Raw genomic sequence first — 461,373 nt, forward strand, 5'->3', positions numbered from 1 at the left:
CTCGTCGCCATTACGCTTCAGGCGAGCCTGGTCGTTTTTAAGCTGTTGAAGCATTGAACTTTCAGTGTCGAACTCAGATGCGATAGCATCAATTTCGCTCTGTTTTGTACTGATTTTTTCATCGATGGCGGTCACAGGATCGACCTGTGTAACTTCATCCGCGTACACCGATGCTGATACCCAAACTGGGCTTAGCGCAAGCAGTAGCGCTGGGAGGCGATGTTTGATCATAGGTCCCTGCAACATTTATATGAATCCACTGCAAGCAGTGGGAAAGACAAACTTTTGACAGCGGTATTAAATGGCTTAATACCCTGGCTCTGGCCATGCAAATTGCCAGCTCTCTGGCGGAAAAGTCACATTCATCTGACACTAGGTCGCTGATTTTGTGAATCTTATAACTCTGCAAACTCCATTTTGAGCAGATTATCGAAATATGCAAGCACCGATTTCCGATCTGGTTTACCGTTTTCCTGATTGAACACACATTGACCGTAATTTATGTGCACTTGATCATTGTTCCGGTTGTGCGACAAAACCCACGCCGGCTTTACGGCAAAATTTAAATGTGCGCCAGATTGCTTATAAGTGTGCTGACGCAGCACAGATTGTCGCTTATGATAAAATTGTAATAAAATGCATGTCTGTTTCGTCGGGTAGAATGATCATGAGTACGTTATCTTCAGCCAATTCGCTCATCAGCGAGCAAAGAGCCAAACTTTTGTCGCCGCGTCCGGCGCAATTGATCACTTTGCCTTCTTACATGCACTGTCATGATCACAGCTACACCCAGATAGTTATCGGCCTTAAAGGCCAGGCCGAATTCGAAGTCGGCGGAATGGGGAATATTGTTAATCCTGGTCAGGGCTGCGTGGTGACTTCTGGCACCGGCCATGCGTTTGGTGGCATAGTCGGGCAATCCGACATTCTGGTGCTCAATATGCCTCAGCCGTGCGACGATGATCCGCTCACATTGCACAAGCTCAATGAGCTGACAGGTCAGGATACCTATTTTAAGCTCGATAACCAGATTCAGAAACTGGTTCAGATGCTGGTGCAGGAAATGCAAAGCAGTCCGGATGATATGCTGCTCAGCCGGGCATGCAGTGATACGGTGCTGGCACTTCTGCAGCGCCATATTTCGGCATTTGATGCCCAGCGGAAAGAGTCGCGCTTTGATCTTGATGCCATCGATCGCTACATCGAACAGCATATCAGCCGACGCATTTCGGTGGCGCAACTGGCTGGCAGCGTGTTTCTCGGCGAAAGTCAGTTTCATATGCTGTTTAAAGAACAGATGGGCATCACGCCGCATCAGTATGTGCTCGGAAAACGCGTGGATATGGCCAAGTCATTGATGGAAAATGGAAATTTAACACTTGGTCAGGTTGCTGAGTTAAGCGGTTTTTCCAACCAGAGCACCTTTACCCATACTTTTTCCCGTCTGCAGGGCATTTCTCCGTCGCGCTACAAAAAGACGTGCCGCAACTAATCACTACAAAACTCCAGTTTTAATGAGAATTATTCTATAACCCGGCGTGAATCCATCAACGCCGGGTTATTTATTTGCGTAATAAGCTAAATGAACAGCATTTTATTTTATAAATAATGCTGTGATTCTGTTTTTGTTTTGTTAAAAAGCCAAGTTTTTGGCAAAAAGCTCGGAGTTTTTGACAAGTATTCTCGACGCGCTCAAAATACACTGCGAGCCATTGTAGGAAAACCCGACTCAACGGATATCGGGTATGAGATTGAGGAAAACGCATGTTTACTGCAACTGATGTGTTGAACGCTGAGTTTGTTGAGCAGCCGCTTAACCAACTTTGGTCACAGATCTCGCCACTTTACATGGTGGACGAAACCCAATGGCTCAAACAGCTTCTGCCTTTGGCGACGCCAAGTGAGGACGAAAAAACCTCGATGGCGGTCAAAACGACGCAATTGATCGAAGCGATTCGTAAAGACAAAAAAGCGATTCAGATGATTGATGCGTTGCTGCTGGAATATAGCCTGGATACCCAGGAAGGTATTCTGCTGATGTGTCTGGCGGAAGCGCTGATGCGCATTCCGGATACTGAGACCGCGGACGCGTTCATCAAAGATCGTCTGGGTGTGGCGGACTGGAAATCTCATTTGAAGAATTCTGATTCTGTGTTTGTCAACGCATCAACCTGGGGTCTGATGCTGACCGGGAAAGTGGTCGGCCTGTCTGATAGCCAGAGCACCAGCCCGGTTCAGGCAGTGAATCGCCTGGTCAATAAACTCAGTGAGCCGGTGATCCGCAAAGCGATGCATCAGGCGATGAAGGTGATGGGCCATCAGTTTGTTCTGGGGCGTAACATCAAAGAAGCGCAGAAAAACGGCCGCGTGATGCGTGATAAAGGTTTCACCTACTCATTTGATATGCTGGGTGAAGCGGCGCTGACGACGGCGGATGCGGATAAATATTTTCAGGATTACCTGATGGCGATTGAAGCGGTGGGCCGCGACAAGTACGGACTGGAGACCAGCCCGGCGCCATCGGTATCGATCAAACTTTCTGCTCTGCACCCGCGTTATGAAGTGGCAAACCACAGCCGGGTGATGAGTGAGTTGTATAACACCTTGATCCAGCTGCTGGACAAAGCGATCGAACTGGATGTGGCGATCACCATTGATGCCGAAGAAGCAGATCGTCTTGAGTTGTCACTGGAACTGTTTGAGAAAGTGTATCGCAGCGACAAAGTTAAGGGTTGGGGTAAGTTTGGCCTGGTGGTACAAGCGTATTCCAAACGTGCGTTGCCTGTACTGGTGTGGCTGACTGCACTGGCAAAAGAGCAGGGCGATCTTATCCCGGTGCGTCTGGTGAAAGGAGCATACTGGGACAGCGAGATCAAATGGTCACAGCAGAGCGGCTATACCGGTTATCCGGTTTATACCCGTAAAGAAGCGACCGATGTCTCTTATCTGGCTTGTGCACGTTTTTTGCTCAGCGAGCAGGTGCGCGGTAATCTGTTTCCGCAGTTTGCCAGTCATAACGCGCAGACCGTTACCGCGATTGCAGTGATGGCTCAGCATAAAGATTTTGAGTTCCAGCGTCTGCACGGCATGGGTGATGCTTTGTACAACCATGTCATGGCGACCTACAAGCAATCGGTCCGTATCTATGCGCCGGTGGGCAGTCACAAAGATCTGCTGCCGTATCTGGTGCGCCGTCTGTTGGAAAACGGTGCCAACAGCTCATTCGTTCATCGTCTGGTTGATGCTCGTTGCCCGATCAACACCTTGACTCAGCACCCGGTTGATATGTTGCTTGAGTATGAGTCATTGGATAACCGCCAGATCCCGTTACCGCCGCAAATCTTTAACCAGCGAGCGAACTCTTACGGCGTCAATATTGATATTGAAAGTGAAGCTAAGCCGTTCGAAGATCAGGTCAATGCGTTTTTGAGCAAGCAGTGGCAGGCGGCGCCGATCATTAATGGTCAGTCTCAGTTCGAAAGCATGATCAAGGCTGAAGAGCAGCCCGAGATCGTGACGGCACCGTATGATCGCCGGATCGAAGTGGGCCAGGTAATGCATGCCAACCTTGATCATGTTTCCGAAGCGATCGAGATTGCTCAGGCAGCGTTTGCGCAATGGAGTCAAGCTCCGGCTAGTCAGCGCGCCGAGAAACTGGACAAACTGGCGGATCTGCTGGAAGCCAATCTGGCCGAGCTGGTGGCACTGTGTCATCAGGAAGCCGGTAAAACCGTTCATGACGGGATTGATGAAGTGCGTGAAGCGGTGGATTTCTGCCGTTACTATGCCCAACGAATTGATGATCTGGCGGCGTTTACGCTGCAAGGATTCGACGGCCAGAGCCGCCAGGTGACCCGTACAGGGCGCGGCGTGTTTGTCTGTATCAGTCCGTGGAACTTCCCGCTGGCCATTTTCCTTGGCCAGATCACTGCCGCTTTGGTCGCGGGTAATACGGTGGTGGCGAAACCTGCCGAGCAAACCAGTCTGATTGCGGCTCGCGCGGTTGAACTGATGCTGGAAGCCGGTTTCCCGGGCGGGGTGATTCAACTGCTGACGGGACGTGGCGCTGCTATCGGTGGTGCGCTGACCTCGCACAGCGCGATCGCTGGCGTGGCCTTTACCGGCTCAACTGCGACAGCGCAGCGGATCAACCAGACTCTGGCGGAACGTGATGCGGATCCGGTGCCGTTTATCGCCGAAACCGGTGGCCAGAACGCGATGATTGTCGACAGTACCGCCTTGCCGGAGCAAGTGGTGCGTGATGTGCTGCGCTCTGCCTTTGCCTCTGCCGGTCAGCGCTGTTCGGCGCTGCGTGTGCTGTTTGTTCAGCAGGACGTGGCTGACCGTATCATCGGTCTGATTAAAGGAGCGATGCAGGAGCTGTCTGTGGGCACACCTTACCTGCACAGCACGGATGTGGGCCCTGTGATTGACGGCAAAGCGAAACAAGGGTTGCTGGCACATATTGAACGTATGAGTCAGAGTCAGAAAAAAGTGGCTCAGCTTGAGCTGGGTGAGGCTTGCGCCCATGGTGATTTTGTTGCGCCAAGCGCGTTTGAAATCTCAGGGATTGATTGTCTGACTGAAGAGCAGTTTGGCCCTGTCCTGCACATTGTTCGCTTTAAAGCGAGTGAGCTGACGCAGGTGGTACAACAAATCAACGATACCGGTTTTGGTTTGACTATGGGTATCCATAGCCGTAATGAAACCACCTATCGCTGGATTGAAAAACATGCTCGCGTGGGTAACTGCTACATCAACCGCGACCAGGTGGGGGCTGTGGTTGGCGTACAGCCGTTTGGTGGCCAGGGTTTGTCCGGCACCGGACCAAAAGCAGGTGGCCCGCACTACCTGTACCGTTTTACTCAAGTTCAGTACAGCTAATCGAATCAGCGAAGGAGATAGACCATGGTGCATCAAGTAACTCGTTTTTCTGACGCTTTTTCGGCTTGGGAAAACTGGAATCTGACCGGTTTTGACTCAAAAAATGAGTCATTGCAGTCATTGAAAAATAATTTGCAACGCACGATGCCGGCAGTGGCGGGTGTGTTTGCTTTTCATCTTCGTCAGGCGGCCACTATGCTGGCGCAACCGCATCTGCTTAATGGCCCGACCGGAGAAACCAACGAACTTTATACTGCAGGGCGCGGTGTTGCCCTGGTCGTTCACGACGACAGCAGTAATGAAGCAAGACTGGCTGTCGCTGCTCAGTTATGTGCTGCGTTAATCGCAGGCAACAGCGTCGTGCTTTGCAGTGACGACACTGAGCTGACAGCCGCATTGAAGGCTGCTTACCAGCAGTCAACAATTCCGGCCAACCTGCTGCAATTTGCTACTCTGGATGCTTATCAGCAATTGATGGATTCAGATATCCGTTGCATGGGCTATGTCGGAACAACGTCGGTTGAGCGTAACCTCAACCGTCAGTTAGCCAAACGCCAGGGGGCGATTGTCAGCCTGGTGTCTGAAACGGATTTGGCCCACCTGCCGGTGGCGAACGATCCACATTTAGTGCTGCGTTTTATTACCGAACGCACGCGCACAATAAATATAACAGCAGTGGGTGGTAACGCGACCTTGCTCGAGCTTGGAAACGAGGCCCACTAAACCTTTCTGAAGTACTCCCCCACTCTTGGTGGGGGACATGGAAGGCGATCTTATACAAGAGGACATATCAATGGAAAATGGTTTTGCCATTACGAGCACCTTTATCGTCTACCTCATTTTGATGTTGGCGATTGGGGTATATGCGTATCAGCGAACGAAAAACTCGTCTGATTACTTTTTGGGTGGCCGCTCTTTAGGTCCGTGGCCTGCTGCACTTTCAGCGGGTGCATCTGATATGAGTGGCTGGTTGCTGCTGGGTCTGCCGGGTTATGCTTACGCGGCGGGTATTGAAGCCTTCTGGCTAGCGGGTGGTCTGCTGGCCGGTACCTGGTTGAACTGGCTGGTGACGGCGAAGCGTCTGCGTACTTACAGTATCACCACCGATGCCCTTACTTTGCCAGAGTTTCTGTCACGTCGTTTTAATGACAAATCGAAACTGATTCAAACTATTTCAGCGTTTTTCATCCTTTTGTTTTTCCTTTTCTACACCAGTTCAGGCCTGGTTGCAGGCGGCAAACTGTTTGAAACGGTATTCGGTCTGGATTACACCACAGCGGTCATCATTGGTACCATCTGTGTGGTGTCTTATACGCTGTTCGGTGGTTTCCTGGCGGTATCCTGGACTGACCTGGTACAAGGTCTGCTGATGTCTGCCGCACTGCTGATCGTGCCGATTGCGGCGATGGATGGCGGTCTGATGAAACTTGACCACGATCTTGTGGCAATCAACCCGCAACTGCTGACCATGTGGAACGACGTAAAAGGCGAACCACTGAGCGGTATCGCCATTATTTCTCTGGTTGCCTGGGGTCTTGGCTATTTCGGTCAGCCACACATTCTGGCACGTTTTAAAGCCACCCGTTCCAACAAAGATCTGACCACAGCGCGCCGTATTGCGGTTCTGTGGACGGGCCTGTCAATGGTTGGCGCTATGCTGGTGGGTCTGGTTGGTCTGATTTACGTCACTAATACTGGTGGTCTGCAACTGGATGACGGCGAAAAAATCTTCATGCTGCTGGTGAACGCGATATTCCATCCGGTTGTTGCGGGTATCCTGCTGGCGGCGATTCTGGCGGCAATCATGAGTACAGCGGACTCACAACTGCTGGTTTCATCATCAGCACTGGCAGAAGACTTCTACAAGCAAGTATTCAAAACAGATGCGACATCAGAAGAGATTGTTCGTGTTGGTCGCCTGGCAGTTATCCTGATTTCTGTGATTGCTCTGGTCCTGGCGATGACGCCTGACAGTTCGGTACTGGGTCTGGTTTCTTACGCCTGGGCAGGTTTCGGTGCCGCGTTTGGCCCGGCACTGGTACTGAGCCTTTACTGGTCTCGTATGAACCGTAACGGTGCATTGGCCGGTATTCTGGTGGGTGGTATCACTATCGTGGTTTGGAAGCAGCTTTCGGGCGGTTGGTTTGATGTGTACGAAATCGTTCCGGGAATCATCTTCTCTGTGCTTGCCATTGTGGTTGTCAGCCTGACAACTGGTGAGCCGGAAGTCACGGTTCAAGAGCAGCACAAGACATTCAAAAAGCACTTGATTGAGCTCGACTAAGCAGCCTTAAGTTGACATGACTGAACAAAGCCTCACCGATGTGAGGCTTTTTTGTACCTGTGTCAGCGAGCGGTCATAGCAGAAACAGTTCGTACTTGGGGTGTTAATTTTTGTACTTGGCTCACAATTTAAAAAGGAAAGTTTGGGACAATGGAACCAATCGATTCAAACTGCGTCAATTGTAATTAATTGAGTAACTTAACAGGAGGAATTCCCATGCCAGAAGCGTATTGCAGCTGTTGTCGAAAAACCACACCGCACAAAGTTGTAATGAGGCGTTGTCAGACGGAAGTGTCGTCAGGATGGCAGGGGTTCCAGCAATTCATGTCTGCGCTCGTTAATGGTGAGCATTATTACAAGATGGAGAAACGCGGTTTCTGCCGAGTGTGTAATCAACCGTCTGAGCTGTCCGAAGCGGATTTTTCCCGCGCACGGGTTATTTGACAATGTGAAAAATTGACGGCTATTGCGGTCAATTAACTGCGTTCTGTTAATTTATCTGTTGATACTTCGAGCAGGATCACCTTATTGAATACCCGTGCGTGTCCTGCCTGCTCTGGCCGCATGTTTCGCTACGTAAACCCGGGCCTTTCCGCTAATCTGTATGTTATTCACGCAGTGAAATAACAAATAGAGGTAGAGCAATGCGGTTAAGTTTGAAGAGAAAAATGGTTTTCTCTGTGGTGGTTGCGATTGGCTTGACGGCAATCGCTCTGGTGATCGCCAGTTATCATATGTTTCAGCAGGACAGTTGGCGTGCGATTGAAAGTGAAAGTCGCAACACCCTGCGTGCCCACGCTAAAGGTATCGGCGATTGGTTTGCTGATAAGCAACACGCACTGCAAGGCTTGCGTGAGGAAATTGAAGCTAATCCGCAACTCGATCTGGTTCCGCATTTACGCCAGACTTTGCAGTCCGGTTCATTTGGCCTGAGCTATTACGGCAATGAACAGGGCGAAATGTATCGCCAGGACCCGTCACTCAACAAAGCCGGTTACGATCCCCGTGAGCGCGGCTGGTACCAACAAGCCAAACAAGCCGGCCAGCCTATTACTACCGATCCTTATGTCAGTGTCACTATGCAGACCCTGGTTGTGACTCTGGCTGATCCTGTACGCATTAATGGTCAGTTCGCCGGTGTTGCGGCATCCAACCTCGCCTTGAACAAACTGATTGAGGACGTGTTGGCCATTCCGGTTCCGGGTAAAGGTTATGCCATTCTGGTCAATCAGAAAGGTAATATCGTCGCGCACCCGAATAAAGAGCTGATCCTTAAACCCACTCAGGATATGGCGACGGGATTTAGTGCGTCGGCATTGAACGAGGCCGCTAAGCAAAACACTCCCCTCGATCTGACCATTGATGGCCGTGAGAAGCTGCTGATGGCCCAGAGTATTGATAATACCGACTGGACCCTGGTCATGGTGATGGATAAAGCTGTGTTGGCGCAGCCGCTGAATAGCTTGCTGACGACTCAGTTGCTGATTGGTCTGGGCATTTTGCTGGTGATGGCGCTGATTACTTCCTGGTTTGTAGCGCGCCAGCTGAATGAACTCGGTAATATTACGGCGGCATTGAGCGATATTGCCGAGGGCGACGGTGATCTGACTCGTCGCCTCGACGTTAAAAGCGAAGACGAAGTGGGTATTCTGGCTGACAAGTTCAACAAGTTTGTTGACCGTCTGCACGTGATGGTGAAAAACGTTCACTCTGTTTCCGTGGCTCTGAATGAGGGCGCCAATCATGCAGCGCGTTCGGCAGGGCAGCGCGGAGAGCGCATCCGCACCCAGCAGGATGAAATTACCATGGTGGCGACCGCGGTGACTGAGATGGCCTCTGCCACAGCAGAAATTGCCGGTAATGCTGACAATACCGCTAAGCAGGCCAATGAATCGGTCGATCTTGGTGCGCGTGGTTACCAACAGATGCAGCAAAGCAAACAGTCTATCGATCAGCTAGCGCAAGAGCTTAATGGTGCGGTCAATATTATCGGCGACCTGGAAGCGCAGGCGAATGAGATCTCCACCATCTTGTCGACGATTCGTTCTATTGCTGAGCAGACCAACCTGCTGGCGCTGAACGCGGCAATCGAAGCGGCCCGGGCCGGCGATCAGGGCCGTGGTTTCGCTGTGGTTGCCGACGAAGTACGGGTGTTATCACAGCGCACCCACTCGTCGACGGAAGAAATTCAGACCAAGATTGAAGGGCTGCAAAAAGCGACCGCCAAGGCCGTAAGTGTGATGACGGACAGTCATCGTCTGGTCGAAACCAGTGTGGAGGACGTCAATCTGACGGGCGACAGCCTGCAGGCGATCAGTGAAGCGATTCAACTGATCAGCGATATGGCCACGCAGATAGCTTCAGCTGCAGAAGAGCAATCTCTGGTTACCGCAGATATCAACGGCAATACCGAATCTGTTCGTGAAGTGAGTGACCAACTGGCCAGTGAAGCAACCGATGCGGTGCAGCAGGCCAAATCGCTGCACAATTTGGCTCAGGAGCTGGATCAGGAGATTTCCCGTTTCCGACTTTAACGCGAAGTCTTCACCACCATGGACGAATCAGGGCACTATCGGTGCCCTTTTTTCGTCGTGAGTAATCGTTCACAGTGGTGTGATTAAAAGCAAAGGTCGCGAAAATATCAAAATAAGTCGCACTGATTAACTTGGCCAATATCAAGTTGTGGCAATAATGGTAGCCAGTAATAGCTTCTATTACTTTTTGCTAAATTTCACTGTTGCACTACTTTTCAATCGGCTATGAAAGCACTACCATAGCCGTCAGCTTCAGGTTGAAATACTCGGCTGAAGTTGTATACAGTTTAATTTGAATATTATTCTCAGGGCGGGGCGAAATTCCCCACCGGTGGTATACCCTAAGGGTGAGCCCACGAGCGCTCGAGCAATCGAGGTCAGCAGATCTGGTGAGACGCCAGAGCCGACGGTCATAGTCCGGATGAGAGAGAATGACAAATACACCAGCCATCCTGCGTCGGGATTCCTGCGCCTTGGATTTGGTGACTTAGTTTTTGCCTTTTGATCCCTCATAAACAGCCCTGATTCTGGTCATTATTTAGGAGTAACCATGAATCAGCTATCTCTACTTGCCGAATTCGGCGACCCAATTACCCGTGTTGAAAATGCGCTGCAAGCTTTACGTGAAGGGCGCGGTGTCCTGTTGCTTGATGATGAAGATCGCGAGAACGAAGGTGACATCATCTGCGCAGCAGAAACTCTGACGACAGAACAAATGGCGCTGATGATTCGCGAAGGCAGCGGTATTGTGTGTTTGTGTCTGACTGATGAGCAAGCGGATAAACTCCAGCTGCCACCTATGGTCAGTGTCAACGATAGCAAAAACCAGACCGCGTTTACCGTTTCGATTGAAGCACGTCACGGCGTGACAACAGGTGTGTCTGCCAAAGACCGCGTGACCACAGTCAAAACGGCGGCCAACCCGACTGCCCAGCCGGAAGATTTGGCCCGTCCTGGTCACGTGTTCCCGCTGCGCGCACGTAAAGGCGGTGTTCTGGCTCGTCGTGGTCATACCGAAGGCACGGTGGATCTAATGCAAATGGCTGGTTTGCTGCCATCAGGTGTGCTGTGTGAAGTGACTAACCCGGACGGCACTATGGCTAAAACGCCGGAGATCGTTGCATTTGGTAAACTGCACAACATGCCGGTGCTGACCATCGAAGACATGGTCACGTACCGCATGCAATACGACCTTAAGCTGGCTTAAGTCGTTTTACACTGTAAAGAGCGCGCATCGACGCGCTCTTTTTGATCCCGCTGTTTCGGGGACACACAGGATTATAATCAGGACAGTCCTGTCAATCAGTCCCCCGTTTACGGGACTCCCCCAGCAGATCTGAGGAATTAGTGAGGGCATACACTCTGAACTGAAAAATGCTCAGCAACCCGGGACAGAAGTAAAAACGGTACCTAAAGCACCGTTTTATCTAAGTTACGCAAATCGCGTTTCCAGGTAGCGTATGATTTCAGAAGACTCGTACATCCATTCCACTTTGCCATCTTGTTCAATGCGCAGGCAAGGCACTTTGACTTTGCCACCACCTTCGAGCAGTTCCTGACGGTGCTTCGAACCCTGAGACGCATTACGTTTCTCAATCGGTAAATTTAATTTATACATAGCTCTGCGAGTCTTGGTGCAAAAAGGACATGCCGTAAATTGGTATAAACTGAGGTTCTGTGTTTGCTGATTTACTTCTTGCTGCTGCTGGGCAGGACGTTTTTTCTTACTGCCACGAGTCAGCAAGTCACCAGCGATGATGATGCCACCGAGTAGGTTGCGGATTAAACTAACTAAAATTTTCATTGAGGGGTACTCTCGTGCTTGAATGCGTGGATAAACTCGGCGTTATTCTATCGGCAAAACTGCTGAGTTATAAGAGGCACGACGTTATCAGATATGAATAATCCGCAAGCCCATCATTGCTACCGAGGTTTGAGTGCTCACTGCGCGGATGAGATGAAACGATTGGGTGATCTAATCAAGTTAATGATTTAAAGGACACACCAAATGGTTAGAACAGATCCATCAATAGGTTCTAAGTGACAGCACACGTCACCTTGATTGACAAAACCCACGCCTTGATGTGAGCATTAAATTCTCTAAATTATTATCACTCGATGCAAATTGCAGTGAATGGAGTTTATTCATGGTGCTGCTTATTACGCTTACAGGAGTTGAGTTTATGGGACTGAGTTAGGCAAATGTTACGAAATCGAAATACCGACCAATCGTTTACGGTTGAGTGTTAATTTTGCGTTCTGCAATTTTTGTTTGCTGCCAATCCAGAGCCGAAACTTCCTTTCCAGCTCAGCGCTCAATTACCTCAATGTTACTCAGCGACGCCGCAGTGTCTTGGTCAATATAAGCGACCAAATGGTAATGATTACTCATCACGGCGTAAGCACAGATACGAATACAATATATTTGCGCCAGGGACAGAATACGCTGTTCTACCCAGTCGCGGCGCTGTTCGTAACATTGCCCGGAAAGTGGGTCATAGCCGCACAGGTAAGAGCGTCTTACGCAACGCGATACGCAGTGGTAGTAGAGAGTAATCTCCGGGCGAATTAGTTGGCTGCGGGCGGTAGTCATACATGCTCCAGATGCAACAAGTTCATTGAAGGATGAAGTATGTTGTCTCCAAGCGCCGCAGGTGATGAGGCCGTTTTCGAGTGACTTCACAACATCTCGGCTAATTGGTGTCGAACGCGTTTGACTGAGCGCGAAGCTCACAAAGGTGTGTGTCCTTCTCACATTCTGCTCCTCCAGCAACGACAAGATCGTTTGCATTTATAAGATTCACTTAGTTTATTAATAAATACCTGACGGCTTGCTTTACCTTATAAATTCATCATGTACAATGCGAATGATAATGGTTATTATTTGTGTTTAAAGCAAGGTGTCTGTCTTGAACTCACTTCTCCTCTCTGTGTTGGTTACCTCCTCTCTTACAACGACGCCGGTGAACCGGCAATTTGAGGTATCGGAACCAGTATCGATTAATATTGAAACCAATCAACTTAACTATTTTCGAGGCATTCTGAGTAGTGATAAACCCCTCAAATCCGCTGTGATTCGCAATCCTGGTGGCCAGATCATCAAGTCACTGTTGGCCGAGGGAGAACAGGAAAGTGAGATTTATTGGCTGGCTCCAGGACCAAACGACTATCTGTTGGAAATTCATCCATTTGAACAACAAGCGGCGCAAATCTCGCTCGAGTTGACCACACTCAAACTGAAAGATGATCAGACGGTTTCTCCGCCTCAAGAGTTGATCAGCCCGTTGTTGCGCTCTACACGTAGTGATATCGCCACTGATAAGGCCGGAGCACTGACGAAGTTTTGGCAGCATATTGAACGCTCGGGTACACCTTTGGTTGAGCCTGCAAACGACGGACAGCGACTGGTTACATTTTTGTGGCGCGGAGAGGCTGCCAACGTTCGCGTGCTAGGCAGTCCCTACGACGGACACACCCATCTGAGCCGTCTGCCGGACAGTGATATCTGGTACAAAAGTTATACGGTACCGGATGATGCCCGCTTCTCCTATCGTATTGCTCCTGATGTGCCGCAACTCGACCCATCACAACTGGCACCAAACAGTTATGAACAACGCAGGGCGGTGCTGGCGACCAGCCAGGCCGATCCGCTTAATCACCAGCCTCAGTTTGCCAACGAGGACACACGCTTTGGCACCGCATCGACTCTAACTTTACCCAAGGCGCCCGACGATGAAATGACTCTTGAGCAGGGCAACCCGCCGGGCAGCGTAACTCACTACCGCTATCACAGCGCCGTCTTAAACAATGATCGTTCTATCAGCATTTATACCCCTAATGCGAAATATGCGCTGACGCCGCAATCACCACTGCTGATTTTGTTCGATGGGGAGACTTATCTGGGCCGGGTGCCGACCCCCACGATTCTCGACAACCTGATTGCGCAGCAAAAAATTCCGGTTATGCGAGCGGTGTTTATCAACAACCCGCTTCCCAGCCTGCGTGGCAAGGAACTGACACCAAATACCGAGTTTGCGGACTTTATGGCGCGCGAGTTCAAACCTTACTTATGTCATGTTCATCAAATCTGTCCGGCGGCCAAAGACACCATTCTTTCTGGTTCCAGTTTTGGCGGCCTAGCCTCATTGGCGATAGCACTCCAGCACCCGGAATCGTTTGGCAAAGTATTGAGTCAGTCTGGTTCGTTCTGGTGGCGTCAGGAAGGGGAGGATGAGTTATGGATAACGCAGCAATTGATGGATAAGACCACAAAGGATATTGAGATTTACCTTAACGCCGGTGTGTTTGAGCAAGGCGCAAGCGACAGCGGAATTTTGCAGACCAACCGGCTTGCGTATGCCGGGCTCAAAGACAAAGGCTACCCCGTGACCTTTGAAGAATTCTCCGGAGGACACGATTACTTCTCGTGGCGGGTCATGTTGTCCCACGGATTAATTCAGCTCTTTAAATACTAACTATAAGGACGTCAGACACAATGAAATTATCACTATTAAGCTGCGCAGTGGTTGCCGCTTGTTTTTCTGCTGCGGCAGCAGCCGAGAGTGTCCAGAATGACAATACCGAAGTGATGGTGGTCACGGCCACCAAAAACCAGACTTCTCTGCGTGATGCCCCAGCGTCAGTCAGTGTCATCGATAATGAGGAAATCAATCGCCTCCCGGTCAACGATGTGGCGAGTGTATTGGAACGTGTTCCCGGAGTACAAGTGGCCCGGACATCGGGTAGTGAACCTTTTATTACTATTCGTGGCCTGAAAAATAATAATTCTGCTCGTGATAATTATACTTTATTGCTGATCAACGGCCGGCGCATCACCTCAGCAGAAACTATGGTTCGTGGTGCGACTTTTGATTTTTCCAGTATTCCCATGAGTGCCATCGAGCAGATAGAAGTGATTCGCGGACCAATGTCGTCGCTATACGGGAGTGATGCCATTGGCGGTGTGGTCAATGTGATTCTGAAGCAGCTAACCGAGGACACACGGGTTAATGCCAGTCTGACTTACTCTGAACCGGAGGATGGTGGCGGTACTATGAAAAAGGGCAATGTATTTGTCAGTGGCAGCGCCATACCGGACAAATTGCTCTATACCGTCACGGCGGAAGTGAGTAAGCAGGATGAGTGGTTTCCGGATGATGTCGCCAGCAGCAATGATTTTACCGGGAATACCGATGAAGAAAGAAGCGGACTGCACTCTTCTTTAAGCTGGTTGGTGAACGATAACAATACCCTTCTGCTTGATCTTGGCTATATGAAAAACGATCGTATTTTCCCTCAATCGGATAAAGATGACAGCAGTGACGATATCACTACCGACAGTAAAAAATACACTGTGGGGCTGGGTCATCAGGGAGAATGGGGCTGGGGCAGCAGCGATGTCTACTACTTGTATGAACGTTCAAAAATTTACGATGACAACCCGCATCCGTTGCTGGGTGTGACCAATGCGAAACAGCAAAATCATTCACTTGACGCCCGAGTGACATTCGATAACTTTGACCGCCAGGTGATCACTACCGGTTTCGATGCCAGTCATACAGCGATTGATATCGATAAGAACTACGACGGAACGCAGACAGCGAACCAGCAGGCCGTTTTTCTGCAAGACCAGATCAGCTTGAGTGATTCCCTGTCCGCGACACTGAGTGGTCGTCTGACTCATCATAACGATTTTGGCAGTGAATTTACGCCCAGGGCTTATCTGGTGTACAGCGCAACCGACCGCTTGACGTTTAAAGGCGGCTACGCTGAAGGGTTTAAAACGCCGACTATTTATCAGTCATCACCTGAGTTTGCATTAGTCAGTTGTGGCGGTTCCTGTTTTCTGACCGGAAATCCGGCTCTGAACCCGGAGACCTCTAAGAGCTATGAGTTGGCCGCGAGCTACAGTGGCGACAGCTGGTTCGTTCAGGCAACCACTTTCTTTAATGAAGTAACGGATATGATTGACCGGGATACTTCTACCCGTTCAAGCGGCTGGATTACTTATCAGAATATTGATAAAGCGGAAACCAAAGGCGTTGAACTGGAAGGCGAATTTGACCTCAGTCAGGACTGGGCTGTCACTGCGAACGCGACCTACACCAACGCAAAAGACAAAAGTGATGATACCAGTCTGGAAAACGTGCCGCGTTGGATGTCGAACCTGACCCTTAACTGGTATGCCAGCGAGCGTATTGCTCTTTATACTTCTGCCAATTATACCGGTAAGCAGTGGGATGGCGATGAGTGGCTGGATCCGTATGTAGTAACGAACTTTGGTGGTAGTTACCATATCAATGAGCAGTGGACAGTTAAGGCAGGCATTACCAATCTGCTTGATGAGAACCTGGAGTCAGATGATCAGGATTATTCTGAAAATGTCGTCGGCCGTACCTACTTCGTCACTCTGGATATGGCATTGTAACTCTTAGTTTTTTGTTTATGCGGAGATACAAAGAAAAAGGCGTGGCAGATTTATCTGTGGCGCCTTTTTTTATTCGTATTACGCGGAAGTGGATAGGACTATGCCAAACGTTATCAAGCCAAACCCGCAGGCCTGATTAATCCGGTGGCCAAAGTGTTGCAGCCAGACAAGAATACGGGCAGAGGTGATGAGGTAAGTCATTAAACCGAACCAAATTATATGCAGCAGAGCCAGGTATGCGCCGTAAACCACCGCCATGGACGGGGTGTCTGGAGCGGTAGAAATGAGCTGGCTAAATACACTAAGGAAGAACAGCATGGTTTTGGGATTCAGAGTATTACACAGCAAGCCTTGTAACAAACAGCCGCCAGTTCGACTTTGCGAGCCCGGTTCTTGCCCGCCAGGTAGGCTGAATTTTGCACTGAGCAAACTACTGACACCAAGGTAAATCAGGTAGGCTGCGCCTGTGTATCTTACTATGTTGAGCAGCCACTCATTCTGTGAGACCAAGTGACTGATACCTATCACCGAATAGGTGACATGAATACATACCCCTAATCCGATGCCCAATGCGGTGAGTAGGCCTGCTTTCCTGCCATAGCGGCTACTGTTCTTAAACACCAAAATAAAGTCAGCACCAGGGCTGATAACGATTAATAGCCCGAAAATGGCAAGACTGAACCATTCCATGTTTTCTCCTTAACGATTAAATCAGACGGATGAATTGTATCGGTTTGGCGTCAGGTTATAATCGAATTAAACGCTGCTAATATGTGAGGAAAATTCACACATGAGACATCTGAAAGCTTTCTATGTTTTTCATGTTGCTGCGGAGTCAGCGAATCACAGCCAGGCCTCGGAAAAACTGCACATTACCCACGGTGCGGTGAGCAAGCAGATTAAGCTGTTGGAAAACCACTTAGGTCACATGCTGTTCTATAAGCAGGGGCGCGGCATGCGCCTTAGTACGGAAGGCAAACTACTTAAGCAGTATACAGATACTGCCTTTAGTGCACTGGATACCGGAGTGAAAAAACTGGCTCGCGCGAGTCATCGTTCACTGGAAGTTTCCTGTGAGCCGACTCTGACCATGCGTTGGTTGATGCCCAGACTGGCGGACTTTTATCAGCATTCTGGCATTGATGTGCGGCTGTCTACTGCCGGCGGGCCGGTGAATCTTGAACAGTCCGGCCTTGATCTGGCGATTCGGCGTGATGATTTTGCCATCGATGGTGATTATGGCATTCATGATTTAGTACCCGAGTGGGTTGGGCCGGTTTTTTCACCTCAATACTGGAATCGAGTGCGACATAATCTGGACGATATGGTGTTGTTGCATAGTGAAACCCGGCCTGCAGCCTGGGAAGAATGGCTGAAGGGATGTGCGCAGGCGATTTCACTGCGCAATGCTAAATCCTTCGGTCACTTTTATTTCTGCTTACAAGCTGCCGCTGATGGATTAGGTGCGGCGATAGGATCATACCCGCTGGTGGCTGATGATTTACACAGTGGCCGTTTGGTGGCGCCTTGGGGATTTAGCCCTTCAGGACATCGCTATATCCTGCTCAGCAGTTCCATGCTGCTCACTCAGAGCCAGCAGCAATTTTTGCAGTGGCTGCAAAAGAAAATGGTGATGTGTCAGCCAGACAGCGCTGGCTAGGGACGCTGAGCAGATAGTACGCCCGACTGCGCGCACTATCTGGAATTAAGCTAACTGTCTGAGGTTAGTTTGTGGTGGTTGGCGCCGGATTCAATGACTGTGGCTCAATGCTGCCGGTCGTTGGCGAAACGGCCTCACGGAGCGTGGCGGGTGCGGTATTACCGGCCTCACCAGTCGCTGTTGGCTTTGGTGGCGCAGAGTTTGCGGTAATCACGGTTTGTACCGTTTTGCTGTATGACTCCAGCAGTTTCGACAAGCGCTCGCTCAGTTCTTTTTCATGCTGCAATGCGGTTTGGCTGGCCGCCAGTTCGGCTTGCGTTGCTTGCAGTTTCGCTTGGACCACATTGAGCTCTTGCGTACGACTGCTCAGTTGCTGTGCCAATTCATCGTTTTGGCCGGAAACCTCACTGTTATTTGCCTGCAGTGAAGCGAGGATCGCTTTTGCTTGCTTGCCGAATGACTGGTCGCGGTAGTCTGCTCCGTCGATTTGCTGGGAAATCTCTAGTAAAGACTTCTCATAGTTCAGCACGACCGGTTCAAAATTACGGTTTTTTACCAGAGAAAGTTTAGTGACTTCGTTCGCCACGTTCACCGTATGATTCAATTCGAATTCTGCTGTTTTCACTGCTTGTTCGATGGCTTTGAAATCACGCGAATCGGTTTTAATGGCCAATTCAACTTTGGCGACTTCCGCTTCTGCCTGTTGATAGGTCAGCGGCGCCTGGAAATTCAGCTTAGTGGTGCGAAACTCCAGCAGCTTTGCTTTTAACGGGGTGACGTATTTTTTCAGGACGACTTTGATTTCCAGCTGCTTGGCCTTATCCAGAAATTTCACCTGAGCAAACTGAGCGTCGTTGAGCTCATTTTCGTCGATATATCTGAATAGTTTCAGGTAGCTGGCGTGGATTTGGCTGTAATCTGAGGCGTACGCTGTTTTGGTATCCAACTGGTCGAGATAATCCATTTGCGAGATGGAATCGGCAAGTAACTCATCGGCTTGTGCTTTCAGCTGAGTTAATTGTTGGTACAGAGCTTTCGTTTCCCCTAACAGCTCCATGTACTTTTCAGCATAAGTCGCAGAGCTGAAGATGGAATAGTCTTCGGTGGTTTCACTCGGATCCTCAACAATATCGTTGTAAACCTCAGTGGTCTCTTCCCAGGCATCCTGCAGATCACGAACTTTTCCTGGTGAGTAAAGCTTAAATGACTCTAGGTCGGCCAGAGTCTCGTGCCACTGACTTTGTTCGGCTTTGATTTGCTCGAACAGCGTGAACGCATCGGTTTGAGTGGCAACTTGCTGAGGGTTCGTCGTATCCGGCGCCGAACTCTGCGTATTACCGGTGCTTTGACAGCCTGTCAGCGCTGAAACAATCACGCCAGCCACTGCTGCTGTTTTGAATAACTTCATATGAATAGCTCTATTATTGTTAAGTTTATCGGGATAGTCATTATTATTTGATTCATTTCTGAGTCTGCGAGTCTCTCATTTTTGAGATGATTGATCATCCATTTATCATATTTTTGATGTATCGATGGGATTTTCGCCGCTTGTCTGTGTTTCAGCGTAATGGCTGAGCGGGACACACGTTTATGTCACTCACATTTTTAGGCGTGTGTCGCAAATAAATTCGGCTAACCGTTAACGGTTATGCGCGCTTAACTCTCGGATATTCTTATTAACGTGACAGCTCAATAATTGACAATTATTCACCAGGTAAATAATATCGCTGCCTATTTATTAATAGTTATGTCATTTATCTGGGTATGGTGCGCGGTTTGAAAAGCATTCGCTTTGGTTTGTTGTCTTTATTGCTGGCGTTACATGCTGTGGGGTATGCCGATGAGTCAAGCAAGCAGGAGCGCAGTTTCCGGGCTACAGGCGAATGGCACAAAGACATTTTGTACAGCGACGCAGATTCAAGCCGTATCTGGCTGCAGTATGCTTATAAAGCCTGGTCATTGATGGGGGAGCCGGTCGAGCATTGCATTGTGAAATGGTCTCTGAGCGAGTCTGCACGTTTCAACTTGTATAATCCGTATACGAAGCAGATTGAAACCGTTGCCCCGCCACGCGATGTGCTGATGAAAGCTCGCCTGCATTTTCGTGATATTGAGGTCAGTATCGATAGCGTTAATAAGGTTCGTTGTGATGGCGGAGCAGTAGGCAAACCTGGCCTACGCGGTCTGTTAGGTACAGAAATAATCCCGGCTCCAGCGAGCTTTAATAGCCCGGGTTCACCGAATTGGAACCAGTTTTTTCTTTCCTCTGCACTGATTGGCACCGAGCAGCGTGATGGTCGCAGCTATCTGGACGAATCGCAGGCCAAACCGTTATTTAAGCGCCTGATGGGGCAGAGCAGAAACCTGACGTTTTGGGACGTTAAGCTGGTCGATGCACAGCTGGATATCAGCGGAATCAAACGCTGGTTTCTGGCCGGGGCTAAACAGCGGGCTGAGAAAAACCAATCCAAATCGCCAAGCACGCCATCATTGCAAGCGGCCGTGCCAGGCAGCGAGAAGAGGCAAAGTCAGTCTGCATCCGGCTCTGATAAAGTGAGCACTTACTCTTCTAGTGCAGGCAATAATGCATCGCAATCTTCTGCTTTCAACCCGTTCTCTTCTGCTTCACCCGGGCGTGTAACCCATCAGGCCACTATCAGTGGTGCGTCTGTTCCGTCAGAGCCAAGCAGCGCGCAAGCGGCTGCAAGCATGTTACTGCTGATAGATACTTCTGGCAGCATGGGTGGTACGAGACTGAAAGAGGCTAAACACGCCGCCATCGAATTAATTAAAAAGTCAGTGCGCAGTAATACCGAAGTCTCTGTTCTGGCATTCAGCGGCACCTGTGACGCACCAATAACCAACCATCACCCGTTTAGTGTGGACAGCGCGTCACTCAGCACTTTTGTCGCCAGTCTGCAGGCGGACGGGGGCACACCGATGAGCGCTGCGGTGGAATATGCCAATGTTTATCTGGCCAATAACCGTAGCCGGCAATCGGGCAGCGAAATGATTCTGTTGCTCGCCGATGGTGATGATGGCTGCAAGATCTTGTCTCCTGTGGTGGATGAGCTGAAAAGCCGCGGCATTTTGTTTCGTCATCAGACGGTTGGGTTGGAGCTGAACAGTGGCTCCGGCGCGGCGCGTGACCTCAAACAGTTGGCAGAGCAAAGTGGCGGTGATTACGCAGCGGCAGCGAAGGCCAGCCAACTGTCACAGACTTTTGAAAACGCGGCGATCGCGATGGGCATTCTGTCGTTAATCGGTTCGTATGATGCAACGCCGTCCGCTCCGTCGGCGAGCTCGAATTTGCAACACACAATATGGGATGGATTTGGTGAATAAAATCAGAACTTGGCTGCTGGTGGCAATGCTTTGCTCCGGCAGTAGTGCATGGGCATTAACCAAAGAGCAGCAGGTTGATCAGTCTTTACTGGCGGCTCAGACCTTTTATAAAGACGGGCGTTATGGTAAAGCCTTTGAGGAATTTGCCACAGTTGAACAGGTCGGTTTGGCTCTGGACGACAGTTTTCACTTCTTTTATGCCATGTCGGGTTATCACAGCAATCAGTACAGCAAGGCCTGGAGCGAGATAAACCGTTACCTCGCATTGACCGGGCGCAGCGGTACTTACTATCAAAAAGCCCTCGAATTGCATCAGAAGTTAGAGCCTCAGGTCTCGAAAGCTGCCAAAGCCGCGCTGGAAAAATTTGAATCCAGTCGCAGTGACTGGCTTAAACAGGAGAAAAAGCAACGCCTGACTAACCAAGAGGTGTCGGCATGGGCGGCGCAGCAAAGTACGGTCATGCAGCAGATGATCAAAAGCCAGCAGTTTGATGCCGCGCAGACTAGGGCACAAGAGGGTAAAGCCCGGCTGGAACGTTATTCCGGCGCTCTGCTCTCGCGTTCAGAGAACTTGTACCGGTTGGAGCATGATCTGGCCAGCGTGACCCAGTTATTGCGCTTTAATCTGATTGAGCAAACCACTATTGATGCTCATCGCGCGCAGTTGGATAAATTGCAGCGCTGGTTCCGCGCGCTGGATTTTGAGCGTTTTGACGCTATTTATTCTGTGGAAAAACAGCAGCTCGGTGCTGAAACCAAACGTGCTTTCACTCAAAAGGCCGATATTGATCAAGCGGCTCAGCAGGAGGCTCGCAGCCTGCGGAGCAAAATGGCGTGCTTTAGCGCCAACTCCCAATTGAAGGCATTTGAGCAATATGGCATTGACGATGAGAACGGGACGACTCGTTTACGTACCACCATCCGTGATAACTGTAACCAGGGCTAAGCAGTATGAAAACATCCGTTATTAAAACGTCAGTGATCAGTCTGACACTGGCCAGCGTTGTTGGTTGTAGTAGTCAGTATCGCAGGGTAGAGGAACCGGTTGAAGGGAAGTTCCAGCAGTCACTGGATCAGTATCAGGTCAATAAGCAGGGATGGGAAATCGTATTTCGTCAGCAGGGCCGGCACTACTCTCATCTGGGGATCGCCGAGAGTGTCTCTGCCAAAGTCATGGAACAACAAGGTGTGATGAATTATAGCTACAGTGGCAGTAATCCGGACGACTGTATCCTGTTTACGGTCAGCACGTTTGGCTTACTGTGGGCCATTGACACATTAATGTGGGCCGCACAGTTCGGGACGTCGAATACTTCCTGCTGGTCTCAGGTGATAGATACTGATCCGTATCCATCATGGAGCCGCAGTTACGCGACCGGTCAGTACGCACATTATTATCGTTTGCAGCAATCTGTTGGCCCGACAGTGACTTACAAAAATAAACCGTTAAGTGGTCGCTTTGTTGAACCTGGCGTCTGGCGCTTTGAGAATAACCAGTTACCGGCTGATTTCGATATCGCTGACGTCAAACTTCCTTAGCCGAAGTCTCAGGCGGGAGAGAAAGGAGGTCTACATGCCTTCGTGTAGCTACCTAGGTAACGGCCAGCTTTTGCTGGCCGCTTTGTTATATCTGTTTCTAATACAGTTTGGCTATCCAGAAGGAATTCAGGCCATTTTTTGCCTGAGAGCAGACAAAAAATGGCCTGGCCCGGGCAGGTTTTGGCCCCTGATTTTATTGAGGTATTCTCCTGTTCATTATTAATCAAACGGAACAATTGAATGCTTTATGACGTATTTGATGAGAGCAAGCCTCATCGATGCCCATTCTCTAATCCGAACCCTGAAACATGCAGGTGTTCCAGCTGTCATATGGCCCGAGACTGGGCAAAATCGAGAGCGGCACTTAATACTGCAAAAGCACACAACATGGGAAATAGAGGCACCTCTGTTCCCGTGGCCCGGCAAATAGATATTCCTGAAGCGCCCAAATGTACGCACAAGCTGCCCTGGATACTCTCGGGCCTGATGCGAAGATGAATGTTGCATTGGAGCGTTGCCCGTTAAACGGAAAGAAATAAACGATGATTGATGAATATTTTGAAATGTTTTTGGATGAGTTTGGTCAACCTACTGAATACATCGAAGCGACAGAGGAACAAGTGAAACCCTACCGTGGTATTCTGCCTGATAGGTTACTTGAATACTGGCAGAATACAGGGTTTTCTGGTTTTCAGAACGGGCTTTTCTGGATCACTAATCCAGCCGAATTCGAAGAGATAGTTGACGCGTTTCTTGAAGGGACCGATTTCTCTGAGTTTGATAATTATCACGTTATCGCGCGTAACGCGTATGGAGTGCTTTATCTGTGGGGAGAACGTACAGGTCACTCATTGACTATTATGCCGCATTTAAACTGGATAAAGACTAGTGTTGGTGATGAGCAAGAGATTGCGAGTCTCCAGGCAGACAGTGCAATAGAAAGTTTTTTTGGAGTTAAAGAACCAAGAAATGTGGATATCAAAGTAAACTCCAAGCCGTTATTTCCGTCCGTTGTAAAAAAACATGGGCCAGTTAACCAAGATGAAGTCATGGTGTTTACGCCGTACCTGTTTATGGGGGGCGAAAAATCTGCTGATAAGATGAGCAAAGAAAACCTGCATTCTTTCCTGCAGATCATCGCGGACCTGGGCGGGGCTGAAGTCATCGATATGGCATCAATGGTCAGTAATACGGTCAAGCATTTCGGAGAGTAATACAGTGACTGACGGTGACGGGTACCTGGAAAAATAGGCATAAAAACCTTGTCACCGATTTCGGCTGATTTCGCCCAAATAGATGAAAATTTCCTTTTGCCATAAAACGCCTGAAGCCTTATATATAAAGGGTTTCAGGCGTTTTTGTGTTTAAATTCTCATTCCTTGATTCAGTTGGAAAGTTGTCAATGCTCAGGCTGAGCACTGGCAATACCCGCTCCGGTATTCAAGCTCATTTCAACGTTTTAACCGCCTCTTTTTTGCAGGCGGAGAAGTGACAGGAAAGATCGCTGCGGATACGATCTGAGGCATAATACATGGTGTAATGATACTCTGGCCGGAGTTGCATTAAGATGAGTGATCTTACATCTCGTTATTTATGTTTACACCGTTTATCTGATAATTCACTATGTGTTTAATTGAGTAACCCTGTGAGACTGTACTTTATGATTTTGGGTCTATCTGTGCTTTCAGAACCTGACAAGTATTAACATATGAATTTGTTCTCTAGGTTGTATAAATATCAAGCCTCGGATTCACGCAGTCAGCTCGAAAACTTTTGTACTGAAGGGCTGTGTGACATTTTGAACCGAATGACGATGACACAGCAAAAAGATTTACTGGAAAAGCTAAAAATCAAATGCGATCTTGATAAAGAAGTTATCTGGCAAACCCAATATTCCATCATTACTGATACCGGAACTATCCGCTATCCTGATTTGGTGGGATTGGTCGATAACGCAGTTGTTTATGTGATTGAAGTGAAGATTGATGCCCGATTTACTACGGGAACTGACTTGGTTGGAGATAGTATTTCTCAGTTGGAAATTTATGATAGTTGGCTGTTTAAGCATGCCTCAGCAAGCCATAGCCCAGCGTTAGTTCTTCTCACCAATAAAACATTACCAGAGAGCCAATTTTTAGGGTTCATCGCGGATTAGCGGGAACTTAAAACAAAAACGGTAGTAAGTGATAAGGTTACATCGCCAAACACAACCTTACACAAACTACCGTTTTCATGCCGAATCATACTTTCCTATCATCGTTCTGGGAAGGCTTTCATGTCGTAAAGTCTGTACAAACGTCTTCTCTCATCACGATTACTCTCCAACCCAGCACAACTGCTCGATGTTCATGTGGGCAACATGTTCAAGCCATACATGATTATCAGTGGCGCACGATTAAGGAAGCGATGATTCTCGGCGTACCCGTCGAGCTATCCCTACAAACAAGGCGTATCAAGTGCCCTGACTGCGGTATCAAAACCGAATCTATTTCTTGGCTTGAACCTTTTGCTCGCCTGACTAACCGCTTAAGAAGTTACATTGAGCAGTTGTTGCCTCTTCTTCCTATCAAACATATTGCCCAGATGACGGGGGTTCATTGGCATACGATTAAGGCGATAGATAAGCGTCGGCTGCAACATGTGGTGCCAGAGGTTAACTGGGCAGAGCTGAGACAACTGGTCATGGATGAGTTTGCTCTCTTCAAGGGACATCGTTATGCCACTGTTATCGCGGATGCTAAGACGCATCAAGTGCTTTGGATAGGCGTCGGACGCAGCCGAAAAGATATCCGTCCCTTCTTTGAATTACTCGGTGAGCATAGCCAGAACATAGAAGCGGTTGCAATGGATATGAATACGGCTTTCGACTTTGAAGTGCAGCAACATTGTCCTAACGCCCGCATTGTGTACGACTTATTCCACGTGGTCGCCAAATTTGGCCGGGAAGTGATGGATAGAGTCAGAGTTGACCAAGCTAATCAACTCAAACAGGACAAGAAAACGCGCCAATGGGTGAAACGTTCACGCTGGGTTCTCCTCAAAAACAGAGCTAATTTAGACGGTAAGCAGGAGAGCTATCTGAGTGAGATACTGAGCATGAACAAGGACTTAATGGTGACGTATTTACTTGGCTCTCAGCTTAAAGAGTTATGGAGGTGCCAGTCGGAAAGAGAAGCGGAAGACTTATGGGACGTATGGTGGGAGCAAGTTCAAGAAAGCGGGATCAAGCCGCTTATGGACTTCGCGAGAAAGCTCAAACCGTATCTTCATGGCATCGTTGCTTCTGCAAGCTACCCACTCAATACCTGTACGCTCGAAGGGATAAACAACAAAATAAAGTTAATCAAACGAATGGGCTACGGTTACCGAGATATCGATTACTTTTTTTTAAAGATAAAAGCGGCTTTCCCCGGAAAGCCGCGATGAACCATTTTTAGACCTGAAATCGAAAAATTATTCAGTCAAAGATCGCAGGGTTGTTTATTGGCAGGAGGTATACGATTACCTGCATCTATTACCTGATATTCATCACATTGAAGACTACAAACAATTTTTAAAACAACAAGGATTAGCAATGGACCTACCAACCAGGCAAGACTTTGCTGTAATGGAGCTATTATACAGTGGCGCAGGACGACGGTTAGATGGGTTAATGGAATCGGTTTTTCAGAGGGTTAAGGACAAATACTCTGACCATTCTCTACTTAACTGGAACAAAGAAAACAAAGGACGTGATCGCAGAAGCTGTGCATATTGGGGGGCGGCAATATGCTGGAGTTGGGTCATCATCAATCAAAATCCTTATCAGTATTTTTTTTGGGGCATTCAATTTCCAGAATACGATAGTGAGTGGGGTACAACAGAGATATTTCCTAAAAACGGGTCTTATCCTCAGTTAGTGTTTGGGTACAGTACAACCGAAGAAAAATATACCAAGCAAGCTTTAGACGCATTTTTAACAAAAGGCTACACAGTCGGAGAACGTACTGATGTAGAGTCGACAATATTTCTCCAATCGTTACCGATTAGTCAGCTGCTAGAGTCAAATTACAATATCGATACGATCACAGACTGGCTCTCTGAAGAGCTAGACAAGGCATTAACTGTTATCACTGATATGAGGTAATAGCGTTTATCGCTGCGCCATACTTTGTCAATATTGAACTGGACATGCCAAATTTTAAGCAATCAGATTTCTGATCTGTACGGTGAATTTTAGCTATTGAGCCTATGTTCAAAAATTATCCTCTATCGATGAGCGAATATGCTGGCAACCTATAGGTAGGAGAAACTATGGCTGGACCTATATCTTTTGACTGGTCATCAAGCACTGTAGTGACCGTTCAGTGGCTAAAGTACATCTATATCAAAGAGCAGTTTAATACGATTTCTGCTCAAGGTTATCGGAATCTTGTCGACTTAGTATCTGCATTGGATTGGCTTGAGGTAGTCGAAGAATAATTGTGCCCACAAGTATTGATACACTCCGCCTGGGCTGAATATATTTTGGCTTTCGGCCGCGATTCCATTACCCTAACTCCTTGGTTGATAGGTTGTTTGCAGCTAGAAGAGTGCGATGGGCATTAACGTTTCCAAATCAAAACTGGTGTCACTAACCGATGCCCATGAACGGCTGGTTGTCACCCATCCGGATAAAAATCCGGTGGAGTATGACATCGGTTTAGAGAAATACCTGACGGCGGTGTTTCAGCGTAAGAAAGCCCGGAACAGATCCGGAGACGGAAACCCGCTGATTTATGCACTGAAGGAGATGCACAGATTCAGCATTTCGGATGCAGACAGAGCGCATCTGTCTGGATTGATGAAAACTATTATTGCACGCCATTATCAGGGAGAAGTGTTTGATCGTATTCTGCCTTTGCCCTCTTCAAAACCTGTGGTTTTCTGGGTGGCTCAGGCTTGTCATGAGGCCCTGGGCGTACCGGTTGAGCGTAATGCGTTTGTCAAAGCGACCAATGCCAATGTGCTGACCCAACTGCAGCAGGTGGAGAGTCACAAAGAGATCATTGAACTGAGGAAGTCACTGGAAGCGGGTAAACCGAATGCGGTTTTCACCATGAAAGATTTATCGCAGTTTCAGCGCCAGTTTGTTGAGCCTGTCCGGCTGAACCCGTTTTTTACGCCCGCAGGCCGGGTCCTTTTAGTGGATGATTTGGTTTCCTCCGGCACAACGTTTAAATCAGGCTATCGGGCGCTGAAAAACAAACACCCGGAAGTGGATATTGAATGCCTGTCGTTGCTGGGCCCGGTGACTTGACTCGGTAACAAAGGGACGTATAATTAGATACACAGACCGTACATGTGCTCTATGGTCTTTAAAGAAGATATGAGCGAAAGCTCATGAGCCCGAGCTTGCACCGTGAAACGAGGTCAGACCATAAGGGTTAAGTATCGTTTAGTTAGGCATCGGCTGACACCATTAATTTATTAATGACAACAACGCCCGGTTTATCCGGGCGTTGTTGTATCTGCAGTTTACCATTCGTTTGTCTCTCTGTCTTTTTTGTCAATGTTCAGCCTGAACACTGACAAAATATGCTCCGGTATTCATCTACATTTCAACGTTTTAACCGTCTCTTTTGCGCAGGCGGAGAAATGACGGGAAAGATCGCTGCGGATACTGTCTGAGGCGTTACTGCCCCTGTAGTACTATTCAAGCTAAAAAGGTTTATCTAGGCAATCCTTGCAACCGATCGAATAGGTCAGCAGCATAAGTAATGGTTTCGGGCGGTAAGGCTGCTTAGCCTTACCCCTGCTAAGTGTTTGATTGTGTGGCTGACAGTAATTGATCTAGGGTCTGCTGCTGATAGGACCGCTAATTAGTGGTGAATAATTTGGATTTTATAGTATAACTTCTGTTTATTTGTTCAAAATTCATGAACAATCCAATCAAATCTATCCTATCGAACAAAATGTGATCTAGTCGTAATATTTATCTCAAGCGCTAAGGCGCATCGATAAACAAAACTAAGAGGAAAATAGCATGACTAAGTTCGTTTCTGCACTGATTGCCACAACCCTTTCTACTACTCTCGCCGCTGGTGCTATGGCTGCTGATCTGGATATGAATATCTTCACTCTGGACAACGAAGCCACAGTCACATTGACTTCGAACGGCCAGGGTGTGGCAAATTATCCGGTTGTTATTCAAGGTCAGCAGTACCTCACTTCTGAGAATGGTACCGTGAGTATTGTTAACCATGATAGCGTGCCACACGTGTATAAATTCGTCGCCAAAGACTCACAAGGTAATCTGATTGAGCATCGTCGTTATCTGACTACTGATAACTAATCTGCGTGCTTTATCAGGATGATATTCAATGAAATTGAACAAGATGGAAGTGTTTGGGTAGCCGCCCGGGATGTATCGCGGCTACCTTATTCTGTCGCATGGTAATAACGGACCCTTCTTCTGAAGCGTCCGTTTTTTGTATCTGCTAACTAATTCGCGCAGTGCAGTGTTTTAATATATTCGCGCGGCGTTAAACCAAATTTGGCTTTAAAGCGCTGACTGAAGCGTCCCTCCGATTGATAACCGCATAACTGCGCCAGCAGGGCCACGTTGTGATCCCCTTTCTGCATTAACCCCAGCGCATGATTAAGGCGCACTTCAGCCAGAATTTCCCGATATTGGGTACCTTCCTGCTTTAGTTTGCGTATCAGGGTCGCCCGGCTGACAGCAAACCGCTCGGCCACGTTTTCCAGTGGATGATCCTGACTTGGCGTCAGAGCCAGATATCGACTTAACTTCTGGCTGAATGACAACTCAGAATCTGGGAACAGACGATGTAGCGCTCCTCTTTCCGCCAGTTGCTGATAGAGCCCCATCAACCAATAGGTCTGGGTTGCGAGGCTCATCTCGTCCAGATTAAACCCGGCCAGAGCGTGCAAGGTCTCCCGTAGTGCGCTATCTAACCCGACAACCTCTGAACGCCCGGTGTCAGCTCGCTGCCTGCTCAGTTCCAGCATACTGCGCTCAGGCAGACAGTGAAAACTGAACATGCGTGATGAAAACGCGCCTTTGTGCGGCAGGTTTTCAAAACTCAGCGATGCTCCCGGCTCACAAATCAATAACTGCGCCGCTGACAACTCAACCGCCGTTTCACGCCAGTAAAGCCGCTTGCTGCCGGTCAGGATCTGCACCAGGCAGGGAGAGTGAATACGCACATTACGCAGTTTTTGTGATTGCCGGGCGCTAAACGGCGTCACTTGATAATGATGATTCATCGATCCCCCTGCAAGGAATGTTGCCTGCCGTAAACGTCTTGTGTTGGGACTGGCAGCTATTTAGTGTACGTCGCGGTGAGTGTTGCCTTGTCCAGCGCGATTTTATTGAGCGTGAAACCAATCGCTGCTGGCGGCGTGGTGGTGGTCACGTCCAGTTTATCTGTTGGCAGGGCCCAGACGGTGAATTGGTAACGGTGCATGCCATCACCGGCTGGTGGGCATGCGCCGCCAAAGCCTGCTTTCCCATAATCAACTCGGGCTTCCTGACCACCTAATTTGGCAATATCGACGCCGCGTGGCAGCGAGGTGACAGAGGCGTTCAGGTCATAAGCTATCCAGTGCCAGAAACCGCTGCCGGTAGGCGCATCGGGGTCATAAGCCGTGATAGCAAAACTTTTAGTGCCGGCAGGAACGTTTGTCCAGCTTAATTGCGGTGACAGATTATCACCGTCGCAGCCCCAGCCTGAGAATTCAAATGTTTTGGCCATCGGATGACCTTCTTTAATATCCTGACTGGTGATTTGCAACGCCTGAGCGGAAGCGGTTGCCATCAGGCCTGCAACGAAAATGGATGTAGCGAATGAATTCATGATAATGCTCCTTTTGATTTGGGATCAGTTTAGGGGCTAAGTGAATGCTCTTCATCTCTTAAAGTATCATATTTAATGTATTTCAGATTCAGTTTGATACTTACTGGATTTAGAGTAACGAAAGAAAATGGATGACGCGCAACGTTGAGCTGCTGACTCTGATGTGTGTCCCGTTTTAATGCACCAGCCAGATGAAAGCGTGTCCTCTTTAGGCTCTAATGCTGATTCTGTTTTGGTAAATCATTCAGGAAATCGCCGCCTTCATGTTAGAATCGCACGCTAAGGTAGAGCTTGGCTCTACAATTTCGGTTACTAATTCAGAGTTCGTCCATGTCATTTTCCAAACTGGGGTTAAGTGATGCCCTGACACAAGCTGTGGCAGCACTTGGTTATCAAAAACCTACTACCATTCAAACCAAAGCCATTCCGGTCATTCTGCAAGGTCAGGATCTGATCGCGGCGGCGCAGACCGGTACTGGTAAAACCGCCAGCTTTGTTTTGCCGATCCTGCATAAATTGCAGGGCCGTCAGACCGAGCGCAAGAAACGCGTACGCGCTTTAATTCTGGTTCCGACTCGGGAACTGGCGATTCAGGTGGCGGAAAAAGTAGCCCAATACGGCCAACACACCGGTTTAACGTCGATGGCGATGTTTGGTGGCGTGGATGAAAAAGCGCAAAAACAACGCCTGATTGAAGGAGTGGATGTGCTGGTGGCGACGCCGGGTCGTCTGCTGGATATGTATGGTCAGCGTGCGGTCTATTTTGAAGAGATCGAAATGGTGGTGCTGGATGAAGCCGACCGCATGCTGGACATGGGGTTTATTGAGCCGATCAATAAAATCATCGATCGTCTGCCAACTGAGGTACAGTTCCTGCTATTTTCGGCCACTTTGTCGCACAAAGTGCGTGATCTGGCTAAGACGGCTGTGAATGATCCGTATGAGATTAGTATTGCTGCTAATCAGGCGTCTAAAGCGAATATTGAACAGTGGCTGGTCACGGTGGATAAAGACAAGAAATCCGCTCTGCTGAGCCATCTGATTCAGGAAAACGACTGGGATCAGGCGCTGATCTTTATTGAAACCAAGCATGGTGCAGCCAAGCTGGCATCGCAGCTGGAAAAACGTGGTATTCATGCTGAAGCGTTTCACAGCGGCCGCAGCCAGGCGGTGCGTGTTCAGTTACTGGAAGATTTTAAAGCCGGCAAGATTAAATATATGATCGCAACCGGCGTTGGTGCGCGCGGTATCGACATCCACGAATTGTCGCGGGTGGTGAACTACGATTTGCCATTCCCGGCCGATGAATACGTGCACCGTATTGGTCGTACCGGACGGGCGAATGCCAGTGGTGAAGCGATTTCGTTTGTCTCCAAAGACAATTTTAAAAATCTGTGCATGATTGAAAGCCGTCTTGGTCATTTGATCGAGCGCAGAGTCGTGGAAGGCTTTGAACCGAAAAAGCCGGTGCCGATTTCCATTCTCAATTATGTTCCAAAAAGTAAACGAGAGCCGAAGGCATAAGCGGCTTTCGCTGCTGACCAGCTAGTAACGGTTTACATCGGGCCGCGCAGGCAAAACTTGCGCGGCCCTTTTTGTTTCAATATTTTATCAGGATCTGCTTAATCATCTGTTCAGGGAGCTGGCGATAGGATCCAGTATGACCGAGTACTCAAACCAGTCCGTTGGCAAGATAATAATCGGCGAATGGATTGAATTAACCGGTTTGATTCTCTGCTGTTCATGTTCAATACTTGCAGGAATTTCGCCGTAAAAAATTGGTAACTTTACTCTAAAAGAGGCGAAATAGTCGTAAGTCGTGATTAAACGTTGACTGTACCCGTTTATACACATGCCCGAGGTTGATACGCTGCGCCGGCAGCAGGATTAAGACAATAAACTGCGAGGACTCATCGCATGGACTGGCAACAACGCATTTTTGAGTACCTGTTTACAAAGCATGTGAAACCATCACAGAATGTTTTGCACTCCTCACGCTCGTCGCGTGAAGTATTGATCAGGCGGTTACGCGCTCAGATCTCGGCGGGTTACATCGAAAAAGATCTGCTGCAGAAAGTCTTGCCTGATTATCATTGTGAGGTGGGGCAGGATGTGAATGTGAGAAAAATCCTGCTCGCATTGGAAGCGCAAGAAGGCGAGCCGTGAGGTGGTGGAGAAACAAAAAAGCCAGCGTTCAGGGCTGGCTTCTGAATCAGTTTTGTGCTGCTTTGACGCGAATGGTGCTCTTGGCAACACTGGTCATATTCAGTGCGGCGATTGCTGCTTTGGCTTCTGCCAGTTCAGGCATTTCAACGAACGCAAAGCCCTTCGACTGACCCGTTTCCTGATCAAGCACCAGAGTGCATTCTTTTACAGTACCGTGAACAGAGAAAAGCTGACGAATTTCGTGCTCGGTTGTGGTGCGAGCCAGGTTGCGGACTAGAAGTTTCATGTTGAACCATTAATTGGGTAAAAACGGCCTCCATTGTCGCAGTAATCGCCCGACGGACCAAGTGAATGTTGTCATTTCAGTGAAAATAATCATGCGTAATAACCGGCGGCTACGCAGAGCAAGGAACCATAAGCTGACCTTGCTCTGCAGTGCTGATTACGCTGGTAACAGACGCGCTAATGTCGCGATCAGGCGCTCGACTTCGGCTGGCGAACTGTTGTGAACCATAGAAAAGCGTACGACACCGACTGCCGGATTGATATCCATCGCCTCGAGCAGGCGGCAGGAGTAAAAGTGGCCGGCACCGCACAAGAGGCCTTCTTCACCCAACTGTTTAGCCAGGTCAGCCGGCAGTACGCCATTAACCGTGATGGATACTGTTGGGGCACGCTGCGCTGCAGAGGCCGGGCCGATAATACGGATCGCCGGATGCTGATTGAGAAACTCAAGCAGCGGCTGCAGAGTGGTCAGTTCGGCCTGATGCAGCAGATCGCGTACCGCCTCAGCTTTTTGCGTGGCACTGGCCTCTGGCTGGTCGGGAAAGTGATGTTGGTAAATAGCGGCAAAATAATCGGCGACCCCTTTGGCGGCTGCCACTTGCGCGTGATCTGGTCCGGCCGGATAAAGACGTTTTTCACGAAATTCACCATTGAAATAGTGGCCCTGATTAGCCAGCTTGGACGCCATGTCTGACTGAATGACCATCACGCCCAGATGGGGGCCGAATACCTTGTAAAGGGAAAACAGATAGATGTCGCAGCCCAGTGCTTTGACATCCGGCAGACCATGTCCTGCAAAAGAGACGCCATCCACTATCGTGCGCACATCATGTCGACGGGCCAGCGCGCAGATATCCGCGACCGGATTGATATGACCCAGGATATTGGAGCAGTGCGGAAATGTGAGTAACTTAGTTGCTTTAGTCAACAAGGGCTGCAAGGTGTCTAGCTCAAGCATGCCATTCACAGGATTGACGCTCCACTCTTTGACCACAATACCGCGCTCTGCCAGTCGGCGCCAAACGCCGCTGTTGGCCTCGTGATCCTGGTTAGTGACTACGATTTCATCGCCGGGTTGCAGCCATCCCATGACCGCATTGGCCAGTACATACGTGTTTTGCGAGGTTGACGGGCCAAAATAGATCTCGTCTGGCGCTGAGTTTAACCACGGTGCAAGCGCCTGGTAGCTGGCATCCATCCATTCACCTGCCTTAGCCGAAACCGGGTTGGGGTAATAAGGCTGCACTTTGAGCTGGTGGAAGTATTGGTCAAATTTCTCCAGTACCTGACGGCATAAATAAGAGCCGCCGGCGTTTTCAAAGAAGGCTTTATCGTGCAGAGAAGGTTCGGCAAACGCCGGAAATTGCTGGCGTACAAAATCCATATCGAGTGTAGTCATGGTTTCTATCCTTGGAGCTGAAAGGGTGAAAGGCTTGCTGGTGGTCATGAGAGCAAGCGGTAACTTAGCTTTCAGTATACGCTTTGATATATGCCGCTTTCTTGGCAACCTGAACTTGAAATACAAGGCTGAATGCGATAAATCAGTCATAAAATGGATTTATAAGGTATACATCGTGCAATCTATTGCGTTAGACCGCCAGGATGTTCGCATTCTGGAATTGTTGTTGCAGGACAGCCGTATTGCGCGGCTTGAACTGGCGGAAGCGGTTAACCTTTCGGCATCGCAGTGCTTTCGCCGTCTGAAACGGCTGGAAGAATCGGGGATTATTGAACGCTATTCCGTGGTGTTGAACAGTGCGAAAGCGGGCTTTGATATCAACGCACTGGTGATGGTGCAGTATCGTAAATCTGAACCGGATGCGCGCCGGCAGTTACTCGATTTAATCGCGCAGACGCCGATCATTCATGAGTGCTATTCCATCACCGGCGACAACGATTTTGCCCTCAAGGTCAGTTGCACTACCATGAGCGAATTTAACCGCCTGATTAATGAAACTCTGCAAACCCGTTTTATTTCCGGCATGCACTCTTACATGCTACTGGAGTGCTTTAAGCATCAGGTGGCGTTGCCGCAAACAGTGACAAAATAAAAGCCCCTTACGGGGCTTCAGCGTGTTGATTAACGAGCTTCTTTTAGTATTTTTTTCGGCTCTTTGCTTTTCATCCACAACATCAGAGCAGCGAGTACCACAAATGGCACGACAGGATCGAGCAGTGTGCCCTGTTTACCGAAGATCAGGTTCAGGAGCATCACGATGCTGGCACCAATTGCCCAGGCAATGGTTGAGGATACCGACCAGATTTTCAGTTGATCCGACAGCTCGGTAATCCCCAGAGTACGGCTGATAATGTGGAAGTAGGAGTCATTAAGGTGAGAAAAACCTACCGGACCTACCGCACATGCCAGAGCGACAAAGACCGGATCCAGACCTAATGTTTCCACCAGTGGCAGCGTCATAGTGGCGGCGACCATCATAGAGGCGGTTGCAGACCCCTGGATAAGGCGCAGCATGGATGCAATCGCCAGCGGTACTAACAGGGGCGGAATACCACTGCTGGCAATCGCCTCTGCAACCTGAGGGCCGGCACCAGACGCTTTCAGTACCGCGCCCATAGCGCCGCCACAGCCGGTCACGACCAGAATCAGGCCAGTGGTCGACAAAGCATCGTCCATCGAACCGACCATATCTTTGCGATCGATATTGCGGGTGAGGCCATACAGAGCAAGCAGTACACCAATACCGACCGCAACGACCGGGTTACCCAGCAAAGAGATTATGGCATAGAACAGTGAATCATCTTTAGTTACCAGTGTATTTACCAAAATCAGAACGATAGGCAGCAGAATCGGGCCAAATGACAGGAAATTACCTGGCAGATGACGGTCGTCGGTTTCCTGAACTTTTTCCAGGTTCGCCCAGTCGGCCTGGCTGGTAATCCAGTTTTCACCATTCGGGACACGGTAGTATTCTTTGCCTACTTTACGGATGTAGATTAGGGACAACAGCATCATAGGTACTGACACAATCAGGCCCCACAGCATGTACACACCCAGATCCACATTAAGGATACCCGCAACAGCGACCGGGCCCGGAGTTGGCGGGACCATAGCATGGGTGATCAGCAGGCCCAGAGCCAGTGTTACACCAAGGCCAACGGCAGACTTGCCTGTATTGCGCGAAATAGCGCGAACAAGGGAATGAAGAATGATGTAGGCAGAGTCACAGAAAACCGGTATAGCAACCAGCACGCCGGTAAACCCGAGAGCAACGTCCTCACGTCCTTTACCGCACAGTTTCACAAAGGTTTTGGCCATGCGTACCGCCGCGCCGGAGCGTTCAAAACAGGCGCCCATGATCACCCCAAAGGCAATGATCAGACCAATACCACCGAGCACTCCTCCGAAGCCGGATTTGATCGCATTCACCAAATCAGTCGGCGCCATGCCAGCAAATAAGCCCATGATAATACTGGCGATGATCATTGCCAGTGCTACCGGGATACGAGTCTTGATGATCATAACCATCATGGCCAGGATCCCAAGGATAATACCAATTAAAGCAGCGTCCATCTTTCTGTCCTTTTTATAATTTGTCCGTCTTACGGTTGCATATGGCCCTGCCTTTGCCGCCAGGGCAGGCATTCGCAGGGGAGTTGCTCATGAGTTACAGGTAAGGTTTAACCCAATCCAAACCTTGCTCTGTGGTGGTTTTCGGTTTGTACTCACAACCGATCCAGCCGTCGTAGCCGGAGTCGTCGAGCACACCGAACAGGTATGGGTAATTGGTTTCGCCATCACACGGTTCATTGCGGTGTGGCACGGAAGCAATCTGGATATGACCGGTAAACGGTGCCAAATCGCGGATCAAGATGTCTAAGTCCCCGTCCATGATCTGGGCATGGTAGAGATCCAGTTGCAGTTTGACGTTTGCGCGGTCAACCTGCTTGATGAGTTCCACCGCCTCGCGCTGATGGGCAACGAAATAGTTCGGCACATCACGGCTGTTGAGTGGTTCTATCATCAGTTCAATACCATGTTCGGCTAAGATGTCAGCGGCATAGCGGATGTTGGCGATAAAGGTCTCGACATGCTGCTGCCGGCTGTAGGCCGGATCAATGATGCCGGACATGGCATGCACTTTCTTACACCGCAGCGCTTTGGCGTACATAACCGCCGTGGCTACGCTTTGCTTAAATTCCTCTTCGCGGCCAGGCAGGGCAGCCAGACCTTTCTCGCCGTTATCCCAGTCACCCGGGGGCATGTTAAACAGCGCTTGTTCGAAGCCATATTTAGCCAGTTCATCGGCCAGCACTTGTGGCTCAAACGCATACGGAAACAGAAATTCAACCGCTTTGAAGCCAGCCTGATGCGCTTTGGCAAAACGCTCCAGGAACGGAACTTCGGTAAATAGCATGGTGAGGTTTGCTGCAAATTTAGCCATTATTTGCCTCTCCCTTTCAGGTCTTCCACTTCTGCGTCAGTCAGGTAGCGGATCGGATGTTTATCAAGCAGGAACATCAGACGTGCGGTCTCTTCCAGTTCTTCGGCGTTATCGACCGCATCTTCCAGGTCGGAGCCAGTCACCACCGGTCCGTGGTTGGCGAGCAGAAACGCACGGTAATCGGCGGCGCGTTTAGCCAGTTCCTCGGCGATGCGTGGTTCGCCGGGACGCAGATAAGGGATCACCGGCAGCTGACCGATGCGCATCACGTAGTACGGCGTGAACGGACGAATAGCATTATCTGAATCCAGGTTATCGAGGCACGACAGTGCGGTCAGATAAGTAGAATGCAGGTGCACAATCGCATTGCAGTTCGGATTATTGCGGTAAATTGCCAGGTGAAACGCGACCTCTTTCGATGCGCGTCTGCCGGATATCAGATTGCCTTCAATATCGACCACCGACAGCTCTTCAGCCACCAGGCGGCCAAACGATGAGCCGGTTGGTGTCGCAAGAAAATTGCCATCCGGTAGTTTCAGAGACAGGTTTCCCGCCCCGCCGGTTGCGTAGCCGCGTTCAAACATAGAACGCGCAAGACGCACCATTTGTTCTCTCAGTTGTTGTTCGGTCATGAATAAAAATCCTGCGCAGTGGTAAAGAACGGCTCATCGCCAAAATTGCCTGACTTCAGTGCCAGAGACAGTGAGCCATCGATAGATTTCACCCAAGGCACGCCCGGGGCGATTTGCGGCCCGATATGGAAACCTTTGACACCCAGGCTTTGGGTGACGGTGCCGGAGGTTTCTCCGCCCGCGACAATAAAATTGCGTACGCCGAATTCCTGCAGCTGATGAGCCAGACGGCTGAAGAACAGCTCAACCGCTTGGCTGGATACGGCTGAACCATAACGAGACTGAATTTGTTGCAGTTTGTCTGCGTCTGCAGTGGCGTACACCATAGGAGCGCGAGCGTTGTTCAGGTTGGCGGTAACCCACTCAAACACCTGCTGAACGTAATTGTCATCGTTCAGACAAGCCTCGACGTCAACCGCGAGTGATGGGGCTAATGCTTGGTAATGCTTGACCTGCTTGTTGGTCATCAGTGAGCAGGAGCCGGACAGCACGACACTGGAGGCGGCCTGTGGCAGGCCTGCCGCTTTGGCATCGCTCTGATCGGCCAGATGCTGCGCCCAGTTGTGAGCAATGCCTGCCGCGAGGCCAGAGCCTCCGGTAATCAGTTTGAGTGATTTGGCTGCCTGACCCAGAGTGGTCAGGTGTGCACTGTTGAAAGCATCCACCACCGCGTAGCGCTTACCGCTTTGCTGCAGCGTTGCGAACTGTTCGACTACCGCCTGCGCGCCTTGCTCGATCACTTGATAGTTGACCAGACCGGTTTCACCTTTGGACTGGCGATTCATCAGGCGAATCACACTGGAATCAGTCATTGGGGTCACCGGATGATGACGCATGCCGGATTCATTGAGTGGTTCGCCCAAGACAAACAGATGACCATTAAATACCGTGCGGCCGTTGACCGGCAGAGCAGGGCACACAATGGTGAAAGATTCATTGAGGGCGTCGAGCAGGGCATCGGTCACAGGACCAATGTTGCCTTGCTCGGTGCTGTCGAACGTCGAACAATACTTGAAATAGAACTGCTGGCAGCCCTGATCTTTGAGCCAGTGCAATGCCGCCAGTGACTGGCTGACCGCCTGTTCGGCCGGGCATGAGCGTGATTTAAGGCTGATCACGACTGCGTCAGCATCCACCTGAGTTTGTGCGTCCGGTACGCCATTCAGCTGTACGGTGCGCATACCGTTTTCAACCAGAAAGCCTGCGATATCAGTAGCGCCGGTAAAATCGTCTGCGATGACTCCGAGTAACATCATTATTTCTCCGTGCCAGGTAGGTTGATACCATCAAAGATTTTGATCACGGCACTGTCATCTTGCTGGCCGTAACCTGAGTTGCTGGCCGAAGTAAACATGTTGAGTGCGGTACTGGCCAGCGGTAGAGGAAAGCGCAGATCTTGCGCCGTGTCGGCAACCAGATTGAGATCTTTGACGAAAATATCGACCATGGATTTTGGTGAGTAGTCGCCGTCGACGACGTGTTTCATGCGGTTCTCAAACATCCAGGAGTTACCGGCGGCATTGGTTACCACGTCGTACATCAGATCGAGTGGAATATTGGCACGTGCGGCCAGTGCCATCGCTTCAGCACCGGCGGCAATGTGCACGCCCGCCAGCAGTTGATGAATGATCTTCACGGTGGCACCCAGGCCTATTTCAGTGCCGATGTTGTAAACTTTGCCCGCGGTGGCTTCCAGTACCGGTGCCAGTTTGGCAAACGCCTGCTCTGAGCCTGACGCCATGATGGTCATGTCACCGGCTTCGGCCTTGACCGCACCGCCGGATACCGGCGCATCCAGCATCAACAGATCATAGGCATTCAGGCCGGCTTCAATCTCTTTTGCATCCTGGGCTGAGATGGTCGCTGATACCATCACCGCGGTTTTCGGTTTCAGGCTGGCAGCCAGGCCAGAATCAAACAGTACGGCTTTAACTTGTTTGGCGTTGATCACCAGCAGCAGTACCGCATCTAAGTCTTGAGCGAACTGCTTGGCATCATTGGCGACGGCTTTGGCACCGTAGCTACCTAACGTTTCCAGTGCCGTCGGGTTGAGGTCGACACCGTATACATCCAGTCCGGCGCGCACACAGGATTTCGCTGCACCCATTCCCATCGAGCCTAAGCCGATAACAGCAACTGATTTAACTGTTTGATTATCCATGTGAATATCTCGCTCTAATCGTGTTAAAAATGTTAATTTGTGTTCTTTGGTGTGATTATATGTGAATTTGTGCGCATTTTCCTGTGGTGTTACTCACAAAAATTACCATCCAGTAACAGTAATGTGAAAAATAGCCCCTGAATCACAGTGATATGAGCAGAGTAGAGCATGTTTCGAGGGACTGTTTCACAATAGTTAACACAACTTCACAGATGTCAGCTTGGTTGATAAGATGGGGTTATCATTACTTGTCACGTAAGCCACTATGATTCCAGCAGAACGCCACAAAACCATTTTGTCCCTCCTTTCACAGCAAGAAGTCATCAGCATCAATGAGCTGGTTGAGCAGTTGGCTGTATCACACATGACGATTCGGCGTGATATCGCCAAGCTGGAAAAGCAGGGCAAGGTGCTGTCTGTGTCGGGAGGAGTGCAACTGAGTAGTGTGTTACATCATGAACCTTCCCATGATGCTAAGGCGACCCAGCACGCCGATGAAAAAGCCCAGATTGGCCAGATAGCCAGTCGGCTGGTGCCTCGCAATGCGACCGTCTATTTAGATGCCGGTACCACGACGCTGGAGATCGCACATCATTTAGCGGCGCGGGATGATCTGCTGTTCATCACCAACGATTTTGTGATTGCAGCTTATTTAATGCATAACAGCGACAGCGATCTGTATCACACTGGCGGACGAATCGACCGCGAGAACCAATCCTGTGTGGGAAGCAAAGTGGCGGATTTTCTGGCCGGTATGAATGTGGATGTGTCGTTTGTCTCGACTTCTTCCTGGAACCTGCGCGGTATTTCCACTCCGAGTGAGCCGAAAGTGATTGTGAAAAAATCCGTGGCGGCTGCGGGGCAAAAAGTGATTCTGGTGTCTGACTCTTCTAAATATGGCAAAGTGGCCGCGTTCCATGCACTCGATATTCAAACTTTCGATGCCATTATTACCGATAGCGCATTCCCGGACAGTGTTCGTCAAGATCTCGAAGAGAAAGGCATTCAGGTTCTGATGACTCCGGGGGACGACGTGCCTCAGATCCGTTCTGCGTGAGAAGCAACCGATGACAAGCCACGTGAGGCCAGTGAGCGGATAAACAGTGTTGCGGTAAATCGTTTAAGTTATGCACAACTTGCAGTTTTTCGCTGATATATAACGCATGCAGTATAATTTTCATTATTCATCTTCCTCTCTGCACGATAAAGTATAAGGACTGGCGGCATACTGGTTGTCGCTTTATTGTCACAGCGTCAAAGGAGAGGGATTTGAAATACGATGTCGTGGTAGTCGGGGCCGGTTCGATGGGAATGGCAGCAGGTTATTTCCTGGCCAGACAAGGTAAAAAAGTACTGCTGATGGATGCGTTTGATCCGCCTCACCATCATGCCAGTCACCATGGTGAAACCCGCATCATTCGTTACGCTTACGGCGAAGGCAAAGAATATGTTCCGCTGGCATTGCGGGCAAAGGCGTTATGGGAAGAACTGGAACTGCACAGTGGCCAATCGCTGTTCCTGCAGACCGGTGTGCTCAATATGGGCGAAGAGAGCTCGCGCTTCATTCAGACTCTGATTGCCAGCGCTGAAAAATACCAACTGCCGCTGGAAATTCTCAATGCCGAACAAGTGCACGCGCGTTTTCCGGGCATTACGTTACCAGAAAACTACATCGGCTGTTTTGAATCGACATCGGGTGTGTTGCGCTGCGAAGATTGCATCGCCGCCTATCGCGATCTCGCTCTGGCGCACGGTGCAGAGCTGCTGGCTTATCATCCGCTGCAGGATATTAAAGCCGATGACCAAGGCGTAACCTTATACAGCGAAGATAAAATCATTCGCGCCGATAAAGTGATTATTTCAGCCGGGGCCTGGGCGACCAAACTGATGTCCAAGCTTGATTTTGCCCTGCCGATGCAACCCAACCGCAAAACGTTTGCCTGGTTTGAAGCCGATGAAGAGATTTACGGACAAACTGTATTTCCTGCTTTCTCGTTCGATTCCCCACAAGGGATCTACTACGGCTTTCCGAGCATTGACGGCGCGGGGCTGAAGATGGGGCGTCATGACGGTGGTGAACGTCAGGATCCGGATCAGGAGATTGCCGAGTATGATACGTTGACTGACAGTGTGGATCTGGAACGATTTTTAGCGACTGTAATGCCGCAAACGCAGGGTCTGATGTATGGCAAAACTTGTATGTACAGCATGACGGCCGATGAACACTTCATTATTGATACCCACCCGCAACATGACAATGTGATTATTGCGGCTGGTTTCTCTGGTCACGGTTTCAAGTTTGCCAGCGTGATTGGTGAGATTTTGAGTGACTTGGCTGCCAAAGGGGCAACCGAGCACGATCTCTCGCTGTTTTCACTGCAGCGTTTTCGCTGAGGCTGAATGACATACGACAGCGCAGGAATTGTGTAGAAAGGAAGCGAGCGCTTCCTTTTTTCATCTCTGACTGTGTGTTATCCGGCGACTTTTATATCGTGTTGCCAGCTCTGGGCAAGAAAATCGATAAACTGGCGCACAAGTGGCGTCTGGTAGCTGCGCGATAAATAGACCGCCCATAAGCCACTGCTCGGGGAATGAAACTCAGGCAGCACCCGCATCAGTTCGCCGCTTTCCAGATAGGGGTTAGCCAAATCACAGGGTAACCAGACAATGCCGTTGTGGCTGAGTGCGGCGCGGCGCAAAATCGCCATATCGTTGGCACTGATCGTTCCGCTCACTTTGACGGAAAAATGTTGGTTATCCCTGACAAAATCCCATTCATGCCCGGTGAGATGGACGAAGCAGTTATGCCGCGCCAGATCGCTCGGCTCAACAATTGGATTATGGCTTGCGAGATATTGCGGACTGGCACAGACCACGGTATCAACGATGATTAAGCGGCGGGCGATCAGGCTGGCATCCGGTTGCTGGGTAAAGCGCAGCGCAACATCGATCCGGTCATCGACCAGTTGTGACAGGCGATCTGAGGCCAGAATATCAATCCTTACCTGAGGGTGCAGTTCGGTAAATGCTTGCACGGTATCGAGCAGCAGGTGCTGGGCGAGACCTATCGGCGCTGAGATGCGGATGCTGCCGTTCAGTGACTGCGCCTGTTCCAGCGCGCGAATCTCCAGTTCTGCTGTCTGGTCGAGGATCTGTTCACAATGTCTCAACGCTTCTTCACCAGCAGCGGTCAGGCTGACCTTACGTGTGGTGCGATGTAAAAGGCGTTGTTGCAGCCAGTCTTCCACTTCCTGTACATGGCGTGAGACCTGTAAACGGCTCAGATTCAGATTATCGGCGGCTTTGGTGAAACTGTTGGTATTGGCCACTTCAACAAAGCTGCGCATCGCGGTCAGTCGATCCATAGTGATGCCTGATTAGTAACTTAGATAGATACAATCTACATCATTTATGCGCATTTATCACCAGATCTCGAGCGACTATACTGGTTTGCGTTGATTAAATCTAATTCGATTCCATTGAGGAGTATCAAGATGAAAGTAGCAGTATTCGGTGCAACAGGTTGGATTGGCAGCCACATCGTTGAAGAAGTGAAAGCACATGGTCATGACGTGGTTGCCATTGCCCGTGACCCGTCTAAAGTGACCGCAGAAGGTGTCGAAGTGCGCCAATTTGATTTGAGCGGTGATGCGAAGCTGGCTTCGGTACTGGAAGGCGTGGATGCGGTGATTGCTTCTATCGGCGGCCGTGCGGCGGGTAACCACGAAATCGTTGCCAATACAGCGAAAAACATGCTTGAGCAACTGCCTGCAGCCGGTATTGAGCGTCTGCTTTGGGTTGGCGGCGCCGGTTCACTGGAAGTGGCTCCGGGTATTCAGCTGTTCACCGTACCTGACTTCCCGGCTGAGTATAAGTCTGAATCTCTGGCTCAGGGTGACGCTTTGCAAGTATTCAAAAACAGCGACAGTGCCGTGCAATGGACGTTCATCTGTCCGGCTGCAGAGATCTTCCCTGGCGATAAACAAGGCGCTTACCGCGTGACTGTCGACCAGTTTATGACTGACGCAGAAGGCAACAGCCGCATCTCTGTTGCTGATTACGCGGCGGCGCTGGTCGATGAGCTCGACAGTGGCAACCATCTACGTCAGCGGATTGGTTTTGCTTACTAGGATTGGTGTTGCTTAATAATTGGTTAGCAAGTCACGTCGATCGTAAGCTACGTCGAACGCAAAGAGTTCGTCACCACAGATTCGTCCGCCTGTTTGGTAACCCGATTTGCCAATTGAGTGAGACGCAGCCAGCCGCAAGGCTGGCTTTTTCGTATCTGCTCAACTTGAGTTGCAATCAAAGCAGTAAGTGCTTACTTTTTGTCCGCGCCTTAAAATCTGGCGTCGTGTGTCAGATAGGGCTGCCATCACGTTTGCCATAAACGGAGGATAGAGCAGGGGGCGATAATTCCACTGGTGGTGTGAGAGAGTAATAAAGTCTCATACTAAAATGGCAGCGTTCTCAGTCGATACGCTACCATTCCTAAATCGAAAATGCCCCAAAATTTGTTAGCAACGACGATTCGTTCAGTCTCGTTATGAAAGTTTGACATAGATTTTATCATCCATGCGGTGCCTCAAAGGTATAGGCTTTGTCAGATTGACTAATGAGTTAGCATGAGATAAGTTATTGACTTGAGGCTAGATGGAAGCCTGCTCACTCCAATAAGGCAAACTCTTTCGAGAACCATAATCCTAAATTGTATATTTTGTTCTTATTTGTTTCGGCGGGAAGATGAAAATTAGGAGTGGATTTACTTGGCTTTTCGTCTAGGGATCTAAGAACATGAATATTACTCAATCTTTCATTTCAAATATCAAAAAACGAGCTAAAAAAATTCAAGTTGATTCAGATATTAAGCATACCCAAGCACTTGAATTAGCGGCAAAAGAAGCTGGTTTTCCCAATTACTATGCACTATTACAGCATTCTAAAAAAGCTAACAACCACAAAGCTAACATAGTTAATGCAAATAAAGGTATGGATGGTGTTAATAAAGAATTCGCGATGGCTCAAGGCAATAGAGGTAAGCAGCTTAATCCAAATCAGTACAGCTCTCTATTGGTGACCTTTGATGATGATCTAATGGTCAATGAGTTAGAGTATGAAGGCACGACTCCCAAACTTATTAGACGTAACTTTAAGACCGAGTATCTCGATAAAGGTTTTGCAACTGATATAGGTGCAAGGATACTAAGTTTCGCTGAAGTTAAGCACCGTGACTTGGATATAGGTTACGGTTCAAGATTACACGAGTGGGGATACATCTGTGTTGAGTTCTTGCGAAACAAAAACAACCCTTGGACTATTGAAGACGCTAATAAAATTGCAAAAGAACGTATAGGATCTAAATTTGGCTCTTGCTACCGTGAATTCTTTTTCATCGATGGAAAATATGTAAATAACCACATCGATGATGAAAGAACTTTAGCGTTAGACCTCGGAGATGATATACAGTATTGCCCAGCAATTGATGGTTATCATGACAACTATAGCTAAATACTAACTAACTTAATTAGTCCAGTTTAGAGTCAGCTGCTTCCTAGCTGGCTCACCTTTGCCCCATTTCGTGCTGGAGAAGGTAAATGCGCCCCGTCTAACTTCAATAGTTTTTCATAGATTTTCTAATACCAAAGAACTTTTCCGAGACAATCAGTTAAGAGTGCAACTCAAACTAACTTCGCGCGTTGATTTTGTCTTGTAACATTTCGATAGCAAGCTTTAAGTTTTCTTGTCTCTGATCATCAGCAGCCAAACGCAATACAGCTTGGATGATTGGGTCAACCTGTGTTCGGCCTCCCTCTTCGTGGTAGCGCAACAACCCACACACTTCGATGGTTTTCCATCCTTTACCATGCTTGTCCCCCTTATGCCTATAGGTTATCCCAGGCACCAGTGCGGTGATGTGGTCTTCGTACCTATCGTAGTGTGCATGGACGATAGTGTAACTCGATGACCGAGCGGGGAATTTGCTATAAGTAGGGGATTTGGTAATTAACGATGTACCTTTGTATCCATTACATTCTTTACAGGAGACACAGAGGTTCTCTGGGTGAAACATCCACTTATCAAAATTGTTTTTGTGCATGATATGTTCTAAATCCCAATCCCCACCATGCAAGGAAGGTTTGTGAACCTTACAATAAGCACAGCAATATTCTTGCTGTTCGATGTAATGTCGTTTCATTCTAGCTTTGAGTTCTGTCACCGCCGGATCCGCCCATTTTTCATCAGGGGATACGTTTTTTTCCAACACGCTTGTGATGATCGCTTCGTCATCTTCGTTCAGAGCAAAAGGGGTCATAGATACCCTCCTGCCAACAAAGTCGAGCGCATAATTCCCAGTAAGACTCTGACTTTATCGTGTTCTTCCAATTGAGATTCAAAGCTCAATAGCCAATTCGCAGTTATTAACGTTTCTTCGGGAGGGTTTTCTCTCTTACAGACAGAATCCAAGACCTCAATAATTTGAGTAATCAAATATTCATTGTTATTGCCTGGATTATGGAACAACGTGGCCAACTGATAATCTGCGGAGCGCTCTTTATGAGGGCGAGCATCAATTAACTTGCGATTAACCATATCGTACACGCAACTATTTGAAGCGGAGATGTCTGATACAATTAAGGGAGAGTGCGTTGCGATAAGAAAATGGCACCCTTGATAGCCTGAAAATGAGTCCTTAAGAATGTCTACAAACTTCTCTTGCCATTGCGGATGAAGGCTGATTTCAGGTTCATCGATGCAGATCAGTGCATCATCTTCTATAGAAGAAATAATACCCAAAAAGAGCAAGAATAAGCATTGTTCGCCAGAACTACGCTTAGCTAAGCCCGTCAGAGGTACATCTGATATATCAAGATCGTCTACATAATTTGAGGGACTTTTTGTGTGACGAACTGTCTCAAGATTTTCTAGCTCGATAAGTCCAGCCCTAAGCAGAGTGGAAACGACGTGACGATCAATGTCAACGTCAGAAAAGGTCTCTTCGTGTTTTCTTAAGTGTTTTAATGTAAAAGCATTGCGATCTAAAGAAAGAAGGAATTCTGGTTGTTTGTAGATTTCTTCACAATATTGGATTAGTCGAGGGCGTTCAGAATTCTGTGTCAGCTAATTTTGGCTAAATATCTAAGACGTCATCCAAGCGACCTTCAAAATGAATCGCCAGTTGAGACAATGTCATATTCCAATTCTGTATTGGCATTGTCCATTTGTTAGAAGCATTCAATATCCCAGCATACAGTAGCTTGAGCAAGCTATTTTCATTTGGGAACCCTCCCTTAGTTTTGGTCAGTTTGCGGAATTGGCGATGTACGGCTTCAATAGCATTTGTCGTGTAAATAGCCTTTCGGACGTATTCTGGATATTTGAAGTAAACCGATAAATTTGCCCATTTGTTCCGCCAGGAACGAATCACTATTGGGTATTGCTGTCCCCATTTGGCTTCCAAACGATCCAACTCCATCTCGGCCGCTTCTTTACTCACAGCCCGATAGACTGGCTTCAAGTCGGCCATAAACGCCTTCTGATGCTTAGAGGCAACATATTTCATAGAGTTACGGATTTGGTGAATGATGCATTGCTGAACTTCTGTATCAGGATAGATGGTTGCTATCGCTTCTGGGAAGCCTGTTAGCCCATCTACGCAGGCGATCAAGATATCTTCAACGCCACGGTTATACAAATCTGTCAGCACTGATAGCCAATAGTTTGCCCCTTCTGACTCTGATAGGTACAGCCCAAGAAGTTCCTTTTTACCTTCAATGTTTAACCCTAGGATTGTGTATATCGCTTTACTGACATAGCGTCCGTCTTCTTTAATTTTGTAGTGGATTGCATCGAGCCAGACAAACGGATAGAGCGCATCGAGCGGACGTTGCTGCCACTCCTTCAGTTCAGGTATCAAACGGTCGGTAACACCTGTGATGGTGGCCTCAGAGACATCAATGCCATACATATCTTCGACGTGACCACGGATATCACGGTAGCTCATACCGAGCGAGAACATGGATAGGATCTTACGGTCGATCTCATCGGTCAATTTAGTCTGGTTCTTCTTAACTAACTGGGGTTCAAATGTTCCAGAGCGGTCGCGTGGGGTATCCAGTTCAAACGTGCCGACAGAAGACTTAATCGTTTTCTTGCTTGAGCCGTTCTTACGGTTAGGTTGCTCATCACCTTCAAGGTGCTGTTCGAGTTCTGCTTTCAAAGCAGCTTCTGTGATTTGTTTAATGAGCGGAGTTAAGAAGCCATCTTTACCTGTCAGGTCTTGGCCTGACTGAAGGGCTTTAATAGCTTGTTCTAGATCGAAGTCTTTGTTCATGTGTCATTCCTGTTTTGTATATCATACTGAAATGACACAGATTTCTAAACACTACCGATTAGTCCAAGGATTTCTTCTTGTTCATATTCTTCTAGGGCTTCCTTCAGTATCAGAGCTGTTTTTGGCTGTAATTGTTGGCCATTTTGCAAATTTGTAAAGTCATCGCTAGAAATAGCCACATTAAAACGCAAACGCAATAAACCACCAAAATCGAACTTATGCAGGAAATTTGTTAACGCAGCAAGTTTTCTCGTTTCAAATTTTTCGTTGCCCAATAATTGTTGAATTGCTTTCGATGCGATACGTGTTGAAGGTGCTTGAAATGGTGAATAAGGTTTAGAACCTACGTAGGCATAAAACCCGTTTTGTCGAATGTCCTTCTTGTTCTTCCATCTTTGTTGGAACTTTTCAAACTGACTCGTTGACGCTGCAATCAACTTTCTTGGTAAAGGAAGGCCGAACCTTTCCCCTAATAGACTCCACTGAGCAGAATATTCCTTTACATCACGGACTGCTGTAGCTACGTTAGGTTTGTCGCTATTGAGCAACTGAGAGTACATTTCTTGATAATAAGCACAAGTATCAACTAACAGTTGCGTTTTTCCACACCCGTTATTTCCTATTATTACAGTAAAAGCGTTCTCTTCAGTTGGCCCCAAATGCCAAAGCTCATGATTTGCTATAGTATTAACTCTGAATCCCATGTGATTATCCACACTATCCGATTGCATTAATATGGAATTTCTCACATATAAGTTAGTAAGTATAGTAGTTGCGGCCTGTTGGCAGTTAATTGTACGTTTGCCATACTTCTAGTTATTCGTCATGAGCTAAATTAGTAAAGTTGCTAGCACGCTTTTGTCCAGAAACGTTTTTCAACGGATGATGAAGACAACCAGTATGATGCTTTAATATTCAGCGGTAGCCCGATTCAGACTTGGTTGTAGAAATTAGTATGAATCCTTTTTTTGGGGTTACGTGTCATTTAGAACGGTACGAACAGGGTTACTTGGCTGTTTAGTATGAAGCTTTACTCCTCTCCCACAGGTGGGCGCTTTAACAGGCAAACGGGTGTCTCAGGCTATGAACGGCACTGAATAAATCTCAATGCGACACGTTTTTATTGCGAAAATCCATTAACCTGTTAACGTTCAAAAGTCATGCAACAGCATGACTTTTTTCATTTCTTTCTAGCGTTCGCGGCTTAACAGCAGTTTATTCTGATTATAAAAAGGCATCATCATGGACTATTTCAGCAGTACGGTACTTCTTGCTATGTTTCTTATCTTTGTCGGTTCGTTTGTGCAAACGGCGATTGGATTTGGCCTGGCGATTGTTGCTGCACCGCTGCTGATCATGGTATCGCCTGACTATGTACCAGCGCCGATTTGTCTGGTGGCACTGTTTATTTCGCTGTTGAGTGCATTCAAACATCGCAGCAATATTTCCATCGGCGGCCTGAAAATGGCGCTGATCGGTCGTATTCCGGGCTCGATTGCCGGCGGAATGCTGCTGGTGTGGGTCTCCACAGAAGTACTGACTTTATGGCTTGGACTGCTGGTACTGTTTGCGGTAGCGGTCAGCCTGCTACCGTTTCGAATTGAGCCGACCCCGGCCAGGATGGGCGTTGCCGGTTTCTTCTCCGGCTTTTTTGGTACCAGCAGCGCGATTGGTGGTCCGCCGATGGCTTTGCTGTTGCAGCATCAGGAAGCCAATCAGTTGCGCGGCAACTTATCGGCCTTTTTTGTTTTCAGTTCCATCATCTCACTGTTGGTTCAGATCCCGACCGGCTTTCTGACCGTGCACCACTTACTGATCACGATTCCGCTTATCCCGTCAGCGTGGCTCGGTTACGTATTGGCGCGCAAAACGACTCAGACGCTGCCGAAAGAAAAAATCCGATCCGGCGCGCTGGTATTGTGTTTACTGAGTGGCTTGACCGCGCTGATGAAAGGCCTGATGTAAGTGTTTACTCTACTTGTACCTTCTGGCGTTCATCGTGTGTTAATCATACTCCCGGATAATCGATGACTCGCCTACAATGAAAAGACGAACAACAATCTTGATGACAGAGAGGTAAACAGTCAGTGCTGAGAGCAATTGGTAACATTATCTGGTTTTTATGCGGCGGCGTGGTGATGGGCCTGGCGTGGTGGTTTTTCGGCTTGCTGGCGTTTATCAGCATTATCGGAATCCCTTGGGGACGTGCCTGTTTTGTGATCGGGACCTTTTCCTTCTTCCCGTTCGGTCAGGAGGCGATTTCACGGCGGGAACTGAGCGGTGAATACGATATCGGTACCAGCGAATTTGGTGTGATTGGTAATGTGATTTGGTTTCTGCTGGCGGGGATCTGGCTGGCGCTGGGCCACCTGGCTTCAGCCGTGGCGTGTTTCATTACCATCATCGGTATTCCGTTTGCGCTGCAGCATCTCAAACTGGCGGTGATTTCCCTGGCGCCGATTGGTCAGACGGTGGTGCCGAAAGAGGTCGCAATGCGCGCCAGATATGGTCAGCGCCGTTAACTCTCAGTGAGTGGATCGCTCAATAAGCGTGAATACCAAAAGTACGCAGCCGTGCAGGCAGAATATCGTCTAACTGCTGCACTTCATCTGGATCAATTTCAATCAGGTTGAATTGATGTTCAGTATATAAAGCGCGGGTTTGCTGACGGTCTGTCTCCTCAATAGGAGCGCCGTCTGTTCCCCAGTACTGGATGTACACCTTCCCGGCCGGCAGATAAAAGTCACTCATCACATTTTGTTCAATCGGCAACGGGCGCTGATAGGCGTGCACTAAACCAGCCAGATAGAGCCAGTTGTCGATCAACAGCTCTCCGACCGAACGCACGTAATGGCCGTCCAGTGTGCGGTGTTTGGCTGCAAACTTGTGGCGAAAACTGGCGTACGATTGATCCGTTGCATGTTCATCGGCGTCCTGACCGAGAAATTCAATCACCGACTGGCGTAAATGCGGGTTGTGGCGGATGGAGTCGTGCCAGACGACAAACTTTTGCTCAGAACCTTTATCCTCTCTCTGCTGCGCGCCGACTCGTAAACCGGATGGTGTGGCAATCCAGCCGGCATCGTTTTTTGTCATCCAGCCCAGCTCACTGAACAGCTGATTGATTTTCTTCGGATTGAGTTTGAAATAGTCACCCACCTGCGTCGCGCTCATGGTTTGTCCGCTGGTGGCGCTCAGATCGATGAGCAAATTGTTCGGCCAGACGATAAAAGGTCCGAATTTAGGGTGCCGGGCGTACTCGCCACCGAATTTGGCGCCGAGGTCGGTTAAGATCCACTGATCTTCACAACGGTTGATGTAGCCGGCTTTTTTCAAATCGGCGAACAACTGCTTGGTATCGAGATTTCTCTGTTTCGCCAGCGCTGAAGTGGAGAGTTTGTCTGCCATAGAATCCGCCTTGCCTGATGTGTTGTTGTAAGTGTAACCCGCGTTGATTGCGCTCTCAGATTAGTGTAGGAAAATTGTGAGCAGGTTGAATGATTTACATTGTAAACCAGCCTGTGCTGGCGCGAGGTGATTGTCGTTTGGCCCGGTTGATTGGTAGCATGGCGTTAGTGTGGTGAGAGGCAAGCGGATGATCAAACGAGCAGGAAAAGTGATGTTACTGTTGTTGGCACTGGTGTCGGCCGCCGTCATGTGGCAGCAGGCGCAGCTTGCTGTGCTCGCCATGGCACGCATTGACCCTCTGCCATACACTCGTCAACTGGTAGCCGCACAGCATTATGCAGAGGCTGCTGAGTATCTCGGCTTCTTTATGCAGTATGATTATGTCAGCTCCGATCCCCAAGCCCAGTCTCTGGCGGCCAGTATTGCAGATACCCGCAGTGAATGGCGCTATCAACTGGCGAAATTGCAGCAGGGATTAGTGGACGGAACCAGTGATGAAACCATTGGTCTGACCGCGGCGGTAGTGACGGATTTTCTTGTGATTGGTGATGTACGTGATTTGACCCGGCAGGGATTGAATCTTGTTCGGGGCGAAGAAGTGGATGACACTCTGGTTGCACTGGCGTCGCTCGGACTGCTCGCCAGTGCCGCTCAAATCATGAGTGGTGTTGGTACGTTAGAAACCGCCGGCGCTGCGACTCCGGTGTTGCTGGCCAGCAGCGCCAGTAAAAGTGCGCTGGTCACACTCAAAGCGGCCAGAAAAGTAGGCAAATTACCGCCTTGGCTGGCTAAAACCCTGACCAGTGAAGCTAAACTGGCCCGGCAGTCAAAAAGCCTGGCTGGTGTTTCTGAGTTGTTGGGGGATGTCAGCGTGCTGGCCAATACACGTGGTGGGCTGCGGCTGCTGAGTCGTACCGGTAATCAGGCCGAATTGAGCCGAATGGCTCGATTTGTGCAGACCTTCGGCGAGCACAGCGCCATGCTGTATCGCCTTGGTGGCGATGTGGCGCTGCAGATGGCCCATCGGGCGCCGCAACTGGGTAAAAGCACGATAATGCTGGCGGCGACATTCGGCCAGCGCGGGTTGAGAGTGCTGGATAATCTCGGTGCGGTCAGATTTACCAAGTATGTCAGCCGGTCAGCAAAACTCGCCTATAAAGGTGATTTGTTGCGGCTACTGGCCAAATGGTTGCTGCAGTTACCACACTGGTTGCTCATGCTGTTTATCGTCCTGGCGGCTCTGATCTGGTTACCCTGGCACTGGTTTAAACGTCTTTGGGGGCGCAAAACGTTGTCTTGCTGAGTTTTTCATTCTAGAACGGCGGGATGTAATGAACATCCCGTGTTCCGTCTTATCATTCCTGTTTAACCCCATAAAATGTCAGTCAGGCATCGCAGTGCATGTCGCTGCGATGACCGCTCTGCACGCTCTGACTGCCAATCAATCGGTGGCTGATAAGCCTGCGCTGCGTCTAAGCAGGGCAGGTATTGACGGTTTGCTGGTGGTAGCAATAGTTTGCATCAGAGCAAAGCTGGGATTATGCACGCCGGCTACATTCAGTTCGTCCAGCATCAGCAGCCACAAACGCGCTGTCATTTGCGCATCCGCCAACGCACGGTGAAAGGTACCGTCATTTTCAATCTGCTTAAAGCGGACTAAATCGCCCAGTTTGTGGGTAGGTGCGTCTTGAATCAGGCGCCTGGCTATCAGCATTGAACAGGCAAATTGACCGCCATAGCGGGTATCAATCCGTTCCAGCTCTGCATCCAGAAAACGCTTATCAAAACTGGCGTTATGGGCTACCAGCGCACTGTCACCGATAAAGTCGGTGAATTCCGCCATCACTTCTGCTGCACTCTCTGCCTGGCTCAGCATGGCGTTACTGATACCGGTATAGCTTTCAATAAAGCCGCTGATCCGAACACCGGGGTTCATCAGGCGCTGGAATGTTGCGCTGATTTCACCATCCACCAGTTTCACTGCCCCAACTTCAATGGCGCGATCACCCATATTCGGTGAGAGGCCGGTGGTTTCAAAATCGAGCACGATAACGGAATGAGCAGGGTGAGACATGGTAAATATCCGGTCAGGAGAAAACCGCAAATTATACTGAATCACACGCTGGTTGGCATTAGGTATTGCCGGCGGCCAAATCCGATTTAACCATGTGTTGTACGCTATCTATATATTTGATAAGTCGCATATGTCTAACTACACTCAATTCGAAAATAACGACGAGTTTTTATACTAATTTTATTTCCTTGAAGGGGTTGGCATGCGAGTTCACTCAATTCGGTTGAAGATGATGATACCCATCTTAATTTTGGCGGTGTTGGTGTTGGCGGCGGTCGGCTTTATGCAGATCATCACTAAAATAGAAGAACGCGCGATGGATAAGCAGGCTAAGTCTTATTTTGAAGCGATCGCCACCGTGTTGAATGCTGACCGGGATATCTATCAGGCGCGGCTGGCCCAGGCGGAAATGTTATCCAATTATGGTAATCGTGCCGAGCAGCAAAAAGTGTTTGACGAGAATGCTCAGCAAGTTTTTGACCGCTTTCAGCGTTTTCGTCATTTACTCAAAGATGAACCGCAACTGATTGCGCCTTTTAGCAATTTTGAAGGCTTATATCAGACCTGGATCTCAAGCAGCCATAGCCTCAACCAGATGTTTACCGCCAATCAGACTTTGATTGCTCAAATGGAGTCCATCGATCAAGACTTTTACTCGTTACGCCATTTACTCGATGTGGCTGAAAAAGAGCTTAGGGCTCACGCAGTCGCAACGGATGGTGCTGTCGTTGACCATGATCTGATGAAGCGCTATCTGGAGGCCGTTGCCGAAGTGCTCAATGCTGACCGCGATCTTTATCAGGCGAGACTGGCTCAGCAGAAAGCGCTGACCCATATCGGAGATCAGGCTCAAAACCGTGAAGAATTTGAGCAGAATGCGTTAGAAGCAATGGGGCGGGTACAATCTTACATGACATTGATGTCCAATGAGCCCGATTATGTCAGGCCGTATGCCCGGTTTAACGAGATTTTTTCTACCTGGTTTAAGCGCAGTGAAGCCTTGCTTGATTCGAAAGTTTTGGCGTTATCGCCGGAGCATCAGGATATCCTGAGTCAGAGTGAGGAGAGTTTTGCTGCCATTCGTGATTTGCTGGACAAGGGCGGAGAAGCGGTTCGCCAGCACGCCCGTTTGATGGAACAGGAAACCGCGCAGGAAGTGGCGAGTTACCAGCGTCTGGCGCTCATCATTGTTGCCGTTGGTTTTGTGATTGCGTTCGGGATTGGTTATTACATGCCCAAACGCATCACCGAAAACGTCAACAGCGTATCACGGCGGATCAAAGAGATCTCAGAGGGAGACGGCGATCTGACTGCGCGGATCAATTCGCAATCCAAAGACGAACTGGGCGATCTGTCACGGGAATTCGATCAGTTTGTTATTAATCTGCAAGGGATCATGCGCATTATTCAGGAAAAAAGCGCGGCGGTGGGGGACTCGACCCATGAGCTGGAACAAGTCGCTGATACCGTGAATCAGATTACCCCGGTGTTGGTTGACTCCAGTGATTCGATTGTCAGTGCGGCGAGCGAGATGTCGGCGTCCAATGAGCAGATGGCGAATGTGGCGTCTGAGACTTCCAATGAATCGAGCCATGCTGCCGAGCATATTCAGCAGGGGCGGGGCGTGATCAGTTCATCGCACAAAAGTATTGACGAGCTGGTACGTAATATCGAAGTGACCATGAATAAAGCCCAGGATCTGGAGAACAATTCAGTGTCTATTTCATCGGTACTGGAGGTTATTCGTGGTATTGCTGAGCAAACCAATCTGCTCGCTCTGAATGCTGCGATTGAAGCGGCGCGTGCCGGTGAATACGGGCGGGGCTTTGCGGTGGTGGCGGATGAAGTTCGCGCCCTGGCCACGCAAACCGGTGAGAGCACCAACAAGATTGAAGAGATGATCAGCCACCTGACACACAGCGTCAATGAGGCTTTTACCAGCATTAAAATGAGTAAGGAAAATGCCAGCCAGACCGTCGATAGCTTCAACCAGGTTGTTGAGGTGTTTGATGCACTGAGCCGGTCGATGAACAATGTACGTGAATTGTCGGAACAGACTGCGTTGGCGACTCAGGAGCAGGCGACGGTATCGAATGACATCAACAAGAACATGATCGCCATGAAAGACCAGACCGATGGGGTTGACCAGGCGTCCAAACAGATTCATCGCCAGTTTAGCGCATTATCGAATTTGTACCGTGAACTGGATGAACAAGTGTCGAAATTCAGAGTGTAAACAGGATGAAGAGCGGATAGTGATGCGAAGCAGAACATGGCAGCAGCTAGCAAGGTAAGGCAGAATTCACGCTATACGAAAAACTAGACAGGAATGAAATAACGAACCTTGTAAACACGCCCGGACGCACAGCATAAGTCCGGGCGCTTTTGTATCTTATTCCGGATAACAGGATATCAGGATGAGCGTTTGTCCGGATTAGGCGGTGTGACTTCGCTGTCCGGTTTATCAAAGTAGGCGGCGAAACCACTGCGGGTCGGTTTATACGGCCAGTAATGATGACCCACTCGGATCACCAGGGTTGCCAGCGCCAGAATCAACGCGGCCAGAGACAGCCAGACAATAAATACCCCATCAATCTCTTTCATCCCCAGAGTGATGTAACGGGCGATAGCCATGATCGCGATATAGATAGGGTAGCGAACCGGTATTTTACCGTGCGAGACAAACTGGTGCACCATGGTCAGCACTTCCAGATAGATAAACATCAGCAGAATATCGGTTAACAATACCGCCTGGGCAGTAAAGATATGCTTAAATTCATTGGCGATGGCGAATAACGTCGCCAGTGTTATCGCGACCAGTAAGACGGCCTCGATAATATGGTAAACCTTTAGAAACAGCTGGGTGAATTTTTTCGATAGTGACGATTCCATTGCTTTACATCCATATCATTAACATTAATGCCATAGTAAGAGGTCTGGGTTGGATTGGCGAGATTTATTGATAATTCAGCCGATTGATTAGGTTTTGGCCTGAGCAGGCTAGCGTACGGATATTGCAGCGAAGTGATCATACCGGTTGTGACTTCTTAGTGGATGGAATATTTTCTCCGCGGATGAAATTGCAGCAGTTAGTCAATCTAATTTTGCATGGCTTCAAATATAAATATTATTTTAAATCAAAAAATAGCCGCTGGAACAGGAGTAGGTTGGATGGGATTGGTTTATTTGAGGGAGTAAAGATGACCACATTCAAAGTATTTCTCAGAGATCTGCTGGGGTTAGTTTTGATTCTTTCTACGGTGCTGGCATTGTTTAGTCTGTTGTTAGATCTGACTGCGTTGTTTGCCTATCTTCATCATGATTCAGGCCATGCCTCATTACTATTGCATGAATCTTTCTATCTGTTGGTGTTTTTTATTCCGCCCTATTTCATTGGGAAATACATCAACCGGGCCGAAGTGGTGCAAGCGGTGGAAGATTTTCTGCTGATGAAAAGTAAGCAGTCATAATACCTTTCCTGCCGCGGACAATATGACCTTTGCTGTCGGGATCAAAGGTCATATTCAGAGGGCTTTACAGCCCCGGCAGATCTAACCTCAAGTACTGGTACTGACCGGATTCAAGGTAGGCCAGTTCTTCCTGATAGCCAGAACTAAGCAGGGGAAAACGCTTGTAGGTCTTCGGATCCAGGCTGTTGACTTCAATATGAAATCCCGGTGCCTGTCGGTCGCGTTTCCACTGATTGCGAAACAGCAATTTGAAAAACTTCACGGTGTAATCAGCCATCAGCGATTTGTCTATCGCGGTAAATTCTTCGGTCATTGTTTCAAAAGTATCACGGGGTGGCATCCCGGCTTCGAGGGTGAGAAATACCATGCGATCCAAGACATCAAACGGCATTAAGTCGTCCTCATCGCGCTGCTCTCCCGGGCGAAGCTCAGCGGTCGGACGCTGATTATTAATGTAGGACAAGGCACTGAGCTTCATGGTTTGACCATCCTGATAGCAGAAGCCGTGGCGCTCAAGCCACAACAGTAACTTGAGAATACGCGTCTTGGTGACGCCGCAGATGGGCGCCAGCACGCCTGATGAATCGCCATCCATGGTGCAGTAACCGACCGCGCCTTCAGACATATTGCTGGTGGTCAGCAGCAGCTTGTTTTCGAGGTTGGCGATAAACCAGATGCTCGGAGAACGCACCCGTGCCTGAATATTTTGCAGGGCGATATCATGCTCCTCCCAGTTGAGATCCAGCGCAGTGGCTTTGGCTACCATCGCTTGGTAGTTATCAACTGCTGCACTGATATCCAGGCTGAGAAACTTTGCGCCAAAAGATTGTGCGACTTTCTGCGCCGCTTCCCGGGTAACCGGCCCGCTGTTGGCGCTGGCCTGATAAGCGGTGGTGAGCATATTGGCCATGATGGCGCGCGCGGTTTTCAGTACGACTTGCTGGCAATCTGCGCCCGTTGAGTGCTTGTCAAATTCGCTGATGCGCTGGCTGGTGAGAAATTTACTCAGATGTGCTGGTAACCGACATTGGCTGCCTGCTGCGGTTTTCGCGATGCGTTCTCTTAATTCAAACACCACGGAGCAGTACACACTACTGGCGACCAGGGCGGAATCGGCGCCGCCGCTGAGCGACAAGGCGTAACCGTCAGTGCCGGTTTTTTTCAGCCAGTCACGCAGGCCAAGGGCGATGGCTCGCAACGCTTCTTCATGTTCTTCGTGTTCGCTCTCCTCCCAGGGTTGGTTCAAGGGTGTCGGTGTCAGTTTGTGCATCAATTCGCTGTCGCTTAATCCAACCTCAATGGTCTGCTCGGAATCAAAATCATGCACCTCAAAGTAGCGCTGACTGTTACTGAGCTGGCCAATACGGCTGCGTGACAAATCGACATCGGCACAGATGACTTCCACATCACTCATGTGCAGACGCTCTCCTTTGGCAACCAGCATTCCGTCGACCGCAATCATAGCCCCGCCATCGTAGATAGCTCGGCCTGATTCACAGCCGGACAGATTCGACAGCACGTAGCAAGCGGAGTAGACGCGGCTGGACTCTTCAACCAGGCGTTTACGGGTTCGAAACTTACCGATCGCGAAGTGACTGGCGCTAGGATTGGCGATGACATCGACACCCTGGTTAAAAAAGCGCTCTGAAGTGCGGTTGGCAACCCAGGCATCTTCACAGATTTCAAACCCGATTTTTACCCCGTTGATTTGGTAAACCGGGTTGCCAATCGGTGTTGCTGTTTGCATCCCGTCGAGTTGCACTGCGCTGTTTTTGCTGCCGGTCCAGGGCGTGAACCAGCGCTGCTCATAGTGCAGGCCATTGGCTGCCAGATTGCGTTTTAACGACATGCCGTGAACGCCTTTGCGGGTCACCAGGGCGACCGCGTTATAAATGCGGTTGTTGATCATCACCGGCAGGCCGACGGAGACCGCCATACTGCGCGGAATGAAACGGGCCAGAGCGCCGACACTTTTAAGGGCGCGCCGGGCGACATGCGGGCTGTGGAAGAAATCCTCACAGCCGTAACCGGATATCGACAGTTCAGGCGTGATCAGCAGCGTCGCACCGCTCTGATGGGCAAGTTCAATGGCTCGTTTTATGTTGGCCAGATTACCACTCCAGTCCATTGGAGTCTGGTTGAGAGAACAGGAACTGATGCGCAGTGTGGTCATAGTGAATCCTTTCTTGTTTCGCAATAAGGGCTTAGCGATAGCCTCTGCAAAGTGTATATGATGCAGACCGACGTTGCGCAGGCACTGATGTTATTTTGTGTCTTGCGCCAGCAACGGGCGCAGGAAGCTGCGTTCATAACTCAGTACGCAATCTGTCTGCTCGGCATACTCAAAAGCGGCCTGGCAGTCAGTATCGGCGACGGAGTCGTGACGATATTGTTCATAGGCGGCTAAGGACGGAAATGAGAACAGGGCCAGAGCAATATTGTTGGCGCCCTCGGCCGGTAGAAAGTAGCCATGGTGTGTGCCACCAAACTTCTCCACCAGCGGAATCCACATCCGCGCATAACGTTCAAATTGAGCGATTTTTTTCGGGTCGATAACGTATCTGACGTGACAGGTGATCACTGTGCCTCCTTGGTAAGTGCTTATTTGATAAGTAATGAAGTGCTTATCGGTTTACGTTTGGGCAATGGGGCGGAAATTCAAGCAATGCAGGGTGACAGCTAAGCGAGAGTCGCGCATAGGCCTGCCGGTTGCACCGGAGCTAACGGATCAACCCTTGTTCAAGTAATTCAGGGAAGACGTAAGATTTGAAAATGGTCGAGATAGGGGTCTGAGCGACATTGGTGCTGTTAACCCACTTTATTTCGGCGATTTCTGCACTGGCTTTTATTTCGCCCTGATAATGATGAACCGTAAACACGCTCATCTCCAGTTCTACCTGATCATGGCCGGCCGCGTTGGCGGTGTAGACGTTATAAAACGAAATATCGGCCTCAGTCAGGGTAATGCCAATTTCTTCATTCAGTTCGCGGACAAGGGTCTGCTGAGTCGATTCTCCGGCTTCAGGTTTGCCTCCGGGAGCAAAAAAGACGTCTTTGCCTTGGGAGCGAACGACCAGCAGAGAATCGTTCTGAATGATGATGCCAGCTGATTTTTTCATGTGTCCTCTAGGTTCAAAATGTGTGGATGACGATTACCGCCCATCTGAAAGGGATAAAAAAACACCGCTTCAGTGAAGCGGTGTTTGATAAGGTTACTTCGCTTTACGACGTCTGCGCAGCCACAGCAGTGCCAACACGACCACTGCAGCGCCAACGCCCATACCCACTCGGGACAGCATCAGCAGTGGTGATGTCTCGCCACCGGCGCGCAGGGTTTTGACCCGCTCAGTGCTGATGGTGACATCACTCTGGCCAATCTTTGACATCAGATAATTGGTCACGGCAGCGACTTGTGCGTCAGTCATTTCGGACTCAAACCCCAGCATGCCCTGATCTTTCTCAGGCCACACCCCTTCCAGAATCACCATCGCCACGTTATCGGCGGTTGGTTTGTTCAGGATTGGATGATCTTGCAAAGGAGGCAAGCCGTTCAGGCCACGGCCTGACAAGTTATGGCACGACGCACAGTTGTTGACGTACAGGGTTTCACCTTCGCTCATGTTGGCCAGTGCCTGCGGTGTATCGTCACCTTCGACCTTGGTCAGAGTGTTAGGTGTACCCGCCACCGCCGCATGATACTCGCCGCCTTCCGGCAGCAGGTAGGTTGCAATGGCTGACAGATCTTGTGACGTCATGCGCGAAAAGCTTTTATCAATCGCTTCCAGCATCGGACCTGCGGCGGTCGCCCCATTACCGGCATGGCCGGTGGCCAGATACTGGGTCAGCATCTGACGGGTCCAGTACGGCTTGCCTTGCAGCGCTTCAGCGCTGATGTCCGGTGCATACCAGGTGCCCAGTGATGCGCCCTGCAGGTACTTATCCTGTTGTTCTGCCATCAGGAAGTTACGCGGAGTGTGACAGGTACTACAGTGGGTCAGTCCCTGTACCAGATACGCGCCGCGGTTCCACTCGTCAGATTGAGTACTGTCCGGCTGGTATACCTCGTCGTCCAGAAATAGCAGGTTCCACGCCGCCATGCTGAAACGCAGGTTGAACGGGAACGGCAGTTGGGTCTCTTCCGGTTTCACATCCACTGGCTCTACGCCGTGCATAAAGTACGCGTACAGAGCAGAGACATCTTCGTCGGTCAGCTTGGCATACGCTGTGTAAGGCATTGCCGGGTAAAGCTGGCTGCCATCGCCGCGCACGCCTTCACGTAGTGCCGCGGCAAATTGCTCTTCGCTGTAGTTACCGATACCGGCCGTTTTAGACGGGGTAATGTTGGTACTGTAAATGGTGCCCAGCGGGCTGCCGATCGCGTGGCCGCCGCTGAATTCAGCCTGACCTTCTTCGGTGTGGCAGGCGCCACAGTCACCGGCGATGGCCAGGTATTCACCACGTTTAATCAGATCATCCTGATCGGCCGCCTGAGCATGACCCAGTGCCAGAGTCAGTGCGCCTGCAGTAAACAAACTTCGCCAGTATTTAGCCATGTTGAGTCTCCTGAAGAATTTTGTCTGCGGTGCGCAGTGCCAGCGCCATTGCGGTCAGCGTTACGTTACAGGTTCCGACAGTTGGCATCACACCAGTACCAACCATAAACAGGTTTTCGTGGTCATGTGAGCGGCCCCACTGGTCGGTGACGCTGGTGGCCGGATCGAGACCCATAGAAAGGGTACCAGTGATGTGCTGACGGTTTTTGAACTTGCCTTCTTTACTGTGTTTGATGTTGGTGGCACCCAGTTTGGTGGCGATTTCATCATAGTATTGGTAGGTTTTCTCTGTACCGCGTTGTACGTAGCCATCGGCGTCTTTCACGTTCCAGAACATGGACGGTGTCGGCAGACCAAGCGCATCTTTGTTACTGCTCAGTGTCACGCGGTTGTTTGGATCCGGCAGTTGTTCCAGACAGTTTTTCAGGCTCATACGACGTGCTGCGCGGAAGCGGATTTCTTCCTGCAGTTTCTTACCGAAGTAGCCTTCAGCCAATACTTCTTTGGTGACTGATGCCAGTTTGGACGAGTTAGAAATATCGATGCGGAACGGTGCATGTTCACTGCGGAACTCGCCGTCACGAAACTGGCCGATAGAGCAAGGGCTGACCGGACCGCGGCCAGGCCATACTTCTTCATCCACGTCGAAAGTGATACCAATTGCCGGGTGATCACACAGGTGACGACCCACGTTGTCGTGTGAGTTGGCGATACCCTGCGGGAACTTGTCACTGACCGACATCAGCAGCAGTTTTGGTGTCTCAATCGCGTTGGCCGCCAGGACGAAAGTTTTACCAGTGACGCGGTGGCTGACTTTGTTCCAGTCATAGTAGTTCACTGCGACAATGTTGCCTTTCTCGTCGTGTTCCAACTGATACACCACCGCTTCGGTAATCACTTCAACACCGCTGTTGACCGCTTCTTGCGCGGCCAGACCACCGTGATATTGTGCATCGATAGGACAAATCGGCATACAGTTATTGTTTCCACAACAAGCCGGACGGCCATCATAACTGCGGCTGTTACGGCCGGTGCTGTCATCAATAACCTCAAACTCAGGCGCCAGACGCTCGGTGACGCGGCGTTGCAGGTAAGAGGCTGGAACGGCTTCCATCGGGAATGGTTTACTGCGCGGCGAACCGTTGTTCGGTGAGCCACCGACACCGGCGATCACTTCCGCTTGGTAGTAATAATCTTCCAGGTCTTCATAGCCGATCGGCCAGTCCTTACCGACACCATATTGGCTACGCTGGCGGAAATCGTTGGGCAGAAAGCGCCACAGCTGAGCAGCCCAGTGCCAGCTGGTACCACCAAACATGCGGATATACTGTGCAGAGAAAGGATTTGGGCCCGCCTGGTGCAAATAATCGTTTGGTTCTGGCGTGTAACGAGGGTGCGGTGCTTTCTCGGAATAAGGATAAGGCGACATGAAGTCCGATTTGAAGGCGGAAGTGCGGTAGCGCTCAACCAGCTCATCGCGGTCCAGTTTTGGCCCTGACTCCAGCACCAGGACAGATTTGCCTGCTTTGGCAAGACGGGTGGCAAGTAACGAGCCATTAATGCCCGCGCCGATAACCACAACGTCAGCAGAATTTTTATTGTTCATAACGACATAACTCTTGTAATGGATTTAAGGCTGTTGTGCCCAACTGCCAATCGGACCGTACGAGAAGCTCGGTGGTACGACTTTGTCACTTACCAACTGGTTGGCCAGATTGTTGATGTAGGTGACATACAGGGCATCAAAGCCGGTGCCGACAACGCCGTTGTACCAACCGCTGAGAATTTCTTTCGCTAACTGTTCGCTGTTGGCGTGGATGTCACCGAAAGCCAGTTGCTCTTGCTCCAGCAGCTCTGGTTGGCTTTGGAATAGAGTTTTGAGTTGGATCAGGCTGGCCGCGAAATCTTTCTGGGTCTTATCCAGGGCGATAACCAGTGCGTGTGCGACAGTTTCGTTAAGTGTGTCGATACCGGTCAGTAAACGTGACACCTGGAGAAAACCGTCCAGTTGAGGCAGCTTGGCTGGCGGTTGTGCTGCATGCAGGGAAGACAAAGGCAGCAGCTGTCCAGCCGCTCCGGCAATTGTCACTACCCCGACCATTTTCAGCACACGACGGCGTGAATAGTTTGTCATAATAGTTTCCAGTGAAGGTGTGCCACCTACAGAAATGCGGGTGACTCATTGAGCGTCATCTTATTATCGCTGTATTTGATTCTTTGGCGTTTTGATAGTTTAAACATGACTTGCTTCCGGCCATTCTGATGTCATCCTTTGCATTTGAGTTCGGATTATTATTCTGAACCGCTTATTATTAATTCAGTTTTAACTTGTCGGTACAGATTGGTCACCGATATGCACTGCTATGCAATGGTGGACGTTGATGAACTTAACCCTATGGATGACCTTAACCCTATGAATGTGTCACTGTGGCAAAAACGTTTGCCTGCTTACTATCAAATCGGTAGCGATACTAGTAAACAGCCCTAAAAAATACAATACAAAATAAACAGAATAAGAACATTTGATCCCTATGTGTTTTGGTTTATTAACATTAGTAACTTAATTTTATTGATGTATTATTTTGTTGAATGGGTTGGGGTTTTCTTACCTGATAAAATAGGGGATGAGAATATTTAAAGTCGACGAAAAAGCATGCTTTATTTTAATTTAATTTTTATGCTTGATAGGTGGGGTGAATATAAAATTGTCTCAACTTGTCTGGTTTTATACCTTGTGTTACCTATATATTAGGTTCCACTGTTAATTCCAGAAAAATGCCACAACCAAGACTCGAATTTTCTTTCCGTATTGAAATCCAGGTATCTAAACCTATTGTCGTTAGCAACGATAAAGAATTGGGCAAACGCCAACTGATCCCGATTGAATCCGGAGTGGTCAGCGGTGCGCTGAGCGGCAAAGTGCTGCCTGGTGGTATCGACAGCCAGATCATTGATAAAGACGGCTTGTGTCGCTTATCGGCCCGTTATGCGATTGAAACCGATCAAGGGCAGACATTTTATATTGAAAACAACGGCATTCGCCGTATTCCTCAAGAGTGGCGCGAGCAACTGTTTTCGGATGATATGAGTTTCTTCAATCAACTCGCGCCGGAAGAGATCTATTTTAAAACCACCCCAAACTTTGAAGTCTATAGCTCAGAGCTGAAGTGGTTGACGGAAAGTGTGTTCATCTGCAGCGCTCAGCGCAGTGCCACGGGTGTCTTGCTGGATATGTACCAGGTTCAGTAATCTGGTCATTCTCAACAGCAGTCTGCTGATATAAAGGAAGATGGCTTTGCTTGTGCGCTCAGACCATGTTCACCGCGCTGTTCGATGTCGCGTACGGAGTGATGGTTTCGCGGCCGAGCTCTGTCTGCATCAGTCAGCACAAGTCCGGCCACATTTTGCTGCAGATACTGGCGGACCAGAGCTAACGACAGGACTCTTTTACTCTTAGAGATCGACGCTGTTGGCCTCAGGAGAGAACTCGGTTTGCCTGAGCAGGGGAAAATCCTTGTGCTGGTTCAAGCGTCACTGGAGTTCGTCCTGCGCATGCGGTAGTATCGCCGGCCTTTTTGGTACAAGAGTAGGAGTTAGCAGATGTTCATAGGGTTTGACTACGGTACGGCCAACTGTTCGGTCGCCAGAATGCAGGGGACAGAGCCGGAACTGATTGCTGTGGAAGGAGACAGTCTCTATATCCCCTCAACCCTGGCGGCACCGACCCGGGATAGTGTCTCGGAACATCTGTTTCGCCATCGCCAGATTAAACCGCTGGATACGCTGGGTGAGCAGTTGCTGCGTCGTTCGGTAGCGGCTAACCGCGATGAAGATATCGACCTGCAGCCGGATGACCTGGTATTTGGTCAGGCTGCGTTGGATCTTTATCTGTCTGATCCGCATGAGGTTTACTACGTTAAATCGCCGAAATCTTTTCTGGGTGCGATGGGCCTGCATGATATCCAGCTGCGCTTTTTCGAAGATCTAGTCTGCGCCATGATGGACAACATCAAGCGCCAGGCTGAAATGCGCAGTGAGGCAGAAATCCGTGATGCTGTGATTGGCCGCCCGGTTAACTTCCATGGCCGCGGGGGGCAAGATTCTAACCGTCAGGCGGAAGAGATCCTGCGCCGAGCTGCTAAACGGGCAGGTTTCGGCAGTGTTGAATTCCAGTTTGAACCGGTGGCGGCAGGGCTGGAATATGAAGCGACTCTCAATGAAGACAAGACGGTACTGGTAGTCGATATTGGCGGTGGTACGACCGATTGCTCATTGATTCAGATGGGACCAACCTGGCGTGGTAAAGCAGATCGCACTGAGAGCCTGATTGCCCACAGCGGGCAGCGGGTTGGCGGGAACGATCTGGATATCCATCTGACCTTCAAGCAATTGATGGCGCCGTTTGGCTATGGCAGCCAGACACAATCCGGACTGGAAATGCCGATTACTCAGTTCTGGAATCCGATTGCGATTAATGATGTCAGCGCGCAGAGCAAATTCTTCGCCCGTGAAAATCTGGCTGATCTGAAACGTCTGCACAAAGAAGCGCGTGAGCCGGAGAAACTGGCCCGCCTGCTCGCGGTGTATCATGACACTCTGGGTTACAGCCTGGTGAAAAAAGGCGAAGAGGTCAAAATTGCTTTGTCAGAGCAGGCGAGTGTAACGGCACAGCTCAAGGTTCTTGCTGAGCAACTCGAGATAGAGGTGCAGCGCGATGCGATGATCGAAGCGATTGAAGCGCCGAAAAGTAAGATGATTGAATTGGTTAGCGAGGCGGTACAACAAGGCGGTGTCACGCCGGATGCCATCTTTATGACCGGTGGTTCTGCGCGGTCACCGATTCTGCGTGCCGGGGTTGAGCAAGTATTACCGACTGTGCCTGTGGTAAGTGGTAACTACTTTGGTTCGGTCACCGCAGGTTTAGCGCGCTGGGCGCAGGTATGTTTTGCCTGACTGTTACGATACCGTGTCTATATTAAGCCTTCTTCGGAAGGCTTTTTTGTATGCGGTGACATTCATATCTTATTGATATGCAGTCAGTTGATCTGATTGGACGCGCTATTTTTTACCCTGCTAAATACAGGGTCTTTTTCTATACTCAATACGGGGACAGGACATGCGGAGGTGAGTATGACTGTACATACCCGAATGGACCATTATTTAAAAGATCACCACATTCCGTATCGCAGGATTGTGCATCGCCATAGCAACAGTTCTCTGCACAGTGCTCATGCTGCTGCTGTTCAACCGATGCATCTGGCTAAAGGCGTGGTACTGGAAGATCATGATGGCAAACACTTAATGGCCATATTACCGGCGAATGCTAAAGTCAGTTTGTCGGTGCTGAACGACGAGTTCCAAGCCAAGTACCATTTGGTGAAGGAACGCGATATCTATCAGATGTTTGACGACTGCGATCGCGGCGCAGTGCCACCGCTGGGGAGTGCATACCACATGAATATGGTGTGTGATTCCTCGCTGATGGAACTGGATCATGTGTATCTTGAGTCCGGAGACCATGAGACCTTGATTCGCCTCGACAAAGACGCTTTCAACCAACTGATGGAGTTCAGCCACAGCCGAAAACTGCGTTTTGGTACCGAGCTTTTCCACTAACGGCTAGTCAAAATCAAACCGGGTCCTGGACCCGGTTTTTCTTTATCGCTCAGTCTGAGCCGCTGTAGCTGCACGCAGTGAACGGTGCGTGTCCTTATTAGGTTCGCAACGGAGGTGTAGGATAGGAATAAAGTTTCATACTAATTGCTACTACTACGCCCGAATCGAGCTACAGCCGAGTAGTAAAGTATCATACTCGTTGTAGCTCACTTCTGGACAGAAGCGTTTTAGTGATTTTCCTAAATTAGTAAAGTACGGATAACTTTTCGTATTGAAAAGTGACGCCGCGTTGCGAATCCGTCTTTAACGCTTGTATGTGCCTGACACCACGATCTACTTAACATCTATTGCTATGCCAGTGGAAGTTACCAAGCACCTTTTAACCAAATCAACTCGGGCTGATTTCGCATAAAAACTGCCATCTGAGTTCGAATACTTACCCCATAGCTGATAGCTTCGAGCCTGTCCTCTAAGTATGTTAATCGTAATGTAATGAACATTATGCGTGCCACTAACCTTTACGTAGAACTTTTGGTCAATTCCATGTGGCAGCATTCCTTCCTCCTTAAATGAAGACAAACACTCTAGTCCCTGCCAACCTAACTTGCCTTTATAGTAAAGTTTATTATCACCATAAGTAACCTCGATAGAGGATGATGGGGTTATATCTCTAATAAAGTCGCCGTAATAGTCAGGGATATACGGTTGATAAATTATTTTCAGAAGCAACCAACAACAAAAGATAATTGCTATTAACTTTAAGAATTTTATTTTCTCTTTCACAACGAGACGCCAGCCTAAAAATTAAAAGATATCTACTTTCCATAATACATACATTGATGTAGTTTAAGCTTCATAGCTTTCTATACGGCTTTTAGCCGCTTTTCATACTCCTATCATGTAGCCTTTCCAATCACAGTTCAATTAACAATCAATAGTTTAATGAGATGTTATGGGTATTAGATTGCAAGATGACGCATAATTTTTAAAAAGCTTACTTCGACACTTCCTCGAATAACTACAGGTAAGGCAAACGTACAATCACAGATTGTGAGTAGACTTTCGCGCTGAGAAGGAATGGGGCATTTTCGATTTAGGAATGGTAGCAGTATCGACTGTGATCGCTGCCATATTAGTATGATACTTTAATACTCAGTATGAATCTTTGATACTTGGTATGAGACTTTATTCCTCTCTCACAGGAGGTGCGGTTGAAGTGCTCGAATGATCTGCTGCTGTTCTCAATTATGGTGCCCGTGTGTATGGTAAAATCGAGTATAATAGCGGGCTTGCACAGAGGAAGGGACAGCGACCGAATATGGACATCAGTTATCGTCAGCTCAAAGCGTTTATTGCGCTGGCTGAAGAGCAGAATTTTACCTATGCCGCTGAAAAGGTGCACATTACCCAATCGGCATTGAGCCAGATGATGAAGAAGCTGAGCCAGCAGCTGGCGAGCGAACTTTATCAGCGTAAGGGGCGTAAAATCGAGCTGACGGAAGCGGGTAACCACCTCTATCAGGAGGCGCGTTTTATTGTGAACCGTCTCGATAAACTGGTGCAGGAGAATCACGACCGTCAGCATGGCTACAACAAGTCTCTGGTGGTGTCATCACTCTATACTTTGTGTGCCTCACTGGCGCCGAAAACACTCAATGATCTTAAGCGTCGTTATCCGGACTTTACTTTTCGTCTGATCGAAGAGCGGGTCGACGATATCACGCACTCGGTACTGGAAGGACGGGCCGATATCGGCATTAACACCAATCCCAATCACCCCGATCTCAATTTTGATCTCCTGTTTCGTGACTATCTGTGCCTGGTGTGTCGTCAGGACCATCCGCTGGCTGAGCTCGATGCCATCAGCTGGGAGCAGGCGCATCAGTTTGCCTCGATTGGCGTCAGTCCGGGCAACAGCCTGCGTACCCTGGCGGACGAAGCGTTTTCACGCATTGGTCTGACTTACGATCCGGAATTCAGTGCGTCGCATACGTCAACGCTGCTGGGCATGATCGCCAGCGGTCTGGGGTGTGCGATTTTGTCATCGACCATCGGCGGATTAAATCACAGTGCGGATATTCGCTTTATTCCGATTGTTAAACCGGTTCAGTATCGTTTGGTGGGGCTGATTACGCGCAAAGAGATGCAACGCGCTCTGGTGGATGAATTTACCCTGATCCTCAAACAGCATGTCGGCGATTCCAATTTACTGGCTGCGGATCCGCAAATGGGTACATCCGAAGATGCACCCATTTTATGCTAGTGACCTGAACTTGCGTCGCCGGTCGTTTACATCGGACCGACCGGCAGACCGGAAACCATGTAGAGCAGGAAACAGGCGCCCCAGACGGAGAACAGGACCAGAGCATACGGCACCATCATGGCCAGGAAGGTGCCAAACTTCACCTCGGGGTTGTATTTGGCGATTAACGCCAGCACCATCGGAATATACGGATTAGTCGGTGAGATAATATTGGTGGTGGAGTCGGCAATCCGGTAGCCCATCTGCGTTACTTGTGGCTCAACGCCCAACAGCATAAACAGCGGGATAAACACCGGTGCCATAATGGCCCATTGTGCCGAACCACTGAATACGATCAGGTTCATCAGCCCGGCCAGAATCATAAATACGGCCATCATCAGCAGCTTAGGCATATCCACTGACGAGATCCATTCTGCGCCATTGACCGCGATGTAAATCGCCAGATTCGACCATTTGAACCAGGCGATGAACTGAGCAATCACGAATACCAGCACAATATAGCCACCGACCCCTTTCAGCGCTTTGCTCATCAAATCCGGCACATCACTGGCGCTTTTAATCGTGCCCGCTTTGTAGCCGTACACCACCGCATTCATGATGAAGAACGCCATAATGACCGGAATAATTCCTTTCAGAAATGGTGACGGTACCAGACCGCCTTCAGCATTACGCAGCGCAGAGTCTTCCGGCCAAATCAGGGCCACTAAAGCCGCGATAAAGAGCAGCGAAGCAATACCGGACCAGCGCAGAGCGGTTTTCTGCTGCTCGGTGACGGTAAAGGAGAGCTCATCATTGTCGGCTTTGGCCGGCATTTTGTGGGCAAAACGTGGCTCGATATATTTGTCGGTCAGCAGGGTTCCGGTCACCACCAGAATAGGCACTGAAATCAGCATGAAGTACCAGTTGGCCGCCGGGCTGACTTCTACCGCTTCAACAATTTTTGACGCCTCGGTTGAAATGCCGGACAGCAGCACATCGGTGCCGGCGATGAACAGATTGGCGGTAAAGCCTGCTGCGACCGCAACAAAACCGGCCGCAATCCCGACAATCGGGTTGCGGTTAGTGGCGGCAAAAATCAGCCCGGCCAGCGGTGGGATTAGGATAAAAGCGGCATCGGACGCCAGGTTACCGATAATGCCGGTAATAAAAATGGAGGCGGTAACAAACTGGCGCGGCGCGTTGAGCAGGGAGTGCTTAATGGCACTGTCGGCCAGGCCTACTTCCTGCAGCAGTCCCACTGCCAGCATCATGCACAGCACCAAGCCGAGAGGCTTGAATGAGACAAAGTTATTGACTGTGGACTGGAGGATATACACCAGTCCGTCGCCGCTGAGCAGGTTTTTAACCTGCACCACTTCACCGCTGGACGGGTGAGTGACGCTGCCACCGTTGATCGAGAGCAGCCAGGACAGCACCATCACGCCGAGACAGAGAAAAATAAACAGATAGAACGGGTGGGGAACCTTATCCCCGAATCGCTCGATGCGATCAATCATCGACGTCCGCGACGCCGTTTTTTGAGAAATTGCGGTCGACATGGTCAGTACACTCCTGTGTGAAAATGGGGGAATCATTCCCCCATGGTCCATTTTTCTGCTATTTATATAATTGATTGATATTTAAATAATTGGCTATGATTGAAGCCTGCTATTGCTGTTCGACTAATTGAATAAAATAGGCCGCGCCAATCGGCAATAAATTATCGTTAAAATCGTAGCCTTTGTTGTGCAGGCCAACGCAACGGGTGCCGTGTTCGCCGCTACCATTGCCAAGGAAGCCATAACAGCCCGGAACTTTCTCGAGGAAAAAAGCAAAATCCTCGCTGGTCAGTTTGGCTTCGCAGCCAGGATTGACCTTATCGGCGCCGACCACCGCCTGAGCGGCCTTAATTGCCAGCGCCGTTTCGTGCGGGGTATTGACCGTCGGCGGATGAGAAATCGGGCCCAGTTTAAACTCGGCGCTCATTCCTTGCGCTTTGGCGCTGTATTCGACCAACTGTGTCAGGTTGTCAACCAGACTATCACGCGTCTCCTGACGCAAGGTACGGAAGGTGCCATTCATATGCGCCTGATCGGCAATCGCGTTGGTGGTTTCACCACAGTGCAACTGGGTGACGGAAACAACAATCGGATCGAACGGATCATAACGGCGGCTGACCATGCCCTGGATGCCCTGATAAATATGGGTGGCAACCAGCAATGGATCCTGGGTGGTATGCGGCAGTCCGGCGTGTCCGCTTTGGCCGTTTATGGTGACAAACAGGCGATCGGAACTGGCCATGATCGGCCCGGTTTTAAAGGCGAAATGGCCTTCCGGCAGGCCCGGCATATTGTGCAGAGCGTAACAGGCATCGAGCGGGAAACGTTGCAGTAAGCCGTCTGCAATCATGGTTTCCGCACCGCCACGTCCTTCTTCCGCCGGTTGGAAAATCAGCACCACTTTACCGCGGAACTGGCGGGTGGACGCCAGATAGCGTGCGGCCAGCAGCAGCATGCTGGTATGGCCGTCGTGACCACAGGCGTGCATTTTACCGTGATGGCTGGAACGGTGTGCGAAGGTGTTCTCTTCATGAATTGGCAGCGCATCCATGTCGGCGCGCAGGCCGATGGTGTTGCCGTCGCCCAGTTGGCCATAAATCACACCGACAACGCCGGTTTTGGCAAAATCGGTACAGATTTCATCCACGCCATATTTTTGCAGCTCAGCCACCACCAGAGCCTGGGTGTGGTTTTCTTCAAACCCCAGCTCAGGATGCTGGTGGATAGTATGGCGAATGCTAATAGTCTCAGCGACCCAAGGCTGTAAAACCTCAATAATGTTCATGCTTCTCCCCTTTCGTTAAGAAGGATTTAACACTATTGAAACATGGCAAACAAACCGGATTACTACTCAAACTATTAGTGTTGCTAATAGTGATTCAGCCAACAAACATCAGCATGCAACCAAACCGTTATACTGGGTTGGAATAAACAGGGTTACAATAAACAGGGTTGAAATAACAAGCCGGGCATTATACCCGGCTTGGTGATCCCCGTTTTTAACTTGGCCGCTGGTCAGGATTGGTCGGGATAGTCTCTCTGACGACCTTGCGGGGTAGATTGGGTGCGCCAATGCTCCTCGCGATCATATGTTTCATCGCACAGGTCGATGGTAAATCCCATATCACGCACCTCTTTCAGGGTAAGGTTGTCAGCCAGATGAGTGACCTGACCGGCTTTATTACGTAGCTCCATACCGTCTCCTTGAGTGAGTGTTGGACATCAACAGCAACCTAAGTATAGGCGACACCAGCTGATTGGGGCCGGGCATCAGCAGGACCGTCTCTCTGAGCAGGGTTAGAACATCGCAATCGAGATCAGCGCATCTGGTTGAGTATTTTCTGGCATACTGCTTCCGCCAGTTGATGGCTGGCAATGTTGCGATTAACGACGGCGCTGTCGAGCTTGCCGCTTTGTACCACGTTCAGCCAGTCCTGAATCATAGGGGCGAAGCCTTTTGCGGTCAGCATCGGCGTCCAGTCCTTTAACGCCAGTGTGGTCTGCTGGTTGGCCTGCCAGTGCTTACCGGCGACAAAAGAGTCAAATTCGTAGCCTTGATTGACAAACTGCGCACTGACCCTCTCGCTGGTTTGGCCAAACTGGCGGTTCATTGAGGCATGCAACAGGGTTTGGCCGTGTTGCCACTGAACATCCACCCGGGCCAGTTTCGTCGCATCGAGCTGGTGGGTGATGTACACATCCTCAATGTCCGCTTTGGCATACAGGTTGACGCTGTCGAGCGGGTGGATAAAGTCATCAAACAAAAATGTACGGACATCACCGCTATGATTGTAGCGATGCTTTTCCCAGCGCAGAGCGCGTAGATCGTCACGGGCGGCGCTCTGCACGCCGGCAAGGTGCTGATTGAACAACGGGATATGACGGCGGTTAAAGCCGACATACAGAGGCTGGCGGTGCTGAGCGGCGACTTCATACAGGGTTTCACAGGCGTGAGCGCTGTCTGCCAGCGGTTTATCCACGAAAGTTGGGATGCCATGGGTGAGGAAAAATGCCGCGATTTCGGGATGGACCGCTGTCGCAGCGTGGATCATCACCGCATCGACCTGCATGTCGATGAGCTGTCGGTAGTCAGTGCAGCTGTGTGTCACATGATAGCGACTGGCCAGCTCGGCCAGAGTCTGAGTGTTACGGGTACAAAAAATGACTTCGACGCCAGGCCAATGGGCGATAACGGGTAAGTAAGCTTTCTGGGCGATATCCCCCAGACCGATCAGGCCGATTTTCATGATGAGCTCTCTGAGAATTGATAACAAAATCAAGGCTAACGCTTGAGAGAGCTCGATACAAGGTGAAAAAGACGTAGTGTTCAGCAGGCCGGAAAGTGTGAGGTCAACACCGGGATCTTAGGTCAACACCGGGATCTTAGATCAACACAGAGAAATTAGGTCAATGATCCACGGTAAGGCACGCATGTAACCCGGAATGGTGACCGCGAGAACGGCCATGAAGGCTGATGAGCTGACTCATTCAGAATGGGCTGTCACGATTGAGCGTGTTACAGATTTCAATGATCGCCAGTGACATTCCTGACTTGATGATTTGCTGCTGACGTTGCAGATGCAGGTTATAGAAGGCCAGATCAATGTCATCTTCCGGCTCGTCAAGTGGGCTGAGTTGGACCATACCCATCTTTTTAACCAGATTGAGCGCCTGAATGGCAGCCACTATGTTGGGATCAGTAAAGCTGTACTCGGCACCATCGCTGTTGAGCTGGTTGCGCAGTTTAATCACACTTTCAATATCATGGTAAACATCGTCCGGAATAACGCCCAGACCGTACAATAATTTGAGACGTACCGACAGGTTGCCCAGCGGGCCGGTGTCCTGCAGCAAAGGCCCGACGACTGACTGCACCGCAAAATTATCTTTACGAAAGATGCGTTGCATCAGGGCGTCAATGGCTTCGCTGAATACTTCGACGGTCTGGATGAAAAAACCCCGTACTGATGGTGCATCGTTCAGTCGTTCCAGGATCTCAGTTTCGTTAATTTTATCTACCATATATGATTCTAAGCTACGTCTCAGGAAGGAGGGCAAACTGCCCTCCAATCTAGCTGCATCATCAAAGCTGGTTGTATAACGACTCAACGGTCTCTACTTCCACGCTGTGTTCATCCAGGCCAGTGTAATGTGCCAGTGTTTTACGCACACCCTGATCACGGATAGATTGCTGCAACTCTACAGCTTGCGGGTCGCTGTCGTTGGTGTATTTCAGCGCGGCCGCAATGCCTTTTAATAATGTTTGGTTGTCCACGCCGTACTCGATGGTGCCAAGTAACGGCTTCACCAGGCGATCGTTGGCACCCAGTTTACGGATTGGCTGGCGGCCTACACGGTCCACTTCGTCCACCAGATAAGGGTTGGCAAAGCGACCGAGAATCTTCTCGATGTAGGCGGCATGCTTGTCTTTATCAAAGCCGTAACGACGAATCAGCACTTCGCCGCTTTCCTGCATTGCCTGTTTAACCTCGGCACGAATCTGCGGGTTTTCAATCGCTTCACGAATGGTTTTATGACCATTCAGGCAACCAAGATAGGCGGTAACGCAGTGGCCGGTATTGAGCGTAAACAACTTACGTTCAACAAAGGCCATCAGGTTATCAGTGCGTTCCATGCCTGCGATAGCCGGAATCTCACCTTTAAACTGGGTTTCGTCGACAATCCATTCACTGAAGGTTTCAACGGTCACGGCCAGCGGATCGGTCTCACCGGCTTCTGCCGGTGGTACGATGCGGTCTACGGCCGAATCGACAAAGCCAACCCGTTTTTCAACGTCGGCTCGTGCTTGTGCGGAGAGTTTTTCAAACACCGCCTCTTTCAGCTGGCTGGTACCACGTACCATGTTTTCACAGGCGATGATATTCAGCGGTGTAGTGATACCCTGACTGAGGCGTTTTTCCAGACCCTGAGCCAAGGTGCCTGCAATGATTTTCAGCACGGTCGGCCCGACAGCGGTGGTAATGATATCAACTTCTGCAATGGAGTCGACAATCTTTGCGTCAGTTGAGTTAATCGCATCCACACCGGTCACGGTTTCCACTACGCAAGTCTCACCCACCACTTTGACCGGATATTCGTGACGCTCGCTCAGTGCCTGAACCACCACGTCGTTGACATCGGCAAAGGTGACGTGAATATTTGCGTCTGCCAGTAGCTTACCAATAAATCCCCGGCCAATGTTGCCGGCGCCAAAATGTAACGCTTTCATAACTATTCTTCCACCCAATAAAATTAGCAATCTAATAAATAAGGCCAGTCGGGGGAGACCGGCCTTCGTCTTAAAGGAGCATGGTTGTGGTTAGGAGTTAGCCATTCAGAATCCGTAGCACATCGTCCGGATTGGTGGTGCTCTTGAGTAACTCGACGGCTTCTTCATCATCCAGTGCGTTGGTGATGGCAGTGATAACCTGAATATGTTCATCACCCTGAGCGGCGATACCAATCACCATTTTGGCGATATCGTCTTCCTCTTCACCCCACTGGATGCCATCCGGGAACTGGCAGAAAACAATGCCGGTTTTCTTCACATACTGTTTGGCTTCGATAGTGCCGTGAGGGACCGCAATCGATTCACCCAGGTAGGTCGACACGAGTTTTTCGCGCTCCAGCATACCTTGCACATATTGAGGCTCGACGTTGCCCAGCTTCACCAGTTGCTCACCCGCAAACTTGATCACTTCTTCTTTGCTCTTTGGTTGCAGGCCAAGAAAGATATTGTCGTTGGACAGTTTCAGTGTTCCGCCTTGCTCAGCTGCGCTTTCTTGCACAACCTCTTCCTGCTTGTTACCGCTGTCCATGGCTGTCATCAGCTTGGCAACCAGACTGTCGTACAGGGAGTTGTCGAGGAAATTGGTCAGCGAAATATGGTACGCGTTGGCGGCATGCTGGCGGGCACGGTCCGTCAGATCGCGGTGGGTAACAACGATGTCCACATCGCCAGGCAGGCTGTTAATCGCCAGGTTAGTAACATCAATGTTCAGGTTAGCGGCTTGGACCTTCTTGCGCAGCAAGCTGGCACCCATTGCACTTGACCCCATACCTGCGTCACACGCGACGATGATTTTGCGTACGTTTGCCATATCGATGTCTGCTACCGGAGCGCTCTGACCTTTCGACGTCGCTTTCATGCCCTGCATCTGGTTGGTCGCTTTTTCCAGCGAGTCGTCATCGTCCGCTGTCTGTTTCTGAGTTTTCAGTAGCAGAGAGGCAATCACACACGATACTGCTGCAGAGCAGATAACCGACAGAATCACACCAACGAAGGCTGACTTAGGCGTCATGAGCAGCACGGCAAAAATAGAGCCCGGTGATGCTGGTGAAACCAGACCAGAGTTGAACATCACGTTAACGAATACACCGGTCATACCGCCGCCAATCATGGCCAGAATCAGACGCGGGTTCATCAGAACATATGGGAAGTAAATTTCGTGGATACCGCCCAGGAAGTGGATGATAGAAGCACCTGCAGCGGATTGTTTCGCACTGCCTTTACCAAACATCATGTAAGCCAGCAGCAGACCTAAGCCCGGACCCGGGTTCGCTTCAATCAGGAAGAAAATAGATTTACCCATTTCTTCAGACTGTTGGATGCCCAGTGGTGAGAAAATACCGTGGTTGATCGCGTTATTCAGGAACAGAATCTTCGCTGGCTCTACAAAAATGGAAGTCAGAGGAAGGACACCAGTATCAACCAGAACGTTTACGCCCGCAGCCAGTGCGGTTGACAGCGTTTTCACCGCAGGACCGATAACCAGGTAAGCGATGATCGCGCACAGCATACCGATGATGCCTGCTGAGAAGTTGTTGACTAGCATTTCGAAGCCGCTTTTCACTTTACCGTGGATAGCCGCATCGAATTTTTTGATCGCCAGACCGCCCAGAGGGCCTGCAATCATTGCACCCATAAACATAGGGATATCGGTACCTACAATAACACCCATAGTGGTGATGGCACCGACGACCGCACCGCGATCTCCGCCAACCATTTTACCGCCGGTATAACCGATCAGCAGTGGTAGCAGGTAAGTGATCATAGGACCAACCATGGATGCCAGTGTTTCGTTTGGCCACCAACCCGTTGGAATAAATAATGCGGTAATGAAACCCCAGGCGATAAACGCACCAATGTTCGGCATTACCATGTTGGACAGGAACCGGCCAAAATTCTGTACCTTGACCTTCGCTTCTGGTGATAACATATGTTTTCCCCGTTCGATGTTCTGATGAAATTTTGTTGTTGTAACGGTTTCGCCAAAAACCGTTGATTAATGAGTACACAATTAATCTAACACACAAATTTCAGTCGGAATGTAGGGCGGGTTTTTAGTGATAAGGATCACCAAATTAGGGTTATCCAAATTCTTTTTTAGTGATCATGATCATTTAATTATGATGTAATTTTGCTACAAAACACTGTAATTAAGTTTTGCAATGTATTTTTGATGCTTGATGTCACATTTGTGATATTTTATAAAATAAAAATAAAGTGACAAAGATCACGAAATGATTTGTTTATTAGCTTGGTTAAAAACGCTAAGTGATCTACATCACTCATTACTATTTATTTCAAAAGTCGAAATAAATAGGCAATAATCCTGTTGATGAAAATGTAATTTAGATACGAAATTACGACAGGCAAGTTACAGCGATCGCAACCACCATACTTGATGTGTTCATTAATTCATCAATGGCCTATGACAGGCTCTGGGCGCGGCATGAGCACAGCGAGCAAAAAGCGAGAGGCTGTTTGCAGGTGTGGAACGGTTTTGGCTCATCTTCTGCTCGCTTGCCTGTATCGGCAGGCGATTAAATCGGTGCCGGAAATGGGTCGCCTGTACAAGAGTGGCCGCAAGCTCTGCTTAGTCGATGCACCACAACCCTTAAACCAGCCAATGCCGGTTGAGCGGGCAGGAAGCGGGTTGTGAGATCAGTAAGAGTGTTAATCAGTTATTAATCTGAATTTAAAGGGTTTGGTTGACGGTGTGAACGGTTTTTGCGCTGCTTCTCAAACTGAACAATAACAGCGGAAGTGGCGCAGTGCGTCAGGGGTAAAGAGTTCAGTCAATGACCGTTCCTTGCTAGTATTCTGCCACTTTCAATAATGACAATTAGAATTTGCACATGAAAGAAAACGTCATTGTTTCGGTTTCGTCTATTCACGGAACACGACACTTTCATCTTGGCAAATGGTATCGACACTGCCTCAAAGGGGCAGGTTACGCTCTGCTCTGTGGCGCGTTGGCGACCGGCGGTGCGATTTACTATCTGGTCGGTGAAGTCGATTTTGCCAAATTGAAACAACAGGAGCTGGAAAGCCAGTCGATGTCTCTCAATGAAGAAGTCGTCTCGCTCAAATCGCTCAAACACAATCTGGAAAGCGACCTGCTGGAACGTGAAGAAAAAATGCAGCTGGTGTCTGATCGTCTCGGCGAACTGGAAAAAGTCCTTGGTGTTGATGACAGCGGTGCCGAGCTGGAATCACGCCTGGATGCCGCCGCGATCACCTCTTCAGTCAGAATGGTGATGTTAACCCAAATCCCCAGTGGTGCGCCTGTTAACGATGCAAGAATTTCGTCAGGATATGGTAAACGGGTTCATCCGGTAACGGGGAACGTGAAGTTTCACCGTGGCCAGGATTTTGCGGTCAACATCGGCACTCCGGTATATGCGCCGGCGGATGGCGTGGTGTTGGTCACCCGGCCGAGCAATAAAGGCTCGGGTAACTTTCTGCGTCTGCAACATTCTTATGGCTTTACCAGCTCTTACTCACACCTGAGTAAGTTTGCCGTGCAAAGCGGGGAGTTTATCCAGAAAGGTGATCTGATAGGTTATTCCGGTAATAGCGGCCTCTCGTCGGGTCCGCATTTACACTATGAAATTCGATTTGTCGGCCGCTCATTAGACCCAAGACCTTTTGTCGATTGGGGCGTCAATGAGTTCGAGTCGGTCTTCAGCAAAGTAAGAGGTATCCGATGGGAATCTTTAGTAAACAAAGTCGAGCTAAGAGTCAGCACTCAGCTACAACTCTCATCGCAAAGGGTTGCTCAATTAGTGGACAACTCCGGTTAGAAAGTAATATTCAGGTTGATGGTTCAATCGAAGGTCAGATCCAGGTTGAGAAATCCCTGGTCATCAGTGAGTGTGGCTATGTCAGCGGCGATATCATTGCCGAACATGTCATCATTAATGGTGAGTTTGAGGGCACCTGTCATGCTGACAAAATTGAGATCCTGAGCAAAGGACGTGTCAACGGCCATATTTACAGCGATGATCTCAGTATTGAACAGGGCGGCCGTTTTAATGGCGTTACCCACTCGGCTTCCCAGCCGAGAGTGGCTGAGCTGGTCGACATCAGCGAAGTTAAAGTCGCTGCAGAAGGTTGATAAAAACAAGCCCCGCTTTGGCGGGGCTTGGTGTACTTGTCATCCATCTGGCTTAAAAGCCCTTAATGTTTTCCGCTTCCAGCTCAGAGAAGTATTTTACCGTTTTTACTTTTAGTTCTTGAGTCGCCGGCTCGTCGCAGACCATGATAGCTTTGGCGTGCAGTTGCAGCGCGGATACGGTCCACAAGTGGTTGACGCAGCCTTCAACGGCGGCCTGCAGTGCCAGCGCTTTATTATGACCGGTCACCAGAATCATCACCTCTTTGGCATCGAGCAGCGTGCCGACACCGATAGTCAACGCATACTTAGGTACCTGTGAGACATCCCCGTCAAAAAAGCGTGAATTGGCGATACGGGTATCGTGGGTCAGGGTCTTGATCCGGGTACGTGAAGAGAGCGATGAAGCCGGTTCGTTAAACGCGATGTGACCGTCATTACCCACGCCGCCCATAAACAGATCAATCTTGCCGTAAGATTTGATCTTCTCTTCGTAACGCTGACATTCCAGATCGTGGTCATCGCTATTACCGTTGAGCAGGTTGATGTTTTGTGGCTGGATATCCACATGATTGAAGAAGTTGTTGTACATGAATGAGTGATATGACTCAGGATGATCTTTTGGCAGACCCACATACTCATCCATATTGAAAGTCACCACATGTTTGAAGCTGACATCGCCGGCTTTATACAGCTCAATCAGTGCCTGGTAAGTCAGTAGTGGTGTGCCACCGGTTGGCAGGCCGAGAACAAAAGGACGCTCCGCTGTCGGCTGGAAATCATTAATGCGTTTCGCAATGTGTGCGGCAGCCCATTTACCGACCTGGGCAGCGTTGTTTAATGGAATCAGTCTCATGTTGTAACCCTTACTGCAAAAATTAGCTGTGATGAACTTGGTTAATTCACAGTATAAAAAAAGTATTGGTTTTTCGCTATCCTTTTAGGCGAAATTTGTCATTAATGTTTTCATGTTTACCTTTTTGCTCGTAAATAGCACGTTGTTGAACCTCTTCATCGGTTTTTTTGCATTAACTTTTGTTTTTAGTGTGTGAAATTTCACAAGTAAAAATAAGTTGGGTTAAATGTGCGTGTTGTGACTGTTTTGCCGGGTTGGATTGGCGAAGCACACAATCGTTATCCATACTTGATATGAACCAGAATAACGGAGCGGTAGCGATGAAAAATGAACTAGACCCGACCAAAATTTTGCACGCTTATGAAAAGGTTATGGCGAACGGGACCCCGACCGAATATGGCAAAATTTATGAGGGTATTGAAGCGTTCTCAGATTATGACGGCTATAACGTCTACCTGCGCGGGAACGGGGTAGAGCTGAAAGTCGGATTCCACAATACCTATCATCTTGAGTACGATCAGGAGCATTTGCGTGACTCTTTCCTCAAGAAAGTCGCGATGCTGGGAAAGTGATGCGAAGTCGTAAAGCGGAGCGGCATTTGTTCTGAGAAGCAAAAATGGGTTGTGCGCAGTAAAACAAAGCCCCGGGCACTTTGCGCTGCGGGGCTTTGGGAGAAAGATTCGGTACACGGTGATTATGGCCTGACGGTATGCTGCTTAACTGCGTTTAACAGCCGCAGGGATTAACGGTGGCGCAACGAGTCAATCAGATACTTGAGAATCGGTTCCGGCTCCACGCCTTTATCATCGTAGCGATGTTTTGGTTTCAGTAACCAGCCACGCTCAACCAGTTCATCAATCAGATCCAGATATTCATGGCTGCATTTACCCACCAGCAAGTTATCTATACTGCGTTTTTGTGACTGGGACAGGGTATGCAGAAATCCTTCCAGATACAGGTGGTCTTTGGTAAAGCCACCGCCGCGATACACCCGTGTCGTGGTGACAAATGCACTGTCACGATCCTGGCCCAGTTCATCGACCAAATAATCAAAGGTCTGATAGAAATTCTGCTCCTTGAGCATAGAATCCACTGCCAGCACGCGGGTAGCAAGTGTTTGCAGTCGATCATGTGACATGTAGCCCGCTTTGTACTCTGCTAAAATCGCCAGACCTTCCTGCGACTCCGTTGCTCCCGGCAGACCAATCGAAAAAATACGCAAAGGCTGGCTGCGCGCGTTGAATGTGGTCGCCATATGTACGCCCAATTCGTGCTGAATCAGACGCTGTACTTCAGCATGCGAGAAGGTCACTTTACTGTTGAGATACAGGGTCGGCGGTTTCTGACCGCTTACCATGGCACGCGCTGCGAGCGAGGCGGTCGGCGTGACATTGCATTTCATGCCCCACGCTTTTGCGGCCTGCAGCATGACTTCGGCGGCCTGCTCTGCGTTATACTGCGGGCCTTTTTCTTCCGGCAGCGTTTTGGCATAGAGCAGGAACTGGGCATTACTGATGGCATTGGCATCCGGCCGGCCATAGAAACGCAGCGAGTTATACAGAAAACTGTCCTGGCCGATACTGGTCAGCAGATCTATCTTTTCACTGAGTTTATTCACCACTGAACTGTACAGCTGTTTCAGATCCGGATCGGAAATGGTGTCGATCGGCAACTGATAGAGCTTGTGTTTAAACTCATTGGCGTGAATCGGTAACTGCTTGTAGCGAAAGTCCGGCTGGTAGCGGCTTGGCGCCGCATCAAAGCGTTTACGTTCACTGGTCATATTGGTCGGGTTGATGTACTTGAGTGTCTCAACTTTACGCGTCAGCTTGGACAGCGCTTTGTCGATAGCCAGTACCGCCGGTTCAATCGACGAGCTGAGCATTTTCGCTTTGGTGGTACGACGCCGGTTATGGCGACGCTGGAAATAGGCGCTGGTTTCGCTGAATGCCTGCTTGAGGCCGCTTTTCATTGCATCGAGTACTAAGGGATACACGGTGCCGCTGTCGGGATCAAGAAACACTTTTTTCACTTCGGTCGGCAAAACCAGAGTGCGGTCAAAATGGGCATTGGTATGCGCGATCAGATAGCCGCGCCCTTCAAACACCGCATCAACTGCGGCATCGCTTTCGATGTGCGGCAGTTGGATTTTGCCGAGCTCGCTGGTAAAGCGTTTGACCACATTACCCCAGCGCTGCATATCGATTTGTGCGCTGCCGATATTAAATACCGGCGCGGACGGCTCGGTCGACGTCGGCTGGTAGGTATAAAGGTCGAACACAATCACCATACCAAACATGGATTCCAGCTTGGCAATCAGCGCTTCATACAGGCGGTAAAACTGGGCGTGCTTTTCGTGACTGATGGCGCGCTGACGATCATTGAGTGGTCGCTTCCAGGCCGACTTATAGCGTGTGCTCAGCGTGCGGGCACGATTGAGGTCGTACTCAAAACGCGAGTCGAGACTCCAGAGCGTGATGGGCTGGGAGGCGATAAGTTGGTCGGAAAACGGTGCCTCTTCCAGACGACGCTGCGCAGCGGAAAGCTGGCACAGGGGCTGCAATTCGGCGCGAAGGCGGTTACCTGCATGAATGGCGGTGCACACCACCGGCAGATATTGTTCTATCTTGATAAAACAGCCAGCGGAGTCGAGCTCGCCGGAAAAAGGTTGCCCTCGCTGAATCAGCGAGAGCATCTCTTCCAAAGTGTAAACTTTAGAAACCGGGTTGGCCATGGGTGACCCTTAAAGAAGACGTCAACGTTAGTGAGAAAACGTCAGTGAGAAACAGGGGCTGCGGTAACGACAAAGCCCCGCTAAATTAGTCTTCTTCGGTCAGGCTTGGCTCATCATCGGTATAGTCGTCTGCCGCATCTGGCTTGTTACGACCGTTCAGCGTGTGGAAACGCTTACGACCGCGCGACAGACGGACATACTTCATCCATACCTTTTCAATTTTGCTTTCGGCCAGATCCGGATTATCCAGTACCTGAAGGAAACGCTGCTCTTCGGCGTTTTCTGGTTGTAATACGCCGGATTCCAGACCCAGCATGGTGTCACCATATTGGGTCAGAAGGGTTTCTTCACCCAGAGTGAAATCACCAGATTTCGCGAAGCCTCGTGGGAATTTCTTAGTATCGAAAAAATGTTTTTTTCCTAGACGAAATACTGTCTCAGACATGTCAACCTCGTGTGTCTATTGGCTACCATTACGTTGCCGTGGTTCACGGCGAAAGTTAGGCGTAAAATCCAGAAAAGAAAAACAAAAATTTTTTATCGTCATTATTGTACTTCCTTGTTAATCTTCACGAGGAATATCAGAGGATTCAATATGGACGTAAAAGTCTTTCGCACCTTTCTTGAATTGGCCAAAGTACGCCATTTTGGCCGGGCCGCAGAGAATCTTTATTTGACTCAGGCGGCGGTGAGTGCGCGAATTAAACAACTCGAAAATTATTTCGATACCCAACTGTTTACCCGTGACCGGAACAACATCAAACTGACCTCGGCAGGTGAACGATTGGTCAGCTACGCTGAAGTGATGGTTGCGACCTTGCAACAGGCAAAATTTGAGTTGTCGCTGGATAACGGGAAAGCGCTGCAACTGACGATTGGCGGTACGCCCAACATCTGGGATGCTTATCTGCAAAACTGCTTGAGCGTGATCACTGACGCTTTCAGCGGTTATGGCTTTATGGCTGAAGTGATGGGGCGTGAGCAACTGAGCCGTAATTTGCTGGAACGTACCCTGGATATGGGCTTTGCGTTTGACCAGATCAAAGCAGAAGAGCTACAGTGCAAGAAAGTTGCCGATTTGGTGCTGGTGATGGTTTCGACCCGTCCGGACACCGCAGACAGCGTGTTTAACAACAGGTACGTCTATGTCGACTGGGGCTCACGTTTTGCATCCGAACACGCTGACAGGCACCCCAAAGCGCCTGCACCGTTTCTGCGCACCTCAACGGCGCGCATTGCACTGGATTTTATTCTGGAAAAAGGTGGCAGTGCTTACATGCCCGCTTCAGTGGTGGAACCGTTCCTGAATTCAGGCCAATTGCATCGTGTCGCCGGGGTCGAAGACTGGCATCGTCCGATCTACCTGAGCTACCGTAAAAACAGTTCATCGGTTGACGCGATTACTCAGGTTGAAGGTTTGGTTAAAAACATTGATCCGCTGACCGCATTCAGCTTGCAGAAAGCGGGTGAAGTGAATTAAGCCCGATTGATGGGTAAAAAGAAAACGTGTAAATAGAAAAACGGGGCGAGTTAACAACTCGCCCCGTTTCTTATTATTCAGCTAGACAACAAGGATTAGAAATATAAAACCCCGTGCCAACGCGAAGTTTCACCATCAGCGTTATTTTTGGCTGATGCTTGAGTCTAGGCTCGCTTTACCGGCACCTGAAATCAGCAGTGATACACTTGCTGCCAGCAGAGCCAGACCAAATTCGTAGCCGTTGTTGGCAATAAACAGACCGTTACCAATGTGAACGCTCAGGATAGCGACAATCATCGCAAAGGCAGTGACAAACGCGGCAGGGCGGGTCAGCAGACCGATCAGCAGTAACAGACCACCAAAGAACTCACCGCTACCGGCCAGAAACGCCATCAGAACACCAGGTTCGATACCGATTGAAGCCATCCACTGACCTGTACCTTCCAGACCGTAACCACCAAACCAGCCAAACAGTTTTTGTGAGCCGTGGGCCATGTAAATGATACCGATTGGGATACGCAGTGCCAGTGGGGCAAAACCTGCATTAGTGCTCATCAGTTTTTTTAATAGTGCGTTCATTGTCGTGTTCCTTAACATTCGATAATGTGAAATAAGTGTGTACAGCGCTCAAGTCTGTCTGCGTGCCGATGGAGTAATTCTAGATGAGCCAGACAATTTTGATAGTGGCTTTAGATTGACATACTAGTTCAAAAAAATTGAATGACTTTCAGTGGCTAATAGATTGCGGGTGAGATCGGTTATTTTCCGTTTTGATCATTCAGTGCCGAAAATGGCTAGTTTTCCGTGTGGTGCGTCGTACACTGGACATATCGTATCAGGAAGCCGAATCATGACTCTCTACAGCCAAACTAAACTGACGCCTCAGCAATGCCAACGGGCGCGAATGAGCCGCGATGCGCGTTTTGACGGCCGTTTCTATATCGCGGTGAAATCGACCGGTATTTTCTGCCGGCCGATTTGTCCGGCAACATTGCCGAAAGAAGAGAATGTGGAATATTTTGCCCATCAGGCACAGGCTCTGCAGGCTGGTTACCGGCCCTGCTTGCGTTGTCGCCCGGATAGCGCGCCCGCATCATGGGCGTGGAAGGGAACCGAAACGACCTTCCAGCGTGCGGTCAGCCTGATTGATCATGGCGCGTTGCAGGGCAAATCGTTGGCAGATTTAGCGGAACGGCTCGGCATCAGTGAACGCTATTTGCGCCAGTTGTTTAAAACCTATTTGGGAATGTCACCGAAACAGTATGCCCAGTATCAGCAACTGATGTTTGCCAAGCAGTTGCTCCATCACAGCCATTTGTCGGTAACAGATATCGGGTTTGCCTGTGGCTTTAACAGCACCCGGCGCTTTAATGATGCGTTTCAGAAGTGTCTGCGCCTGACGCCGAGTCAGGAGCGGCGTGAACCGGGCAGCGCCAGTGCCACCAATACGGTGTCACTGGCTTACCGTGGTCCGTTTGACTGGCAGCATATGCTGGCGTTTTATCAGCTACGGGCGATAGACGGCATCGAACAAGTGCAGGCTGATCGTTATCAGCGCCATGTCATGCTCAATGGCAGCCGCGCCTGGTTCGCCGCGCGTTGTGCATCCGATACCCATATGGAGATTGAATTTGAACTCGAATCGCTGCGGGATTTGCGTTATTTGGTCAGTATCTGGCGGCGGGTGTTTGATCTCAATGCGGATATGGTGGCGATTGAAGCCCAGCTTGCTAAGGCAGCCCCTGAGTTAGTGATTCACCCTGGACTGCGGATACCCGGCGTGTGGAGTCCCTGGGAAGCCGGTGTGCGTGCCGTTCTGGGGCAGCAGGTATCTATTAAAGCGGCGATCGGTCAACTCAACCTGCTAGTGAGAACGCTCAATCACCGTCAGCCGCGTCCGTGGTATTTTCCAGACCCACAGCAAGTGGCCAGTGCAGATTTAAGTTTCCTGCGTATGCCGCAAAGTCGCAAAGAGACGCTTTCCCGTTTAGCTGGCTTTGTGCAGCAAAATCCGCACGCAGCCGTCGATGAATGGCTGGCCCTGAAAGGCATTGGTCCCTGGACGGTGGATTATGCGCGATTACGTGGCCAGTCCGACACTAACTGCTTTCTGAGCGGGGACCTGATTGTCAAAAAAGCGCTGGCATTGCACCCCGGATTGACCGCGGAGCGGGTTGCCCCCTGGGGCAGCTACGCCACTTTCCAATGCTGGAACCAGTGATTGTTTCATTTTATCTGATGGCAGGAGCCGTAACATGCATCAATATACCCATTATCAAAGTCCGCTTGGGACGATGACATTGCAAGCCTCTAAGCAGGGACTGCTCGGTGCCTGGTTTAGTACCCAGACCACTCAGCCGGATGAGCTGGGCGAGTGTAATCCGGCATTTCCTCTTCTGGTGGAAACCATGCGTCAGCTCGATCAATACTTTGCCGGCCAGCGCCGTGAGTTTGATTTACCGCTGGCGGCGACCGGAACGCCGTTCCAGCGCGCGGTCTGGCAGGCACTGGGCACCATTCCTTTTGGCGAGACCCGGAGTTATCAGCAACTGGCTGATGCGATCGATAACCCGAAAGCCGTACGGGCGGTCGGGCTGGCCAATGGCAAAAATCCGATTTCGATTATTGTACCCTGTCATCGTGTGATCGGTAAAAACGGCAAACTGACCGGTTATGCCGGGGGAGTGGAGCGCAAAGCGTATCTGCTCGAGTTAGAGGGCATTGATCACCCAGCTGCAAGCTGGCAATGTTCAGGCAAACAGCGCCTGATTAAGCCATAAATGCACGAGTATGCTCATTACATAGCCCAGCGCAATAACCGGCGACCATTTTAAGTGGCTGATAAAGGTGTATTTGCCGTGCGAAGCGCCCATTAAGGCCACTCCGGCCGCGGAACCGATAGACAGCAGGCTGCCGCCCACACCGGCCGTGAGCGTTACCAGCAGCCAGTTTCCGATCGACATGGTCGGTTCCATCGTCAGGACGGCAAACATGACCGGAATGTTATCGACAATCGAGGAAAGTACCCCGACACTGATATTGGCCCACATCGGATCCCACTGGCTGTACATCAGCTCCGAGATCAGCCCCAGATAACCGAGCAGGCTCAGGCCGCCAACACACATCACCACACCATAGAAAAACAGCAGGGTGTCCCATTCGGCATGGGAGATACGCCGGAATACATCGAACGGCACCACTGAGCCCAGCCTCCGCAACGCAGCTTCATCGCCGTTGGCAATGGCCCGTTTGGCTTTTTTAGCCAATGAACCGGCCAGCGTTTGACGCAGGAAGTAACCAAAAAATTGCAGATAGGCCAGGCCCATCATCATGCCCATCACCGGCGGGAAGTGGAACAGGGCATGAAAACTGACAGCGGTGATGATGGTCAGAATAAATAACCCGACAATGCGACGTGCGCCGCGTTTCAGCTCGACATGCTCATGAATAACATCTGGCATGCCGGTTGGCAGAAACCAGGACATCACCAGCGCCGGCAGCAGATAGTTGATGACCGAAGGCAGAAACAGATCCATAAACTGCATAAACGCCACGTGACCGGCCTGCCATACCATCAGGGTCGTGATGTCACCAAACGGGCTGAATGCGCCACCGGCATTGGCCGCGACCACGATGTTGATACAGGCGAGGTTGATAAACTGAGTGTTTTGTCCGCCCACTTTCATCACCACAGCGCACATCAGCAGGGCGGTGGTCAGGTTATCGGCGATCGGTGAAATGAAGAAGGCGAGCCAACCGGTGAGCCAGAACAGGGCGCGAAAGTTAAATCCTTTGCTGGTCATCCAGGCTTGCAGCGCATCAAACAGGCGTCGCTCTTCCATTGCGCTGATGTAGGTCATAGCGACCAGCAGGAACAGCAGCAGCTCGGCATATTCGAGCAGGTTGTATTCCAGTGCTTTTTGGGCGATTTCTGTCGCGCCATGCTGTTGGTATACATAGCCAATCATGGCCCAGATAATTCCTGCGGCCAGCAGCACTGGTTTGGATTTGCGCAGCTGCAGGTACTCTTCCAGCATCACCAGAATATACGCGACGGTAAACAGCGCCAGAGCGGTATAACCAATCCCGGATTGAGTGAGGGCGAGGGAAGCGCCGGGTTCGGTGGAGGCAAGGCTTTGCGCAGAGAACAGGAGTGTCAACAGAATCAATACCGGCCTGAAAAGGGACATGGCAGCTCTCCGACTGATAGAAAGTAACCAAATTTTAGAAGCAAATTTTCAGCGTGAGTGTGAGATAGCTCTATCTGTCTGATGTAAAGCAATAAAAAACCCCGCGCATGCGGGGTTTGAGAGATCAACGTGCGTTGAGCGATCAGGCACCTTTAAGGTGAACCTGCTCCTCTTTGACGCCAGCTTGTGGGTCGTTGAAACGGGCTTCATCCAGCGCGTTTTCTGATTTCGCCACAATACAGGTCACACAACTGTCGCCGGTAATGTTAACGGCGGTACGAATCATATCCAGCAGACGGTCAACACCCATGATCAGGGCGATACCTTCCAGCGGCAGGCCAACCTGGTTCAGAACCATGGCCAGCATGACCAGACCCACACCCGGAACACCGGCTGTACCGATAGAAGCCAGCGTCGCAGTCAGAATGACGGTCAGGTAGTCACCCATCGACAGGTCAATGTTGAATGCCTGAGCAATGAATGCGGTCGCCACACCCTGCATGATTGCGGTGCCGTCCATGTTGACGGTTGCACCCAGCGGGATAGTGAACGAGGCCACTTTGTTATCGACACCAAAACGGTTTTTCGCTGTCTCCATCGTCACCGGAATGGTGGCATTAGATGATGCGGTTGAGAACGCGAACATGATCGCATCTTCCATTTTACGGAAGAAAGTGATCGGGCTCAGGCCAGAGAAGCTCTTCAGCATCACGCCGTAAGTCACGAAACCGTGGATAAGCAGTGTCGCCGTCAGAACCACGAAGTACTCCGCCAGGTTCATGATCGCGCCCAGGCCTAAACCTGTGAACAGTTTTGCCATCAGGAAGAACACACCGTAAGGCGCGATGTTCATCAGCAGAGCAACCAGCTTCATGATGACCGCATTCAGGTCTTCAAACAGAGCCGCGATGCGCTCACCCGGCTTACCGGCAGCACTGATAGCGATACCGAACAGAACCGCGAACACGATGACCTGCAGAGTTTTACCTTCTGCCATCGCATTGATAGGGTTTGTCGGGAACATATCGATGATCACCTGACCCAGTGACGGCGCATCGGCAGATTTAAAGCTGCTTGCTGCGGTCAGGTCTGCACCGGAACCAGGCTGGAAAATGGCACCCATAGTCAGAGCCAGCGTGATTGCCACGGCAGTGGTGGTGATATAAAACGCCAGTGTTTTGCCGCCCATGCGGCCCAGCGTTGACAGATCTTTTAGTGAACTTGTTCCGCACACCAGTGACACAAACACCAGTGGCACGACAAGCATTTTCAGGCTGGCAATAAAGATCTTGCCGCCAACGTCAAATAGTCCGTTAACAATATATGCGTCGACAAATCCGTTGTCAGCAAATAGGGCGCGAATCGCAAACCCGGTCAAGATACCCGCGACCATACCCAGAATGACTCTGGCAGTCAGCGACATAGGTTTCTTGGTATTCATTAAGAACACTCCTTATAGTTATCCACTTCGACATCATTTCAAAGCGAGCGGGAGAGTAGCAGCCAGAAGTGAAAATAAAAAAGCAATTTCACAATAATGCCCCCTTTGCGTGATCTGTATCACCTTTGGTGCAGTGTTTTTTACTGGGATATAACAAATAAGCAGTTAAAAAATGCAATTAATCCCCTTCTGTTAACATATAAGTTTAGTAATGCAACAATTTTCACTGCGGGAAAGTGGAGTTTTTTGTCGCCGTTGATTTATTATTAGCTGATTTATCAGTGGATTGGAGTGCTGATAAAAGCAGCAATCTGCGATTGAAATCGATTGGCATCACTGATTTCGGCTATTTAGCGTATAAAAAGACCTCATCTATTGATGAGGTCGATGTATTTGAGGTGCTTAATCAGGTCGGTTGGCGGGGAGAAGTCGAGCCGCAAGGGAGTAGGCTATACTGTAATACTATCGAGGCTTTCGCTGACCTGATCGGCGTACTGGATAATAGTATTGATATTCGGGCATTGTATATTTCGGTGATGCAGCTGACCACATAGCCGATGGCTTTCGTCACACAGACATTCCATGGTCTGCAACAGGTCCTCAATACGGCTGGTATCGTTGACGGCACTGACCACCAACTCCGAGTACTGGCTGCGCAACACCGCCTGCTGTTGGCAAAGTTGTTGGTATTGCGGGCTGTTGATATCCATTATCGCCAATAAATCATCCAGTTGCATCAGCGATAAGTAGAGCTGTTGGGTCAGTGATACCTGTTCCATGGTTTCCTCCTCTGGTTCCCGGCGCGGCTCCCGGATAGGGAGCCGCCTTATATAAGTGTTAACCAGATTTCTGCAGGATGAAAAAATATTTATGTGATCCTCTGGCGCGAAGTTGATACCGCTAAATAGCTATTCCCATATTATCCCCTTCCTACTTGAAGCGGCAGTAGTGTTGGCTGCACTCTAAGTTGTATCGTGACCGGCAGAGGATGGTTTCTCTGTTTACCAATTACAGCAAATCGAGATTGAGATTCGCGGCCGTCTGTTCGCCCATTGCAATCAGTCGATCCAGAATATGTTCGCCATCGGCGCGTAACCCATTGTGTTCATACTGGTTAGTGATCCAGGCGCGCGAATTTGCGATTTGGCGTAACGTTTCCCGGCTGAGATCCATGTCGACAAACATATCATCCGCATAGACCGCGCAACTGACCGGAACCCGGTTATGCGCCAGTACCTCCTCTTTATATAGAGGGCCCCAGTCAGTTTTTTCTGCCAGCAGATTAGCGGCTTTACGCAGTGGCTTAAGATTGACGTACTGCTCAAACATCCACGGAAACACCATTTCTCCGGTGAAAAGAAAAGGCTTGCCCGGCTGATAGTGAAATTCAGCAAAAGCATCGCGCATACGATGGGCGGACCAGCTTGATGCAAAGCCCTGGCAGTAAATCGCTTCATGCAGGATGGCGTAGATAGGATTGGTGTGAAACCCTTGCTCCATCATCATCTGTTGTAGAAACTCGTAGCGCAGGGTGGGTTTACCATCAACCTCAATTAATGCATTTTCCAGACTGAAGTAAGTGGGCATAAACGCGTCACTCATCCCGAAACGAATACCGAGTTGCTGGAATTGCTCGACGGTAAAACGCTGACCATTTGGCAACAGTACTTCGTGATCGTGCAGGTGATCGGCGATGCGTTGACATAACTTCTGCGCCTCGGGAAACTGGGTGAAGAAGGCGGCGTTCTTTTCTTTGGTACGCTGAAAAGTAGCGCGGTAAACGCAGTCGGAATGGCGTGACAACGAAGGTACTCCACCGGTGATATAGCTGCGTAGCAGACTGTCCGGAAACAGCGACAGATACGTTAGGGAGCAGAAGCCGCCAAAGCTTTGGCCTAATATTGCCCAGCGCTCAATCTTCCATTGCTGACGAATGAATTCGGCATCACGCACGATATTGTCGGCGCGGAAGTGACTTAGGTAGTCAGCTTGCTGGCGTGGTTTGAGGCCAGTCAGGGTTTGATGATTGACCATACTGCTCAGCCCGGTACCGCGTTGGTCGAGCAGCAAGACGCGAAACTGCTGCAGAGCACGTTTCATCCAGCCGCTGCTGGCACTGGCGCGAGGCGAAGGAAAGCCTGGCCCGCCCTGAAAGTAAACCAGCCAGGGTTTATTCTCATCACTGCCATTGGCGGCGGTCACCGCACGGGCGAAGATTTGGATTTGAGCCGCTTTCGGTTGCTGGTAGTCCAGAGGGACAGAAAAGGTGTGAGGCGTATAGCGCACGCCAGCTTCCACGAAGCTTTGGGTCGGATGCATCATGACGAACCGGGATCCTTGTTGGTCATCGGAATAGAAGACCTAGTATAGCTGAGCACGGTTTTAAGATGCCAATGGCGGATAAAGAAGGCTGAACGGGCGCAAAAAAATGATGCTCTGAGCACAGGCTGCAGAGCATCATGGGGATGTTTGGCGCTACGTTGCTTTCAGTCTAACTTTCTACCGGACCAAAGCGGGTCGCTGCAAAACGGTTCAGAATACGGTGTACAGCGTAGGCAACCGTCAGGGTGATCACGATCGCCCCAAAAATACTGCTGACCCGGTACAGGGCACTGAAGACCAAATCGCCATCCGGAGCCAGGTACTGCCCGAACAGAATGCCTAACGTGGTCATACCGCCGAAACCGGCACCGGATCCACTCGACTCTTTACAGTGCATATAACCAAAAATCATCAGGCCAATCCACAGCAGCGGGATCACGAACAGCAGGGTATCTGACCAGTCATACAGTAAGATTTGGCTTATCAGACCAAAGGTCACACCCATGATGGTACCCATTGCTCGTTTACGTGCGTAACCCATAGCGCCGTTCCAGTGCATCGGAAACAGCATCAGAACCGTGGTGGCCTGGGCAGACAGTGAGTCCTGCAGATCGGCAATCTGAAACACCACAAATGAGAGTGTTGCCATTACCGAGCCCATCAGTGCTTCATGGCGCAGACGGTGCGACTTTTTCGGTTCGGCTGGGCGTGGGGGTGGCTGACGCGGTTCTAGATCCGGAATTAAAAAGGTCACCAGATAGGCAATCAGTACTGACAGGAAACAGGCTACGATGTTATCCGTGATCAGAACATTTAGATCGGTCGTCGGGTAACTGGCAAAATGCAGCATGATACTCAGGTTAATCACACTGTTGGCACCAAACAGGAACAGCGGCCCCTTGGACATGCAGGCAAATTTACTCAGGAACAGGAAGAACGCAATGATGGTCATCATGCCCGGGTGACCGCCAAAGAGGCCGCCCAGGATACCGACCTCCAGGCCACACACCACGGCAGAAGCCATCACCTGCCGTGCGGCATGGGCACTGATGACTGGAATCATACCGAGCAGCAGCATTGGGGTAACGGTAAAAAACACCCCGTTATCCCAGCCCATGACTTTATTAAAAGTAAACCCGAGCGTGGCGCCGGTCGCGATACGCAGACACTGGCGCAAATCATTTCCTGATAATGGATGATCCCAAAGTCTCATACCATCTCCCGATTAATAGATGTAGTGCAGGGTGCTGAGAAAGTGGATCTGCGCTTTCGCCAGTAAGTTCAGAACCGGAGATTCTGGCAGCAACTGTACCGTCGCACGTGCACCAGCGGGCAGTTTCTGCAGCTCTTCATCGTGCATGATCAGGTGTAGGCGCATACGCTGCGCATCACGTACCCAGCGGTTTGATGTGGTCGGGGTTGCCAGACGGCCGTCGGCATCAAACTGGCCTGAGCTTACACCAGCGTCAATCGTACCAACTTCAGCAGTGAAAACCTGACCCGGTTTACTGTCGAACGCCACCATTGCCTGGCTGTTGTGACCGAAATGACGCAGGCTCTTTTCGCGAAAGTCCGCAATCACATCCACTTGGTTATCCACCAGTGCCAGCAGCGGGTTACCGGCCGCCGCGTAGGTACCGGTATCCAGTTGCAGGTTGGTTACGATGCCATCATTGTCTGCGATTATTTTGGTATAAGACAGATTGAGCTCTGCCTGGGCCAGTTGGTTTTGCGCGACGCGGATATTGACGTTTTTGTCATCGTCAATGTCACCACGGCTGACTTCCAGTTCTTTCAGACGCGCACGACTTGCCGCCAGGTTGGCTTTAGCCGCGGTCGCGGCACTCAGAGCGTCATCACGTAATTGACGCGATGTCCCGTTACGCAATAACAGCGTGTTTAAACGACGGTATTCACGTTCGCGTTGTTCAAGCACGATTTTAGCGGCATCCACATCGGCTTTGGCGGCGATAATAGAAGCATCCAGCTGATCGTTATCCTGCATGACGCGTTCCAGGTTGAGCTGAGCCTGGTCAACGGCCAGTTGATACTGCTGCGGATCGATCTCGAACAAGATGTCACCTTTATGCACCACTTGGTTGTTTTCCACGTGAATCGCCGTAATTTGACCGCTGATACGCGGAGCCACTTTAGTCACCACTCGGGTCGCTAAGGCTTGTGGCGTCAACGGCATGGTGAGGTCGGCAATAAGAAAATACGCGAAGACGAAAACAAATCCAATGCAGGAGTATTTGATCCAGCGAGCGAATTTTTGATCGGGTGTCATAGAATTAAATGTCTCTTAAATTGAAGGTTGGTCTGACAGAGTGCTAAGGGCTTCGAGAGCGTTTTCAGAGATCTGTTCCAGGATCTGGCTCAACTTCATCAGCTCATCGTCATTGATTTCGCTCAGCAGCTGGCGGCGGACCTGAAGAATGCGCGTCTCCATTTGCTGAATCAATAAACGGCCTTCATCGGTGAGCGAGATGATGCGTGCCCGTTTGTCGCTTATGCAGTGATGTCTGGTTATCAGTGATTGCTCTTCGAGCTGTTTCAAAGTACGCATTAATGAAGCAAGTTCAATCTCGAGGGAATCCGCCAATTGTTTCTGGCTGATGTTGTCCCCCAGACGCTGTAGCTTCCATAAAGCGGTCCAGCGCGGGTGAGTTAACCCCAAAGGAGACAGTTCGCGATCCGCCACCATCTTCCACAGGCGGGAGACGCGGGCGAGCTTTTCGGCCAGGGTCAATTCATACAGATTGTTGATGTCTTGGATCATAATGGGCCTTAAATACTTAGCAGGCTAAGTAATATAATTTAGTTAGCCTGCTAAGTAAATATTTTGTGAGTAAAATCACAATAAAAAGTAAGACCAATTGGCATGCAGAATAAGTGGTTTGGGCTGAAATCTGGCCGGGGTGATGAATAAGCATTGCTGAAGGGAAATAAAAAAAGCCACGCAGTGCGTGGCTTAATCATCATCGATCAGGTCAATATAAGCTTAGTTATGCAGGGAACTTGTGCTTATAAGCGGTTCTTTGGCGCCGCAGCGGTTAAAGGTCTGCGCCATAGATATCGAAGTTAAAGTACTTGGCCGCAATCTTGTCGTAAGTGCCGTTGGCGCGAATCTCCGCGATCGCTTTGTTAAACTTCTCTGCCAGCGCTTGGTCCTGTTTTCTCAGCGCCAGGGCGGTACCGAAGCCAATGTAGGCCGGATCAGTCACTGCTTCGCCTTTGAACTCAAATCTCTGACCTTCTGGTTTGTCCAGGAACGCCAGGCCAAGTTGATCGGCGTTTGCCATAGTCACATCCAGACGCCCGTTTTGCAGGTCGATGTAAACTTCATCCTGGCCGCCGTAACGTTTGATCTCTGCCACATCGGCAAATTTGTCCGTGACGTAACGGTCAACGGTGGTACCACGTTGTACACCGATCACCTTACCTTTCAGACCTTCTTTATCAATGGTGAAGGTCGCGTCTTTGCTGGCGGCAAAGCGGGCCGGAGTCTGGTAATACTTGTTGGTAAACAGGACTTTCTTCTTGCGCTCTTCGGTAATACGCATCGACGCCATAATCACGTCAACCTTACGTGCCAGCAGGCTAGGGATCAGGGAATCCCAGCCTTGTGATACCCAGGTACACTCCAGTTGAGCTTGTTTACACAGCGCATCTGCGATTTCGATATCAAAACCGACCGGCTGACCTTCACTGTTTTTGTAGTTAAACGGCGGGTAGGTGAAGTCGGACGCCAGGCGAACTTCTTTAGCAAAGGTCGCAGAGCAGAACAGGGTGGCAATACAAGCCAGGCCAACAGCAAATTTTTTCATGAGTAAATTCCTTTTCTGTACATCTATGATTGTGACGAATATTCGTTCAGTGCGGCAACAACTTCTTGCATGCTGTGCTGACTACCTACAGTGATACGCACACAGTCTCTCAGCGCTGGGTCATGACTTTGATTACGGGTCACGATACCTTGCTTGAGCAGATACGCAAACAGAGTTTCTCCGGCGCGAGTGCGCAGCAGGACAAAGTTGGTCGCGGACGGGTAAATTTTTTCAATAAAATCGTACTGACCCAGTTGGCTGATAAACCAATCGCGGGTTTCAATCAGTTGATTGGTTACGGTACGCATTTTATGCAGGCCTTGCTCGGACAGGGCGTCCAGTACGATAGTGGCACTTGAATCCGGCATTGGATACGGTGGAATCAGTTTGGCAACGTATTCCATGACGCTCTCATCGGCGATGATAAAACCGCAGCGTACCGCCGCCAGGCCAAATGCTTTTGACAGCGTACGGATCACAACCAGGTTCGGGTAACGCGCAATCAGTGCTGCCACGCTCTGGTCAATTTCGAACTCAATATAGGCTTCATCAACCACTACCAGGGCGTCTTGCTGCGTGCCTTCCAGAATCTCGATGATCGCTGGTTGCGACAGCGGATTACCGGTCGGGTTGTTTGGTGAGCACAGGAAAACCAGGTTGGCCTGCTTAGCCGCAGCGATAACACCCTGGGTATCCAACTCAAATGCATCGCCAACCAGCGGTACATGCAAGGTTTCAATCGCCAGTGCATCGGCACAGAATTCATACATGGCATAAGTCGGCGAGCAGACGACGATTTTGTCTTTGCCTGGCTGACAGAAAGTACGGATCAGCAGATCAATCGCTTCATCGGCACCACGCACGGCAACCACAGGTGAAGTGACCTGGCAGTAATCCTGATAAGCCCTGGCAATGTCGTGCGGCAGGAAATCCGGGTAACGGTTGAAATTCTGTGACGATTCACCGTATTGCACTGCGTGCTCCAGTTCGTTGGCATTCAGCCAGACCCGACCCGCGCCACCAATCCGGCGAGCAGACTGGTAAGGTATTAATTTTTTTATGGCCTCTGGTGCCAGTGTAGATGCGATGGATGACATGAATGCCCTCTGGCTGCTATTATTTTGTCGCATTAAATGATTTTTTATGCTGTTAATTGCATTTAAAGTGATTTTATTTGCAAATTAATCAACAGATGATTCATTCAAACAAAAAGTATTTGTAAAAGGAATCGAAATAAATACATACTAGCCATGATAAAAAATCATGGCTAAAGGCGAACTATGCATCTTCCTTCTACCAAAACCCTGCAGGCCTTTCTGGCCACGGCTGAGTACCTGAATTTTACCCGAGCTGCGGACGCCCTGAATCTGACCCAGGGGGCGATCAGCCGGCAGATCCAGTCGTTGGAAGAGTTGCTGGGAGTAAAACTGTTTTATCGTCATGCGCGCGGGTTGAGCCTCACTCAGCAGGGGTTGAAATTTGTCCCGCACGCTGAAGATATTTTGCGCCGCTTGCGTATGGCGATTGATGATGTCTCCAGCACGCCGTCGAGTATTAAACTCAATGCGCCGAGTTGTGTGACTTCGTGGTTACTGCCGCGGCTGATGGCGTTTCAGGAAGCGCATCCTGAAATTGATGTGGCATTGACCTCAACCATTAAGCATCATCCTGAGCCTGACTTTGATCGGTATGATGCGGTAATCCTGTATGGCAAAGCGACTAAGATGCCAAATTTGGTCAGCCAGTTACTGTTTGAAGAGCGGCTGACGCCAATTTGCCGGCCGGAACTGCTTGCCGAAGGGCAGGAGACCTTGTCGTTAGAACAGCTGACCAAAATGACCTGGCTGCATGCTAACAGTGAGCAAAGCGACTGGAAGTTGTGGCTGGCCCATCATGGTCAGCGCGGCTTATCAAGCCGCAGTAACCAGCATTTTTCTACCTTGGACCAGGCGATGAATGCCGCGCAGCAAGGCTTTGGCATTGCCGTGGGGGATGTAACACTGGCCGCGCAGGATTTGGCGATGCACCGCTTGGTCTCACCTTTTAGTGATGCGGTGCCGTCCGGCTACAACTACTCGATTCTGTTTCCCAAGCAGAGTGATAATCCCATGCTCGATCTGCTCCAGAACTGGCTGGTGGACGGTTATCAGGCGACGTTAAGTTAAACGTGCTGTACGGCGCAGAGGTCGTTTATACCACCGTATCCATGAGTCTCCTTATCAATAAGCACCCGTGTATTCACCCGCGGCGTTATCGTTTTTCTCTATCAGAGTAATAGCCAAAAGCAGCCTGCCTGACCGCTTGAAGAGGGTTATAGTGGCGGGGTCCATTGATAACAGCAGCAGAGGTCATAACTGCCGCTGTTCCAGTCCGCAAAGTGCTGACAGCGAAACACTGATAGCCGTTTGCTCTTTGCCGGACACATGGTTCGCACTGCCCTATGCCCGTGGTTGTTGCTCGGAAGTGACTATTTCTCCTTGGATGAATATCGTCGTCCGAGCTTGATTAGCGGTGACAGCAGGCTTTTTGCGCCACAGATATTGGCGCTTTCAAGCTTTTTTAGACGATAAGGCGCAAGCCAATCACCTGGTTGCCGGATAAGCGATTCACTCCATGCTCGCTTATCCGGTTTTTTTTTGGTGTTTAGGAAAGTGCTAGAGGTCTGGGTTGAATGTATCGCTGCGGATAAAGTGATCGATCTGGCGCGCGATATAGTCGTTATAGATCATACTGGTGTGGGTAGTGCGGGTTTCAATATGGTCGGTCATGCCATCGATTTTAGTCTCTTCCACCGTGACCGTCCCATCCGACAGCGGCTCATTGCCCATCAGCAAACGGCGCATCCCGATAGGCACAGTTCCCGCAATGCTGCCCAGCTTCTGCGGAAATCGCCACTTATCCTCATGCGCTTGCAGACCATAACGGGCTGAGTTGCCAAGCAAAGCACCCAAACCGAGTTGCTGAATCTTAGCGACGATCGACGCGCCTTGCAGGGGGGAGCCAATCGCCAGCACATGGCTAATCTGTTGTGCTGAAGGCTGACGTGAAGCGAGATAATGTTTAATCATCAAGCCACCCAGACTATGGCCAACCAGAATATTTGTCTGCTTGCAATCGAGTGCTGCATCAATAGCGCGAAACACTTTACCTGCATCGATGGCCACACTGTTGTAACTGAGCACTTGAGTGGTATAGCCGAGTTTGGTGAGACGCTGGCTCAGTGGCTGCATAACCAGGCCATGCATATACAAACCGTGCAATATGATAATTTTCATCGCGAATTCAATGCCAAGGATCAGACAACCAATTTAACCACTGCCAGCACAAAAGGAAAGCACCAACCGAGTGGAGGAACGTGAGCAGGTTGCCGCTAACCAGCAGCATTAACGCATTGAATCAGATTGAAGTCTTGGGTGAAAGGGAAATGATTTTATTGATGGGATGCCAAATAATGACATGAAAGCCGGGGTGAAATTTCGGCTTGGGGAAGAAAATCGGCAGCCGGACCGGGAAGTCCTCAGCTGCCGAAGATAAATAGTCTTATTCAAATCCATTGAATATTCCTTCCATTTTTCTCATAAATATCGGCTTAGCCGTCATCGCGAGCAACGAAACCCTGTTTCACAATCAGATTGCCTGCGCTGTCTTCCGCGACGATTTTCAGCGTGCGTGCAGTTGGTGCGTAGTTTTTGTAAGTCAGCGTACCATCTTCAGAAGTCAGGTAAGTCTGACCTTGAATTTGAACCGGGTAGTTTGCCACAGCCTGACCATTTTGAGTCAGAGATACCGTTGCCAGGTTATCTTGAGTAGCGACATCCATGCTCAGATCGGCAGCCATTGCACCAGCGGCAAAAGTGGTTGAAAGAAGAGTAGCTGTGATGATTGAAGTGACTTTAGTCATGGTTCATTTCCTCTTGATTTAAGTTTGTTGAGCACCGTAGTGCTTGGAAGAAATATTAGATCTACGTCACACTTTTATCGATAAGATAAAGTTGTCCGACTTCTTCAAAAATATCGAACAAATAATCAGCGTTTCTATTTTGTACGGCGAAATAATGCCCATGATGAATGCATGTACCATTTGTAATGCAAATGAAAATTAGTTACATTCCTGCCCTGTTTTTGCGAACCACATCATAATAAATTTAATGAAAGCCCCAACAAAACTTCATCCTCTTTGCCTGGCTATTGTTGCCGGGTTAGGTGCGCCAGGATTGGGCACCGCAGCGTTTGCCGCAGATAATGCAACTTCAATCGAGCTTGCCACGCAGCCTGTGACTTCTTCTGCCGATGCTGAAACCAGCTCTGCCGATCAAGACACTATGACGGTTTATGGTCGTGCGCTCTCTTTATACCGGGCGAATGAAACCAGCCTGGCGACCAAAACGCCGACCGCGATTGACGACACGCCGCAATCTATTCAGGTATTGCCGCAACAACTGATCGAAGATCAGGGCGCGCGTCAGATAACGGATCTGTATCGCTCTGTCAGTGGTGTCAGCCAGTATTCCTATTCCGGGGTGACGTTCCGCGGTTTTCGTCAGGATGAAATTCTTTATGATGGTGTGCGCGGAGACCCGTTTAACGGCTTTGCCATTCCACAACTGTTTAATATCGAACGGGTGGAAGTGCTGAAAGGTCCGTCCTCTGCTGTGATGGGCAGTGGCGAACCGGGCGGGGTGATGAACTATGTCACCAAGAAACCGACTTATACTACCCAGCGCCGTGTTTCTGTGACGGCGGGCAACCAGGATTTTGTCAGTGGCGGCGTTGAGCTGTCGGGGCCGGTTAACGATGATGCCAGCCAGCGCTATCGTGTGGCGATTTACCAGGATCATGAAAATCCGTCCCGCACCAATACTGATGTACGCAACCGCATCATTGATCTTGGTTACAGCTGGGACATGAGCGAAGACAGCACGGTCACGGCTCAGTTCACCGATATTATCCAGCATTACGGCGGTGCCCGTCTGCGTGGTATCCCGACCGATGATGCGGGTAACTTTCTGGCTGACATCGACTGGAACGCTAACGAAGCGTCCGATTTTCAGGATCTGGAAGCGCAGGTATATCAGTTGCGTCTTGATCACAGCTTCAACGACTGGCTGAGCGGTGATGTAACGTTGCGTTACTACGAAAACAGCGAAGATCAGAAATACCATGAGCCGAACGGGCTGGAAGATACCGATGGTGATGGTGTGGCTGACTGGAGCAAGCGTCAGTTCCGCGATCAGGTTCGCGATAATAAAGCAGGTTCGGTATCGGCGAATCTCGTTGCGCTACTGGGTGATCACACGCTGCTGTTTGGCGGAGACTACTACCGCATTGATGAAGACTATGTCTATTACCGCGCCAAAAGTGTCGGTGGCCTGAGTCTGACCAATCCGGTGTATGGTGCTGACACTTCCGCTTATACCTTAAGTTTGTCTAAACAGACCGATTCACGCTCTGAACGTTATGGCGCCTATGCGCAAGATCAATGGCAGATTAGCGAGCAGTGGAATGTGTTGGCCGGACTGCGCATTGATGGCTTTAAGGATGAAGTGAACGACATCAAGAACTCGACCGAAGAGCACTATACCGGTTCTGGCATGTCCTACCGTCTGGGGTCGACTTACAAAATCAACCCGCAATGGCACCCGTATGCCGTGGTCGCGACCGGATTTGTCCCGCAGGATGCCGCGGATCAGGCGTCGTCTAACGGTGGTCCGTTTGATCCGGAAGAAAGCCTGATGTTTGAAACCGGGGTACGCAGTTACTGGTTCGATAATGCCCTAAACGTCAATCTGGCGCTGTACCATATTACTAAAGAGAACATTCTCCAGGCAGACCCGGATGACGATACACGCTCAGTGGCGTTTGGTAAGGTGCGCAGCCAGGGTGTGGAAGTGGATATGCTGGCCGATGTCACTGATAACTGGACTGCGAATCTGAGCTATGCCTACAACGATACCCGGGTCAAAGAGGCTTACGATGGTATCAGCGGCACAGTGGGAACCCGCTTTGCGAACGCGCCGCACCATCAGTTGGGGCTATGGACCCGTTACGATCTGACGGCGATCGATTCGTCGGTGGGTTTCGGCGCCGACCATGTCAGCGAGCAGTACAACCAGAGCGGCCAGATAGTCAAATCGTATACTGTGTTTGATGCTTCCTGGCAGACACGCTGGCAGGATTGGCTGTTGCAGCTCAACGTAAAGAACTTGTTTGATAAGAAGTATGCCGTCAGTGGCTTTATCGATCGTACCGGACATTTCCCGGGCGAGCAGCGTCGGGTTTATCTGACCGCAAGCTACGATTTTTAACCTAAGTCCGGCATTAGCCGGACTTTTTTGTGGCTCATTAAGAGTAAGTTAAGTGAGTAACTAAAAATAATTCTCACTGCAATTTTCGTTTCATCTGAAATCGAAATCAGTACAATCGAGAGCAGCATTAAGGTGCTGATGATCACGAAAATTAGGAAATAGATATGAAATGGTCTTGTTGGATAGCACGTAGTCTGGTGCTAATGGGATGTTGGGTGAGCTTTATGGCCTCTGCCGTGACCGTGACGGACAGTCACGGTGAATTCACCTTAGATTATGTACCGCAGCGCGTTGTCACGCTGGAGTTTTCTTTTGTTGATGCTCTGGCGGCGGTGGATGTCAGCCCGGTCGGGATTGCCGATGATAATGACCCCAATCGCCTGCTGCCTGCGGTACGCGATAAGCTAGCGCAGTGGACATCGGTTGGTACCCGCTCCCAGCCAAGCCTGGAAGTGATTGCGTCGCTCAAACCGGATCTGATTATTGCTGATGTCGATCGTCATTCATCGGTGTACCGTGATTTGCAGAAAATTGCGCCGACGCTGCTGCTGCCTTCACGCCGCGAAACCTATCAGGATAACCTCAAATCAGCAGCGATTATTGGTCAAGTCCTGGGTAAAGATAAGCAGATGCAGCAACGTCTGGCTGAGCACCAGCAGACTATGCAAGGTTACGCCAGGCAGTTGTCGACACTTAAACAGCCTGTGGTGCAGTTTGGTGTCGCGCGTGAAAACGGTTTTTACGCTCACTCAGCGGACTCTTACGCTGGCGGTGTGATTCACGCTCTGGGCCTCGATTCTCCGGCCGGACTGAAAAACGAAAATGCGTCGCGTCAGATCAGTCTGGAACAACTGCTGGCACTCAACCCCGGTTATCTGGTGGTAGGAGATTACACCCAAAACAGCATCATTACCCGTTGGGAAAAGCAACCGTTGTGGAAACTGTTGTATGCAGTGCGCGCCAAGCATCTGCTGCACGTTGACGGCAACCTGTGGGCGCGTTGCCGCGGTATCTTGGCGGCGGAATATATGGCGGCCGATCTGGTTAAACTGGTTAACGCCTGATGAGCCGGGCTGACAAGCTAAAACAGACGAGCGTGGTTGCCACGCTCGTTGTGTTTTTATTGCTGGTTGCCTGGTGGGCGCTGTTTGCCTTTTCGGCGGTGCCGGTCTCGGGCGCTGCAGCGCTGACGGCCTTGTGGGCGCCGGATGAGCAGGTGATGTCGCACATGATTGTGCGCGAAATTCGTCTGCCAAGGGTGCTGGAGGCAGCACTGGTTGGTGCGAGTCTGGCCTGCGCCGGTACATTAATGCAGGGGCTGACCCGCAATCCGCTGGCGTCACCGAGCCTGTTTGGCGTCAATGCCGGCGCGGCACTGGGTATGGCACTGGTCAGCACCGTATTTGCAGCGTCTTCAGCTCTGACGACTCCGGTGGCGGCTATGATCGGCGGATTCACGGCTTGGGGGTTAGTGATGCTGCTTGGCGGCGCCTGGAAAATGGGCTCAGAGCGCGGTCAGCTGGTTTTGGCCGGGATTGCAATTTCAGCCCTGTGTGGCGCTCTGACCAAAGCCAGCGTCATTCTGGAGGAAGATCAGGCCGCCAGTGTGATGGCCTGGCTGGCGGGCTCGTTTGCTCATGTCAGCTGGGACACCTGGCAGATGAGCTGGCCGGGCCTGAGCGCAGCGTTGGTACTCAGTATGCTGCTGGCTCCCAAGGTTAACGTGCTGGCGATGGGCGATGAGCGGGTCAAAAGCTTAGGCGTTAATCTGACTCTGCTGCGGGTGCTGATTGGCCTGGCAGTGCTGGTGCTGGTTGGCTTGTGTGTCAGCACGGTCGGAGCGATCGCTTTTGTCGGCCTGATTGTGCCGCATATGGCGCGTTTACTGGTGGGCTATGATCACCGGCGTCTGTTGCCGGTGGTAATGCTGATTGGTGCGATGCTGACCCTGCTGGCCGATATCATCAGCCGGGCGGTGGTGTTTCCGACCGAAACACCGGCCGGTGCTGTTCTGGCACTGATCGGTGCACCTTGCTTTCTGTATCTGGTGAGAAATCGCGCATGAATTCCTTAATCAAAACGCAATGCCTGCTGCTGGGCGGGATTGTTGTGCTGTCCGTGGCCAGCCTGAGTCTTGGCGCGGTACATATTCCGTTACCGCAGGTGTGGGACGGTCTGTTTCCCGGCAGTGAGCACTATTTCACCATTCATGATTATCGCCTGCCACGGATTGTCATCGCGATTCTGGTTGGTGCTATGCTGGCCAGCGCCGGGGTACTGATCCAGGGCGTGATTCGTAACCCGCTGGCATCGCCGGATATTCTCGGTGTCAGCCATGGCGCTGGTTTGGCGGCGGTGGCCCTGATGACCTTATGGCCGACGGTGTCGGTCTACTGGCTGCCGCTGGCCGCTTTGTGCGGCGGTATGGCCTCGGCACTGGTGCTGGCTTTGGTGTGCGGCGGCAAGACCGCTCCGGTCAAACTGGCCATCACAGGTGTCGCGCTGGCTGCTTTGTACGGCAGCGGAATAGACTTTCTTATCCTGACCCAGCCACTGGAAATCAACAATGCTCTGCTGTGGCTGACCGGCAGTTTATGGGGACGCGGCTGGGATCAGCTCACTTTGTTGTGGCCATGGTGGGCCGCGTTGCCTGTCATGCTGTGGCTCAGTCACGCCCTGAATCTGCTCACTCTGGGCGATGAACGTGCGCTCAGCCTCGGTATTTCGGTCAACCGGGTACGCGCTGCGGCGCTGCTGGTGGCAGTGATCTGGACTTCGGCGGCGGTTGCCGTGTGCGGACCGATCAGTTTCCTTGGTCTGGTGGCACCGCATCTGGCACGGCAACTGGTCGGCGGGCGGCATCAGAACTTACTGCCGACCGCGATGCTGGTGGGGGCTTTGCTGCTGCTGGTCGCTGACCTGGCGGCGCGCATCATTGCTCCGCCCCTTGAGCTGCCGGCCGGCATTATGACGGCTATTATCGGCGCGCCCTACTTTTTATACCTGCTAACTAAGATGAGATAACCGATGCGTTTAAGTACTGAAAATCTGACTGTCGGCTACGGCAAAGGCCCGATCGTGAAAGGGGTCGATGTCGATATTCCGGCGGGTAAAATAACCGCACTGCTCGGCCCGAATGGTTGCGGAAAATCGACCTTGCTCAAGACGTTGTCGCGCATTCTCAAAGCGCAGAGCGGGCAGGTATTATGGCAGGGTGAACCGATTGAACAGGTGGCATCGCGTACGTTGGCGCAGCATCTAGCGCTGCTGCCGCAGTCACAGGAGCCGCCGGAAGGCGTGACAGTGCGTGAGGCGGTGGCTTACGGGCGCAGTCCTTACACCGGTTTCTGGGGCCAGCTCTCGGCACAAGACAAGCAGATAGTCGAGCAGGCGATGCAGGCGACCGGTGTTGCTTCTTTTGCGGATAAAGCGGTGTCAGATCTGTCCGGTGGTCAGCGCCAGCGGGTCTGGCTGGCACTCACCCTGGCGCAGGACACCGATTTTATTCTGCTGGATGAGCCGACCACGTACCTCGATATCAACCATCAGGTTGAACTAATGAAGCTGATGCGCAGCTTAAATCAGCAGGGCAAAACCATTGTCACTGTGTTGCATGATATTAATCAGGCCTGTCGTTACTGCGATCATCTGATCGTAATGCAGGACGGACACATAGTCAGTGAAGGCCGTCCGGCGCAGGTAATGACCCCGCAATTGTTGGCCAGTGTGTTTGAGCTGGATGCGGAAATCCATCAGGACCCGATCGCTGGCACACCGATGTGTGTGGTGCGCTGATAACGGCAACAGGCGACAAGGCGAGCGCCGTTTCCGATGCCGGGGTGGTGGACGGTGGATTGTCAGTGGCGGCTGCTTTTTGAACTGGCGGACACTATCACTGCGGCTGCCACGCAGGGCGCTCGGGTCAAATGGTATCTATGAGAGCAACACAGGTTACAGGCTGTACCAGCCGATCATCGCACTGCACACCAGATACATCATCCCGATATAGCGCCAGTTTGCGTTCAGCAGCGCTTTGGTGCCCACTGCATAGCGTGACTGGATACTGAGCTGAATACCGGAAAACGGCGACAGAGTGATACCCAGCGACCAGCCCATCAGCAGCGTCATGCCGAGCAGATTCGGGTCGCTGACCGAAGGGGCAAGGATACTGCCGGCCAGTACCACACTGGTGACCGGATGCATGCCGGTCATCGCCAGAACAATCAGTACGAGTACCGTAATACAGGCTTCAAAGGCGCCGAAATGGGCTGGTGCGAGCTGAATATCCAGCGCCATCAGCGTCGCCGCGACACCGGAGGCCAGCATCGCTGCGGCGGCAAACAGCACCACTTCGCCACACGAACTGGCGATACCGACATTAATGTGATTGCGCGCGATGCGCACACCCGGTTTGCCCTTTTTCAACAGCAGCCAGCCAGCGGTAAAGGTAATCGCGGTCAGGGTGACTAATGACAGCACGCTGACGTGCGGAAACAGCTCATGGGCGCTTATCACGATCACCGCCAGCAGGGCCGGCATCCATAGTGAATACAGGGTGACCGGATAACCGGCCAGTGAATCGCTGTCAGGCTGACGCCAGATGTGCCAGGCACTCAGGCCAAGGGCAACTAAGGCTACCGGAATACCGTAGGCGACCAGAGTACTGAGCTGGGCACCGGGCGCACTGATCAGCGCCAGACCCATGGAAGCGAAAAACGGTGACCAGAATGCACAGGCGGCAAATGCCCGCAGCAGCACCAGCCCCTGGGTGGTGGAAAGCCTACCCTGAGCGGCGATCTTATCGCCGACAATGATCACTGAAGACATATTAAGGACGGAGCCAAACAGATGGGTTCCAAACAAAGTACGCAGCAGGGCGGATTTACCTTGCGGCAGCGTTTCGCCGCTGCGTACACTTTCCACCGCAAAAATGCGCAGAAAGCCGACCCCGATCAGCATGGTGACCACGTTCTGGTTTGCTTCCAGCGCTTTGCGGACATACAGCATATCGGCACCGTGGCTCATGCCGTAAATCAGGCCGGCCAGACCAATCACCAGCAGCAGGACAATCTGTTTTTTTTGCGCGGGCTTAATATAAGTAATAAACAGAGCGGCGGCGATCCAGATAGGTACGCCGGCCCAATAGCCGCTGATAAGCCCGGTCATCTGGGCACAAAGAGAGATTACCTGGCTGATCATCAGCAGCCAGCCGCCGGAAGCGGCGATAAAAGGCGTCATAGCGTTCTTAATGTGATTGAGTACGGAAAGTCGGGAGAATAAGAGACCTGGTGTCTGAATCCGGCTTCGTGTTTGCAGTCTTTGAAGCTTAAATTAGGATGGTGATCAAAACTTCAACAACGAATGTGATCATTATCAAAGCTTTTTAAGTTACGCAATAGTCAAGGGCTGAATTTTAAGCAAGGTATTGCGCAAAAGTTTAGCGGCATCAGAGCGGATAGGCGAAATGCCCGTGGGAAAGTCAGCGCTCCGTCAACCGCGTAGGCAGGTCTGAAAGTAAATCACTTCATTGCTCGCCAGTCGGTAAATGGTGGCCGGTTTGCCCCCTTTGCCTTTGCAGGACGCGGCGATTTTATTGGCGCTGACAATCACTCCGGTATCGATCAGGCGGCGTTTGACCGTCATGCGGTTCATTTCCACTCCGAATTTAGCGTAGGCTTCGATGATGTCGGCGACCAGAAACTCTTTTTCCAGCGAAAACAGCACCACCGAGGTGTACTCCACGGCGGCCCGCAGTTTTTTCCACGCATGCTGAATTTGCGCCACATGGTCAAAGGCCAGCTCTTTCTCGCCGCGCAGCAGCGGGGCCAAATCAAACCAGCCCGCACGCTCACTGTCGATACCAAAGTCTTCAATCTGACGCACATTGGACGGGTTGAGCAGGGCGTAATGGGAGATGCTCACACTCCAGCCGTCCGGGTCGCGTTTCGGGTTACCGTCTACCAGAGGGTCACTGATGAAGTTGGGAAAGGTGTGCACTTTCTGGCGGCAGATCCGGCGCCGGGCGGATTCAAAATCCTCATCGGCCGGTTCGCCGCCGGATGCCGTCATGTCTTCATCGTACACCAGGCCGCCCGGTACCGCCCATTTGCCGCAATCCGGGCGATTGGGGTTGCGGCGCTTGACCAGCAGGGTTTGGATCCCTTGTGGCGCAAGACGGAGACAAATCATATCTATGGTGACGATCATATTAGCTTTCCTGGCAAACAACGAGTCACATTCTAGGCAAGCGCGACGGCGTGGTCAAATGTAAATAACCAATTGTGACAAACTGATTTTGTCCAAATACTCAGGGCGCTTTTTACTGGTTAAAGGGCTGTAAATAGGCGGGTTCCTCTGCTTAACCATCTAAGTTTATGGATATGAATGGCTGCAGGGTTTGTCACAAAAGTTGACAAACAGGATGTGCTCATTTATTGTTCCGGCATGAGTTAAGAACACAATGTTACTAACATGAGTTATCCTTGCCGTGAACCAAAGGAAAGCACTATGAACGCTGGCCTGTTTTCTCCCCGCATTATCCGCAGTTTGTTGGACCTCGACGCCTATAAAATCAACATGATGCAGGCGATTCACTCGCTCTATCCTGATGTTCAGGTGCGTTACGAACTGATTGTGCGCAGTGATGAAGACGTCAGTGACCTGCTGGATGAAGTGCGCGATGAGATCGCGCATCTGGCGTCGTTGCGTTTTTCCGATGCCGATATTGTCTACCTCAAACAGAGTTCACCGCATCTGAAAAGCTCGTTTTTGCAGTCTCTGCGTTATTTCCATTTCCAGCCTGAGCGTCAGATTGAAATGGGCGTGGTCAAGCAAGAGGGTAAACATCAGTTGCGGATTGGGATCCAAGGCACTTGGCGCGACACCATTTTGTACGAAACCATCATTATGTCGATTGTATCGGAGGTGCGTAACCGCCGCCGCTGGGCTGACGTTCCGGCCGAACTGCCAATCGAGGTGCTGGCCGGCAAAGTAGAGAAACTCAAAGCGGAAATCGCCAAGCGCGGCATCAGCAACTTCTCACTGACTGAAATGGGCACCCGACGCCGTTTTTCCGGCCAGGTACAGCGCGACGTGATGGCGTACCTCAAGCAGGAGATCCCGGAGCTGCTGCTGGGCACCAGTAACTATCATTTTTCCCGTGAGTTTGACCTCAAACCGATTGGCACCATCGCCCATGAGTGGTTTATGGGACATCAGGCACTGGTCAACGTGCGTGATTCTCAGCGCGTCGCGCTGGAGCAGTGGCTGACGGCCTTTGACGGCCAGCTGTCGATTGCGCCGACCGATACCCTGACCATCGATGCGTTCCAGCAGGATTTCAACATGCACCTGGCGAAAGCCTTTGACGGGATCCGCCATGATTCCGGTTGCCCGTTTAAATGGGGTGATCGCATGCTGGAGCATTACGCTAGCATGGGAATTGATCCAAGCTCGAAAGTGTTTATCTTCTCCGACGGCCTCAACTTTGATGAAGCGCTGGAGTTGTGTGAATACTTTGCCGGCCGGGTGCGGATTTCATTTGGTATCGGCACCTTCCTGACCAACGATCTGGCAGGTTGGAAAAATCAGGCAGGCAAGGCGTATCAACCCCTGTCGATTGTGATTAAGCTGACTGAATGTAACGGTCGTCCGGTGGCGAAAATCAGCGATGAACCGGAAAAAGCGATGTGTGAAGACCCAATCTTCCTCGCTAACCTCAAGCGTCGTTTCAATATTGAGTTGGATGTCGATGCACTGGTTGAGGAGCTGCGTCGGCAAAAGCAGCTTAAGCGGCAGTATATCGCAGCCGCCTGATCCGACTTTCGTCGCGGCTTAGATAGACAAGATAAATTAGACAAGATAAATGCGCTGACTTCGCGCTAATCGAGTGCGGTCAACACAGCGACTGAATCACAGCCACACATCCACATCCAGCAATCAAGCGGCGTTTAACGCCGCTTTTTTATGCGCGAAATCTGCCCATTAAGCGGGTTCCTCACTTAACGTTAAAGCAGTGTACGTAACGTCAAAGCTGTGTACGGTATATTTTTCGTGCATCAAATCGCGAAACTGGGCATAATGCATTAAAACCACTTACGTAATTATAAGTAAATGACCCAAGACGAACGCCTGATCCACTTAACCCTGCTGCTTGAGCAGCAGGGTAAAATTACCCTGAACGAAATTTGCCAGCAGTTTGGTGTATCGCGTGACTCGGCGCGGCGCGATCTGGTCAAGCTTACCCAGCAGCCCGGTATTCAGCGTATCCGTGGTGGTGCGATGACGGCGCCGGTCTCCGCCAAAACTGAGCCTTACGCCGGTAAAACCATCAGCGCGGCCAAACATGCCATGGCGTTGTGCGCCGCCGAGTTGGTGGATGAGCAGGATTATCTGGTGCTCGACACCAGCACTACCTTGTCGCTGATGGCGGGCTATCTTGCCGTGCCGGCCACCATAGTGACCAATTCCGTTAATATTGTCGCCAATACAGAGCTGAGCAGTGAGCTGACCGTTCATTTGCTCGGTGGCCATTTTGACCCATACAGCCGCGCGGTACTTGGCGCTCAGGCGCAGCAACAGATGGCCGGCTATCATGTCAACAAAGCCTTTATCGGTGTGTGCGCTTTATCTGAACGCGGCCTGACCACCAACGATGAGCAGGAAGCAGCGATGAAGAAGGCCATGATGGCGCAGGCCGAGCAGGTGATTTTGGTGTGTGAACATCAGAAAATGGACGTCGAAAACTTCCATCATGTATGTGATATCGCCGCCATTGACATGGTGATCACCGACGCAGCGCCAACAGCCGCACTACAACAACTGTTTGAACGTCACGATATTCAATGCATCGTGGCAACCCCACAAGAAGGACAGCTTTAATATGACTTACGCCCCGGTAAAAACAGCCGTGATTGGTTACGGCTTCTCAGCGAAAACCTTCCATCTGCCGTTTATTAAAACCCTGCCGGAGCTGGAGCTGAGCGCGATCAGCTCCAGTCAGCAGGATGCCGTCAAAGCTGACTGGCCGGAAGTTGAGTGGTTTGCTGATGCCAATTCGCTTCTCGATAACAGCGATGCCGAGCTGGTGATCATCACGGCTCCGAATGATGTTCACTTCTCGCTCGCTCAACGCGCGCTGGAAAACGGCAAAAACGTCATTGTCGAAAAGCCGTTCGTGACCCGCATCGAAGACGGCGAAAAGCTGATTGCGCTGGCCGATGAAAAAGGTCTGACCCTGAGCGTATTCCACAACCGCCGCTGGGATGGTGACTTCCTGACCGTGAAAAAGCTGATTGAACAAGGTACGCTGGGTGAAGTGAAACTGTTTGAATCGCACTTCGACCGTTACCGTCCGGAAATCCGTCAGCGCTGGCGCGAACAGGCCCAAGACGGCGGCGGCATTTTGTTTGATCTGGCACCGCACCTGCTGGATCAGGCGTTGATACTGTTTGGCCTGCCACAGGCGATCAACGCTCAGTGCCGCCTGATGCGCCCGGGCTCTACCACCATCGATTACTACAACCTGATCCTGCACTACCCGGAGCACATTGTGCACCTGCACTCTAACCTGTACAGCCCGGAGCCCAACCTGCGCTACAAAGTGCTGGGTTCAAAGACCAAATTTGAAAAATACGGTCTGGATCCGCAGGAAGGTTACCTGAAACAAGGGCTCCTGCCGGAAGCGCCTGAGTGGGCTGCTGAAGAGGCATCCCTGTGCGGCGTGCTGTACAGCGAAGAAGGTTCTGAGCCGGTGAAAACCGAGCTGGGCGGCTACCAGCTGTACTTCAAAGCGGTGGCCGATGCGATTCGCTTAGGCACCGCCAACCCGGTACCGCCACAAGAAGCGCTGCATAATATTGCGCTGATTGAAATGGCGCTGCAAAGCAGCAAAACCGGCCAGACGATTCAGGTGAATCTATGAGCCTGACTCTGGATGATGTGTTGGCGCAGGAAGCGACAATTCAGCTCAAGCACTTCAATCACGAGACAGCCTGGCAACTGGGCTGTGCACTCAAGCAGGCGGCAGAGCAACGCGGCGCGGCGGTAGCGATTGAAGTGTTTGGTTTTGGTCAGGTACTGTTCCAGTATGCGATGCCGGGCACGGCGGCTGACAAGTTTGATTGGGTACGCCGCAAGCGCAACTCGGTGCTCAAGTACAACCACAGTACCTATTACCTGTCGCTGTACAACGCGCAGAAACAGCGTGAATTTGAAGCGCAGCTGCATGTTGATGCCAACGAGTATTGCGGCCACGGCGGTTCGTTCCCGATCCGCATCCAAGGCTCCGGCCTGGTCGGCGCGCTGACCGTTTCCGGCCTGCCGCAGGAAGAAGACCATCAGCTGGTGGCAGACGCACTGCAAAACGTGCTCAGCCAGCAATAATCTTTGTAGAACTAAAGCTTGTGTAATAAAGCTTATCCGATACACAAAGTGTAAAGCCCCGCGAGGGGCTTTTTTGTTGCACTAAGCGGCGGCTGTTTACAGTGTAAACTTAGCCCAGCTTGACCAGTACAAACTGCTTTTTGCCACGTTGCAGCACATAGTAACGGTCGAACAGGGCGAAGTGGTCGGTAATCTGCGCGCTTTCGCAGCGTTCTCCGTTGATCCGAATCGCCCCTTGTGTCAGCCATTCGCGTGCCTGACGTTTGGAAGCGGCTAGTCCGCTGGAAAGCAGCATGGCAACCACTTCCTCTCCGGGTGTCATGTCGCTGCGTGTCATATTGAAGCATGGCAATCCGTCCTGCTCTAACTGACCTAACTCGGCTTCGCTGAGCTGATTCAATTCACCGCGGAATAGCGCAGCGCTGATACGTTGCGCACTGGCGAGCCCTTCATCGCCATGCACAAAGCGGGTCACTTCACTGGCTAGGATCTGCTGCGCCTGCGGCTTGCCCTGGCGCTGTGAGTCTTGCTGTTCAATCTTGGCAATCTGCTCCATGGATAAGAAGGTGTAGTAGGCGAGGAAGCGGTACACATCGCTGTCATCACAATTGAGCCAGAATTGGTAGAACGAATACGGCGAGGTTTTGCTTGCATCCAGCCACACCGCGCCACTTTCGGTTTTGCCGAACTTAGTACCGTCGGATTTGGTAATCAAAGGCAGAGTCAGGCCATGAACTTTGCTTTGATGGAGGCGGCGGGTCAGGTCGATACCGCTGACAATATTACCCCATTGGTCGTTACCGCCGATTTGTAACTGACACTGCCGGCTGTGGTTGAGATGGGCAAAATCATACGCCTGCAGCAGCGAGTAGCTGAATTCGGTAAACGAGATGCCCTGATCCGGGCGCTCAAGCCGCTGCTTCACCGATTCACGGTTAACCATGCTGTTCACTGAGAAATGCTTGCCGATATCGCGAAAAAAGCGAATCACATCCATATCTTTCATCCAGTCGGCGTTGTTGACGCACTGGATAGGCTGATTGAGATGCGGGGTCATCAGCCGCGTAATCTGGCCGCTTAAATCCGCAACCCATTGCCCGACAGTCCCTGCATCGTTCAGGCTGCGCTCAGTGGCTTTAAAACTCGGATCGCCAATCATCCCGGTGGCACCGCCTACCAGGGCTATTGCCTGATGTCCGGCATCCTGAAAGCGCTTTAACATCAGCAAGGGCACCAGATGGCCGATGTGTAAACTGCCCGCCGTGGGGTCAAACCCGCAGTATAAGGTTTGCGGTGTAGTAAACAGCTGGCGCAGCTCTGCCAAATCGGTGCTCTGTGCGATCAGCCCGCGCGCGCTCAGGTCATTAAACAAAATATCTGAATTCATACTGCCTCCAATCATTGATGTTGGCAGCATAAGCAAACGATGCGCGCGGGGCGATGTCCCTAAAGGGACAATCACGCTGTTTTAGTCTGCTTTGGGCGTTGATGGGTAGCCGGCTGCGATCAGGTGATTTAAAAACAACTGAAACAGTTCGCTCAGCGAGGCGACATTGAGCTGGGCGTAAATGCGTTTACGATGGTTTTTCACCGTACCATGACGGATGCCGAGCTGCTCGGCGATGTCTTGTGAGTCGAGGCCCTGAATCAACAGCGCCGTGATCTGCTGCTCGCGCGGGCTGAGCCGGGCGTGTCCGAAACTGGCAATTGCCGCTTCTACCCAGTGGCGCAGATCCTGCGGCGCCTGACCACTTTCAGCCAGTAGCAACGGCTGCGGATTCCAGTGCTGACGGCATAATGCGGCCAGCGTGACAAAGCGTTGTTGCAGCGCATGTATCTCGTCTTTGGTGACAGGATGGTGCTGTGACAGAAAACCGAGATGAATCACTATACTGCGCTGGCCTGCAAGATTGACTGCCAGGGTGACTTCATCCTGCCAGCCGGTTGCGGAGTAAAACTGATGCTGATATTCGCGCTGCGCCGACTCGCTGCCCGCCACCTCGCGCCAGTGAAACACACCTTCGCTGTGCTCGCGCGCCACTTTGAGATAAAACGGGTCATGCTGATAGGCGTGGGTCAGGTAGTGCTGGAACAACAGTTCACGTCTGGCCGGCAGTGAGTCATACAAATAGATCGGATGTTTATCCAGGCGATGGCCGAGAATCACCGCGCAATCGAAGCTGAGTACGCTTTTTAGTACGTCAATAAGACGCGAGCTGAACTGCGGGCTGTGCAGCGCGCTGATCGCTTCACCGAGTGCGTGGTATTCCTGATAACTGACCTGCATGAGCATCCCTTGCGTGTGACTGAAGCTATAATTTTACCCCAGTATGCCTGCTGGCGGCGGGCAAATCGAGTGTCAAGCTGAGCCGTTATCAAGGATAAAGTGTGAACTCGCTCAATCTATTGTCGACACACTTACGGCACTCTGGCTCAATGCACTTATGCCATGGTCACGGAGGACATTATTTATGGCAGAGATTTGCTGGACCGAATTTCGTCATACCCTGCATCAGTTTCCTGAATTGTCCAATCAGGAGAAGGAGACCGCGCAGCGCATTGTGGCGCAGTTTGAACATTTTAAGCCTGATCAAGTCCTCACCGGCCTTGGCGGCAGTGGGCTCGCTTTTGTGTATCAGGGCCGGCAGCCGGGGCTGACAACCTTGATTCGCTGTGAACTCGATGCACTGCCCATCGAAGAGACTAACACCTTTGCTCACCGCTCCACTCACAGCGGCGTGTCACACCAGTGCGGCCACGACGGCCATATGGCGATTGTCAGCGCGCTGGGCGAGCAGCTCAGTACCCGCCGCCCGGCGAGGGGCAGAGTTATACTCGCCTTCCAGCCCGCCGAAGAGACCGGTGAAGGGGCGATTAATATGGTCAATGATCCTAACTTTGCCAGCCTGATGCCGGATTACGCCTTTGCGCTGCACAACTACCCCGGCCTGGCGCTGGGCCATGTGGCGGTCAAAGCCGGCCCGTTTAACTGCGCCTCGCGCGGCATGATCATCCGTCTGCACGGTAAAACGTCCCACGCGGCGCACCCGGAAAACGGTGTCAGCCCGGCCATGGCGATGTGCGAGATCGTCACTAAGCTCACCGCGCTGCCGCAGTACCTCAGCGAGCGCTGCTGGGTGACGGTGATCCATGCCAAACTAGGCGAAGTGGCCTTCGGCACCGCCCCGGGTGAAGCGGTGGTGATGGCAACCCTGCGCAGCGAAAGTAACCAAACCATGCAAAGCCTGGTGGAAGCTGCCAGCAAACTGGCGCAAACCAATGCCGATAAATATGGTTTAGGCTGCCAACTCGAATGGCAGGATGTATTCCAGGCCAGCGTAAACTCACAACAGGGCTGCGAACGGGTAGTGCAAGCCTGCCAGGAAACCGGCACGCCATGTACGATTTTGGATCAGCCGATGCGCTGGTCAGAAGATTTCGGCCAGTTCACTGCGGTCGCGAAAGAAGGGGCGATGTTTGTGCTCGGCTCCGGCCAGCAAAGCCCGCAACTGCATAATCCGGATTACGATTTTCCCGATGTCCTGACGCCAGTCGGGCGGGATATCTTCGCCAGTATTGTGGCAGGGCTTCATGGCGTGGATGAAGCTGCGCTTTGAGGGGGGGGATTAATGGTTTCTTGGGGTTGTATGTCACGCTTTGGCTTTCTTGGTTTCTTTGAGCTTGGTGCAAGCGTGCCAGTCACTCTTTGCCTTGCCAAAGAGTAACCAGAAAGGCGCTTAGGTTCTTTGATGCAGGCCGGGCCGGTTTTAGGCGTTCCCGACGCCAAAAACCTTAAAAATCGTCCTGATTTTTTGCCCTGATTTGGTGGTTTCAAAAGCTCAGCCTAGCGCTACGCATTGTGTTTGATTTGTTATCTCGCCAGAACATAGACTAAATGAATGCCTGTAGGCGTAAACTTAGTTAGATCTGAGCTGTAAACGTAGCCATATCGATCGAGCAGGTCCAGCGAGTGATAGGTCCAGCCTGCTGCAAAGGCTATCCCGGCTAATGCGAAGTAAATACACACCCTGTTCGCCAATTTCATCCATTTAGCGTCAATAACCAATCGCGCTTGTTTGCCAGTATAAATGGCTACGCTTCCCATAAACATCAATGATAACAGTGTGCCTAAAAAGCCTACTGGAACCCATAGAGATATAATTGACAGTGTGACTTCCGGACGTCGGTTTAGAATGTCTATATAGTCTTCGTATAAGCCAGTAGACATCCACAGCCAGCCACCTACGGTAAAAGTCAGCATTAAAACGGAAAGTATTCGGATTTTAGTTTTCGATAACATCTTTTAGAGCCTTAACTACATTTTTGTTTACATGCACTTCTGACCAAGTCCATTCAATAATCAGATAAGTAAATGCAACTGCTGCTCCTGCCGCTAAAATCGACCCAGTTGTTGCGATGACGGTAAGTAACATAGCTTCTCCTGCACCATATTGTAGAAGTGCTTTAAACATGTCTGCCCCGACATTACCAAACCAATCCACGAGATGGTAATCGTCTTTGAAAATAAGGTCTGTTGTTGCAATGCTTGCTGATACGATAAAAGTAAGAGCCGCAGCTCCCCGAAAATTCGAAGCTCTCGCTTTTGGGCTAAAGCCTGCTTGACTCACTTTGAATGAATTCAATGGGTATTTTTTACCGTCTAGTTTAATTCGAGTTCTGTTGACTATTGCATGTTTTAGCGGCGCACCATTCTTGCTTCCTGAAAAGGCGATGAATGTACGTCCTTTACTTTCAACGATATCTGCTTTAACTCCCATATCACCAAATTGCTTTGCTATGGAGTGGGCGTTAAACATCGGTTCTGTATGATTAAACCAAGACTTTGCCGTGTTAATGCTAGCTGATATCGTAGCTGTATCACGACCAGCCTCAGCCCAAAGATTGTGCAGTATTTTATGTGCATCTTCTAAGTCAGCAATTACAACATGTTGATGATTTTTTTCCATTTCATCTTCAAGAGAGCATTGTTCATCCATCGACAATTTTAAACGATCATTAACACGTTGACCTGCAGGAGAAACATCATATTCACCATTTTGTTGGCGTGCTTGAATTTGCTCGCTCAGGCCAGAATTTGCCTGAAGAACGGAATTATCTACGTTCATTCTTTCAGATAGAGGTGTGTTTTATTTCTGCTCTAGACCGGTCGGCAATTATTCATGAGCTTTGGCTATCACTCATTGCTTTCCCAAAGAGTAACCAGAAAGGCGCTTCGGTTCTTTGGTGCTGGCCGGGCCGATTTTAGGCGTTCCCTACGCCGAAAAGCGAAAATATCATCGTGGTGTTGCGCTGGTTGCTAGGGTTAATGGTTTCGTGGGGTTGTATGTCACGCTTTGGCTTTCTTGGTTTCTTTGAGCTTGGTGCAAGCGTGCCAGTCACTCTTTGCCTTGCCAAAGAGTAACCAGAAAGGCGCTTCGGTTCTTTGGTGCTGGCCGGGCCGGTTTTAGGCGTTCCCGACGCCGAAAACCTAAAAAATCGTCCTGATTTTTTGCCCTGATTTGGTGGTTTCAAAAGCTCAGCCTAGCGCTACGCATTGTGTTTGATTGGTTATCTCGCCAGAACATAGACTAAATGAATGCCTGTAGGCGTAAACTTAGTTAGATCTGAGCTGTAAACGTAGCCATATCGATCGAGCAGGTCCAGCGAGTGATAGGTCCAGCCTGCTGCAAAGGCAATACCTGCCAATGCAAAGTAAATAGAAATTCTATTCGCTCGCTGCATCGCTTTAGGTGAGTAGATTTGGTTGATTTTCTTGCCTTTCCACAGAGCTTTAGGAGACATCCAAAGCATACAAAGTAGCACGCCTAAAAAACCAACCGGCAGCCAAAGAGTAATCACGGAAACTTGTACCACTGTTGCATGAGATAATAGGTCGATGTAGTCACCTAGAACTCCCTTGGAGACATAAAACCAAATCAGGAAGAAAAACAACAATATAAACGAGATACAAAGGCGCACTTTAGTCTTGGATAGCATTTTCTAACCTCTTTACAATTGAATTAGATATTTTATATTCTCCCCAAAGTCACTCAATAGCGACATAAGCAGCAACGCAAGCCAAAGCACCAAAGAAGATTGGTGTGCCTGCTCCTGCTAAGGCAAACAATACTGCTTCTCTTGCCCCAAACTGGACAAGAGCTTTGAACATATCTGAGCCGACATGACCAAACCAATCTACTAGATGATAATCGTCTTTGAAAATAAGGTCTGTTGTTGCAATGCTTGCTGATACGATAAAAGTAAGAGCCGCAGCTCCCCGAAAATTCGAAGCTCTCGCTTTTGGGCTAAAGCCTGCTTGACTCACTTTGAATGAATTCAATGGGTATTTTTTACCGTCTAGTTTAATTCGAGTTCCGTTGACTATTGCATGTTTTAGCGGCGCACCATTCTTGCTTCCTGAAAAGGCGATGAATGTACGTCCTTTACTTTCAACGAGATCTGCTTTAACTCCCAAGTCACCAAATTGCTTTGCTATGGAGTGAGCGTTAAACATCGGTTCTGTATGATTAAACCAAGACTTTGCCGTGTTAATGCTAGCTGATATCGCAGCTGTATCACGACCAGCCTCAGCCCAAAGATTGTGCAGTATTTTATGTGCATCTTCTAAGTCAGCAATTACAACATGTTGATGATTTTTTTCCATTTCATCTTCAAGAGAGCATTGTTCATCCATCGACAATTTTAAACGATCATTAACACGTTGACCTGCAGGAGAAACATCATATTCACCATTTTGTTGGCGTGCTTGAATTTGCTCGCTCAGGCCAGAATTTGCCTGAAGAACGGAATTATCTACGTTCATTCTTTCAGATAGAGGTGTGTTTTATTTCTGCTCTAGACCGGTCGGCAATTATTCATGAGCTTTGGTTATCACTCATTGCTTTCCCAAAGAGTAACCATAAAGGCGCTTCGGTTCTTTGGTGCAGGCCGGGCCGGTTTTAGGCGTTCCCTACGCCGAAAAGCGAAAATATCGTCGTGGTGTTGCGCTGGTTGCTAGGGTTAATGGTTTCGTGGGGTTGTATGTCACGCTTTGGCTTTCTTGGTTTCTTTGAGCCTGGTGCAAGCGTGCCAGTCACTCTTTGCCTTGCCAAAGAGTAACCAGAAAGGCGCTTCGGTTCTTTGGTGCTGGCCGGGCCGGTTTTAGGCGTTCCCGACGCCGAAAACCTAAAAAATCGTCCTGATTTTTTGCCCTGATTTGGTGGTTTCAGGTAAGTTCTAAGTCGCTTTTGCCCCAAAATCATTCAGCATCCAATTCCTGACCACTTTCTCATGTCAGTTCTTGACCTACATTTACTAATAGCAGACTATGAGCCTAGTTGAGCACTTGCATTTATACAGACATGTTCTGTAATTTGTGGGTGCAAGGATTATAAAGACAGTTAGAACAGTATGTTGCTGATATGGTGTCTATATTTTCTGAAAATATTATACAGACAGTGTCTGCTGAAAAAGCACTGTTATGAGGCATATGGATATTCAACTAATACAAATAGAAAATGATGAGTTTGAAAGTCTGTTCTCTGTTGTGAAACAGGGACTTTATTCGCATGTTGATGCCGTCTTTGGCTGGTGTGATGAGTTCCAGGTCAATCGTTTAAAAAATGACTACGAGCCGCATTGGTTTCACTGGGTTTATATCAATAACACGCAAGTTGGAATGCTATGCTTCAAGCCTTACGAAAACGCATATCATGTACATTTACTCATTGTGTTTCCAGAATTTCAAAATCAAAAATTGGGTGAAAGCGTCATGAATATGGTTCACGAAATGACGCGAGATCAAGGGCGTAGTCACGTAACCTTATCAAGCTTCACTAGAAATGAGTCAGCGGTAAGGTTTTACAAATCTCTCGGCTATAAGGTGACTGAATGCGATGAAAACTTCCTTTCTTTGTCGCTTCAAGTTGCCTCATAACAAGCAATTTAAGAGGGATTCACAACGCTTGGCATTTTTGCTTTTATTTCAAATTTAGTGTTTATGGCACAATGCTTTAGGTTTGGGTGGTGGCGTTGTTCACCCCTTAATTTGGCGTTATGCCACAAGACGTTCAACATGGAGGAAAAGAAATGGATTTAAACGCAATATTACTATTTGTAGTCGCTTGTCTGGCTATCAATATGATACCTGGCCCAGACGTAATCTACATCGTCTCAAATACAATGAAAGGCAAGCTTGCAACTGGATTTAAAGCTGCAATTGGTCTTGGTGTTGGCTACTTTGTACATACATTAGCTGCGTGTTTAGGTTTGTCCGCGATAATCCTCAGCTCTGCTGTAGCTTTTAGTGCGGTAAAATGGTTGGGTGCCGCTTACTTAGTATATTTAGGTGTTCAGTCTCTGCTATCTATGTGGCGTGGAGGCAGTAAAATAGTGGTTAGTGAAAGTGTTGAAACCAACAAAAATGTATTTATACAAGGCGTTATTGTTAGTGTTTTGAACCCGAAGGTAGCACTATTCTTCCTTTCATTTTTACCTCAGTTTGTCGATACATCTACGGGCTCCGCATCAATGCAATTATTAGTGCTTGGTTTGCTCTTCAGCGCATTAGCTACGCTGTGTAACGTTTTATATGCCTCAGTCGGTAGTTGGGTTTTTAGTCGATCAAATTCTCAGCGTTATTCACGAGCACTTGAGGGTGTCTCGGGAGTTCTGCTTATTGGGCTGGCAGGCAAAGTCGCAATCAGTGAGCGCTAGTGGCATAACAAACGATCAAAGAATCAACATACTTTTCCTAATCTGACAGAAACGCTTTAGAGCATCAGATCTAAAACACTTCTGTCCGATTGTTAGTTACGATACCAGCAGGTAGACTTAACGAACTAGTCGTCACTAATCAGAGGGTGGGTAAGGTTGAGAAGAATTACTAGGTATTAAGAAGGCAGTGATACCCTGAGTGGTCACTGCCTTTTCGATGAGGCTTTAGACGATTACACGTTTCGCTTCACATCCTAGAATTTAAATGTGGTCGCGCTATAGTCTACGATAGTCGCGATGACGTTGGGCGTCCTTGCTACGCCGTTCCATCCGACAGCGACGCACTCGGCACCGCAAGCTTCAGCGGCCAAAAAGCCGCTTATCGAATCTTCAAATACCAAACAGTCTCTTGGATCAGTATCCAATAACGATGCGCCTTTTACGAAGCCCTCTGGGCTCGGCTTCCCCTCTGTCACATCGTGTCGGTGCACGATGGCACTGAAATAGGGTTTTAGGTTGTGCAGGGTAAAAACGTGGTCAATACGAGCTTGCCAGCTACCGGTTACCAAAGCCATTTTGATATTGTTTTCTTTTAGTTGATCAAGAAATTCAATGGCACCTGAGATCAATGGAGTATTGGCGGTTTCTTCAAACGCATCGACCATTTTTTTTGCCATAGCTTTGCTTGAGTCGTCCAAGTGGCCGAAAAAATAGTCGAGAGTATAGCCACCGGAACGGCCATGGATGTGCGCTTCTATGTCCTCTTTCTTAATGTCCACACCGAAAGCATTTCCAGCATGTAACCACGCTTGTTCTATCGTATGTCGGGAATCGATTAACGTCCCATCCATATCAAAGAGAACCGCTTTGTGCTTAATTAACATTTAATGACTCCGTTTCACCAAACAGGCTAATGACATCCATGTTGGTTTCGATTTGGTCGTGATAAATATCCATTGCCTCATTAGAGTCCGAAGCCATACACGTAATGGGTAATACGATGGCTTTTTGCTTCAATACTTCCTGAAGCGTAGGGCCCGCATCTTGGCTATATAAATCTTGGGCAATAACCTGTCCCTGACATTTAATGAACGCGAATGTAGATTTAGTCATAATGATCTCCTCATTCTTACTTGAATCAGATTTCCAAACAAGCAGTTGCTCGTTAATAACCAAAACATCAACAACTCCTCGCTCTAGATTTTTTAACGCATTGTCGATGTTCAAGATGATCGGCTCTTCGTGCATGTTGAATGACGTATTAATTAGAGCCGGTTCCCCAGATATCGATTCCCAGCCAATCAATACTCGATACATAAATGGATCACTCTGCTGTGTGATGACTTGAGGTCTGGCTGTTTTATCGATATGAGTGACAGCTGGACACGCCTGTGCGAAATAGTCTGTGCAGTCGTAGGTGACAGTCATAAACTCAGAGACTATGTCAGTGCTGTTCCATCCAATGAAATTTTTTGGTAAAAAACATTAGACGAAATTCGTGAGAAATATATTGGAAAGTGCGTAATAAGGATAGAAGTTATAGTAATCGTTTTGTAAAAGTTGGATTTAATTGACACTAAAATTTTGTGTTTTAAATTGTGTTATTTTCTGTGTAAATAAAATCGTGATTTTATTTGATAGATAAAAGTGAGAAGCATTGAAAATACTTCTCACAAATAAAAATTAACCTTGCCAGTTTTCACAACCAGGCTTTGATTTATCGATCAAAAGATCGCCTTCAACTTCATAAGCAATAAAGCCGAACAGGAATGAGAAAAATTTAGAATCAGCGGTTACGTCGGTTAAGCCAACGGCACATCTATCTTTTTCAATAGCCTTATCTGCAGCTTCTTTTACGCTCGGAACTCCAAGCGGAAAAATAACAACGGGTTTTGAATCTTCGCCGCTTACACGAGGTCCTTTAACAAATTCCCCACCATTTAGCTCAACATTTTTTGTTGACGCTAGAGTGAAATCAGCGACGCGCTGAGCACAACCTGTTACAAGTAGTGAGCCAGCAACCGCGATAGACAACATAACTTTTTTCATAATGTACCTTTATTGTATTATTGGAACCATTATCACGGAATTATATGAGTTCATACTGAAATGTGCAAGTGATTGATCAGATTGATAAAAGGTAAGTTTGTGTGGCTTAGTGGCAAAGGATTTTGAAAGTGATACGTGTCGGACATCGCTAGTGGAAGCTTGAACATCTAATCTTAATATGTTCATCAGATATCAATGGATAGCTAATCAAATGAGGTGTAGATGGCATTAACTCAGATTCAAATTATTCAGTCTTTGGGCGAGTCTATGTCTTGGCTTGAACGAGAACTAGGATGGGGTGTGCCAATTACTGAGTTACGACACTTAACCGGGCGTATCGGTGAACTTTATTCAGCTTTGATTACTAATGGGCAGATGGCAACGGAAGTTAATCAAGCCGGATATGATATTGTTAGTGGGCTGGGGGAAAGAGTTTCGGTCAAAACAACTGGCCGGCAAGTAGATTCTGGGCATATATCTTTCAATGTAAATACTCTGGCTCAAGTCGATAGGATTATTATCCTACGGATCAACACTGAAGAAATGCAAATTGAGACACTTTTTGATGATACCGTCTACAATGCAAGATCATTGTGGGGTGAGCCTAAAGCTGGGGGGCGACTAAGTATTTCTCTCAGCAAACTTACTAAATCCCCCAAAATCGAGCGAGATATTCCGAAGATTAAGGAAGCTGTTTGGAACAACTATAAGATTATTGAACTTGAAAATGGGACAATCGAAGTAATGCTTGATGGGGAAATGGTAAAACCTGTTAAACCCCACTTACGCACAATCGCGCGATCACTGAGTATTTCTTTCTTAAACAGTAACGGAAATTATTACAACACTCGTCAGCTTGGCAGTTTGATTATTACTTCTTTAACTGGTTAATTTACTTGTAGATAAGTTCGTAGGCAGAATTGGTATGTCACGCTTTGGTGATTTCTTTTAGGCTTGGTGCAAGCGTGCCAGTCACTCTTTGCCTTGCCAAAGAGTAACCAGAAAGGTGCTTATGTTCTTTGGCGATGGTCGGGCTGGTTTTAGGCGTTCCCGATGCCAAAAAGCTAAATATCGTCGTGGTGTTGCGCTGGTTGCTAGGGTTAATGGTTTCGTGGGGTTGTATGTCACGCTTTGGTGATTTCTTTTAGGCTTGGTGCAAGCGTGCCAGTCACTCTTTGCCTTGCCAAAGAGTAACCAGAAAGGCGCTTAGGTTCATTGATGCAGGCCGGGCCAGTTTTAGGCGTTCCCTACGCCAAAAACCTAAAAAATCGTCCTGATTTTTTGCCCTGATTTGGTGGTTTCAGGTGAGTTCTAAGTCGCTTTTGCCCCGTTGCCAGTTAGAGTAAATAATCGCTGCAATTCTACAATGTTCCTTTTGACTTCATTTATCTAATCCCTCTAGTATGATTTTGGGTGTTTATGCATTTGGTGGCAATTCACCATTAATGCGGTGTTTGGCCTATGAAGTACAACGAGTACAAAATATGGAAGAATTTAAAGCTGATTTGACAAAACTCAGTAGCCTTCAAATTGTGCGAAAGCATGTATTTAATGGGCAGAGTAAGATCCTCTGCGATGCTATGGTTTACGAACTAAAAGAGGAAATTTGTTCTTACCTTGACGTAGATTTCAATGACGTACAATTGGTTGGCTCAGGGAAAATGGGGTTTAGCATAAAACCGAGTCGTCGTTATGGAGAGTTTAATGACGATTCTGATTTGGATATAGCGATCGTATCACCACATCTATTTCAAAAGGTCTGGAAAGAAGCATTTGAATATAAAAGGGGTGGCACATACTGGCCGCGTTCCGATTCATTTTTCAAATTTTTATCAACTGGTTGGGTTCGCCCTGATAAGCTCCCGTGTAGTCAGCACTTCGAGTTTACTGGACGTTGGTGGGATTTCTTTAATGAACTCACCAAATCTGCTAAGTATGGACCATATAAAATTAGAGCAGGATTATACCAATCATGGTTTTTTCTAGAAGAGTATCAGAAAATATGCGTAGAACAGTGTATGGAAGAGGTTGAAAAATGAATACGTCAGCATCAAATCGAAGACTTAGAGTTTTGTTAACGGCTATCAGTCGAGAAGTACTAGTGCCTCAACCAGATTTTCAACGCAGACTTGTTTGGTCAAATAAAGATAAAGTTGAATTTATAAGGACTGTACTTGAAGGGTATCCATTCCCTGAAATTTATATCGCTGCCGGAAAAGTAGATCCCAAAACAGGTGAAGGATGCGAGCTTCTTGTTGATGGTCAACAAAGAATCACTACTCTTTATCAGTACTTTAAAGCTTCTCCTGATCTAAAACTGCCTTCAGATGTGCCTAACTACGCAGAACTTGAAGAAAAGAAACAAATAGAATTTCTTGAATATGAAGTGGTAGTTAGGGATCTAGGAAATCAACCTATTGAAGATATAAAAGAAATATTCCAAAGAATCAATTCGACTAGCTATGGCTTGAACGCAATGGAAATTCATAACGCTAGGTATGGTGGCGAGTTGAAAACTTTTGCAGAAGAAGTATCTCAAAAGAGTTTTTTTGAGCAGTACAAAATTTTTAGTACGACCGATATTAAACGTATGAACGACACCCGATACTGCTTAACACTAATTGTGACAATGTTGAGTACGTATTTTAATCGTGATAAGGAGATTGAAGCCTATCTTGAGAGGTACAATGAGGCTTTTGAGGAGAGAGCGGATTATGAGACTAAAATTGATGAAGTCTTGATGATAATTACACAGTTGAATTTCCCTTCAAACTCTCGCTGTTTCAAGAAGGCAGATTTTTTCACTCTATTTATAGAGCTATACAAGGCAATCTATAGATTGGGAAAAAGAGTAAACATAGCCGACTTGCGTAACAAGCTTGATGACTTTTATTGTCGTGTAGATCAAGCGGTTGCAGGAACAGTCGACGATGCGATTGCGGAAAAATACTACAAGTCTGCATTACAAGGCAGTAATGACCGAAGTAACCGAGCCGTTCGTGGTGAAATAATTCAAGCTCTCATCTAGTATCAGGAAATAAGTTAATAAACTAACAAGGTATCAACGTACTTTTCCTAATCTGACAGAAACGTTTTAGATCATAAAGTCTAAATCGTTTCTGTCCAAAAATGATTTAGCTGACAAACGATGAGTCACAGTCTAAAGATGTCTCATGGACCTTACCTCATACTTTGGATACACGACTTACTATCGCTAAGCAGCGATGGTATTCACACAGGTGGTCAGTCGAGATACCAGTTCGTCGCGTAAACCACGGCAACGACCAGAACGGTCAGAATGACAGGGATAGCCAGCATCTTTAACAATTTTTTCAAAGAGCTTTGTGGTTCAAATACCACACCTGCCGCTTCCTTCACTCTGCGATCTTCATCAAAATGCCATTTAATCGCAAAGTAGGCACCAATCGCTGTTACGATAATTTTGAGAGCTCCGGCAAAGTACGGAAAGAAGTTAGCCCAACCGCTGTTCATTGTTTATCTCCATCAAATTTAATATCGATTTTACGGCAGCATAATGAAAGGATAATGTTTACTTTTACTCTTTGATATCGCTAAACCGGACGTTTCTGATTTGCTCAACGCCGGACATATCAACGTGCGATAGACACTGTCAGGCGTTCTAGCCCGTGCAAGTCTACTGCTCGCGACCGCTGTTCACAACCTACTTTGTTATATCGGGAGTGATAGCTGGTTGATTAAAGTACTGAAAGCTCTGGCACGCCTGGGTCAAGCCTGGAGCAGCCAGCAAAGCCAACGCTGATTGCTCACGTCACAAAGCAGTAACGGGATAAGCGGAGAGTGATAAAGCCAAAACGGGGCGGTTTGGCCCGTTCAAATCAAATCATTGTGCTAAACAGGGCTAATTCAGCGGCCCGGTGTTCATCTGAGTTTCCTGCATTTCGTTCAGTCCGCCACCATTGTGCACGTGAGTGAAGCCCTGTTTTTGCAACGCTTCCATTGCCATCGCAGCACGACCACCGCTGCGGCAATACACCACAATCGGTTGCTGCTTATCGATATCATGAAAGCCAGTGCCAACGTCACTGAGAGGAATATTACGCGCTTCGGGTAAGTGGCCGTCAGCGTATTCCTGCGTCGTGCGCACATCAATCACCAATGCGCCATTATCTATCATCCGCCAAGCCTGCTCAGCCCGCTCGCTCGCCAACACCTGACCCAAAGGCAAAGCCAGCACGAACGCCAGCCCCGCTGCTTTCCAGTTAACTCCAAACATAGCTACCTCTCAGAATTGAAACTCAAATAAGTATGGTTGAACAAGTGCGAATGCTCTAGAACATGTGTAGTAACAAATTATGTAATGGGGCAAACAGAAGTGAGTTTTTTTCAAATCTTTCAAGTGGCGTGCTTTAGAAACTCGAAAACCAGGGCAAAAAATCAGGACGATTTTTTAGGTTTCTGGCGTAGGGAACGCCTAAAACCGGCCCGGACAGCGCCAAAGAACCCAAGCGCCTTTCTGGTTACTCTTTGGCAAGACAAAGAGTGACTGGCACGCTTACACCAAGCCAAAAGAAATTATTGAATTCAAAGCGTGACATACAAAGCCACGAAACAATTCATCACTGCAACCAGCGCCAAAAAAACAAAGGCACTTTCTGGTTCCTCGCTCTTCCTGAGAAGCCCTTACCAAATGGCATAACTCATTTCTAAGCTGGGGTTATATCCCCCACTTACTCATACAAAAATCAATAAATTTTCGTAATCTTAGCGGCATTTTCTGATCTCTTATGTACCGGCTATGTAGTGGTGTAGTACTAGGAGCCCCTTTTTTAACTCCCTTCTTAGTCGGGCTAAAGCGTAAAGCTGTTTTGATCGGTTTAATGCTATTATTCACCGTTGGTAATGTGGCGTGTGCCATTGCGCCGGACTACAACACTATGTTAATTGCCCGGGTTTTTACCGCTCTCGCTCAGGCCGCGTTTTTTGGTTTAGGCGCTGTGGTTGCCATCCGATTGGTTAAGCCAGAGAAACAAGCCAGTGCAATCGCTGCCATGTTCTTGGGCGCTACATTAGCCAATATTTTTGGGGCACCGTTTGGTACATATATTGGCCAGATAATTGGGTGGAGAAATACCTACTATATTATTGCGGCACTAGGTGTTATCTCAGCACTCTCTATTGCTAAGTTATTACCTCACATTGAAAGTGAAGCCCCAACGAATCTGAAACAAGAATTCGCAGCACTCATTCAGCCAGGCATGATTCGCGCTTTATTAATTACCATATTTGGCTTTGGCGGCACTTTCACTGCTTTTACCTATATTTCTCCGATTTTGACCGACATTACCGGTATGTCTTTAGATTACGTGCCCGCTATGTTGTTGCTGTTCGGTGCTGGCATGGCTGTCGGAAACCCAATTGGTGCACGCCTGACTAACAAAAGCGTGGTGTTCGGTATGCGCAGTACGTTGCTTCTTTTAATGGTCGTACTGGTCGCGCTTTACTTTGCTATGGGCTCAACCGTTGCCATGGTCGTGGTCACCTTCCTGTTTGGAGTGGCTATGTTTGCCACCATTCCATCTCTTCAAACCTATGTACTTTCCGAAGCAGGCAAAGCGCCGATTCTTGCTTCTGCATTTAACATCGCGGCATTCAACCTTGGTAACGCCGGCGGAGCCTGGGTTGGCGGGGAGGTTATCGATGCCGGATTGTCGTTACCAATGTTGCCAATCATAGCTGCTGCAGTTACCGCTTTTGGGCTACTACTCGCGTTGTCAGTACGAACAAAACGAGAGACACCAGAGCTCGTTACCGCCTAGAAACATATTATTAAAAACAATCGGGGGCTCTCGAAAGGGAGCTTCTGCAAGGAGATAGGATGAAGCAAACATTAGTTCATAAAGATCAGCATTTTGATTCGTTCATATATGATTTTGGCAATGAGGCACATGTCGTTTTTTTCCCTGATTGGGAAGGGTGCCACACCGAATATGCTCATCGTAAAGCGAAACAACTTGCAAAAAATGTCAACGGAAAAGTACTTCTTACCGATATTTATGGTTCAGGTCATCAGCCCAAAACTTACGTTGGAAAGGCTGAAGCGTTTATACGAAAAACACTCACAGAACCCCAAGAGCTTAGGAGGCTACTTGCTGGTTTATTCCCTGTTTTCAGGGATGCCTTGGGTGCTGAGGGTAAAAAAATATCGTTTGTTGGCGTTTGCTTTGGTGGCTCGATTGCATTTGAAGCTGGCCGGGCTGATATTGGCGTGGATGCGGCTGTTTCGATTCATGGCACACCAACCTCATTCCTACCGCTTGAAAAGACGGTCAATACTCGATTTTTATTGGTACAAGGAAGTCGTGATCCTCATATTCCACTGAACGCGGTAAGCGAGTTTATGCATGAAATGGACTTTGCCAATTGTTGCTGGCAAATGCTGATGCTAGGGGGAGTTCAGCATAGTTTTACCAAAGAAGAAATTGGCTATGGCGGATATGGCTCTCGCTTTAATCAATATGCAAACGATCAGAGCTTGCATGCTGCAACTTCATTTATTTGCGGAAGCCATCATACAGACTAACTGCAGCACCTTTGATCGCGTGATCGCGGAGAAAAACATCACCCCCCTAAATTCCTCCGGTACTCATCCGGCGTTACCCCGGTTAAACGTCGGAACATCGCAATAAATGCAGACGCGCTGGCGTAGCCGAGATCGTGGGCAACATTTTCTACTTTCGCGCCGGCTTCCAGCATCGGCATCGCTTTCACGACGCGCAGACGCTGGCGCCATTCTGAGACCGAAATACCCAGTTCACGCTGGGCGTGGCGTGTCAGAGTGCGTTCGGTGGTGTGCGCGCGCTGGGCCAACATTCGCAGGGATTCGTTGCTGCCCGGGTTTTGCTCCAGCCAACTGAGCACTTTGCTCAGCAAAGGATCGCCGGAGGTGGGCAGGTAGCTGCCAATCGGTGTGGCGTGGGTCAGTTGTTCGGCTAACACTTGCAGCAGGCGGTATTCGGCTTCGCTGTAGGGCGGGGTAATTAAACTCTGGCGCAGGTGCTCCAGCAGGGCAATCACCAGCGGGCTGATTTCCAGCGCGCAGGTGTGCTGCGGCATGGCGTGGCACAAACTTTCATCGACATACAGTGAGCCATGGCAAGTTTCGTAGCGGTTGAGCCCCTGATGCTCGACATTGGGCGGCAGCCATAAACCGTATTGTGACGGAGTCAGATACTGGCGGCTGCCGACTTTCACTTCCATCACGCCACTGAACGAATAAACGAACTCGCCCCAGCGATGACTGTGGCGCGGATAGGCGGCGTCGGCGGGCATACAGGCGGAGCGAAACACCAGCGGAGCCGGCAGTTCGGTACTGAATGGCGGGAAATGAATCTGTTGGCCTGGAATGCTCATGTTGACTCTGTCATATCATCGCTATGGGTTGTCTGATTTTAGCTATATGTCTTAATGACGACAACGCATAATGTAAACATAGCGATAACAAAATAACAGTTGGATAACGAGAATGATGACACGCAAACCAATCGACGCCACAGCGCTCGGCATCATGGTGGTGTTTTGCTTTGCCATGGGCTTACAACAAATTGCACTTAAAGCGACCGGAGAGGATATTGCGCCGATCCTGCAAATCGGCCTGCGCTCCGCCATCGCGGCGGTATTGGTGCTGGCGTACGTGGTGATACGCGGCAAAAAACTCCAGTTTGCGGACGGAAACTGGAAAGCCGGTATCCTGGTCGGTACTCTGTTTGCGTTGGAATATCTGTTTCTGGGCGCAGCGCTGCATTATACCTCAGCGGCCCATTCGGTTATTTTTCTCTACACTTCGCCTATTTTTAGCGCCCTGATCCTGCATTTTCTCGTTGAGAGTGAGCGGCTGAAAATTGTGCAGTGGGTAGGTATTCTGCTTGCCTTTTCCGGCATCGCGGTGGCATTTCTGTGGCACGGTGAAGAAGCAGCAGAGATGCAGCCCAATATGCTGTGGGGCGATTTTCTCGCTCTGCTCGGCGGTGTGGCCTGGGGCCTGACCACGGTATTGATCCGCAGCTCGAAACTGGCCAATGTCTCTTCCGAGCAAACGCTGTTGTACCAACTGGTGATGGGCGCGCTGATTTTGCTTGGCGCGGCAGCGTGGAGTGATCAGCTGGCGATTAATCCGACGCCGCTGGCGCTGGCCAGTGTGACGTTCCAGACTTTGATTATCTCGTTCGGTGGTTTTCTGCTCTGGTTCTGGATGCTCAATACCTATATTGCCTCGCGTCTTGGTGTGTTGTCGTTTATGACGCCGCTGTACGGTGTGGTGCTCGGGGCTTTGCTTCTGGGGGAGCGGATTGAAGCCGGGTTTTTGTATGGTTCGGCGATGGTGATTGGCGGCATTGTACTGGTCAGCGGTCATGGCTGGATCAAGCAGTTGCTGACCAAGCGGCGTGCAGCGCTCAAGCCCAGCCTGAAAGCGGAATAAAATACGGCGGCGGATCGGATTCGGCCGCCGGTTTGTGTGTAACTCAAAGACATAACCAGTCTGAAACGATTAAATCAAATGCAAATGCGGCCACAGTGTAAGCCATTTCTTTTCCAGAATGCGACGCTGTACCACTTCCGGCTGACGGTTGCAGGGGTTAATCGCGATGGTCAGTGACCAGTTCTGACGCAGGCCGTACGGCGCGCAGAAGGTCAGGCGGCCATCGGTTTCGAGCCGCACACCGACGCAGGTCGGCACTTCCACCCATTGCGCAATGCCGTGCGCGGTGCTGCGATAAGGGGCATGACCGTGCTTTTCGTGCATGCGTGCCTGATTACGCACTTCCCAGTTAATGTCCGGCATGACTGCGCAGAGGCGGGCTTGCAGTGCTTCTTCTGTTTGCGGTGAAACATCACTGGGATCGAAATAGACCACATCCACATCATTGAGTGGCGTCATTTCGGGCTTGTGGTGCAGGTGATCCCAAATCGCGTTGCGCACAAAGCCGGCTCCCAAATACCAGTCAGGTAAATTGAGCGCTTGCACGGCCAGCAGACAGCGCATACGCAATGAATCATTGCGTAGCAGAGCTTCGGTTTGTCCCAGATAAAGGTGTTCAATATCACTTGGCATGTATTGCGGGTAATTATGTTAGTGACTGTTGATATTCAGTATAACGGTAATCTCGCATGATGGCAGGAGAATATGATATCGGTTCAGTAAATCATCAAATTGATGCCTCAGCGCATACCAGCCCTCGTCGGAGGGCTTGGTGCAATTCCTGCGAGCTTAGCTCCCTTCCCCTGAGTTTGGTGCCGTTACAGTGAGCGGGCCAGTTCGGGCTGGCGCTTATCAAAACGTTGGCTGAGACGGGTCAGCAGCAGGGCAACCGCGACCACAATCGCGCCCACCCAGGGTGTAGTCATCAGGCCGGATTGCTCCACTACCAGGCCACCGCCCCAGGCGCCAAGGGCAATGCCGATATTAAAGGCGGCGATATTGAGCCCTGAAGCGACATCGACCGCATTGGGAGTGTAGTGTTCGGCCAGCTTCACCACGTAGACCTGCAGTCCGGGCACATTACCAAAGGCGAACATACCCCAGATAAGCATGATGATCACCGCCGTCACCGGGTTGGGCGCGGCGAAGGTCAGTAATAGCAGCACCAGGCTCAGGCCGGTGAAAATCACACTCAGCGCCTGAGTCGGACCGTGTTTGTCGGCCAGTTTGCCGCCCCAGATATTACCGAACGCCACCGATACGCCGTACACCAGCATCAGAATACTGATGGTGGATGTGGCAAAACCGGACACTTCATGCAGGATGGGGGCGATAAAGGTAAAGGCAGTGAAGGTGCCACCATAGCCGAGTGCAGTAATGGCAAACACAAGCAGCAGACGCGGCTGCATTAGTACTTTGGCTTGCTCGGTCAGCGAGGTTTTAGCCGCTTGCGGCAGGGTTGACGGTACCAGCAGAGCGCTGCCGATCAGGGCGATAAGCCCCAAGAGCGCGACCGTTAAAAAGGTGGTCTGCCAGCCGAAATGCTGGCCGATGTAAGTGCCAAGCGGTACGCCGGTCACTAGTGCAACGGTCAGGCCGGTAAACATGATGGCGATCGCGCTGGCGGCTTTCTCCCTTGCTACCAGGCCGGTCGCGATGGTTGAGCCGATGGAGAAGAACACACCGTGCGCCAGGCCAGTCAGAATACGCGCTAGGATGAGCGTGCTGTAGCCCGGAGATTGCCAGGCGAGCAGGTTACCAGCGACAAACAGCGCCATGACGCAAAGCAACACGTGTTTTCGATTCCAGTTGCCGGTTAAGGCGGTGAGTACCGGCGCGCCGATGGCGACGCCGAGCGCATACAGGCTGACCAGCAAACCGGCCGAGGGCAGAGAAACGTTGAGGTCTGCGGCCATGGTCGGCAGCAGGCCGACGATGACAAATTCAGTGGTGCCGATGGCAAACGCACTGAGGGTTAAGGCAAATAAAGCAATAGGCATAGCAATTTTCCTGTTGAAGTTCCGCTGCCGTCTAATGAGTGGAGATGTGTCCGGCAACGGGCTGACTGTGTTTAGATAGGCGCATTATTGATGAGCTTTTATTTGCTAAAAACGCTAGTATTGGCAAAATAATTTTGTCATTTATGTAAAAATGGAGCGCCTATGCTGACCCGTTCTGATGATCTGGAAATCTTACTGGCAGTGATCGACAGCGGCAGTTTCTCCCAGGCGGCCGAAGTGCTGGATGTGCAGGTGGCCAAGGTGTCACGTGCGGTGAGCCGGATTGAGCAGCAGCTCGGGATGACCATCTTAAACCGCACCACGCGGCGCCTGGATTTGACTGAAGAAGGCCGTCGTTTTAGTGAAACCATCCGAGCGGGGCTACAGCAACTGCGCCAGGCGGAAGAAGAGGTGGTGTCGCGCGGTGAACTGCCGAAAGGCAAGCTGCGCGTCGATGCGGCCAGCCCGTTGATGCTTCATCAACTGGTGCCGCTGGTGCGTGAATTTCATCAGGCCTATCCGGATATTGAGCTGGAACTGACCTCGAATGAAGGCTACGTTGACTTACTGGAAAAGCGCACCGATGTGGCGATCCGGATTGGCAAGCTCAATGATTCCACTTTGCATGCCCGGCCTTTGGGAAAAAGTCCGCTGTTTGTAGTCGCTGCGCCGGACTACCTTGCCCGACACGGCTTCCCGGCGACACCATCTGAGCTGCAACAGCATGAAATTGTCGGTTTCACCAGCCCGCGTGCGCTGAATGTCTGGCCGCTGCAGGGCGGTGATTACGTTGAGCCGACCATTGCCTGCAGCAGTGGTGAAACCGTGCGCCAGTTAGTGCTGGCCGGCAATGGTATTGGTTGCCTGTCCGGCTTTATGATTCATGAAGACTTGGCCGCCGGCCGGTTGGTGACCCTGCTTGCTTCATATCGCCAACTCAATTCAGAGCGTGAGCTGGTGAATGCAGTGTATTACAAGTCCTCTAACGTTGCGCGTCGTATCTCTGCGTTTATCGATTTTATTCAGCCAAAATTCACCCTGTAGAGCGGATAGCGTGAGTTTGGCTTATGTCTGGCCGCGAGCCTGACAGCGGCAGGTGATATTAGTTTTTGCAAATTTGACAAAAAAGTTTTGTCTTTGCACCAGTTAATCTCTTTCGCTTCGGTTGTTAGCATGCTGACCGATTATCCGGCCTATGATGCGGTGTAACACGGCCACTGATTAAGAGGTAAAGCGTGCCCGGTCATGTACGGGTCACGCTTTACCATTAACGGATGACAGTTTATTGACTTACTCTTCATTAATCCATGTTATATCAATGGATTAATTACATTGAACAACCACGATAAGGAGCGAACTCCATGCAAATTCCTCAGCTTGGCGCAGGTACATTCCGTCTGAAAGGCGATGAAGCGGTTCAGTCGGTTGCGATGGCACTTGAGGCGGGTTATCGCCACATTGATACCGCGCAGATTTATGGCAACGAGCAAGAAGTTGGCCAGGCGGTGAGTGCAAGTGGTATCGCGCGTGAAGCGCTGTTCATCACCACTAAAGTGTGGATGGATAAACTCTCGGACCAGCAGTTTTTGCCAAGCGTGAAACAGAGCCTGCAGGACTTAAACACCGACTATGTTGATCTGCTGCTGATTCACTGGCCGCTGGCGGATGACAGTGTCGCGATGGGTGATTACCTGCGCAGCCTGAAACAGGCGCAGGATCAGGGCCTGACCCGCCACATCGGCGTGTCGAACTTTACCGTGGCACAGATGAGACAGGCGATTGAGATCCTGGGCGAGGGCGTTTTGTACACCAACCAGGTGGAAGTCCATCCTTACCTGCAAAACAAGGCTGTGGTTGAGTTCTGCCGCGCGCACGACATCATAGTGACCGGTTATATGCCGTTTGCTTACGGCGATGTGCTGAAAGATGATGTGATCGTTGAGATTGCCGAGCAGCATCAGGCGACACCGGCTCAGGTGGTTCTGGCCTGGATGGCAGCCAATCACTTTGTCACCATTCCGTCGTCAACCAAACGTGCCAATATCGACAGCAACCTGGGCTACGTCAATGTTTCTCTCAGTGAGCAGGATATGGCGCGCATTGCGACTCTGGATCGCAACCATCGTCTGGCTAATCCGGACTTTGCTCCGCAGTGGGACTGATCGCGTCGCGTGACTGCGATACTGAGTTGTTAAGATAACCACGCTGATCAAGATGAAAAGCCCCGGCCGTTGTATTGATGGCCGGGGCTTTTACTTGTGATAAGGGTCGCGCTATCTCAGGAACAGTGATAGCGACAGCAGCTTAAGCCTGACCCCAGCGCAGTACCTGCCAGTGCGGCTGACCAGCATGAGCCGCCAGACGCTGGCACGGATTCACCAGATAAGCGAAATCGGCGTGCTGGCACAGCGGTAAATCGTTAATCGAGTCGGTGAAAAAATGCACTTCATCAAGGTGTTGCGGGTGAGTAAGTAACCACTCCTCTAACCGGGCCACTTTACCCTCGCGATAACTCGGTACGCCGACAATCTCGCTGCTGTAATGACCGTTGCTGACCGCCATATCAATACCGAGAGCATGAGGAATACCGACCTGTTTGGCCACGGCTTCGACCAGAAAACTGACAGAGGCCGAGATGATCAGCATGGTGGTATTGTGTGCTTTGAGCGTCGCTATCAGGTTACGCGCTTCATCAAACAGACGCGGCATGATACGGCGGTCGACACATTCATCCACCAGTGCATGCACCTGCTCAACCGGCAGGGCGGCGAGGGGCTGCATTACGTAGTCGAGATAGTCTTCCATATCCATTTCACCGCGCGCGTACAGTGACATCAGATAGCGATCCTGATTAAGAAATTCCGGGTCGGTGGCGATGCCTTTGTCGACCAGAAACTCGTTCCAGATCATGGCGCAGTCGCCGTCGATTAAGGTGTCGTCCATATCGAACACGTACAGGGGTTGAGACATATCAGGCACTCACAGGTTGTAGTTCATTGAGATTAAAACGCAGCTCCAGCACACTGCCTGCAGGCAGTAAGCGCTCGGAAGAGCGGTTGAGCTGATCGACGGTCAGCTCGCAGTCATCCAGCGCGACCTGATAACGGATCACGTTGCCCAGCAGTTGCTGACTTTTGAGAACGCCGCGCATCGGCGCAGAAATATGCGCGCCACCGCTATAGTGGCCCCCCGATTCTTGGCGGCCTGCTTCGGCCACATAAATCGACTCCGGACGTACTGCCACTTTATGCTTGCTATCGAGGGCAAACAGTTTTTTTGCCTGCGCAGCACTGAGCAGATTGTAATGCCCCATAAAACCGGCAACAAATTCATTGGCCGGCTGGGTATAAATTGCCTCCGGCGAGCCTTGCTGCACTATCTTACCCTGATGCATAAGGAAAATGCGATCTGACATTGTCATCGCTTCTTCCTGATCGTGGGTGACGAAGATGGTGGTCAGGTTGAGCGCCTGCTGAATGTCGCGGATTTGCTGGCGCAGGTGCTTACGGATTTTGGCATCCAGTGCCGACAGCGGTTCATCGAGCAGCAAAATACGCGGTTTGACCACCAGAGCGCGCGCCAGAGCGACGCGTTGGCGCTGGCCACCTGACAACTGATGCGGATAACACTGCTCTTTACCCTGCAGCGCGACCAGTTCGATAATCCGGCCGACTTGCTGTTCAATATGCGCTTTATTCGCGCCTTGCATCTTTAAACCAAAACCGATGTTGCCGGCCACGGTCATGTTGGGAAACAGGGCATAAGACTGAAATACCATACCAATGCCGCGCTGCTGCGGCGCACTGTGGGTAATATCCTCACCAGCGACTAAAATGCGGCCGCTGTCGACCGGGTTGAGCCCGGCCAGGCAGCGCAGCAGAGTGGATTTACCACAGCCGCTCGGACCGAGCAGGGTGATAAACTCGCCCTGACGGATATCAAAATCGATCGCCTCAAATACAGTGTTGTCACCAAAACGCTTGGTGAGCAGGGAGACAGAAACGTCACTCATGATTTTGCTCCAATCCGGCTTGCCAGCCAGGTACAGATAAAGATAAACAGAAAGTAAGTCATTACTAACGCCGAGGTGAAATGACCGCTGGTCTGGCGCATGTTATCGAGATAAATCTGCAAGGTTTCATAGCGGGTGCCGACCAGAATGTTGGCAAACACAAACTCCCCGAGCAGGAACGAAAACGACAGAAACAGCGCGGCCATTAATCCTTTGCGTAGGTTGGGCAGTACAATATGCCAGAAGGCTTGCAGCGTGCTCGCGCCGAGCAGGTGCGCGGCGTCCATCAGATCGCGCAGGTTAATGGCCGTAAAGCTGTTCGCTATCGCGCGGTACATGAAGGGCAGCGCGATGGTGAAATAGGTGCCGATCAGAATCCACGGCGTGCCGACCATGGGGACGCTGCTGTCAGCGTACAGCTGCAGCAGGCCGACTGAAGAGACCACCGGCGGCACGGCAAACGGCAGCAGGATCAGCAGATTCATCAGCTTGTCGAGTTGGGGGAAATAGTAAAACACCACAAAGATCGCCGGCAGAATCAACACAGTGCTCAGTGCCAGCGCAGCCACGCACACCAGCAGTGATCGGCCGAACGCTTCGACAAAGCGTACATCACTGAGCAATTGGCGGTACCAGTCGAGGGTAAAGCCGTCCGGCAGAATGGTCGCCCCCCAGCGTGACGACAGTGAGTAAGCCAGCGTGGCGATGATCGGCACCAGCATCAGGGCGACGATGCCGTACACCACGCTTTTGTGATAAACGGAATTAGCGTGTTGCATGATAGCTCCGGGCAATCAGCCATTGGTTAATCAGGGTAATAGCAGCCAGAAGTGCCATCAGCAGTACTGAAATGGCTGCCGCCAGATTCGGTTCGAGAAACAGATCGCCGGATACCAGGCTGGCGATGCGGATGGTGATCAGGTTGTAGTTACCGGAGGTGAGGGCATACACACTGGCATACGCGCCCATGGCATTAGCAATCAGAATGATTAGGGTGCCGAGCAGAGCTGGTGACAGCACCGGCAGGGCAATGTGCGCCCAGTAGCGCCAGCTACGCGCGCCAAGCAGCGCTGCTGCGGCTTGCCAGTCATCATTCAGCGTATCGAAGGCGGGATAGAGCAGCAGTACCGCGAGCGGGATCTGGAAATAGATGTAGATCGCCAGCAGGCCCCACTGACCATACAGATTAAAGTCATCAATCAGGCCGTATTGTTTGAGCAGCAGAGTCAGCGCGCCATTGGTGCCGAGGATGATGATGAAGGCAAACGCCAGCGGCACTCCGGCGAAGTTACTGCTCATGTTGGTAAAGGCAATCACCGCATCGCGCAGTCGCCCTGGAACACGGCGCAGCGAACTGACCAGCAGAGCCGCAATGGCAAGCCCGGCCAGGCCCGACCACAACGCCAGCCACAGGCTGTTGCTAAAGCCTTGCAGGATAAAACCGGAGCTGAATATTTCGCGATAGTTATCCAGTGACCACTGTTCATCCACCTGAAAGCTGTTGACCATGACCCACAGCATAGGAGCGAGCTGAAACAGATAGAAAAACAGCGCAAACGGCGACAGCCAGGCCAGTGGCATAAAGCGCTGCCAGCTGCGGGGTGGGTTGCTTGCGGCAGGTTGAGTGGTCGTTTGGCTCAAAGTGGAACTGCTCATAGCGCCAGTACCTCTTGCGCGCACGGTTTGTCGTGATTAAGGCGCAGCAGCTCACACACGGTGCCGCAGACGTCAGTCTGACGCAGCGCCACTTCCGGTTGGTGCGAAAAGCGATCGCCAAGCACAAACAACGGCACTGCGCGCTCTTCTTGCAGCGTCCCGCCATGCGTGCAGTCGTCATTCATGCCGTGATCACTGGTGATCAAAATCTGATAGCCATCGGCGAGCCAGGCCGGAACAAAATGCGACAGCAGCACATCAGCATGGCGGGCACTGTTGCGGTACTGGGGGGAGTTGAGTCCGTAGCGGTGGCCACAGTCATCAATGTTCATCGGATGAATCAGCAGAAAGTCCGGCTGATGCTGACGGCGCAGCGATTCGCCGTCAAGAAACAGCGCTTCATCCGGATAGTGATCCCAGTGATAAAAACAGCCGTGCTGAATGTTAAGCGACTCGTCATGGGTAAAGCGGTCACGCACCGCATCGTAAGGAGCGCGGTTGTACAGTTCGCTGAACCAGTGATAGGCCGCGGCGGCGGTGGTTTTACCCTGTTGCGTGGCGAGGCTGAATACCGATTCAAACTGAGAGCGGCGTACTGTCTGGTTGCTGACAATACCACTTTCAACCGGCGCAACGCCGGTCAGCAGGCATTCATACAGCGGACGGGACAGAGAAGGCAGTTCGCACTGCAGCGGATAAAGTGTTGCTCTTTGCTGCTCAATCAAACCGTGCAGGTAGCCCATGCACTGACGGGCTACCTGAAGATTGAGTCCATCAAGAACAACAAGGATAACCTTATTGCGCATTATGACCTCTTACTGCTGGTGGATAAGCACATTTTCCTGCCATTGACGTGGCAGTTTACGTGCGGATTTTTCCCATGCGTTGAAATCCGTGACCGGATGAACATTCTGATAGGCCGAGTTAGGCAACAGCTTATCCTGCACTGATTGCGGCAGGGTAATGTTGCTGCGGATTGGGCGGGCATAGCCTTCGGCCAGATTGATTTGACCCTGATCGCTGAAAATGTATTCGCGTGCCAGTTTCGCGGCGTTTGGATTGGCCGCGTATTTATTGATGATGGTGGTGTAACCGGAAATCACCGAGCCGTCTTGCGGAATCGTGACAGTAAAGCGGCTGCGGTCTATCTGGTCGCGATAGTTGAGGGCGTTGAAATCCCACATGATGGCCACTTCCACTTCGCCTTTTTCCAGGTTGGCCAGGCTTGGGTCGGTAAAGGACAGACGGCCTTGCTTGGCCAGCTTGGCAAAGAAGTTCAGTGCCGGTTCGAGGTTACTTTCGTTTCCGCCGTTGGCAAAAGCCGCCGCCAGCACCGCGTTATTGGCCTGAGCAGCCACACCAACATCACCGACGGTCACTTTGTAGTTGCCAGTTAGCAGGTCGTTCCATGATTTTGGAGCGTCTTTGACCAGATTATTGTTGCTGATAAACGCAATAGTGCCGGTATAGGCCAGCGCCCAGTGACCGTCTTTATCTTTGGCCCAGTTCGGAATATCGCTCCAGGTGGTCGGTTTGTACGCCTGGGTCACGCCTTTTTGCACGGCCACGCGCGCAAAAGCAAAACCGACATCGCCGATATCTGCGGTGGCGTTACTTTTCTCCGCGGCAAACTTAGCGATTTCCTGTGCCGAGCTCATGTCGGTATCCTGATGTTTGAGACCGTAATGCTGGCTCAGATCCTGCCAGGTGCCTTTCCAGTTTGCCCAGCTGTCGGGCATGCCGACGCTGTAGACCGCGCCTTCTTTCTTGGCGGCATCGATTAACGATTGGATGTTGGCCTGTTCAGCGAAAGCAGGCATGGCAAGTGTGGTGGCAAGTAAAGTGGCGCCGGTGATCATGGCCGAGCGGTGCAGTAACGTTTTCATTGTCTCTATCCTTCTGGACTAGGTCAGTAAGTACGTTTTTTATCCTAGGCAGCGAATATGACGATTTAGCGCCAGTCAGATGACGCTTTTACGGCGCTTTTATGGCAGTTATGTTGCGAAAAGCAGTAATGATCGGTGATTGTGCCGCAATTGTCTGTCATAAATTTGTTATCTGCGCTGACTATGCTGGGCGGATGAATAAGGACTGGACTAGATCAGGATGAAGCGACAGACGAGCACGCAGTTGGGGTCGATTAAATCGACGTTGCGTGATCAGATTTGCTCGGGAGTGATGAACCAGCGTCAGAAGCTGCCGTCAGAGCGCGAGCTGAGTGAGCTGTTTGAAACCACCCGCATTACAATTAAAGATGCGTTGGTGTCACTGGAAACCGAAGGGCTGATTTACCGCGAAGAGCGGCGCGGCTGGTTTGTGTCGCCGGAGCGGGTGCGTTACAACCCACTGTCACGTTGCCACTTTCATCAGATGATTGCTGAGCAGAACCGGATTGCGGAAACCCGGGTGCTGAATGTACGCAGTGTGCTGGCGACTCAGGAGTATGCGCGTGCGCTGCAGATCACCCGGATGACACCGGTACATATCATTGAACGGCTGCGCTTTATTGATGGGCGCGCTGTGTTATTTGTCGAAAACTGTCTGATCGCCGGTCTGTTTGCGGATATTTTAGCTGAAAATCTGGCCGGTTCACTGACCGGATTGTACGCACGTAAATACGGCTATTGCACTCAACGCTCGCGCTTTGATGTGGTGCCGACCGCCGCGCCGCTGCATGTGGCCAGGGCGCTCAATCTGGCCGCCGGTCAGCCGGTGCTGAAAATCTGCCGGGTGAACTACAATCAGCATGGCCAGATCATGGATTGTGAGTTTGAATACTGGCGGCCAGATTCGGTGGTCATCACCATCGACAGTTGCAGCGACTGAGATTTAGCCGCGGCTCTGTTTCAATTTATCCAGTACGCGGCTTGATGCCGAACATGCCTTTGATCATTGTTATACAAATCAGCAAATTAGATACGTGATTAGTCAATCTTGGTTTATGCTTAATGATATAAGTGCCGCAGGGGCGGTCCATAACATAGAGGTAACCAAGCCTTGAGAACAGCGTGGTTGCGGCAGACGATGCCGGGATTTTATCAGTTAAAACAGTATCAACGTGTCTGGTTAAAGGACGACGTGCGCGCTGCCTTGTCGGTGGTCGCGGTTGCTCTGCCGGTGGCCATTGCGTATGCCCAGCTGACCGGCGTGTCAGCGATTGTCGGTTTGTACTCCTGCGTAGTGCCGATGCTGGTATATGCTCTGTTTGGTACGTCACGTCAGCTGATTGTCGGGCCGGATGCCGCAACGTGTGCGGTGATTGCCGCGGTAGTGACACCGCTGGCAGGCGGCGATGCGACCAAGCACTGGCAACTGGTGATGACCATGACTGCCATGACCGGTATCTGGTGCATTGTGGCGAGTAAATTCAAGCTCGGTATTCTGGCGGACTTCCTGTCGCGGCCGATTCTGCTTGGCCTGATTAATGGTGTGGCCCTGACGATTATTGTCGGTCAACTGAGTAAAGTGGCCGGGGTCAATTATCAGGCGCGCTATCTGCTGGAGCGGTTGCTTGAAGCGCCGCAACGGGCGCTCGATGTGCATTGGCAAACGGTGCTGGTCAGCGTGTTAACGGTAGTGGTCTATTTTGTTTCGAAACGGCTGCGTCCGGCCTGGCCGGCAGCAATGCTGGCGATCATAGCCGCGGGCGGTTTGGTGTGGGTGACCCAGCTTGACTCCAGCGGCGTCAGCGTTGTCGGCGCGATTGAAGGTGGTTTACCGGTGTTTCAGGCTCCGGCATTCGATATTGGGATCAGCCGTGAGCTGGTGGTGCCGGCGCTCAACCTGGCTATGGTCAGCTTTGTCAGTATGATGCTGACAGCGCGCAGTTTCGCTGCCAAAAACGGCTACGATATTGATGCCGATAAAGAATTCCGAGCGCTGGGCATTGCCAATATTGCGTGTGCCTTTTCGCAGGGCTTTGCCATCAGCGGGGCCGATTCACGCACCGCTGTGAACGATGCCAACGGCGGTAAATCGCAGCTGGTGTCGGTGATCGCGGCAGTGCTGATCGGCATCATTGCGCTGTTTGTCTATCGGCCGCTGCAATATATTCCTACTGCGGCGCTCGGTGTGGTGCTGATCATCGCTTCGATGTCGCTCATCGATCTGAAAGGATTATGGACGTTACGTAAACGCGACAAAGATGCATTCTATCTGGCCGGTATCACCTTTATCGCGGTGCTGGTGGTCGGCGTGATTCCCGGCATTACCCTTGCGGTACTGCTGGGGCTGTTTCAGTTCTTACGTGTGGTGATGCGCCCGAGTGATCAGCGGCTCGGGCTGGATAAAGACGGCATCATTCGTACCATCGACGGCAGCGGCAAAGCGACCGCGATCCCGGGCCTGGTGCTGTATCGGTTTAATTCGCCGCTGACCTATTTTAATGCGCCGTATTTCAAACGCCGGGTGCTGGAGGTTGTTGAAGGTAACGACACGGAAGTAACCTGTGTGGTTATAGATGCAGTGGCGAGCTTTACCCATCTGGACCTGAGTGTGATGGCGATGCTCAGTGATGTGCAGACCATGCTGAAAAAACGCGGTATCCGGCTGATCCTGGCCGGACGCAAGCGCAGTATGCGCCAATGGTGTGAGTTGAGCGGGGTGCCGGTTGGCGATGGTGGTATGGTGCTGCGCGCTGATATGTATCTGGCGATTAAACTCAGTGGCTGTTATATCCAGGCGGTTGAGGAAGGACAAATTCCTGAAGTGCAAAAAGAAGCGCCGGTCGATGCGCCGCCCAAGGCGGTGCCGGAGGTGGCCTGATGGCGGCCGGAGTTATCTTGTGCAGTCACAACGCGGGTTCAGTGATGAGCCCGATTCAATTAAAAATAACAAAGCCTGCCGCGTGGCAGGCTTTGTTATTCAGAACGTAAGCTCAGGCGCTCAGTTCGGCTTCAGTCTGATTGGCTTTCTGGTAGCCCGGCAGGGTCGACAGATGAGCCAGATACGCTTTGATATTGGGGAAGTGATCCTGCATACCGCTCATGTACACCGCTTCGGCGATAAAGGACATCATGATATCAGCCCCGGTCAGTTTGCCGGCCACCAGATACTGTTTTCCTGCCAGTTGGGCATCCACATAGCCTAGTACTTTGGCCGCTTCGCCATTGGCGTATTTTTCCAGAAATTCGGTTTGCGCACTCTCCATGCCAATGAACAGCTTGAGCAGTAAAGGCAGCATGCCTGAGCTTTCGGCAAAGTGCAGCCACTGCAGATAATCAATGTATTCGTCACTGTCTTTAGCCGGAGCCAGTTGCTGCGGTGCATAACGTTCGATCAGATAATCGGTAATGGCACCGGACTCTGCCATCACTCGTCCGTCGATTTCAATCACTGGTGATTTACCCAGCGGATGAATGCTTTTCAGTTCCGGCGGGGCGAGGAAAGTCGCTTTGTCACGCAGATAAGGCACGACGCGGTACTCTACGCCGAGTTCTTCCAGTAGCCAGATAATGCGCTTGGAACGTGACTGATTGAGGTGGTGCAGGGTTATCATGCTATGTCCTTGTCTTTGTGTATGTATGTGCCAATGTACCGGCACTCGCTGCCTTGTACGCAGCGAATGCCGGTTTGGACTTATAACGGTTTGAATTTATAACGGAGAGTTCACTTCAATCACCAGTTTGCCAAAGTTTTTACCTTCCAGCAGGCCGATGAAAGCATCTGCGGCATTCTCTAGTCCTAGCACCATTTGCTCGGTGTACTGCATTTTGCCTTGTGCCAGCCATTGGGTCATGTCGGCCGCAAACTCATTGTAGCGGTGTCCGTAATCATCAAAAATAATAAAGCCTTGCATCTTGATACGTTTGACGAGCAGTTGCACCATCAGGCTTGACATGCGATCCGGACCATCCGGCAGTGAAGTGTTGTTATACATCGATACCATGCCACAAAGCGGTACACGAGCTTTAGAATTCAGCAGGGGTAATACGGCGTCAAATACCTTACCGCCGACGTTTTCAAAGTAGACATCAATGCCTTGTGGCACCGCAGCGCTCAGCTGCGCGGCAAAATCGTCGGCTTTGTGGTCGATACAGGCATCAAACCCCAGCACTTCCACCGCATGACGACATTTTTCTGCGCCGCCAGCGACACCCACCACACGACAACCTTTTAGTTTGCCAATCTGGCCCACGGTTGCGCCGACCGGGCCGGTAGCAGCCGCTACTACGATGGTTTCACCTGCTTTTGGCTGACCGATGTCCAGCAGACCCATGTAGGCGGTGAAGCCCGGCATGCCCATGATGCCCAGTGCATAAGACGGATGGGAGGGGTGTTTGCCAAGTTTCAGCAGGCCTTCACCATTGGAGATGGCGTATTGCTGCCAGCCCGTGTAAGCCAGTACCCATTCACCGACTTCATAGTCTGCATGATTAGAGACTTCAACCTGGCACACGGTACCACCTACCATTACCTCATCCACTGCAACCGGATCGGCGTAGGACTTGGCGTCACTCATACGGCCACGCATGTACGGGTCAAGAGACAGGTAAATGGTGCGCAGCAGCACTTCACCTTCGCCAGGCATTGCGACTGGCAGGCTCTCAGTACGGAAATTGTCGGCCGTTGGTGCGCCGACCGGGCGTGAAGCGAGTACGATGCGTCGGTTTGTTGCTTGAGTCATCTCTGGTGTCCTTTTTCAATTAGACCAGTCGTCTAGTAAAGGTTGCAAAAAAACCGCTATCGAAATAGCGGGTCGAATCGATATATCAGTCAGGCGCATGGCCTTGCAGGATCTGCTCTGTACTGCGCAGTGCCTGTTGCAGGCTGACATCATCCTGGCGAATTTTGTTGAGTAAGCTGGCGCCAATCCACAAATTATACAGCAGGTCGGCAGTGCTCTGGCTGTCATTGACCTGCAGTTCACCACGCGCGATACCTTGCTCAATGCACCGCGCCAGCCGGTCGATCAGTTGACGTGTCCCTTTGAGCAGCGCCTGGCGCATGGGTTCGGAGAGGTCCGACACTTCACCGGCCAGTTTTACCACCAGGCAGCGGGATGCGTTGCAGCGCTGGCTGTTGTATTCGGTCCAGTAGTACCAGTAGCGCATTAATTGCTCATAGCGGGATTCCTCGTTGTCGATAAACAAGGTATCAAGCCGGGACTGATAATGGTCGAAATAGGCAACGAGCAGGGCTTCGCCAAACTGCTCTTTGGATTTGAAGTAGTGATAAAACGAGCCTTTGGGCACGTCTGCACTGCGTAGCAACTCGGACAGCCCGACCCCGGTAAAGCCTTTATTGACCACCAGTTCGTAACCGACTTCGAGAATATGCTGACGCGTATCTTGGGTTTTCGTGTTCATGACAGGCACTGTAATTGAAATTAGACCGGTCGTCTAGTTATCGTTTGGGACGGATTTTTCCTGTTCAGGTAACTATATGAGTAACAGTCAGAAAAAATGAGTAGCAGTCAGAAAAAATTAGCAGCAGTAAGACAAAAGATCGCACGCGGCGATCTTTTGTCTCAACTGATGTCGGATACGGTTTTGTTTGTGGCCGGAGCTTAAAAATCGGCATCAATCTGAAATGTCATCCGTTGTTTGGTGTAGGGGTGATCAAAGCTGAGAGTCTCGGCATGCAGATGCAGGCGGTCGGCTTTTTCACCGTACAGGTCGTCACCGGCAATTGGGGTGTTAAAGCCTCGCGTATGGGCACAGTGTACCCGTAATTGGTGGGTGCGACCGGTTTTCGGATAGAGATAGACCCGGGTCTGGCCTTGCGCAGTACGGATGGTTTGCCAGAACGTCTCTGCTGGTTTACCGTGCTGCTCACACACCATCTGGCGCGGACGGTCATCCAGATCAGGCCGCAGCGGCAGGTAAATGTAGCCTTCTCCCTGGGCTATTTCCCCACTCAGTAGGGCGACATAACGTTTCTCAACTCCACGGGTAATAAATTGTTTCTGAAGGCTTTTATTCGCGCGGCGAGTAAGAGCAAACACCAGTAGGCCGGAGGTCGACATGTCTAGTCGGTGCAGGACAAACGGGCCTTCCACATCAGGAAAGCGCTGTTCGAGCCGGGTCAGAACGGAATCTTTCACGTTCACACCGGGCACGGATAAAAATTCGGCCGGTTTGTTGACCACCACAATCGCTTCATCCTGATACACGATGTCGATCTCTTTGCCTTGGGCCGGATTGTCGAGCAGCGGATTGGGATCCAGATCCATCCCTGCCAGCATATGGCCGAGGATCGGATGACACTTGTTCTGGCAAGCCGGATAGAATTTCTTATGCTGGCGGATTTCTGATTTTGGTGAGCAGCCCCACCAGAATTCAGCCAGTGCAAGCGGTTGTAGCTGATGGCGAAACGCGTATTGCAGCAGTTTTGGCGCAGCGCACTCACCGGAACCGGCAGGCGGGAGCGGATTACTGCTATCAGCAAAGATCGCATTCAATGATTGCTCGTCCCCCGCACGGTTAAGAAAGCGATACTGACCAAACAGTTTACTCTGCAAGGCAGCGGACAACTGTTTGCGTTGTTCCTTGAGCTGTTCCAGCTCCTGATTGAGGTTGTCTGACTGGTTGCGTAGCTCATTGAGCTGAGTTTCCCACTGCTGTTTGAGCTTTTTCAACTGATTCTTTTCCGCCACACTCTGCCTGCCAAGTTGAGCAAGCAAGGCTTGCAAGGCAGTCGGCTGTAACGTTTTCTCCCCCGCGGCGCGCTGTGCTTTACGCTCTGCGCGGGCGGCGATCATCTGCTGGCGGAAGGCTTCGATCGCCTGCTGAGCATCCTGCTGGCACTGCTTGATTTCAGCGTCCAGTCCGGCCCTGCGTGGATCGCCTTTCAGTGCTTTAACCCGCTGATTAATCAAGTTGATTTGATCTGCTTCAGCGCGGAAAAAATCCGGGTCAGCAAAGCGGTCAAATACTGGCGGCACAAAAGCCGGCCAATGGCTCTGCTCGGCCAGCTGACCGGAAAAGGCGCTCAGATAGCCCAGCTCTCCATCGGGCTTTCTGACCACCAGCACACCAAACATTTTTCCGCTGGCACCGCTTTGCTGCTCGTCGTTGAGGCCGAATGGATGGGACCAGTCCTGCTGAGTCATGATGTGCTGCTGCAACTCTTCGGCGGCGATGATACTGAGCGGATGCGGTTCATAACAGAACGGATAGGTAAACCGCTCTGGCAGGGCAAGGGCGGAAATATCGCGCTGGAACGGAGTAAAGCAGGCAGCGGTCTTGGGCGGAGTAGATGACATAATGAGGTTCTTGCTGGTGATCGACGCTGCGAATTGTACTTGGCTGCGAGGGAAAATCCAGCCTGGGTTTCTCCGGACAGAAACTAGGTGCCGGCACGCTGGCGGGCAATAAACACCAGGCCAATCCCGCCCAGAATTAGCAGGCTGATCATGGTCAGGCGCCATGTGAGGGTTTCGTCGAGTAGCACACTGCCGGCGATGAGGGCGATCGCCGGGACGGACAATTGCGCCACGGAGGCTTGTAAAATCGTCAGGCGGCGCACCACCTGATACCAAAGGATATAACCGGCGGCAGAGGCGATGCATCCGGAAGCGAGCGCCAGAAGAATGCCAGTCGTGGTGAGGGCATTGAGGTTAATTAACCACGGAGCCAGCAACACGCACAGCAGGCTGGCACACCAGAACCCCTGCGCAATCGCGCTGGTCGGATTGTCACTTTGCCGTCCAAGTAAGGTAAACCCTGCCCAGCATAATCCGGATAGGATCATCAGCGCGGCAGACCAGAGATCCGGCTGCTGCGCACTCGGTAGCATCAGGTAAATAAAGCCGGCGACGGAAATCGCCAGGCCCAGCCATTCGAGACGATTGACGGCATTGCCCTGCCAGCAGTGCGCGATAAGCAAGGCCAATTGTACGGTGCCGAACAGCAACAGAGCGCCGGTTCCCGCAGACAGTTGCAGATAGGCAATCGAGAAGCACAGTGCATAGCCAAACAGAGCCAGTCCGGCTTTGAGTGAGAAGCGCCATTGATAGACGCGCCGGCTTTTGGGAACGACCAATGCATGCAGAGCGATGAGAGTCACGCCGCCGGACACCAATCGTAATGCAGTAAATGATCCGGCATCAATCGCACCGTCCTGCAGTGCCAGGCGGCATAAGATGGAATTGGCAGCAAATGCCAGCATGGTGATGGTGGTGACAAGGCTCACTGGCACGGTCAGTTTCCTTATGTCGTTGGATTATTAATTGTTCAACATTTAATGCGAAAATGCATAACATGGCCAATTTATTTTACTTTGATTATCAAACAAACTACCATGTAGAAAATTTGATAATCAAAGTAATTCTTATGCAATCACCGAACTGCCCACAGGTACAAACCTTTTCATACGCTAACCGGCAAGGTGAGAAGAACACCATTTATGTGTTGTTACTTACCCTGGTGACTATGGTGGCCGAGATTGTCGCCGGGACCATTTATGGCTCGATGGCACTGCTGGCGGATGGCTGGCATATGGGCACGCATGCCGCCGCTTTTTGTATCACCTTGTTTACTTTGCGTTACGCGCGTAAGCATCAGGGCACACGCCAATTTACTTTCGGTACCGGTAAAGTCGGTGTGCTGGGCGGCTATACCAGTGCGATTGGATTGGGACTGGTCGCAATCATCATGCTCGGTGAATCGGTGCACCGTTTGTTTAATCCGCTCTCGATCCAGTTCAATGAAGCGATTCTGGTGGCAGTTGTCGGGCTGTTAGTTAATGTGGCCAGCATGTTTCTGTTGCAAGATCACCATGGTCATCATCATGCTCACGACCACGACCATGCTCATTCTCATGGGCATGAGCACCAGCATGATCACAACCTGACGGCTGCCTACATGCATGTGCTGGCAGACGCGTTGACTTCGCTGCTGGCGATAGCGGCATTGATCGTTGGTAAATATCTCGGCTGGGTATGGCTGGACCCGATTATGGGCATGGTCGGCGCGCTGGTGATCACCAAGTGGGCGCTGGGACTGATGAAACAGACCGCGCCTATTTTGCTTGATGCCCATATTGGTGCGGATTATGAGCAGCGGATATTGGAGCGCCTGGATGATGATGGAGTCAATGTCATGGATATGCATATGTGGAAAGTGAGCGCCAACCACTATGCGGCCACGATTCGCCTTAAAACTGACAGTGATAAAGATGCGGAGTACTTTAGACAGCAACTGAAAGACTTTGATAAACTGCACCACCTCACCTTAGAGGTCAATGCCAAGTAAAGCGACAAGGTCCCGATATGCCACACCTGACTGAACTGAATAATCTGATCACCGAGTTCTATGACAAAATGTCCTCCTGGGAAATGTCGGTGGTGAAAGAGACCGGCTATTCTCTGGCACAGATCCACACGCTGGAAGTGCTGGGCAGTCATGGTGCTATGCGCATGAAAGAGCTGGCTAACCGTCTGGGCATCACCACTGGCACTCTGACGGTGCAGGTTGAAAAGCTGGTTCAGGCCGGATTGATCGAGCGTCGTACGATTGAAGGAGACCGTCGTTCAGTGTTGGTTGATCTGACTGAACAGGGCCAGGATGTGTATCGTCAGCATAATGCGTTGCATTTAACGCTGACCCAGGATCTGACCCGTCATTTTACCCAAGAGCAGCGCGAGCAACTGGCCAGCATGCTGGCCAGTATGAACCACGAATTTTGAGCATTTGGATGTGTTGTTCTACCAACCAGCCATCACCTTCGGCTATCTGATTACAACATCGGAAGGGTCGATGCCAGCAGTAACCCTCCCATCGCCCCATTAAACCAGCGCACATATTTGGGGTGTGTCATCCAGCTGCTGAGCTGTTTACCGGCTGCTGTCCACACACTGACGCTCGGAATATTGACCATAGCAAACACCAGAGAGATAAACAGCAGTTGCAGCCAACTGGCACTCTCGTTATAGACACTGACCGCGGTCAGTGCCATTGACCAGCCTTTCGGATTAACCCACTGAAATAATATCGCCGAGATAAACGACATCGGCCGGTACTGCTGTGAGCTGCTGGATGGGCGACTGCGCGCAATCTTAATCGCCAGATAGACCAGATACGCCAGACATACCACATGCAGGATCTGTTGCAGCAGCGGATAAGCCTGAAACAGACCGGTTAATCCGACGCCGACCAGCAGTACCATCAGGCTAAATCCGACCGTAATTCCTAACATGTGCGGAATCGTTCGCAGAAAGCCGACGTTGGCTCCGGAGGTCATCAACATAATGTTGTTCGGACCCGGAGTAAAAGTTGAAACAAACGCAAATGCCACTAAAGGGCCCCATTGACTGTAATCCATTGTGCTACTTCTCAGCGATTGAACATGGGATAAATAGTAATGGCTAATGGGCGCAATTTTGTGTTTATATTTGTGTTGAATGATGAATGTAAGCAACAAAGGTGTGTTATGGATAGGTTTGATGACAGAATATTGCGTGAACTACAGCGAGACGGCAGGATCTCCAATGTTGAGCTCTCCGAGCGGGTCGGTTTGTCACCCTCAGCGACTCTGAGGCGGGTCCAGGAGCTGGAGCGCAAGAAAATCATTAAAGGTTATCGCGCTGTGCTGGATAAGACCCAGCTTGAGGTCGGCTTTATCGCTTATGTGTCGATTGGCTTGAACAGCCATACCAAACAATCGCAGCTTAGTTTTGAAGAGCACGTTAGTGAGGCCAGAGAAGTGGTGGAATGCCATAACATTACCGGCATGAACGAATATTTACTGCGGGTCGAAACCAAAGACTTAAGTGCTTATAAACGTTTTCACGCCGATGTGTTAGGAGAGTGTTTACAAGTGCAATCGATTACAACTATGGTGGTCATGGATTCGCCAAAAGATGAGCGTGAGTAATAATAAATCAATATATCAAAGCATACTAAAATAAGTATTAATTTAATTAGCAAATGATAATAAATCGGATATTTCAGTTAACGTTAATGGAGTTAAAATAATATATTCTCAACATTGAGATGATGAAAATATGTCCTTAGCTTAATTTGGTGATATTCAGCCATTAAAATTGATCGGTAAGTGATTTAATTGTTATTAGGTGAATTTTTTTAGAGTAAATACTTTAATTGTTTTCTTTTTTCTGACATTTAATTCAACCTGGGCAAGTTATTGTACAAGTTATTGTATTGGCCTGGGCATGTTCTTGCCTGGATCAGGTAAGAAGTTGCTCGCGTGATGGTGAATTCCGCTACCGCTTGTATCAGATTCAGGTATACAAATTGCTTTTAGGCTTCTCAGCTATTTTTTATCGATAAATCAGAGAAACCTTATTATGGGAAATGGAATAATTGTAGGCCACGTGGGGACCGACCATGAGGGCTTTGCGCCGACCCCAGTTACTGCGGGGTCCGGGTCGGTCAAAATTGACGGCAAACCTGCGGCAAGAATGGGAGACCCACTGGAAATGCACAGTAAACCTTTGCATCCCCCGCATCCGCGGGCCATTGCGGCGGGCTCTGCAACCGTAATGATTGACGGAAAACCAGCAGCCCGAGCGGGTGATGCTATTGATTGTGGCGGCGTATTACAAGGTGGCAGCAGTGTTAACATCGGCTAAAAAATTACTTTTTTCCGTCGTCTTTGGTCTGTCTGTAGCGAGTTTCGGAGCAAGTGCAGACAGTTACGATGTCGACACTCTCTCCGCTCAGCAGGCGCTGGAAAGCGGACGTTTATTGAGGGCGCAGTTTAAGAATATTGAAGCGCGTAATTACCTCAAACACGCGGCCGATATGGGCAATGCTGACGCTGCGTATCTGTATGCGATGGAACTGTCGAACTACAATACCACGATACGTACTCCACCCAGAGCGAGAGATTATTTGTTGCAGTCTGCTAATGGCGGTAACCGTCATGCTATGCACCATCTCTATACTCATGGCGATTGGCTGACAGATCATGAGCAGGCATATTGGCAACAGCAATATCATGATGCTTTGGTGACTTTGGGGCAGAAAGATGCGCCGCAAGCGTTGTACGAACTGGCTCAGTATTATCAACCGATTGACCCGACGCTGTCAGAGCAGTACTTAAACATGGCCGTCGATTTTAAGCAGCCTCAGGCCTTGATGGAAAAGGCCAAACGCTACCAGGCTGGTGCTGGCTATTTTGTTTTACCGGGTGAGCGTGATACGCAAGTGAGAAAAATGTATCTCGCAGCTGCACAAACTGGTTATATCCCGGCAATGCGCGCTTATATCGGTTTGCTGGAAGACAAAGGACGTTATGAGGAAGCGCTGCATTGGCGTGAAGAGGCGCTTCAGGCCGGTGATTTGACTTCTCTGGCTGCGCTCGGCTTTGTTTATGCCGGCCAAAGCGAAAACTATCAGTTTGTGCCAACGGACCTGGCGAAAGCACGGGCCTATATGGATATTTACATTGAAACAGCGGGCACCAACCGACTGAAAAATCTCTATCTTTCCGTTGAAGAGAGTAATAAAAACATTATTCAGCGCATGAATGTGACCCAGGAAAAACGTGCTGAAAATATCGAACAAAAGCTTAGGAATAATGTGGATTACTATAACCATGATCGCTTTTGGGATATTTAATCGATTTTAATATTAGTAATTAATTATAAGAATGGCGATAGCAAGAGTTTTTTGGAGCAAGGTCATGTTTTTGTGTTTTTTTGTACAACAAATACATCGCAAATGAATAGAATGTCCCAAAAAATAAATATTGAAACATCGTCAGAGACACTTTTTCTTAATTAAGAAAAATATAAATAAAACTGGCACGAGCCGATAAGCCTTTAAGATTGAATTAATTCTTCAGGAAAATAATTCAAAGACAGCCGGGGCAGGGATTTCTGTAAGTTGTAGCCGCAACTATTGAACCTCTGACACAACGACTAGTTAAATATCAATCGGCAGTGTTTAGTATATTATAAATAACAACATTTTTATTATTGTTAATTGTGCAGAGTCCGCAAGGCATCTGCACAGTTAATTTATCACAACGATTGGCATAGGTATTTGGAGACGTTATATGTCTAAAGAAGGAAGTGTCGCTCCTAAAGAGCGCATTAATATCAAATATATTCCTGCAACTGGGGATGCACAGGGAGAAGTTGAGTTACCGCTCAAGACCTTGGTGGTCGGTGACTTCAAAGGTCACGCTGAAGAGACGCCTGTCGAAGAGCGCTCGACGGTTTCAGTCGACAAGAACAACTTCGAAGCCGTGATGCGTGAAAGTGACCTTAAGTTGAGCACGACAGTGCAGAACAAACTGGGTGAAGACGAAGGTGCAGAACTGCCTGTCGAGCTGAGCTTTAAGTCTCTGGCTGACTTTTCGCCCGATGCTGTGGCATCTCAGGTTCCTGAATTGAAAAAGTTAATCGAGCTACGTGAAGCGCTGGTGGCGTTGAAAGGTCCACTGGGTAACATCCCTGCGTTCCGCGATCGTTTGCAAGAGCTGCTGAACTCAGAAGAGTCGCGCGAGAAATTGTTGGCGGAACTTAATCTGGTCAGCGACGCAGAAGAGCAGACTCAGGCATAACTTGACTTGATACTTTTGACATTAATTCGGAATTGGGAACTAACAGATGTCTACTACTGAATCGGTATTGGAAAGACCGCAGCTGGCTGAAGGCAGCCTGCTGGATGAAATCATGGCTCAAACCCGTATCGCGCCAAGCGAAGAAGGGTACGATGTAGCAAAGAAAGGCGTGGCAGCCTTTATCGAAAACCTGATTGGTAGTGACCATTCAGAAATGGTCAACAAATCTCTGGTTGATCAAATGCTGGTTGAACTGGATAAAAAAATCAGTGCCCAGATGGACGAAATTCTGCATGATGAGCAGTATCAGCAGATGGAATCGGCCTGGCGTGGTCTGAAACTCTTCGTCGACCGGACTGATTTCCGCGAAAACAACAAAGTCGAGTTACTTCATGTCACCAAAGAAGAGCTGCTGGAAGACTTTGAGTTTGCTCCTGAAACAAGCCAGTCTGGCCTGTATAAACACGTTTACTCATCAGGTTATGGTCAGTTTGGTGGTGAACCAACCGGCGCCATCATTGGTAACTTTGCGTTCACACCGTCAACACCGGACATGAAACTGCTGCAGTACATGGGCTCTTTGGGCGCTATGGCTCATGCGCCTTTTATTTCCAGTGTCGGACCTCAGTTCTTTGGCATTGACTCATTTGAAGAGCTGCCAAACGTCAAAGACGTGAAGTCTATCTTTGAAAGTCCGAAGTACACCAAGTGGCGTGCTCTGCGTGATTCAGAAGATGCACGTTATATCGGTCTGACTGCGCCACGTTTCCTGCTGCGTGTTCCTTACGATCCCACCGAAAATCCAGTTAAATCATTTAACTATGCAGAGAATGTCAGCCAGTCGCATGAACATTACCTGTGGGGTAACACGGCGTTTGCATTTGCAACCCGCTTGACTGACAGCTTTGCTAAGTATCGTTGGTGTCCGAACATCATCGGCCCGCAAAGTGGCGGTGCGGTTGAAGATCTTCCTGTGCACGTTTTTGAGTCTATGGGTGCACTGCAGAGCAAGATCCCGACTGAAGTTCTCATCACTGACCGTAAAGAATTCGAACTGGCTGAAGAGGGCTTTATCGCTCTGACGATGCGTAAAGGCAGCGATAACGCCGCGTTCTTCTCAGCAAACTCGATTCAGAAGCCAAAAGTATTCCCGAATACCAAAGAAGGCAAAGAAGCCGAGACCAACTACAAGCTGGGAACCCAGTTGCCTTACATGATGATCATCAACCGTCTGGCACATTACGTGAAAGTCTTGCAGCGTGAGCAGATCGGTTCATGGAAAGAGCGTCAGGATCTTGAGCGTGAACTGAACGCGTGGATCAAACAGTTTGTAGCTGATCAGGAAAATCCACCAGCAGACGTTCGCAGCCGCCGACCGCTACGCGCCGCGAAGATTGAGGTTATGGATGTTGAAGGTAACCCGGGTTGGTACCAGGTTTCTCTGGCGGTACGTCCGCACTTCAAATACATGGGTGCAAATTTTGAGTTGTCATTGGTAGGCCGTCTGGATCAAGCTTAATCATGACATATATAGCACCTGAAGAGAGTGTTTTTGGGGTTGGCTTCTTCGAGCGTTTAGAAGCCAACGCTAAACCTGTGTCTCTGACTCAAGGTCCGGATGCATGGGATGTACTCGACTCCGTTAAACGTAACGTATCCAACATTCTCAACACCCGAATTGGTGGTGCGCAAAGCGCACCTCATTTGGGATTGGTCGATTTTAATGACGCCACGTTGGAAACCATGGATTTATCGTTACGTATCAAGCTGGCGATCCAGCAATGCCTGGAGCGTTATGAGCCGCGTTTAAAGAATGTCTTGGTTCGTTCAGATAACGAACATCACAATCCGCTTACGTTGCGTTTCCATATTGCCGCCAGCATCAACAGCGATGCATTACACAAGAAAGTTCAGTTCAGTCTGTTACTGGATCAAAATAGAAAGTATCGAGTGTATTAAGTTTATGACTCAAGATAAGTATTTCAGGGAAGAGCTCGCTTTTCTTAAAGAGCAGGGCCAAGCCTTTACCGAAATTCATCCCCAGCTTTCACGCTTTTTGCAGGCTAAAACCACTGATCCGGACGTAGAACGTCTGCTGGAGGGGTTTGCGTTTCTGACTGCGCGCCTGCGTGAGAAAGTGGAAGATGAATTCCCTGAACTTACTCACTCGATCATTAACATGCTGTGGCCGAACTATCTGCGTCCGGTCCCCAGCATGAGTATTGTCACTTTCACTCCAGATAAAAGTGTCAGTGAAAAGCAGACCGTCTCGCGCGGTACCCAGCTCGACAGTAAACCGGTATTTGGCACTAAGTGTCATTTTCGTACCTGCCGTGATATCGAGCTTTATCCGTTGCAATGTCTGGATGCGCACGCGCAACACACCCGCGAAGCAACCACCATTAAATTGGATATGAAAATGAACGGTGACATCGCCTTTGGTGACGCCGGTATTGAGGATCTGCGTTTTTATTTGGGGGGCGATAAATACAGTTCACAAATGCTCTATTTATGGCTCAACCACTATTTGCAAAAAATCAGCGTTGAAGTCAACGGTACCGAATTTATTCTTCCGGCCAGTGCGTTTTGCACGGTTGGCTTTGGCAGCGACGAATCTTTGCTGCCTTATCCGAGCAATGTTTATGAAGGTTACCGTATTCTGCAGGAATATCTCTCTTTTCCGGAAGCTTTCCACTTTTTCGACATTAAAGCGCTTGGACGCACTGTGCCGAAATCGGTGCAGGGTGACTTCACGCTGAATATTCATTTCTCGAAAACCTTGCCAGCTGATGTACGGGTGCGTAAGGATAATTTCCAGCTTTACTGTACGCCTGTGATCAACCTGTTTGAGCACGATGCTGATCCTATTGATCTCAATGGCCGAAAAGCCGAGTACCGCATTGTGCCATCGAGTCGTTATCCGGCGCATTACGAAGTGTTCAGTGTGGACAGTGTGACCGGCTGGCAGGACAGCAGCCAGAATGGTCAGCGTATGCGCGGCGAAAAACGCCATTACTCGGCGTTTGAAACCTTCCAGCATGAAGTTGAGCGGGCACGTGACCGGCAGGCTTTGTATTACCGTACCCGTGTCAAAGAAAGTATCCGTGGTGATGGCTTTGACTCTTTTATGTCGTTTGTGCGTGGCGATGAAACCTTGTCTGTCGACGTGGACGAAGCCGTTTCTCTCAAACTGACCTGTACCAATCGCCTGCTCCCACTGGAACTGGGCATCGGCGATATCTGTGAGCCGACGGATACGTCACCGCCTTATGCGGACTTTCATAACATCACCATTCCGTCGCAGTCACTGCGTCCGGTGCTGGACGGCAGCCTGCTGTGGACCCTGATTTCCAATCTGTCACTGAACTATCTGTCGCTGCTTTCCAAAGATGCTTTAAGCAGCGTGTTACGTGCTTACGATTTCCGCGCTCTGGTGGATCGTCAGGCTGAGCGCGTGGCGCGTCTGCGCCTGGACGGGATCAGCAAAATCGAATCGAAACCGGTCGATAAAATTTTGCGCGGTTTGCCGGTACGTGGATTGCAGTCGACGCTGTACATCGATCAGGCTGGTTTCGGGTCTGAAGGCGATCTTTACCTGTTCGGTACAGTTCTAAGTCATTTCTTCGCACTTTACGCCAGTATCAACTCATTTCATGAGTTGGTGGTGGTCAACTTAACCAATCAAGAGAAGTACACATGGGGAACACAGACAGGAATGCAGCCGTTGATATAACGGCCGATAGTCCGGTTGTGCCTCAGTCGCACTTACCCGGGGATGTACGCTCTTACAATTTTTACCAGTTGGTGGAGTTGTTGCAAAAACTTCATCAACTGAACCCGGAGTCGGAAGAGTGGGAACGCCAGTGTCAGCTGGTGTTCAGTGCGAATCCAAGCCTCGGCTTTTCGCCCAGCGATGTCAATGCACTGCTGGAAAGGCCGGATGACCGGCTGGTGATGCTGACCAACTTTTTTGGTCTGTCCGGTGCGCAGTCACCACTGCCCGGTTTCATTATCGAACAGCTGGTGAATGAAGAACCCGGCGGTATTAAACAGCCGTTTATGGATTTTTTTAATAACCGCCTGATCAACCTAGTTTATCGCATCTGGCGCAAATACCGTTATTACGTGCGTTTTCAACCGGATGCACAGGATACCTTTTCGGCGCAGCTGTTTGCTTTGGTCGGATTGGGCGACCCGGATTTGCGCGGTGAAACACCGATTAACTGGTGCAAGATGTTGGCCTATGCCGGCACGCTGGCTGGCCGTAGCCGTTCTCCGCAGGTGGTGGCGGGCATTATCGCGCACTGTTTTGATCTTGAGGATGTGCAGATTCGACAATGGGTCCGTCGCAAAGTCAGCATTGACCCCTCTCAGCAACTGTCTCTGGGGCGCCAGAATGGCGAGCTCGGGATGAATACCATGCTGGGTGAATCGGTCATGGACTGTAACGGCAAGTTCGCGATTTGTATCGGCAAGTTGTCACGTGCGCGTTTTGCCGATTTTCTGCCCTCAGGAAAAGAGTATCAGCCGCTGTGCAAACTGGTCGAATTCATTTTGCGTGAGCAGATGGCCTATGACCTTGAGTTGTCGATGGACGCTGAAGAAGCGCCACCGCTCACCCTGCGGGCTGAAAGCGGTGTCGCACTAGGCTGGACTTCATTCCTCGGTAAGCACACCGAGGACAAATACGTTTTGATTCAAGTGAGACAATAACATGAATGCCATGACACAGCCCTCGGTGACTCTTCTGGTAACCAATGTCCAGATCCTCGAATCCGGACTGGCGGCTCAATCGACAATCACGGTCGATGGCGGCACGATCGGCAGTGATGCTTACGCCACCTGGCGTCTGAAAGATACCCAGGGAAAGGTGAAACCTCTGCACTGTGAAGTGATGTCGGTTGATGGTGCTTTTTGCGTTAAAGACCTGTGCGGTGACACTTATGTCAACGGTTCGCACATGCCACTGGGCCGCAACCAACTGGCGCGTCTGGAAGATAAAGACGAAGTCACCATCGGCCCTTACCAACTGCGCGTGTTGCTGGATAAATCCCGGGATAGTGAAGACAGTGATGGTCCGCTGGATGCGATGTTTAAGTCGCAGCAAGTTGATTTACTTGCGGATGACGTTTTCGATGACAGTGAGCTCATCGCGGCGGACGAAGAAGAAGCCAATCACGATCCGCTGGCCGCGCTGGATGCGTTGGTCAGCAGCGAAGATGACGGCGAATCTTTGCTAAAGGAAGTCGAAAAAGCACCGGACAGCGAGCAGCCAGCCAGTCTGGTTCCGCAGGATAACCTGGTACTCAATGATCCCTCTTTCACCCCGCAGGCGGACAGCGAGTATGAGATGACCTCCTCAATCCGTCTGAAAAAAATTCTTGGCTTCGGACGTTCAGTTTTAGCAAATGAATCGTCACAGCAGCCTGCCATACATCAGCAGGATGTTCAGCACAATCAAGCAAATGATCCGTTTAAAACGAACGAACAGTCTGGAAACGATCAGTTTAGAAATAGCACGCTATTTAAAAATAATACAGCACCAACAGATATAAACACCAACAACGAATCAGAGGGCTTAACCATGGATGAAAACGTACTGGATCTTCTCGAAGAAGAAGTTGCCAAAAGTATGCAACCTGCGACCGACCACACCACCACAACGGCCGCTGGCGGCCAGCATCTGCTGACCGGACCTATGTTGCAGGGCCTGGGTATTGATCTGAGTCAGAATAATGATATGGAACGCATGCACATGTTGTCCCACGAACTCGGAGAATCGCTGCAGGCGTGTGTCAAAGGCTTACTGCAACTGCACGAACAGGTGAGTGAAGGCCGTTTTGGCACCATGAACCGTAACCTGCAGCCGATTGAAGATAACCCGCTGCGTCTTGGCCTGAATTACCCTGACACCATCCGTACCATGTATGACGCGGATAAAAGCTTGGTCCACCTGTCTGCACCGGCGGCTATCTCGGAAAGCCTGAAAAATGTGCGCGACCATAATGAAGCGATGCAACACGCTACCACCGAAGCGCTGAGTCAGATCCTGAATGCCTTTTCGCCTCAGGTCCTGCTGCGTCGTTTTAATCACTACAAGCGTAATAGCGATAACCAGACCGGCTCTGATGAAGCCTGGGCCTGGAACATGTACTGCAATTACTACCAGGAACTGACTTCTAACCGCCAGCGTGGTTTTGACAAGCTGTTCTGGGAAATCTTCGAGCAGGCGTACGACAAGAAAATCCGTGAGAAGCAACTGGAGTTGTAATCGTGAACAAGCTGCTGTTTATGCTGCTTTCGCTGCTGCTGTTGTCGGCCTGTAGTTCGACAGAGCCTTACGAGCCCGCGAAAGAGCCGACCAAGGTGACATTCAGTCTGCTGACCGATGAAGGGGTGAACCCGAGTATCTGGGGAGAAGCGTCACCGGTTGAAATCCAAGTTTTTGAATTGCAGGACGACTCGATGTTCATGTCGGCCGACTATGACCAACTCAAAGATGATTATAAAAAAGCACTGCGCAGTAACTTTGTTAAAAACTACGACTACGTGCTGATGCCGGGACAGTTCAAATTCGTCAATGCATTTGAACTGGATGAGAACACCCATTACATCGGTGTGATGGCGCATTTTTCTGATCCGGAAATCAGTGAATGGAAAAAAGCAGTCAAAGTGCTCAATAGAGGCAGGGAATACCACCTGCTGATGTTTTTTAAAGATTACAACGTCAAACTGGATAGGGTGGAATAACACAAGATGTTTGCTCGAAACCGCGTGATCTGGAATGAGGGGCTGTTCATTAAACCCCAGCATTTCCAGCAGCAGCAACGTTATACGGAATACCACATCGATGAGCGCATGAGTGCGGTCAGCCGTTACCTGTATGGTGTTTCAGAGTTGTCACTGAATCCTGAATATTTGTCTTTTGGTCGTATCGCGATAGAGCGTGCGGTAGGCATCATGCCTGACGGCACTGCGTTTCGTATTCCGCAGGAAGACGCGATGCCGGATGCGCTGGAAATTGACGACGCATCGCTGGCCAATCAACTGGTGTATTTGGCCGTACCGCTGCGCAGCGAATCCCTGATGGAAATCAATTGGCCGGAAGAGCAGGGGACGGGACGTTACGTCAGTCGCCGCCTTGAAGTGCGCGATGTGCATACGGTGCAGGGTGACAACACCACCATTGATGTCTCGCCAATCCGCATGCAGTTAATGCTGGAAAAAGAAGATCGCAGTTCGTTTGCCTCGATTGCCATCGCCCGCATTCTGGAAAAACGCCCGGATGGCAGTGTGGTGATGGATCCGGACTTTATCCCTTGTCATCTCAACGTCGTTGGTAATGCTGCCCTGCACCGCTTTATTAATGAGATGTCCGGCCTGATGCGTGAGCGCGCGAAAAACATCGCCCAACGTATCAGCGCACCTTCTCAGGGTGGCGTGGCTGATGTATCAGATTTTATGTTACTGCAGGCTCTGAACCGTTTGCAGCCTCAGATGCAGCATCTGGCGGAACTGCGCAGCCTGCATCCGGAGCGTCTGTTTGAGTGTCTGGCTTCTGTTTGCGGTGAGCTGGCCACCTTCACTGATGAAGGTCGTCTTCCGCCTTCATTACCAAGTTACAACCACGATATGCCGAGCCTGTCGTTTGGTCCGCTGATCCGCAGCCTGCGTCAGAGCCTGAGTGTGGTTCTTGAACCTCGTGCGGTCTCAATCCAGCTTGATAAGCGTAAGTACGGCCTGATGGTCGCACCGGTGCATGATCCGCAACTGATGGACAGCGCCGAATTCATTATCGCAGTGAAAGCCCGTATGCCACTCGACGAGTTGCGTCGCCTGTTTACCCAGCAAACTAAAGTGTCATCGGTTGAGAAGATTCGCGAACTGATTTCACTGCAGTTACCGGGAATTCCACTGATTTCATTGCCTGTTGCACCGCGTCAACTGCCGTACCACGCCGGCTATACCTATTACCAGCTGGATAAGAGCAGCCCTGCCTGGGCGATGCTGGATCATTCCAGTGGCTTTGCGTTCCACGTTGCCGCGGCATTTGATGATCTTGACCTGCAGTTCTGGGCGATAAGGAGCTAACCATGGCACAGAATAAAAAAGAGGGCCAATACGCCAGCCTGCTGTTTGACGATGTCGAGCAGATCAACCATGACCAGGACTACTGGTTCCAGCTGCGCGGTGATAACCCGAATGTACTGATTGACGCAGCAACCCCGTTGTTTGGTTTGTCTCTGCGAGTTCGTTCATTGTCGGAATGTCACAACATCGAACAGATCTACAACCAAACCGTGGAAGAGATTAAAGCGATCGAAATTGAGCTTTCGGAGCAGGGTTTTGAGCACGCGATCTTAATGGCTTACCGCTACATCCTGTGTGCCTTTCTCGACGAAGCGGTCATGGGCACCGAATGGGGCGCTTCCAGCGTCTGGGCGGAGCATTCCATGTTATCGCGTTTTCACAACGAAACCTGGGGTGGCGAAAAGGTGTTTACCATTCTTGGTCGTCTGGAAGGGGAACCTAAGCGTTATGAAGCCCTGCTGGAATTTATCTATCAGTGTCTGGTGCTGGGGTTTGAAGGCAAATACCGCGTGATGGATGGCGGACAGGTAGAGCGCGAGCGTGTGATCAGCCGGTTGCATGATGTACTGGCCACGCTCGATGATGAAGAGCCGCAGGATTTGACCCGTGCGACGGATCATGTGGTGAAAGCGAAATATAAATTAAGCCGTGAAGTACCGCTCTGGTCCGTGTTTGCCGGATTCCTGGTGTTGTGGGTCGGCATCTTTCTTGGTTACAGCTATCTGCTGCATAGCAAATCAAGCGACGTAATAACTCAATTAAATCAAATACTTTAAAAATTATAAGGCTAGGTGATCGCCGTGATCCGTATTGAACTCCCAACGTTGATTTCGAAATTAAATGCCCAAAGTAAACTGGCATTAGAACAAGCGGCGTCTTTGTGTATTGAACGTCAGCATCCGGAAGTGACGTTCGCCCATTTTTTAGATGTAGTGACAGATAACCCGCTTTCTGATGTGCGACTGGTCATCAAACAGGCTGGTCTGGATGTTGAAGCGGTCAAGCAGGCGATAACATCCGGCTATGCCCGGGAGCAGGCGCTGGATACTTACCCGGCATTCTCCCCGTTGTTGGTGGAACTGCTGCAAGAAGCGTGGCTGCTTTCGACTACCGAACTGAATCAGACTGAACTGCGCTCCGGTGCCATGCTGGTCGCGGCCCTGACTCAGGCTGACCGTTATCTGTCCCCGAAACTGGCGTCTCTGCTGGCCGATATTAACCGCGAAAGTCTGAAGAAACATTTTGATGCCATCGTCGCAGACTCGGCGGAAACTGAGGTGGAGAAACCGGCTAAAGGGGCGGCGGCACAAGCGCTGTCCGGTGCCACATCGCCGCTGGACAAATACTGCACCAACGTGACCGAACAGGCACGTAAGCAGGAACTCGATCCGGTCCTGTGCCGTGAAAATGAGCTGAATCTGATGATCGATATCCTGTGTCGCCGTCGCAAAAACAACCCGATCGTGGTGGGTGATGCCGGTGTGGGTAAAAGTGCGATGATAGAGGGCCTGGCACTGCGCGTGGTGGCGGGTACGGTGCCGACTCAACTGCAGAAAGTTGAGTTGCTGTCGCTTGATCTTGGCCTGCTGCAAGCGGGGGCTTCGGTCAAAGGTGAATTTGAGAAACGCCTGAAAGGCGTGATTGACGCTATCAAGAATGCGCCAAATCCGGTGATTCTGTTTATCGACGAAGCGCATACCCTGATTGGCTCTGGCAATCAGGAAGGCGGCAGTGATGCCGCTAACCTGCTGAAGCCGGCCTTGGCACGTGGTGAACTGAGCACCATCGCGGCGACTACCTGGAAAGAATACAAGAAGTACTTTGAAAAAGACCCGGCCCTGACCCGTCGTTTTCAACTGGTTAAGCTGGAGGAGCCAAGCATTGAGCAGGCGGTCGACATTTTACGTGGCCTGAATAGTGTGTATGAGAAAGCGCACAACGTGCTGATCACTGATGAAGCGCTCAAAGCCGCTGCTGAGCTGTCGGCGCGTTATATTTCGGGTCGTCAACTGCCGGATAAAGCCATTGATGTGCTGGATACCGCGTGCGCGCGGATTGCGATTAACATGACCACGCCGCCAAAACGTCTGGCGCAGTTAGAAACTGCGTGTCACCAGCGTCAGCTGGAAATCGACATGCTGCAACGTGCCCATTACCTCGGCCAGAGTGCGGACTTGGGCCGTCTGGATGAACTGCGCTCGCAAGAGCTGGCGGACGAAGCTGAGAAGCAGACTCTGACTGAGAGCTGGCAACAGCAAAAACAGCGGGTTGAGACCATTATTGACCTGCGTGCGCAACTGCTGGATCTGGCCAAACAGGAGGATGCGGATGAAGAGACTCGTGACAGTCTGCATGCTGATCTGCAGTCACATTATCTGGCCCTGCAAGCGATTCCGCATCAGGAAGTATTGATGCATGCGCAAGTCGACGCCGAGCAGATAGCCGAAGTCATTGCGGATTGGACCGGCGTACCGGTTGATCAAATGAACAGCGATGAACTGCATAAAATCACCCATTTAACTGAGATCCTGGGCCGCTCCATTAAAGGTCAGGATATCGCTATTGAACGTGTGCACCGTAATCTGCTCACCGCCCGTGCAGACCTGCGCCGTCCGGGGCGTCCGAAAGGGGCGTTCCTGCTGGTTGGTCCGAGTGGGGTTGGTAAAACCGAAACCGTGGTCCAGCTCGCAGAGCAGTTGTATGGCGGCAAACAGTTCCTGACCACCATCAACATGTCCGAGTACCAGGAGAAGCATACCGTATCACGTCTGATTGGCTCGCCTCCGGGTTATGTCGGTTACGGTGAAGGCGGCGTGCTGACCGAAGCGATTCGTAAGATGCCCTATTCTGTCGTACTGCTGGATGAAGTGGAAAAAGCGCATCCGGAAGTGCTGAACATCTTTTATCAGGCATTTGATAAAGGTGAGCTGGCTGACGGCGAAGGTCGTCTGATTGATTGTCAGAATATCGTGTTCTTCCTGACCTCAAACCTTGGTTATCAAACCATTGTGGATTACGCCGAACAGCCTAAACAACTTGATGAAGCCTTGTATCCTGAACTGGCGGCTTTCTTTAAACCGGCTTTGCTGGCTCGAATGGAAGTGATTCCTTACAAACCGCTTAGCAAAGAGGTGCTGGCGGAAATTGTTAAAGGCAAACTCAATCGCCTGGAAACCTTGTTCCGTGACCGTTACAACGCTGAAGTGGTGATTGAAGAGCGCCTGATTGACGAAATCCTTAATCGTGCGACACGTAGTGAAAACGGTGCCCGTATGCTCGAAGCCATTATCGAAGGCCAGCTGCTGCCGCCGGTATCGCTGGCGCTACTGAGCAAACTGGCTGAGCAGCAGCCGGTACATCGCATTCACCTGGATGCGGTGGAGGGTGAATTTATCGGTGAGGTGGATTGAGCATGAGTAACTGGCTTACTTTCACTGCAGACTTAGTCGGGCTGAGAAAGCCGCAGCAACTGGCTACTCAGTTTGTCAGCATTATCAGCCGCGAACTGGGTTTATCCAACGCTCTGCTGCTGTTGCCAAATGCCAATGGACGTCTGCTGGTGCCTCATGATGACCGTCTCAGCTGTTCCTGGTCGGTAACGGATTTTGAAAATCCATTTTCGCATGTATTGCAGTCTTCCAAAGCCATGCATCTGACGGCGGAAGAGCTGGTTTTCTGGCAATCAAACCGCACCTTCAGCCAGTTGGTGGCTAAGGTCGGCATGTTTGATTCAGTCTGGATCCAGCCGCTGCCGATGGGGCACCGTCACGTGCAATCGATTTTGGTGCTGATGGGTGACAGTCATGTAGTGGGTAAGATTTTCAGCGATGCCGCGTTTTTAAAATTCATTGATGTCTTCTCCCAGCAATGGTCTTTGCTGCACGATATGGAACGTGAAGAGCAGACGCGTCAGGCACTGAAAGAATCCTTGTGTGATTTCGAACGTGATTCAGCCCAGCGCGTGCTGGTCAAAGATCTGTCGCGCAAGTTGATCGGTGACAGTGCGGTGATGCAAAAACTGCGTGAACAGATCGTCAATGCGGCCAGCTCCAATCTGTCGGTCATGATTCAGGGCGAAACCGGTACCGGTAAAGAGTTGGTGGCCGAAGCGGTGCATGACCTGTCATCAAGACAGCGTGCGCCGTTCGTCGCGATTAACTGTGCCGCGATTCCGGAAAACTTGCTGGAGAGCGAACTGTTTGGCTATACCAAAGGCGCTTTCTCCGGTGCAGACAGTGACAAGCAGGGTTTGATCGCCCAGGCCAACGGCGGCACCTTGTTCCTGGATGAAATTGGTGATATGCCGCTGGCGCTGCAGGCCAAACTGCTGCGGGTGCTGGAGTCAAAAACCTTTCGCCCGGTCGGTGGTAAGCAGGAGATGACTTCGGATTTTCGCCTGGTGTCTGCCACCCACGTTAATCTGCTTGACCAGGTGCGTCGTAAAGCGTTCCGTCAGGATCTTTACTATCGCTTGTTCCAGTATCCGTTGACCCTGCCACGTCTGGCGGCGCGTCTGGATGATATCGATCTACTCAGTCAGCATTTTGTTCAGCAGTTTAATCAGCAGCATGGCAAGAATATTCGCGGCTTGCATTACCGTGCATTGGATTGTCTGAAAATGCATGATTTTCCGGGTAACGTACGTGAACTTAAGCACTTGATTGAATTTGGCTGCGCCCAGACTAGCGACGGAACTCAGGTTGAAGAACACTGTTTCACTGCGCGTATTGTACCTGCGGCCAGTCCGGCTACTGCCTCGTCAATCGCACCAAGCGCTTCGGCCGATATCGCGTCAGAGGATGTACCGGCATCCGAGCAGAATTTTAATGTGATTAACGATCTCAAGCAGGCGCTGAACGATTTTGAAGAAAAAATCATTCGCGAGCGTCTGAGTCATTTTTCCGGTGACCGCGCCAAAGCAGCGGAAAGCCTGGGTATTCCTAAGCGTACCCTGGCTTATAAGTGCCAAAAGCTGGAGATCAAAGCGCTATGAACCGAGCAATCTTGTTAGTGCTGGCAGGCTCATCGCTGTTTGGCCTGTCAGGTATGGCCCGGGCAGAGACGGCACGGCAGACGCTCGAAGCAGCTTCGCAATGTGTGCAGATTGACGCCCGTCTTGAGCGCCTGGCCTGTTTTGACCGCGTATTTGAAACTCCGGTACAGGTGGCAATGCCAACCGTGCAGAGTCATCTGCCGCCATCCTGGCAGCGAGCGATGCAGGCTGTGCAAAATAGTAATGAAAACTGGACACTGACCACGGAAGGCGAGGGCAAAGGCAGCAATGCCTGGGTCACGCTGACCGCGCTCAACCAGAAGACCCGCTTTGCCGACAATGCTAAACCGGTATTGATGCTGAGCTGTATCGATAACCTCAGCCGGGTTGAGCTGGCATTGCCAAGTGGTGTCTCAGACGCCCGAATTGAAATCTCGGCTGCAGGATTGGACTCGCAATATATGCGCAGTGACGACAGCGGTACGCTGATGTCATCGGCGCGAGGTATGCCGGCGATCAGCATGATGAAATCAATGGCCGGACAATCTCGCTTATTACTGCGTTCGAATGCCCCGTTTGCCGACGGGCTGCAGTTTGACACCGAGCCGTTGAAGCATGCACTCGGTGCATTACGTGAACGCTGTGGCTGGTAGGAGAAAGAGATGGAATTGACCGAATACCGCCAGTCTGTCGCGCAGCCGATCAAGGGCGAAAGCCGGGTTGGAGAGCGTCTTATTGATGACCCGCTGTTTGATTTTGTTGAAGACCAAATGATGAAGGTCGGCTCTCTTTCCCACGGCAGCGTGCAGTGGGATGAAGTTGAGCACAGCGTCGTCAAGTTGCTGGGTGAGAAAACCAAAGATATCAAGTTGCTGGTTTATCTGCTGCAGTGCCTGCACAACCAGTTTACAGCCGCGCGTTTTATTCTCTCTTTTGAGGTTATGACGGACTTCATGGCTGAATTTTGGGAGGAGAGTTATCCGGCGCCGGGTAAGCGCGGTAATCTGCCGCGGCGTAAATTTTTCAGTCAGATCGCGCAGCGCTTTGCGCTGGTAGTGGACAAAGTTGACTTCAACCGCTTTGACACTGCCGACCGTGACGCGCTCGCTAGTGCTGTTGATGGCTGGCAAAAAGTGATTGAGAGCCACGGACTCAGCTCTGAGGCGGTCGATTTGGTCGTGCGCAGTATCACCAGTCAGTTACGTCAGGCAGAAGAGCGTCAGCAAACCCAGCCAGCAGCGTCGGCGCAGCCGGTTGCGGCTGCAACGGCAGCGCCGACCAGCAGCAGTCCGTCTCTGGCTATTGATAACTCGAGTGATAAAGCCGCCAAGCAGACCCTATTAAAAGTGGCGGACTTTCTGGCCGAGCAGGAGTTCGGGGTTGCGCTGTCAGTACGTTTACGTCGCTATGCGGTCTGGGGAGCGATCACTTCGCTGCCTGATCATAAGGCAGACGGGGAGACCATGCTGAGGGGCATGCAGCAGGATCGAATCAAAGATTATCAGGATCAGATGCGTCATCCTGATCTGACATTATGGCGTAAGGTTGAGCAGAGCCTGACTCTGTCACCGTACTGGTTCGACGGCCAGTTGATGAGCTTTAACATCGCGCGCAGCCTGGGCAAAGAGACCTGGTGCTGTGCGATTTTAGAAGAAACTGAGCAGTTTTTGCAGCGCATGCCGTCCTTGTTCGATCTCAAATTCAAAGGCGGTGCACCGTTTGTGTCAGAAGAAGTCAGAGACTGGCTGGCAGCGACTCAGCACACAACGGCCACGCAAAGTGTTGGTGACTGGCAGGAAAAACGTCAGGAAGCTCTCACTCTGGCCAAAGACGGCGGCATCGCGGTGGCATTGTCGATGCTGAACGATGGGTTGGTAGCGGCGACTGAGCCGCGAGACCAGTTCTATTGGCGCCTGCTGTCTGCCGACCTGATGCAGGCCAATCATCTGGATGCCATGGCTCAGCAGCAGTACCAAACATTACATACACAAATATCTGCTATGCAGGTGACCGACTGGGAACCGTCGCTGGTGGAACAATTAGAACGATATACAACGTCAGAGTAAACGAAGGACACCATCCATGTGGAGATTTATTGTTGGGTTAGTAAGAAGGCTTAAGCCAGGCATGCTGGCCGCATTACCTATTTTGCTCGTTACCCTGTTCATATTACTGAATGTTGCGATTTGGTGGGCGGGACCGTGGTTAGAGATTTTTGAAACTAAGCCACTCCAGTCTGTCTTGTCGCGCGTGGTCGCCAGTGGCTTGTTCACTCTGGGCGCTCTGGCGTTATGGGGGTTGCTGCAGTGGCGTAAACTGCAAAACTATCAGGCGCAGCAAAAGCGTGATGAACAACTGCGTCAGGATCCGATTCGGGTTTATGAAGAGCGCCAGGAAGTTGAACTGAATCAGGTGATGGTTAATATGCGCCAGAACCTGAACAAGCGTAATTATCTGTATTCTTTACCTTGGTATCTGGTTCTTGGGCTGGAAAATGCCGGTAAAACCAGTTTGATCAACCGCTCGGGGCAGAAGTTTGTTTTCTCTTCCGTCATGCGTGCCTCCGGGCAGAAGAGTGAAAACCCATATTCGTTTGACTGGTGGATTGGTGATGAATCTGTCCTGATCGACCCGGACGGTGAACTGCTGACGCAGGGTAACCGCAGTGAAGATAACGATGGTGCCATGGAGCGCCGTCTGTGGCTGCACTTCGTCAAGTGGCTGGACCGTACCCGCAGCCGTCGTCCGCTCAACGGTATTGTACTGGCGCTGGATGTGTCACATCTGGCCACCGCGACGGCGTCTGAGCGCAAAGCCTACGCCAGCCTGCTGCGTGCACGTCTGCGCGAACTGATGGAAACGTTGTCAACGCGTCTGCCAGTCTACATTGCTCTGACCAAGCTGGACTTACTGTATGGCTTTGAACCTTTCTTCAAGCACTATACCAAAAGTCAACGTGAGGAAGTGTTGGGCTTTACTTTTTCGCTCGATTCAATCGACAACCTCGACAACTGGCTGGAAGAGTTTGCTAAAGATTATGCCGAGTTTGTAGAACGTATCAATAATGCGTTGCCACATGCGGTGTCGGCACCGATGTCACTGGAAGAGCGCAATGCGATCTACAGCTTCACCCGTCAGGTCTCCGGCCTGAAAGAGATCCTGGGGCAGTTTTTCCAGGATGCGCTGGCCAGTGATCAGTTTTCGACCTCCGCTCTGGTGCGCGGCGCCTACTTTACCTCGGTGTATCAGCAAGGGGTGCCGACCAACGCATTTGATGATGCGGCGTCGCGTCGCTATGGCTTGTCGCATGCGGTTAACACCGCGCAGCGGGCGAAAAACTCAACCATTTATTTCACTCAGAAGCTGTTCACTAACATCATCTATCCTGAAGCAGGACTGGCCTCGGATAACTTTCGTATTGCGCGTCAGAAACGCCGTCTGATGGTGTTGTCGGTGGTGACTGGTAGTATTGCAACTCTGCTTTTAGTGGGTAACTGGCACCGTAATTATCTCGCCAACGTAGAACATGCCAATGCCGTACTGGCCAAGGTGAACCAGTACCGGGATGAATTTCCGTCCAAAGCGAGTTTGGCCTCACAGCAAGACGTGCTGGAGCCACTGAACAAAATCCGTGAAGCGACGCTGGAGTTTGGCTTCTTCCGTGAAAAGCCCAAATACATCTCAGATTTCGGTCTGTATCAAGGACACACCATCGGCCCTATGGTGGAAGCGACCTATCTGAATCTGCTGGAAACCCGCTTCTTGCCACTGTTAATGGCTGATGTGGTGATGGATCTCAATCAGGCCCAAACCGATGAAGAAAAACTGGCAGTGCTGCGTGTGTATCGCATGATGGTGGATAAAAGCGGTCGTTATCAGGATTACGTGATGGATTATTTCTCACGTTACTGGCAGCAGGAGTTCTCGGGGCGGCGTGAAATTCAGGAAGAGTTGCTGGGCCACCTCGACTATGCGATGCGCCATACCGATCTGGCAGGTGAAAGCCAGCATGGTAACAAGGCGGCGACCAAGGTGCTGAAACCTTATGAGCCGACCATTGCCAAGGTTCAGGCAGAACTGGGTAGCATGCCTAATGATCAGCGCGTGTATCGCAACCTCAAGCTCAATGCTCAGACCGTATTAGGCCCGGCGATTAACCTGCGTAACCTAGTGGGGCCGGTGTTTGATGTAGTGTTTGAAGAACGCGTGATGAACAGCAGCAGCCTGTACATTCCGCAGATGCTGACTAAGCGTGGCTTTGAAGAGTACTTTATGCCGCGTTCTGAGTCGGTGTCGGAGTTGGCACTGATCGACAGCTGGGTACTGGGCCAGTCAAAGTCAGCTCAGTTCAGTGAGGCAGATAAGCAGGCACTGCGAAATAAGATCCGCGATCAATATGTCGCCGATTACACCAACACTTGGCGTGCTGCACTGAACGAAATCGATGTGAAGTATTTCAGTGACATCAATGATGCCGTGGCTGTCTTGGATAACCTGACCGGTAATATTGAACCGATGCAGCGTCTGCTGCGCACGCTGGACACCAATACTGAATTGTATGCTTCTCTGCCTGATGATGATGCGGCACAGCAAGCGCTGTTGCAGAGTCCGAAATATAAAGTAGCGTCGATGATCGAATCACCGTTTGCTGAGCTGAATGACATGCTTAAACCGGTGGGCGACAAACCGGCTTACATGAATGAAGTACTGGCCTCGGTGGAAGAGTTGCAGAATTACCTGAAAGCGATTCAGACCGCACCGGATGTCGGCACTGCCGCTCTTGATGCAACCAAGGCACGAGTCAAACTGGTTAATGCGGATCCGATTTATACCCTGAAACGGATTGCTTCCGGTCTGCCGAAACCACTCGACAGCATGATGACCAAAATTGCTGACGAGAGCTGGTATGTGATTAAGCAGGAGGCGATCCGCCATCTGGAAGTGCGCTGGCACGATGATGTTTACAACACCTTCCAGCGCAAGCTGGCTGGTCGCTATCCGTTTAATCCGAAGGCGAAGAAAGATGCGTCACTGCAGGATTTTGAAGCCTTCTTTGCGCCAAATGGCACTCTGGACAACTTCTATAACAATCAGTTACGGATGTTTATTGAGGAGAACATCACAGTCAATGATGGCGAAAATGCCCAGTCGCTGATTCGTAAAGATGTGCTCAATCAGATCAAGCAGGCGCAGAAGATCCGCGATGCTTTCTTTAACCGCAAAGGCATTCTTGATGTCAGTTTCTCGGTGGAGCCGCTGCGTCTGAGCGGCAACAAGCGCCGCAGTGTGCTCAACGTCGACGGTCAGTATCTGGCCTACAGCCATGGTCCGCGTGACAGCGTGGAGCTGATCTGGCCAAACACGTTGCGCGACTCTGCGGTTTCTAAAGTCACGCTGGTGCCGACTCAGTCCAATATGTCACCACGCAGTATTGATATTCAGGGACCGTGGGCGTTCTTCCGTCTGCTGGACCAGGGGGATGTGGTGGCAGCCAGTGCGACTTCGGTGGACTACAAATTTGATGTTGATGGCGGTGACATGATTTACCGCATCAATTCAGAAGCGAATGCTAACCCGTTCACCGAGCGCTTGTTTAACTCGTTTAAGCTATCCAATACCTTGTATTAAAAAGTTTATTTTCGATATTACTAATCTAATTAAGCGAGCGGGGTAACCCGCTCCTTTACTCTGGGACTGAGCCGTAAATGTCCAATATTTTGTTTATTGATAATGCTTACTACCGTATTTGCGAGCATGTGGATGAGATTCGTCATCTCGATGAGTACCAAAAAGTAAGAGATGAGATCAATCGTCGTTTTAACCCGCTGGCGGGATCGACAGATTGGGAACTGGTGCGCGATTGTTGTGACACTCTGGCCAGAAAGGCGGGGGTGGATCTGATGATGAGCGGCTACTTCGCGGTCGCGAGTCTGAAAACCCAGGGTCTGGCCGGATATGCCAACGGACTGGAATTACTCAGTGCCTGTCTCAACAGTCAGAACAAGCCGGATGCTAAGTATGCCAAGATGCACAAAGAGGTGCTGGACTGGGTGAATGGCAAAGTGGTGCCGGAGCTGAAAGCCATCAAGCCCAACTACGAATCACTGCGTGATCTTTATCGTTGTGAGCGCTTGTGCGAACGGATTCATCATCAGTTGGAGCAGCAGCAGCCGGATTACCCGGTTGATTTTGAAAGTGTCGGTTTTGTGCTATTCGAACATATTGACCGGATTGAAACTCAGTACCACAGCCTGGTGAAACGCCAGATGCAGCAGCAGGCTCAGGAGCCGCCTAAAGTGCTGCGCAGCCTGCACCGCAAATGGGTTGGCGCCGCATTTATCTTGGGTGGCATGCTGTTTGGTGCCGGAATCTGGGCTTATCAGGTGTTGCCATGGTTCAGTCACAGTGAGTATTCGGCTGAGGTGAAAGTAGCGACGCTAAACAGCGACCAGGCTCTGCATCAGTTCCAGCTTGATGTCTCCCCGGGCCAGGTCGTGCGCTGGAAAGAAGATCTGGTCGGGCTGTATCAGCACTCGATTGTGCAAAAAAGTGCCGCATCTGTTGAACAGAGTAAGCGCGAAGCGATGCATGAGATGTCAGCGCTGATGGCGCTCTATCCGCAGGATCCTAAGGTGGCTGAATCGCAACAGGCATTTTCTACCGCACAGCAGGAGGCGCTGGCGCAAACCGATATTTTTGTGCAACGTTTCGGTGAAATGCGTACCCGCATGGCTAACATCGCACTGCTGGCGAAACGTGGCCGATGGAACGAGTTGCAGCGTCAAACCAAATCTCTGCAAGATTTTGCCGTGAGTCTGTCACCGATTTATGGCCGGGTGGATTACGTGCAGAGCCTGATTAAGCAGGGCGAGGTTGACGACGCCCGGAAGGAGTTGGAGATCCTGAAACTGCGTCTCAATAACCTGAGCTGGACCATGGCTCAGCTGGAAGAAAACCTATCCGCAGATCTGGCGCGCTGAGCGTTCCACGTCCATTACACAGCGGGCAAAAAGTTGCGTATCGGGCAGCTTCTTGCTCCACTGTGGCGGTAGATTGCCCTGATGATGAGTTTTTCAATATAACCAATTGATTAATAATAAAAATAAGATTGGCATTACCCTTGCTGTAAACTCAAGTTTGCACTTTATCAACGGTCAGAGATAGGAATAGCAGCATGGCAACGTTAAGTTACAAGTTCCAGGTGGATGGTCTGGAAACAGATACCCTGGTGGTGCATGCCTTCGACGGGCAGGAAACGCTGTCCTGTGAGCTCATGGATGGTCGTCCGTGCTACGGGTTTCGTTATGAACTTGCGCTGGCCAGCCGCCAGCCGGGCATCAGCGCCGAAATGGTGGTGGATAAAAGCGCAGAACTGACTCTATATCGAGACGAGATGCTGGTGCAGCGCGTGCATGGCGTGGTACGCGCTTTCAGTTGTGGCGACACCGGCCACCATCACACCTTCTATTCTCTCACTCTGGTTCCGGCGCTGGAGCGTTTATCACTGCGTCACAACAGCCGCATTTTTCAGCTCAAAACCGTTCCTGAAATCCTGTCTGTGCTGCTGCAGGAAATGGACATCGATGATTACACCTTTGCGCTGACCCGCGATTATCCGCAGCGCGAGCTGTGTGTGCAGTATCGAGAAACCGATCTCGAATTCTTACACCGTCTGGCAGCGGAAGAGGGGCTGGTGTACAGCTTCATTCATCAGGAAGGCCAGCATACGCTGCTCTTCAGTGATGCGTCTGACAGCTTGCCTAAACTGGGCGAGCCGGTACCTTATAACAGCCTGGCCGGTGGCGTGATGGAGACTCCGTTTATTTCAGCGCTGCAGGTAAACACCCGCGCTGAAGTCAGCCAGACCGCGATGCAGGATTACAGCTTTAAAAAGCCGGCTTATTCTTTTGCGCAAAGTGCGCTGGGTAGCGACATGGATTACCAGCACACGACTTACGAGCATTATGACGCGCCGGGCCGCTTCAAAGATGACGTCAATGGTAAAGCGCTTAGCCGGATTCGGCTTGAGTTCCTGCGCCGCGAGGCGCGCACTGCCAGTGGTCAGAGTAACCAGCCTTTGCTGCGCGCCGGAATGAAATTTGATCTGCAAGAGCACTTAAATGAGAGTCTCAACCGTGACTGGCTGGTGGTAAGTGTTCATCACCAGGGCACTCAGCCCCAGGCCCTGGAGGAAGAGGGCGGCAGCGGTGCCACCACTTACGCGAACCAGTTCAAGCTGATCCCGGCCCATATCAGTTGGCGGGGAACACCGGAGGCAAAACCTCAGGTCGATGGCCCGATGATTGCGACTGTGGTCGGCCCACAGGGCGAGGAGATCTTTTGTGATGAGCATGGCCGGGTCAAACTGCATTTCCCCTGGGATCGCTATTCCAATGCTGATGAACTCAGCTCATGCTGGGTCCGGGTATCGCAAGGCTGGGCCGGCAGTCAATACGGAATGCTGGCGCTGCCACGCATTGGCCACGAGGTGATTGTTTCATTCCTGAATGGCGATCCGGATCAGCCGATCGTGACCGGCCGTACTTACCATGCGACCAATACTACACCGTATCCACTGCCAGAAAACAAAACCAAAACCGTGATCCGCAGTGAAACTCATCAGGGTGAAGGATTTAATGAACTGAGTTTTGAAGATCAAGCCGGCAACGAACAGGTTTACCTGCATGCTCAGAAAGACTTCGATGGCTTAGTCGAGAATGACCACCGCAGTGAAATCCGCCACGACCGCCATGTCACGGTCGAAAATGATCGTTTCAGCCAAGTCGTGGCCAATCAGCACCAAACTATCGGTGGTGAGAGCCGCAGTAAAATCGGCGCGGACAGCAGCCTGAAAGTTGATGGCTCAGCCCAGCACAAAGTCGGCAATCTCATCGCGGTTCAGGCAGGACGGGAAATTTCCCTCAAAGCCGGCGCTAAATTAGTGGTCGAAGCCGGTGCCGAAGTCACCCTCAAAGCCGGCGGCAGTTTCGTCAAAGTTGACGGCGGTGGCGTACATTTGTCGGGCCCGGCTATTAATCTAAACGCCGGCGGCAGCGCAGGCAGCGCCTCTGGCTACGCCGGCCAGGCAGCCTTGTTACCCGGCGGCGTTGAGGCTGTAGATGTACCTGAAGAGTTGACATTCATAAAACCAATAGCATCACTGATTTCAGAAGAAGCGTTAGTTCAGATTGCAATTAGTGATATCCCAATAGCCAGACTGTGTCAGCGTCAACCAGATGGCAATTGTCCCAGAACTGATTGTCCGTGTGAAATGAAAGAGGATGTATGAGTCAGTTCACCGAGTTTTTTGAATCTGACGAATATACCCATTGGGTAGTCGTCGACAAAATAAGAGTACCTGATATTGATATTTTGGCATATCGGTACGAGAACAATCCTGAAATGATAAAACTGTTCTATGGAAGTGATTTTCACCATCTTGTTGAAGTTAGTCCGGTAGTTTTTTGTTTCACCGGTTCAAAAGAACTGACTAATTTAATTAAATACGATTTTGCTTTGAAGACAAGCACAGTAGTATTTTCATTTAAGAAAAATACAAAACAAGAAGATAGGTTAAATCATCTCCGAAGTTTGCTAACAGTAATAATTAATGGTGATATGAGGTTTTTTAGATATTATTCCTCGGTTTTCTTGAATAGTGTTCACAAAGGATTAAACGATCAAGACAAGAAAAATATATTAGGTCCCTTTTCGTCCTTAACTTGGGTCGGTGAGGATGATGAATGGAAGAGCTTGGTTGGAGATGAAAACAAGAAATACGTAAATAACGGAAATACACCACTTTCTTTGACATCATCTGTTTTATTGGGATATCTATAATTATGACTACAGTAAAAACTTATGAAATTCTTCCGGGAGATTGTTTAGATCTGATCTCGGAAAAGTTTGATATTTCAAAAAGTGTACTCCAAGAATTAAATAGTGATCAAATTAAAGATATTGATCTGATTTATGCTGGTAACACACTTAAGTTATCAGGTAATGAAGGGTCTCCAATCGAAGTAGACTTAGGTACACGTACTACACTTCCTCTAGTTCCTGAAAAACCAGCATGTGGGAATGAACTCTGTTCCAGTCAAGTCCCTGATTTTGTTGATATACTATACGTACCTGCTCATCCGGAAACGGGAGAGAAAACTTGGTATGCACTAACGAAAACAGCTCAAGAAGCGGTTATGTCTGAAATTGATTTGTTTAAAAGCGCAGTCACAACGGACAGACAAACGACGTTTAACAACCTTAATACACTAGGGATATTATCTAAATTTGAACATAAACCACATGAAATGTTCCTGTCAGACACGGATATCGAACGCTTAAGAACTGTGAGTTGGATGTTGGTAACTATTCAATCAGGCGCTGCTAAGAACTATTTTAATGGAGGAGAAAATGGATTTATCATTTCTATTGCAGAACAAGAAGATGGCATAGATTATTATAGTATTCTTAGTGACAGCCTTACTTGGGAGAAGCTAAAAGATTTTGTATTTAAAGTTTCAATACGTACTGCCCCTATTTCCTATTACATTGGTAAATCATTAGGTTTTATTGATGAGGTAGATGAGGAAAACAAAGAATATATTCTAAGGGAGAAAGCTTTAAGTGCTGCAAAATTAAAAGTTGTAGACTATCTTGAAGACGAAATTGCTTTGCTAGAGAAAAAAGCAGTAAAAGCAGCAGGAAAGGTAGTTACTGATGACGGTACAAACTTCGTCTACAGTGAAAAGGAAAGTTACTTTACTAGTGAAAAACAAGATGACATCGCTAAATGTATAAAAAAAGTTAATTCTTATCGTCGTTGGTCTGATGAAGAGTTATCTGAACAAAATCATGAAGAATTGAACTCTAAACTGGATAGATTTTGGAATCAAGATGTCAAAAATTCTGCACAATTTATTAATGCATTGGAAGAATTTAAACGCGGTAGTGACATACCATCAAACGCCATGAGCGCGTATAGTTTCACTTTCTATCTTTTGAAATTAAATGATTATGGCTTTGTTGTCAAAGAGCAGTGTCTGCCTAAAGAGTTGTTAATTGGCACGGATAAAGTGCATCTGGGACCGGAAAGCCTTTATAACAGTAGTAAATACAAAAATTGGCGAGATGACGCTAGTCTGACTATTGAACCGGATGATTATAACAAAGTAGTTTCGGGATTACTGACAGAACTACTAACATTTGACGACACAGTAAGAGATGATAAGCATATTAGAGCTATTCTTTCTTCTAATAAATGTTCCGCCAGTCAATGGGCGTATTATCCGACATTGGCGCTGATTCGCTTTATTGATGCGACACTTTCTGAATGGCTGAGCTCTATTCGTAGCATTATGGGTGGACGTTCTATTCCTGATATGTTTTCTGACCTAATCTGGGTAAAGAAAGTTGCACTCGAGAGACTAGAACAACTTAAGAGAAGGGCTGAAGCGTCAGCTTTACAAGGTAAAGTCATTAATTTTTATCTTAATAAAGATAAGCTATCTGCCATGACTCTTTTATGGGATGAAAAGAACTATAAGGTTTTGGAAAAAAAACTAGGGATATTTTCTAACAAGGCTGGTGATGCTGACCTTCAAGCTGTTGAATGTAGTTTGTTATCAAATGAGGGAGAAGTTGGTTGGGTTAGAGGACCAAGTTGGTTTTTACCAACGGCGAAAAAAAACCTTAGTAAAGGTCACTGTAAGGATATAACGGAAAAAGTCGTAATGGTTGATCCGTTAGTCAACGCAGATGCTGCAGGTAAGACATTATCTGAAGCTTTAGATGAAATTAAGAAGCAATTAGCAGGTACTTTTACGAAAGCAAATTTTGTCACAGGACCGTTGAATCTAAATAAGACAATAGAAAAGTATGATTCAAGTGCTTTCTGGCAATCCCACTACCACTGGCAAGGCGGAAGAGCAGACAACGGTTCGTCAGCCTATATAGCGAATGCTCAGGCGCAATTTTTACGCTTATCATCAAGTGCCAGTGGTTCTTTGAATCTGCCGTTAAGCGAATTAGATGCATTGCGTCCTAACTTAGACTTGACTACAGGAGCGTCGATTCAAGCCAATTTTACCTTATTAAGTGGTCAAATAGGATTTTCGTCTTGGTTTCCGACTAATGATAAGGATCAAAACGTGCGCCCAGATAAGGGGCATGGGCTTTCGATTTCTTACGTAGCTCTGGATTATGAGTCTATGACGGATAAAAAACGAGAATACGATGCGGGAGAGTGTTTTGTAAAACTTAGCGCCAAAGTCTATGGTTTGGCGGCAGCAAGTTGTCAACTCTCTGGGAATTTATCCTTCGGTCCTTCAGAAACCAACGGTGGGTTGGGTGTTAAAGGAAAATCTATCAAGGTTCTGGACGCAAACCAAGCTAGCGAAAACTCACCTAAAGCAAGAGTATTAAAGGATGGTGATGCTCTTATTCCACAAGCGGCGGCACAAACTGGGGTTAAGGTAGACGTATTTGCTGGTGTCGAAGCCGGAGGAAGCATTGATGCCGAAGTTCATTGGAAGCCGCCTGCGGTGATGATAAACAATAATAAGGTGGAGCAATCACTAGGAAAATTGGGCAGTATCAGTGCTCAGATGGCGGCTAATTATGGTATCGGATACTCTGGAGAATTTCGGTTTACCTTTCAAAATGGCCAAATCGTTCTTATCACATCAGCAAAAGCTGTGTGTGGACCAGGCTTCTCTGGAAAATTTTCTGTAACATTAAGTCCAGTTATGATGGACAGATTTTTAGCATGCCTTTTAGGTGTGTTAAAAGAGAGTGGATTCCGTTATGTCGAAATGTTTGGAGATTATGATAAAAATAGAAGAAATGAGGACTTCGAAAAATTTAATGAAAGGTTGACTATAGCTGTCGCTCTCGGCTTAACATTTGGGGAGGTTATGTTGCTTCCACCAGTTGTCTATGATGAGTATAAAAACGATGTGCTCCAAGAAGATTATGCTCCAATGATATCAGAACATATTAAAAAATATACCAAGTATGAAAGAAACAATTGGATTAGTAATTTACCACCGGAAACACTGTCTAGACTAGTTACATGTCTCATTAATCCAATTGATATACCTTGGTTTGAAAGTGACTTGGAAAATATAAAACGTTCTTCGAAAGAGAAGTCAAAGGCAGAGGCTTTATCCATCGTGTTCAATATGATTTTATCACCCTCATCTCCCCAACTAGATAAATCTGAAATTATGATTCGGAGAAGACAATTTGAAGAGACTTTAATTCGGATTGGTGGAAATCTTGAAGAGGCTCGTAGTCCGGCTGCGCAATGGCAAAGGTTTGCAGAAAGTTGGGGCCGCATAAAAAAATTCTTGCTCAGCGTAAAACAAAGAGGCTCTGATGATTTTATAGTCAGATTTAATGCTAGTGTTAAAGTTTTGGCTGGAAATATGGTTGGATATCAATATCACGCTGCAGACGGCAAAATGCACTATCGGGCATATAAAAAAGCAAGTGAGGAAGACAATGACGTTATGGTTAAGGATAGAAAATTTATACAAGCAGTATACGATTCAGATAAGCGTTGGGAATCTTTTGATATATGGGAAGTATGATGACTAAGTTAAGATATATTTTAGTACTTTTCTTATTATTGATTGCCGCATGGATTGGATATTACCTCTATGTCAAATGGCCAACGGGTGTTGATGTCGAGCTATCTCGTCCTGTCGATCAAACAATACAAAGCCTCATTGTGCTTGCTGACAAAGAGAAAAAGATAAATCCAGACCCTTATGCTTCGAGTCGTTATAGACCTGATGATACGTTATATGATCCTGTGTTGGCTATTCAGCAGGGCAATTGGGCAAAAGCTGAGCAGTTGTTAAAACCGATGGTAGACACGGGTAACTCTACTGCAATGTTTTGGTTGGCGGAAATCACCTATCGCAGTAGCGCTTTTTCTGGTAGTGGTGGCGCTGCGCTTTTTGAAAAGTCCGCAAAGCTTGGTAACCCTTATGCTGCGCTTCGATTGTCGCCAAAGTATAATCAATATCAATGCGAAATGAGAATGTCATCTTATTGTGATGATTCATGGAGTAAAATCGGGATAGATTTATTAGCAAAGAGAGCGAGTTCCGGCGATCTATCCGCTCAGTATGCACTTTTATATTACGCTCGTTTTGATAACGCAGATGAAAAATACTTTTATGAGTTTATTAATACAGTGAAAGAGGGGATGAATGAGAACTACTTTCGCCCTTTAAGACACCTAATATCCATGTATTTAAAACGAGAGCACTTAAGCCCGTTTGATAGTAGCGTCAACCCATTATCCGAAAAGGATAAAAAAGAGTTACTCAAATTATTATTTTACGCTGCCGATAATAATGATATTGATTCGTTGAATGTTATTAATAAACGATTTAAAAATGTATTAAGTTCGGAACGTTACCTTAATCAATCGGTAGGAAGAAATTTATCAGTATTGGATAATAAACACTTCGTTCTGACCTTCGACTACTTCGTTGCCAAGGGTAAAGAACATAGAGAGTTTGTCGTACAGGGATACGCAGTGGCTAAGTTGTTCGCTACCTATGAGGGTAATGAATATGGAATTCTCACGACAGTGTACCAGGATCAGCTTGAAAAGTCGGGTATTACTGCTTTAACTGATGATGAGAAAAAGAACGCGGATCTGCTATATCAAACGTATTTAAACAAACAGAAACCAGTGATTTATATTGATGAAATATCCGGTGCTTGGGGAGATGTTATTTATTAACGAATGTTGTATTTGATTCAAACGCCGCCTGATCCCCATGGTATCCGGCGGCGTTTTGCGTTTTTTAGATCACTTTCTTATTAGAAAATGCAGTGCTTGGCGTAGGACGTGGCTTGGTTTGCTGTCCAGTCGCCTTTAGGTTTGGCGTCCATTGCTTCACACCATTGCGGAGTGCCGACTTCTTGCTCGAACAGGCAGTGCTTGGCAAAATCGACCGCGTTTTGCGCGCTCCACTCATTGGTCGGTTTATCACGCATCTCTTCACACCAGCCGCTGCTGCCGACCTCGTTTTCACAGCCGGCCAGGGCCAATGCTCCCAACATTACCACGGCGAATTTTTTCATTATAAATCTTCCTTTACGCTATCTAAGCTTGCTGCGCGTCACTATACCGAAACCGGCCCCAGTTGTGTTAAATCTCCGCCAAATATCAGTGTTTAAGCGCAATTCGATGCATTTTGGCCGGTGTTCATCCCATATACAGATGGGGCGATTGGCTATGAAGTCACGGTTTGTGCAGCAAATTATGACATATGTGTACCAAACCGGATGTTGATGATAGAACTCTCAGTGATCATTCTCACTGTTTATTCATGCTGTCGGCTAAATTGGACGATCTAACTCACAGTCTGTTTTGCTGCCGGGTGCAATTCAAAAACCGAAAGAATAGGATGCCATCGAAACGTTTCGATGACTGTTTCCTGAGCGAGCTGCCAACGCAGAAACAGCCCAACGTAAGCGCATAAAAAGGTAAAACGATGAAAAAAAGTACCCTACTCAATTCCGATCTGTCCTACCTGGTTTCAACACTGGGTCATACCGATGAAATCACCATTTGTGATGCGGGCTTACCGATCGCAGAAGAATCACAACGTATTGATCTTGCTTTGACTCATGGCGTTCCGAGTTTCCTGCAAACCGTGCAGGCCATCCTGTCTGAATCACAGATTGAAGGCGTGGTGATGGCGCAAGAGTTTGCTGAAGTGAGCCCGGAGCTGCACGCGGCGCTTCTCGATGAACTTAAAAACGAGGAAGCGCGTTGTGGTAAGAGCATTGCCATTAGCTATGTTTCTCACGAAGAGTTTAAAGCGCGCACCCACTACAGCCGCGCCGTAGTCAGAACCGGTGAATGCACACCGTACGCCAACGTTATTTTCCAGGCTGGTGTTGTTTTTTAATCCGCCAAACTCGATTGAGGACTCATTATGACTCAACCAATTCTGGCTCTCAGCAAGATTGAAAAAGCCTTTCCTGGTGTTAAAGCGTTGGATAAAGCGAGCCTGAACGTTTATCCGGGGCGCGTGATGGCGCTGATGGGAGAAAACGGTGCAGGTAAATCAACGCTGATGAAAGTGCTGACTGGCATCTATTCCAAAGATGCCGGCACGATAGAATATCAGGGACAAACGGCCAGCTTCAAAGGACCGCGCGATTCACAGCACGCCGGTATCAGCATCATTCACCAGGAGCTTAACCTGATTCCTGAGCTGACTATTGCTGAAAACATCTATCTCGGCCGGGAAAAGACCAGTGCGATGGGGCGGATTCTGTGGGCGCAAATGTACGCCGATGCCGACAAATTGCTGGCTCGCCTCAACGTCAAACACAGCTCGAAAACCTTGCTGGGCGATTTAAGCCTGGGTGAACAGCAGATGGTGGAGATCGCCAAAGCGCTGTCGTTTGAGTCCAAGGTGATCATCATGGATGAGCCGACCGATGCGCTGACCGATACCGAAACCGAATCGTTGTTCAGCGTGATCCGCGAGTTGCGGGAGCAGGGCTGTGGCATCGTGTATATCTCACACCGTCTGAAAGAAATTTTTGAAATCTGCGACGACATCACCGTACTGCGCGATGGCAAATTCATCGGAGAATGCCAGGTTGAGGATACTAACGAAGACGGACTGATCGAAATGATGGTCGGTCGTAAGCTGGATGAGCAGTACCCGCGTATCGATGTCCATCCAAGTAACGATATCTGTCTGGAAGTGATTGGCCTGACCGGTTCGGGCGTGCATGACGTCAGTTTCAACCTGAAACGCGGTGAGATCCTCGGCGTGTCTGGTCTGATGGGTGCAGGCCGTACTGAACTGATGAAAGTGATTTACGGTGCGCTGCCGTCTGAACGTGGCGTGATTAATCTTAACGGCAGAACGGTGAATCCGGTCAGCCCGCAGGATGGTCTGGCAAACGGAATCGCGTATATCTCTGAAGACCGCAAGGGTGATGGCCTGGTACTCGGGCTGTCAGTGAAAGAGAACATGTCGTTGTGCGCACTGGATAAGCTCAGTAAAGGCGTACAAATCCAGCATAGCGAAGAAGTGATTGCGGTGCAGGATTTCATTCAGCTGTTCAATATCAAAACACCGTCACGGGATCAGATCATCGGCAACTTGTCTGGTGGTAACCAGCAAAAAGTCGCGATTGCCAAAGGGCTGATGACCCGGCCAAAAGTGCTGATCCTGGATGAGCCGACCCGCGGTGTGGATGTCGGCGCGAAAAAAGAAATCTACCAACTGATTAATAAATTCAAAGCAGGAGGCATGAGCATCATTTTGGTGTCATCTGAAATGCCGGAAGTGCTGGGCATGAGCGATCGGATTCTGGTGATGCACGAGGGTCGCATCAGCGGGGAATTCGATGCCGCCCAGGCCAACCAAGAAAATTTACTGGCGTGTGCCGTTGGCAAAACGTTAAACGAGGACGCAGCATGAGTAGTAAAACCATGACCGATTCATCCCCAAACAGCGGTAAGAAACTGCTGAGTAAAGAGTGGCTGATTGAGCAGAAATCACTGATTGCACTACTGTTTCTGGTAGTGGTGGTCTCCTTTTTAAATCCCAACTTCTTTACCGTTGATAACCTGCTTAACATTCTGCGTCAGACGTCGGTCAATGCGATTATCGCGGTCGGTATGACGCTGGTTATCCTGACGGCCGGTATTGACCTGAGTGTCGGCTCGGTGCTGGCGCTGTGCGGCGCATTCGCTGCCAGCCTGATTGCAATGGAAGTCCCGGTCTTTGTCGCGGTGCCGACTGCCTTGTTGGCGGGTGCAGTACTGGGTGGCATCAGCGGCATTATTATCGCCAAAGGCAAAGTGCAGGCGTTTATTGCCACTCTGGTGACCATGACTCTGCTACGTGGTGTGACCATGGTGTACACCGACGGGCGTCCTATTTCTACGGGTTTTACTGATACCGCGGATGCGTTTGCCTGGTTTGGTACCGGTTATGCGCTGGGTATTCCGGTACCGGTATGGCTGATGGTGGTTGTGTTTGCTGCGGTGTGGTATCTGCTGAATCACACTCGTTTTGGTCGCTACGTGTATGCACTGGGCGGTAATGAGTCAGCAACCCGCTTGTCAGGTATCAACGTTGACCGGGTAAAAATGGGTGTGTATGCGATTTGTGGCGCTCTGGCGGCACTGGCTGGCATTATCGTTACTTCTCGTCTGTCATCAGCGCAGCCAACGGCGGGTATGGGTTACGAGTTGGACGCGATTGCAGCGGTTGTGCTCGGTGGTACCAGCCTGATGGGCGGTAAAGGCCGTATCATGGGGACTCTGGTCGGCGCGCTGATCATCGGTTTCCTCAACAATGCCCTTAACCTGCTCGATGTTTCGTCTTACTACCAGATGATCGCTAAAGCGGTGGTTATTCTGCTGGCGGTACTGGTCGACAACAAGAACAAGTAACTCCAAGCGTTCCAAAGCAAGCGGTTATCAATCGAAGTTAGAGGGATAACCGTTTGAAAATAAATAGTTAAGCTTGATGTATAAGTAAAACTTTAAAATAACTGTGAAACTTTAACATGCATGTGACACACCGGGTTCAGCCTGGCTGACCCGGCCCCCTACAATAAGGACGATGAAAATGAAAAAACTCGCAACCTTGATTTCTGCTGCTCTTCTTTCTTCAACCGTTTCTGTTTCAGCTCAGGCTCAGGACACTGTCGCTATCGTGCTCTCGACGCTGAACAACCCGTTTTTTGTATCGATGAAAGATGGCGCTGAAGCCAAAGCACAGGAGCTGGGTTACAACCTGATTGTGCTTGATTCACAAAATGACCCGAGCAAAGAGCTGTCGAACGTGGAAGACCTGACTGTTCGTGGTGTGAAAGCGATCCTGATTAACCCAACGGATTCTGATGCGGTTTCCAATGCGATTCGCATTGCCAACAATTCCAACATTCCGGTTCTGACGCTGGATCGTGGCGCAAGCCGTGGGAAAGTGGTCAGCCACATTGCTTCTGACAACGTGGTTGGCGGCGAAATGGCCGGTCACTACATCATGGAAAAAGTGGGTGAGAAGGCAAAAGTGATTCAACTGGAAGGTATTGCCGGTACGTCTGCAGCGCGTGAGCGTGGCGAAGGTTTCATGAACGCAGTGAACGGCAGCGAAATGCAGCTGATGGCGAGCCAGCCTGCTGACTTCGATCGTACGAAAGGCCTGAACGTAATGGAAAACCTGCTGGCAGCCAACCCGGATGTCCAGGCTGTATTCGCCCAGAACGATGAGATGGCGCTGGGCGCACTACGCGCAGTTCAGGCATCAGGTAAAGACGTTGTCATCGTCGGCTTTGACGGTACTGACGATGGCATCGCCGCGGTGAAACGTGGCAAACTGGCCGCAACAGTGGCTCAGCAACCGGATCTGATTGGTGCGCTTGGCGTAGAAACGGCTGACCAGGTACTGAAAGGCGAACAAGTGGATGAATACATTCCGGTTCCGCTGAAAATCATCGCTGAATAATTCGCGTTGATTGAACGTCACTGCTCTCCCTGTAGGGGAGAGCAGTACAGACAGCTTTAATGCTTTTAAAGCGGCCAAATACTCAGATATACCGGCGTATATGACCGCTTGGTGATGGGTCGGTTGTGCAGCACACTGAAGCATTAAATCTCTCTGTTTCTCAATCATCTATCTATTTTTTTACTTCCTATCAGACTGAGGATAACCTTTATGAACAAGTTGGTGGTATTAGGTAGTGTCAATGCTGACCATGTTCTTCAAGTGCCTTCATTTCCTCGCCCCGGCGAGACGCTGCACGGTCGCAACTATCAAGTTATCCCAGGTGGCAAAGGGGCCAATCAGGCCGTAGCGGCTGCCCGTTTGAATGCCGACATCGGTTTTATTGCCTGCGTGGGCGACGATCCGTTCGGGATCAATATTCGTGAAAGCTTTAAGCTCGACGGTATGGACATCAGCGCCATCAAGATGCAGCCAAACTGTCCGACCGGCATTGCGATGATTCAGGTCTCCGACAGTGGCGAAAACACCATTTGTCTGTCGGCGGAAGCCAATGCGAAGTTGACCGCACAGGTCATCGAAGGTGATTTAGAGCGTATCCGCGCCGCCGATTATCTGCTCATGCAGCTGGAAACCCCGATGGATGGAATCGTTGCGGCGGCTCAGGCTGCCAAGCAGGCGCGCACTAATGTGATTCTCAACCCGGCACCTGCACAGTCGCTGCCGGATGAACTGCTAAGCTGTGTGGATGTCATTACGCCGAACGAAACCGAAGCCGAAGTGCTGACCGGAATCACCGTCAATGATGATGAGTCAGCGCAGCAGGCCGCCAATGCTCTGCACGCCAAAGGGATTGAAATCGTGATGATTACCCTGGGCGCTAAAGGTGTCTGGCTGAGCCAGAACGGCCGCGGCGAGATTATTCCCGGCTTTCGTGTTCAGGCAACCGATACCACAGCTGCCGGTGATACCTTTAACGGCGCCTTGGTGACTGGCCTGCTGGAAGATATGCCGCTAGAATCGGCGATTCGTTTTGCCCATGCTGCCGCGGCGATTTCGGTGACCCGCTTTGGCGCTCAGACCTCGATTCCGCGCCGTACCGAAGTTGAAGCATTTCTGTCTCAGCAAGTGTAAACGAGCCGACAATCGGCAGGTTCTGATCTGGGCAGGAAAGCCCGAATAAGCGCACAGGAGAAAATGACATGGCAACGATGAAAGATATTGCACGACTGGCCGGTGTTTCCACATCGACCGTTAGCCATGTCATCAATAAAACCCGCTTTGTCAGCGATGAGATTGCCGAGCGGGTGAACCGGGCAGCGCAGGAGCTGAACTATGCGCCGTCTGCGCTTGCCCGCAGCCTGAAAATGAACCGTACCAAAACCATAGGTATGCTGGTGACCACCTCGACCAACCCGTTTTTTGGCGAGGTGGTGAAAGGGGTGGAACGCAGTTGCTACCATCAGGGTTATAACCTGATTTTGTGTAATACCGAAGGTGACCCGGAACGGATGCATGCCTCGATTAACACGCTGCTGCAAAAGCGGGTCGATGGCATCATCCTGATGTGTCCGACCCTGATCGGGCAGCGTATCGACATGTTTGAACGTTACCCGGATATTCCGGTCGTGGTGATGGACTGGGGGCCGATGCTGTTTGCTGCGGACAAAATTCAGGATAACTCATTTCAGGGGGGCTACATGGCGACCCGGCATTTGATTGAGTGCGGCCACAAAGAGATCGGCTGTATTACCGGGCCGCTGATTGGCCAGCAGGCGCAGCAACGTTATGAAGGTTATAAGCGCGCAGTCCTTGAGGCCGGACTGACGATCAATCCGGATTGGATTGTTGAGTCTGACTTTGAGTGTGAAGGTGGTTATGCCGCATTCAATACCATGCAGCAACGGGGAGCCTTACCCACGGCTATCTTTGTATCCAACGACATGATGGCGATGGGCGCTATTAACGCCGCCAGCGAACTGGGTGTGCGAATTCCACAGGATGTATCGCTAATCGGCTACGATGATATTCATATCGCGAAATTTATGACCCCACCTCTGACCACCATTCACCAGCCCAAATATCGCCTGGGCAAAGCGGCAGTCGAAACTCTGCTGCATAAACTGGCGCACCAGGAGCGTGATCCGCAAGTAGTGCAGTTGGAGCCGGAACTGGTGGTACGCACCAGTGTAGAGAAAGTGCAGCATAGCTAACGAGCTAACGAGCTAACGAGCTAACGAGCTAACGACGTCACCTCATGCTCCGCGGTCGAGCCTGCTTTCTTTAACATTATATTGCGTATGAGATTAATTATCATTAATATTCATTGTTTGAATAATTAATCTGCCCAAAAGGATTGCTGGCTTGCCGTTGACCTGTTTTCGAAGCCTGACTTATCGCTCAGCTGTGCTGATTTGTGTGTTGGCGATCCTGTGTGGAGTTGTGTTGCCGGCGCAAGCTTCGACGAGTGTTGTCACGCATGCCATGGGGCAGACCCGGGTTGTCTCCGGTGTTAACCGTGTGATCACTTTATTTCAGGGCGCCACCGACTCCGCGGTTGCCTTGGGTATTCGTCCGGTGGGTGTAGTTGATTCATGGGCCGAAACACCGACTTATGATTATTTGCGTGAAGCGCTGCAAGGTGTGCAGCATCTTGGCCTGGAAACGCAACCTAACCTGGAAAAAATTGTCGCTCTCAAGCCGGATCTGATCATCGGCGCACGAAGCCGACATGAAAAAATCTATCCGCAGCTACAGCAGATTGCACCTACCGTATTGACCGACAACGTGTATGATTTTCAGCGTACATTAGCGCTAACCGGCGTAGCCACCGGGCGTGAAGCCATGGCGCAGGCGTTGTGGCAGCAGTGGCAACACAATGTAACTGTATTTCGCCAGCAGCTGGCGTCCCGCTATTCTGACTGGCCGCTGACCGCATCCGTGTTAGATATTCGCGCTGATCACCTGCGTTTGTATTTGCGCGACAGTTTTGCCGGTCAGGTATTGAGTAGTATCGGCTTTCGCTTGCCGGCGGTGCCAAATGCGAGCTGGGGAATCAAAATTAAAAGCAAAGAAACGCTGCCAAGTGCTGACGCGGATGTGTTTTTTGTTATCAAGGATTCAGACCAACCAGCGGTGGTGCACAACTATGATGCCTGGCGCACCCATCCCATCTGGAAAGTGCTTAAAGCACCGAGAATGAATCAGGTATACGAGGTCAATAAGGTCAGCTGGCTGCTGTCCGGCGGTATTCTTGGGGCCAACCTGATGCTGGATCAACTGAGTACCATCTATCCTCCGCTGCTCACCCCAAGTACGCAATGATGTTAATATCCGTTTCTTCTCCTTCGGCTCGGCTGAGTCTGTTCGTTATTTCGCTGGTGGTACTCTGCGGTGCCGTTTTTGCAAGTCTGGTGTTTGGTCAATATCCGGTGACGGTGCAACAAGTGTGGCCTGCTTTTTGGCATCCTGAACCGACATCCATCGAACATGTGGTGATTAATACCATTCGCTGGTCACGCAGTATTATTGCGATTGCGGTCGGCGCTGCGTTGGCGATTGCCGGCGTATTGATGCAGACACTGACCCGCAATCCGCTTGCCTCTCCGGCAATATTCGGCGTTAACGCCGGAGCGGTATTTTTTATCGTGTTATGCAGCCAGGTGTTCGCATTCAGCGACATGTCGATGCTGTTCTGGGTGGCTCTTTTTGGCGCGGGCGTAGCCGGTGGACTGGTATATGCGTTAGGCAATCTGGGCCGTGATGCTCAGTCTCCGGTACGCTTAGTATTGGCAGGCGCGGCGATCTCTGCACTGTTTATGGCTTTCACTCAAGGGTTACTGGTGATCGGCCAGGACGGGGTCGACAGCGTATTATTCTGGGTTGCCGGTTCTGTTTCAGGACGTGAATTAGGGGACATTATGCCGGTGATGCCTTATCTGCTCGCAGCAATGCTCGCGGCAGTGCTGCTGGCACCGCACATCAATATTCTGCTCTCTGGTGACGATATTGCCAAGGGGCTGGGTCAGAATACCTGGCTGCTTAAGGTAGCGTTAAGCCTGCTTATCGTTGCGTTGGCCGGGATATCTGTTGCCATGGCTGGCAACATCGGATTTATTGGTTTGATCGTACCGCATATGGCGCGGTCGCTGGTGGGCAATGATCACAAATGGCTACTGCCGCTTAGTGCCATTTGGGGGGCGACGCTGCTTTTGCTGGCCGATGTGACCACCCGGATCATTCTGCCACCGGAGGAAATTCCGATTGGTGTGATGACTGCCTTAATCGGCGCGCCTTTCTTTATTTTCCTGGCCCGAAAAGGAAACCGCAATGCCTGAGCCATTGATATACCGGGGCCGTTTAGGGTCGTTTAGTCTGCCATCCACTGCATTGAGAGCGGTTGTTGGTCTGATGTTGCTTACCCTGGGTATTGCTGTAATTTCGTTGTCCTCCGGCAGTGAATGGATCAATCCTTGGCAACTGATGTCAGGTTCTCTGAACGGGGAACTGAGCACAATGGTGGAAACACTGCGGCTGCCGCGTATCGTGATGGGGATGTTGGTTGGTGCGGGGCTGGGGTGTTCTGGGCTGATTTTGCAGTCTGTGATCCGCAACCCATTGGCATCACCGGATGTGGTCGGAATGACCAGCGGCGCTTGTGCGGCTGCGGTGGGGTTTCTGGCCTTTTTCCAGATGAGCTATGGTATTGGGTGGCTGCCGCTCTTTGCGCTTGGCGGTGCTTTTTTTGCCTCGGGCGCGGTGTATTTGCTGGCCTGGCGTCAGGGTGTTACGCCGATGCGGATGATTTTAGTCGGTATTGGTGTTTCTGCAGCGATGGGAGCCGTGACGACCCTGTTGATTGCGATCAGCCCGTCCTCCGGTAGCCTGTCTGCTTATATCTGGCTGACCGGCAGTATCTATGGTGCAAATTGGCACGATGTACAGTCGTTGCTGCCCTGGTTGATGGTCGGGTTCCCACTGGCGCTCTGCTTTTCCCGCCAAATTAATGCTCAGGAGTTGGGAGATCCGGTTGCCACCGGGCTTGGTATCTCGGTGCAAAAGCTGCGTCTCATGCTGGTGATGTTAAGTATTCTTCTTGCCGCACCGGTGGTGGCCTATGCCGGAGCGATTGGGTTCGTCGGCTTGATCGCACCGCATATTGCCCGTCAACTGGTGACGCGCAGTTTTGCGCTCTTGCTCCCGGTGACGGCGATGGTCGGAGCATGTCTGGTAATGTCCGCCGATTTAGCGGCGCGGGTCTTGTTTGTGCCGCTTGATCTGCCGGCCGGGGTATTTGTTTCTGCTATCGGTGCTCCTTTCTTTATCTATTTGCTGTTTAGGCAGCGGACTTAATTCACTATTTGTTATGGAGCAGAAAGGATGACCATTCCAAAGCGCAGTCCACTGCAAACGTCCGGTCTGGTTCTGGGGTATCAGAACACCACCATTATTTCATCGCTCGATCTGTCGATTGAGCCGAATCAGATTACCGTGCTGGTTGGCGGCAACGGTTGTGGCAAATCGACCCTGCTCAAATCGCTCGCCCGCCTGCTGCTGCCTAAATCCGGTGACATCTGGCTGGAGCAACAAAAATTGCATCAAATGCCGGGTAAACAGGTGGCAAAAAAACTGGCGATTTTACCACAGGGGCCGGCGGCTCCCGAGGGATTGACCGTCCTACAACTGGTGCGACAGGGGCGTTATCCGCATCAAAACTGGTTGCAGAGCTGGAGCGAGCAGGATGAGCGTCTGGTGATGCAGTCGCTCCGAGACACCAATATGCTGGAACTTGCTGACCGGGCGGTTGAAACCCTGTCCGGCGGCCAGCGCCAGCGGGCCTGGATTGCAATGGCGCTGGCTCAGGATACCGATATCTTGTTACTGGATGAACCGACCACTTATCTGGATCTGACCCATCAAATCGAGATTCTTGATTTACTGTTTGAATTAAACCGGACTCGCCACACCACGATAGTCATGGTTTTGCACGACTTGAATCTGGCCTGTCGCTATGCGCATCAGATGATTGCGGTGAAGCAGGGCAAGATCTATCGTCAAGGGCCACCGGAAGACATTCTGGATGAAGAGATGGTACAAGCCGTGTTTGATATGCAGTGTTACTTAACCCAGGATCCGCTGTTTGGCACGCCGATGTGTGTGCCGCGCGGTAAAGGGCGTCTGCTCAAATGTCCGTCATGACCGAGACGGTCAGTTTAACCGACCTGCAATGGGCTAAGTTAACCGGGTTCGGATTAAAACCTGCGGCCGAACAGGATCAGCAGTATGCGCTGGACAGCGTGTTGTTACTGGATGATGAGCAATGTCTGGCGACACTAAACGCCATCATGCCAGAGCTTGGCGCCCCTGATCTTAAAGTCACTGCATCGCTGGTAATTAAGCGCAGCGCGTTTTTACTGCTGGCGCCGACGCTGTATGCCATGTCTGTATTTGATAAGGGACTGGACGCCTCAATCGACAACTGCGTATTTGAATATCAGTTGCACAACCGGTTATGGCGTTCAGGTATGCCACTGAAACAGACTCAGGCGCTCCCTTGCCAGCATGATCGCAGTGCCTGGCGCGAGCTGATTCTGAGCGGCGCTTTTGCCGGACATTTAACCCCATTGATTGAACAGTTGCAGCGCCTGAGCGGGGTTTCACCGCGAATACTGTGGGAAAATGTTGCGGTGCGGGTGTTCAGTATTTATGAGCGGCGCATTCTTCCGGCTCTGGATTCTGAGCGCCGGCGGCAGGCAGAAGGCGATCTGGCTTACCTGTTGGATGAGAGCACGAGATCAGTGTTTGAGCTGGATGAAAATCCGTTAACCCGTTTTTATCGCACCAAACGCCATTGGCAAGCACACGCTGAACCGGTCAGAATGCGCAGAACCTGTTGCTACTATTATCAGGCCACCGAGCCTCCTGAGTTCTGCTCCAATTGCCCGCTATTGCTGAAACGCAAGTAGCTCATAAAAAAGAGCATGGCCTTGGCCATGCTCTCGTTGCTTAAAAGTTCAGGGCATAAGCCAGAGTGACGGTTCTGCCGCGACCTTTGAAATAGAAGTCATCATTTTTATAGGCACTTTGCGAGTAATAGGTAAAGTAGTCTTCATCAAACAGGTTCGCGACCGACATGGTGACTTTACCGACTGGCAGGGCATAGCCGAGTGAAGCATCAACCAGGGTATAACCTTCAAATTCCAGCTCATCATCATCGAAACTGCGGTCAAAAGCGTGGTTGGCCTGCAGCATTGACGATACGGTGTCGTTCCAGTGCGCGGTCCAGGCGACGCGCAGTCTGTTGGGCGGAATATCTGCCCCGGTCAGTTTGGTGTCAACCGAACCGTCACCATCGGTATCAGATTTCCCCTGAATATAGGAGTATCCGGCATCAACAGTGTGCTTAGGGTTGATCCTGACCGCGAGGGATGTTGCCAGGCCATGAATCTCCTTCTTCTCGCGTTTGACTGTGTACAAACCATTATTTTCTTCGATTCGGCTGCCCAGATCAGAATTGGACTCGTAGTAGCTGATTTCAAAATCAAACGATTCTTTATTGACACGCAAGCCACCTTCGTAGTTGTCAGTGACGATTGGTGACAGATCAATCAAGTCATCGACGTTTTGATCGGGTGTGTTGACGCCGCGCAGCACCCGGCCGACATCCGGCATCCCGAATCCTTGTGAATAGTTGGCAAATACACTGACATCAGGTGTCAAGTCGAATACGGCACCGGCATTGTAAACCGTATCGCTGAATTTCGGGGTGCCGCCGTTCACACTGACTCCGTTACGAGCCGCGACGGTTGTGTAATCAGCGACATCCAGTTCTGCCTTTTCATAGCGCGCTCCGGCCTGGATGGTCAGGCGTTCAATCGGGCTCAGTTCCAATTGTACAAACGGCGCATAGTTTTTATAGGTGGTTTCCGGAACGTAGCTGCGATTGGTCAGGATCAGTTTCTGGCTGGTGGTGTCTCTGAGCAAGTCGAGGCCTGTGGTCACTTTGAGGGTATCGTCCAGCAGGCCGCCTTTCGAAAGCAGCAGTTTAGCGCCGATTTTTTCGGACTCGTTTTGCGACTGATCGTAAATGGTTTCAGCTGTGCTCGGATCCTGAAAGCTGGATGAAGTGGTGGCACCGTAACGACCAGTGAAGTCCTGATAAAAGGTTTGCACATTGAGTTTCATGCCGGCTAAATCACGGTCAGTGTAGACCAGATTGACGGTATTGACCTGATTATAAGGGGCTTTACCAACCGGAGTGGCTTTCACCGACGAGGTTGCTACTCCATTGTCCCGGTCTCCGCTGACGCCCATGAAGTTCTTCTGGCCTTTCAGCTGATAGCGGTTGAAAGAGAACTGGATATCCCGTTCATCATCGATCCAGTAGCCGAACTTGGCAAAGGCATCGTAGCTTTGTGAGTCCATGATATCGCCGCGTACCGTGGCTGCACCGACATAATCGCCGTTGCCGTCGAGATAAACTCCCTGGGTTTCGCCGCTCAGGCCGATAAGGTAATCAAACTGCTCCGTGGCACCCTGAGCCTGATAATTCAGTTTATACGACGTGGTATCGCTGCTGATATTCTCCGTTGCCGAAGTGGCCTGAATACTGACATGTTGTTTGAGTGGTTGGGCGCTGCTGTTGGATTTGGTAATAAAGTTAATGATGCCGCCGGTGGCGCCCAAGCCATGAATCGCACTGGCACCGTGAATCACTTCAATCCGTTCGACCATTGACAGATCAATGGTATGTGCCGAGCGGCTGCCCTCACGTAACGGGTTCGACTGTGGGACACCATCGATCATATACAGCACTGAGCGCCCGCGAAAGGTCTGGCTGCTGTTATTCAGTTTTTGGGTATTAGGAGAGTATCCCGGCAGCAAATTGGACAGAACCTGAGAACTGTCGGTAGTGATGGTCAGCTGCTGCTCGATCTGTTCACGTGAAATCACGGTCACGACTTGTGGGCTTTTAGATTTGATCGAATCAGTCCGGCTGGAGGCGATCACGACCATATCGGCTTCTTCGCTCTCTGAGGCAAGAACGGGTAAGACATGCAGACTGCAGACAAAAGGGGCAAGTAATAATAGGTTTTTCGATGACAGTGAGTGTGCCATGGGGACTCTCCTTGTAAATTTAGATGCAAATACTAATGCAAACGATAATTAATTTCATCAATAAACCATAAAAGATTTTTATGTTATCTGACCGTTAGAATGATGCGCTTCAATGATTGACACGCTGAGGGGCAGAAGAAAGGCATCTTTAAACGATTTTTTTGAGGCGAAACCGTTATGTCATGCGCAGTCTGGAATGTGCTGGCCTGCTATTCAGATTGTAGTGCACGGCTAAGCTCGGCCAGAATATGTTCGGTCAGCGGATGCGGCTTTGCCGCAGAAAGTGCGCAGATGTCAGCACAAATCGGCTCCTGCAGCGGTACAAACCGCACATGTGGCCAGCTGAGGCTGGCATAGCTGGCGGGAACAATTGAGAGCAGGCCACGGGTCGAAATGACCGCCAGCAGGGTATTGGGCTCGACCACCTGCTGCAGAATCTTCAGGTCAAACCCGGCATTCAGGCAGTGCTGACGAATCCATTGGGTCGCGGCCGAGTTTTCCTGTTTGAGCATAACGAACTGCTGATGATGCAGCTGCCTGAGGGAGAGATTAGGTTGGTTAGCCAGCGAGTGGCCGGCCGGGATGGCGACCACCATCTGCTCGTTATACAAGGTGTGGGTTGTCAGTGGCGCGGTGTTAATACTGTCGGCGTAACGCACCAGGCCGATATCGAGCCGGTGTTGCTGCAGGGCCTGTTTTTGTTTTTCCGGCGGCAGTTCCAGCAGATTTAACATGACCTGCGGATAAGCCTGTTGCAGTCGGTGCAGGGCATCGCCAAAACCTGCCCAGAAAATCGAACTCATCAGGCCGATGTTGACGGTCTGCTTTTCCTGGCGACCGTACTGCATAACCCGGTTAAGAGAGCTGTCCAGGATATCGAAGATGCGTTCGCACTCCAGTTGCATCTGCTGGCCGGCACGGGTCAGCCTCACGTTGCGCGTATCGCGCTCAAACAAAGTCACGTTCAGTATGTTTTCCAGCTCTTTGATCTGCGCGCTGAGCGGGGATTTGGTGATATTAAGTTGTTGCGCTGCCTGACTAAACTGCTGGCACTGCGCGACCTGGTAGAAGTAACGCAACATTTTCAAGGTAATACGGGGATCGAGCTCGGTCATAAGGTGCCTGATTGTGCTGGGAAAGAGCATAATTGTGCCAAATTTTGAGATTTTGTCAGTACGGTTATTGGGGTAAAGTGAACCAAACAACACAATGAGGTGATGATCATGTCCTGTGATCCGGTAAACCAAGCACTGGAAACCATTTACGCACACAAAGCAGACTTTAAACCACAAGCCGCGTTTATTCTCGGCTCTGGCCTGGGCGTCATTGCCGATGAGCTGGAAGATAAAGTGGTGATTCCTTACGAGCAGCTGGCCGGCTTTCCGGTCAGTACGGTCGAGGGCCACTCCGGTGAACTGGTGATGGGGACTCTGTTTGGTATTGAAGTAGTGTGCATGAAAGGGCGTGGCCATTATTACGAACATCAAAGCATGAAAGTGATGACCAATCCGGTCCGCACGTTTAAACGCCTTGGCTGTGAATTTATGCTGGTGACTAACGCGGCGGGTTCACTGCGTCCGGAACGGATTGATGTAGGTTCGCTGGTGGTGTTTAACGATCATATTAACACCATGCCGGAATCACCAATGACCGGTCCGAATGATGACGCGTACGGCCCGCGTTTCTTCAGCCTGGCGAATGCCTACGATAAGACGCTGCGTGATGAAGCTCTGAAAGTGGCCCAGGATCAGAACATCCACCTCAATGAAGGTGTGTTTGTCTCTTATACCGGACCCAATTTTGAGACTGCTGCGGAGATCCGCATGATGCAAATCATCGGCGGTGATGTGGTCGGCATGTCTGTGGTGCCGGAAGTGATTTCAGCCGCCCACTGCGGCTTGCCGGTTCTGGCCGTGTGTGCGATTACTAACATGGCAGAGGGCCTGGGTGATGTCGAACTGTCGCACGAACAGACACTGCGCTGCGCCAAACTGGCGGAGAAAGATTTTATCCACTTGATCAAATCCTTTATCCGCAACCATTTTGCAGTGGCCTGAGTTTATCGCCGGTTAGGCGATTAACAAGGGACGCGCGTGCGTCCCTTTTCTCTACGTGCGTCCCTTTTCTCTATATGGTGTCTTGTCTGGGAATAGGATGGTACAAGCACAGCTACATGGTGTTGTGTTGTAAAAACGAGACCGCTTGATCTGGGAAATCGGTGAACACACCATCCACTTTGACCTGATTGATAAACACATCAAGCATGTCATTAAAGTCGGTCGCATAAGTCGCGATACGTCCCGGATCAGCACGAAAAGTGTAAGGGTGCACCACCAGGCCTGCTTGTTTAGCGTGATTCATCAGTGGTTTGATCATCAGATGATCACGGGTTGATTTCTCATCAACCAGCATAGGTTTCCAGGGGCCGATGCCATCTGCATACTGCGCGACTTTCTCCATACCGTCTGCGGCAAACATCCAGTCATAGTCGTACGGCTTAGCTTGCCCGTTCTGATACACCATGGTTTCGTTCCAGTCGGTATAGGCCATGAGCTGAACCAGGTTGAGATCCATGTTCATTTGCGGCAGTAATTCATCATTGATGCGTTTCAGCTCGTTGGCATCGAAGCATTGTAGATAGATTTTGTCGTCCTTACTGTCATAGCCGTATTGCTTAAGCGTCGTTAACACTGCTTTAGAAATATCTTTCCCCTCATGGCGATGAAACCAGGGCGCTTTGATTTCAGGGTAAATTCCGATGTTGTAGCCCAGGCTCTTATTGAGGCCCTGGATCAGCTCAATCTCTTCAGCCAGTGTCGGTACACGAAAATCCGACTGCCACATCGGAAAGCGCTGCGGGAATCCGGCGACTTTATTGCCTTGCTCATCCAGCTTGAATCCTTCGGTAACCCGCAGCGTTTTGATTTCCGCCAGAGTAAAGTCGATAGCGTAATAACGGCCATCGTTGCGCGCCCGGTCCGGGAAGCGCTCAGCAACGTCGGTGACCCGGTCAAGATAGTGGTCGTGCAGTACGACCAGTTGATCATCTTTGGTCATGACCACGTCTTGTTCAATGTAATCCGGCTTCATCGCATAGGCCATTGCTTTGGCTGGTAAGGTGTGTTCCGGCAGGTATCCGGACGCACCACGGTGGGCAATGACCAGCGGGTTGGCAAACGCAGCGCTGCTGCAAGCCAGGGCAAGCAGAGACAAACTGGTGGTTTTAAACATAAATAACTTCCTATAAGCCAATAAACCTCAGGGGGCCGGTTGTTGAATAACCGACCCGGTCAGGAGAATACTCCAACATAAGTCGGTTGAAAGATGATGACACTCTGCTGAGGATGAGCAGAGTGTCACAGCTGAATTGGTATTCAGAAACTAAACCGTAGCGTTGGTGGTCTGCTGCGCCTGTTTTTGTTTATGGTGCGCACGTTCGCCGACAAACGCATAAATAAGACAGACGATTGCAGCGATACATGAACCGACCAGAATGGTAAATCCGCCATCCCAACCGAAATGATCGACGGTGTAACCAAGAATGGCGTTGGCCGCTACGGCTCCGCCCAGATACCCAAACAAACCCGTAAGTCCCGCTGCGGTGCCGGCTGCCTTTTTCGGTGCCAGTTCCAGAGCGTATAAACCGATCAGCATGACAGGGCCATAGATCAAGAAGCCGATGGCAATCAGGGCCGCCATATCGACACCAGGGTGACCAGCCGGGTTAAACCAGTAAACCAGCACAGCAGCAAGAACCAGAACCATAAACAGAATACCCGCGGGTGCACGACGTCCTTTGAATACCTTATCGGAAATCCAACCGCACAACAGGGTGCCGGGAATACCAGCCCACTCATATAAGAAATAGGCCCACGAAGACTTATCGACAGAGAAATCTTTCGCTTCTTTAAGGTATACCGGCGCCCAGTCCAGTACACCGTAACGAATCAGGTAGACGAAGGCATTGGCAATTGCGATTGACCACAGCAACTTATTGGCAAATACGTACTTAAAGAAGATCTCTTTGGCGCTCATTTCCTTTTCGTGAGAGGTGTCATAATCATCCGGATAATCATTTTTGTATTCTTCAATCGGAGGCAGGCCGCAAGACTGCGGCGTATCACGCAGCGTCAGCCAGATGAACACGGCGACCAGAGTGGCAAAGAAAGCGGGAACATAAAAAGCAGTGCGCCAGTCGTCATTGAATAACCAAAGGCCGAGCAGAAAAATAGGGCCAATTAAGCCGCCACCGACGTTATGGGCGACATTCCAGACGGATACGGTTTCTCCGCGTTCTTTACGTGACCACCAGTGCACCATGGTGCGTCCGCAGGCTGGCCAGCCCATACCCTGAAACCAACCATTGAGAAACAGCAGAATAAACATTGCAGAGATACTGCCGGTAGCCCAGGGCATGAAACCAAAGCAGAACATAACCAGTGCTGAGCAGAGCAGGCCAGCGCTGAGAAAGTAACGTGGGTTGGAGCGGTCAGAGACACTGCCCATCAGGAATTTAGACAGGCCATAAGCTATCGATACCGCGGCGAGAGCAACGCCCAGATCACCACGGCTAAAGCCCTGTTCAATCAGATAAGGCATCGCCAGGCTGAAGTTTTTACGTACCAGGTAATATCCGGCGTAGCCGACGAAAATACCAATAAAAAGTTGCCAACGTAAGCGTGTATATGTGCTGTTGATTTTGCTGTCAGGCAGCCGCTCAATATGAGCATCGGGTTTGAATAATCCAAACATTGTGACCTCGTTCATGCGATGGTAAAGATAAAGCTCGAACGCCAAAAAAGTTTCGTTCGAAAGAGGTCGGATTGTTGTTCGAATATTGCTACATTTCTGTGACAGAGGTTTGATATGAATTTATTTGAACATAAAAACAAATTAAATAGTTATAAAGTTGTTGAATAGATTCCAACTTTTCTCTTCATTTCTCGGTGACTCAGGCACCATGTTCGTTTCCGAACCTACTGATCGCTATTCCGCGAATGTTAGACATGTTGGCCGGCCGCTCGTTGATTTGCGCACCGATAAAAAAACCGAGGGCAAAGTTGCACTTTACCCTCGGTTAGAATATCAGCTGAGCGCGGTTAAATTAGCTCTGGCCTCCACGCATTGTGTATTGGTAGTCGACATCAACCAGTGCACGATATTGGATCTGACCTTCTTTCGGTGCAAACGGCTCGACTTTTACTTCTGCATCAGTCACTTTTAAACTTTCTGTCGCAATTTGGGCGTCAAAGATATTCAGCTCCTGAGCCAGTTTTTCGGCCGGTAACTGATTGAGTTGGTCAACCAGCTTAAAACCTGCATCATACGCCTGCTGCTGTGACTGATATGCATCAGTAGCGATGGTGGTTTCTTTTTCTGCCGTATTCACTGCTGCGAAAGCGCCAGCGCTCAGGGACATAGTTGTTAAGATCACAAGTGCTTTCTTCATAACTTTTCTCCTCATCTTTGTGCGACATGCACAGTTGCATATTAGCTATGCATGTAGGTGTGCATGTTAATAGCATGTCAGGCTCAGTCAGGAGCGCGATAGCATTTTGTGAACAAATTTTACATATCTCTGGTCGTGCTGGATTTGCTGACAGTGTGATTTTTTTGACCAAATATTGAATCAGCCATGAGTGTATGCTGATGTTTGGTTGCGCTGAAGATGGAATCTAACCCAATAAGATACCAATTATTCAATCAATAATGACGTAGGAATTTGGAAAGCACACAACATTATAAGAATATCGTACGGTATATTGCTTTTGGAATATGATTTTTTATGAGAAAACCTCGCTTCTTTTACGGGATGATGTATGAAATCCTGAATTTTCCCGGTTTTCCCATAGTTAAGGTATGATCATGAAAAATCGAAATTTTCGCCTCGTAACCTGCGCAGCACTGCTGTATGGTTCTGCATTTTCATTTCAGGTAAATGCTCACGGTTGGGTTGAGTTTCCAAGTGCCCGCCAAAATACCTGTTATGAGGATGGGGGGTTTTGGAACAATACGATTCCTAATGCCGCCTGTCAGGCAGCGTTTGACCAATCGGGCACTTATCCGTTTGTACAACGTAATGAGCTATCCGCCAACGTAGTTAACTATCAGGACATCAATGCGGTTAAACAACTTGTCACGGATGGTTCACTGTGTGCGGCAGGTGATAGTGCTAAGTCCGGCCTGGATGTTCCTTCTCCCCATTGGCAAAAAACGGCTGTTACTTTGGATGCAAACAATCAGATTGAGCTGGTTTTTCATGCTACAGCTGCGCATAACCCATCGTTCTGGGAGTTCTACCTGACCAAGCCGGACTACAACTCCTCTGCGTCGTTAACCTGGGACGATCTGCAGTTAATCGATACCGCAGGTAATACGACTGTCTCTGCTGATGGCAAATACCATCTCAATGTCACTTTCCCGACTGACCGCAGCGGCGATGCGATTCTTTATACCCGTTGGCAGCGCCAAGACCCGGCAGGGGAAGGCTTTTACAACTGCAGCGATATCACTTTTAGTACACAGGGCAGTTCAACCTCTCCGGATCAGCCGGATGTATCGACGCCGGCCGCAGATATGACGGCACTTGGCTATTTTGTACCGCAGGGTTTTGGACCGGTGGAGTCCGGAGATACCGTCAGGCTGCGTACCTTTGATGTAAATGGTAACGAGCAGGCAGATATCCGTTTGGCGATTAAGGCGAACAACAGTTCAACCTGGGCCGCTGAGCTGGCCGGGCAGTTTAATCAGCTACAAGGTAATAACTGGTTTATTGGTATCTGGTCTGAAGAGATGGAGCACTACATGTTTGATACCAGTAACATCTATGCCAACCAGGTGTTTGCACCCAATGCCTCATACAGCTATCAGTTGTCTCTGATTAAAGAAGGCAGTGTACCCGCCGAGCAGGCCGACAATGCCTGGGATAGCGCTACCGTGTATACCGCAGGTGATGTCGTGATTCACGATGGTCGCGAGTGGACCGCGCAGTGGTGGACTCAGGGTGAGCAGCCGGGCACCACAGGCCAGTGGGGCGTGTGGCGCTAATCACATCAGGCGATTGATCTTAGGGGGCATTAGCCCCCTTTATCGCTTCTGACGTATATCTATGGGATGACCGTTTGGTGAGAGTATCCTTACTAGTGAAAGCAAGGTAGACTTCAGGTTTGGTCGATCTCGCGCAGTGATTATGCGTTGATATTAAAGCAAGGCACGTGACTTATGCTGGAAAAAGAAAATCTGATTAAACTGGCACGAATGCAAATGCCATTTGGCAAATACGCTGGCCGTGCACTCATCGATCTACCGGAAGAGTACCTGCTGTGGTTCGATAAAAAAGGCTGGCCGAGCGGTGAACTAGGCGATTTGCTCAAGCTGTGTTTAGCTCTCAAAATTGATGGGTTAGACAGTGTGGTTAAACCTTTGAAACGGATGTAACTCCTCAGGGTGATACTAAGTCAGTTAATAGATTTTACCTTAGGCATGGCAGAACGTTATCTTGTTACATGCCTCGTGAGCACACCTTTGGACAGAAACGTGCCAGTGAACTTGCTAAATTAGTAATCAATGAATTAGTTTAGGTATGTCAAACTCGCTTAATGAAGTGTTCAATCTAAGTGTTGCAGATCAACTACACAGTGACCCTATTGTTACTCGATAAGTTTGTTATAGCCTTGTTGATTGAATGGGTACTATCAAACCGTCACCTCTTGCTTCTTCGCGTTTACGTTCTTCGACGTGCATTGCCAAAGAAAGATAAATCAATGCTTCACGCGCTAGCCGCAGCATTTTTAGAGACTTCCCCTCCAAGTCATCGACAGTTATGTACTTCAAATACTCAGTATCATCGACTTGAGCTGGGTACTCTTGAATCCCTAGATACCGATGTTCTGCCATTTTTCGTATGTAATGTAATTCCTTAGCTTCTGGTTCACTGACATCTTGAAAATTTGGGGCATACAAATCTTTTGATAAAAAGTACAACCCGCGTAACATCCAGTTTTCGCTCTCTAAGAAGCACGGGTGGATTTCCAGTTTTTTCTCTTTCTTGTTATACATCCCCCAAATGTTACGGAAGTTAACACCATCTACCTTTAGACCTATGTTCATATAGTCGTTGAGAAATAAAGCAATTTTATCGAAAATAGAATATGACACTCGCAAAGAGTTTTTCAACAGCTCGTTTCGGTAACCGAATTGCACCCCATCTAATCCATTTTCTAGGAGCACGTCATTGTCAGAATAGTGGTCTAAATTACTAGTGGTAAACTCGTATAGCATATACCGAGAAACTATGAACTCTTGCTTTAGCAAGTTAAAGTATTTTGGGAATCTAGGTTCTTCACCGACTGCATACACATGACTAGGTAAGTGAAGAATATCGTTTGCTGCAATGGTCGCATCGAGCACGTCATTCAGTGGGTTGATAAACAGCCTTTGTTTTAAGCACCACTTTCTGTAATCCTGTTCTTTTTTGCTCTCACCTAGAGAAAAATCATTGAAATCAAAACTACTGTCGAACTCAATGTTATTCAATATCTCATCAGTGACGTCCCTGTAACTAATAAAAGCATCAAGAGCGTCCTTCTGAACTCCACTGTCCCATAACAACGGCTCAGTGCCGAAGCGACTAAGCTCCTTATTCGCGTGGAAAAAGAAAACACCACTATGCCCGTAATCATATAAATGCTGCCCATAGTGAAATTGATTTATGGCTTTGTTACCTACAGCCATCGCGAAGTTATCAATAAGAGACAGAACTTTGTCATAGTAGCTAATTGATTCGATCGTTCGCCCTAGTGAACTTAGTCCATTAGCTATATTGGTAAGTATTTTACACCGCATCCCATCGCTAAGCTGTTCGAAACCAGTCTCAACGACGGCGCTTCGTAGGTTTAGCACCTCGGCGATTTGTCTTTCCTGATGCCAACTCCAAGTATCATCGAGTGTTTTTCGCTCAATCATTCGCAGTGCTGAATAACAGTTAGCTTTATAGAAAAATAAGACTGAACGATTCTTGCGTGTCTCGTTATTCATGAGAGTATCGCAATCTAGCAGAAGCTGTTCTAATCTCACCTGATCGCTATTATCAGCCGCTAAATCGATTTCCAGTCCAAGTTTTTCTATCTTTTCACCGTGCATAGTGATATTTCCCCTATCTTCTACGTACTTTACTGGCATGAGAAAAAGTAAGTCAATTGACGCTTTAGTGAAGTGAGTAGTTGATCGGCCGTTACACACAATGGGGCACAAACGAGTTACAGTGATGAAACGAAAGAAAATTCCCTAAGAAGTTTGTTATTTTATGGCCGATAAAAAAGGCTGGCCGAGTGATGAATTGGGCGATTTGCTCAAATTGTGCTTGGCGCTGAAAATTGAAGGCTGAGACGGTGTGGTTAAACCTTTAAAGCGAATGTAAACTGTCACCGAGGCGCCACATTTTTTAATGAAAAGAGTTATTATGAATTTCGATATTGATGCACTGAAACACCACCAATTGGTTGAAGATGGTCAGCTAGAGGGATGTTACATTCATCAGCCTGCTCAAGGTAGTCAGCAAGATGACAAAGCTGTTGTGGCAGAGCGCCAAGCGTTGGAAAAGCTGGGTTATAAAGTAATGCAGGTCAAAGCGAAAGGTGAGATTACAACCTTCGCCGAGGCGATGCAAAAGCTTGCAAATAAGACGGGTCACCAGTCCAAAGAGTAAGTGAGTGTGACCAGCCACAGCTTCCCTGAGTTCTTCCGCGATACCATGTGATTTTATTTAAAAGAGCAAAGTGGTCAGTCGTCACTGCCATCATGATTGGTTTTTGATCATGAGGGACATGAAGAAATACAGTAAAGGAAATACCTGAGCCCTATCGTTCTGCGCCAAACCATCTCTGTTTGGCGCATTATCGCTAACACCCTGGTGCTAAATAGCATAAGATACACGGCCTTTACCCAGTACTGAGCCACTCATTGTAATGACAGACAAAACACAGCAAGCGACATTTGCCGATCTTGGTCTGATTCCAACCTTAGTCGAGCGACTAGCAGCGTTAGAATATAACCAACCAACACCGATCCAATCCTATGCCATTCCTCATGTGCTTGACGGCCGGGATATGATAGGCGGGGCCAATACAGGTTCAGGTAAAACCGCCGCTTTCTCACTGCCCATTCTGCAGAAAGTTCTGCAGCAAAGTGAATCCAATGAGCGTCGTGGCAACGTCGTTTCTCATCTGATTTTGGTTCCGACTCGTGAGCTGGCATCGCAGGTGGCTTATAGCGTCAAATCCTACTCATATCATCTGAGAGATAAAATCAAAACGGTTGCCGTCTTTGGTGGTGTATCCGTGAACCCTCAAATGCTGGCCCTGCGCGGAGGTAGTGACATCATTGTTGCTACGCCTGGACGGCTGCTTGATCTGGTCTCGAGTAACGCGATTAAGCTCGACCAGGTCAAAACGCTCGTGCTCGATGAAGCTGACCGTATGTTGAGCTTAGGATTTACCGAAGAACTCAATAAAATTCTTGCCTTGCTACCCGAGAAGAAACAGACACTGCTATTTTCTGCAACTTTCCCTGACAAAGTCACCACTTTGGCTCAGCACTTACTGAACGATCCTGTTGAAGTTCAGCTCCAGAGTGCAGAAGCCAGCACTTTGGTGCAGCGCGTGTTTAGTGTCAATAAAGGTGAGAAGACGGCGGTACTCGCACACCTCATCAAACAACATCAATGGCGACAGACTTTAATCTTTGTGAACGCTAAGAATGCCTGTAACCACTTAGCGCAAAAGCTGTCAAAACGCGGCATCACGGCTGAAGTTTTCCATGGTGACAAAGGGCAGGGCGCTCGTACTCGTGTGCTTGAAGGCTTTAAGTCGGGTGAAATTCAAGTCCTGATCGCTACCGATATCGCCGCGCGCGGTCTTGATATTGAAAAACTGCCCGTGGTGATTAACTTCGATCTTCCGCGCAGTCCTGCCGACTATATGCACCGAATCGGGCGCAGTGGCCGTGCGGGTGAAGTGGGCCTCGGTCTGTCTCTTATCGATTACGATGACTACCACCACTTTAAGGTGATAGAAAAGAAAAACAAGTTCCAGCTTGAACGTGAGCAGGTTAAGGGCTTTGAAGTGGAAGACGATCAAAGTGAAGCCTACTTTGCACCCATGAAACCACGGGCAAAGCCAGCCGGTACAGGTAAAAACAAGAAAACGCGTAATCAGTAGAAGACGTAAACTACACATTCGTTGAATTTCGCGCGTTTTTTGATGGCGGTTAACCTGTTGGGTAACTCGCTACCGTTGACTTGTATAAACAACAATAGAGCCCTGCTGGATCTTTCAGCAGGGCTCTATTGCTTTTCAAAGATAGGGATTAGCGACGTGGCGGACGTCCGCGCGGCGAGCGTTTTTTAAATGTAGATGCGGCTTTCGCTTGTGAGTTGAGAATGGATTCAACAGTTAGCGGCATCGGCTCTTTAGGTTCAAGACCATGAGGGAAAGTGCGGGCCCTTGGTGGTAAATTGTATTCTTCTTCGCTCGCGCGTGGCATGCGCTTAAAGCGATAAAGATAAAAGTTTTCTAACTTCTCTCTCGCCCAATCGGTTTTCTTCAAATACTTCACGCTGCTTGCAATCGAAGGCTTAGTATTAAAGCAATTAAAGCGCATGGCTGTATCGAGAATTTCCCAGCCATAAAAATCCACCAACTCTTGCAACATAGTCTCTAGCTTTAACCCGTGCAGTGGGTTGTTTTGTTGCAGTTCGATTCTCTCTTCGTCAGTCATCATTTCAGGGGCCTTGCTCATCAAAGGGCGGAGTTTAGCAAAGTATAGAGTACAGAGATATCGATAGTTAGGCCGCATCCGCATTGCACGCCTGATTCCTGAGACTGGGCACGAGTCGCAACTCGTTTCTGCCCCATTGTTTGTTATCACTGAAGTTAATTTGCTTCTGTTGAATGAAAGTTTCCTTTACCTGTAGTTATCCGAGGGGGGGCGTTGTAAGCTTTTTAAAAGTATGCGTCATTTTGCAATCTAATATCAATTCCCTCTAATTAATCTATTGATCATAAATTAAACTGTAATTGGAAAGATTCCATGATAGGTGGGTGAGAAGCGGCTAAAAGCCGTATAGAAAGCGTTAGGGATTACTCGATAGTTAATAACTAAGGTGTCAGATATTTATTATAACTAGCTGAAATTAAATGATAAATTGATGTTTCTATTTGTTTGGACTATGCTGTCTGTGTATTAATTGTTACTTGGAGTTCAATATGCGTGATTTCGATGAGATTTTTGACTTATTACCAAACGAATTTGATCAAAAAATGGTTGATCAAGTTGCAAATATGCTGGGTTTTTCTGTCCAATGCAGAGATATTTATAAACAAGCTAGTTTGAAGTATTTAAATAAAGGTATGTATTGGGACAAGTGTCGAGAGCCAAAGAAGGTTTCAAAAAGTAGAATTTATATCGGTTCTGAATACCGCTTTAAGCGCCAACCCATACAAACGGCTCAATGGGACTAAAATGCGTGGCACTTTGGGTTCGGTTTACTTTTGAGGTTTCGGCTGGTTAAATTGAGTGCATATGATATTAGGTTTTGCCCATTAGCCGAGCGGTATGTGATTAATCATCAATCGAGGAAAAATGAATAAGATAGCAGTATGCCTACTTTTGAGCCTTGTCTTAGTTGGTTGTTCAAATCTGGGCACGACTCGTGCCGTTAATGGAAATATAGTCCAAAACATCGAAGATCCTAACGACTTAGGTTCAATTGCGTATGTTGATTATTACGATGTTGGTACGCTGAGGGCAATCGAGAAAAAGAAAACGGAACTAGCGTTTGAAGAGCCTGATTATTCGAAAATTCCGGTCAATGGATATTTGCTGATACATGTAAAAACACCAACAATTGAATCGGCAAATACGAAGTGGTGGAAAACCATAGTTGTTGACGAAGCTGGAAATGTGTTGGCGAAGAAGCAAGGTAGTGCAAGCGTAGCTTCATACGAAACCACTAATGGAATTACAGTGTGGAAAAACTCTATGTTAGTTGTATTACCAGAAGTTCAGCCTCCTTTTAATGTATACATTGTCAGTGACTTATTAAATAAGCGGTGGGGATACAAAGTTCTGAGTAAAAATTAATCACATGACAGGGTTGTGTATATAGAGGAACTTACAAATTGATCGTAAACAGTATTTGTCCTTATTGTTCGACTGCAATAGTAAAAGGCGAGAATTTGAACAACAGCCGTTCTGTTGAGCATCTTGTTCCCAATGTTGCTCTAACGCGAAAGAGAAATAACGGTGAGGGTGATTTCTATGCTTGCCGTAAGTGCAACTCTGAAAAAGGTACATTGGATGAAATATTTGGTCTGATTGCCCGATGCCAATCCACTGATAGTCAGCTAGCTGTGAAAGCACTAGTTCGTGCTTTCAATAAACGTGAGATTGTACCGAATCGTCTTTGTGAAATGTATGATAGTGCGGTAGAGGTGGGTGAACACGTTGAAGCAAAAATGCCTGTTTATGGTCAAGAGCTGATCGACTATGCAACGTTTTTCGGCAAAGGTCTATATTTTCTAAAGCATCAACGAGTATTCAACGAAAAGCGAGACGTTATGCATATTCGCTTCTTCAATAAACAGGTTCATTCAAGTTTCGCTCAGAATTATGAGAACAAGTTTTCTAGTAATCCCATCAAAGACTTAGAATCCAACTCAAAATCATGGGTTGTCGCAGAAGATGAGTGTGTCATCTGGTCAAAAAATAGAAGCCATCTCATTATTTTTCATCACTTTACCTCTTTTAGTATTAGGTTTAAAAGTCGTAATCACAAGACTCTGATGAAAAAGAAAGAACTAGAAAATAGTATTTTGAAAAGTTTTGGGTAATACACATAACAAATAAGGATTAAACAGTGCGTAGCCAACGCTTAATCCCGATTGTTGAACAAGCTCGATGTCTTTATATCAGTAAATTGTGCGTGTGTTCTGATCCAGTGATACTGAACACTCTCGTAAGCGACTTTTTCCATACTTTAGGTAATCTGTCTTGTCAGTTGATCGTTGTGGCTTTGGTGGCCGTGGGTATCGGCGGGCTTCTGGCCCAGTTGCCGGCCTGGTTTTTGGTGATGAAATGCCTGGGTGGTGCCTATCTGATTTATCTTGGTATTAAGAGTTTACGTGTCAGCCGGGCGTCGACATTGGATTTAACTCAGACACCGCGATCTCAGGTCAAGAAATCCGCTCGCTCTTTGGGTTTAGAGGCCTTTCTGGTGTCAGCCAGCAATCCGAAAACGCTGATATTTTTGTCGGCTTTTCTGCCGCAATTTTTAGATGTCGCTCATCCGCCGACAGAGCAGTTTGCCATTATGTATATGACTATCTGCGTGATCGTCACTGCGGTTCATCTTGGCTACGCAGTGGCCATCAGTCGTTTCGGTCAGCGGCTGCAAGGTAATCGCTTGCAGCATTACCTGTCAAAATGTACCGGTGGAATTTTTATCACCATGGGCGGCGGTGTACTGTTAAGCTCAAGAGCCTGAAAGCATGGTCTGTTCAAAAGCATAGTCTATTCAGTCAGTAGAAAGTGAAAAAGCAGATCAGTCTGGTCTGCTTTTTTGTTTCGAGCTTAATTTCTCTTAACAACATAATCGGGCTGGTAAGTGGTGCTGCACAAACTCCACAAAGGCGCTGACTTTATCGGAGCGGTGCAGACGTTCAGACGCCACCAGAGCGACAATGTCGGCTTCGGCTAGCTGGTATTGCGGCAGTACTCTCACCAGGGTGCCTGCGCTGAGCTCTTGTTTTACATCCCATTCCGAACGTTGAATGATGCCTTCCCCCTTAATACACCAATCTTTGGTCACCTGACTGACATTGCTGGCCAGAACGGCATTGACGCGCACGCTGGTGATTTGCCCGTTGCTGATGTCGGCCAACCGCCACATGGTGGCATCTTCATCATTTTCGCGCAGCGCAATGCAGCGGTGCTGCTCCAGATCTTGCGGCGTGGTTAACGCTGGAGCGGATTGTAAGTAGTCAGGTGCGGCAAGCAGTAAACGACGGTTCTTGGCCAGCACAATCCGCTTGAGTGAAGAATCCTGCAGGTGACCGATGTAAAACATAATGTCCGGACTATTGTGCTGCGCCCACTTAGGATTGTCAGACAGGTTGAGTTCAATCCGGGTCAGTGGGTACTGGCGCTGAAATTCGGCCGCCAATGGCCCGATGTGCTTTTCACCGAACCCCAAAGACGCCACCAAGCGGATATCGCCGGAGATGGTGCGTTTGCTGTCGGCGACCTCTTGCGTCAGGTGCTCTAAATCTTGCAGCAGGTTCTGCCCACGGCGTGCCAGGGTTTCACCTTCCGGTGTAAGGGCAATAAAACGCGCACTGCGATCAACCAGTTTCACCCCCAGTTTGCGCTCGATGTGTTGCAAACGTTGCGATACGCTCGGCGGTGTTACGTTGAGTTTGCGCGCGGCCGCCGCCAGTGAGCGGCTGCCGGCGATGGTTATAAAGAATTCGATATCTTGTGAACTGACCATTAAGTCTGACCTTAATGATTAAATAAGAATGTATTAATTTAACCACATGGTTCCCGGTGATACAAATAGCGTTCTGTCTGCTATTGATGTTGAGGAAAACATGCACAGTGACGTTATTTTTAGTGGCGGTGAACTGCTGTCTCACCGCGAGTGGGTATACGCCTTTTTATTTGCTGTGGCCATTATTGCCGGTGTGGTGGATGCCATCGCTGGCGGTGGTGGTTTGATCACCGTACCGAGCCTGCTGCTGGCCGGTTTACCGCCCATGGTGGTTTTGGGTACCAACCGTTTACAGGCGGTGATTGGGGAACTGACCACCTCGCTGATGTTTATTGCCAGCCGCCAGTTTCCGCTGCAGGGCATGATGCTGGGTGTGCTGTGCACTTCAATCGGTGCTCTTTGCGGCGCGGTGGCAGTTAGTCTGATCGATAAGGCGGCTCTGGAGGTGCTGCTGGAGGTGCTGCTGCCGGTGTTAATGGTGGCGATTACCCTCTATTCTATCTTCTCCAGGCGCTTAAAGGCGACGAAAGCTAGCGAGGCAAAATGGCCGAAGCGCAGATTTATGCTGGTCGCCGGATTGTTGATAGGCTTTTATAACGGCTTTTTTGGCCCGGGGACCGGCTCGTTGTGGATGCTCGGATTTGTTGCTCTGCTCGGTTATACCCTCAAGCAGGCCACAATGGCGACCAAGCCGTTGAATCTGGTCGGTAACCTGATTTCTCTGATCCTGTTCATCGTTCTGGGCCAGGTGGATTATCAGCTTGGCTTGTTGATGGCAGCCGGACAGATTATTGGTTCTGTGGTCGGCAGCAAGTTTGTGATGCGTTTTGGCACGCGCCTGGTGCGTCCGGTGTTTATCTCGGTGACCGTTCTGATGACAACAAAGTTGATCTACGAGAATGTGGCTGCGATTTGGTGGACCTGAGGTTATCTATCCTTTACAGGTAATATCATGTGAATTATTAGGCATTGAGTTGCTTATAAACTCAATGGTTGTCGGCATGCTCTGTGAAACTCGCTGATAAAGGAGGTGAAGCGATGGCGGAGCCGGGTATGTTGCAGGTGATTCAGGTGCAGCCGGATTTTGATGCCGTAGTGATTGCTTGTTTTGATGATACCGGACTGGATGCCGCGCGCTGTATCACCGTTAAGCTTGGTTTCACTTTTTGCCTACTGACATCAAGTCGGTCAGTAATCCACTTTCTTTCTTAATACCTTAGTGGCGCCGCGTTTGGTTTTCGTATCGACGCGGCGTCGTTGCGAGCCTTTGGTGGGTTTGGTTGCCCGCCGGGTCTTTTCGACCACCATGGCGGCGATAATCATCTCCTTTAGCCGGTTCAGTGCGTCTTCTTTATTTTGTTCCTGCGTACGGTAAGATTGCGCTTTAATCACAATGACCCCGTCTTTGGTCAGCCTTGAATCGGACAGGACCAGTAAGCGCTCTTTGTAGAACTGGGGTAACGATGAGCGATGAATGTCAAAACGCAGATGAATGGCACTGGAGACTTTATTGACATTCTGGCCGCCACTGCCCATGGCTCGGATGGCCGAGAGTTCGATTTCCCAGTCGGCAAGAGAAACGTTATTGGAAATTTGTAGCATAAATCACGCGTAACCAGACAAAATGTTGCAGAGAATGTCTGCAACATTCTAAGCAGTCCGGTGGCGTTTGGCTACCTTCTGCGTCACTGGATTTACTGGCCAGGCTGCAAAATCGCTGGCCGACGCTAATCAAGAATCGGTACCACCAGAATATCGATAGGAGACTTATTGATCAGGTGGCGCGAGTAGGAGACGATTTTGCTGACAAAATCATGGTGATGACCACAGATAAGCAGATCATAGTTATCGCTGGCAATCAGGGTTTCCAGCTTTTTGCTCAGATCCCCGGTACCGACATAAAAGTGTTTGAATGGGAATTCACAGTATTGTTGTAACTGCTTGAGCATCTTATTTGAATGCTCATCCAAAGGTTTTTGTTTCGGCTCAGCCTGGATGTCGATCAGCTGTTGGTAGATTTCCCCTTTCGTCCCATCAATATGAACCAGAGACACATCAGCATCGACTAAGCTGGCAAAAGAGACTGCTTTATCAATCAACAGTTTACTCTCTTCCTCCAATTCCAGAGCGACCAGGATATGTTGATATTTCATTACGATACTCCTTCGTTAAGTCACTTTGAATATCATAGTATTTACTGCGAACAATAGTGTTGCTGTGCTAACAGAACCGCAAAAATTCTGCTCGATGTGGCCTGTTTTTGCGCGGCGAGCACGGGTTGGCAGTGCGGCGCTGCACAGGGCTAAAGACTTGTTTATCGAACGCTATATGTTTAATCTGAACAGGGTCAGAGTATTACCTATCGCCTGTTACAACGCAGAGCCCTCGGCAGCAAGTCGCAGACGAGGCGGCGGGCGAGAGTCACTGAGATCCCATCTCGATAAGTACAAGGAGTAGTACTCTGCTCGCGAGATTGATAATCAATTTGATATGCATAGATAGTGAGAAGCTTAGCAAGGAGAAAAGAGTGAACCTACCGGATGAGAATCAACAGCGTTATGTCGCTGTACTGAGCAAAAAACTCGATTTGGGCCGCAGTCTAAACGTGTTGGGACATCTTAGCGCCGGTCTGGCTGACATGCTGCATCGTGAGGGTACCGAGTACGTCGACTATCGTGACCTTGATGGCCATATTTTGCCGAACATTTCCCATTACCCCTTCATTGTACTGAAAGCCGACAATTCTAACAAAATCCGCAAAGTGAAACAGGATGCCAGTGAGCGGGGGATTCGTTATACCGTTTTTACCCATACCATGGCGCAAGGAGGCTCTGCCGAGCAACAAACGCTGACGCAGCAGACTCCTGAGTCAGAGCTCGACTACTGGGGCATCTGTTTGTTTGGTGATACCGAAACAATTCAGCAGTTTACTTCGAAGCTGAGTCTCTACAAATAAAGCGTGAATCTAGCACAGTGACAGGAGCGTCTGATGCCGCTCAAGCTAAAGTCGGCTGAATACCAACACCAGAAAAACTCTGGTGTTTTTTTATCCGTAATTTACGGCTGTGCGGATAAGCGTTACACACGAAGTCAGACTAAAACTTCCTTCCTTACGCATTATTTATTAATGGCATAAATAAATTAATTCGGCCATTTGATAATATTTTTATGCAGATTTTATAAATAAAATATCTTTGTCGGATTTGTGATAAATCATGCAAGAGTTATCTCCGGTTTTAGAGAATAAAGAAAAACATAAAACAAAATAAATCCTTATTAAACAGTTTCTTGTCTATTTTATCCCATTTGTTTTTGTTGTAATTATGTTTCTGGTGTATTTAATTTGTTGATATCTAATCTGGTTTAATTTTACTATAGCTGCCAAGATTGAGATTATTTTTATGGGATAAGTGGAATAGGTTTAATTTAAATAGTGAGTTTTCATGCATGAATTTTCATTAAGGCGCTTTAGTTTTGATTAACTATTCGATTTTAACCTTAGTCTCAAAAGATTAATTGAAATCCGCTCCTGACAGTATTGGAAATCAACGATCAGGCTATGAAGACCGATCCGGAGTGATTGGGCAGGGTTTACCTGCATAGATAAGGATATGACATGTATTTATTTCGTCCCGCTCAACTCAGCGATTTGAGTGATATTGAACGTCTGGCCCAGGACAGTGGCCCAATGGTGTGCACCCTGCCGGCTACACATACCCATCTGACTCAGAAGATTGAACGCTCACTGACCTCTTTTTCCGAGGACGTTGAAGCTCCGGGAGATCAGGCTTATTTCTTCGTGCTGGAAGATGCTCGTAGCGGTCGCTTAATGGGGACTGGTGCTATCAATGCACTGGCCGGGTGTCAGGAACCCTTTTATGCACTGCGCAAAGATGTGCTGATTCATTCTTCCCGCGCGCTGAACGTCCACAGCCGGATTCAGGCTCTGACGTTGAATCATGACTTGAGTGACCACGCCCAACTCTGTTCATTTTATGTGGATCCGTCTTTGCGTGACACGCCTTATGCTGCACTGGTCACACTGGGTCGGTTGCTGTTCATGAGTGCATTTCCTATGCGCTTTTCGGATCAATGGCTGGCGGTGATGCCGGGTGTCGCAGATGCTGAGGGTCGGGCTCCTTTTTGGGAACACGTCGGCCGTAAATTTTTTGGCATGGATTACAACCAGGTCGAATACTACAACGGCACGCGGGACAAGACTTTTATTGCGGAGCTGATGCCTCATCATCCTCTTTATGTGCCCTTGCTGGCCAAAGAGGCGCAGCAGGCGCTGGGTCAGGTGCACGGCGACGCGCAGTTGCAATTCAGCCTGCTGAATGACGAGGGATTTGAAGCCGACAAATACGTCGAGATCTTCGATGCCGGCGCCATCATGACGGCGCGGCGCGATACCTTGTCTATCTGGCATGGTAAGCAGCATGCCTGTGTGGCTGGTGCAACAGATGGACTGGCGACAGCCAAACCGTTTTTAATAGGTTTTATGCGCCCGGATGGCTTCTGCGCCACCATAGTACCTGCGCATTTTGCCGGCAAGAAACTGATTTTAGAACAAGGAAAGTGTGAAGAAGCCGGCCTGCAACAGGGCCAGTCAGTGTGGTTTTTGCCACTGTAATCTTCTCTCTTTCAACACCATGACAAGGAATGAAAACTATGATGGTGATTCGTCCGATCAACAGGGATGATAAACAGGCGCTGCTCCATCTCGCGACCAAAACCGGGATAGGCTTTACTTCATTGCCTAATAATGAACAGCGCATCAGTGATCGTATTGAGCGCATGATCGCGACCTGGGAAGGCAGTGCGCCGCTGCACGAGCAGGGTTATCTGTTTGTGCTGGAAGATAGTGTCACTAAACAGGTGGTCGGGATCAGTGGCATCGAGGTGGCGATTGGACTGACAGAAGCCTGGTACGATTTTCGGGTTGGTACGCTGGTTCATGCATCGAAAGAACTGAATGTTTACACCCAGATGCCGACCCTGTTCCTCAGCAACGACCATACTGGTAACAGTGAGCTTTGCACCTTGTTCCTCGACCCGGATTATCGTCAGGGTAAGAATGGCCATCTGCTTTCCAAATCGCGCATGCTATTTATGGCCACCTTTGAAGACAAGTTTGCTGACAAACTGATCGCGGAAATGCGCGGCGTCTCGGATGAAAATGGTCACTCTCCGTTCTGGGAAAGCTTAGGCCGCCATTTCTTTGCGATTGATTTCAGCGAGGCAGATTACCTGACCGGTATTGGTCAGAAAGCGTTTATTGCTGAACTGATGCCAAAGCACCCGTTCTACGTCGATTTCCTCACCGATGAGGCTAAAGCGGTTATCGCTGAAGTGCATGAGAACACGCTGCCGGCGCGAAAAATTCTGGAAAGCGAAGGCATGCGTTATGAAGGGTATATCGATATTTTCGATGCGGGCCCGACTCTGGAGGCTTATACCAAAGATCTGCGTATTGTGCGTGACCATGAAACGCGCCGCGTCGCGGTCGTTGACGACGCAGAAGAGGGCGTAACGCCATTGCTGATTGGTAACCAGAGTTACCAGCATTATCGTGCCATTGTCGCCAATCAGCCCTACACCCGCGACGAAATTTTACTGACCGCCGAGCAGGCTGACGCGCTCAATGTCACCGCGGGTGAGGTGGTCAGAATTGCGCCGTTATTTGCACGGGAAAAACATCATGGTCTGGGCTGACCGGACCATGAATAGATTTGATGTGATTGGACTTTCGGTGAGACCAGATGGCCGTGTTCAAGCCAATTTATCCAAAACGATGTGTACCCCACATATACGATTAGTCAGTACCGACTACGATTAATAAATACCTGGCACGCGTAGTCAAGACGGGCCGCGAGAAGGTACAGGTGATAAGGAGCAGTAGACTATGTCACAACATACAGTGTCATCCCATTCGGTGTCAGAAATGGCCGCCAATCAGCAGCCAGATGTGACCGCTTATGAAGCAAACTTTGATGGTCTGGTAGGGCTGACCCATAACTATGCCGGGCTTTCGTTTGGTAATGTTGCGTCCACATCCAACAAGAACGCGGTGGCCAATCCGAAACTAGCTGCACTGCAAGGCCTGGAGAAAATGAAAACTCTGGCGGATATGGGCTTCAAGCAAGGCGTTCTGCCGCCGCAGGAGCGGCCATGTGTGCACACATTGCGTAAGCTCGGATTCAGTGGTACCGATGCCCAGGTTATCGCGCAAGCGGCTAAAAAAGCGCCGCGCCTGCTGGCTAACGTCAGTTCGGCTTCTTCCATGTGGGTTGCGAACGCGGCAACTGTCTCTCCCTCTGCTGATACTGCCGATCACAAAGTGCACTTCACCGTAGCGAATCTGAATAACAAGTTTCATCGTTCGATTGAAGATGGCACCACAGGACGTGCTCTGCAGGCCATTTTCCGCGATGATCGCCATTTTTCCCATCATGATGCTCTGCCGCAACAGGCGATCATGGGTGATGAAGGCGCGGCCAACCATAACCGGTTGTGTGCCAGTTACGGTGACGCCGGCGTTGAAGTTTTTGTTTATGGCCGTCAGGCGTTTGGCGGTGAGATCGAGCCACAAAAATACCCGGCGCGCCAAACCCGCGAAGCCAGTGAAGCGGTAGCCCGGCTGCATCAGCTCAATGACGACAATACCGTGTTTCTGCAGCAGAATCCGGCGGTCATTGACCAGGGCGTGTTCCATAATGATGTGATAGCGGTAAGCAATGGCCCGGTGCTGTTCCACCATCAGGAAGCGTTTCATCACCAGGTTGCGGCGTTTGCTGAAATTGAGCGCAAGCTGGCTCGGGTTGGCGCTGAGTTTACCCCGATTGAAGTGCCGACCAGCAAGGTGTCGGTACAAGACGCGGTGCATACTTATCTGTTTAACAGCCAGTTACTGACCAAGCCGGATGGCAGCATGATGATAGTGGTGCCACAGGAGTCGCGCAATAACGAACGGGTATGGATGTATCTCAATGAGATGGTTACCAGTGGCGGGCCAATCCGTGACATCCGGGTCTTTGATTTGCGTGAGAGTATGTGTAACGGTGGTGGTCCGGCGTGTCTGCGTTTACGAGTTGTGTTGACCGAACAAGAATTACAGGCAACAAATCAACGCGCAGTGATGAATGATGCGTTGTATCAGTCACTGACTCACTGGGTGGGTAAACATTACCGTGACCGCCTGACTGAAGCAGATCTTGCTGACCCGCAGCTGCTGACAGAAAACCGTACGGCGCTCGATGAACTGACCCAACTTATGGGGCTGGGCTCGATTTATCCGTTCCAGCAGTAATGTTGCCAAAAACACCGACAGAAAAAATGCCCGGGTAACCGGGCGTTTTGCTTTTTATCGTCACGCTTTGAGAGTGGGTGATTAGGCTTTAACCACGTCACTGCAGATCAGCGGTAGCCATCAGGATTTCGTCATCTTCTTTCAGCATAGGGACTACCACTCGATATCGATAGGTGTGCCGCTGTCCACTAAACTGAGGAATTCATCCATTTCCCGATTGGTGAGAGCGATACAACCATTGGTCCAGTCGAAACTCTGGATGTATTCGGGACGGCCGTCGAATCCTTGTTTGAGGCCGTGAATCTTAATGGCGCCGCCGGGGTTGACGCCCATTGACTCGGCGCGTCTGAGATCCTGTTGGTTGGGGTAGCTGATGTTCATCGAACGGTAGAAGCCGGACTGCTCGCTGACATAGTCGAGATAGTAACGTCCTTCCGGCGTGCGTTGGTCGCCTTCCTGAACTTTGTGGCCTTTAGGGGATTTTCCCAGTGCGATCCGAAATTCACGAATCACCCGTCCTTGCTCGAGCAGGTACATACGGCGTTTGGATTTATCGACCTGCACCAGATCGGCTTTCAGCGCTGCAACCGGTGTAAAGCGCCCGTCCGCAGAGGCGGCGGCACTGAATAGAGTCGGCAGCAATGACAATAAGGTCACAGACAGGGTGCTGTTTTTTCGCATAACGAGTTCGTGAGTAACGGCTATTCCAGCGGAACAGTGGGTAAACCAAGGCAAATGATGACTCTATTATGCGGGCAGTTTTACGCTCAGTGCCAGTGCGGATTGCGGCTGGCCGATCAAAATGTGAGACCAGCAGCACTCAATTGGTTATTTCAGCTGGTCTATTGCGGGTTCAGTCAGACAAAAAATACTCGATGGTCGATACAACGCGCACTTTCTTGATATGAGGCGTGTTGTTATCCCGGTCAGAAATGGAAAACTGCCCCTGCGTCGCGCGTTTGATTTTGCCCAGGGTACTTTGTGAATCTTTGGCAAATTTTTCGGCAACCTGCCGAGCCTGTAGCGTCGCTTCTTCGACCATTTCCGGCTTGATCTCGTTGAGTCCTGAGAACAGATATTCAATCTGGCTATTGTAGTTGGCTGCGTTAAACACGATGCCTTCTTTACCCAGTTCACCAATCTGGCTGATGGCCTGGCGCACCAGTTCAACATTCGGGCTGTACACCGTCAGCGACTGGGTCGCGAGATAACGCAATTCAACTGGAGAATCTCCGCCGTACTGCTGAGCTTTTTTGTCGATCACCGCAGGAGAGGATAGTGATACCGCATCGGCGCTGATGCCCTGGCGGGCCAGAAACTGCATCACTTGCTGGGTCTGCAGATCAAGCGTGGTGAACAGGCTGGGTAAGTCGTTATCTGCCAGAGTAAACTGAATCGGCCAAATCACGGTATCCGCTGCGACTTCACGCTCTGAAAGGCCTTTCACGGTGACGACCCGTTCATATTCTTTAAACTTAACCGCCGATTGCTGCACATAGTAGCCGAGGGTGGCAAGGCCTAGTAGCAGACACAGACCAAGGATAAGAGAGGATTTAGTGGTTAACTGGGTCATAATACGCTCCGAAATCGATTCTCCCGTCAGCGTAGACGAGCTGACGGGGAATCGTTAAGCGTCAGATCACGTTCACAGCGTTGCTAACGGATCTTTGACCTGTTTTTTGCGTTTGTTCTGCTGCTGTTCTATCCGTTTGGTTAACTGCGCCAGCTCGCGGCTGCTATATGAGCCAGGATTAGCAGAGTACAGTGCCTGGTTGAGTTCGCTCAGTGCCAGTTGCAACTGCGCTTGTTCCTGATCGGTTGTGACCACCTCAGCTTGCCAGCGTTTGAGCGCATGACCGAGAGCAATGCCATCGTTGCCCTGCAGCGCCTGTTGCAGTTGTTGGTAGTTTGAGGAAGCCGTACCGGTTGGCGCCTCTGGTGCTGGCTTGCCCGGTTTGCGCATCTGCCATAGCAGCATCACAAAACAGACTATCCAGAGCAGTGCAAACAGGGCGGTCAGATAAGGCCAGTAACCGGGATCTTTTACCGTGACGGTTTGAACCTCGGCAGGAGCAGTGGGGGCCGGAGTTGGTGTCGCGCCGACCACCGTCGGGTTATCACCTGGTTTTACGGTCAGGGTCAGGCCTGCTCCTGTCGTTGTCTGTTGCTGCTTGCGTACCGTATCCCACCAGTTAACCGCGACGGCGGGCAGGGTCACTTCGCCGCTTTGGCGCGGGATGAGAACCTGCTTTACCGTCATGGTGACATCGCCGTTATCTAGGGTATCGAAGACCGGCTTTTCGTCATACACGCGCACTGAATCGGGATAGTTGAGTTTCAGATCCGGCAGTTGCTCCGGTGACAGACCTGTCACCTGCACAGTGATTTCACGGCTAATAGAATCACCGACTTTAGTGACATAGCGGCTGCTTTCAATCGGCTGACTATTGCTGTCCAGCCAGCGCTCTTTCAGCGTCAGCAAGCTGGTGGGCAGCCAGTTGCCCTGATAGTTGTCAGGCTTAGGCTCAACCGTGATGGTGTAGGTTTTCGGCGTAGTGTTGAGCTGAATGATGCGGGTTGAGCCATTAAAGCTGCTGCCATACACCAGGGTGCCGGTCAGGCTCGGCTCGGAGAGGGTAAACTTACCCGCTTTGGTCGCGGTGACGCGAAAGTCCTGATCGACGACCGTGACTTCAATCCCATCCATCACCGTCTGATACTGGTTTGGTTCTCCGGCCGCTTTGAGTTCCATGCCATCCACCTTTGGCGGCGCTATTTGGGGATCCTGCAAACGGCGCGGGTCGGCTTTGATGATCAAGCGGGCTTTGAGCAGCGCGCTCTCATTCGGATATAAGGTCGAGCGTGATAACTGACTCCGTACTTCGACCAGATCATCGCTGCCCGGAGCCGTTTCATCATTGCTCACCTGAATCGTAATCGGCTGAGTTTTTTCTCCGTTCAGCTCAAAGCTCGGAATCGTCACTGTGCCGATCTGATTGGCTGCCAGTGAGACGGTCCACTCACTGCGATTGGTGCGGGTGCCGTTGATAATGTTAATGGATGAGCCAAAGCTGGGACGGCTCATAAAGAAATCTTTGTCTAACGGGCTGAAGTCGATATCGTCTGACGACGCTTTGTCCTCACTGACCACTTTAAGCTGAAAGACTTCATTTTTGGCCACCTTATTCTTACTGACGCTGGCGTAGAAAGCCGCACTGGCGCTCAGGCTGAACATGCAAAAAACTAGCACCGTCAGCCCGGTGATTAGGTGACGGACGAATGAAAGACGGCGGAATAATAATTTCATGATCACCACTTCTTACCTTGAGTTTGTGGAGGCTCTCTGTCTTGTGCCTGAAAATAAAGTTGGGCGCGCAATAGCTGGCTGGGATCGCGGGCGCTTTCGACTTGCTCGAGCTTACGTAATTCAGGATCGATCGGCTGCGTGGTGGCCTGGGTTGCAGACGCTGCCCGGTTATCTGAATCGTCCGCTTTTGCCTGACTCGCCTGTGCCTGCTGAGCTTGTGGGCGGGCCGTGGATGGCTGTTCGGCTGACTGCTTAGCGGATGATTGCTTAGCGGATGATTGCTTATCGCTCTGTTGCTGACTGGTGGCAGAGCCTGAGTGAGCCTGCTCTTTTTGATCGGTTTGAGCGCCCGGATTGTCTGGTGACGACGTAGGCTGGTTCGGTTTATTTTGCTCTTGGGCAGACGCAGGATTGTTCGACGACGGCTGAGAAGCGGATGTTTGATTTGGTTGCTCAGCGGTGTCGGGGTTCTGTCCGGCGTTTGGCTGCTTATCTGACCCCGAGTGCGATCCTGAGTTTCCTGATGGCGACTTATCGGCGCTGTTGTACTGATTCGGTTGTGACTTATCCGTGTCAGAGCCAGACTTTGGTTGCTGTTGCTGTTGCTTCAGCGCCTGCTCGACGACCTGCAGGTTATGCTTTGCGTCGCTGTTGTCTGGTTCAGCCTGCAGAACCTGTTGGTAAAGCTGCTTGGCTTTGTCTAACTGACCAGCCTGCGCGTAGGCGTTGGCAAGGTTGTATTGTGCCTGCGGCGAAGGCTGTGCCAGCTGTGACAGAGCATTAATCGCGCCTTGGTAGTCTTTGGCCTGATAGCGTGCGATCCCTTGCCATTCGGGGTCTGAGAACTGCTCGGCGGCGGCTGCGAAATCCTTTTGCTGATAGGACTGCATAGCCTGCTGGTCTGCGTTGAGCCAGGGGGATGCCTCGGCACGTTGTGGTGGCATCGTCAGGCCGGTTGAAAGTAACAGTACAAAGATAAAACCACGTCGGAATAACAGTAAAGCCGGGCAAAGCAGCAGCAGGACCAGCCAGTAACCGTTATTGACATGGTCACTCACGGTTTGGCTGTTTTTCTTGCCGGTCAGCGGACGTTCATTTTGCGTGGCCGCCAGCAGGCGTTCGACATCGGAGCCGTCGGCACGGTACGGGGTAAAGATACCGTCCAGCTGCGTAGCCAGCGATTGCATCGTACTAAAGTCGGTTTTCGCGACCACGGTCTGCCCGGCGTCAGTTTTGAGCAGCGAGCCGTCCGGCAGAGTAATCGGTGCGCCGTCACGGGTGCCAAGGCCAAGGATCATCAGCCGGTAGTGAGTCCCCTGCAGCAATGTTTCGATCGCCTGACTTTCCTGATTGTCGAGATCATCAGCCAGGACGATGATATCGCCCCGACGCAGCCCGGCATTGTTGAGCATGGTGATCGCCTGCTCGACTCCGCTGGCGGCATTCGCTCCGGGGTAGGGCATGATTTCCGGCGACAGGCTCGGGATCAGATTCGCTATGGTCGCACTGTCACTGGTCAACGGGCTGACCGTATAGGCATCGCCGCTATATGCGATTAAGGCGGTGCTGCCTTCCTGCCATCCTTTGAGCAGATCCAGCACTTTATAGCGTGCCTGTGCCAGGCGATTGGGTTTGATATCGGTGGCATGCATCGACAACGACATATCCATCACTACCACGCGTGCGTTGCTGGCCGAGTAGCTTGGCCTTGCTTGCTTTTCAAAACTCGGGCCTGCCAGGGCCAGTACAGCGACCAGCCAGCATATGGCAATAAGGGTCAGCGCGCGGCGCTGCTTATTGTCGCCCGATAAGCCGAGAGCGGCCGCCAGATGCGGCGCTATCAGGCTTTGATGACGCGCTCTGCGTGCCAGCCAGCCCAGTAAAAGAGCGAGTGGCACCAGGGCAGTCAGCCACCATGGCGAGAGGAAAATAAAATCAGACATGGTTTCTCCTCACAATAATCACCACCAGAGAAAGCAGCAGCGCCAGCGCGAGCGGATAAGCAAACCATTCGGTTTGCGGGCGCCAGGTTTGGGTCGCATTGGTGATGGGCTCCAGCTGATTGATGGTGTCGTAGATAGTCTGCAGATCCTGTTGGTTACGGGCGCGGAAATAGCGTCCGCCGGTGGTATCTGCAATCGCTTTGAGCGTCTTTTCGTCCAGATCCTGCGCCGTATTGACCTTACGGCTCATAAAGAAGTCTTTAACCATCATTTCGCCCGCACCCACTCCGACGGTGTAAATCGTGGTGTGGTATTTCTTGGCAATGGTGGCCGCTTCCATCGGATCCATCACTCCGGAAGTGTTACTGCCGTCACTGAGCAAAATCATCACGCGCTGCGGCGCATCGCCGTCAATAAAGGTTTTGGTCGCCAGACCAATCCCTTCACCAATGGCGGTTTTGGTACCGATCAGGCGCAACACGGCGCGGTTCAACTGCTCTGAGATGGTGTTGCGATCCAGTGTTAATGGGGTTTGCAGGTAGGCATGATCTGCAAACAAGATAAGCCCCAGACGGTCACCTTCCCGTTTACGAATGAAGTCCGACAACACCTGCTTGACCGCACTTAAACGATCAATGAACTGGTCACCGGATTTCATATCTTCCTGGCTCATCGAATAAGAGAGGTCGACCACCAGCATCAGATCGCGGTGTTTGGGTGAAGTCGTCACCGGGTCGCCATACCAGACCGGGCGGGCTGCCGCGGTGAGCAGGCAAATCCAGATAGCAACGGCAAGGGCTTTGATCCACCAATGACGAGGTTTCGCGCTGACCGTTTGCGCGGGAAGGTAGGGCAGATGTATCGCCGCTTGTTGTTTTATCGCTGGTGAGAAGCGATAGATCAGCAGCGGCAGGGGCAGCAGAACAAACAGCCACCAGAAAACGAACTCAATGTTTGCCAACGCTCGAAGGTCTCCGTTTTTTTGGTGGCAAAGCGTCCTGAACCCAAACGTAACAGTCCGCAACGAGTGCTTTGGCATCCGCTACAGGTTGTTTCTGGTATAAGGCTTGCTGCCACACGGTTTCATTCGGTACAAACAGCGGACGGCCGAGTTGTTCGTCCAGAAAGTTGTACCACTCTTTGCCCGTCAGATGAGCAATCTGGTCACGCGGAAAATAACAAAGCGCCGCTTGTCTGAGCAGTTCAATCGCCGAAGAGGGCGTATTGCTCAGGTGCGGATTGAGCAGACGTAGCGCGGTTTTTTGCGGCGCGATACGTTTTCGCTTCCAGCGTACCATCAGCAGGGAAAATACAACGACGCATAACAGGCCGGCTGCGAGTGCCCACCATCCCCAGGCTAAAGGCCACCAGGAAGGCTCTGAAGGGAGATGCAGCGCGTTTAATTCAAGCGGCGTCGAAGGTGTTTGCTTCATAGTTTTAAGTTATCCGGACAATTGTTGTAGCAAAGGACGCTCACAGGAGAGTGAACGATAATCTATCGCCAGAGACTGGCAGAGTGATTTTAGTTTTTCTTTTTGAGATTCAAAGGCTTTTTTGATCCCATTCCGGGTACTATTTGCGGAAAAGTTGAGCCAGCGCGTCTGTTGGTGATCGCTGACCCGCTCAACGCCACGAAAAGCGGTGTGGCCCTGCTCCAGCGGGTCAAAAATATGCACCAGGCGCACACGGTTATGGCGGTTGAGTTGACTGAACAGCGGGCGCAATGAATCGTCAAAACGGACAAAGTCGCTGATCATAATGACCTCGCTGCCTTTCGGGCACATCCGGTTGAGAGTTTGCATCGCGCTATGCATCGCAGGGGGAGCGCTTTGGGCCTGGGCCAGCGCGCGTTGCTGGGCGTCAACCAGACTTGCCATTAACTGCAATGGCCCTTTGCGGCGACTGGTCGGCTTGATTTCCAGTTGCTCATGGCCGAGGTCGATGACGGCACCGATACGATCTTTTTGCGCCACCGACAGCCAGCTCAGCAGGCTGGCAAAGTGTGCGGCCTGAACCGATTTGAGCATCAGGCGTGAGCCAAACTGCATCGACGGGCTCAGATCGATATAGAGGATGACCGGCTTTTCCTGCTCTTCGGTGAACAGCTTGGTATGCGGTTTTCCGGTGCGCGCCGTGACCCGCCAGTCGATCGTACGGATGTCGTCGCCCGGTTGATACTGACGCACTTCGGCAAAGTCCATGCCGCGTCCCAGACGGCGGCCCTGGTGCTGGCCGGCCATATGTGACCACAGGCTGCGCGCCGGAGGCAGCCATTTCACCGTTTGTTGCTGGTAGGGCAGCAGCTCTTCCAGACACAGGGTCACACCGTTGGCATGTTCGGGCAGCAGATGAGGCTGATGTGTTGCCATGCTGATGTCCTACGCGCTGCCTACCAGAGATAACAGGTGGGCAATCACCTGATTAGGGTGAACGCCTTCGGCCTGGGCCTGATACGTCAGCAGCAGGCGGTGGCGCAGTACCGGAAAGACCATGCTCTGGACATCTTCCGGGCTGACAAAATCCCGGCCCTGTAACCAGGCATGCGCGCGCGCACAGCGATCCAGTGCTATGGTGGCACGCGGGCTGACACCCAGTTCAATCCATTGCGCCAGTTGCGCGTCGTATTGTGCGGGGTTACGGGTCGCCATGACCAGACGAATCAGGTAATGCTCAATCGACTCCGCCATATGAATATTGAGTACTTCCTGGCGGGCAGCGAAAATCTGCTCCTGAGTGATAACCGGTGGCGTTACTTCGGCGGTGCCTTTCGCTTCGCCGCGGTTAAGACGCAGAATCGCCAGTTCATGCTCGGCATCCGGATAGTCGACATCCAGGTGAAGCAGAAAACGGTCCAGTTGCGCTTCCGGCAGCGGATACGTGCCTTCCTGTTCAATCGGGTTTTGCGTCGCCATCACCAGAAACAGTTCCGGCAGGCGGTAGGTCTGGCGTCCGGCGGTGATTTGTTTTTCTGCCATGGCTTCCAACATCGCGGCCTGAACTTTGGCCGGCGCGCGGTTGATTTCATCCGCCAGGATCAGCGAATTGAAAATCGGCCCGGCCTGAAAGGTGAATTCACCGGTTTCAGGACGATAAATATCCGTCCCGGTTAGATCGGCAGGCAGCAGATCGGGCGTGAACTGAATGCGGTGAAAATCGCCTTCAATGCAGTCTGCCAGGGATTTTACCGCCCTGGTTTTTGCCAGGCCCGGCGGACCTTCAACCAGGATATGCCCATCAGCCAAGAGTGCGACCAGCAGTTGCTCAACCAGGGATTGCTGACCGATAACCTGTTGATTCAGATAATTCTGTAATGTTTGAAAAGTGTGTGACTGCATGTAACTCAACTCTCCTTCGAGCTTTTAATCTCTGCCTACATTCGGCAGTTAGTACCGGATTTGTAACAAAAAGTTCCAACGATTTTTTGAGTCGCTCTCTAAACGGCCAATTGTTAGACAAATTGGGGCTCAGCTTAAAGGCCAATCATGGGCTGAACCCCCGCTCTTTCTTCACCTCGGTTATGGCAGGGTATCTGAAATCCACTAGACTCAAATTACTTGGCACAAATCTCACTTATGATTCAATTTTGATATATGATTCATTTGTTTTCATAAAAATAAGAGTTGAATCTCAAGTCTTAATCAGATTGGCCGATAATTCATCACGGGTAGTGTGTTTACTAAGATCTCGCGTTTTTACCAAGGTCTAGCGTTTTACCAAGGTCCAGTATTTACCAGGGTCCAGTGGCGCCATCAAGGTAATGCTACATAACTAAGGTAATAGCGCGCCCAAGTCAGCTTAAGCCATTTAAGGCGAGGAAAATGTTAAAATTCAATAATATAACGATTAAACAGAAAGTGGTGTTAGGGATAACCTTTGCCGTACTGGCATCCACCATCATTATGGGGGTTATTGCGCAGCGTCAGTCTCGAGCGGCCTTGCAGCATCAGCTGGTGGATGTTGAGTTACCGACTATGCTGGCACAAATCGGCGAGCAGATTGATCGTGAAGTGAGTACGTTACTGCAAGCGGCGAAACAATTGGCGCAAAATGAGTACATCAAGCAGGCGATCGTCTCAACCGATCGCGAGCCAGGCAGTGAAGCTCGTCTGGTTAAACAGCTCAACAATGTCGTCGGACAGTACCAGCTTAACGATGCATCGGTGGCGAACCGCGACACCGCTTATTACTGGAATCAGAACGGCTTTCTGCGTCAGCTGACCCGTGATCAGGATGGCTGGTTCTTTAACTTTACCTCGTCAGGCCAGGCCACCATGGTTAGCATGTTCCAGGAGCCGTCGACCGGTGAAGTGAAGATGTTCGCCAACTATCAGGACCTTTCCAGCAACAGTTTGTCCGGCCTGTCTAAATCGATGGATGACATGGTAAAGCTGCTCAACAGTTTCCAGATTGAGCAAACCGGCTTTGTGTTCCTGGCGGATGCCAAAGGCAAAGTACAGATTCATCGTCAAAAACAGCAGGCCAATGCCACGCTGCGATCTTTATACGGTGCACAGGCGGATGCATTGCTTAATCAATCCGGTTTTAATCTGATTCATGCTGATTATCAGGGGCAGCCGGTATTCGTTGCCAGCCTTTATATCCCGTCGATGGACTGGTTTGTGGTGGGTAATGTACCGGTTGAGGAAGTGTTTGCTGAACTCGACCAGATGACTCGTCGCATGCTGCTGATCACCTTCGGGGTGGCTGCGCTGTTTATTGGCCTGGGTTTTGTGCTCGCCAACAGTATCGTCAATCCGATTCGCCAACTGGCGCAGCGTTTTAGTGAACTCGGCCAGGGGGATGGCGATCTTTCCCAGCGTATCATCGTTGACGGCAATGACGAAATCGCTCAGCTATCTGCCGGTTTTAATGGCTTTATTGATAAGATTCATCACTCGATTAAAGAAGTGGCGTCGACCAGCAGTTCGCTGCAACAAGCCGCGCAGACGGTCTCTGACAAGGCCAGCACGACGCATGATAACAGTCAAATGCAGCGTGATCAGACCATTCAGGTGGTTGCTGCCATCAACCAGATGGGCGCGACGATTGCAGAGATCGCCTCTAACGCTGCGACTGCTGCCGATACCGCCAGCCAGGCATCGGATAACACCCGGGAAGGACGAGGTGTGGTGGCTCGCTCGAAAGATTCCATCAATCGCCTTGCAACCGATATTGAACAGACTGGTCGGGTGGTAGAAGAACTGGCGGCGACGACGCAGCAGATCGGCTCGATTCTGGATGTGATTCGTGACGTTTCCGAGCAGACCAATCTGCTGGCGCTGAATGCCGCGATTGAAGCCGCGCGTGCCGGTGAACAGGGACGTGGTTTTGCTGTGGTTGCCGATGAAGTCCGTAACCTGGCCAGTCGCACCGCTTCATCGACAGAGCAGATTCAGAAGATGATCGACAAGCTGCAAAGTGATGCCAAAAATGCAGTAACAGCGATGACGGCAGGCAAAGCATTGACATCGGAAAGTGTCGCTTCTTCCGATGAAGCGGTGCAGGTGCTGGTGGCAATTTCTGAACGGATTAACGATATTTCGGATCGTAATACCCAAGTAGCGACCGCCACCGAAGAGCAGTCGACCGTGGTCTACACCATTAACCAGAATATTGAAGAGATCAACGCGATTAATGAAGTAACCACAGGAACCGCGGAAGAGTTGGCTGCGGCCAGTCGCGATCTGAGTCAATTGTCTGCGCGTCTGGATAAGATGGTGGGCAGTTTTAAGCTCTAGAATCAGAGTGGCGAGTTAGGTACACTCTGGCTCAGTAATTAAAATCTTATTAGGTAAGCACGATGAGCGATTTTGAAAAAGAACTGGAGCTGATGGCTGAGGAAGCGGGCGAAGAACAAGAAGTCCCATTGCCAACGCTGGAAGAGCAAAAAGCGATTGCACAGGAACTGAAACAACTGGAAGCAGACGGCAAACTGACGCCGGAAGTTCTCGAGCAGTATTTCGGTAAATTTTTCTCGAAAAGTGACGCGCCGATTCACTAATTGTTCTGTTGAAACCAACCGTTCTTTCGAGAGCAACAGTTGTGTTGAGACTAACTGTTTTCTTGAGACTAACAGGTCTCTAGAGACAAATAGCTCGCGTACGCTTAAAATCTCGCAGCATGTTTTAAAGGCACCTGAATTCAGGTGCCTTTTTGTTATGTTTACACTATTCGTTTATGCCAAACCATTCACTTGTGTCAAAGCATTCGTTTAGGGCAAATCATTCGTTTAGGGTAAACCATTGGGCTTTAATGCGTCGACGCTTTGCTGCTGATTTCCTGCAATACGCTAAGCAGATTTTCGGTGGTCTGCGCGCCGGAGATCAGATGACGCTGATCGAGAATGATTGCCGGTACCGCCTGAATTCCGGCCTGCAGCCACTGCTGTTCGGTATTGGCAACCGTCTTTGCCCAGGACTCATCATGCAGGATCTGCCGGCACTGCCCCCTCTCTAGGCCGACCTGCTCAGCCAAGTCCAGCAATACCTCTTCATCATCCATTGCCTGACCACGGGTAAAGTAAGCGTCAAACAGCGCCATTTGCAATTCTGCCTGTTTGTGATGTTGATTCGCCCAAAGTAATAGCTGGTGGGCTTTGCGGGTGTTGTAGATACGCATGTCATCAAAAAATCGGAAAGTGAAACCGACTTCTTGACCTAAGCGCAGCAAAGTGTCCCGTGCCGCGATGCTTGATTGGGTCGATGTGCCGTACTTACGGGCCAGGTGCTCACGCAGATTTTCTCCGCCTTGTGGCAGGGTTGGATTGAGCTCAAAGGGGTGCCAGTGAATCTCCGCCCGGATTTGTCCGGACAGAATAGCCAGCGCCGCCTCCAGGCGCTTATAACCGATAATGCACCAGGGGCAGACAACGTCGGAGACGATATCAATTCGGACAGTGCGCATGTCAGGCTCCAGGTTTGTCTAAATATTGAACAACTAAGTATAGCTTTTGCATGGTTTTCTAACTTGGGAGTGAGTCAAACTTTAACCAAAGGGGAGCAAAATGGATGTCCTACGCCCTGACTCTCAACCGTAAATTATTCTCCAAAGGGGGATTTACCTATGTTTGGTCGATTTATAATCAGCGTCAATGTTAGCAAGCCGCCTTATTTATTTCGTATTCTTCGCTTGCTAAAGTAGAAGGAGTTTGGCTCATGAACAGTGTTCAACCGACCGATGTCATTTTACATGCCTTTGACTGGCCCTACGGTCTGGTCACTCAGCGGGCAGATCTTATTCGCCAGTCTGGCTACAAAGCGGTACTCGTCTCACCTCCGATGAAATCGTATCAAACTAAATCAGGTACGCCCTGGTGGCAGCGCTATCAGCCACAGGATTATCGCCTGATCGATAACCAGTTAGGCAATACCGAAGATTTTACTTTAATGATCAATACACTAAGCTCATTCGGCATCCTGGTGTATATCGATGTGGTCTTTAACCATATGGCCAATGAGTCGAAGCAACGATTCGATCTGCAATACCCGAGCAGCCAGGACATTAAGGCGTATCAAAAAAAACCGCGCTACTACCAGAAACAGCGACTATTCGGCGATCTGTCCGAGCCTTTATTTGAAGAGGATGATTTTGTTGAAGCGTTCGGGATTCTCGACTGGAAGGACAAATGGCAGGTACAGAATGGCCGCATTACCGGCGGGCCGCATGATCAGGGATTACCGACTTTGCGCGACAATCCTCATGTCGTAGAGCAGCAGAGAAACTATCTGCTGGCGATGAAGCAACTCGGGGTGAAGGGGTTTCGGATTGATGCCGCCAAACATATGACCATTGAGCATCTGAAAAAGGTCTGGAGTGAAGATATCACTCATGACGTGCACATTTTTGGGGAAATCATTACCGATGGTGGGGCAACCCATGAAGAATATCGTTTGTTCCTGCAACCCTATCTGGAGGAAACCTCTCTCGGTGCATACGATTTTCCGCTGTTTCAGACCATTTACACTGCGCTGCAGAAGCAAGGCTCCTTAACCGCGCTCATTGATCCTTACTGTTTTGGTGAGGCTCTGTCGAAAGAGCGGGCGATTACGTTTGCCATCACCCATGATATTCCCAACAACGATGTGTTTTCAGACCTGGTGATGTCGCCGCAGCGTGAAGCGCTGGCCTACAGCTACATCCTCGGCCGTGATGGCGGTGTGCCGCTGATTTACGCCGATTTGAATACCAGCGGCTTTTTGCTGGAAGATGACACGCCGCGCTGGGAGCACGCCTGGTGTGATCCAAAAATGGCGGCCAGAATTGCTTTTCACAATCAAATGCATGGGCTGCCAATGGTCCATCTGGAAGCTAACGATGATCTCTTGGTGTTCAGTCGCGGTGAGCGCGGCGTGGTGATCATAAACAAATCAGCCCGCACCCAGAGTATCGACCTGAACTGGCCGCAGACTCTGCTTGATCTGTTAAGTGGTCAGCAGTTTGAATCTGACGGCGAAAAAGTCACGATAGAAACGCCGGCGATGAGCAGCCGAATGTTGTGTTTAGCCAAGGCGCAGAGTTAGGCCATTAAGCTGAGGCTCTGTTTAAAACAGACGACTGGAACTGTGAGAGAAAAAAATAGCCGCGTCACAGGACGCGGCTGAATCTAAGACAGGGAGGGTTTGCCCCCGTACAGACGGGGCAATACGCCGATTAAACGACGTATTGGGTCGCAGTTTTGACAGAGGCTTGTTAATTTTTTTCATAATGTAAGATGCTTGCCAGAATCTGCCCGGTTTTCATCAATCACATATTGCTTCAACTATAATTGAGATGAATATCAACAAACGATAAAACAAAGCAATGGGTGTCGTATGAAAACTTTACCTATTATGGCACTCTGAGTGACTACGATCCTTTCACTGGGTTGTAAGTGGTAGTGTCAGATACGCATACTCTCTGCGGTGGGTAAGCGCCCAGCCGCGCTGAAGACAACGGCTCCGTCATTTGGCGGGGTCGTTTTGTTTTTGAGCTGGTGAGTTGAGCTTTTTCTTTATCTCAAATGCGCTTTCCCCATATCAATAGTATGGACTTAATCCACCAAAACCTGATTTATAGCAACTCTTACTCAGACAGAATCCGTACTATGGATTGCAATTGACTGCGTATATACCCATTCACACGCCAGTGCACCTGGTGCGCCGCATTCTGACTCTATCGGGTATAAGCGCATGGTTCCGGTTGGGCTGCCACTCAACGGTATTTTGACAGACAGTGAGATTCGCTATGGAAAATCTGGTCGGGCGTTTTCTGCGCTATGTGACTTATGACACTCAATCTAAACCAAAAAACCATCACTGCCCGAGTTCCACTGGTCAAAAAGCATTTGCCCTGATGCTGCACGATGAGTTACTGGAACTGGGCTTGAGCGAGGTGACGCTCGATCAGCATGGTTACGTGATGACCAAGCTGAAATCGAATGTGGATTATGCTGTTCCGGCGATTGGCTTTATCGCCCATATGGATACGGCGCCGGATGCGTCAGGCAAGAACATCAAGCCGCAAATTGTGGAAAATTATCAGGGCGGCGATATTGCCCTCGGGCGCGGCGATGAAGTGTTGTCGCCGATCCACTATCCGGAACTGCATCATTTGCACGGCTTTAACCTCATCACCACAGACGGAAAAACCTTACTCGGTGCGGATGATAAGGCCGGAGTCGCGGAGATCATCACCGCGTTAGCAGTGCTAATTGCTCATCCGGAGATTGAGCACGGTGACATCTGCGTCGCTTTCACCCCGGATGAGGAGATTGGCCGGGGTGCGCACCATTTTGATGTCAAAAAGTTTGGCGCGCAGTGGGCCTATACCGTTGATGGTGGCCCGGTCGGCGAACTGGAGTATGAGAACTTTCATGCCGCGACTGCATCGGTCATTTGTCACGGGGTCTGCGTTCATCCCGGCACGGCGAAAAACAAGCTGGTAAATGCGATGCAGATTGCAGCACGCTTTATCCTGATGATGCCGGAGCAGGAAACGCCGGAGCACACCGACGGCTATGAGGGCTTCTATCACCTTGCCGCGGCCAAAATGGCGGTCGCAAAGTCAGAACTCGATTACCTGTTGCGTGATTTTGAACGCGAAGGGCTGGAGGCTCGTAAGCGGTGCATGCAGGACATCGTGAGTACGCTCAACAGCCAACTGAAAAAAGGCCGGGTGGAGCTTATCATTCACGATTGCTATGCCAACATGAAAGAGAAAATAGCGCCGCATCCGCACATTATTGAACTGGCGCAAGCTGCGATGGAGGAGTGCGGTGTCGAGCCGCTGATCAAGCCGATTCGCGGTGGTACCGATGGCGCGCGTCTCTCCTTTATGGGCCTGCCGTGTCCGAACCTGTTTACCGGCGGTTATAACTTCCACGGGATTCATGAGTTTATTACCATCGAAGGTATGGAGCGGGCGGTTGAAGTGCTGGTTAAGCTGGCCCAGAAAACCGCCCAGCGTTATCAGAGTTAGCTTCCGTTACGAACGGTTATGAGTTACGAACGGTTATGAGCGACAACCGCGTTTAATCCTGCCTCATCAATGGTCTCACGCCGCGCCTTTTTGCCGCGGCGTTTTTATTGGCTGCCGGTCAGTGTCAGCGGCACAAACCGATCTGGTGAGCAAGTGAGCGGCTATGAATAAATATTGAGCATGAAGCTTGCCGTGTTTTGATAAAGTGCATAATTCCGGGTAACCAAGCCGACACTTGTGCGGCCATTGGGTATACTCTGGCGAGCTGTCAGTCAGGTTATTACTCATAATAATGGACGGGTTGCATAGAGTCACTGCGGCGGGACTTTAGGGTCCGAATCGATTATCAGGCCGCAGGTTCAGTGGACGCTCGGGCTAACGCCCGGCACCCACTGATGATAAGTTGGGCTGCTCATCAAGTCATGTAACAAGATAGGATTAGGGAATGGAGAAGCTTAACGTTATCGTTGAATATCTGCTCACACACAAATTGATATTCTCGGCCATTATTCTGGCGGTGATGATTTTGCTGCGTCGGGTGGCTTTGGCGCGCATCCGCGGCGATGGCGCTTTTCTCAGCGAGCATCAGCGTAAATGGATGTCGAGCACCAAAAACGGGACCTTTGTGGCGACCCTGTTTATATTGTTTGCCTTGTGGCAACCGGAAATCAGTGAATTTGCGCTTTCCGTTGCGGCAATTGCGGTGGCGATTGTGGTGGCGTCGAAAGAGATTATCTTGTGTTTCACCGGTTCAATCCAGCGTGCCAGTTCACGCTCATTTCGTATCGGCGACTGGATTGAAGTCGGCAAACTGAGCGGGGAAGTGATCGAACACAACATGATGGCGACTGTGATTCAGGAGATCGATTTGCAGAACGGGCGTTATCATTACACCGGTAAAACCGCCACCTTGCCGAACAGTATGTTTTTTACCTTTCCGGTCAAAAACCTCAACTTCATGAAGCGCTATGTATTCCACAATTTCAGTATTGTGGTGCCGGATTTCGTCAATCTGTATCCGCTGCTGCCGGCGCTTAATGCCCGGATTGAAGAGCACTTTGCGCACTTTATCGATGTGGCACGCCGCTATAATGCCATGATTGAAAAGCATGCCGGCGTTGATCTGCCGAGTGCTGACCCGCACATCGATATCACCTCCACCATGACCGGCGAGCAGGTGGTCAACGTGATGATTTTCTGTCCGACTGAGCGGGCCACCGATCTGGAGCAACTGATTCGGCGCGATTTTATGTATGAATATGAGCAGGCCTTTAGCCAGCCGGCTGATGTGGCATCGCCGTCCGAACCACAACCTGTGTCAGTTCAATAAGTGTGTTCTGTTCAGTAACCGTTTTTAGCGTAGTCACCGTTCTTACGCGGTAACGGCTCTTGCTCAATCAGTATGCTGTGTACAATAACGTAAGGGGGATAAGCGATTATCCCCCTTGTTGTATCTGCGTAATGGTGTTTCTGCACATTGCTGCTTGTGGGCATTGGCGCTGCTGGCCAATGGCACCAGACGTTACTGGCGCTTGATGTCGTGGGTTGTGGTGACTTCTATGCCCAGTCGTTTTGCCAGCCGGGTGAGGTTGGCTCTGTCCATTTGTAGCTGACGTCCTGCTTTGGCCCAGTTGAAGTCTGCCTGAGTCAGTGCTTCACTGATCAAGCGGCGCTGAAATTCATCGGTGGCCTCGCGCAGCCCCTGATTGAGAGGAAGCTCTCGCTCTGCCTGCACCGGACTCGTCTCAATCCGCGGATGCGTTGTGCCCTCGAGTAGTCCGATATCTTCAGTGCTTACGGTCACCAGCGGCTGCTGAGGATGACGCGCCCGCGCTTTGAGCGCCGCGCGGTTAATCACATGTTCCAATTCGCGCACGTTGCCGGGCCAGTTATAGCCGATGAGGTAACGCAGTGCCGCCTGCTGGATTTTCAACTGCACGATACCGAGCTTGCGGCGGGCGATTTCCAGCAGGTAGCCTGCGAGCAGCGTGATGTCGCCGTTGCGTTCACGCAGCGGCGGCACATAGATCGGATACACACTCAGACGGTGATATAAGTCGGCGCGAAAACGGCCCGCCTCGACTTCATGTTTCAGATCGCGGTTGGTGGCCGCCAGAATACGGACATCAATGGTTTGCACCTTATCCATGCCCACCGGCTGAATCTCATTATTTTGCAGCGCACGCAGAATCTTGCTCTGCGCTGCCAGCGGCAGCTCGCCGATTTCATCGAGGAATAGCGTTCCGCCGTTCGCCAGTGCGAACTTACCCATACGATCACGATCAGCACCGGTAAAGGCGCCTTTGACATGGCCAAACAACTCACTCTCGACCAGGTTTTCCGGAATGGCGGCACAGTTGACATAGATCAGCGGTTGGCGGCGGCGAGCTGACTGGTGATGGATGGTCCGCGCCACTAATTCTTTACCGACACCGGTCTCGCCATGGATAAGAATATTGAACTGGGAGGGGGCAACCACATCCAAATCGCTTTTCATCGCCTGCATTGCGCTGCTTTGACCAATCAGCTCGCTGCCGTCTCGTTCCCAGGCCTCTTCATTCAACTCTTCAAGACGCAGCTGAGTCTGCTTGGCTTGAGCTTCAAGCTGGGAAAAGGTCAGCGCCATTTTCAGGGTAGACGCCGCAATTGCCGACAATACTTCCAGACTGCGTTCAGGGATCCGTTCAAAGGCATTGGGAGTCAGGCTGTCCAGCGTCAGGACCCCGAGCAGGCTGTCACCAAATCGTAAAGGCAGCCCCATGCAGGAGTGCATTGGCAGATCGTCGTCATGATCGAGCAGCAGGCCGTCAAACGGGTCAGGTAGCGGACAATCGGCATTGAAGCGCACCGGAGCCGATGAATGACAGATTTGCTCCAGGCGTGGATGCTCCGCAATCAGAAAACGGCGTCCCATGGTGTCGCGGGTCAGACCTTGCATCGCGAGAGGGATCAAGGTCTCTTTTTGCAGTGACATCAGGGCTACGCAATCGCACTGAATGGTTTTTCGTACCGCATCCAGCAGACGGTTAAAACGGTCTTCATCATTGAGTCCGCTGGCGAGTCCGATGGTCATATCGACCAGGGTGGAAATGGAGAAATCCGGCATAAGCATGTCCGATGGTGTTTTTTGATATTGTAGTGTCAAAATGACATGAAATAAACGAGTTATTTTGACATTTTTATCGTGGCGATATTTCAATCAAATTTATGTTTTTCAGTGAGATAGAAAGTGGCATTGAACCTGCAATATCGGTTACAGAAGAATCGACGTCAGGTCTCAGGCCACACATTTACAGTGGTCAGCCCGCCTGACATTATCTCAAAAAATGGGGAACATCATTTTATGCTCAATGACCATACTATCGCGATTGTAAAAAGTACCATTCCACTGCTTGAATCCGCCGGCCCGGCTCTGACCCGCCATTTTTATCACCGTATGTTCAGCCATAATCCTGAGCTGCAGAATATTTTCAACATGACGCACCAAAAGACGGGCCGTCAGAGTGTGGCTTTGTTTGAAGCCATCGCAGCGTATGCCAAACACATCGACAGCCTGGAAGCCCTGAGCAGCGCGGTAGAACGCATTGCGCACAAGCACACCAGTTTCAATATCCAGCCGGATCATTACCAAATTGTCGGCCATCACCTGATTGAGACCCTGCGTGAACTGGCTCCGGAGGCGTTTACTGCTGAAGTTGAGCAAGCCTGGACCGATGCTTATTTGTTCCTGGCCAAAGTGTTTATCGATCGTGAAGGTGAACTGTATCTGCAGCGTAAACAGGCAGCCGGTGGCTGGCAGAATGCCCGTCCGTTTGTGGTCAGTGAGAAGCGGATTGAATCCGAGCTGGTCACCAGTTTTGTCCTGACGCCGCAAGATGGCCTGCCAGTGCTGGAGTACCTGCCAGGTCAGTACATTAGTATTGAAGTGACGCCGCTTGGTTCGGCCTACAAAGAGATTCGCCAGTATTCGTTGTCGCAGGCGAGTAATGGTCAAGACTATCGTATTTCGGTGAAACGTGAAGGCGCTGAGAGCGAGTTTGCGGGCCTGGTGTCGAATCACCTTCATGCTGCGGTGCAAGAAGGCGATATTGTTAACCTGTACGCTCCGGCGGGCGATTTCCATTATGTCGAACGTGAGCGTTCTGTGGTGCTGATTTCAGCGGGTGTCGGCGCGACTCCGATGCAGGCGATGCTGCAGACATTGGCTAAACAGGGTAAACAGGAAGTGACTTATCTGCATGCGTGTCATTCTCCCTCCCAGCACTCTTTTGTTGATGAAACCGCGACGCTGGTGGCTACCCAACAGTGGCAGCAACATATCTGGTATCTGCAAGGCGAGCAGGGCGAATCACGTCAGGGCCAGATGCAATTGACGGATGTTGAACTACCGTTGGCTGAGGGGGATTTCTACCTGTGTGGCCCGGTGGCGTTTATGCAAAATATCGTCGCGCAGCTGGGTCAGTTAGGGGTTAATCCGGAGCGCATCCACTATGAGATGTTCGGCCCGCACGCAACGCTGACGGCATAAAGCGCATCAAGCCAAAACATATAAACAAAAGGCCCGTGAAGGGCCTTTTTGCTGCTGCATACTATCCGCCAAGAGCAGAGGGGGGGCCTGCCGCTTATTCAGGCAGTGACTGCAACACATCAAAGGTCAGTTCATGACTGCCCAGGTCACCCTCGACAAACAAAGAGTGACCACTGATCATCACAGACAAGTCCATGGTGCGTTTTGGTTCGGCCGCCATTGCGCTGATCACTTCCGGATCGAAGCGCACGATCTCAGCCTGATGGTAACTGAGTTTACCTTTGTTCTGCTGCCACCAGATGTCAGATTTCACCTGATAAGTATATACCTTGGTTACCGCACTCTGACGTGTCACTTTTTTAACACGCTCTACGTCCGGCTCACCTAGCTCAATCCACAACAGGTTGTGGTCAGCCAGGTCTTTTTGCCAAATGTCCGGTTCAGCGGTGGTTGAGATGCCTTTGGTAAACTGTAAGTCCGGGTGAGCGTTGAGACAGAATGCCATCACGCGGGCCATCATACGCTCATTGGTTTCAGACGGGTGTAACGCTACAGTGAGGTTGAGAGTATCGTAGTGATCACGGTTGATGTCCGACAGGGAAAGGCGGAATTTATAGATAGTGGGTTTAAGTGCCATGAAAATGCTTACGTCAGAGAAAATGCTCAGGCCGAAGAACTTAACTTACGTCAGATAAAACGTACGTCAGATAAAACTGATGTCGGATAAAACAGGTACGTAAGCAACGAAGCCGGAGAAATTTTGCGAGTCCCAGAAACGAAAATAGCCAGCTCTGTGAGCTGGCTACTATATATTTGGTCAGTTCAATTACAGAACTTTGATGCTTTCAGCTTGTGGGCCTTTTTGGCCTTGAGTGATTACGAACTCAACTTTTTGACCTTCAGCTAGAGTGCGGAAACCGTCACCTTGGATTGCGCTGAAGTGAGCAAAAACGTCAGGACCGTTTTCTTGCTTGATAAAACCAAAACCTTTAGTTTCGTTGAACCATTTAACGGTACCAGTAACTGGAGTAGACATAGTGTAAATCCTAAATCAAAATTTAAATATCGCCGACATTGGCGCGGATAGCGTGGAAAAGTAGCTTGCTATGCGTACGACACTACGGGACTTACAAGTAATCCAACGAAACAATGTGTATACAAAGAACTTCATTTCTAGCTGCTATCGAGTCTAGAGTAATCCCGGGGGTTGTCAATCGAATCTTCACTCAACGACGACGCTTTTTCAGTTTTTATCAAATTTTTTGCTCTTCGTACGCTTTTTGTGCAATTGAGTATCTATTAAATGCAAAAAAAAGCGGCTTGAATGGCAGTGCAGATGATTGACTCAAAGAAAATTAGGCGCACAATACGCGACGAAATAGCTCATCATTTTGTCACCCAAGGAGGTATCAATGAGCCACTCAGCAAAACCGGTGCGCGGACATCAGTGTGCAGACACCGAGTTCGGACGCGGCACCATTAAAGACAACGCACTGAAAGCCGTCGTGACGAGTCAGTTATTCAGACAGCGAGTTGAGAAAGCGAAAAAGGGCAAAGGCAGCTTCAAACGTAGCATGAAACATAAAGGGAGAGAGACCTATTCCAATGCTGCTTAAGAGATGCATTCGACTAGGTTTTTTCCATCCCCCAGCTCTCTTCATAAACTGGTTTTTCATCATTAATAAAGAAAGGCGCTGTCAAAAACAGCGCCTTTCTTGCATTTTTTGCCCTTCCTGCCGCGTACCGGTTTTTTGTAATCATTTGTTACTGCGCAGACTCTGAGAGTCCTGATATGGGGGAATTGTGTCTTAATCAGTTTGCGGCCCCTGTTTTGCTGATGCCGTTCAGTAACGGCTTAAGTGTTGCCTTATTTTCGCAATCTCAGGTTACCGCAGCGCAATAGAGTTGGTTGTGGTCACATTTTCAGCAATGAAACAAAAATTTACAACCGTTAAAAGTTTGTATCAAAACGCACATTCAGACTCACCTTAGCCCTGTCAGGTGCTGCTATTACTACTTGAGTGGCGATTGAATTTTAACCCTCTTTTAACAAAGTTCGGGCGGTTAAACTTTGTACGCATTTTTACGATTTACGGCTACTTGCAATAAAAATCAGATCAGCGAAAATGCGCACAAAATGAGATTCCATTATTGAAAGTGTGCTTTTAAAGCAGAGGTAATCCTATGATAAAGCTGTTAGTGATCATGATGACATCGGTGTCAGCCGGCGTAGCGTCTGCTGATCATTTACATTCTTTTATGCTCGGCCTGTCAGTGGCAGCCCTGGCGGTAGGAAGCTGCTACTGGTTTGCGTTTCGTAGCACCCGTTTCCCGGAGCTTGCGCTGTTTTTGCTGATTTGCGGCTTACTGGCCAAAGTCGGTGTGACCATTCTTGGTGTTGCCTGGGGCATGTCGGCTCAGTTGATAACATCACCTATCGTGTTTGCGCTGTCTTATCTGTTCTTCTCGATTGTGGTCACCTACCTGTGGTTTACCTACCGCGACAGCATGACTAAAGCACCGGAGATCTCAGCGTAGTCAGGCCCTGTGCGCGGTAAACGACGGCGTAAATAGTGTGATTCGATAAAAAGAGGCTTCGGCCTCTTTTGCTATTTCTCCAGTTTAACTTTTACTCTTTTGTCTGTTCAGACAGCTTTATCTGAAGCGGGGATAGCGTCGTGGACGAGGTTTGAGGGATAAGTGATCTGAGGAGATAAAGTTCGACTATAGTTCTACAGCCACAGCGCTGTATTGTTAATACACTGAGCTAATACACTGAGCGCTAAATAGTAAGGAAAGGGCGGACGTATGGAAACCACACTGTTTTGGATTGAAAAAGCCGTTTTAGTGGCCGGGATTATATTTGTACTGACCGGGATTACTCAGTACGGCAAGCGCAGTCATGACTGGAAAGGCGTTGTGACGATGTTTTACAAGCGCATTCCGATGACGGTGGCAGAGTATAAATGGTATCGCCTCGGCATTGCGATGGTGGTGTTTGCTGTGGTGCTGCGCATCATTGTACTGACCCTGTGGCCGGGGTACTGAATTCCCTGCTTCGTAACACGGATGATCTCTTACCCGGCTCGCACATTAACCGCACGCGGGGCGGATTAATCCCGCCGCTAATTTGAGCGAACAGTCGAGTTATCAATAAGTAAGCCTAATATTCTGGCTTGCGGGGCAAAAATGGGTATACACTCACTGTTACACCCACATCAGCACGGACGGTCACTGTATGTCGTATTCCATACTCATTTGTGATGACTCGGCCCTGGCCAGAAAGCAGATGGCGCGCTCGCTGCCCGCCGCCTTAAACGCCGATATCACCTTTGCTACTCACGGTCTGGAAGCGCTTGCGCTGCTGGAGCAAAATTCCTATCAGCTGATGTTCCTTGATTTGACCATGCCAGAGTTGGACGGCTTTGGCACGCTTGAAGCCATGCAGTCAAACAATGACTCGACGCCGGTCGTGGTGGTTTCCGGTGATATTCAGCCCAAGGCCAGAGAACGGGTCATTGCGCTGGGGGCGAAAGCCTTTATCCAAAAGCCAATCAGTCAAACCGATCTTAATGCGGTGATTCGCGAGATTCTTGAGCCGCCGACTCAACCGAGATTGGTGACGCCGATCAGCATCGAACTGCCGGTTTTGCGCCGCCGTGACATTTATATGGAAGTGGCTAACGTTTCCATTGGTCGCGCTGCCGATGCGCTGGCACGTCATTTCGATGTGTTTGTCCAGCTACCGTTGCCTAACGTCAATATCTTTGAAGTGAGCGAATTGCATATGGCGCTGCGTGATCTGGCTGACAACAGTCAGGTTTCGGGGGTATGCCAGGGATTCAGCGGTGAGGGGATTGCAGGTGAAGCTTTAGTGCTGCTCAGTGATTCCAGCGTGTCGGATCTGAAAAAACTGATGCAGGTTCCGGCAGAAAGTGTCGAGCTGGAAGAGCTCGAGCTGCTGATGGATGTTTCCAATATTCTGGTCGGCTCGTTTCTTAATGGCCTTGGTGAACAGGCGGAAGTACGCTTTTTCCAGAGTGCGCCGGTATTACTTGGCCAACATATTTCGATCGATTCGATCATTGAATCTACCGCAGGATCGTTTAAGAAAACCATGACCTTTGAAGTGAGTTACAACATTGAAGGCACCTCAATTCGCTGCGATCTGCTATTTATGTTTGTGGATGAGTCACTGCCGCTGCTGGATCACAAACTGGCTTACCTGATGGAGGACTTCTGATGCTGACTTTACCGGCTGAATTTGAGCAGTTCCACTGGATGGTGGACATGGTGCAGAACGTAGACATGGGGCTGGTGGTTCTCGATCGTGATTACAATGTGCAGGTATGGAACGGGTTTATGACCCACCACAGCGGCAAGCAGGCCCATGATGCCATCGGACAGTCGTTGTTTACCCTGTTTCCTGAAATCCCGCCGGAGTGGTTCAAGCTTAAAACCAAGCCGGTGTACGATCTGGGTTGCCGCAGCTTTATCACCTGGCAACAGCGCCCTTATCTGTTTAAATGTCGTAACGTCCGTCCGGTGACCCAGCAGGCGGAGTTCATGTATCAGAACATTACGCTCAATCCGATGCGCACGCCGACCGGCAAAGTGAACTCACTGTTTTTGTCGGTGCAGGACGCAACCGCTGAAGCGCTGATGACGCTGCAAAGCCAGTGAGCGCCTGGTAAACAAACAACTCACCACGCAAAAATGGTGCAAAGCCAAGGAAGCCCTTGGCTTTTTTGCATACACTTTAAGCTCAGTTGCTGCCGCGGGATCCCCATTATCCTGCAAGGAGAAGAACCATGCCGTTACCCAAAGTCTTCTACACTGCCGAACAAGTCAAACAAGGTGAAGCCATGGCTGCGAAAACCATAGGGCTGGAGATGTTCAGCCTGATGGAACGCGCAGGCCAGGCGGCTTTTACCGTCGCTTATGCTCAGTATCCGGGCGCTCATCACTGGCTGGTGTGTTGCGGCGGAGGCAATAATGGCGGAGATGGTTACATTGTCGCGTGTCTGGCACGTTCACTCGGCGTGCAGGTGACGGTGTGGCAATATGGCGACCCAGAGCAACTGCGCGGCGATGCACTATCGGCGTACTATCACTGGTTGGATCATGGCGGTGAGGTCTATCCGATTGACGATGAAGTGCCAAGGGATGTCGATCTGATCATTGATGCCTTGCTTGGCACCGGATTAAGCGGCACAGTGCGCGAGCCGTTGCAACAGTTGATTGATACGCTGAATCGCAGTCCGGCACCCATTGTCGCGATCGACGTGCCATCCGGCTTATGTGCCAACACCGGTTCGGTGCTGGGCGCATCGATTCGGGCCACCCATACGGTGAGTTTTATCGGTCTCAAACAAGGGTTGGTGACGGGTAAAGCGCGTAACTATGTCGGCGATCTTAATTTTGCCGGACTGGGGGTGGAAGAGACGTTCAATTCGCAAAATACGCCGACTTTACAGGCCATCGACCCTAAGTCGATCAAACAGCTCCTGACCAAGCGTGAACCGAGTTCTCATAAAGGCAGCCATGGAAAGGCATTGATTATCGGTGGCAATGAAGGTTTGGGCGGGGCAGCGATTCTGTCTGCCAAAGCGTGCGCGCGCTGTGGCGCCGGTTTAACCGCGACTCTGATGCACGCCAGTAATATCATGGCTATGCTGGCTGCCTGTCCGGAAATCATGGCTGCCGGCTGGAATGAAATGTCATTCATCGATGAGCGGTTGCAGTGGTGCGATGTGATTGCTGTCGGGCCTGGTTTGGGCCGTAATGATACCGCGCGTCATATCATGCAGCATGTCGAAAGAAGTGAAAAGCCCAAAGTACTGGATGCCGATGCGCTGCATTTTCTCGCATTGTCCGGTGGGTTTGACGCCCAGCGCATCATTACGCCGCATCCGGCGGAAGCGGCAAAACTACTCGATTGTAAAGTCAGCCAGATAGAAGCGGATCGCTTTAGTGCGGTCAAAGCTCTGTATAAGAAATTCGGTGGTGTGATTGTGCTCAAAGGTGCCGGTACTCTGGTGTATGACGGCCAGCAGACCTATGTGTGCCTGGCCGGTAATCCGGGCATGGCAACCGGTGGCATGGGGGATGTGTTAACTGGCATCATCGCATCTTTATTGGCTCAGGGCCTGAGCCTGACTGATGCGGCGAAGCTTGGTGTGCAGATCCACAGCATGGCGGCAGACATGAACGCCAAGGAATTTGGCGAGCGCGGGTTGCTCGCCAGTGATCTGTTCAGCTATCTGCGTCAGTTGGTTAACTAATTCAGTTGGTTAACTAGGTCCGTTAGTTAACTGGGTCCGTTAGTTAACTAGGTCCGTTGGTGAAATAAGTCCGTTGGTGAAATAAGTCAGTTGTTCAACTCAGGGGCTGATCAGATTGAGATAATACTCAGTTAACCAGTTCGTTGCCGGATGTGCTGCCTTGCTCGAATGCCAGCACATTGTTGAGTGTGGTTTCGGCAATATTGTGCAGCGCATCTTCGGTCAGAAATGCCTGGTGGCCGGTAAACATCACATTGTGGCACGCCGACAAACGGCGGAAAACGTCATCGACAATGACATCGTTGGACTTGTCCTGGAAGAACAGATCTTTTTCGTTGTCATACACATCCAGGCCAAGCGCGCCGATACGGCCACGTTTCAGCGCTTCGATGGCGGCCACTGAGTCCAGCAGCTCACCACGACTGGTGTTGATGATCATCACGCCGTCTTTCATCTGATTGAATGCAGCTTCATCCAGCAGGTGGTAGTTCTCTTTGCTCATCGGGCAGTGCAGCGTAATGATGTCACTGTTGCTGAACAGTTCTGGCAGGCTGACATACTTGGCCCCTAGTTCAATGGCAACCGGGTTTTGGTACGGGTCAAAGCAGAGAATATTCATCCCCAGACCTTTCAGAATACGCATCGCAGCCACGCCAATTTTACCCGAGCCAATTACGCCGACCGTTTTACCGTAAAAGTTAAAGCCAACCAGACCTTCTAGGGAGAAGTTGGCATCGCGGGTGCGTTGGTACGCTTTATGGTAACGACGGTTAAGGCACATCATCAGACCGATAGCGTGCTCGGCAACGGCTTCCGGAGAGTAGGCTGGTACACGCACAACCTGCATGCCGAGACGTTTGGCCGCATCGAGATCAACTTTGTCGAAACCGGCGCAGCGCATAGCAATCAGGCGGGTACCACCGTCATACAATTTAGTGAGAACCTCCTCACCTAGATCGTCGTTGACAAACGCACAGACCACTTTGCAATTCTGCGCCATCTGGGCAGTTTTCTCGGTAAGACGGAAATCGTGAAAGTGCAGCGTAAATTTATCGTTATCAACGATTTTACGAAATGAGGTTTCGTCGTAAGTTTTCGCGCTGAAAAAAGCGATATCAATCATAACAGTCTCCTTAAATAAGACCTGACTTCAATTAATTATCGCTATAGTTAAACGGATACGGCAAAAAATAAACCACATCTTTTCTAAGAGAATAAGGTGAGCGCAATGTGTGTGCTTTTTGCTCACCTTGGGTGATGTCTGTGCTACAGGCGAAGGCGGGCACCGACCGATACCGAGGTGCTGTCATAACCATGTTCCAGATCCTGATACGTGATTTCAGCACTGAGCTGTACATTCGGATTATTTGGCATCTGGATACGCGCCCCGGCACTGACATAAGGATTCACTCCGGAGTGGGTGGTCGATGTACTCGGACTGGCCGAGACGTTTTCCTCTTTCAGCTCGGTATAAGCGGCGCCGCCACGGGCAAACACAGTGGCAAACGAGCTGAAAGGCAATTCGACCCGGGCACCGGCCGAATAACTGTCATATTTAGTTTCGATGGCATTGCCGTTGCCATCGCGTAATTTCGCTTTGTTCGATAAAGTGCCGTTATAGCCTAAATCCACTGCCACAAAGCTAGTGATGTAGTAACTGTAACCGAGTGAGGTTGTCAGCACTTCATCGCTGCTGTAGCCGTTGTCGAGGTCGGTATAGCCGACATCGGCACTGAACTGGTGCTCGCCCACAGCGGCGGCCAACGGTGACAAAGCCGAACACACTGTGCCCAGCACCACTGCGGTTATCCATCTGCTATTCATCGTTATTCTCCCGGAGAACGCTCATTATTGTTGTTGATTCATAAATGAGTTGGCCCGCAGTCAGCACACTTCAACTAGCACGTTGAAAGTTCAGGGCCCAGCACTCATTTCGTCGGTTTTGGACTCAGGTCAGCCATCAATCACATCTTTGTAAACATAGAAGAAATTAGCCGAGGGAGCTGCGTTTGATGAATAAAACGCCGATCAAGGTAGCAAAAATCATTATCAACAAGAGCAAATAAGTAACGAAAAAGCGTCGGGATTTGTAAGTGATGGTAAGGTGTTTAATCGTTGACCAGGTGGATGTATAAGCAGGGTGTTTAGTAACTTACTGTATTTTATCAATAAATAATTTTGATGAGATAAAATGGGACTCTGTGCGGGGGAGCAGGTATGGAATCTTTGCCAGCGTAACACAAAAAAATGTCAAATATCAGACTTGCCGGAAAGAAATCACGGCCTATAATGCTGAAAACCGGAGCGTCTGCCAACGCTCCGGTTTTTTTGTGTCCGCAAAGTACTCAAGTCTGCCAACCTGGGTACTACGCATTCTGCAAAAGAGACACAATTTGTGAATCAATCAAGGAATTACATAATGCGCATCGAACAAGAACTTAAGTTAGGTTTCAAAGATGTCCTGTTTCGCCCGAAACGTTCAACCTTAAAAAGCCGTTCTCAAGTAAATTTAACCCGCGAGTTTACCTTCAAGCATAGTGGCCGTCAATGGGCGGGTGTACCTGTTATCGCCGCCAACATGGATTCGGTCGGTAGCTTTGGGATGGCGCACGCGCTGGCTAAACACGGCGTGATGACTGCTGTGCATAAACACTACACAGTGGAAGACTGGGCGGAGTTTGTTAAAGACGCTGATACGGACACGCTGAACCATGTGATGGTATCGACCGGTACCTCAGAAGCGGATTTTAAAAAGACGCAGGACATCATGGCATTGAGCGATGAACTGATTTTCATCTGTATCGATATTGCCAACGGTTACTCAGAGCACCTGGTGGATTACGTACAACGCGTGCGCGCCGAATTCCCCGACAAAGTGATTTCAGCCGGTAACGTGGTGACGGGCGATATGGTCGAAGAGCTGATCCTGGCCGGTGCTGACATCGTTAAAGTGGGCATAGGCCCGGGTTCGGTGTGCACCACACGCGTGAAAACCGGTGTTGGTTACCCACAACTCTCTGCCATTATTGAATGTGCTGATGCCGCGCATGGTCTGGGTGGCCGTATCATCGGTGACGGCGGCTGTTCATGCCCGGGCGATGTTGCCAAAGCTTTCGGCGGCGGCGCGGATTTCGTGATGCTGGGCGGCATGCTGGCTGCACATGAAGAGTCGGGTGGTGAACTGGTTTCCGTCGACGGCGAAACCTTCATGAAGTTCTACGGCATGTCTTCTAAGAGCGCGATGGACAAGCATTCCGGCGGCGTTGCCGGTTACCGCGCAGCTGAAGGAAAAACCGTACTATTGCCGTACCGCGGCCCGGTTGAAAACACCATTCAGGACATCCTGGGTGGCGTGCGCTCAACCTGCACCTACGTAGGCGCATCAGAGCTTCGCGAGCTAACCAAGCGCACTACATTCATCCGTGTGCAAGAGCAAGAGAACAACGTCTACGGTAAAGAGTAATCCGATAATACATCGGAAATATCGAACTAATGAGAGCCGCTTTTTAGCGGCTCTTTTTTACGTCAAAAATGGAAAGTGGCTAGTGAAAGTATGGCTCAACGCCAATGATGTACTAGCTAATCTACCTAGATTTTACCCATTTTCAGTAAATACTTGTACCCGCATTCCTATTGAGTTCGTCACTGTACACGTAACCGTATTTATCCATCAAATCAAAAGTGTGATAAGTCCATCCTGCTGCAAATGCTACGCCGATGAGGATGAAATATACGGATATCCTGTTAACTCTTGATATCATTTTGGATGAGTATATTTCATCAAACCTTTTCCCGTACCAAATGGTTTTAGGGAAAAGAACTACCGCACAGAGAACTGCACCGAGCCCACCAATCGGCACCAACAATACAACAGGTGAGAACGTCACCACATGCTTATGATTCAACAAATCTAAGTAATCTTGCAATGCGGTATAAGATATAAAGAACCAACCGCCGACCATAAGTAATAGTAAGCAAGCGCCTGCAATTCTCACTTTAGTTTGCTGTGGCATTTTCAAGCTCCGTTATTATTAGAGTCCGATTTTTCCATTGCTGCGTATATAAGAACTCGCTTAACCCAAAGGAAACAAGGGGCAATAAGCCCCTTGAGTGTAAATGTATTCTAAATATGTCAGTATTGCGGCAGCTTAACATAGATTAGATGTATCCCTGTCGGTGTGATTCGCGTGAGATCTCGACTATACACATATCCATATTTTTCTAGTAAGTCGAGGGAGTAGTATGTCCAGCCAGCAGCAAATGCCACTCCGATTAAGGCAAACCAAATACAAACTTTGTTTGCCAGTATAAATTGACGCTGAGTATAGAGCTCGTTCATCTTCTTCCCTGAATAAAGCACCTTTGGCAGCATCATCAAGACACAAGCAATTGCGCCGAATCCCCCTAAAGGAACCCAAAGCGTAAGAATCGATACTTGCACTACGTCCGCACGATTGATTATATCCCTATAATCACTGTAAACACCGTAGGTACACACTGCCCAAACCCCAAACGCAACGCCAAACAGAAATAAGCAAGCTAATCGAACCTTAACTCCCAGTGACACTCTTTAATTCCTCCACAATTGAATCACGCACTCTGTATTCACCCCAAAGATATTCAATACCTAAGTAAGCGATCATTACAAATATCGCTCCCGCTAGAATTGGAGCGCTCGCATAAGCAGCGGAAAATAACATAGCTTCACCGGCACCATACTGAACCAATGCTTTAAACATGTCGCTACCAACATTCCCGAACCAATCCACAAGGTGATAGTCATTGTTAAATACCAGTTCGGTGGTAGCGATTCCTGACGATACAAAGAACGTGACAACGCCGGCACCTTTGAAGTTGTCCGAGCGAGATTGAGGACTAAAACCAGCTTGCATCGATTTAAAAGAGTTCAATGGATATTTTTTACCATTCATATTGATTCGAGTTTCGTTCACAAACGCATGCTTGAGCACTTTTCCGTTATTGTCGGTACCGTTAAACGCAATGAACGTCTTACCTTTACTTTCGATTAAATCGGCTTTGATACCCATGTCGCCAAACTGTTTAGCAATAGAATGGGCGTTAAACATTGGTTCTGTATGGTTGAACCAAGATTTTGCCGTATTGATGCTTGCGGCGATCGCCGCGACATCATGTCCAGATTCGAACCAAAGGTTATGCAGAACTTTATGCGCATCTTTTAAATCAGTAATGAGAACATGTTGATGATTCTTAGCCATTTCCTCTTGTAGTGAACACTGTGAAGTCATGGTATCCCGAAGAGAGTCATCCAGAACTTGTGAAGGGCTTCGCCGAGAAAGTACATCTGCTCGATGGGCAGCGTAGCGGTCTTCATTTGCCTGAACATAGCTCCAGCTCTCATCCGACTGGCGATAATTCTCTTGTACTTGTTGTAGATATTTTTCTTTCGGGGACAGCTTAGGCGCGGCCTTTTCAGGTAACGTATCTCCTTCTATCCAGCGCATATTGGTACGGCTCATATCCGTCATTTTTCAGTCTCTTACATCCATCATCAGTGCATCATAAAGGTAAATACTGCTAGGCAAAAATTTGCCCGATCGGTGTGACCTGTCTGAGTTAAATATGCAACCGATTGTAATTTGGCTAGTCTTGTTTCAACTAACGAGCCCGATGGAATATGGACAAATATCACAAAAAGTGTGGAAAACTCCGCCGTTGGTGTCGCAAATCTTAATGCTCAGAAAAAATTAACCAAGCTTTGGGTAAGCACATCCGTCCCCAGTTTCATCATCAAGCATTATCTATTTTATCGACAGTTTTTTAACGAAGTGAGCAGACAATATCAAATCGCTAACTCTCGATCGTCTCAACATACCCCGTCAATAAGCGTCAAGTATCCAATTAGTGGCGTAGATGGTGATAATGATCAGAAGGGTCAGAATGACTGGAATGGCGAGCATCTTGGCCAACTTTTTCTTGAAGCTTTGTGGTTCAAATACCACGCCTTCTGCTTCTTTTACCCGTCGATCTTCATCAAAATGCCATTTAATCGCAAAGTAAGCGCCAATCGCTGTCACAATGATCTTAAGTGCGCCTGCAAAGTAAGGAAAGAAGTTAAACCAACCGTTGCTCATTATCTATCTCCATCAAATTCAATATCTACTTACGTTAGAAAAACCAAAGGCTTATGTTTATCTGGCTTAATACCCATTTGGTATGATTTGTTTTATTTTGCTGTTTTTCCGCCATGCTAAAAGGTTTGCCGGTCTTGATGTAGATACAGAATGTAATTTTAAACATATAACAGTTGTTTGATTAAACTGTTTATCATTCTCTTGGCTGAGATAAATATAATGCCGCGTGTCCGTTTATCAAGCGCCGACATTGGCACATCAGAGCTTTGATTACGATTAAGCGCACGACATTCATCCGTGTACAAGCGCAAAATAACAACGTGTAAAGTAAAGAGTGATTTGGCTGGTATTGGAGAGTGTGAATGATGAGAGCGGCGTAGCGGCTCTTTTTACACCGACAATGATATGTCGTTAGTTTTGGGGAGGTTTACTGTGGCAGAAATGCTTCGGATAAGGTTTATATCGTGTTTGGTATTGGCTCGGTCACACACTGATTGGCGCACAAAACCCCCGGAATCAAGCGAAAAACCGGGGATGGAGATAGAAGCCTCGCAAGCTCAATGGAAGGGTTAAGATTTCAGTCCGGCTGCGGTCATCAGCAGGCGAAACCCAATGGATACTGCACCAAGGGCAGCGATACTGGCGGCCCAGATGACCAGCATCCAGCCCCACTGTTGGAGATTCTTTTTCATCTTTTCCCCTGCTGTTATGTTAGTGATAGGTTTCATCTTCGTTGACCTTGCCGGCGAAGACGTAATAGCTCCAGAAGGTGTAGGCGAGGATAACCGGAATGATCATAGCGGCACCAACCAGCATAAAGCTTTGGCTCTTGTGGGGAGCCGCAGCCTGCCAGATGGTGATGTTGGGCGGAATGATATTCGGCCAGATACTGATCCCCAGTCCTGCAAAGCCAAGCAACACGATGAGCAGCGCCATGATAAACGGGCTGCGTTCACGGCGGTTACGCACGGATTTAGCCAGTTTGAGGCACACCAGGGCGGTAATTAGCGGTACCGGTAGCAGGTAATAGAGGTTCGGCAGTGAGAACCAGCGCTCGGCAATCGAAGGATAAGCCAGTGGCGTCCAAATACTTACCATTACCAGAGCTGCGATCATTGTAAGCAGTGTTTTGTAGCTCAGCCTATACAGGATGTGCTGTAACTCTCCTTCGGTTTTCATGATCAGCCAGGTGGCGCCGAGCAGGGCATAGGTCGCGAGCAAGCCCAGGCCGCAGAGCAGCGGGAAAGGCGTCAGCCAGTCGAGCTGACCACCAATGAACACCCGGTTTTGGACATCAAAGCCCTGAATCACCGCACCGACGACTATACCCTGGCAGAAGGTGGCTAAAACAGAGCCGGCCATAAACGAGCGATCCCAGAATTGCAGATGGTTGGGCAGGGCCTTAAAGCGGAACTCAAACGCCACACCACGGAAGATCAACGCGATCAGCATCAGGGTTAATGGGATGGTCAGGGCTTCGCTGATCACCGCATAAGCGAGCGGGAATGCGCCATACAACGCCGCGCCGCCCAGCACCAGCCAAGTTTCATTGCCGTCCCAGACAGGGGCAACGCTGTTGACCATCATGTCTTTATGTTTGTGATGCCTGATGAAGGGCATCAGAATGCCGATGCCGAGATCAAAGCCGTCCATCACAATATACATCAGGGTGGCGAAGACAATGATCGCGAACCAAATCACGGATAAGTCAAATTGCATAGTGTTTACCTCAAGCGTTCTCTGCGGGCGTTAAATACGACCTGAAATGGTGCTGATCTCATGCATGTCGTCAGGCTCAGGCAGATCGGGGCCTTGCTTGATCTGATGGATCATGTAGTAGTAACCAAAGCCGAACACGGCGCTGTAGATCACCAGAAAAGCTATCAGGCTGATGCTCATCTGCAATTCGCCGTGTGCCGAGACGGCATCGGTGGTTTTTTGCAGCCCGTACACCACCCAGGGCTGGCGGCCGATTTCGGTGGTGAACCAGCCGGCGAGAATCGCGATAAGACCAGCCGGTCCCATCACAACAGAAAATTTCAGGAACCAGCGGGTGGAGTAGAGCGCGTTTTTGCGTCGTAACCACAGGCTGTAAACGCCTTGCAGGATCATTAGCATCCCGAGCGCGACCATGAGGCGAAACGACCAGAAAATGACCGGTGAATACGGGCGTTCATCAATAGGAAAGTCTTGCAGCGCCGGGATCGGCTCGCTCAGGCTGTGACGCAGGATCAGGCTACCGAGTAGCGGGATCTCTAACGCGTAGTCGGTCCGTTCCTGCTCCATGTTCGGCAGACCAAACAGGATCAATGGTGTAGGTTCACCATTAGCATTGGACCAGTGGCCTTCAATCGCCGCAATTTTGGCTGGCTGATATTGCAGAGTGTTCAATCCATGTACGTCACCAATCAGCGCCTGCAGCGGGGCAACAATCACCAGCATGCCCAGTGACATTGAGAACATCCTCTTCACTGCTGGCGTACGGCAGTTGTTGAGCAGATGCCAGGCGGCAGCGGAGCCGACAAATAGCGCGGTACTCAGAAATGCCGCAATACCCATGTGCGCTAAACGGTAAGGGAAGGACGGGTTGAAGATGATGGCAAACCAATCAGCCGGCACGGCGCGGCCATCAACCAGATCAAAGCCTTGCGGGGTATGCATCCAGCTGTTGGAGGCTAAGATCCAGAAGGTCGAGATAATGGTACCTAGTGCAACCATGCAAGTGGCGAAGAAATGCAGTTTTTCGCCAACCCGGTGCCAGCCAAATAGCATAACGCCCAAAAAGCCCGCTTCCAGGAAGAACGCGGTTAACACTTCATAAGTCAGTAGCGGGCCGGTGATGCTGCCAGCGAAATCGGCAAAACCACTCCAGTTCGTGCCGAACTGATAAGCCATGACCAGGCCCGATACCACGCCCATGCCGAAGTTAACGGCAAAAATTTTCGACCAGAAGTGGTACAGCGTTTTGTATTCCGGCTGACGGCTTTTGAGCCATAGTCCTTCCAGAACCGCGAGATAGGTTGCGAGTCCGATGGTGATGGCGGGAAAAATAATGTGAAAAGACACAGTAAAAGCAAACTGTATCCGGGCAAGCATAAATGCGTCGAGACCGAACATAAAATTCCTTCGAGCTTAATTATTGTGTTGGGTAAGCTAGGGTAAAAGCTTGTGCCAGGAGCGGGTAGATACAGAACGGAGCGATTAAGGTATAACAGTTTTAAAGTTGTTGTGTTATTGTTTTTACCAGTTAGCGTAAACAGGTGGCAGCATTGGCGAAGTATCAGGATTTAGTAGAGCAGTTAAAACGGCAAATTCAGTCGGGTGTGTGGCGGGCGGGGGACAAGCTGCCGTCACTGCGTAAGCAGGCTGAGCACAGTGGTCTGAGCCTGATGACGGTGTTGCACGCTTACCAGTTACTTGAATCGCAGGGTTGGCTCATTTCTCAGGCACGGTCGGGGTATAAAGTCGCGCCGCGTTTGGTGACCAGTGAGCTTCATCCCGTGCCTGCCGCGGTGTCTGGTACTGAACAGGTCGATATCAACGAGTTTATCTTTGATGTGCTGCAGGCGGGTAAAAATCCGCACATGGTTAATTTTGGTTTTGCCTACCCTGATCCTGGTTTATATCCGCGTTACCACGTCACCCGCGCTTTGGCTGCGGCGGCGCGCAGTATGCCGGTGTCCAACTCTTTTGATAATCTGCCGCCGGGTAATCAAGAGCTGCGAACGCTGATTGCTAAGCGCTATGCGGCCAAAGGGATTGCCGTGGCGCCGGATGAAATTGTTATCACCGCCGGCGCGCTGGAAGCGCTTAATCTCAGTTTGCAGGCTTGCACCCGGCCCGGTGACTGGGTGGTGGTGGAGTCGCCAACCTTTTACGGCGCGCTGCAGTCACTGCAACGCCTCGGTTTGAAAGCGTTGTCGGTCCGCACAGACCCGCAAACCGGTATTGACCTGGACTCGCTGGAAAGAGCACTCCAATCGCATGATGTGAAAGCGTGCTGGCTGATGTCGAATCATCAGAATCCGCTCGGTTTCACCCTGAGCAATGATAAAAAGCAGCGTATTGTTGAGCGGCTGCAGCGTTATCAGGTTGCATTGATTGAAGATGATGTATACAGCGAGTTGTATCATGGCAATGAGCCGCTTACCGCGATGCGCACGTTCGATAACAGCGGTAACACCATGCTGTGCTCATCATTTTCTAAATCGCTGGTGGCTGGGCTGCGTATCGGCTGGGTCGCAGCTGGCAAGCGTGCTGTTGAGATTCAAAAGCTGCAACTGATGAGTACGCTCGCAACCAGTGCGCCAATCCAGAGAACGCTGGTGCATTACCTGACCAGCCGAAATTATGAATCGCACCTCAGGCAACTGCGCAAAAAGCTGCATGATCGCAAAGCGAAAATGGCGCAACTGCTGAGCTCGCTATTGCCGGATGAGGTAAAAGTGCTCAACCAGGGCGGTGGGTATTTTCTGTGGCTGGAGCTGCCCAAACGCATCGATGCGATGGTTATCTATCAGGCGCTGCTCCGTGACAATGTTAGTATTGCGCCGGGCAAAATGTTCGCCCTGACCGATGAGTTCAATCACTGCATTCGCTTAAATGCGTCATTTGAGCTCGATCAGCCACGCAAGCAGGCTCTGAAGCTCCTGTGCGAGCGAATCGCGGCGCAGATTCAAGAGTAGTCTGGTGAGCGTCTATTCGCGATGATTCGGTCCGGCACTCATTCTCGTTAGTGTCAGAGATGTCTTTAACAAGTCTGCTTATTCTGAATGACGGCTCGCCGGCTAGATGAAGTGACTAAACTGCGGCTAAATAATCGCCATTTTTCAATGGTTGGAATATGTTATGAAGAATTATCCTTTGATAAATGTGTATAACTCTTCATTATCCCTATTTCTTACAGTTGGCAGCCGTTGCTACTGTAGATCACTTAAAATAACAAAGACGTGGATGTATATTGATGAAGTTACAATTTATTAAGCAGGGAGTTCGCGGCGCACTGGCGTCAGCGGTGACGATTGTTACTCTTTTTTCTTCTGCCAATGCGATGGCGACTGAGCCGGCGTTGGAAGGCATTTTAAAATCAGGCGAACTGAAGTTTTGTTTTGAATCGGGTTATATCCCGTTTGAAATGACAGACAAGAATGGTCGTTATGTTGGCTTTGATCTTGATCTGGCCAAGCATATGGCTCGTTCAATGAATGTGAAGTTTGTGCCGGTCAATACCGCGTGGGACGGGATTGTGCCTGCGCTGAAAACGGGTAAATGTGATTTTATCGGTGGGATGACCATTACCGCGGAGCGTAACCTGAGTGTCAACTTTGCTAACCCTTATACTCAGGTTGGACAAACGGTGCTTATCGCGCCTGAGCTGGCAGGTAAAGTCAATTCTTACCGTGATTTAAACAACGGCAAATACACAGTATCGACTCAGTTGGGGACGACTGGCGCAGAAGCGGCCAAAAAGTATCTGTCAGCGGCTAAGATTGATCTGTATGACACCTCGGCTGATGCCGCGCTGCAAGTCGCGAACGGTAAAGCGGACGCATTTGTGTACGATCTGCCTTACAACGCGCTGTATGAAGCGCAGCATAAGGGTAAAGTGATTCACTTAGATGAGTCATTTACTTTTGAGCCGCTGGGCTGGGCGGTGCGTAAGGGCGATCCGGATTTCCTTAACTTCCTCAACAACTACCTGCAGCAAATTAAAGGTGACGGCACCTATCAGCGTATTTACGATAAATGGTTTAAGTCGGATAAATGGCTGGACAGCGTCCAGTAATCCTCAATCAATCAGTCTGATAGTAAAAAAGCCACTCGATGAGTGGCTTTTTTGTGGCTTGCTGCCAAGCGCAGCCATTTTGACTCCTGCACCGTAGTGAACCCGGTGATTTGATAAATAATTCAACAACCTGGTTTGTTATTCACCATTTTGATGTAATTTTGCTCAATAATCATGCTTGATTAATAAGTTTTTCTAATAAAGTTAATCACAAATAGAGGACTAATAAAAAAGTGTGAAGTCGGTATAGTGCTCCGTCCTAAATGACATAGTGAGAACTGTGTCAGATAACACTCAAAGTGCAGCTCAAAATCGGAGAATACTCATATGTCCTATCGTCTGGTCTCAACCGCGTTAATCGCGGCGATGTTGGCTGGTTGTTACGCACAGGCGGACTCTTCACCCGGTGAATCTTCATCCGGTAACAATGCTCAGGCCGTTGCACCGATGGCAACAGATGTTGTGGCAGTACACCAGATTTCTTATCAGCAACCATTTCTGTACACCACACGTCTGGAAACCCCGCAGAACGTTGAGCTCCGTCCTCGCGTTAATGGCGTGATGGATAAAGTCGTATTCACAGAAGGCAGTAGCGTGCAAGCCGGTGATTTGTTGTTCCAAATCGACGACAAACCATTTCTGGCTGAAATGCAGCGCCTGGAATCTGAATACCAGGCGGCACGTGTTGCACTGACTCAGGCTCAGTCAGAAGCGGAGCGTGCTAAACGCCTCAGCTCAACCAAAGCGATGCCAATTGAACAGGCAGAGCAGCGCATGTATCTGGCAACCCAGCGTCAGGCTGAACTCTCGTCGGTGAAAGCGCAGCTGGAAACCGCGAAGTTAAATCTGAGCTACACCCAGATCAAAGCACCGATCAGCGGGCGAATTTCCAGTGCCTATGTTACCGAGGGTAACTATGTTCAGGCGGGTAGTACCATCCTGACGTCGCTGGTCTCAACCGATGTACTGCAAGCGTATTTCGATGTGGATGAGCGTACCTGGAACGCGCATTTTGCCAATGTAACTGCCGACAGTCATACCCCGGTTGACGCGGTGCTGAATGGTGATACCAGTCATAGCTATCCTGGTGTGGTTGACTTTATCGATAACCAGGTTAACAGCGCGACCGGTACGCTGCGCATTCGTGCCCGTTTTGACAATGCTGAACAAGCGCTGCGTCCTGGCTCGTTCGTTCGTATCCGTTTGAACGATACTCAGGCTGACGCACTGAAACTGATGGTGCCGGATAAATCCATCGGTACTGACCTTGCTAACCGTTTTGTTTATGTGGTCAACAGTGATGGTGTGATTGAGTACCGCCAGGTGGAACTGGGTGATCGTGTTGGTTCTCTGCGTATCGTGACCAAGGGTCTTAAGCCTGACGAACTGGTGGTACTTAACGGTCCGGCTAAAGTCCAGCCAGGTATGCCAGTCACGCCTCAAGTGGTCGATATCGATTCACAACTCGAACAGGTTGTGGCCAAGCAAGTACAGTAAGTAGGTTATTGCGGATGAAATTTAGTCACTTTTTTATACAGCGGCCGATTTTTGCGGCCATGCTGTCCCTGCTGATCCTGGTAGGCGGTGCGATATCACTGTTTAACCTGCCAATCAGTGAATACCCGGAGGTGGTTCCGCCGACTGTAGTGGTGACCGCCAGTTATCCGGGCGCTAACCCTAAGGTGATCGGTGAAACGGTATCCGGGCCGCTAGAAGATGAAATGAACGGTCTGGAAAACATGTTGTACATGTCATCCCAGGCAACTTCTGACGGCACCATGACGCTGACCATTACGTTTTCTCTCGGCACTGATCTGGATAAAGCGCAGGTTGCGGTACAAAACCGGGTCAGCAGTGCTCTGCCTCGTCTGCCGCAAGAAGTGCAGCGACTGGGTGTCATTGCTGAGAAATCGTCACCAAACCTGGTGATGGTGGTTCATCTTATCTCAGAAGACGGCTCGCGTCCGGCCAATTATCTGTCGAACTATGCCAGCCTGAACGTACAGGATAACCTGCTGCGTCTGCCAGGTGTCGGACAGGTGCAAATGTTTGGCGCCGGCGAATACTCAATGCGTCTGTGGCTTAACCCGGATCAGCTCGCTTCGCGTCAGATGACAGCGATGGATGTGGTGCATGCTGTGCAGCAGCAAAACCGTCAAGTGGCAGCCGGTACACTGGGCGCGCAACCTGTGCCGCTGGATAATCAGTTCCAGTATCTGCTCAATGTCAAAGGTCGTCTGCAGTCACCGGAAGAGTTTGAAAACATTGTGGTCCGTGTCGATGACAGTGGGGCGATTACTCGTCTGAAAGATGTGGCCCGGGTTGAACTGGGTGAAGACAGCTATGCGCTGCGCGCGATGCTGAACGGTAAATCAGCGGTCGGTCTGGGTATTTTTCAGCGTCCCGGCTCGAACGCGATTGAGCTGTCTAATCAGGTTCGTGCGACCATGGATGAGATGGAAAAATCGTTTCCGAGCGGTGTCCAGTACCGTATCGCTTATGATCCGACCGTTTTTGTACGTGGTTCGATTGAAGGGGTAGTGCATACACTGGTGGAAGCGATTGTGCTGGTGGTGCTGGTGGTGATCCTGTTCCTACAGACCTGGCGTGCGTCTATTATTCCTCTGATCGCGGTGCCGGTTTCTCTGATTGGTACTTTTGCAGTGATGAACTGGCTCGGGGTTTCGATTAACACCCTGTCGCTGTTTGGTCTGGTGCTGGCTATCGGTATCGTGGTCGATGACGCCATCGTGGTGGTGGAAAACGTTGAGCGTAATATCGGGCTTGGCCTGAATCCGCTTGAAGCGACCAAAAAAGCGATGGAGGAGGTAACCGGCCCCATTATTGCGATTGCGCTGGTGCTGTGTGCGGTATTTATTCCGACCGCATTTATTCAGGGTCTGAGTGGACAGTTCTATAAGCAGTTCGCGCTGACAATTACCGTTTCAACTGTGATCTCGGCTTTCAACTCACTGACTCTTTCTCCGGCGCTGTCAGCCCTGTTACTGAAAGGTCATCACGATAAGCCGGATCTTCTGACGCGCGGTATGGATCGTCTGTTTGGCCGCTGGTTGTTCAAGCCGTTTAACCGCTTGTTTGACGCGGGTGCCAATAAATACGAACAAGGCGTAAAACGTATTATCCGTTTGGGTGCGGTGATCGGGATTATCTACCTAGGACTGCTTTTGACTACAGCGAAACTGTTTGATTCTGTTCCGGGCGGCTTTATCCCGATGCAGGATAAGCAGTACCTGGTAGCGGTGGCTCAATTGCCGGATGCATCCAGTCTGGATCGTTCACAGGCCGTGGTTGCCCGTATGGAGCAGATGGCGCTGAAGACGCCGGGAGTTGCCGATACGTTATCGTTCCCTGGTCTGTCTGTGAATGGTTTCACCAACAGTACCAACAGCGGTATTGTGTTTGTGATGCTGGACGATTTTGACCAGCGAGAAAGTGCAGATAAGTCCGCCAATGCGATCGTGGCATCTCTCAACCAGCAATATTCAGCAATTGATGAAGCCTTTGTGGCCGTATTCCCGCCACCGCCGATTCTTGGTCTGGGCAGTACCGGTGGCTTCAAACTGCAAATTGAAGACCGCGGCAACCTGGGTTTTGAGGCACTGTTTGATAACCTGCAACGTGTGATTACTAAAGCGCAGCAACAGCCTGAACTGGTTGGTCTGTTCTCCAGTTTCCGTATTCAGGTGCCACAGATGGATATCGATGTCGACCGTGAACAGGCACTGATTCAAGGCATCCCGCTGGACGAAGTGTTTGATACGCTGCAGGTTTACCTGGGCTCTATGTATGTGAATGACTTCAACATGCTGGGTAAAACTTATCAGGTGAATGCACAAGCGGACGCGCGCTATCGTGTCGATCCACAACAGATTCTGCGCCTGAAAGTGCGTAACGCTAACGGTGATATGGTGCCACTGGGCTCTGTTCTGCGCGTGACAGCAACGACGGGCCCGGATCGTGTCATGCACTACAACGGCTTTCCGAGCGCTGAGCTGAATGGTAGTCCGGCACCGGGTTACAGTTCGGATCAGGCTCAGGCGGCGATTGAACGTGTGCTCAACAGTGAGCTGGAAGATGGCATGACATTCGAGTGGACGGAAGTGACGTATCAGCAAATCCTGGCTGGTAACACCATGGTGTATGTTTTCCCGCTGGTGGTACTGCTGGTGTACATGATTCTGGCTGCTCAGTACGAGAGCCTGCGTCTGCCGTTGTCAATTATTCTGATTGTGCCGATGACGATTTTGTCGGCCCTGACCGGTGTGTGGCTGACTGGCGGTGATAACAACATCTTCACCGGTATTGCCCTGATTGTATTGGTGGCACTGGCGTGTAAGAACTCCATCCTGATGGTAGAGTTTGCCCGGGATACGCAAATGAGTGGCAGCTCCCGTCTGGACGCGATTCTGGCAGCATGTCGTCTGCGTCTGCGTCCAATCCTGATGACGTCGATTGCCTTTACCGCGGGTGTTGTGCCGTTGATTACCGCAACAGGCGCCGGCGCTGAGATGCGCCACGTGATGGGCATTGCCGTGTTCTCTGGTATGATTGGTGTAACCTTGTTTGGCCTGCTGTTTACTCCGCTGTTCTACATGATGATGACGGCCAAGCGTCAACGAAAGCCGAGTCTTACACCAAATTAAAATTGTTTGAGCGAATAAAAAGGCCCTTAATTCACAGCGAATTAAGGGCCTTTTTTCATTGTTTCGAGCACTGTTTAGTCGTGGCGCAATGCCTCAATCAACAGCTTGAAGGCATGCAACGGTTGTTTACGGCTCGGGTAATAGAGGTAGTAGCCGGGAAACGGATCGCACCACTCTTGCAGCACTTTGACCAGTTCACCGCGTTCGACGTATTCATCGACGATGTCTTCGGTTAAGTATGCCAGGCCAAGTCCGGATAGGGCTGAGCGGACAATTGGCATATAAGTATTGAACGTCAGCTGACCTTTGGGACGGATGTTGATCGTTTGTCCGTTATGGTCAAATTCCCAGATCAGATTACCGCCGGATGTCGGCAGGCGCAGATTGAGGCAGGAATGTTCGAGCAGATCTTTCGGCTGTGTCGGTTTATCAAAACGGGTGAAGTAATCGGGCGAGCCGACCACGGCCACACGCATCGGCGGGCCGACTGGTATTGCGATCATATCTTTTTCAACCATGTCACCCAATCGGATACCGGCATCAAAACGTTGATCGACGATATTAGTCAAGGTGTTGTCCATGTGCACTTCGACATGAATGTCTGGGTACTGGGCAATAAATTTAGCCAGTTTAGCGTAAATTACGCTGTCGAATGCGTGTTCGCCACAGGTGAGGCGAATGTTACCGACCGGCGTATCTTTGAAAATAGATAACTCAGACACATGAGAAGAAATGTCGCTGAAATGCTGCTCTAAGGAGCCCATCAGTTTTTCACCCGCTGCGGTCGGCGATACGCTGCGCGTGGTGCGGGCCAGTAAACGAATATTGAGGCGTTCTTCCAGTGAACGAATGGTTTGGCTTAAGGCTGACTGAGTCACACCGAGCTTAGCTGCCGCCTTGGTAAAGCTTCTTTCCTGCGCCACAATGACAAAGGCGTAGAGATCATTAAAGTTTTCGCGAATCATTTATTAGTATTTCTTATTAACTCATGATGATTATCCTATCTAATCAAGGCAGCGAAGACCATTTAAAATTGCGTTATTCTGATTAAGTTGATGCTAAGGGCAGCTGCTGATTTGGCTCGTCTTGAAGCGGTAATGGCTAAGATTGAAGTTGCCAGTTCTCGTTGCTGAGTCTGCTTGTGCTTACCAGTTATTGCAGCAGATCGAGCAGGTAAAACAGCACATAGCGCGAGTTATTGACGTTCATCGAAATCAGCGTCGAGATCAGCAACAGCAAGGTAATCAGTGACAGAAAAAACAGACGGGTAACTTTGTTATTAGCGGCGATTGTGGCCGCCTCTGCTGTGCCCAGCGTTATCTGGCATTCGGGTGCAGGCGGAGTGGCGCCGCTGTTATTTTGTAGCGCAGGTTTTGTGACCCGTGGCTGAGCGCTCATCTGCGGCGCAACGACCTCTGACAACGGCTGACCGGCGTCATCCTCTGCCAGTGAACGTACATCAGGTTCGACAATAGTTACGTCCGCGATAAATCGATAACCTATTTTAGGTTCGGTGCGGATACATTTCGGACTTCTGGCGGAATCACGCAGGTTCTTACGCAGCGTCGATACCGCCTGGGTCAGGCTGGAATCATCGACCTCAAAGCCTCTTGCTTTCCAGACGTAATCATACAGCTCATCGCGACTGATACTGCGATGTGGATTAAGGATAAAAAAGTGTAGTAACCGGCTTTCATTTTCACCCAGGATATAATCTTGTCCGGCAATCGTTAACGTATTGATTTCTGATTTAAAAACCAGCTGACCATTAATGATAGCCTTTACCTGACTGACTTTGGTTTGAAACGTGCCCAACATCATTGCAATAAATAACTATGATAGTTATTGAATTTACTGGGATTATAAACGAATGGACAATGATAATTAGTGGTTTTATCTGAATGGTATTATTAGGTCAGCTAATTAATAAAAAACTTTAACCTCTTAATAGTTATGGATATTGGTTGGGCGACCACGCCTCGGCTGGGATGTGGTCGCCAAAACAGGGCTTAGAACAGGGGCAGCATGACATAACATCCTGCCCCTGTTCTTGATGTCTTCCTAAGGCTGATGCCGATTGATCGTCGCCGTTAATTGCCGATTAAGATCAGCTTACCGCTGCGGGCGTCGCGGTAGACTTTGCCGACCGATTCCATCCCGTTTTGATCCGTGCCGCTACCCTGCATACTTTCCGGCAGGGCCGGGAATATCGGTTTGTTCCAACACCGTATTACCGACCACACAAATGACTTCACCGTTGCGTACTAATGTGGCGCCAAATGGGCCGCCGGTGCCTTTTCTCAAACCTTCGATGGTGGTATCGCAGGCGAGCTGAAAATATTGATCGAGATGGGTTGGCACCGTTTGACACATAATGATGATCCGCAGTTGTAAAGGAAAGTGAAGTCACGAATTATATAGGATGTCGTTCTAACATGCTTTGCCACAAATCCGCTTGAACCCGCTTAAGGCGCAGGGTAGCGATTAATCACATTCTCCAGCGTCATAATGCCGAACATGATTTTTCTGACAAAGGATTCGGAGCTGCCGACAAAATAAAAGTGTGGATGGCGTGACCAGATACGCTGTAACTTTTTATCCAGCTTGGCCGCCTGAGCCAGAGATTCATTACGGGTTGGATTATTGCTGCTGATGTCTTTACCCGAAGCCGCGGCTGACTCAAAAAAGATCACGGCGTCGTAGCGGGCGATCTCTTTCTCGAAAGTGGAGTTAACCTGCTTGAAGAAGTCACTTTCCGAATTGGGCCAATAGGCGAGGCCATCGAGAGAGCCACGATCACAGACTAATAAACGGTCCGGATACTGCAGCTTATGAATATCTTCCAGGTTTCTCTGCAGCTGAAAAATGGTTTTCTGCACCATTTTTATCGCCTGCTCGTTATTACAGCGGGTTACGCCGCCTGAAAACAGCAGCGTTGCCGCTTCGGGGACCACAACGATCTGCTTTCCCAGCTCGCGTCGAAACAGATCCAAAGCGGTGGTTTTACCGCCGCCAGGGCCTCCGGTTACTACCACTTGTAATGGCTTTTTCATCAGTGCCTCGGTTGCTTTTTTGTGTTGTTTTAAGCATAGCCAAGAGCACCCAGGTAGGGCGGTAAATAAAGTGAGTAAAAAGATCGGCGGTTATTAATTTGCTTTGAGTTGCGCCAGATTTGGTGTCTGTGGGCCATTATGAATCCCGGGCGTTAACGCTTGCTTAGCCAGCCGTTGGTCCAGTTCGGATTTCGGCATTGAACGGTAAAAGTACCAACCCTGAATATAGCCCCAATGGCAGTTTTGCTTGATGATGTCGTGTTCGCGCTGGGTTTCAACCCCTTCAAATATCACTGGTCGGTTTAAACTGGTGAGCAGTTCCATTATCGGCCCAACCATCTTGCGTTTCACATCGTAATTCAATGCGTTCACAAAAATCCGGTCTACTTTGATAAAGTCAAAATCGAGCTCGGTCAGCCACACCAGGTTGGCGACACCGGTGCCGAAATCATCCAGCACCACATTAAAACCGAACGATTTTGCCCGTTGGGAAAAATCCGACAGTTCAGTTAGTGGCAGAGAAATGCGCTCGGTGATCTCGATTTTGATCTGATCCGGATTAATGTTGTAGCATTGAACCAGTTCAAACAGGTAAGACAGGTATTGCTGATCCTGTATTTCATAGGTATCAATATTTATGCCCAATGCAAAGGTTGGATACCTCTGTAATATCGGTGCCATTTCTGTAACCGAGTGTTCGGCGATAAAATAAGATAACTTCGGATAAAGATGCAGCTTTTCTGCAATAGCAATAAATACTTCAGGAGATACTCGGCCAAACTTGCTGTCATGCCAGCGTACCAAGCTTTCAACACCAATAATGTGGCGGTCATTCACCGCGATTACTGGTTGGTACTCCATAGTTAAGCTTTTCTCTTTTAATGCTTTACGAAAGCGGCTTTCCAGAGAATTACGCTTTTGAAAAAAACTGAACCAGGCATAGGTGGCAATAAGACCAAACAACCCTGCGATGAATAATAAAACAAAAAATATGCCAGGAGGATAATGCGCTAACCCTGCAGCGTAATTATCAATATAGACACAGAAATTGTAATCATCATGACATAACTTCGTATGTATTTCTAATGGTGGGAATAATAGTTTCTTTGATTTGTTTGGTTGATAACGATAAAACACGTGCTGGCCATCATGGGTGCTGATTTGAAACCAGAAATGAGGTTGCTGTCTTATCAAAGATGCATAGAGATTGGGTTCATCGACAGAGAAAAACCGACCTTTTTGTACCAGGCTATAGGTTTGATCGGTCGGAAACAGATGACTGACTTGTGAGTAAAACACAAAGCTTAAAAATGCAGTTTCATTATTGGAAGCAATTTTAATCGGACCCAGTTTGCCCCAGTTTGCAGAGCACAGCACGGTATCGCCTTCGATAAGGCCGAGGTCATAAATTTTACTGTTATGGTGAGTGAGTACTCTGAGAGAATTTAAGGTCTCTGAGTCACATTTAGGCTGTGGCAAAGTCTGCGCCGTATTCAATACCGCGATAATTTGCTCGGCGACTTGCACCGCTTCTTCATAGGCAAGTTGATTAAATCTCAGTTGTTCGTCTTTCTGAATATGATAAGTAATATAATCAACGACTAAGATTGTAATGACAGTGATAGTCAAAAAAACTAAGCATTGATAAAAACGTTTTACTATATCCATTTCCACGTCAAGGCAGGACAATTTCTGAGTGGTATTACTATTGATCGTTTGTTAATTCACATGCAAGAGAAATGTGATGTCTTTTGCGCCTTGCTGTCTGTTAAGGGTGAGACTTATTATCTGAAATCGGGTGGTACGTGAAAGGTAAGAAAGTGCGTTTAGTCGAAACACAGCCAGAATAAGCCTTAACGCATGACTAAGCGTTGAAGTCTGCATGCTAGACCAATTCGATTTCAGTGCGTTTCTCATCGTGTAAGTTAAACGAACGTATTTCGATGGCGTTCGGATGAAACTCGCAGACGCTCAGCCGAGGATCAGGGATAAAATTATTGGGTTCGTAGCCGGAGCCTGTATCGATAAACAGTTTGTTTTTTCTGATCTTAGGGCAATCGAGAGGTGTGTGTCCGCACACGACAAAGTCCACGTTATCAATTAACTGCGCGCTGCTTCTCAGAATATCGTCTCTTCCCCACAGCATCCGATGGCGCAATTCCTCATCAATAAACTCAGCCTGTGGTGGCCATTTGAAATACGGGTACTCGGCATGTAAAACACCGATCGTCTTATTGCCCACCGCGACACTGAGCGTCAGACTGTATTGGCTCACTACGATTTCCCGCGCAAGGGCTTGTTGTGCCGGACTGAGTTGTAGCCACCATTCACCGCCATTGAGCAGCCAGTTGCTTTGCCGGTCGGGCGATTCATCGTAACGTTGCAGAATGAAGCTTTCATGGTTACCCAATACCGGATAAAACCATTTCTCTCTGGCGAGGGTCAGACACTGCCAGGAGTCATTGCCCCGGTCAGTGAGATCGCCCACCGCAAACACCCGGTCGCGGTACTTGTCAAAATGAACCATCTTCAGCGCATGGATCAGCAAAGTGAAGTCACCGTGCACATCCCCGATAAACAGATCCCGCCCCGAGATATTGGCACTGATAGAGCGATGTAATGGCAGTTTTTCCAGCGCGTTCATCCTTCTTGCTACCTCAACTTTATCTGTTACTTAAGCTTAGCAGAGGTAGGTTTGGCTGTTTATGTATGAAGGTAAGTGAGGAAAGCCTTAATGCCCATTCACCTCAGCTAAAATGAAATCACGGAATACCTGGTTGGCGCGGGAGAGGTAACTGTCTTTGCGCCAGGCCAGGCTCAGATCAATTTCAAACGTTTCGGCAAATGGGCGGGTGACTATCTGGTCATCCTCGCGGATGGCAACCTGCCACATCGGAGAAATGGCGTAGCCCTGGCGGATAACGGATTTGATCAGTGGTAACAGGTTACTGATAAATGCCACCCGTGGCTTGATGTTCTCTTTGCGGCAGATACGATCGAGCAGAATGTGGTGATAGTAGCCCTTGCGGAACAGCACCAAATCATGGGAGAGAAAGTCGGCATATTCGATGACCTCTTTTTCGGCCAACGGGTGATCGACCGACATACAGACGACCATCTCTTCGCGAATTAACGGGCCGCTTTCGAGTTCCGGAGTGAGATCTTTACTTGCTACCACACCGAGTTCAACCTCGCCATCAAGCAGCATACGGCGAATATTGCGGGTACCAGTGTCCTGAATACTCATATCGATATTGGGATATTGATGGCGAAAGGCCATCAGCAGAGGCGGGAAGTAATAGGAGCCCAGCATGCTCGGTACGGCAATATCGACCTGCCCCTGATCCAACCCTTCCATGGCTTGCATCGCCAGTTTAGCGTCGTCTGCCTGGCGTAATATTTGCCGTGCATGCAATACGAATTCGCTGCCCGCTTTGGTCAGACTGATGCCGCGGTCACGGCGGTTGAACAGCGGTGTTTTCAGCTCCTGTTCAAGCTTTTTGATGCTGCTGCTGATGGCTGGCTGAGCCAGATTGAGTACCCGGGCCGCGGCTGAAATCGACCCCTGTTCCACGGCAGTGACAAAGTGCTTTAACTGTCTGAGTTCCATATGTGTTCATCCCTTACCTGAACTGAATGCCGATGTCATTGTTTTTTCTTAGGGTATAAATTTTATCTATGGTTCAGATAAATACAAAATATTTTTTTTATTGCTTATGGACCGATACCCTATCGCTGTAACCCGTTCCCTTGTTCCGTCACCTGAGTAAGTCGTTAGCAGTGAAAAAAACAGCCCATTACAGCCGAGTCGTTATTTGTGTTTGTCTATTTTCGATAGTCACCTTTGCCAATATCTATTGGTTGCAGCCGTTGTTGCCCGTGATTCAGAAAGAATTTGAGGTAAGCTCTCTGGCCGCTAACCTGGCTATGTCTGCACCTTTGCTGGGTATGGGATTAGGACTGCTTATTTTCGCCAGCGTGTCGGATGCGATAGGTCGTTGTAAAGTGCTGCTGGTCGGGACGGCGATTGGCTTATTGGTGTCTGTGGTTTTGCCGTTGGTGCACAACTATCAGCTGTTTCTTACGCTGCGCTTTTTACAGGGTGTGTTTCTGGCGGTGACGCCGGCGCTGGCGGTGCCACTGATGGGCGAAGAGCTGAGAAAAAGCTGGCTCGCTGGTGCGGTTGGTTTTTACGTGGCATCGAACACGCTGGGCGGGATTTGCAGCCGCTTACTTGGTGGCCTGAGTACCGAATATCTGGGCAACTGGAACTATGCCGGTTATGTGATTGCCGGCCTCAGCCTGGTTTTGTATGCCATCATCTATTATCTGTTACCTGCGCAACGCCACTTTAAGCCGGCGCCACTTAAAGTGGGTAAGTGTTTGAAAGCGTATGGCTATCATCTGAAAAATCCGCAGTTAGTGATCCTTTATCTGTTGATTGGTCTGGCATTCGGCACTTTTGTTAACTTGTCTAATTACCTGATGCTGGTGCTGAGCGAGTTTCCGTATAACCTGCCAAGTGATGTGCGCAGTCTGATGTTCCTGACTCTGCTCGGCGGAACGACCAGCTCTTCGCTGGCCGGTAAATTTGCCAAGAAGTACAGCCAGATCGCGGGTGTTGCGTTTGGCGCTATCATCATGCTGATGGCGAACTTTCTGATGAGCTGGGCGAACATTTATACCATGGTGATTGGTATGGTGATGGTGTCGGTCGGTTTCTTCTTCTGTCATGCACAGGCCAGTACCCTGATTGGCCGTAAAGTGACCCAATCAAAAGGCAGCGCCCAGGCACTTTATAGTTTGTTCTATTACTCCGGTGCCAGCTTAGGTGTGTTCTTTCTGGAGCCTTTCTATCAAACCTGGGGGTGGCAGGGCATTCTGGGGGCGACCCGTATCGCCCTGGCGTTGTGTATTTTGCTCGTCATTATTTACCAGTGGATCAGCGCCTATAAAGACAGCCATTCTCACGCAATGTCTTAAGCTCAATAAATAGGTTTAGTTTGGTTGAACGCTGGTAGCTAACCGACTCTGCCTGATTGGAAAGGCGGTTAGAGGATGGAATGGATGGCGCAGGGAAGAACAACAGATTATCTGGCAATAAACTCCAGGTGGCAGTAAACACAACCTAGGTTTCCGGAAAGCAAAAGAGCCGCGTGAGCGGCTCTTTGCGTAAACGCTTGGTGCCATCAGACTGCGGCTACCCACTGCTTGTTGTGATACTGCCAAACCTGGTTGTTGTCATCAATCTGATACAGGAACAGCCAGCCATTATCCACCAAAGACGCAACGTCCTGATGGCGAGCCATAATGGCCTCAATGGCGTGCTGTGGAGCCTGAATAAAAGCACTCAGGCGCACAGGCTGATGACGGTACTCTGTGCCGTCATGCACGGATTGCTGAGATAAACCAATACGCAGGTCACCGCCGTTGCCTTCAAACACACCAATATGGCCACCGACCACGTTATGCAGCAGTTTGTTACCACTACCGTATTTTTCCGGCGTCGTGACTGACGCATAATATTGCAGATTAATCCAGTTCATCACCAGCAGAGGCGCAGTCATGATCTTTTCCAGTTGGCTGAACTCCGGATCCTGACTGACATGGTATTCATGTAAGAAGGCCCGGCCGTCAAAATTGAGTCCGCGGGTCAGATGACGTGGTGCGATAAACACGCCAGCGTTGTTACACAAACCCCATTCCGGACGCATCTGAGCCCAGTTGGTGGCACGTTGCTTAAAGAAGCGGCTTAATTGCGCATTATCTTCCGCTTTGGCGCCATCGAACAGTTTGGCACGTTCTCGGCGCGCGTGGTCACTGGCTGCGCTGAGGTTCTGTTTCCAGGAAAGCGGTGCATCGGGCGCATCAAACACCTGATAATCGTCGGTGGTTGTATTGTGCAGCGCGGCAAAGAAGTGGGTGTCTTTCGGAACAACCACCCCAAATTCTGCCATGACCAGACGCACAGCGGAGTCGTTGAGCAGACTCGCCAGGACTTTCACGTTGACTTCGCCGGTTTGACCGCCACACGCACCGCAGTCGAGACCCGATGACGTATGGTTGTTGCAGGTCTGGCTACCGTGACCGGTTAACAGCACGACTTTTGCCAGGCGTTGGCTGATGCCCATTGCTTTAAGAATCCCGGCGCCAAGTTCTGCCTTCTCACGCACGCTAAGCGTGATCTGGTTACGTTTCAGTTGCCACTCTTCGTTACCACGTGCATCGCGGTTAATCGGGTTTTCAGTCCCATCCTGCATCACTACCCGTTTAAACAGGCTGACCAGTTTTAGCAGGCCACCGGCTTCGACCATGCCCAGATTGGACGATGGTTTTTCCAGGCTGTTCTGCCAGCCCAGTTTTGTCACCCGCAGCCAGCGATCCGGTTGCAGTTGGGTCTGCTGCGCAACCAGAGTAGGAGCCAACAGGCCCGGTAACTGAGGACGATGAATATTGCCATCCTGAGTCTGATAGGCGATCGGGATACCAAAGAAGCCGGCAAAACCCAGTGTCTCGATGTGGCTGCCTTGTGCTTCCAGCGCACGACGCATACGTTCCGAACGTACATCAATACAGAAAATAGCCTGCAGTTCAGGACGATTCGGGTCTTGCTGAGTAGTGACGTTCTGCACTTGAGTGATCCAGTCTTTTTGTACACTCAGTTCAAGGGCGCGTTGCCATACCCAGATTGGTGCCAGTTGCTGTTCCGCTAACTGGTACATTTGGCGAACATTGGTCGCTTGATGGCGCAGTAACTGACGGATTTTCAGCGCGGTTTCCAGATGATTTTTCTGCAGCCACTGCATCAGGACACTATTCCAGGCCAGCAAGATAGCGGTCAGTCCCAGCGCATGGGGCAGATCGGCTTGCTTATTGGCAAGGTTAGCCTGCCAGTCTTGCCAGGATTGCCATCCCGCCCAGCCGGACAATTGATGTAACAGGGCACGCAGCGATGCGTAAGCGCCGTCTTCATCGGTCCAGATGTCCTGCCACAGCGGTCCGACGGTATCAAGCAGGTCATAGATCGAGCCGGGTAAAGTACGGAAATAAGGCAAAAGATCGACGCCCAGCAAGGTTTTGATCCCTTTGTCGCGTGCAACGACTTCAAGCCAGCTCTGGTACAGGTGTTCACCGTTTTTACCTTCAGAATCGAAACGTTCCGGGTATTGGTGGTACAGCGCGATGAACTGGCTGACCTGCTGAACGATTTCCTGCACCCAGCTGTGCCCTTGAGTGGAAGGGATTTCTTCATCCATCAACATGCCCAGAGTTTTCCAGCGGGTCAGCGGTGCTTGCGGGCGCTGAATGTCTTCTTCCAACTGGGCTATGGTCATGTCGACGCCAAGCTGCTCAATCGCTGAGGCCAGATGTTGCGGTTGAATCTCGGTCTTCCAGCGTTGCTGATAGTAACTTTTGTCCATCAGGCTGGTTTCGCCGGTCAGAACCGCCTGCTCGGCGAAGGTCTTTTCAATACTGTCATGACGTTGTTGCCACCAAGGGTTAACCGCAATGGACTGATCCAGCGGCCAGGCCGGTGCGATAGAAGCGGAAACTTGTTTGGCGATTGTTGCGTATGGAAGCGCGTGTTTTTGTTCGATCATTATTTTGCCTCTGGTTCCATTTGCACTTGAGCTTGTTGCAGTTCAAGCAGTGACTGGCTTGGCCACCATTTCAGGGTCAGGCGGGTCGCCCATTCGTCCAAATACGCACCGGCGTTGAGCCGGATAAACAGTCGTTTAACCCAACCGACATGCGGGCTATATTGTAGTGCCAGTGACAGAGCAAACAGCAGGATAAACATCAGCGCGACCAGGCCATCAGCGGCCAGGTTGAGCGGGACGTTCAAGCCGGTAATCTGTGCCAGTGAATGTTTGGCTGTGGTGTACAGGGTCAAGAGGCCTGCCGCGAATGCCAATGTGATCATCAGACGTGGCAGCATGGTTTTATCCCAAGCGGTCACGCTCGGCACAATCAAAGCACTTAGTGCGAACCACACCAATATGGTGGCGGCAAAACTGGTCATTACAGCAAACTGCCATTGAGCAACAGCCAGCATCAGTGAAGAGAGCAGCAACGCGACACACCAGTTACGAACCTTAGGTTTGACTTCACCGGCCAGCTTGGCGGCCAGATAGTGGTTAACCGTGTTGCCACTGTTAAGGAACGAGTACGCTTTATAAAACGAGTGGGCAAACAGGTGCAGCAGAGCCATCTCATACAGACCCAGGGCAATTTCAACCAGCATCAGACCCATTTGCGAGCTGGTCGACCATGCCAGTTTCACTTTGATACTGATGCGGGTGGTGCTGACCAGACCAGCAATGACGGTACTAATACCGGCACAGACAATGATGAGCCAGCAAGCGATACTGCTGGATGCCAATACCGGTGCGAAGAACAGCAGCAGGATACCGCCCAGGTTGACGATACCGGCGTGCAGCAGTGCTGAGACCGGAGTCGGTGCTTCCACCACCTGCATCAGCCAGCCGTGTACAGGCAATTGAGCACATTTGATCATCGCGACCAATGCCAAAAGTACTGCAGCAATATTAAGGTGCAGACTGCTGTGAGCAAACGAAGTCTGGCGGACGATGTCGCTGATGTAAGGTGTCTGGAACTGATGGTAAAGCGCAAAGAAGGCACCGGCCAGCAGCAGTTCGCTGAAACGAGCCAGCAGGAACTTCTTGTGCGCAGCCAATTGAGCACGCGGGCGCTGCGGATAAAACAGAATCAGTTGGTGCAGACATAGACTGACACTGACCCAGGCTGCCCAGAACAGCAGCAGGTGGTCGCTGAGTATCACTACAACGACGGCTGAAATTGTCATGATAAGGGAACGAAGAAAGCGAGCGCGATCCGCTTCGCCACTGAAGGCCACCCAACTATAACGTACGATAGTGAATCCTAAAATCGCCACCAAACCGAGTAACATCAGTTTGAGGGGCGTCACTAAAAACAGAGAAAACATGACTATCCTCACAGTTCCAAAAGTCGCGGCTATTGTGAAACTGTCTGATTGTTAAGTAAAATATATAATAATTTATGAATCGTTCTGTTTTAGAGAATTATGAGTCGTTTAAACTACCATCATCTGTACTATTTCTGGCAAGTCGCCAAGCAGGGTAACCTGACTCAGACTGCGCAGAAGTTGCATGTGTCTCAGTCTGCTCTTTCTTCACAAATCAAACAGTTAGAGCAAACTTTGGATGTGCAGTTGTTCACCAGAAAAGGGCGTGCACTGACCCTGACCGAGAGCGGATATCATGCGCTGAGCTATGCCGAAGAAATCTTCAAAAATGGTGAAGAGCTGGAAAAATTATTGACTAGTGGCAAAGCATTACCTGGCGCAACCATCCGGATTGGAATCCTATCGACTATCTCGCGTAACTTTATAGAGCAGTTTATTCAGCCACTTATCAACCAGGAAGACTGTCGTTACACCCTGCAGTCGATGAGTCAGACCGGTTTGCTGACCGCTTTGGGAGAACACCAGCTCGATATGGCATTGACTAACATTCCGGTCAGAGGTTCGAATAAACAGAACTGGCAAAGCCGGGTTCTGGCGCGTCAGGCGGTGTCGATCATCGGGCCGCCGGGGTTAGATCTGGGCAAAGATCTCGGCGCCAGTTATCGCGACCGCCGTTGGGTTTTACCGTACGGAGAAAATCCGCTGCGCGCTGCTTTTGATGCTTTTGCGGCTCAATATCAGCTACATCCCCACATTATCGCCGAATCTGATGATATGGCGATGCTGCGTCTTTTGGCCCGTGACACCGGCGCACTGGCCGTAATGCCGGACGTGGTAGTAAAAGACGAACTCGATAACGGCATTCTGAAAAGTTATCTGGTACTGCCAAGCGTATTCGAAAACTTCTACGCGGTTACGGTCAAGCGGCGTGTGGTGCATCCTAAGCTGGATACCTTGTTCAGGCCATTATTATGACCCTTCCTGTCTGGCGCTTGTTTTATGTACGGGAATAGGGCAGTCTGAGGATTCCTTTTTCTCACTCAATGTCAAACTTACCCTTGAAAGGCAAACGCTGAGCAGGTGGCTGCTCGCGTCTCTCCTGACACTGTCGGACGTTTGTAAGGATACAAGATGTCATTACGAGACAGATTCCTGGCCCTGGCGATTGTGCTGGTCTGGGGTGTGAACTTCGTGGTTATCAAAGTCGGATTACAGGGGATGCCACCGCTGCTGCTGGCAGGCTTGCGGTTTGCTTTGGTGGCCTTTCCTGCCCTGCTGTTTATCAAGCGTCCCACCTTACCGCTGAAATGGCTGGTGGCCTACGGACTGACCATCAGTTTTGGTCAGTTTGCCTTATTGTTCTGGGCGCTGAGTATCGGCCTTGCCGCAGGATTAGCTTCGTTGCTGTTACAGGCGCAGGCTTTTATTACTCTGGCGTTTGGTTGTGTGCTGTTGAAAGAAAAAATTCGTCGCCATAATGTGATAGCGGTCATCACTGCGGGAGCGGGGATTTATCTGCTCGCAGTGGCGCAAGGCGCGGGAACCGCATCACTGACAGCTGCTACCTTGCTGTTAATCATCGGCGCGGCCACCTGTTGGGCATTGGGTAACATCACCAATAAGGTGATCATGCAAAACTACGCCGTTCCGACCATGTCTTTGATCGTGTGGAGTGCTTTAGTACCAATGTTCACGTTTGCTGTTGCTTCACTCTGGATTGAAGGACCTCAGACCATTGCTGAGTCGCTGCTCAATATGCAGTGGCACAATTTGTTCTCGGTGGTTTACCTTTCTTTACTTGCCACGATCGTCGGATATGGCGGCTGGAGCTACTTGTTGAGCCGTTATCCCACCGCATTGGTTGCTCCGCTTTCGTTGCTGGTTCCGGTGTTCGGACTACTGAGCGCCTGGCTGCTGCTGGATGAGAGCCTTACTCTGTATCAAATCGCAGGCGTAGTGGTCATTGCGGTCGGGCTGGTGATTAACGTTTTTGGCCAGCGTTGGTTTGGTCGCCAAGCTGAGCCGGCTTCTTCTCTGGCCAGATAATCCATCGATATACGGATGAGACAACGTGGTCGGAAAGGGCAAGCGACTCGATCCTTAATGAATTCTTTACTATTTTAAGACGTGGAGGCAAAAATAATGACAGAGAATAAACGACCGGTAAATTCCCATAGCGCTTACCATGCTCATGTGTACTTTGATGCGCAAACGCTGGAGTTTGCCTCGCGACTGGTGCATGAAGCGGGGGAGCGTTTCCCTGTGAAAATCGGTCGGGTGCACGAAAAACTGGTGGGCCCTCACCCGAAATGGAGTTGCCAGATTAAGTTTACTTCACACGATTTCGATCAGTTAGTGCCTTGGTTGGACGAAAACCGTAATGGTTTATCGGTACTGGTTCATGCGCTAACCGGTGATGAAATCGAAGATCATACTCTGTATGCCTGGTGGCTGGGTGACAGCCTGAAACTGGACCTGTCGGTATTTGACAGCTCTTCGATTGAAGACTGAGTTGCAGCGCTTGGGGCCAAAGCCACTGAGTTACAGAGGCAAAGCGCCGCATTACGGCTCGTTTTGATGTTATTGCCAATCACCGCATTGAACTGGCGGTCACTTTCACTTCTGCATCCTGAGTAAATACTTCACCCATACGCTCAGCCTGAGCGCACCAGCCAGCGAAACAGCTTAAATTGGCTGGGAAGATAAAACAGATATTCAGGGTGCCACTGCACGCCGTAGATAGGCTTTTCTTGATTACTTTCAATTGCCTGAGTGAAATGATCAAGATCTCGCCCGACGACGCGCAGGCCATTACCGACATCCTTGATCGCCTGATGATGCAGGCTGTTGACCCGTAATTTCGATTTGCCACACAAGGCAAACAAATGTGAGTCTGTATCGACAAAGACTTGCTTGGTTGGCAGCAGGCCCGGGCGGTTATAGGTTCGTTTGCGCAATACGGAAATATCGGAATATAAGTTGCCGCCGAGAACGACATTGATTAGTTGCGAGCCGCGACATATCCCTAATAAGGGAGTATTGCGTTCTAATGCCCACTTGATCCAACGTATCTCTAATGTGTCCCGCTCGGGGTCAAACTCATCTTTTTCACTGGCTTCGCCTCCATAGTGCTCGGGATCGATATCATCGCCGCCGCCCACGATCAGACCATCCAGTGGCTGACCGGACCAATGATGTTTAACGCTAATCCTTTCTGCTTGAGCGCCGGCAAGTGCCAGCGCCAGCTTCGTGCACCACCAGGAGGGTGACCAACTGCGATGGTTACCGGTTACTCCAATTCTCGGCTTTTTATCCACTGTTTGACTTCCTTGATCCAATCATTGCGTTTCACGCCGATTACAGGCAGAGACATTGCTTTAAAGCGGCGGGCTAAAAAGTTTAACGCTTCTGGGTCTGCTGCCAATACCTCAACTAAATGCCAGATGTTCCATGAGCTTGCAAAACTCCAGTGGGTATTCTCGATCAAGCAGTCGGGCAGGCGATAATGAAATGTAGGTCTTGGATTAATTTTGGTGTCTTTGACCGTCTGCTTGACTTTGTCTTGGTCAATGGACGCAAACAGCGGCAGCATATCCAAAGCGCGGTTGCGACTTGGATTATGTTCCAGGTAATCATCCATCAGCTCATCGATAGTCTGGTACTGTTTGGTGAGCAGTACTTCAACGTAATCTTCAGTATACAACTGGATATACGGGCTGATTTTGCGGGATACGTTAACGTCATGCGCTTTGTCGAGGCACCACTGTAATAGTCCGAACGATTTCAGATAGGCATGCAGGGTGTGAACATCTAATGATGGGGTTTCCGGATTAATGTGAACACCAAAAGCGGCGATGACAGAATCATCTGTACCTTTTGCCCCGGCATTTCTCAGGGCTGGTATCAGTTTATCTAAATGATCCAGTTTATCGAGAGGGAATGGAGGAGTCACTATTTCTATAGGCACCACTGATAGAGCAATTTTGTGTAAAAAATCGACCCACTCGTGTCCGTGATCCTTAAGCTTGGCTTCCAGCGCGGTGTTCTTGAGGAACTCCCAGTCTAACTCAACTTTAAACTTGCCATATTCTGGGGTCTGCAAGTCATACTCAACCGCGGACTTCTTCTCTAGCTCACCGCCGAAAGTATCCTGCATAATTTGTGTCACTGCGCTGATTGTCAGCCCGGTAAACTCGATTTCGAACCCAACACGGCGGGTAGCGCCATCGTCGGTCGTTGTTAAAGGCGGAGTTTTAAAAGCCATCATTGCCTCCACTCGTTGATTGGGGAATAGACTTTGACCGTTATACGAAAGATTACTCTAAGACCATGACAAAAAATGTGAAACTTTACAAGGCTGTATGTATCGGGATTGCGTATAGCACAATCATACATTGGTGTAGCGATTGACTGATAATGATTTTCATTGCGGCCATTTATAATGTGATGCATAATCACCGACAATTTTAGTCATATCAATGCTATTCGCTTTAACCTGAAGATGGAATTTTCGATGCTCAGAAAGCTTTTACTTCTTATCTCCCTGACGACCAGTTCTTTTGCCTTTTCAGCGGTGACGACCGTCACTGATGTTCTGGGGCGAGAGGTGACATTCGATGCCCCCGCCAAACGGGTTATTGTCGGTTTTTATCCTGAAGATTATATGGCTATCGGTACGGAAGCGGCATACGACAATGTCGTCGGTATGTCTAAATATATCTGGCAGGCCAGGGCGATGAACTGGGAGATGTACGTTAAGCACCGTCCATCATTAGACGACATTCCGGAGATTGGCCGGGTGGACACCAACGCGTTTTCTCTCGAAAAGGTGCTTGGGTTGCAGCCAGATCTGATCATGCTGGCCGATTGGCAATATAAAGCGTTGTCGTCAGAAATGGAACGCTTAGAACAAATCGGTATACCAGTGGTCGTGGTCGATTACAATGCGCAGACGGTTGAGCGGCATGTGAAAAGTACCCGTTTGATTGGCGAGATTACCGGTCAGCAGGCGCGTGCTGAAAAGATTGCCACTGAATATCAGGATAATGTGGCGATGATTTCACAGCGATTGGAGAAAGCCGGCCTTGCGAAGCCGACGATCTACACGGAATTTGGCGCCAATGGCGTGGATGATATTGGTTACACCTTTGGTAAGAATATGTGGGGAGCGATCAGCACCACGGCTGGTGGTGAGAACATCTCTAAGCCGTTTGTCGAATGGTGGGGTAAACTCAACCCGGAACAGATCATTGCCAGCAACCCGGATGTGATTGTGATTACCGGTTATGAAACCAGCAGTGCTGACAACGGGATGAAGATAGGGCAGGGTGTGCAAGAGCAGGTCTCGCAGCGGGCTTTAGCAGGGTTTAAACAGCGTTTGGGCTGGTCGTCACTGAATGCGGTGAAAAATAATCGCATGTACGCTGCGTATCACGGCGCATGCCGAACGATTATGGATGGCGCAATGATTCAGTTTTACGCCAAAGCTCTGTATCCGGAGTTGTTTGCAGATTTGAACCCGGAGCAGGCTTACCTGCAATTCTATGAAAAGTATCTGCCGGTTGTTCCGCAAGGGACGTTTATGACTAAACTTCCTTAAGTTAAGTGGTCGTAGATTTAATGGATAATGATCCTGCTCGTACGCTGCGGGCAGGAGGCGGATAGCGTGACGCCACGGTATGCGGTCTCTGCTGGAAGGCAACAATATTCCTATCAACCATAGCGCTGGCGTTTTACGATGTCTACTGGTGTGTACAAAAACGGCCACGTCTCAATGACGTGGCCGCTGCGCAAAATAGGTTTAACCTGCTTGCACTGGAGTTGCTTCGCTGTTGTTAACGTAGAAGCTGAGCTCGTCGATAGAGTTGGCCTGATAAGATTGTAAATCTTTGGCCGCAATATGCTGACCGGTCTTATCCGACACGATTTTGGCAATCGCATCCATCCGTTGCGACTCGTCAAGCTGTTTCAGCATGTTGAGCTCATCTTCGTCCAGATCAATCGAGGCTGAATTTGGCAGATAAATGGTGCCGTAATAGAAGTCAACGCCAAACGCGATTAGCCCGGGAACAATGAACAGGATTAAGCCCGCAGCGTCGAGAATCGCGATCGCCGGGTCGATTTTACCGCCGCGCTGTCCTTCCCGCTCCGGGTGCAGCAATACCCCGCATCCACTTAGCTGAGTAACTAAAATAGCAATAAAAGCAGACATTAACGTTTTATTTTTCATTGGCTCTCCTTAAGTTTTGCGCTCAAGTCATCATCTCAAAGGTTGTTTCAATCATAGGTCAGATTAATCAAGTTTTATCAGCAAACCATCAGCTTTACGTATGTTTTTGATGGATTGGCTCATTGTTCAGGCTCAATAATAATAGTAAGCTCTGAGGCGCGAGCTTACTTCTTCCTGATGCCATTGCTGATAATTCAGGCTGGCCCTGAAAGCGAAATTAGGCCGTACGCTCCAGTTCCAGGTCGCATTTACGGAGAAATGGTCATCGACCTCATCGCCTGCCAAAGCAATCCAGGCTGCATTCAAACCCAGTCTCTGGCGGTTATTGATCGAGTAGAATAGCCCTGACTGCAGACCGGCCCCGGCGATAACATCATAACCGGTTAATCTGCCCTGACTGAGTTCGCCTTTCAGCAGGATATAGAAATGTAATCCATCAGCCTGTCCCCAGGCTTTGCCTGCTCCGCCTTCGACAAACCAGCGGCTGTCGGTATTGGCATCGGGTCGGTCGAAGCCGATTTTTAATCCCCATGCCAGGCTGTCAAATACTCGGTTGCTGGGCGCCAAGGCCAGTACGTCGATGATATTGAGATGATCGAGCCGGCTGGTGCCGCTGTCGTCGAGACTCAGTTTAGTGTCGAGGAAGTTAATTTGCGCGCCGGGAATAAAGCCATCCAGCGCATCGTACATGTCGTGGTAAGCCGGACGCCACTCGACAGATGTTGAGTGGGTTTGCTGCTGATACAGATTACGCGCGACGCCGACACGAGCTGACCCGTGTCCCTGTTCCGGTGACGTTTCCGGCCGCACCACCGAGGGAAAAGGGGATTCTCGGTTGATCTGACTACGCTTGATCAAGATTTGGGTCAGTTGTTTGGCGGTTATATCGCGTTCAAGGCCGTCATCGTAAAGTTCAAAATTAAGCCATTCATATGCGAATTCGAGAATTGCCGCCCGCTCTGACTCAGTAAACTCGGCTTTGGAAGGGTAAATACCTTGCTCTTTCAGGCGCCGCGTGGCGAGGTAAATACGCTCGCTGACCAGATCCGATTCATGATTCAGCCGGGTACCAAACGCAGCCCGATAGTGCGGAGGCTGAGTTAATCCGGCTTCAACCAGAACTTTCACCGTATCGGAAGGAATGGCGGTGACCGGAAACTGACTGACTAAATCGAGATTCTGATTGGCCAGTTGTAGCAGAGCCAATAATTGATAAGAGCAGTTTTCGTCCAGGAAGTAGTAGTCGAACTCGGCTTGTTCCATTTCCCACAGATGAAGCAAAATTCTATCCACTTCTTCAGCGGTGAAATTGAGAGGGTATTCCCAGATATCCCGCGACTCGATATCGTTATATTCACGCACTTTTTTGTAGTACGGCATGACGGTAAAGCGGCTTGGATATGCGCCAACCAATCCTTTGAGTGCATAAAGGGCCGGATTATCTGCGCTGTCCGGTTCTGCGGCAAAGTTGATCGCATAAGCGACCAGTGCATTGTTCTGGTTCTGATTCTTGGCATCGACCCGTAGCAGGGTATGGCCAAACATGGACGAAGGATTATTCATAAAGGCAGTTGGAAACACCAGGGTCAGCTTTTCCGGATCCATCGCCTGCTGCCACTTTTTTAATTCAGGGCAATTTAACTCAGGCGGTGCCTTGCCTTGTTGTTGTTCCAGCCATTGATAACGGGCCGGAAACGTGCAGCGCGCCTGATGGCGGCTTTGCGCTGGGCCCTGATACAGCGCCTGAATCGTTGCTTGAAGCTCCTGCGCAGGTTGATGTTTGCCCTGCGATGCTAAAAAAAAGCTATCCGAATCAATGGTGCTGACGTAACCGCCGCTCAGCGCGGGCAGGTAATGGCCCAATTTGAGCCAATAGTTATCCTGGCTTAAGGCTATGACGTTCAGTTCAGGTAACGGTCCGGGCTCTACGGAGGCAAAGCTCAGGGACGAATGTAATCCGCCCAGTAATATGAAAATACAACGCTTCCACTGCATAACGACTCTTGAAATAAAAAGGTGCCTCGTTGTTGCAACGAGGCACAGAAGGGTAAGACGAAAGAAGCGGTTACATTGCGTAGCCAGACAGCTTAGAATCGTTCGACATCAATGTGTTGAGGTTATTCAGTACCTCATTAGAGGTGACGTTTTCAGAACGATAAACCACGGCAAAATTTTGTTTCGCCATGGTGTTGAAGGTTGCTTTATCTTCATTCGGGATGCCCCAGACTTCAGACAAGGTTGCCAGTGTTTCACCCTGACCTTTGGCCATATCACGTGCCAGATTGTCCATGTTACCGTCAATAAACATCGCCAGCTTCTGACGTGAATCAATCGTGCCGGTACCATCACAGCCCAGAGTTCCGAATGTGATACCAAAGGTTTGGTTGCCTGATGTACCGTTGGTTGTCGCGCCGAGCACTTTGACCACTTTTCCGGATTTACCGTCAAAAATCATGGTACCCAAACCACAACCAATATCATCATCAGCCATAACCGCCTGAGCAAACGGCAAGGTAGAGAGTAACGTAGCCACTGCGAATAACTTTTTCATATTAATAATCCCTTAGTTCGGTCAAAAAGTGGTGGTCATAAAACGCATTACCACTAAATGAAGATAGGAAAAAGTCGGTGATATTCCAATGTCATGTTGGCGAAATGGGATTAAAATCAAAGCGATTTGGCAAATATTGCCCTGAATATGTCGCGAATAGTGTGAGCTGTTTTTTAAACGACGTACGGTTAAATAGAAATAAAACGCACAAGATCAATGAAAATTTATATGGGGAAAGTTGCATTTGACCCAGCTCTGAGTCAGTTTTGTTGGATAATTATTCCTTGTCAGGGAGTGAAAATAGTCATTTATCACAGTTTACGTCAGGCGACTTTTATTGTGTAATTACGCCTTTGCTTTTTTTAGTCGTTTACACTATCAACACACAAGGAAAGAAATGGACAATCAAGTACAGTCATCCCGTCAGGGTTTTTGGTCAGGCATGGCGCTGTGGAAAAAAATCCTGATTGGTATGGTGGCCGGTATTATCGTTGGTGCGCTGATGGGCCCGAGTGCTGCATTGCTTAAGCCAATCGGTACTCTCTTTATTAACGCGATTAAAATGTTGATCGTGCCTTTGGTGTTCTGTTCTCTGATCGTTGGTATTACATCGATGAAAGACACCCGCAAGATGGGGCGTATTGGCGTCAAAGCCGTGGTGTTGTATTTGGGAACGACCGCCGTTGCGATTGCCATTGGTCTTGGCCTTTCTGCTCTGCTTGAACCTGGCGCCGGACTGAACATGGTTGCGAAAGATCTTGATGATGCTGGTAAGAGTGCGCCCCCGCTGGTGCAGACGCTGCTGGCGATGATCCCGCAAAACCCGGTGAATGCTCTGGCGGCGGGTAACATTCTGCAAATCATCGTTTTTGCGGTTGGTCTTGGTGTTTCCCTGGTGTTGGTGGGTGAAAAAGGTGAACCGGCAGTGAAACTGTTTGAGAGTCTGGCGGAAGCCATGTACAAGCTGACTGAACTGGTGATGAAACTGGCTCCGTACGGCATCTTTGGTCTGATGGCCTGGGTTGCCGGTACTTATGGTCTGGACGTCCTTCTGCCACTGATCAAAGTGATTGGTGCAGTGTACCTGGGTGCGCTGATCCATGTGTTGGTGTTCTATTCAGGCGTGCTGAGCGTGCTGGGTCGACTGAACCCAATCAAATATCTGCGTGCGATTACTAACCCTGCAGCGGTTGCGTTTACCACATCGAGCAGTTCAGGTACCTTACCTGCGACAATTAAAGCGACTCGCCAGGACATGGGTGTGTCTGAAGGTGTGTCGAGTTTTGTTCTGCCGCTGGGGGCAACCATTAACATGGATGGTACGGCACTCTACCAAGGTGTGTGCGCGCTGTTCATCGCGCAGGCATTTGGTATCGATCTGCAAACCTCAGACTACCTGACCATTATTCTGACCGCGACACTGGCATCGGTTGGTACTGCGGGTGTACCGGGTGCGGGTCTTATCATGTTGTCTCTGGTACTGAGCACGGTTGGCCTGCCTGTAGAGGGCCTGGCGATTGTGGCCGGTATTGACCGTATTCTGGATATGGCGCGTACTACGATTAACGTTTGTGGTGACATGATGGTGGCCGTTCTGGTTGCGAAAAGCGAACGCGAACTGGAAGAGAATGTCTATAACAGTTAATCAGCGCCACGCCTGATCTCTGCAAAGCCCCGGCCTGTGCCGGGGTTTTTATTATGCAATGAAAATAGCCTTTGAAAAGAAAAGAAATTTGATTTGTGCAGTGGTATCGTGGTCAGGCACAAAACCGAAACAGAGGTGATTATGGCAGTTCGTTTTATGTTGGCGCAGGATGTCCCCGCGGCCGCTCTGATCCATCAGGTGGCTTTTCCGCGTCAGCAATATTCACAGCAATGGCTCCAGTGCAGTTTTAAAGCCGCGCCACGTACGTTTTGTCTGGTCGCAGAGAAACGAGGGGAAGTGGTCGGTTATATCATCTGGGCGCAGAAAAGCGGCTTTCGTCCCCAGGTCGTGTTGGAACTGGAACAACTGGCCGTTGAACCCTCTTATCAGGGCCAGGGGATTGGTCGTCAGTTACTCACCGATTCCCTGCCTCTGGTCAAAGAGCAGTTACGTAATCAGGGTTCCACTCTGAAACATATCCTTATCACTACCCGGGCTGATAACCGGGCTCAGAATCTATATCGCCAGGCGTTGGGAGCGGAAGTCGAAGCGACCCTGAGCGATCTTTATAGCGCCGACGAAGTGATTATGATTGCCCGCCATATCGATGTGTAGCGTTTACGTCAGTGTACCTAAAGCTTGGCTAAGACAGGGTTGACCAAGCCCGTGTCGCTGAACTGTGGCGTTACGCTGCCGGTGAGCCAATCGGATGCTGAGCGGTAAGGACTTCGTAGCCAGTGGCGGTCACCAGTACCGTGTGCTCTGACTGGGCGGAGAGTTGATTATCTGAAGTCGCGACGCTCCAGCCATCTTGCCGGGTATAGACTTTGTCACCGCCGAGATTGAGGATGGGTTCGATGGTAAATACCATTCCTTCGCGCAGTGTCAGGCCGCGGTTGGGCAGGCCGTAATGTAAAACCTGCGGTGCTTCGTGCATTTCGCGGCCAATACCGTGCCCACAGTATTCGCGAACAACGCTGTAACCATGTGATTCAGCAAAACGCTGGATGGTGTAGCCAATGTCGCCCAGCATGGCACCGGGCCTGACTTGCCTGATCCCTGCCCACAACGCCTGATGACTCGCACTGACCAATGCTCTGGCGGCCGCATCGGCGTTCGGCATGAGATAATTTTTGCTGCAATCAACAATGAAACCCTCGTGTTCGAGTGTGACATCCAGATTGAGGATGTCTGTCTCGCTCAGGATCTGATCGGGGGCCGGCATGCCGTGGCAAGCAACCTCATTAACAGAGCTGTTAATCGCATAGGGATAACCATATTGCCCTTTGCTGGCAGGGCGTGCACCTAATGTCCGGACAATAAAATCCTCAACTCTATGATTGATTTCCATGGTCGAACGGCCGGGAATGACGAACTCATCAAGCATGTCGAACACTTGTGCCAGCAGTTTGCCTGCTGTACGCATTTGGGCTATTTCCTGCGCGTTTTTGATGTGTACCGTTCTGTCCATAGCGGTTTTTCCTTACGCCAGTTTTTGCATCAGATCCAGCGAGCACCTTGCTGTCTATTTTTCGGGGGAACAGCGTTTGTGCGGCAGATATCGGATGTACAAAAACGCTTCGTTTAGCGGTGCCAGCAGCTTAATGATTAATAGCTTGATTGTATGAGTTGTCGGAAAGGCGTCAAGACAAAGCGGATGTTATAACAGGCGATTGGGCTTAATTCGAACTGACCAGCCTGATGTCGGGATGAAAAACGCTCGTCCGGATCGCAATTTGTCATTCGAACGAGCCGGCGCTTATCTGAAAAAGCTGACTTGTTGTTTGAGGTGAGTGGCTAACTGGGGCAAGTCCTTAGTGCTTTGTGATGTCTGTGCTGCTCTGACTTAATTGCATCAGCGATGCGGCGTTATCGGTGAAAGAAAAGATCATTAATCATCGGTTGGCTGAAATTTCATATAAATAAATTGATAATCTTGACGGTAAGTCTTGAATCCAAAACGTTGATACAGCTCAGTCGCACGGTTACCCTGAATGCAGCACAGCAGACAGGCACGTTGTAACTGGGTGCAACGTTTCGTTACGAATGTCAGTATTTCACTGCCCAGGCCCTGGTTTTGATAGGCGGGGAGAATAAAAAAGCGCGAAAAATGAAAACGCTCATCATGAAGATGAAGACGAAAAGTGCCGACAGCAATCCCGTCAGCACAAATCAGGGTCGGCAGGCCTGAACGCCATTCCTGGCGATGTAACTCCAGCTGCAATTCTTCATCCCAGCCAAATTGACGGGTGATGACATCCTGCTCGCACAGTTTCTTGAGTTCAAACGCGAACAGGTAATCTGCATCGGTCGCGGGGCGCAAGGAGAGCTTCATACCGTTCCATATAGAAAATCAGATCCAAAACAAAGTCAGGACAAAGACGAAAGATGGCTATCAGCACACATCTGCTATCCTGCGCTAACTATGAGCAATACCCAGTTAACGCAGGATAAAGTATCAATATGTTCACTGTATAGGATTACACCAAATTCGCCACTCTGATGGCTGAGATAATCAAGATTGCCCGGGCTTTTTTCAGAGAAAGAACAGTGGCGGCTTGGCCGGCAGTACCGTACTGGATGCCAAGGCGCCTATGGTACAGAATCGTAATTTTGAACCTGGGTTTCGCATTGACCTGCATATTAAAGATTTAGCTAACGCGCTGGATACTTCGCACGGAGTTGGGGCACAATTGCCGCTTACCGCACAAGTAATGGAGATGATGCAGGCATTGAAAGCGGATGACCTGGCATCAAAAGATCATTGTGCTTTAGCGTTGCATTACGAAAAACTGGCTAAGGTTACGGTAGCGAGCTAAATAAAATGCAGCAGGTTGTGACAACCTGCTGCTTCATAATTTCTATCAAGTGGTGCTTATTGATGAAAATTGTTATCGCCCCTGATTCATACAAAGAAAGTTTAAGCGCGATTGAAGTCGCAGAAGCGATTGAAACGGGATTCCGACAGGTTTTTCCGGATTGGCAGTATGTGAAGTGTCCGACCGCGGATGGAGGAGAAGGGTCCGTGGAAGCATTAGTCGATGCCTCCGGTGGCGAACGGGTCACGGTGAATGTGGTCGGGCCGCTCGGTGAACAACATGATGCTTTTTATGGTGTCTCCGGAGATAAGAGAACCGCATTTATTGAAATGGCGGCGGCCAGCGGTATTGAACTGATTCCGAGCGCAAAACGTGACCCGCTGGTCGCGACCAGTTACGGAACCGGCCAACTGATCGAGCATGCCTTGAATCAGGGTATCCGTCATTTGATCCTCTGTATTGGCGGCAGCGCGACCAACGATGCAGGCTGTGGCATGCTGCAGGCATTGGGGGTGTCGTTCACCGATGCCAGCGGAATCGAGTTGCCGTTTGGCGGTGCTGCGTTACAGGAGCTGGCTCATATCGATGTCAGCGCGCTGGATTCCCGCCTCAAAGAATGTCTGATAGAAGTGGCCTGTGATGTCAGTAATCCGCTGACCGGAAGTAATGGCGCTTCACATGTGTACGGCCCGCAAAAGGGGGCAACTGTGCAAATGGTCAAGCAACTGGATGCGGCATTGACCCGCTTCGCGGTAATTGTCGAGCAAGATCTGCAGCGTAAAGTGAGTGACATTCCGGGGGCAGGGGCTGCGGGCGGGATGGGAGCCGCGTTTTACGCGTTTCTCGATGCAGAGCTCAAGCCAGGTATCGAGATCATGACTCGAGCGGTCGGGCTGGAGGATCTGATTAAAGAAGCGGATCTGGTGATTACCGGAGAAGGGCGCCTCGACAGTCAGAGTGTGAATGGCAAAGTACCGGTTGGTGTTGCCAGTATTGCCAAACGTTATGATCTCCCTGTTATCGCCATTGTCGGTGCATTGGGGGATGATATCGAGGCCGTGTACTCCCACGGAATTGATGCTGCCTTTGACTCCGTCTACAAGGTGACGACCTTTGAGGAGATTGTTGCTCAGGCAAAATTCAACGTGATTCGCAGCGCACACAATATTGCTGCTGCCCTGAAAGTCGGGCAACAGCTCTGCTAATACTCTATTTCACCAAGGGGCCGGAAATACCAATGACGCCAATCGCTGCGTTGTTATACACAATCGGTAAGTTGACGCCCGGCTTAACATTGGGGAACTCTGGCAGCATGGTTTCGGAGATTTCGATAGGTTTGAGTTCCGTCAGGGCGAGAACGGCTCCGCCGTGTTTTTGATAGCGCCGCGCCGGATTAGTGGAAGCAATGATGATGCCGGTCTCGTCCATGACATTCAGCGGATACTTGATGATTTTCTGCGCGCGATCGACGATACGCTGCGCTAATTGCTCGTGTAACTGCATAGGTTCACTTTTTATTGGTAGCGTTTGTTCAGACAAGCAGCCATGTTGATACATGGTCTAATTTTGGAGTGCCTGACCAGACTAACCGAAGTAAAAACGGTTTAATGAGATCCAACTCTCAAGCTCAAAAAACCAACAATCCTGCCGTATAATAAATAGATTATGTTGTTAAGTTAAAAGAATTTTCTGAAGCAGAATGTCGCGAGGAATACGCTAAAAGTCGCATAAGCTTCGAACGCAGTCTATGGTTACTGACAGAGCGAGAAAGGACGTGCCCGATGGTAAGATGGATAGCAATAATCATCACTGCGCTGGTGCTGACCGGTTGCGGTGCCAAGTTTGTCTACAACAATATTGATTGGTTTGTGATTGATTATGTTGAAGATTACGTGGAATTGAACTCGACGCAGAAAGCATTGCTGAGCGATAAAATAGCCTCGTTCAGTATCTGGCAACAACAGAAAGAGATGCCACGTTACCTGCATCAGTTAGAGCAGCTGTCCTTACTGCAACCGGATCAATTTAGCCCACGGCAACTCGACTTGCACCGAACGGAGGTGCAGCAGCATTATCAGCGCCTGGTAATGCATCTCCTGCCGGATGCGTATCTGTTGGCTAATACTCTGAGCGATGCTCAGATTGAGCAATTTATGCAGGGATTAACTGAGCGCCAGCAAGAGTTTGCCGAAAAGTATCGTGACACGACTCAAAGTCAGGCTCGCGTACGTTATCGGGAACGGATAACAGACAATCTGGAGGAGTGGTTTGGCAGCCTTAGCGCTCAGCAAGAGGACGTGGTTTCGCAGTGGGTAAACGAGATGAAAGTGACCACGGCAGACTGGATTGCCTTTCACAGCCGCCTGCGGCGCGAGTTAACTCATTTGTTTACACTGCGACACAATGAAGCTTTGTTCAGCGCGCAGTTACAGGCGTTATTGTTTGCTCCCGAGCAGTTCTACAGTCCGGTTCTGCGTGCTAAATTTCAATACAATCAAGCCATTTCCGATAAGTATCTGGTTGAGATTGTACGCTTGGCGTCAGATAAGCAAATTGCCTATTTTCGAGGGGAGATTAACGACTGGCAACAGTTGGTGCAGGAACTCAGCGCGGATGTTGGCACTAGTGTGCGACAGCCCCCTGATGAGCAGGGGGTGTCAGCAGATCATGTGGCAGATGCCAGTTGACGATGTTTACGACGGCTGTAGTAAAACACCATCAGACCCGGAATATAGAGCAGGGTGGATAAGACCAGAGCGTTGAGGCCCGCGGCGTAAATCAGCCACAAACCATACAGGCTGGCGCCGAGACCAATGGCTTTGATGTTCCAACTTGCGGCTTGTCCGAAGGCGATTTTGACCAGATAAGCACCCACCAGGAAGTAAGGTATCAGGATCATCGAAGTCGAGATAAGTACCAGAGTGTTATAACTCTCCCCGGTCCACATGATCAGCACCAGGCATAACTGGACTGTCACGCTGGTTAGCGTTAGCGAGGCCGGTGATGTGCCTTGTTCGTTCTGTCTGGCAAAAAAGCGCGGGAAAGCGCCATGCTGTGCAGCAGTGCACGGCACCTCTGCTGAGTACATGATCCAGCTCAGGTAAGAGGCCAGAACTGATACGATAAGTCCGAGACTGATTACCCACTGGCCAAGGTTACCACTCATGTGTGCCATCAACCCGGCCATGGATGGATTATTCAGGGCGGCGACATCTGCCCGGCTCATTACGCCCAGAGATAGCAGAGTAATGGCCACATACAGAATCAGCGCAAATATCACACCCAGACAGGTCGCTTTACCGATATCATTGCGACGTTTGGCACGCACCGATAATACGATTGCCCCTTCAATGCCGGTGAACACCCATAGCGTAATGAGCATGGTGCCTTTTACCTGCTCAATGAACGGGGTTTGTAAGCTTTGACCCGCACGGTCGAAGTTAAACGTTGCCGGCTCAAATGCCCAGTAGGCGAGGACAATAAACACAATCAGTGGCAGACATTTTGCCAGGGTTGCCAGCAGGTTGATGAAGGCTGCCTGTTTGATACCGCGCAGCACCAGATAGTGTACCGCCCACAGGATAAGCGATTCGCCGATAAATGCGGGCAGGGTGTTTCCGTCGCCAAAAATGACCGATTGTGGTGTATCGACAAAGGCGCCAATCGCGGCAAAGGCAACCACCAGGTAACCGACCACGCCAATTGTGGCACACAGCCAGTAGCCCCAGGCGGATAAAAAGCCTGCAGTGTCGCCAAAGCCTGTGCGGGCATAGGTATAGATACCCCCATCCAGTTCAGGCTTAAGACGGGATAAATGTAAAAAACAGCCGGCCAGCAGTAAGATGCCTACGCCAGTAATAAGCCAGCCGGTGAGAATGGCATCCACACCAGCGACTTCTGCCATATTTTGTGGCAGGCTGAAAATACCGGCGCCGACCATGGAGCTGAACACCAGAGCGGTCAGCGTGGTCAGGCCGATTTTTTGCGGTTGTTGCATCACTCGCTCCGATTAAGCGAAGTGCTGATGCAGCGCAGCAATATGCTCCGGACCGATACCGCAGCAGCCGCCAATCAGGCTGGCGCCTTGTTGTTGCCACTTCTCTGCCCACAGTAGGTAGGCTGGCGGTGTCAGGTCTGCACGCAGTTCATCCAGGCCATCGTTGGCGGTCGCGTCTTTTGGCTGAGGAGGAAATGCGTTGGCATACGCACCAAGCTGAACTTGCTGTGCCCCTGCTGTGTCCAGGCAACGCTTGGCGATGGTCAGGGCTTCCTGAATCACTTCAGGCTGGCAGCAGTTAAACAAGATGGCGCTAACGTTAAGAGCCAGCATCGCATTGATGGCATCTTCAACCAATTCGCCTGAGCGCAGGCGCGGTACATCAGTCGGCTCTGAATCTTCTAGTGTAAATGATACCCACAGCGGTTTGTGTTCGCTATCTAGTTTGTCGAGCAGTGCTTTGACCGCCACTGGTTCGGCAATCAGGCTTTGGGTTTCACACAGCCAAAAATCAACATTATCTTTCAGTCCTTCGATCAAAGGTGTAGCGATCTCTGTGACCCGATCGGCCTGATACAGATCAGCGCGGTAAGAACCAAACAGCGGTGGCAGTGAGCCGGCGACCCGGGCGGTGTTACCTTCCAGGGCTACAGCCTGACGAGCCACTTCACCGGCGCGGTGAGCGAGTAACTGAGCTTCACGCTTAAAGCGTTCCTCACCAATATGAAAAGGAACTAAGGCATAACTGTTGGTCGTAATGACCTGAGAGCCACTCTGAATAAATGCGCAATGAACATCACGGACAATGTCAGGAGCTTCGATCATCGCCAGTGCTGACCATTCGGGCTGACGGAACGGCGCGTCACGTTTTTCTAATTCACGACCCATTCCACCATCGAGAACACTGACTGTATGATTTGACATAAATAAACCCTCTGTTGTTGTTTTGGATGTTTAAGCGCAAAGACGTTTAGATGTCTATAAACTAAAGGTTATTGAGATAACATTCAACTCAAAACCCGATTGTAATCGTAAATTGACGTTCAGATGCTGAAGTTTTGTTCGTTGTTGCTGACGGAGTGACAACAATGAAAAACGCACCCGCGGGTGCGTGTTTAAGCGCAATGTTTAAACGGTGTCGTAGAAGTGGACCTGAGAATAATGAAGCCCGTCAGAAATGTGATGGACTGAAGTCATCTTTCTAGTGTCGGATCTGTGCATTCAGACGCACGGTGTTATGCCATATTATAAGTAGCCTGTATAGAGCGAGTCATTTTACTGTCAGGCTTGGTGTCTGCTATTGAGGTCAGCGCCGGACAATAGTTAAATGCGCAGCTTAGTAAACTGACAAGGATAACTAGAATGAAACGCACAGGAATTGTTCTGGCCTTACTGATGGCTTGCAGCGGCGCACAGGCCGGGATCAGCATCGGTGATAAGTTAGATATTTCGACTGACTGTATGTCCGTTGAGGCTGGTGGCATAAAAGTGGGTGGCGGCGATTGTGATACTCATAAGCATAAAGCCAAAGGCGGTAAAAAAGATAATCATAGCTTTAATGGACACAACAACCCGGGTAAAGGCCATAACAAGAAGCATAAATAAGAAAAGCACCGCAGGGTGCTTTTCTTATTTATGCCTTCAGCCTGTTCCGCCGTGCTAAATCGAAACGAGAGTCTCTTTTTCAGCGGGATTAGCATCCACCTTGTTGCTGGGCGTGTTTTACCATCGCCAGGCGCAGAGCTTCCTGCTCAGATGAACACTCATTTCCGTTATGTGTTTCATGTTCCGCTTCCTGTGGAACAAATACATAGTCTTTATAAAATGTCATCGTGGTTTCTCTGTAACTGAATTCAGACAAAAAAATAGAGGATGTTAACTAAGTTAACATCCTCCCTGATGCTTAATTTTCAGGCGTAGAAGAGGGGGGTGAATTCCCCCTCAACACGTCTTATACGTCGTATGTGGTTGACGCTGTGTCACCACCGGTACCTGTCCAGTTGGTGTGGAAGAACTCACCGCGTGCACGGTCAGTACGCTCATAAGTGTGCGCACCGAAGTAGTCACGTTGCGCCTGCAGCAGGTTCGCTGGCAGACGAGCCGTGGTGTAGCCGTCCAGGAACGTCAGCGCTGAAGTAGTACATGGCATCGGGATGCCTGCTTCCAGCGATTTCGCTGCCACTTTACGCCATGCGGCCAGACTGCCGGTCAGGATGTTTTTGAAGTAGTCATCTGAGCCCAGGAAAGCCAGCTGCGCATTGTTTTCGTAAGCGTCACGGATGTTGCCCAGGAACGCAGAGCGGATGATACAACCGCCACGCCACATCAGAGCGACGTTACCGTAGTTCAGATCCCAGCCGTTTTCGTTTGACGCTTCACGCATCAGCATAAAGCCTTGTGCGTAAGAGATGATTTTTGAAGCCAGCAGAGCCTGACGCAGTGCATCCACCCACTCTTGCTTGTCGCCTTCCACCGGCGTGATGGTTTTGCCGAACAGCTTCTCGGCTTCAACACGTTGGTCTTTCAGGGCAGACAGGCAACGAGAGAACACAGACTCAGAGATCAGAGTCAGTGGAATGCCCAGGTCCAGTGCGTTGATACCGGTCCATTTACCGGTACCTTTCTGGCCCGCGGTGTCGAGGATTTTTTCAACCAGTGCTTCGCCGTCTTCGTCTTTGTAGCCCAGGATGTCAGCCGTGATTTCCACCAGGTAGCTGTTCAGCTCAGTTTTGTTCCAGTCAGTAAATACGGCCTGCATTTCATCTGCAGACATGCCCAGACCATCTTTCATGAACTGGTATGCTTCCGTGATCAGCTGCATGTCGCCGTATTCGATGCCGTTGTGTACCATTTTCACGAAATGGCCAGCACCGTCGTTGCCAACCCAGTCACAGCAAGGCTCACCCGCATCAGTTTTTGCAGAGATGCCCTGGAAGATAGGCTTAACCGCTTCCCATGCTTCCGGCGCGCCGCCAGGCATGATAGAAGGTCCGAAACGTGCGCCTTCTTCACCACCGGATACACCCGTACCGATGAAGTGGATGCCTTTTTCACGCAGAGCCGCAACGCGACGGTTGGTGTCAGGGTAGTTGGTGTTACCGCCATCGATGATGATGTCGCCTTTGTCCAGCAGAGGAACCAGTTGGTCGATGAATGCATCAACCACAGCGCCAGCGCGAACCATCAGCATCACTTTACGTGGCGCTTCCAGTTTGTCGACCAGCTCTTGCAGGGTGTAAGCACCTACAATGTTGGTGCCTTTCGCCGGGCCTTGCAGGAATTCGTCGACTTTCGCCGCAGTACGGTTATGTGCCACCACTTTAAAGCCGTGGTCGTTCATGTTCAGGATAAGGTTCTGGCCCATGACTGCCAGGCCAATTACACCAATATCGCCTTTCATTTTTCTCTCCTTCACGCAATCTTCGCTGCTGCGTCTAAATCTAAAAACCACTCTGTTTCACCAGCCGAAGACTGGATTTTCGCTGCTGGATACGGCAGATCTTCAGCAGGAGTGGTGTGAATTTCATAAACGATCTCGGCCTTACCAGCGCCAAGAACAAGGTAACTAATACGTTTTGCTGCTTCCAGTACCTTCGCGGTTTTAGACACACGAAGCTGGCCTGATTCAGGGTGAGAGGCAACGACAGACAAGTTCTCATCATCGTAGTTGGTTTTACCCGGGAACAGAGAAGCAGTGTGGCCGTCAGCGCCGACACCCAGCAGGATCCAGTCAAAGACAGGCGTCCCATTGTCTGATGGAATCACGTCAGCCATTTCTTGAGCAAAGCGTTCAGCTTCAGCCTGAGGCTCGTTTTCACCCAAAATACGGTGAATGTTACCAGCCGGGATGTCGATTTGGCTGAACAGCAGAGTGTTCGCTTCACCGTAGTTGCTTTCTGCATCATCCGGCGCTACGCAGCGCTCATCACCCCACCAGAAGTGCAGGTTTTGCCACTGAATAGAGCTTACATATGGCTCAGAGGCCAACAGTTTGAACAGCATTTTTGGTGTGCTGCCGCCAGACAGAGAAATGTGTACCGGGCGGCCCAGCTCGCTGAATGACTTCATATCATTCGCGAGTGATTCCACAACGGCATCCGCGGTTGGCAGAATTTTGTGATTGATCATAGTTCGCAATAGTCCGTATTGGTCAGATTTTTACAAGGGAAGCGCCATTCACGGCCATCATTGCTCAGCAGGTCATCGGATTCTTTAGGTCCCCATGTACCGCAGGCGTAGCCGTACAGAGATTGAGGATCTTGTTTGAAGTCCAGAATTGGCTGAACAAATCGCCAGCACGCTTCCACGGCATCCGTGCGCGCAAATAGTGTCGCATCACCGTTCAGTGCATCCAGAAGCAGACGCTCGTATGCTGTCAGCATTTTGGTCTCTTCCAGAGAGGCATAGTGGAAGTTCATTGACACTTCTTTTGCCTTAAAGCCTGCGCCCGGCTCTTTCAGACCGAAGCTCATCAGAATGCCTTCGTCAGGCTGAATACGGATGATGAGCTTGTTCTCTGGCGCATTTTGACCAAACACTGGGTGCGGCGTACGCTTAAAGTGGATAACCACTTCAGTCACGCGGGTTGGCAGGCGTTTACCACTGCGCACGTAGAATGGTACGCCATTCCAACGCCAGTTGTTGATAAACATCTTCAGTGCCATATAGGTTTCGGTACGTGAATCTTCAGCCACGCCCGGTTCGTCGCGGTAACCCGGAAGGAATTTGCCACGAACTTCAGATTCGGTGTACTGACCCAATACCAGGTTGTTACGCAAGTCGTCATCGGAGAGCGGTTGCAGGCTCTGCAGGACTTTATTCACTTCGTTACGAATGGAATTGGCGTTGATAGCCGCCGGCGGCTCCATACCCACCATGGCCAGAACTTGCAGCAGGTGGTTCTGGAACATGTCGCGCACTGCGCCTGAACCATCGTAATAACCACCGCGGCCTTCTACGCCCAGGAACTCCGCACCGGTAATTTCAACGTAATCGATGAAGTTACGGTTCCAAAGTGGTTCAAACATACCGTTAGCAAAACGGAAAACCAGTAGGTTTTGCACGGTTTCTTTGCCCAAATAGTGGTCAATGCGGTAAATCTGATGTTCTTTGAAGTGGTTATGGATTTCGATATCCAGCTCTTGAGCGGATTTAAGGTCGTAACCGAACGGTTTCTCAATGATCAGGCGTTTCCAGCCATTGGATTCATCGTTCAGACCCTGAGAGGCAAGACACGCAGGGATCACACCGTAAAGACTTGGCGGCGTCGCGAGATAGAAGAGTGTATTGCGTTCAGTCTGGTTGTATTTATCAGCCAGTTGGTCAAGGCGGGTGGTCAGTTTTGAGTAATCATCCTGGTCGGATGTATTAATAGCTTGATAGTGAAGGTGTTCACAGAAGGCATCAAGGGTTTCAGGTTCTGTTTTCTCCAGTTCCTGAAGCGAGCGTTTCAGCTTCTCGCGGTATGATTCATCACTGTATTCAGTACGGCTCACGCCCAAAATAGCAAAGGACTCAGGCAATTGCTTGCTTGCATACAGATGATACAGAGCAGGAACCAACTTACGGTAAGTTAAGTCGCCCGAAGCACCAAAAATCACGATGCTGCTGTTTTCAGGTATTACCATCATCTTTCCCTTAAAAACGAGGTAGTTAGCATGCGCCAACCCTAGCAGCGCAATACACAAATAGAAAGAAGGTGATGCCTATATTGTCGATAGGCAAAACCGATAGGGAGATCACATAAATAGCAAATATGAGATCTCGCCCGGAGGGGTATTGTCTACGACAATTTGACACACATCAACTATTGATAGCGCAATCGACCAATAATTGAGTTACTTTTTAGCTAACTTACTAATTTTTAAAGGTACTGACTGGTAAACTTAGTTTGAATTTATCTCCGAACCGGCCTTGTTTTTAAAACTGAGCCTTCATAAAGGCTTTAACGGTTTTAATCTCTTCGTCAATATCGACCTTGGTACATTGCTGCGTATCTAAGAAGCGCTGGGCGTATTCAGCATAAACACCGGTCTCCAGAAACAGCACATACAGTTTAGGGTCAATGTGGCCCGAGGTTGCCATCTGGGTCATGATGGCTATCGACTCAGTCAGCGTTTTGGCTTTTTTGTAAGGCCGGTCACTGGATGTCAGGGCTTCAAACACATCAGCAATGGCCATGATCCGGGCCGGGATTGATAACTGCTCTTCGTTCAGCCCGCGCGGATAACCTTTCCCATCCATACGTTCATGGTGGTTGCCGGCAATGTCCGGCACATTCTGCAGATGTTCCGGATAGGGCAGGCGACGCAGCATTTCGATAGTCTGAATAATATGGTCATTAATGACGAAGCGCTCTTCATCGGTCAGCGTACCACTGCGAATACTCAAATTATGTAGCTCGCCGCGATTGTATTGGACATCGAGCGGTTTGAGTGTGAACTCTGACTGCTGTGCTGCTGCTGGTTGGGTGTCTTTGGCCCAGGCGATTAGGTGCTCTGGTTTATCGGCCAGCAAGCCTTCCATAACGGGCAGGCTCTCATTGTCAGGGTAACGTTGTTGTTCCAGATGGGAAACGCCCAGCCTGTTGTCCAGAGTCCGTTTCCATTGGCGCCTGGCAATTTGTTGCAAGCGTTCAATGTCCTCATCGCGCATAAATTCAGAGCCGATGTTGCATTGAGCGACAAAACTGAACTCCTCGTCTAACGTGTGTCGGGTGCTGTCCAGTTGCTGTTGAAGTTCAGTTGGGTCGCCGCCCTGAGCAACGGCTTGCCAATACTCGGCTTCAGCTTGCATTTTGAGCAGTTCGAAACGCATGCGTATCTCATGGATACGATCATAAATGGTCTCGAGCTTGGTGGCTTTATCAACAACGAACTCAGGCGTGGTGACTTTACCGCAGTCATGCATCCAGGCGGCCAGATTAAGCTCTTCCCATTGTTCACTGTTCATGGTGAAGCGTGGGAAGTAATGATGATCCTCCACCGCAGCTTTGGCCAGCATCTTGGTGAGATCGGGGACACGCTGGCAATGTCCACCAGTGTATGGAGATTTGGTATCGATGGCAGAGGCGATCAAGGCGATGAAGGCATTCAGCATATCTTTTTGCTGCTGCATTTTGTCGATATTGTCTTTGGCTATTTCAGCAAAACTGAGTACCTCACGTAAAAACGCGTGTTTATCGAGTTGTGCCTTGGTGGTGGTGCGTTCATAGCTGAGATTGAGTACGCCGACGAGCTGACGATGGCGGTTAAGTAACGGGAAAAGATAGATATCGCTGTTAAACAAATAGTCTTTGTGTTTGCGCAGGATATTGTCATCACGAGTCAGGTGAACCAGTTCCCCTTTCTTCAGTTCAGAAAGTAGCCAGGGTGTGTCCTGAACTAACTGATTGATATCGATTTTGAACGGAATAATTGCATGATTGGCGGCAATCGTGAACGTTTGACATTCATTCGAATACAAATAGAGCAAAATGGTTTCCGCTCTGGTCACGATGTAACTCTGATGAGTAATGGTTTTCGCCAGCACATCAAAGTCCTGATTCGAAGCGGTTTCACGCAATAATTTCAGCAGGTCGTGCAGAGTGTGTTCCATCAATTCGATGGACTGAGTAAGATCGGCCACCTCTTTGATCACGCTTTTCGGATAGCGGGTTTTCTGAAAATCAAAGCGCGCGATGTTATCTGTCTGTACCACCAGGTTTTCCAGCGGACTGGCCAGACGCCGCGCCGTGAACCAGACAATCAGGAAACAGCCCATCAGTAGAAAAATGGCGACCATGATTTGCTGATCGCGCATAGACAGCAGGTTAGCTAGTAGCGCTTTTTGAGGCGTTGCTTCCGCCAGGAGCAGATGGACGTGCTCGTTGAGCGTTACCGGGGTCAGGGTGACGGACCATTCGTCAGAGGCAAAATGGGTGGTGGTGTATAAGGTTTGGCTGCTGATACGGTTGGCTATCGAACCGAAAATACCGGAGGCCAGTTTTTGTTTGGTTTGCTGATCGCTGTCGCTCACCGTCATCCCGGTATTGTGTTCAGCCAGCAGGCGGAATTGATGATCGAACAGCGCGAGTTTGGCATCGGGCGAATAACCGATACGGGCCATCTGGTTAGAGAGTGAATTTAACGTGAAGTCTGCCGCTACCACGGTTTGACCATCATAAGAGCGTCTGGAAAGTGTGACACCGTGGGTTTGGAGAAAGTGAAAAGAGTAGGGCTCGGTGAGTCGTGTAACGCCATCGTCTTGAGCCTGGATGTACCACGGGCGCTCTCGTGGGTCGTATGTATTGTCGTGGCTCTGGCGAGTCATCATAGTATTCAGTTCGCTATCGACAAATAATACGATACTGCTGCCATCCATCCGGGTGCGGTTAATAAACAGTTGTGCTTCCGGAGGTGCGTCAAACTGTTTGCGTGCTTCGGCACTGTTAAGCGGCCTTATCATCGTGAAGTCGCCCTGATTATTACCGTAATACAGTGCAATTAAATCCTGATTACGTTTAAACACCAGGCTTAGCGCCGCAAACCAGTTTTTCGCTTCTTGGGGCGGCAAACCCTGATCGACAAAGTGACTAAAAGCCATGAAATCGAGAGTTGTCAGTACCGGTGACGCGTTCTGACTAAACGCTGCTTCAAGTTTGCGGCTATTTTCATGGCTGAGCTCTTTGGCACTGGTGGTCAGTAACTGCTGTGAATGATAGTAACTGACAGCAATTAATGCTGATCCAACTAATGTTACTAAAACGACAAATAATGTACTGATTTGAATGCTCAGCGGGTAGCAACGTTTGGTCATAAAGCCATCTCTAGTTCGACGATGGTATAAGTATTGTTCAAGTTCCATAACTTGCAAAAATCAACCAATTAGCGAGTTTCTATTTTGCTGAAAGTTGTTTAGGGCTCACAAATTTCGTGTCGTTAAGCAGGGCCGTTCACATCTCAGTCGTCATCAGCAGCACTATCCAGAGATTGGTATCCACCAGGGGATATTGTTAAACTGATTGAATAACGGAGGGAAGTAGCGATGAAATTAGCGGTTGATACCCACACCCACACGTATGCCAGCGGGCATGCTTACAGCACATTGACTGAGAATGCCCAGTCAGCGGCCAAGCAGGATCTGACCATGTTCTGTACCACAGACCATTCAGAGTCGATGCCCGGAGCACCGCACTATTGGTTCTTCTCCAATCAACGCGTTTTACCTCGTTTTCTGCACGGTGTCGCGGTGGTTCGTGGCGTTGAATCCAATATACTCAATACCGCCGGAGAGATAGATATCCATCCTTCAGTGGATCAGAACCTAGATTGGGTCATTGCCAGTTTTCACGAGCCGGTATTTCGCCCAGGCACGAAAGCACAACATACTGAAGCGCTGCTGAACGTCATTCGCAGCGGCCGTGTTGATGCTCTGGGCCATCTTGGTAATCCGCATTTTGACTTTGATTTTCAGCCGGTGATTGATTGTGCCGCACAGCACAATGTCGCGATTGAAATTAATAACAGTACTCTGAAGGGGCACAGCCGCGCAGGTAGCGTTGACCGATGCTATGAAATTGCACAAATTGCCAAAGCGTGCGGAGCCTGGATTACCACGGGCAGTGATGCGCATTTTTGCCAGGATGTCGGTAACTTAGCCTTGGCCAGCGAGCTTTTGGACCGGGTAGGAATCGCGTCGGAAAAAGTCATCACGCATACCGCAGCGCAGTTTGTGCAATTTCTTGCTTTACGTGGACGTCATCCGGTTGAAGCGTTTCAGAGCCTTTAATGTTTTGGTCAGCCGGGCGGCGAATGTAAGTATTTGAAACAATTTCAGCTTAAATTGGATGATCAGATTCAAGTACACTAGGGCGACTGAACTCAAAGGGTGGCAGATATAATGAAGAAAGGCATGATACTGAGTGCTACATTGTTACTTAGCAGCCAGGTTTTTGCTGCTGAGGTCGATCTGAAGCAGACGATGAAACAGATGAAAGTGGCATTTAAACATGCCGCTGAGGCTCAGAGCATCGAGGAAATGAAAGCGCCGGTCGCGCAACTCAACGAGCTGGTCTCCCATGCCAAGCAGGGTGAGTATCCGCCGGAAAAACAGGATTATTACCTGGAAGGTTTTAATAAGCTGAGTGTCGCGCTGGATAAAATCGAGAACGAGCTAGCAAATGGTGAATTCGAAGCGGCGCAAACGTCACTGCGCAGTGTCGATAATCTGAAAAAAGAGTATCACGAAGGCCGTAATCCAAGTATCTGGAAACGCCTGTTCGGCTGATCACTACCCATTATTGTGGTTTATTCTGCTTCGTAGTGCCGGTTAAACGAACGTTGATCGAGACTACGCCGATACTACGGGGCTGATTTTTGCCATCAGATATACATTCTCTGCTGAGTCGGTATACTTTGCTGAGTCGGTGTACTTTGCTGAGTCGGTATAGTAGCGGCAATTTGTTTGAGAACCTTTATGAACCTCCTTTGCCGTTTCCACCGCATTATGATCTGTACCAGTGCCCTAAGTTGGCTGCTGGTGACGTTGATGCCGGTGCTCAATGCGCACAGCGGCCAGCAGAATATCTGGCAAACATTTTGCGTATTGGCCGGCGGTGATGTTGAGATGGCGCATCCGTCTGAAGGTCATACTCACCCCAAACACACCAAAGTTCATTCGCAGCATGGCAAACCTTGCCCGTGCGCGCACTTCTCTAATTTTCACTATGCCGGGCTGACCACCATTCAGTCTGTTGCAAGCAGGTCGCTATTCACCGCAGAGCGTTATGCATTCACTGTGCGCAAGCAGCGCTTTGGCTTATCGATTCCCCGCGCCCCGCCATTCGGTCACGTGTCCTGAGCGTTATATTGCCGATGCAAGCTGTCCGAGCCTTCTTGATGCATCAACGATGATTGTGGGCAGGCGGGCGTTGCCAGGACTCGACGTTAAATCTTAATAACCCAAAATAATTCATATTTCAGGCGGTTCCCCGCAGTCTTAGCGGAAGGGAGCCGTTCGTCCGAATCGTATAAGGAAAACTCCATGTCGAGAATGTCTGCCGCGTCTCACGAATCTGTCGAGCGCGGAAAATCTCTCTACTTTTTAACCTGGCGCTGGCATTTTTACGCCGGTCTATTTGTCGTGCCGTTTATTTTAATCCTGGCGGTTACTGGCATCGTGATGATGTTTGACGGTGAAATTGAGCAGGCTCGCTACAGCGATATCCTGCAGGTAACACCCCAACACCATCAGGTGGCGGTTTCGCAGCAACTGGCCGCGGTGCAAAGTGCTTATCCTCATGGCATTGTGACGGAGTTTATCCCGGCGCAGGCCGTTGATGTTGCGAATAAATTTTCCGTGCGGATGGCTGATGGCAGCGATCGGTTTATTACCGTCAATCCATACAGCGGGGAAGTGCTGGGCAGTATCGACCGCACTCAAAGCTGGTACCAGCTGGCGAATGGTATTCATGCCACTTTGCTGATCGGTGATGCCGGAGACTATCTGCTTGAAATTGCTGCCAGCCTGGGAATTTTGCTGCTCGTTACCGGGCTATATTTATGGTGGCCACGTGATAACGCCAGTCGTTCGGGCTTTCTCAAAATCCGTTTCGGCAGCGGCTCACGCATCGTGATGCGTGATATGCACGCGAATCTGGGTGGCGTGCTTTCTATTGTCCTGTTGTTTTTCCTGATTTCCGGTCTGTCCTGGACCGGGTTCTGGGGCAAGACGTTTGTTCAGACCTGGAACTCATTTCCGACTTACTACACCTACGGTGAAAAACCGCAATCCAAGCCGATGACGCATGCCAGCCTTAACCACGGTACAGAAAAAGAACTGCCGTGGAACCTGGAACTGACGCCGATGCCCGAGTCGACGCATCCGGTAATGGAGGAGCAGCCGATGGCTGCCGGCGCGCCCTCTATGGCCGGCGGGCAACCGGAAGAGGCGCATGATCACTCCAAAATGGGCATGGGCGAAGTGCATGCCATGGGGCATGGCGCGCTGAATATCGATACCATCATGGCGAAGGCCAAGCAGATGGGATTTGGTTATTATCGGGTGTTTTTCCCGACCGGCGCGACAGGCGTTTACACTGTCACCGCCAATACCATGGCCGGCGATATTCATGATCCGCGTGACGATCAAACGGTGCATTTCGACCAGTACAGTGGCGAGGTGTTGATGGGCGTGACCTGGCAGGACTACACTCTGTTTGCCAAGGCGATGGCAGCTGGCGTATCGCTGCACCAGGGTGATCTGAGCCCGCTAAACAAATGGCTAAATGTGGTGTTTTGTTTGTCGTTTATTCTGATTGCAGTGACGGGGGGCGTTATGTGGTGGATTCGTCGTCCGGCAGGCAAAGGAAAATTGGGCGTGCCGCCGCGTTTTGAGCAAGCGGGGATCTGGAAAGTAGGGCTGGTGACGCTCATTCTGATAGGCGTCGCTTTTCCGTTGGCCGGGCTGAGTATTATCAGCGTGTTATTGCTCGACTGGCTGCTGTTCAGCCGTGTTGCACGCCTGCGTTATATGCTGAGTTGATGTGTGTCGTCCTCAATGTGTAAACACATTTCAGGACGAGACAATGGATGTAAAAAAGCCAGAATGACAAAATTCTGGCTTTTTTACCTGCAGGTCATGACATGATTGGAGATCCATCAGGCTTGATAAACTTCCAGTGGCAATCCATCGGGATCCTGGAAAAAGGTGAACATGCGCCCGGTGTACTCGTCAATTCGGATTGGCTCTACCTCGATCCCCTGTGATTCCAGTATGGTTTTTACCTCCCTGACATCCTCAACGGCAAAAGCGAGATGGCGGAGTCCCTGAGCTTCCGGATAACTCGGGCGTGGCGGTGCATCCGGAAATGAAAACAGTTCAATTTGTGCACCATCCGGCAGAGCAAGATCAAGTTTGTATGAGTCGCGCGCGGCACGGTAATTCTCTGCGACTATCTCCAGCCCTAATATCTCACTGTAGAAGTATTTAGAACGCTGGTAATCAGCGCAGATAATCGCTGCATGATGTAACCGCTTCAGCATCCGTTAATCAGTCCTTAATTCAGCCTTTGTCATTTAACTTCACGCTCAGGTGTGTCATCACATAGTCGATAAACACCCGTAACCGCGCCGGCATGTATTTGGTTTGCGCATATTGCATCGCAATTGCACCATGGTAGTTACTCTTGATCGTCCAGTCTTTGAGTAACTGCACGACTTTACCGCTGGCCAAATCATCCTGCACCACAAAATCGTGAAAAATACCGATGCCCAGGCCGTTTTTTACCCCGTTTAAGCGCATTTGCGAATGGTTCACGGCATAACGCCCGCTCACGGCAACGGTATGGAACTCGTCATCTTTGAGAAAATCCCAGAGGTGGTCTTTGTTGGTTTCGGCGAGATACAAACAGTCATGCTGGGCAAGTTCAGTCGGATGGGCGGGATTACCGCGTTCAGCCAGATATTCCGGACTGGCGCACAGCACCAGATTGGTTTTACACAACTCACGCAACACCAGATTTTCATCCGGTTTATCAGTGAGTTTAAATGCGACATCAATGTCATGTTTAAACAGATCTATCTCACCATCGGCGGCGCGCAACTTAAGTTGGATCTGCGGATATTGCTTTAGAAATGGAATAACAAAGGGCTGAAGCACCGAGTTTAAAAACGCTTCAGGAGCGGCAACGGTCAATGAACCTGACGGTTCCGTATGGTCTGATCCCGATAATTCCACCGCCTGTTGCGCCGCATTTACCATCACCAGGCATTGGTCGTAGACCTTTTGTCCCGCCTGGGTGATCACCAGCTTACGAGTAGTACGTTCGAACAGTTTGACTGAAAGCGCCTGCTCCAGACGCGTGATCAATTTACTTAACGCCGAGGGGGTCACTCCGAGTTTTTTTGCTGCAGCAGTAAAACTGCCTTCGTTGACCACTAAAATAAAAGTCGCTAAGTCAGGAAGCAGGCCTATCAGTTTGGTATTGAGCATGTCCGATTTTTTCTTCAGTTACTAAATTAAAATTCAATGTGGGTTTGCCAGGCGCTCTTTGGCTGTGCGGTCAAGCCGGCAACGAATTGAATTCGATGACAATCTGTCGTCACGCTCGATTTAAAGTACGATGTGACAGCATGATAAAGTGTCTCATTCTTGCAGATTTATGTGTAATGAGTGTCCAGTGATTGCTTTTTATCTGTCAATCTGTGCGCTGTGCCAAAAAAAATGTTAACAGGAAAGGGTAAAAAGAAAGTTTGGCTACATATGTTATTGATAGGAAAGTATTTATTTTAGCTTATTTTGTGAATTCAGGTCATAGATATTTGTTAGATTGGCCGTTTTTTTGCGGAATTATTCAGCGAAAACGGGGCGTGCAGACCGTTCATGCTGTTAAAAAACGTGCCAACTGCGTAGCCGAAGTTGGCAGGAACATCAGTGGTAAGAGCAATCGGTTTATTGGAGTATGCCGAGTGCTTTTAGTTTTCGGTACAAGGTGTTGCGGCTTATCCCTAACATTCTCGATGTGCGGCTGATATTACCCTGGTTGGCCTGATAGGCTTGCAGCAGGGTATCATCTACCGTCGTTTTGAGATCAACACTTTCTGTCGCCAGCTCGCGCCGTTTTTTGGCGGTCAGAGACTGACTGATATGACTTGGTACATGCTCAAGCCTGAGCTGTGGCTCATCGCTCGCCAGCAGGCAAGCCACCTTCATCAGGTTATCGAGTTCACGAATATTGCCAGGCCAATCATACCCGCACAATAAGCTCATCAGATGAGGGCACAAAGTCTGTTGACCCAGCCGGTACTTGTTATGAATATGTTCAATTAATGCGGCTTTGTCCTGGCGCTCGCGCAGTGCAGGTAGCGGCAACACCAAGCCATTAAGGCGATAGAACAGATCCTGGCGAAAACGACCTTCAGCCACGGCCTGTTGCAGATCTTTGTGTGTCGCGGCGATGATCTGAATATCAACCTGATAACTCTGATTGGAGCCCACCGGCACCACCCGTTTATCCTGCAGTACGTGCAGTAACCTTGATTGCGCTTCAAGCGGCATATCGGCGATTTCATCTAAAAACAAGATGCCTTGATCGGCTTGTCTGATTTTGCCCTGATAGCCTTTACTGTTCGCTCCGGTAAACGCCCCCCCGACATATCCGAACAGCTCTGATTCAATCAAATCTTTAGGCAGCGCGCCGCAATTAACACTGACCAGAGTCTGGTTTTTACGTGAGCTACGTTGATGCAGAGCCTTAACGAACTCACCTTTACCCACGCCGGTTTCGCCCAGAATCAACAACGTAATGTCTTTATCAATCAATTTGTTGGCTTGTTGCCAGGCTCGCTCGGTCGTCATATCGCCAAAATGTAAGTCGCAAGATGCAGAGTAGTGACGCGCTTTGTGCGGTGGTGACTTTAGCTCATGCTTTTCATACACGAAAGCGGCAGAATGCGCGCCGAACAAATCTTCAATCGAGTGGCCAATCACGGAGTTTTGCGCCAGCAGCTGAGCGGCGATGTGGTTATGGGCCAGCACTTTTCCGCTCTCATCCGCAATCACAATGCCTTGCCAGCCACTGTTGAGTAGTGAGCGATCACAGGCCAGATCAATTCGCATCGTACCTTGCGGAATATCGCACAGCAGATGATTTTCGATCAGCTGTACCATGTTTTGCACCAGAACCTGAGTGGATAAATCGTGCTGTTTTTGCTCACTGGTAATGTCCAGCACACCGATCAACTCGCCTTGGTGGTTAAACACCGGACAGGCGGAGCAACTGATAAAGTGATGCTGCCGTATGTAATGCTGGTCACCGATAATGGTGACTGGCCTGGCTTCAAAAATCGCGGTGCCAATGGCGTTGGTGCCTTTGATTTTTTCCTGCCAGCAGGCACCGGATTCAAGCGCTATCTCGGTCAAACGCTGTTCGAAACGGGATTGTCCCCAGCTGGAAAGAATAACGCCTTCCTGATCGGTCACAATCAGACGACTGTCACTGTGTGCGCACATCTGGTTAAACAGGGGCAACGCGTATTTTTCTACCGCAGCGAGTAGAGAGGTCGCGCGCCACTGACGTTCCTTCAACTGATAGTTTGGCAGGCGAATGTGCTCTGGCTGACTTCTTTGGTTCAGACCTGCTTGCTGGCTTCTGTGCCAGGACGTGGTCAGCCAGTCTTGATTAACTGATTGAATTTGCATAACTGTTCCATGTTGTCACAGTGGCAGTGTGTCATTTTGGCACACTGGAACACTGGGTGGCAGTACCCAACTTCGGTTCCCGGATGACACTGTTCTTGTAATCATATTGGCAATCATAGTTTTACATTTATTTAACAACAAGATTTCTCATTCTGGCCTGTGATTTGCGTTGTGCAGTACAGCAACGGTGCAGCAAGGTATGGCAATGCTGTCTTTTATCGCGACCTGCTGCGCAATCATCAACCCAACATCGATAACCACAATAATCAGCTCAAACGGCGCTGTTGAAACATAAACACTCCATTTATACGTGAACGAGAAAGTAAGAAGGAACGAACGATGATTTATGCACAACCCGGATCGAACAACGCGATTTTCAACTTCAAAAGTCATTACGATAATTTCATTGGCGGCCAGTGGGTAAAACCAGTCAACGGCCAATATTTTGATAACACATCGCCGGTCAACGGCCAGCCGTTCTGTAAAGTGGCACGTTCCGGCCCGGAAGATATCAGCCTGGCGCTGGATGCGGCTCATGAAGTGCGTGCAGAATGGGCCAGAACCAGTGTGACTGAACGTTCCAATCTGCTGCTTAAAATTGCTGACCGCGTAGAAGCAAACTTAGAAAAACTGGCGTATGTGGAAAGCTGGGAAAACGGTAAGCCAATCCGTGAAACACTGGCGGCTGACCTGCCATTAGTCGTCGACCATTTCCGTTACTTTGCCGGCTGTATTCGTGCCCAGGAAGGCAGTGCGGCCGAAATTGATGCGACAACGGCCGCTTACCATTTCCCGGAACCTATCGGTGTGGTAGGCCAGATAATCCCATGGAACTTCCCGATGCTGATGGCAGCATGGAAACTGGCTCCTGCGATTGCGGCCGGTTGTTGTGTGGTGCTCAAACCTGCCGAACAGACGCCAACGTCTATTCTGGTGCTGATGGAAACCATCGGCGATCTGCTGCCAGCAGGTGTGGTGAACGTGGTTAATGGCTACGGTTCTGAAGCAGGCCAGGCGCTGGCGACCAGCAACCGCATCGCCAAACTGGCCTTTACCGGTTCGACCGAAGTGGGCAACCATATCCTCAAATGTGCCGCTGACAACCTGATTCCATCCACCGTTGAGCTGGGCGGTAAATCACCAAACATCTACTTTGCTGACATCTTTGATCATGAAGATGCGTATCTGGAAAAATGTCTGGAGGGTACCTTACTGGGCTTCTTCAACCAGGGCGAAGTGTGTACTTGTCCTTCGCGGGTGCTGGTGCATGAAGACATTTATGATAAGTTTATTACCAAGCTGGTGGAGCGTGCGAAAACCATCAAGCAGGGCAACCCGCTGGATACCGATACCCAGGTCGGCGCTCAGGCTTCACAGGAACAGTTCGATAAGATTCTAAGCTATATGGAGATTGGCCGTCAGGAAGGCGCTCAGGTACTGCTTGGAGGCGCTGCTGCGCTGCAACAGGGCGATATCAGCCAAGGCTACTATATTCAGCCGACCATGCTGGCAGGTCATAATAAAATGCGCGTTTTCCAGGAAGAGATCTTTGGCCCGGTTATCGCGATCACCACCTTTAAAGATGAAGCTGAAGCGCTGGCTATCGCCAATGATACCGAATACGGCCTCGGCGCCGGTGTCTGGACCCGAGATACCAACCTGGCTTACCGTATGGGGCGCAATATTGAAGCAGGGCGCGTGTGGATCAACTGTTACCACGCTTACCCGGCACACGCAGCATTTGGTGGCTACAAAAAATCAGGTATTGGCCGTGAAACCCATAAGATGATGCTGGATCATTACCAAAACACCAAAAACCTGTTGGTGAGCTATGATGTTAACCCTCTGGGTTTCTTCTAAGTTCGGCTCCATCACTTCCCTGGCTGATTAGCCGCTTAGATTCAACACCAAAGCGCCCGAAAAGGGCGTTTTTTGTGCGATGTTAAAATAATAAACTCTATTTGTTCCTATGATTCACTAATGTTTTTCCGCAAATCAGGATAATCCCTTTCTGGTGCTTGGATTACACTTACTGGTAGTGAATGTTTACAGTGTAAATGGATCCTAAACAGGATCGGTTCTCTGGCCCTACTGACTGCACGTCAACCCAAGAACAAAGAAGGAAAATGCAATGTCTTCTGCTTTTTATCAACAGATTCGCAACCAGCTTGAGGAAGTCAAAGCTGAGGGTCTTTACAAATCTGAGCGCATTATCACCTCGCAACAGCAAGCGTCGGTTCATATCTCCTCTGGTGAAGATGTTCTCAATTTTTGCGCTAATAACTACCTTGGCCTGGCTAACCACCCGGCGTTGATTGAAGCCGCGAAAGAGGGCATGGACTCGCACGGTTTTGGTATGGCATCGGTACGTTTTATTTGTGGTACGCAAGATACTCACAAAGCGCTGGAACAAAAACTGTCTGAGTTCCTGGGTAAAGAAGACACCATTCTTTACACCTCATGTTTTGATGCCAACGCCGGTCTGTTTGAAACCCTGTTGGACAAAGAAGACGCGATCATTTCTGACGCACTAAACCATGCTTCGATTATCGATGGTGTGCGTTTATGTAAAGCGATGCGTTTCCGCTACAGCAACAACAACATGCAGGAGTTGGAAGAGCAACTGATCGCCGCCGATGAAAAAGGCGCACGGAACAAACTGATCGTGACTGACGGTGTGTTCTCAATGGACGGCGTGGTGGCTAACCTGCCGGCGATTTGTGACCTGGCGGATAAATACAATGCGCTGGTGATGGTTGATGACTCGCACGCGGTTGGTTTCATGGGCGAAAACGGCCGTGGTACCCACGAATACCACAACGTGATTGATCGTATTGACATCATCACAGGTACTCTGGGTAAAGCGATGGGCGGTGCATCAGGCGGTTACACGTCTGGTAAGAAAGAAGTAATCGACTGGCTGCGCCAGCGTTCTCGCCCTTACCTGTTCTCTAACTCTGTGGCTCCGGCCATTGTTTCTGCGTCTCTGCGTGTGCTGGATCTGCTGCAGGAAAGCGGTGAACTGCGTACTCACTTGTGGGACAACGCGGCGCACTTCCGTGCTCGTATGACTGAGGCCGGTTTTACCATGGCAGGCGCAGACCATGCCATCATTCCAATTATGCTGGGTGATGCGAAGGTTGCTGCGGAATTTGCCGAGCGCGCTCTGGCGAAAGGTATTTACGTGATTGGCTTCTCTTTCCCTGTGGTCCCTAAAGGCCAGGCTCGTATCCGTACTCAAATGTCTGCGGCACACTCTCGTGAGCAACTCGACAAAGCCATTGATGCCTTTATCGAAGTCGGTAAAGAGATGGGGCTTATCTGATCCCCGGTGCGGAGCCGTATTGATTCAGGCTGAGGAGAAAACTCCGCCCGAAGTGATACGGCCTTGAGCCGAAAACATTGTATTTTTTGCCTCGCACAGCGCGGGGTATATTGAGTGAAGAACATGAAAATCAAAGCGCTATCTAAGCTAAAGCCAGAACAAGGCATCTGGATGACCGAAGTGGACAAACCAGAAATGGGCCACAACGATCTGTTGATTCGCATTAAGAAAACGGCGATCTGTGGTACTGATGTTCATATCTACAACTGGGATGAATGGTCACAGAAGACAATTCCTGTTCCTATGGTTGTCGGCCACGAATACGTGGGTGAAGTGGTTGCGATTGGCCAGGAAGTTCGTGGTTTCGAAATCGGTGACCGCGTTTCTGGTGAAGGTCATATTACCTGTGGTCACTGCCGTAACTGCCGTGGCGGCCGTACTCACTTATGTCGTAACACCATTGGTGTGGGTGTAAACCGTACCGGTGCGTTTGCTGAATATCTGGTGATCCCTGCGTTTAACGCATTTAAGATCCCGGAGGGCATTTCTGATGATCTGGCGTCTATTTTTGATCCGTTCGGTAATGCAGTGCATACCGCGCTGTCGTTTGACCTGGTTGGCGAAGACGTGCTTATCACCGGTGCCGGCCCGATCGGTATCATGGCCGCCGCAGTCGCAAAACACGTTGGTGCCCGCCATGTGGTGATCACTGATGTGAACGAATACCGCCTGGAACTGGCGCGTAAAATGGGCGTGACCCGCGCAGTGAACGTGGCTGAGCAAAAACTGCAAGACGTGATGGCAGAACTGGGCATGACTGAAGGTTTTGACGTTGGCCTGGAAATGTCCGGTGTACCAAGTGCGTTTAGCTCAATGCTGCAAACCATGAACCACGGTGGCCGTATTGCTCTGCTGGGTATTCCGCCATCAGACATGGCGATTGACTGGAACCAGGTGATCTTTAAAGGCCTGGTCATCAAAGGCATCTACGGTCGTGAAATGTTCGAAACTTGGTACAAGATGGCGAGCCTGATTCAATCTGGCCTGGATCTGACGCCAATCATCACCCACCATTTCAAGGTGGATGACTTCCAACAAGGCTTCGACACCATGCGTAGCGGGGCTTCCGGCAAAGTTATCCTCGATTGGGAATAACCCAAAATTGAATCTGAAGCGCTCCGGTTGGGGCGCTTTTTGTTTGGGATAATACTGGGTGTATAAACAGTAAAATGGAAAATATAGTCCCATTTAGCGCCCCCAAAAGCCCCAATTTAGCCCCAAAAGCGAAAGTCACCCTTCAACGAGCGGCCAAAAAAGCCCCAAGAATTCTTATCTCACTTTTGCCCCATTGTCATTTTCGTTCATTAAATTGCTTGTCGTCCTGCTTCCAAATTTTCCTCAATAAAATTCATGTGAGAGATACGAAGACTATTGCCGTGGATTTCAATTCCAGAAGGAAGTTTATCTACGCTTGCGTTCGATGCCATCTGTTCCATTCCTCAATATCAACCATCCAGGTACCGTGAACCTTTCTCATAACGGTGGATGGGTACTGACCGTCAAGAGCTTTTTCTCTCAATGTCTTCGTGCTCAGGCCAATTTCTTCGGCTGCCTTTTTAAGCGTGACAATAGCGATTTGAGATCTATTCATATCTTCGACCTATATAGCGTGTAGTCAGGGATGGGTTAACCACCAAATCACAAACAAAATGGTGGTTGACGATATAGGGTTATGGAGCATCAAACTGTATTGATGCCAGGTAACTGCGCGCCCCGTTGATGTGTTGGTAGTAGTGCGTCTCGAATGCGGCCATTCTGGTTCTGCGGGTAGTGTTTAGAAATCTGTGTCATTTCAGTATGATATACAAAACAGGAATGACACATGAACAAAGACTTCGATCTAGAACAAGCTATTAAAGCCCTTCAGTCAGGCCAAGACCTGACAGGTAAAGATGGCTTCTTAACTCCGCTCATTAAACAAATCACAGAAGCTGCTTTGAAAGCAGAACTCGAACAGCACCTTGAAGGTGATGAGCAACCTAACCGTAAGAACGGCTCAAGCAAGAAAACGATTAAGTCTTCTGTCGGCACGTTTGAACTGGATACCCCACGCGACCGCTCTGGAACATTTGAACCCCAGTTAGTTAAGAAGAACCAGACTAAATTGACCGATGAGATCGACCGTAAGATCCTATCCATGTTCTCGCTCGGTATGAGCTACCGTGATATCCGTGGTCACGTCGAAGATATGTATGGCATTGAGGTCTCTGAGGCCACCATCACAGGTGTTACCGACCGTTTGATACCTGAACTGAAGGAGTGGCAGCAACGTCCGCTCGATGCGCTCTATCCGTTTGTCTGGCTCGATGCAATCCACTACAAAATTAAAGAAGACGGACGCTATGTCAGTAAAGCGATATACACAATCCTAGGGTTAAACATTGAAGGTAAAAAGGAACTTCTTGGGCTGTACCTATCAGAGTCAGAAGGGGCAAACTATTGGCTATCAGTGCTGACAGATTTGTATAACCGTGGCGTTGAAGATATCTTGATCGCCTGCGTAGATGGGCTAACAGGCTTCCCAGAAGCGATAGCAACCATCTATCCTGATACAGAAGTTCAGCAATGCATCATTCACCAAATCCGTAACTCTATGAAATATGTTGCCTCTAAGCATCAGAAGGCGTTTATGGCCGACTTGAAGCCAGTCTATCGGGCTGTGAGTAAAGAAGCGGCCGAGATGGAGTTGGATAGTTTGGAAGCCAAATGGGGACAGCAATACCCAATAGTGATTCGTTCCTGGCGGAACAAATGGGCAAATTTATCGGTTTACTTCAAATATCCAGAATACGTCCGAAAGGCTATTTACACGACAAATGCTATTGAAGCCGTACATCGCCAATTCCGCAAACTGACCAAAACTAAGGGAGGGTTCCCAAATGAAAATAGCTTGCTCAAGCTACTGTATGCTGGGATATTGAATGCTTCTAACAAATGGACAATGCCAATACAGAATTGGAATATGACATTGTCTCAACTGGCGATTCATTTTGAAGGTCGCTTGGATGACGTCTTAGATATTTAGCCAAAATTAGCTGACACAGAATTCTGAACGCCCTCGTTCTGCGGCCTTCAGTACCGTCTAGGGAATTGGTGCAGATACCACAGATAGCCCAGTCTTTTACCTGGTTGGCTTCTTTGCTGTCGATAATGGTGGTTAGCCGGCTGGCCAACTCATTGCGCTCACGTTCAAGTTTGATGGCGTAAGCGTGCAGCGTTTTACATCCTTCCATGTTCGCCAGTGGTACCACTTGCGTTCGTCGACAAACAACGGATACCAACTACCATATCACTCATCTTAATTACTGTTATTGCAGTAACGAAAACCTATTCCATACAACGTGCGATGTGTTTATCGATATCGTAGTAGCAAAAAAAGTCGTTGATGAGTAGGTATTGATATCGTCTCTCTTTGTAGATATCAATACCTAAAAATGACTTTTGAATTTGACTAACGATAGGTGATGAAGATGCAGCAAAGACAACCTCTTTATTGATCTGATCGGCTTCTTCTACTTTATTTGTCTTAGATATAATAAAGCCATTTTTACTGTACATATCACCGTCTATAGAGAACGTGCTGTATTTAGCTACTTTGTCTATATCCGTCACTGTAACAATTGACGTATACTTTTTCTCTTTCGCAAGAAAATCTGCATTGGTTTCTAGTGCAACTCGATCTTGTCCCTTGGTGATAATAACTTCATGTCTTTTAAAGTAACCATCAACAGGGGGAATGTCCTCATCATCAGGAGCGATTACGTGGATAATCAGGATGATAAAACAGAGTACATTGAACCACTTAAAGTACTTCATATCTCACATCCTTTTTCGTTGAGCTCACTGATTATCGCGTCAATATCGTTTCCGGAATAGGAGACTAACTTATCTTCGGCAAGGCAATCAATAACCACTCGATCACCTAATGAATTGATAAAAATGATATTTTTGTTTTCTTGTTTTGCGAGTGTTATATCTTTCTCAATGCTGGTGAAACTATCGTGATCAGTTTTTTTATCAATCTTATCTTTTTTAAATTGTGTCAGAATGTTACTATCATTCGTTGATACGGCGATATAGTTATCACTCTTTATTACATTTATTTTAAAATTTTCCAAATCACTTTGGTTGTAGGAAATTACGAATAAAAGAAAAGCAATATTTACAACAAAAAGTGGATACGCCATAGATCTTGACATAACCATCTTAATAGTATTTAGCTTTGATTGATTAACACCACTTGTTGATACCGGCGTAGCAACATTAATGTTAGAAACGGAAGGTTGTTCATGTTGTCTTCCGGTTTCTGTAGTTTCTGCCTTAGCGATTAGTTTGACTTTATCGACGATGATGACATAGCCCTTATTTTTTTCATTCGTGATCACGTCTAATTTCGTATGATTCTTAAATATCTTCCTAAGGTTAGCGATAGATACCGGAACAGAGTTTTTTGACACCAATTTCCCGGGCCAACCAATTGTCGCTAACTCCTCTTTGGAGTAGAAGTTACCTTTGTTCTGCAGCATCGTATGCAAAATTGCTGATTCTGCATACGAACATTTATATCTGACGTCATCGACAGTAATGAAATAGCTTCCCCCTTCTTCGCCACAGCTTACCTTGATATCCATATCAATCTCATCTCTCTTGTATATAATATGTTTATAGATTAACGGCAAAAAATAAACATGATAAATATAAAGCTTAGTGCATATGCTTCACTCTAACGACATCAGACCCTATCTACAAACCCATTACCGCATAATTTAATTGCGTATCACTTAAATGAAATTTACCACATAGTAAATCCCCTCACCAGATGACTTTGGCGCAACGCAGAGTCTGAAAGCCCACGCCGTTTCCTATCGAGCCCTAATGGATATAATAGAAACAACATTAGAATAAAGTTAACTAACTGATTTTATGGTAATTTAATATTATTAATTTTAATTACAAGTCGTTTAGTTAGCGAGGATGTAGTCTGTCAGTGTTGGTGATGAGCAGCGATTTGACTCAGTGCTACTTATCACTCGGCAATAAAATTTTTTGCATACACAGTGCAGTTTTGGTTGGAGAGAGTGATGGAAAAAGCTTCAATTCGACGAGCAATGGCAGTCATAAGAACATGTAGCTCCTATCTGTAACCAATTAAGTAAGGCATTAAAATGATGAAATATACTTTAGCAACAGCAGCGGTTATCGCCCTTTTAGCTGGAACAGCACAGGCCGAACAAACTAATTTTGATGGTTTGACAGTATCAGGATCATTAGTTGGACAGGGGATTGATTTTATTGATGAGGACGACAATGTCGATGACACAATCCATTCAGCTGGATTTGGTATTCAGTTTGACTATAGCGTCAACCGTATTGTAGGAGTGACAGGGGGTTATACGTCAACATCTTCTGATGACAACGATTTAGATGCGTTTAACCTAGATTTAGATACAGAGCGATTTTATTCAGGCGTTAATCTAGGTTACCGATTTGAAGGACAGGATTGGGCGGTTAAACCATTTGGTGTTGTGGGTTTTAATACGATTAAAACCGCTTTCACTAAAAAAACAGAAAATAAACTTTATAAAGAATCATTTCATAAAGTCTACTTAGGCGCGGGTGCAGCAGTAAGTTACAAACAGTTAACCGCGACGCTGGAGACAGATGCAAGCATACTAGAAGACGATGTTATCTTTGTGGAATCTCGCCTGACTCTAGGCTACCGCTTTTAGTTACCAGGCTTATCATTGACATGACAAGAAGCCTTAAACAGGCCCTGATGATGAAGGTGTTAATCATAATCGTTGTTGGCATTCTCATCCTAATCTCTTTTGGTGGTTGCACCTTTATATTATTTTCAGATAGCCAAATAGGACTATGTTGTATGCTTATAATTCCTACTGTCATAATAGTTGCTTATCTTTTTTTAAAGCTGGTGAGCACGCGAATAATAAACGTAATACCAGGACGAAACATGAAAAATTCGAAGCGTATAAGTTAGCAAAATCATACTGTGTACGGTTAGAAGCTTTAAACATTCAATACCAGTTAGAGAAGAAAAAAGTTGCACAGGCGAATGAAACGATACAAACTGCGAAACTTCGTATTGCATGTCTTTCAGCAGGGTTAAATAATCAAATTCCCAAATCGGATTTTGATTTTTTTGATGATTTAAAAAACCTTAGTAAAATTAAAAAACGTTATAAACTACTTAGCGCTGCATACCACCCAGATAGAGGTGGTAGTCAAAAAACAATGCAACTTATTAACGACCAATATAGAAAAGCGTTTAAGTATCGCTAAACTGTACATCATATACACGATGCCCCAATATTTGGGTTCCCTTATATACATTACAGTAAGAGGTTAGGATGAAAAGAATCTTATTTGCTCTACTACTAAATGTTGTAACAACGACGAGTGTGTACGCTGATTCTACAAAAGCACGTTGTGAAATTTACCCTAACGGTACAGAAAAGCCTGATAAGGTAATCCTCTGTACTTTTTCCCAAAGGCAAGGGCACATCACTATCAACCGCAGTGATGGAATCGTTCACCAGTTGCTACCGATGGGGAATGCTGTAGGGACGTTTACGGATCAGCACGAACAAATTGTTTACCGGCAACGCGGTCTAGGTTCTCAGGGGGTGATTTTTCGCTTTCCAAAAGCAAGAGTTTTTGTATATTGGGACATAGTGAACAGTTAATAAATAGTGGCAATTAAAACAGTGGATTTGGACAGGGAATATTATGTTCGGCATTAATGCTAACATCTACTTTCCTAGGTTTAATTTATATAGAGTGCACTTAATTCTGTGATTTATTGAAATCATAAACGATGGTTTTCACTATTGACTGAGTACTATTCTTCAGGGGCGTAATTTTAACCATTTGCATCAACCCACCCATAATCATAGACCCAAATTTAACTGCGAAATACGACGCTCGTCAATATCAAGCAGCCAATGTAATTTTTTAAAGACAACCGCTGATTGTGTGAAGTCTAAATACTTTTTCAGTCGATAATTTATCCGCGATAAAGCGAATTCAATATCGCCCTCTATTATTCTTTTTAGGCCAGTTCCTTCCTTCACATTTTGACCAAAAATTATAATCGATTATTAATTTTTATTAATCATTTAACTTTAACCACTTAGGTATTTTTATTCAGAGATACGAATTAACCCGAACGATTAGGTAGGTACGCCTCATTAGCTGCTTGCATAGTGGTTCACAAGGGTATGACTGAAAGGTAGTACTGAAATGAAGAAAAGAAGCGTATTATTAGCAGCTGCTATTGCAGCGATTTTATCTGGTTGTGGTGGTGATGAGGGGGAATCTTCGAATGGTCATATGGGGGATTCAACTCAAAAAATAGATACGCCTTTTAAGCAAGGTGAGCAATCAGCGCCAAATCTACTCCCACAAGGCGAACCGGTCACACAAGTCCTTGAACGTAACCTTGTACCAGTTATTCATAGTGAAGTTGTACAAGCTCCTCAGCCGATTCCTTTTGAAGTTAGTGATGAGTTCATTGGCACATACTCAGTGCCGGTACCAGAAGATAAACATGCTCTGCTTAAGTCTGAAGAACGTTTAATTAATCAAGCTACGCTTACGCCTATGGCTGAGCTTCATCAGTACATGAGTGACCTGGGATTAATCACCAGTGAAGGGACCTACGACGCTGCTGCAATCACTGTTCGTGACATCTTGAACCAAGATATCCGTGATGGTAAGGATCCTCAGATATCTCTGGAGCGTGCAAAGGTTAATACTGACCGTGTTGCTAACCAGTATGGACTGACAACACCGATCAAACTGGATAACAACCGAACTCCGGGCACACCTATTGTGAGTGGTGAACCACGCAAAGAGCGCGAGCAGCCACTCGTTAAGCCTGTCGCAATGGGTGTCAATATTCCATTGGCGACGACTGACGGTCCGGGTGACGTTGTACAGCTTACGATAGTTCCGCCTGAAGACCGAATGACTCTCATATCTAATTCGGTCGTTTCTCAGATTGGCCCCGGTGCGATTCAAACGAAGAGTTTCAAGAAATCCAAGTGGGAAGCACAGAAAGAAGAGCGCTTTATTCTGAATGGTTATCCGCAAGAAGGGTGGGTTACATCAGTCGGTATACTGCCAAGTGAAATGGCAACCTTAGAGCCAACTCCGAAAGCAACAACTGACGTAGCGCCAGCGCATGATATTAAGTTAGGTGAGGCTCCTGTGGCTAAAGTACAGTTTACTCCAATTCCTAAAGATGAGCAGTTGCTCCCCCCTGCGGTTATTGACGCTGTACCAAGCTTACGCCCACAAGGTGAGCCAGTCACACAAGTCCTTGAACGTAACCTTGTACCAGTTATTCATGGTGAAGTTGTACAAGCTCCTCAGCCGATTCCTTTTGAAGTTAGTGATGAGTTCATTGGCACATACTCAGTGCCGGTACCAGAAGATAAACATGCTCTGCTTAAGTCTGAAGAACGTTTAATTAATCAAGCTACGCTTACGCCTATGGCTGAGCTTCATCAGTACATGAGTGACCTGGGATTAATCACCAGTGAAGGGACCTACGACGCTGCTGCAATCACTGTTCGTGACATCTTGAACCAAGATATCCGTGATGGTAAGGATCCTCAGATATCTCTGGAGCGTGCAAAGGTTAATACTGACCGTGTTGCTAACCAGTATGGACTGACAACACCGATCAAACTGGATAACAACCGAACTCCGGGCACACCTATTGTGAGTGGTGAACCACGCAAAGGGCGTGAGCAGCCACTCGTTAAGCCTGTCGCAATGGATGTCAATATTCCATTGGCGACGACTGACGGTCCGGGTGACGTTGTACAGCTTACGATAGTTCCGCCTGAAGACCGAATGACTCTCATATCTAATTCGGTCGTTTCTCAGGATGGCCCCGGTGCGATTCAAACGAAGAGTTTCAAGAAATCCAAGTGGGAAGCACAGAAAGAAGAGCGCTTTATTCTGAATGGTTATCCGCAAGAAGGGTGGGTTACATCAGTCGGTATACTGCCAAGTGAAATGGCAACCTTAGAGCCAACTCCGAAAGCAACAACTGACGTAGCGCCAGCGTATGATATTAAGTTAGGTGAAACTCCAGAAGTGGTTAGTCAAGGTGAGCCAGAACGTATTACTTATGAGGAAACGTTCACCGGTTTTGCTGAAGTTGCTCCTCAAGGTTACAATATTCCAGTTGAACCAGATAACGAAGCTCCAACTTACTTAACTCCAGAGATAGTTAAGCAGCAAACAGAGAAGCTAGATTCAGTCTGTTTAACTAATACTCAGCAATTTGTTCAATCATATGGCGGTACATTAAATTCGCTTGGTGGCAGCGGAAATCACTTCCAAGAGATAAAAAAAGATTTAACTAGTGACGTAGATCGACTTAGTTATAGCATGGAAATTTTTGCGATGTTGCAACAGGCATTGTCTGCCAACCCAGATCTACGACAAGCAATAGCGCAGCAACATGCTGGAGGTAGCAACAATAGTCACGTTAAAGCTACCTGGACACTCTCGATGGACACGGGCGCAAGTTATACGTTGTCGACAGATTCCTCTCAAGCCTATCGGGCGAGCATTGAAGTTGTGGTAAACAATCAAGGTGCCGTAGTGGTTAATGACGGCAATGGCATAGAGCTAGCCCGTATTGTCTCTACTGCCCGAAACGGTAATTGTGATAACGCATCATACGACGTAGTGATCGCTAATGAGTAACAAAGGTCCATTATCTATTCAGATTGATTACGGCTGATTAGATGAATAACAGAATGCCCGCTGCTAATGTGGGTATTTGTTATATCTGGGGTGCATAGATAGTGGGGAGGTAGTGGGGATATGAGCAGTGGTAAGGCCTGAGACTCATAGACACTTGTTATGGTAAACCATAAGTGATAGAACTATGACAAAGGGAAGTGGCTACTCCGACGAATTTAAACAAGAAGCCGTCAATCAGGTTATTCAACATAGTTATTCAGTGAACAATGTTGCGGTTCGTTTAGGGATCTCTGGCAAAATGTTATCTAACTGGGTATCGAAGTTTTCCAAACCACTTACAGCTCGCAAGCAAGACAATGACCTTCAGGCCGAAATTGTCCGTTTAAAGAAGCAGCTTAAACAAACCGAGCAAGAAAGAGACATATTAAAGGAAGCCGAAAGGTTCTTTGCTAACGAGTCAAAGAAGGATACGCTTTCATAAAATCTCGCAGTGTTCGCTACCCGATTAGAGTACTTTGTCGCAATCTGGGTCTTCATCCAAGTAGCTAATACGCCTGGCTCAAAGTCCCGCAAAGCTATCGGCAGATTAAAGACCAACAACTGCTTACTAAGATAAAGCAACCGAACCGGGTTGCCAATATTTGAGTCGAAAATGCAGAACGTTACTGGAGTTTTATATCCAGTAAAGCGTGAGTCGTCGTGGAAACTATCATGATAACGCCGTAGCAGAGAGTTTTTTAATCTGAAGAAGGAGAAAGTACGTGGCAGGTAGTATAAAACAACGGCTGAAGTTCGGCTGGGTATTTTTAACTATATCGAGATTGCTTATAAGCCCCAAAGGCGTCATGCTAGCAACGGGCGATTATCGCCAACAGGGTATGAAAATATCTATTTTAGTAGCCTGAAAGGTGTCTAGAAACTTCAGGCCGTATCAAATTATTTTGTTCAGCTTCGTTACATTAAACGTAAGCTTCTCACTTACCTGACACATCATTAGTAGCAGTGCTCGCTAGCATAGTTATTACCATGCGATGGAATATAAATATATTTTTGATACTGATTGACCTGCACTGAGTGTCTACAAGATTTATCCCTAGTTACAGGTTAGGTCTCTTTTCTCTACTTCGACTTTATTGGCTTCCATATAGTACATATTGGTGTCTTCCTTATAGTGTTCACACAGCTCTTCATTCGAGAACTTAGCAGCACGTTCCTGGCTTGCATTGGCGGCTTTTTCTTTCAGTGCAGAGCACCCTGTAAGGTTAACAAGTAAGATGGAGAACGTAATGATAAACAGATTTTTTTTCATTATTGATTTCCTATTGGAGTTTCATTAAGAGCATTCACAGATGCTACATCGAAGAATTACATTTAAATTGGTTTCCTTCAATAGAATAAATACTACACAGTTATGTCAGCAATGTATCATTATTAAAGTTAATAATATAAAATATAAATAAAAACATATGGTTAGGATTTCATTGTATTCGTGTGGTGATGTGCACACCAAGAGATTTACTTGAAATGTGTGTATTGATTAACTTAAATTGTCAGTATTCCTAGTTGGTTACTATAGCTTATAGCGCTCTCAAAATCTGCGTTGCTAGCGACTATTACTGCACGATGAATAAGTAGACGTGCGGGCAGAATCCATCAGCGCCGATCAGTCATTGCCGCGTCGTCTCTTGAGCCAGCAATCTCATAGTGGTAGACCTTCACAAGCTTGTCCTTAGTTTCGCCCTTGTACGTGCCCTGCCACGTCATTGAGTGGTCAGGGGGGACTGTGGCGAATGCAAACACAGCTGCTGCAAAGATAAAAGCGATGGTGTCTCTCATGGTCGTTCCTCTTTTTTTGATTTAGTTAAGTTCAATTTAACGGTATGACCCGATTAGCCCGGTTCAAGTTACAGAACTACGCAGACGTTATAAAAAGAACGGGTTCGGTATATAAGCACGATATCCCGTCTTCGCTAAAACGTTTATTTCACAGTCTTTAACATCATGACGGTGTTTAAGGATCTGACCGCAGGTCAAACGGAAAGAGAATTTCTTAGTAGTGAATAATGATGAATTTCTCTATGTGAATTAATTAGGAAATAGGGTTACAGGTTACGCGTCCAGACGTAGCAAAAGAAGATTACTTACGACTTATTGTGAGGCTAATTGTACTAATTTCATTATTATTAAATTCAATAATAAAAAAATTATCTTATTTCAACATAAACATGCAGTTAGTTATTAAATAGTGATTGTTTTTTATGGGGGAGAGTAAAGATGATTTATAGTTTTAATAGCAAGAAAAGCTGCTCGACAAGCTCTCCGCTTTATACTGGACATATACCCTGATATTACGCGAGATGCGGAATACTACGGTAGGCCACTATCGTTCTTTCGGGAAAACTGTCTGTGAAGAGATCCAATAGCGGTGCTGCTAAAGGAGGTTGGAAAAGGCGAATGTTACATTGTAATGTCATGGTAATAATGTAATCTTGTTTGGACGCTTTCACTGTAAGGTTTCTTGTAACTTCTTGGATAAATACCACCATGTTCAAAATGTTTTTTCTGGCTGTATTGCCTTTTTTACTGCTCGGTTGTAACGGTGGCAGTGACGATAATAAAAATGGCTCCACGTCTGATGAGATTGTGCAAAACCCGGTAGAAGATGCCGATACCGGCGATTCGAATGAGCTTCCAGTCGCTTTACAAGCCGCGTTAAACGATGGTGATATATCTTCTCTCAGCGTTGAAGATGCACCTATGGTGCTGGAGGCCATGCTCGCTTCAGCCAACCAAACGATTGAATCCAACACCTCATTGCTAAGTGATGTGCTTGGGAATGGCGCACCGTCACAATATCTCATTTGGAGACGTTCAGTATTGATAGAACCGATGGGCGCGCAGGGAGCAACGCCACTCATTATGGGAGACGATGGTAATACGTTGGCGACGATACAAGGCCATGATGGTGTGCGGGCGGTGGCTTTTGGTGGTAACTTTTTAGCTCCAGATAATGACAGTAATTATACCTATCTCGATACATACCAAGCCGACTTTAAACGAGTTTTATCTTGGTTAGTGAGTGGCGATGCGAATACTGCCATTCCCAATCAGCTCAACATTGCTTATGACTTATCTTCTGGCTGGGTGTGTCAATCTGAGTTTAAAGATTGTGTCGAGGCACCGTTTGAGCATATTGGCATTGATGTGACTCAGTCTCAGTGCTCAGTGCTTGGCGGAACAGATGAAGAGAATCTCGCCTGTGCACAGCAATCTGATCTGGTGTTGCTCAGTGCTGTCGACAAAGAAGTTGGTGATCTGCAAAGTCAGGTATCGGCCTTACTGCAATCTGGAGTGCCAATACTGTATCTCCACAATCACGGTGAGTTCTTGCCGGAGGAAGGCGCGAAGATCTTGGCCGCGATGGGGATGGAATATGCGACGACGGGCGCTAGCAACTACTTTAAACAAGATCAATATACAGGTGGTCGTAGTGCGACAGAAAATATTGAGTTACTTTCCAATCCGTTCCGCGATTACTTGCCTTTCTTGATGGCGTTACATGAGGGTACATTGAACACCAGTTACGATTGGAGTTCTTGTGTGAATTCTGCAGGTACGTTTAAGTGTCCGGATGTTCCAAACTTAGATGTGACATTAGTTGAGCCTGTTGATGCGCTACGTGATGTGTTTGATGGCTACACCAAGGCGGGGACACCACTATTTTCTGCGCCGGGAAATGAATTTTATCGCTTAGCTAATATTTGGGCGGATCTCAACCGTCGCACAATGACTTATCCAATGTTCAAAGAAGAGGATATGGCTGACTACCGTTTTCAGAAAGCTTATGTGTCAGACGCCATGGTGACATACTTGCGTCGCGTTGGGGAAGCGCAACCTGATATGGGCACATTTACCTTAACGGATCAAACCCAACTGCCTGTGTCACCTCAGCAAGAAACCGTGACTGTCACCTTGCCAGAAGACAGTGGTTTTACCGCATTGGAACGTTACATTAAGCCAGGCACTACCGCGACTATTGAACTTGTCGATGCAGGCAGTGCAAGTGTCAGTGTCTACGTGAATACCACGCCAGCAGGTGGCACCCGGGTTTGGAACCCTAAAGAAGGCTCTGGCATTGTCGGTTATGCCCGTCCGCGTTTTTTGCAAAGTCCGAATATCCCATTAAATCCAGCCGAGCCAGTGGAGGTGAACTCTCCTTATGGTGGTACATTGGAAGTTCGCTTTAATGGCGCCGAAGCTGGACAAACCGTGACGTTCAAAGTCACCAATGTTGGTGCGCAACCTGTGTTGAATTTACGTGAAAATGCAGACGTTAACGCGTTTGTTAATGAGTTAACTCAAACCCCGTTTGAATGGGCTGAAATAAAACTTGATGGTGTCGAGATTCATACCCGCGTCGATCAGATGCTGAGTGTGGTCAATAATGGTGTTTATGCTGGCGATTTAACCAAATACCTCAATGAGTTAGATAACTACTTTATTGGTGGTGCTTACCATATGGCGGGCTTCGCAGGGACAAAGCCATTGTCGGCAGCCGTGTTAGCAGAGTGTAATCGGTTCGGATGGGATTGTGAAAATGCGGAATTGCATCAACTTCCAGATGTTCAGCACATTACGGCCGGAAATACCGCAGCATGTGGCGCGGGCTGTAGTGGCAATCCTTATAGTCAAGCACAAGGCGTCGATCCCCGAGGCTTTTTAGAAAGTCATGAGTTGGGCCATAACTTACAATATCAAGAATTTAGAGTGGATGGTGGCATCAGTGGCGAAGTCTCCAATAACATTTTCCCACTGCAAAAGAATGGGCGTTTGTACCAAGATTTTGGCGTCGATTTAGGTTCCAACAAAGTGGATTATGAAGCGACGTTTAATATGTTAGTGGCTGGTTTACAAAACGGAAACTCTTCAGATAAGCTGAATCAGGATCTTTGGACAGACGCGACATACGCGGTGCAAGGGAACAAGCGATTAGCGTTTTACACTCAATGGGCTCTGTATTGGGCTGACAAGCAAAATAGTAGTGATGCCCAAACGCCTTGGGAAATCTATACTTTGCTGTATTTGCATGCACGTGAGTTTTTAGCGGCGGACGTCGACAACAGCACCCAAGAGACAGCAGACGATTGGGATAATGTAAAGGGCAAGCTTGGCTTTAGTACGTACGCGACTCGACCGGACCGCGATAGCTCAAGAAACAGTCAGTATGGAAATGACTACTTGCTGATCACATTATCTAAACTGACCGGCCATGATCAGCGAAATGTGTTTGATATGTGGGGAATCAAATATTCTTCAGCGGCGACACAGCAACTCGATACATTTGGTTTACCCGTCGAGCCATTGTTCTTCTATACCACCACGCCGATGAATGATTACTCTGTAGGGCATTTAATTGATATGTCGTCAGACCCATCAACGCTGGAGTACGCCACCGAATAATCTTGTCTTGCTGTGTGCATAGGCAGATCTTGTCTGAATTTTACGATAAGCCTGCGTTTTGGTAAGTCTACTTTGGTCTCATAAATACACATGGATAGTTTATATATTTAAGGAAGGGATATAAATAAGTTTAAAGGGAGTGGCCTACTCCCTTTAATCTAGTCCAGTCTACACATTAATCATGTTCACCCAACCAAGGCGTTGATGAAAATGAAAAAGCGATTCAATTAAAACTGACTGATATCGCCTTAGGTCAGGTGCTTAAACTGCAGGGCGACCAGGCGCTGATAAAGTTCGCAACTTTGTATTAATGACTGGTGATCACCGATATCGACCAAAGTACCGCCGTCCAGGACGGCTATCTTATCGGCATGCTGGATGGTGGACAAACGATGCGCAATGATCAGTGTGGTGCGGCCTTTCATTAATGCTTCCAGTGCCTGCTGCACATGGTGTTCACTTTCGCTGTCGAGTGCGCTGGTCGCCTCATCCAGTAGCAGGATTTTCGGATCTTTAAGAATCGCGCGTGCGATAGCAATGCGCTGCTTTTGCCCGCCGGATAGCCTGACGCCGCGTTCTCCCAAGAAGCTGTGATAACCCTGCGGTAGTGTCTCGATAAACTCGTGCGCATGGGCTTTTTTTGCGGCGGCAATCACTTGCTCATCGCTTGCTTCGGGCGTGCCGTAACGAATGTTATGCAATACATCCTGGCTGAATAGCGCAGGTTGCTGCGGTACGAGTGCCATCTGGCGGCGAAGATCGTTGGGATCGAGCTGGCGAATGTCCACGCCTCCGAACCGAATCTGGCCTTGCTGCGGATCGTAGAAGCGTTGCAATAATTCGAACAAGGTCGTTTTACCGGCGCCGGACGGGCCAACCAGCGCGAGTACCTTGCCTTGTTCTGCGGTCAGGTCGAGCTGTTTGATGGCATGCTGACCAGGGCGGGAAGGGTAGCTGAAATTGACCGAATCAAACATTATCTCTGCGGGCGTGGTCGGGTGAATCGGCACAAGATCATCCGGCGCGCTGATTTCGCTTTTTACTTGCAGGATCTCAATCAGGCGTTCGGTGGCTCCTGCGGCTCTTTGCAGCTCGCCCAGTACTTCTGAAATGGTTGCCATCGATGAGGCGACCATGATGGCGTAAAACACAAAAGCGCCCAGATCGCCTGCAGACATTTGGCCATGAATCACGTCACTGCCGCCGACCCAGAGCATGCCTGCAATCGCGCTGAAGACAATCACAATCACTCCGGAGATTAAAATGGCACGCTGCTGCACCCGTTGCCTGCCGACTTCGAATGCTTTTTCCACCTCAACCGCAAAGGCGGCTTTTTCATATTGCTGTGAGCCGAAACTTTGTACGGTCTTTATATGCTCTATCGCTTCACCGGCATAACTGCCGACGTCGGCCATCGAGTCCTGGCTTTGGCGTGATAATGCGCGCACCCGCCGGCCATAAACCAAAATAGGGACTAATACAAAAGGTACTGACGCGAGGACGATTAAGGTCAGCTTAAAATTCGTGGCAAACAGCATGATGATGGCCCCGACACACATCAGGGCGCTGCGCATGGCCATGGAAAAGGAGGAACCGATGATGCTTTGCAGCAAGGTGGTGTCTGTGGTCAGGCGCGACATAATATCGCCGCTGCTGTGGGTTTCAAAATAACTCGGATGAAGCGATATCACATGGTTAAACACCGCCAACCGGATATCGGCACTGACGCGTTCACCGACTGAGGATACCAGATAGAAGCGAAAGAAGGTGCCGACAGCAATACACAGCGTGAGAGCAACAATAAATTGAATCGCGCTGGTCAGTTGTGGCAACGATTGCTGAGCAAACCCTTGATCGATCAGGATACGCACTCCGTAACCGATGGATAACGTCAGGCTGGCGGTCGTCACTAAAGCTATCAGTGCTGCCGTGACACGCCATTTGTAAGGGGAAACAAACGTACTGAGTCTAAGAAGGATGCTGAGATTACTGTTATGTTTACTGCCCATTGATGGCTCACAAACCGATTCTGATAACTGGCATGGTAAAGCACTTTGTTGCGGTCAACCAGTCACTTGTGACGTTACCGCGGGCGCTTGGTTGTTACCTGCGGCGTTTCACTCTCATTTTGAGATCAGCCTGCGCGTTTGGCTGGCTGTCAGTTGTCCCACGATTTTTCCATGCGACCGGATGGAGTGACTTTGCCGCAGCGGCAGCGTGGCTGCGGAACCGGGTAGCAGATTTTGGCTAATGAGTGACAGTGTGTCCCTGCAACTGCCGATGACAAAAGAAAAATAAAGGCATAGTTTTAATGTGGAATTTACGTTATCCGAACTTAATCGGTTGTTGCTTGTGCCAGAATGCCTCTAATTTTTATCAAAGAGATATGGTATGAAGAAACGAACTATAGTTACAGGACTGTTGGTGCTACTTCCGGTTTGTTCGGCCCTGGCAAAGCCTCAGCTTACCGGCTGTGCTGCAAAAGAACACGATATAAAGCAGCAGATTGAACAGGCTCATAAGCACAATAACCCGCATCGTGCCGATGGCTTGCACAAGGCTTTGCGCGAAGTTCGCGAACATTGTACAGACGAAAGTCTGCGCCGTGAGCGTCTGTCTGATGTTCACGAGAAGGAACATGAAGTCACACAGCGTCTTCGGGATTTGGATGAGGCTAAACAATCAGGTAATCCGGAAAAAATAGAGAAACGTAAGAAAAAGTTGAAAGAGGCCAGACAAGAGTTAGCTGAGGCGAAAGCAGAGTTATCAAAATAATTCACTGAAGTAATATGGACACACACCGGAGCAATATGGAGGCACACTGTAACAAGGCGTTGCCTGGGGTCGAGTGGCCATTGGCGCATTAAGGTGTGTGTCCTCGTAGGAAATGTCCTTTTTTCAAAGTCGCAGAAGAGGAGAGACTCAGCGACGAATATGCTGATAACTTCCCAATTTATCTCGTTTCGCTGAGCCGTTATTTTCTGCATTCTCAACTTGCCAGTACGGCTAAAATCACTTTGTTACAGTAAATGTCATTAAGCACAGGGGCGATATCCATCCGATGTGTCAGCAAGCAACACGGCAATGAGAGGGCAGCACGTCTCAGGCTCTGCCGGCCGCTGAACAGCAGAGTGAACTTGGTGTCGAGTTTGGCCGGATAAGGCTGATGCGAATTGAGTTCGAATTACCCGGAATAATTCACCCAATGACACCGGATCGTTGCTGAGTGTGCCATGATTAATCAAGGCGATGATTTGTTTAAGACAAAACGTTTAGGCTCATCAACATGGACAAATGTTATGAAAGAGAAACCAGGGAAAATACACAGCGCGGCCTGGGCAGTCGGCGGATGTACTCTGATTGGGCTGGGTGCCGGTTTAACTCTGTTGCACTATTCTGCGCTGGCGTTTGTTGGCACGTTGCTGGCTTGTATTGGTCTGGGGCTGGTTATTGCGGCGCTATTAACCCGCAAAAGCCAGTAACGCACAACTCAGTAAAAAAGCAGCGGCGGCAGGCCGTATACAGGTTCAGCGCGCAGATTGTCCGGTTGAGTATGCGTAATGTACCGTGACAATGCTTTGAAACTCGATCTGACCTGCTTGTGTTGAGACCGGTTTTACACTACGGCGTAACTGTCTGATTTCAATACCATCGCGACGATTTTGTGCGCTTTCGGCAGGTAAGACATACTGCAGAGCACTCGGTGACATGGTTTCTAACTGTTCGATCAGCTCGTCTCCTGCTTGGGCGGCTTGTTTTTGCGTCGGATAACTGGCCGTGGTCAGATTGGTCTGCGGTGTGCCCACTCGAAGCCCGGATAAGGCTACGCTACTGAATAGCAGAGTGATTAACAATACGATGAGAGGTTTCATAGCAGCTCAAAAGGGTGATTCTTCATTTTGCTATTTTGGTCAATACTGCTGCATGCGGTGTTAGCGGAAGGTCAAATCATCGGCAAATTATCCACAATAAAAAAGCGGCGTCTGTGACCACGCCGCTTGCAAGATAAGTCTGTCTCAGCTGATATGGATGCGTTGGCTTTCTTCTGGTTTTCCCTCCAATTTCGGTACTACAACCACTAACACACCTTCTTCAAATTCGGCATAAATCTGTTTCATGTCCAGATTGTCGCCCAAAGAAAAGCTACGCACCATTTTGCCGTGATAGCGTTCTTTATGGATGACTTTATCATTCTCTTTGGTTTCTTCGTCTTTCGTTGTCGACGCTTCGATCGTCAACATACCATTCCGGCAGGTGATGTTGATGTCCTGTTTCGCCACGCCGGGTAAATCGGCAATAATTTCAAATGCTGTTTCTTTCTCAATGACATCGACACGTGGTGAGAAAGTATCTGCATCAAATCGTGGCCGAATTGATGGAAATGTATTATCGAATAAACGATAGATATCTGACCAAGAGTCACGCGGAATTAAGCTCATAACGCCCTCCTGTATGTGCCGTTTTTTACTCGCCTTGATAAGTGTAGAACGGCTTCAAAAGCTGGAAATTTAATTCGAATAAGAATTGATCTAAATCAATTTTTATTCGAATTTTCATAGTGATACCTATTCATTGCTCAGTGGTTGAGTTCTTGCTTAATTACAAATAAACGGTGATTTAATCCCCATTTTTTTATTTTTTAGCACAATTAGTTTTACAAATTGATTTCCATCAAAATAGTGTGGGCTTTATGTGCTACTGTGCGCAGCAACAAAAATTAAAAACCAAGCCCCAGAAAAAGGAATACCAATAATGAAAAAGACACTTTGCGGACTCGCAATCCTTTCAGCTCTAGCTTCAACCAACGTCCTGGCGCACCAAGAAGGTGACATCTTTGTTCGAGCTGGTCTGGCTGCGGTAGTCCCAAATGACAGCAGTGATAAGATCCTCGGTTCGGATGAAGAACTGGATGTCGATAGCAATACCCAGTTGGGTTTAACAATGGGTTACATGCTGACTGATCATGTCAGCGTGGAATTGCTGGCCGCGTCACCATTTTCTCATGACATTTCAACCGACTTAGGTGGTCTGGGTAAAATCGGTGAAACCAAGCACCTGCCACCAACACTGATGGTTCAGTACTACTTCATGGAACCAAATGCAGATTTTCGTCCTTACGTCGGTGCCGGTATCAACTACACCATTTTCTTTGATGAGAAGTTTAACTCGAATGTTGATGGCACTTTGAGCGATCTGAAACTGGATGATTCCTGGGGTCTGGCCGCGAACATTGGTGTCGATTACAAGATCAACGACAACTGGTTTGCTAACGCAGCGGTGTGGTACGCGAACATTGAAACTACAGCCAAATACAAAGCAGGCGGTGTGTCACAGTCTACCGACGTTGACATCAACCCTTGGGTATTCATGGTGGCAGCGGGTTACAAGTTCTGATCTTAGTCGAATGAATCAAGAAGGCAGCGTCAAGCTGCCTTTTTTGATCGCCAGCGGTGTCACTGAATTATTCCGCCGGTGGTCGTCCTACATAGGCGGCAACGATCTTATCGTCAGCTAAAATACGCGAGAAAACGTAGGCGTTGTTGTTTGGGATCACATGATGCTTGCCGGCCCCGACCGCCGGATGACGCTGACGGAACTGCCCCAGATGTTGCCAGTGTCTGAGCAGTGCCTCTCGTTGTGAATCGAGTTGCCACAGCATATCGGAACGGGTGCCCTGATGAAAATCATCCCCATATGGGCCGACTTGCCGGGCGACCTCATCACCGTAGTAAACCTGGATCGCGCCGGGCGTCAGCAGCAAAGCATTCGCCGCGTTGCGCTGCATCTCCAGTGAGTTGAAGCGGCCAAAAAACAGTTCAGTATCATGGGAAGACATGTAACTGACCGGGTTGAAATCTGGTTGTTCGGCCAGTGTTTTAGCATAGCTGCTGTAAGTGTCCGCCATTTGGCTTAAACAAGCGGCGCCGTTATCCATACGTTTTTGTAAATCAAAATTGATTAAGGCATCAAACCCATCGTCAAAGTAGGGGCTGCGGTAGGCTGTGTGTCCCCAAACTTCGCCCATCATCCAAAATGGCAGACCTTGCTCGCCACGTTCGCTGCGCCATTGGCTGAGCTTTTCACTGGCTTGTTGTTTGAGGCGTTGCCACACTTCGCCTTCGACATGCTTAACCGTATCCACCCGGAAGCCGTCAATACCGAAACGTCTGACCCAGTCGCTCTGCCACTCAATCAGATAATCAGAAACATCATACCCGTCTCGGGCCACCACTCGGGTGCCAGGATTATTCAGTAACCATGGCGGCGGGGTGACATGTTGTCTTGATTCGGTGCGAAAATCGGGCAAACCAGCCAGAGTCATGCTGATGTCGCTGCTGCCCGGTTGCGGATAACCCGGCAGTCCGGCTCGCACCCAGTCGCCGCCCCACCAGTTTTTCCAGTTCGGACTCTGATAATCGATATTCTGATGAAAACTGTGCCAGTTTTGTCCCGCAGCGGGTGCCCAGTCACTCCATTTTGGCGGTAAACGCGCCGGGTCGACCACTTTAATGCCATCCAACTGTAAGTCAGCCAGTGTGGCGTAGCCGGCGTGATTGACCACTGCATCCAGCAACACTTTCATACCGCGCTGATGAGCTTGTTCGACTAAGGTTTTAAGATCGTCATCCACGCCAAAGTTGGCGTCCAGTTTGGTAAAGTCACGGGTCCAGTAGCCATGGTAGGCATAAAAAGGGAAAGCGCCTTTGTCGCCGCCACCAACGAAACCATGCACCTGTTCCACCACCGGTGATAACCAGAGAGCGTCAGTGCCCAGGCTTTGAATGTAATCCAGTTTATCAATCACACCTTTTAGATCACCGCCGTGAAAGGTGCCGATCTCTTGTTCACCGTCTTTATGCCGGCCATAACTGTGGTCGTTTTCCGGATCGCCATTATTGAATCTGTCCACCATGACAAAGTAGATGTTGGCATTACGGTAATTAAAGTTATGCGAGGTCGGTGTGACGGGTTCGAGCAGCACCAGCCCGCCACTGTCAGCAGAGGGTGTGAGCCTGACCTGACTTTGGCGGACGGTGACGACCTGGCCACTGAATGTCTCTCGCAGCCGGGTCCCGTCGCTGAAGGTATCGCCCAGATTCAGAGTGACCTCACCGCCGGCATACACCTCGCAGCTGACATTCGGGACAGGGCGTTTGAACTCGGTCTTGGCGCTGTTTTTGGGCTGACGCACAAAGGTCAGAGTGAAGGCTTTAGCATCGTATTGAAACGCGTAGTCGCCACTAAAGCGTATTTTAAGTGGCAACACGGTAGCTGCATCACAATTAAGTGATACTGGCGTGTTGAATTTAACTTGCTGTTCTTCGGGCGCACGACAGTCGCCGGTCAGCCCGGTAACGGTCAGGGTATAGCTGTCTTTGGTGAGGGGAATAACCAACGGCTGTTCACTGTTGAGCGGGAAATCACGGCTGTTGGTTGTGGTGGCGATCGTCAGGTTTGGCATCGCTGATGCGGCCGGTGCCAGAGTAAGCAGTGCCATAGCCAGGGTACTGGGTTTCATGTCGGTTCAGGTCCTTGTTTCTTTTTAGAATTATTGCGCGTTAACCATAGCGGGCAAAAAACGAACTGACATCATTCTCTTGGCTACGCCCCGCACTATTGAAGCCGTTCACAGTTTTCGCTGTTCAGGGGCGTAGAGGCGGGCGCTTGTCTGGTCGGTGCTGGCGCGGCACACTGGGTTAAATGGGAAGGAACAGTGGGATGTCCGATGAAAAAGTGGTCTTTGATGCTTATTTTGTGGAGCAGTGGTGCCGCAGTTGTGTGGAGCCATGATGTGTTGGCTGTTCATCCGGATTTTTTACAGTCTTATCTGGAGGGGAGAAAGCAGGCTCTCGCCCCTGAGCAGCTAGCTCAACGTGCCGATTGGTTCGAATGCAGCGAACAAGATACAGAGAAGAGTTGGTGCAGCGAGCCTTTTTACTACTACGCGACCCGGGTGTGGGCGCAGACAGGGGAAGCCACGCCTATCGCTCGTCCATCGCTGATTTTGCATACTGACTACACTCTTCACAGCTGGAGTCAGCTCCAGCTCGGACTGCGCAGTGATGGTTTTGAGCTGCGCAAAGTCACTGTCGGTGAAGCGCGGTTCGATGTTGTGCGGCGTCTTCAGCACCAGACACCGCAGCAGGTGGATCGGGAGCTGGTGCTGTTTATCAGCCAGCATGCGCGCCAGTTTCCCAAGACCTTGTATTGGCAGGCGCGCTATGGATTTGCAGAGCTGCACAGCAACGCGCAGAGTGTACAACTGTTATTTACACAGGCTCCGGTGTCAACGCTTTGGGATGACGCTGCAGAAACGCAGCCATAGCGGTTTCGTCCAGATAGCCGTCGGCCTTTTTGTGCGCGCGCAGATACTGATAACCGGCAATGACCTGTTGCAGTTGCTCCTGCTGATTGGGTGACAGCTCCTGCCCGGTTACGAATGTATGGGCCAGAACGCAGGCCGCCATATCTACGACTTCAGCCTGGCGGTATAAATAACCACAGCCGGTAGCCAACCATTCGAGTGAACAATTGGCACGCATGGCAATTTGGTTGGCTTTACTCAGGCTGGGCTCACTGCCTTTGAGGTATTTTCTGATCAGTGCTTCTGAAATGTCCACCCGGCGGGCAAAACCGCTGATGCTTTCAGCACCTATTAATGTTTGTAATCGGTTTGCAAAACTCACAACTTCGTACTCCAGTTCGAACTTCGACAGTCTATCCGTTGAGGTCAGCGGAAAACAAGCTTAGGATGTCAGACAAAGAAAAAGGAGTACAACCATGGTTGCGAAAGTAACGATTGCCCCGCAAGGCCCGGATTTATCTGAGTTGGTACAGGGCTACTGGCGGTTAACGGAATGGGGCATGTCGCCTCAGGAGCGACTGACATTCCTCAAACAGCACGTTGAACTGGGTATCACCACTGTCGATCACGCTGATATTTACGGTAACTATCAATGTGAATCTCTGTTTGGCGAAGCGCTGGCGCTGGATCCCTCTTTGCGCGAACAGCTGCAGATTGTCACTAAATGCGACATTAAGCTGTGCAGCGATCAGTTCCCGGAACGTCAAATCAATCACTACGATACCAGTGCCGCGCACATTTATCAGTCAGTCAATAACTCGCTGCAGCGCCTCGGTGTGAGTGAAATTGACGTGCTGTTGATCCATCGTCCGGATGTGCTGATGGATGCAGATGAAGTGGCAGAAGCATTTACCGAACTGCATAAAGTCGGCAAAGTGAAGCACTTTGGTGTGTCTAACTTCAGTCCATCGCAGTTTAATCTGCTGCAGTCACGCATCAATAAACCTCTGGTGACCAATCAGGTGGAGATTAACCCGCTTAATTTTGAAGTCGCTCATGATGGTACGCTGGATCAGATGCAAATGCTGCGCACTCGTCCGATGGCGTGGTCTTGTCTGGGCGGCGGTGATATTTTCAACGGTGAGAGCGAGCAGGCGCAGCGGGTACGCAGCGTGCTGGAAGAACTGCGTGCAGAGCTTGGCGCCGAGAGTATTGATCAGGTGATCTATGCCTGGGTTCGCGCGCTGCCATCCAAGCCTTTGGCTATCGTTGGTTCCGGCAAAATAGACCGCGTCAAGGCGGCTGTAGCCGCGCTGGATCTAACGCTGACCCGCGAACAGTGGTTCCGGGTTTGGGTAGCTTCGAAAGGCCACGGTGTGCCATAGAGCGATAGGGTATCGATAGGGTATAAAGTTAAAGCCAGCCTCAACGGGCTGGCTTTCTGTTTATATCATCAGTTCACTGCTAAACATCCGCCGACTTTCATCAACTCGTGATGTTTCTCGCAATAAGATGTTCTGCTGTTTGGCTACACGGTCAGCCAATCACCATCTGACCAAGTATGTAGCCCATGCAACTGCCACCAATGACCCCGACCAGACCCGGAGCCATAAACGAGTGGTTGAAATACCACTTGCCGATTTTGGTGGTGCCGGTGATATCGAAGTTCACGGTTGCAATATCAGACGGGTAGTTCGGGATAAAGAAGTATCCGTACAACGCAGGCATCAGGCCGATGAGCAGTGCCGGTTCCAGTCCCAGCGCCAGACCAACCGGCAGCATCATTTTTGCCACCACAGCTTGCGAGTTAACCACTACAGAGACGACAAACAACGCCAGGGCAAATGTCCAGGGATATGCATTCACCATATCGATGATCCCGCTGCGAAACTGCGGCATCGCATACTGGAAATAGGTATCTGACATCCAGGCAATACCAAAGATAGCGATTGCTGCAACCATACCGGATTTAAACACCACGCCTTCCGGTACTTTCTTCGGCTCAACCTTGGCAACCAGCATGATGATACCGCCGAAACACAGCATCATCATCTGAATCACGGTCGCCATATTGATTGGTTTGGCATCGCCGATTTGGCGTACTTCCGGAAACATTGCAACCAGTACGATGACCAGGATCGACAGGATAAACAGCAACACTGAGTTCTTTGCCGACGCAGGCAACTGTTCGTTCAGCGAAGTGGCTGTCGTGGTTTCAATGCGCTCACGCAATACCGGGTCTTGTAATCGTTCCTGATAACCCGGGTCCTGATCCAGTTCTTTACCGCGGCGCAGGCTGTAGAGCGACATCAGTACGGTGCCAAACAGGGTAGCCGGTACCGTAACCATCAGAATGGAGAGTAAGGTGATGTTATGGTTGATGTTGGACAGCTCTGCCAGATAGTAAACCACAGCGGCAGAGATAGGTGACGCGGTAATGGCTATCTGTGATGCCACTGAGGCCGCTGCCATCGGACGTTCCGGGCGGATACCATTTTTCAGCGCCACATCACCGATAATTGGCATAATAGAGTAAACCGCGTGCCCGGTACCCAGTAGGAAGGTCATCGAATAGGTCACCAGAGGCGCGATGATGGTGACGCGTTTGGGGTTTTTACGCAGCAGGCGCTCAGCGACCTGTAGCATATATTTCAGCCCGCCGGCGGCTTCGAGAATTGAAGCACAGGTAACGACCGCCAGAATGATTAACATCACCGTCACCGGCGGTGAGGTTGGCGGCATCTTGAAAATAAACACTTCGATAACCAGACCGATACCGGAAACAACACCGAGGCCGATACCGCCATAACGAGAGCCCGTATAGAGCACCAATAGCAGGAAAATAAATTCCATATACAACATATGAATTAACCTTTAGAACGAAACAGATGGGGTTATTTTCCGACGCATTTCACAAAAAATATGGAGAGTGCTTCACACATTGCAGGCGTACAAAAACGGAATGAAGGCTTTGGGAGTGTTGTCACGCTATTTGATTGATAAGTAATGATTTTTTGGTTTTTTTGTAGCAAAACTGTTGTAGCACATAAGGTGGGGTGTAAACAAAAGCCGGGCCGTGAGGACCCGGCTGAAAGAAACAGCCTAACACACTGAATAACGAGAAGTGTTTCGCTGCCGGACATAAGCTCAAACGCGCTATTGGCTGTGTTAGAGTTAGTCGTAGATGGTTGGGATCGGCTGACGTTTGTGCTGTGTCGCTTTGTAAATCGACACCAGACGATCGGCAACAGCAGGTGAGACAGCTTTGCCTTCCAGGAAGTCATCGATCTGATCGTAGGTCAGGTTCAGTGCATCTTCATCCGCTTTTTGTGGTGCCAGTTCTTCCAGATCGGCCGTCGGTGTTTTCTTCACCAGCAGTTCAGGTGCGCCCAGTGTTGCTGCAACCTGACGAACCTGGCGTTTGTTCAGACCAAACAGGGGAGCCAGATCACAGGCTCCGTCACCAAATTTGGTGTAGAAGCCGGTAATATTTTCAGCTGAATGGTCGGTCCCCAGCACCAGGCCACCTACGTAGCCTGCCACTTCATACTGTGCCACCATACGTGCGCGTGCTTTGACATTACCTTTGACAAAATCGATTTTAGCCGCTTCAGCAGGCATCAGTCCTGTGCCCGCCAAGGCTTCGTGAGACGCTGCGTGCAGGCCGTCTACTCCCGCTTTGATATTGACCGAAACGGAATGGGTTGGCTGGATAAATGACAGTGCCAGTTGTGCTTCATCTTCGTCTTTTTGCGAGCCGTACGGCAGACGAACAGCAATAAACTGGTAAGCGTTGCTGCCATGCTCTTTGTTCAGCGCGTCTACCGCCATTTGCGCCAAACGGCCGCAAGTGGTTGAGTCAACGCCACCGCTGATACCCAGAACCAGCGCCTTACAACCGGACTCTGATAGTTTGCGTTTGATAAAACCAACGCGACGTTCAATTTCGAATTGTGGGTCGATCACTGGAAGTACATGCATCTCTTCGCGGATAATTTGTTCCATTAGAGTTCCTTTTCCTGCAAGCAATAAAAAACTATCGTAGTATCATACCGCAAACATTCAATTAGAAAACCGTGAAAGCGACTTTCACACTGAATCGGGGAAAAGATGGACAAAATTGCTGTTTTTGGCAGCGCTTTTAACCCGCCGACATTAGGCCATAAAAGCGTGATTGACTCACTGGAACATTTCGACCGTATTTTGCTGGTGCCCAGTATTTCCCATGCGTGGGGTAAAGAAATGCTGAATTATGAGATACGCTGTAAACTTATTGATGCTTTCATTGGCGATTTAGCGTCAGATAAGTTACAACGTTGTTCGGTAGAACAGGATCTTTATCAGCCGGGCGAGAGCGTTACCACCTATGCGGTGCTGGAGCGTTTACAACAGCAGTTTCCCGATGCGGATATCACCTTTGTTGTTGGGCCGGATAATTTATTTAATTTTGGTCAGTTCTACAAATCAAAAGAAATATTACAACGTTGGTCGGTCATGGCTTGTCCGGAGAGAGTTCAGGTTCGCAGCACAGATCTGCGGCGGAGTTTAAAAGAGCGGGAGGATATCCGGCATCTGACAACGCCGTCGGTCGCTAAGCTTTTGCTTGAGCTCGATGTATATTAACGCCTGTTGGTGAATAGGAGTGGTTAATGATGAAAGTGTGTGTTGGGTTGGTCGCGCTTTTTTCTCTGCCGTGCCTGGCATCGGTCTGCGATGCTGATTTATCCATCGATCCGCTCCACCCAGTAGTAGATGATGTTGCCGTTTATACTCCGTGTGACAACTTTGACGAGCATTGGCAGCAGGGCAGTGAGCAGGCTTTGGTATTCGACGTTGAAACTGATACCCGCTCTCCGCAAAGCGGCGACTACTGGCAGGGCTGGCTGGTCAATGATAAAAATGACAGCAATCCGATTGTGACTCAACAACTCGAACACAGTTACCTTGGCCTCGGGCTGTGGGTTCCGTCCAAGCTAGTTGAGCAGGAACAGGATATGAACACGGAAGAGTGGTTGATCAATCATGGGCTGAAGTTCAGCCTTGGGTTTGGTGAACGTGAAAGCGGAGAGCCCAGAGTTCGCCTGGATTATCGCTGGCATGAAGAGTATCAGGCTGATTGGTTTATGCAGATAGAAGTACCGTTTTAGGCGCTGATATTGGCCAGGCGGGTACTGTTTGCCATCAAGCGGGCATAAATGAAAGACAAAAGGGCATCAGAGGATGCCCTTTTTAGTTGCTGTTTGTCGGTCACATCAGCTGAGTTTAAACTCGCCCAAGGTTCGTTTTACCCGGTCCACTTCACCATGATAACTGCTGACGATGTTGTTCATATCTTGTGCTAACTGCCCCGTTTTCTGGGCGATTTCCGCCAGGATGTCGACATCTTTATCGACATCTTCGCTCGCTTTCGATTGCTCGATGGTGGCATTAGCGATGCTGGTAATGTGTGAGTTAACCTCATCAATCACACTCTCCAGCGCGGATACGCTACTGGTTACGGTCGATACGGAATCAAAGGTCACGCTGGTAGCCTGATGACTCTTTTGCATGTTGTTGACCGCAATCGTCGTGTTATTGGTAATGTTGCCCAGTAACTGGCTGATGTGCTCTGTCGCGGCTTTACTACGCTGAGCAAGATCGCGCACCTCAGAAGATACGACCGCGAAGCCGCGCCCGTGTTCACCGGCGCGCGCCGCTTCAATGGCGGCATTCAGTGCCAGCAAGTTGGTTTGTTCAGAAATGCTGTTGATTGTATCAACAATTTTGCTGACACTTTGCGCATCTTTTTCCAATTCGGTCATGCAGGTCTGAGTCTGTTCTATCTGCTCAACCAGGGCCTCGACAGCCTTGAACGAAGACTGACTTTGCCCCTGGCATTCGACCACGCGCTGGGTCATTTGTGTGGTTTCTTCCAGCGCACGTTCCGATGCCTGGGCGATTTCGACACTTGACTGGGCAAGCTCGGTCATGGCTGCGGCGATATTTTCACATTTGGCAGTGGTACTGCTGCTGCTTTTACCGAGATCTTTCGCACCCTGGACGATGTTTTTCAGCCGTTCGGCACTGTGGTTATTGGTTTGAGTCACGTCAGCCAACAATTGACGAATATTACTGATAAAATCGTTAACACTGGTCGAAATCTGGGAAACTTCGTCATTGCCTTCCGCTTGCAATGCCACGGTCAGATCGCGCTTTGATGCCATGTTGTGTATGGTTTTATTCAGTTGTCCGACTCGCTCGCGCAGTGATGCAACAATGCTGACCAGACTCCAGATTAAAACAATACCCACGACAATACTCACCACCAGAATGAGCTGCTGATTGGTTTGGGCACGGTCAGCCTGGCTATCGGAAATGGTAACCATCTGTTGTTGGAGATGGTTGCGTAGTTGGTTAATCAGCTTGATACGTTCTGTCGCTGCGCCAAACCATTGTGATGGTTCAGGCCCTTGCAGATTTTCCAGGCTATCGACTTGGTCGAGATAAGAGCGTTGAACTTGTTCGACATTTTTCCAGGTGTTACTACTTTTCGCCTGATTCAACTCGCTGATAAGTGTAGCGGGCAAGATGGTCATAGCTGTACGTTCAGCGTATTGACCCGAATCAATGTAACCTTTCACCGCCGTATACTGCGCCGGTGAAGATGCCTGACGCGCGAAAGCGCCATTGAGTGCCCCCCGAACCTGTCCGGCTCGCTCTTTCATGACCACCACAGATAGCATCGCACTACCAAGCTTTGCCACTTCCACATCATCAATGGTGGACAACAACACTTGTGAGTCATCAATAGCCAGTTGGTTCAAATTGGAATAGTAAGCAAAAGACGAAATCTGAGGCTTCAGGCTATCGACCTGACGGCGTACTTCCGTCAGCTGAGCTAACTGTTTGGCGACATCGGATTTGAGTTTATCTGCCAGGCTGGTGTTAATGTATTGCGGGTTGAAATTAAGCAGCGCCTGAGCGTGTTTATCTGATTCAATGCGTTGCTTACTCAATTGTTCTACCTGAGCGCCCTGACCCTTGGAGCCTAACACGCCGGCAGTGAGGCCGCGTTCCAGTGCCAGGTTATGGGCGAGGTTATCGTAGAGCAAGATCAGTTGCACCGTCTCTTTATCGTGGTGGGCTGTGTCAACTTTGTTATTTAGGTCAATCACGTTTAAAGTCGCCAGTGCCAATGCGAGTAACATCGGCAGACCTGCGATGACGGTAACCACTTTATACAAAGGAAAACGCTGTAATAGTTTTTTCATGTGTCCTGCCGCCTTATTAACGGTTATTTCAACGACGCTGAAACCGGATGAATAGTATGTGTACTAGCACAATAAAAGCCACAAGCGCACTATAAAAGCAATAGATTTATGTGCATAAAGTGGCACCTTATGACGTTAAGCAAATTACAATCTTGTTTATGCAAATGATATTCCTGTTTAAGCAAGTTACGTTCCGGTTTACGCAAATGACATTCCGGTTTGCATCGTGACGAATTTTATTTAGACTGCCGGTTTTCAATCAAACAGGATAAGAATCCATGGAACTGAATGAGCTATTGACTCAAATTGCCGAGCAGCCAGAGCAAGTGGCATTTGCTGATGTGATCAGCGTGATTGACGCGAACTATGATTTCACCCCAACGGCTTTTGAAAATGGCGACTTGCACAACGAAGCCAACCAAAATAACGGCTCATGCAAAATCTTTTCGTTTGCTAGTTTACATACCCTGAGTCCGGAACAGACTCTGGCTTGTTTTGGCGATTTCTACCGTAAAGATGTACTCGGGCATCCGGATAATGATGATCATCAGAACATTCGCAACTTTATGCAATATGGCTGGGAAGGCGTGAAGTTTGCAGCCAAGGCTTTGAGTGTAAAATAACGCGCGTCAGAATATTGAATAAGGAGGCTAAGGCCTCCTTTTTCAATGGTGAGCAGTTCGCTATGGGCAACGAGTGCGTTGAGGGACGTGGTTCATAAAAGGCATAAGGTAATGCCTTTCATCGGTTGAACAATACTAAGCAATCGGCAGCGCAGACAGACAGTGGCGGCACAAACAGGCTTGCTGTTTACGCTCTTCATTGCTTGCGCGCGTTTCCAGTTCAAAACACCAGCAGGTACTTTTACCGGCACTGATGTCACAGTGCGCCGCATCGCCGCAAGCAGGGCAGTCATGAGTCGCACTTTCCCGGGATAATTGCTGCATGACAGCGTCACGCTCGGCATCCGACCACTTTCGCCACTGGATAATTTCTGGCATGGTGCGATGGCAGCCTGAGCAAATTCCGCCATTATTTTTGCAGGCGGCAATACAAGGGGTTTTCATGGTAATCGAATCGTCAGTCAAGTTGTCGGGCAATATACCTTAACTCATCGTATTCCCCAACCCGAATGGCGTTTGCGCTGGTGTATCATTATCCCTTGCTTTTGTTACGGGGAATGTCTAGTATAAATCTAAATGAAAATTATTATCGTTAAGGTGTTTTGATGTTACCTTTCATTATTGCATTTGTATTTATGCTGGCTTTGGGTAAAAAGCTGATGGTGCCAGACCGTTGGCTGGTGGTACTCAGCGTGGTTTTGTTGCTGTGCTATTTGACCACCTCACTGAGTGCTATTCCTGTGTTGATAACCTTGTTTGTTGCGGCGCCATTTCTGATCCCGATTCGTTATTCGGATAAGACCCATGCTTTGTTTGGCTTGTGTGTGGTATTGCCTTTGGTGGGGGAACTCATTTACTAACTGAAGAGCCAAACGATGATTGACCTTTGGCTTTTTAATAAGCAATTGTTCAATATTTGATGCAATCTGTTTTATATCATAAGGTTACCTATTTACAGTATTTCATCCTCTTCGGTTTCTCTTGTCGGAGTTTGACGCTATAGTGTCGTTCTAAAGTTGTACAGGAGCTTATGGATGAAGCTAACAATTTCAGGGAAGTTGCAACTCAGTTTTTTGTTGCTGGCCCTTTTGTTTGTCGCGTCAGCGGCAATGACCTACCGCAGTATCTCAGTGCTGGATAACCACGCCCAGTCTCTTCTTAATTCTGATTTGCCGACCGTTGACACCAGTCGTGGTATTCAGCAATCGGTCCAGGCCAGTTTATCGACCGTACGGGCTTATATGCTGCTCGGTAGCAATGAAGCCAGTGCGGAACGCCTTAAACAGCAGTTAAACCAGATTGTTGTGCAGACTGATCAATCGTTACCCGTTCTCGAGCCGTTGATCGACCAGCAAGACTATCAAACCGTGGTCAAACAATGGCAAGCGGTGAAAGCATCAGTAGAGAAGATCGTTGAGTTGGCCCACAGCGCTGAAAACCTGCCAGCTCACAATTTGTTTACCAACGAAGCAGCCCCGATAGCCGAAGTGGCTCTGGATCAGTTACAAGGGCTGATCAATGCCGAATCTTCGAATAAGGAAGGCGATGAGCGCAAGCGCTTGTTTAAGGTTTACGCCGACAGCTATAACTCTCTCGCGAATGCACTTTCAGCGATGCGCGATTTTCTGTTATACGGGCGCAGTGAATATCTCGACAAGTATCATGATTTCATTAAAGCTCATAATCAGTCGGTCAGTGAAATTGACAGTAAACTGAACCTGCTTAATGACAGTGACCGCTCGCTTTGGGATCTGTTTAAAGAGATGCAGCAGTTGTTTTTCCCGCTGGCTGATCAGGTGATCGAACTGCGGCAGTCTCCGGACTGGAACTTTGCCCATCAGGAGATGGCGAAAACATTGCTGCCAGCGGCAGAGAGCCTGGATAGTGCCTTAGAAGCCGTTGTTAAAGCCCAGCAGTTGAAAGCCGACGAGAGCGGCGAGGGAATCGAAGCGTCTATCAGTCAGGTGCTCAGCGTGCTGGTCACTACCTTGATTCTGGTTATTGTCGCGGCGCTGGTGATTTCCGGTTACATGGGGCGCAGCATTGGCCGTCGCGTGGCGGGTATTTCCGCTCGCGCACAATTGATTGCGTCCGGTGATGTTTCTCAGCCGCCGCTGAGCGTTAACGGAAATGATGAACTGTCTGCTCTGACCGAATCGATCAACCGCATGAATGTTTCCTTAGCGGGTATCGTGCAGGGCGTGACGGACAAAGCGCAGCGTGTCAGTGAAAGTATGGGCGCTTTATTGCAGTCCAATCAACATACCCTGTCGCAGGTGAAAAACCAGCAACAGCACATCAGCGCAATGGATGCAGAGTTATCTGATGTCAGCCAGTCGACCGCACACACTTTACAGCAGGCACAGCGTTCAATGGTCGCTCTGGCCGAATCACAGCGTGAAATCGCTGAGGGTAAGTCGTCACTGGCGCTAAATAAAGAGACCATGAATAACCTGCACCAGACCATTGAACAGGCTAACCGGTTAGTCGGGCAATTGAGTCAGGAGAGTGCTGCTATCGGTAAAGTGACGGAAGTGATTGAAGGTCTGGCCGAGCAAACCAATCTGCTGGCTTTAAATGCGGCGATCGAAGCCGCCCGCGCCGGAGAGCAGGGGCGGGGTTTTGCGGTGGTTGCTGATGAAGTGCGCCTGCTGGCAACACGCACGACGGCATCAACCAGCGAAATCAATCAGATTGTGCAGGCGATTCAGTCCTCGACCGCTGCTGTGGTCAAAGAGATCCAGCAGGGGCAGCAGATTGCCGGAGTCGGTTCGCAACATATTGAAGAAGCCGTCGTCAAACTGGAATCGACCACCAATCAGATAAGTCAGCTTAATCAGCAGATGGTGGAACTCACTCATGCGTCAGAGCAGCAAACCCAGGCGACGCAGGCCATCACGCATCTGATGCAGCAAGTGAATCATGCGGTGGATGATGTGGCGGCGATCAGCAGTCGTTCGACCCAAACCTCGCAACAGGTGCAAGAGCAGTTTGCGGCACTGGATAAAGATATGGCCCAGTTTAAGCTGAGTTAAAGTCGGTTCAAAAACGGCTCAATTGCCAGTAAGTAGTATGTAAAGCGGCTTAGCAATAGACTGGTAAGCCGCTTTACTATTTGTCGGGTGCATGTCTTCTCGTCAGCAGCCCGGCTGGATGAACGTTGGGTCGGCAGAAGATAATCTTGCCCGGCGATATTGCCAGCAAGGTGGAAACGTGGTTTAGTAAAGACCTCTCTAATTTAAGGGCTATCACCTTTATGTGTCGCTGGCTCGCCTATCAGGGCAACCCTATTTATCTTGAACAACTGGTTTATCAACCGGAGCATTCGCTGGTTCATCAAAGTCTCGAAGCGCGCAAAGCTGTGACGCGTGTTAACGCCGACGGCTTTGGCTTAGGCTGGTATACCGAGCGCAGCACGCCGGGTACTTTTCATGAAGTTCTGCCAGCCTGGGGGGATGAAAATCTTAAGTCGCTTGCCCACCATATTCGCTCACACCGCTTTATGGCTCATGTCCGCTCTTCGACCGGAACTCAGGTGTCGCGCAGTAACTGCCATCCTTTTGTGCTAGAGCAGTGGATGTTTCTGCATAACGGCCAGATTGGTGAGTTTGAAAAGGTACGCTATACCCTGGAATGCATGCTGCCGGAGTCACTTTATGTACAGCGCAAGGGGACGACAGACAGTGAGCTGATCTTCTTGCTGATGATGAAAAATGGTCTGGCTGTCAATCCGGAAGCGGCTATCCGGCGTACGGTGAATGAGATTGAACAGGCGATGGCAATGAAGGGGATTACCACCCCGTTTAAAGCGTCGATTTGCCTGTCAGACGGCGACCAGTTCTGGCTGGTACGTTACAGTTCGGACCTGCACCCGCCAACGGTATTTATCAAAGTGATGGACGATGACATCGTATTGGCTTCCGAGCCTTTGGATAACAGTACCGGTTGGAGCCTGGTTGATCCGCAGACGATTACCCACGTCGCAGGCACAGACCTAACAACGCAGGTGATATCTTCACCACGAGCAGCTTAGTTTCTGCATAGGATCTGGCGTTTTTTTAACGTCAGATCAACATCTTCCCTGTTTTACACAGATTTACAATCCTAAGTCGGTTATCTCAGTTGCGGTAGGGTGGGTAACTGGGTATAGTTGCCACATCTTAATGCGAATGCTTCTCAAAATATATCGCAATGATTAGTAAAAGGAAGATTATGAAATCCGTTATCAGTTTGACGTCTCTGGCTTTGGTCCTGTCTTTTTCAGCCCATTCTGCAGAAGTGACTATTGAACATCAGATGGGTAAAACCACTCTGGAACAGAAACCTCAACGTGTTGTTGTGATTGGCTTAGGCGCGCTGGATGCGGTCGACAGCTTTGGTATCAAGCCGGTGGCTGTCTCTAAAGTGCCACAACTTCCGCCGTATCTGGATAAATACCACGGCGATGATTACGCACAGGCTGGTTCTCTGTTCGAGCCGGATTTCGAGTCTATTTACACCCAGAAACCAGATTTGATCATTGTGGGTTCACGTGCCGCAACAGCCTACGATGAGCTGTCTAAAATTGCACCGACCATCGTTTTTGCTGTCGATGACAGTAAAGGTTACTGGGAAAGCACGCAGGAACAGTGGCATAACCTGGGTAAAGTGTTTGATATTGAACCGCAAGTTGACGCTAAAATTGATCAGCTGAAGAAAGAGATCAAACAGGTACATGATTACACTGATCACCATACCGTGGATGCCCTGACGGTGATGAGCTCAGGCGGTAACCTGACCACGTTTGGTAAAGACTCTCGTTTCTCTGCTATCTATCGTGATTTTGGTTTTAAAGAAAACACCAAGGTAAAACAGACAGGCAAACATGGTGATCTGATCTCTTACGAATTTATTCGTGAGCACAACCCGCAGACGCTGTTCATCATTGACCGTGACAAGCTGGTTAACAAAGGCGTAAGCCACACCCATGAAGAGTTTGAAAATGATCTGGTGAAAGCTACGGATGCTTATCAGAATAAACGCATGAAGTTTTTGGATTTGAACGCCTGGTACATCTCAGCCGCTGGTGTTAAAGCCACCGAGCAGATGGTGGCAGACATGAAAAATTCTGTTGGCCTTTAATCATGTGTAACGGTGTCTGCCCTTAGGGCAGGCACTGGCAAGCCTAGGTTAGTTGTGAAAAAATTATTGCTCGTTTTTGTAATTGTGAGCCTGTCTTCACTGTTTGTGGGGGTGGGCAATTTGTCGTTTGTAGGCCTGCTAAGCGGTGATGCCGAAAGCTGGAATCTGCTTGTTACCAGCCGTGTACCGCGTTTGCTGGCGGTGTTACTGGCCGGAGGCGGACTGAGTATCGCCGGCCTGATAATGCAGCAGGTCAGTCAGAACCGATTCGCTGCACCTTCCACTTCCGGCACCATCGAATGTGCCATGCTGGGATATGTATTAAGTCTGGTGATATTTGGTGATGGCAACAACCTTTGGTTGATCTTTGCTGTCGCGATGGCCGGAACCCTGGTGTTCGTGCAGTTTATTCAGCGCATTCAGTTTAAAAATGCCATTTTTGTCCCTTTGGTCGGCATCATTTTTGGTAATGTGGTCAGCTCTGCTGCGACCTTTATTGCCTACAAATTCGATGCGATTCAAAACCTCTCCGGCTGGGCAGTCGCGAACTTCGCCAACTTGTTGAAAGGCAATTACGAACTGCTGTATATCGCGGTGCCGGTCGCGATTTTCAGCTATCTGTATGCCGCACGTATTTCTGCGGTCGGTATGGGCAAAGATTTTGCGGTTAACCTCGGCCTTAACTATCAGCAGGTTCTCATCATTGGTGTCTGTCTGGTTTCGGTGATGTCGGCGACTGTCGTAATGATTGTCGGAGAGTTGCCGTTCCTGGGGCTGATTGTGCCGAACATCGTCAGTTATTACTATGGCGACAATTTGCGTCTCAACATTCCTCGCACCGCTATTTTTGGTGCCTTGCTGGTACTGCTGTGTGATTTGTTGGGGCGTGTGATCATTTTCCCTTATGAAGTGCCTATTTCTATGATCATCAGTATTTTTGGTGGTTTTGCATTTATCGCTCTTATCCTGCGAGGTCAGCGTCATGCAGGATAAAACCAAACTGACGGCGATGATTGCCCTTGCCGTCGTATTTGCTGCATTATTCATTGGTGTCGGATTAACCGCCGATAATTATGAGTATTTCCTGTCGCGCCGTGTGCCGAAAGTGTTAGCTATTGTGCTGGCCGGCATCGCAATCGCACAGTCTTCATTGGCGTTTCAGACCATCACCCACAACCGTATTCTTACCCCGAGTATCATGGGTTTTGATTCCCTGTACTTGTTTGTACAGGTGGCGATTGTGGCACTGTTTGGTGGGTTGAGCAGCTTCGCTATTAATGCTTATCTGAATTTTTCACTTTCTGTTGCGGCGATGATGGGGTTCTCGGCCCTGTTATTTACTTTTTATTTCAGTAAAGAGAAACGTAACCTGATGGCGCTATTGTTGATGGGGGTGATTTTTGGCCAGCTGTTCTCGAATATTGCTTCGTTTTTGATCATGCTGATGGATCCGAATGACTTTGCGTCCGTTCAGGCCAATATGTTTGCCAGCTTTAACAATGTAAAAGTGAGCCTGGTATATCTGGCAACGCCGTTGCTGTTAGGCATAGCCTTGTTATTGTTCCGAATGCACCGCGTGCTGGATGTGTTCTGGCTCGATAATGATAATGCAGTCAGCCTTGGGGTAGACGTTCGCAAAACTACCCGCCAGGTCCTGCTGCTGAGCGCGGTTCTGATTTCAATTTCCACCGCGTTGGTGGGGCCAATTATGTTCTTCGGTATCCTGGTGACGAACCTGACCCGGGAATGGTTTAAATCTTACCAGCATCGTGTGCTGTTGATTGCCTGTTCTGCCATGTCTGTTCTGGCTCTTTTGGCCGGGCAGTGGATGGTGGAAAAAGTGTTCCATTTCGGGACCACACTAAGTGTCATCATTAACTTCGTTGGCGGCATTTATTTCCTTTCTCTTCTGATTCGTAACAAAGTGGTTTAGCTATGATTCTACTCGATAAACTGACGAAAAAATTCGGCCAACATGCAGTGGTAAAAGAGGCCAGTGCGGAGTTCGAGAAAGGTAAAGTCACCTCAATCATCGGCCCGAATGGGGCAGGTAAGAGTACTTTGCTGTCGATGGCCAGCCGCCTGGTCAATCGTGATGCCGGTAAAGTGTGGATCGATAGTAAAGAACTGGTGGACTGGGATACCAAAGCCCTGGCGAGAAAACTGTCGGTGTTGCGCCAGGCGAACAGCTTAACCATGCGTTTTACAGTGCGTGAGCTGGTGGCCTTCGGGCGCTTCCCATACTCGCAGGGCAAACTGGATGCGAACGATCAGCAGGTGATCGACCAGTCGATCAACTACCTTGATTTGAGCACGATTCAGCACAAGTATCTGGATGAACTGAGTGGTGGTCAGCGCCAGCTTGCGTTTATTGCCATGGTGATTGCGCAGGATACCGACTACATCTTCCTCGATGAGCCGCTCAACAACCTGGACATCAAGCATTCGCTGCAGATCATGGCAACAATTCAGCGTCTGGCCCATGAGCTGAATAAAGCCGTGGTGGTTGTTATTCACGACATCAACTTTGCTTCCTGTTATTCGGATTACATCATCGCACTGAAGAAAGGCGAAGTGGTTGCAACGGGTAGTGTGGAGTCTGTTATTCAGGAAAGTGTTCTGAGTGAAATCTACGAAACCCCATTCCGGGTGCTGGAGATCGAAGGCAAGCGCATGTGCTTGTATCACACTCACTAAGCATGATGACAGAGGCACAAGGCGGTGATTTTTCGCAACCGATTCTATGCCGACATTTTCAATCGAAAAGCCAGTGGTTCTGCCACAGGCTTTTTTTCGTTCTGATGATGCATTTTACGCGTTACTGGTCGGCCAAGACACGCTCCATTAAGAAATGCAGTTAAAAAATAGTGACATATGGAAATATTTCTACACTCGAAAAAAATATTTTGTTGTCAAAGATCAACAAAATTTCGTTTTCATCACACAAAAAACTAAAACAAAGTTGAAAGATTCAAAAATTATTGAATAATAGGGCCAGCAAACGGAGAAGCTCAGGCTTCGCAAATTTAGTCGGAAACAGGATACATCCCCATGTCGAACTCGTACGTGCTGGTTATCAACTCAGGCAGCTCCTCACTTAAATTCGCGGTCATTGATTCACAATCGGGTGACGCCCTGGTCTCTGGTCTTGGTGAATGTTTTGGTTTGCCAGAAGCTGAAATCAGCTGGAAATACCAAGGTGAGAAAACCGTCGAAGCGATCCCGGCAGGAGGCAATCATCACCAGTATGCGGTCAATCGGGTGGTAAGCTTGCTGGAGACCCTGGGGCTGACTTCTCAGTTTGTCGCTGTGGGTCATCGTATCGTGGCTGGTGGCGAAACCTTTAAAGGTACGGTCAAAGTGGATGAAGCGGTGATAGAAGAAGTTGAACGCCTGGCTGAACTGGCTCCGCTGCATAACAAAGCCAATGCAACCGGTATGCGCGCTGCAATGGCTGCGTTCCCAAACCTGCCACAGTTCGCTGTTTTTGATACCGCCTTCCACCAAACCATGCCACCTAAAGCCTTTATCTACGGCCTTCCTTACGAGTTATATGAAGAACAGAAAGTTCGCCGCTACGGTGCCCACGGTACCAGCCACTATTACGTTAGCCGTGAAGCGGCCAAGATGCTGGATAAGCCGGTAGAGCAGAGTAACTTCATCACGGTTCACCTGGGTAACGGTGCGTCGGTCACTGCCATTAAGAATGGTGAGTGCGTTGATACCAGTATGGGTCTGACTCCGCTGGCTGGTTTGATGATGGGAACCCGTTGTGGTGATATCGACCCAAGTGTGATCGAATTCCTGTTCCGCAAAGGCTGGCAGCAAGACGAGCTGTTTGACATGCTCAACAAGAAATCAGGTTTCCTTGGCGTCTCCGGTGTGACCAGCGACGCGCGTGGTGTGCTGGAAGCGATGGAAAAGGGCAATCCGCGTGCCCGTCTGGCATTTGAGATCTTTACCTACCGGGTCGCGAAATACATTGGTTCGTACATGGTGGCGATTGGTGAAGAAGTCGATGCGATTGTGTTTACTGGTGGTATCGGTGAAAACTCACTGCCAATTCGCAGCGAGATTCTTAACTACCTGAAAGTGTTTGGCTATCAAGAAGATGACAAAGCGAATGCTGACGCTCGTTTCGGTCAGTCTGGCGTGATTACCGCCAAAGACTCCAAACTGGCGGTTGTGATTCCGACTAATGAAGAATTTGTGATTGCCCAGCAGTCAGTGGCCATGCTGTAAGCGTATGCGCTGATTGGTAAACAGATACGAAAAAGCGAACCACAGGGTTCGCTTTTTGACTTAACAGCGCTGAGTCACGGTGAAAATTTTCGTAACTTATCCGTGTCCTCGCAATTTATCCAGAAAATCAGAGCTGCGGACAGTGTTTTGCTGGTCTTTAACTTCGCAATTTTATTCTATTCTTCCGCTGGCGGAGTTTTTATACTGAATCCCTACAGTAACGCGAGTGATTAGCAGCATCATGCAAGAGCAGTTTCAGTATCTTCCGAGTCAGCATATTCATGGTTTGAGCGCTTTTTCTGCCCAGATGAAAGAGTTCAGCTATGACAAGCATGCGCATGAAGAGTACAGCATTGGTGTGACTCGCAAAGGTCGTCAGGATTTTTTCAGTGACGGCGTTTTTCATAAGAGTAATGCCGGTAACGTGATGTTGTTTAATCCGGAGCAGGTCCACGATGGCAGTGCAGGAGCACGCTCGGAGCTGCAATATGAGATGCTCTATATTCCGCAGGCAACCCTGACTAATCTGATGCGGTCGCTCGGACACATATCGGACGATCAGATTCGTCTTAAATCGTCGATCTTCAACGATCACGCGCTACGCAGTCAGGTATTGAATCTGAGCCAAATGATGGGGCAAGCTGCTCTGTCCGCTCTGGAAGAAGAAGCCGCGTTGCTGGCGATTGCCCAGTCAGTCATCCGCCTCGGAGGCGGTACGTTTCATTCCGGCCATTATCACCAGCGTAAAGATACTCTGTTACTGCGTGCCAAAGAGTACATTCTCTGTAATCTGAGTCAAAAGATGACAGTCGATGAGATTTGCCAGGCAGCGAACATGTCCAAATACCATTTTATTCGCGAATTTAACCAGCAGTTTGGTATGACGCCGCATCAATATGTGCTTAATTGCCGTATTAACAGGGCGAAACAGGCACTGCATACCGGGGATAAAGTATCCGATGTCGCGGTTAACTTTGGTTTTTCGGATGTGAGCCATTTAAATCGTAAGTTCAAAAAGAGCTTCGGCATCACACCGCATCAATATCAGCGTCAATTAAACGTTTGATTTTCACTATCTGATTGATTCTAAGAGTAACCCATGACAGACATAATTCTTTATGCCTTTGGCGTGATGTACACGCCTGGGCCGGTGAACGCTATTGGTTTAAATAATGGGATTCAAAAGCAGCCGCGTATTTTGGGCTTTTTTTCTGGTGTGGCCGTTGCCATGTTTATCCTGTTTTTTTCACTCGCTCTGATCGGTGAACAGGTGATGAACGAATCACTGCTACAAGGCGCCTCAGTGCTGGGCAGCCTGTATATCCTCTGGCTGGCGTACAAGATATTCAGCGCTCCGGTCGGAGATGATGTTCATGCCCAACCACGTACGCTGACTTTTCGCGATGGGCTGCTGATGCAATTGCTTAACCCAAAAGGCATAACGGTGGCATTGCCGGTCGCAACCGTGCAGTTTTCGAACGCAGGGATTACTGGCCTGCTACTGTTTGCCTGGTGTATCGGTCTTGCAGTATTCGCCTTTGGCGCGCCATGGGCGTACTGTATGTTTGGACGCTTCATGGGAAAAAATATTAATCACACCCGTTATCTGATCATGATTAATAAACTGATGGCACTGTTTTTAGTTATTGTTGCGGTGAGTATGGGCGGGAGTATGTTTTCACTCTACTGACTATTCGATAAGAAAAGCCCTCAGAGATTTGAAGGCTCACTGTGTAAGAAAACGAATTGTCGTTTAATACTTTTTAAGGATTGCTGCTATATCATTTTTATTGTCAGATGAAATAATGGCGTTAATATCATCGTCATTTTGAAATAATTCAGATAAAGCGACAATGGTTTGGATATGGCTGTCTGAATCGATGGCGGCCAGAGTTACCGAAAAATAAACATCACCATTATCCTCTGACTCTAAGTCTACGCCGTTTTTAAATACGGTAATTTGTAAACAAGCTTCGTTGACACCGTCCTCTGGTCGGGCATGTGGCATTGCAATCTTAGGGGCCAACACATAATAGGCTCCAATTTCCCCATGCTTTGCTTTAATAGCGTCTAAGTAACTCTTATCGACTTTTCCTTGCTCAATTAAGGTTGAACAGGTGATATCTAGTGCAGCATCAACGGTGAGGTTTTTTTCTGTGTTGATAACAATACTGTTATCGCCAATTAAATTAAATATACTCATGAAACAAGCCAACCCAAAGCTAGACCAATTACACCAAAATCAAAGTCAGCAAACGTCGTTGCTTCCAGACCAAGGCCACCAAGTACCGGTAGTAGCATCATCGGCAGGAATGAAATACAAAGACCTTGAGCAAATGAACCGAGAATGGCACCACGCAGGCCACCCATTGCGTTGCCATAGACACCCGCAGCGCCGCCGACGAAGAAATGAGGAACCACACCAGCGACGATAATTGTCCAGTTAAAAGCACCTTGTACCGCCATAGCCACTAGTCCAGCGGCGAATGAAGACAAGAAGCCAATCAATACCGCATTCGGTGCTACAGGGAATACCATAGGGCAATCCAGGGCAGGGCGAGCTCCGGGTACTAACTTGTCAGAGATACCTTTAAATGCTGGCACGATTTCAGCGATGAGCATTTTTACACCTTGCAGTACGATATAAACACCGCCGGCAAATATCAGTGACTGAATGAAAGTAAATACTACCCAGTTTTGGCCGCCTGAGACGGTTTCTACAAAATCACCACCTGCAAAAATAGAAGATATCAGGAAGAACAATGCCATGGTTACGGCAACTGCGACTGGTGTATCACGTAAGAACATTAAACTTTTAGGCACATTTAGATCTTCTGTTGATTTAGATGTGTCACCAAATTTTGAACCAACAAATCCAGCAATAATGTAAGAGAATGTCGAGAAGTGTCCCATCGCGAGTTGGTCAGTATTCATAACTTTCTCGGTGTATTTTTGCACGAGTGCTGGCATGATAACCATCAATGAGCCAACGATGATTGAGCCCATAGCTACAAGAAGAGTGCCCTCTATTTTTGCAGTCGACAGAATGACAGCAACTAGCATCGACATAAACATCGTATGATGTCCGGTGAGGAAAATAAATTTCAATGGTGTAAAGCGTGCCAGAAGAATGTTCACAATGAAGGCAAAGAACATAATCAGTGCCATTTCATAACCGAAGGCCTTTTGCGCGAGCGCGACAATGGCTTCGTTGTTAGGAATTACACCACTTACCCCAAAAGCTTCAACAAAAACTGTTGAGAAGTTGTTTAGTGCGCCAACCAGTGCGCTGGCACCAAAACCTAAAATCAGGAAACCCATTACGGTTTTTATCGTACCTTTAAGGATAGTGGATACATCCGATTTTTGAGCGACCAGTCCTATAAATGCAATAAGACCAACCATGATCGCTGGCTCTTTTAATAAGCCGAGCATAAATTCGAAAAAGTTTGCCATGGTGTTATTCCTTTAGATAAAGCTTTTCAACTGTTCTTCGATTGAAGCTTTATCAAAGATGTTTTTTAGGCTCACTATGTTTTCTTTACCTTGCTCTGATAATTGGTTTGCGACATCAGTTGCCGCTACCCATATATCCGCTTTACTGGATGATGCAGAAGAAAGATCCTCATGATCTACTTCAGCAGATAAACCAATTTTAGCAGCAACTTCTTTAACGGCCATTTCCATCATCAGCGACGTACCAAGGCCGTTACCACATACAACCATAATCTTTTTCATCATTTAATTCTCTGTAGGGTTTAATTAGTATTAATTATTTTTTCCTTTATAGGATGTGAAAAAGAATAACGAATTGATGGAAAATTAAATATGAGTTATGTCACAAAGGTAAATTGACCTTGTGACGCAGATCTCGTTAATGGGTAAGATTTTTAGGCAGCTTAAAGCCCAGTTTAAACCTCAGAATAAAATATGTGATCCAGATCTTATAAGTTTGACCATTGGGAAGGAGTATTTAGCGCGGATATGAACTGACTATTTGCCGTAGTCAGAAAGCATCTTTTTGAGCAGGCTATTAACGTCTTTGGTTTTCTTACTTCGTTTAGTCAGCGCACTCAATGATTTTGGTACCTTAACGGAATCTTGGGTTTCTTCTTCAGTTTCACTATTATCACGAAGTTTTTGTACCGCTGCCATGATTAAGCGAACTTCTTGTCCTTCACTATTCTCAAGCACAACAATATTTTCTGACTCAACTTGTACAATGGTTAGAATACCATGTTTTACTGATTCAATTTTTTCACCCACCATTACGGACTGGGGAGGTACCGAACGATCTGAAACTTGTCCGCTGCGCAACTTTGCTGCGGTGATAGAACGTATATTTCCGGTATTCTCAAACGCAACTATCACCGTATGAGTATTGTAATATTCGACGACTGTGACAAAGCCATGCTTTTTAGTTTCAAACCTTGCGCCTATTTGCATATCATGCGGCGCGTCCATTTTTTTCATTAACATCCTGAATTCCTGACACCACCTATCGCCATCTAAGCCGACAAGTAAAGAAACCGATGTCTTAAAGTATATACGCTCACTGCCTTGATAGAAATCACTAGGTTAAGTTGATTTCTATCAAGGCGAGGTGAAGTCAGGAACAAAACACCCAAGATTTATTATTTTCCTTATTTATAAAGTGGCTCGAATAAACTCTTTATAGTGAAAATAAGTCGCAGGGACATAGGGTAAAACTCACAACGAATTTTAGGTATCAGGCACCCCCAACGCTCAATACCGGCCCGGTTCACAATTAAGAGCAAAGTTATTTTAGGGACTTTTCAAACCCAAGAGTTTCGACGTTTTAACAGCATCAACGACCAACGTCGTTATTCTCTGTTTTCATTCTCTGAAACAGCCACCCCACACCGAGTAAACTCAGACCCAATCCCAGGAAAGACAGCGCGCGGTACAGGCCGGTCAGCTGCGACATGTCGATCAAAAATGCTTTACAGACCACGGCGGCCAGCACGATAAAACCGGTTTGGGTGAGGGCAGGTTGCGTCATGCGGCGCGCGGCAATCAGTGTCAGCACGGAAATCAGCAGCCAGACCAGTGAGTAAGTGTACATCTCCAGTTGTTCGGTCGGTAGGCCAAGCCAAATCATATCCTGATGGAATGCATGCCTGATGGTGCCGTTGATAAACAGCAGTAACCACAAGGCGCTGATGCCATACAGTGCCGGTTTTATCTGGCTGGTGAGCAGATTTAAACGCGCCGCGGCCAGTAATAATAACGCCGGTATTAACCACAGCGGCAGCATCCAGTTCCACAGTGGAGCGTTGCCGATGGTCAAAGCTGAAAACCACGGATTAAAGGTGGTCAGTAGGGCGATGTGGTACAGCGCGGAGCCAGCAGTTAATAAAGCTGCGAAGCCTAGATAAACCGGGCGCAGTGTGCGGGAATACTGACTACGGTAGGCATAGACAGTTGCCATGATCAGCCAGTTCATTGCCAGAAGTATCGCTTCTTTGAAACTTGGCGCGCTGAAATCAGGATAGTGACCGACCAGTTGATAACTGCTTTCGGTGGTGACCAGCAGCGCCACCACGTGCAACATAGCTCCGGCAATAATTTGACGCAGTTGTCTGTCCTGATAGTAGCGGCGGGCGTAAGCGAGAATGATCAGGATCAGCGGGTAAACGATGAGGGTCCAGTGTACGCCCAGAACCTGATCATTTTGGTATTCATCCAGCCACGGGAAAAGGGTGAGGCGGATTAATAATACGGCCAGTAACACTTTGACCAGCCATTGGGGCGGAGTGAGTGTCAAACGCTGACACCAGTAGCCAAGCCCGATGAGCTGCAAGCTTAAGGCGAGGGTCAGTGTGCTTGATTCCAGCAGCATGGTTAAGATCAGGCTGATATTAAGGTTAGCGAGCAGAATACCTGACAACTTGACCCAGCCCCGTGGCTGCTGGGCGGTTATCCGCTCGGCAATCAAAGCCAATACCAATAGTTCAACGGCCCATAGTGAATACATGCCCAGGTTAGCCTGCGGCGGCGAGAAAATATAGCTCAGGGCGAACAGGGAAGTTGGCCCGATCACCAGCAGCAGAGAAAAGGCCAGCCGTTTGGGCAGCCAATGCTGCATCCATAGCGCGTAGCTAAACAGCGCCAGGGCGATCGCCTGACTGTAAAGATGAGCGCCGCTGAACATGAAATCGAGATCGGTATAATTCGTTTGTGGCAATAGCATCCACCAGGTCGCGATGGAGAGCAGCCAGCCAAGCAGAGGCCAGGTATCAAATGCGGAGTGACGCAGCGGCCCGCTACACAGCAGAGCCAGTAACAGTACCGTGACGACAATTAAGCTTGGCTGATAACCATGCACCACATAGAAGAGCCACACCGGCAATAATGAAGCGAGCAAGCCGGCTTGCTCCTTTCTCGGCATGAACAGCACCCTAAGCGATAATGGCCGCTGCGGGCCTTGTTGCAGGCGCCACCCCAGGACATCGCTCAGTACATAGAGGTAAAGTGAAATCAGGGCAAACAGCACAATAATCCAGGCATCAGACACCGCACTGAGGACAATCAATCCGAGCAGCCAACTGAAGTGAGCGCAGAAGCTTAGCCACCACAGCCAAGGGCGCCTGACCCGGTTGGCAACTACGATAGCGGACGCGCTGACCAAAACAATATAGCCGGCGATGGTCAGCAGGCTGTCATTGAATGACCAGAAAGGGAACGGCACCGAGTAGGCGCCTAAAATGCCAATCACCGCCACGATTGGTCCATAACGCAGTGTCATGGCGGTGGCTGTCAGTGCGATGATGGCAAGCATAACGAACGCAGTGCCAGACGAGATGAGCTGATAGTAGTGAGATGCGACCAGCGTCATGGCGTAGCAGGTGATGACACCGGCTGACACCAGCGCGGCGCACAGATAGTCGCTGTGGATCTCTAGAGCTTGTTTTTTACGGGTCAGATATTCCGCTGCCGCAATAAAGCCGATCCCGACCATAAAGCCCAGTAGTACCCGGGTTAGCGGTGAAAGCAGGCCTGCTTCGAGAGTGTACTTGGCCAGGAAAAGACCACCAAAGGTCAATACAATTCCGCCGAGCCAGAACAGCGCGTTGGTGGATTGATCGCCAGTCGGAAAGTTGGCGATCACCTGACGAATACGGCTCCACCATGCATTGGCAGCTGCATTTGTGTTAGGTGAAATTTTAGCGGCCAGTTTGACCTGATAACCTTGTGGCCAGGCTGCGGCGTGCGCTTCTGTTTGCTGGCCTGAGTCCTTGGGTTGTTGAGCTTGAGAAGCCAGTTTCTGCGTAGAAACAGATCGCTGCGCAGAAATAGATCGCTGCGCAGAAACAGATCGCTGCACAGAAACTGGCTGCGGATTTGAAGGCTGCTCGGCAAACGATGCGGCATAACTCTCGCTGTCTGACTGACTTTGCAACTGACGTTCTAATTGATCAATGCGCCGCTGCAATTCGGCGAACTGACGTTGCGAACGTATACCCAGCATGGCGCCGTATGCGATAAAACCTATCAGAGCGAACATCGCAACCAGCATTATCAGATAAATCATCTCTATTGTTATGAACTCGTCAGCCACATATAGAAATACTATAGCCCAGATAGACAATAGGTTGTTGATTTTTAAACACTGACTCACCGAATGTTTGAGTTATGAGTCAGGTTTGCATATCGAAGGTGGCTTCGCTAGGGTAGTGTCAGGTGGATTGAGCTTAAGGTGGAAGTGGTGAAAAGTACACAGACTCGGGAAATGGATTTCGATATCGGTAATCAGCATATTGTCATTCAAGCACGCTACGAAGCACTTGGCGCGTTTAATGATTTATTGATTGCGGTGTGGTTTTTGCTGGGCAGTTTTTTCTTTCTCAATAATGCACTGATTGAAAGCGGCACCTGGCTGTTTATTGTTGGCAGCGCACAACTGATTATTAAACCTGCGATCAAACTGACCAGCTTGATCCATCTCAACCGAATTCGCGGTCAGCAGGGATGACGAGGAATACTCAGCGCTGGAGCGGAGAGAGCGGTCAGCAGGATGGAGTGTTAGCCCGATCGCCATTATGGTCTGATGCCTTTGCCCTAGATAACGGGATTGGGTAATGTGGCGGTTTGCGGACCATGAAGTCAAGACAGGCATGACCAGAAAAATCTTTGTGCTGAGGCACGGACAAACCCAGTTTAACGCCGAGCGTAAGTTGCAGGGGCACTGCAATTCACCGCTTACTGCGACAGGCAAAGCGCAAGCCCTGGCGATGGGCACACACCTCAAATCTCATTTACAAGGCCGAAGCTATCGCATGTATGCCAGTTCACTCGAACGTGCAGTAGAAACTGCGCACATTATTTGTGATGAAGTCGGTTATGCTAAAACTGACCTCACCCATGAGCCCCGCCTGAAAGAGTTCTCGCTTGGGCAATGGGAAGAAAAACCTTTGTTCGATCTGCTGGATGAAAAGCCTGATCTCCTGGATGCGCCCGACTGGTATCTGCAAGCACCAGACGGAGAGTCGTTTGCGGAGGTAAAATATCGGGTTAATGCGTGGTTAGATGAAGCGCCGCATCATCTGGATCTGGTGGTGGTTTGTCATGGCCTGACCGGGATTGTGTTGCGCGGCCTTTTGCTGGGTTTAAGCTACGATGACATCTGGCAACTCGATCTTCCTCAGGATGCTTTCTATATTATCAAAGACGGTGAAGTTGAGCGGGTCAGTTGTTTTCATGACGGTCACTTTTTGGGGCGCTGAGAGAACGCATTCAACACGTTTCAAGATGCAGGTCAGAATAGCCTGGCTGAGCAATTTTTAACTGGGTATTTCACTTTTATGATTTTGATCAAGTTTCCTTTCGTGGTTTTGAAAATACGAGCTACTTTGTTGAAAAACGCGTGAGTTATCCCTTTTTGTCCCTGATAGCCTACCGGCAATGATTCGTAACGTATGGAGTTACGGACACGCAAAGCGCCATTGTTGGCTGCGCAAAAGGAGCACAAAATGTCTAATATGTTTTACATTCCTTCCTCTAACCTGATGGGTCCTGGTTGTCTGAGTGAAGCGGCAACTGCCATTGCCTCGCACGGTTTTAATCGCATTCTGATCGTGACAGACAAATTTCTGAACAAAATCGGGGTCGTGGAAAAAGTCAGTAAACTGCTTGAGCAAGCTGGTGTTGTGTCTGTTGTGTTTGATGAAACCAAACCTAACCCAACGGTGGAAAACGTCGAAGCGGGCCTGGCTAAGTTAAAAGCCAACAACTGTGACTGTGTGATGTCACTGGGCGGCGGTTCACCTCACGACTGTGCGAAAGGGATTGCGCTGCTGGCGGCCAATGGCGGTGAAGTTAAAGATTATGAAGGAGTGGATCGTTCAGCGAAACCGCAACTTCCTCTGTTTGCAGTCAATACCACAGCCGGTACTGCATCAGAAATGACCCGTTTTTGTATCATTACCGATGATGCGCGTCATATCAAAATGGCGATCGTTGACAAGCACGTCACGCCACTGATGTCGGTGAATGATCCGGAGCTGATGCTGGCTAAACCTGCATCGCTGACAGCGGCAACCGGCATGGATGCACTGACTCACGCCATCGAAGCTTACGTTTCTATTGCTGCAACGCCGATCACTGATGCGGTAGCGATTAAAGCGATTGAGATGATTCAGGCTAACCTGCGCCAGGCAGTCGATCATGGTGATGACATTCAGGCTCGTGACAACATGGCTTACGCTCAGTTTATGGCCGGTATGGCGTTTAACAACGCATCATTGGGTTACGTGCACGCGATTGCTCACCAGTTGGGTGGTTTCTACGACCTGCCACACGGTGTATGTAATGCCGTCCTCCTGCCACATGTACAGCGCTACAACAGCGAAGTCGCCGCTGAGCGCCTGACTGACGTTGCTCGAGCACTGGGTGTGGATACAACAGGTATGACAGGCAGCGACGGCGCGGCGGCAGCCATTGCGGCGATTTGTCAGTTGTCTTCTGATGTACGCATCCCGGCAGGCCTGACAGAGCTGGGCGTTAAAGAAGAAGACTTCGACATCCTGGCCGAAAATGCGCTGAAAGATGCTTGTGGTTTCACGAACCCTAAACAAGCTACGCATGAAGAGATCGTTGCGATTCTGAAAGCGGCAATGTAATCAGATAAGGCGCGGATGCCATTTCGCTGCGCTTTTGTCATCATCATACTGATTACAGTAAACACATTCTGCCCGCACTTCGCTGCGGGCATTTTGTTTTCGTGAATGAGTGCAGTCGCTAAGTTCGCATTCTTGTCACATTGTATTTGCAGTTTTATCGTGTAGTCTGCTCAAGATTGTAAACCAGGCCTCATTCTTGCCTTTGTTACACGCCAAATACTCCCTTTTTCAGCGCAAGTGATGTTTAACACCGCATTTATTCACTACACTGACAATCTCGAAAAATAACAATAATGACGACTTGGATGGCATGAAAACACTCAATAGTTTCCACCGCGTCGATGAAACGCAATACGCGTTATCGACCGGTAAAGTCAATCTGCTGCATTATCATCTGCCTAAGCATTTTCAGGGCGAATACCGCTGCTTTGAAACGCCACGCCTGTGTACGATTTTGCAGGGCGAAAAGCATATCCGAATCAATCAGTCTGAGTCGTTGAGTTACCATAAAGAGCAATGTGTGCTGTTACCACCTCATGCCAATGTCATGATGTCGATGCCGGAGTTTACCGAGGCGCTGGTGTATGAGTTCAGCGAAGATGTACTGGAAGATGTCAGTGCCAGAGTCAATGAGCAGTTGGAAGTTGACACGTCTTTACAGGCTGAAAACGGCCACTTTCAGCTGTCCGGTTTACAGGATCGGATGTCAGCCTTACATCTGCGCACACTGGAGATTCTGCGCAGCAATGACAGTAACATTCCCTTTCTGATCGATCTGGTGACGCAGGAGATGGTGTATGAGCTGATGAAACGCCAGGGATCTTACGATATTTTGTCTCAGCACAAAAATCATCCGATTCATCGCGCAATTCGCCTCATGAAGTCATCGGTCAGCGAAGTCTTGTCGATCTCGCAACTGGCAGAAGAAGTGCAGATGTCACTGCCCAATTTCAGCCAGAAGTTCAAACTAGTGACTAACCAGACTCCGAAAGAGTACCTGACCCGGCTCAAGTTGCAGCAGGCAAGGCGCTACCTTAGTCATTTGTCGGTGACTGACACGGCGCTTGAACTTGGCTATGAAAATATTTCCCACTTTATCCGCCTGTTCAAAAAAGAGTTTGGTGTGACTCCGAAGCAGTTCAAACTATCACGCCACAGTTAGTCTTACACTTCAGATATTGTCAGCCATAATTTTTCTTTGTGATGGCGTATCACGGAGAGTCGTGTATGTCGGTATCACCGTTACTATCTTTATCATTGCCTTTATCACCGTCTTTGAGCCAGAACACGGTGCTGATTCGTGGTTTGTTTCGCGGCAAATACCACTGGGGTGATTTACCGCAACGCCTGCAAGGTCTGTTTCCGCAGCGCCGTTTCATCTGCCTCGATATTCCTGGTAGCGGCACCCGCTGTAAAGAAATCTCCCCCTGTCACATTGATGCCATGGTTGAAAGCTTGCGTAATCAACTGCCAAAGGACCAACCGGTTGATCTGATTGCGATGTCGATGGGCGGCATGATTGGTTTGCAGTGGGCGCATAACTATCCGCAGCAAGTGCAAAGTTTGTTGTGTATCAACACCACCGCAAGTGGGTTCAGCCGGTTTTATCAGCGGCTGCGCCCGCAACATTATCTCACCATTCTCAGCGCATTGCGCGCTGATCCCGAGCGCAGGGCTGAGCTGATCTATTCCATGGTTTCTAATCGCCGGCCTGATCAGCAAACTATTACCGACTGGGCCGAGCTGGAGCGGCGTTATCCGATGCAAAGCGGTAATTTTTTCCGCCAACTGGTGGCGGCGATGCGTTTTCGGGCGATAAAACCATCGTGCCCGGTTTGCTTTATCTCGTCACTGCGCGATCAACTGGTTAGTCACCACGCGACTCAGGCGTTAGCGCTTGCCTGGGATTGCAGTCTGGTCATCAATGAACAGGACGGACATGATATACCGCTCGATAATCCTGACTGGTTGTGCCAGCAACTGACCGAATGGCTGTAGTGCGGACAATTGATAGGTGTGTTAATTTAGTGTGCATTTTTAGTGGCTGATTTACCGGATATAAAAAGGGCGAACCTGTGGTTCGCCCTTGTCTTTCATTCAGCTTGTTAGCCCTGTTTGCGAATCAGGTAATCAAAGGCTCCCAGGCTTGCTTTTGCACCTTCACCCATCGCAATGATGATTTGCTTGTAAGGTACGGTGGTTGCGTCACCGGCCGCAAAAACGCCTGCCATGCTGGTTTCACCGCGGCTGCCAATTTCGATTTCACCACGATTGGAAAGTTCAATTGCAGAATCTTTCAGCCACTCCGTGTTTGGAACCAGACCGATTTGAACGAAGATACCGGACAGTTCAAGCTGCTTGATTTCGTCAGTATTACGATCTTTATAAGCCAGACCGGTCACGCGCTTACCATCACCGATGACTTCGGTGGTCTGTGCCATGGTGATGATATCCACGTTAGGTAATGAATTCGCTTTGTTAATCAGCACCTGATCGGCACGCAATGTGTCGGCAAATTCCAGTACCGTTACGTGTTCTACGATGCCCGCCAGATCAATGGCCGCTTCGATACCTGAGTTACCACCACCGATGACGGCGGTTTTCTTACCTTTGAACAGCGGACCGTCACAGTGTGGGCAGTAGGCCACCCCTTTATTACGGTATTCTTGCTCGCCCGGTACGTTCATTTCACGCCAGCGTGCACCAGGGCTCAGGATAATACTGTTACTTTTCAGAGTCGCGCCACTTTGCAGATTGACATGGATTTTGCCGTCGGCGGTAAATTCCGAGCCCATCAGCTTTTCGGCTTGCTGTTCGGTAATAATATCAACGCCGTATTCTTTAAGGTGCTCACCAAGGTTCGCCGCCAGTTTTGGTCCTTCAGTGTGTTTCACCGAGATAAAGTTCTCGATTGCCATGGTGTCCATCACTTGGCCACCCAAACGCTGAGCAACAATACCGGTACGGATACCTTTGCGGGCTGCGTAAATTGCTGCTGCCGCACCAGCCGGGCCACCGCCCACAACCAGTACATCGTATGGGTCTTTTTCGTTCAGGCTGGCGGCCGCTTTCTCTGCTGCGCCGTCGTCTAACTTGTTGAGTATTTCAGCCAGTGTCATACGACCCTGACCAAACAGTTCGCCATTTACGAATACACTCGGTACTGCCATGATATCGCGCTGTTTTACTTCATCCTGGAACAGGGCGCCATCGATCATGGTGGTGCGTATATCTGGATTAATCGCGGCCATCATATTGAAGGCTTGCACTACATCCGGACAGTTCTGGCATGACAGGGAGATAAACACTTCCACGTCCAGCTTTTTGTCCAGTCGTGCAATCTGCTCAATCGTGGCCTGATCGAGTTTGATCGGATGGCCGCCTGAGTGCAGCAGTGCCAGAACCAGAGAAGTAAACTCATGACCCATAGGGACGCCGGCAAAACTCAAAGAGGTGCCTTTGTCCGGGTTGGTTAATGTCATGACAGGCTTGCGATCACTGGCATTGTCGTCGCGTTCCACGCTGACAAGTTCGCTCAGCGAAGCAATGTCATTCGCCAGTTCAAGAATATTTTGCGCGCCTTTACTTTCATCTAGGCTGACCACTAGACGGACTGGCTGTTTTAAGTTCGCCAGATACTGAGATAACTGCTGTTTGATCGCTTGGTCTAACATACCGGGATACCTTTATTATTTATTTTAAATGGAGTGGTCACTCTGGATAAAAGGAAGAGCCAGCCGGGCATTCAGGTCGTCAGGTAGAGCGCCCGGCCAGCTCTTAAATCATCTTGTAATCATGGGATTACGGATTAATTTTGCTAGAAAGTCTGATTAGATTTTGCCAACCAGGTCCAGTGACGGAGCCAGAGTCTCTTCACCTTCTTTCCATTTTGCCGGACATACTTCGCCTGGGTGAGAAGCGACGTATTGCGCTGCTTTCACTTTACGCATCAGGTCTTCTGCGTCACGGCCGATACCTTCAGCAGTGATTTCCATAGCCTGGATAGTCCCTTCTGGATCAATCAGGAATGTTGCACGGTCTGCAAGACCCTGGCCTTCACGCATTACACCGAAGTTGTTGGTGATGTTGCCGGTTTGGTCGCCAACCATGTAGTAGTTGATCTTGCCGATAGTGTCTGAGCTGTCGTGCCATGCTTTGTGAGTAAAGTGGGTGTCAGTCGACACTGAGTAGACTTCAACACCGCGAGACTGAAGCTCTGCGTAATGGTCTGCAAGGTCGCCTAGCTCTGTCGGACATACGAAAGTGAAGTCCGCAGGATAGAAGAAAAATACTGCCCATTTGCCCAGAACGTCCTGTTCTGTGATGTCTACGAATTCGCCGTTTTTGAATGCAGTCGCGCTAAATGGTTTGATTTTAGTATTAATCATATTCCGAGTTTCCTTTAAGTTATTGGTTGGAATGTCTTGTCTTCGGGAACTATATTCCCACCAAGTCGAGATTAAGAAAAATCGCTTATTGCTATTAAATTGATAGGTGATTTCTATCCAAAAATGCGCTTAGTAAGCTTTGGTGCGAACGAGAGGAAGATCCAGAAAGGTGAGATCAGGAGGTTGGATTTTATTTTTCTTCTATTTTACAGCTGGTTATGTTTGTTTTTGCGCTAGCTTGCTGTACAGGGCCAGAGAGACTTTAGATATTGGCCTGCGGCCCAGAATATGGCTGATAGCCCAGCCCGCCTTGGCGACCTGCTGCAGATCGACCCCGGTGTGTATTCCCAGTCCTTGGCACAGATAGAGCACATCTTCTGTCGCCACATTGCCCGCCGCGCCTGGCGCGTAGGGGCAGCCACCTAAGCCGGCCACACTGCAGTCTATGGTGGTAATGCCCATTGACAGCGACTGATACAAATTGGCCAGAGCCATCCCCCAGGTATCGTGAAAATGCACGGCTAACTGCTTTGCCTGCACTTGTTTCCGGACTGCCTCAAGCATCCGGGCGATACGCAGTGGCGTGCCTGTGCCGATCGTATCGCCAAGCGAGATCTGGTAGCAGCCGAGGTCGCGCAATGCTCCGGCGACACTGGCGACTTGTTCGGGTTGGGTTGGTCCATCATAAGGGCAGTCAGCCACGCAGGAGAGATAGCCGCGGACTTTGAGTCCGAGCTTCTGCGCCTGGCTGACAACGGGTTCGAAGCGCTGCAGGCTTTGCTCGATTGAGCAATTGATGTTGTGCCGGCAAAAGCCCTGCGAAGCTGAAGTAAAGATGGCGATCTCATCCGCCTGACAGGCGATGGCCTGTTCGAGGCCGCGCAGGTTGGGAACCAGCGCCGAGTAAGTCACGGTCGGCGCGCGTTGAATGCCGCTGAACACTTCATGGGAGTCTGCCATTTGCGGCACCCATTTGGGGGAGACAAACGCACCGGCTTCAATATAAGTCAGACCGCTGGCCGATAGCTGGTCAATCAGCGCGATTTTAGCCGCGCTAGTGACCGCACTTTCATTTTGCAGCCCGTCACGGGCACCGACTTCAACCAGAGTGACGGCTGGTGGAAATTCGCACAAGAGGCCTGCCCGGGAAAGAAGCGCTTTCATTGAGGTTCTCCCGTGTTGCCGCCTGAAGGGGAAAGCCAGTTCGGCTTACGTTTGGCAAAAAAGGCATTCAGCCCTTCCTGACCTTCGGGTGAAACGCGGATATCGGCGATTAACTGGCTGGTATGGGCGATCAGTTTTTGGTCGAGGGGGCTGTCGGCACAGCGCTGGCACAGTGCTTTGGCCTGCGTCAGGGCGGCGGGGCTGTTGAGCAGGATTTGCTCGCTAAATTGTTGTACTGCCAGCGATAAATCTTGGGGCTGGTCACTGACCTGTTGATGAATTAACCCCATCTGCAGCGCGCTGGCGGCATCAAACGCTTCGGCGGTCAGCATATAGCGCCGTGCCTGTCGCTGGCCAAGGGTTCGGCACACATAAGGGGCAATGGTAGCCGGGATCAAACCCAGTTTCACTTCACTCAAACAAAAGCGGGCATCGGCAGTGGCTAGCGCGATGTCGCAGCAACAGATAATGCCCAGTGCGCCGCCGAATGCACAGCCTTGCACGGCAGCAATAGTCGGATGGGGAAAGGTATCCAGGGTCTGCATCAGCAGCGCCAACTGGGCGGCATCGCTGTGATTATCAGAATGTGATTTGGTCGCCATCGCGCGCATCCAATTGAGATCGGCACCGGCAGAAAAATGGCGGCCATTGGCCTTGATAACCAGCAGGCGCACTGCAGAATCTTTGGCCAAATCGTTGAGATGATGCAAGAGCAAAGCAATCATCTGATCATCAAACGCATTCGATTTATCAATACGGTTGAGGGTTAAACTGGCAATACCGCCGGCGGTCAGTTCACACAGTACACTTGGCTGATCTGGGTTCATGGCGCTATTCCTGGTTTACATGCGGAAAATACCGAACTGGCTGTCGGTGATTGGAGCGCGCAGCGCAGCAGTCAGTGCACGACCGAGCGTATCGCGGGTTTCGAGCGGATCGAGAATGCCGTCATCCCACAGGCGGGCACTGGCATAATAGGGGCTGCCCTGAGTATCGTATAACTCGACAATCGACTGCCTGAAGGCGGCGGCTTCCTGTTCTGGCCACTCTTGCTGACGCCGGGCCTGAATATCACGCCGGACTTGGGTCAGCACTCCGGCGGCCTGCTCACCGCCCATGACCGAAATGCGTGCATTGGGCCACATCCACATCATGGTCGGATTATAAGCGCGGCCGCACATCCCATAGTTGCCGGCACCATAAGAGCCGCCAATGATGACGGTGAACTTAGGCACGTCGGCACAGGCGACGGCCATAACCAGTTTCGCACCATGCTTGGCAATGCCTTCCGCTTCGACCTTTTTTCCGACCATGAACCCGGTGATATTCTGCAAAAATAGCAGCGGGATTCTGCGTTTGGCACACAGTTCAATAAAGTGGGCACCTTTTTGCGCGGACTCGGAAAACAGGATGCCGTTATTGGCCACGACACCGATGGCGTGACCGTGTAACGTAGCAAAGCCACAGATCAGTGAACTGCCATACAAGGCCTTAAATTCATCAAACTGAGAGTCGTCCACCAAACGGGCAATGATTTCGCGCACATCAAACGACAAGCGCAGATCAGCGTTAACGATCCCGTACATTTCTGCGGCATCATAGCGTGGCGGTAGCACCGAGTCAGGGGGAACTGTGGCTGAAAGGTTAGTGCTGGCGATCGCCTGGCGTGCAAGAGAGAGTGCGTGCTGATCATTGTCAGCGTAATAATCGGCGACACCGGATTTTTTACAATGCACATCCGCACCGCCCAGCTCCTCTTCACTGACCACTTCACCGGTCGCAGCCTTGACCAGCGGAGGCCCAGCGAGAAAAATGGTGCCTTGCTGGCGGACAATAATCGATACGTCTGCCATGGCTGGTATATAGGCTCCGCCCGCAGTGCATGGCCCCATCACGACCGCAATTTGCGGGATCCCTTTGGCCGACATGCGGGCCTGATTGTAGAAGATACGTCCGAAATGGTCGCGATCCGGAAAGACTTCGGCCTGATAAGGCAGATTGGCTCCGCCGGAGTCGACCAGATAGACGCAGGGCAGGTGGCAGCGTTCGGCAATTTCCTGGGCGCGCAGATGTTTTTTTACCGTGAGTGGATAATAAGTGCCGCCTTTGACGGCCGGATCATTCGCGACGACCATACACTCAATGCCGTGGATGGTGCCGATTCCTGCGACGACTCCTGCACAGGGCACATCATCTTCATAGACCTGCCACGCGGCGAACTGGCCGATCTCGATAAAGGGGCTGGCAGGATCGAGCAACTGAATCACCCGTTCGCGGACCGGCAGTTTGCCTTTCTGGCGCTGGCGTTCAATCGCTTGTTCGCCCGCCCCTTGCAGCAGGGTTGCCCTGTGCTCAGCAAGCTGCTCTACCAGTGTACTCATGTGTTCCAGGTTGCGTTGGTAAAGTTCTGAGCTGGTTTTGATTTTGCTGTTAATCACGGCCATACGCACTCCATTACAGGTTTAACGTGACTCGTTGAACAGTTCCCGTCCAATCAATATACGGCGGATCTCTGACGTTCCGGCACCGATTTCATACAGCTTGGCATCACGCAGCAGTCGGCCGGCCGGGAAGTCGTTGATATAGCCATTGCCGCCTAACAGCTGAATCGTATCTAACGCCATTTGTGTGGCCAGTTCAGCACTGTAAAGAATGGCTCCGGCTGAATCTTTACGGGTCACCTCGCCGCGGTCGCACGCGCCAGCGACGGCATACACATAAGCGCGTGCAGCAGTTAGGCGAGTATACATGTCGGCGACTTTGGCCTGAACCAACTGGAATTCGCCGATCGACTGACCGAACTGTTTGCGATCGTGAATATAGGGCAGGACCAGATCAATACAGGCTTGCATGATACCCAGCGGGCCACCGGCCAGAACAACCCGCTCGTAATCCAGTCCGCTCATCAGCACCTGAATACCGTGATTGACTTTGCCGAGCACGTTGCCATAAGGAACCCGGCACTGGTCAAAAACCAGTTCGCAGGTATTGGAACCACGCATCCCCAGCTTGTCGAGCTTCTGGGCTGAAGAGAAACCGGGAAATTCCCGCTCAACAATGAAGGCGGTAATGCCCCGTGAGCCGGCTTCGGCGGCAGTTTTTGCATACACAACCACCACATCGGCATCCGGTCCGTTAGTGATCCACATCTTAGTGCCGTTCAGTACAAAGTGGTCATTGCGGCGCTCTGCTTTGAGCTGCATGCCGACCACATCGGAGCCGGCATTAGGTTCGCTCATCGCCAGCGCACCTACCCAGACACCCTCGAGTAATTTGGGCAGATATTTGACCCGTTGGTCGGCATTGCCGTTGCGAAAAATCTGATTAACGCACAAGTTGGAGTGAGCCCCGTAACTGAGGCCGACGGAAGCGGAGGCGCGGCTGATCTCCTCCATGGTGATGACGTGGGCGAGGTATCCCATGTGCGCGCCGCCGTATTCCTCACTCACCGTGACGCCCAGCAATCCCATTTCGCCGAATAACGCCCACAGGTGCTCGGGAAACTGGTTTTGCCGGTCAATATGGTCGGCGATAGGGGCGATATGCTGAGCAGAAAACGCACTGACCTGCTCTCGCAACATGTCAATGGTTTCGCCCAATCCGAAATTGAGTGGCTGATACTGACTGTTCATAACACCTCCGCGTCTTTCCTTGCGCAGACACAGCGTGTTGAACAAAACGCTGTGGTCACAGAAAGCAGCTGACGAAAGATGAAAATACTATTGTAGGAAGCGTTCAGTACTTGGAAGAGTTAACCGTTCACCTTCGTTAACTATTAACCTTCGTTAGCTATTAACTTTCAGAGCCTGCTCGCAACGTTCGCGTGCCGCCTCCAACTCTCCCATCACGACTCCGATGTCATCCAACTGACGCTGCAAAACCGCTTTTTTATCATCAATAATATTGAGCATTTTCACTAACTGTGTCTCGCCCTGATGAGCATCGTAAAGCTCAAACAACTCGCGAATCTCGGCCAGAGAAAAACCCAGACGTTTGCCACGCAAAATCAACTTTAAACGGATCTTGTCCCGTCGCTGATAGATGCGCACTGTGCCTTTGCGCTCTGGCTGTATTAAGCCCATGTCTTCGTAAAAACGAATACTGCGGGTTGTAATATCGAACTCCTTGGCGAGTTCGCTGATTTTAAAAGTTTCCACTGACCGAAGTCCTCCAACTGCTCATTAGGGCTGGTCTGAAACCAGCGATGAGGGACGTTTGTGCTGTCAGTCACCTGTGACAGAATCAGGTGAGAATTTATTATTGTTGTGGGTTTGTTTCTTTACGTTTACGTAAATGTTAGTGCTATGCTTACGTAAACGTCAAGAAGCCGCGGGGCGAAAAATAGCCGGGTTGAAGCGCCTCAGAAAATCAACGAGGCGATTGTGTTCAGTTGTACCCGACGATAACAAGCGCCTTGTGGTGGATACTTTCGTCAACGACACCGAGGACGAGGGCATGGAAAAAGCCATTTGGATTGTATCTGCCAAACGTACACCGCACGGGCGCTTTCAGGGGGCCTTGCGAGATTATTCTGCGCCCGCACTGGGTGGGCTGGCCATTAAGGCCGCATTAAATGCCGCGTCGGCGCCGGTTGAACAGATCGACGAAGTGCTGATGGGCTGTGTACTGACGGCCGGCTGCGGCCAGGCGCCGGCCCGTCAAGCCGCACTGGCAGCCGGACTGCCGTACTCTATTGGTTGCAGCACCGTTAACAAGGTGTGTGGTTCGGGTATGAAAACCGTGATGCTGGCCTATGACTTGATCAACGCTGGTTCTGCGCGCTGCGTTATTGCCGGCGGCATGGAGAGCATGACCAATGCGCCATATCTTTTGACCAATTCGCGCAGCGGTATGCGGATGGGCCATCAAACAACCTACGATCATATGTTTCTCGACGGATTGCAGGATGCCTATGAGGGCCATTTGATGGGAGTTTATGCCCAGCAAGTTGCCGACAAATTGCAGTTCAGCCGCGAGCAGATGGACGAATGGGCGGCACTGTCGGCTCAGCGTGCCTGGGAAGCGCAGGATCAGCAACTGTTTGTTGCCGAAATGGTGCCGGTTAGCCTGGGGCAAGGGGCGGACATACTCGATTACGATGAGCACCCACGTTCGATCCGGCTGGAAAAAATAGCCCGGCTGAAACCTGCATTCAGTGCTGATGGCACGGTGACCGCTGCCAATTCAAGCGCGATAGCCGACGGCGCCTCAGCCTTGATGCTGATGGATGACGAGAGTGCTCTTGTGCAGGGTATTGAGCCTCTGGCGATAATGCGCGGTCATAGCACCCACGCCAGGCATCCGTCTGAATATACCTTAGCGCCGGTGTATGCTATTGAGCAGTTGCTTTCACAGCTCGACTGGTCAGCCGATGAGGTAGACCTTTGGGAAATTAATGAAGCGTTCGCTGTGGTGACTCAAATTGCGATCCAAAAGCTGGATCTGGATGTCGACCGGGTCAACGTCAAAGGCGGCAGCTGTGCTCTCGGCCATCCGATTGGTGCTAGTGGCGCAAGAATTCTGGTTACTTTGATTCACAGTCTGCGTCAGTTACAGGCTTTAGGCGTGGATGGTAACCGTGAACACAAAAAAGTCATGCGCGGTATCGCCACGTTGTGCATTGGGGGTGGTGAAGCGACCGCAGTAGCGATTGAAGTGCCGGTGCCTGATGAGGGGCCGCTGTCATGATGTTCTGCTTGATTAATCTCCTGCTACTGAGTCTGCATAGCATGCAGCGTCCCGTTTCTGCTGTCAGTTTGACCGGGCTGATCCCGGTGCGAGCTGACTTGAAAGGATCCGATTATGAGTCATTCTGTCCCGTTATTTATTGATGGTGAGTTTCGCCAGTCGGTGAGCCAGGAGTGGGTGGACGTCACGAATCCGGCCACAAATGAGGTTTTAGCACACCTGCCTTGTGCCACGGAAGAAGAGGTGAACGCTGCAGTGCGTAGTGCGCTGGCCGCGTTTGAGTCGTGGAAAAAAGTCCCGGTACCGGAGCGGGCCAGGCTGATGCTGCGCTATCAGCATTTACTCAAAGAGCATCATGATGAACTGGCGCAACTGCTGTCACAGGAAACCGGAAAAACCACAGCGGATGCCAAGGGCGACGTATGGCGCGGGATTGAAGTGGTGGAACAGGCCGCCAATATCGCCAGCAACATGATGGGGGAAACGGTTGAGAATGTCGCGTCTGATATCGACACTTATTCGCTTATTCAGCCGCTCGGCGTCTGTTGTGGTATTACCCCATTCAACTTCCCGGCGATGATCCCGTTGTGGATGTTTCCGCTGGCGATTGCAGCGGGTAATACCTTTGTCCTCAAACCTTCAGAGCAGGTGCCGCTGACCTCCGTGCGCCTGGCACAACTGTTTGAGCAGGCCGGAGCGCCGCAAGGCGTACTGCAGATAGTGCATGGCCGCAAAGCGCAGGTCGACTTTCTGCTCGCTCATCCGGATATCCGAACCATTTCTTTTGTCGGTTCGGTCAAGGTGGCGCAGTATATCTATCAGCAAGGCACTGCCCATTTCAAACGGGTGCAGGCGTTTGCCGGGGCTAAAAATCATCTGGTCGTGATGCCGGATGCCAATAAAGAACAAGTCATCAATAACCTGGTGGGTGCCTCGGTGGGGGCGGCGGGTCAGCGCTGCATGGCGATATCGGTTGCCATTCTGGTCGGGGAAGCGCGCCACTGGCTGCCGGATCTTAAACAGGCGATGGCCGCCATGCGGCCCGGACGCTGGGATGATGAGCACGCCGCTTACGGGCCGCTAATCAGCCCGCAGGCGAAGCAGAGAGTGCTGAGCCTGATTGAACAGGGGAAACAGCAGGGGGCGGTGTGCGAACTGGATGGCAGCCAATGTACGGTTGATGGGCTGCCGCAGGGTAACTGGGTCGGGCCGACCCTGTTTAGTGGTGTGACGACCAAGATGAGCCTGTATCGCGAGGAGATCTTTGGTCCGGTGCTGGTGTGTATGCAGGCGGACAGCCTGGAAGAAGCCATTGCTGTCATTAATCGCAATCCTTATGGCAACGGCACGTCGATTTTTACCGCCAGCGGTGGTGCTGCGCGCAAATTCCAGCATCAAGTTCAGGTCGGGCAGGTCGGGATTAATGTGCCGATCCCGGTGCCGCTGCCGTTCTTCTCCTTTACCGGCTGGCGCGGGAGCTTCTACGGGGATTTGCACGCCTACGGCAAGCAGGCCGTGCGCTTTTTTACCGAAACCAAAACGGTCACCGCGCGCTGGTTTGAGGATGATATTCCCAGCGGGCCTAACCTGACCATTCATCTCAGATAAGTGACTCAATCCTCTGCAGCGCAGGCAACCTTGACTGTCAGGCAGAGGCATAAACAGGCAAAAGACAGAGCAAGAGCTCAACAGAGAAAAAGCAAGGCTACAAAAACGGACAGACAGATACGGAGCTCAGTATGGATTTTGAACTGAATGAAGATCAACGGGCGTTTGCCGATACCGCGCGCCAGTTTGCCAGTGAACGTCTGGCACCATTTGCTGCGCAGTGGGATGCAGAACAGTTTTTCCCCAAACAGGTGTTACGTGATGCCGGAGAGTTGGGTTTTCTCGCGCTTTATACGCCTGAAGAAGATTGTGGCCTTGGATTGAGCCGCCTTGACTCGTCGATTGTGTTTGAACAACTTGCGATGGGCTGCACCTCGACCACCGCGTTTATGACTATTCATAACATGGTGACCTGGATGGTCGCCAGCTTCGGGACTCAGGAAGCGAAAGCCTATTTCTGTCCGCAACTGGTGTATGGCAAATGGCTGGGCTCGTACTGTCTGACTGAGCCAAATGCCGGCTCAGATGCAGCGTCACTCACCACCACAGCGCGCAAGCAAGGTGACCATTATATCCTCAACGGCAGCAAAACCTTTATCTCCGGTGCTGGTGAAACCGATGTACTGGTAGTGATGGCGCGTACCGGAGAAGCAGGAGCAAAAGGCATTTCTGCGTTTGTGCTACAGGCTGACACGCCGGGAATCAGTTACGGACGCAAAGAACCCAAAATGGGCTGGAACAGCCAGCCGACCCGCGCGGTGACCCTGGAAAACGTCCGGGTGCCGGAAAGCGGTTTACTCGGACAGGAAGGGGAAGGATTTACCTTCGCCATGAAAGGGCTGGATGGCGGGCGGATTAACATCGCGACCTGCTCCGTCGGCACCGCACAACAGGCACTCAATCAGGCCACACAGTATATGCAGGAGCGCAAACAGTTTGGTCAGTCACTGGCTCAGTTTCAGGGGCTGCAGTTTAAGCTGGCGGATATGGCAACCGAGTTAGTAGCGGCGCGCCAACTGGTGCGCTATGCCGCCAGTAAACTGGATCTCGGGGACAGGGAAGCGACCACTTACTGCGCAATGGCGAAACGATTTGCCACCGACATTGGTTTTCAGGTGTGTGATGCGGCGCTGCAACTATATGGCGGCTATGGTTACATCCGTGAATATCCGCTCGAACGCCATTTTCGTGACGTGCGTGTACATCAGATCCTGGAAGGGACCAATGAGATTATGCGTCTTATCATCGCGCGGCGGTTACTCAGTGAAGGGTGTGCGATTTGGTAGCGGGAAAGAGCAATTTACGGAGCGATTATGGCTGAAAACATTAATTCGGTAACGCCCATTGAGGTTGAAGTACGTCAGCATGTAGCGGTGGTTACCATGAACAACCCGCCTGCCAATACCTGGACAGAACAGAGTCTGGTGCAACTGAAAGGGCTGGTGGAGTCACTCAATAATGACAAAGATATTTATGCCCTGGTACTGACCGGGGAGGGCGACAAGTTTTTCTCGGCCGGAGCTGATCTCAAGCTGTTTGCCGATGGCAATAAGGCCACAGCTCACACCATGGCGCGCGTGTTTGGCGAAGCGTTTGAAACCCTGAGTACGTTTCGTGGGGTGTCGATCGCTGCCATTAACGGCTATGCGATGGGCGGTGGTCTGGAGGTCGCGCTGGCATGCGATATTCGGGTTGCAGAGCGGCAAGCTGTTTTAGCGTTACCTGAAGCCAAAGTCGGTTTACTGCCCTGTGCCGGCGGAACGCAGAATCTTACCGCTCTGGTCGGTGAAGGCTGGGCGAAGCGGATGATTTTATGTGGTGAGCAGATCGCAGCAGAGCAGGGGCGGCAGATAGGTTTGGTGGAAGAGGTGGTAGAAAAAGGACAGGCGCTGACTTGCGCGCTTGAGATGGCGCAGAACGTGGAAAATCAGTCACCGTCTTCCGTGGCTGCCTGCAAGCGACTCATTCAGCAGACTCGTTATGCGACTCACCAGCAAGGTTTGATCAAAGAACGCGAATACTTCCTCAACCTGTTCGATACTGAAGATCAGACCGAAGGCGTGCAGGCGTTTCTGCAAAAACGCAAACCGCACTGGAAAAACCGTTAGGTCAGAAGATAAACATCAATGTGAGGAGGAGATATGACTGACCGTGTCAGCTTTCAGGAGCTGAGGTGCCGGGATAATGTCCATAAAATTGGCGTCGCGACATTAGACAATCCGGCTTCGCTCAATGCTCTGAGTTATAACATGCTGGCCTTGCTGTTTGACCAGCTTTTACGGTGGCAACACGATGATAATCTGGTGTGTATTTTACTTGAAGGTGGTGGAGAAAAAGCGTTTTGTGCTGGTGGCGATGTCCGCACTATGCACAATGTCATGCGTGATAAAAGTGATGAAGAGATTCAGGCGTTCTGCACCGAATACTTTTCACTTGAGTACCAGTGTGACTATTTGATCCACACCTATACCAAACCGATCATCGCGTGGGGAGATGGGATTGTTATGGGTGGCGGAATGGGACTGTTCATGGGATGCAGTCACAAGGTCGTCACCCCGCGCAGCCGTCTGGCCATGCCGGAAATCAGTATCGGCCTGTATCCTGATGTGGGTGGCACCTGGTTCCTGAATCGTTTAGCACCGGGCATTGGCCTGTTTCTGGGCCTGACCGGCGCGTCGGTCAATGCCTTTGATGCTATTGATATTCGCATGGCCGATTACTTACTGCATTACCAGGACCGTTCGCCTTTGCTGTCCGTGCTGCAGGCTCTGGACTGGCAGGGAAATCACCTGGCACAGGTCAGCCGGGTACTCGATGAACTGGTGGCAAAGGATCGTGATGACGGGGTCAGTAGCCAGCTACTGCCTTATCTGGCTAAAATCCAATCGGCAACTAAAGCCGATACTCTGACTCAGGTGTGCGAACAGATACTCGCAATCGAAGGGCAGGACAAATGGATTGATACCGCCCGGCGTAACCTCGCGGCTGGTAGTCCGATCTCGGCCCATATCTGTTATCGCCAGATTACCCAATGCCAGCAACTGAGTCTGGCCGATTGCTTTAGGCTTGAGCTGAGTTTATCGGTGCGCAGTGGTTTGTTGGGCGAGTTTCAGGAAGGCGTCCGGGCACGTCTTATCGATAAAGATGGAGAACCCCACTGGACATTCAAAAGTGTCGCCAGCGTGGACGATGCGGTGATAGACCAACTCTTCACCTCGTTATGGCCGGACGAAATTCATCCACTGGCAAGTTTAGAACAGGTGCATCAGTCAATTCCACCTCAAGGAGGCGTGGCATGAAGACGATAGCGTTTATCGGACTGGGTAACATGGGTTCTCCCATGGCAGAAAATTTGATCAAATCAGGCCTCGCCCTGCAGGTATTTGATCTCAATCGCGAAGCTGTGAAACGGCTGCAACCGCTGGGTGCTAAGGTGGCTGATTCTGTTGAGGAAGTGGTTCAGGGCGCTGATACGGTGATTACGATGCTGCCTGCCGGCGTGCATGTCCGGGCGGTGTATCTGGGCGATCATTCCGGGGCGGTGGGTCTGTTGAATCTGGTTAAGCCCGGCACGTTTCTGATTGATTCTTCCACCATAGACCCTGAGTCGGCACGGATTGTCGCCGAGCAGGCAACCAATAAACAGCTGGATTTTGTGGATGCGCCGGTATCGGGTGGCGTGGCAGGGGCTCAGGCCGGAACGCTGACCTTTATTGTCGGCGGGACAGATACGGCATTTGAACAAGCCCGGCAGGTTCTGCAACACATGGGGAAAAACATTTTCCATGCTGGTAAAGCCGGTGACGGCCAGATGGCGAAAATATGCAATAACCTGATGTTGGGTATTCTGATGTCCGGAACGTGTGAAGCTCTCAATTTAGGCATCGACAACGGACTTGATCCTGAAGTGTTGTCTAACATTATGCTGCAAAGTTCAGGCAGAAACTGGGCCCTGGAATTATATAATCCGTGTCCCGGTGTAATGGAAAATGTGCCAGCCAGCCATGATTACAAACCGGGCTTTATGAGTCAGTTGATGCAAAAGGATCTTGGTCTGGGTATTGATGCCGCTCTGAAAAGCCAGTCATCGATTCCGATGGGTTCGCTGGCACGTAATCTTTATGCCTATCACAATGCGAATGGCAACCAGGAACGGGATTTTTCCAGTCTGTTTGAGTTCTATCGTTCCCGGGGCTGACAGGCAGAGATCAACAGGAGGCTGCAAATGAATCTCAAAGAGAGTGTGATAGCAATTACGGGTGCAGGCCAGGGGCTGGGGCAGATGATGGCGGTCACGCTTGCTCAGGCGGGGGCTGATCTCGCCTTAATCGATACTAATGAAGCGGCTTTGATAGACACTCAGAGGCAGTGTCATATGCTCAGTGCTAAAGCGATTTATTATGTAGCGGATGTCACCAATGAAGCGCAGGTAGTCGACGCATTTCACGACATTGTGGTTGATTTTGGCCAGCTAGACGGTTTGATTAATAACGCCGGCATATTGCGGGATGGTCTGCTGGTCAAAGTGAAAGATGGCGTGGTCAGTAAAATGTCACTCGAGCAGTTTGATAGTGTGATGAACGTGAACGTTACCGGAACCTTTCTGTGTGGACGCGAAGCGGCAGTGAAAATGATCGAAACCGGCAGTAAAGGGGTGATCATCAATATCTCCAGTGTCTCGCGGGCCGGCAACATGGGCCAGACGAATTATTCAGCTTCTAAAGCTGCTGTCGCAACAATGGCGACCTGCTGGGCGAAAGAGCTGGCTCGCTATGGTATTCGGGCTGCCGCGATCGCTCCAGGTATCGTTCATACTGCGATGGCAGACCAGATGAAACCAGAAGCGGTGGAACGTCTTAAAGAAATGGTGCCTTTAGGGCGGATGGGAGAGCCGGTCGAAATTGCCCAGGCGGTGAAATATATACTGCAGAATGACTACTTTACTGGCCGGGTGCTGGAAGTGGACGGTGGCCTGCGCATGTGATTTTTATTGTGCAATACCGTTGAGGTATCAAAAAGCGTCAGTGAATCCACTGACGCTTTTTTTATCACGGCTTGCCTTTTTGTGGCAGCTTATCTTTTGCAGTATTAGGCCGCGCCCAGTGATTGATTTTGCTGTTCGACCAGGCCAGCAAAGTTCACCAGCACCTGTCTGGCATGATGGGTCTCTTTCACTGCCGCTTGCTTGCGTTCGTAATCATCAGGTAATTCATGCTGCAAGCCGGCTAACGACAGCTTCATCACTTGTGGGGTAAACTCCGGGTGGAATTGTACGCCCCAGCAACATTCACCGACCCGATAGGCATGATGAGGTTCAAAGTCGCTGCTTGCCAGATGGACGGCATTTTCAGGTAAGGACAGTACCGATTGATAATGGACCGCCTGCGCGTCGAACTGTGCTGGCAGATCGCTAAAGATAGGATCCTGCGCTGCATCCGGCTGTTTGTTGATGGCTATCGTACCGATTTCCAGTCCGTTTGGATGGTAACCGACTTTGCCGCCTAACGCCTGAGCAATCAGTTGGTGACCAAAACAGATCCCGAGCAGCGGAATACTACGTTCAACCAGATCCTCGATTTCTCGTGACAGGCGCAGCATCCAGTCTTCTTTGTCAGACGCCATCGCCAATGAGCCCATGATGATCACACCTGCCAGATGGTCGGAGTGTGGCAGTGGTTGATTAATACCGTCGTGAAACTCAATTATGGCCGCCTGATTGGCCGGTATCGGATGGCGATGTGCCTCAATGACGTTTTTAGCCCATTGCTCAAATTTACCGAACGCATCTAATTGTGGTTTAGGTGGCAATCCCACATTAACGATTAATAACTTTTTCATGGCGCTCCTTGTGATTCATATTCATCCTTGAACATAATTTTCAATCTAGAGAAATATTCTCCTCACTGCAACGAGAATTTGTTGCGTCATAAGATGTGAACCAGCACCAAAATTGGGCAAAAGAGGGAGCAATGATTGAAGCGTTGAGAAAGAAAGATTGCGCTTGCATAAAAAAATGGCCCGCGTAGTATAGAGGTTTAGATGGCTAAACGTCTGTAATCTACAGCATACGGAGAGAGTAATGAAAGGACTTAAGCGAGTCGGTCAATGGGCACTGGCTGCGGCATTGGTAGCAGGTTTGGCGGCCTGTGGTCAGAAAGAACATACTGAAATAAAAGTGGGTGCAACCGTTGGTCCTCATGCTCAGGTCGCTGAAGCAGTCGCCAAAGAAGCGGCGAAGCAGGGCTTAAACGTTAAAGTGGTCGAATTTTCTGACTACATTACGCCCAATGCGGCGCTGGAAGATGGCAGCATTGATCTCAACAGTTACCAGCATCAGCCTTTTCTCGATAACTACAACAGCAGCCACGATTCCCACCTGGTCTCAATTGGTCAGTCAATCCTGATGCGAATGGGAGTATATTCTAATAAGTACCACTCGCTGGATGAGTTACCACAAGGCGCGCGCATTGCGATTCCAAATGATCCGACCAATGGCGGACGTGGTTTGTTGCTGTTTGCTGATAGCAACCTGATTACCTTACGTGAAGGGGCTGGATTTAAGGCGACTCTGAACGATGTGGTTGAGAATCCGAAGGACTTTCAGTTTGTTGAAGTGGATGCCGCTCAGTTGCCACGCACTCTGGATGATGTCGATGCTGCGGCAATTACGATGAACTATGTCATGTCAGCCGGGCTGGATCCGAAAAAGCAGGGGATTTATCTGGAATCCAAGCAGGCACCTCTGGCGGTGATGGTAATTGCGGCGCGTGAGCAGGACAAAGACAACGAAGATTATAAAAAGTTCGTCCAGATTTATCAGTCTGAAGCCATCCGTGAATATATGCAGCAAGCCTTTAAAGGCACAATTGAGCCCGCTTTTTAAGGAGTTAGGGCTGACAACTCAACCGCTGTGGTTATCCATGGCGGTTTTTTATTTTTCCCGGTCTGGGAAATGGATCTCAGAATGACGAAACCTGAAAAATGCTGACTTGAGTCATGGTTACAGGCTGCTACATTTACTATTGTGCGGCTCAAAAAGTGCGCACCTTATTTGTGTGACCAACCAACTTAACGAGGTTTCTATGCTAGGCGAAAATCACTCTTTAGCGCATGAGTATCCAGAACATATGGACACCATTTCCCAGTTAAGCGCGAGCGATGATACGTTTGCAGAAAATGCGTCAAATTACGATGCACTAGACAGAGAAATTAGAAAGTTAGAACTGCGAGGTGCACCGATTGATGATCACAACATGAATTCGATGAAGCTCAACCGGGCAGAGCTGAAAGATTGGCTCCATTCCCGAATCATGAACGTCTGAAACCCGGCGAAAATCATCGGTTGGTAACCACAATACCAGCCCGCCAAACAGCCACCCTATGGGTGGTTGTTTGTTATCTGCGCTTTATACTGGTTTTATGCATCATTGCCGGTACACGCCTCAGCGCGCTGATGGTAAACTGCGGATCTGTTTTATTGAGTCGCTAAAGGTAATCTCATGAACCCAATTATTGCGCTGTTGAAAGAGAACAACATCAGTGATCAGCAAATTCGCGAAGTGTTTCAGGCTCTGACCCAAAATCCTCTGATGGCGATGGCCACCATCAGCCAACTTGGTCTACCGCAGGAAAAACTGCAACTGCTGATGGGCCAGGTGATGCAAAACCCGGCTTTGATTAAAGAAGCGGTAGAAGAACTTGGACTGGACTTCGCTAAAGTTGAAGAAGCAAAAGCGAAACTACAACAATAAAGGTTGTCGTCAGTTCACAGTGAACCAGGCATTGCGTGAGGGCGTTCAGAATTCTGTGTCAGCTAATTTTGGCTAAATATCTAAGACGTCATCCAAGCGACCTTCAAAATGAATCGCCAGTTGAGACAATGTCATATTCCAATTCTGTATTGGCATTGTCCATTTGTTAGAAGCATTCAATATCCCAGCATACAGTAGCTTGAGCAAGCTATTTTCATTTGGGAACCCTCCCTTAGTTTTGGTCAGTTTGCGGAATTGGCGATGTACGGCTTCAATAGCATTTGTCGTGTAAATAGCCTTTCGGACGTATTCTGGATATTTGAAGTAAACCGATAAATTTGCCCATTTGTTCCGCCAGGAACGAATCACTATTGGGTATTGCTGTCCCCATTTGGCTTCCAAACGATCCAACTCCATCTCGGCCGCTTCTTTACTCACAGCCCGATAGACTGGCTTCAAGTCGGCCATAAACGCCTTCTGATGCTTAGAGGCAACATATTTCATAGAGTTACGGATTTGGTGAATGATGCATTGCTGAACTTCTGTATCAGGATAGATGGTTGCTATCGCTTCTGGGAAGCCTGTTAGCCCATCTACGCAGGCGATCAAGATATCTTCAACGCCACGGTTATACAAATCTGTCAGCACTGATAGCCAATAGTTTGCCCCTTCTGACTCTGATAGGTACAGCCCAAGAAGTTCCTTTTTACCTTCAATGTTTAACCCTAGGATTGTGTATATCGCTTTACTGACATAGCGTCCGTCTTCTTTAATTTTGTAGTGGATTGCATCGAGCCAGACAAACGGATAGAGCGCATCGAGCGGACGTTGCTGCCACTCCTTCAGTTCAGGTATCAAACGGTCGGTAACACCTGTGATGGTGGCCTCAGAGACCTCAATGCCATACATATCTTCGACGTGACCACGGATATCACGGTAGCTCATACCGAGCGAGAACATGGATAGGATCTTACGGTCGATCTCATCGGTCAATTTAGTCTGGTTCTTCTTAACTAACTGGGGTTCAAATGTTCCAGAGCGGTCGCGTGGGGTATCCAGTTCAAACGTGCCGACAGAAGACTTAATCGTTTTCTTGCTTGAGCCGTTCTTACGGTTAGGTTGCTCATCACCTTCAAGGTGCTGTTCGAGTTCTGCTTTCAAAGCAGCTTCTGTGATTTGTTTAATGAGCGGAGTTAAGAAGCCATCTTTACCTGTCAGGTCTTGGCCTGACTGAAGGGCTTTAATAGCTTGTTCTAGATCGAAGTCTTTGTTCATGTGTCATTCCTGTTTTGTATATCATACTGAAATGACACAGATTTCTAAACACTACCCATTGCGTAGCTAAGACTCTACTCAACGCCTGGTTTTTTTACGTCTGACAGAAACCATGTTCAATCCTGTTTGCGATATCTGGCAACAATATGCTAACTTCGTTAACCCGTTTAATTAATTTATTGGTACAACTGTTTTTAATATGAGGTTGGTTTTTATTAGCATAAGGTTAATTAAGTCTGGTGTCAGGTCACTTCTTGACGTTTAAATGTTTTAAAATTTGGTTTTGACAAAATAGTCGCGATTTCAAAATAATAGCTATTTTTTATTTTGGTACTTATTGTCTAATTTTATGTATTGTTCATTCTCTATCTATTGATTAAGCCTATTGTAGCGTTCTGTCATGGTGAAACAATAATCAAATTAATTGAGGTTTTTTAATAATACGCATCTGTTTTGATCTACGTTCATATTTTACGTGCTAGCGCCGTGTTACCGTTTACACAGTTTCTCATCTTGTCGTTTAATAGGAACCAAATAAAATGAATCTCTTTGAACAAACTCATCCTTCACGCAGACGTTATGGCTTAGCTGCATTTATTGGTGTTATTGCAGGTCTTGTTTCTGCTTTTGTTAAATGGGGCGCAGAAGTGCCACTGCCACCGCGTAGCCCTAGTGATATCTTCCAAGCGGCGTGTGCACCGGAGTCTTTGATTCGTGCAGCTGAAAATATTGACTGTTCACGCAACTTCCTCAACCCTCCGTATGTCTTTCTGCGTGACTGGCTGGGCGTGATTGATCCTAATGAGGCAGTGTACACCTTTGCCGGACATGTTTTTAACTGGGTCGGCGTGACGCATATTATTTTCTCGCTGGTATTTGCTATTGCTTACTGTGTTTTTACTGAACGTTTTCCTAAATTCAAATTATGGCAAGGTTTATTTGCCGGTGCTTTAGCACAGCTATTTGTACATATGATTTCTTTCCCTCTTATGGGGCTGACTCCGTCACTGTTTAGTTTACCTTGGTATGAACATGTATCGGAAATTGTTGGTCACCTGATTTGGTTCTGGTCAATTGAAATTATTCGCAGAGATTTACGTAACCGTATGACGCACGAACCGGATCCAGAGTTTGCCTTAGCAAGCCGCTCATAACCTGATGGTTTAAATAGACAGAACAGGCCTTTGAGGCCTGTTTTTAATAACAACTAAGTGTTTTAATAAAAACTAAGTGTTTTAACAACAACTAAGTGATGTAAAGGCTGCATGAGGCAGCCTTTTTAATCAGTATGATGCTTCGATTCACCCATAATCTCGGCGTATCGTTAAGCTGTCGCCTGTTAGAGGCTACCGTCCTTTGAAGAACCGGTTGTAAACCAGCAACAAGACAATCGCACCGAGGGTCGCCGTCAATATACTGCCCAGATTAAAACCATTGGCGCCACCAAAACCCAGCACGCCGCCGATAAGTCCGCCGACAAAGGCACCACCGATACCTAACAACATTGTGGCTATCCAACCGCCGCCATCTCGTCCCGGCATCAGCCATTTTGCCAAAGCACCTGCAATTAAACCCAGAATGATCCACGCGATGATACCCATATGCACTCCTTATGTTGTTTTGTGTAAGCATAGTCTATGAGTGTCATAGTAAAATGGGCGCATGACAATTTTTGGTCAGCGTCCTTACTGACTGACATAACGCGAAGTCGCGAGGAAAGACTGGTGGATATGGGCTAGCATCATGTCCGAGGCTTCATGGGTCATACCTTTGATGACCGATTTGACGATTTCACCGTGCTCAACAAAAGACGAGCGCGCGCGATCGGCCAGTTTGAACTGCGCCCTGCGATAAGGGGCAACCTTAGCTCTGGCGCTGAGCACGGCTTCTTCCACATAACGGTTATGACAGCCATGGAACAGGGCCTCATGCAGTTTGATATTGGCTTTGTCATACGCATCAATATTACCCGAGGTGACATGTTTATGGCTGTCAAGGTGGATGGCGAGCAGCTCTTCGCGTTCTTGCTGAGTCATCTTGACCGCAGCAAGTCGTACACACAGTGCTTCCATTTCGGCCACGTATTCAAACATTTCTGCCAGGCGGGATACAGGTACGGCACTGACAAACACTCCGCGCCGATGACGATGTTCAACCAGGCCACTGGCGGTAAGCTGTTTCAGCGCCTCACGGACCGGAGTCCGCGAGACCTGGAAACGCTGCGCAAGCTGAGCCTCATCAAGGCGAGTACCTGCGGCAATCACTCCCGCCAGAATATCGTCGGAGAGCGCAATCCGGATACTGTCCGCCAGAGGCACCGACGGGTCAGAGACCAGTGATGCCGACAGTGAATTAGGGTGTTCAGACATTGGCTGATCTCCTTGATAGTCAGAGGGTTAACCAGCAATACCCGGCATAACCACACTTGGCAGCCACAGACTGATCGCGGGGAAGACGTTAATCAGCACCAGCACAATCAGAGCCAGCCACACCAAGGGCAGTGACCCGCGCACGGCTTCGCCATAGCTGACGTTATCCAGACTGCTGGCGACGAACAGATTCATACCAAACGGTGGTGTGAACATACCAATCGCACAGTTCACACACAGAATCACACCAAGGTGAATCAAGTCGATTCCTGCCGCCTGAGCCACCGAGACAACCAGAGGTACCAGAATGATCACAATCGAGTTCGGGTCCAGGAACATCCCGGCAATCAACACGATGCAGTTGATGATAAGCAGTAACATCAGTGGATTATCGCTGAGTTGGCCCAGAGCCGCCGACAGAGAATCGGTCAGGCTGGAAGTGGTCAGATACCAGGAGAATGCCGCAGCGGCAGAGACGATGATCATCACTTGGGTGGTGACGACTGAGCTGTCGACACACACTTTCCAGATGTCTTTCAGTGTCAGATCCCGATAAACGAACAGACCGACCGCGGCGGAGTAGATAACCGCGACCGCAGCGGCCTCAGTTGGGGTAAACAAGCCGCTGTAAATACCGCCCAGAATAATGACCGGGATCGCCAGCCCCCAGATTGCTTCTCTGATTGCCGCCAGCAGCTCAGACATGTTCGGAAACGGCTGTGATTGCATACCGGCGCGGCGGGCGCGATAGTAACAGTAGGCAAGAAAAACCGAGCCGTACACGGCGCCGGCACCGATACCGGCCATAAAGAGTGCACCAATCGAAACCCCGGCCATGGCGCCGTACACAATCATAAAAATGCTCGGCGGTATAATGATGCCCAATGCACCGGTCGCCATCAGCAAACCGACACTGAACTGGCGGTCATAGCCTTCTTTTAACATTGACGGCAGGATAAGGCGTCCGACTGAAACCACGGTCGCCGGGCTGGAGCCGGAAATGGCGCCAAAGAACATCGAGCCGGTGACGGTTGTCATCGCCAGGCCACCGCGAAACGGGCCAACCAGCAACAGCGCGACTTTGAGAATACGCGCCGACAGGCCGCTGGTGCTCATCAGGTTGCCGGCCAGAATAAAGAGCGGGATCGCCATGAGCGGAAAACTGTCCAGGCCGGAAAACATCCGTTGGATGATGAGCATCAGCGGAGTACTGCCGCCCAGGTGCAGCCCGATAAAGACGGCCAGGAGCAGGGCCACGAAGATAGGCAGGCCTAAAACCAGCAGCCCTGAAGTTAATGCAAAGAAACTGTAGCCCATGATCACGCTCCCACGTAGACGTTTTCGCTTTGTTGTTTCGGCTGTTTAAACAGCGCCAGCAAAGATTCACTGATGCGGATAAACATACAGACAGAACTGACCGGAATAGCCAGATAGAACCAGTACATCGGCAGCTCCATCGCCGACGATAACTGGCCGAACATCATCATGCGCGACGCCAGTTGCCAACCAAACCAGGCGAGCAAAAAGGTAGTGATCAGGCAGAGCACGCAGATCAGGATCTGAAATGGCTTTTGCAGCGCTTTGGGGAGCACTTGCTTGATGACATCAATACTGATGTGTGCGTTATTGCGAAAGGCGATGCTACTGGCCATAAACACCATCCAGATAATGGCGTAACGTACGCTCTCTTCAGCCCAACTAAATGAGGTATTGAAAACGGAGCGGGCGATAATCTGGCTAAACAGCATTCCCGATGCGTAGATGATCAAAACACCGACGATGGTGTTCTCAAAAAGGGCCAGCAGGCGGCTGAGTTTATTCCACATAAGCATTCTCCCGGGGGCAGCCCCGGGATCCTCGTTGAATAGTGATAATCGGAGGTGAAATGGTTGACGGAGGCTGTAGTTGCCAGTTCGTTACATTTCAGACAGTTGGCTTAGTTTTGCCTGAGCACGATCGAGCAAACCTTGACTCAGCTTAGCGCCAAACTCCTGATAAACAGGAGACATCGCATTGCGGAATTCGCCCAGCTGTTCAGGAGTCAGTGAGATAACTTCGGTGTTGCCTGCCTGTTTAATGCCGTTCAGGTAGACTTCCTCGCGTGCAATTGAACGTTCACGCTGGTAGTGACCGGCTTCGCGTGCGGCCGCAATAAGCAGTTGTTGATTTTTGGCCGACTGGCTGTCGAACCAGATCTTGCTGAATACGAATGCGGTACCGAGGTAACCGTGATTAGTTAACATCAGATCCTTTTGCACTTCATAGAATTTCATTTGTGAAATCGAAACCAGCGGGTTCTCCTGACACTCCACCACACCCTGTTGTAGGGCGGTGTAAGTTTCACTGAATGCGATCGGCACCGGGTTTGAACCCAGGGCCTTGTACTGGGAAATCAGCAGTGGACTTTCCATTACACGAACTTTGCGATCCTGCATATCCGCAGGCTTGGTAATTGGGTCATTACAGGTCATCTGTTTAAAACCACTTTCCCAGAACATCGCCGGTTCAAAACCTGACGAGCGCAGGCCAGACAGCACTTCATCACCGATTTCACCATCAAGAAACTGGTAGGCAACTTTGCGGCTCGGGAACAGGAATGGCATGTCTATCAGCTGCAGATCTTTATCAAAGCCACTCAATTTTGCCGTTGGAATCGGAGCCGCCTGAACGGCACCAAACTGCATTTGCTGAGCGACTTCCACATCGTTACCGAGCGCGTTATTGGCGTAGATTTTGACTTCATACTGACCGTCAGAGCGGGCTTCGACCAATTGCTTAAAGCGTTCAATACCTTCCTGCTGCGCGCTGTCTTCCGTCATATCGCTGTGTACTTTAATTAACGTTGCGGAGTAAGCATTCATACTCATAGCAGAGAATGAAAGAGCAAGGGTGCTGAACATAAATTTTAAACTGTTTTTCATCGGAATCCTCGTACCTGTCCTTGGTGGGTGTCTTGTATACAAGAGCAATATGGATGCCAGATGGTTAAAGTTATAAATAACAGTAACTTACATTTTTTACCTTTGTATATCTGCACTAATAATGTGCAAATATTCTGCATTGTATACTTATTGTAGGGCAGGCATGACGGCACTCGGCTCTTACGGGATAGACAGGTACGCGTGAGACTGAGATCGGAAGCTGACAGCTACTGAGTGAGACAATAACGGTCACTCTTTGCCGGCTTTAAATCCGCTGGCGGGATTTATACGCTTTAATATAGAGAGGCGTTTCAACAAATAGCGTTTTTCAACACATATCGTTTTTCAAAAAATAGGGTTTTTCAGTAAATATGGCTTTTCAAGAAACATGACTTTTAGACCAATTGATTGCCAAGCCATATGATTTTCTAAGTAATAAGACTTTCCCAAAACAGAGGAGGTATCCATGTTGCATCATCTCAATCATCGACTGACTACGGTGGCTGAAAGTCTGGCAGAGTTCACTGGCATGATAACGCCGTATCTGACTGCCGGGGTCTGTACCTGCACCACCCACCAGAATCGGGTGGAATTTGAATATCAGCATGACCTGAGTTTTGAACAGGCCGCCGAGCAGGGAGAACGGCTGCTGAGCTTGTTCTGCTTCCCGCTCAGTTCTGATTCAGCGCAGCAAGTCAATCTGCTGGTGGATATTGCGGGCCAGGAACACACGACGCGGCTGCATTTTGATCTGACCACGCCACAGGGCAGCGATTTACTGCTGCGCTACGTATGTGAAGAATTGTTGGCTTATTTTCAGCAACAGGCCGCAGAGAACAAACAACATTAACAGCAGGGGAGCTTTATCCTGCGTAGCTTACGATGATTTCGCTGATGACCGGTAAGACGGAGATGATCAGCAGGGCGGCCATAAAAAGGTTAAACCAGCGCATGTAGGTCACATTGTCGAGATAACGACGCAGTATTGACCCGAACATCAGCCATACCCCGACACAGGGAAAAGAAACAATCAGGAACGTGGTGGCAATAGTGAGATTTTGCTGCGTGAACTGGTCTCCGACTGTGGTAAACGCAGATATTGCGCCAATTGCCACCACCCACGCTTTCGCATTGATCCACTGAAACAGTACTCCCTTGATAAAACCGAACGGCTGTGCATGTCGACCGCTCTGCCCAACGGTCCCGCTGCGGGCGATAAGCCAGGCCAGATAAAGTAAATACAAAGTTCCGGCGACTTTAATCAGCAAATTCAATCCGGGAAATAGGTTGAACAACTGCGCAAACCCCAGACCAACTAGCAGCAACATCAGGGCGAAGCCGATACAGATCCCACTCAGTAGTGGAATGCTTTTGCGTACGCCGAAATTAAGTCCGGATGTCATTACCATTATATTGTTAGGCCCAGGAGTGACGGATGACGAGATGGCGAACAGCACCACAGATAAAATGTATTCCATAGATGAATGTATTTCCTTGCTGGCAGACGATAACAGTAGCGCTATACTGCAATGGATTATTTATCGTATTAAATGTTCGATAAAAAGAACGATAAAGTGATATTGGACAGCGTTGAATAGATTGTCAAATAAAACGTTTGACCAATTTAATGAACGGTTCCAAAGTGAGAGTTTACACACAACAGGATAATTATGAGTTATGAGTGCGAATCATCCGCCAATTGCCGAGATTGCTGCCAAGTTAAAGTCTGAAAGACAGAAGACTGGCTTGAGCATTGCCGAAGTTGCCCGGCGTGCAAACATAGCCAAATCAACCTTATCTCTATTGGAAAACGGATCAGGCAATCCTAGTATTGAAACGCTGTGGGCCATTTGTGTGGTGTTGGATATTCCGTTTTCACGCTTACTGGAAGAGCCTAAGCAGGTAACGAAAGTGGTTCGTTATGGGGAAGGGATGACAGTGGTGTCGCAAAGTGAAAATTATCAGGCGACATTGTTGGCTGCCTGCCCGCCAAACGTCAGCCGTGATATTTATCAGGTGGAAGCGAGACCGGGCCAACCACATGTTTCAGCGGCGCACAATATTGGTGTCGTTGAGCATGTGTTGATCACCCGAGGTAAAGCCAGACTTGGGCCAATCGGCGAAGAGTATGAGTTAAAGCAAGGCGACTATATGGTGTATGCTGCTGATCAGCCGCATATATTCGAAGCTTTGGAAGAGGAAACCAGTGCGATGCTGGTCTCCGAATACCATTAAATTGTTCAAGGATCGTTGTTCGCGTTGCAGTGAAAAAAGTCCGGCTTGGCTGCTGACAAGCCGGATTGAGAGATTGGTGGTACAGCGCCGCCGATTAACGCCGCTTGTGACTAAAGACGTTGGTTGCGCTGACAGCAAACACCGACAACACGATGAGTGCCAGCGACGGCGCAAGCACCACCCAGTAACTGCGTTCAATGTACGGCATACCCTCCGCCAGAATTCGGCCCCATTCAGGGCTGGGCGGCATAGCACCGAGCCCCAGGAAACCGAGCGAAGCCAGCGCCAGTGCCAGGCCGGGAACACGCAACATGGCGTGTCGCAGCAGTGGTTTAACCACGGCAGGAAGCACGTAACACAGATTGCGTCTTACCACGCCCACTCCAATCAGCGGCAGCATCTGAATATACGGTCTGGCTTTTACTTCGGTGGTCAGCGCAGCTGCGTGTGCCGCTAGTGGCGCCCAACTCACCAGCACCACCGCCAAGGTGGCGCCAAATAGTCCTGGGCCGTAAACGGCGGCGATCAAAAGGCCGCTGATGACCGGCGGAAGGGCATTCGCCACCTCAATCGGCCCGGCCATTAAACGCGGCCACTGGCCAATGATAAAGCCGATTACCAGACAAAATAGTGACACTGTCACGGCAAGCAGGCAGGTATAAAGGCTGCCATGGGCGACTCGAGCAAGCAGATCACGCCCCATGGCATCGGCTCCAAACGGCAGAGCCAAAGACGGAGGTTCAAGTCGCATAAAAGCGATATTGTAAGGGTCCCGTCCCAAACCGAACAACATTACCGCAGCCAGGAATGCCAGGCAGAGCAGAGGTAACCAGCGCGTACTCTGACTGACGGTGACATCCGACTCTTTAGGCATTGGCATCGCTCCCTGATGCAGGGCTCGGCCAAGCAGTAATGCTTTAAGCAGGTTGACACTGATGCCTACAACAAAAGCAAACAGCAGAATCAATAAGATACCGAGTTGTAAAGTCGGGACATCTTTGGCAATCGCAGCACCCAGCGTCGCCCGGCCCAAGCCCGGAATGGCAAAAACTTTTTCAACCGCGATGGCACCGCCGGTCAGTGAAACCATCACCAGGCCGATCATCGGTAGTACTGTTGTCAGAGCGCGTTTCATCACTGCCAGGGTGATATGAAAGCGGCTGATGCCCGCCACACTCCAGGTTGCTACCCAAGGCTCGGTAAATACCTGAGTGATCGCATCTGACAACAAGCGTCCAAGGTATCCGCCAGCCGGAATGGCCAGTGATAAAGCCGGAAGAATCGTATAGCTAAAGCCTTGCCAGCCGAAGGGCGGCAACCAACGCAGCCATACTGCGCCAATCAGTAATAAGATTGATGCGAGTAAAAACTCCGGTAACGCGGTCATGGCGACAGCCAGAGTGCCGCTGCTGCGATAGGCGTTGCCACGCAGCCCGTGGTAAATAGTCGGGAGCGTGAGACAGATAGCGATGACAAACGCCGCGAGCAGTGCCAGCGCCATCAGTGTCAGCGAGACGCTGGCCGCACTGAGCATTCCATCCAGAATCGGACGCCCCGATACCCAGGACACGCCGGGATCGCCACGGAATATGCCTTGCAGCCAGTGCCACATTAAGGCAAGCGGCCCTTGATCCAGCCCGAGTGATTGACGGATAGCCTGCAAAGCTTCCTCACTCGGATTCTGCTCTGCAGAGCGCGCGCGCAGCAAAGCCAGCGCCGGATCCTGACCGGATAACCAGGGCAACAGGGCGACCAGTACCACCACACCACACAGAGTGGCGATGCGTGAACCGATAGTGACCATCCTTGAACCGGCAGGGGACAGGCGAGAGCACCACTCAATCAGATTGCTCAAGCCTGGCCGTCGAAAGCGAAGCCCGTTATCCGGGCGGCGCTGAACAACACTTTCAGTCATAAATGAGCGCTACCTTATTGCATGGTCTGTTGGTCAGACACCAGGTAGGTCTGATTGCTGACCAGCGTGCGTTCACGCGGGTCACGCACTGCCGCTCTTACTCGCTCTGATTCACCCTGGATAACGCGCTCGTGCAGCATAGGGATGGCGGCATCACTGGCGAGGATCAGACGCTCAGCCTCCATGATAGCCTGCTGACGTTCTGGTCCGGCCGGTAATGAAGCCGCGTGCTGCAGTGCATTATCGATGTCCGTCTGGCAAAGCTGAGCGATATTAAATGAGCCGGCGCAGCTGAAATCACTGTACATATAAGCAACCGGGTCGCCGGAGTCGAGTACGGTGGCACGGGAGAGAATAAAGGCATCAAATTTACCAGCCAGTGCATCAGACTCGATCTGCGAGTATTCGCGCACCACCTGATCTACCGTAAAGCCTGCATCTGTAAGTTGCTGAGCCAGGTACACGGCGACCTCAGGCAGTTCGGTGCGATCAGTAAACGTAGCCAGGGTGATATGCGCGCCTTCCGGCTGGGCTGCTGGCGTCGGGTTGGCGACTGGCTGACGCAGTTTCGCGGCCCAGGGCAACGCTGGCCCCAGCAAACCTTGGGCAATATCGGCCCGCTTTTCATAAACATTATCCACGATTTGAGCCCGGTTGATGGCATCGCGCGCAGCGGCACGCAGCGCCGGATCCTGCATTACCCCGTGACGAGTATTGAGATATAAAGTGTTGGTACGGGGCATTGGCACTTCGTGAATCAAAGACTGATCCAGTAACGGCGCCTGAGAAACAGGAATGGCTTCGACGATATCAGCGGAATGAGTACGTAGCGCTGAAGATCGGGCAAGACCATCGGGAACAAAGCTGACATCAATACCTTCGGCCTGTGCGGGTTCGCCCCAGTAATCAGGGTTACGGTCTAATGTTGCTGAACTGGTGCCGTTGACGCCGGTCAGTATAAATGGCCCGGTTCCAGCCAGCACCGGATTGATGACGCCATTTTCGCCATACGCACTGAGTGCGAGAATTGAAAGTTGCGGGCTGGTCAGACGTTGCGCCAGCAGAGGATCCGGTATTTCGCTGGTGATGATCACAGCGTGCTCGCCATCAGCACGGATTTGCAGTGTTACGCCATCCAGAATACGTGGTTTCGGCATTGCACTGGTTGCGGTGCTTAACGCGTTGACCACGGCTTTGGCCGTTAGTGGTGTGTGATCATGAAACGTCACGTCAGAGCGCAGCTGGAAACGCCAGGTTGTCGGACTCAGTTGTTCCCAATGGGTGGCGAGGGCAGGCGCAAGATTACCCTCTTGATCAAGAATGACCAGCGTTTCCGCTGTGCTCCAGCGAGACAATTTAAATGCATCGTCGCTGAGTGGAGTCAGGCCGGAACGCGGCGGCAGCAGCATGGCTAACTTAATGCGAGAGGATTGGGCCGAGTTTTCGCTGTTGATTGGTTGCTGTTGTTCAGAATCAAAGCAGCCCGAGAGCAGAGAAACGGACATAGCCAGCCCGAGCCAGGATTTGAGCGGTTTCATGAAGCAAAATATCCTTACTTATTAATTGGCAGACAATCGTGTTGACGCCGGTTGTGTGCAAAACGTGTTTTTACAAAAAAGTGTGTTTATAAAATCGTATCGGAACTCAATACAGTCAGAATGCGTGCACCTGCGAAGCCAGATGAGTTAAATTAATTTGCGGCACGGCATCAAGCAGCCTTTGCGTGTGCTGTGTCTCCGGACTCGCCAGCAGGTCTGCTGTCATCCGGTCTTCGACAATTTGCCCCTGGTGCATCACTATCATGCGTTCACACAGACCGGATGCCATCGAAATATCGTGAGTCACAACCAGCAAACCCATGCCATTTTGCTCGCACACGCTGCGCAGCAGGGCTTTCATCTGTTTACGTAAAGGCAAGTCCAGGCCACTGGTTGGTTCATCAGCCAGCAGGAATTTAGGTTTAACGATCAGGGCTCTGGCTAACGCGATGCGCTGGGCCTGACCACCGGATAATTCAGCCGCTTTGCGCTGCAGGATTTCCGGGGGTAACTCTACTTGGCGCACTGCCTGCTCCAGCATTGCCTGATCGGCGTTGCCCAGACCCAGTCTCTTGACCGGTTCAGCCAGCAAGCGGGCAACGCTTTGCTGCGGTGGCAGGGAAGTGTGTGGATCCTGCGGAATGTATTGCACCAGTCGACGGTAGGCTTTCATTGCTTTCCAGGACCTGTGGCGCAATGATTCACTTTCGCACTGGACATCACCACATTGCGGTAAAGCCAGTCCCAGAATGAGTTTCAGCAGGGTTGATTTACCGCTGCCGGATTCACCGACCAGTGCAATGCGTTCGTATTGGCCAAGTGTTAAATTGAGGTCGCGAATGATGTGACGCACCACTCCCGGCTGGCGGACGGTATAGCTCAGCTCGTTCAGACGCAGAAAAGGGGCGGAGGCAATAACGGAGACGCTCATGCGCTTTTGACCTCTGATGCAGATTGATCATTCCAGTCAATGACTTGATTGGCCGCACGTACAAGGCTTCGGGTGTATTCGTGCTCAGGTTGGGTTAACAACTGATGCATGGTTCCGGTTTCGACAATACGTCCGTTGTGCATCACGATCCCCCGTTCACATAACTGGGCCGCTACGTTGATATCGTGGGTAATGAACAACAGCGATAAACGGCGGCTGTGCAGTTGCTCCGGATGCTGGCAGGCATCTTGACCACAACACTGTTGCAGCAGCTCGATGACTTGTTTTTGATTGATGACATCCAGCGCGGTAGTCGGTTCATCAGCAACCAGCAGGTTGGAACCACTCAACAGAGCGAAGGCAATGCACAAACGCTGACGCTGGCCACCGGAAAGCTCTGAGGGTAAGCGATTGAGCAGGGCTTTCCCCTCAACAGTTGATTGCTCACTGTCATCGGCAGGGATGAGCTGCATCTGCTTGAGTAAGGGCAGTAAAGCTTGCTGTGAATGAATATTGGTACTGAGCGCCAGTTGTTTACCGACGCTCATCAGCGGGTTCAGTGCGCTGAACGTATCCTGGAATACGGTTGCCACACGTGCAGTGGACGGACGGCCAAGAACAGGCAGGGTCGTCACTGATTCACCATTAAAATGGATATTCCCCTCAACCTTGCAGTACGGGGCTAGAGTTCCGCTGATAGCCTTAGCCGTCAGTGACTTCCCCGAACCTGATGCGCCAAGCAGGCAAACACGTTCGCCTTCAAAAAGTTGTAGATTGATGTCACTGACCAGCTCGGACCCATCAATCGTAATTGATAAGTCTTTGATATCCAGTATACATTTTCTTTTATTCAAGCTTCTCAGCATAGTTGGGCCGTCTCATTATCCCTTTGTTATGTAATAACATAACAAAAGAGAGCGAAATGAGAAAGCTTTCTGTTGTTTTTTCAGCTTATGAATCGTGGTGAAAAGGTGCTGTCCCCCCTAAAAATCAGAGTGCAGCCTCGCTCTAGGGCAGTTGAGTGTGTTTTCTGAACTGAATCGGCGACATGTTAGTTTGAGTCCGGAAAAAACGAGAAAACACCGACTGAGAGGAAAAACGAGTCAATTCGCTGATCTCACTCATACTTTTGTTGGTTTCAGTCAGCAAAACAACCGCTTTATTGAGACGAACCTTGTTATAAAGATCGGTGAAACATTGATTCTCATTACTCAGTTTATTATTTAATGTCCAACGACTGATACGCAGGTATTCACAGACTTTGTTTAACGTGCTGTGACCACATGTCAGGTTATGTTGGGTCATCAAAGTAGCGATAATATTTTCAATGCTGGCCGAGAATGAAGATGATTGAATCGTTTGATGAATATTATCCAAAGTGCGCCGCTGTAACTGATATAAACGCTGATTAAATAATGCATTGGCTTGATTAACCAGAGGGGAGCGGATAATAAAATAGTTGTGACTGGTGCCGAATAAGCATTTTGTAGCAAAACGGCGATTAATCATTTTTTCCGGGATGTTGTTATTATGAATAAAACCTATTTCTGCCTGAAAATCGACCAGGTACTGGCTGCTGATGTCATGCAGAAAAGCAAAATTAGCCACAGCACTGGAGACCATTTGATTTGGCCCTTGATCGGTATAACCTACTTTCAGGCCGTTGGGTGTGACCTCAACCTCACACAGATCGCAATTGCCGATCAAAGCACGGTATCTTACGTAAGACCTTATGGCATCGGCTAATGACGCTTCATTGCAGCATAAACTGAACAGTTCAGGAAACAGGGAGTAGGCGTTCTCGAGGCCGGACTGCGCAAAGAAGGTTTTCTGATAAGGACGACATTCATCTAACAGTGCGTAATGAGCCTGGCTGCTGATCCGGCCATGCTTTTTGTTGAGTTCATAACGATTAATATCACACTTTTCAATAATAACATCATTATCAATGCCAAGCTGGGATAGTTGGTTTAATATACCAAAAGTTAATGAGCTCGATACACTGCTATTCATCATCCACCCTTTTATGTCCATATAAATGAGTCAACATCATTAGGCATGATTATATCAGTCTTCATGGTTTTATTTGTAAAGGAATATGAATTGGTGATGTCTATTCAAAAAATAAGGTCAGGCAATATTCTTGTTACTGAGCGTTGTCTATTTGATACGAAAACGTTTAATTTTCCTCACATTAATAAGACTAAAAAGCCCGCATGCGGGCTTTTTAGAAAATGAGCAACGGTTAATGACGCCGTGCTTATTTTTAACTGACTCTTTGTACCAGTGATTTTTTGCACAGGTGGTCGCTGTTTATAGAGGCGATTACTTAGCGACCGTGATGAGTCCTGCTGTGGTCACACCTTGCGGCAGAGCCAGCGCTCCTGGCGTGGTCTCGCTCACGACAATTTCCTTGCTGACGGTAAACGTAACCGGTGCGGTTGCTGCGCCGTTCAGCTTGCCATTGATATCTGAAGACGGAGCGATGTAGACCTGATAAGCGCCTGGTTCAATAATCCACTTGTTGCGACTGGCGTCAAAGCTGGCTAAATCGCGGGCAGAGATAGTAAACGCCAGTTTCTCATTCTGACCAGGTTGCAATAGCGAAGTCTTCGCGAATGCTTTCAGTTCAATAGCCGGCTTATCTAGTTTGCCCTGCGGAGCACTCACGTAGACCTGAGCCGCTTCTTTACCCGCGACATCGCCGGAATTATGAATGGTAGCAGAGAGCTGAATCAAGCCGCCTTTTTTACCTTTACGGCCAAGGGTGTTGGCAACCACTGTCGGGTTACGGTATTCAAAGTTAGTGTAAGACATACCATAGCCGAACGGATAGGCGGTATCGACATCGAACGACGTGTAGTAGCGGTAGCCGACATAAATCCCTTCGTTGTAATGTGACTCATCAACCAATCCGTCATTATCGATATCTGTCCCCGGGAAGGTCTGTGCCGATGGGACATCACTGTAGGATTTCGGCATGGTTTGCGCGAGCTTACCGCTTGGATTGACATCACCGGCCAGAATATCCGCGATCGCGTTGCCGGTTTCCTGACCGCCCATGTAGGCCAGCAGAATGGAGTCGACTTTATCTGACCATTCAGTGCTATCGACCACCCCGTTGACATTGAGTACCACGGTCACCGGTTTGCCTTCTGCGTGGAAAGCCGCTGAGACAGCGTTGATGATCTGCAGCTCTTCGTCGGTCAGCAGGTAATCACCGCGCGTATTGGTGCGATCGCCGCCTTCACCCGCCTGGCGTCCGATGGTGATAACCGCTGCATCATCGTTTTGCGCGGCGGCGTCGACCAGGCTTTGTAACTGTTCGCTGACCGGTGGTTCTTCACAATATTCATAACCGCCGAGCAGGGCATCGTTGGTCTGCTTATTTTCGGCAAAATAGGTCGTGTAGTAATCCGTCAGTTCACTATTGACCTCAAACTTCTCTTCCAGAGCCGGGGCAATGTGCGCTATGTAGGCGGCGTTGACATCACCACTACCGGTCCCGCCTTTGAGAGTGTTGATCTGTGTGGTGCCGAATGAAGCGACTTTGGCACCAGAAGAGAGCGGCAGGGAAGCGTTACTGTTTTTCAGCAGTACCATACCTTCCGCTGCAGCCTGACGAGCGAGCTCGGCGTGCGCATCCAAATCAGGTTGATTCGAGTAGGAGTAGTTCAGGTAGGACGGGGTTTTCTGTACTTGGGTCAGGATTGCGACCACACTGTTGTCGATCGCTTCCATGCTCAGTGTGCCGGCCGCGTAAGAGGCTGCCAGATCGGCTTTTACGCCGCCCGGTTCGATCAAATCGTTGCCGGCACTGACCTGTTTTGCCGCCGATTCGACATCCCGGCCGACATCACCGCTAAAGTCGCTGGTCAAACCGGATACGTTACCGGCAAACCAGTCAGACATCGCCAGGCCTTTAAAGCCCCATTCGCCGCGCAGGATATCCGTCATGATGTCCTGACGCTGGTTGACATAAGTACCGTTGACCAGATTGTAAGAGCTCATGATCGCCCAGGGCTGGGCATCTTCTACCGCAATCTGGAAGCCGCGCAGGTAGATCTCACGCAGGGTACGCGGGTCTGCGATGGTGTCGTTGAAAAAGCGGTTGGTTTCTGCGTTGTTGGCGACAAAATGCTTGATTGTGGCACCGATGTGATTCGATTGCAGCCCGTTGACCATGGCGGCGGCAATCTGGCCGGAAACAATCGGATCTTCAGAATAGTATTCAAAGTTACGTCCCAGCAGCGGGTTACGCTGGATATTCATTCCCGGAGCGAGCAGAAAATCGACACCGTACTCTTTGACCTCGTTACCTTCAGCCCGACCAACCTGCTCAACCAGGCGGGTATCCCAGGTTGAAGCGAGTAGTGAGCCAATTGGCCATGCAGTCGCATAATAGGTGCTGTTAACATTATCGCGGGTCGGATTAATGCGCAGGCCGGCCGGCCCATCAGCCAGTTTAATCGCCGGGATATCCAGTTTACGGTTTTTCACGCCGTTGATGTAACCGGCGACGCCACTGACATCTTTACTTTCATCCAGGTTAATCGCGTCCTGACCTTGGTAAGTGGTCAAATCCATGCCAGGTCCAGACAGGATGTCTAGTTTCTCACTCAGGCTGAGTTTTTTCACCATAGATTCCGCTTTCTTGCGATATTTGACACCGTTGTGCTGAATCTGGGTGTGGTCTTTCGCCGGAGCGGCCACTGCTGTGCCAGACACGGTCATGGCAACCGCGATGGTGACTAATGTAGGCAACGTTTTGAATTGAGACATGGTGTTTCCTTATTAATTATTATTCCATATGAATGAACGAGTCAGCGGAGTGGTCTCCGTGCTCTTCTGTACTCACTTCATACCTTAAGGGATCGCATCGCCGGCGTGCTTTGCATCTGGGAGAAATATTTGACATTTCGGGGAAGAGTTGTGAAATGTGATATCGGTGGCGAGTTTGCCACAGACTCTGGTTATGCTTTGTGTCACCAAGTCATAACCATTCGATCTAACTAAATGAGTCGCAGGGGTTTTTATCTGAGCCTGCCACCCCTATATCTGTGTATGCCGAACTCCAACATCAATAAGGAAACATAATGTCTAACGTATATGTACCACCAAAAGTTTGGACAATGGACAGCGAAAACGGCGGTCAGTGGGCGAGTATTAACCGACCTGACTCCGGCGCACGTCATGAAAAAGAATTACCGCTAGGGGAGCACCCGATCCAGCTGTACTCAATGGGAACTCCGAACGGACAGAAAGTGACCATCATGCTCGAAGAGCTGCTGGCACTGGGTGTCAAAGAAGCCGAATATGATGCATTTCTGATTCGCATCGGCGAAGGTGACCAGTTTGGCTCCGGATTTGTGGCGGTTAACCCGAATTCAAAGATTCCGGCGCTGGTGGATCGTTCCGGCGATGCTGCGATTAACGTTTTCGAATCGGGTAACATTCTGTTCTATCTTGCAGAAAAGTTTGGCCATCTGTTGCCAACCGATGTTGCTGCGCGCGCGCAGGTGATGAACTGGTTGTTCTGGCTGCAAGGATCTGCGCCATACCTGGGCGGTGGTTTTGGCCACTTCTACGCCTATGCGCCGGAAAAATTCGAGTATCCGATTAACCGTTTCGCGATGGAAGCCAAGCGTCAACTGGATGTGCTGGACAAGCAACTGGCAAACCACACCTTTATTGCTGGTGAAGAGTACAGCATTGCCGACATTGCTATCTGGCCTTGGTACGGTAACCTGGTACTGAACAACTCTTACGATGCGGCTGAATTCCTTGATGTACAAAGCTATCAGCACGTGCAGCGTTGGGCGAAAATGATGGCGCAACGTCCTGCTGTTCAGCGCGGCCGTATTGTTAACCGGCCATTTGGTGAAGAGTGGGAAGGCATTGAAGAGCGCCACAGCGCTGCTGACATTGATGCGGCACTGGCCAAAAAGCCTCAGTAAACGCCGAACAAAGTAACAAGAGAGCTGCGGCTCTCTTTTTTGATCTTAGCGTATTTTGACCTGAGTTACATGCCACGGTAATGATGTTACATGCTGCGGTAATTAGGGCCGCCTCCGCCTTCCGGCGGGCACCAGTCGATGTTCTGTGACGGATCTTTGATGTCACAGGTTTTGCAGTGGATACAGTTCGCGGCATTAATCTGAAACTGAGGCTCTCCATTGACCTGAATCACCTCATACACTCCGGCCGGGCAGTAGCGTTGCGCCGGTTCGGCATATTTTGCCAGGTGCACCTGAATCGGAATGGTCGGGTCGCGCAGTTTAAGGTGGCAAGGCTGATCTTCTTCATGGCGTGTTGCGGTTAAATAGACAGAGGATGCTTTATCAAAGCTGAGTACACCATCGGGTTTTGGGTAATCGATCGGATGGCTGTGACTGATGCAAATAAGCCGTTCGTGATCAGCAAACGGGTCCTCCATCTGCCATGGGGCTGCGCGTTTGAACAGCGGCACCCAGACATTCTGCTCCAGGCTGTTGATCACGCCCCCTGCAAGGTTGCCGTAGCGGTGGATAGTGGCGCAAAAATTTTGCGATTGTTCCAGTTCGGTGTAAAGCCAGGAAGATTCGAACCGGGTTTGATAATCCGGTTCAGTCGGTGATTGGCCGGATTGCAGGCAGGCCGCAAAAACGGCTTCAGCGGCCAGCATGCCGGATTTCATCGCGGTATGGCAGCCCTTTATTTTGGCGAAATTGAGTGTGCCCGCATCACAACCTATCAGCAGCCCGCCGGGAAACTGCTGTTTGGGCAGAGAATTGAGCCCGCCTTTTGCGATGGCCCGCGCACCGTAGCCGATGCGCTGCCCACCAGTCAGATACTGACTGATTGCGGGGTGATGTTTGAGGCGTTGAAACTCTTCGAACGGATTCAGATACGGGTTGTGATAGTTGAGGTCGGTGATCAGGCCAACTGCGACCTGATTGTCGCCAAGGTGATATAAAAAGCTGCCGCCGGTGGTATGGGTTTCATTGAGCGGCCAGCCCAGGCCATGCAGCACGAAACCGGGCGTGTTGTGGGGATGCTCGTCTGGCAATTGCCAGATCTCTTTCAAGCCCAGCGCATAATGCTGCGGCTGACGGCCGCGGTCGAGGTCAAAATGTTCTATCAGGGCTTTGCCAAGGTGGCCGCGTGCACCTTCAGCGAAAACGGTGTATTTGGCTTTGAGTTCAATGCCGGGCTCAAAACTGCGTTTTTGATCGCCATTTTTATCCAGGCCCATATCGGATGTGGTGACGCCTGTGACTGCGCCGTTATCAGCATAGTTTATTGTTGCAGCGGCAAAGCCGGGAAAGATCTCTACGCCGAGCTCTTCCGCCTGAACCGCAAGCCAGCGACACAATTCCCCCAAACTAATCACGTAATTTTTCTGACTGTTGTGCATGGTTTTAGGAACGACAAAGCGTGGCAGGCGGATATGATTATGTTCTGTGACCAGGTAAGTAAATTCATCATGACTGACCGGAGTGGTGAGTGGTGCCTGGCGGCTGACCCAGTCAGGAAACAGTTCATCCAACGCTGTAGTTTCAAACAGAGCGCCAGACAGTATATGGGCGCCGACTTCCGAGCCTTTTTCCACCACACAGATGCTGAGTCCGGGGCGGTTTTCACCTTGCTGCTCCTGGCTCAGTTGCGCCAGGCGGCAGGCACAGCTCAGCCCGGCGGGACCTGCACCGACAATGACCACATCAAACTCCATCGATTCTCGTTCCATGTCCCCGTCCTCGTTTCATGGCTGCGTGGCGCCTCTGCTCATGTATGGAGTAACTATAGTTCAGTTGACGTAAACGTAAACTAAACTAAGCTCAAATTAGCATCATCAAAAAAGCGGGCATAATCAGCTTAACGTACGATTAAACAGTGTATTAGCCAGCTTTCCTCAGTGAAAATAAAACCCCGATACAAGATCGAGTGCATAAGGAGGCGATGTGAAAGTCTTAGTTGCGATTAAACGTGTCGTTGACGCTTACGTAAAGGTACGAGTGAAAAGCGACGGCTCAGGCGTTGAAACGAACAACGTAAAAATGGCAATCAATCCATTTTGCGAGATCGCCGTCGAAGAGGCGATTCGGTTGCGTGAAGCTGGCAGCGCCGATGAAGTGGTGGTGGTTTCAATCGGCGCTTTAGCGTGCCAGGAGCAATTACGAACCGCGTTGGCTTTGGGTGCCGACAGCGCGATTCATATCGAAACCGAACAAGTCCCGGAGCCCTTGTCGGTGGCCAAATTGCTGCATGCCGTAATGGAAAAAGAGCAGCCGGGCCTGGTTCTGTTGGGTAAACAATCAATCGATACCGACAATAATCAGGTGGCGCAGATGCTCGCGGCGCTGAGTGGCAGACCGCAGGGCACTTTTGCTTCAGCCGTACAGGTACAGGGCCAGGACGTGATGGTCACCCGTGAAATTGATGGCGGACTGGAAACGTTAAAGCTGAACCTGCCAGCCATCATCAGTACCGATTTGCGCCTTAATGAACCGCGTTATGCCTCCTTACCGAATATCATGAAAGCCAAGCGTAAACCTATGGAGGTTCTCAGCGCCGAATCTCTGGGTGTCACTCTGATTCAACATCAGCAAGTACTGGACGTGATGTCGCCGCCACAACGCAGAGCAGGAATAATTGTTTCCGGGGTCGATGAATTAGTCGACAAGCTAAGAAATGAAGCCAAAGTGATTGATTAATCGTGATATCTCTTGCGAGTGCACGAGCGTGACAGAAACGGGAGCGAACGATGACGGATAAAGTGTTAGTGATTGCTGAACATAACAGTCAATATCCGGCGGTTGATACCTTACGAACCCTGCAAGCCGCACAAAGTCTGCATAGTGACATTGATGTTATGGTGATTGGTTATGGCTGTGAAGCGGTTGCCGAGGCGCTGCGCACTTGTCAGGGGATCGACACGGTCTGGCTGGCAGACGACGCGGTGTATGAGCACCATCTGGCGGAAAATATGGCTGAATTGATTGCCGATGTGGGCAAAGATTACCGTCATATTCTTGCTCCGGCGACCACATTTGGGAAAAACCTGCTGCCACGGGTTGCGGCGCTGCTGGATGTCGGGCAACTCTCGGATGTGGTTGAGATAGAGTCCGCCGATACCGTGGTGCGCCCGATTTATGCCGGCAATGCACTGTGCCGGGTCAAATCGCTCGATGCGATTAAAGTGATGACGATTCGCAGCTCTGCGTTTGCTTCTGTGTCGACTCAAGGCGGCAACGCTCAAGTGTCTGCGCTGGAGCAGGTCATCAAGTCCACCCAGTCGCAATTTATTGAGCGGCAGCAGGCGCAAAGTGAACGTCCGCAACTGGGCGCTGCCCGTGTTGTCGTATCTGGTGGTCGTGGTCTGGGCAGTAAGCAGCAGTTTCAGCTGGTGGAACAGTTGGCAGATAAACTGGGCGGGGCTATCGGCGCCTCGCGTGCGGCGGTAGATGCCGGCTTTGTTTCGAACGACTTGCAGGTAGGGCAGACAGGGAAAATTGTTGCTCCTGAGCTCTATATCGCCGTCGGTATTTCTGGCGCCATTCAGCATGTGGCGGGCATGAAAGATTCTAAAGTGATTGTTGCTATCAACAGCGATCCGGACGCGCCTATTTTTCAACTGGCGGACTATGGGCTGGTGGGGGATTTGTTCGAGATTATGCCCAAGTTGATTGACGCGCTGTAATCGTCGAAGGCAATGTGGCAAATCCGGTCTGATTCACACAGTTTGCTCCTGTATCGAAAAACACTGTCTCATTGCCAGCACTTTAGTGGATGAAAAACAGCGGCCATAGACTGGCCGCTGTTGGTATTGATGAGTCGTTCCGGCATGACACGATATTACGTGCTTGGTCGCTGCAGATCGTCGACTAAAGCGCGCGCAAAGCGTGCGGCTTCCCCGCCGGTACAGGCTCTGTGGTCAAACGTGATAGAGAGTGGCATGGTTTTCACGTTCATCAACTGCTCATTTTTTATCATTACTCTTTCCACTATGCGTCCGGCCCCGACGATGGTGACCTGAGGCGGAGTAACAACTGGTGTGGCAAAAATGCCGGCAATGGCGCCAAAGTTAGAGAGTGTGATGGTGGCGTGTTGCAGTTGCTCGCGACCGATTTTACGTTCACGAATCCCCTGAACGGTATTATCCAGCCACTGGCGCAGCTCAGAGGGTTCGAACTCGTTGGCTTTACGCAGCACCGGGACATACAAGCCGTGCGAGCTGTCAACGGCAATACCGATATTGACCACGTTATGCACACAACGAGTCATGGTATCGGCATCAAACCAGGCATTGAGCGCGGGCTCCTGCTGACAGGCAAAGCAGATGGCCTGAATCAGGCGAATAGAAATGTCCTCACCGGGCTTCCAGTCCATCAGCAGGGCTTCTTCCGTAATGGTAACGGCAGCGACCTGTAAATGTGATTCCGTCATGGTATTAACCATAGTACGGCGTGCACCTTTGAGGACTTCGGTTCCCGGAATTTGCTTATCTGCGGCCTGATACACATCCGTTTCCAAAATCAGTCCGTCCGGACCGCTCCCCGAGACACGCAGCAAATCAACTCCGAGGCGTTTGGCGAGGAGACGGGCTGCGGGCATCGCACTTAATGGTTTTTGTACCGGCTGAACATGTTCACTGCTGCCGATCCAGAAGTCGTCGACATCAACGCTGTGGGATTGATTAGAGACGTTACCAACGACGGTTGCTGCATCCTGGCGTTTTTTACTCACGTCACCGTTTTGCTGGCTGGTGGCCTGATCTTCAATTTCAAGCAGCAGGCTACCAATATTGATGACATCACCTTCTTCACCGTGGCGACTGACAATTTTACCTGCATAAGGTGCCGGGACTTCCACCACAGCTTTGGCCGTTTCGACCGTCAGCACGACCTGATCGACTTCAACCCAGTCACCGACGTTTACGTGCCATTCAACAATTTCTGATTCGGCCAATCCTTCACCAAGGTCTGGTAACATAAATGACTTCATTTCCAACCCTCCACTAATTCCCGTGCTGCCAGGACAATGTCCTGTTCCTGAATCATGAAATAAGCTTCATTCTTGTAATAAGGCATTATGGTATCCATACCTGTCACCCGTTTAGGTGGTGCTTTGAGCAAGCACATGGCGTTTTCGGCGACACGGGCGAGGATTTCCGCCCCGACCGCGCAACTGCGGCTTGCTTCGTGGACGACCAGCAGACGACCGGTCTTTTGCAATGAGCGTTGTATGGTCGCCATATCAATCGGTTTGATACTGGCCAGGTCGATAACTTCCACTTCAACTCCTTGTGACGAGAGTGTCTTCGCAGCCTGCAGCGATTCCACGACGCATGCGCCCCAGGTGACCAGAGTCAGATCCCGGCCTTTGCGCAGGGTAAAGCAGGTATCTAAGGGCAGCGCTTCACCGTTATCTGTGACATTCGATTTCACTGTGCGGTAGATTCGTTTGGGCTCAAAAAACATCACCGGATCATTGCTACGTATCGCCGCCAGTAACAGGCCATAGGCCCGCTGTGGTGAAGAAGGAATGACCACTTTAAAACCGGGAATATGGGCAAACAGAGCTTCAACGCTTTCCGAGTGATGTTCAGGTGCATGGATACCGCCGCCGAATGGCGCCCGGAATACCGCCGGGCAGGTGAGACGGCCACGGGTTCGGTTACGCATCCGCGCAGCATGGCACATCAGATGTTCCATGGCCGGAAAAACAAAGCCCTGGAACTGAAATTCGGCTACCGGGCGCAGTCCCTGAGTCGCCATACCGACAGCGACACCGCCGATCAGCGCTTCAGCCAGCGGTGTATCAATGACGCGCTTGAAACCATACTTCTCTTTGAGTCCGACCGTAGCGCGAAATACCCCGCCGTTATCACCCACATCCTCGCCCATCACGATGACGCTGGGGTCGTGTTCCATTTCATGATGCAGAGCCAGATTGACCGCTTCCACCAGTGTCATTTCACTCATGTTGACCTCCTTGCATGCGCATCGCCTTATTGATCAGTTCGTCACGCTGAGCGTGCAGATCAGGAGATAACGACTCATAAAGAAAATCAAAAGCGGACTCCGGCGCCTGAGGAGGTAAATCCAGATAACGTTGCACGGCGTGCTCAACCACCTCTTTACAGTGCTCCAGCCAGTTTTCTTCTTCCTGTTCGCTCCAGGCATTCTGGTTCATCAGGTAAGATTTTAGCCGGGCAACGGGTTCAAATTGCCAGGCTTGTTGCAGCTCGTCTTCGCTGCGGTAACGACTGGCATCATCGGCGGTGGTGTGATCGCTGAGGCGATAGCTGACGGCTTCAATTAAGGTTGCACCTTTGCCTTTGCGCGCCCGATCCAGGCTGGTTCGCACGGCGTCGTAAACCGCGACAATATCATTACCATCAACCGTAATGCCCGGAATACCGGCGCCCTTGGCTTTTTCCGATAAGAATTCGGCAGCGCATTGCAAATGGCGGGGAACAGAAATTGCCCATTGGTTGTTGTTCACCACAAACACCAAAGGAATGTGCCAGGCCCCGGCGCAGTTGATAGCTTCAAGAAAATCACCTTTTGAGGTGCCGCCATCGCCACACATCACCAGGGCGGCCTGATGTTGTCCCTGAATTTTCAGGGCAGCGGCGACACCGACTGCGTGCGTACATTGCGTGGCAATCGGAACGCAGAATGGCAGGTCACGACAGTGCTGCTCAGGATCAGGGGAAAAATCACTGCCTCGCTCGTCACCGCCCCAGTACTGGAGATTTTTTTCCATCGCGATACCTCGTGCCCACATTGCGGGCATATCACGATAGTAGGGGATAAAGACGTCATCGCGCTGCAAAGCGCGACCCACAGCGATGCCAACGGCTTCTGCTCCCAGATGGGAGGGATAAGTACCAAGCTTACCGGTGCGTTGCAGGGCCACAGCTTTGTGATCGTAGGTTCGGGTCAGCAACATATCACGATAAAAACTGGTCAGTGTTGCGATGTCTGCCCAAGCCGGTAGTGCTCTGAGCAGGTTGCCATGATGGTCGATAAATCGCTCCATAGGGAGTGCCTGAACGTTCATCTCAAGCTCCTTTTCGCCACTGCAGTGTCAAGCGCTGCCGGCAATCACATGTCATATAAAACTCACCAACAATCGGACGGGAAACGCTCGCGACTATTGGTCGATTTAGGAACAATACTCGATACTTGTGGGGCTTCATGTATAAAACTGATTGTCGCTCAAGCAAGCAGTTCTCAAATCGTAAAACATAATGTGCTGCAAATCTGTCTGGATCGACGCCACGGAACGGCTTATTTCGCCTTGTTCCAGCAAGCAATGTTGCGATTACCAGATAGGGTAAGTGTAACTAAAATGTTAAAAATCGCACAAAGTCGGGGCAGATGAGAGAGTAAAATAATGCTTACACCCGATACAGGTTAGTGAAATATTCTGGATTTATCGGGGCTTAGATCAGTAGATTGAAGATATCTGCCAAGTTGCAATCAATAATTGCACAAATATGGTGAAGATTGCATTTTGAGGAAAATTGTCCGTTGGGACGCTGGAAATAAAAAGAGAAAGCCGGGGGAAGCTTTCTCTTAACGTTGACTCAAAACACCAGATTACTTGTCACTGCTACGTTGCGGGAGCATGCTTTTCACGTAAGAACGTTTTACCCAATGAGTCATAAATATCACCGCACAGATATGCGTTGCGACCGCCAGCATGGTCAGGTTGGCAAAAAATTCATGAATCGCTTTCATGCCATCTTCACCCCAGAACATGTCTAACTGGGTTGCCCAGCCAGTGATTCCGGTGCTGATTAAGGCTAACCACATTACCCAGATCATGACGGCACCGGCCGGGTTGTGGGCAATATGGCTGTCCTGCTTTGTGGTCAGTACTTCTTTAAGGTGTGACATCGCCTGACGCACGGATGGTCGGAACGCGGAAAGACGAGCGGGAGAATCGGTGATGATCCCCCAGGTCAGGCGCACCGAGAGGGCGGCCAGTACAAAGTAGCCCACCCATTCGTGTATTTCGCTGCCAGTTTCGGTCACAAAGTAGTTGGACAGGAAGAGTACAGCCACGACCCAGTGGGTCAGACGCACAATACTGTCCCATACATAAGGCTTAGTCATCTTTCTCCTCTTTTACTATGCTCATGTCAACCGGGTTAAAATAGATCTCAACACGATGTTTTTCTGCATCATAGCCATACAACTCATAACAACTGGTCTTCGTCGTTTTAAATTTCTTAATGCTGTAACCCATGTCCAATACCTGCTGTTTCGCCTGTGCAAAAGGCATCCAACTGGATTCAGGTTCGGTGGTGCAGGTTGGATCGGCCAATGCAGCAGATGAGGCAGCCAGGGTAGCAATCAGAAGTCCGGTACGCAGTGGGGTAATGACAGACATAGCTTCTCCTTGAGATTATCGATGATGTCTGCAGATGACTATGCCTACGGACACTTAAGAGAAACTTAAGAAATCATGATCCAGTGAAGGGCAAGGATTATCTTCTGAATAAATCGTAAACCGGTTGTAACGAAGTCGTTATAACCGGTAGAGGATCCGATAGAGGATAGCTGAGATAGCTGCACAGGAAGTAACAAGCCGGATCAAATCCAGCTCGTTTCTGATGTTCAGAGGGGCTCAAGTGTGGTGAATTGCTCTCGGCTCATTGTAAGTGGTTGTCACCGGTACTGTAGGCAATGATCTGACTGATCTCGGTCATGCTGCGGCCGGATTGCTCTCGCCATTGACAAAAGGCTTCAGTGGCTGCCTGCAGGGATCGTTTGGTATTTTTACCACCTTCGATGACACCGGTATTACGCAGGTAAGCCTCAACATCACCCGTCAGGATAAAGGTGTCCACACCCATTTGACGAAGGGTGTAAGGGCCGGTATTACCGCCCAGGCGATCGCCGTGCTTTTTCAGATAATCCCACAGTTCAGTGATGCGTTCGGCAGGCCAGTCAGCCACCATCTGGCTGAATGAACCATGAGTGAGGCGCGCTTCGTAAATCATTTGTGCATTGTTGCGAATCGACATTACTTTCACCAGATGCCTGATAATGCTTGGGTCTTGCGCTTTTTGCTCCAAAATCTCGTCCGAAAGCATCAGCAAAGGTTCAATGCGAAACTGAAAGAACAACTCTTCAAACGCCGGCCACTTTTTGCGTACCACGGCCCAGGAAATACCACTCTGAAATACTTTCATGCTGAATGCCGATAACCAGCGATCTTCCGCTATCGCCGCCAGCTCGTCCTTACTAAGAGGTTTACTCACTAACGCTTCGAGTTTATCACTGCCACCTTTACGTTCAGCAGCGCGCTGATATATGGCGTCAAACTTTTCCATAGTCATGGTTGTCACCCGGTTTTGAATCAGAAAACAGTATGTTATCAAAACGGGGGAGCGTAGGCACTTCTGCACGAAAGATTAGATACCAGAAAAATAAACATAAATGACAGCACGGTTTTATTTGGTTTTTTCATAATCGTGTATGTTACACTAATTGGTATAACAAGTTGTTGATGAGATGAGTATGGAACCCAACGTTAAGCTTTATCAAAAGATAGCGAATCGCTTTAAAAAAGAAATAGCTGACGGTGTATACCAGGTAGGTGATATGTTACCTGCTGAACGTTTAATCGCCGAACAAATGGAAGTCAGCCGCACCGTCATCCGTGAAGCGATGATCATGCTGGAAGTCGAAGGGTTCGTTGAGGTTCGTAAAGGCTCAGGTATTCGCGTGATTAATACTCAGATTGATTCCGCCGTTACTGAGTCCAGTCAGCTAGTTACCGACGCCAGCTTCATGTTAACCTGTGGTCCATTTGAACTGCTGCAAGCCCGTCAGCTATTTGAAAGCAACATTGCTGAATTCGCCGCGACTCAGGCCACTAAGCAGGATCTGGTTGCTTTGATGAAAATTCAGGAGCAAGCCAAATCAGATGACTTTAGCCGTGATTCATACTGGGATAGTGAATTTCATATCCAGCTTGCACGCTGTACACAAAATTCCGCGGTGGTCCATGTGGCAGAGATGTTGTGCAAACATCGCGAAAACAATCCCTATTGGAAAAAGTTGCACGAGCATATTGAAGACAACAAGATTCGCAGCTGGTGTACAGAGCATGACGATATTGTTCAGGCCCTGATAAAACGGGATCCGCAGGCTGCGCGTCAGGCTGTATGGCAACACATTGAAAATACGAAACAGATGTTGTTTGACGGTTCCAGCGACGACTATGATCGTTTCTTGTTTGCGGAAAGTCCTCTTTCTACCTTCTGAGTTCCAATGAATATACAAGCTTGACGTGTAAACCAGTAACGCCAGGCATTTGTCTGGTGTTACTGGTTGGTTAAATCATCGTTGCTGACCGAACGGTTGTTTGGAACTGTGTACAAAAAGGCGACCTGCTCTGGGCCGCCTGTTAAAGTGTTGTGAAGTTTGATTACAACGTCACGCCGCTCTTAAAAATCGCTATCTCACGGAAATCATTGCGCTCATTGCAGGTTTGCTGACCATTGACGAATGCGGCGACCCGTTCAATAAAACACTCCAGCAGTTCATCCATACTGATGCCTTCAATTAATGCGCCGGCGTTAAAGTCGATCCAGTGTGGTTTTCGCTTAGCCAAGTCGCTATTGGTGGCCAGTTTGAGGGTCGGTACTGGTCCTCCATAGGGGGTTCCGCGTCCGGTACTGAACAGCACCATATGGCAGCCTGCCATTGCCAGAGCGGAAGTGGCGATAGCATCATTCCCTGGCGCACTGAGCAGATTTAATCCTGGTTTGGTCAGGCGTTCACCGTAGCTCAGTACGTCCATAACCTGACTACGGCCTGCCTTTTGCGTGCAACCGAGCGACTTTTCTTCCAGAGTAGAAATGCCTCCTGCCTTATTACCGGGCGAGGGGTTTTCGTAGATAGGTTGATTGTGATCGATAAAGTACTGCTTGAAGTTATTGATCATGCCGACTGTATTTTCAAATGTGGTTTTATCGATGCAGCGACTCATCAGGATATGTTCCGCTCCGAACATTTCCGGTACTTCTGTCAGTACTGTTGTTCCGCCGTGTGCGACAAGGTAGTCCGAAAATCTTCCCAGTAGCGGGTTAGCGGTAATACCGGAAAAGCCGTCGGAACCTCCGCACTCCAGACCAAAGCGTACTTCGTGCAAAAAGCCTGGCTGGCGCTGGTCAGTCATCATTTTGTCGTACAGCTTTCTGAGTAACCCGACTCCGGTTTCCACTTCATCGTCGTGTTTCTGACAGATCATAAACTCAATCCGATCCGGGTCATAATCACCCAGAGACTCTCTGAACGCATTGAGCTGATTATTTTCACAGCCGAGACCAACCACTAATACACCGCCCGCATTGGGATGTTTTGCCAGATTTTGCAGCAATGTTTTGGTGTTTTGATGGTCATCGCCGAGTTGCGAGCAACCGTACTGATGGGTAAATACATGTACGCCATCGATTTGTGTCATGTCAGCCTGAGATTCGAGTTGCTTTTTCATCATTCTGGCCATGGCATTGACACAACCCACGGTCGGGATTATCCACAATTCATTGCGGATCCCGACCTCTCCGTTATAACGCCGGTATAGTTCGACCGGAGTGTCGTGCAAGGTGCTGTCTATGGACTGGAAATCCGGTTGATACTGGTAGTCGCTTAACTCTTTGAGGTTCGTGCGTATATTGTCCTGATCGACACGGGTGCCAGCCGAAATCGCGGTCACAGCATGTCCGATAGGGGCGCCATATTTCACGATCAGGTCATCGCAGGCAAAATCCTTCAACGCGACTTTGTGAGCCTGAGGAATATCGTCCTGCAACGTAATCGACTGCTGGTCGATCTCTACAGTCATACCCGCCGTGAGATCACTTAATGCCACGGCTACGTTGTCCTGCGGATGGATTTTAAGTAATGAGTTCACGTTCCCCTCCTTATGCATCAGTTAACGCGCTGCGCATTCCCCGTGAGCAGATGCGCTCAACATGGGCAGTTACACATTCGGAAAGGCCAGGGACCTTGGTTAAATCTGCATCCCAGTGTTCGGCATTCGCCAATACCGCGTCCACTAATTCACGGCAAGATAAATGACCAGCTTCAACTTGTGCCCATTGTGCGGCGAAGAAATCCAGCCATGGCTGATCGTCATTCAGGGGATAGGTTTGTTGATTCCGCTTGCCCTGATAAAAGGTAATTAATGCCGCAAAAGCAAAGCTGAGGTAGCGGGGTAACCGCTGTTCATTGGCTTGATATGCCAAGAGCTGAGGCAGGATCCTGGTTTTGAATTTGGTCATGCTATTCAGCGCAATCGATAACAGCTGATGCTGGATATATGGGTTTTTAAACCGGTATTCGACATCAGTGGCGAATGCGATCAGTTCATCTTCAGGTAAAGAGAGAGTCGGTATGATTTCTGAGAACATTACCTGTTTCAGGTAGGCCGCGATTTGCTCATCCTGCATGCTTTCGCCTACGGTATCGATGCCCGCCTGATAGGCAACCGGAACCAAAGCGGTATGAGCACCATTAAGAATGGCCACCTTACGCTCTTTATAAGGTTTGATGTCGTCCACAATCTTGATATTGAGTGCATATTCTTCATCAAGCTGGTCAAGGCACAACGCCTGGTTAAGCCATTGTGGCCCCTGAATGACGAACAGGTAGAAATTTTCCGCGCTGACCATAAAGGTATCTTGATAACCAAGTAGCGCTTCCAATTGGGGTACTTCATCTTTCGGATACCCGGTGACGATACGATCAACTAAAGTTGAACAAAAAGTGTTGGCATTATCAACCCATGCACGGAATTCTGCCGGTAGCGCCCAAAGGTCAATATAGCGTTGTATAATTGCTTGCAGGGCCGCGCCGTTGTAGTCAATCAGTTCACAAGGGATAATAATCCATCCTTTGTCGTCGGCACCTTCGAAATGATTAAATCTCTCCCACAGCATACGCGTCAGTTTGGCCGGGTAACTGCTCGGCGGGATATCGGTGAGTTTGTCACTCTCGACGAAGGCAATACCGGCTTCTGTTGTATTAGAGAAAACAAATCGGGTATCAGGGTTGTGGGCCAGAGTCACAATCTGCGCAAATTCATCATATGCCGATAATTCCTGATTGACGGAATAGATAATACGCGATTGAGAGACCGCCTGGCCGTCTTCATCCAGCCCCCGAATCAGAGTGGTATATAAGCCCTGCTGTGTGTTGAGGCTGGGTGGGAAGGTGCCGCCGATCGGGCGGATAACGCTGACGCCAGAATTAAAATTTGTGTGTTGGTTGAGTTGATCGACTTGCCAGTCGAGAAAGGCACGTAAAAAGTTGCCCTCGCCGAACTGGATGATTTTAGTCGGATAAGATGGGCCGGGAAAAGTATCGCGGTTAAGCTGAATCATAATAGTTACCTGTGTCGGGGTGTTGCTGTCGGCCAAAGACCAACAGCAATCAAAGGGCTTTAATATTTGGATTGTCGAACAGACCGACTGTCGACGGGGATCACCGTGATAGTGCAGTGAGACCAAAATAGTTCTTTGCGTTGTGGTAGCAGATATCGGCAACCATACGGCTCAGCAGGTCAAAATCAGCTGGCGCTTCACCATTTTCGACCCATTGACCAATCATCTGGCACAAAATGCGACGGAAATATTCGTGACGTGTGTAAGACAGGAAACTACGGCTATCGGTCAGCATACCGACAAAGCGACTTAACAATCCCAGTTGCGCTAACTGAGTCATTTGACGTTCCATGCCATCTTTCTGATCGTTAAACCACCACCCGGATCCGAATTGAATCTTGCCTTCGATACCGCCGCCTTGGAAATTGCCGCACATGGTGGCAATCACTTCGTTATCGCGCGGATTTAAGCAGTACAAGATAGTTTTTGGCAGCGCGTCATCCCGGTCGAGTGCATTCAAAAGGCGAGCCAGTGGCAGCGCAACTTCACCATCGTTGATGGAATCGAAACCGGTATCCGGGCCCAGTAGTTCAAACATACGTTGGTTGTTATTACGCAGTGCGCCAATGTGATATTGCTGCACCCAGCCGCGCTTTGCGTACTCTTTCCCCAGAAAAACCAGGACAGCGGTTTTAAACTGTGCGGTTTCAAAAGGTGTCACGTCGTTTCCTGCCAGACGCTTGGCGAGAATGGAATCCAGCTCCTGTTCACTGGCGTCTTCATATACCACGGTATCAAGCGCATGATCGCTGATACAGCATCCGTGCTCTGCGAAGTGTTGCAGGCGTTTTTTCAGCGCGCGGCACAAATCGGTAAAGAGATGGATCTCAACGTCTGCGACTTCCGCTAACTGATGCACATAGTCTGTAAAGGTAGCGAGATGAATGTTGAATGCTTTGTCGGGACGCCAGCTGGGCAGCATTTGTATCAGGAAAGAGTCATCTTCGGCCACTTGTTTATGTGCACTCAAATCGTCAACCGGGTCATCTGTGGTACCCACCATCTCGACTTTCATTTTTTGCATGATCGATCGGGCGCTGAATTCTGGGCTCGCTAACATTTCATTGCACTGATCCCAGACTTGCAGAGCATTTTTTTCACTCAATACCATGTCTTTTATACCAAAAGGACGACGTAGTTCGAGGTGTGTCCAGTGATAGATAGGGTTGCCGATGGTAAACGGCACCGTGCGTGCAAACGCCAGGAATTTTTCCTTATCGGTAGCTTCACCAGTACAAAAGCGTTCTTCAACACCGTTACTGCGCATTGCGCGCCATTTGTAATGATCGCCACGCAGCCAGATGTCGGTCAGGTTTTGAAAGCGGTAATCCTGCGCTACCTGTTGAGGAGGCAGGTGGCAGTGATAGTCGATGATTGGCATGTCCGCGGCCACCTCATGATACAGGCGGCGCGCGATGTCATTATGCAGCAAAAAGTTTTCAGAGAGGAAAGTGGTCATACCCAAACCTTAGTTGTTATACCAATTTTCAAATAAGATACATCAGAATCGTCCTTTAACAAGTTGTCCTAGGTCACTAATTACGATTTTATGTGTTTAAAATCACTAAAATTAGGCTGTTTATCGTTAAATTGTTAAATGGATCGGATTTTTTCAAGTTGTTATACAAAAAGTAGTGTTTTTTGATCTGGTGTCGGTTTTTTATCTGCACGACATGTATTATATGTTGGTAATTAGTTGGACCAATCTGGGGCAATTTAGAACGAGATCGTGGCTTACTAAAGGACAAATAAGTGCAAGACCCGGGTCTGAATAATCATCCGGATCTGATTAATCATATTGTGAAGCGATAATGAGAAGAGAAACGCAATGATAATTGAGTTAATCAACGAATATATAAACAGAGGGTTGCGGGTTCTGCTGACCTTATTTATGGCCGTAATGATCATTACGGTTGTATGGCAGGTTTTTACGCGTTTTGTTTTGAACGATCCGGCCAACTTTACCGATGAACTGTCACGTTACTTGTTAATATGGATAGGAGTACTGGGAGGCGCGTATACCTTTTCCATCAGGCGGCATCTAGCATTAGAGTTGCTGTCATCTAAATACGGAGATACGGGAAAACAAGTTTTAGCCGTGATCACTAATGCGATAGTGGTGCTGCTATCCAGTATTGCATTTATTTACGGTGGATATTTACTGGTTACATCAACGTTGGCCAATGGGCAGATTTCTCCCGGGATAGTGATCGGCGGTAAACATTTATTGATTGGTTATGTTTATCTCGTTGTACCTGTCGCAGGAGTATTAATTACCTATTTCGGGTCGCTCGATATTATTCGAGCTATTTACTTCCTTAGTAATAATCGCAGTCAAAAAAACGCATAATCACTGCGGTAGGAAAATATTATGACTTTAACCGATTTGTTATTCTCACAAGAATTTCTGCTAAATGCACCTGATTTCTTCTATGATCTATTTCCTGTTATCGTGCTATTCGGTACTTTGGCGGTGTTGTTGGTCATTGGAGTACCGATTGCTTTTTCAATTGGTTTAGCGGCTTTCTTGACCGTATTTGTCGATTTCCCTATTGATAAAACTTCGATTTTGATTTCGCAGAAACTCGCCAATGGACTCAATAACTTTGGCTTATTAGCTCTGCCGTTTTTTATTGTCGCTGGTAATTTGATGAACCGGGGAGGACTTGCCAATCGCCTGATTAACTTCGCAATGCTGTTTGGTGGTCGCTTACCAGGCGCTTTGTCACATGTCAACGTGATTGCTAACATGATGTTTGGCGCGCTCTCGGGATCCGCGACTGCATCTGCGGCCGCAGTGGGCGGTATTATGCGGCCATTGCAGGATAAACATAATTATCCTGCGGATTTTTCTACTGCAGTAAATGTTTCTTCCTGTCCTGCAGGGTTGTTGATTCCACCTTCTAATATTTTGATTCTGTATGCATTGGTTAGTTCGACTTCCGTCCAGTATTTGTTTATTGCCGGTTATTTACCTGGAATACTTATGGGGCTGGGTATTATGGTGGGGATATTTTTACTGGGAGCGAAATTTAATATCCCACGTGAAAAGTATGAGTTTACCGAAAAAACCAGTAAGGTTGTTCTTGATGCACTACCCAGTCTGGGCTTGGTAATTATCATCATGGGCGGGATATTGGCAGGAATATTTACCGCAACAGAAGCCTCAGCCATTGCAGTGGTATATAGCTTACTACTAGGTTTTATTTATAAAGAACTTAAATCTGACGATATCTTTCCAATTTTGGTTGACAGTGTGGTGACAACTTCAATTGTGTTATTGATGGTTGCGACGTCTTCAGCAATGTCTTGGTCTATGGCTAATGCGGATATTCCGACATTTATTTCTGATTTTATTCTCGAAGCTTCTGAAAACCCGCTGATGATCATTTTGCTGATGAACATCATTCTGCTGATTATCGGTACCTTTATGGATATGACGCCTGCGGTACTGATATTTACGCCAATTTTTCTGCCAATAGCGACTCAAATGGGTATAGACCCGATTCACTTCGGCATCATTATGGTGTTCAACCTGTGCATCGGTATCTGCACTCCTCCTGTGGGGACCGCCTTATTTGTCGGTTGCAGTGTTTATGAAACCAAATTAGGCCAGGTCGTGCCTAAGATGATTCCGCTGTTCTTCATCATGGTTATTACACTTGCCATCGTCACTTTAATTCCGTCGTTATCGCTCTGGTTGCCACACTTGGCAGGCTATAGCTCTTAAACAAAAACGACTTAAAGCCAATAACGTAAAACAGGACTGTGAAATGAAAACTCTGAATAAACTGCTTTTAGCTTGCACTGTATCAACGCTGATGAGTGGTAATGTCTATGCTGCCACATTGAAAATGTCTCACGCACTGCCAACTGAGCATCCGGTACACCAATCTCTGGAATTTTTTGCCAAGGAGGTCCGCAAAGAGGCTCAATTACGAGTAAAAGTGTATCCGAACGGTACATTAGGTGATGAGTCTGAAGGTCTGCAAATGGTACAAAATGGCACGGTTGCGTTTACTAAAGCCAGTGCGGCTACACTTAATACATTTGCTCCGGATTACAAGTTACTTTCACTCCCTTATTTATATCGGGATCGTGCACAGTATGATGCGGTGCTGAACGGACCTATTGGCGAAGAAATCCTGGCTTCATCTCGCAATGCAGGTTTTATCGGACTGGCCTTTCTGGACGCTGGTTCACGTAGCTTTTATACCAGCAAGCCAATTAAAACACCGCAAGATTTAAAAGGGATGAAGATTCGGGTTCAAAACTCGGCGTTGTCGATTGATACGATTAAGGCCCTCGGTGGTACGCCTGTTCCGCTGCCATATGGTGAACTTTATTCGGCTATGCAGCAGGGCGTAGTTGATGGTGCCGAGAACAATGTACCTTCTTATTATTCTTCCCGACATTACGAAGTAAAAACAGTATTCTCACGTGATAACCATACAGTAGTGCCGGATGTATTGGTCATGTCGACTAGTGTCTGGGACTCATTAACGGACGCACAGCGAGAAGGTATTCGTAAAGCGGCCAAAGAGACAGCTAAAGTGCAGGAAGATAACTGGGCTAAGTATGTAGAAAAAGCGACTCAGGATTTGAAGCAACATAATATTACGTTTGTGGAAAGCGATGTCGCCAAATTTCAGGCAGCAGTTCAGCCTGTGTACGATAAATTTAAAACTGATAATCCGGAATTGGTTCCGTTGCTTGAGCAAATACAACAAACTCCATAAACACAAAAGGCACTGTTTACAGTGCCTTTTTTCTTGCTTTCGCGAGGGGTTGACCGGATTAGATGTTAACCCAGGTCAGGCTTAGCATCATCACAACCAGAGAAGTTGCAGAAAACATTGCCAGCATGCCGAACAGCTCACGAACAGACAGTGATTGTTTTTTATCTAACATAGCGTCACCTTTTATCGACATAAGTAAATGAGGTATGGGTCACACTTTACTCTTTTGTGTGCGTTAGATCAAATAAAATATGTAATTTTTATACATATATTGGTGATAATTCGTCGTTGTAAAGGGGTTTGGTGTAATTAAATTACATGTTCATTATTTACGATTGTTAGGTTGCAGTGAGGCATTGCTCCAACTTAACGGAAAGCGGGTGCATGTGAGGTTTACTGGCATAGATTGATCCAGTTAATGGAAGTCATGTGCTGTGGTTTAACCTTATCGTTAGGCCGTTTGTTCAATAAATGATAGTGATTACGATAACGATTTATATTGATATTGATGTGTGTTGTTATAGTATAACAAGCTTGAACAAGCCTATGATCAAAAGATTAGAAATACAGGTAAGCCACGATGCAATCTGAAATTTTACTACAAGCGATTGAAAACCAGCGTAACAGTGAGCGGCGTCGCTGGCTAGTGCTGATGCTGTTCGGCACGATTTTATTGGCGTCGTTTGTCCTTGATATTATGACCGGTCCATCGATGCTGGATGCATCTCGGGTTATGAATGCGTTATTAGAATTTATTGGTTTGCCATTTCAGGTCGATGATTCAACCCGGGTTATCGTTGCCAATCTACGCCTTCCTATTGCTCTGATGGCGATCATTGTGGGTGGTTCGTTGGGCGTTGGCGGCGCTGAAATGCAGACTTTGCTGAATAACCCGATGGCCAGCCCTTATACACTGGGTATGGCTGCTGCTGCGGGGTTTGGTGCTGCGATCATGTTGTACATTGGTTCGTTAGGCTTAGACAGCAACCTTGCTGTGCCCATCGGTGCATTTTTATGTTGTATGCTGTCGGCATGCTTCTTATTTATGTTGGCGTCGATGCGTCATATCAGTTCCGGGCAATTAATTTTGGCTGGTATTGCCCTGTTGTTTTTGTTTCAGTCATTGCTTTCGCTGGTGCAGTTTGTTTCTTCTCCTGAACTGAGTCAGCAGATTTTGTTTTGGTTGTTTGGTAGTTTGTCTAAAGCTACCTGGGGCAATCTGGGGATCACCGCTGTCGTGGTTCTGGGCGGCTTCTTACTGCTGATGCAGGATTCCTGGAAACTCACTGCGTTACGTCTGGGTGAAGAGCGGGCGAAAAGTGTTGGTGTTGATGTCACCCGTTTACGTTTGAAGATCTTGTTTATCGTGGCGGTAATGACGGCCACCGTGACCAGTTTTGTCGGTATCATCGGATTTATTGGCATCGTTGCGCCGAACATTGCCAAGATGCTGGTAGGAGAAGATCAGCGATTCTTTCTGCCCCTGTCATTTATTATCGGTGCCTGCCTGTTATCGACTGCTTCGGTCTTGTCCAAGTCAATTGTTCCCGGTGCTCTGTTTCCGATAGGTATTGTTACGGCCATCATCGGCGTGCCGTTCTTTTTCTGGTTGATTGTGGCTAAGCGAGGTTAATCATGTTGAAGCAACACTGCGTGACAGAGCCGGTTAAATGTCTGACCGCACAGAAACTAAATATTCAGATCGGTGCGCTCACTCTGGCGCGGGATATCAGTTTCCAGCTCAAGCCCGGTCAGGTGACTGCGATTCTCGGTCCGAACGGAACAGGAAAAAGCACTTTGCTCAAAACTCTGTTTGGTGAACTCAAACTGGATAGCGGCTCGATTCATCATGGTCAGGATTCGCTCGATGTAAAACGACTGCTACATTGGCGGCAACGTTTCGGTTATATGCCGCAGGATATTCATCTCGATGTGAATCTGACGGTAATCGAAGTCGTGTTACTCGGTCGTTTGGATGCCTTGAGTTTACGTGTTGAAGATCATATGTTGCGCGCGGCGTTAGAGATCTTACAAAGTATGGGGCTTGCCCACCTCGCCAACCGGGATGTACGCACGTTAAGTGGTGGTCAGTGTCAGATGATTCTGTTTGCACAGGCATTGATGCGCGAGCCACAGATTCTGATGCTGGATGAACCTGTCAGTGCGCTGGATTTACACCATCAGCATGTCCTGCTCGAACACCTGGTGACTCAGACGCGTGAGCAGCAGTACATCACTCTGATGGTGTTGCATGATCTTAATCTTGCCGCTCAGTATGCCGATAATTTATTGGTTCTTAAAGAGGGTGAGCTGGTGGCCTGTGGGCATCCTAAGTCCATCCTGACGTCCGAACTGGTACAGGATATTTATAACGTTGAAGCCACGGTGATGAGTGATGAAAACGGGATTCCGTTTGTACGGACTCTGCGGTCGAAAAAGGTAGCGTAATGAAGCTTAACCACGTGATGAATGACTGGCGTCTGCTCTCTGCAGCAGGGCGAGTGCTGGTCTTTAACAGCTTCAGCTTTAATCTCGGCTTTTATATGTTGCTGCCGTATCTGGCTGAGCATCTGCAAAATCTTGGTTTTAGTGGCTGGTATATCGGTTTAATCATCGGCCTGCGGGTATTGAGTCAGCAGGGATTGTTCCTGATTGGCGGGACTCTGGGCGACCGCTTTGGTTACAAGCCGATGATTCTGATCGGCTGTGCGGTGCGGATTGTCGGCTTCTTTTTACTCGGGGTCAGCGACACGTTTGTGGCGATAGTGCTCGGTGCATTTTGTACCGGCTTTGCCGGTGCACTGTTTACGCCAAGCAGCCAGGCCTATTTGTCCTCGGAGTATCCGCAACAGAAAGAGCGCAACCGGGTGTTTGCGCTGCAGAATCTGGCCAGCGAAGCTGGTATGTTACTCGGGCCTTTAATTGGTCTCAGCCTGTTTGCTGTTAGCTTCATGTGGGTCGGACTTTCTGCGGCGGCGGTGTTCTTTATCCTGCTGCTACTGCAATGGTATTACCTGCCAAAAGATACGCATCATAGTGTTGAACAACAGCGTCAGGGCGTGCTGGCGGACTGGTGGCAGATGCTGCAAAACCGGCCTTTCATGCGTTTTGTCATGGCGGCGTGTGTGTATCAGATCCTGTTTCATCAACTCTACCTGTCTATCCCGCATCAGGTGCGAACCCAGACCGGCGATCCGTCGGTGATTACCTGGGTATTTATGGTGTCATCTTTGATGGGCGTGCTGATGCAACTGCCGGTCAGTCACTGGGTGGAGAAAAAACTCGGTACCGCCAAAGGTATGGGCTTTGGTATGGCGCTGATGGGCAGTGCATTTTTGGCGCTGAATCTTCATTTTCCTGCCTGGCCGGCGCTGCCTTTTATTGTTTGTGCTGTGCTGCTCAGCAGCGGCTCGATGATGGTTCTGCCACTGATTGGCGCTTATATTCCGCGCTTTGCTTCTTCGACCCGCCTGGCCAGTTATTACGGCCTTTACTCCTGTATCGGCGGTTTTTTTGCTTTTGTCGGTAACTGGGGGGCCGGATGGCTGCTGGATCTGCCGACTTTCCCGTCCGGCTGGTTGTGGTTGTTGTTTGCCACGCTGGGTTGTATGTCAGGGTTGTGGCTGTATCTGCAGGTCAGTGCGCAGCAGGAGCCGGAAACGGAGCCGGCGTAAGGGAAGTCTTCGCTGTTTATGACAAAGCCGGCGTCAGTGCCGGCTTTGCTGTTTTCGGATCGTCTGTTTTAGCGGTGAGCCTGGTATCGTCAGTAGGCAACATCAGTAGGCAACATAGCACCGTCATGTGGTGGCGTTAAATGCTTTCATACCGGTCACTATGCACTCCTGCATCGCCTGAATTGATGCACTGAGCGGCCGGCCTTTGCGGATCACCAAATCGACCGTGGTATCGAGTGTATGCATGCCTTCGATATTTATCGCGACAAAGGATTGATTTTTAAGCTCTTTACTGACGCAGACTTTAGGCAGTAAGGTCCCGCCCAAACCGGCTGACACATAGTTCTTGAGTGCGTCAAACGAATTGCACACCATTAGCTCTTTCAAGCGGATTTCCTGACGCACTTCATACAGATCAACTGCACGCCGGATACTGAATGATTCATTGAGCAGCGCCAGCGGCACTTCAGCCAGTTCGGCGGGAGTAATGGTATCAAGCTGTGCCCAGCGGCTCTCTGTAGGAACCAACAGGCTCAACGCCTGAAAAGGGCAGGAGTAGAGGACATCGAGTTTGGTATCTGGCGGTGAATTGAGTAGCACACCAATATCGGTTTCTTCATGTTTGATACAGTCGATCACATCGTCTCCGCCACCGACTTGCAATACCAGTTTTACACCTGGATGGCGCCTGGAAAACTGCGCAATGGCGTGATCGATAAGATCCGGTATAAAGCCACCGCCTACAGAAATGCGCAGCGTGCCGCTTTGCAGATTTTCGATTTCCGACAAATCAGAAATCAGGTCGTTTTTCTTCTGGTTGATATCTTGAATATAACGAGCTAAGCGGACTCCGGATTCGGTAATGTCAACGCCGCGCCCAATCCGGTCCATGAGACGTACATTGAGCTGGGCTTCCAGTTGTGCCACTTTTCGGCTGATCGCTGAAGGCGAAACGTGCAGCACTTCAGAGGCTGCACGTATGCTTTTCGTTTTCGCGACCACTTCAAAATATTTGAGGGCTCGTTCGTCCATGACTATTGTAATGCCGTTTAATCTGCCAGTAGGTGTTGTACCAGTCTAACCCAGAAATTGGCACCAATTGGCAGAACTTCATCATTAAAGTCATAATTCGGACTGTGCAGATTATGTGAATGGTCAGCACTGCCGTTACCCAGCCAGATATAAGCACCCGGCAATTTTTCCAGCATAAAGGCAAAATCTTCACCGCCCATGCTGGCGGGTGGGTTGATATGTACCTGCTGAACTTCTGGCATCGCTTCCAGCACGGCCTGGCAATGCTTCGCCTCATCCACCGTGTTAATGGTGGCCGGGTAGCGGCGCGTGTAGGTGATGTCCGCCCGGCAGCCTTGTGCCTGGGCAATCGTTCTGACCACTTCGTGCATCCGCGTTTCGATCAGGTCACGAACCTCAGGACAGAATGAACGGGTGGTGCCTTTCAGCGTCACCTGTTCCGGAATGACGTTATAGGCGTGGCCGCCGTGAATCTGAGTCACACTGATCACGCCGGATTTTTGCGGATCCAGGTTACGGCTAATAATGCCTTGCAGGGCACTGACGATCAGGCTTGATGCATACACAGGGTCAACCGTCTGGTGCGGCATGGCACCATGACCACCGATACCGGTCACTGTAATATCAAAGGTATCGAATGCGGCCATCACTGCGCCGTAATGCACGGCAGCTTCACCGGCAGGCAAAGCCGGCCAGTTATGCAGACCATAGACCTGCGACATAGGAAAACGTTCAAACAGACCGTCAGCGATCATCGCTTTGGCGCCGGCCTCGTTCTCTTCTGCTGGCTGGAAAATAAAGTTCACCGTGCCTTTAAATTCAGGATCCTGGGCCAGCGTGACCGCAGCGCCGAGCAGCATGGTGGTGTGACCGTCGTGGCCACAGGCATGCATTTTACCCTGATGTCTGGAGCAGTGATCGAAGGTGTTGAGTTCGTCGAGATCGAGTGCATCCATATCGGCACGCAGACCGATGGTCGGACCATCGCCCTGATTACCGCGCAGGGTGGCGACCACACCGGTTCCGCCCAGGCCTCGGTCGACTTCCAGGCCCAGCGAGGACAGGATCTCGGCCACTTTATCCGCGGTACGGAACTCCTCGTAGGCGGTTTCCGGATGAGCGTGGAGATCGCGTCTCCACTTCACCAACTGCTGATGTTGTTCTGAATGCTGACTAATATAATTTGGCATAATCTTCACTTTTATAATGGTACACATTGAGCTTGTGCTTTGAGAGTTTAAAGTGACAGGTTAGCGATGATCGCTGAGCCCAGGTACGTGCCGGTAAACACAAGCAGCGCGATAATGACGACTTTACCACCGGCAGTTTTAAAAGTTGAGACTTCTTGTTTACTGATGGCGATACCCGCATACGCTAATACCGGGCTGACCAGGCTGAGGAAGTTAATTTCTTTTACCTGAGTCAGAATAAATTCCGATACCGGTGACGCCGGGATTGTTAATACCACACTCACCAGTGACAGCCATGCCACCGACGGCAAATAGAAAGGCATATATTTGGCTAATGCCAATCCAATGATAACCATACCAAAGATAATCACCATACCAGGCAGTGCTGACAATGGTGTAATACCGGTACCCGTCCAGTTACTGATCAGTGCGATAATGCACACAATCACTAACACTGATGCATAATCTAATAAGTTGATCGACGCGTTCACGTTCTTTTTTGCAGTAGTATCAGACATTGAGATCACTTCCTTGTGTTGCTGATTGCTTGTGGCTCTGATGGTATGGCGGCTTTGTTACCCGTAAGCAGGCGATACAGTTTTTCGGTCAGGGGCAGGGCAATAAACAGACCGACAAACAGGCCAGAGGCGTTGGTCAGCAGGTTACTTGCGCCGGCCAGAGCCAGGATCTCTTCTTTCATTGCTGGCAGTGATGCGCCCAGCGCTGCAGAACAAGCGGCGGTCATGCTACCACTACCCACACCACAGGCCATTGCCAGTGCACGAGGGTCAAACCATCCGGTCGAAGCCAGGAGCGAGGCGAGAATTCCGAAATAGAGTGTACCGAACATGGTACCCATGACGTAGACACCCATCACCCCGACGCCTTCCGGGCTCTTTAAACCATACTTATCAGAAATCAGCGCGATATTCGGTTCACGAGCGATAGAAAAGCAGGCTCCCACGGCTTCACGGCCCATTTTCAACACCAGGATCGCCAGTGGCATCGCAATTAAAATCGTACCCAGGTTACCGAGTTCCTGCAGTAACATCGCCGGACCGATTTCGAGAATTTTATTCAATGACGGGCCAATAAGAGTGCCGAATTTAGCCAGGAAAGGCAGTACAGAAATAATAATAATGGGTGTGGCTTTTTCAGCATGTTTGGACGTCAGAATGACTTTGGCTTTTTTGACCACGTTCGGATTGACTAACAAACCGAATATAAAGGCATAGAACAGCGGTAGTAAGACAACACTGCTGCCACCCAGTGGCACCTTAATAATTCCTATCAGTTCTGAGATGACGGCAATAATAACCACCGTGAGGTGCAGACGCCAGTGACCAAGCTGGCCTTTCAAACTATCCATAGTTTGCTTCCTTGTGATTGTGAGCTTCTTGCTGGGGATCATTTTGGATTTAACCACAAAGATATTGATGAAACTAATGATATAAAACCAACGAATTGTTCTAAAAAAGTCAACACAAGATATGATTCTGTTGCTAAACAGAGATGCAAGAAGCTCGGTTGGGCTTTGTGCCAGTGACAGAATAATTCGCTGTTTATGTGCTTTAAACTGGTCAGCCATTAATTGTCGTTATCGGCTCAGCGGAGATTTGTACCAGTTGTGTCCGGATCCTGCTGTTAATACTCGACGAGCAGACTAATTTGCGTTATACAGTCAAAAATTTTGGGGTGAAAAACCCGCAATTCTCATCAATTAGCCGACGGCGAGGGGCAGTATGTTAGAGATGTTTGGGGTGATCAATATTTGGACTTATCTGGCCGGTTTAACCATGATCATTCTCGCGCCGGGTCCTAACTCTTTGTATGTGCTGAAATCTAGCTCGTCGTTTGGTGTTAAAGCGGGTTACAAAGCAGCCAGTGGTGTCTTAATTGGTGATGCAATTCTGATTCTGCTGTCTTATCTGGGGGTGGCGTCGCTGATTCAGGCGTCACCAGTGCTGTTTACCATTATTCGTTATCTGGGAGCCGCTTATCTGCTGTATCTGGGGCTGAAAATCATCCATCAGTTGCTGCGTAAAGATGCAGTGGATGAGGATGGGGTAGAGCGGCCAAAGAAGAGTGAAAATATTTTTGTGAAGTCTCTGTCACTGAGCCTGACCAATCCGAAAGCGATTCTGTTTTACGTGTCGTTTTTCATTCAGTTTATTGATTACACCTACGATCACACCTGGATCTCTTACCTGATTCTGGCCACCATTCTGGAAGTTTTCAGCATCGTTTATCTGAGTGCGCTGATTTTCCTTGGCACATCTCTGACCCAAATGTTTCGTAACCATAAGCGTTTGTCGCAAGTCGGCAATGGCATTTTGGGGATGTTCTTTATGGGCTTTGCCGCGCGTCTCGCCAGCCTGAGTTAACGGCAGCGACAGATAAAGTAGGCGTCGAAATGTGAAAAAGTGCCGGATAGCGCGAAGAGTCATGCTGTCCGGCAGGCGTGAGAGATGGCTTGAATGCCGTCACGTAAAGGGACTTAATGATAAAACACAGGGGATTAAGACCGGCGACGTCGCCGCCGGAGCAGGATGTTATTTCCTGATATCAAAATGTTATTCGCTAATATCAAAGCACTGACGAATAAATTGCGCAGCCCGCTCGGCGCCTTGCTGGGAGATTGTGTGCGGGATGCCATCTTCAAAGAGGGTCGTCACTTTGGCACCTTGCGCTTTGAGTTGCTGAGCTGCTTTTTCTGTTTCACTGAACGGGATGACCGGATCCGCTTTACCATGAATGAGCAGCAGTGGTGCCCGGGTATTCACCTCATGCGGTTGCGGAGAAGCCAGGCGGCCGGAAAATCCGACCACGGCGTGCACGGGTAAGCGGTTACTGGCCACAACATCCAGAGACATAATCGTGCCCTGAGAGAAGCCAACCAGTACAATCTGGTCTTTCTCCCAAGTCGCGCCATGCTCCAGCAGCAGATCGCTGAGCGTTTTATCCAGTGCTGCACGGGCATCATGAACCCGGATAGCCCGGTTCACTTCATTAACACCGCTGATGCTAAACCACTGATAACCATTGCCCTGATCGAAGGGAAACGGGCCGTTCGGAGCCAAAAATGCCACGTCCGGCATAGAGCTTGCCCAGTAATCACCTAAACGCTCCAGATCTGCGCCTGAGCTGCCAACGCCGTGCAGAAATATCACAATTTTCTTAGTCATGGTTGATTCCTTATAAACCGTAGGCCGACATGTCCGGACCTACCGGCACAATCCCATTCGGATTCAATGCTTTAATAGAGTAGTAACCCTGCTTGATGTGATCAAGGTTAACAGTAGCGCGTACCCCTGGCAGATCGAGGATACGTTTCATGTAGCTATCCAGAAAGCGATACTCGCGCAGTTGGTGCAGGTTACATTTGAAAATACCGTTGTAAGCCGGATCGAAGCGAATCAGAGTAACAAACAAGCGGATGTCTGCTTCGGTCAGGGTGTCGCCCAGCAAATACGGACGACCGTCACTCATGCGCTGCTCCAGAGAGGAAAGCATGCTAAACACATCCTGAAACGCCTCTTCATACGCCTGCTGCGTCGTCGCAAAACCAGTGCGGTACACACCGTTATTCAGTTTCGGGTAAATGTCGGCGTTCAGTTGATCAATTTCTCCGCGCAGCGGTTCTGGATACAGATCAAAGTCGTTATTGGCCAACTGACCAAAGCCACTGTTTAGCATACGCACAATGTCGGCGGATTCATTGCTGACGATAGTGTTAAGATGCTTATCCCACAAAATTGGCACGGTAGCCCGGCCGGTAAAGCTAGGATCGGCTCTGGTATAGAGCTGATGCATCCACTCAGCGCCATTGAGATCATCTTTATCGGAACCGGGGTAATCCCCAAAATGCCAGCCCTGGTCAAGCAGTTTGGGCTCGACGACCGAGACGCTGATAACCTCTTCCAGTCCCTTTAATTTACGGGCAATCAGGGTACGGGAAGCCCAGGGACAAATCAGGGCGACGTATAAATGGTAACGGCCCGGCTCGGCAACGAACTGAGCGGTTTCGCCCGGCGCGAGGCTTTCTGCCGGAACGACCCAATCACGAAAACTTGAAATTTGACGAACAAATCCGCCGTTTTCATCGGTTGCTTGTACGGGATGCCACTCTGCTGTCCATTGACCATTTACTAACATATCTCACCTCGGTATAAATCGGCTCTCGCTTCCCCGGACCTTTATCTGCAAGGTTGGAGCCGCGTTTAATAGATATTCATCGCTGTGGCGATGTATTCGATGGAGAGACTGTACCTTACTTCCAAAACAATGATTAGATAGCCGGATTGAAGATATTTCCTTCCAAAATGGAAGTAAAATCCGTATCCCCTCTTTTGGGTAACTCTTTCTTTACCCAAAGGGAAAAATCGCTACTCCCAGGTTGGACCAGCGGCAAAGCGCGCGACGAGAAAATCAATGAAAGCACGCGATGACTGCGCGAGATGCTTAGCGGGTGGATAGAGCGCGAAAAGCCCGATTGGTGGCACTTCATAGTCGCTCAGAATCGGCACTAATTTATTGCGCCGGATCGCAGCGGCGGCCACGAAGGTCGGCAGGCGGGCGATGCCCAGTCCTGCACAAGCTGCTTCCAGACACACATCGGCGTTGGAGAATTTGAGCCGGCCGTTCACCGGCATCTCCTCGACGATTTGCTGGGCGTTAATATAGGGCCAGCGAAACGGGTCGCGGAAGTTGGTATCGATAATACAGTTATGGCTGGCGAGCTCTCGCCAGTGCTGCGGTGTGCCGTATTGACTGAGGTATTGCGCAGAGGCCAGGGTTAACACCCGGACATCACACAATTTGCGCGCGATCAGGCTGGAGTCGGTCAGTTGACCAATGCGCAAAGCGAGATCGAAACCTTCTTCAACAATGTTGACGCTGCGATCGGAGAAGCGCACATCGAGGTCAATCTCGGGATACCGGGTAGAAAAATCAATCAGGCAGGGGGCTAACTGGCTTTGACCAAATGTGACGGGAGCGGCGATACGCAACCGGCCTGAAGGCTGACGTGAAGCGTTACGAATCGAGTCGTCCAGTTCATCGAGGTCGTCCACGATGCGTTTGATGCGTTCATAATAAGCCTGACCCACTTCAGTTGGCGCGAGAGAGCGGGTTGAGCGTTTAAACAACTGGACCCCTAAATCCTGCTCGAGACGGGAAATCAGCTTTGAAGCCTGTCCGCTACTGATATTGAGCCTTTGCGCGGCGCGGGCGAAGCTGCCCAGCTCCATCACAGCCACAAACATACGATCGCACTGTAGCCTGTCCATCTTGCTATCCTGATGATTTTATTAAACCTGATGGCAAGCTTAAGGAGAGAGCGCCGCAAAGGCAATGCCTTGATAATAGCGATGCAATAACAAAGAGCGGCACCAGGCCGCTGTTTGTGAATGTGATGGTGAAACCGCCGTCATAGCGAAGCGGTATAGGTATAGCTGGCCTAGCCTGTTCAGGATTGCAGTGCCGGCGATTTATCGCGGCATGGCTTAAATACACTTACGGCGATAAAAGTGATAAGTCCGAGTGCCAGGGTCGGAACAATCGGATGAACGCCGCCCAGGTCGGGTTTGAACCACATCAGTCCGATATAGGCAGCCAGACCAATCACCATGGAACTCAGCGCTCCCGCAGCGCAGGCGCGTTTCCAGTACAAGCCGAGAATCAATGGCCACAGGAATACTGCCTGCAGGCCGCCGAGGGCAATCAGATTCAACCATACAATCATATCTGGCGGGTTGGTTGCGGCGCAGAAGACCAGCAGCGCAAAGATTGAGGTCACCCACAGGGATAAGCGGTTCAGTTTGCGATCTGCCTGCTCTTCCTCCACAACTTTCGGATTGATGTAGTTGATGTAGAGATCCTTAAGCAGGGTTGCGGAAGCCTGGATCAGCTGGGAGTCGATAGTAGACATAATGGCCGCCATCGGTCCCGCCAAGAAGATACCTGCAACCACCGGTGGCAGCACGGTAATCATCAGGGTCGGCATAATCTGATCCGGGCTGGCGATATCAGGGACAATGGCACGCCCCAGCGCGCCGGCCATATGGGTACCAAACATCAGCAGCGCCATCATAATGGTGCTGATCACCATGGCTTTGTGCAGGGACGGGCTGTCTTTATAAGACATACAACGTACCGCCGCGTGGGGCAGGCCAATAACCCCGAAACAGACCAGTACCCAGAAACTGAGCATAAACGGCTGGCCGAGGAAATGATCAGGGCCGTAAGGCGTCACCAAGGCCGGATCGATCTTATGCAGGTCTGAGACCAGCTCACCAATACTGCCACCAGCATGAACCACGCCAACTAACAGCAGCACAGTACCAATTAACATCATGATGCCCTGAATGGTGTCGGTCAGGACGACGGCACGAAATCCGCCGATGGTGGTATACAGACCGACGGTACAGGCAAACAGCATCAGACCCTGCTCATAAGGTAAACCGGTCACGGTTTGCAACAGGCGGGCACCGCCGACAAACTGCACCACCATAGTGCCGAAAAAAGCCAGCAGCAGGGAAAGCGAAGCAAGAATCACCACAGAACGACTTTTAAAACGGGCATACAGAATATCATTAAGCGTGAGGGCGTTATGTTTACGGGCTTCAATGGCAAATTTTTTACCCAGGACGCCCAGCGTCAACCAGGTTGCCGGCAACTGAATCATGGCCAGCAGTACCCAGCCGAGCCCCATTTTATACGCAGCGCCAGGGCCGCCAATAAAGCTGCTGGCACTGGCATAGGTCGCGGCTAGTGTCATCGCCAGCACGAAACCGCCCATGCTGCGGCTGCCGACGAAGTATTCGCTCAGGAAACTGCCTTGACGATAATGGCGGCGCGTAAAGAAAGCGACCGCAAAAACACCGATCAGATAAATGATCAGTGGGATGATAAGTTGACTATTCATTCGATTGGTCTGGTTTTACATCAAGAGGAATATCACGGTAAAACACTTTTACCATGACAGCACATAAACAGGTGAAGACGATTGGGCCTATCACACACGATAACAGGAACCAAAGCGGCATACCCCAGTAAAGTTCGGGCAGTGTGGTCTCCTCTGGCGGGGCGGAAAAACCATAAGCAGAAATGTACCACCAGATAAAGTAGCCGACAGCGAGCGCAATGGCTAATAATGCTTCTTTGTGCGCCTGGCGATCGTGATTGTTACTGTTGTCCATATTTTGTTTCTCACTCAGACAGCCATGTGAAAGCTGGCTATGGTATACAAATGTCCGCCTGAGCACAAAACTTTGCGCGTCTTTGGTGCAGGTTCAGGTCTCTGCGATCCTCATTCGTTGCATTTTATCTTTGTTCTATGAATCACTACACATTTACGGGTAACGATAGTAATGTTCGGGGCCTGTATGCTTGCTACTTATCCGGTAAAAATGAACATAGACTTTAATGGTTTTTTTCAGCGGTTTTTCGTTACTGATTCTGACTCCTTAACATTAATTTCAGGCAGTTATGATTTACGGCTGGTGGTGTTGTCGGTTTTTCTTGCCTCTATGGCGTCATTTTTTGCGTTAAGAATGGCGGCAACGGCACGGTATATCGTGGCAAGCAAGTATCGTCAAATCGCTTTATGTTCCGGTGCCTTCATCATGGCCGGCGGGATCTGGAGTATGCATTTTGTTGGCATGCTCGCGTTTGAGATGCGATACATGATGGAGTACGACTGGGTATTGACCGGTGTTTCCGTGCTTCCGGCAATTGTTGCCAGTTACATTGTATTGCGATCCTTAATTCAAAGACGCGATACTCTGAAATTAACCATACGTAACGCTTGTATCGTCGGCTCAGGTATCGGTGCGATGCACTACATCGGTATGGAAGCGATGGAAATGGATCTGACACTGCGCTATGACCCGTGGTGGTTCATATTATCTGTCGTGGTCGCAGTCGGTCTGGCATTTATCGCTCTGACGGCAAGACGCGTGTTGCGTCAGTACTTTCCGAGCTTAACCGAGCTTCGGCTCAAGCTGATTTGTGCTGCTATTATGGGCAGTGCTATCTCCGGCATGCATTACACCGGGATGTATGCCGCCAGGTTTATAGAAGTAACCCACACAGATGATTTGTTGATGGCACCACACCATCACAACACGCTGGCGCTGTTGGTGGCAGTATTTACCTTATTGATTTCTACGTTGGCAGTGAATGTCAGTGCCCAGTTGCGTTACCGCCATCTGTTATCGGAAAAAACGGCCGGTGAGGCGCGGTTACAAGCCATTCTGGAAACAGCGACCGACGGCGTGATCACCATTAAAGCCGACGGTGAAATTCTCGGACTTAACAGAGCCGCCAGTCACATCCTCGGCTGGAATGAATCAGAAGCTCTCGGCCAGAATGTGGCGATGTTCATGATCCCTGAGATGCAACAGCGCAATCAGGTTTATTTCGAACAGCATGGTGAGACCGGCCTGGCCAGCATGATAGGGGTGCAGCGTGAAGTCTATGCCCGTCATCGGTTTGGCGAACATATTCCGGTTCGTCTCGGGGTGGGGAAGGTCGAACTGGAAAATGAAACCTTGTTCGTGGGTTTTATGGAAGACATTACCGAACGTAAAGCGATGCAGGAAAAACTGCGCGAGAGTGAGGAGCGACTCAGTTCTCTGATGCAGAATATTCCTGGGGCCTCTTTCCGTCGCCTGCCGGATACTCAACTGACGCCAATCTTTCTTAGTGATGGCATCACTGATCTGTGTGGCTACAGCGCGGAAGTGATTTTGTCCGGCGAGATTAAATTTTCGGATCTGCTGCTACAGGAAGATTACCAAAAGCTCTGCCGGATGATGCACAACACCCCGGATGGACGTGACATCTACGAGATTGAATACCGCCTGACTAATATCGACCGTGAGACCGTGTGGGTGCTGGAAAATGGCATGATAGTCCGGGATGCGAAAAAGCGTGTGTTGTGGATCGATGGCGTTGTGGTTGATATTACCAGTCGCAAGCAGATGGAGTGTGAGTTAGTTGAAGCGAAACGTCATGCGGAAGATGCCGCAGAGATGAAAGCGGCGTTTCTGGCCAACATGAGTCATGAAATCCGCACCCCGATGAATGCCATCATTGGTTTCACGGATATTTTGTTAGAGTCAGAGATGACAGGTGAAAATCGCCGCCATTTGCAGACGATTTCCCAAGCTTCGCGCTCTTTGTTGCATCTGTTAAACGACATTCTCGACAGTGCCAAGCTGGAAAAACATAAACTGGAAATCGAGACGGTTCCGTTCCGGTTATCTCCATGTGTTGATACCGTTATTTCGACACTGTGGCTCAATGCCAAAAGCAAAGGCATTGAACTGGAACTGGATATGTCTGCTGAGTTGCCAGAAGAGGTTCAGGGAGCGGAAGATCGCATTCGTCAGGTGCTGATGAATCTGGTTGGTAACGGGATAAAGTTCACCGAGCAGGGACGGGTCAGTCTGGTGGTTGAGCCCGTCAGTAAACGCCCGGACTGGGTGCGATTTAACGTGATTGATACGGGTATCGGGATTGCGCCGGATCGTTTACAGGCCATCTTTGATCCTTTCACTCAGGCGGATGCGTCGATGAGCCGTCGTTTTGGCGGTACCGGTCTTGGAACTTCCATTTCCAAGCAGTTGGTCGAACTGATGGGCGGAACGATTTCTGTCACCAGTACGCCGGGGCAGGGCAGCTGTTTCAGTGTTGAATTACCTCTGCCTCCTGGCAAAATAGCCGAGAATACCCGCCAGTCAAAAGTTGTGGCTCTGCCGCCGAAGCGAATACTGGTTTGTGATGATATTGAACAAAATATCAATCTATTGCGTATACTGCTCGAACGTCAGGGACACACGGTATTCACCGCGCAAGATGGCTGCGAAGCCGTAATTCAGTGTCAGGAAACGCGCCCTGATGTGGTGCTGATGGATATTCAGATGCCAAACCTGGACGGTCTGGAAGCCAGCCGCACGATTCGGGCAAATGAGCGGGCAACGGGCAGCGACTATGTACCGATTATTGCGTTAACCGCGAGTGTGTTGCTGGAAGATCGTATCGAAGCCAAAGAAGCGGGCATGGACGGCTTTGCCAACAAGCCGGTTGATTTCGCCCTGCTGACTCAGGAAATGGCGCGGGTGCTCAATCTGGGCGCAGGAGAGCTGCAAGCTGCGCAGAAAAGAGAACCCTCAGTTTCGAGCCCGTCAGAGTTTCAGATGCTCAATATGAGTAAGGCACTGAAGATTTGGGGCGATGAGGCGCTATACTGTCACGAGTTGCATGCATTAGTACGTAAGTATGCTGATATGGTGCAGGACCTCACTGCTCTGCTCTCGGCAGGCAAATGGCGTGACTTGGGTGAAAAGGCCCATGCCCTGAAGGGATTAAGTGGCAATTTGGCGCTGCTGCCTTTGTTTCATGCTTTTACCCAGCTGGAAAAGGCAGCCGACCAGCATCAGCCGGTGCAGTGCAAACAAGCGATTGAAGAGATTGCCAAGGGCTGGCTGACTTTACAACAGGATGTTGATCAGCTTGCTATTCCGGTGGCAGATAATCTGCAAAGTGAAGGCGTGGCAGCGATCGAAGATCATCACGCCATCATCACGATTTTGCATGAATGGCTGCAGGCCACACAACTCGGTGAACTCAGAGACGATTTAGCAGCGCAGCTGCAACGCTCTTCACCTCACACCATCAAGAAGCAGATCGTTGATGCGATGAGTGCGATTGATGAATTTGATTTTAAATCAGCGGCCAGCTCGTTGGAGTCGGCTATTGATACACTTCAGTAGAAGGAAATAGTATGTCTTTGCTTGCTAAACAGCAGCCGAGAATTCTGATTGTCGATGATGAACCCGCCAACCTGAAAGTGATGCGTCAGATTCTGCAGGAAGAATATCGCCTCTCCTTTGCCCGCAGCGGTAAAGATGCTCTGGCACTGTTAGAGCAGGAGCCGGCAGACTTGATTCTGCTTGATATTATGATGCCGCAAATGACCGGGTTTGAGGTGTGTGAATGGTTAAAATCACAGCCGGAAACTGCGCATATTCCGGTGATCTTCGTTACTGCGCTGCGTGACAGCATTGATGAGGAAAATGGCTTTGCACTGGGCGGGGTTGATTACATTGTCAAACCTGTCGTTCCGGCGATTGTGCGTGCCAGGGTCAAAACGCATCTGTCGCTGGTGAAAATTGATAGGTTGCGTGAAACGCAGATCGATTTGATTCAGCGTCTCGGCCGCGCGGCAGAATACAAAGATAATGAAACCGGCATGCATGTGCAGCGCATGAGTCATTACACCAAGTTGCTGGCGATGGCGGCCGGCATGGATGAAGAGCAAGCGGATGAGCTGAGAATGGCGGCGACTATGCATGACATCGGCAAAATTGCCATTCCGGATAATATCCTGCTTAAGCCGGGCAAGCTGGATCCGGAAGAGTTTACCCATATGAAACGGCATGCTGAAATTGGGGCCAGTATTCTGGATCAGCCGCGTTCTTCGCTGGTGGCACTGGCGCGCACTATCGCGATTACCCATCACGAGAAGTGGGATGGCAGCGGTTACCCGAACGGTTTAGCCGGAGAAGAGATTCCGATTGAAGGGCGTCTGGCTGCCGTCGCTGATGTGTTTGACGCCTTGACCAGTGAGCGGCCATACAAAAAGGCCTGGAGTGTGGAAGAAGCGGTCGACTTTTTACAGTCTCAGGCGGGTAAGCACTTCGACCCGGTTTTGGTGCCGATGTTTGTCGACTTACTACCCCAGGTACTGACTATCAAAGAGCGTTTCAAAGAGAGTGACGCCCAGGCATATTACCAGTCGATGTAACCCTTACTCTTTAGTCACATGATGAAACAAAGCGGTTGATTCCCAACCGCTTTGTTTTTTAATGCCGTTTACTTTGCATACTGATAACGCTGATACAGCGCTTACTCGGCATAGTGTCTGTTAACACGGGGCGTCAGCTTAATCGTCAGCTCATAAGGAATCGTGCCGACATGACGTGCGACGATTTCTATCGGCAGGTTGGCGCCCCACATCTCGACCACATCGCCCACCTTATCCTTAGCCTCCGGCCCGAGATCAACGGTAATCATATCCATCGACACCCTGCCGGCGATAGGCACCTGGCGGCCGTTAACGAACACCGGCGTGCCGTTTGGTGCGTTGCGAGGATAGCCGTCACCATAGCCCATGGCGATCACCGCGATTTTAGTATCACGCTCTGACTGCCAGGTTTCGCCATAACCAACCGGCTGCTGCGCTTTGTGGTCACGTACGGCAATGATGCGGGTATTGAGTGTCATCACCGGTTTCAGGTCGTGGTCAGCGCCGGTATGGTCAGCGCTCGGAGAAATGCCATACAGGGCGATACCTGCACGAGCGACATCCAATTTTGATTGTGGCCAAAACAGAATACCGGCTGAATTGGCTATCGTTTTCGGGCCTGGATATGGTTTGGTCGCGTCAATAAAACATTGTAGCTGACGTGATGTTGTCGGTTGCTCAACTTCATCGGCGCGGCAGAAGTGGCTGATGAATCCCAGTTGTGATTTCAGCTTACCGGTGCGCTCAATACGCTTTACAAAATCAGAGACTTCATAAGGCTGCACGCCAAGGCGGTGCATGCCACTGTCGACTTTGAGCCATACATTCACCGGATTAGCCAGTTCACTGTTTTCCAGGTCATGCACTTGCTCTGCACAATGGATGGTGGTGTCGAGCTGCATTTGCGCAGCACGTTGTAAATCCTCGGCGCAAAAGCAACCTTCTAACAGTAAAATAGGCTGTTCAATCCCGCCATTACGCAACTCTTCAGCCTCTTCCAGGCGAGAGACGGCAAACAGGTCAGCAAAGGGCAGTGCTTGTGCCAGCTTCACGGCGCCATGTCCGTATGCGTCACCTTTAATCACAGCGATCACTTTCTGATCCCCGCTCAGTGCTTTGAGGTGGCGGTAGTTATGTTGAAGAGCGTTCAAATCTATTTTAGCTTGGGCGGTAATCATTTTGCTTCCTGCTTTGATAAAACCATACAAGGTGGAGCTGTCTGACTCAGGAGCTGACTCACTTAACAACTGACGAACTTAAGTGAGGGATGCTCCCAGATGGTCGCTATTATGTAGCAAAAATATTGCCGTTGTTAGTCTTTTGTAGTGAAAAGAACTGTGATAATGGTCAATATGTAATGATAGTAACTGAAAATATCAAGTATATTAGAATATAGATTTGCCCGCTTTGTCTTGATTTATATAAAAAACTGGCTATTACGTTTAAAAAAGTGATTTGTAAAACAGACTGTTTAGCTGGTGGCTGGAATCGTCCGGCTAACGTGATGGAACTTTTTTGCTTATGCTTCACCATCTTGGTGCTTATGCACCATTATCACCACTAAATGTAGTCAAAACTCGATGTTAAATCGGGGTCATAATGATATCTGTGCTTGTCCCACACCTGACTATTAAAATTCTGCTTGTTTATTGCTCAGGATAAACAACTGGTTTTTATTTTATTGGTGAATTTATATAACGTCGATAAAGGCCGATTTGGTTGCCGGTTATACTGAAAAGTGTTCTGCAACAAACATAAATACTATCTGAGTACAGTTTGGCAGAGTTTTCTCAATTGAGTCCAGGTTCTGGCTATCGCTTCCACCTGCATAATGAAATTGATCAAAATCAACAGGCTAAACTAATAAATCACTGGTTTGATTTATTGGTCACGAATTTTGCACTGCTCTTTCTATAACGTGTGAATTGTAACGCTAATGATTATGTCGAAATGGAGCATTTTAAATGGAATTAAAACAACCTTACTTGCTGTTTTTAGGTGATGCAGCTGATGCGCTGGCCGCAAAAGTGGCTCAGGGAATTAAGACCTGGCGTCCGGAACACTGTCTCGGGCAATTGCGCCTGCCTGAGTGTCAGGCCGACGTCGGTTTGCAAGAATTGAGCGTATCGGCCGCCGCCCGTGCCGGAGCGAAAACACTGGTGATTGGTGTCGCCAACCGGGGTGGGGTGATTTCTCCGGCCTGGATTGAAGTACTGCTTGAAGCACTTGAGCAGGGCATGGACATCGCGGCGGGCCTGCACAATAAACTGACGGACATTCCCGAATTGGTTGCGATGGCACAAAAGCACGGGCGAAATCTGTTTGATGTGCGTTATCCGACCCAAAGTTACCCGGTGGCCAATGGTAAAAAGCGCAGCGGTCAACGTCTGTTGACGGTCGGTACAGATTGTTCGGTCGGCAAAATGTATACCTCATTAGCCATCGAGAAAGAGATGGCAGGGCGGGGAATGAATGTTGATTTTCGCGCCACTGGCCAGACCGGTATTCTGATCACCGGAGCAGGTGTCAGCGCAGATTGCGTGGTGTCTGATTTTATTGCCGGCGCGATAGAAACGATTTGCCCTGATAACAGTGCGGAGCACTGGGACATTGTTGAAGGGCAGGGCTCGCTGTTTCACGCCTCATTTGCCGGCGTGACGACGGGATTGATCCACGGCGCGCAACCGGATGCTTTAGTCCTGTGTCACGAACCGACCCGTCAGCACATGCGTGGATTGCCCGATTACGCTTTGCCGGACCTGGCGACCTGTATCGAAGCGAATCTGAGTACGGCGCGTCTCACCAACCCCGCGGTGCAGATGATCGGCGTGTCTGTGAATACATCGGCATTGAGTGAAGCGGAGGCGATGGCTTACATGGATAAGGTAGAAAGTGATTTAGGGCTGCCGGTGGTGGATCCGTTCCGTCAGGGGGTGGCTCGTCTGGTTGATCGCCTGCTGGAGCGTGTATGAAGGTCACGATAGAACGCAAAAGCTGGCCGATTCGTGGTCACTTTACCATTTCACGGGGCAGTAAAACGCAAGCCGATACGGTATTAGTCAGCCTTGAGCATGAAGGTGCGATTGGGCGTGGTGAATGTGTCCCTTATCTCCGTTATGGCGAGTCACTGCAGAGTGTCGAGGCGCAGATTGAAGCGCTGATCCCTGCCTTTAATGCAGGACTAAGCCGAGAAGAACTGCAGACATTATTACCGGCTGGCGCCGCCCGCAACGCCCTGGACTGTGCCTTGTGGGATTTGAACTGTAAACGAAACCAGGAGTCGATTTGGACGCAGACAGGCATCGTCCCGCATCCGTTGCTGACGGCGTACACCTTGTCTCTCGATACGCCGGAAAAGATGCAGCAAGCGGCGATAAGCAATGCCGCGCGGCCGCTGCTGAAGCTTAAACTGGGTGGCGCAGCAGATTTAGCCCGGGTGCAGGCGGTAAGACGCGGCGCACCGGCAGCCCAAATCATACTGGACGCCAACGAAGCCTGGAGTGTGAGTGATTATCAGCGACTGATCCCTGAACTGGTGAACCTGGATGTCACGATGATAGAGCAGCCGTTTGCTGCCGGTGAGGATGACGTGCTGGCCAAACTAGAGCGGCCGATCCCGATTTGCGCTGATGAGTCCTGCCATGACCGGCACAGTCTGGAACGATTAGTCGGGCGGTATGACATGATCAATATAAAGACCGATAAAACCGGTGGTCTGACCGAGGCGCTGCTGCTTAAACAGCAGGCTGAGCAGGCCGGTTTGGCCGTTATGGTCGGTTGCATGTTGTCATCTTCGCTCAGCATGGCGCCTGCCTTTGTCGTCGCACAAGGCGCACAGGTGGTCGACTTAGATGGTCCACTGTTACTCAGTGAGGATATTGAGCACGGATTTGAATTCAGCCAGCAGCAGATGTTGCCATTTTCACCGCAGCTGTGGGGATAACTGGGAGGAATAATGATGGAACGAACGGTTTATGTGAATGGTAAGTATCTGCCGGAATCGCAGGCGAGTGTGTCAGTTTTCGACCGTGGGTTTTTGTTTGCAGACGCAGTGTATGAAGTGACAGCAGTGCTCGATGGTAAATTGATTGACCAGGCAGGGCATCTGGCGCGCCTTAAACGCTCCGCCACTGAGCTGGGCATGGTGTTACCCTGTTCTGAGCAGGAGTTGATTCAGATTCATCATCAGTTGATTGAAAAAAATCAGCTGGTGGAAGGCGGCATTTATCTGCAACTGACCCGGGGCAATGAGGGTGACCGTGATTTCAGCTTCAGTGACGGCATTAAGCCGACCTTGGTCTTGTTTACCCAGGCGCGCAATTTGATTGAGAATGACACGGCCCAACAGGGCATTAAAGTGATTTCGGTGGAGGATATCCGCTGGCGCCGCCGCGATATTAAAACCACCTGCTTGCTGCCCGCTTGTCTGGCGAAACATATTGCCCATCAGGCGGGCGCCGATGATGTCTGGATGCTTGAAAATGGTGTTGTGACCGAAGGTGGCTCCAGCAATGCTTATATTGTTGACCAGCAGGGACGAGTCATTACCCGGCCGCTCAGTCAGGATATTTTGCATGGTATTACCCGCGCATCACTGCTGCAAATGGCGCAGGATCTGGATATTACAATTATCGAGCGGCCGTTTACTTTGCAGGAAGCCTATGCGGCACAAGAAGCCTTTATCAGTTCGGCCACCGCGTTTGTCTGGCCGGTTATCGCCATTGACGAACACAGAATTGGTGGTGGCCAGCCTGGGCCAGTTGCGCGTAAGTTACGTGAAATCTATATCGAGATTGCACGTTCGCGAGCCATTTAGAAGTTGCGATATAACGTCATCTGAACTGAGGGTTTGTGGCGACAGTGCGGATTTGTAGCGACGATGAAAGGCAAAAAGCCGCTCCACTGAGCGGCTTTGTTGTCTTCTCTGCACCCTGACTATAGCGGGGTGCGATTGGCTAACTACAGGCTTGAACGTTATTGAATCAGGCCGGCGCCGTCAGACCAGCAGATGGTGGATGCCATGGATCGACAGCTCAGACTGCACTTTGGCGTCCAACTGCTGATCGGACACCAGCATATCCAGGTCATTGAGCTCACACACTTTAAACAGTGAGTATTTGCCGTACTTACTGCTGTCGGCAATCATGACTTTCTTATTTGCATTGGCTATCAGGTCATGCTTTAGAATGGTTTTTTCTTCTGTCGGTGTGGTAATACCGCGCTCAAGGCTCCAGGAGTTGCAGGTCACAAACGCAATATCCGGGTTAATGGAGCGTAATAATGAGCGGCAATGCTCACCGACGGTCGATTGGCTGCTGTTGTCCACTTTACCACCGGCAACGATCACTTCTATCTGGGTATATTGCGACAAAAACAGCGCAATATGCAGATCGACCGTGATCACTCGCAGCGGCATATCAATAAAGTGGCGTGCCAGCGCCATCGATGTCGTACCGGCATCGAGTACCACTGAATCACCCGGTTTCACCAGCGAAGCGGCGGCTTCTGCGATAAGATTTTTCTCACGCGTATGCTGCACCATCTTTTCATTGGTGGTCGGCTGAGCGGCGATAAAGCGGTTGAGGGAGACACCACCGTGAGTGCGGGTGATGACGCCCTGATCGTCCAATTTAATGAGATCCCGGCGGATGGTTGCCGGTGATACATTGACAACCTTAACCAGATCCTCAACCGTGGCCAGATTATGCGCGGTTAAGTATTCGACAATTTTTTCTACTCGATGCTGATTTTTCATATATTGCTTAGTTTAACGGCCAGTTCAACTGACGTAATCATACTCTCTGGATTCGCTTTGCCAGTCCATGCAATATCAAATGCAGTTCCGTGGTCGGCAGATGTTCTGAAGAATGGTAATCCAGCCGTAATGTTAACGCCATCATAAAATCCCATTAGTTTCAATGGAATGTGCCCCTGGTCATGATACATGGCAACCACGATATCATACTGACCTTGTTTTGCTTGCAGGAAAACCGTATCCGGCGGGCAAGGGCCGTAAACATCGACACCTTTTTCTTTCATCTGCGCGATAACCGGATTGAGGATATTGATCTCTTCTTTACCGAACAAACCATTTTCACCAGCGTGCGGGTTAACCCCGGCCACGGCGATACGTGGTTGTTCAAAACCGGCTTTCTTCATGAAAGCGTCGGCAATGTCAATCACGGTTGCTACACGTTCTTGCCCCAGTTTTTGCAGGAAATCCAGCAGCGCGATGTGGGTCGTCACGTGGATCACTTTCAGTGTATCTGTGTACAGCACCATGGCGTAGTCTTTGGTGTCGGTCAGATGAGCCAGCAGCTCAGTATGTCCCGGATAGTGGTGACCGGCTAAGTGCAGCGCTTCTTTGTTCAATGGTGCAGTCGCAATGGCCGCGATCTCTTCGTTCATCGCCAGCTCAGTTGCCTTCTTGATACAGCGGTACGCCAAATCACCGGCTTGTGCCTGCACTTTACCAAATTCAAAGCTGGACAGATCTTCAAGCGGAATATCAATCACATTCACAATATCCGGGTTGAAAACGGCGTCTTCGATACGTTCGATAACGTGAATATCTGCCGAAGGTGCCAGACCTTTTTCCTGCACCATACGCAGGATTTCCGCGCTGCCAATCACGACACAATGACGGCCGCTCAGTGACGGCTCAGCCAGTGATTTTAGAATGATTTCCGGGCCAATCCCTGCCGGATCACCCATAGTAATACCAATGATACCGTTCATTATGCTTCCTCTTGTTCCAAAATAGTTATGATTTGATCAAAGCTGCTGTCCACACCAAAGCCCCCAGCTTTGGTAAATAGGGGAATACTGGCGTGCTTGTAAGGCAGTATTCCCCACGGGATACATTGCGCACTCAACCCTTTAAGGTTGAATTGGCCGATTTTGAGTTGGTGGCACACCGCCAGTGCGATATCGCCACCACATAGTAATAGAGCGCCGGGAGTGCATTGCTTGAGCACTTCCTGAGTGGTTTGAGCGAGAAACAGCTTCACCCGGTTACCTAGTTCGAGTCGGGATATCGTCAACTGCGTGCAAATCGCCTCGATGTCGTGGCGTTGATCATCGCTCTGGCAGGTGCGGATAAAGCAGTGGCGCCCGGTCTGATGAGCTTGCGCTATGGCCGCAACCAGGCTGTGCAGATAATCCTGATTTTCAGCGAACAGGGCGGTTTTGACATCGACGTCAATCACTTGTGCTTTGTGATGATTCTGCAGGTATTGCACCTGCGACAGAGTCATGCTGCTCATTGAACCGATGACACCCAGTAATGGCTGGTGGTTATACAGCTTAGGCTGCGGCGGACAACGTTGTGCATCAGTCGGTAGCAAGGCTTGGGTCATTTCACCGGTGGTTACAATCACGCATGACGCGCTCAATTGATTGGCCGCCTGATAAATTTCAATCATATCTTGCGCGGTTTGTGCATCGCACACGATGACTTTAGTGCCGAGATTGGCATGTGCCTGCAAGGTGTCCGCCAGAGCGGGTGTACGGATCTGGTCGAGAAAAAGCTCACTGACCGCCAGATGGCTCTGACTTTCGATCAGGGTTTTGATACGGGCTGAAGTCACGGGTGACTTAGGATCCGAGGCAAACTCGGTGTCAGTCAAGAGCTGGTCATGAACGAAACACTCACCGCCCAGCGTTTTACGCCCGGCGTGCGGGGCGCACATCACCATGATGGCAACGGAATAGCAGGATTCGACCCAAGGCGTGATTTCAGCGCCGACGTTACCACGCAATGTGGAATCAATTTTCTTAAGCAGGATTTTTTGCTGAGTCAGTTCAGGGTAGCGCTGCATCAGCTGACGCATTTTATCGTCAGCTTGAGCGGCACTGTCATCGCGGCTGTCCGTACAAATGATGGTTGCCTGGTTTGAAGTGACATCACTGCTGTATGCACTATTTAATAGTACCGATACATCGATACCGTGTGCGGCTAAACCGACACCGACATCATTCGCGCCGGTGAAATCATCGGCGATGATGAATTTTGGTAGCGTTAATTGATCCTGCTTGAGCATTGCTGTGTTAATCCTGTAACTCGTTTGAAATCATATTAATCAAAAAATACGCAATAACAAAGTTATTTTTGATTAAATTTATTCATTTTGATTATTTGAGAGCGTGATCAAGCATTTTTTATTTAATTGTCGTTATGATAGTGAGCGAGATTAAGCAAATGATTAAAAAGAATCATCATTTAAAGGAAGACAGCTAATGAACATTTTCACCACTGTGTTGAGCGGAAACATAGATCAACTCGCTGCCATTACTGCCAAACACGAGCATATCTTGCTGGCGACGGATCAGAACGTCAGCTCGCTTGATCAGGTTCAGGCGCTGATCAACCAGTTGCAACAGGATTGTGCTCAGTTAACTGTGATTGACAACCTGCCAGCGGAGCCTCGTGATGAGGACGTACAAAATTTGATTGCACAACTGCCACAATCTATCAGCCTGGTTGTGGGCGTGGGTGGCGGTAGTGTACTGGATGTGAGTAAGCTGATCGCTGTGCTTGGCGTAGAGGCGGATAACGCGCAGCGCACTGAGAAGTTCCAGCAACTGCTGGCTGGCGAAACGCCGGCGCAGCGTACTGAGCTGCTGTTGATCCCAACCACAGCCGGTACCGGCGCTGAAGCAACACCAAATGCAATTGTGGCGATTCCAAGCCGCGCGACCAAAGTTGGCATTATTTCTCCGGTTATGCTGCCGGATTACGTGCTGCTGGCACCTGAGCTGACCACGTCAATGCCCGCCCATATTACCGCTTCGACTTCTATTGATGCTCTGTGTCACCTGATCGAGTGTTTCACTGCCTGTATTTCTAATCCGGTCGGTGATAACTACGCCATGATCGGTATGCAAAAATTCTTCGCCAATATCGATAAAGTGATGACAGCGCCGCAGGATATGCAGGTTCGTCTGAATCTGCTGTGGGCGTCTTATTATGGCGGTGCATCGATTTCTCATTCTGGTACTCACCTGGTGCATGCCCTGTCTTATCCTCTGGGTGGTAAGTACCGCATTCCGCATGGTCTGGCCAACTCTCTGCTGCTGCTTCCGGTGATGAAATTTATCTGTGAACCTTGTCAAGAGAAGCTGGCACAAGTCTATGATCTGCTGCCTCAATCCGATAAATCTCTTCCTTCTTTAGACAAAGCTCATGCCTTAGTTGACTACCTCGAAAGCCTGGTAGTGGAACTTGGGCTGCCTACCAAACTGAATGCCATCGGGATTGATGCCTCTCAGTTGCCTGAGCTGGCCGCCAACGCAATGGAAGTGAAGCGTCTGATTAACCATTCTCCTGTTGCGGTAACCGAACAGGATGTTCTGAACATGTATCAAAGTATCTGCGAATAAGGAAATAGTATGACTGAGGTGATGAAGGGGCCGTATGTTGCGGTTGTGACACCGTTTAACCAAGACGGTACGTTGAATGAAGCCGAACTGCGTAACCAGGTTGAGCGTCAGATTTCATTCGGCAACAACATTTTTTGTAACGGTACCAATGGTGAATTCTTTGTTCTGAGCGATCAAGAAAAGCGCCGCGTGACTGAAATCTGTGTTGAACAAGCGGCTGGCCGTGTTGATGTGGTCACCCACATTGGTGAACTGACGCTGCAAAGCACCATCGAACATGGGCTGGCAGTACAGGACTCGGGTGTGAAAGCGGTATCCGTTATTACTCCTTGGTTTAGTGCGCTGCGTGAGCAGGAATTGGTTGAGTACTTCACCACGGTGGCCGATAGCCTGGATATTCCGGTGTATCTCTACAATATTCCGGCGCGTACCGGCAATACCATCACGCCTCAGGTCGCAGCAACTTTGGCGTCTCACCCGAATATTTACGGCATTAAAGACAGCGCCGGCAGTTACGAAAGCTTGCAAGGGTTTCTGCAAGTTGCTGCTAGACATGAACAATTTGATGTACTTACTGGTCCGGATTCACTGATTCTGACCGGTTATCAGGAAGGCGCGATTGGCTGTGTATCAGGCATTGCCAATATTGTACCTGACTTGGTGAATCAGATTTACCAGGCCTTTAAAGGGAATGACGTTGAACAAGCTCAGGCTGCGCAGGAGGTGATTAATTATCTGAGAAGTCATTTGTACCCAATCGCATTTGCTCCGGCAGTGGTTAAACAGACCCTGAATCTGCTGGGTGAAAATGTCGGGCCAAGCCGCTATCCCGTAAGGTTTAGTCAAACGGATATTGAACAAATACAAGATATTATTAAACAAAAATTACAATAATAATCAAGTAAAACAAAAGGATACCCTACAATGATGAAGCAAAAATTCAAAACTGCCGTAAAAGTTCTGACTCTGTCGACATTGCTGGCTAGCGGCTTTGTTCAGGCGGAAACCTCGTCCATTATTTCTCAGCCTCCGGGTAACGGCTGGTACACCTATGGCACAACCTTTTCACAGCTGATTCCGAAAGCTACCAGCGACGAGTACAAGATTAAACTGATCCCCCGCGGCGGCGGTATGACTAACCCGGTGGTGGTTAACCAGGGGAAAGCGGACTTCGGTTTCACCACTTCAAACGCGACTGTTTGGGCGCGTGATGGCCTGACCGATATTTATAAAGGCAAAAAGAACGAGAATCTGCGTATGGTGCTGGATAATGTGCAGCAAGCGTACACCATCACTATCGCGCGTAAAGCGTGGGTAGAGCAGACCGGCAATGACACCATGGACAAGGTGATCAAAGCAGACAACGTGCGTATTGCGATGAAACCGACCGGCTCTCAGGTGCCGATTATTGCTGATTACATTTTCAAAGCGCTGGGCTCTGATATTGAAACGCTGAAAGAGCAGGGCAAAGTGGTACAGATGGGTAGCGGTCAGGCTGCGCAGATGCTGCGTGATAACGCGATTGACGTTTACATCGATAACGTACCTGCGATGCACCCGAACCTGACTGAAATGACGCTGACTAACGATGTGGTTTACATTCCTTACGGCGATAACGTGCTGAAAGATTTGGCTAAAGTTGGCCTGCCGACGGGCACTATGCCAGCAGGGACTTACGACGGCCAAACCGAAGACTACATCACACCTGTCAGTGCGACTGTGTTTGTGACCAATGCCAATGTTGACGAAGATACTGTTTACAACGTGACGAAAGCGCTGATCAGCAGCCAGAAAGAGATCAAAGAGACTCACTCTCCGCTGAAGTTCTGGCATCCGGAAGAAATTGGTAACCACGAAGCGCTCGTAACACTGCATCCAGGTGCGGCGAAATACTACCGCGAGCAAGGCTGGCTTAAATAAGTTCGGCGTTTAGTGCACAGTATTTAAGGTGTCATTATGAAATATAATCATTTAATGAACACAGTGAAGGCTATTCTTGCAATAGCCTATATTCTGTTCCTTTTGAATCAGTTCTTTGTTCCGGTATCGCCGTTAACCGCGGCGACCATCCATGTGTTTATGGCGACGGCACTGGTTATTAGTTTTCAGCCAATTGAGTTTAAAAATAAGCAGTTAGCTTATCTGGGACGCTTCATCGATTTGGTGTGCATCGCGGTGACATTGTCAGTGGTTTACCACTACTACACTTCAATTCCACGTCTGGAATCGCGCCTGGAAATGATTGATGACGTACTGTTTTCTGACAAGTACGCCTTCATCGCCGGTGGTCTGATGCTGTTCGAAGCGGTGCGTCGTTCAGTCGGCTTCTCACTGCTGTCTGTGGTGATCATCTTTACTCTGTACGGTTTCCTTGGCCCTTACTTCCCGGGATGGACGGCGTTTGAAGGCTTCACGCTCGATACGATGGCTGAACTTATCAGCATGCAGGCGGACGGTCTGTTTGGTATCACAGCCAGCACTGCGATTAACTTTGTATTTTTCTTCGTCATGTTTGGTTGTGTGTTTACCATGACTGGCGGCGGCAGCGTGTTTATTGATCTGGCGATGATGGCCACAGCTCCGCTGAAAGGTGGTGCTGCGAAAATGTCGCTACTGGGCTCGGCCCTGTTTGGGATGGTGAGTGGTTCTGCAGTAGCGAACACCACGTCAACCGGTGTACTGACTATTCCAATCATGAAACGCTCCGGTTACAGCAAAGAGCAGGCTGCGGCAACGGAAGCGATTGCTTCAACCGGCGGACAGCTGATGCCACCAATCATGGGCATTGCTGCATTCGTTATGGCGGACATGCTGGGTATTCCTTATACCGATATTGCCGCAGCGGGGATTATTCCGGCGGCTGCGTTCTACTTCGCACTGTTTGTGATTATCGACCTGCGTGCCCGTAAAACCGGTGTGGGTAATATCTCTAAGCAAGACCTGAAATTTGAGCCAATTCGTCCGCGTCTGCACCTGCTGATTTCACCTATCTTCCTGGTGATTGCACTGATTGCCGGTTACTCAGCGCCATATGCCGCGTTTGTCGGTTCGGTGGTTGCTCTGGTTGCGCCACTGCTGCGAAAGAACACACGTTACAGCTATAAGATCCTGTTCCCTATGGTGATGGATACTGCCAAACAGATGGCGTGGGTCTCTGTCCCGCTGGCCTCGGTTGGTATCATCATGGTGCTGGCGACTCAGTCAAACCTGGCGTTTAAGTTTGTTGAGATTCTCAGTGCGGTAGGCAGTGACAACCTCTATCTGTCGCTGGTGATGGTGATCCTGGGTTGTATCATCATGGGGATGGGCTTGCCGACGGTTGCGGCTTATATCATAGGTTCAATCATCTTTGCTCCGGCCATGATTGATATGGGTGTTGATCGCCTGGCAGCTAACATGTTCATCATGTACTACTGCGTGCTGTCCATGGTGACACCACCGGTTGCATTGTGTGCATACGCGGCGTCTGCCATTGGCCAGAGTGATTCATCCAAGACCGGCTTTATCGCGTTCTCTTATGCGCTGGTTATCTTCCTGGTGCCATTCAGCTTCATCACTGACCCTGTGGTGTTATGGCAAGGCGCCTGGTATCTGATCCTGATTGCGTTCTTTGGCATGTTGGTGGCGACTTTCTGCTGGGCAGTCTTTCTGCAGGGCTGGTTTAAGAAAGATCTGAATATCGTCGAACGCCTGCTGTTCCTGATCGCCAGTATTGGCATCGTATTGGACAAATCGTCTTCGCCGATGTGGTTTGCCTTCCTGGGGCTGGCGTTAGCTTTGGTCATCTGGTGCTGGAAAAGTTCGGGCCGATGCATAATCAGCAACGCAAAAACAGCATAACGCATGAATAAGCCGGCCTCCTGGTGACCGGGAGGCCGGAATAAGAACGAAATGGAGTCTTTAATGAGTCAACAAACTGTTACGGTGGAAAAAACAGGAATTCTTTCTGCTGATCAAACTGTGCCTGAATTTACCACGGCGATGCTGCCATCGGATTATCCGCAAAATCACGCTGCTAATCTGCTGTGTCTGCCTAATGGCGATACGCTTTGTACTTGGTTTGCCGGCACGCAAGAAGGGGTTTCTGACATCTCTATCCTCTGCTCGCGTTTGCGCAGTGGCAGTCAGCAGTGGGAACCTGCGCTGAAACTGTCCGATGACCCAAGCCGCTCTGAACAAAACCCGGTCCTGTTTCTGGACCCGGATAACACGTTGTGGCTGATCTGGACCGCGCAATTGGCCGGTAATCAGGATACGGCTATCGTCCGTTTCCGTCAGTCGCCAGATTTGGGCGAAACTTGGAATGATATCCAAACCCTGATCGATGAACCGGGCACCTTTATTCGTCAGCCGGTGGTGGTTCTGCCAAGCGGACGCTGGTTATTGCCGGTGTTCTACTGCACGGTCAGGCCGGGTGAGAAGTGGGTCGGTAACTACGACACCAGCGGGGTGCGTATTTCTGATGATAAAGGTCAGACGTGGCGTAATGTTGCAGTGCCGGATAGCCTGGGTTGTGTCCATATGTGTATCACACCGCTGCAGGATGGTCGCCTGCTGGCGCTATACCGCAGCCGCTGGGCAGACAATATCTATAAGAGTATTTCTCAAGATGACGGCGAAACCTGGTCTAGCCCGGTCGCGACCTCGCTGCCTAACAACAACTCTTCGATTCAGGTGACGACGCTGCAAAACGGTAACTTGGCGCTGGTGTTCAACAACATGAGCGCGGCCGGTGCAACCGAGCGTCGCAGTTCTTTGTACGATGAAATCGAAGATGACAGCGGCGCGAAAGAGCCGGAAATCGTAGAAGGCCGCTCTGCATTCTGGGGCGCACCACGCGCACCAATGTGTCTGGCGATTTCTGAAGATAACGGTGAAACCTGGCCGACCATCATTAATCTGGATGAAGGTGACGGGTATTGTATGACCAATAACTCGCAGGAAAAACGCAACCGTGAGTTCTCTTACCCGACGGTGACTCAAAGCCGCGATGGCGATATCCATGTCGCTTATACCTATTTCCGTCAGGCGATTAAATACGTGCGGTGCCAGCTGTAATCCTGACTGTTTTTTGCTGCCACTTTTAAGTGGCAGCCTTGTTTTAAAAGGGTGATAACTATGATTAGTGGCCATCTTAACCAACTGAACCGTGTCGGTCTGCCTGCGGCGTTTATGTCTGTGCTCAGCCGCCCTGAATGTAGTCTGGAAAGGTTGCAACAAGCGGCTGACGGGCGACTGCCTGTTGAAGCTACAGACTGGTTTTGTCATATCGGTGACGCGCAGCTGCAAAGTCGAGAACTGCGTCATACCGAATTTCATCAGCAGTTCGCTGATATCCAGCTGGTGCTGAGCGGTGAGGAAACGATTTACTTTGATTCGGCCTATACTCAAGCCGTCGAAGCGGATGAAAAGAAACCCGATCTGTTTATCGTCAAAGCGCCGCAACTGCGCCAGCAAATCCATCTCGCTGCCGGTGACTTTGCGGTGTTTATGCCGGGAGAGCCGCACCAGGCACTTTGTTCCGCTTCAGGTCGTGGCGTGGTACGAAAAGCGGTATTTAAAGTGCCACTGAGTATGCTGGAGGGGTTATGATCCAACCACATGCTATTGTAACCGGAGCCAGTTCAGGGATTGGCTTTGCCATCGCGCAAACCTTGCTGGATAAAGGCTGGCAAGTTACCGGGTTGAGTCGCAGCAGACCGGATATTCAACACCCTGACTTTACTGCGTTGAGTGTCGACCTTATGGATAGTGCTCAGGTTCGGCAATGCGCCGAACAGTTTGCCCAAGTGGATGCTTTTATTCACGCGGCGGGCAAAATGGCCTCGGCTCCGTTAGGTGAACTGAATCTGAGTGAGAGCGAGGTGTTATGGCATTTGCATATTCATGTGGCGGAAATTATGGCTAATGCTTTGGTGCCGAAAATGACTGCAGGCGGGCGTATCGTGCTGATTGGCAGCCGCACCTCGCGCGGTGTTGCCGGCCGTTCACAGTATGTCGCAACCAAGTCTGCCATGATCGGTATGGTACGCAGCTGGGCGGCTGAACTGGCCACTCAGGGGATTACCGCCAATATCATCGCGCCGGGCGCAACGGAGACCCCGATGCTGCTGGATCCAAGCCGGACCACATCGCCGCCTAAACTCCCGCCGATGGGACGCTATATTAAACCGCAGGAAGTGGCGGACTACGTGCAGTTTATCGTGTCTCCGTCCGGTGCGGCGATCACCGGTCAGGAGCTGGTGATTTGCGGTGGTGCCTCGCTGTAATTGGGTAATCACGGTAAACCTGATGACGGCTGTATTTCCTGTTATGAAAAAACCGCTGACATTTTCAGCGGTTTTTTATTTCATATTTGTCTTCCATGTCCGTTACGCGACAGGCGCTGACCGGAACGAATAAGACCCGTTTCTTCTGCTGGTTACACTGAATCAAATTCAAACGATAAGGTGTAACATGATTTCGAATCCCGAAAGCAAATATCAACCGGCGCATATTGTTGCCAATCCACAACGTAACTGGCCTGATAACCGCTTAACTCAGGCGCGGCTCTCGCGTTAGACAGTTGCAACTCGCTATATTTCAGTGAACACCGTTGCGACTGCCTGCTACTCCTTTTACATGTCCTCGCTCTATCCTTGCTTTTAATTCACATCCGCCTCTCTGATCTTCGGTATCAACTTTTAATGAATTTCATAATTTAGAACCAGAGTCACGCTTTGTTTAAAGCGACATAAGTGTTAGTAAAATATACATATTGTTACATTTTTATGTAAGATAGATCTAAGTATAGCTAATTATTTTGCGGGTTATTTATTCATTAGTGTCAGATAGCCGTCTTGAATATTAGTAAAATTAAATTCAATGGCGAAAAAGTGCGCACAACCCGACAAATTTAGACCGTACAGCATTCTTTAATGAAGAATTTATCAATAGCTAATCCATAATTAAAATGCTATCAACACATCTAACTATACTAATTTAGCGAAGTGTTTTACACATTGGGTTGATGAAGGTAGTGAGTGGTTATAGCGGTTAATGGTCTATTCAAAATAAAAATAAAAACAACGTCGTGGCATGGAGAAAAAGCATGAGCAATAAACGCAATGTGCATGTTGTTGATAGTGAAGTCACCTTTTCAAAAGACGAGCAGTTGGTCTCTGTGACTGACAAACGAGGGGTTATTCGTTACGCGAATAAAGAATTTTGCCGCGTCGCTGGGTTTGAAGAATCCGAGTTGGTGGGCAAAAACCACAATATGGTGCGACATCCGGATATGCCCAAAGCGGCTTTCGCGGATATGTGGGCCAAACTTCAGGCCGGCCTTGAGTGGCGCGGCGCGGTAAAGAACCGGTGTAAGGATGGTCGTTACTACTGGGTTGACGCATTTGTCACCCCGGTGTTTGAAAACGGCGAGCTGACGGGTTACCAGTCGGTACGCACTGTGCTGGAGCCCAGGGTACGTCAGCGTGCTGAAAAAATGTACGCTCAGATTAATCGCGGTGTGAACGTGGGAGAAAAGTGGTGGTTCAGCCATACGTTCAGACTTGCGCTGTTTGCGGCGATTTCGCTGGGGCTGTGTGTTGGCGCTCTTGCTTTGCCGTGGTTAAGTTTTATTGTGCCTTTTGTGGCGCTGGCGTGTTTCTATCCTGAGATTTTCGCGGCCAGTCGCTCCATCGCCGATATGAAAGCACACTATGACAGTGTGTCGCGTTATGTCTTTTTCGGAACCTCACCCTGTAGTGTGATTCAGTTTAGTGATGCTTTGCACCGCGGTCGTGCTCGCACTATTCTTGGTCGGGTGGGTGATGGCGCTAAGGTATTGATGGACAGTGTAACATTACTGGAAGGGGCATCGAAAAAAGCCCATGAAGGTGTTGAACGTCAGTCTTACGAACTGCAGCAGCTTGCGACTGCGATGGAAGAAATGACGATGACTATCCAGAATGTGGCTGATAATACCGCGCAAACCTCCTCTAAAGTCAGCCTGGTGCACAATGATTGCGAAGGGGCAACGAAAGCGATATCCAATACTATGAAGTCGGTTTCCCATCTGGCTGAAGAGGTGAGCAAATCGTCTCTGGCGGCAGAGGCGCTGGCGAAAGAAGCTGAGCAGATTGGCCTCGTGACCCAGGAAATCCAGGGGATTGCGGATCAAACCAATTTGCTGGCACTGAATGCGGCCATTGAAGCTGCCCGCGCGGGTGAGCACGGACGAGGGTTTGCCGTCGTTGCCGAAGAGGTGCGCGCGCTCTCGACCCGGACCCATAAAGCCACAGAACAAATCCACAACTCAATGGGCGAAATACAGTCGTCGCTGATTACCTTATCGAAAACCATGATGCAAGGCCGCTCATCGGCGGAAGAGTGTCTGGATGAAACCCAGTCATCGGTGGATCGTATTCAGCAGGTATACAATGCGGTAGCGGAAATTTCTGATCTGGCGCTTCAGATCTCAACCGCCGCAGAGCAGCAAAGTGTGGTGTCCGGCGATATGAGCCGCAATGTCGAAGCGATTAATCAGGTATCGCAAGAGAACGTCAAGATGGTTGATACCGTCAATACTGAATCGGAAAATATTCACAAACGCGCCTCGGTGCTGGCGTCGATGCCGTTAAGTTTTCGCATCTGAGCTTGATTCATCTGATCTGTGATTCCACATATAAGGAACCCGGCACTGTAGGCCGGGTTTTCTGTTTCTGCGCTACTGCTATTTATCTTGTTGGCGATCACTTTGGCTATGGTGATGTTTGCTGACTCAAACTACTGGTCGAGATACACCACCAACAGATCAGATTCGACCGCATTGGCCACCGCAGGGATGTGGGAGAACAGCCTGCTCAGCACCTTATGGTGATGGCCGCAAACCACCAAGTCGATATCCATCTGTTTCACCAGACCTGACAGTTTGATGTGCAGATCGCCAATCACGACGCAACAGTCTTTGACAGGGTAGTCACACTTATCAGCCAGTGCTTGCAACTGCGCCTGAAATTCAAGTTCTTCTTTCGGTGATAACGCCATGCTGTCGACTTCGACAAAGACCAGCGAAAGGACGCTGCCGTCGCTTTTCGCCATGGCAATCGCACGGTCTATAACGTCCTGACTGGATGACGACAGATCAACGGCTGCCAGTATATGTTTATAGCTCATTACGTTTCTCCCGATTTTCGGTTAGGTACGTAATGTGAGTCTAGCAGGTGCATATTGGGGCAAGGCGAGAAATTGAACAAAATACCGAAACGCTCAAGAGCGGTTGAAATAAATCGTCACTTGCCTGGAGTAAGGGCGGGCAATTCAAAGCGGAGATAGGTCAATGTGAGAGGCGGAACCCAAAAGTCGATCCCGCCTGTCTTAACCCGTCTTATCGAGGAGCGGAATCGCTCTTAACCGAACACAAAACCGGATAGCTGAGTTTTCATTACTTGTTGTGAATACACTTTACGACCGCGGTCGCTGCCCGCAGCACCGGCAACCACCATGAGTGGCAGCAGGTGCTCTTCATGTCCTTGTGGATGGCAGTTAAATGCGTGTGGTGCTTGTGTCCACTGGCTTAAGTCAGCGTTACGTTGTTGTGGCTCCGCTTCGACCGCTTCAGTTAACCAGCTGTCAAACATCACGGAAGGTTCGGTAAAACGACTGTCACCGTAGCCGCGCATGTTGTGAAAACTCATTCCGCTGCCAACAATAAGTACCCCCTGCGCACGCAGCGGCGCGAGTGCTTCACCAAGCTCAATGTGTGCTTGCGGGTTTAAATCGTTGCGTAGTGACAACTGAACCACCGGAATATCAGCGTCCGGGAACATCAGTTTCAGCGGAATAAACATGCCGTGGTCGTAACCACGCGTGCTCTCTTGCTGGCCGCTCAGACCGGCTTGTTTTAGTAACCCCACCACTTGTTCCGCTAACTCAGGGCTACCAGGCGCAGGGTAAGTGATCTGGTAAGTATGAGCCGGGAAACCGTAGTAGTCATAAATCAGCTCAGGATTGGTGCCTGAAGTGACAGAAAACTGCGCGGTTTGCCAGTGTGCTGAAACCATCAGAATCGCTTTTGGTCTTTCCGGTAACAGGTTGTCGATGTTTTGCAGAAATTCCGCCATATTGTCCCAGGTATCGGCCGGGTGCCAGTCCATAAAGAAACAAGGACCACCGCCATGCGGGATGAATATGGTCGGCTGGGTAACGGAATTCGCGGTAAATTTGGAGTTGGTCATGCTCAACGGTCCTTAGTGCAAATGGGATAATTCGTTATGGCTATTGTGCGCTGATAAGCATTATTCGTTGGTGACAACCATTATCCACCTGTCAATCTGGTAATAGAACATGCTAAATTTGATGAACAGCTTTAACTCAGAGTAGGAAATCAACGTGGATCGCTTTACCAGCATGCGGGTTTTTATCGAATCCGTGGAACAAGGCAGTTTGTCAGCCGCCGGGCGTAGACTGGGCATGTCGCCGGCAATGGCGACCAAGCATGTCGATGCACTGGAAAGCCGGTTGGGAATCAAGCTATTGCGCCGTACCACCCGTCAGCTCACTTTAACCGATGGCGGGCGCGAATATCTCGAAGCGTGTAAGCGCATCCTGCAAGAGTTGGATGAAACCGAATCGGAACTCTCGTCACAGCGCAACGAGGCGATAGGACGATTGAGGATGAATGTGCCTCTATCTTTCGGTACCCGGTTTATTGCGCCGCTGCTGCCAGCGTTTTCCCGCGATTATCCGGGAGTCGAAGTGGAGCTTGGCCTGAGTGACAGTCAGCAAAACTTGCTGTATGAAGGCTGGGATCTGATTTTGCGTATCGGTCATCTGGAGGACAGCCAACTAAAGGCACGTAAGCTGGGTAACTGTCCACTGCGTGTTTGCGCGTCGCCTGACTATCTAAGGCAATTTGGTCGTCCTAAGCGGGTGTCTGAACTCTCTTCCCACAACTGCCTGAGTTATACCTTGTCTGCATTGCAGGGGAACGGCGCCTGGTTTTTTGGTGTGAAAGGTGATGTTCAGGTTCAGGTGAAAGGTAACCTCAAAGCCAATAATGGTGATGCTTTGCTGGCTGCAGCTATCGCGGGTCAGGGCATCATCTATCAGCCAGATTTTATTGTGGCGGATGCATTGCAAAATGGTCAGCTGGTGGCTCTGGAACTGGATCACCCGACCGTAGACATCGGCGGAATGCACGTACTGTTTCCGCCTGACCGCCGTTTACCCCTTAAAGTCCGGGCAATGATCGACTATTTGATTGCCACATTTGCGCAGTCAAAGTAAACATGCACAAAAAGTAAGGTGTGCCCACTGGTCGGCAAAGTAGTTGAATGTTATTGACCCTTCCCGAGGCTGAATTGACGCAATCGACAATTGTTAGATAAACTCTGAGATAAAGCTCAATCTGGTGCATATCAAGCCTGATGTGTTGCAGAATTGTGGAAGCCTCAACCTGGTTGGGTAGCAGTCAATTCGCCTTTGTTGGTTTACCCGGTGATTAAACAACGAAAGGCGCTCGGGAAAACCAAGTTTTCATCCCTATTTAGAGAGGCTTATTTATAACTCTCTCATTTAACTGGTTGACAAATAAGTAGAAAAAATAAATTATGAGATTTGATAGTTGAGTTCCATGAGTAATCGATTACATGTATAGGCAGCAGCGTCTCGAAGCTTTTTCATCCAACCTGTGTTTTCTGGTCAGCGTCAATGTCGCGATAGCCACTTTGTTGGTGTTCAGTGGTATTTACAGTGATATCGGAACGGACAAGCTCGTCTGGTTGATGGGAATCTACCTCGCATGCATGGTTCGCCTGTCGGTTCACTTTTTTGTCCCCAACAATAATCCCTACAAACTCGATTTTCATTTTATGGGGGTATTGCTTGCTGCGGTTGCCTGGGCCAGTTTTCCTTATCTGTTTCATGGTGAATTTGGTCTGCGAGAGAAGGCGGTCACCATTATCATCTTCTGTGGTATGTCCGGCGGCAGTGCGACCTTGCTCGCAGCCGACATCCGATCAGCGATAGCATTCACATCTATCACGGTATTTCCTTACAGCTTCGTACTCGTTAGTGCTGATAATTATGACGAGCGTGTCATCGGGGTTATGTCGATTGGCTATGGCGTGGCGCTGTGTCTGAGTTCTTTACGCAGTTGCAAGTTCATTATGTCGTCGATTAGTGACCGACTTAAAGTCGACAGCCTGGTGAAAAGTCTTGAGCATGAGGTCGAAAGTCGCACGGAAAAAATTACTCTGTTGGCGCAAAAAGACAGCGTAACCGGGTTATTAAACCGCACCAGCTTTCTTGCAATGGTCAAGTCATTGCAAGAAGCGCATCCATGTGAAGCTCCTGAATGTCGGCGAGCGATGATCTATATTCATATCAGCAAATTCCAGTTGCTGTGCAGTAACTACGGCCACGGCTACGGTGACTACGTGTTGAACGTGATCGGGAAGCGGTTACTTAATATCGATGAACGTTACAACACGATTGCTTCCAAATGGAACGGCAGTGGTTTTATTCTTTATTTTCCGCACGGTAATAACGTCAGTATCACGCGTTTCATTGAGAATATTGACCATCTTCTCAGCCGTGAGGTTCAGTATCTGTCATTGATAACGACCCCCAGCTTTCACTACGGTTTCTATGAACTGGGGTGTGAGATGACTCTATCTAATGCTGTCAATAATGCTTACCTCTCCATGTTGGAAGGTAAGAAGAAAAACATCAAAATTTACAGTTTCGACCAGGGCCTGAAAGACA

Annotated in this window: 420 protein-coding genes, 3 pseudogenes and 1 riboswitch (2 of these 424 only partly in view); of the genes and pseudogenes, 221 read left to right on the forward strand and 202 right to left on the reverse strand. The window is 49.7% G+C overall.

Annotated features, from left to right (window positions below):
- Positions 1-231, reverse strand: the beginning of a protein-coding gene (locus tag J0X00_RS01995) for a PEGA domain-containing protein (RefSeq protein WP_218561642.1). It extends 873 nt beyond the left edge of the window; 231 of the gene's 1,104 nt are visible here — the first part of the coding sequence; its start codon is at positions 229-231; its stop codon lies off the left edge, out of view.
- Between the two features lie 436 nt (positions 232-667).
- On the opposite strand from J0X00_RS01995, the gene J0X00_RS02000 reads away from it, so the two are divergent.
- The 7 genes from J0X00_RS02000 (at position 668) to ribB (ending at position 10,909) form a co-directional block, all read left to right on the forward strand.
- Positions 668-1,492 (forward strand): AraC family transcriptional regulator, encoded by an 825-nt coding sequence (locus J0X00_RS02000; protein ID WP_282476867.1) that lies wholly within the window; start codon positions 668-670, stop codon positions 1,490-1,492.
- A gap of 272 nt (positions 1,493-1,764) precedes the next feature.
- Positions 1,765-4,884 carry a bifunctional proline dehydrogenase/L-glutamate gamma-semialdehyde dehydrogenase PutA gene (gene putA, locus J0X00_RS02005; protein WP_282476868.1) on the forward strand — a complete coding sequence of 1,040 codons (3,120 nt, stop codon included), beginning with the start codon at positions 1,765-1,767 and terminating at the stop codon, positions 4,882-4,884.
- Between the two features lie 24 nt (positions 4,885-4,908).
- Positions 4,909-5,607, forward strand: coding sequence for an aldehyde dehydrogenase family protein (locus J0X00_RS02010; RefSeq protein WP_136483635.1), 699 nt, complete (start codon positions 4,909-4,911; stop codon positions 5,605-5,607).
- Positions 5,608-5,677: 70 nt separating this feature from the next.
- Positions 5,678-7,168, forward strand: a complete 1,491-nt coding sequence (gene putP / locus J0X00_RS02015; RefSeq protein WP_136483634.1) for a sodium/proline symporter PutP — start codon at positions 5,678-5,680, stop codon at positions 7,166-7,168.
- Between the two features lie 216 nt (positions 7,169-7,384).
- Positions 7,385-7,612 (forward strand): hypothetical protein, encoded by a 228-nt coding sequence (locus tag J0X00_RS02020; protein ID WP_136483633.1) that lies wholly within the window; start codon positions 7,385-7,387, stop codon positions 7,610-7,612.
- A gap of 200 nt (positions 7,613-7,812) precedes the next feature.
- Positions 7,813-9,702, forward strand: a complete 1,890-nt coding sequence (locus J0X00_RS02025) for a methyl-accepting chemotaxis protein (RefSeq protein WP_136483632.1) — start codon at positions 7,813-7,815, stop codon at positions 9,700-9,702.
- Between the two features lie 297 nt (positions 9,703-9,999).
- Positions 10,000-10,139, forward strand: a riboswitch (FMN riboswitch).
- A 113-nt stretch (positions 10,140-10,252) separates the two neighbouring features.
- A complete protein-coding gene (gene ribB, locus J0X00_RS02030) occupies positions 10,253-10,909 on the forward strand; it encodes a 3,4-dihydroxy-2-butanone-4-phosphate synthase (protein ID WP_282476869.1) in 657 nt (218 codons plus the stop codon).
- A gap of 225 nt (positions 10,910-11,134) precedes the next feature.
- On the opposite strand, the gene J0X00_RS02035 is transcribed toward ribB, so the two are convergent.
- Together J0X00_RS02035 and J0X00_RS02040 are read right to left on the reverse strand one after the other, a co-directional pair.
- On the reverse strand, positions 11,135-11,506 hold the full coding sequence (locus J0X00_RS02035) for a glutathione S-transferase N-terminal domain-containing protein (RefSeq protein ID WP_136483630.1): 372 nt from the start codon (positions 11,504-11,506) through the stop codon (positions 11,135-11,137).
- A gap of 504 nt (positions 11,507-12,010) precedes the next feature.
- Positions 12,011-12,295: a hypothetical protein gene (locus J0X00_RS02040; protein ID WP_348984817.1), complete on the reverse strand. Its 285-nt coding sequence runs from the start codon at positions 12,293-12,295 to the stop codon at positions 12,011-12,013.
- 316 nt (positions 12,296-12,611) lie between these two features.
- On the opposite strand from J0X00_RS02040, the gene fes reads away from it, so the two are divergent.
- On the forward strand, positions 12,612-14,177 hold the full coding sequence (fes, locus tag J0X00_RS02045) for an enterochelin esterase (RefSeq protein ID WP_282476870.1): 1,566 nt from the start codon (positions 12,612-12,614) through the stop codon (positions 14,175-14,177).
- Between the two features lie 20 nt (positions 14,178-14,197).
- Positions 14,198-16,129 carry a TonB-dependent receptor gene (locus J0X00_RS02050; RefSeq protein ID WP_282476871.1) on the forward strand — a complete coding sequence of 644 codons (1,932 nt, stop codon included), beginning with the start codon at positions 14,198-14,200 and terminating at the stop codon, positions 16,127-16,129.
- A gap of 78 nt (positions 16,130-16,207) precedes the next feature.
- Here J0X00_RS02050 and J0X00_RS02055 read toward each other — a convergent pair whose 3' ends face one another.
- Positions 16,208-16,819, reverse strand: a complete 612-nt coding sequence (locus J0X00_RS02055) for a LysE family translocator (protein ID WP_282476872.1) — start codon at positions 16,817-16,819, stop codon at positions 16,208-16,210.
- Between the two features lie 100 nt (positions 16,820-16,919).
- On the opposite strand from J0X00_RS02055, the gene J0X00_RS02060 reads away from it, so the two are divergent.
- A complete protein-coding gene (locus J0X00_RS02060) occupies positions 16,920-17,789 on the forward strand; it encodes a LysR family transcriptional regulator (protein WP_282476873.1) in 870 nt (289 codons plus the stop codon).
- A 64-nt stretch (positions 17,790-17,853) separates the two neighbouring features.
- Here J0X00_RS02060 and J0X00_RS02065 read toward each other — a convergent pair whose 3' ends face one another.
- Positions 17,854-19,197 (reverse strand): hypothetical protein, encoded by a 1,344-nt coding sequence (locus tag J0X00_RS02065; protein WP_282476874.1) that lies wholly within the window; start codon positions 19,195-19,197, stop codon positions 17,854-17,856.
- A 368-nt stretch (positions 19,198-19,565) separates the two neighbouring features.
- Between J0X00_RS02065 and J0X00_RS02070 the strand changes: the two genes are divergently transcribed.
- The 10 genes from J0X00_RS02070 (at position 19,566) to J0X00_RS02115 (ending at position 28,986) form a co-directional block, all read left to right on the forward strand.
- The gene (locus tag J0X00_RS02070; RefSeq protein ID WP_282476875.1) at positions 19,566-21,134 is read left to right on the forward strand and encodes a vWA domain-containing protein; all 1,569 of its coding nucleotides are present in this window, start codon (positions 19,566-19,568) and stop codon (positions 21,132-21,134) included.
- Entirely contained in the window at positions 21,127-22,080 is a 954-nt protein-coding gene (locus tag J0X00_RS02075) for a hypothetical protein (protein ID WP_282476876.1), read from the forward strand. Before J0X00_RS02070 ends, J0X00_RS02075 begins: the two co-directional genes overlap by 8 nt.
- A 5-nt stretch (positions 22,081-22,085) precedes the next feature.
- A complete protein-coding gene (locus J0X00_RS02080; RefSeq protein ID WP_282476877.1) occupies positions 22,086-22,673 on the forward strand; it encodes a hypothetical protein in 588 nt (195 codons plus the stop codon).
- A gap of 542 nt (positions 22,674-23,215) precedes the next feature.
- Positions 23,216-23,887, forward strand: coding sequence for a GAD-like domain-containing protein (locus J0X00_RS02085; RefSeq protein WP_282476878.1), 672 nt, complete (start codon positions 23,216-23,218; stop codon positions 23,885-23,887).
- Between the two features lie 599 nt (positions 23,888-24,486).
- Complete coding sequence (locus J0X00_RS02090) at positions 24,487-24,828, forward strand: hypothetical protein (protein ID WP_282476879.1); 342 nt, start codon at positions 24,487-24,489, stop codon at positions 24,826-24,828.
- A 77-nt stretch (positions 24,829-24,905) separates the two neighbouring features.
- Positions 24,906-26,099, forward strand: a complete 1,194-nt coding sequence (locus J0X00_RS02095; RefSeq protein WP_282476786.1) for an ISL3 family transposase — start codon at positions 24,906-24,908, stop codon at positions 26,097-26,099.
- Between the two features lie 148 nt (positions 26,100-26,247).
- On the forward strand, positions 26,248-26,799 hold the full coding sequence (locus tag J0X00_RS02100; RefSeq protein WP_282476880.1) for a hypothetical protein: 552 nt from the start codon (positions 26,248-26,250) through the stop codon (positions 26,797-26,799).
- Positions 26,800-26,966: 167 nt separating this feature from the next.
- On the forward strand, positions 26,967-27,134 hold the full coding sequence (locus J0X00_RS02105) for a hypothetical protein (RefSeq protein ID WP_282476881.1): 168 nt from the start codon (positions 26,967-26,969) through the stop codon (positions 27,132-27,134).
- A 115-nt stretch (positions 27,135-27,249) separates the two neighbouring features.
- Complete coding sequence (locus J0X00_RS02110; RefSeq protein WP_282476882.1) at positions 27,250-27,951, forward strand: phosphoribosyltransferase; 702 nt, start codon at positions 27,250-27,252, stop codon at positions 27,949-27,951.
- A gap of 726 nt (positions 27,952-28,677) precedes the next feature.
- Positions 28,678-28,986 carry a hypothetical protein gene (locus J0X00_RS02115; protein ID WP_282476883.1) on the forward strand — a complete coding sequence of 103 codons (309 nt, stop codon included), beginning with the start codon at positions 28,678-28,680 and terminating at the stop codon, positions 28,984-28,986.
- A 149-nt stretch (positions 28,987-29,135) separates the two neighbouring features.
- Here the strand turns inward: J0X00_RS02115 and J0X00_RS02120 are convergent, their stop codons facing one another.
- Together J0X00_RS02120 and J0X00_RS02125 are read right to left on the reverse strand one after the other, a co-directional pair.
- Positions 29,136-29,921 carry a helix-turn-helix transcriptional regulator gene (locus J0X00_RS02120; protein ID WP_282476884.1) on the reverse strand — a complete coding sequence of 262 codons (786 nt, stop codon included), beginning with the start codon at positions 29,919-29,921 and terminating at the stop codon, positions 29,136-29,138.
- Positions 29,922-29,977: 56 nt separating this feature from the next.
- Positions 29,978-30,511: a YbhB/YbcL family Raf kinase inhibitor-like protein gene (locus tag J0X00_RS02125; protein ID WP_136483620.1), complete on the reverse strand. Its 534-nt coding sequence runs from the start codon at positions 30,509-30,511 to the stop codon at positions 29,978-29,980.
- A 330-nt stretch (positions 30,512-30,841) separates the two neighbouring features.
- Here J0X00_RS02125 and J0X00_RS02130 point away from each other — a divergent pair, with 330 nt between their 5' ends.
- Both J0X00_RS02130 and J0X00_RS02135 read left to right on the forward strand, forming a co-directional pair.
- A complete protein-coding gene (locus J0X00_RS02130; RefSeq protein WP_282476885.1) occupies positions 30,842-32,035 on the forward strand; it encodes a DEAD/DEAH box helicase in 1,194 nt (397 codons plus the stop codon).
- A gap of 393 nt (positions 32,036-32,428) precedes the next feature.
- Positions 32,429-32,677: a hypothetical protein gene (locus J0X00_RS02135; RefSeq protein WP_282476886.1), complete on the forward strand. Its 249-nt coding sequence runs from the start codon at positions 32,429-32,431 to the stop codon at positions 32,675-32,677.
- 46 nt (positions 32,678-32,723) lie between these two features.
- Here the strand turns inward: J0X00_RS02135 and J0X00_RS02140 are convergent, their stop codons facing one another.
- Entirely contained in the window at positions 32,724-32,963 is a 240-nt protein-coding gene (locus J0X00_RS02140; protein ID WP_136483617.1) for an RNA-binding protein, read from the reverse strand.
- Positions 32,964-33,119: 156 nt separating this feature from the next.
- Complete coding sequence (locus J0X00_RS02145; RefSeq protein WP_282476887.1) at positions 33,120-34,361, reverse strand: aminotransferase class V-fold PLP-dependent enzyme; 1,242 nt, start codon at positions 34,359-34,361, stop codon at positions 33,120-33,122.
- A 175-nt stretch (positions 34,362-34,536) separates the two neighbouring features.
- Between J0X00_RS02145 and J0X00_RS02150 the strand changes: the two genes are divergently transcribed.
- The gene (locus J0X00_RS02150; protein WP_136483615.1) at positions 34,537-35,013 is read left to right on the forward strand and encodes an Lrp/AsnC family transcriptional regulator; all 477 of its coding nucleotides are present in this window, start codon (positions 34,537-34,539) and stop codon (positions 35,011-35,013) included.
- A gap of 29 nt (positions 35,014-35,042) precedes the next feature.
- On the opposite strand, the gene J0X00_RS02155 is transcribed toward J0X00_RS02150, so the two are convergent.
- From J0X00_RS02155 to ltnD, 5 genes are all read right to left on the reverse strand, one after another.
- Positions 35,043-36,494: an SLC13 family permease gene (locus tag J0X00_RS02155; RefSeq protein ID WP_282476888.1), complete on the reverse strand. Its 1,452-nt coding sequence runs from the start codon at positions 36,492-36,494 to the stop codon at positions 35,043-35,045.
- 94 nt (positions 36,495-36,588) lie between these two features.
- Positions 36,589-37,365 (reverse strand): 2-oxo-tetronate isomerase, encoded by a 777-nt coding sequence (otnI, locus tag J0X00_RS02160; RefSeq protein WP_282476889.1) that lies wholly within the window; start codon positions 37,363-37,365, stop codon positions 36,589-36,591.
- Complete coding sequence (locus J0X00_RS02165; protein WP_136483612.1) at positions 37,365-37,997, reverse strand: aldolase; 633 nt, start codon at positions 37,995-37,997, stop codon at positions 37,365-37,367. The genes otnI and J0X00_RS02165 overlap by 1 nt, the downstream gene beginning before the upstream one ends.
- Positions 37,994-39,250, reverse strand: a complete 1,257-nt coding sequence (otnK, locus tag J0X00_RS02170; RefSeq protein ID WP_282476993.1) for a 3-oxo-tetronate kinase — start codon at positions 39,248-39,250, stop codon at positions 37,994-37,996. The genes J0X00_RS02165 and otnK overlap by 4 nt, the downstream gene beginning before the upstream one ends.
- Before the next feature lie 2 nt (positions 39,251-39,252).
- The gene (gene ltnD / locus J0X00_RS02175) at positions 39,253-40,158 is read right to left on the reverse strand and encodes an L-threonate dehydrogenase (RefSeq protein ID WP_282476890.1); all 906 of its coding nucleotides are present in this window, start codon (positions 40,156-40,158) and stop codon (positions 39,253-39,255) included.
- Positions 40,159-40,423: 265 nt separating this feature from the next.
- Here ltnD and J0X00_RS02180 point away from each other — a divergent pair, with 265 nt between their 5' ends.
- Together J0X00_RS02180 and solA are read left to right on the forward strand one after the other, a co-directional pair.
- On the forward strand, positions 40,424-41,215 hold the full coding sequence (locus J0X00_RS02180; RefSeq protein ID WP_282476891.1) for a DeoR/GlpR family DNA-binding transcription regulator: 792 nt from the start codon (positions 40,424-40,426) through the stop codon (positions 41,213-41,215).
- A gap of 212 nt (positions 41,216-41,427) precedes the next feature.
- A complete protein-coding gene (gene solA / locus J0X00_RS02185) occupies positions 41,428-42,552 on the forward strand; it encodes an N-methyl-L-tryptophan oxidase (protein ID WP_282476892.1) in 1,125 nt (374 codons plus the stop codon).
- Positions 42,553-42,629: 77 nt separating this feature from the next.
- On the opposite strand, the gene J0X00_RS02190 is transcribed toward solA, so the two are convergent.
- Positions 42,630-43,523: a LysR family transcriptional regulator gene (locus J0X00_RS02190; protein ID WP_282476893.1), complete on the reverse strand. Its 894-nt coding sequence runs from the start codon at positions 43,521-43,523 to the stop codon at positions 42,630-42,632.
- 129 nt (positions 43,524-43,652) lie between these two features.
- Here J0X00_RS02190 and J0X00_RS02195 point away from each other — a divergent pair, with 129 nt between their 5' ends.
- Together J0X00_RS02195 and J0X00_RS02200 are read left to right on the forward strand one after the other, a co-directional pair.
- The gene (locus tag J0X00_RS02195; protein ID WP_282476894.1) at positions 43,653-44,288 is read left to right on the forward strand and encodes an NAD(P)-dependent oxidoreductase; all 636 of its coding nucleotides are present in this window, start codon (positions 43,653-43,655) and stop codon (positions 44,286-44,288) included.
- A gap of 664 nt (positions 44,289-44,952) precedes the next feature.
- On the forward strand, positions 44,953-45,666 hold the full coding sequence (locus tag J0X00_RS02200; protein WP_282476895.1) for a hypothetical protein: 714 nt from the start codon (positions 44,953-44,955) through the stop codon (positions 45,664-45,666).
- A gap of 175 nt (positions 45,667-45,841) precedes the next feature.
- Here the strand turns inward: J0X00_RS02200 and J0X00_RS02205 are convergent, their stop codons facing one another.
- From J0X00_RS02205 to J0X00_RS02220, 4 genes are read right to left on the reverse strand one after another with little or no spacing between them, the layout of a single operon-like run.
- Positions 45,842-46,471, reverse strand: a complete 630-nt coding sequence (locus J0X00_RS02205; RefSeq protein ID WP_282476896.1) for a hypothetical protein — start codon at positions 46,469-46,471, stop codon at positions 45,842-45,844.
- On the reverse strand, positions 46,468-47,277 hold the full coding sequence (locus tag J0X00_RS02210; protein WP_348984818.1) for an AAA family ATPase: 810 nt from the start codon (positions 47,275-47,277) through the stop codon (positions 46,468-46,470). Before J0X00_RS02210 ends, J0X00_RS02205 begins: the two co-directional genes overlap by 4 nt.
- A gap of 10 nt (positions 47,278-47,287) precedes the next feature.
- A complete protein-coding gene (locus J0X00_RS02215) occupies positions 47,288-48,490 on the reverse strand; it encodes an IS256 family transposase (protein ID WP_282476897.1) in 1,203 nt (400 codons plus the stop codon).
- A gap of 44 nt (positions 48,491-48,534) precedes the next feature.
- Positions 48,535-49,194: a hypothetical protein gene (locus J0X00_RS02220; RefSeq protein WP_282476898.1), complete on the reverse strand. Its 660-nt coding sequence runs from the start codon at positions 49,192-49,194 to the stop codon at positions 48,535-48,537.
- Positions 49,195-49,732: 538 nt separating this feature from the next.
- On the opposite strand from J0X00_RS02220, the gene J0X00_RS02225 reads away from it, so the two are divergent.
- The gene (locus J0X00_RS02225; RefSeq protein ID WP_136486972.1) at positions 49,733-50,455 is read left to right on the forward strand and encodes a sulfite exporter TauE/SafE family protein; all 723 of its coding nucleotides are present in this window, start codon (positions 49,733-49,735) and stop codon (positions 50,453-50,455) included.
- A 122-nt stretch (positions 50,456-50,577) separates the two neighbouring features.
- Positions 50,578-51,012 carry a YccF domain-containing protein gene (locus J0X00_RS02230; RefSeq protein WP_136486973.1) on the forward strand — a complete coding sequence of 145 codons (435 nt, stop codon included), beginning with the start codon at positions 50,578-50,580 and terminating at the stop codon, positions 51,010-51,012.
- 19 nt (positions 51,013-51,031) lie between these two features.
- Here the strand turns inward: J0X00_RS02230 and J0X00_RS02235 are convergent, their stop codons facing one another.
- Positions 51,032-51,898, reverse strand: coding sequence for a glycerol kinase (locus J0X00_RS02235; RefSeq protein WP_282476899.1), 867 nt, complete (start codon positions 51,896-51,898; stop codon positions 51,032-51,034).
- A 187-nt stretch (positions 51,899-52,085) separates the two neighbouring features.
- Here J0X00_RS02235 and J0X00_RS02240 point away from each other — a divergent pair, with 187 nt between their 5' ends.
- Positions 52,086-53,201, forward strand: coding sequence for a hypothetical protein (locus tag J0X00_RS02240; protein ID WP_282476900.1), 1,116 nt, complete (start codon positions 52,086-52,088; stop codon positions 53,199-53,201).
- Between the two features lie 138 nt (positions 53,202-53,339).
- Here the strand turns inward: J0X00_RS02240 and J0X00_RS02245 are convergent, their stop codons facing one another.
- Positions 53,340-53,972, reverse strand: a complete 633-nt coding sequence (locus J0X00_RS02245; protein WP_282476901.1) for a 3'-5' exonuclease — start codon at positions 53,970-53,972, stop codon at positions 53,340-53,342.
- Positions 53,973-54,201: 229 nt separating this feature from the next.
- Between J0X00_RS02245 and J0X00_RS02250 the strand changes: the two genes are divergently transcribed.
- Positions 54,202-56,208, forward strand: coding sequence for a methyl-accepting chemotaxis protein (locus tag J0X00_RS02250; RefSeq protein ID WP_282476902.1), 2,007 nt, complete (start codon positions 54,202-54,204; stop codon positions 56,206-56,208).
- Positions 56,209-56,384: 176 nt separating this feature from the next.
- Here the strand turns inward: J0X00_RS02250 and J0X00_RS02255 are convergent, their stop codons facing one another.
- The gene (locus J0X00_RS02255; protein WP_136486978.1) at positions 56,385-56,864 is read right to left on the reverse strand and encodes a phosphate-starvation-inducible PsiE family protein; all 480 of its coding nucleotides are present in this window, start codon (positions 56,862-56,864) and stop codon (positions 56,385-56,387) included.
- 308 nt (positions 56,865-57,172) lie between these two features.
- Here J0X00_RS02255 and J0X00_RS02260 point away from each other — a divergent pair, with 308 nt between their 5' ends.
- Complete coding sequence (locus J0X00_RS02260) at positions 57,173-57,442, forward strand: D-fructose-6-phosphate amidotransferase (RefSeq protein ID WP_136486979.1); 270 nt, start codon at positions 57,173-57,175, stop codon at positions 57,440-57,442.
- A gap of 64 nt (positions 57,443-57,506) precedes the next feature.
- Here J0X00_RS02260 and nadE (J0X00_RS02265) read toward each other — a convergent pair whose 3' ends face one another.
- The 6 genes from nadE (J0X00_RS02265) to J0X00_RS02290 all read right to left on the reverse strand — a co-directional run bounded on the left by nadE (J0X00_RS02265) (position 57,507) and on the right by J0X00_RS02290 (position 64,129).
- The gene (gene nadE / locus J0X00_RS02265; protein WP_282476903.1) at positions 57,507-59,615 is read right to left on the reverse strand and encodes an NAD(+) synthase; all 2,109 of its coding nucleotides are present in this window, start codon (positions 59,613-59,615) and stop codon (positions 57,507-57,509) included.
- A 90-nt stretch (positions 59,616-59,705) separates the two neighbouring features.
- Entirely contained in the window at positions 59,706-60,023 is a 318-nt protein-coding gene (locus tag J0X00_RS02270) for an NIPSNAP family protein (protein ID WP_282476904.1), read from the reverse strand.
- Positions 60,024-60,162: 139 nt separating this feature from the next.
- Entirely contained in the window at positions 60,163-60,561 is a 399-nt protein-coding gene (locus tag J0X00_RS02275; protein ID WP_282476905.1) for an NUDIX domain-containing protein, read from the reverse strand.
- A 93-nt stretch (positions 60,562-60,654) separates the two neighbouring features.
- Positions 60,655-61,995 (reverse strand): cytochrome c, encoded by a 1,341-nt coding sequence (locus tag J0X00_RS02280; protein WP_282476906.1) that lies wholly within the window; start codon positions 61,993-61,995, stop codon positions 60,655-60,657.
- Positions 61,988-63,601: a GMC family oxidoreductase gene (locus J0X00_RS02285; protein ID WP_282476907.1), complete on the reverse strand. Its 1,614-nt coding sequence runs from the start codon at positions 63,599-63,601 to the stop codon at positions 61,988-61,990. The genes J0X00_RS02280 and J0X00_RS02285 overlap by 8 nt, the downstream gene beginning before the upstream one ends.
- A gap of 24 nt (positions 63,602-63,625) precedes the next feature.
- Positions 63,626-64,129 carry a sugar dehydrogenase complex small subunit gene (locus J0X00_RS02290; RefSeq protein ID WP_282476908.1) on the reverse strand — a complete coding sequence of 168 codons (504 nt, stop codon included), beginning with the start codon at positions 64,127-64,129 and terminating at the stop codon, positions 63,626-63,628.
- Positions 64,130-64,770: 641 nt separating this feature from the next.
- On the opposite strand from J0X00_RS02290, the gene J0X00_RS02295 reads away from it, so the two are divergent.
- The 4 genes from J0X00_RS02295 to J0X00_RS02310 all read left to right on the forward strand — a co-directional run bounded on the left by J0X00_RS02295 (position 64,771) and on the right by J0X00_RS02310 (position 69,874).
- A complete protein-coding gene (locus J0X00_RS02295; RefSeq protein WP_282476909.1) occupies positions 64,771-65,244 on the forward strand; it encodes a DUF3237 domain-containing protein in 474 nt (157 codons plus the stop codon).
- Between the two features lie 351 nt (positions 65,245-65,595).
- Entirely contained in the window at positions 65,596-66,948 is a 1,353-nt protein-coding gene (gene yegD / locus J0X00_RS02300) for a molecular chaperone (protein ID WP_218561660.1), read from the forward strand.
- A gap of 177 nt (positions 66,949-67,125) precedes the next feature.
- Positions 67,126-67,611, forward strand: coding sequence for a YbaK/EbsC family protein (locus tag J0X00_RS02305; RefSeq protein WP_136486987.1), 486 nt, complete (start codon positions 67,126-67,128; stop codon positions 67,609-67,611).
- 1,318 nt (positions 67,612-68,929) lie between these two features.
- Positions 68,930-69,874: a LysR family transcriptional regulator gene (locus tag J0X00_RS02310; protein ID WP_136486997.1), complete on the forward strand. Its 945-nt coding sequence runs from the start codon at positions 68,930-68,932 to the stop codon at positions 69,872-69,874.
- A 26-nt stretch (positions 69,875-69,900) separates the two neighbouring features.
- Here J0X00_RS02310 and J0X00_RS02315 read toward each other — a convergent pair whose 3' ends face one another.
- From J0X00_RS02315 to J0X00_RS02345, 7 genes are all read right to left on the reverse strand, one after another.
- Positions 69,901-71,412 carry an AbgT family transporter gene (locus J0X00_RS02315; protein WP_282476910.1) on the reverse strand — a complete coding sequence of 504 codons (1,512 nt, stop codon included), beginning with the start codon at positions 71,410-71,412 and terminating at the stop codon, positions 69,901-69,903.
- A 109-nt stretch (positions 71,413-71,521) separates the two neighbouring features.
- A complete protein-coding gene (locus J0X00_RS02320) occupies positions 71,522-72,697 on the reverse strand; it encodes a M20 aminoacylase family protein (RefSeq protein ID WP_282476911.1) in 1,176 nt (391 codons plus the stop codon).
- 230 nt (positions 72,698-72,927) lie between these two features.
- Positions 72,928-73,107 (reverse strand): hypothetical protein, encoded by a 180-nt coding sequence (locus J0X00_RS02325; protein WP_136487003.1) that lies wholly within the window; start codon positions 73,105-73,107, stop codon positions 72,928-72,930.
- A gap of 122 nt (positions 73,108-73,229) precedes the next feature.
- Complete coding sequence (locus tag J0X00_RS02330; protein WP_282476912.1) at positions 73,230-74,159, reverse strand: Gfo/Idh/MocA family oxidoreductase; 930 nt, start codon at positions 74,157-74,159, stop codon at positions 73,230-73,232.
- A 241-nt stretch (positions 74,160-74,400) separates the two neighbouring features.
- Positions 74,401-74,934 (reverse strand): MltR family transcriptional regulator, encoded by a 534-nt coding sequence (locus J0X00_RS02335; RefSeq protein ID WP_136487007.1) that lies wholly within the window; start codon positions 74,932-74,934, stop codon positions 74,401-74,403.
- 61 nt (positions 74,935-74,995) lie between these two features.
- Positions 74,996-76,141, reverse strand: coding sequence for a mannitol-1-phosphate 5-dehydrogenase (locus tag J0X00_RS02340; RefSeq protein ID WP_136487009.1), 1,146 nt, complete (start codon positions 76,139-76,141; stop codon positions 74,996-74,998).
- Between the two features lie 97 nt (positions 76,142-76,238).
- The gene (locus tag J0X00_RS02345; RefSeq protein WP_136487011.1) at positions 76,239-78,131 is read right to left on the reverse strand and encodes a PTS mannitol transporter subunit IICBA; all 1,893 of its coding nucleotides are present in this window, start codon (positions 78,129-78,131) and stop codon (positions 76,239-76,241) included.
- 567 nt (positions 78,132-78,698) lie between these two features.
- Here J0X00_RS02345 and J0X00_RS02350 point away from each other — a divergent pair.
- From J0X00_RS02350 to J0X00_RS02360, 3 genes are all read left to right on the forward strand, one after another.
- On the forward strand, positions 78,699-78,857 hold the full coding sequence (locus J0X00_RS02350) for a hypothetical protein (RefSeq protein ID WP_282476913.1): 159 nt from the start codon (positions 78,699-78,701) through the stop codon (positions 78,855-78,857).
- A 196-nt stretch (positions 78,858-79,053) separates the two neighbouring features.
- Positions 79,054-80,001, forward strand: a complete 948-nt coding sequence (locus J0X00_RS02355; RefSeq protein ID WP_136487013.1) for a M23 family metallopeptidase — start codon at positions 79,054-79,056, stop codon at positions 79,999-80,001.
- Positions 79,905-80,315, forward strand: a complete 411-nt coding sequence (locus tag J0X00_RS02360; protein WP_136487015.1) for a polymer-forming cytoskeletal protein — start codon at positions 79,905-79,907, stop codon at positions 80,313-80,315. The genes J0X00_RS02355 and J0X00_RS02360 overlap by 97 nt, the downstream gene beginning before the upstream one ends.
- A gap of 52 nt (positions 80,316-80,367) precedes the next feature.
- On the opposite strand, the gene nagB is transcribed toward J0X00_RS02360, so the two are convergent.
- The gene (nagB, locus tag J0X00_RS02365; RefSeq protein ID WP_218561672.1) at positions 80,368-81,168 is read right to left on the reverse strand and encodes a glucosamine-6-phosphate deaminase; all 801 of its coding nucleotides are present in this window, start codon (positions 81,166-81,168) and stop codon (positions 80,368-80,370) included.
- A 320-nt stretch (positions 81,169-81,488) separates the two neighbouring features.
- On the opposite strand from nagB, the gene J0X00_RS02370 reads away from it, so the two are divergent.
- Positions 81,489-81,740: a DUF3081 domain-containing protein gene (locus J0X00_RS02370; RefSeq protein WP_136487019.1), complete on the forward strand. Its 252-nt coding sequence runs from the start codon at positions 81,489-81,491 to the stop codon at positions 81,738-81,740.
- 170 nt (positions 81,741-81,910) lie between these two features.
- On the opposite strand, the gene J0X00_RS02375 is transcribed toward J0X00_RS02370, so the two are convergent.
- On the reverse strand, positions 81,911-83,902 hold the full coding sequence (locus tag J0X00_RS02375; RefSeq protein WP_282476914.1) for a flavohemoglobin expression-modulating QEGLA motif protein: 1,992 nt from the start codon (positions 83,900-83,902) through the stop codon (positions 81,911-81,913).
- A gap of 85 nt (positions 83,903-83,987) precedes the next feature.
- Positions 83,988-84,347 carry a DUF413 domain-containing protein gene (gene maoP, locus J0X00_RS02380; RefSeq protein WP_136487024.1) on the reverse strand — a complete coding sequence of 120 codons (360 nt, stop codon included), beginning with the start codon at positions 84,345-84,347 and terminating at the stop codon, positions 83,988-83,990.
- A gap of 150 nt (positions 84,348-84,497) precedes the next feature.
- Between maoP and J0X00_RS02385 the strand changes: the two genes are divergently transcribed.
- Positions 84,498-85,382 (forward strand): LysR family transcriptional regulator, encoded by an 885-nt coding sequence (locus J0X00_RS02385; protein ID WP_168797045.1) that lies wholly within the window; start codon positions 84,498-84,500, stop codon positions 85,380-85,382.
- A 141-nt stretch (positions 85,383-85,523) separates the two neighbouring features.
- Here the strand turns inward: J0X00_RS02385 and J0X00_RS02390 are convergent, their stop codons facing one another.
- Positions 85,524-85,961 carry a DoxX family protein gene (locus J0X00_RS02390; protein WP_136487028.1) on the reverse strand — a complete coding sequence of 146 codons (438 nt, stop codon included), beginning with the start codon at positions 85,959-85,961 and terminating at the stop codon, positions 85,524-85,526.
- Between the two features lie 271 nt (positions 85,962-86,232).
- Between J0X00_RS02390 and J0X00_RS02395 the strand changes: the two genes are divergently transcribed.
- Together J0X00_RS02395 and J0X00_RS02400 are read left to right on the forward strand one after the other, a co-directional pair.
- Positions 86,233-87,603, forward strand: a complete 1,371-nt coding sequence (locus J0X00_RS02395; RefSeq protein WP_282476915.1) for an AlkA N-terminal domain-containing protein — start codon at positions 86,233-86,235, stop codon at positions 87,601-87,603.
- 34 nt (positions 87,604-87,637) lie between these two features.
- On the forward strand, positions 87,638-88,162 hold the full coding sequence (locus J0X00_RS02400) for a methylated-DNA--[protein]-cysteine S-methyltransferase (RefSeq protein ID WP_282476916.1): 525 nt from the start codon (positions 87,638-87,640) through the stop codon (positions 88,160-88,162).
- Here J0X00_RS02400 and nhaD read toward each other — a convergent pair.
- The 9 genes from nhaD to hisC form a co-directional block, all read right to left on the reverse strand.
- Positions 88,133-89,572, reverse strand: coding sequence for a sodium:proton antiporter NhaD (gene nhaD, locus J0X00_RS02405; protein WP_282476917.1), 1,440 nt, complete (start codon positions 89,570-89,572; stop codon positions 88,133-88,135). The two genes, J0X00_RS02400 and nhaD, sit on opposite strands and share 30 nt — an antisense overlap.
- A 142-nt stretch (positions 89,573-89,714) precedes the next feature.
- On the reverse strand, positions 89,715-91,013 hold the full coding sequence (locus J0X00_RS02410; protein WP_136487035.1) for a dicarboxylate/amino acid:cation symporter: 1,299 nt from the start codon (positions 91,011-91,013) through the stop codon (positions 89,715-89,717).
- Between the two features lie 449 nt (positions 91,014-91,462).
- Entirely contained in the window at positions 91,463-91,792 is a 330-nt protein-coding gene (locus J0X00_RS02415; protein ID WP_218561679.1) for a hypothetical protein, read from the reverse strand.
- A gap of 229 nt (positions 91,793-92,021) precedes the next feature.
- On the reverse strand, positions 92,022-93,335 hold the full coding sequence (locus J0X00_RS02420; RefSeq protein WP_282476918.1) for an alpha/beta fold hydrolase: 1,314 nt from the start codon (positions 93,333-93,335) through the stop codon (positions 92,022-92,024).
- Between the two features lie 169 nt (positions 93,336-93,504).
- Positions 93,505-94,548 carry a DUF2955 domain-containing protein gene (locus tag J0X00_RS02425; RefSeq protein WP_282476919.1) on the reverse strand — a complete coding sequence of 348 codons (1,044 nt, stop codon included), beginning with the start codon at positions 94,546-94,548 and terminating at the stop codon, positions 93,505-93,507.
- Positions 94,549-94,560: 12 nt separating this feature from the next.
- Complete coding sequence (locus J0X00_RS02430) at positions 94,561-95,622, reverse strand: HlyD family secretion protein (protein ID WP_136487043.1); 1,062 nt, start codon at positions 95,620-95,622, stop codon at positions 94,561-94,563.
- A gap of 15 nt (positions 95,623-95,637) precedes the next feature.
- Positions 95,638-96,114: a transcriptional regulator SlyA gene (gene slyA, locus J0X00_RS02435; protein WP_136487044.1), complete on the reverse strand. Its 477-nt coding sequence runs from the start codon at positions 96,112-96,114 to the stop codon at positions 95,638-95,640.
- A gap of 274 nt (positions 96,115-96,388) precedes the next feature.
- Entirely contained in the window at positions 96,389-97,162 is a 774-nt protein-coding gene (locus J0X00_RS02440; protein ID WP_282476920.1) for an ABC transporter substrate-binding protein, read from the reverse strand.
- Positions 97,163-97,185: 23 nt separating this feature from the next.
- Entirely contained in the window at positions 97,186-98,259 is a 1,074-nt protein-coding gene (gene hisC, locus J0X00_RS02445; protein ID WP_282476921.1) for a histidinol-phosphate transaminase, read from the reverse strand.
- A 183-nt stretch (positions 98,260-98,442) separates the two neighbouring features.
- On the opposite strand from hisC, the gene J0X00_RS02450 reads away from it, so the two are divergent.
- The gene (locus tag J0X00_RS02450) at positions 98,443-99,327 is read left to right on the forward strand and encodes a LysR substrate-binding domain-containing protein (protein ID WP_282476922.1); all 885 of its coding nucleotides are present in this window, start codon (positions 98,443-98,445) and stop codon (positions 99,325-99,327) included.
- Between the two features lie 489 nt (positions 99,328-99,816).
- Here the strand turns inward: J0X00_RS02450 and J0X00_RS02455 are convergent, their stop codons facing one another.
- Both J0X00_RS02455 and J0X00_RS02460 read right to left on the reverse strand, forming a co-directional pair.
- On the reverse strand, positions 99,817-100,437 hold the full coding sequence (locus J0X00_RS02455) for a triacylglycerol lipase (protein ID WP_136487048.1): 621 nt from the start codon (positions 100,435-100,437) through the stop codon (positions 99,817-99,819).
- Positions 100,438-100,751: 314 nt separating this feature from the next.
- Entirely contained in the window at positions 100,752-101,063 is a 312-nt protein-coding gene (locus J0X00_RS02460) for a hypothetical protein (RefSeq protein ID WP_218561684.1), read from the reverse strand.
- A gap of 247 nt (positions 101,064-101,310) precedes the next feature.
- Between J0X00_RS02460 and J0X00_RS02465 the strand changes: the two genes are divergently transcribed.
- From J0X00_RS02465 to fecE, 5 genes are all read left to right on the forward strand, one after another.
- Positions 101,311-103,467 carry a TonB-dependent receptor gene (locus tag J0X00_RS02465; protein ID WP_282476923.1) on the forward strand — a complete coding sequence of 719 codons (2,157 nt, stop codon included), beginning with the start codon at positions 101,311-101,313 and terminating at the stop codon, positions 103,465-103,467.
- A 164-nt stretch (positions 103,468-103,631) separates the two neighbouring features.
- Positions 103,632-104,531, forward strand: coding sequence for a Fe(3+) dicitrate ABC transporter substrate-binding protein (locus tag J0X00_RS02470; protein ID WP_218561686.1), 900 nt, complete (start codon positions 103,632-103,634; stop codon positions 104,529-104,531).
- A 32-nt stretch (positions 104,532-104,563) separates the two neighbouring features.
- Complete coding sequence (locus J0X00_RS02475; RefSeq protein ID WP_282476924.1) at positions 104,564-105,532, forward strand: iron chelate uptake ABC transporter family permease subunit; 969 nt, start codon at positions 104,564-104,566, stop codon at positions 105,530-105,532.
- Positions 105,529-106,491: a Fe(3+) dicitrate ABC transporter permease subunit FecD gene (gene fecD / locus J0X00_RS02480; RefSeq protein WP_136487053.1), complete on the forward strand. Its 963-nt coding sequence runs from the start codon at positions 105,529-105,531 to the stop codon at positions 106,489-106,491. The genes J0X00_RS02475 and fecD overlap by 4 nt, the downstream gene beginning before the upstream one ends.
- A gap of 3 nt (positions 106,492-106,494) precedes the next feature.
- Positions 106,495-107,262, forward strand: coding sequence for a Fe(3+) dicitrate ABC transporter ATP-binding protein FecE (gene fecE, locus J0X00_RS02485; RefSeq protein WP_218561689.1), 768 nt, complete (start codon positions 106,495-106,497; stop codon positions 107,260-107,262).
- 156 nt (positions 107,263-107,418) lie between these two features.
- Here the strand turns inward: fecE and J0X00_RS02490 are convergent, their stop codons facing one another.
- Positions 107,419-108,705 (reverse strand): hypothetical protein, encoded by a 1,287-nt coding sequence (locus J0X00_RS02490; RefSeq protein WP_282476925.1) that lies wholly within the window; start codon positions 108,703-108,705, stop codon positions 107,419-107,421.
- Positions 108,706-108,957: 252 nt separating this feature from the next.
- Positions 108,958-109,674, reverse strand: a complete 717-nt coding sequence (locus J0X00_RS02495) for an NUDIX hydrolase (protein ID WP_136487056.1) — start codon at positions 109,672-109,674, stop codon at positions 108,958-108,960.
- Between the two features lie 300 nt (positions 109,675-109,974).
- Here J0X00_RS02495 and pncB point away from each other — a divergent pair, with 300 nt between their 5' ends.
- The 4 genes from pncB to J0X00_RS02515 all read left to right on the forward strand — a co-directional run bounded on the left by pncB (position 109,975) and on the right by J0X00_RS02515 (position 113,850).
- Positions 109,975-111,282: a nicotinate phosphoribosyltransferase gene (gene pncB, locus J0X00_RS02500; RefSeq protein WP_282476926.1), complete on the forward strand. Its 1,308-nt coding sequence runs from the start codon at positions 109,975-109,977 to the stop codon at positions 111,280-111,282.
- 297 nt (positions 111,283-111,579) lie between these two features.
- Positions 111,580-112,347, forward strand: coding sequence for a DeoR/GlpR family DNA-binding transcription regulator (locus tag J0X00_RS02505; RefSeq protein ID WP_282476927.1), 768 nt, complete (start codon positions 111,580-111,582; stop codon positions 112,345-112,347).
- Between the two features lies 1 nt (position 112,348).
- A complete protein-coding gene (locus J0X00_RS02510; RefSeq protein ID WP_282476928.1) occupies positions 112,349-113,389 on the forward strand; it encodes an oxidoreductase in 1,041 nt (346 codons plus the stop codon).
- The gene (locus J0X00_RS02515; RefSeq protein WP_136487060.1) at positions 113,386-113,850 is read left to right on the forward strand and encodes a heme-degrading domain-containing protein; all 465 of its coding nucleotides are present in this window, start codon (positions 113,386-113,388) and stop codon (positions 113,848-113,850) included. The genes J0X00_RS02510 and J0X00_RS02515 overlap by 4 nt, the downstream gene beginning before the upstream one ends.
- 109 nt (positions 113,851-113,959) lie before the next feature.
- On the opposite strand, the gene tyrS is transcribed toward J0X00_RS02515, so the two are convergent.
- Positions 113,960-115,237 (reverse strand): tyrosine--tRNA ligase, encoded by a 1,278-nt coding sequence (gene tyrS / locus J0X00_RS02520; RefSeq protein WP_282476929.1) that lies wholly within the window; start codon positions 115,235-115,237, stop codon positions 113,960-113,962.
- 81 nt (positions 115,238-115,318) lie between these two features.
- The gene (locus tag J0X00_RS02525; RefSeq protein WP_282476930.1) at positions 115,319-116,137 is read right to left on the reverse strand and encodes a helix-turn-helix transcriptional regulator; all 819 of its coding nucleotides are present in this window, start codon (positions 116,135-116,137) and stop codon (positions 115,319-115,321) included.
- Between the two features lie 184 nt (positions 116,138-116,321).
- Here J0X00_RS02525 and J0X00_RS02530 point away from each other — a divergent pair, with 184 nt between their 5' ends.
- A complete protein-coding gene (locus tag J0X00_RS02530) occupies positions 116,322-117,467 on the forward strand; it encodes an amidohydrolase (protein WP_282476931.1) in 1,146 nt (381 codons plus the stop codon).
- Positions 117,468-117,721: 254 nt separating this feature from the next.
- Here the strand turns inward: J0X00_RS02530 and J0X00_RS02535 are convergent, their stop codons facing one another.
- The 4 genes and pseudogenes from J0X00_RS02535 to J0X00_RS02550 all read right to left on the reverse strand — a co-directional run bounded on the left by J0X00_RS02535 (position 117,722) and on the right by J0X00_RS02550 (position 120,544).
- Positions 117,722-118,150, reverse strand: coding sequence for a hypothetical protein (locus tag J0X00_RS02535; RefSeq protein ID WP_282476932.1), 429 nt, complete (start codon positions 118,148-118,150; stop codon positions 117,722-117,724).
- On the reverse strand, positions 118,134-118,847 hold the full coding sequence (locus tag J0X00_RS02540) for a hypothetical protein (RefSeq protein ID WP_282476995.1): 714 nt from the start codon (positions 118,845-118,847) through the stop codon (positions 118,134-118,136). Before J0X00_RS02540 ends, J0X00_RS02535 begins: the two co-directional genes overlap by 17 nt.
- Positions 118,848-119,418: 571 nt before the next feature.
- Positions 119,419-119,847, reverse strand: coding sequence for a hypothetical protein (locus J0X00_RS02545; protein ID WP_282476933.1), 429 nt, complete (start codon positions 119,845-119,847; stop codon positions 119,419-119,421).
- Positions 119,831-120,544 (reverse strand): annotated as a pseudogene (locus J0X00_RS02550) (hypothetical protein). Before J0X00_RS02550 ends, J0X00_RS02545 begins: the two are co-directional and overlap by 17 nt.
- Before the next feature lie 786 nt (positions 120,545-121,330).
- On the opposite strand from J0X00_RS02550, the gene J0X00_RS02555 reads away from it, so the two are divergent.
- Both J0X00_RS02555 and J0X00_RS02560 read left to right on the forward strand, forming a co-directional pair.
- A complete protein-coding gene (locus J0X00_RS02555) occupies positions 121,331-121,786 on the forward strand; it encodes a GNAT family N-acetyltransferase (RefSeq protein WP_282476934.1) in 456 nt (151 codons plus the stop codon).
- A gap of 152 nt (positions 121,787-121,938) precedes the next feature.
- Positions 121,939-122,565 (forward strand): LysE family translocator, encoded by a 627-nt coding sequence (locus tag J0X00_RS02560; RefSeq protein WP_025510285.1) that lies wholly within the window; start codon positions 121,939-121,941, stop codon positions 122,563-122,565.
- Between the two features lie 254 nt (positions 122,566-122,819).
- Here the strand turns inward: J0X00_RS02560 and J0X00_RS02565 are convergent, their stop codons facing one another.
- The 3 genes from J0X00_RS02565 to J0X00_RS02575 all read right to left on the reverse strand — a co-directional run bounded on the left by J0X00_RS02565 (position 122,820) and on the right by J0X00_RS02575 (position 124,614).
- Positions 122,820-123,449, reverse strand: a complete 630-nt coding sequence (locus J0X00_RS02565; protein WP_282476935.1) for an HAD family phosphatase — start codon at positions 123,447-123,449, stop codon at positions 122,820-122,822.
- Entirely contained in the window at positions 123,439-124,029 is a 591-nt protein-coding gene (locus J0X00_RS02570; protein ID WP_348984819.1) for a carbamoyltransferase C-terminal domain-containing protein, read from the reverse strand. Before J0X00_RS02570 ends, J0X00_RS02565 begins: the two co-directional genes overlap by 11 nt.
- Before the next feature lie 219 nt (positions 124,030-124,248).
- Positions 124,249-124,614, reverse strand: coding sequence for a hypothetical protein (locus J0X00_RS02575; protein WP_282476937.1), 366 nt, complete (start codon positions 124,612-124,614; stop codon positions 124,249-124,251).
- A 222-nt stretch (positions 124,615-124,836) separates the two neighbouring features.
- On the opposite strand from J0X00_RS02575, the gene J0X00_RS02580 reads away from it, so the two are divergent.
- The 3 genes from J0X00_RS02580 (at position 124,837) to J0X00_RS02590 (ending at position 127,642) form a co-directional block, all read left to right on the forward strand.
- Positions 124,837-125,505 carry a hypothetical protein gene (locus tag J0X00_RS02580; protein WP_282476938.1) on the forward strand — a complete coding sequence of 223 codons (669 nt, stop codon included), beginning with the start codon at positions 124,837-124,839 and terminating at the stop codon, positions 125,503-125,505.
- A 593-nt stretch (positions 125,506-126,098) separates the two neighbouring features.
- The gene (locus tag J0X00_RS02585) at positions 126,099-126,653 is read left to right on the forward strand and encodes a hypothetical protein (protein WP_282476939.1); all 555 of its coding nucleotides are present in this window, start codon (positions 126,099-126,101) and stop codon (positions 126,651-126,653) included.
- Entirely contained in the window at positions 126,650-127,642 is a 993-nt protein-coding gene (locus J0X00_RS02590; protein WP_282476940.1) for a DUF262 domain-containing protein, read from the forward strand. The genes J0X00_RS02585 and J0X00_RS02590 overlap by 4 nt, the downstream gene beginning before the upstream one ends.
- A gap of 215 nt (positions 127,643-127,857) precedes the next feature.
- On the opposite strand, the gene J0X00_RS02595 is transcribed toward J0X00_RS02590, so the two are convergent.
- On the reverse strand, positions 127,858-128,106 hold the full coding sequence (locus tag J0X00_RS02595) for a hypothetical protein (RefSeq protein WP_027695173.1): 249 nt from the start codon (positions 128,104-128,106) through the stop codon (positions 127,858-127,860).
- Positions 128,107-128,494: 388 nt separating this feature from the next.
- A complete protein-coding gene (locus J0X00_RS02600) occupies positions 128,495-128,869 on the reverse strand; it encodes a rhodanese-like domain-containing protein (protein WP_282476941.1) in 375 nt (124 codons plus the stop codon).
- Between the two features lie 511 nt (positions 128,870-129,380).
- Here J0X00_RS02600 and J0X00_RS02605 point away from each other — a divergent pair.
- Together J0X00_RS02605 and J0X00_RS02610 are read left to right on the forward strand one after the other, a co-directional pair.
- Entirely contained in the window at positions 129,381-130,412 is a 1,032-nt protein-coding gene (locus tag J0X00_RS02605) for an MFS transporter (RefSeq protein WP_282476942.1), read from the forward strand.
- Between the two features lie 59 nt (positions 130,413-130,471).
- Entirely contained in the window at positions 130,472-131,176 is a 705-nt protein-coding gene (locus tag J0X00_RS02610) for a dienelactone hydrolase family protein (RefSeq protein ID WP_282476943.1), read from the forward strand.
- Between the two features lie 38 nt (positions 131,177-131,214).
- On the opposite strand, the gene J0X00_RS02615 is transcribed toward J0X00_RS02610, so the two are convergent.
- On the reverse strand, positions 131,215-132,006 hold the full coding sequence (locus J0X00_RS02615) for a helix-turn-helix transcriptional regulator (RefSeq protein WP_136487069.1): 792 nt from the start codon (positions 132,004-132,006) through the stop codon (positions 131,215-131,217).
- 112 nt (positions 132,007-132,118) lie between these two features.
- On the opposite strand from J0X00_RS02615, the gene J0X00_RS02620 reads away from it, so the two are divergent.
- Positions 132,119-133,072, forward strand: coding sequence for a DMT family transporter (locus tag J0X00_RS02620; protein ID WP_136487070.1), 954 nt, complete (start codon positions 132,119-132,121; stop codon positions 133,070-133,072).
- A gap of 69 nt (positions 133,073-133,141) precedes the next feature.
- Here the strand turns inward: J0X00_RS02620 and J0X00_RS02625 are convergent, their stop codons facing one another.
- Together J0X00_RS02625 and J0X00_RS02630 are read right to left on the reverse strand one after the other, a co-directional pair.
- Positions 133,142-133,705, reverse strand: a complete 564-nt coding sequence (locus J0X00_RS02625) for a nucleotidyltransferase family protein (protein ID WP_240798208.1) — start codon at positions 133,703-133,705, stop codon at positions 133,142-133,144.
- 185 nt (positions 133,706-133,890) lie between these two features.
- Complete coding sequence (locus J0X00_RS02630; RefSeq protein WP_282476944.1) at positions 133,891-135,072, reverse strand: MFS transporter; 1,182 nt, start codon at positions 135,070-135,072, stop codon at positions 133,891-133,893.
- 162 nt (positions 135,073-135,234) lie between these two features.
- Between J0X00_RS02630 and J0X00_RS02635 the strand changes: the two genes are divergently transcribed.
- Together J0X00_RS02635 and dkgB are read left to right on the forward strand one after the other, a co-directional pair.
- Positions 135,235-136,116, forward strand: coding sequence for a LysR family transcriptional regulator (locus tag J0X00_RS02635; protein WP_282476945.1), 882 nt, complete (start codon positions 135,235-135,237; stop codon positions 136,114-136,116).
- Between the two features lie 317 nt (positions 136,117-136,433).
- Positions 136,434-137,234 (forward strand): 2,5-didehydrogluconate reductase DkgB, encoded by an 801-nt coding sequence (gene dkgB / locus J0X00_RS02640; RefSeq protein WP_282476946.1) that lies wholly within the window; start codon positions 136,434-136,436, stop codon positions 137,232-137,234.
- A gap of 142 nt (positions 137,235-137,376) precedes the next feature.
- Here dkgB and J0X00_RS02645 read toward each other — a convergent pair whose 3' ends face one another.
- From J0X00_RS02645 to J0X00_RS02670, 6 genes are read right to left on the reverse strand one after another with little or no spacing between them, the layout of a single operon-like run.
- Positions 137,377-138,042: an HAD-IB family hydrolase gene (locus J0X00_RS02645; protein ID WP_136487074.1), complete on the reverse strand. Its 666-nt coding sequence runs from the start codon at positions 138,040-138,042 to the stop codon at positions 137,377-137,379.
- A 1-nt stretch (position 138,043) separates the two neighbouring features.
- Positions 138,044-139,084, reverse strand: coding sequence for an ABC transporter ATP-binding protein (locus tag J0X00_RS02650; protein ID WP_282476947.1), 1,041 nt, complete (start codon positions 139,082-139,084; stop codon positions 138,044-138,046).
- On the reverse strand, positions 139,081-139,863 hold the full coding sequence (locus tag J0X00_RS02655) for an ABC transporter permease (RefSeq protein WP_282476948.1): 783 nt from the start codon (positions 139,861-139,863) through the stop codon (positions 139,081-139,083). The genes J0X00_RS02650 and J0X00_RS02655 overlap by 4 nt, the downstream gene beginning before the upstream one ends.
- Entirely contained in the window at positions 139,850-140,740 is an 891-nt protein-coding gene (locus J0X00_RS02660; protein WP_282476949.1) for an ABC transporter permease subunit, read from the reverse strand. Before J0X00_RS02660 ends, J0X00_RS02655 begins: the two co-directional genes overlap by 14 nt.
- Positions 140,737-141,546 (reverse strand): alkaline phosphatase family protein, encoded by an 810-nt coding sequence (locus J0X00_RS02665; RefSeq protein ID WP_282476950.1) that lies wholly within the window; start codon positions 141,544-141,546, stop codon positions 140,737-140,739. Before J0X00_RS02665 ends, J0X00_RS02660 begins: the two co-directional genes overlap by 4 nt.
- Before the next feature lie 9 nt (positions 141,547-141,555).
- Positions 141,556-142,626: an ABC transporter substrate-binding protein gene (locus tag J0X00_RS02670; protein ID WP_136487078.1), complete on the reverse strand. Its 1,071-nt coding sequence runs from the start codon at positions 142,624-142,626 to the stop codon at positions 141,556-141,558.
- 220 nt (positions 142,627-142,846) lie between these two features.
- Between J0X00_RS02670 and J0X00_RS02675 the strand changes: the two genes are divergently transcribed.
- A complete protein-coding gene (locus J0X00_RS02675; protein WP_136487079.1) occupies positions 142,847-143,566 on the forward strand; it encodes a UTRA domain-containing protein in 720 nt (239 codons plus the stop codon).
- A 198-nt stretch (positions 143,567-143,764) separates the two neighbouring features.
- A complete protein-coding gene (locus J0X00_RS02680; RefSeq protein ID WP_136487140.1) occupies positions 143,765-145,504 on the forward strand; it encodes a SulP family inorganic anion transporter in 1,740 nt (579 codons plus the stop codon).
- A 112-nt stretch (positions 145,505-145,616) separates the two neighbouring features.
- On the opposite strand, the gene J0X00_RS02685 is transcribed toward J0X00_RS02680, so the two are convergent.
- The 5 genes from J0X00_RS02685 to J0X00_RS02705 form a co-directional block, all read right to left on the reverse strand.
- Positions 145,617-146,237, reverse strand: coding sequence for a glutathione S-transferase (locus J0X00_RS02685; RefSeq protein ID WP_282476951.1), 621 nt, complete (start codon positions 146,235-146,237; stop codon positions 145,617-145,619).
- A gap of 96 nt (positions 146,238-146,333) precedes the next feature.
- Positions 146,334-147,365 carry an NADP-dependent oxidoreductase gene (locus J0X00_RS02690; protein ID WP_282476952.1) on the reverse strand — a complete coding sequence of 344 codons (1,032 nt, stop codon included), beginning with the start codon at positions 147,363-147,365 and terminating at the stop codon, positions 146,334-146,336.
- An 85-nt stretch (positions 147,366-147,450) separates the two neighbouring features.
- A complete protein-coding gene (locus J0X00_RS02695; RefSeq protein WP_282476953.1) occupies positions 147,451-148,047 on the reverse strand; it encodes a TetR/AcrR family transcriptional regulator in 597 nt (198 codons plus the stop codon).
- A gap of 200 nt (positions 148,048-148,247) precedes the next feature.
- Complete coding sequence (locus J0X00_RS02700) at positions 148,248-149,945, reverse strand: pseudouridine synthase (RefSeq protein WP_282476954.1); 1,698 nt, start codon at positions 149,943-149,945, stop codon at positions 148,248-148,250.
- Between the two features lie 83 nt (positions 149,946-150,028).
- On the reverse strand, positions 150,029-150,880 hold the full coding sequence (locus J0X00_RS02705) for a DMT family transporter (protein WP_136487084.1): 852 nt from the start codon (positions 150,878-150,880) through the stop codon (positions 150,029-150,031).
- 134 nt (positions 150,881-151,014) lie between these two features.
- Between J0X00_RS02705 and dmeF the strand changes: the two genes are divergently transcribed.
- Both dmeF and J0X00_RS02715 read left to right on the forward strand, forming a co-directional pair.
- Complete coding sequence (gene dmeF / locus J0X00_RS02710; protein WP_282476955.1) at positions 151,015-151,935, forward strand: CDF family Co(II)/Ni(II) efflux transporter DmeF; 921 nt, start codon at positions 151,015-151,017, stop codon at positions 151,933-151,935.
- Between the two features lie 17 nt (positions 151,936-151,952).
- Positions 151,953-152,369: a MarR family transcriptional regulator gene (locus tag J0X00_RS02715; protein WP_136487086.1), complete on the forward strand. Its 417-nt coding sequence runs from the start codon at positions 151,953-151,955 to the stop codon at positions 152,367-152,369.
- A 50-nt stretch (positions 152,370-152,419) separates the two neighbouring features.
- Here J0X00_RS02715 and J0X00_RS02720 read toward each other — a convergent pair whose 3' ends face one another.
- Entirely contained in the window at positions 152,420-153,004 is a 585-nt protein-coding gene (locus J0X00_RS02720) for a LysE family translocator (protein WP_282476956.1), read from the reverse strand.
- 108 nt (positions 153,005-153,112) lie between these two features.
- On the opposite strand from J0X00_RS02720, the gene J0X00_RS02725 reads away from it, so the two are divergent.
- From J0X00_RS02725 to J0X00_RS02830, 22 genes are all read left to right on the forward strand, one after another.
- Positions 153,113-153,556, forward strand: coding sequence for an Lrp/AsnC family transcriptional regulator (locus J0X00_RS02725; protein WP_136487088.1), 444 nt, complete (start codon positions 153,113-153,115; stop codon positions 153,554-153,556).
- A gap of 433 nt (positions 153,557-153,989) precedes the next feature.
- Positions 153,990-154,274: a type VI secretion system PAAR protein gene (locus tag J0X00_RS02730; protein WP_136487089.1), complete on the forward strand. Its 285-nt coding sequence runs from the start codon at positions 153,990-153,992 to the stop codon at positions 154,272-154,274.
- Positions 154,219-155,265: a sel1 repeat family protein gene (locus J0X00_RS02735; protein WP_206208431.1), complete on the forward strand. Its 1,047-nt coding sequence runs from the start codon at positions 154,219-154,221 to the stop codon at positions 155,263-155,265. The genes J0X00_RS02730 and J0X00_RS02735 overlap by 56 nt, the downstream gene beginning before the upstream one ends.
- A 439-nt stretch (positions 155,266-155,704) precedes the next feature.
- Positions 155,705-156,214, forward strand: a complete 510-nt coding sequence (gene tssB, locus J0X00_RS02740; protein WP_136487091.1) for a type VI secretion system contractile sheath small subunit — start codon at positions 155,705-155,707, stop codon at positions 156,212-156,214.
- 46 nt (positions 156,215-156,260) lie between these two features.
- Positions 156,261-157,733: a type VI secretion system contractile sheath large subunit gene (tssC, locus tag J0X00_RS02745; protein ID WP_136487092.1), complete on the forward strand. Its 1,473-nt coding sequence runs from the start codon at positions 156,261-156,263 to the stop codon at positions 157,731-157,733.
- A 2-nt stretch (positions 157,734-157,735) separates the two neighbouring features.
- Positions 157,736-158,173: a type VI secretion system baseplate subunit TssE gene (gene tssE / locus J0X00_RS02750; RefSeq protein WP_136487093.1), complete on the forward strand. Its 438-nt coding sequence runs from the start codon at positions 157,736-157,738 to the stop codon at positions 158,171-158,173.
- A gap of 4 nt (positions 158,174-158,177) precedes the next feature.
- Positions 158,178-159,947, forward strand: a complete 1,770-nt coding sequence (gene tssF, locus J0X00_RS02755; RefSeq protein WP_136487094.1) for a type VI secretion system baseplate subunit TssF — start codon at positions 158,178-158,180, stop codon at positions 159,945-159,947.
- Positions 159,911-160,927: a type VI secretion system baseplate subunit TssG gene (gene tssG, locus J0X00_RS02760; RefSeq protein WP_136487095.1), complete on the forward strand. Its 1,017-nt coding sequence runs from the start codon at positions 159,911-159,913 to the stop codon at positions 160,925-160,927. The genes tssF and tssG overlap by 37 nt, the downstream gene beginning before the upstream one ends.
- A gap of 1 nt (position 160,928) precedes the next feature.
- Complete coding sequence (gene tagH / locus J0X00_RS02765; protein ID WP_282476957.1) at positions 160,929-162,485, forward strand: type VI secretion system-associated FHA domain protein TagH; 1,557 nt, start codon at positions 160,929-160,931, stop codon at positions 162,483-162,485.
- Positions 162,486-162,487: 2 nt separating this feature from the next.
- A complete protein-coding gene (gene tssJ / locus J0X00_RS02770; protein ID WP_136487097.1) occupies positions 162,488-162,964 on the forward strand; it encodes a type VI secretion system lipoprotein TssJ in 477 nt (158 codons plus the stop codon).
- Between the two features lie 6 nt (positions 162,965-162,970).
- Positions 162,971-164,305 (forward strand): type VI secretion system baseplate subunit TssK, encoded by a 1,335-nt coding sequence (tssK, locus tag J0X00_RS02775; RefSeq protein ID WP_136487098.1) that lies wholly within the window; start codon positions 162,971-162,973, stop codon positions 164,303-164,305.
- Positions 164,306-164,307: 2 nt separating this feature from the next.
- Entirely contained in the window at positions 164,308-165,081 is a 774-nt protein-coding gene (gene icmH / locus J0X00_RS02780; protein ID WP_136487099.1) for a type IVB secretion system protein IcmH/DotU, read from the forward strand.
- A gap of 24 nt (positions 165,082-165,105) precedes the next feature.
- Positions 165,106-167,715: a type VI secretion system ATPase TssH gene (tssH, locus tag J0X00_RS02785; RefSeq protein WP_282476958.1), complete on the forward strand. Its 2,610-nt coding sequence runs from the start codon at positions 165,106-165,108 to the stop codon at positions 167,713-167,715.
- 2 nt (positions 167,716-167,717) lie between these two features.
- A complete protein-coding gene (locus J0X00_RS02790; RefSeq protein ID WP_282476959.1) occupies positions 167,718-169,298 on the forward strand; it encodes a sigma-54 dependent transcriptional regulator in 1,581 nt (526 codons plus the stop codon).
- Entirely contained in the window at positions 169,295-169,951 is a 657-nt protein-coding gene (gene vasI / locus J0X00_RS02795; RefSeq protein WP_136487102.1) for a type VI secretion system-associated protein VasI, read from the forward strand. The genes J0X00_RS02790 and vasI overlap by 4 nt, the downstream gene beginning before the upstream one ends.
- Positions 169,952-169,960: 9 nt before the next feature.
- Positions 169,961-171,364: a type VI secretion system protein TssA gene (gene tssA, locus J0X00_RS02800; RefSeq protein WP_282476960.1), complete on the forward strand. Its 1,404-nt coding sequence runs from the start codon at positions 169,961-169,963 to the stop codon at positions 171,362-171,364.
- 61 nt (positions 171,365-171,425) lie between these two features.
- The gene (tssM, locus tag J0X00_RS02805) at positions 171,426-174,926 is read left to right on the forward strand and encodes a type VI secretion system membrane subunit TssM (protein WP_282476996.1); all 3,501 of its coding nucleotides are present in this window, start codon (positions 171,426-171,428) and stop codon (positions 174,924-174,926) included.
- A gap of 77 nt (positions 174,927-175,003) precedes the next feature.
- Positions 175,004-176,278 carry a type VI secretion system ImpA family N-terminal domain-containing protein gene (locus J0X00_RS02810; protein ID WP_282476961.1) on the forward strand — a complete coding sequence of 425 codons (1,275 nt, stop codon included), beginning with the start codon at positions 175,004-175,006 and terminating at the stop codon, positions 176,276-176,278.
- A gap of 194 nt (positions 176,279-176,472) precedes the next feature.
- Positions 176,473-178,587 carry a type VI secretion system tip protein TssI/VgrG gene (tssI, locus tag J0X00_RS02815; RefSeq protein WP_282476962.1) on the forward strand — a complete coding sequence of 705 codons (2,115 nt, stop codon included), beginning with the start codon at positions 176,473-176,475 and terminating at the stop codon, positions 178,585-178,587.
- Positions 178,584-179,138: a DUF4123 domain-containing protein gene (locus J0X00_RS02820; protein ID WP_282476963.1), complete on the forward strand. Its 555-nt coding sequence runs from the start codon at positions 178,584-178,586 to the stop codon at positions 179,136-179,138. The genes tssI and J0X00_RS02820 overlap by 4 nt, the downstream gene beginning before the upstream one ends.
- 2 nt (positions 179,139-179,140) lie before the next feature.
- On the forward strand, positions 179,141-182,887 hold the full coding sequence (locus J0X00_RS02825) for a LysM domain-containing protein (RefSeq protein ID WP_282476964.1): 3,747 nt from the start codon (positions 179,141-179,143) through the stop codon (positions 182,885-182,887).
- Positions 182,884-184,056 carry a hypothetical protein gene (locus tag J0X00_RS02830; RefSeq protein WP_282476965.1) on the forward strand — a complete coding sequence of 391 codons (1,173 nt, stop codon included), beginning with the start codon at positions 182,884-182,886 and terminating at the stop codon, positions 184,054-184,056. The genes J0X00_RS02825 and J0X00_RS02830 overlap by 4 nt, the downstream gene beginning before the upstream one ends.
- Positions 184,057-184,136: 80 nt before the next feature.
- Here the strand turns inward: J0X00_RS02830 and J0X00_RS02835 are convergent, their stop codons facing one another.
- On the reverse strand, positions 184,137-184,400 hold the full coding sequence (locus J0X00_RS02835) for a DUF3012 domain-containing protein (protein ID WP_168797047.1): 264 nt from the start codon (positions 184,398-184,400) through the stop codon (positions 184,137-184,139).
- A 413-nt stretch (positions 184,401-184,813) separates the two neighbouring features.
- Between J0X00_RS02835 and rbsD the strand changes: the two genes are divergently transcribed.
- From rbsD to J0X00_RS02890, 11 genes are all read left to right on the forward strand, one after another.
- Positions 184,814-185,233 carry a D-ribose pyranase gene (gene rbsD / locus J0X00_RS02840; protein WP_282476966.1) on the forward strand — a complete coding sequence of 140 codons (420 nt, stop codon included), beginning with the start codon at positions 184,814-184,816 and terminating at the stop codon, positions 185,231-185,233.
- 27 nt (positions 185,234-185,260) lie between these two features.
- Positions 185,261-186,769, forward strand: a complete 1,509-nt coding sequence (gene rbsA, locus J0X00_RS02845) for a ribose ABC transporter ATP-binding protein RbsA (protein WP_282476967.1) — start codon at positions 185,261-185,263, stop codon at positions 186,767-186,769.
- Positions 186,770-186,780: 11 nt separating this feature from the next.
- Positions 186,781-187,749 carry a ribose ABC transporter permease gene (gene rbsC, locus J0X00_RS02850; protein WP_206208433.1) on the forward strand — a complete coding sequence of 323 codons (969 nt, stop codon included), beginning with the start codon at positions 186,781-186,783 and terminating at the stop codon, positions 187,747-187,749.
- A gap of 178 nt (positions 187,750-187,927) precedes the next feature.
- Positions 187,928-188,806 carry a ribose ABC transporter substrate-binding protein RbsB gene (gene rbsB, locus J0X00_RS02855; RefSeq protein ID WP_218561714.1) on the forward strand — a complete coding sequence of 293 codons (879 nt, stop codon included), beginning with the start codon at positions 187,928-187,930 and terminating at the stop codon, positions 188,804-188,806.
- A 210-nt stretch (positions 188,807-189,016) separates the two neighbouring features.
- On the forward strand, positions 189,017-189,937 hold the full coding sequence (gene rbsK, locus J0X00_RS02860; protein ID WP_282476968.1) for a ribokinase: 921 nt from the start codon (positions 189,017-189,019) through the stop codon (positions 189,935-189,937).
- 68 nt (positions 189,938-190,005) lie between these two features.
- Complete coding sequence (locus tag J0X00_RS02865) at positions 190,006-191,016, forward strand: substrate-binding domain-containing protein (RefSeq protein WP_136487118.1); 1,011 nt, start codon at positions 190,006-190,008, stop codon at positions 191,014-191,016.
- 151 nt (positions 191,017-191,167) lie between these two features.
- Positions 191,168-192,127, forward strand: coding sequence for an iron-siderophore ABC transporter substrate-binding protein (locus J0X00_RS02870; RefSeq protein ID WP_282476969.1), 960 nt, complete (start codon positions 191,168-191,170; stop codon positions 192,125-192,127).
- On the forward strand, positions 192,124-193,140 hold the full coding sequence (locus tag J0X00_RS02875) for an iron ABC transporter permease (RefSeq protein WP_282476970.1): 1,017 nt from the start codon (positions 192,124-192,126) through the stop codon (positions 193,138-193,140). Before J0X00_RS02870 ends, J0X00_RS02875 begins: the two co-directional genes overlap by 4 nt.
- Positions 193,133-194,155: an iron ABC transporter permease gene (locus J0X00_RS02880; protein ID WP_136487120.1), complete on the forward strand. Its 1,023-nt coding sequence runs from the start codon at positions 193,133-193,135 to the stop codon at positions 194,153-194,155. Before J0X00_RS02875 ends, J0X00_RS02880 begins: the two co-directional genes overlap by 8 nt.
- A 27-nt stretch (positions 194,156-194,182) precedes the next feature.
- Positions 194,183-195,001, forward strand: coding sequence for an ABC transporter ATP-binding protein (locus J0X00_RS02885; RefSeq protein WP_282476971.1), 819 nt, complete (start codon positions 194,183-194,185; stop codon positions 194,999-195,001).
- Positions 194,989-195,768: an IucA/IucC family C-terminal-domain containing protein gene (locus J0X00_RS02890; RefSeq protein WP_282476972.1), complete on the forward strand. Its 780-nt coding sequence runs from the start codon at positions 194,989-194,991 to the stop codon at positions 195,766-195,768. Before J0X00_RS02885 ends, J0X00_RS02890 begins: the two co-directional genes overlap by 13 nt.
- 40 nt (positions 195,769-195,808) lie before the next feature.
- Here J0X00_RS02890 and J0X00_RS02895 read toward each other — a convergent pair whose 3' ends face one another.
- Together J0X00_RS02895 and J0X00_RS02900 are read right to left on the reverse strand one after the other, a co-directional pair.
- On the reverse strand, positions 195,809-197,920 hold the full coding sequence (locus tag J0X00_RS02895; RefSeq protein ID WP_282476973.1) for a TonB-dependent receptor: 2,112 nt from the start codon (positions 197,918-197,920) through the stop codon (positions 195,809-195,811).
- 209 nt (positions 197,921-198,129) lie between these two features.
- Positions 198,130-199,035: a LysR substrate-binding domain-containing protein gene (locus J0X00_RS02900; protein WP_282476974.1), complete on the reverse strand. Its 906-nt coding sequence runs from the start codon at positions 199,033-199,035 to the stop codon at positions 198,130-198,132.
- Between the two features lie 108 nt (positions 199,036-199,143).
- On the opposite strand from J0X00_RS02900, the gene xapA reads away from it, so the two are divergent.
- Positions 199,144-199,977: a xanthosine phosphorylase gene (gene xapA / locus J0X00_RS02905; RefSeq protein WP_136487124.1), complete on the forward strand. Its 834-nt coding sequence runs from the start codon at positions 199,144-199,146 to the stop codon at positions 199,975-199,977.
- A 112-nt stretch (positions 199,978-200,089) separates the two neighbouring features.
- Here the strand turns inward: xapA and glpQ are convergent, their stop codons facing one another.
- The 3 genes from glpQ to J0X00_RS02920 form a co-directional block, all read right to left on the reverse strand.
- Entirely contained in the window at positions 200,090-201,151 is a 1,062-nt protein-coding gene (gene glpQ, locus J0X00_RS02910; RefSeq protein ID WP_282476975.1) for a glycerophosphodiester phosphodiesterase, read from the reverse strand.
- Positions 201,152-201,301: 150 nt separating this feature from the next.
- Positions 201,302-202,672: a glycerol-3-phosphate transporter gene (glpT, locus tag J0X00_RS02915; protein WP_136487126.1), complete on the reverse strand. Its 1,371-nt coding sequence runs from the start codon at positions 202,670-202,672 to the stop codon at positions 201,302-201,304.
- A gap of 352 nt (positions 202,673-203,024) precedes the next feature.
- The gene (locus tag J0X00_RS02920) at positions 203,025-203,369 is read right to left on the reverse strand and encodes a DUF3316 domain-containing protein (protein ID WP_136487127.1); all 345 of its coding nucleotides are present in this window, start codon (positions 203,367-203,369) and stop codon (positions 203,025-203,027) included.
- 416 nt (positions 203,370-203,785) lie between these two features.
- Between J0X00_RS02920 and J0X00_RS02925 the strand changes: the two genes are divergently transcribed.
- Entirely contained in the window at positions 203,786-204,967 is a 1,182-nt protein-coding gene (locus J0X00_RS02925; RefSeq protein ID WP_282476976.1) for a lytic polysaccharide monooxygenase, read from the forward strand.
- A 174-nt stretch (positions 204,968-205,141) separates the two neighbouring features.
- Complete coding sequence (locus J0X00_RS02930) at positions 205,142-205,357, forward strand: DUF3820 family protein (protein ID WP_282476977.1); 216 nt, start codon at positions 205,142-205,144, stop codon at positions 205,355-205,357.
- A gap of 228 nt (positions 205,358-205,585) precedes the next feature.
- Here J0X00_RS02930 and J0X00_RS02935 read toward each other — a convergent pair whose 3' ends face one another.
- Positions 205,586-207,061 (reverse strand): LA2681 family HEPN domain-containing protein, encoded by a 1,476-nt coding sequence (locus J0X00_RS02935; protein ID WP_282476978.1) that lies wholly within the window; start codon positions 207,059-207,061, stop codon positions 205,586-205,588.
- Positions 207,062-207,230: 169 nt separating this feature from the next.
- Here J0X00_RS02935 and J0X00_RS02940 point away from each other — a divergent pair.
- From J0X00_RS02940 to J0X00_RS02950, 3 genes and pseudogenes are all read left to right on the forward strand, one after another.
- A pseudogene (locus J0X00_RS02940) lies at positions 207,231-207,305 on the forward strand (DUF3820 family protein); the annotation flags it as partial.
- A 75-nt stretch (positions 207,306-207,380) separates the two neighbouring features.
- Positions 207,381-207,626 carry a hypothetical protein gene (locus tag J0X00_RS02945; RefSeq protein ID WP_136487451.1) on the forward strand — a complete coding sequence of 82 codons (246 nt, stop codon included), beginning with the start codon at positions 207,381-207,383 and terminating at the stop codon, positions 207,624-207,626.
- 259 nt (positions 207,627-207,885) lie between these two features.
- Positions 207,886-209,136, forward strand: coding sequence for a DEAD/DEAH box helicase (locus J0X00_RS02950; protein WP_136487450.1), 1,251 nt, complete (start codon positions 207,886-207,888; stop codon positions 209,134-209,136).
- Positions 209,137-209,284: 148 nt separating this feature from the next.
- Here the strand turns inward: J0X00_RS02950 and J0X00_RS02955 are convergent, their stop codons facing one another.
- Complete coding sequence (locus J0X00_RS02955) at positions 209,285-209,698, reverse strand: VF530 family DNA-binding protein (RefSeq protein ID WP_282476979.1); 414 nt, start codon at positions 209,696-209,698, stop codon at positions 209,285-209,287.
- 485 nt (positions 209,699-210,183) lie between these two features.
- Here J0X00_RS02955 and J0X00_RS02960 point away from each other — a divergent pair, with 485 nt between their 5' ends.
- The 4 genes from J0X00_RS02960 to J0X00_RS02975 all read left to right on the forward strand — a co-directional run bounded on the left by J0X00_RS02960 (position 210,184) and on the right by J0X00_RS02975 (position 212,462).
- Positions 210,184-210,438: a hypothetical protein gene (locus J0X00_RS02960; RefSeq protein WP_282476980.1), complete on the forward strand. Its 255-nt coding sequence runs from the start codon at positions 210,184-210,186 to the stop codon at positions 210,436-210,438.
- Between the two features lie 121 nt (positions 210,439-210,559).
- The gene (locus tag J0X00_RS02965; protein ID WP_282476981.1) at positions 210,560-211,060 is read left to right on the forward strand and encodes a hypothetical protein; all 501 of its coding nucleotides are present in this window, start codon (positions 210,560-210,562) and stop codon (positions 211,058-211,060) included.
- A gap of 95 nt (positions 211,061-211,155) precedes the next feature.
- On the forward strand, positions 211,156-211,809 hold the full coding sequence (locus J0X00_RS02970) for a hypothetical protein (protein WP_282476982.1): 654 nt from the start codon (positions 211,156-211,158) through the stop codon (positions 211,807-211,809).
- A 107-nt stretch (positions 211,810-211,916) separates the two neighbouring features.
- The gene (locus tag J0X00_RS02975; RefSeq protein ID WP_282476997.1) at positions 211,917-212,462 is read left to right on the forward strand and encodes a LysE family translocator; all 546 of its coding nucleotides are present in this window, start codon (positions 211,917-211,919) and stop codon (positions 212,460-212,462) included.
- Positions 212,463-212,558: 96 nt separating this feature from the next.
- On the opposite strand, the gene J0X00_RS02980 is transcribed toward J0X00_RS02975, so the two are convergent.
- Complete coding sequence (locus J0X00_RS02980) at positions 212,559-213,467, reverse strand: LysR family transcriptional regulator (protein WP_282476983.1); 909 nt, start codon at positions 213,465-213,467, stop codon at positions 212,559-212,561.
- A gap of 100 nt (positions 213,468-213,567) precedes the next feature.
- Between J0X00_RS02980 and J0X00_RS02985 the strand changes: the two genes are divergently transcribed.
- Entirely contained in the window at positions 213,568-214,392 is an 825-nt protein-coding gene (locus J0X00_RS02985; protein WP_282476984.1) for a TSUP family transporter, read from the forward strand.
- A gap of 83 nt (positions 214,393-214,475) precedes the next feature.
- The gene (locus tag J0X00_RS02990; RefSeq protein ID WP_218561733.1) at positions 214,476-214,679 is read left to right on the forward strand and encodes a hypothetical protein; all 204 of its coding nucleotides are present in this window, start codon (positions 214,476-214,478) and stop codon (positions 214,677-214,679) included.
- Here the strand turns inward: J0X00_RS02990 and arfB are convergent.
- Together arfB and J0X00_RS03000 are read right to left on the reverse strand one after the other, a co-directional pair.
- Positions 214,656-215,069: an alternative ribosome rescue aminoacyl-tRNA hydrolase ArfB gene (gene arfB, locus J0X00_RS02995; protein WP_282476985.1), complete on the reverse strand. Its 414-nt coding sequence runs from the start codon at positions 215,067-215,069 to the stop codon at positions 214,656-214,658. The two genes, J0X00_RS02990 and arfB, sit on opposite strands and share 24 nt — an antisense overlap.
- A 125-nt stretch (positions 215,070-215,194) precedes the next feature.
- Positions 215,195-215,620 (reverse strand): universal stress protein, encoded by a 426-nt coding sequence (locus tag J0X00_RS03000; protein ID WP_136487444.1) that lies wholly within the window; start codon positions 215,618-215,620, stop codon positions 215,195-215,197.
- Between the two features lie 374 nt (positions 215,621-215,994).
- On the opposite strand from J0X00_RS03000, the gene J0X00_RS03005 reads away from it, so the two are divergent.
- The 4 genes from J0X00_RS03005 to astB all read left to right on the forward strand — a co-directional run bounded on the left by J0X00_RS03005 (position 215,995) and on the right by astB (position 220,776).
- On the forward strand, positions 215,995-216,423 hold the full coding sequence (locus tag J0X00_RS03005; protein ID WP_136487443.1) for a DUF2000 domain-containing protein: 429 nt from the start codon (positions 215,995-215,997) through the stop codon (positions 216,421-216,423).
- 660 nt (positions 216,424-217,083) lie between these two features.
- Complete coding sequence (locus J0X00_RS03010; protein WP_282476986.1) at positions 217,084-218,100, forward strand: arginine N-succinyltransferase; 1,017 nt, start codon at positions 217,084-217,086, stop codon at positions 218,098-218,100.
- Between the two features lie 38 nt (positions 218,101-218,138).
- Positions 218,139-219,182 (forward strand): arginine N-succinyltransferase, encoded by a 1,044-nt coding sequence (gene astA / locus J0X00_RS03015; RefSeq protein WP_136487441.1) that lies wholly within the window; start codon positions 218,139-218,141, stop codon positions 219,180-219,182.
- 253 nt (positions 219,183-219,435) lie between these two features.
- Positions 219,436-220,776: an N-succinylarginine dihydrolase gene (gene astB, locus J0X00_RS03020; protein ID WP_282476998.1), complete on the forward strand. Its 1,341-nt coding sequence runs from the start codon at positions 219,436-219,438 to the stop codon at positions 220,774-220,776.
- A 153-nt stretch (positions 220,777-220,929) separates the two neighbouring features.
- On the opposite strand, the gene J0X00_RS03025 is transcribed toward astB, so the two are convergent.
- The 8 genes from J0X00_RS03025 to J0X00_RS03060 all read right to left on the reverse strand — a co-directional run bounded on the left by J0X00_RS03025 (position 220,930) and on the right by J0X00_RS03060 (position 229,361).
- A complete protein-coding gene (locus J0X00_RS03025) occupies positions 220,930-221,457 on the reverse strand; it encodes a L,D-transpeptidase family protein (protein WP_282476987.1) in 528 nt (175 codons plus the stop codon).
- Between the two features lie 172 nt (positions 221,458-221,629).
- Positions 221,630-222,349 (reverse strand): SIMPL domain-containing protein, encoded by a 720-nt coding sequence (locus J0X00_RS03030; RefSeq protein WP_282476988.1) that lies wholly within the window; start codon positions 222,347-222,349, stop codon positions 221,630-221,632.
- 72 nt (positions 222,350-222,421) lie between these two features.
- Positions 222,422-224,083, reverse strand: coding sequence for a BatD family protein (locus J0X00_RS03035; protein WP_282476989.1), 1,662 nt, complete (start codon positions 224,081-224,083; stop codon positions 222,422-222,424).
- Between the two features lie 2 nt (positions 224,084-224,085).
- Complete coding sequence (locus tag J0X00_RS03040) at positions 224,086-226,026, reverse strand: VWA domain-containing protein (RefSeq protein ID WP_282476990.1); 1,941 nt, start codon at positions 226,024-226,026, stop codon at positions 224,086-224,088.
- A complete protein-coding gene (locus J0X00_RS03045) occupies positions 226,019-226,987 on the reverse strand; it encodes a VWA domain-containing protein (RefSeq protein WP_218561737.1) in 969 nt (322 codons plus the stop codon). The genes J0X00_RS03040 and J0X00_RS03045 overlap by 8 nt, the downstream gene beginning before the upstream one ends.
- Positions 226,974-227,459 carry a DUF4381 domain-containing protein gene (locus J0X00_RS03050; protein WP_136487435.1) on the reverse strand — a complete coding sequence of 162 codons (486 nt, stop codon included), beginning with the start codon at positions 227,457-227,459 and terminating at the stop codon, positions 226,974-226,976. Before J0X00_RS03050 ends, J0X00_RS03045 begins: the two co-directional genes overlap by 14 nt.
- Positions 227,460-227,468: 9 nt before the next feature.
- Complete coding sequence (locus J0X00_RS03055) at positions 227,469-228,395, reverse strand: DUF58 domain-containing protein (protein ID WP_218561738.1); 927 nt, start codon at positions 228,393-228,395, stop codon at positions 227,469-227,471.
- Between the two features lie 9 nt (positions 228,396-228,404).
- The gene (locus J0X00_RS03060; protein ID WP_136487433.1) at positions 228,405-229,361 is read right to left on the reverse strand and encodes a MoxR family ATPase; all 957 of its coding nucleotides are present in this window, start codon (positions 229,359-229,361) and stop codon (positions 228,405-228,407) included.
- A gap of 483 nt (positions 229,362-229,844) precedes the next feature.
- Here J0X00_RS03060 and J0X00_RS03065 point away from each other — a divergent pair, with 483 nt between their 5' ends.
- Together J0X00_RS03065 and J0X00_RS03070 are read left to right on the forward strand one after the other, a co-directional pair.
- A complete protein-coding gene (locus J0X00_RS03065) occupies positions 229,845-231,764 on the forward strand; it encodes a methyl-accepting chemotaxis protein (protein ID WP_282476991.1) in 1,920 nt (639 codons plus the stop codon).
- 62 nt (positions 231,765-231,826) lie between these two features.
- Positions 231,827-232,027, forward strand: coding sequence for a restriction endonuclease subunit S (locus tag J0X00_RS03070; protein ID WP_136487431.1), 201 nt, complete (start codon positions 231,827-231,829; stop codon positions 232,025-232,027).
- 248 nt (positions 232,028-232,275) lie between these two features.
- Here the strand turns inward: J0X00_RS03070 and J0X00_RS03075 are convergent, their stop codons facing one another.
- Entirely contained in the window at positions 232,276-232,929 is a 654-nt protein-coding gene (locus J0X00_RS03075; RefSeq protein ID WP_136487430.1) for a DsbA family oxidoreductase, read from the reverse strand.
- A gap of 251 nt (positions 232,930-233,180) precedes the next feature.
- On the opposite strand from J0X00_RS03075, the gene J0X00_RS03080 reads away from it, so the two are divergent.
- From J0X00_RS03080 to J0X00_RS03090, 3 genes are all read left to right on the forward strand, one after another.
- Positions 233,181-234,545, forward strand: a complete 1,365-nt coding sequence (locus J0X00_RS03080; RefSeq protein ID WP_282476992.1) for an alpha-amylase family glycosyl hydrolase — start codon at positions 233,181-233,183, stop codon at positions 234,543-234,545.
- Positions 234,546-235,248: 703 nt separating this feature from the next.
- Positions 235,249-236,481: a peptidase T gene (pepT, locus tag J0X00_RS03085; protein ID WP_282476275.1), complete on the forward strand. Its 1,233-nt coding sequence runs from the start codon at positions 235,249-235,251 to the stop codon at positions 236,479-236,481.
- A gap of 445 nt (positions 236,482-236,926) precedes the next feature.
- Complete coding sequence (locus J0X00_RS03090; protein WP_136487426.1) at positions 236,927-237,811, forward strand: mechanosensitive ion channel family protein; 885 nt, start codon at positions 236,927-236,929, stop codon at positions 237,809-237,811.
- Positions 237,812-238,003: 192 nt separating this feature from the next.
- On the opposite strand, the gene norR is transcribed toward J0X00_RS03090, so the two are convergent.
- Positions 238,004-239,587: a nitric oxide reductase transcriptional regulator NorR gene (gene norR / locus J0X00_RS03095; protein ID WP_218561744.1), complete on the reverse strand. Its 1,584-nt coding sequence runs from the start codon at positions 239,585-239,587 to the stop codon at positions 238,004-238,006.
- A 237-nt stretch (positions 239,588-239,824) separates the two neighbouring features.
- Here norR and hmpA point away from each other — a divergent pair, with 237 nt between their 5' ends.
- Entirely contained in the window at positions 239,825-241,009 is a 1,185-nt protein-coding gene (hmpA, locus tag J0X00_RS03100) for an NO-inducible flavohemoprotein (protein ID WP_282476276.1), read from the forward strand.
- Between the two features lie 94 nt (positions 241,010-241,103).
- Here the strand turns inward: hmpA and J0X00_RS03105 are convergent, their stop codons facing one another.
- Entirely contained in the window at positions 241,104-241,646 is a 543-nt protein-coding gene (locus J0X00_RS03105) for a YaeQ family protein (RefSeq protein WP_218561746.1), read from the reverse strand.
- Between the two features lie 189 nt (positions 241,647-241,835).
- Positions 241,836-242,045, reverse strand: coding sequence for a cold-shock protein (locus J0X00_RS03110; RefSeq protein ID WP_000106983.1), 210 nt, complete (start codon positions 242,043-242,045; stop codon positions 241,836-241,838).
- A gap of 376 nt (positions 242,046-242,421) precedes the next feature.
- On the opposite strand from J0X00_RS03110, the gene J0X00_RS03115 reads away from it, so the two are divergent.
- A complete protein-coding gene (locus J0X00_RS03115) occupies positions 242,422-242,625 on the forward strand; it encodes a ribosome alternative rescue factor ArfA (RefSeq protein ID WP_136487422.1) in 204 nt (67 codons plus the stop codon).
- A gap of 13 nt (positions 242,626-242,638) precedes the next feature.
- Here the strand turns inward: J0X00_RS03115 and J0X00_RS03120 are convergent, their stop codons facing one another.
- Complete coding sequence (locus J0X00_RS03120; RefSeq protein WP_282476277.1) at positions 242,639-242,770, reverse strand: hypothetical protein; 132 nt, start codon at positions 242,768-242,770, stop codon at positions 242,639-242,641.
- Between the two features lie 426 nt (positions 242,771-243,196).
- Between J0X00_RS03120 and J0X00_RS03125 the strand changes: the two genes are divergently transcribed.
- The 5 genes from J0X00_RS03125 to J0X00_RS03145 all read left to right on the forward strand — a co-directional run bounded on the left by J0X00_RS03125 (position 243,197) and on the right by J0X00_RS03145 (position 247,293).
- Complete coding sequence (locus tag J0X00_RS03125; RefSeq protein WP_136487456.1) at positions 243,197-243,547, forward strand: NADH:ubiquinone oxidoreductase; 351 nt, start codon at positions 243,197-243,199, stop codon at positions 243,545-243,547.
- Positions 243,548-243,817: 270 nt separating this feature from the next.
- Positions 243,818-244,057 (forward strand): hypothetical protein, encoded by a 240-nt coding sequence (locus J0X00_RS03130; RefSeq protein WP_282476278.1) that lies wholly within the window; start codon positions 243,818-243,820, stop codon positions 244,055-244,057.
- A gap of 190 nt (positions 244,058-244,247) precedes the next feature.
- On the forward strand, positions 244,248-245,252 hold the full coding sequence (locus J0X00_RS03135) for a response regulator (protein WP_282476279.1): 1,005 nt from the start codon (positions 244,248-244,250) through the stop codon (positions 245,250-245,252).
- A complete protein-coding gene (locus J0X00_RS03140; RefSeq protein WP_136487419.1) occupies positions 245,252-245,692 on the forward strand; it encodes a PAS domain-containing protein in 441 nt (146 codons plus the stop codon). The genes J0X00_RS03135 and J0X00_RS03140 overlap by 1 nt, the downstream gene beginning before the upstream one ends.
- A gap of 128 nt (positions 245,693-245,820) precedes the next feature.
- Entirely contained in the window at positions 245,821-247,293 is a 1,473-nt protein-coding gene (locus J0X00_RS03145) for an NAD(P)H-hydrate dehydratase (protein WP_282476280.1), read from the forward strand.
- Positions 247,294-247,420: 127 nt separating this feature from the next.
- Here J0X00_RS03145 and J0X00_RS03150 read toward each other — a convergent pair whose 3' ends face one another.
- Together J0X00_RS03150 and J0X00_RS03155 are read right to left on the reverse strand one after the other, a co-directional pair.
- Positions 247,421-248,416, reverse strand: a complete 996-nt coding sequence (locus J0X00_RS03150) for a 2-hydroxyacid dehydrogenase (RefSeq protein WP_218561748.1) — start codon at positions 248,414-248,416, stop codon at positions 247,421-247,423.
- A gap of 143 nt (positions 248,417-248,559) precedes the next feature.
- Positions 248,560-249,117, reverse strand: coding sequence for an outer membrane beta-barrel protein (locus J0X00_RS03155; protein ID WP_218561749.1), 558 nt, complete (start codon positions 249,115-249,117; stop codon positions 248,560-248,562).
- A gap of 595 nt (positions 249,118-249,712) precedes the next feature.
- Between J0X00_RS03155 and J0X00_RS03160 the strand changes: the two genes are divergently transcribed.
- The gene (locus J0X00_RS03160; RefSeq protein WP_136487414.1) at positions 249,713-250,756 is read left to right on the forward strand and encodes a GMP reductase; all 1,044 of its coding nucleotides are present in this window, start codon (positions 249,713-249,715) and stop codon (positions 250,754-250,756) included.
- 142 nt (positions 250,757-250,898) lie between these two features.
- Here the strand turns inward: J0X00_RS03160 and J0X00_RS03165 are convergent, their stop codons facing one another.
- The 6 genes from J0X00_RS03165 to J0X00_RS03190 form a co-directional block, all read right to left on the reverse strand.
- The gene (locus J0X00_RS03165) at positions 250,899-251,306 is read right to left on the reverse strand and encodes a hypothetical protein (RefSeq protein WP_282476281.1); all 408 of its coding nucleotides are present in this window, start codon (positions 251,304-251,306) and stop codon (positions 250,899-250,901) included.
- Between the two features lie 537 nt (positions 251,307-251,843).
- Positions 251,844-252,800, reverse strand: coding sequence for a hypothetical protein (locus J0X00_RS03170; protein WP_282476282.1), 957 nt, complete (start codon positions 252,798-252,800; stop codon positions 251,844-251,846).
- A gap of 351 nt (positions 252,801-253,151) precedes the next feature.
- On the reverse strand, positions 253,152-253,406 hold the full coding sequence (locus tag J0X00_RS03175) for a hypothetical protein (protein ID WP_218561756.1): 255 nt from the start codon (positions 253,404-253,406) through the stop codon (positions 253,152-253,154).
- Positions 253,407-253,975: 569 nt separating this feature from the next.
- Positions 253,976-254,098: a DUF2474 domain-containing protein gene (locus J0X00_RS03180; RefSeq protein ID WP_282476283.1), complete on the reverse strand. Its 123-nt coding sequence runs from the start codon at positions 254,096-254,098 to the stop codon at positions 253,976-253,978.
- Between the two features lie 19 nt (positions 254,099-254,117).
- Complete coding sequence (cydB, locus tag J0X00_RS03185) at positions 254,118-255,125, reverse strand: cytochrome d ubiquinol oxidase subunit II (RefSeq protein ID WP_282476284.1); 1,008 nt, start codon at positions 255,123-255,125, stop codon at positions 254,118-254,120.
- Between the two features lie 30 nt (positions 255,126-255,155).
- Complete coding sequence (locus J0X00_RS03190) at positions 255,156-256,523, reverse strand: cytochrome ubiquinol oxidase subunit I (RefSeq protein WP_282476285.1); 1,368 nt, start codon at positions 256,521-256,523, stop codon at positions 255,156-255,158.
- 152 nt (positions 256,524-256,675) lie between these two features.
- Here J0X00_RS03190 and J0X00_RS03195 point away from each other — a divergent pair, with 152 nt between their 5' ends.
- The 4 genes from J0X00_RS03195 to J0X00_RS03210 all read left to right on the forward strand — a co-directional run bounded on the left by J0X00_RS03195 (position 256,676) and on the right by J0X00_RS03210 (position 263,855).
- Positions 256,676-258,091: a PLP-dependent aminotransferase family protein gene (locus J0X00_RS03195; protein ID WP_282476286.1), complete on the forward strand. Its 1,416-nt coding sequence runs from the start codon at positions 256,676-256,678 to the stop codon at positions 258,089-258,091.
- Between the two features lie 365 nt (positions 258,092-258,456).
- Positions 258,457-259,191, forward strand: a complete 735-nt coding sequence (locus tag J0X00_RS03200) for a transporter substrate-binding domain-containing protein (RefSeq protein WP_240798216.1) — start codon at positions 258,457-258,459, stop codon at positions 259,189-259,191.
- Positions 259,192-259,518: 327 nt separating this feature from the next.
- Positions 259,519-260,688 carry an efflux RND transporter periplasmic adaptor subunit gene (locus J0X00_RS03205; protein WP_282476287.1) on the forward strand — a complete coding sequence of 390 codons (1,170 nt, stop codon included), beginning with the start codon at positions 259,519-259,521 and terminating at the stop codon, positions 260,686-260,688.
- 14 nt (positions 260,689-260,702) lie between these two features.
- Positions 260,703-263,855, forward strand: a complete 3,153-nt coding sequence (locus tag J0X00_RS03210) for a multidrug efflux RND transporter permease subunit (protein ID WP_282476288.1) — start codon at positions 260,703-260,705, stop codon at positions 263,853-263,855.
- A gap of 74 nt (positions 263,856-263,929) precedes the next feature.
- Here the strand turns inward: J0X00_RS03210 and J0X00_RS03215 are convergent, their stop codons facing one another.
- From J0X00_RS03215 to J0X00_RS03245, 7 genes are all read right to left on the reverse strand, one after another.
- Positions 263,930-264,820 carry a LysR family transcriptional regulator gene (locus J0X00_RS03215; RefSeq protein ID WP_282476289.1) on the reverse strand — a complete coding sequence of 297 codons (891 nt, stop codon included), beginning with the start codon at positions 264,818-264,820 and terminating at the stop codon, positions 263,930-263,932.
- Between the two features lie 187 nt (positions 264,821-265,007).
- Positions 265,008-265,676, reverse strand: coding sequence for a transcriptional regulator (locus J0X00_RS03220; RefSeq protein ID WP_282476290.1), 669 nt, complete (start codon positions 265,674-265,676; stop codon positions 265,008-265,010).
- Positions 265,677-266,030: 354 nt separating this feature from the next.
- The gene (locus tag J0X00_RS03225; protein WP_282476291.1) at positions 266,031-266,228 is read right to left on the reverse strand and encodes a hypothetical protein; all 198 of its coding nucleotides are present in this window, start codon (positions 266,226-266,228) and stop codon (positions 266,031-266,033) included.
- Between the two features lie 92 nt (positions 266,229-266,320).
- A complete protein-coding gene (locus J0X00_RS03230) occupies positions 266,321-266,908 on the reverse strand; it encodes an AAA family ATPase (protein WP_136487395.1) in 588 nt (195 codons plus the stop codon).
- Between the two features lie 93 nt (positions 266,909-267,001).
- The gene (locus J0X00_RS03235) at positions 267,002-268,576 is read right to left on the reverse strand and encodes an EAL domain-containing protein (protein WP_282476292.1); all 1,575 of its coding nucleotides are present in this window, start codon (positions 268,574-268,576) and stop codon (positions 267,002-267,004) included.
- Positions 268,577-268,793: 217 nt separating this feature from the next.
- Positions 268,794-269,552: a metallophosphoesterase gene (locus tag J0X00_RS03240; RefSeq protein WP_282476293.1), complete on the reverse strand. Its 759-nt coding sequence runs from the start codon at positions 269,550-269,552 to the stop codon at positions 268,794-268,796.
- A gap of 87 nt (positions 269,553-269,639) precedes the next feature.
- Complete coding sequence (locus tag J0X00_RS03245; RefSeq protein WP_136487392.1) at positions 269,640-270,518, reverse strand: LysR family transcriptional regulator; 879 nt, start codon at positions 270,516-270,518, stop codon at positions 269,640-269,642.
- Between the two features lie 170 nt (positions 270,519-270,688).
- Here J0X00_RS03245 and J0X00_RS03250 point away from each other — a divergent pair, with 170 nt between their 5' ends.
- Positions 270,689-271,891: an MFS transporter gene (locus J0X00_RS03250; protein ID WP_136487391.1), complete on the forward strand. Its 1,203-nt coding sequence runs from the start codon at positions 270,689-270,691 to the stop codon at positions 271,889-271,891.
- A gap of 206 nt (positions 271,892-272,097) precedes the next feature.
- Here J0X00_RS03250 and J0X00_RS03255 read toward each other — a convergent pair whose 3' ends face one another.
- Positions 272,098-274,509 carry a DUF2309 domain-containing protein gene (locus J0X00_RS03255; RefSeq protein WP_282476294.1) on the reverse strand — a complete coding sequence of 804 codons (2,412 nt, stop codon included), beginning with the start codon at positions 274,507-274,509 and terminating at the stop codon, positions 272,098-272,100.
- Positions 274,509-275,876 (reverse strand): NADH-quinone oxidoreductase subunit L, encoded by a 1,368-nt coding sequence (locus J0X00_RS03260; protein WP_282476295.1) that lies wholly within the window; start codon positions 275,874-275,876, stop codon positions 274,509-274,511. Before J0X00_RS03260 ends, J0X00_RS03255 begins: the two co-directional genes overlap by 1 nt.
- Before the next feature lie 99 nt (positions 275,877-275,975).
- Here J0X00_RS03260 and J0X00_RS03265 point away from each other — a divergent pair, with 99 nt between their 5' ends.
- From J0X00_RS03265 to J0X00_RS03275, 3 genes are all read left to right on the forward strand, one after another.
- Positions 275,976-276,851, forward strand: a complete 876-nt coding sequence (locus tag J0X00_RS03265) for a LysR family transcriptional regulator (RefSeq protein WP_136487388.1) — start codon at positions 275,976-275,978, stop codon at positions 276,849-276,851.
- Between the two features lie 156 nt (positions 276,852-277,007).
- The gene (locus tag J0X00_RS03270; protein WP_136487387.1) at positions 277,008-277,922 is read left to right on the forward strand and encodes an EamA family transporter; all 915 of its coding nucleotides are present in this window, start codon (positions 277,008-277,010) and stop codon (positions 277,920-277,922) included.
- A gap of 96 nt (positions 277,923-278,018) precedes the next feature.
- On the forward strand, positions 278,019-278,387 hold the full coding sequence (locus J0X00_RS03275; RefSeq protein ID WP_282476296.1) for a DOPA 4,5-dioxygenase family protein: 369 nt from the start codon (positions 278,019-278,021) through the stop codon (positions 278,385-278,387).
- Positions 278,388-278,530: 143 nt separating this feature from the next.
- Here J0X00_RS03275 and J0X00_RS03280 read toward each other — a convergent pair whose 3' ends face one another.
- Both J0X00_RS03280 and J0X00_RS03285 read right to left on the reverse strand, forming a co-directional pair.
- On the reverse strand, positions 278,531-279,193 hold the full coding sequence (locus tag J0X00_RS03280; RefSeq protein WP_282476297.1) for a gamma-glutamyl-gamma-aminobutyrate hydrolase family protein: 663 nt from the start codon (positions 279,191-279,193) through the stop codon (positions 278,531-278,533).
- A complete protein-coding gene (locus tag J0X00_RS03285) occupies positions 279,166-280,143 on the reverse strand; it encodes an amidoligase family protein (protein WP_256611587.1) in 978 nt (325 codons plus the stop codon). The genes J0X00_RS03280 and J0X00_RS03285 overlap by 28 nt, the downstream gene beginning before the upstream one ends.
- A 246-nt stretch (positions 280,144-280,389) precedes the next feature.
- Here J0X00_RS03285 and J0X00_RS03290 point away from each other — a divergent pair, with 246 nt between their 5' ends.
- Entirely contained in the window at positions 280,390-281,475 is a 1,086-nt protein-coding gene (locus tag J0X00_RS03290) for an ABC transporter substrate-binding protein (protein WP_282476298.1), read from the forward strand.
- A 201-nt stretch (positions 281,476-281,676) separates the two neighbouring features.
- On the opposite strand, the gene J0X00_RS03295 is transcribed toward J0X00_RS03290, so the two are convergent.
- The 3 genes from J0X00_RS03295 to J0X00_RS03305 form a co-directional block, all read right to left on the reverse strand.
- Entirely contained in the window at positions 281,677-282,105 is a 429-nt protein-coding gene (locus J0X00_RS03295; RefSeq protein WP_136487383.1) for a hypothetical protein, read from the reverse strand.
- Between the two features lie 132 nt (positions 282,106-282,237).
- Complete coding sequence (locus J0X00_RS03300) at positions 282,238-284,100, reverse strand: DUF4105 domain-containing protein (RefSeq protein ID WP_282476299.1); 1,863 nt, start codon at positions 284,098-284,100, stop codon at positions 282,238-282,240.
- A 70-nt stretch (positions 284,101-284,170) separates the two neighbouring features.
- Complete coding sequence (locus J0X00_RS03305; protein ID WP_136487381.1) at positions 284,171-284,656, reverse strand: DUF3015 domain-containing protein; 486 nt, start codon at positions 284,654-284,656, stop codon at positions 284,171-284,173.
- Positions 284,657-285,053: 397 nt separating this feature from the next.
- On the opposite strand from J0X00_RS03305, the gene J0X00_RS03310 reads away from it, so the two are divergent.
- Together J0X00_RS03310 and J0X00_RS03315 are read left to right on the forward strand one after the other, a co-directional pair.
- A complete protein-coding gene (locus tag J0X00_RS03310) occupies positions 285,054-286,301 on the forward strand; it encodes a dicarboxylate/amino acid:cation symporter (RefSeq protein ID WP_282476300.1) in 1,248 nt (415 codons plus the stop codon).
- Positions 286,302-286,457: 156 nt separating this feature from the next.
- Complete coding sequence (locus J0X00_RS03315) at positions 286,458-286,916, forward strand: GNAT family N-acetyltransferase (RefSeq protein WP_136487453.1); 459 nt, start codon at positions 286,458-286,460, stop codon at positions 286,914-286,916.
- Between the two features lie 70 nt (positions 286,917-286,986).
- On the opposite strand, the gene map is transcribed toward J0X00_RS03315, so the two are convergent.
- Positions 286,987-287,772 (reverse strand): type I methionyl aminopeptidase, encoded by a 786-nt coding sequence (gene map / locus J0X00_RS03320; RefSeq protein WP_282476301.1) that lies wholly within the window; start codon positions 287,770-287,772, stop codon positions 286,987-286,989.
- A gap of 420 nt (positions 287,773-288,192) precedes the next feature.
- Complete coding sequence (locus tag J0X00_RS03325; protein ID WP_282476302.1) at positions 288,193-288,636, reverse strand: GNAT family N-acetyltransferase; 444 nt, start codon at positions 288,634-288,636, stop codon at positions 288,193-288,195.
- A gap of 223 nt (positions 288,637-288,859) precedes the next feature.
- Here J0X00_RS03325 and J0X00_RS03330 point away from each other — a divergent pair, with 223 nt between their 5' ends.
- Complete coding sequence (locus J0X00_RS03330; protein ID WP_348984815.1) at positions 288,860-289,120, forward strand: NAD-binding protein; 261 nt, start codon at positions 288,860-288,862, stop codon at positions 289,118-289,120.
- A gap of 62 nt (positions 289,121-289,182) precedes the next feature.
- Positions 289,183-290,325, forward strand: a complete 1,143-nt coding sequence (locus J0X00_RS03335) for a glycerate kinase (protein ID WP_282476303.1) — start codon at positions 289,183-289,185, stop codon at positions 290,323-290,325.
- Between the two features lie 4 nt (positions 290,326-290,329).
- Here the strand turns inward: J0X00_RS03335 and J0X00_RS03340 are convergent, their stop codons facing one another.
- On the reverse strand, positions 290,330-290,623 hold the full coding sequence (locus J0X00_RS03340; RefSeq protein WP_282476304.1) for a sugar diacid recognition domain-containing protein: 294 nt from the start codon (positions 290,621-290,623) through the stop codon (positions 290,330-290,332).
- A 278-nt stretch (positions 290,624-290,901) separates the two neighbouring features.
- On the opposite strand from J0X00_RS03340, the gene J0X00_RS03345 reads away from it, so the two are divergent.
- Positions 290,902-291,807, forward strand: coding sequence for a DUF6279 family lipoprotein (locus tag J0X00_RS03345; protein ID WP_282476305.1), 906 nt, complete (start codon positions 290,902-290,904; stop codon positions 291,805-291,807).
- On the opposite strand, the gene J0X00_RS03350 is transcribed toward J0X00_RS03345, so the two are convergent.
- The gene (locus tag J0X00_RS03350; RefSeq protein WP_136487365.1) at positions 291,786-293,117 is read right to left on the reverse strand and encodes a basic amino acid/polyamine antiporter; all 1,332 of its coding nucleotides are present in this window, start codon (positions 293,115-293,117) and stop codon (positions 291,786-291,788) included. The genes J0X00_RS03345 and J0X00_RS03350 overlap by 22 nt on opposite strands.
- Positions 293,118-293,129: 12 nt before the next feature.
- Positions 293,130-294,041, reverse strand: coding sequence for a homocysteine S-methyltransferase family protein (locus J0X00_RS03355; protein WP_282476306.1), 912 nt, complete (start codon positions 294,039-294,041; stop codon positions 293,130-293,132).
- A gap of 438 nt (positions 294,042-294,479) precedes the next feature.
- Here J0X00_RS03355 and J0X00_RS03360 point away from each other — a divergent pair, with 438 nt between their 5' ends.
- Entirely contained in the window at positions 294,480-294,722 is a 243-nt protein-coding gene (locus tag J0X00_RS03360) for a CG2 omega domain protein (protein ID WP_218561791.1), read from the forward strand.
- A gap of 88 nt (positions 294,723-294,810) precedes the next feature.
- Here J0X00_RS03360 and J0X00_RS03365 read toward each other — a convergent pair whose 3' ends face one another.
- The 5 genes from J0X00_RS03365 to J0X00_RS03385 form a co-directional block, all read right to left on the reverse strand.
- The gene (locus J0X00_RS03365; protein ID WP_282476307.1) at positions 294,811-294,948 is read right to left on the reverse strand and encodes a hypothetical protein; all 138 of its coding nucleotides are present in this window, start codon (positions 294,946-294,948) and stop codon (positions 294,811-294,813) included.
- 120 nt (positions 294,949-295,068) lie between these two features.
- A complete protein-coding gene (gene gnd, locus J0X00_RS03370; protein WP_282476308.1) occupies positions 295,069-296,517 on the reverse strand; it encodes a decarboxylating NADP(+)-dependent phosphogluconate dehydrogenase in 1,449 nt (482 codons plus the stop codon).
- 11 nt (positions 296,518-296,528) lie between these two features.
- Positions 296,529-297,245 (reverse strand): 6-phosphogluconolactonase, encoded by a 717-nt coding sequence (pgl, locus tag J0X00_RS03375; RefSeq protein ID WP_136486952.1) that lies wholly within the window; start codon positions 297,243-297,245, stop codon positions 296,529-296,531.
- On the reverse strand, positions 297,242-298,744 hold the full coding sequence (gene zwf / locus J0X00_RS03380; RefSeq protein WP_282476999.1) for a glucose-6-phosphate dehydrogenase: 1,503 nt from the start codon (positions 298,742-298,744) through the stop codon (positions 297,242-297,244). Before zwf ends, pgl begins: the two co-directional genes overlap by 4 nt.
- Before the next feature lie 292 nt (positions 298,745-299,036).
- On the reverse strand, positions 299,037-301,913 hold the full coding sequence (locus tag J0X00_RS03385; RefSeq protein WP_282476309.1) for an HD domain-containing phosphohydrolase: 2,877 nt from the start codon (positions 301,911-301,913) through the stop codon (positions 299,037-299,039).
- Between the two features lie 228 nt (positions 301,914-302,141).
- Here J0X00_RS03385 and J0X00_RS03390 point away from each other — a divergent pair, with 228 nt between their 5' ends.
- From J0X00_RS03390 to J0X00_RS03405, 4 genes are all read left to right on the forward strand, one after another.
- The gene (locus J0X00_RS03390; RefSeq protein WP_282476310.1) at positions 302,142-302,885 is read left to right on the forward strand and encodes a phosphatase; all 744 of its coding nucleotides are present in this window, start codon (positions 302,142-302,144) and stop codon (positions 302,883-302,885) included.
- A 111-nt stretch (positions 302,886-302,996) separates the two neighbouring features.
- Positions 302,997-303,383 carry a cytochrome b562 gene (locus J0X00_RS03395; RefSeq protein WP_282476311.1) on the forward strand — a complete coding sequence of 129 codons (387 nt, stop codon included), beginning with the start codon at positions 302,997-302,999 and terminating at the stop codon, positions 303,381-303,383.
- Between the two features lie 189 nt (positions 303,384-303,572).
- Positions 303,573-303,956: a DUF2946 family protein gene (locus J0X00_RS03400; RefSeq protein WP_282476312.1), complete on the forward strand. Its 384-nt coding sequence runs from the start codon at positions 303,573-303,575 to the stop codon at positions 303,954-303,956.
- 183 nt (positions 303,957-304,139) lie between these two features.
- Positions 304,140-305,639 (forward strand): PepSY domain-containing protein, encoded by a 1,500-nt coding sequence (locus J0X00_RS03405; protein ID WP_282476313.1) that lies wholly within the window; start codon positions 304,140-304,142, stop codon positions 305,637-305,639.
- Positions 305,640-305,755: 116 nt separating this feature from the next.
- Here J0X00_RS03405 and J0X00_RS03410 read toward each other — a convergent pair whose 3' ends face one another.
- The 3 genes from J0X00_RS03410 to J0X00_RS03420 form a co-directional block, all read right to left on the reverse strand.
- Complete coding sequence (locus J0X00_RS03410) at positions 305,756-306,139, reverse strand: VOC family protein (RefSeq protein WP_136486938.1); 384 nt, start codon at positions 306,137-306,139, stop codon at positions 305,756-305,758.
- A 19-nt stretch (positions 306,140-306,158) separates the two neighbouring features.
- Positions 306,159-307,088, reverse strand: coding sequence for a LysR family transcriptional regulator (locus J0X00_RS03415; RefSeq protein ID WP_136486936.1), 930 nt, complete (start codon positions 307,086-307,088; stop codon positions 306,159-306,161).
- 459 nt (positions 307,089-307,547) lie between these two features.
- Positions 307,548-309,296 (reverse strand): sigma-54-dependent Fis family transcriptional regulator, encoded by a 1,749-nt coding sequence (locus J0X00_RS03420; RefSeq protein ID WP_282476314.1) that lies wholly within the window; start codon positions 309,294-309,296, stop codon positions 307,548-307,550.
- Between the two features lie 339 nt (positions 309,297-309,635).
- Here J0X00_RS03420 and J0X00_RS03425 point away from each other — a divergent pair, with 339 nt between their 5' ends.
- The 3 genes from J0X00_RS03425 to tdh all read left to right on the forward strand — a co-directional run bounded on the left by J0X00_RS03425 (position 309,636) and on the right by tdh (position 313,776).
- Positions 309,636-311,156 carry an aldehyde dehydrogenase family protein gene (locus tag J0X00_RS03425; protein ID WP_282476315.1) on the forward strand — a complete coding sequence of 507 codons (1,521 nt, stop codon included), beginning with the start codon at positions 309,636-309,638 and terminating at the stop codon, positions 311,154-311,156.
- 271 nt (positions 311,157-311,427) lie between these two features.
- Complete coding sequence (locus J0X00_RS03430) at positions 311,428-312,621, forward strand: glycine C-acetyltransferase (protein WP_136486930.1); 1,194 nt, start codon at positions 311,428-311,430, stop codon at positions 312,619-312,621.
- Between the two features lie 123 nt (positions 312,622-312,744).
- The gene (gene tdh, locus J0X00_RS03435; protein ID WP_136486928.1) at positions 312,745-313,776 is read left to right on the forward strand and encodes an L-threonine 3-dehydrogenase; all 1,032 of its coding nucleotides are present in this window, start codon (positions 312,745-312,747) and stop codon (positions 313,774-313,776) included.
- A 209-nt stretch (positions 313,777-313,985) separates the two neighbouring features.
- Here the strand turns inward: tdh and J0X00_RS03440 are convergent, their stop codons facing one another.
- Positions 313,986-314,108: a hypothetical protein gene (locus J0X00_RS03440; RefSeq protein ID WP_282476316.1), complete on the reverse strand. Its 123-nt coding sequence runs from the start codon at positions 314,106-314,108 to the stop codon at positions 313,986-313,988.
- Between the two features lie 395 nt (positions 314,109-314,503).
- On the opposite strand from J0X00_RS03440, the gene J0X00_RS03445 reads away from it, so the two are divergent.
- Positions 314,504-315,706, forward strand: a complete 1,203-nt coding sequence (locus tag J0X00_RS03445; RefSeq protein WP_282476317.1) for an IS256 family transposase — start codon at positions 314,504-314,506, stop codon at positions 315,704-315,706.
- A gap of 302 nt (positions 315,707-316,008) precedes the next feature.
- On the opposite strand, the gene J0X00_RS03450 is transcribed toward J0X00_RS03445, so the two are convergent.
- The gene (locus J0X00_RS03450; protein ID WP_282476318.1) at positions 316,009-316,497 is read right to left on the reverse strand and encodes a hypothetical protein; all 489 of its coding nucleotides are present in this window, start codon (positions 316,495-316,497) and stop codon (positions 316,009-316,011) included.
- Positions 316,494-317,312: a winged helix-turn-helix domain-containing protein gene (locus J0X00_RS03455; protein WP_282476319.1), complete on the reverse strand. Its 819-nt coding sequence runs from the start codon at positions 317,310-317,312 to the stop codon at positions 316,494-316,496. Before J0X00_RS03455 ends, J0X00_RS03450 begins: the two co-directional genes overlap by 4 nt.
- Positions 317,313-317,846: 534 nt before the next feature.
- Between J0X00_RS03455 and J0X00_RS03460 the strand changes: the two genes are divergently transcribed.
- The 5 genes and pseudogenes from J0X00_RS03460 to J0X00_RS03480 all read left to right on the forward strand — a co-directional run bounded on the left by J0X00_RS03460 (position 317,847) and on the right by J0X00_RS03480 (position 323,341).
- Positions 317,847-318,410: an outer membrane beta-barrel protein gene (locus J0X00_RS03460; protein ID WP_282476320.1), complete on the forward strand. Its 564-nt coding sequence runs from the start codon at positions 317,847-317,849 to the stop codon at positions 318,408-318,410.
- Between the two features lie 145 nt (positions 318,411-318,555).
- The gene (locus J0X00_RS03465; RefSeq protein WP_282476321.1) at positions 318,556-318,981 is read left to right on the forward strand and encodes a hypothetical protein; all 426 of its coding nucleotides are present in this window, start codon (positions 318,556-318,558) and stop codon (positions 318,979-318,981) included.
- Positions 318,982-319,049: 68 nt separating this feature from the next.
- Positions 319,050-319,385, forward strand: coding sequence for a hypothetical protein (locus tag J0X00_RS03470; protein WP_282476322.1), 336 nt, complete (start codon positions 319,050-319,052; stop codon positions 319,383-319,385).
- A 556-nt stretch (positions 319,386-319,941) separates the two neighbouring features.
- The gene (locus J0X00_RS03475; protein WP_282476323.1) at positions 319,942-322,425 is read left to right on the forward strand and encodes a hypothetical protein; all 2,484 of its coding nucleotides are present in this window, start codon (positions 319,942-319,944) and stop codon (positions 322,423-322,425) included.
- Between the two features lie 184 nt (positions 322,426-322,609).
- Positions 322,610-323,341, forward strand: a pseudogene (locus J0X00_RS03480) (transposase).
- 177 nt (positions 323,342-323,518) lie between these two features.
- Here J0X00_RS03480 and J0X00_RS03485 read toward each other — a convergent pair.
- Both J0X00_RS03485 and J0X00_RS03490 read right to left on the reverse strand, forming a co-directional pair.
- The gene (locus tag J0X00_RS03485) at positions 323,519-323,734 is read right to left on the reverse strand and encodes a hypothetical protein (protein WP_282476324.1); all 216 of its coding nucleotides are present in this window, start codon (positions 323,732-323,734) and stop codon (positions 323,519-323,521) included.
- 344 nt (positions 323,735-324,078) lie between these two features.
- On the reverse strand, positions 324,079-324,261 hold the full coding sequence (locus tag J0X00_RS03490) for a hypothetical protein (protein ID WP_282476325.1): 183 nt from the start codon (positions 324,259-324,261) through the stop codon (positions 324,079-324,081).
- A gap of 708 nt (positions 324,262-324,969) precedes the next feature.
- Between J0X00_RS03490 and J0X00_RS03495 the strand changes: the two genes are divergently transcribed.
- Positions 324,970-327,885 carry an ImpA family metalloprotease gene (locus J0X00_RS03495; RefSeq protein ID WP_282476326.1) on the forward strand — a complete coding sequence of 972 codons (2,916 nt, stop codon included), beginning with the start codon at positions 324,970-324,972 and terminating at the stop codon, positions 327,883-327,885.
- A 248-nt stretch (positions 327,886-328,133) separates the two neighbouring features.
- Here the strand turns inward: J0X00_RS03495 and J0X00_RS03500 are convergent, their stop codons facing one another.
- Positions 328,134-329,894 carry an ABC transporter ATP-binding protein/permease gene (locus J0X00_RS03500; protein ID WP_282476327.1) on the reverse strand — a complete coding sequence of 587 codons (1,761 nt, stop codon included), beginning with the start codon at positions 329,892-329,894 and terminating at the stop codon, positions 328,134-328,136.
- Positions 329,895-330,276: 382 nt separating this feature from the next.
- On the opposite strand from J0X00_RS03500, the gene J0X00_RS03505 reads away from it, so the two are divergent.
- Both J0X00_RS03505 and J0X00_RS03510 read left to right on the forward strand, forming a co-directional pair.
- Positions 330,277-330,660 carry a DUF1090 domain-containing protein gene (locus J0X00_RS03505; protein ID WP_282476328.1) on the forward strand — a complete coding sequence of 128 codons (384 nt, stop codon included), beginning with the start codon at positions 330,277-330,279 and terminating at the stop codon, positions 330,658-330,660.
- Positions 330,661-331,184: 524 nt separating this feature from the next.
- A complete protein-coding gene (locus J0X00_RS03510; RefSeq protein ID WP_218561823.1) occupies positions 331,185-331,367 on the forward strand; it encodes a hypothetical protein in 183 nt (60 codons plus the stop codon).
- 45 nt (positions 331,368-331,412) lie between these two features.
- Here the strand turns inward: J0X00_RS03510 and J0X00_RS03515 are convergent, their stop codons facing one another.
- Positions 331,413-331,757 (reverse strand): DUF3316 domain-containing protein, encoded by a 345-nt coding sequence (locus J0X00_RS03515; RefSeq protein ID WP_136486912.1) that lies wholly within the window; start codon positions 331,755-331,757, stop codon positions 331,413-331,415.
- Positions 331,758-331,901: 144 nt separating this feature from the next.
- The gene (locus J0X00_RS03520; protein WP_136486910.1) at positions 331,902-332,324 is read right to left on the reverse strand and encodes an Hsp20 family protein; all 423 of its coding nucleotides are present in this window, start codon (positions 332,322-332,324) and stop codon (positions 331,902-331,904) included.
- A gap of 313 nt (positions 332,325-332,637) precedes the next feature.
- Between J0X00_RS03520 and ompW the strand changes: the two genes are divergently transcribed.
- A complete protein-coding gene (ompW, locus tag J0X00_RS03525) occupies positions 332,638-333,279 on the forward strand; it encodes an outer membrane protein OmpW (protein WP_282476329.1) in 642 nt (213 codons plus the stop codon).
- A gap of 67 nt (positions 333,280-333,346) precedes the next feature.
- Here the strand turns inward: ompW and J0X00_RS03530 are convergent, their stop codons facing one another.
- On the reverse strand, positions 333,347-335,404 hold the full coding sequence (locus J0X00_RS03530) for an alpha-amylase (RefSeq protein WP_282476330.1): 2,058 nt from the start codon (positions 335,402-335,404) through the stop codon (positions 333,347-333,349).
- Positions 335,405-335,611: 207 nt separating this feature from the next.
- Here J0X00_RS03530 and J0X00_RS03535 point away from each other — a divergent pair, with 207 nt between their 5' ends.
- Positions 335,612-336,211, forward strand: coding sequence for a hypothetical protein (locus J0X00_RS03535; RefSeq protein ID WP_282476331.1), 600 nt, complete (start codon positions 335,612-335,614; stop codon positions 336,209-336,211).
- Here the strand turns inward: J0X00_RS03535 and J0X00_RS03540 are convergent.
- Complete coding sequence (locus J0X00_RS03540) at positions 336,156-336,572, reverse strand: helix-turn-helix transcriptional regulator (protein WP_282476332.1); 417 nt, start codon at positions 336,570-336,572, stop codon at positions 336,156-336,158. The two genes, J0X00_RS03535 and J0X00_RS03540, sit on opposite strands and share 56 nt — an antisense overlap.
- Positions 336,573-336,666: 94 nt before the next feature.
- On the opposite strand from J0X00_RS03540, the gene J0X00_RS03545 reads away from it, so the two are divergent.
- A complete protein-coding gene (locus tag J0X00_RS03545) occupies positions 336,667-337,575 on the forward strand; it encodes an aldo/keto reductase family oxidoreductase (RefSeq protein WP_282476333.1) in 909 nt (302 codons plus the stop codon).
- Positions 337,576-337,726: 151 nt separating this feature from the next.
- On the opposite strand, the gene J0X00_RS03550 is transcribed toward J0X00_RS03545, so the two are convergent.
- Complete coding sequence (locus J0X00_RS03550; RefSeq protein WP_136486897.1) at positions 337,727-339,052, reverse strand: anaerobic C4-dicarboxylate transporter; 1,326 nt, start codon at positions 339,050-339,052, stop codon at positions 337,727-337,729.
- A gap of 312 nt (positions 339,053-339,364) precedes the next feature.
- Positions 339,365-340,195 (reverse strand): ammonia-dependent NAD(+) synthetase, encoded by an 831-nt coding sequence (gene nadE / locus J0X00_RS03555; protein ID WP_218561829.1) that lies wholly within the window; start codon positions 340,193-340,195, stop codon positions 339,365-339,367.
- A gap of 105 nt (positions 340,196-340,300) precedes the next feature.
- Here nadE (J0X00_RS03555) and J0X00_RS03560 point away from each other — a divergent pair, with 105 nt between their 5' ends.
- Positions 340,301-340,813: a nicotinate-nicotinamide nucleotide adenylyltransferase gene (locus tag J0X00_RS03560; protein ID WP_282476334.1), complete on the forward strand. Its 513-nt coding sequence runs from the start codon at positions 340,301-340,303 to the stop codon at positions 340,811-340,813.
- 29 nt (positions 340,814-340,842) lie between these two features.
- Positions 340,843-341,337, forward strand: coding sequence for a hypothetical protein (locus J0X00_RS03565; protein WP_346762938.1), 495 nt, complete (start codon positions 340,843-340,845; stop codon positions 341,335-341,337).
- A 105-nt stretch (positions 341,338-341,442) separates the two neighbouring features.
- Here the strand turns inward: J0X00_RS03565 and J0X00_RS03570 are convergent, their stop codons facing one another.
- Positions 341,443-343,440 carry a methyl-accepting chemotaxis protein gene (locus J0X00_RS03570; protein WP_282476335.1) on the reverse strand — a complete coding sequence of 666 codons (1,998 nt, stop codon included), beginning with the start codon at positions 343,438-343,440 and terminating at the stop codon, positions 341,443-341,445.
- Between the two features lie 278 nt (positions 343,441-343,718).
- Between J0X00_RS03570 and J0X00_RS03575 the strand changes: the two genes are divergently transcribed.
- The gene (locus J0X00_RS03575) at positions 343,719-344,063 is read left to right on the forward strand and encodes a HopJ type III effector protein (protein WP_136486891.1); all 345 of its coding nucleotides are present in this window, start codon (positions 343,719-343,721) and stop codon (positions 344,061-344,063) included.
- A 135-nt stretch (positions 344,064-344,198) separates the two neighbouring features.
- Here J0X00_RS03575 and J0X00_RS03580 read toward each other — a convergent pair whose 3' ends face one another.
- The gene (locus J0X00_RS03580) at positions 344,199-344,507 is read right to left on the reverse strand and encodes a cysteine-rich CWC family protein (RefSeq protein WP_282476336.1); all 309 of its coding nucleotides are present in this window, start codon (positions 344,505-344,507) and stop codon (positions 344,199-344,201) included.
- 161 nt (positions 344,508-344,668) lie between these two features.
- On the opposite strand from J0X00_RS03580, the gene J0X00_RS03585 reads away from it, so the two are divergent.
- The 10 genes from J0X00_RS03585 to J0X00_RS03630 all read left to right on the forward strand — a co-directional run bounded on the left by J0X00_RS03585 (position 344,669) and on the right by J0X00_RS03630 (position 355,116).
- Positions 344,669-344,923 carry a hypothetical protein gene (locus tag J0X00_RS03585; protein WP_218561831.1) on the forward strand — a complete coding sequence of 85 codons (255 nt, stop codon included), beginning with the start codon at positions 344,669-344,671 and terminating at the stop codon, positions 344,921-344,923.
- A 174-nt stretch (positions 344,924-345,097) separates the two neighbouring features.
- The gene (locus J0X00_RS03590; protein WP_136486884.1) at positions 345,098-347,098 is read left to right on the forward strand and encodes a methyl-accepting chemotaxis protein; all 2,001 of its coding nucleotides are present in this window, start codon (positions 345,098-345,100) and stop codon (positions 347,096-347,098) included.
- A gap of 221 nt (positions 347,099-347,319) precedes the next feature.
- On the forward strand, positions 347,320-348,096 hold the full coding sequence (locus tag J0X00_RS03595; protein ID WP_282476337.1) for a class II glutamine amidotransferase: 777 nt from the start codon (positions 347,320-347,322) through the stop codon (positions 348,094-348,096).
- A gap of 179 nt (positions 348,097-348,275) precedes the next feature.
- Positions 348,276-349,184 carry a siderophore ABC transporter substrate-binding protein gene (locus J0X00_RS03600; RefSeq protein ID WP_136486879.1) on the forward strand — a complete coding sequence of 303 codons (909 nt, stop codon included), beginning with the start codon at positions 348,276-348,278 and terminating at the stop codon, positions 349,182-349,184.
- Between the two features lie 54 nt (positions 349,185-349,238).
- The gene (vctD, locus tag J0X00_RS03605) at positions 349,239-350,177 is read left to right on the forward strand and encodes an iron chelate uptake ABC transporter permease subunit VctD (protein WP_136486877.1); all 939 of its coding nucleotides are present in this window, start codon (positions 349,239-349,241) and stop codon (positions 350,175-350,177) included.
- On the forward strand, positions 350,167-351,117 hold the full coding sequence (vctG, locus tag J0X00_RS03610; protein ID WP_218561833.1) for an iron chelate uptake ABC transporter permease subunit VctG: 951 nt from the start codon (positions 350,167-350,169) through the stop codon (positions 351,115-351,117). Before vctD ends, vctG begins: the two co-directional genes overlap by 11 nt.
- A gap of 2 nt (positions 351,118-351,119) precedes the next feature.
- Entirely contained in the window at positions 351,120-351,881 is a 762-nt protein-coding gene (gene vctC / locus J0X00_RS03615; RefSeq protein WP_136486873.1) for an iron chelate ABC transporter ATP-binding protein VctC, read from the forward strand.
- Positions 351,882-352,235: 354 nt separating this feature from the next.
- Positions 352,236-353,426, forward strand: coding sequence for an acetate/propionate family kinase (locus tag J0X00_RS03620; protein ID WP_282476338.1), 1,191 nt, complete (start codon positions 352,236-352,238; stop codon positions 353,424-353,426).
- Positions 353,427-353,667: 241 nt separating this feature from the next.
- A complete protein-coding gene (locus J0X00_RS03625) occupies positions 353,668-354,492 on the forward strand; it encodes an AraC family transcriptional regulator (protein ID WP_282476339.1) in 825 nt (274 codons plus the stop codon).
- A gap of 33 nt (positions 354,493-354,525) precedes the next feature.
- Entirely contained in the window at positions 354,526-355,116 is a 591-nt protein-coding gene (locus J0X00_RS03630) for a LysE family transporter (protein WP_282476340.1), read from the forward strand.
- A gap of 63 nt (positions 355,117-355,179) precedes the next feature.
- Here J0X00_RS03630 and J0X00_RS03635 read toward each other — a convergent pair whose 3' ends face one another.
- The 5 genes from J0X00_RS03635 to J0X00_RS03655 all read right to left on the reverse strand — a co-directional run bounded on the left by J0X00_RS03635 (position 355,180) and on the right by J0X00_RS03655 (position 360,981).
- Positions 355,180-355,629 (reverse strand): PTS sugar transporter subunit IIA, encoded by a 450-nt coding sequence (locus J0X00_RS03635; RefSeq protein ID WP_168797040.1) that lies wholly within the window; start codon positions 355,627-355,629, stop codon positions 355,180-355,182.
- Positions 355,626-356,882 carry a PTS ascorbate transporter subunit IIC gene (locus tag J0X00_RS03640; RefSeq protein ID WP_282476341.1) on the reverse strand — a complete coding sequence of 419 codons (1,257 nt, stop codon included), beginning with the start codon at positions 356,880-356,882 and terminating at the stop codon, positions 355,626-355,628. Before J0X00_RS03640 ends, J0X00_RS03635 begins: the two co-directional genes overlap by 4 nt.
- Before the next feature lie 12 nt (positions 356,883-356,894).
- Positions 356,895-357,164, reverse strand: a complete 270-nt coding sequence (locus J0X00_RS03645) for a PTS sugar transporter subunit IIB (protein WP_282477000.1) — start codon at positions 357,162-357,164, stop codon at positions 356,895-356,897.
- Between the two features lie 255 nt (positions 357,165-357,419).
- Positions 357,420-357,899 carry a hypothetical protein gene (locus J0X00_RS03650; protein ID WP_206208426.1) on the reverse strand — a complete coding sequence of 160 codons (480 nt, stop codon included), beginning with the start codon at positions 357,897-357,899 and terminating at the stop codon, positions 357,420-357,422.
- 355 nt (positions 357,900-358,254) lie between these two features.
- The gene (locus J0X00_RS03655; RefSeq protein WP_282476342.1) at positions 358,255-360,981 is read right to left on the reverse strand and encodes a DUF2339 domain-containing protein; all 2,727 of its coding nucleotides are present in this window, start codon (positions 360,979-360,981) and stop codon (positions 358,255-358,257) included.
- 198 nt (positions 360,982-361,179) lie between these two features.
- Here J0X00_RS03655 and J0X00_RS03660 point away from each other — a divergent pair, with 198 nt between their 5' ends.
- The 5 genes from J0X00_RS03660 to J0X00_RS03680 all read left to right on the forward strand — a co-directional run bounded on the left by J0X00_RS03660 (position 361,180) and on the right by J0X00_RS03680 (position 365,566).
- Positions 361,180-361,422, forward strand: a complete 243-nt coding sequence (locus J0X00_RS03660; RefSeq protein ID WP_136486966.1) for a YrhK family protein — start codon at positions 361,180-361,182, stop codon at positions 361,420-361,422.
- Between the two features lie 142 nt (positions 361,423-361,564).
- Positions 361,565-362,173, forward strand: coding sequence for a histidine phosphatase family protein (locus J0X00_RS03665; protein WP_136486857.1), 609 nt, complete (start codon positions 361,565-361,567; stop codon positions 362,171-362,173).
- A gap of 246 nt (positions 362,174-362,419) precedes the next feature.
- Entirely contained in the window at positions 362,420-363,568 is a 1,149-nt protein-coding gene (gene yiaY, locus J0X00_RS03670) for an L-threonine dehydrogenase (protein ID WP_282476343.1), read from the forward strand.
- Between the two features lie 310 nt (positions 363,569-363,878).
- Positions 363,879-364,730 (forward strand): helix-turn-helix domain-containing protein, encoded by an 852-nt coding sequence (locus tag J0X00_RS03675; protein WP_282476344.1) that lies wholly within the window; start codon positions 363,879-363,881, stop codon positions 364,728-364,730.
- Positions 364,731-364,795: 65 nt separating this feature from the next.
- Entirely contained in the window at positions 364,796-365,566 is a 771-nt protein-coding gene (locus J0X00_RS03680) for an alpha/beta hydrolase (RefSeq protein WP_282476345.1), read from the forward strand.
- Between the two features lie 107 nt (positions 365,567-365,673).
- On the opposite strand, the gene ahpF is transcribed toward J0X00_RS03680, so the two are convergent.
- The 7 genes from ahpF to J0X00_RS03715 all read right to left on the reverse strand — a co-directional run bounded on the left by ahpF (position 365,674) and on the right by J0X00_RS03715 (position 373,277).
- Entirely contained in the window at positions 365,674-367,242 is a 1,569-nt protein-coding gene (gene ahpF, locus J0X00_RS03685) for an alkyl hydroperoxide reductase subunit F (RefSeq protein WP_282476346.1), read from the reverse strand.
- A 156-nt stretch (positions 367,243-367,398) separates the two neighbouring features.
- Entirely contained in the window at positions 367,399-367,956 is a 558-nt protein-coding gene (gene ahpC / locus J0X00_RS03690; RefSeq protein ID WP_136486846.1) for an alkyl hydroperoxide reductase subunit C, read from the reverse strand.
- 216 nt (positions 367,957-368,172) lie between these two features.
- Complete coding sequence (locus tag J0X00_RS03695; RefSeq protein WP_282476347.1) at positions 368,173-369,120, reverse strand: hydroxymethylglutaryl-CoA lyase; 948 nt, start codon at positions 369,118-369,120, stop codon at positions 368,173-368,175.
- Positions 369,117-369,947 carry an enoyl-CoA hydratase-related protein gene (locus J0X00_RS03700; RefSeq protein WP_282476348.1) on the reverse strand — a complete coding sequence of 277 codons (831 nt, stop codon included), beginning with the start codon at positions 369,945-369,947 and terminating at the stop codon, positions 369,117-369,119. The genes J0X00_RS03695 and J0X00_RS03700 overlap by 4 nt, the downstream gene beginning before the upstream one ends.
- 15 nt (positions 369,948-369,962) lie before the next feature.
- Positions 369,963-371,564, reverse strand: a complete 1,602-nt coding sequence (locus J0X00_RS03705) for a carboxyl transferase domain-containing protein (RefSeq protein ID WP_282476349.1) — start codon at positions 371,562-371,564, stop codon at positions 369,963-369,965.
- Positions 371,565-371,582: 18 nt separating this feature from the next.
- The gene (locus J0X00_RS03710; protein ID WP_282476350.1) at positions 371,583-372,752 is read right to left on the reverse strand and encodes an isovaleryl-CoA dehydrogenase; all 1,170 of its coding nucleotides are present in this window, start codon (positions 372,750-372,752) and stop codon (positions 371,583-371,585) included.
- Between the two features lie 153 nt (positions 372,753-372,905).
- The gene (locus J0X00_RS03715) at positions 372,906-373,277 is read right to left on the reverse strand and encodes a MerR family DNA-binding transcriptional regulator (protein ID WP_282476351.1); all 372 of its coding nucleotides are present in this window, start codon (positions 373,275-373,277) and stop codon (positions 372,906-372,908) included.
- A 298-nt stretch (positions 373,278-373,575) separates the two neighbouring features.
- Between J0X00_RS03715 and J0X00_RS03720 the strand changes: the two genes are divergently transcribed.
- From J0X00_RS03720 to J0X00_RS03750, 7 genes are all read left to right on the forward strand, one after another.
- Positions 373,576-374,808: a thiolase family protein gene (locus J0X00_RS03720; RefSeq protein WP_282476352.1), complete on the forward strand. Its 1,233-nt coding sequence runs from the start codon at positions 373,576-373,578 to the stop codon at positions 374,806-374,808.
- Between the two features lie 114 nt (positions 374,809-374,922).
- A complete protein-coding gene (locus J0X00_RS03725; protein WP_282476353.1) occupies positions 374,923-376,416 on the forward strand; it encodes a CoA-acylating methylmalonate-semialdehyde dehydrogenase in 1,494 nt (497 codons plus the stop codon).
- Between the two features lie 131 nt (positions 376,417-376,547).
- Positions 376,548-377,702 (forward strand): acyl-CoA dehydrogenase family protein, encoded by a 1,155-nt coding sequence (locus J0X00_RS03730; protein WP_282476354.1) that lies wholly within the window; start codon positions 376,548-376,550, stop codon positions 377,700-377,702.
- Between the two features lie 27 nt (positions 377,703-377,729).
- A complete protein-coding gene (locus J0X00_RS03735) occupies positions 377,730-378,524 on the forward strand; it encodes an enoyl-CoA hydratase (protein WP_218561839.1) in 795 nt (264 codons plus the stop codon).
- Between the two features lie 33 nt (positions 378,525-378,557).
- Entirely contained in the window at positions 378,558-379,715 is a 1,158-nt protein-coding gene (locus J0X00_RS03740) for an enoyl-CoA hydratase/isomerase family protein (protein WP_282476355.1), read from the forward strand.
- Entirely contained in the window at positions 379,712-380,614 is a 903-nt protein-coding gene (mmsB, locus tag J0X00_RS03745; protein ID WP_136486823.1) for a 3-hydroxyisobutyrate dehydrogenase, read from the forward strand. Before J0X00_RS03740 ends, mmsB begins: the two co-directional genes overlap by 4 nt.
- Before the next feature lie 27 nt (positions 380,615-380,641).
- The gene (locus J0X00_RS03750; RefSeq protein ID WP_136486821.1) at positions 380,642-381,400 is read left to right on the forward strand and encodes an SDR family oxidoreductase; all 759 of its coding nucleotides are present in this window, start codon (positions 380,642-380,644) and stop codon (positions 381,398-381,400) included.
- Positions 381,401-381,504: 104 nt separating this feature from the next.
- Here J0X00_RS03750 and J0X00_RS03755 read toward each other — a convergent pair whose 3' ends face one another.
- Entirely contained in the window at positions 381,505-382,254 is a 750-nt protein-coding gene (locus J0X00_RS03755; protein ID WP_282476356.1) for a glutamine amidotransferase, read from the reverse strand.
- 241 nt (positions 382,255-382,495) lie between these two features.
- On the opposite strand from J0X00_RS03755, the gene J0X00_RS03760 reads away from it, so the two are divergent.
- The 3 genes from J0X00_RS03760 to J0X00_RS03770 all read left to right on the forward strand — a co-directional run bounded on the left by J0X00_RS03760 (position 382,496) and on the right by J0X00_RS03770 (position 384,167).
- Positions 382,496-383,299 (forward strand): MetQ/NlpA family ABC transporter substrate-binding protein, encoded by an 804-nt coding sequence (locus J0X00_RS03760; protein WP_282476357.1) that lies wholly within the window; start codon positions 382,496-382,498, stop codon positions 383,297-383,299.
- A gap of 199 nt (positions 383,300-383,498) precedes the next feature.
- Entirely contained in the window at positions 383,499-383,738 is a 240-nt protein-coding gene (locus J0X00_RS03765) for a YdcH family protein (RefSeq protein WP_136486815.1), read from the forward strand.
- Positions 383,739-383,915: 177 nt separating this feature from the next.
- Entirely contained in the window at positions 383,916-384,167 is a 252-nt protein-coding gene (locus J0X00_RS03770) for a DUF2999 family protein (protein ID WP_136486813.1), read from the forward strand.
- A gap of 72 nt (positions 384,168-384,239) precedes the next feature.
- On the opposite strand, the gene J0X00_RS03775 is transcribed toward J0X00_RS03770, so the two are convergent.
- Entirely contained in the window at positions 384,240-385,442 is a 1,203-nt protein-coding gene (locus tag J0X00_RS03775; protein WP_282476358.1) for an IS256 family transposase, read from the reverse strand.
- 539 nt (positions 385,443-385,981) lie between these two features.
- Here J0X00_RS03775 and J0X00_RS03780 point away from each other — a divergent pair.
- The gene (locus J0X00_RS03780) at positions 385,982-386,596 is read left to right on the forward strand and encodes a DUF1440 domain-containing protein (RefSeq protein ID WP_282476359.1); all 615 of its coding nucleotides are present in this window, start codon (positions 385,982-385,984) and stop codon (positions 386,594-386,596) included.
- Between the two features lie 192 nt (positions 386,597-386,788).
- Here J0X00_RS03780 and J0X00_RS03785 read toward each other — a convergent pair whose 3' ends face one another.
- The 5 genes from J0X00_RS03785 to J0X00_RS03805 form a co-directional block, all read right to left on the reverse strand.
- A complete protein-coding gene (locus tag J0X00_RS03785) occupies positions 386,789-387,043 on the reverse strand; it encodes a GlsB/YeaQ/YmgE family stress response membrane protein (RefSeq protein ID WP_136486811.1) in 255 nt (84 codons plus the stop codon).
- A gap of 84 nt (positions 387,044-387,127) precedes the next feature.
- The gene (locus J0X00_RS03790; protein WP_282476360.1) at positions 387,128-387,811 is read right to left on the reverse strand and encodes a GntR family transcriptional regulator; all 684 of its coding nucleotides are present in this window, start codon (positions 387,809-387,811) and stop codon (positions 387,128-387,130) included.
- 27 nt (positions 387,812-387,838) lie between these two features.
- Positions 387,839-389,128, reverse strand: coding sequence for a TRAP transporter large permease subunit (locus tag J0X00_RS03795; protein WP_218561845.1), 1,290 nt, complete (start codon positions 389,126-389,128; stop codon positions 387,839-387,841).
- A gap of 2 nt (positions 389,129-389,130) precedes the next feature.
- On the reverse strand, positions 389,131-389,637 hold the full coding sequence (locus J0X00_RS03800; protein ID WP_168797039.1) for a TRAP transporter small permease: 507 nt from the start codon (positions 389,635-389,637) through the stop codon (positions 389,131-389,133).
- 90 nt (positions 389,638-389,727) lie between these two features.
- Positions 389,728-390,732, reverse strand: a complete 1,005-nt coding sequence (locus J0X00_RS03805; RefSeq protein WP_282476361.1) for a TRAP transporter substrate-binding protein — start codon at positions 390,730-390,732, stop codon at positions 389,728-389,730.
- 466 nt (positions 390,733-391,198) lie between these two features.
- On the opposite strand from J0X00_RS03805, the gene J0X00_RS03810 reads away from it, so the two are divergent.
- Positions 391,199-391,582 (forward strand): hypothetical protein, encoded by a 384-nt coding sequence (locus J0X00_RS03810; protein ID WP_136486801.1) that lies wholly within the window; start codon positions 391,199-391,201, stop codon positions 391,580-391,582.
- A gap of 13 nt (positions 391,583-391,595) precedes the next feature.
- On the opposite strand, the gene J0X00_RS03815 is transcribed toward J0X00_RS03810, so the two are convergent.
- Complete coding sequence (locus J0X00_RS03815; protein WP_282476362.1) at positions 391,596-392,210, reverse strand: LysE family translocator; 615 nt, start codon at positions 392,208-392,210, stop codon at positions 391,596-391,598.
- Between the two features lie 199 nt (positions 392,211-392,409).
- On the opposite strand from J0X00_RS03815, the gene J0X00_RS03820 reads away from it, so the two are divergent.
- Positions 392,410-392,967 carry an XRE family transcriptional regulator gene (locus J0X00_RS03820; protein ID WP_282476363.1) on the forward strand — a complete coding sequence of 186 codons (558 nt, stop codon included), beginning with the start codon at positions 392,410-392,412 and terminating at the stop codon, positions 392,965-392,967.
- Between the two features lie 94 nt (positions 392,968-393,061).
- Here the strand turns inward: J0X00_RS03820 and J0X00_RS03825 are convergent, their stop codons facing one another.
- From J0X00_RS03825 to J0X00_RS03850, 6 genes are all read right to left on the reverse strand, one after another.
- Positions 393,062-394,882 (reverse strand): ABC transporter permease subunit, encoded by a 1,821-nt coding sequence (locus tag J0X00_RS03825; protein WP_282476364.1) that lies wholly within the window; start codon positions 394,880-394,882, stop codon positions 393,062-393,064.
- Between the two features lie 14 nt (positions 394,883-394,896).
- On the reverse strand, positions 394,897-396,420 hold the full coding sequence (locus tag J0X00_RS03830) for an ABC transporter substrate-binding protein (protein ID WP_282476365.1): 1,524 nt from the start codon (positions 396,418-396,420) through the stop codon (positions 394,897-394,899).
- Between the two features lie 115 nt (positions 396,421-396,535).
- A complete protein-coding gene (locus tag J0X00_RS03835; protein WP_136486791.1) occupies positions 396,536-397,351 on the reverse strand; it encodes a dipeptide/oligopeptide/nickel ABC transporter ATP-binding protein in 816 nt (271 codons plus the stop codon).
- The gene (locus J0X00_RS03840) at positions 397,348-398,205 is read right to left on the reverse strand and encodes an ABC transporter ATP-binding protein (protein WP_282476366.1); all 858 of its coding nucleotides are present in this window, start codon (positions 398,203-398,205) and stop codon (positions 397,348-397,350) included. The genes J0X00_RS03835 and J0X00_RS03840 overlap by 4 nt, the downstream gene beginning before the upstream one ends.
- Before the next feature lie 154 nt (positions 398,206-398,359).
- Complete coding sequence (locus J0X00_RS03845) at positions 398,360-399,367, reverse strand: helix-turn-helix transcriptional regulator (RefSeq protein ID WP_240798199.1); 1,008 nt, start codon at positions 399,365-399,367, stop codon at positions 398,360-398,362.
- Positions 399,368-399,676: 309 nt separating this feature from the next.
- Positions 399,677-402,133, reverse strand: a complete 2,457-nt coding sequence (locus tag J0X00_RS03850) for a glycoside hydrolase family 3 C-terminal domain-containing protein (RefSeq protein WP_282476367.1) — start codon at positions 402,131-402,133, stop codon at positions 399,677-399,679.
- A gap of 314 nt (positions 402,134-402,447) precedes the next feature.
- Here J0X00_RS03850 and yghU point away from each other — a divergent pair, with 314 nt between their 5' ends.
- A complete protein-coding gene (gene yghU / locus J0X00_RS03855) occupies positions 402,448-403,308 on the forward strand; it encodes a glutathione-dependent disulfide-bond oxidoreductase (protein ID WP_282476368.1) in 861 nt (286 codons plus the stop codon).
- Positions 403,309-403,394: 86 nt separating this feature from the next.
- On the opposite strand, the gene J0X00_RS03860 is transcribed toward yghU, so the two are convergent.
- Positions 403,395-405,077, reverse strand: a complete 1,683-nt coding sequence (locus tag J0X00_RS03860) for an electron transfer flavoprotein-ubiquinone oxidoreductase (RefSeq protein ID WP_282476369.1) — start codon at positions 405,075-405,077, stop codon at positions 403,395-403,397.
- Between the two features lie 214 nt (positions 405,078-405,291).
- On the opposite strand from J0X00_RS03860, the gene J0X00_RS03865 reads away from it, so the two are divergent.
- Together J0X00_RS03865 and J0X00_RS03870 are read left to right on the forward strand one after the other, a co-directional pair.
- A complete protein-coding gene (locus J0X00_RS03865; protein ID WP_282476370.1) occupies positions 405,292-406,044 on the forward strand; it encodes an electron transfer flavoprotein subunit beta/FixA family protein in 753 nt (250 codons plus the stop codon).
- A gap of 50 nt (positions 406,045-406,094) precedes the next feature.
- Positions 406,095-407,030, forward strand: coding sequence for an FAD-binding protein (locus J0X00_RS03870; protein ID WP_136486779.1), 936 nt, complete (start codon positions 406,095-406,097; stop codon positions 407,028-407,030).
- A gap of 155 nt (positions 407,031-407,185) precedes the next feature.
- Here J0X00_RS03870 and J0X00_RS03875 read toward each other — a convergent pair whose 3' ends face one another.
- From J0X00_RS03875 to J0X00_RS03900, 6 genes are all read right to left on the reverse strand, one after another.
- Positions 407,186-408,334, reverse strand: coding sequence for a dihydrolipoamide acetyltransferase family protein (locus tag J0X00_RS03875; protein ID WP_282476371.1), 1,149 nt, complete (start codon positions 408,332-408,334; stop codon positions 407,186-407,188).
- Positions 408,331-409,314, reverse strand: coding sequence for an alpha-ketoacid dehydrogenase subunit beta (locus J0X00_RS03880; RefSeq protein WP_136486775.1), 984 nt, complete (start codon positions 409,312-409,314; stop codon positions 408,331-408,333). Before J0X00_RS03880 ends, J0X00_RS03875 begins: the two co-directional genes overlap by 4 nt.
- Positions 409,307-410,398, reverse strand: coding sequence for a pyruvate dehydrogenase (acetyl-transferring) E1 component subunit alpha (gene pdhA / locus J0X00_RS03885; RefSeq protein WP_282476372.1), 1,092 nt, complete (start codon positions 410,396-410,398; stop codon positions 409,307-409,309). The genes J0X00_RS03880 and pdhA overlap by 8 nt, the downstream gene beginning before the upstream one ends.
- A gap of 542 nt (positions 410,399-410,940) precedes the next feature.
- Positions 410,941-411,459: a cytochrome b/b6 domain-containing protein gene (locus tag J0X00_RS03890; protein WP_282476373.1), complete on the reverse strand. Its 519-nt coding sequence runs from the start codon at positions 411,457-411,459 to the stop codon at positions 410,941-410,943.
- Entirely contained in the window at positions 411,452-411,736 is a 285-nt protein-coding gene (locus tag J0X00_RS03895; protein WP_282476374.1) for a PepSY domain-containing protein, read from the reverse strand. Before J0X00_RS03895 ends, J0X00_RS03890 begins: the two co-directional genes overlap by 8 nt.
- 262 nt (positions 411,737-411,998) lie before the next feature.
- Positions 411,999-412,688: a DNA-3-methyladenine glycosylase I gene (locus tag J0X00_RS03900; RefSeq protein WP_136486767.1), complete on the reverse strand. Its 690-nt coding sequence runs from the start codon at positions 412,686-412,688 to the stop codon at positions 411,999-412,001.
- Between the two features lie 181 nt (positions 412,689-412,869).
- Here J0X00_RS03900 and J0X00_RS03905 point away from each other — a divergent pair, with 181 nt between their 5' ends.
- The gene (locus J0X00_RS03905) at positions 412,870-413,619 is read left to right on the forward strand and encodes a GntR family transcriptional regulator (protein WP_282476375.1); all 750 of its coding nucleotides are present in this window, start codon (positions 412,870-412,872) and stop codon (positions 413,617-413,619) included.
- Between the two features lie 163 nt (positions 413,620-413,782).
- Here the strand turns inward: J0X00_RS03905 and J0X00_RS03910 are convergent, their stop codons facing one another.
- The 3 genes from J0X00_RS03910 to uxaC form a co-directional block, all read right to left on the reverse strand.
- Positions 413,783-415,270, reverse strand: a complete 1,488-nt coding sequence (locus J0X00_RS03910) for an altronate dehydratase family protein (protein ID WP_282476376.1) — start codon at positions 415,268-415,270, stop codon at positions 413,783-413,785.
- A 10-nt stretch (positions 415,271-415,280) separates the two neighbouring features.
- A complete protein-coding gene (locus tag J0X00_RS03915) occupies positions 415,281-416,741 on the reverse strand; it encodes a tagaturonate reductase (protein WP_282476377.1) in 1,461 nt (486 codons plus the stop codon).
- A 100-nt stretch (positions 416,742-416,841) separates the two neighbouring features.
- A complete protein-coding gene (uxaC, locus tag J0X00_RS03920) occupies positions 416,842-418,260 on the reverse strand; it encodes a glucuronate isomerase (RefSeq protein WP_218561859.1) in 1,419 nt (472 codons plus the stop codon).
- Positions 418,261-418,629: 369 nt separating this feature from the next.
- Here uxaC and J0X00_RS03925 point away from each other — a divergent pair, with 369 nt between their 5' ends.
- The 6 genes from J0X00_RS03925 to J0X00_RS03950 all read left to right on the forward strand — a co-directional run bounded on the left by J0X00_RS03925 (position 418,630) and on the right by J0X00_RS03950 (position 425,214).
- Positions 418,630-419,151, forward strand: a complete 522-nt coding sequence (locus J0X00_RS03925) for a TRAP transporter small permease (RefSeq protein ID WP_282476378.1) — start codon at positions 418,630-418,632, stop codon at positions 419,149-419,151.
- 21 nt (positions 419,152-419,172) lie between these two features.
- A complete protein-coding gene (locus tag J0X00_RS03930; protein WP_282476379.1) occupies positions 419,173-420,531 on the forward strand; it encodes a TRAP transporter large permease subunit in 1,359 nt (452 codons plus the stop codon).
- Positions 420,532-420,574: 43 nt separating this feature from the next.
- Positions 420,575-421,540 (forward strand): TRAP transporter substrate-binding protein, encoded by a 966-nt coding sequence (locus tag J0X00_RS03935; RefSeq protein ID WP_282476380.1) that lies wholly within the window; start codon positions 420,575-420,577, stop codon positions 421,538-421,540.
- Positions 421,541-422,120: 580 nt separating this feature from the next.
- A complete protein-coding gene (locus J0X00_RS03940; RefSeq protein ID WP_282476381.1) occupies positions 422,121-423,173 on the forward strand; it encodes an iron ABC transporter permease in 1,053 nt (350 codons plus the stop codon).
- A 2-nt stretch (positions 423,174-423,175) separates the two neighbouring features.
- Positions 423,176-423,988 (forward strand): ABC transporter ATP-binding protein, encoded by an 813-nt coding sequence (locus J0X00_RS03945; RefSeq protein WP_282476382.1) that lies wholly within the window; start codon positions 423,176-423,178, stop codon positions 423,986-423,988.
- On the forward strand, positions 423,988-425,214 hold the full coding sequence (locus J0X00_RS03950; RefSeq protein ID WP_136486761.1) for an MFS transporter: 1,227 nt from the start codon (positions 423,988-423,990) through the stop codon (positions 425,212-425,214). The genes J0X00_RS03945 and J0X00_RS03950 overlap by 1 nt, the downstream gene beginning before the upstream one ends.
- Before the next feature lie 123 nt (positions 425,215-425,337).
- Here J0X00_RS03950 and J0X00_RS03955 read toward each other — a convergent pair whose 3' ends face one another.
- The 4 genes from J0X00_RS03955 to J0X00_RS03970 are packed head-to-tail and all read right to left on the reverse strand — an operon-like array spanning position 425,338 to position 428,805.
- Positions 425,338-426,246 (reverse strand): LysR family transcriptional regulator, encoded by a 909-nt coding sequence (locus tag J0X00_RS03955; protein WP_282476383.1) that lies wholly within the window; start codon positions 426,244-426,246, stop codon positions 425,338-425,340.
- 17 nt (positions 426,247-426,263) lie between these two features.
- Positions 426,264-427,436 carry a M20 aminoacylase family protein gene (locus tag J0X00_RS03960; RefSeq protein ID WP_240798198.1) on the reverse strand — a complete coding sequence of 391 codons (1,173 nt, stop codon included), beginning with the start codon at positions 427,434-427,436 and terminating at the stop codon, positions 426,264-426,266.
- Positions 427,437-427,483: 47 nt separating this feature from the next.
- Positions 427,484-427,954, reverse strand: coding sequence for a hypothetical protein (locus tag J0X00_RS03965; protein WP_136486756.1), 471 nt, complete (start codon positions 427,952-427,954; stop codon positions 427,484-427,486).
- 5 nt (positions 427,955-427,959) lie between these two features.
- Entirely contained in the window at positions 427,960-428,805 is an 846-nt protein-coding gene (locus J0X00_RS03970; protein WP_136486754.1) for a DUF3100 domain-containing protein, read from the reverse strand.
- Positions 428,806-429,178: 373 nt separating this feature from the next.
- Between J0X00_RS03970 and leuE the strand changes: the two genes are divergently transcribed.
- Positions 429,179-429,820, forward strand: coding sequence for a leucine efflux protein LeuE (leuE, locus tag J0X00_RS03975; protein WP_136486752.1), 642 nt, complete (start codon positions 429,179-429,181; stop codon positions 429,818-429,820).
- A gap of 189 nt (positions 429,821-430,009) precedes the next feature.
- On the opposite strand, the gene J0X00_RS03980 is transcribed toward leuE, so the two are convergent.
- The 5 genes from J0X00_RS03980 to J0X00_RS04000 all read right to left on the reverse strand — a co-directional run bounded on the left by J0X00_RS03980 (position 430,010) and on the right by J0X00_RS04000 (position 434,635).
- The gene (locus J0X00_RS03980) at positions 430,010-430,621 is read right to left on the reverse strand and encodes a dienelactone hydrolase family protein (RefSeq protein WP_282476384.1); all 612 of its coding nucleotides are present in this window, start codon (positions 430,619-430,621) and stop codon (positions 430,010-430,012) included.
- A gap of 10 nt (positions 430,622-430,631) precedes the next feature.
- Positions 430,632-431,591 (reverse strand): glutathione S-transferase family protein, encoded by a 960-nt coding sequence (locus tag J0X00_RS03985; protein WP_136486747.1) that lies wholly within the window; start codon positions 431,589-431,591, stop codon positions 430,632-430,634.
- A 230-nt stretch (positions 431,592-431,821) separates the two neighbouring features.
- A complete protein-coding gene (locus tag J0X00_RS03990; protein ID WP_136486744.1) occupies positions 431,822-432,724 on the reverse strand; it encodes a LysR family transcriptional regulator in 903 nt (300 codons plus the stop codon).
- 179 nt (positions 432,725-432,903) lie between these two features.
- Positions 432,904-434,361: a sodium/pantothenate symporter gene (gene panF / locus J0X00_RS03995; protein ID WP_136486742.1), complete on the reverse strand. Its 1,458-nt coding sequence runs from the start codon at positions 434,359-434,361 to the stop codon at positions 432,904-432,906.
- Positions 434,354-434,635, reverse strand: coding sequence for a YhdT family protein (locus J0X00_RS04000; protein ID WP_282476385.1), 282 nt, complete (start codon positions 434,633-434,635; stop codon positions 434,354-434,356). Before J0X00_RS04000 ends, panF begins: the two co-directional genes overlap by 8 nt.
- Before the next feature lie 378 nt (positions 434,636-435,013).
- Between J0X00_RS04000 and J0X00_RS04005 the strand changes: the two genes are divergently transcribed.
- Positions 435,014-438,214, forward strand: coding sequence for an MHYT domain-containing protein (locus J0X00_RS04005; RefSeq protein WP_282476386.1), 3,201 nt, complete (start codon positions 435,014-435,016; stop codon positions 438,212-438,214).
- Positions 438,215-438,225: 11 nt separating this feature from the next.
- The gene (locus J0X00_RS04010; RefSeq protein ID WP_282476387.1) at positions 438,226-439,248 is read left to right on the forward strand and encodes a two-component system response regulator; all 1,023 of its coding nucleotides are present in this window, start codon (positions 438,226-438,228) and stop codon (positions 439,246-439,248) included.
- A 101-nt stretch (positions 439,249-439,349) separates the two neighbouring features.
- Here the strand turns inward: J0X00_RS04010 and alr are convergent, their stop codons facing one another.
- Positions 439,350-440,426 carry an alanine racemase gene (gene alr / locus J0X00_RS04015; protein ID WP_136486735.1) on the reverse strand — a complete coding sequence of 359 codons (1,077 nt, stop codon included), beginning with the start codon at positions 440,424-440,426 and terminating at the stop codon, positions 439,350-439,352.
- A 786-nt stretch (positions 440,427-441,212) separates the two neighbouring features.
- On the opposite strand from alr, the gene dgcN reads away from it, so the two are divergent.
- From dgcN to J0X00_RS04030, 3 genes are read left to right on the forward strand one after another with little or no spacing between them, the layout of a single operon-like run.
- The gene (gene dgcN, locus J0X00_RS04020; protein ID WP_136486733.1) at positions 441,213-442,220 is read left to right on the forward strand and encodes an N-acetyltransferase DgcN; all 1,008 of its coding nucleotides are present in this window, start codon (positions 441,213-441,215) and stop codon (positions 442,218-442,220) included.
- Positions 442,217-443,191 carry an N-acetyl-D-Glu racemase DgcA gene (dgcA, locus tag J0X00_RS04025; protein WP_282476388.1) on the forward strand — a complete coding sequence of 325 codons (975 nt, stop codon included), beginning with the start codon at positions 442,217-442,219 and terminating at the stop codon, positions 443,189-443,191. The genes dgcN and dgcA overlap by 4 nt, the downstream gene beginning before the upstream one ends.
- 12 nt (positions 443,192-443,203) lie before the next feature.
- The gene (locus J0X00_RS04030) at positions 443,204-444,064 is read left to right on the forward strand and encodes a D-amino-acid transaminase (RefSeq protein ID WP_282476389.1); all 861 of its coding nucleotides are present in this window, start codon (positions 443,204-443,206) and stop codon (positions 444,062-444,064) included.
- Positions 444,065-444,244: 180 nt separating this feature from the next.
- Here the strand turns inward: J0X00_RS04030 and J0X00_RS04035 are convergent, their stop codons facing one another.
- From J0X00_RS04035 to J0X00_RS04045, 3 genes are read right to left on the reverse strand one after another with little or no spacing between them, the layout of a single operon-like run.
- Positions 444,245-445,003 carry a DeoR/GlpR family DNA-binding transcription regulator gene (locus J0X00_RS04035; protein ID WP_282476390.1) on the reverse strand — a complete coding sequence of 253 codons (759 nt, stop codon included), beginning with the start codon at positions 445,001-445,003 and terminating at the stop codon, positions 444,245-444,247.
- Complete coding sequence (pdxA, locus tag J0X00_RS04040; protein ID WP_282476391.1) at positions 445,000-445,986, reverse strand: 4-hydroxythreonine-4-phosphate dehydrogenase PdxA; 987 nt, start codon at positions 445,984-445,986, stop codon at positions 445,000-445,002. The genes J0X00_RS04035 and pdxA overlap by 4 nt, the downstream gene beginning before the upstream one ends.
- The gene (locus J0X00_RS04045; protein WP_282476392.1) at positions 445,986-447,290 is read right to left on the reverse strand and encodes a four-carbon acid sugar kinase family protein; all 1,305 of its coding nucleotides are present in this window, start codon (positions 447,288-447,290) and stop codon (positions 445,986-445,988) included. The genes pdxA and J0X00_RS04045 overlap by 1 nt, the downstream gene beginning before the upstream one ends.
- Before the next feature lie 196 nt (positions 447,291-447,486).
- On the opposite strand from J0X00_RS04045, the gene J0X00_RS04050 reads away from it, so the two are divergent.
- The 8 genes from J0X00_RS04050 to J0X00_RS04085 all read left to right on the forward strand — a co-directional run bounded on the left by J0X00_RS04050 (position 447,487) and on the right by J0X00_RS04085 (position 457,261).
- Positions 447,487-448,629 carry an iron-containing alcohol dehydrogenase gene (locus tag J0X00_RS04050; RefSeq protein WP_282476393.1) on the forward strand — a complete coding sequence of 381 codons (1,143 nt, stop codon included), beginning with the start codon at positions 447,487-447,489 and terminating at the stop codon, positions 448,627-448,629.
- Positions 448,630-448,638: 9 nt separating this feature from the next.
- Positions 448,639-449,523: a dihydrodipicolinate synthase family protein gene (locus J0X00_RS04055; RefSeq protein ID WP_282476394.1), complete on the forward strand. Its 885-nt coding sequence runs from the start codon at positions 448,639-448,641 to the stop codon at positions 449,521-449,523.
- 30 nt (positions 449,524-449,553) lie between these two features.
- A complete protein-coding gene (locus J0X00_RS04060) occupies positions 449,554-450,549 on the forward strand; it encodes a TAXI family TRAP transporter solute-binding subunit (RefSeq protein ID WP_282476395.1) in 996 nt (331 codons plus the stop codon).
- A 36-nt stretch (positions 450,550-450,585) separates the two neighbouring features.
- Positions 450,586-452,469 carry a TRAP transporter fused permease subunit gene (locus J0X00_RS04065; RefSeq protein WP_282476396.1) on the forward strand — a complete coding sequence of 628 codons (1,884 nt, stop codon included), beginning with the start codon at positions 450,586-450,588 and terminating at the stop codon, positions 452,467-452,469.
- A 63-nt stretch (positions 452,470-452,532) separates the two neighbouring features.
- Positions 452,533-453,687: an exo-alpha-sialidase gene (locus J0X00_RS04070; RefSeq protein ID WP_282476397.1), complete on the forward strand. Its 1,155-nt coding sequence runs from the start codon at positions 452,533-452,535 to the stop codon at positions 453,685-453,687.
- A gap of 60 nt (positions 453,688-453,747) precedes the next feature.
- Complete coding sequence (locus J0X00_RS04075) at positions 453,748-454,221, forward strand: YhcH/YjgK/YiaL family protein (RefSeq protein ID WP_136486711.1); 474 nt, start codon at positions 453,748-453,750, stop codon at positions 454,219-454,221.
- Positions 454,218-454,898 carry an SDR family oxidoreductase gene (locus tag J0X00_RS04080; RefSeq protein WP_282476398.1) on the forward strand — a complete coding sequence of 227 codons (681 nt, stop codon included), beginning with the start codon at positions 454,218-454,220 and terminating at the stop codon, positions 454,896-454,898. Before J0X00_RS04075 ends, J0X00_RS04080 begins: the two co-directional genes overlap by 4 nt.
- Positions 454,899-455,719: 821 nt before the next feature.
- Positions 455,720-457,261: a PAS domain-containing methyl-accepting chemotaxis protein gene (locus tag J0X00_RS04085; RefSeq protein ID WP_136486702.1), complete on the forward strand. Its 1,542-nt coding sequence runs from the start codon at positions 455,720-455,722 to the stop codon at positions 457,259-457,261.
- Between the two features lie 131 nt (positions 457,262-457,392).
- Here the strand turns inward: J0X00_RS04085 and J0X00_RS04090 are convergent, their stop codons facing one another.
- Together J0X00_RS04090 and J0X00_RS04095 are read right to left on the reverse strand one after the other, a co-directional pair.
- Positions 457,393-457,782 (reverse strand): universal stress protein, encoded by a 390-nt coding sequence (locus J0X00_RS04090; protein WP_282476399.1) that lies wholly within the window; start codon positions 457,780-457,782, stop codon positions 457,393-457,395.
- Positions 457,783-458,015: 233 nt separating this feature from the next.
- The gene (locus J0X00_RS04095) at positions 458,016-458,843 is read right to left on the reverse strand and encodes a class III extradiol ring-cleavage dioxygenase (protein WP_282476400.1); all 828 of its coding nucleotides are present in this window, start codon (positions 458,841-458,843) and stop codon (positions 458,016-458,018) included.
- A gap of 154 nt (positions 458,844-458,997) precedes the next feature.
- Here J0X00_RS04095 and J0X00_RS04100 point away from each other — a divergent pair, with 154 nt between their 5' ends.
- Positions 458,998-459,894, forward strand: coding sequence for a LysR family transcriptional regulator (locus J0X00_RS04100; RefSeq protein WP_206208422.1), 897 nt, complete (start codon positions 458,998-459,000; stop codon positions 459,892-459,894).
- Between the two features lie 362 nt (positions 459,895-460,256).
- Positions 460,257-461,373: the 5' portion of a GGDEF domain-containing phosphodiesterase gene (locus tag J0X00_RS04105; RefSeq protein WP_282476401.1), read on the forward strand. The gene runs 806 nt beyond the window's last position; 1,117 of the gene's 1,923 nt are visible here — the first part of the coding sequence; the start codon lies at positions 460,257-460,259; the stop codon falls past the right edge of the window.

The organism is Vibrio sp. ABG19, assembly GCF_029962385.1.
Classification (GTDB): Bacteria; Pseudomonadota; Gammaproteobacteria; order Enterobacterales; family Vibrionaceae; genus Vibrio; species Vibrio ostreae.

What these genes read in the sequence shown, in the direction of transcription:
- J0X00_RS02000 (WP_282476867.1), top strand. Translation starts at nt 668, where the DNA reads ATGAGTACGTTATCTTCAGCCAATTCGCTCATCAGCGAGCAAAGAGCC.
- putA (WP_282476868.1), top strand. Translation starts at nt 1,765, where the DNA reads ATGTTTACTGCAACTGATGTGTTGAACGCTGAGTTTGTTGAGCAGCCG.
- J0X00_RS02010 (WP_136483635.1), top strand. Translation starts at nt 4,909, where the DNA reads ATGGTGCATCAAGTAACTCGTTTTTCTGACGCTTTTTCGGCTTGGGAA.
- putP (WP_136483634.1), top strand. Translation starts at nt 5,678, where the DNA reads ATGGAAAATGGTTTTGCCATTACGAGCACCTTTATCGTCTACCTCATT.
- J0X00_RS02020 (WP_136483633.1), top strand. Translation starts at nt 7,385, where the DNA reads ATGCCAGAAGCGTATTGCAGCTGTTGTCGAAAAACCACACCGCACAAA.
- J0X00_RS02025 (WP_136483632.1), top strand. Translation starts at nt 7,813, where the DNA reads ATGCGGTTAAGTTTGAAGAGAAAAATGGTTTTCTCTGTGGTGGTTGCG.
- ribB (WP_282476869.1), top strand. Translation starts at nt 10,253, where the DNA reads ATGAATCAGCTATCTCTACTTGCCGAATTCGGCGACCCAATTACCCGT.
- J0X00_RS02035 (WP_136483630.1), bottom strand. Translation starts at nt 11,506, where the DNA reads ATGAAAATTTTAGTTAGTTTAATCCGCAACCTACTCGGTGGCATCATC.
- J0X00_RS02040 (WP_348984817.1), bottom strand. Translation starts at nt 12,295, where the DNA reads ATGACTACCGCCCGCAGCCAACTAATTCGCCCGGAGATTACTCTCTAC.
- J0X00_RS02050 (WP_282476871.1), top strand. Translation starts at nt 14,198, where the DNA reads ATGAAATTATCACTATTAAGCTGCGCAGTGGTTGCCGCTTGTTTTTCT.
- J0X00_RS02055 (WP_282476872.1), bottom strand. Translation starts at nt 16,819, where the DNA reads ATGGAATGGTTCAGTCTTGCCATTTTCGGGCTATTAATCGTTATCAGC.
- J0X00_RS02060 (WP_282476873.1), top strand. Translation starts at nt 16,920, where the DNA reads ATGAGACATCTGAAAGCTTTCTATGTTTTTCATGTTGCTGCGGAGTCA.
- J0X00_RS02065 (WP_282476874.1), bottom strand. Translation starts at nt 19,197, where the DNA reads ATGAAGTTATTCAAAACAGCAGCAGTGGCTGGCGTGATTGTTTCAGCG.
- J0X00_RS02080 (WP_282476877.1), top strand. Translation starts at nt 22,086, where the DNA reads ATGAAAACATCCGTTATTAAAACGTCAGTGATCAGTCTGACACTGGCC.
- J0X00_RS02085 (WP_282476878.1), top strand. Translation starts at nt 23,216, where the DNA reads ATGATTGATGAATATTTTGAAATGTTTTTGGATGAGTTTGGTCAACCT.
- J0X00_RS02090 (WP_282476879.1), top strand. Translation starts at nt 24,487, where the DNA reads ATGACACAGCAAAAAGATTTACTGGAAAAGCTAAAAATCAAATGCGAT.
- J0X00_RS02095 (WP_282476786.1), top strand. Translation starts at nt 24,906, where the DNA reads ATGCCGAATCATACTTTCCTATCATCGTTCTGGGAAGGCTTTCATGTC.
- J0X00_RS02100 (WP_282476880.1), top strand. Translation starts at nt 26,248, where the DNA reads ATGGACCTACCAACCAGGCAAGACTTTGCTGTAATGGAGCTATTATAC.
- J0X00_RS02105 (WP_282476881.1), top strand. Translation starts at nt 26,967, where the DNA reads ATGGCTGGACCTATATCTTTTGACTGGTCATCAAGCACTGTAGTGACC.
- J0X00_RS02110 (WP_282476882.1), top strand. Translation starts at nt 27,250, where the DNA reads ATGGGCATTAACGTTTCCAAATCAAAACTGGTGTCACTAACCGATGCC.
- J0X00_RS02115 (WP_282476883.1), top strand. Translation starts at nt 28,678, where the DNA reads ATGACTAAGTTCGTTTCTGCACTGATTGCCACAACCCTTTCTACTACT.
- J0X00_RS02120 (WP_282476884.1), bottom strand. Translation starts at nt 29,921, where the DNA reads ATGAATCATCATTATCAAGTGACGCCGTTTAGCGCCCGGCAATCACAA.
- J0X00_RS02125 (WP_136483620.1), bottom strand. Translation starts at nt 30,511, where the DNA reads ATGAATTCATTCGCTACATCCATTTTCGTTGCAGGCCTGATGGCAACC.
- J0X00_RS02130 (WP_282476885.1), top strand. Translation starts at nt 30,842, where the DNA reads ATGTCATTTTCCAAACTGGGGTTAAGTGATGCCCTGACACAAGCTGTG.
- J0X00_RS02135 (WP_282476886.1), top strand. Translation starts at nt 32,429, where the DNA reads ATGGACTGGCAACAACGCATTTTTGAGTACCTGTTTACAAAGCATGTG.
- J0X00_RS02140 (WP_136483617.1), bottom strand. Translation starts at nt 32,963, where the DNA reads ATGAAACTTCTAGTCCGCAACCTGGCTCGCACCACAACCGAGCACGAA.
- J0X00_RS02145 (WP_282476887.1), bottom strand. Translation starts at nt 34,361, where the DNA reads ATGACTACACTCGATATGGATTTTGTACGCCAGCAATTTCCGGCGTTT.
- J0X00_RS02155 (WP_282476888.1), bottom strand. Translation starts at nt 36,494, where the DNA reads ATGGACGCTGCTTTAATTGGTATTATCCTTGGGATCCTGGCCATGATG.
- otnI (WP_282476889.1), bottom strand. Translation starts at nt 37,365, where the DNA reads ATGGCTAAATTTGCAGCAAACCTCACCATGCTATTTACCGAAGTTCCG.
- J0X00_RS02165 (WP_136483612.1), bottom strand. Translation starts at nt 37,997, where the DNA reads ATGACCGAACAACAACTGAGAGAACAAATGGTGCGTCTTGCGCGTTCT.
- otnK (WP_282476993.1), bottom strand. Translation starts at nt 39,250, where the DNA reads ATGTTACTCGGAGTCATCGCAGACGATTTTACCGGCGCTACTGATATC.
- ltnD (WP_282476890.1), bottom strand. Translation starts at nt 40,158, where the DNA reads ATGGATAATCAAACAGTTAAATCAGTTGCTGTTATCGGCTTAGGCTCG.
- J0X00_RS02180 (WP_282476891.1), top strand. Translation starts at nt 40,424, where the DNA reads ATGATTCCAGCAGAACGCCACAAAACCATTTTGTCCCTCCTTTCACAG.
- J0X00_RS02190 (WP_282476893.1), bottom strand. Translation starts at nt 43,523, where the DNA reads ATGGATCGACTGACCGCGATGCGCAGCTTTGTTGAAGTGGCCAATACC.
- J0X00_RS02195 (WP_282476894.1), top strand. Translation starts at nt 43,653, where the DNA reads ATGAAAGTAGCAGTATTCGGTGCAACAGGTTGGATTGGCAGCCACATC.
- J0X00_RS02200 (WP_282476895.1), top strand. Translation starts at nt 44,953, where the DNA reads ATGAATATTACTCAATCTTTCATTTCAAATATCAAAAAACGAGCTAAA.
- J0X00_RS02205 (WP_282476896.1), bottom strand. Translation starts at nt 46,471, where the DNA reads ATGACCCCTTTTGCTCTGAACGAAGATGACGAAGCGATCATCACAAGC.
- J0X00_RS02215 (WP_282476897.1), bottom strand. Translation starts at nt 48,490, where the DNA reads ATGAACAAAGACTTCGATCTAGAACAAGCTATTAAAGCCCTTCAGTCA.
- J0X00_RS02220 (WP_282476898.1), bottom strand. Translation starts at nt 49,194, where the DNA reads ATGGGATTCAGAGTTAATACTATAGCAAATCATGAGCTTTGGCATTTG.
- J0X00_RS02225 (WP_136486972.1), top strand. Translation starts at nt 49,733, where the DNA reads ATGGACTATTTCAGCAGTACGGTACTTCTTGCTATGTTTCTTATCTTT.
- J0X00_RS02235 (WP_282476899.1), bottom strand. Translation starts at nt 51,898, where the DNA reads ATGGCAGACAAACTCTCCACTTCAGCGCTGGCGAAACAGAGAAATCTC.
- J0X00_RS02240 (WP_282476900.1), top strand. Translation starts at nt 52,086, where the DNA reads ATGATCAAACGAGCAGGAAAAGTGATGTTACTGTTGTTGGCACTGGTG.
- J0X00_RS02245 (WP_282476901.1), bottom strand. Translation starts at nt 53,972, where the DNA reads ATGTCTCACCCTGCTCATTCCGTTATCGTGCTCGATTTTGAAACCACC.
- J0X00_RS02250 (WP_282476902.1), top strand. Translation starts at nt 54,202, where the DNA reads ATGATGATACCCATCTTAATTTTGGCGGTGTTGGTGTTGGCGGCGGTC.
- J0X00_RS02255 (WP_136486978.1), bottom strand. Translation starts at nt 56,864, where the DNA reads ATGGAATCGTCACTATCGAAAAAATTCACCCAGCTGTTTCTAAAGGTT.
- J0X00_RS02260 (WP_136486979.1), top strand. Translation starts at nt 57,173, where the DNA reads ATGACCACATTCAAAGTATTTCTCAGAGATCTGCTGGGGTTAGTTTTG.
- nadE (WP_282476903.1), bottom strand. Translation starts at nt 59,615, where the DNA reads ATGACCACACTGCGCATCAGTTCCTGTTCTCTCAACCAGACTCCAATG.
- J0X00_RS02275 (WP_282476905.1), bottom strand. Translation starts at nt 60,561, where the DNA reads ATGAAAAAATCAGCTGGCATCATCATTCAGAACGATTCTCTGCTGGTC.
- J0X00_RS02280 (WP_282476906.1), bottom strand. Translation starts at nt 61,995, where the DNA reads ATGGCTAAATACTGGCGAAGTTTGTTTACTGCAGGCGCACTGACTCTG.
- J0X00_RS02285 (WP_282476907.1), bottom strand. Translation starts at nt 63,601, where the DNA reads ATGAACAATAAAAATTCTGCTGACGTTGTGGTTATCGGCGCGGGCATT.
- J0X00_RS02290 (WP_282476908.1), bottom strand. Translation starts at nt 64,129, where the DNA reads ATGACAAACTATTCACGCCGTCGTGTGCTGAAAATGGTCGGGGTAGTG.
- J0X00_RS02295 (WP_282476909.1), top strand. Translation starts at nt 64,771, where the DNA reads ATGCCACAACCAAGACTCGAATTTTCTTTCCGTATTGAAATCCAGGTA.
- yegD (WP_218561660.1), top strand. Translation starts at nt 65,596, where the DNA reads ATGTTCATAGGGTTTGACTACGGTACGGCCAACTGTTCGGTCGCCAGA.
- J0X00_RS02305 (WP_136486987.1), top strand. Translation starts at nt 67,126, where the DNA reads ATGACTGTACATACCCGAATGGACCATTATTTAAAAGATCACCACATT.
- J0X00_RS02310 (WP_136486997.1), top strand. Translation starts at nt 68,930, where the DNA reads ATGGACATCAGTTATCGTCAGCTCAAAGCGTTTATTGCGCTGGCTGAA.
- J0X00_RS02315 (WP_282476910.1), bottom strand. Translation starts at nt 71,412, where the DNA reads ATGTCGACCGCAATTTCTCAAAAAACGGCGTCGCGGACGTCGATGATT.
- J0X00_RS02320 (WP_282476911.1), bottom strand. Translation starts at nt 72,697, where the DNA reads ATGAACATTATTGAGGTTTTACAGCCTTGGGTCGCTGAGACTATTAGC.
- J0X00_RS02325 (WP_136487003.1), bottom strand. Translation starts at nt 73,107, where the DNA reads ATGGAGCTACGTAATAAAGCCGGTCAGGTCACTCATCTGGCTGACAAC.
- J0X00_RS02330 (WP_282476912.1), bottom strand. Translation starts at nt 74,159, where the DNA reads ATGAAAATCGGCCTGATCGGTCTGGGGGATATCGCCCAGAAAGCTTAC.
- J0X00_RS02335 (WP_136487007.1), bottom strand. Translation starts at nt 74,934, where the DNA reads ATGGTAGATAAAATTAACGAAACTGAGATCCTGGAACGACTGAACGAT.
- J0X00_RS02340 (WP_136487009.1), bottom strand. Translation starts at nt 76,141, where the DNA reads ATGAAAGCGTTACATTTTGGCGCCGGCAACATTGGCCGGGGATTTATT.
- J0X00_RS02345 (WP_136487011.1), bottom strand. Translation starts at nt 78,131, where the DNA reads ATGTTATCACCAGAAGCGAAGGTCAAGGTACAGAATTTTGGCCGGTTC.
- J0X00_RS02355 (WP_136487013.1), top strand. Translation starts at nt 79,054, where the DNA reads ATGAAAGAAAACGTCATTGTTTCGGTTTCGTCTATTCACGGAACACGA.
- J0X00_RS02360 (WP_136487015.1), top strand. Translation starts at nt 79,905, where the DNA reads ATGGGAATCTTTAGTAAACAAAGTCGAGCTAAGAGTCAGCACTCAGCT.
- nagB (WP_218561672.1), bottom strand. Translation starts at nt 81,168, where the DNA reads ATGAGACTGATTCCATTAAACAACGCTGCCCAGGTCGGTAAATGGGCT.
- J0X00_RS02370 (WP_136487019.1), top strand. Translation starts at nt 81,489, where the DNA reads ATGAAAAATGAACTAGACCCGACCAAAATTTTGCACGCTTATGAAAAG.
- J0X00_RS02375 (WP_282476914.1), bottom strand. Translation starts at nt 83,902, where the DNA reads ATGGCCAACCCGGTTTCTAAAGTTTACACTTTGGAAGAGATGCTCTCG.
- maoP (WP_136487024.1), bottom strand. Translation starts at nt 84,347, where the DNA reads ATGTCTGAGACAGTATTTCGTCTAGGAAAAAAACATTTTTTCGATACT.
- J0X00_RS02385 (WP_168797045.1), top strand. Translation starts at nt 84,498, where the DNA reads ATGGACGTAAAAGTCTTTCGCACCTTTCTTGAATTGGCCAAAGTACGC.
- J0X00_RS02390 (WP_136487028.1), bottom strand. Translation starts at nt 85,961, where the DNA reads ATGAACGCACTATTAAAAAAACTGATGAGCACTAATGCAGGTTTTGCC.
- J0X00_RS02395 (WP_282476915.1), top strand. Translation starts at nt 86,233, where the DNA reads ATGACTCTCTACAGCCAAACTAAACTGACGCCTCAGCAATGCCAACGG.
- J0X00_RS02400 (WP_282476916.1), top strand. Translation starts at nt 87,638, where the DNA reads ATGCATCAATATACCCATTATCAAAGTCCGCTTGGGACGATGACATTG.
- nhaD (WP_282476917.1), bottom strand. Translation starts at nt 89,572, where the DNA reads ATGTCCCTTTTCAGGCCGGTATTGATTCTGTTGACACTCCTGTTCTCT.
- J0X00_RS02410 (WP_136487035.1), bottom strand. Translation starts at nt 91,013, where the DNA reads ATGAATACCAAGAAACCTATGTCGCTGACTGCCAGAGTCATTCTGGGT.
- J0X00_RS02415 (WP_218561679.1), bottom strand. Translation starts at nt 91,792, where the DNA reads ATGGAACAGGTATCACTGACCCAACAGCTCTACTTATCGCTGATGCAA.
- J0X00_RS02420 (WP_282476918.1), bottom strand. Translation starts at nt 93,335, where the DNA reads ATGATGCATCCGACCCAAAGCTTCGTGGAAGCTGGCGTGCGCTATACG.
- J0X00_RS02425 (WP_282476919.1), bottom strand. Translation starts at nt 94,548, where the DNA reads ATGAGACTTTGGGATCATCCATTATCAGGAAATGATTTGCGCCAGTGT.
- J0X00_RS02430 (WP_136487043.1), bottom strand. Translation starts at nt 95,622, where the DNA reads ATGACACCCGATCAAAAATTCGCTCGCTGGATCAAATACTCCTGCATT.
- slyA (WP_136487044.1), bottom strand. Translation starts at nt 96,114, where the DNA reads ATGATCCAAGACATCAACAATCTGTATGAATTGACCCTGGCCGAAAAG.
- J0X00_RS02440 (WP_282476920.1), bottom strand. Translation starts at nt 97,162, where the DNA reads ATGAAAAAATTTGCTGTTGGCCTGGCTTGTATTGCCACCCTGTTCTGC.
- hisC (WP_282476921.1), bottom strand. Translation starts at nt 98,259, where the DNA reads ATGTCATCCATCGCATCTACACTGGCACCAGAGGCCATAAAAAAATTA.
- J0X00_RS02450 (WP_282476922.1), top strand. Translation starts at nt 98,443, where the DNA reads ATGCATCTTCCTTCTACCAAAACCCTGCAGGCCTTTCTGGCCACGGCT.
- J0X00_RS02455 (WP_136487048.1), bottom strand. Translation starts at nt 100,437, where the DNA reads ATGAAAATTATCATATTGCACGGTTTGTATATGCATGGCCTGGTTATG.
- J0X00_RS02460 (WP_218561684.1), bottom strand. Translation starts at nt 101,063, where the DNA reads ATGACTAAAGTCACTTCAATCATCACAGCTACTCTTCTTTCAACCACT.
- J0X00_RS02465 (WP_282476923.1), top strand. Translation starts at nt 101,311, where the DNA reads ATGAAAGCCCCAACAAAACTTCATCCTCTTTGCCTGGCTATTGTTGCC.
- J0X00_RS02470 (WP_218561686.1), top strand. Translation starts at nt 103,632, where the DNA reads ATGAAATGGTCTTGTTGGATAGCACGTAGTCTGGTGCTAATGGGATGT.
- fecD (WP_136487053.1), top strand. Translation starts at nt 105,529, where the DNA reads ATGAATTCCTTAATCAAAACGCAATGCCTGCTGCTGGGCGGGATTGTT.
- fecE (WP_218561689.1), top strand. Translation starts at nt 106,495, where the DNA reads ATGCGTTTAAGTACTGAAAATCTGACTGTCGGCTACGGCAAAGGCCCG.
- J0X00_RS02490 (WP_282476925.1), bottom strand. Translation starts at nt 108,705, where the DNA reads ATGACGCCTTTTATCGCCGCTTCCGGCGGCTGGCTGCTGATGATCAGC.
- J0X00_RS02495 (WP_136487056.1), bottom strand. Translation starts at nt 109,674, where the DNA reads ATGATCGTCACCATAGATATGATTTGTCTCCGTCTTGCGCCACAAGGG.
- pncB (WP_282476926.1), top strand. Translation starts at nt 109,975, where the DNA reads ATGAACGCTGGCCTGTTTTCTCCCCGCATTATCCGCAGTTTGTTGGAC.
- J0X00_RS02505 (WP_282476927.1), top strand. Translation starts at nt 111,580, where the DNA reads ATGACCCAAGACGAACGCCTGATCCACTTAACCCTGCTGCTTGAGCAG.
- J0X00_RS02510 (WP_282476928.1), top strand. Translation starts at nt 112,349, where the DNA reads ATGACTTACGCCCCGGTAAAAACAGCCGTGATTGGTTACGGCTTCTCA.
- J0X00_RS02515 (WP_136487060.1), top strand. Translation starts at nt 113,386, where the DNA reads ATGAGCCTGACTCTGGATGATGTGTTGGCGCAGGAAGCGACAATTCAG.
- tyrS (WP_282476929.1), bottom strand. Translation starts at nt 115,237, where the DNA reads ATGAATTCAGATATTTTGTTTAATGACCTGAGCGCGCGCGGGCTGATC.
- J0X00_RS02525 (WP_282476930.1), bottom strand. Translation starts at nt 116,137, where the DNA reads ATGCAGGTCAGTTATCAGGAATACCACGCACTCGGTGAAGCGATCAGC.
- J0X00_RS02530 (WP_282476931.1), top strand. Translation starts at nt 116,322, where the DNA reads ATGGCAGAGATTTGCTGGACCGAATTTCGTCATACCCTGCATCAGTTT.
- J0X00_RS02535 (WP_282476932.1), bottom strand. Translation starts at nt 118,150, where the DNA reads ATGTTATCGAAAACTAAAATCCGAATACTTTCCGTTTTAATGCTGACT.
- J0X00_RS02540 (WP_282476995.1), bottom strand. Translation starts at nt 118,847, where the DNA reads ATGGATGAACAATGCTCTCTTGAAGATGAAATGGAAAAAAATCATCAA.
- J0X00_RS02545 (WP_282476933.1), bottom strand. Translation starts at nt 119,847, where the DNA reads ATGCTATCCAAGACTAAAGTGCGCCTTTGTATCTCGTTTATATTGTTG.
- J0X00_RS02555 (WP_282476934.1), top strand. Translation starts at nt 121,331, where the DNA reads ATGAGGCATATGGATATTCAACTAATACAAATAGAAAATGATGAGTTT.
- J0X00_RS02560 (WP_025510285.1), top strand. Translation starts at nt 121,939, where the DNA reads ATGGATTTAAACGCAATATTACTATTTGTAGTCGCTTGTCTGGCTATC.
- J0X00_RS02565 (WP_282476935.1), bottom strand. Translation starts at nt 123,449, where the DNA reads ATGTTAATTAAGCACAAAGCGGTTCTCTTTGATATGGATGGGACGTTA.
- J0X00_RS02575 (WP_282476937.1), bottom strand. Translation starts at nt 124,614, where the DNA reads ATGAAAAAAGTTATGTTGTCTATCGCGGTTGCTGGCTCACTACTTGTA.
- J0X00_RS02580 (WP_282476938.1), top strand. Translation starts at nt 124,837, where the DNA reads ATGGCATTAACTCAGATTCAAATTATTCAGTCTTTGGGCGAGTCTATG.
- J0X00_RS02585 (WP_282476939.1), top strand. Translation starts at nt 126,099, where the DNA reads ATGGAAGAATTTAAAGCTGATTTGACAAAACTCAGTAGCCTTCAAATT.
- J0X00_RS02590 (WP_282476940.1), top strand. Translation starts at nt 126,650, where the DNA reads ATGAATACGTCAGCATCAAATCGAAGACTTAGAGTTTTGTTAACGGCT.
- J0X00_RS02595 (WP_027695173.1), bottom strand. Translation starts at nt 128,106, where the DNA reads ATGAACAGCGGTTGGGCTAACTTCTTTCCGTACTTTGCCGGAGCTCTC.
- J0X00_RS02600 (WP_282476941.1), bottom strand. Translation starts at nt 128,869, where the DNA reads ATGTTTGGAGTTAACTGGAAAGCAGCGGGGCTGGCGTTCGTGCTGGCT.
- J0X00_RS02605 (WP_282476942.1), top strand. Translation starts at nt 129,381, where the DNA reads ATGTACCGGCTATGTAGTGGTGTAGTACTAGGAGCCCCTTTTTTAACT.
- J0X00_RS02610 (WP_282476943.1), top strand. Translation starts at nt 130,472, where the DNA reads ATGAAGCAAACATTAGTTCATAAAGATCAGCATTTTGATTCGTTCATA.
- J0X00_RS02615 (WP_136487069.1), bottom strand. Translation starts at nt 132,006, where the DNA reads ATGAGCATTCCAGGCCAACAGATTCATTTCCCGCCATTCAGTACCGAA.
- J0X00_RS02620 (WP_136487070.1), top strand. Translation starts at nt 132,119, where the DNA reads ATGATGACACGCAAACCAATCGACGCCACAGCGCTCGGCATCATGGTG.
- J0X00_RS02625 (WP_240798208.1), bottom strand. Translation starts at nt 133,705, where the DNA reads ATGCCAAGTGATATTGAACACCTTTATCTGGGACAAACCGAAGCTCTG.
- J0X00_RS02630 (WP_282476944.1), bottom strand. Translation starts at nt 135,072, where the DNA reads ATGCCTATTGCTTTATTTGCCTTAACCCTCAGTGCGTTTGCCATCGGC.
- J0X00_RS02635 (WP_282476945.1), top strand. Translation starts at nt 135,235, where the DNA reads ATGCTGACCCGTTCTGATGATCTGGAAATCTTACTGGCAGTGATCGAC.
- dkgB (WP_282476946.1), top strand. Translation starts at nt 136,434, where the DNA reads ATGCAAATTCCTCAGCTTGGCGCAGGTACATTCCGTCTGAAAGGCGAT.
- J0X00_RS02645 (WP_136487074.1), bottom strand. Translation starts at nt 138,042, where the DNA reads ATGTCTCAACCCCTGTACGTGTTCGATATGGACGACACCTTAATCGAC.
- J0X00_RS02650 (WP_282476947.1), bottom strand. Translation starts at nt 139,084, where the DNA reads ATGAGTGACGTTTCTGTCTCCCTGCTCACCAAGCGTTTTGGTGACAAC.
- J0X00_RS02655 (WP_282476948.1), bottom strand. Translation starts at nt 139,863, where the DNA reads ATGCAACACGCTAATTCCGTTTATCACAAAAGCGTGGTGTACGGCATC.
- J0X00_RS02660 (WP_282476949.1), bottom strand. Translation starts at nt 140,740, where the DNA reads ATGAGCAGTTCCACTTTGAGCCAAACGACCACTCAACCTGCCGCAAGC.
- J0X00_RS02665 (WP_282476950.1), bottom strand. Translation starts at nt 141,546, where the DNA reads ATGCGCAATAAGGTTATCCTTGTTGTTCTTGATGGACTCAATCTTCAG.
- J0X00_RS02670 (WP_136487078.1), bottom strand. Translation starts at nt 142,626, where the DNA reads ATGAAAACGTTACTGCACCGCTCGGCCATGATCACCGGCGCCACTTTA.
- J0X00_RS02675 (WP_136487079.1), top strand. Translation starts at nt 142,847, where the DNA reads ATGAAGCGACAGACGAGCACGCAGTTGGGGTCGATTAAATCGACGTTG.
- J0X00_RS02680 (WP_136487140.1), top strand. Translation starts at nt 143,765, where the DNA reads ATGCCGGGATTTTATCAGTTAAAACAGTATCAACGTGTCTGGTTAAAG.
- J0X00_RS02685 (WP_282476951.1), bottom strand. Translation starts at nt 146,237, where the DNA reads ATGATAACCCTGCACCACCTCAATCAGTCACGTTCCAAGCGCATTATC.
- J0X00_RS02690 (WP_282476952.1), bottom strand. Translation starts at nt 147,365, where the DNA reads ATGACTCAAGCAACAAACCGACGCATCGTACTCGCTTCACGCCCGGTC.
- J0X00_RS02695 (WP_282476953.1), bottom strand. Translation starts at nt 148,047, where the DNA reads ATGAACACGAAAACCCAAGATACGCGTCAGCATATTCTCGAAGTCGGT.
- J0X00_RS02700 (WP_282476954.1), bottom strand. Translation starts at nt 149,945, where the DNA reads ATGTCATCTACTCCGCCCAAGACCGCTGCCTGCTTTACTCCGTTCCAG.
- dmeF (WP_282476955.1), top strand. Translation starts at nt 151,015, where the DNA reads ATGCAATCACCGAACTGCCCACAGGTACAAACCTTTTCATACGCTAAC.
- J0X00_RS02715 (WP_136487086.1), top strand. Translation starts at nt 151,953, where the DNA reads ATGCCACACCTGACTGAACTGAATAATCTGATCACCGAGTTCTATGAC.
- J0X00_RS02720 (WP_282476956.1), bottom strand. Translation starts at nt 153,004, where the DNA reads ATGGATTACAGTCAATGGGGCCCTTTAGTGGCATTTGCGTTTGTTTCA.
- J0X00_RS02725 (WP_136487088.1), top strand. Translation starts at nt 153,113, where the DNA reads ATGGATAGGTTTGATGACAGAATATTGCGTGAACTACAGCGAGACGGC.
- J0X00_RS02730 (WP_136487089.1), top strand. Translation starts at nt 153,990, where the DNA reads ATGGGAAATGGAATAATTGTAGGCCACGTGGGGACCGACCATGAGGGC.
- J0X00_RS02735 (WP_206208431.1), top strand. Translation starts at nt 154,219, where the DNA reads ATGCTATTGATTGTGGCGGCGTATTACAAGGTGGCAGCAGTGTTAACA.
- tssB (WP_136487091.1), top strand. Translation starts at nt 155,705, where the DNA reads ATGTCTAAAGAAGGAAGTGTCGCTCCTAAAGAGCGCATTAATATCAAA.
- tssC (WP_136487092.1), top strand. Translation starts at nt 156,261, where the DNA reads ATGTCTACTACTGAATCGGTATTGGAAAGACCGCAGCTGGCTGAAGGC.
- tssE (WP_136487093.1), top strand. Translation starts at nt 157,736, where the DNA reads ATGACATATATAGCACCTGAAGAGAGTGTTTTTGGGGTTGGCTTCTTC.
- tssF (WP_136487094.1), top strand. Translation starts at nt 158,178, where the DNA reads ATGACTCAAGATAAGTATTTCAGGGAAGAGCTCGCTTTTCTTAAAGAG.
- tssG (WP_136487095.1), top strand. Translation starts at nt 159,911, where the DNA reads ATGGGGAACACAGACAGGAATGCAGCCGTTGATATAACGGCCGATAGT.
- tagH (WP_282476957.1), top strand. Translation starts at nt 160,929, where the DNA reads ATGAATGCCATGACACAGCCCTCGGTGACTCTTCTGGTAACCAATGTC.
- tssK (WP_136487098.1), top strand. Translation starts at nt 162,971, where the DNA reads ATGTTTGCTCGAAACCGCGTGATCTGGAATGAGGGGCTGTTCATTAAA.
- icmH (WP_136487099.1), top strand. Translation starts at nt 164,308, where the DNA reads ATGGCACAGAATAAAAAAGAGGGCCAATACGCCAGCCTGCTGTTTGAC.
- J0X00_RS02790 (WP_282476959.1), top strand. Translation starts at nt 167,718, where the DNA reads ATGAGTAACTGGCTTACTTTCACTGCAGACTTAGTCGGGCTGAGAAAG.
- vasI (WP_136487102.1), top strand. Translation starts at nt 169,295, where the DNA reads ATGAACCGAGCAATCTTGTTAGTGCTGGCAGGCTCATCGCTGTTTGGC.
- tssA (WP_282476960.1), top strand. Translation starts at nt 169,961, where the DNA reads ATGGAATTGACCGAATACCGCCAGTCTGTCGCGCAGCCGATCAAGGGC.
- tssM (WP_282476996.1), top strand. Translation starts at nt 171,426, where the DNA reads ATGCTGGCCGCATTACCTATTTTGCTCGTTACCCTGTTCATATTACTG.
- J0X00_RS02810 (WP_282476961.1), top strand. Translation starts at nt 175,004, where the DNA reads ATGTCCAATATTTTGTTTATTGATAATGCTTACTACCGTATTTGCGAG.
- tssI (WP_282476962.1), top strand. Translation starts at nt 176,473, where the DNA reads ATGGCAACGTTAAGTTACAAGTTCCAGGTGGATGGTCTGGAAACAGAT.
- J0X00_RS02820 (WP_282476963.1), top strand. Translation starts at nt 178,584, where the DNA reads ATGAGTCAGTTCACCGAGTTTTTTGAATCTGACGAATATACCCATTGG.
- J0X00_RS02825 (WP_282476964.1), top strand. Translation starts at nt 179,141, where the DNA reads ATGACTACAGTAAAAACTTATGAAATTCTTCCGGGAGATTGTTTAGAT.
- J0X00_RS02830 (WP_282476965.1), top strand. Translation starts at nt 182,884, where the DNA reads ATGATGACTAAGTTAAGATATATTTTAGTACTTTTCTTATTATTGATT.
- J0X00_RS02835 (WP_168797047.1), bottom strand. Translation starts at nt 184,400, where the DNA reads ATGAAAAAATTCGCCGTGGTAATGTTGGGAGCATTGGCCCTGGCCGGC.
- rbsD (WP_282476966.1), top strand. Translation starts at nt 184,814, where the DNA reads ATGAAAAAAAGTACCCTACTCAATTCCGATCTGTCCTACCTGGTTTCA.
- rbsA (WP_282476967.1), top strand. Translation starts at nt 185,261, where the DNA reads ATGACTCAACCAATTCTGGCTCTCAGCAAGATTGAAAAAGCCTTTCCT.
- rbsC (WP_206208433.1), top strand. Translation starts at nt 186,781, where the DNA reads ATGACCGATTCATCCCCAAACAGCGGTAAGAAACTGCTGAGTAAAGAG.
- rbsB (WP_218561714.1), top strand. Translation starts at nt 187,928, where the DNA reads ATGAAAAAACTCGCAACCTTGATTTCTGCTGCTCTTCTTTCTTCAACC.
- rbsK (WP_282476968.1), top strand. Translation starts at nt 189,017, where the DNA reads ATGAACAAGTTGGTGGTATTAGGTAGTGTCAATGCTGACCATGTTCTT.
- J0X00_RS02865 (WP_136487118.1), top strand. Translation starts at nt 190,006, where the DNA reads ATGGCAACGATGAAAGATATTGCACGACTGGCCGGTGTTTCCACATCG.
- J0X00_RS02875 (WP_282476970.1), top strand. Translation starts at nt 192,124, where the DNA reads ATGATGTTAATATCCGTTTCTTCTCCTTCGGCTCGGCTGAGTCTGTTC.
- J0X00_RS02880 (WP_136487120.1), top strand. Translation starts at nt 193,133, where the DNA reads ATGCCTGAGCCATTGATATACCGGGGCCGTTTAGGGTCGTTTAGTCTG.
- J0X00_RS02885 (WP_282476971.1), top strand. Translation starts at nt 194,183, where the DNA reads ATGACCATTCCAAAGCGCAGTCCACTGCAAACGTCCGGTCTGGTTCTG.
- J0X00_RS02890 (WP_282476972.1), top strand. Translation starts at nt 194,989, where the DNA reads ATGTCCGTCATGACCGAGACGGTCAGTTTAACCGACCTGCAATGGGCT.
- J0X00_RS02895 (WP_282476973.1), bottom strand. Translation starts at nt 197,920, where the DNA reads ATGGCACACTCACTGTCATCGAAAAACCTATTATTACTTGCCCCTTTT.
- J0X00_RS02900 (WP_282476974.1), bottom strand. Translation starts at nt 199,035, where the DNA reads ATGACCGAGCTCGATCCCCGTATTACCTTGAAAATGTTGCGTTACTTC.
- xapA (WP_136487124.1), top strand. Translation starts at nt 199,144, where the DNA reads ATGTCCTGTGATCCGGTAAACCAAGCACTGGAAACCATTTACGCACAC.
- glpQ (WP_282476975.1), bottom strand. Translation starts at nt 201,151, where the DNA reads ATGTTTAAAACCACCAGTTTGTCTCTGCTTGCCCTGGCTTGCAGCAGC.
- glpT (WP_136487126.1), bottom strand. Translation starts at nt 202,672, where the DNA reads ATGTTTGGATTATTCAAACCCGATGCTCATATTGAGCGGCTGCCTGAC.
- J0X00_RS02920 (WP_136487127.1), bottom strand. Translation starts at nt 203,369, where the DNA reads ATGAAGAAAGCACTTGTGATCTTAACAACTATGTCCCTGAGCGCTGGC.
- J0X00_RS02925 (WP_282476976.1), top strand. Translation starts at nt 203,786, where the DNA reads ATGAAAAATCGAAATTTTCGCCTCGTAACCTGCGCAGCACTGCTGTAT.
- J0X00_RS02930 (WP_282476977.1), top strand. Translation starts at nt 205,142, where the DNA reads ATGCTGGAAAAAGAAAATCTGATTAAACTGGCACGAATGCAAATGCCA.
- J0X00_RS02935 (WP_282476978.1), bottom strand. Translation starts at nt 207,061, where the DNA reads ATGCACGGTGAAAAGATAGAAAAACTTGGACTGGAAATCGATTTAGCG.
- J0X00_RS02945 (WP_136487451.1), top strand. Translation starts at nt 207,381, where the DNA reads ATGAATTTCGATATTGATGCACTGAAACACCACCAATTGGTTGAAGAT.
- J0X00_RS02950 (WP_136487450.1), top strand. Translation starts at nt 207,886, where the DNA reads ATGACAGACAAAACACAGCAAGCGACATTTGCCGATCTTGGTCTGATT.
- J0X00_RS02955 (WP_282476979.1), bottom strand. Translation starts at nt 209,698, where the DNA reads ATGATGACTGACGAAGAGAGAATCGAACTGCAACAAAACAACCCACTG.
- J0X00_RS02960 (WP_282476980.1), top strand. Translation starts at nt 210,184, where the DNA reads ATGCGTGATTTCGATGAGATTTTTGACTTATTACCAAACGAATTTGAT.
- J0X00_RS02965 (WP_282476981.1), top strand. Translation starts at nt 210,560, where the DNA reads ATGAATAAGATAGCAGTATGCCTACTTTTGAGCCTTGTCTTAGTTGGT.
- J0X00_RS02980 (WP_282476983.1), bottom strand. Translation starts at nt 213,467, where the DNA reads ATGGTCAGTTCACAAGATATCGAATTCTTTATAACCATCGCCGGCAGC.
- J0X00_RS02985 (WP_282476984.1), top strand. Translation starts at nt 213,568, where the DNA reads ATGCACAGTGACGTTATTTTTAGTGGCGGTGAACTGCTGTCTCACCGC.
- arfB (WP_282476985.1), bottom strand. Translation starts at nt 215,069, where the DNA reads ATGCTACAAATTTCCAATAACGTTTCTCTTGCCGACTGGGAAATCGAA.
- J0X00_RS03000 (WP_136487444.1), bottom strand. Translation starts at nt 215,620, where the DNA reads ATGAAATATCAACATATCCTGGTCGCTCTGGAATTGGAGGAAGAGAGT.
- J0X00_RS03010 (WP_282476986.1), top strand. Translation starts at nt 217,084, where the DNA reads ATGTATTTATTTCGTCCCGCTCAACTCAGCGATTTGAGTGATATTGAA.
- astA (WP_136487441.1), top strand. Translation starts at nt 218,139, where the DNA reads ATGATGGTGATTCGTCCGATCAACAGGGATGATAAACAGGCGCTGCTC.
- J0X00_RS03025 (WP_282476987.1), bottom strand. Translation starts at nt 221,457, where the DNA reads ATGCGAAAAAACAGCACCCTGTCTGTGACCTTATTGTCATTGCTGCCG.
- J0X00_RS03030 (WP_282476988.1), bottom strand. Translation starts at nt 222,349, where the DNA reads ATGACCCAGTTAACCACTAAATCCTCTCTTATCCTTGGTCTGTGTCTG.
- J0X00_RS03035 (WP_282476989.1), bottom strand. Translation starts at nt 224,083, where the DNA reads ATGAAATTATTATTCCGCCGTCTTTCATTCGTCCGTCACCTAATCACC.
- J0X00_RS03040 (WP_282476990.1), bottom strand. Translation starts at nt 226,026, where the DNA reads ATGTCTGATTTTATTTTCCTCTCGCCATGGTGGCTGACTGCCCTGGTG.
- J0X00_RS03050 (WP_136487435.1), bottom strand. Translation starts at nt 227,459, where the DNA reads ATGAAGCAAACACCTTCGACGCCGCTTGAATTAAACGCGCTGCATCTC.
- J0X00_RS03055 (WP_218561738.1), bottom strand. Translation starts at nt 228,395, where the DNA reads ATGGCAACACATCAGCCTCATCTGCTGCCCGAACATGCCAACGGTGTG.
- J0X00_RS03060 (WP_136487433.1), bottom strand. Translation starts at nt 229,361, where the DNA reads ATGCAGTCACACACTTTTCAAACATTACAGAATTATCTGAATCAACAG.
- J0X00_RS03065 (WP_282476991.1), top strand. Translation starts at nt 229,845, where the DNA reads ATGTTAAAATTCAATAATATAACGATTAAACAGAAAGTGGTGTTAGGG.
- J0X00_RS03070 (WP_136487431.1), top strand. Translation starts at nt 231,827, where the DNA reads ATGAGCGATTTTGAAAAAGAACTGGAGCTGATGGCTGAGGAAGCGGGC.
- J0X00_RS03075 (WP_136487430.1), bottom strand. Translation starts at nt 232,929, where the DNA reads ATGCGCACTGTCCGAATTGATATCGTCTCCGACGTTGTCTGCCCCTGG.
- J0X00_RS03080 (WP_282476992.1), top strand. Translation starts at nt 233,181, where the DNA reads ATGAACAGTGTTCAACCGACCGATGTCATTTTACATGCCTTTGACTGG.
- pepT (WP_282476275.1), top strand. Translation starts at nt 235,249, where the DNA reads ATGGAAAATCTGGTCGGGCGTTTTCTGCGCTATGTGACTTATGACACT.
- J0X00_RS03090 (WP_136487426.1), top strand. Translation starts at nt 236,927, where the DNA reads ATGGAGAAGCTTAACGTTATCGTTGAATATCTGCTCACACACAAATTG.
- norR (WP_218561744.1), bottom strand. Translation starts at nt 239,587, where the DNA reads ATGCCGGATTTCTCCATTTCCACCCTGGTCGATATGACCATCGGACTC.
- hmpA (WP_282476276.1), top strand. Translation starts at nt 239,825, where the DNA reads ATGCTCAATGACCATACTATCGCGATTGTAAAAAGTACCATTCCACTG.
- J0X00_RS03105 (WP_218561746.1), bottom strand. Translation starts at nt 241,646, where the DNA reads ATGGCACTTAAACCCACTATCTATAAATTCCGCCTTTCCCTGTCGGAC.
- J0X00_RS03110 (WP_000106983.1), bottom strand. Translation starts at nt 242,045, where the DNA reads ATGTCTACTCCAGTTACTGGTACCGTTAAATGGTTCAACGAAACTAAA.
- J0X00_RS03115 (WP_136487422.1), top strand. Translation starts at nt 242,422, where the DNA reads ATGAGCCACTCAGCAAAACCGGTGCGCGGACATCAGTGTGCAGACACC.
- J0X00_RS03120 (WP_282476277.1), bottom strand. Translation starts at nt 242,770, where the DNA reads ATGATTACAAAAAACCGGTACGCGGCAGGAAGGGCAAAAAATGCAAGA.
- J0X00_RS03130 (WP_282476278.1), top strand. Translation starts at nt 243,818, where the DNA reads ATGGAAACCACACTGTTTTGGATTGAAAAAGCCGTTTTAGTGGCCGGG.
- J0X00_RS03135 (WP_282476279.1), top strand. Translation starts at nt 244,248, where the DNA reads ATGTCGTATTCCATACTCATTTGTGATGACTCGGCCCTGGCCAGAAAG.
- J0X00_RS03140 (WP_136487419.1), top strand. Translation starts at nt 245,252, where the DNA reads ATGCTGACTTTACCGGCTGAATTTGAGCAGTTCCACTGGATGGTGGAC.
- J0X00_RS03145 (WP_282476280.1), top strand. Translation starts at nt 245,821, where the DNA reads ATGCCGTTACCCAAAGTCTTCTACACTGCCGAACAAGTCAAACAAGGT.
- J0X00_RS03150 (WP_218561748.1), bottom strand. Translation starts at nt 248,416, where the DNA reads ATGATTGATATCGCTTTTTTCAGCGCGAAAACTTACGACGAAACCTCA.
- J0X00_RS03155 (WP_218561749.1), bottom strand. Translation starts at nt 249,117, where the DNA reads ATGAATAGCAGATGGATAACCGCAGTGGTGCTGGGCACAGTGTGTTCG.
- J0X00_RS03160 (WP_136487414.1), top strand. Translation starts at nt 249,713, where the DNA reads ATGCGCATCGAACAAGAACTTAAGTTAGGTTTCAAAGATGTCCTGTTT.
- J0X00_RS03165 (WP_282476281.1), bottom strand. Translation starts at nt 251,306, where the DNA reads ATGCCACAGCAAACTAAAGTGAGAATTGCAGGCGCTTGCTTACTATTA.
- J0X00_RS03170 (WP_282476282.1), bottom strand. Translation starts at nt 252,800, where the DNA reads ATGACGGATATGAGCCGTACCAATATGCGCTGGATAGAAGGAGATACG.
- J0X00_RS03175 (WP_218561756.1), bottom strand. Translation starts at nt 253,406, where the DNA reads ATGAGCAACGGTTGGTTTAACTTCTTTCCTTACTTTGCAGGCGCACTT.
- J0X00_RS03180 (WP_282476283.1), bottom strand. Translation starts at nt 254,098, where the DNA reads ATGAAAAAGAATCTCCAACAGTGGGGCTGGATGCTGGTCATCTGGGCC.
- cydB (WP_282476284.1), bottom strand. Translation starts at nt 255,125, where the DNA reads ATGCAATTTGACTTATCCGTGATTTGGTTCGCGATCATTGTCTTCGCC.
- J0X00_RS03190 (WP_282476285.1), bottom strand. Translation starts at nt 256,523, where the DNA reads ATGTTCGGTCTCGACGCATTTATGCTTGCCCGGATACAGTTTGCTTTT.
- J0X00_RS03200 (WP_240798216.1), top strand. Translation starts at nt 258,457, where the DNA reads ATGGCGACTGAGCCGGCGTTGGAAGGCATTTTAAAATCAGGCGAACTG.
- J0X00_RS03205 (WP_282476287.1), top strand. Translation starts at nt 259,519, where the DNA reads ATGTCCTATCGTCTGGTCTCAACCGCGTTAATCGCGGCGATGTTGGCT.
- J0X00_RS03210 (WP_282476288.1), top strand. Translation starts at nt 260,703, where the DNA reads ATGAAATTTAGTCACTTTTTTATACAGCGGCCGATTTTTGCGGCCATG.
- J0X00_RS03215 (WP_282476289.1), bottom strand. Translation starts at nt 264,820, where the DNA reads ATGATTCGCGAAAACTTTAATGATCTCTACGCCTTTGTCATTGTGGCG.
- J0X00_RS03220 (WP_282476290.1), bottom strand. Translation starts at nt 265,676, where the DNA reads ATGATGTTGGGCACGTTTCAAACCAAAGTCAGTCAGGTAAAGGCTATC.
- J0X00_RS03225 (WP_282476291.1), bottom strand. Translation starts at nt 266,228, where the DNA reads ATGTGTCAAACGGTGCCAACCCATCTCGATCAATATTTTCAGCTCGCC.
- J0X00_RS03230 (WP_136487395.1), bottom strand. Translation starts at nt 266,908, where the DNA reads ATGAAAAAGCCATTACAAGTGGTAGTAACCGGAGGCCCTGGCGGCGGT.
- J0X00_RS03235 (WP_282476292.1), bottom strand. Translation starts at nt 268,576, where the DNA reads ATGGATATAGTAAAACGTTTTTATCAATGCTTAGTTTTTTTGACTATC.
- J0X00_RS03240 (WP_282476293.1), bottom strand. Translation starts at nt 269,552, where the DNA reads ATGAACGCGCTGGAAAAACTGCCATTACATCGCTCTATCAGTGCCAAT.
- J0X00_RS03245 (WP_136487392.1), bottom strand. Translation starts at nt 270,518, where the DNA reads ATGGAACTCAGACAGTTAAAGCACTTTGTCACTGCCGTGGAACAGGGG.
- J0X00_RS03255 (WP_282476294.1), bottom strand. Translation starts at nt 274,509, where the DNA reads ATGATCGAACAAAAACACGCGCTTCCATACGCAACAATCGCCAAACAA.
- J0X00_RS03260 (WP_282476295.1), bottom strand. Translation starts at nt 275,876, where the DNA reads ATGTTTTCTCTGTTTTTAGTGACGCCCCTCAAACTGATGTTACTCGGT.
- J0X00_RS03265 (WP_136487388.1), top strand. Translation starts at nt 275,976, where the DNA reads ATGAGTCGTTTAAACTACCATCATCTGTACTATTTCTGGCAAGTCGCC.
- J0X00_RS03270 (WP_136487387.1), top strand. Translation starts at nt 277,008, where the DNA reads ATGTCATTACGAGACAGATTCCTGGCCCTGGCGATTGTGCTGGTCTGG.
- J0X00_RS03275 (WP_282476296.1), top strand. Translation starts at nt 278,019, where the DNA reads ATGACAGAGAATAAACGACCGGTAAATTCCCATAGCGCTTACCATGCT.
- J0X00_RS03285 (WP_256611587.1), bottom strand. Translation starts at nt 280,143, where the DNA reads ATGATGGCTTTTAAAACTCCGCCTTTAACAACGACCGACGATGGCGCT.
- J0X00_RS03290 (WP_282476298.1), top strand. Translation starts at nt 280,390, where the DNA reads ATGCTCAGAAAGCTTTTACTTCTTATCTCCCTGACGACCAGTTCTTTT.
- J0X00_RS03295 (WP_136487383.1), bottom strand. Translation starts at nt 282,105, where the DNA reads ATGAAAAATAAAACGTTAATGTCTGCTTTTATTGCTATTTTAGTTACT.
- J0X00_RS03300 (WP_282476299.1), bottom strand. Translation starts at nt 284,100, where the DNA reads ATGCAGTGGAAGCGTTGTATTTTCATATTACTGGGCGGATTACATTCG.
- J0X00_RS03305 (WP_136487381.1), bottom strand. Translation starts at nt 284,656, where the DNA reads ATGAAAAAGTTATTCGCAGTGGCTACGTTACTCTCTACCTTGCCGTTT.
- J0X00_RS03310 (WP_282476300.1), top strand. Translation starts at nt 285,054, where the DNA reads ATGGACAATCAAGTACAGTCATCCCGTCAGGGTTTTTGGTCAGGCATG.
- J0X00_RS03315 (WP_136487453.1), top strand. Translation starts at nt 286,458, where the DNA reads ATGTTGGCGCAGGATGTCCCCGCGGCCGCTCTGATCCATCAGGTGGCT.
- map (WP_282476301.1), bottom strand. Translation starts at nt 287,772, where the DNA reads ATGGACAGAACGGTACACATCAAAAACGCGCAGGAAATAGCCCAAATG.
- J0X00_RS03325 (WP_282476302.1), bottom strand. Translation starts at nt 288,636, where the DNA reads ATGAAGCTCTCCTTGCGCCCCGCGACCGATGCAGATTACCTGTTCGCG.
- J0X00_RS03335 (WP_282476303.1), top strand. Translation starts at nt 289,183, where the DNA reads ATGAAAATTGTTATCGCCCCTGATTCATACAAAGAAAGTTTAAGCGCG.
- J0X00_RS03340 (WP_282476304.1), bottom strand. Translation starts at nt 290,623, where the DNA reads ATGCAGTTACACGAGCAATTAGCGCAGCGTATCGTCGATCGCGCGCAG.
- J0X00_RS03345 (WP_282476305.1), top strand. Translation starts at nt 290,902, where the DNA reads ATGGTAAGATGGATAGCAATAATCATCACTGCGCTGGTGCTGACCGGT.
- J0X00_RS03350 (WP_136487365.1), bottom strand. Translation starts at nt 293,117, where the DNA reads ATGCAACAACCGCAAAAAATCGGCCTGACCACGCTGACCGCTCTGGTG.
- J0X00_RS03355 (WP_282476306.1), bottom strand. Translation starts at nt 294,041, where the DNA reads ATGTCAAATCATACAGTCAGTGTTCTCGATGGTGGAATGGGTCGTGAA.
- J0X00_RS03360 (WP_218561791.1), top strand. Translation starts at nt 294,480, where the DNA reads ATGAAACGCACAGGAATTGTTCTGGCCTTACTGATGGCTTGCAGCGGC.
- J0X00_RS03365 (WP_282476307.1), bottom strand. Translation starts at nt 294,948, where the DNA reads ATGACATTTTATAAAGACTATGTATTTGTTCCACAGGAAGCGGAACAT.
- gnd (WP_282476308.1), bottom strand. Translation starts at nt 296,517, where the DNA reads ATGAAAGGCGATATTGGTGTAATTGGCCTGGCAGTCATGGGCCAGAAC.
- pgl (WP_136486952.1), bottom strand. Translation starts at nt 297,245, where the DNA reads ATGATCAATCACAAAATTCTGCCAACCGCGGATGCCGTTGTGGAATCA.
- zwf (WP_282476999.1), bottom strand. Translation starts at nt 298,744, where the DNA reads ATGGTAATACCTGAAAACAGCAGCATCGTGATTTTTGGTGCTTCGGGC.
- J0X00_RS03385 (WP_282476309.1), bottom strand. Translation starts at nt 301,913, where the DNA reads ATGACCAAACGTTGCTACCCGCTGAGCATTCAAATCAGTACATTATTT.
- J0X00_RS03390 (WP_282476310.1), top strand. Translation starts at nt 302,142, where the DNA reads ATGAAATTAGCGGTTGATACCCACACCCACACGTATGCCAGCGGGCAT.
- J0X00_RS03395 (WP_282476311.1), top strand. Translation starts at nt 302,997, where the DNA reads ATGAAGAAAGGCATGATACTGAGTGCTACATTGTTACTTAGCAGCCAG.
- J0X00_RS03400 (WP_282476312.1), top strand. Translation starts at nt 303,573, where the DNA reads ATGAACCTCCTTTGCCGTTTCCACCGCATTATGATCTGTACCAGTGCC.
- J0X00_RS03405 (WP_282476313.1), top strand. Translation starts at nt 304,140, where the DNA reads ATGTCGAGAATGTCTGCCGCGTCTCACGAATCTGTCGAGCGCGGAAAA.
- J0X00_RS03410 (WP_136486938.1), bottom strand. Translation starts at nt 306,139, where the DNA reads ATGCTGAAGCGGTTACATCATGCAGCGATTATCTGCGCTGATTACCAG.
- J0X00_RS03415 (WP_136486936.1), bottom strand. Translation starts at nt 307,088, where the DNA reads ATGCTCAATACCAAACTGATAGGCCTGCTTCCTGACTTAGCGACTTTT.
- J0X00_RS03420 (WP_282476314.1), bottom strand. Translation starts at nt 309,296, where the DNA reads ATGCAAATTCAATCAGTTAATCAAGACTGGCTGACCACGTCCTGGCAC.
- J0X00_RS03425 (WP_282476315.1), top strand. Translation starts at nt 309,636, where the DNA reads ATGATTTATGCACAACCCGGATCGAACAACGCGATTTTCAACTTCAAA.
- J0X00_RS03430 (WP_136486930.1), top strand. Translation starts at nt 311,428, where the DNA reads ATGTCTTCTGCTTTTTATCAACAGATTCGCAACCAGCTTGAGGAAGTC.
- tdh (WP_136486928.1), top strand. Translation starts at nt 312,745, where the DNA reads ATGAAAATCAAAGCGCTATCTAAGCTAAAGCCAGAACAAGGCATCTGG.
- J0X00_RS03440 (WP_282476316.1), bottom strand. Translation starts at nt 314,108, where the DNA reads ATGGCATCGAACGCAAGCGTAGATAAACTTCCTTCTGGAATTGAAATC.
- J0X00_RS03445 (WP_282476317.1), top strand. Translation starts at nt 314,504, where the DNA reads ATGAACAAAGACTTCGATCTAGAACAAGCTATTAAAGCCCTTCAGTCA.
- J0X00_RS03450 (WP_282476318.1), bottom strand. Translation starts at nt 316,497, where the DNA reads ATGAAGTACTTTAAGTGGTTCAATGTACTCTGTTTTATCATCCTGATT.
- J0X00_RS03455 (WP_282476319.1), bottom strand. Translation starts at nt 317,312, where the DNA reads ATGGATATCAAGGTAAGCTGTGGCGAAGAAGGGGGAAGCTATTTCATT.
- J0X00_RS03460 (WP_282476320.1), top strand. Translation starts at nt 317,847, where the DNA reads ATGATGAAATATACTTTAGCAACAGCAGCGGTTATCGCCCTTTTAGCT.
- J0X00_RS03465 (WP_282476321.1), top strand. Translation starts at nt 318,556, where the DNA reads ATGTTGTATGCTTATAATTCCTACTGTCATAATAGTTGCTTATCTTTT.
- J0X00_RS03470 (WP_282476322.1), top strand. Translation starts at nt 319,050, where the DNA reads ATGAAAAGAATCTTATTTGCTCTACTACTAAATGTTGTAACAACGACG.
- J0X00_RS03475 (WP_282476323.1), top strand. Translation starts at nt 319,942, where the DNA reads ATGAAGAAAAGAAGCGTATTATTAGCAGCTGCTATTGCAGCGATTTTA.
- J0X00_RS03485 (WP_282476324.1), bottom strand. Translation starts at nt 323,734, where the DNA reads ATGAAAAAAAATCTGTTTATCATTACGTTCTCCATCTTACTTGTTAAC.
- J0X00_RS03490 (WP_282476325.1), bottom strand. Translation starts at nt 324,261, where the DNA reads ATGAGAGACACCATCGCTTTTATCTTTGCAGCAGCTGTGTTTGCATTC.
- J0X00_RS03495 (WP_282476326.1), top strand. Translation starts at nt 324,970, where the DNA reads ATGTTCAAAATGTTTTTTCTGGCTGTATTGCCTTTTTTACTGCTCGGT.
- J0X00_RS03500 (WP_282476327.1), bottom strand. Translation starts at nt 329,894, where the DNA reads ATGGGCAGTAAACATAACAGTAATCTCAGCATCCTTCTTAGACTCAGT.
- J0X00_RS03505 (WP_282476328.1), top strand. Translation starts at nt 330,277, where the DNA reads ATGAAGAAACGAACTATAGTTACAGGACTGTTGGTGCTACTTCCGGTT.
- J0X00_RS03510 (WP_218561823.1), top strand. Translation starts at nt 331,185, where the DNA reads ATGAAAGAGAAACCAGGGAAAATACACAGCGCGGCCTGGGCAGTCGGC.
- J0X00_RS03515 (WP_136486912.1), bottom strand. Translation starts at nt 331,757, where the DNA reads ATGAAACCTCTCATCGTATTGTTAATCACTCTGCTATTCAGTAGCGTA.
- J0X00_RS03520 (WP_136486910.1), bottom strand. Translation starts at nt 332,324, where the DNA reads ATGAGCTTAATTCCGCGTGACTCTTGGTCAGATATCTATCGTTTATTC.
- ompW (WP_282476329.1), top strand. Translation starts at nt 332,638, where the DNA reads ATGAAAAAGACACTTTGCGGACTCGCAATCCTTTCAGCTCTAGCTTCA.
- J0X00_RS03530 (WP_282476330.1), bottom strand. Translation starts at nt 335,404, where the DNA reads ATGAAACCCAGTACCCTGGCTATGGCACTGCTTACTCTGGCACCGGCC.
- J0X00_RS03535 (WP_282476331.1), top strand. Translation starts at nt 335,612, where the DNA reads ATGAAAAAGTGGTCTTTGATGCTTATTTTGTGGAGCAGTGGTGCCGCA.
- J0X00_RS03545 (WP_282476333.1), top strand. Translation starts at nt 336,667, where the DNA reads ATGGTTGCGAAAGTAACGATTGCCCCGCAAGGCCCGGATTTATCTGAG.
- J0X00_RS03550 (WP_136486897.1), bottom strand. Translation starts at nt 339,052, where the DNA reads ATGTTGTATATGGAATTTATTTTCCTGCTATTGGTGCTCTATACGGGC.
- nadE (WP_218561829.1), bottom strand. Translation starts at nt 340,195, where the DNA reads ATGGAACAAATTATCCGCGAAGAGATGCATGTACTTCCAGTGATCGAC.
- J0X00_RS03560 (WP_282476334.1), top strand. Translation starts at nt 340,301, where the DNA reads ATGGACAAAATTGCTGTTTTTGGCAGCGCTTTTAACCCGCCGACATTA.
- J0X00_RS03565 (WP_346762938.1), top strand. Translation starts at nt 340,843, where the DNA reads ATGAAAGTGTGTGTTGGGTTGGTCGCGCTTTTTTCTCTGCCGTGCCTG.
- J0X00_RS03570 (WP_282476335.1), bottom strand. Translation starts at nt 343,440, where the DNA reads ATGAAAAAACTATTACAGCGTTTTCCTTTGTATAAAGTGGTTACCGTC.
- J0X00_RS03575 (WP_136486891.1), top strand. Translation starts at nt 343,719, where the DNA reads ATGGAACTGAATGAGCTATTGACTCAAATTGCCGAGCAGCCAGAGCAA.
- J0X00_RS03580 (WP_282476336.1), bottom strand. Translation starts at nt 344,507, where the DNA reads ATGAAAACCCCTTGTATTGCCGCCTGCAAAAATAATGGCGGAATTTGC.
- J0X00_RS03585 (WP_218561831.1), top strand. Translation starts at nt 344,669, where the DNA reads ATGTTACCTTTCATTATTGCATTTGTATTTATGCTGGCTTTGGGTAAA.
- J0X00_RS03590 (WP_136486884.1), top strand. Translation starts at nt 345,098, where the DNA reads ATGAAGCTAACAATTTCAGGGAAGTTGCAACTCAGTTTTTTGTTGCTG.
- J0X00_RS03595 (WP_282476337.1), top strand. Translation starts at nt 347,320, where the DNA reads ATGTGTCGCTGGCTCGCCTATCAGGGCAACCCTATTTATCTTGAACAA.
- J0X00_RS03600 (WP_136486879.1), top strand. Translation starts at nt 348,276, where the DNA reads ATGAAATCCGTTATCAGTTTGACGTCTCTGGCTTTGGTCCTGTCTTTT.
- vctG (WP_218561833.1), top strand. Translation starts at nt 350,167, where the DNA reads ATGCAGGATAAAACCAAACTGACGGCGATGATTGCCCTTGCCGTCGTA.
- vctC (WP_136486873.1), top strand. Translation starts at nt 351,120, where the DNA reads ATGATTCTACTCGATAAACTGACGAAAAAATTCGGCCAACATGCAGTG.
- J0X00_RS03620 (WP_282476338.1), top strand. Translation starts at nt 352,236, where the DNA reads ATGTCGAACTCGTACGTGCTGGTTATCAACTCAGGCAGCTCCTCACTT.
- J0X00_RS03625 (WP_282476339.1), top strand. Translation starts at nt 353,668, where the DNA reads ATGCAAGAGCAGTTTCAGTATCTTCCGAGTCAGCATATTCATGGTTTG.
- J0X00_RS03630 (WP_282476340.1), top strand. Translation starts at nt 354,526, where the DNA reads ATGACAGACATAATTCTTTATGCCTTTGGCGTGATGTACACGCCTGGG.
- J0X00_RS03635 (WP_168797040.1), bottom strand. Translation starts at nt 355,629, where the DNA reads ATGAGTATATTTAATTTAATTGGCGATAACAGTATTGTTATCAACACA.
- J0X00_RS03640 (WP_282476341.1), bottom strand. Translation starts at nt 356,882, where the DNA reads ATGGCAAACTTTTTCGAATTTATGCTCGGCTTATTAAAAGAGCCAGCG.
- J0X00_RS03645 (WP_282477000.1), bottom strand. Translation starts at nt 357,164, where the DNA reads ATGAAAAAGATTATGGTTGTATGTGGTAACGGCCTTGGTACGTCGCTG.
- J0X00_RS03650 (WP_206208426.1), bottom strand. Translation starts at nt 357,899, where the DNA reads ATGAAAAAAATGGACGCGCCGCATGATATGCAAATAGGCGCAAGGTTT.
- J0X00_RS03655 (WP_282476342.1), bottom strand. Translation starts at nt 360,981, where the DNA reads ATGATTTATCTGATAATGCTGGTTGCGATGTTCGCTCTGATAGGTTTT.
- J0X00_RS03660 (WP_136486966.1), top strand. Translation starts at nt 361,180, where the DNA reads ATGGATTTCGATATCGGTAATCAGCATATTGTCATTCAAGCACGCTAC.
- J0X00_RS03665 (WP_136486857.1), top strand. Translation starts at nt 361,565, where the DNA reads ATGACCAGAAAAATCTTTGTGCTGAGGCACGGACAAACCCAGTTTAAC.
- yiaY (WP_282476343.1), top strand. Translation starts at nt 362,420, where the DNA reads ATGTCTAATATGTTTTACATTCCTTCCTCTAACCTGATGGGTCCTGGT.
- J0X00_RS03675 (WP_282476344.1), top strand. Translation starts at nt 363,879, where the DNA reads ATGAAAACACTCAATAGTTTCCACCGCGTCGATGAAACGCAATACGCG.
- J0X00_RS03680 (WP_282476345.1), top strand. Translation starts at nt 364,796, where the DNA reads ATGTCGGTATCACCGTTACTATCTTTATCATTGCCTTTATCACCGTCT.
- ahpF (WP_282476346.1), bottom strand. Translation starts at nt 367,242, where the DNA reads ATGTTAGACCAAGCGATCAAACAGCAGTTATCTCAGTATCTGGCGAAC.
- ahpC (WP_136486846.1), bottom strand. Translation starts at nt 367,956, where the DNA reads ATGATTAATACTAAAATCAAACCATTTAGCGCGACTGCATTCAAAAAC.
- J0X00_RS03695 (WP_282476347.1), bottom strand. Translation starts at nt 369,120, where the DNA reads ATGAAAGCGCTTCTTTCCCGGGCAGGCCTCTTGTGCGAATTTCCACCA.
- J0X00_RS03700 (WP_282476348.1), bottom strand. Translation starts at nt 369,947, where the DNA reads ATGAACCCAGATCAGCCAAGTGTACTGTGTGAACTGACCGCCGGCGGT.
- J0X00_RS03705 (WP_282476349.1), bottom strand. Translation starts at nt 371,564, where the DNA reads ATGGCCGTGATTAACAGCAAAATCAAAACCAGCTCAGAACTTTACCAA.
- J0X00_RS03710 (WP_282476350.1), bottom strand. Translation starts at nt 372,752, where the DNA reads ATGAACAGTCAGTATCAGCCACTCAATTTCGGATTGGGCGAAACCATT.
- J0X00_RS03720 (WP_282476352.1), top strand. Translation starts at nt 373,576, where the DNA reads ATGGAAAAAGCCATTTGGATTGTATCTGCCAAACGTACACCGCACGGG.
- J0X00_RS03725 (WP_282476353.1), top strand. Translation starts at nt 374,923, where the DNA reads ATGAGTCATTCTGTCCCGTTATTTATTGATGGTGAGTTTCGCCAGTCG.
- J0X00_RS03730 (WP_282476354.1), top strand. Translation starts at nt 376,548, where the DNA reads ATGGATTTTGAACTGAATGAAGATCAACGGGCGTTTGCCGATACCGCG.
- J0X00_RS03735 (WP_218561839.1), top strand. Translation starts at nt 377,730, where the DNA reads ATGGCTGAAAACATTAATTCGGTAACGCCCATTGAGGTTGAAGTACGT.
- J0X00_RS03740 (WP_282476355.1), top strand. Translation starts at nt 378,558, where the DNA reads ATGACTGACCGTGTCAGCTTTCAGGAGCTGAGGTGCCGGGATAATGTC.
- mmsB (WP_136486823.1), top strand. Translation starts at nt 379,712, where the DNA reads ATGAAGACGATAGCGTTTATCGGACTGGGTAACATGGGTTCTCCCATG.
- J0X00_RS03750 (WP_136486821.1), top strand. Translation starts at nt 380,642, where the DNA reads ATGAATCTCAAAGAGAGTGTGATAGCAATTACGGGTGCAGGCCAGGGG.
- J0X00_RS03755 (WP_282476356.1), bottom strand. Translation starts at nt 382,254, where the DNA reads ATGAAAAAGTTATTAATCGTTAATGTGGGATTGCCACCTAAACCACAA.
- J0X00_RS03760 (WP_282476357.1), top strand. Translation starts at nt 382,496, where the DNA reads ATGAAAGGACTTAAGCGAGTCGGTCAATGGGCACTGGCTGCGGCATTG.
- J0X00_RS03765 (WP_136486815.1), top strand. Translation starts at nt 383,499, where the DNA reads ATGCTAGGCGAAAATCACTCTTTAGCGCATGAGTATCCAGAACATATG.
- J0X00_RS03770 (WP_136486813.1), top strand. Translation starts at nt 383,916, where the DNA reads ATGAACCCAATTATTGCGCTGTTGAAAGAGAACAACATCAGTGATCAG.
- J0X00_RS03775 (WP_282476358.1), bottom strand. Translation starts at nt 385,442, where the DNA reads ATGAACAAAGACTTCGATCTAGAACAAGCTATTAAAGCCCTTCAGTCA.
- J0X00_RS03780 (WP_282476359.1), top strand. Translation starts at nt 385,982, where the DNA reads ATGAATCTCTTTGAACAAACTCATCCTTCACGCAGACGTTATGGCTTA.
- J0X00_RS03785 (WP_136486811.1), bottom strand. Translation starts at nt 387,043, where the DNA reads ATGGGTATCATCGCGTGGATCATTCTGGGTTTAATTGCAGGTGCTTTG.
- J0X00_RS03790 (WP_282476360.1), bottom strand. Translation starts at nt 387,811, where the DNA reads ATGTCTGAACACCCTAATTCACTGTCGGCATCACTGGTCTCTGACCCG.
- J0X00_RS03795 (WP_218561845.1), bottom strand. Translation starts at nt 389,128, where the DNA reads ATGGGCTACAGTTTCTTTGCATTAACTTCAGGGCTGCTGGTTTTAGGC.
- J0X00_RS03800 (WP_168797039.1), bottom strand. Translation starts at nt 389,637, where the DNA reads ATGTGGAATAAACTCAGCCGCCTGCTGGCCCTTTTTGAGAACACCATC.
- J0X00_RS03805 (WP_282476361.1), bottom strand. Translation starts at nt 390,732, where the DNA reads ATGAAAAACAGTTTAAAATTTATGTTCAGCACCCTTGCTCTTTCATTC.
- J0X00_RS03810 (WP_136486801.1), top strand. Translation starts at nt 391,199, where the DNA reads ATGTTGCATCATCTCAATCATCGACTGACTACGGTGGCTGAAAGTCTG.
- J0X00_RS03815 (WP_282476362.1), bottom strand. Translation starts at nt 392,210, where the DNA reads ATGGAATACATTTTATCTGTGGTGCTGTTCGCCATCTCGTCATCCGTC.
- J0X00_RS03820 (WP_282476363.1), top strand. Translation starts at nt 392,410, where the DNA reads ATGAGTGCGAATCATCCGCCAATTGCCGAGATTGCTGCCAAGTTAAAG.
- J0X00_RS03825 (WP_282476364.1), bottom strand. Translation starts at nt 394,882, where the DNA reads ATGACTGAAAGTGTTGTTCAGCGCCGCCCGGATAACGGGCTTCGCTTT.
- J0X00_RS03830 (WP_282476365.1), bottom strand. Translation starts at nt 396,420, where the DNA reads ATGAAACCGCTCAAATCCTGGCTCGGGCTGGCTATGTCCGTTTCTCTG.
- J0X00_RS03835 (WP_136486791.1), bottom strand. Translation starts at nt 397,351, where the DNA reads ATGAGCGTCTCCGTTATTGCCTCCGCCCCTTTTCTGCGTCTGAACGAG.
- J0X00_RS03845 (WP_240798199.1), bottom strand. Translation starts at nt 399,367, where the DNA reads ATGATGAATAGCAGTGTATCGAGCTCATTAACTTTTGGTATATTAAAC.
- J0X00_RS03850 (WP_282476367.1), bottom strand. Translation starts at nt 402,133, where the DNA reads ATGTCTCAATTCAAAACGTTGCCTACATTAGTCACCATCGCGGTTGCC.
- yghU (WP_282476368.1), top strand. Translation starts at nt 402,448, where the DNA reads ATGTCTAACGTATATGTACCACCAAAAGTTTGGACAATGGACAGCGAA.
- J0X00_RS03860 (WP_282476369.1), bottom strand. Translation starts at nt 405,077, where the DNA reads ATGGAACGAGAATCGATGGAGTTTGATGTGGTCATTGTCGGTGCAGGT.
- J0X00_RS03870 (WP_136486779.1), top strand. Translation starts at nt 406,095, where the DNA reads ATGACGGATAAAGTGTTAGTGATTGCTGAACATAACAGTCAATATCCG.
- J0X00_RS03875 (WP_282476371.1), bottom strand. Translation starts at nt 408,334, where the DNA reads ATGAAGTCATTTATGTTACCAGACCTTGGTGAAGGATTGGCCGAATCA.
- J0X00_RS03880 (WP_136486775.1), bottom strand. Translation starts at nt 409,314, where the DNA reads ATGAGTGAAATGACACTGGTGGAAGCGGTCAATCTGGCTCTGCATCAT.
- pdhA (WP_282476372.1), bottom strand. Translation starts at nt 410,398, where the DNA reads ATGAACGTTCAGGCACTCCCTATGGAGCGATTTATCGACCATCATGGC.
- J0X00_RS03890 (WP_282476373.1), bottom strand. Translation starts at nt 411,459, where the DNA reads ATGACTAAGCCTTATGTATGGGACAGTATTGTGCGTCTGACCCACTGG.
- J0X00_RS03895 (WP_282476374.1), bottom strand. Translation starts at nt 411,736, where the DNA reads ATGTCTGTCATTACCCCACTGCGTACCGGACTTCTGATTGCTACCCTG.
- J0X00_RS03900 (WP_136486767.1), bottom strand. Translation starts at nt 412,688, where the DNA reads ATGACTATGGAAAAGTTTGACGCCATATATCAGCGCGCTGCTGAACGT.
- J0X00_RS03905 (WP_282476375.1), top strand. Translation starts at nt 412,870, where the DNA reads ATGGAACCCAACGTTAAGCTTTATCAAAAGATAGCGAATCGCTTTAAA.
- J0X00_RS03915 (WP_282476377.1), bottom strand. Translation starts at nt 416,741, where the DNA reads ATGATTCAGCTTAACCGCGATACTTTTCCCGGCCCATCTTATCCGACT.
- uxaC (WP_218561859.1), bottom strand. Translation starts at nt 418,260, where the DNA reads ATGACCACTTTCCTCTCTGAAAACTTTTTGCTGCATAATGACATCGCG.
- J0X00_RS03925 (WP_282476378.1), top strand. Translation starts at nt 418,630, where the DNA reads ATGATAATTGAGTTAATCAACGAATATATAAACAGAGGGTTGCGGGTT.
- J0X00_RS03930 (WP_282476379.1), top strand. Translation starts at nt 419,173, where the DNA reads ATGACTTTAACCGATTTGTTATTCTCACAAGAATTTCTGCTAAATGCA.
- J0X00_RS03935 (WP_282476380.1), top strand. Translation starts at nt 420,575, where the DNA reads ATGAAAACTCTGAATAAACTGCTTTTAGCTTGCACTGTATCAACGCTG.
- J0X00_RS03940 (WP_282476381.1), top strand. Translation starts at nt 422,121, where the DNA reads ATGCAATCTGAAATTTTACTACAAGCGATTGAAAACCAGCGTAACAGT.
- J0X00_RS03945 (WP_282476382.1), top strand. Translation starts at nt 423,176, where the DNA reads ATGTTGAAGCAACACTGCGTGACAGAGCCGGTTAAATGTCTGACCGCA.
- J0X00_RS03950 (WP_136486761.1), top strand. Translation starts at nt 423,988, where the DNA reads ATGAAGCTTAACCACGTGATGAATGACTGGCGTCTGCTCTCTGCAGCA.
- J0X00_RS03955 (WP_282476383.1), bottom strand. Translation starts at nt 426,246, where the DNA reads ATGGACGAACGAGCCCTCAAATATTTTGAAGTGGTCGCGAAAACGAAA.
- J0X00_RS03960 (WP_240798198.1), bottom strand. Translation starts at nt 427,436, where the DNA reads ATGCCAAATTATATTAGTCAGCATTCAGAACAACATCAGCAGTTGGTG.
- J0X00_RS03965 (WP_136486756.1), bottom strand. Translation starts at nt 427,954, where the DNA reads ATGTCTGATACTACTGCAAAAAAGAACGTGAACGCGTCGATCAACTTA.
- J0X00_RS03970 (WP_136486754.1), bottom strand. Translation starts at nt 428,805, where the DNA reads ATGGATAGTTTGAAAGGCCAGCTTGGTCACTGGCGTCTGCACCTCACG.
- leuE (WP_136486752.1), top strand. Translation starts at nt 429,179, where the DNA reads ATGTTAGAGATGTTTGGGGTGATCAATATTTGGACTTATCTGGCCGGT.
- J0X00_RS03980 (WP_282476384.1), bottom strand. Translation starts at nt 430,621, where the DNA reads ATGACTAAGAAAATTGTGATATTTCTGCACGGCGTTGGCAGCTCAGGC.
- J0X00_RS03985 (WP_136486747.1), bottom strand. Translation starts at nt 431,591, where the DNA reads ATGTTAGTAAATGGTCAATGGACAGCAGAGTGGCATCCCGTACAAGCA.
- J0X00_RS03990 (WP_136486744.1), bottom strand. Translation starts at nt 432,724, where the DNA reads ATGGACAGGCTACAGTGCGATCGTATGTTTGTGGCTGTGATGGAGCTG.
- panF (WP_136486742.1), bottom strand. Translation starts at nt 434,361, where the DNA reads ATGAATAGTCAACTTATCATCCCACTGATCATTTATCTGATCGGTGTT.
- J0X00_RS04000 (WP_282476385.1), bottom strand. Translation starts at nt 434,635, where the DNA reads ATGGACAACAGTAACAATCACGATCGCCAGGCGCACAAAGAAGCATTA.
- J0X00_RS04010 (WP_282476387.1), top strand. Translation starts at nt 438,226, where the DNA reads ATGTCTTTGCTTGCTAAACAGCAGCCGAGAATTCTGATTGTCGATGAT.
- alr (WP_136486735.1), bottom strand. Translation starts at nt 440,426, where the DNA reads ATGATTACCGCCCAAGCTAAAATAGATTTGAACGCTCTTCAACATAAC.
- dgcN (WP_136486733.1), top strand. Translation starts at nt 441,213, where the DNA reads ATGGAATTAAAACAACCTTACTTGCTGTTTTTAGGTGATGCAGCTGAT.
- dgcA (WP_282476388.1), top strand. Translation starts at nt 442,217, where the DNA reads ATGAAGGTCACGATAGAACGCAAAAGCTGGCCGATTCGTGGTCACTTT.
- J0X00_RS04030 (WP_282476389.1), top strand. Translation starts at nt 443,204, where the DNA reads ATGATGGAACGAACGGTTTATGTGAATGGTAAGTATCTGCCGGAATCG.
- J0X00_RS04035 (WP_282476390.1), bottom strand. Translation starts at nt 445,003, where the DNA reads ATGAAAAATCAGCATCGAGTAGAAAAAATTGTCGAATACTTAACCGCG.
- pdxA (WP_282476391.1), bottom strand. Translation starts at nt 445,986, where the DNA reads ATGAACGGTATCATTGGTATTACTATGGGTGATCCGGCAGGGATTGGC.
- J0X00_RS04045 (WP_282476392.1), bottom strand. Translation starts at nt 447,290, where the DNA reads ATGCTCAAGCAGGATCAATTAACGCTACCAAAATTCATCATCGCCGAT.
- J0X00_RS04050 (WP_282476393.1), top strand. Translation starts at nt 447,487, where the DNA reads ATGAACATTTTCACCACTGTGTTGAGCGGAAACATAGATCAACTCGCT.
- J0X00_RS04055 (WP_282476394.1), top strand. Translation starts at nt 448,639, where the DNA reads ATGACTGAGGTGATGAAGGGGCCGTATGTTGCGGTTGTGACACCGTTT.
- J0X00_RS04060 (WP_282476395.1), top strand. Translation starts at nt 449,554, where the DNA reads ATGATGAAGCAAAAATTCAAAACTGCCGTAAAAGTTCTGACTCTGTCG.
- J0X00_RS04065 (WP_282476396.1), top strand. Translation starts at nt 450,586, where the DNA reads ATGAAATATAATCATTTAATGAACACAGTGAAGGCTATTCTTGCAATA.
- J0X00_RS04070 (WP_282476397.1), top strand. Translation starts at nt 452,533, where the DNA reads ATGAGTCAACAAACTGTTACGGTGGAAAAAACAGGAATTCTTTCTGCT.
- J0X00_RS04075 (WP_136486711.1), top strand. Translation starts at nt 453,748, where the DNA reads ATGATTAGTGGCCATCTTAACCAACTGAACCGTGTCGGTCTGCCTGCG.
- J0X00_RS04080 (WP_282476398.1), top strand. Translation starts at nt 454,218, where the DNA reads ATGATCCAACCACATGCTATTGTAACCGGAGCCAGTTCAGGGATTGGC.
- J0X00_RS04085 (WP_136486702.1), top strand. Translation starts at nt 455,720, where the DNA reads ATGAGCAATAAACGCAATGTGCATGTTGTTGATAGTGAAGTCACCTTT.
- J0X00_RS04090 (WP_282476399.1), bottom strand. Translation starts at nt 457,782, where the DNA reads ATGAGCTATAAACATATACTGGCAGCCGTTGATCTGTCGTCATCCAGT.
- J0X00_RS04095 (WP_282476400.1), bottom strand. Translation starts at nt 458,843, where the DNA reads ATGACCAACTCCAAATTTACCGCGAATTCCGTTACCCAGCCGACCATA.